Origin of the sequence: Serratia sp. CY84636 (assembly GCF_052166245.1) — a bacterium.
GTDB classification, from domain to species: Bacteria; Pseudomonadota; Gammaproteobacteria; order Enterobacterales; family Enterobacteriaceae; genus Serratia; species Serratia nevei.
Genome location: NZ_JBJNOX010000001.1, coordinates 223,057 through 669,601, shown reverse-complemented (window position 1 = coordinate 669,601; position 446,545 = coordinate 223,057). Strand labels below are relative to the sequence as shown.

The 446,545-nt window shown below is 61.3% G+C and carries 444 protein-coding genes, 13 tRNA genes, 4 other RNA genes, 1 pseudogene, 2 riboswitches and 1 other annotated feature (1 of these 465 cut by a window edge); of the genes and pseudogenes, 215 read left to right on the top strand and 247 right to left on the bottom strand.

Annotation, left to right across the window (positions count from 1 at the left end; genetic code table 11):
• From ACJ8QI_RS03440 to ACJ8QI_RS03430, 3 genes are all read right to left on the bottom strand, one after another.
• A protein-coding gene (locus tag ACJ8QI_RS03440) for a winged helix-turn-helix domain-containing protein (RefSeq protein ID WP_442532131.1) crosses the window boundary here: on the bottom strand, positions 1–293 show its 5' end (the start). Its footprint begins 547 nt before the window's first position; 293 of the gene's 840 nt are visible here — the first part of the coding sequence; it begins with the start codon at positions 291–293; its stop codon lies off the left edge, out of view.
• Positions 294–821: 528 nt separating this feature from the next.
• Complete coding sequence (locus ACJ8QI_RS03435) at positions 822–2,243, bottom strand: heavy metal sensor histidine kinase (protein ID WP_442532079.1); 1,422 nt, start codon at positions 2,241–2,243, stop codon at positions 822–824.
• Positions 2,240–2,911: a heavy metal response regulator transcription factor gene (locus ACJ8QI_RS03430; RefSeq protein WP_033650568.1), complete on the bottom strand. Its 672-nt coding sequence runs from the start codon at positions 2,909–2,911 to the stop codon at positions 2,240–2,242. The genes ACJ8QI_RS03435 and ACJ8QI_RS03430 overlap by 4 nt, the downstream gene beginning before the upstream one ends.
• Before the next feature lie 140 nt (positions 2,912–3,051).
• Between ACJ8QI_RS03430 and ACJ8QI_RS03425 the strand changes: the two genes are divergently transcribed.
• The 4 genes from ACJ8QI_RS03425 (at position 3,052) to ACJ8QI_RS03410 (ending at position 5,691) form a co-directional block, all read left to right on the top strand.
• Positions 3,052–3,678 carry a hypothetical protein gene (locus ACJ8QI_RS03425; protein ID WP_060421289.1) on the top strand — a complete coding sequence of 209 codons (627 nt, stop codon included), beginning with the start codon at positions 3,052–3,054 and terminating at the stop codon, positions 3,676–3,678.
• A 12-nt stretch (positions 3,679–3,690) separates the two neighbouring features.
• Positions 3,691–4,296, top strand: coding sequence for a cytochrome b/b6 domain-containing protein (locus ACJ8QI_RS03420; protein WP_442532078.1), 606 nt, complete (start codon positions 3,691–3,693; stop codon positions 4,294–4,296).
• Entirely contained in the window at positions 4,289–5,056 is a 768-nt protein-coding gene (locus ACJ8QI_RS03415; RefSeq protein ID WP_336843058.1) for a molybdopterin-dependent oxidoreductase, read from the top strand. Before ACJ8QI_RS03420 ends, ACJ8QI_RS03415 begins: the two co-directional genes overlap by 8 nt.
• Before the next feature lie 122 nt (positions 5,057–5,178).
• On the top strand, positions 5,179–5,691 hold the full coding sequence (locus ACJ8QI_RS03410; RefSeq protein WP_336843059.1) for a hypothetical protein: 513 nt from the start codon (positions 5,179–5,181) through the stop codon (positions 5,689–5,691).
• A 164-nt stretch (positions 5,692–5,855) separates the two neighbouring features.
• Here ACJ8QI_RS03410 and ygbI read toward each other — a convergent pair whose 3' ends face one another.
• Positions 5,856–6,623 carry a DNA-binding transcriptional repressor YgbI gene (gene ygbI, locus ACJ8QI_RS03405; RefSeq protein ID WP_336843060.1) on the bottom strand — a complete coding sequence of 256 codons (768 nt, stop codon included), beginning with the start codon at positions 6,621–6,623 and terminating at the stop codon, positions 5,856–5,858.
• Positions 6,624–6,906: 283 nt separating this feature from the next.
• Here ygbI and ltnD point away from each other — a divergent pair, with 283 nt between their 5' ends.
• The 6 genes from ltnD to ACJ8QI_RS03375 all read left to right on the top strand — a co-directional run bounded on the left by ltnD (position 6,907) and on the right by ACJ8QI_RS03375 (position 12,559).
• The gene (gene ltnD / locus ACJ8QI_RS03400) at positions 6,907–7,821 is read left to right on the top strand and encodes an L-threonate dehydrogenase (protein WP_336843061.1); all 915 of its coding nucleotides are present in this window, start codon (positions 6,907–6,909) and stop codon (positions 7,819–7,821) included.
• Complete coding sequence (gene otnK, locus ACJ8QI_RS03395) at positions 7,821–9,080, top strand: 3-oxo-tetronate kinase (RefSeq protein ID WP_442532077.1); 1,260 nt, start codon at positions 7,821–7,823, stop codon at positions 9,078–9,080. Before ltnD ends, otnK begins: the two co-directional genes overlap by 1 nt.
• Complete coding sequence (otnC, locus tag ACJ8QI_RS03390; RefSeq protein ID WP_419722769.1) at positions 9,077–9,709, top strand: 3-oxo-tetronate 4-phosphate decarboxylase; 633 nt, start codon at positions 9,077–9,079, stop codon at positions 9,707–9,709. Before otnK ends, otnC begins: the two co-directional genes overlap by 4 nt.
• Before the next feature lie 3 nt (positions 9,710–9,712).
• The gene (otnI, locus tag ACJ8QI_RS03385) at positions 9,713–10,489 is read left to right on the top strand and encodes a 2-oxo-tetronate isomerase (protein WP_442532076.1); all 777 of its coding nucleotides are present in this window, start codon (positions 9,713–9,715) and stop codon (positions 10,487–10,489) included.
• A gap of 105 nt (positions 10,490–10,594) precedes the next feature.
• The gene (locus tag ACJ8QI_RS03380) at positions 10,595–11,965 is read left to right on the top strand and encodes a GntP family transporter (protein ID WP_060440398.1); all 1,371 of its coding nucleotides are present in this window, start codon (positions 10,595–10,597) and stop codon (positions 11,963–11,965) included.
• 63 nt (positions 11,966–12,028) lie between these two features.
• On the top strand, positions 12,029–12,559 hold the full coding sequence (locus ACJ8QI_RS03375) for a GNAT family N-acetyltransferase (protein ID WP_442532075.1): 531 nt from the start codon (positions 12,029–12,031) through the stop codon (positions 12,557–12,559).
• A gap of 4 nt (positions 12,560–12,563) precedes the next feature.
• Here the strand turns inward: ACJ8QI_RS03375 and ACJ8QI_RS03370 are convergent, their stop codons facing one another.
• Positions 12,564–13,436 (bottom strand): LysR family transcriptional regulator, encoded by an 873-nt coding sequence (locus tag ACJ8QI_RS03370; RefSeq protein ID WP_149572110.1) that lies wholly within the window; start codon positions 13,434–13,436, stop codon positions 12,564–12,566.
• Positions 13,437–13,527: 91 nt separating this feature from the next.
• Here ACJ8QI_RS03370 and ACJ8QI_RS03365 point away from each other — a divergent pair, with 91 nt between their 5' ends.
• A complete protein-coding gene (locus ACJ8QI_RS03365; RefSeq protein WP_442532074.1) occupies positions 13,528–14,511 on the top strand; it encodes a nitrilase family protein in 984 nt (327 codons plus the stop codon).
• A gap of 86 nt (positions 14,512–14,597) precedes the next feature.
• Here ACJ8QI_RS03365 and ompX read toward each other — a convergent pair whose 3' ends face one another.
• On the bottom strand, positions 14,598–15,116 hold the full coding sequence (gene ompX / locus ACJ8QI_RS03360; protein ID WP_019454480.1) for an outer membrane protein OmpX: 519 nt from the start codon (positions 15,114–15,116) through the stop codon (positions 14,598–14,600).
• A gap of 399 nt (positions 15,117–15,515) precedes the next feature.
• Between ompX and rhtA the strand changes: the two genes are divergently transcribed.
• Entirely contained in the window at positions 15,516–16,403 is an 888-nt protein-coding gene (rhtA, locus tag ACJ8QI_RS03355; protein WP_442532073.1) for a threonine/homoserine exporter RhtA, read from the top strand.
• A 131-nt stretch (positions 16,404–16,534) separates the two neighbouring features.
• Complete coding sequence (gene nanQ / locus ACJ8QI_RS03350; protein WP_047728217.1) at positions 16,535–17,002, top strand: N-acetylneuraminate anomerase; 468 nt, start codon at positions 16,535–16,537, stop codon at positions 17,000–17,002.
• Here nanQ and ACJ8QI_RS03345 read toward each other — a convergent pair.
• Positions 16,984–17,529, bottom strand: a complete 546-nt coding sequence (locus tag ACJ8QI_RS03345) for an adenylate kinase (protein ID WP_442532130.1) — start codon at positions 17,527–17,529, stop codon at positions 16,984–16,986. The two genes, nanQ and ACJ8QI_RS03345, sit on opposite strands and share 19 nt — an antisense overlap.
• Positions 17,530–17,896: 367 nt before the next feature.
• On the opposite strand from ACJ8QI_RS03345, the gene dps reads away from it, so the two are divergent.
• From dps to ybiO, 6 genes are all read left to right on the top strand, one after another.
• A complete protein-coding gene (dps, locus tag ACJ8QI_RS03340) occupies positions 17,897–18,400 on the top strand; it encodes a DNA starvation/stationary phase protection protein Dps (protein ID WP_004939215.1) in 504 nt (167 codons plus the stop codon).
• 140 nt (positions 18,401–18,540) lie between these two features.
• Positions 18,541–18,807: a DksA/TraR family C4-type zinc finger protein gene (locus ACJ8QI_RS03335; RefSeq protein WP_038880495.1), complete on the top strand. Its 267-nt coding sequence runs from the start codon at positions 18,541–18,543 to the stop codon at positions 18,805–18,807.
• Between the two features lie 338 nt (positions 18,808–19,145).
• On the top strand, positions 19,146–19,889 hold the full coding sequence (glnH, locus tag ACJ8QI_RS03330; RefSeq protein ID WP_038880498.1) for a glutamine ABC transporter substrate-binding protein GlnH: 744 nt from the start codon (positions 19,146–19,148) through the stop codon (positions 19,887–19,889).
• A gap of 103 nt (positions 19,890–19,992) precedes the next feature.
• A complete protein-coding gene (gene glnP, locus ACJ8QI_RS03325) occupies positions 19,993–20,652 on the top strand; it encodes a glutamine ABC transporter permease GlnP (protein ID WP_019454487.1) in 660 nt (219 codons plus the stop codon).
• Positions 20,649–21,371, top strand: a complete 723-nt coding sequence (glnQ, locus tag ACJ8QI_RS03320) for a glutamine ABC transporter ATP-binding protein GlnQ (protein ID WP_004939230.1) — start codon at positions 20,649–20,651, stop codon at positions 21,369–21,371. Before glnP ends, glnQ begins: the two co-directional genes overlap by 4 nt.
• Before the next feature lie 154 nt (positions 21,372–21,525).
• Positions 21,526–23,751, top strand: a complete 2,226-nt coding sequence (gene ybiO, locus ACJ8QI_RS03315; RefSeq protein ID WP_442532072.1) for a mechanosensitive channel protein — start codon at positions 21,526–21,528, stop codon at positions 23,749–23,751.
• Here ybiO and ACJ8QI_RS03310 read toward each other — a convergent pair.
• From ACJ8QI_RS03310 to rlmF, 5 genes are all read right to left on the bottom strand, one after another.
• The gene (locus tag ACJ8QI_RS03310) at positions 23,748–24,755 is read right to left on the bottom strand and encodes an alpha/beta hydrolase family protein (RefSeq protein ID WP_442532071.1); all 1,008 of its coding nucleotides are present in this window, start codon (positions 24,753–24,755) and stop codon (positions 23,748–23,750) included. The two genes, ybiO and ACJ8QI_RS03310, sit on opposite strands and share 4 nt — an antisense overlap.
• The gene (locus tag ACJ8QI_RS03305; protein WP_070914015.1) at positions 24,743–25,381 is read right to left on the bottom strand and encodes a GNAT family N-acetyltransferase; all 639 of its coding nucleotides are present in this window, start codon (positions 25,379–25,381) and stop codon (positions 24,743–24,745) included. The genes ACJ8QI_RS03310 and ACJ8QI_RS03305 overlap by 13 nt, the downstream gene beginning before the upstream one ends.
• An 11-nt stretch (positions 25,382–25,392) precedes the next feature.
• Positions 25,393–25,962, bottom strand: coding sequence for a TetR/AcrR family transcriptional regulator (locus tag ACJ8QI_RS03300; protein WP_442532070.1), 570 nt, complete (start codon positions 25,960–25,962; stop codon positions 25,393–25,395).
• Positions 25,963–26,145: 183 nt separating this feature from the next.
• Positions 26,146–27,450: a methyl-accepting chemotaxis protein gene (locus ACJ8QI_RS03295; RefSeq protein ID WP_064290256.1), complete on the bottom strand. Its 1,305-nt coding sequence runs from the start codon at positions 27,448–27,450 to the stop codon at positions 26,146–26,148.
• Positions 27,451–27,745: 295 nt separating this feature from the next.
• Positions 27,746–28,711, bottom strand: coding sequence for a 23S rRNA (adenine(1618)-N(6))-methyltransferase RlmF (gene rlmF, locus ACJ8QI_RS03290; RefSeq protein WP_442532069.1), 966 nt, complete (start codon positions 28,709–28,711; stop codon positions 27,746–27,748).
• 118 nt (positions 28,712–28,829) lie between these two features.
• Here rlmF and ACJ8QI_RS03285 point away from each other — a divergent pair, with 118 nt between their 5' ends.
• Both ACJ8QI_RS03285 and bhsA (ACJ8QI_RS03280) read left to right on the top strand, forming a co-directional pair.
• Positions 28,830–29,459 (top strand): flavin reductase family protein, encoded by a 630-nt coding sequence (locus tag ACJ8QI_RS03285; protein WP_442532068.1) that lies wholly within the window; start codon positions 28,830–28,832, stop codon positions 29,457–29,459.
• Positions 29,460–29,627: 168 nt separating this feature from the next.
• Positions 29,628–29,888, top strand: a complete 261-nt coding sequence (bhsA, locus tag ACJ8QI_RS03280) for a multiple stress resistance protein BhsA (protein WP_015377148.1) — start codon at positions 29,628–29,630, stop codon at positions 29,886–29,888.
• 68 nt (positions 29,889–29,956) lie between these two features.
• Here bhsA (ACJ8QI_RS03280) and ACJ8QI_RS03275 read toward each other — a convergent pair whose 3' ends face one another.
• On the bottom strand, positions 29,957–30,373 hold the full coding sequence (locus ACJ8QI_RS03275) for a putative T6SS immunity periplasmic lipoprotein (RefSeq protein WP_442532067.1): 417 nt from the start codon (positions 30,371–30,373) through the stop codon (positions 29,957–29,959).
• 276 nt (positions 30,374–30,649) lie between these two features.
• Between ACJ8QI_RS03275 and ACJ8QI_RS03270 the strand changes: the two genes are divergently transcribed.
• Positions 30,650–31,285 (top strand): carbonic anhydrase, encoded by a 636-nt coding sequence (locus tag ACJ8QI_RS03270; protein ID WP_004939270.1) that lies wholly within the window; start codon positions 30,650–30,652, stop codon positions 31,283–31,285.
• Positions 31,286–31,348: 63 nt separating this feature from the next.
• On the opposite strand, the gene ACJ8QI_RS03265 is transcribed toward ACJ8QI_RS03270, so the two are convergent.
• The 4 genes from ACJ8QI_RS03265 to ACJ8QI_RS03250 are packed head-to-tail and all read right to left on the bottom strand — an operon-like array spanning position 31,349 to position 36,360.
• The gene (locus tag ACJ8QI_RS03265) at positions 31,349–33,205 is read right to left on the bottom strand and encodes a M3 family metallopeptidase (protein ID WP_089185694.1); all 1,857 of its coding nucleotides are present in this window, start codon (positions 33,203–33,205) and stop codon (positions 31,349–31,351) included.
• Between the two features lie 46 nt (positions 33,206–33,251).
• On the bottom strand, positions 33,252–34,211 hold the full coding sequence (gene ybiB / locus ACJ8QI_RS03260) for a DNA-binding protein YbiB (protein WP_442532066.1): 960 nt from the start codon (positions 34,209–34,211) through the stop codon (positions 33,252–33,254).
• A 38-nt stretch (positions 34,212–34,249) separates the two neighbouring features.
• A complete protein-coding gene (locus ACJ8QI_RS03255) occupies positions 34,250–34,879 on the bottom strand; it encodes an FMN-binding negative transcriptional regulator (RefSeq protein WP_442532065.1) in 630 nt (209 codons plus the stop codon).
• Positions 34,880–34,935: 56 nt separating this feature from the next.
• Positions 34,936–36,360: an MFS transporter gene (locus ACJ8QI_RS03250; protein WP_442532064.1), complete on the bottom strand. Its 1,425-nt coding sequence runs from the start codon at positions 36,358–36,360 to the stop codon at positions 34,936–34,938.
• Between the two features lie 99 nt (positions 36,361–36,459).
• On the opposite strand from ACJ8QI_RS03250, the gene ACJ8QI_RS03245 reads away from it, so the two are divergent.
• Entirely contained in the window at positions 36,460–37,299 is an 840-nt protein-coding gene (locus ACJ8QI_RS03245; RefSeq protein ID WP_149572101.1) for a helix-turn-helix transcriptional regulator, read from the top strand.
• Here ACJ8QI_RS03245 and ACJ8QI_RS03240 read toward each other — a convergent pair.
• From ACJ8QI_RS03240 to prpB, 4 genes are all read right to left on the bottom strand, one after another.
• Positions 37,296–37,925 (bottom strand): LysE family translocator, encoded by a 630-nt coding sequence (locus tag ACJ8QI_RS03240; protein ID WP_048321374.1) that lies wholly within the window; start codon positions 37,923–37,925, stop codon positions 37,296–37,298. The genes ACJ8QI_RS03245 and ACJ8QI_RS03240 overlap by 4 nt on opposite strands.
• An 80-nt stretch (positions 37,926–38,005) precedes the next feature.
• Positions 38,006–39,457, bottom strand: coding sequence for a bifunctional 2-methylcitrate dehydratase/aconitate hydratase (locus tag ACJ8QI_RS03235; RefSeq protein ID WP_442532129.1), 1,452 nt, complete (start codon positions 39,455–39,457; stop codon positions 38,006–38,008).
• Between the two features lie 40 nt (positions 39,458–39,497).
• Positions 39,498–40,661 carry a bifunctional 2-methylcitrate synthase/citrate synthase gene (gene prpC / locus ACJ8QI_RS03230; RefSeq protein ID WP_049200932.1) on the bottom strand — a complete coding sequence of 388 codons (1,164 nt, stop codon included), beginning with the start codon at positions 40,659–40,661 and terminating at the stop codon, positions 39,498–39,500.
• Between the two features lie 33 nt (positions 40,662–40,694).
• Positions 40,695–41,585 carry a methylisocitrate lyase gene (gene prpB, locus ACJ8QI_RS03225; protein WP_049200934.1) on the bottom strand — a complete coding sequence of 297 codons (891 nt, stop codon included), beginning with the start codon at positions 41,583–41,585 and terminating at the stop codon, positions 40,695–40,697.
• Positions 41,586–41,830: 245 nt separating this feature from the next.
• Between prpB and prpR the strand changes: the two genes are divergently transcribed.
• The gene (gene prpR / locus ACJ8QI_RS03220) at positions 41,831–43,420 is read left to right on the top strand and encodes a propionate catabolism operon regulatory protein PrpR (RefSeq protein WP_442532063.1); all 1,590 of its coding nucleotides are present in this window, start codon (positions 41,831–41,833) and stop codon (positions 43,418–43,420) included.
• A gap of 3 nt (positions 43,421–43,423) precedes the next feature.
• Here the strand turns inward: prpR and ACJ8QI_RS03215 are convergent, their stop codons facing one another.
• Positions 43,424–44,332, bottom strand: coding sequence for a DMT family transporter (locus ACJ8QI_RS03215; protein ID WP_089185689.1), 909 nt, complete (start codon positions 44,330–44,332; stop codon positions 43,424–43,426).
• A 136-nt stretch (positions 44,333–44,468) separates the two neighbouring features.
• Here ACJ8QI_RS03215 and ACJ8QI_RS03210 point away from each other — a divergent pair, with 136 nt between their 5' ends.
• Positions 44,469–44,903 (top strand): Lrp/AsnC family transcriptional regulator, encoded by a 435-nt coding sequence (locus tag ACJ8QI_RS03210; RefSeq protein WP_038880548.1) that lies wholly within the window; start codon positions 44,469–44,471, stop codon positions 44,901–44,903.
• Here ACJ8QI_RS03210 and dinG read toward each other — a convergent pair whose 3' ends face one another.
• The 4 genes from dinG to ACJ8QI_RS03190 form a co-directional block, all read right to left on the bottom strand.
• Positions 44,904–47,102, bottom strand: coding sequence for an ATP-dependent DNA helicase DinG (gene dinG / locus ACJ8QI_RS03205; RefSeq protein WP_442532062.1), 2,199 nt, complete (start codon positions 47,100–47,102; stop codon positions 44,904–44,906).
• 66 nt (positions 47,103–47,168) lie between these two features.
• The gene (locus ACJ8QI_RS03200; protein ID WP_084826590.1) at positions 47,169–47,561 is read right to left on the bottom strand and encodes a tautomerase family protein; all 393 of its coding nucleotides are present in this window, start codon (positions 47,559–47,561) and stop codon (positions 47,169–47,171) included.
• Positions 47,551–47,883: a carboxymuconolactone decarboxylase family protein gene (locus tag ACJ8QI_RS03195; RefSeq protein ID WP_049200944.1), complete on the bottom strand. Its 333-nt coding sequence runs from the start codon at positions 47,881–47,883 to the stop codon at positions 47,551–47,553. Before ACJ8QI_RS03195 ends, ACJ8QI_RS03200 begins: the two co-directional genes overlap by 11 nt.
• A gap of 124 nt (positions 47,884–48,007) precedes the next feature.
• On the bottom strand, positions 48,008–48,664 hold the full coding sequence (locus ACJ8QI_RS03190; protein WP_038880560.1) for a glutathione S-transferase family protein: 657 nt from the start codon (positions 48,662–48,664) through the stop codon (positions 48,008–48,010).
• A gap of 241 nt (positions 48,665–48,905) precedes the next feature.
• Here ACJ8QI_RS03190 and ompC point away from each other — a divergent pair, with 241 nt between their 5' ends.
• The 3 genes from ompC (at position 48,906) to ACJ8QI_RS03175 (ending at position 51,882) form a co-directional block, all read left to right on the top strand.
• Positions 48,906–50,003, top strand: coding sequence for a porin OmpC (gene ompC / locus ACJ8QI_RS03185; protein ID WP_141970078.1), 1,098 nt, complete (start codon positions 48,906–48,908; stop codon positions 50,001–50,003).
• A gap of 179 nt (positions 50,004–50,182) precedes the next feature.
• Positions 50,183–51,034: a GNAT family N-acetyltransferase gene (locus tag ACJ8QI_RS03180; protein ID WP_442532061.1), complete on the top strand. Its 852-nt coding sequence runs from the start codon at positions 50,183–50,185 to the stop codon at positions 51,032–51,034.
• 17 nt (positions 51,035–51,051) lie between these two features.
• Positions 51,052–51,882, top strand: a complete 831-nt coding sequence (locus tag ACJ8QI_RS03175) for a 5'-nucleotidase, lipoprotein e(P4) family (protein ID WP_084826592.1) — start codon at positions 51,052–51,054, stop codon at positions 51,880–51,882.
• A gap of 3 nt (positions 51,883–51,885) precedes the next feature.
• On the opposite strand, the gene ACJ8QI_RS03170 is transcribed toward ACJ8QI_RS03175, so the two are convergent.
• From ACJ8QI_RS03170 to ACJ8QI_RS03145, 6 genes are all read right to left on the bottom strand, one after another.
• On the bottom strand, positions 51,886–52,404 hold the full coding sequence (locus ACJ8QI_RS03170) for a GNAT family N-acetyltransferase (RefSeq protein WP_141958472.1): 519 nt from the start codon (positions 52,402–52,404) through the stop codon (positions 51,886–51,888).
• Positions 52,405–52,406: 2 nt separating this feature from the next.
• Entirely contained in the window at positions 52,407–52,976 is a 570-nt protein-coding gene (locus tag ACJ8QI_RS03165) for a helix-turn-helix domain-containing protein (protein WP_442532060.1), read from the bottom strand.
• 69 nt (positions 52,977–53,045) lie between these two features.
• On the bottom strand, positions 53,046–53,357 hold the full coding sequence (locus ACJ8QI_RS03160) for an AzlD domain-containing protein (RefSeq protein ID WP_049200952.1): 312 nt from the start codon (positions 53,355–53,357) through the stop codon (positions 53,046–53,048).
• Entirely contained in the window at positions 53,354–54,064 is a 711-nt protein-coding gene (locus tag ACJ8QI_RS03155; RefSeq protein ID WP_087762164.1) for an AzlC family ABC transporter permease, read from the bottom strand. Before ACJ8QI_RS03155 ends, ACJ8QI_RS03160 begins: the two co-directional genes overlap by 4 nt.
• A gap of 71 nt (positions 54,065–54,135) precedes the next feature.
• Complete coding sequence (locus ACJ8QI_RS03150) at positions 54,136–54,984, bottom strand: AraC family ligand binding domain-containing protein (protein ID WP_442532059.1); 849 nt, start codon at positions 54,982–54,984, stop codon at positions 54,136–54,138.
• Between the two features lie 30 nt (positions 54,985–55,014).
• Positions 55,015–56,469, bottom strand: coding sequence for an MFS transporter (locus tag ACJ8QI_RS03145; RefSeq protein ID WP_442532058.1), 1,455 nt, complete (start codon positions 56,467–56,469; stop codon positions 55,015–55,017).
• Positions 56,470–56,572: 103 nt separating this feature from the next.
• Here ACJ8QI_RS03145 and ACJ8QI_RS03140 point away from each other — a divergent pair, with 103 nt between their 5' ends.
• The 4 genes from ACJ8QI_RS03140 to ACJ8QI_RS03125 all read left to right on the top strand — a co-directional run bounded on the left by ACJ8QI_RS03140 (position 56,573) and on the right by ACJ8QI_RS03125 (position 59,212).
• Entirely contained in the window at positions 56,573–57,226 is a 654-nt protein-coding gene (locus ACJ8QI_RS03140; protein WP_060421189.1) for a helix-turn-helix transcriptional regulator, read from the top strand.
• Between the two features lie 178 nt (positions 57,227–57,404).
• The gene (locus ACJ8QI_RS03135) at positions 57,405–57,899 is read left to right on the top strand and encodes a DUF2878 domain-containing protein (RefSeq protein WP_049200960.1); all 495 of its coding nucleotides are present in this window, start codon (positions 57,405–57,407) and stop codon (positions 57,897–57,899) included.
• A gap of 109 nt (positions 57,900–58,008) precedes the next feature.
• Complete coding sequence (yedA, locus tag ACJ8QI_RS03130) at positions 58,009–58,929, top strand: drug/metabolite exporter YedA (RefSeq protein WP_442532057.1); 921 nt, start codon at positions 58,009–58,011, stop codon at positions 58,927–58,929.
• 106 nt (positions 58,930–59,035) lie between these two features.
• Entirely contained in the window at positions 59,036–59,212 is a 177-nt protein-coding gene (locus ACJ8QI_RS03125; RefSeq protein WP_016928550.1) for a hypothetical protein, read from the top strand.
• Here ACJ8QI_RS03125 and ACJ8QI_RS03120 read toward each other — a convergent pair.
• On the bottom strand, positions 59,200–60,111 hold the full coding sequence (locus tag ACJ8QI_RS03120) for a LysR family transcriptional regulator (protein WP_060421184.1): 912 nt from the start codon (positions 60,109–60,111) through the stop codon (positions 59,200–59,202). The genes ACJ8QI_RS03125 and ACJ8QI_RS03120 overlap by 13 nt on opposite strands.
• A 98-nt stretch (positions 60,112–60,209) precedes the next feature.
• Between ACJ8QI_RS03120 and ACJ8QI_RS03115 the strand changes: the two genes are divergently transcribed.
• From ACJ8QI_RS03115 to ACJ8QI_RS03105, 3 genes are all read left to right on the top strand, one after another.
• Complete coding sequence (locus tag ACJ8QI_RS03115; protein WP_442532056.1) at positions 60,210–60,575, top strand: hypothetical protein; 366 nt, start codon at positions 60,210–60,212, stop codon at positions 60,573–60,575.
• A complete protein-coding gene (locus ACJ8QI_RS03110; protein ID WP_078062023.1) occupies positions 60,575–60,955 on the top strand; it encodes an HVO_A0114 family putative DNA-binding protein in 381 nt (126 codons plus the stop codon). The genes ACJ8QI_RS03115 and ACJ8QI_RS03110 overlap by 1 nt, the downstream gene beginning before the upstream one ends.
• Positions 60,956–61,061: 106 nt before the next feature.
• Positions 61,062–61,781: an SDR family oxidoreductase gene (locus tag ACJ8QI_RS03105; RefSeq protein ID WP_442532055.1), complete on the top strand. Its 720-nt coding sequence runs from the start codon at positions 61,062–61,064 to the stop codon at positions 61,779–61,781.
• A 6-nt stretch (positions 61,782–61,787) separates the two neighbouring features.
• Here the strand turns inward: ACJ8QI_RS03105 and ACJ8QI_RS03100 are convergent, their stop codons facing one another.
• The 9 genes from ACJ8QI_RS03100 to ACJ8QI_RS03060 form a co-directional block, all read right to left on the bottom strand.
• Complete coding sequence (locus ACJ8QI_RS03100; RefSeq protein WP_077791553.1) at positions 61,788–62,549, bottom strand: phosphate/phosphite/phosphonate ABC transporter substrate-binding protein; 762 nt, start codon at positions 62,547–62,549, stop codon at positions 61,788–61,790.
• Between the two features lie 28 nt (positions 62,550–62,577).
• Positions 62,578–63,351, bottom strand: coding sequence for an ABC transporter permease (locus ACJ8QI_RS03095; protein WP_336843080.1), 774 nt, complete (start codon positions 63,349–63,351; stop codon positions 62,578–62,580).
• Positions 63,348–64,283 (bottom strand): ABC transporter ATP-binding protein, encoded by a 936-nt coding sequence (locus ACJ8QI_RS03090; protein ID WP_084826595.1) that lies wholly within the window; start codon positions 64,281–64,283, stop codon positions 63,348–63,350. The genes ACJ8QI_RS03095 and ACJ8QI_RS03090 overlap by 4 nt, the downstream gene beginning before the upstream one ends.
• Complete coding sequence (locus tag ACJ8QI_RS03085; RefSeq protein ID WP_046686654.1) at positions 64,280–65,440, bottom strand: ABC transporter permease; 1,161 nt, start codon at positions 65,438–65,440, stop codon at positions 64,280–64,282. The genes ACJ8QI_RS03090 and ACJ8QI_RS03085 overlap by 4 nt, the downstream gene beginning before the upstream one ends.
• Before the next feature lie 61 nt (positions 65,441–65,501).
• Positions 65,502–66,431 carry a glycine betaine ABC transporter substrate-binding protein OsmF gene (gene osmF, locus ACJ8QI_RS03080; RefSeq protein ID WP_033642355.1) on the bottom strand — a complete coding sequence of 310 codons (930 nt, stop codon included), beginning with the start codon at positions 66,429–66,431 and terminating at the stop codon, positions 65,502–65,504.
• A 40-nt stretch (positions 66,432–66,471) separates the two neighbouring features.
• A complete protein-coding gene (locus ACJ8QI_RS03075; protein WP_141958460.1) occupies positions 66,472–67,503 on the bottom strand; it encodes a fatty acid desaturase in 1,032 nt (343 codons plus the stop codon).
• Between the two features lie 89 nt (positions 67,504–67,592).
• Positions 67,593–68,069 (bottom strand): OsmC family protein, encoded by a 477-nt coding sequence (locus tag ACJ8QI_RS03070; protein WP_049200976.1) that lies wholly within the window; start codon positions 68,067–68,069, stop codon positions 67,593–67,595.
• Between the two features lie 140 nt (positions 68,070–68,209).
• Positions 68,210–68,578 (bottom strand): cell envelope integrity TolA C-terminal domain-containing protein, encoded by a 369-nt coding sequence (locus ACJ8QI_RS03065; protein WP_047728276.1) that lies wholly within the window; start codon positions 68,576–68,578, stop codon positions 68,210–68,212.
• A gap of 44 nt (positions 68,579–68,622) precedes the next feature.
• On the bottom strand, positions 68,623–69,534 hold the full coding sequence (locus tag ACJ8QI_RS03060) for a LysR substrate-binding domain-containing protein (RefSeq protein ID WP_049200980.1): 912 nt from the start codon (positions 69,532–69,534) through the stop codon (positions 68,623–68,625).
• Positions 69,535–69,674: 140 nt separating this feature from the next.
• Here ACJ8QI_RS03060 and ACJ8QI_RS03055 point away from each other — a divergent pair, with 140 nt between their 5' ends.
• From ACJ8QI_RS03055 to ACJ8QI_RS03045, 3 genes are read left to right on the top strand one after another with little or no spacing between them, the layout of a single operon-like run.
• Entirely contained in the window at positions 69,675–70,319 is a 645-nt protein-coding gene (locus tag ACJ8QI_RS03055; protein WP_004939390.1) for a hydrolase, read from the top strand.
• Positions 70,320–70,366: 47 nt separating this feature from the next.
• On the top strand, positions 70,367–70,912 hold the full coding sequence (locus tag ACJ8QI_RS03050) for an antibiotic biosynthesis monooxygenase (protein WP_442532054.1): 546 nt from the start codon (positions 70,367–70,369) through the stop codon (positions 70,910–70,912).
• Between the two features lie 21 nt (positions 70,913–70,933).
• The gene (locus ACJ8QI_RS03045; protein WP_033637616.1) at positions 70,934–72,805 is read left to right on the top strand and encodes an amidohydrolase; all 1,872 of its coding nucleotides are present in this window, start codon (positions 70,934–70,936) and stop codon (positions 72,803–72,805) included.
• A gap of 102 nt (positions 72,806–72,907) precedes the next feature.
• Here ACJ8QI_RS03045 and ACJ8QI_RS03040 read toward each other — a convergent pair whose 3' ends face one another.
• The 3 genes from ACJ8QI_RS03040 to ACJ8QI_RS03030 form a co-directional block, all read right to left on the bottom strand.
• Positions 72,908–74,038, bottom strand: coding sequence for a Gfo/Idh/MocA family protein (locus ACJ8QI_RS03040; protein ID WP_048233045.1), 1,131 nt, complete (start codon positions 74,036–74,038; stop codon positions 72,908–72,910).
• Positions 74,039–74,266: 228 nt separating this feature from the next.
• Positions 74,267–74,890 (bottom strand): glutathione S-transferase family protein, encoded by a 624-nt coding sequence (locus ACJ8QI_RS03035; protein WP_442532053.1) that lies wholly within the window; start codon positions 74,888–74,890, stop codon positions 74,267–74,269.
• Positions 74,891–74,899: 9 nt separating this feature from the next.
• Positions 74,900–75,082 carry a DUF1127 domain-containing protein gene (locus tag ACJ8QI_RS03030; RefSeq protein ID WP_180548263.1) on the bottom strand — a complete coding sequence of 61 codons (183 nt, stop codon included), beginning with the start codon at positions 75,080–75,082 and terminating at the stop codon, positions 74,900–74,902.
• Positions 75,083–75,262: 180 nt separating this feature from the next.
• Between ACJ8QI_RS03030 and ACJ8QI_RS03025 the strand changes: the two genes are divergently transcribed.
• Positions 75,263–76,702: an aminotransferase-like domain-containing protein gene (locus ACJ8QI_RS03025; RefSeq protein ID WP_070914033.1), complete on the top strand. Its 1,440-nt coding sequence runs from the start codon at positions 75,263–75,265 to the stop codon at positions 76,700–76,702.
• Here ACJ8QI_RS03025 and ACJ8QI_RS03020 read toward each other — a convergent pair.
• Positions 76,690–77,112, bottom strand: a complete 423-nt coding sequence (locus ACJ8QI_RS03020) for an NUDIX hydrolase (RefSeq protein ID WP_089185680.1) — start codon at positions 77,110–77,112, stop codon at positions 76,690–76,692. The two genes, ACJ8QI_RS03025 and ACJ8QI_RS03020, sit on opposite strands and share 13 nt — an antisense overlap.
• Before the next feature lie 106 nt (positions 77,113–77,218).
• Between ACJ8QI_RS03020 and sseA the strand changes: the two genes are divergently transcribed.
• Positions 77,219–78,064 carry a 3-mercaptopyruvate sulfurtransferase gene (sseA, locus tag ACJ8QI_RS03015; protein ID WP_159318939.1) on the top strand — a complete coding sequence of 282 codons (846 nt, stop codon included), beginning with the start codon at positions 77,219–77,221 and terminating at the stop codon, positions 78,062–78,064.
• Here sseA and ACJ8QI_RS03010 read toward each other — a convergent pair.
• Positions 78,061–78,930 (bottom strand): LysR substrate-binding domain-containing protein, encoded by an 870-nt coding sequence (locus ACJ8QI_RS03010; RefSeq protein ID WP_147839579.1) that lies wholly within the window; start codon positions 78,928–78,930, stop codon positions 78,061–78,063. The genes sseA and ACJ8QI_RS03010 overlap by 4 nt on opposite strands.
• 105 nt (positions 78,931–79,035) lie before the next feature.
• Here ACJ8QI_RS03010 and ACJ8QI_RS03005 point away from each other — a divergent pair, with 105 nt between their 5' ends.
• From ACJ8QI_RS03005 to ACJ8QI_RS02985, 5 genes are all read left to right on the top strand, one after another.
• Positions 79,036–79,605 carry a DUF4865 family protein gene (locus ACJ8QI_RS03005; RefSeq protein ID WP_442532052.1) on the top strand — a complete coding sequence of 190 codons (570 nt, stop codon included), beginning with the start codon at positions 79,036–79,038 and terminating at the stop codon, positions 79,603–79,605.
• Positions 79,606–79,681: 76 nt separating this feature from the next.
• Positions 79,682–80,917 (top strand): FAD-dependent oxidoreductase, encoded by a 1,236-nt coding sequence (locus tag ACJ8QI_RS03000; RefSeq protein ID WP_197847806.1) that lies wholly within the window; start codon positions 79,682–79,684, stop codon positions 80,915–80,917.
• A 68-nt stretch (positions 80,918–80,985) separates the two neighbouring features.
• Complete coding sequence (locus ACJ8QI_RS02995; protein WP_033637606.1) at positions 80,986–81,246, top strand: type II toxin-antitoxin system Phd/YefM family antitoxin; 261 nt, start codon at positions 80,986–80,988, stop codon at positions 81,244–81,246.
• 1 nt (position 81,247) lies between these two features.
• Positions 81,248–81,553, top strand: a complete 306-nt coding sequence (locus ACJ8QI_RS02990; protein WP_047568680.1) for a type II toxin-antitoxin system RelE/ParE family toxin — start codon at positions 81,248–81,250, stop codon at positions 81,551–81,553.
• 24 nt (positions 81,554–81,577) lie between these two features.
• Positions 81,578–82,090: a GNAT family N-acetyltransferase gene (locus ACJ8QI_RS02985; protein ID WP_060425533.1), complete on the top strand. Its 513-nt coding sequence runs from the start codon at positions 81,578–81,580 to the stop codon at positions 82,088–82,090.
• Positions 82,091–82,112: 22 nt separating this feature from the next.
• Here the strand turns inward: ACJ8QI_RS02985 and ACJ8QI_RS02980 are convergent, their stop codons facing one another.
• On the bottom strand, positions 82,113–82,625 hold the full coding sequence (locus ACJ8QI_RS02980; protein ID WP_049272535.1) for a DUF2165 family protein: 513 nt from the start codon (positions 82,623–82,625) through the stop codon (positions 82,113–82,115).
• A gap of 134 nt (positions 82,626–82,759) precedes the next feature.
• Here ACJ8QI_RS02980 and ACJ8QI_RS02975 point away from each other — a divergent pair, with 134 nt between their 5' ends.
• A complete protein-coding gene (locus tag ACJ8QI_RS02975; protein ID WP_123894195.1) occupies positions 82,760–83,023 on the top strand; it encodes a type II toxin-antitoxin system ParD family antitoxin in 264 nt (87 codons plus the stop codon).
• The gene (locus ACJ8QI_RS02970; protein WP_123894193.1) at positions 83,008–83,307 is read left to right on the top strand and encodes a type II toxin-antitoxin system RelE/ParE family toxin; all 300 of its coding nucleotides are present in this window, start codon (positions 83,008–83,010) and stop codon (positions 83,305–83,307) included. Before ACJ8QI_RS02975 ends, ACJ8QI_RS02970 begins: the two co-directional genes overlap by 16 nt.
• A 7-nt stretch (positions 83,308–83,314) precedes the next feature.
• Here the strand turns inward: ACJ8QI_RS02970 and urtE are convergent, their stop codons facing one another.
• The 15 genes from urtE to trpS all read right to left on the bottom strand — a co-directional run bounded on the left by urtE (position 83,315) and on the right by trpS (position 103,333).
• Positions 83,315–84,013, bottom strand: a complete 699-nt coding sequence (gene urtE, locus ACJ8QI_RS02965; RefSeq protein ID WP_442532051.1) for an urea ABC transporter ATP-binding subunit UrtE — start codon at positions 84,011–84,013, stop codon at positions 83,315–83,317.
• Between the two features lie 12 nt (positions 84,014–84,025).
• On the bottom strand, positions 84,026–84,832 hold the full coding sequence (gene urtD, locus ACJ8QI_RS02960; RefSeq protein WP_015377102.1) for an urea ABC transporter ATP-binding protein UrtD: 807 nt from the start codon (positions 84,830–84,832) through the stop codon (positions 84,026–84,028).
• Complete coding sequence (gene urtC, locus ACJ8QI_RS02955) at positions 84,829–85,905, bottom strand: urea ABC transporter permease subunit UrtC (protein ID WP_016928582.1); 1,077 nt, start codon at positions 85,903–85,905, stop codon at positions 84,829–84,831. Before urtC ends, urtD begins: the two co-directional genes overlap by 4 nt.
• The gene (urtB, locus tag ACJ8QI_RS02950; protein WP_442532050.1) at positions 85,905–87,485 is read right to left on the bottom strand and encodes an urea ABC transporter permease subunit UrtB; all 1,581 of its coding nucleotides are present in this window, start codon (positions 87,483–87,485) and stop codon (positions 85,905–85,907) included. Before urtB ends, urtC begins: the two co-directional genes overlap by 1 nt.
• Before the next feature lie 56 nt (positions 87,486–87,541).
• The gene (urtA, locus tag ACJ8QI_RS02945) at positions 87,542–88,810 is read right to left on the bottom strand and encodes an urea ABC transporter substrate-binding protein (RefSeq protein ID WP_442532049.1); all 1,269 of its coding nucleotides are present in this window, start codon (positions 88,808–88,810) and stop codon (positions 87,542–87,544) included.
• A 26-nt stretch (positions 88,811–88,836) separates the two neighbouring features.
• The gene (locus ACJ8QI_RS02940; RefSeq protein ID WP_038880441.1) at positions 88,837–89,556 is read right to left on the bottom strand and encodes a GntR family transcriptional regulator; all 720 of its coding nucleotides are present in this window, start codon (positions 89,554–89,556) and stop codon (positions 88,837–88,839) included.
• Between the two features lie 14 nt (positions 89,557–89,570).
• Positions 89,571–93,191, bottom strand: a complete 3,621-nt coding sequence (gene uca / locus ACJ8QI_RS02935; protein WP_442532048.1) for an urea carboxylase — start codon at positions 93,189–93,191, stop codon at positions 89,571–89,573.
• Positions 93,184–95,022 (bottom strand): allophanate hydrolase, encoded by a 1,839-nt coding sequence (gene atzF / locus ACJ8QI_RS02930; protein ID WP_442532047.1) that lies wholly within the window; start codon positions 95,020–95,022, stop codon positions 93,184–93,186. The genes uca and atzF overlap by 8 nt, the downstream gene beginning before the upstream one ends.
• 222 nt (positions 95,023–95,244) lie before the next feature.
• Positions 95,245–97,812, bottom strand: a complete 2,568-nt coding sequence (locus tag ACJ8QI_RS02925) for a putative mucin/carbohydrate-binding domain-containing protein (protein WP_442532046.1) — start codon at positions 97,810–97,812, stop codon at positions 95,245–95,247.
• Between the two features lie 176 nt (positions 97,813–97,988).
• On the bottom strand, positions 97,989–98,453 hold the full coding sequence (locus ACJ8QI_RS02920) for a DUF1456 family protein (RefSeq protein ID WP_004939471.1): 465 nt from the start codon (positions 98,451–98,453) through the stop codon (positions 97,989–97,991).
• A 109-nt stretch (positions 98,454–98,562) separates the two neighbouring features.
• The gene (gene phnE / locus ACJ8QI_RS02915) at positions 98,563–99,462 is read right to left on the bottom strand and encodes a phosphonate ABC transporter, permease protein PhnE (protein ID WP_033637591.1); all 900 of its coding nucleotides are present in this window, start codon (positions 99,460–99,462) and stop codon (positions 98,563–98,565) included.
• Positions 99,459–100,322 carry a phosphonate ABC transporter, permease protein PhnE gene (gene phnE, locus ACJ8QI_RS02910; protein WP_019454695.1) on the bottom strand — a complete coding sequence of 288 codons (864 nt, stop codon included), beginning with the start codon at positions 100,320–100,322 and terminating at the stop codon, positions 99,459–99,461. Before phnE (ACJ8QI_RS02910) ends, phnE (ACJ8QI_RS02915) begins: the two co-directional genes overlap by 4 nt.
• 78 nt (positions 100,323–100,400) lie before the next feature.
• A complete protein-coding gene (gene phnD / locus ACJ8QI_RS02905) occupies positions 100,401–101,333 on the bottom strand; it encodes a phosphonate ABC transporter substrate-binding protein (protein ID WP_019454696.1) in 933 nt (310 codons plus the stop codon).
• A 41-nt stretch (positions 101,334–101,374) separates the two neighbouring features.
• Positions 101,375–102,208, bottom strand: a complete 834-nt coding sequence (phnC, locus tag ACJ8QI_RS02900; RefSeq protein WP_038880081.1) for a phosphonate ABC transporter ATP-binding protein — start codon at positions 102,206–102,208, stop codon at positions 101,375–101,377.
• 117 nt (positions 102,209–102,325) lie between these two features.
• Entirely contained in the window at positions 102,326–103,333 is a 1,008-nt protein-coding gene (trpS, locus tag ACJ8QI_RS02895) for a tryptophan--tRNA ligase (protein WP_046686640.1), read from the bottom strand.
• 290 nt (positions 103,334–103,623) lie between these two features.
• Between trpS and ACJ8QI_RS02890 the strand changes: the two genes are divergently transcribed.
• Complete coding sequence (locus tag ACJ8QI_RS02890; protein WP_060440442.1) at positions 103,624–104,499, top strand: NAD(P)-dependent oxidoreductase; 876 nt, start codon at positions 103,624–103,626, stop codon at positions 104,497–104,499.
• A gap of 33 nt (positions 104,500–104,532) precedes the next feature.
• Here the strand turns inward: ACJ8QI_RS02890 and ACJ8QI_RS02885 are convergent, their stop codons facing one another.
• The 3 genes from ACJ8QI_RS02885 to ACJ8QI_RS02875 all read right to left on the bottom strand — a co-directional run bounded on the left by ACJ8QI_RS02885 (position 104,533) and on the right by ACJ8QI_RS02875 (position 107,229).
• Positions 104,533–105,060, bottom strand: coding sequence for a cysteine hydrolase family protein (locus ACJ8QI_RS02885; RefSeq protein WP_060421112.1), 528 nt, complete (start codon positions 105,058–105,060; stop codon positions 104,533–104,535).
• Between the two features lie 29 nt (positions 105,061–105,089).
• Complete coding sequence (locus ACJ8QI_RS02880; RefSeq protein WP_038880072.1) at positions 105,090–106,193, bottom strand: suppressor of fused domain protein; 1,104 nt, start codon at positions 106,191–106,193, stop codon at positions 105,090–105,092.
• 163 nt (positions 106,194–106,356) lie between these two features.
• Positions 106,357–107,229, bottom strand: coding sequence for an oxygenase MpaB family protein (locus ACJ8QI_RS02875; RefSeq protein WP_060421110.1), 873 nt, complete (start codon positions 107,227–107,229; stop codon positions 106,357–106,359).
• Between the two features lie 241 nt (positions 107,230–107,470).
• On the opposite strand from ACJ8QI_RS02875, the gene ACJ8QI_RS02870 reads away from it, so the two are divergent.
• The 4 genes from ACJ8QI_RS02870 to ACJ8QI_RS02855 all read left to right on the top strand — a co-directional run bounded on the left by ACJ8QI_RS02870 (position 107,471) and on the right by ACJ8QI_RS02855 (position 110,703).
• The gene (locus tag ACJ8QI_RS02870) at positions 107,471–107,914 is read left to right on the top strand and encodes an acetyltransferase (RefSeq protein ID WP_015377088.1); all 444 of its coding nucleotides are present in this window, start codon (positions 107,471–107,473) and stop codon (positions 107,912–107,914) included.
• Positions 107,915–108,178: 264 nt separating this feature from the next.
• Positions 108,179–109,204 (top strand): methionine ABC transporter ATP-binding protein, encoded by a 1,026-nt coding sequence (locus ACJ8QI_RS02865; protein WP_442532045.1) that lies wholly within the window; start codon positions 108,179–108,181, stop codon positions 109,202–109,204.
• Positions 109,197–109,865, top strand: a complete 669-nt coding sequence (locus ACJ8QI_RS02860; protein ID WP_442532044.1) for a methionine ABC transporter permease — start codon at positions 109,197–109,199, stop codon at positions 109,863–109,865. Before ACJ8QI_RS02865 ends, ACJ8QI_RS02860 begins: the two co-directional genes overlap by 8 nt.
• A gap of 19 nt (positions 109,866–109,884) precedes the next feature.
• Positions 109,885–110,703 carry a MetQ/NlpA family ABC transporter substrate-binding protein gene (locus ACJ8QI_RS02855; protein WP_038880058.1) on the top strand — a complete coding sequence of 273 codons (819 nt, stop codon included), beginning with the start codon at positions 109,885–109,887 and terminating at the stop codon, positions 110,701–110,703.
• Between the two features lie 35 nt (positions 110,704–110,738).
• Here the strand turns inward: ACJ8QI_RS02855 and ACJ8QI_RS02850 are convergent, their stop codons facing one another.
• Complete coding sequence (locus ACJ8QI_RS02850; RefSeq protein WP_049201030.1) at positions 110,739–111,383, bottom strand: TetR/AcrR family transcriptional regulator; 645 nt, start codon at positions 111,381–111,383, stop codon at positions 110,739–110,741.
• Between the two features lie 176 nt (positions 111,384–111,559).
• On the opposite strand from ACJ8QI_RS02850, the gene bhsA (ACJ8QI_RS02845) reads away from it, so the two are divergent.
• Both bhsA (ACJ8QI_RS02845) and bhsA (ACJ8QI_RS02840) read left to right on the top strand, forming a co-directional pair.
• Positions 111,560–111,817, top strand: coding sequence for a multiple stress resistance protein BhsA (gene bhsA / locus ACJ8QI_RS02845; protein ID WP_060421097.1), 258 nt, complete (start codon positions 111,560–111,562; stop codon positions 111,815–111,817).
• Between the two features lie 192 nt (positions 111,818–112,009).
• Positions 112,010–112,267, top strand: coding sequence for a multiple stress resistance protein BhsA (bhsA, locus tag ACJ8QI_RS02840; protein WP_004939517.1), 258 nt, complete (start codon positions 112,010–112,012; stop codon positions 112,265–112,267).
• Between the two features lie 77 nt (positions 112,268–112,344).
• Here bhsA (ACJ8QI_RS02840) and ACJ8QI_RS02835 read toward each other — a convergent pair whose 3' ends face one another.
• Both ACJ8QI_RS02835 and ACJ8QI_RS02830 read right to left on the bottom strand, forming a co-directional pair.
• Positions 112,345–113,643: an SLC13 family permease gene (locus ACJ8QI_RS02835; protein WP_060440445.1), complete on the bottom strand. Its 1,299-nt coding sequence runs from the start codon at positions 113,641–113,643 to the stop codon at positions 112,345–112,347.
• Positions 113,644–113,727: 84 nt separating this feature from the next.
• Positions 113,728–114,633: a bifunctional helix-turn-helix transcriptional regulator/GNAT family N-acetyltransferase gene (locus ACJ8QI_RS02830; RefSeq protein ID WP_080347957.1), complete on the bottom strand. Its 906-nt coding sequence runs from the start codon at positions 114,631–114,633 to the stop codon at positions 113,728–113,730.
• A 481-nt stretch (positions 114,634–115,114) separates the two neighbouring features.
• On the opposite strand from ACJ8QI_RS02830, the gene ACJ8QI_RS02825 reads away from it, so the two are divergent.
• The 5 genes from ACJ8QI_RS02825 (at position 115,115) to ACJ8QI_RS02805 (ending at position 119,386) form a co-directional block, all read left to right on the top strand.
• Positions 115,115–115,786, top strand: coding sequence for a CsgG/HfaB family protein (locus tag ACJ8QI_RS02825; protein WP_004939528.1), 672 nt, complete (start codon positions 115,115–115,117; stop codon positions 115,784–115,786).
• An 18-nt stretch (positions 115,787–115,804) separates the two neighbouring features.
• Positions 115,805–116,161, top strand: coding sequence for a DUF4810 domain-containing protein (locus ACJ8QI_RS02820; RefSeq protein ID WP_442532043.1), 357 nt, complete (start codon positions 115,805–115,807; stop codon positions 116,159–116,161).
• A complete protein-coding gene (locus ACJ8QI_RS02815; protein ID WP_060421088.1) occupies positions 116,158–116,814 on the top strand; it encodes a DUF799 domain-containing protein in 657 nt (218 codons plus the stop codon). The genes ACJ8QI_RS02820 and ACJ8QI_RS02815 overlap by 4 nt, the downstream gene beginning before the upstream one ends.
• A gap of 112 nt (positions 116,815–116,926) precedes the next feature.
• Entirely contained in the window at positions 116,927–118,417 is a 1,491-nt protein-coding gene (amyA, locus tag ACJ8QI_RS02810) for an alpha-amylase (RefSeq protein ID WP_336843098.1), read from the top strand.
• A 120-nt stretch (positions 118,418–118,537) separates the two neighbouring features.
• On the top strand, positions 118,538–119,386 hold the full coding sequence (locus ACJ8QI_RS02805) for a PA4780 family RIO1-like protein kinase (RefSeq protein ID WP_060421079.1): 849 nt from the start codon (positions 118,538–118,540) through the stop codon (positions 119,384–119,386).
• Positions 119,387–119,395: 9 nt separating this feature from the next.
• Here the strand turns inward: ACJ8QI_RS02805 and ACJ8QI_RS02800 are convergent, their stop codons facing one another.
• Positions 119,396–119,614 carry a DUF7661 family protein gene (locus tag ACJ8QI_RS02800; protein WP_442532042.1) on the bottom strand — a complete coding sequence of 73 codons (219 nt, stop codon included), beginning with the start codon at positions 119,612–119,614 and terminating at the stop codon, positions 119,396–119,398.
• 69 nt (positions 119,615–119,683) lie between these two features.
• On the opposite strand from ACJ8QI_RS02800, the gene ACJ8QI_RS02795 reads away from it, so the two are divergent.
• Positions 119,684–120,511, top strand: coding sequence for a helix-turn-helix domain-containing protein (locus tag ACJ8QI_RS02795; RefSeq protein WP_442532041.1), 828 nt, complete (start codon positions 119,684–119,686; stop codon positions 120,509–120,511).
• Here the strand turns inward: ACJ8QI_RS02795 and ACJ8QI_RS02790 are convergent.
• The 3 genes from ACJ8QI_RS02790 to lsrG form a co-directional block, all read right to left on the bottom strand.
• Positions 120,487–121,077, bottom strand: coding sequence for a LysE family translocator (locus ACJ8QI_RS02790; RefSeq protein WP_060440448.1), 591 nt, complete (start codon positions 121,075–121,077; stop codon positions 120,487–120,489). The two genes, ACJ8QI_RS02795 and ACJ8QI_RS02790, sit on opposite strands and share 25 nt — an antisense overlap.
• Positions 121,078–121,160: 83 nt before the next feature.
• Positions 121,161–122,066 carry an EamA family transporter gene (locus ACJ8QI_RS02785; protein WP_049201041.1) on the bottom strand — a complete coding sequence of 302 codons (906 nt, stop codon included), beginning with the start codon at positions 122,064–122,066 and terminating at the stop codon, positions 121,161–121,163.
• 87 nt (positions 122,067–122,153) lie between these two features.
• A complete protein-coding gene (gene lsrG / locus ACJ8QI_RS02780; RefSeq protein WP_043146917.1) occupies positions 122,154–122,447 on the bottom strand; it encodes a (4S)-4-hydroxy-5-phosphonooxypentane-2,3-dione isomerase in 294 nt (97 codons plus the stop codon).
• Positions 122,448–122,639: 192 nt separating this feature from the next.
• On the opposite strand from lsrG, the gene lsrK reads away from it, so the two are divergent.
• From lsrK to ACJ8QI_RS02750, 6 genes are all read left to right on the top strand, one after another.
• On the top strand, positions 122,640–124,205 hold the full coding sequence (gene lsrK, locus ACJ8QI_RS02775) for an autoinducer-2 kinase (protein WP_060421069.1): 1,566 nt from the start codon (positions 122,640–122,642) through the stop codon (positions 124,203–124,205).
• 219 nt (positions 124,206–124,424) lie between these two features.
• Complete coding sequence (locus tag ACJ8QI_RS02770) at positions 124,425–125,609, top strand: MFS transporter (RefSeq protein WP_048233016.1); 1,185 nt, start codon at positions 124,425–124,427, stop codon at positions 125,607–125,609.
• 59 nt (positions 125,610–125,668) lie between these two features.
• A complete protein-coding gene (locus ACJ8QI_RS02765) occupies positions 125,669–126,562 on the top strand; it encodes a LysR family transcriptional regulator (RefSeq protein WP_442532040.1) in 894 nt (297 codons plus the stop codon).
• 79 nt (positions 126,563–126,641) lie between these two features.
• On the top strand, positions 126,642–126,983 hold the full coding sequence (gene yajD, locus ACJ8QI_RS02760) for an HNH nuclease YajD (protein WP_016928619.1): 342 nt from the start codon (positions 126,642–126,644) through the stop codon (positions 126,981–126,983).
• A gap of 271 nt (positions 126,984–127,254) precedes the next feature.
• Positions 127,255–127,890, top strand: a complete 636-nt coding sequence (locus tag ACJ8QI_RS02755) for an AAA family ATPase (protein WP_038879975.1) — start codon at positions 127,255–127,257, stop codon at positions 127,888–127,890.
• Positions 127,887–128,189 carry a hypothetical protein gene (locus ACJ8QI_RS02750; protein WP_049201052.1) on the top strand — a complete coding sequence of 101 codons (303 nt, stop codon included), beginning with the start codon at positions 127,887–127,889 and terminating at the stop codon, positions 128,187–128,189. Before ACJ8QI_RS02755 ends, ACJ8QI_RS02750 begins: the two co-directional genes overlap by 4 nt.
• Positions 128,190–128,239: 50 nt before the next feature.
• Here ACJ8QI_RS02750 and ACJ8QI_RS02745 read toward each other — a convergent pair whose 3' ends face one another.
• Entirely contained in the window at positions 128,240–128,995 is a 756-nt protein-coding gene (locus tag ACJ8QI_RS02745) for a CDP-diacylglycerol diphosphatase (RefSeq protein ID WP_070914052.1), read from the bottom strand.
• A 236-nt stretch (positions 128,996–129,231) separates the two neighbouring features.
• Between ACJ8QI_RS02745 and ACJ8QI_RS02740 the strand changes: the two genes are divergently transcribed.
• Positions 129,232–130,032 carry an alpha/beta fold hydrolase gene (locus ACJ8QI_RS02740; protein ID WP_308343072.1) on the top strand — a complete coding sequence of 267 codons (801 nt, stop codon included), beginning with the start codon at positions 129,232–129,234 and terminating at the stop codon, positions 130,030–130,032.
• Between the two features lie 28 nt (positions 130,033–130,060).
• On the opposite strand, the gene ACJ8QI_RS02735 is transcribed toward ACJ8QI_RS02740, so the two are convergent.
• The 5 genes from ACJ8QI_RS02735 to ACJ8QI_RS02715 form a co-directional block, all read right to left on the bottom strand.
• Entirely contained in the window at positions 130,061–130,786 is a 726-nt protein-coding gene (locus tag ACJ8QI_RS02735) for a substrate-binding domain-containing protein (RefSeq protein ID WP_442532128.1), read from the bottom strand.
• Complete coding sequence (locus ACJ8QI_RS02730) at positions 130,779–131,558, bottom strand: ABC transporter ATP-binding protein (protein ID WP_442532039.1); 780 nt, start codon at positions 131,556–131,558, stop codon at positions 130,779–130,781. Before ACJ8QI_RS02730 ends, ACJ8QI_RS02735 begins: the two co-directional genes overlap by 8 nt.
• The gene (locus ACJ8QI_RS02725) at positions 131,551–132,552 is read right to left on the bottom strand and encodes a FecCD family ABC transporter permease (protein ID WP_063991226.1); all 1,002 of its coding nucleotides are present in this window, start codon (positions 132,550–132,552) and stop codon (positions 131,551–131,553) included. Before ACJ8QI_RS02725 ends, ACJ8QI_RS02730 begins: the two co-directional genes overlap by 8 nt.
• Entirely contained in the window at positions 132,549–133,598 is a 1,050-nt protein-coding gene (locus ACJ8QI_RS02720) for an ABC transporter substrate-binding protein (protein WP_442532038.1), read from the bottom strand. The genes ACJ8QI_RS02725 and ACJ8QI_RS02720 overlap by 4 nt, the downstream gene beginning before the upstream one ends.
• 186 nt (positions 133,599–133,784) lie before the next feature.
• Positions 133,785–134,177: a hypothetical protein gene (locus ACJ8QI_RS02715; protein WP_442532037.1), complete on the bottom strand. Its 393-nt coding sequence runs from the start codon at positions 134,175–134,177 to the stop codon at positions 133,785–133,787.
• A 355-nt stretch (positions 134,178–134,532) separates the two neighbouring features.
• On the opposite strand from ACJ8QI_RS02715, the gene ACJ8QI_RS02710 reads away from it, so the two are divergent.
• Both ACJ8QI_RS02710 and ACJ8QI_RS02705 read left to right on the top strand, forming a co-directional pair.
• Positions 134,533–135,123: a hypothetical protein gene (locus ACJ8QI_RS02710; RefSeq protein ID WP_442532036.1), complete on the top strand. Its 591-nt coding sequence runs from the start codon at positions 134,533–134,535 to the stop codon at positions 135,121–135,123.
• Complete coding sequence (locus ACJ8QI_RS02705) at positions 135,033–135,560, top strand: methyltransferase (RefSeq protein ID WP_442532035.1); 528 nt, start codon at positions 135,033–135,035, stop codon at positions 135,558–135,560. Before ACJ8QI_RS02710 ends, ACJ8QI_RS02705 begins: the two co-directional genes overlap by 91 nt.
• On the opposite strand, the gene ACJ8QI_RS02700 is transcribed toward ACJ8QI_RS02705, so the two are convergent.
• The 3 genes from ACJ8QI_RS02700 to ACJ8QI_RS02690 all read right to left on the bottom strand — a co-directional run bounded on the left by ACJ8QI_RS02700 (position 135,557) and on the right by ACJ8QI_RS02690 (position 139,882).
• On the bottom strand, positions 135,557–136,480 hold the full coding sequence (locus tag ACJ8QI_RS02700; RefSeq protein ID WP_142109464.1) for a DUF7916 family protein: 924 nt from the start codon (positions 136,478–136,480) through the stop codon (positions 135,557–135,559). The two genes, ACJ8QI_RS02705 and ACJ8QI_RS02700, sit on opposite strands and share 4 nt — an antisense overlap.
• Before the next feature lie 71 nt (positions 136,481–136,551).
• Positions 136,552–138,849 carry a beta-glucosidase BglX gene (bglX, locus tag ACJ8QI_RS02695; RefSeq protein WP_442532034.1) on the bottom strand — a complete coding sequence of 766 codons (2,298 nt, stop codon included), beginning with the start codon at positions 138,847–138,849 and terminating at the stop codon, positions 136,552–136,554.
• A gap of 112 nt (positions 138,850–138,961) precedes the next feature.
• Positions 138,962–139,882: a LysR substrate-binding domain-containing protein gene (locus ACJ8QI_RS02690; protein WP_442532033.1), complete on the bottom strand. Its 921-nt coding sequence runs from the start codon at positions 139,880–139,882 to the stop codon at positions 138,962–138,964.
• A gap of 118 nt (positions 139,883–140,000) precedes the next feature.
• Here ACJ8QI_RS02690 and ACJ8QI_RS02685 point away from each other — a divergent pair, with 118 nt between their 5' ends.
• Positions 140,001–141,155 carry a pyridoxal phosphate-dependent aminotransferase gene (locus ACJ8QI_RS02685; RefSeq protein ID WP_087762130.1) on the top strand — a complete coding sequence of 385 codons (1,155 nt, stop codon included), beginning with the start codon at positions 140,001–140,003 and terminating at the stop codon, positions 141,153–141,155.
• 34 nt (positions 141,156–141,189) lie between these two features.
• Positions 141,190–141,969: an ABC transporter substrate-binding protein gene (locus ACJ8QI_RS02680; protein WP_442532032.1), complete on the top strand. Its 780-nt coding sequence runs from the start codon at positions 141,190–141,192 to the stop codon at positions 141,967–141,969.
• Between the two features lie 34 nt (positions 141,970–142,003).
• Here ACJ8QI_RS02680 and ddlA read toward each other — a convergent pair whose 3' ends face one another.
• Positions 142,004–143,107: a D-alanine--D-alanine ligase gene (gene ddlA / locus ACJ8QI_RS02675; protein WP_060387420.1), complete on the bottom strand. Its 1,104-nt coding sequence runs from the start codon at positions 143,105–143,107 to the stop codon at positions 142,004–142,006.
• A gap of 168 nt (positions 143,108–143,275) precedes the next feature.
• Between ddlA and ACJ8QI_RS02670 the strand changes: the two genes are divergently transcribed.
• From ACJ8QI_RS02670 to ACJ8QI_RS02650, 5 genes are all read left to right on the top strand, one after another.
• Positions 143,276–143,479, top strand: a complete 204-nt coding sequence (locus tag ACJ8QI_RS02670; protein ID WP_442532031.1) for a ParD-like family protein — start codon at positions 143,276–143,278, stop codon at positions 143,477–143,479.
• A complete protein-coding gene (gene map / locus ACJ8QI_RS02665; protein ID WP_087762129.1) occupies positions 143,476–144,270 on the top strand; it encodes a type I methionyl aminopeptidase in 795 nt (264 codons plus the stop codon). Before ACJ8QI_RS02670 ends, map begins: the two co-directional genes overlap by 4 nt.
• Positions 144,271–144,395: 125 nt before the next feature.
• Positions 144,396–146,102, top strand: coding sequence for a D-lactate dehydrogenase (gene dld, locus ACJ8QI_RS02660; RefSeq protein WP_197658341.1), 1,707 nt, complete (start codon positions 144,396–144,398; stop codon positions 146,100–146,102).
• Between the two features lie 231 nt (positions 146,103–146,333).
• Positions 146,334–146,759, top strand: a complete 426-nt coding sequence (locus ACJ8QI_RS02655; protein ID WP_060421025.1) for a PAS domain-containing protein — start codon at positions 146,334–146,336, stop codon at positions 146,757–146,759.
• Between the two features lie 5 nt (positions 146,760–146,764).
• Positions 146,765–148,288 (top strand): flavodoxin domain-containing protein, encoded by a 1,524-nt coding sequence (locus ACJ8QI_RS02650; RefSeq protein ID WP_442532030.1) that lies wholly within the window; start codon positions 146,765–146,767, stop codon positions 148,286–148,288.
• A 13-nt stretch (positions 148,289–148,301) separates the two neighbouring features.
• On the opposite strand, the gene ACJ8QI_RS02645 is transcribed toward ACJ8QI_RS02650, so the two are convergent.
• From ACJ8QI_RS02645 to ACJ8QI_RS02635, 3 genes are read right to left on the bottom strand one after another with little or no spacing between them, the layout of a single operon-like run.
• Positions 148,302–149,309, bottom strand: coding sequence for a FecCD family ABC transporter permease (locus tag ACJ8QI_RS02645; protein WP_442532029.1), 1,008 nt, complete (start codon positions 149,307–149,309; stop codon positions 148,302–148,304).
• Positions 149,306–150,262: an ABC transporter substrate-binding protein gene (locus ACJ8QI_RS02640; protein WP_149572062.1), complete on the bottom strand. Its 957-nt coding sequence runs from the start codon at positions 150,260–150,262 to the stop codon at positions 149,306–149,308. Before ACJ8QI_RS02640 ends, ACJ8QI_RS02645 begins: the two co-directional genes overlap by 4 nt.
• Positions 150,263–150,278: 16 nt before the next feature.
• Positions 150,279–150,995, bottom strand: coding sequence for an ABC transporter ATP-binding protein (locus ACJ8QI_RS02635; protein WP_442532127.1), 717 nt, complete (start codon positions 150,993–150,995; stop codon positions 150,279–150,281).
• A 602-nt stretch (positions 150,996–151,597) separates the two neighbouring features.
• On the opposite strand from ACJ8QI_RS02635, the gene ACJ8QI_RS02630 reads away from it, so the two are divergent.
• Positions 151,598–152,449 carry a DMT family transporter gene (locus ACJ8QI_RS02630; protein WP_442532028.1) on the top strand — a complete coding sequence of 284 codons (852 nt, stop codon included), beginning with the start codon at positions 151,598–151,600 and terminating at the stop codon, positions 152,447–152,449.
• 57 nt (positions 152,450–152,506) lie between these two features.
• Here ACJ8QI_RS02630 and ACJ8QI_RS02625 read toward each other — a convergent pair whose 3' ends face one another.
• A complete protein-coding gene (locus tag ACJ8QI_RS02625) occupies positions 152,507–153,097 on the bottom strand; it encodes a Yip1 family protein (protein ID WP_004939641.1) in 591 nt (196 codons plus the stop codon).
• Between the two features lie 205 nt (positions 153,098–153,302).
• Between ACJ8QI_RS02625 and ACJ8QI_RS02620 the strand changes: the two genes are divergently transcribed.
• The 8 genes and pseudogenes from ACJ8QI_RS02620 to ACJ8QI_RS02585 all read left to right on the top strand — a co-directional run bounded on the left by ACJ8QI_RS02620 (position 153,303) and on the right by ACJ8QI_RS02585 (position 158,047).
• The gene (locus ACJ8QI_RS02620; RefSeq protein ID WP_060421008.1) at positions 153,303–153,770 is read left to right on the top strand and encodes an acyltransferase; all 468 of its coding nucleotides are present in this window, start codon (positions 153,303–153,305) and stop codon (positions 153,768–153,770) included.
• The gene (locus tag ACJ8QI_RS02615) at positions 153,770–154,312 is read left to right on the top strand and encodes a GNAT family N-acetyltransferase (RefSeq protein WP_060421005.1); all 543 of its coding nucleotides are present in this window, start codon (positions 153,770–153,772) and stop codon (positions 154,310–154,312) included. Before ACJ8QI_RS02620 ends, ACJ8QI_RS02615 begins: the two co-directional genes overlap by 1 nt.
• 104 nt (positions 154,313–154,416) lie before the next feature.
• Positions 154,417–155,268: a DUF1460 domain-containing protein gene (locus ACJ8QI_RS02610; protein WP_180548249.1), complete on the top strand. Its 852-nt coding sequence runs from the start codon at positions 154,417–154,419 to the stop codon at positions 155,266–155,268.
• A 130-nt stretch (positions 155,269–155,398) separates the two neighbouring features.
• Complete coding sequence (locus ACJ8QI_RS02605; RefSeq protein ID WP_049201095.1) at positions 155,399–156,211, top strand: MetQ/NlpA family lipoprotein; 813 nt, start codon at positions 155,399–155,401, stop codon at positions 156,209–156,211.
• A 152-nt stretch (positions 156,212–156,363) separates the two neighbouring features.
• Positions 156,364–156,813 carry a type II toxin-antitoxin system PemK/MazF family toxin gene (locus ACJ8QI_RS02600; RefSeq protein WP_060440468.1) on the top strand — a complete coding sequence of 150 codons (450 nt, stop codon included), beginning with the start codon at positions 156,364–156,366 and terminating at the stop codon, positions 156,811–156,813.
• A gap of 260 nt (positions 156,814–157,073) precedes the next feature.
• Positions 157,074–157,199: pseudogene (locus ACJ8QI_RS02595) on the top strand (MerR family transcriptional regulator); the annotation flags it as partial.
• Positions 157,200–157,320: 121 nt separating this feature from the next.
• On the top strand, positions 157,321–157,860 hold the full coding sequence (locus tag ACJ8QI_RS02590; RefSeq protein ID WP_442532027.1) for a GNAT family N-acetyltransferase: 540 nt from the start codon (positions 157,321–157,323) through the stop codon (positions 157,858–157,860).
• A 103-nt stretch (positions 157,861–157,963) separates the two neighbouring features.
• Positions 157,964–158,047 (top strand): membrane protein, encoded by an 84-nt coding sequence (locus ACJ8QI_RS02585; protein ID WP_020825765.1) that lies wholly within the window; start codon positions 157,964–157,966, stop codon positions 158,045–158,047.
• Between the two features lie 42 nt (positions 158,048–158,089).
• On the opposite strand, the gene ACJ8QI_RS02580 is transcribed toward ACJ8QI_RS02585, so the two are convergent.
• The 5 genes from ACJ8QI_RS02580 to ACJ8QI_RS02560 form a co-directional block, all read right to left on the bottom strand.
• On the bottom strand, positions 158,090–159,010 hold the full coding sequence (locus ACJ8QI_RS02580; RefSeq protein ID WP_084826634.1) for a DUF808 domain-containing protein: 921 nt from the start codon (positions 159,008–159,010) through the stop codon (positions 158,090–158,092).
• 122 nt (positions 159,011–159,132) lie between these two features.
• Positions 159,133–160,050: an AEC family transporter gene (locus ACJ8QI_RS02575; RefSeq protein ID WP_025301959.1), complete on the bottom strand. Its 918-nt coding sequence runs from the start codon at positions 160,048–160,050 to the stop codon at positions 159,133–159,135.
• Positions 160,051–160,061: 11 nt separating this feature from the next.
• Positions 160,062–160,847 carry a TauD/TfdA family dioxygenase gene (locus ACJ8QI_RS02570; RefSeq protein WP_204275824.1) on the bottom strand — a complete coding sequence of 262 codons (786 nt, stop codon included), beginning with the start codon at positions 160,845–160,847 and terminating at the stop codon, positions 160,062–160,064.
• 388 nt (positions 160,848–161,235) lie between these two features.
• Complete coding sequence (locus tag ACJ8QI_RS02565) at positions 161,236–162,246, bottom strand: alpha/beta fold hydrolase (RefSeq protein WP_442532026.1); 1,011 nt, start codon at positions 162,244–162,246, stop codon at positions 161,236–161,238.
• A 24-nt stretch (positions 162,247–162,270) separates the two neighbouring features.
• Positions 162,271–162,675, bottom strand: a complete 405-nt coding sequence (locus ACJ8QI_RS02560) for a VOC family protein (RefSeq protein WP_047728359.1) — start codon at positions 162,673–162,675, stop codon at positions 162,271–162,273.
• Positions 162,676–162,751: 76 nt separating this feature from the next.
• Here ACJ8QI_RS02560 and ACJ8QI_RS02555 point away from each other — a divergent pair, with 76 nt between their 5' ends.
• Positions 162,752–163,207, top strand: coding sequence for a GNAT family N-acetyltransferase (locus tag ACJ8QI_RS02555; RefSeq protein WP_033637538.1), 456 nt, complete (start codon positions 162,752–162,754; stop codon positions 163,205–163,207).
• 34 nt (positions 163,208–163,241) lie between these two features.
• Here ACJ8QI_RS02555 and pbpG read toward each other — a convergent pair whose 3' ends face one another.
• The 3 genes from pbpG to ACJ8QI_RS02540 form a co-directional block, all read right to left on the bottom strand.
• A complete protein-coding gene (pbpG, locus tag ACJ8QI_RS02550; protein WP_149572059.1) occupies positions 163,242–164,171 on the bottom strand; it encodes a D-alanyl-D-alanine endopeptidase in 930 nt (309 codons plus the stop codon).
• 151 nt (positions 164,172–164,322) lie between these two features.
• Positions 164,323–165,426, bottom strand: a complete 1,104-nt coding sequence (locus ACJ8QI_RS02545) for an adenosylhomocysteinase (protein WP_100396143.1) — start codon at positions 165,424–165,426, stop codon at positions 164,323–164,325.
• Positions 165,427–165,471: 45 nt separating this feature from the next.
• Entirely contained in the window at positions 165,472–166,416 is a 945-nt protein-coding gene (locus ACJ8QI_RS02540) for a GlxA family transcriptional regulator (protein ID WP_442532025.1), read from the bottom strand.
• A gap of 91 nt (positions 166,417–166,507) precedes the next feature.
• On the opposite strand from ACJ8QI_RS02540, the gene ACJ8QI_RS02535 reads away from it, so the two are divergent.
• Both ACJ8QI_RS02535 and ACJ8QI_RS02530 read left to right on the top strand, forming a co-directional pair.
• Positions 166,508–167,185: a DJ-1/PfpI family protein gene (locus tag ACJ8QI_RS02535; RefSeq protein ID WP_060420976.1), complete on the top strand. Its 678-nt coding sequence runs from the start codon at positions 166,508–166,510 to the stop codon at positions 167,183–167,185.
• 50 nt (positions 167,186–167,235) lie between these two features.
• Positions 167,236–167,799, top strand: a complete 564-nt coding sequence (locus ACJ8QI_RS02530; protein ID WP_413714246.1) for a DedA family protein — start codon at positions 167,236–167,238, stop codon at positions 167,797–167,799.
• Positions 167,800–167,815: 16 nt separating this feature from the next.
• Here the strand turns inward: ACJ8QI_RS02530 and ACJ8QI_RS02525 are convergent, their stop codons facing one another.
• A complete protein-coding gene (locus ACJ8QI_RS02525; protein ID WP_060440473.1) occupies positions 167,816–168,709 on the bottom strand; it encodes a LysR family transcriptional regulator in 894 nt (297 codons plus the stop codon).
• A gap of 112 nt (positions 168,710–168,821) precedes the next feature.
• Between ACJ8QI_RS02525 and ACJ8QI_RS02520 the strand changes: the two genes are divergently transcribed.
• Together ACJ8QI_RS02520 and ansP are read left to right on the top strand one after the other, a co-directional pair.
• Entirely contained in the window at positions 168,822–169,259 is a 438-nt protein-coding gene (locus ACJ8QI_RS02520; protein WP_047728368.1) for a PACE efflux transporter, read from the top strand.
• A 436-nt stretch (positions 169,260–169,695) separates the two neighbouring features.
• Positions 169,696–171,162, top strand: a complete 1,467-nt coding sequence (ansP, locus tag ACJ8QI_RS02515; RefSeq protein WP_049201110.1) for an L-asparagine permease — start codon at positions 169,696–169,698, stop codon at positions 171,160–171,162.
• 38 nt (positions 171,163–171,200) lie between these two features.
• Here the strand turns inward: ansP and ACJ8QI_RS02510 are convergent, their stop codons facing one another.
• Positions 171,201–171,980, bottom strand: a complete 780-nt coding sequence (locus ACJ8QI_RS02510) for a HalD/BesD family halogenase (RefSeq protein WP_033642261.1) — start codon at positions 171,978–171,980, stop codon at positions 171,201–171,203.
• 116 nt (positions 171,981–172,096) lie between these two features.
• On the opposite strand from ACJ8QI_RS02510, the gene ACJ8QI_RS02505 reads away from it, so the two are divergent.
• Positions 172,097–172,966 carry a LysR substrate-binding domain-containing protein gene (locus tag ACJ8QI_RS02505; RefSeq protein ID WP_442532024.1) on the top strand — a complete coding sequence of 290 codons (870 nt, stop codon included), beginning with the start codon at positions 172,097–172,099 and terminating at the stop codon, positions 172,964–172,966.
• Here the strand turns inward: ACJ8QI_RS02505 and ACJ8QI_RS02500 are convergent.
• A complete protein-coding gene (locus ACJ8QI_RS02500; RefSeq protein WP_336843132.1) occupies positions 172,951–173,703 on the bottom strand; it encodes an SDR family NAD(P)-dependent oxidoreductase in 753 nt (250 codons plus the stop codon). The two genes, ACJ8QI_RS02505 and ACJ8QI_RS02500, sit on opposite strands and share 16 nt — an antisense overlap.
• A 151-nt stretch (positions 173,704–173,854) precedes the next feature.
• On the opposite strand from ACJ8QI_RS02500, the gene ACJ8QI_RS02495 reads away from it, so the two are divergent.
• The 8 genes from ACJ8QI_RS02495 to ACJ8QI_RS02460 all read left to right on the top strand — a co-directional run bounded on the left by ACJ8QI_RS02495 (position 173,855) and on the right by ACJ8QI_RS02460 (position 183,831).
• A complete protein-coding gene (locus ACJ8QI_RS02495; RefSeq protein WP_442532023.1) occupies positions 173,855–174,619 on the top strand; it encodes an arylamine N-acetyltransferase family protein in 765 nt (254 codons plus the stop codon).
• 907 nt (positions 174,620–175,526) lie between these two features.
• On the top strand, positions 175,527–176,156 hold the full coding sequence (locus ACJ8QI_RS02490) for a response regulator (RefSeq protein ID WP_197778852.1): 630 nt from the start codon (positions 175,527–175,529) through the stop codon (positions 176,154–176,156).
• A complete protein-coding gene (locus tag ACJ8QI_RS02485; protein WP_130042684.1) occupies positions 176,156–177,697 on the top strand; it encodes an MASE1 domain-containing sensor histidine kinase in 1,542 nt (513 codons plus the stop codon). Before ACJ8QI_RS02490 ends, ACJ8QI_RS02485 begins: the two co-directional genes overlap by 1 nt.
• 60 nt (positions 177,698–177,757) lie before the next feature.
• Positions 177,758–179,086 (top strand): MFS transporter family glucose-6-phosphate receptor UhpC, encoded by a 1,329-nt coding sequence (gene uhpC / locus ACJ8QI_RS02480; RefSeq protein ID WP_225529591.1) that lies wholly within the window; start codon positions 177,758–177,760, stop codon positions 179,084–179,086.
• Positions 179,083–180,114 carry an ABC transporter substrate-binding protein gene (locus ACJ8QI_RS02475; RefSeq protein WP_060438025.1) on the top strand — a complete coding sequence of 344 codons (1,032 nt, stop codon included), beginning with the start codon at positions 179,083–179,085 and terminating at the stop codon, positions 180,112–180,114. The genes uhpC and ACJ8QI_RS02475 overlap by 4 nt, the downstream gene beginning before the upstream one ends.
• A 67-nt stretch (positions 180,115–180,181) precedes the next feature.
• Positions 180,182–182,260 (top strand): ABC transporter permease, encoded by a 2,079-nt coding sequence (locus ACJ8QI_RS02470; protein ID WP_087762115.1) that lies wholly within the window; start codon positions 180,182–180,184, stop codon positions 182,258–182,260.
• Between the two features lie 11 nt (positions 182,261–182,271).
• Entirely contained in the window at positions 182,272–183,318 is a 1,047-nt protein-coding gene (gene fbpC, locus ACJ8QI_RS02465; protein WP_336843136.1) for a ferric ABC transporter ATP-binding protein, read from the top strand.
• Between the two features lie 246 nt (positions 183,319–183,564).
• A complete protein-coding gene (locus ACJ8QI_RS02460; protein WP_049201133.1) occupies positions 183,565–183,831 on the top strand; it encodes a hypothetical protein in 267 nt (88 codons plus the stop codon).
• Between the two features lie 41 nt (positions 183,832–183,872).
• Here ACJ8QI_RS02460 and dusC read toward each other — a convergent pair whose 3' ends face one another.
• The 3 genes from dusC to rhlE all read right to left on the bottom strand — a co-directional run bounded on the left by dusC (position 183,873) and on the right by rhlE (position 187,316).
• Positions 183,873–184,805 (bottom strand): tRNA dihydrouridine(16) synthase DusC, encoded by a 933-nt coding sequence (gene dusC / locus ACJ8QI_RS02455; RefSeq protein ID WP_038879839.1) that lies wholly within the window; start codon positions 184,803–184,805, stop codon positions 183,873–183,875.
• Positions 184,806–184,889: 84 nt separating this feature from the next.
• Complete coding sequence (locus tag ACJ8QI_RS02450) at positions 184,890–185,849, bottom strand: D-2-hydroxyacid dehydrogenase family protein (RefSeq protein ID WP_442532022.1); 960 nt, start codon at positions 185,847–185,849, stop codon at positions 184,890–184,892.
• 114 nt (positions 185,850–185,963) lie between these two features.
• Complete coding sequence (gene rhlE / locus ACJ8QI_RS02445) at positions 185,964–187,316, bottom strand: ATP-dependent RNA helicase RhlE (protein WP_442532021.1); 1,353 nt, start codon at positions 187,314–187,316, stop codon at positions 185,964–185,966.
• Positions 187,317–187,613: 297 nt separating this feature from the next.
• On the opposite strand from rhlE, the gene cecR reads away from it, so the two are divergent.
• The 5 genes from cecR to ACJ8QI_RS02420 are packed head-to-tail and all read left to right on the top strand — an operon-like array spanning position 187,614 to position 193,332.
• Entirely contained in the window at positions 187,614–188,312 is a 699-nt protein-coding gene (cecR, locus tag ACJ8QI_RS02440) for a transcriptional regulator CecR (RefSeq protein ID WP_442532020.1), read from the top strand.
• A gap of 18 nt (positions 188,313–188,330) precedes the next feature.
• The gene (gene hlyD, locus ACJ8QI_RS02435; RefSeq protein WP_060436916.1) at positions 188,331–189,317 is read left to right on the top strand and encodes a secretion protein HlyD; all 987 of its coding nucleotides are present in this window, start codon (positions 188,331–188,333) and stop codon (positions 189,315–189,317) included.
• 8 nt (positions 189,318–189,325) lie between these two features.
• Positions 189,326–191,062 (top strand): ATP-binding cassette domain-containing protein, encoded by a 1,737-nt coding sequence (locus ACJ8QI_RS02430; protein ID WP_442532019.1) that lies wholly within the window; start codon positions 189,326–189,328, stop codon positions 191,060–191,062.
• Positions 191,059–192,213, top strand: a complete 1,155-nt coding sequence (locus tag ACJ8QI_RS02425; RefSeq protein WP_038870906.1) for an ABC transporter permease — start codon at positions 191,059–191,061, stop codon at positions 192,211–192,213. The genes ACJ8QI_RS02430 and ACJ8QI_RS02425 overlap by 4 nt, the downstream gene beginning before the upstream one ends.
• 12 nt (positions 192,214–192,225) lie before the next feature.
• Complete coding sequence (locus tag ACJ8QI_RS02420) at positions 192,226–193,332, top strand: ABC transporter permease (protein WP_442532018.1); 1,107 nt, start codon at positions 192,226–192,228, stop codon at positions 193,330–193,332.
• A 75-nt stretch (positions 193,333–193,407) separates the two neighbouring features.
• Here the strand turns inward: ACJ8QI_RS02420 and ACJ8QI_RS02415 are convergent, their stop codons facing one another.
• The 6 genes from ACJ8QI_RS02415 to moaA form a co-directional block, all read right to left on the bottom strand.
• Complete coding sequence (locus ACJ8QI_RS02415; RefSeq protein WP_033637508.1) at positions 193,408–194,118, bottom strand: Bax inhibitor-1/YccA family protein; 711 nt, start codon at positions 194,116–194,118, stop codon at positions 193,408–193,410.
• Positions 194,119–194,248: 130 nt separating this feature from the next.
• Entirely contained in the window at positions 194,249–194,716 is a 468-nt protein-coding gene (gene moaE, locus ACJ8QI_RS02410) for a molybdopterin synthase catalytic subunit MoaE (RefSeq protein ID WP_004939764.1), read from the bottom strand.
• A gap of 2 nt (positions 194,717–194,718) precedes the next feature.
• Positions 194,719–194,964 carry a molybdopterin synthase sulfur carrier subunit gene (gene moaD, locus ACJ8QI_RS02405; protein WP_141958379.1) on the bottom strand — a complete coding sequence of 82 codons (246 nt, stop codon included), beginning with the start codon at positions 194,962–194,964 and terminating at the stop codon, positions 194,719–194,721.
• Positions 194,961–195,440: a cyclic pyranopterin monophosphate synthase MoaC gene (gene moaC / locus ACJ8QI_RS02400; protein ID WP_049201144.1), complete on the bottom strand. Its 480-nt coding sequence runs from the start codon at positions 195,438–195,440 to the stop codon at positions 194,961–194,963. The genes moaD and moaC overlap by 4 nt, the downstream gene beginning before the upstream one ends.
• Before the next feature lie 3 nt (positions 195,441–195,443).
• Positions 195,444–195,959: a molybdenum cofactor biosynthesis protein B gene (moaB, locus tag ACJ8QI_RS02395; protein ID WP_025301928.1), complete on the bottom strand. Its 516-nt coding sequence runs from the start codon at positions 195,957–195,959 to the stop codon at positions 195,444–195,446.
• A 24-nt stretch (positions 195,960–195,983) separates the two neighbouring features.
• Positions 195,984–196,970, bottom strand: a complete 987-nt coding sequence (gene moaA, locus ACJ8QI_RS02390; protein ID WP_004939778.1) for a GTP 3',8-cyclase MoaA — start codon at positions 196,968–196,970, stop codon at positions 195,984–195,986.
• Positions 196,957–197,101, bottom strand: a riboswitch (molybdenum cofactor riboswitch). It overlaps the preceding gene by 14 nt.
• Positions 197,102–197,360: 259 nt before the next feature.
• Here moaA and yvcK point away from each other — a divergent pair.
• Positions 197,361–198,278 carry a uridine diphosphate-N-acetylglucosamine-binding protein YvcK gene (yvcK, locus tag ACJ8QI_RS02385; RefSeq protein ID WP_060420927.1) on the top strand — a complete coding sequence of 306 codons (918 nt, stop codon included), beginning with the start codon at positions 197,361–197,363 and terminating at the stop codon, positions 198,276–198,278.
• Positions 198,279–198,284: 6 nt separating this feature from the next.
• Here the strand turns inward: yvcK and ACJ8QI_RS02380 are convergent, their stop codons facing one another.
• Both ACJ8QI_RS02380 and uvrB read right to left on the bottom strand, forming a co-directional pair.
• Positions 198,285–198,551, bottom strand: coding sequence for a VF530 family DNA-binding protein (locus ACJ8QI_RS02380; protein WP_049201151.1), 267 nt, complete (start codon positions 198,549–198,551; stop codon positions 198,285–198,287).
• Positions 198,552–198,651: 100 nt separating this feature from the next.
• Entirely contained in the window at positions 198,652–200,664 is a 2,013-nt protein-coding gene (gene uvrB / locus ACJ8QI_RS02375) for an excinuclease ABC subunit UvrB (RefSeq protein ID WP_442532017.1), read from the bottom strand.
• A 1,106-nt stretch (positions 200,665–201,770) separates the two neighbouring features.
• Between uvrB and ACJ8QI_RS02370 the strand changes: the two genes are divergently transcribed.
• On the top strand, positions 201,771–202,493 hold the full coding sequence (locus tag ACJ8QI_RS02370; RefSeq protein WP_442532016.1) for an ATP-binding cassette domain-containing protein: 723 nt from the start codon (positions 201,771–201,773) through the stop codon (positions 202,491–202,493).
• A gap of 26 nt (positions 202,494–202,519) precedes the next feature.
• Here the strand turns inward: ACJ8QI_RS02370 and bioD are convergent, their stop codons facing one another.
• The 4 genes from bioD to bioB are packed head-to-tail and all read right to left on the bottom strand — an operon-like array spanning position 202,520 to position 206,126.
• Positions 202,520–203,194, bottom strand: a complete 675-nt coding sequence (bioD, locus tag ACJ8QI_RS02365) for a dethiobiotin synthase (protein ID WP_049201157.1) — start codon at positions 203,192–203,194, stop codon at positions 202,520–202,522.
• Complete coding sequence (bioC, locus tag ACJ8QI_RS02360; protein ID WP_047728418.1) at positions 203,187–203,954, bottom strand: malonyl-ACP O-methyltransferase BioC; 768 nt, start codon at positions 203,952–203,954, stop codon at positions 203,187–203,189. The genes bioD and bioC overlap by 8 nt, the downstream gene beginning before the upstream one ends.
• On the bottom strand, positions 203,938–205,089 hold the full coding sequence (gene bioF, locus ACJ8QI_RS02355; RefSeq protein ID WP_442532015.1) for an 8-amino-7-oxononanoate synthase: 1,152 nt from the start codon (positions 205,087–205,089) through the stop codon (positions 203,938–203,940). The genes bioC and bioF overlap by 17 nt, the downstream gene beginning before the upstream one ends.
• Positions 205,089–206,126 (bottom strand): biotin synthase BioB, encoded by a 1,038-nt coding sequence (gene bioB, locus ACJ8QI_RS02350; RefSeq protein ID WP_038870977.1) that lies wholly within the window; start codon positions 206,124–206,126, stop codon positions 205,089–205,091. The genes bioF and bioB overlap by 1 nt, the downstream gene beginning before the upstream one ends.
• 88 nt (positions 206,127–206,214) lie before the next feature.
• Here bioB and bioA point away from each other — a divergent pair, with 88 nt between their 5' ends.
• Entirely contained in the window at positions 206,215–207,489 is a 1,275-nt protein-coding gene (gene bioA / locus ACJ8QI_RS02345; RefSeq protein ID WP_442532014.1) for an adenosylmethionine--8-amino-7-oxononanoate transaminase, read from the top strand.
• Between the two features lie 4 nt (positions 207,490–207,493).
• Here the strand turns inward: bioA and ACJ8QI_RS02340 are convergent, their stop codons facing one another.
• Complete coding sequence (locus ACJ8QI_RS02340) at positions 207,494–207,895, bottom strand: YkvA family protein (RefSeq protein ID WP_442532013.1); 402 nt, start codon at positions 207,893–207,895, stop codon at positions 207,494–207,496.
• Positions 207,896–208,051: 156 nt separating this feature from the next.
• On the opposite strand from ACJ8QI_RS02340, the gene ACJ8QI_RS02335 reads away from it, so the two are divergent.
• Positions 208,052–208,534: a kinase inhibitor gene (locus tag ACJ8QI_RS02335; protein ID WP_442532012.1), complete on the top strand. Its 483-nt coding sequence runs from the start codon at positions 208,052–208,054 to the stop codon at positions 208,532–208,534.
• A gap of 67 nt (positions 208,535–208,601) precedes the next feature.
• Here ACJ8QI_RS02335 and pgl read toward each other — a convergent pair whose 3' ends face one another.
• A complete protein-coding gene (gene pgl / locus ACJ8QI_RS02330; RefSeq protein WP_060423698.1) occupies positions 208,602–209,597 on the bottom strand; it encodes a 6-phosphogluconolactonase in 996 nt (331 codons plus the stop codon).
• Positions 209,598–209,775: 178 nt separating this feature from the next.
• Between pgl and ACJ8QI_RS02325 the strand changes: the two genes are divergently transcribed.
• On the top strand, positions 209,776–210,594 hold the full coding sequence (locus ACJ8QI_RS02325; protein ID WP_047728435.1) for a pyridoxal phosphatase: 819 nt from the start codon (positions 209,776–209,778) through the stop codon (positions 210,592–210,594).
• A 31-nt stretch (positions 210,595–210,625) separates the two neighbouring features.
• On the opposite strand, the gene modC is transcribed toward ACJ8QI_RS02325, so the two are convergent.
• From modC to ACJ8QI_RS02280, 9 genes are all read right to left on the bottom strand, one after another.
• Positions 210,626–211,693 carry a molybdenum ABC transporter ATP-binding protein ModC gene (gene modC, locus ACJ8QI_RS02320; RefSeq protein WP_016928697.1) on the bottom strand — a complete coding sequence of 356 codons (1,068 nt, stop codon included), beginning with the start codon at positions 211,691–211,693 and terminating at the stop codon, positions 210,626–210,628.
• Positions 211,694–212,383, bottom strand: coding sequence for a molybdate ABC transporter permease subunit (gene modB / locus ACJ8QI_RS02315; protein ID WP_019454005.1), 690 nt, complete (start codon positions 212,381–212,383; stop codon positions 211,694–211,696).
• Positions 212,380–213,153 (bottom strand): molybdate ABC transporter substrate-binding protein, encoded by a 774-nt coding sequence (gene modA / locus ACJ8QI_RS02310; RefSeq protein WP_038870956.1) that lies wholly within the window; start codon positions 213,151–213,153, stop codon positions 212,380–212,382. The genes modB and modA overlap by 4 nt, the downstream gene beginning before the upstream one ends.
• 158 nt (positions 213,154–213,311) lie before the next feature.
• Entirely contained in the window at positions 213,312–213,461 is a 150-nt protein-coding gene (locus ACJ8QI_RS02305; protein WP_004939813.1) for an AcrZ family multidrug efflux pump-associated protein, read from the bottom strand.
• Between the two features lie 146 nt (positions 213,462–213,607).
• Positions 213,608–214,396: an ABC transporter ATP-binding protein gene (locus ACJ8QI_RS02300; protein ID WP_064290327.1), complete on the bottom strand. Its 789-nt coding sequence runs from the start codon at positions 214,394–214,396 to the stop codon at positions 213,608–213,610.
• Positions 214,393–215,418 (bottom strand): FecCD family ABC transporter permease, encoded by a 1,026-nt coding sequence (locus ACJ8QI_RS02295; protein WP_442532011.1) that lies wholly within the window; start codon positions 215,416–215,418, stop codon positions 214,393–214,395. Before ACJ8QI_RS02295 ends, ACJ8QI_RS02300 begins: the two co-directional genes overlap by 4 nt.
• A gap of 1 nt (position 215,419) precedes the next feature.
• The gene (locus ACJ8QI_RS02290; RefSeq protein ID WP_060440495.1) at positions 215,420–216,175 is read right to left on the bottom strand and encodes a class I SAM-dependent methyltransferase; all 756 of its coding nucleotides are present in this window, start codon (positions 216,173–216,175) and stop codon (positions 215,420–215,422) included.
• A 1-nt stretch (position 216,176) separates the two neighbouring features.
• Positions 216,177–217,172, bottom strand: coding sequence for an ABC transporter substrate-binding protein (locus ACJ8QI_RS02285; protein WP_442532010.1), 996 nt, complete (start codon positions 217,170–217,172; stop codon positions 216,177–216,179).
• Between the two features lie 4 nt (positions 217,173–217,176).
• Positions 217,177–219,336, bottom strand: a complete 2,160-nt coding sequence (locus tag ACJ8QI_RS02280) for a TonB-dependent siderophore receptor (RefSeq protein WP_060440497.1) — start codon at positions 219,334–219,336, stop codon at positions 217,177–217,179.
• A 189-nt stretch (positions 219,337–219,525) separates the two neighbouring features.
• On the opposite strand from ACJ8QI_RS02280, the gene modE reads away from it, so the two are divergent.
• The 9 genes from modE to gpmA all read left to right on the top strand — a co-directional run bounded on the left by modE (position 219,526) and on the right by gpmA (position 228,587).
• On the top strand, positions 219,526–220,317 hold the full coding sequence (modE, locus tag ACJ8QI_RS02275) for a molybdenum-dependent transcriptional regulator (RefSeq protein WP_070914092.1): 792 nt from the start codon (positions 219,526–219,528) through the stop codon (positions 220,315–220,317).
• Positions 220,318–220,407: 90 nt separating this feature from the next.
• On the top strand, positions 220,408–221,895 hold the full coding sequence (modF, locus tag ACJ8QI_RS02270; protein WP_060423726.1) for a molybdate ABC transporter ATP-binding protein ModF: 1,488 nt from the start codon (positions 220,408–220,410) through the stop codon (positions 221,893–221,895).
• A 95-nt stretch (positions 221,896–221,990) separates the two neighbouring features.
• Positions 221,991–222,563 carry a cysteine hydrolase family protein gene (locus tag ACJ8QI_RS02265; protein WP_060423670.1) on the top strand — a complete coding sequence of 191 codons (573 nt, stop codon included), beginning with the start codon at positions 221,991–221,993 and terminating at the stop codon, positions 222,561–222,563.
• Positions 222,564–222,730: 167 nt separating this feature from the next.
• Entirely contained in the window at positions 222,731–223,552 is an 822-nt protein-coding gene (locus ACJ8QI_RS02260) for a CPBP family intramembrane glutamic endopeptidase (RefSeq protein ID WP_060440498.1), read from the top strand.
• Between the two features lie 284 nt (positions 223,553–223,836).
• Positions 223,837–224,889 (top strand): galactose-1-phosphate uridylyltransferase, encoded by a 1,053-nt coding sequence (gene galT, locus ACJ8QI_RS02255; protein ID WP_070914095.1) that lies wholly within the window; start codon positions 223,837–223,839, stop codon positions 224,887–224,889.
• Entirely contained in the window at positions 224,886–226,037 is a 1,152-nt protein-coding gene (gene galK / locus ACJ8QI_RS02250) for a galactokinase (protein ID WP_442532009.1), read from the top strand. Before galT ends, galK begins: the two co-directional genes overlap by 4 nt.
• A complete protein-coding gene (gene galM / locus ACJ8QI_RS02245; protein WP_442532008.1) occupies positions 226,031–227,074 on the top strand; it encodes a galactose-1-epimerase in 1,044 nt (347 codons plus the stop codon). The genes galK and galM overlap by 7 nt, the downstream gene beginning before the upstream one ends.
• Positions 227,075–227,271: 197 nt before the next feature.
• Entirely contained in the window at positions 227,272–227,619 is a 348-nt protein-coding gene (locus ACJ8QI_RS02240; RefSeq protein ID WP_048232954.1) for a PsiF family protein, read from the top strand.
• A 215-nt stretch (positions 227,620–227,834) separates the two neighbouring features.
• Positions 227,835–228,587, top strand: a complete 753-nt coding sequence (gpmA, locus tag ACJ8QI_RS02235) for a 2,3-diphosphoglycerate-dependent phosphoglycerate mutase (RefSeq protein ID WP_004939834.1) — start codon at positions 227,835–227,837, stop codon at positions 228,585–228,587.
• A 56-nt stretch (positions 228,588–228,643) separates the two neighbouring features.
• Here the strand turns inward: gpmA and ACJ8QI_RS02230 are convergent, their stop codons facing one another.
• From ACJ8QI_RS02230 to aroG, 3 genes are all read right to left on the bottom strand, one after another.
• Positions 228,644–229,687, bottom strand: a complete 1,044-nt coding sequence (locus tag ACJ8QI_RS02230) for a M48 family metallopeptidase (RefSeq protein ID WP_442532007.1) — start codon at positions 229,685–229,687, stop codon at positions 228,644–228,646.
• 7 nt (positions 229,688–229,694) lie between these two features.
• Positions 229,695–230,885 (bottom strand): YjgN family protein, encoded by a 1,191-nt coding sequence (locus ACJ8QI_RS02225; RefSeq protein ID WP_060440731.1) that lies wholly within the window; start codon positions 230,883–230,885, stop codon positions 229,695–229,697.
• A 265-nt stretch (positions 230,886–231,150) separates the two neighbouring features.
• Complete coding sequence (gene aroG / locus ACJ8QI_RS02220; protein WP_047568857.1) at positions 231,151–232,203, bottom strand: 3-deoxy-7-phosphoheptulonate synthase AroG; 1,053 nt, start codon at positions 232,201–232,203, stop codon at positions 231,151–231,153.
• 212 nt (positions 232,204–232,415) lie between these two features.
• Between aroG and ACJ8QI_RS02215 the strand changes: the two genes are divergently transcribed.
• Genes ACJ8QI_RS02215 through zitB form a run of 3 tightly spaced genes read left to right on the top strand, consistent with a single transcriptional unit; the run spans position 232,416 to position 237,180 of the window.
• Positions 232,416–233,021 carry a response regulator gene (locus ACJ8QI_RS02215; protein WP_038877570.1) on the top strand — a complete coding sequence of 202 codons (606 nt, stop codon included), beginning with the start codon at positions 232,416–232,418 and terminating at the stop codon, positions 233,019–233,021.
• On the top strand, positions 233,018–236,218 hold the full coding sequence (locus tag ACJ8QI_RS02210) for an ATP-binding protein (RefSeq protein ID WP_442532006.1): 3,201 nt from the start codon (positions 233,018–233,020) through the stop codon (positions 236,216–236,218). Before ACJ8QI_RS02215 ends, ACJ8QI_RS02210 begins: the two co-directional genes overlap by 4 nt.
• Complete coding sequence (gene zitB / locus ACJ8QI_RS02205; protein ID WP_033637476.1) at positions 236,218–237,180, top strand: CDF family zinc transporter ZitB; 963 nt, start codon at positions 236,218–236,220, stop codon at positions 237,178–237,180. Before ACJ8QI_RS02210 ends, zitB begins: the two co-directional genes overlap by 1 nt.
• 36 nt (positions 237,181–237,216) lie before the next feature.
• Here zitB and pnuC read toward each other — a convergent pair whose 3' ends face one another.
• The 22 genes from pnuC to cydA form a co-directional block, all read right to left on the bottom strand.
• Positions 237,217–237,942, bottom strand: coding sequence for a nicotinamide riboside transporter PnuC (gene pnuC, locus ACJ8QI_RS02200; protein ID WP_442532005.1), 726 nt, complete (start codon positions 237,940–237,942; stop codon positions 237,217–237,219).
• A 20-nt stretch (positions 237,943–237,962) separates the two neighbouring features.
• The gene (gene nadA / locus ACJ8QI_RS02195) at positions 237,963–239,024 is read right to left on the bottom strand and encodes a quinolinate synthase NadA (RefSeq protein ID WP_282398270.1); all 1,062 of its coding nucleotides are present in this window, start codon (positions 239,022–239,024) and stop codon (positions 237,963–237,965) included.
• A gap of 320 nt (positions 239,025–239,344) precedes the next feature.
• Positions 239,345–239,469: non-coding RNA, RtT sRNA (locus tag ACJ8QI_RS02190), on the bottom strand.
• Between the two features lie 74 nt (positions 239,470–239,543).
• Positions 239,544–239,619: transfer RNA gene (locus ACJ8QI_RS02185), tRNA-Lys, on the bottom strand.
• Between the two features lie 6 nt (positions 239,620–239,625).
• Positions 239,626–239,701 (bottom strand) — tRNA-Val (locus tag ACJ8QI_RS02180).
• Between the two features lie 36 nt (positions 239,702–239,737).
• Positions 239,738–239,860, bottom strand: a non-coding RNA gene (locus ACJ8QI_RS02175) — RtT sRNA.
• Positions 239,861–239,873: 13 nt separating this feature from the next.
• Positions 239,874–239,949 (bottom strand) — tRNA-Lys (locus tag ACJ8QI_RS02170).
• Between the two features lie 152 nt (positions 239,950–240,101).
• Positions 240,102–240,226, bottom strand: a non-coding RNA gene (locus ACJ8QI_RS02165) — RtT sRNA.
• A gap of 15 nt (positions 240,227–240,241) precedes the next feature.
• Positions 240,242–240,317: transfer RNA gene (locus ACJ8QI_RS02160), tRNA-Lys, on the bottom strand.
• A gap of 7 nt (positions 240,318–240,324) precedes the next feature.
• A tRNA-Val gene (locus ACJ8QI_RS02155) sits at positions 240,325–240,400 on the bottom strand.
• A gap of 131 nt (positions 240,401–240,531) precedes the next feature.
• Positions 240,532–240,607: transfer RNA gene (locus tag ACJ8QI_RS02150), tRNA-Lys, on the bottom strand.
• Positions 240,608–240,785: 178 nt separating this feature from the next.
• Positions 240,786–241,580, bottom strand: coding sequence for a cell division protein CpoB (cpoB, locus tag ACJ8QI_RS02145; RefSeq protein ID WP_033647153.1), 795 nt, complete (start codon positions 241,578–241,580; stop codon positions 240,786–240,788).
• A gap of 9 nt (positions 241,581–241,589) precedes the next feature.
• Positions 241,590–242,099, bottom strand: coding sequence for a peptidoglycan-associated lipoprotein Pal (gene pal, locus ACJ8QI_RS02140; protein WP_025160033.1), 510 nt, complete (start codon positions 242,097–242,099; stop codon positions 241,590–241,592).
• 44 nt (positions 242,100–242,143) lie between these two features.
• The gene (tolB, locus tag ACJ8QI_RS02135; protein ID WP_004939856.1) at positions 242,144–243,436 is read right to left on the bottom strand and encodes a Tol-Pal system beta propeller repeat protein TolB; all 1,293 of its coding nucleotides are present in this window, start codon (positions 243,434–243,436) and stop codon (positions 242,144–242,146) included.
• A gap of 132 nt (positions 243,437–243,568) precedes the next feature.
• Entirely contained in the window at positions 243,569–244,795 is a 1,227-nt protein-coding gene (gene tolA, locus ACJ8QI_RS02130) for a cell envelope integrity protein TolA (RefSeq protein ID WP_308344666.1), read from the bottom strand.
• Positions 244,796–244,876: 81 nt separating this feature from the next.
• The gene (gene tolR / locus ACJ8QI_RS02125; protein WP_004939859.1) at positions 244,877–245,305 is read right to left on the bottom strand and encodes a colicin uptake protein TolR; all 429 of its coding nucleotides are present in this window, start codon (positions 245,303–245,305) and stop codon (positions 244,877–244,879) included.
• Positions 245,306–245,317: 12 nt separating this feature from the next.
• A complete protein-coding gene (gene tolQ, locus ACJ8QI_RS02120) occupies positions 245,318–246,001 on the bottom strand; it encodes a Tol-Pal system protein TolQ (RefSeq protein WP_004939862.1) in 684 nt (227 codons plus the stop codon).
• Positions 245,998–246,402, bottom strand: coding sequence for a tol-pal system-associated acyl-CoA thioesterase (ybgC, locus tag ACJ8QI_RS02115; protein ID WP_025160034.1), 405 nt, complete (start codon positions 246,400–246,402; stop codon positions 245,998–246,000). Before ybgC ends, tolQ begins: the two co-directional genes overlap by 4 nt.
• 130 nt (positions 246,403–246,532) lie before the next feature.
• Positions 246,533–246,829, bottom strand: a complete 297-nt coding sequence (ybgE, locus tag ACJ8QI_RS02110; RefSeq protein ID WP_038877538.1) for a cyd operon protein YbgE — start codon at positions 246,827–246,829, stop codon at positions 246,533–246,535.
• Positions 246,829–246,942: a cytochrome bd-I oxidase subunit CydX gene (gene cydX, locus ACJ8QI_RS02105; RefSeq protein WP_004939868.1), complete on the bottom strand. Its 114-nt coding sequence runs from the start codon at positions 246,940–246,942 to the stop codon at positions 246,829–246,831. Before cydX ends, ybgE begins: the two co-directional genes overlap by 1 nt.
• Before the next feature lie 17 nt (positions 246,943–246,959).
• Positions 246,960–248,099 (bottom strand): cytochrome d ubiquinol oxidase subunit II, encoded by a 1,140-nt coding sequence (gene cydB / locus ACJ8QI_RS02100; protein ID WP_019454033.1) that lies wholly within the window; start codon positions 248,097–248,099, stop codon positions 246,960–246,962.
• 14 nt (positions 248,100–248,113) lie between these two features.
• Positions 248,114–249,682 (bottom strand): cytochrome ubiquinol oxidase subunit I, encoded by a 1,569-nt coding sequence (gene cydA / locus ACJ8QI_RS02095; RefSeq protein WP_019454034.1) that lies wholly within the window; start codon positions 249,680–249,682, stop codon positions 248,114–248,116.
• 683 nt (positions 249,683–250,365) lie between these two features.
• On the opposite strand from cydA, the gene ACJ8QI_RS02090 reads away from it, so the two are divergent.
• Entirely contained in the window at positions 250,366–252,264 is a 1,899-nt protein-coding gene (locus ACJ8QI_RS02090) for a bifunctional metallophosphatase/5'-nucleotidase (RefSeq protein WP_442532004.1), read from the top strand.
• Between the two features lie 72 nt (positions 252,265–252,336).
• Here the strand turns inward: ACJ8QI_RS02090 and sucD are convergent, their stop codons facing one another.
• The 8 genes from sucD to sdhC form a co-directional block, all read right to left on the bottom strand.
• Positions 252,337–253,209 carry a succinate--CoA ligase subunit alpha gene (gene sucD / locus ACJ8QI_RS02085; RefSeq protein ID WP_004939878.1) on the bottom strand — a complete coding sequence of 291 codons (873 nt, stop codon included), beginning with the start codon at positions 253,207–253,209 and terminating at the stop codon, positions 252,337–252,339.
• Positions 253,209–254,375, bottom strand: a complete 1,167-nt coding sequence (sucC, locus tag ACJ8QI_RS02080; RefSeq protein ID WP_025301883.1) for an ADP-forming succinate--CoA ligase subunit beta — start codon at positions 254,373–254,375, stop codon at positions 253,209–253,211. Before sucC ends, sucD begins: the two co-directional genes overlap by 1 nt.
• Before the next feature lie 122 nt (positions 254,376–254,497).
• Positions 254,498–255,715 carry a 2-oxoglutarate dehydrogenase complex dihydrolipoyllysine-residue succinyltransferase gene (odhB, locus tag ACJ8QI_RS02075; protein ID WP_033637469.1) on the bottom strand — a complete coding sequence of 406 codons (1,218 nt, stop codon included), beginning with the start codon at positions 255,713–255,715 and terminating at the stop codon, positions 254,498–254,500.
• A 64-nt stretch (positions 255,716–255,779) separates the two neighbouring features.
• Positions 255,780–258,587: a 2-oxoglutarate dehydrogenase E1 component gene (sucA, locus tag ACJ8QI_RS02070; RefSeq protein ID WP_004939884.1), complete on the bottom strand. Its 2,808-nt coding sequence runs from the start codon at positions 258,585–258,587 to the stop codon at positions 255,780–255,782.
• A gap of 275 nt (positions 258,588–258,862) precedes the next feature.
• Positions 258,863–259,579 (bottom strand): succinate dehydrogenase iron-sulfur subunit, encoded by a 717-nt coding sequence (locus ACJ8QI_RS02065; protein WP_004939885.1) that lies wholly within the window; start codon positions 259,577–259,579, stop codon positions 258,863–258,865.
• A 16-nt stretch (positions 259,580–259,595) separates the two neighbouring features.
• A complete protein-coding gene (gene sdhA, locus ACJ8QI_RS02060) occupies positions 259,596–261,362 on the bottom strand; it encodes a succinate dehydrogenase flavoprotein subunit (RefSeq protein WP_060423638.1) in 1,767 nt (588 codons plus the stop codon).
• Positions 261,363–261,710 (bottom strand): succinate dehydrogenase membrane anchor subunit, encoded by a 348-nt coding sequence (gene sdhD, locus ACJ8QI_RS02055; RefSeq protein WP_004939891.1) that lies wholly within the window; start codon positions 261,708–261,710, stop codon positions 261,363–261,365.
• Complete coding sequence (sdhC, locus tag ACJ8QI_RS02050) at positions 261,704–262,093, bottom strand: succinate dehydrogenase cytochrome b556 subunit (RefSeq protein WP_004939893.1); 390 nt, start codon at positions 262,091–262,093, stop codon at positions 261,704–261,706. Before sdhC ends, sdhD begins: the two co-directional genes overlap by 7 nt.
• Positions 262,094–262,823: 730 nt before the next feature.
• Between sdhC and ACJ8QI_RS02045 the strand changes: the two genes are divergently transcribed.
• The gene (locus tag ACJ8QI_RS02045) at positions 262,824–264,116 is read left to right on the top strand and encodes a citrate synthase (RefSeq protein WP_016928730.1); all 1,293 of its coding nucleotides are present in this window, start codon (positions 262,824–262,826) and stop codon (positions 264,114–264,116) included.
• A 57-nt stretch (positions 264,117–264,173) separates the two neighbouring features.
• Here ACJ8QI_RS02045 and nei read toward each other — a convergent pair whose 3' ends face one another.
• The 12 genes from nei to ACJ8QI_RS01985 form a co-directional block, all read right to left on the bottom strand.
• A complete protein-coding gene (gene nei / locus ACJ8QI_RS02040; protein ID WP_060423635.1) occupies positions 264,174–264,965 on the bottom strand; it encodes an endonuclease VIII in 792 nt (263 codons plus the stop codon).
• A 53-nt stretch (positions 264,966–265,018) separates the two neighbouring features.
• Positions 265,019–265,663: a pyroglutamyl-peptidase I gene (pcp, locus tag ACJ8QI_RS02035; protein ID WP_442532003.1), complete on the bottom strand. Its 645-nt coding sequence runs from the start codon at positions 265,661–265,663 to the stop codon at positions 265,019–265,021.
• Between the two features lie 8 nt (positions 265,664–265,671).
• Positions 265,672–266,691 (bottom strand): DUF979 domain-containing protein, encoded by a 1,020-nt coding sequence (locus ACJ8QI_RS02030; protein WP_049201994.1) that lies wholly within the window; start codon positions 266,689–266,691, stop codon positions 265,672–265,674.
• Positions 266,688–267,419, bottom strand: coding sequence for a DUF969 domain-containing protein (locus ACJ8QI_RS02025; protein WP_016928734.1), 732 nt, complete (start codon positions 267,417–267,419; stop codon positions 266,688–266,690). Before ACJ8QI_RS02025 ends, ACJ8QI_RS02030 begins: the two co-directional genes overlap by 4 nt.
• A 62-nt stretch (positions 267,420–267,481) precedes the next feature.
• Positions 267,482–268,222 (bottom strand): 5-oxoprolinase subunit PxpA, encoded by a 741-nt coding sequence (gene pxpA / locus ACJ8QI_RS02020; RefSeq protein ID WP_060423628.1) that lies wholly within the window; start codon positions 268,220–268,222, stop codon positions 267,482–267,484.
• Positions 268,212–269,144, bottom strand: a complete 933-nt coding sequence (gene pxpC / locus ACJ8QI_RS02015; protein ID WP_060440510.1) for a 5-oxoprolinase subunit PxpC — start codon at positions 269,142–269,144, stop codon at positions 268,212–268,214. The genes pxpA and pxpC overlap by 11 nt, the downstream gene beginning before the upstream one ends.
• Positions 269,138–269,794 (bottom strand): 5-oxoprolinase subunit PxpB, encoded by a 657-nt coding sequence (pxpB, locus tag ACJ8QI_RS02010; protein ID WP_004939909.1) that lies wholly within the window; start codon positions 269,792–269,794, stop codon positions 269,138–269,140. The genes pxpC and pxpB overlap by 7 nt, the downstream gene beginning before the upstream one ends.
• Before the next feature lie 159 nt (positions 269,795–269,953).
• Positions 269,954–270,697, bottom strand: coding sequence for a type 2 GTP cyclohydrolase I (locus ACJ8QI_RS02005; protein WP_025301873.1), 744 nt, complete (start codon positions 270,695–270,697; stop codon positions 269,954–269,956).
• A gap of 18 nt (positions 270,698–270,715) precedes the next feature.
• Entirely contained in the window at positions 270,716–271,696 is a 981-nt protein-coding gene (locus ACJ8QI_RS02000; protein ID WP_048232933.1) for an MBL fold metallo-hydrolase, read from the bottom strand.
• A 22-nt stretch (positions 271,697–271,718) separates the two neighbouring features.
• Positions 271,719–273,149: a deoxyribodipyrimidine photo-lyase gene (phrB, locus tag ACJ8QI_RS01995; protein WP_442532002.1), complete on the bottom strand. Its 1,431-nt coding sequence runs from the start codon at positions 273,147–273,149 to the stop codon at positions 271,719–271,721.
• 15 nt (positions 273,150–273,164) lie between these two features.
• Positions 273,165–274,121: a YbgA family protein gene (locus tag ACJ8QI_RS01990; RefSeq protein ID WP_336843176.1), complete on the bottom strand. Its 957-nt coding sequence runs from the start codon at positions 274,119–274,121 to the stop codon at positions 273,165–273,167.
• Positions 274,122–274,263: 142 nt separating this feature from the next.
• Entirely contained in the window at positions 274,264–274,473 is a 210-nt protein-coding gene (locus ACJ8QI_RS01985) for a YbfA family protein (RefSeq protein WP_004939916.1), read from the bottom strand.
• 441 nt (positions 274,474–274,914) lie between these two features.
• On the opposite strand from ACJ8QI_RS01985, the gene ACJ8QI_RS01980 reads away from it, so the two are divergent.
• From ACJ8QI_RS01980 to kdpE, 6 genes are all read left to right on the top strand, one after another.
• Positions 274,915–275,004 carry a K(+)-transporting ATPase subunit F gene (locus tag ACJ8QI_RS01980; RefSeq protein WP_016928742.1) on the top strand — a complete coding sequence of 30 codons (90 nt, stop codon included), beginning with the start codon at positions 274,915–274,917 and terminating at the stop codon, positions 275,002–275,004.
• Entirely contained in the window at positions 275,004–276,692 is a 1,689-nt protein-coding gene (kdpA, locus tag ACJ8QI_RS01975; RefSeq protein WP_442532001.1) for a potassium-transporting ATPase subunit KdpA, read from the top strand. The genes ACJ8QI_RS01980 and kdpA overlap by 1 nt, the downstream gene beginning before the upstream one ends.
• Before the next feature lie 26 nt (positions 276,693–276,718).
• On the top strand, positions 276,719–278,788 hold the full coding sequence (gene kdpB, locus ACJ8QI_RS01970) for a potassium-transporting ATPase subunit KdpB (protein WP_169318119.1): 2,070 nt from the start codon (positions 276,719–276,721) through the stop codon (positions 278,786–278,788).
• 18 nt (positions 278,789–278,806) lie between these two features.
• Complete coding sequence (gene kdpC, locus ACJ8QI_RS01965; protein ID WP_038877509.1) at positions 278,807–279,376, top strand: potassium-transporting ATPase subunit KdpC; 570 nt, start codon at positions 278,807–278,809, stop codon at positions 279,374–279,376.
• A gap of 73 nt (positions 279,377–279,449) precedes the next feature.
• A complete protein-coding gene (gene kdpD, locus ACJ8QI_RS01960) occupies positions 279,450–282,146 on the top strand; it encodes a two-component system sensor histidine kinase KdpD (protein ID WP_087763325.1) in 2,697 nt (898 codons plus the stop codon).
• A 16-nt stretch (positions 282,147–282,162) separates the two neighbouring features.
• The gene (kdpE, locus tag ACJ8QI_RS01955) at positions 282,163–282,852 is read left to right on the top strand and encodes a two-component system response regulator KdpE (RefSeq protein WP_038877506.1); all 690 of its coding nucleotides are present in this window, start codon (positions 282,163–282,165) and stop codon (positions 282,850–282,852) included.
• A gap of 27 nt (positions 282,853–282,879) precedes the next feature.
• Here the strand turns inward: kdpE and ACJ8QI_RS01950 are convergent, their stop codons facing one another.
• The 4 genes from ACJ8QI_RS01950 to seqA all read right to left on the bottom strand — a co-directional run bounded on the left by ACJ8QI_RS01950 (position 282,880) and on the right by seqA (position 286,272).
• A complete protein-coding gene (locus ACJ8QI_RS01950; RefSeq protein ID WP_038877504.1) occupies positions 282,880–283,179 on the bottom strand; it encodes a DUF3861 domain-containing protein in 300 nt (99 codons plus the stop codon).
• Positions 283,179–283,817: a PadR family transcriptional regulator gene (locus tag ACJ8QI_RS01945; protein WP_060423604.1), complete on the bottom strand. Its 639-nt coding sequence runs from the start codon at positions 283,815–283,817 to the stop codon at positions 283,179–283,181. Before ACJ8QI_RS01945 ends, ACJ8QI_RS01950 begins: the two co-directional genes overlap by 1 nt.
• 191 nt (positions 283,818–284,008) lie before the next feature.
• On the bottom strand, positions 284,009–285,652 hold the full coding sequence (gene pgm, locus ACJ8QI_RS01940; protein WP_055311938.1) for a phosphoglucomutase (alpha-D-glucose-1,6-bisphosphate-dependent): 1,644 nt from the start codon (positions 285,650–285,652) through the stop codon (positions 284,009–284,011).
• A 77-nt stretch (positions 285,653–285,729) separates the two neighbouring features.
• Positions 285,730–286,272, bottom strand: coding sequence for a replication initiation negative regulator SeqA (gene seqA / locus ACJ8QI_RS01935; RefSeq protein WP_049201976.1), 543 nt, complete (start codon positions 286,270–286,272; stop codon positions 285,730–285,732).
• A gap of 224 nt (positions 286,273–286,496) precedes the next feature.
• On the opposite strand from seqA, the gene ybfF reads away from it, so the two are divergent.
• From ybfF to fur, 4 genes are all read left to right on the top strand, one after another.
• A complete protein-coding gene (ybfF, locus tag ACJ8QI_RS01930; protein WP_080432951.1) occupies positions 286,497–287,270 on the top strand; it encodes an esterase in 774 nt (257 codons plus the stop codon).
• A gap of 256 nt (positions 287,271–287,526) precedes the next feature.
• A complete protein-coding gene (gene ybfE, locus ACJ8QI_RS01925; RefSeq protein ID WP_004939936.1) occupies positions 287,527–287,814 on the top strand; it encodes a LexA regulated protein in 288 nt (95 codons plus the stop codon).
• A gap of 264 nt (positions 287,815–288,078) precedes the next feature.
• Entirely contained in the window at positions 288,079–288,618 is a 540-nt protein-coding gene (gene fldA, locus ACJ8QI_RS01920) for a flavodoxin FldA (protein ID WP_004939938.1), read from the top strand.
• Between the two features lie 329 nt (positions 288,619–288,947).
• Entirely contained in the window at positions 288,948–289,394 is a 447-nt protein-coding gene (gene fur, locus ACJ8QI_RS01915) for a ferric iron uptake transcriptional regulator (RefSeq protein WP_019454058.1), read from the top strand.
• A 245-nt stretch (positions 289,395–289,639) separates the two neighbouring features.
• Here fur and ACJ8QI_RS01910 read toward each other — a convergent pair whose 3' ends face one another.
• From ACJ8QI_RS01910 to nagE, 5 genes are all read right to left on the bottom strand, one after another.
• Positions 289,640–292,297 carry a beta-N-acetylhexosaminidase gene (locus tag ACJ8QI_RS01910; protein WP_060423601.1) on the bottom strand — a complete coding sequence of 886 codons (2,658 nt, stop codon included), beginning with the start codon at positions 292,295–292,297 and terminating at the stop codon, positions 289,640–289,642.
• Between the two features lie 13 nt (positions 292,298–292,310).
• Complete coding sequence (gene chiQ / locus ACJ8QI_RS01905) at positions 292,311–292,637, bottom strand: ChiQ/YbfN family lipoprotein (RefSeq protein ID WP_004939944.1); 327 nt, start codon at positions 292,635–292,637, stop codon at positions 292,311–292,313.
• A 46-nt stretch (positions 292,638–292,683) separates the two neighbouring features.
• The gene (gene chiP / locus ACJ8QI_RS01900; protein WP_038877490.1) at positions 292,684–294,087 is read right to left on the bottom strand and encodes a chitoporin ChiP; all 1,404 of its coding nucleotides are present in this window, start codon (positions 294,085–294,087) and stop codon (positions 292,684–292,686) included.
• A gap of 577 nt (positions 294,088–294,664) precedes the next feature.
• Positions 294,665–296,329, bottom strand: coding sequence for a glutamine--tRNA ligase (gene glnS / locus ACJ8QI_RS01895; RefSeq protein WP_049201973.1), 1,665 nt, complete (start codon positions 296,327–296,329; stop codon positions 294,665–294,667).
• A 240-nt stretch (positions 296,330–296,569) separates the two neighbouring features.
• A complete protein-coding gene (nagE, locus tag ACJ8QI_RS01890; RefSeq protein ID WP_060423598.1) occupies positions 296,570–298,606 on the bottom strand; it encodes an N-acetylglucosamine-specific PTS transporter subunit IIBC in 2,037 nt (678 codons plus the stop codon).
• Positions 298,607–298,940: 334 nt separating this feature from the next.
• On the opposite strand from nagE, the gene nagB reads away from it, so the two are divergent.
• The 12 genes from nagB (at position 298,941) to ACJ8QI_RS01830 (ending at position 307,361) form a co-directional block, all read left to right on the top strand.
• On the top strand, positions 298,941–299,741 hold the full coding sequence (gene nagB, locus ACJ8QI_RS01885; RefSeq protein WP_004939952.1) for a glucosamine-6-phosphate deaminase: 801 nt from the start codon (positions 298,941–298,943) through the stop codon (positions 299,739–299,741).
• Between the two features lie 18 nt (positions 299,742–299,759).
• Positions 299,760–300,899: an N-acetylglucosamine-6-phosphate deacetylase gene (gene nagA / locus ACJ8QI_RS01880; RefSeq protein WP_084826678.1), complete on the top strand. Its 1,140-nt coding sequence runs from the start codon at positions 299,760–299,762 to the stop codon at positions 300,897–300,899.
• 27 nt (positions 300,900–300,926) lie between these two features.
• A complete protein-coding gene (gene nagC, locus ACJ8QI_RS01875; protein WP_004939956.1) occupies positions 300,927–302,147 on the top strand; it encodes a DNA-binding transcriptional regulator NagC in 1,221 nt (406 codons plus the stop codon).
• A 67-nt stretch (positions 302,148–302,214) separates the two neighbouring features.
• Positions 302,215–302,967, top strand: a complete 753-nt coding sequence (locus ACJ8QI_RS01870) for an HAD-IIA family hydrolase (RefSeq protein WP_004939957.1) — start codon at positions 302,215–302,217, stop codon at positions 302,965–302,967.
• Between the two features lie 189 nt (positions 302,968–303,156).
• Positions 303,157–304,596: a carbohydrate-binding protein gene (locus ACJ8QI_RS01865; RefSeq protein WP_442532000.1), complete on the top strand. Its 1,440-nt coding sequence runs from the start codon at positions 303,157–303,159 to the stop codon at positions 304,594–304,596.
• Between the two features lie 284 nt (positions 304,597–304,880).
• Positions 304,881–306,545, top strand: a complete 1,665-nt coding sequence (gene asnB / locus ACJ8QI_RS01860) for an asparagine synthase B (RefSeq protein ID WP_004939961.1) — start codon at positions 304,881–304,883, stop codon at positions 306,543–306,545.
• Between the two features lie 218 nt (positions 306,546–306,763).
• Positions 306,764–306,840, top strand: a tRNA-Met gene (locus ACJ8QI_RS01855).
• A gap of 15 nt (positions 306,841–306,855) precedes the next feature.
• Positions 306,856–306,940, top strand: a tRNA-Leu gene (locus ACJ8QI_RS01850).
• Positions 306,941–306,970: 30 nt separating this feature from the next.
• A tRNA-Gln gene (locus ACJ8QI_RS01845) sits at positions 306,971–307,045 on the top strand.
• A 44-nt stretch (positions 307,046–307,089) separates the two neighbouring features.
• Positions 307,090–307,164: transfer RNA gene (locus tag ACJ8QI_RS01840), tRNA-Gln, on the top strand.
• Positions 307,165–307,205: 41 nt separating this feature from the next.
• Positions 307,206–307,282 (top strand) — tRNA-Met (locus ACJ8QI_RS01835).
• Positions 307,283–307,286: 4 nt separating this feature from the next.
• Positions 307,287–307,361 (top strand) — tRNA-Gln (locus ACJ8QI_RS01830).
• 87 nt (positions 307,362–307,448) lie between these two features.
• On the opposite strand, the gene ubiF is transcribed toward ACJ8QI_RS01830, so the two are convergent.
• Positions 307,449–308,630, bottom strand: a complete 1,182-nt coding sequence (gene ubiF, locus ACJ8QI_RS01825) for a 3-demethoxyubiquinol 3-hydroxylase (protein WP_164268465.1) — start codon at positions 308,628–308,630, stop codon at positions 307,449–307,451.
• Positions 308,631–308,827: 197 nt separating this feature from the next.
• Here ubiF and miaB point away from each other — a divergent pair, with 197 nt between their 5' ends.
• The 12 genes from miaB to ACJ8QI_RS01765 all read left to right on the top strand — a co-directional run bounded on the left by miaB (position 308,828) and on the right by ACJ8QI_RS01765 (position 320,509).
• The gene (gene miaB, locus ACJ8QI_RS01820; RefSeq protein ID WP_038877474.1) at positions 308,828–310,252 is read left to right on the top strand and encodes a tRNA (N6-isopentenyl adenosine(37)-C2)-methylthiotransferase MiaB; all 1,425 of its coding nucleotides are present in this window, start codon (positions 308,828–308,830) and stop codon (positions 310,250–310,252) included.
• Positions 310,253–310,370: 118 nt separating this feature from the next.
• Positions 310,371–310,706, top strand: coding sequence for a zinc ribbon domain-containing protein YjdM (locus tag ACJ8QI_RS01815; protein WP_004939967.1), 336 nt, complete (start codon positions 310,371–310,373; stop codon positions 310,704–310,706).
• 234 nt (positions 310,707–310,940) lie between these two features.
• Positions 310,941–311,996, top strand: a complete 1,056-nt coding sequence (locus ACJ8QI_RS01810) for a PhoH family protein (protein ID WP_004939969.1) — start codon at positions 310,941–310,943, stop codon at positions 311,994–311,996.
• On the top strand, positions 311,993–312,466 hold the full coding sequence (gene ybeY, locus ACJ8QI_RS01805; protein WP_033637441.1) for an rRNA maturation RNase YbeY: 474 nt from the start codon (positions 311,993–311,995) through the stop codon (positions 312,464–312,466). The genes ACJ8QI_RS01810 and ybeY overlap by 4 nt, the downstream gene beginning before the upstream one ends.
• 85 nt (positions 312,467–312,551) lie before the next feature.
• The gene (corC, locus tag ACJ8QI_RS01800) at positions 312,552–313,430 is read left to right on the top strand and encodes a CNNM family magnesium/cobalt transport protein CorC (RefSeq protein ID WP_025301851.1); all 879 of its coding nucleotides are present in this window, start codon (positions 312,552–312,554) and stop codon (positions 313,428–313,430) included.
• 7 nt (positions 313,431–313,437) lie between these two features.
• Positions 313,438–314,967, top strand: a complete 1,530-nt coding sequence (lnt, locus tag ACJ8QI_RS01795) for an apolipoprotein N-acyltransferase (RefSeq protein WP_442531999.1) — start codon at positions 313,438–313,440, stop codon at positions 314,965–314,967.
• Between the two features lie 392 nt (positions 314,968–315,359).
• The gene (locus ACJ8QI_RS01790; protein ID WP_442531998.1) at positions 315,360–316,256 is read left to right on the top strand and encodes an amino acid ABC transporter substrate-binding protein; all 897 of its coding nucleotides are present in this window, start codon (positions 315,360–315,362) and stop codon (positions 316,254–316,256) included.
• 212 nt (positions 316,257–316,468) lie between these two features.
• Positions 316,469–317,209 carry an amino acid ABC transporter permease gene (locus ACJ8QI_RS01785; RefSeq protein ID WP_019454074.1) on the top strand — a complete coding sequence of 247 codons (741 nt, stop codon included), beginning with the start codon at positions 316,469–316,471 and terminating at the stop codon, positions 317,207–317,209.
• Positions 317,209–317,883, top strand: a complete 675-nt coding sequence (gltK, locus tag ACJ8QI_RS01780) for a glutamate/aspartate ABC transporter permease GltK (RefSeq protein ID WP_004939982.1) — start codon at positions 317,209–317,211, stop codon at positions 317,881–317,883. Before ACJ8QI_RS01785 ends, gltK begins: the two co-directional genes overlap by 1 nt.
• Positions 317,883–318,608, top strand: a complete 726-nt coding sequence (locus ACJ8QI_RS01775; protein ID WP_019454076.1) for an amino acid ABC transporter ATP-binding protein — start codon at positions 317,883–317,885, stop codon at positions 318,606–318,608. Before gltK ends, ACJ8QI_RS01775 begins: the two co-directional genes overlap by 1 nt.
• A gap of 115 nt (positions 318,609–318,723) precedes the next feature.
• The gene (rihA, locus tag ACJ8QI_RS01770; protein WP_442531997.1) at positions 318,724–319,656 is read left to right on the top strand and encodes a pyrimidine-specific ribonucleoside hydrolase RihA; all 933 of its coding nucleotides are present in this window, start codon (positions 318,724–318,726) and stop codon (positions 319,654–319,656) included.
• Positions 319,657–319,804: 148 nt separating this feature from the next.
• Positions 319,805–320,509: an FMN-dependent NADH-azoreductase gene (locus tag ACJ8QI_RS01765; RefSeq protein WP_060440522.1), complete on the top strand. Its 705-nt coding sequence runs from the start codon at positions 319,805–319,807 to the stop codon at positions 320,507–320,509.
• 40 nt (positions 320,510–320,549) lie between these two features.
• Here the strand turns inward: ACJ8QI_RS01765 and ACJ8QI_RS01760 are convergent, their stop codons facing one another.
• Complete coding sequence (locus ACJ8QI_RS01760) at positions 320,550–321,032, bottom strand: zinc ribbon-containing protein (RefSeq protein WP_025301844.1); 483 nt, start codon at positions 321,030–321,032, stop codon at positions 320,550–320,552.
• A gap of 285 nt (positions 321,033–321,317) precedes the next feature.
• Between ACJ8QI_RS01760 and leuS the strand changes: the two genes are divergently transcribed.
• The 13 genes from leuS (at position 321,318) to lipA (ending at position 334,813) form a co-directional block, all read left to right on the top strand.
• Entirely contained in the window at positions 321,318–323,900 is a 2,583-nt protein-coding gene (leuS, locus tag ACJ8QI_RS01755) for a leucine--tRNA ligase (protein ID WP_442531996.1), read from the top strand.
• Between the two features lie 14 nt (positions 323,901–323,914).
• Complete coding sequence (gene lptE / locus ACJ8QI_RS01750; protein ID WP_060440523.1) at positions 323,915–324,475, top strand: LPS assembly lipoprotein LptE; 561 nt, start codon at positions 323,915–323,917, stop codon at positions 324,473–324,475.
• Entirely contained in the window at positions 324,472–325,506 is a 1,035-nt protein-coding gene (holA, locus tag ACJ8QI_RS01745) for a DNA polymerase III subunit delta (RefSeq protein WP_055316089.1), read from the top strand. The genes lptE and holA overlap by 4 nt, the downstream gene beginning before the upstream one ends.
• Positions 325,496–326,158 carry a nicotinate-nucleotide adenylyltransferase gene (nadD, locus tag ACJ8QI_RS01740; protein ID WP_015376938.1) on the top strand — a complete coding sequence of 221 codons (663 nt, stop codon included), beginning with the start codon at positions 325,496–325,498 and terminating at the stop codon, positions 326,156–326,158. Before holA ends, nadD begins: the two co-directional genes overlap by 11 nt.
• Positions 326,159–326,352: 194 nt before the next feature.
• Entirely contained in the window at positions 326,353–326,670 is a 318-nt protein-coding gene (rsfS, locus tag ACJ8QI_RS01735; RefSeq protein ID WP_016928774.1) for a ribosome silencing factor, read from the top strand.
• A 3-nt stretch (positions 326,671–326,673) separates the two neighbouring features.
• A complete protein-coding gene (rlmH, locus tag ACJ8QI_RS01730) occupies positions 326,674–327,144 on the top strand; it encodes a 23S rRNA (pseudouridine(1915)-N(3))-methyltransferase RlmH (RefSeq protein WP_004940002.1) in 471 nt (156 codons plus the stop codon).
• 38 nt (positions 327,145–327,182) lie between these two features.
• Positions 327,183–329,078 (top strand): peptidoglycan DD-transpeptidase MrdA, encoded by a 1,896-nt coding sequence (mrdA, locus tag ACJ8QI_RS01725; RefSeq protein ID WP_442531995.1) that lies wholly within the window; start codon positions 327,183–327,185, stop codon positions 329,076–329,078.
• Positions 329,079–329,086: 8 nt separating this feature from the next.
• The gene (gene mrdB / locus ACJ8QI_RS01720; protein WP_004940006.1) at positions 329,087–330,199 is read left to right on the top strand and encodes a peptidoglycan glycosyltransferase MrdB; all 1,113 of its coding nucleotides are present in this window, start codon (positions 329,087–329,089) and stop codon (positions 330,197–330,199) included.
• A 10-nt stretch (positions 330,200–330,209) separates the two neighbouring features.
• The gene (rlpA, locus tag ACJ8QI_RS01715) at positions 330,210–331,289 is read left to right on the top strand and encodes an endolytic peptidoglycan transglycosylase RlpA (protein WP_060423563.1); all 1,080 of its coding nucleotides are present in this window, start codon (positions 330,210–330,212) and stop codon (positions 331,287–331,289) included.
• A gap of 180 nt (positions 331,290–331,469) precedes the next feature.
• The gene (gene dacA / locus ACJ8QI_RS01710; protein ID WP_004940010.1) at positions 331,470–332,681 is read left to right on the top strand and encodes a D-alanyl-D-alanine carboxypeptidase DacA; all 1,212 of its coding nucleotides are present in this window, start codon (positions 331,470–331,472) and stop codon (positions 332,679–332,681) included.
• Positions 332,682–332,785: 104 nt separating this feature from the next.
• Positions 332,786–333,052, top strand: coding sequence for a DUF493 family protein YbeD (ybeD, locus tag ACJ8QI_RS01705; RefSeq protein WP_004940012.1), 267 nt, complete (start codon positions 332,786–332,788; stop codon positions 333,050–333,052).
• A gap of 134 nt (positions 333,053–333,186) precedes the next feature.
• Positions 333,187–333,855: a lipoyl(octanoyl) transferase LipB gene (gene lipB / locus ACJ8QI_RS01700; protein ID WP_049273643.1), complete on the top strand. Its 669-nt coding sequence runs from the start codon at positions 333,187–333,189 to the stop codon at positions 333,853–333,855.
• A complete protein-coding gene (gene lipA / locus ACJ8QI_RS01695; RefSeq protein ID WP_025301835.1) occupies positions 333,848–334,813 on the top strand; it encodes a lipoyl synthase in 966 nt (321 codons plus the stop codon). The genes lipB and lipA overlap by 8 nt, the downstream gene beginning before the upstream one ends.
• Positions 334,814–334,907: 94 nt before the next feature.
• On the opposite strand, the gene tatA is transcribed toward lipA, so the two are convergent.
• Positions 334,908–335,123: a Sec-independent protein translocase subunit TatA gene (gene tatA / locus ACJ8QI_RS01690; protein WP_060440524.1), complete on the bottom strand. Its 216-nt coding sequence runs from the start codon at positions 335,121–335,123 to the stop codon at positions 334,908–334,910.
• A 218-nt stretch (positions 335,124–335,341) separates the two neighbouring features.
• On the opposite strand from tatA, the gene ACJ8QI_RS01685 reads away from it, so the two are divergent.
• The gene (locus ACJ8QI_RS01685; RefSeq protein WP_038877428.1) at positions 335,342–336,409 is read left to right on the top strand and encodes a diguanylate cyclase; all 1,068 of its coding nucleotides are present in this window, start codon (positions 335,342–335,344) and stop codon (positions 336,407–336,409) included.
• 1 nt (position 336,410) lies between these two features.
• On the opposite strand, the gene ACJ8QI_RS01680 is transcribed toward ACJ8QI_RS01685, so the two are convergent.
• Positions 336,411–336,839: a GNAT family N-acetyltransferase gene (locus ACJ8QI_RS01680; RefSeq protein WP_308343038.1), complete on the bottom strand. Its 429-nt coding sequence runs from the start codon at positions 336,837–336,839 to the stop codon at positions 336,411–336,413.
• Positions 336,840–336,921: 82 nt separating this feature from the next.
• Positions 336,922–336,984, top strand: a riboswitch (Fluoride riboswitch).
• Between the two features lie 79 nt (positions 336,985–337,063).
• On the opposite strand from ACJ8QI_RS01680, the gene crcB reads away from it, so the two are divergent.
• The 3 genes from crcB (at position 337,064) to ACJ8QI_RS01665 (ending at position 339,530) form a co-directional block, all read left to right on the top strand.
• Positions 337,064–337,447: a fluoride efflux transporter CrcB gene (gene crcB / locus ACJ8QI_RS01675; protein WP_004940022.1), complete on the top strand. Its 384-nt coding sequence runs from the start codon at positions 337,064–337,066 to the stop codon at positions 337,445–337,447.
• A gap of 289 nt (positions 337,448–337,736) precedes the next feature.
• A complete protein-coding gene (locus ACJ8QI_RS01670) occupies positions 337,737–338,333 on the top strand; it encodes a TetR/AcrR family transcriptional regulator (RefSeq protein ID WP_442531994.1) in 597 nt (198 codons plus the stop codon).
• Between the two features lie 6 nt (positions 338,334–338,339).
• On the top strand, positions 338,340–339,530 hold the full coding sequence (locus ACJ8QI_RS01665; RefSeq protein WP_060440526.1) for a multidrug effflux MFS transporter: 1,191 nt from the start codon (positions 338,340–338,342) through the stop codon (positions 339,528–339,530).
• 57 nt (positions 339,531–339,587) lie between these two features.
• Here ACJ8QI_RS01665 and cspE read toward each other — a convergent pair whose 3' ends face one another.
• A complete protein-coding gene (gene cspE, locus ACJ8QI_RS01660; protein WP_004940030.1) occupies positions 339,588–339,797 on the bottom strand; it encodes a transcription antiterminator/RNA stability regulator CspE in 210 nt (69 codons plus the stop codon).
• Positions 339,798–340,143: 346 nt separating this feature from the next.
• Here cspE and ACJ8QI_RS01655 point away from each other — a divergent pair, with 346 nt between their 5' ends.
• The 6 genes from ACJ8QI_RS01655 to ACJ8QI_RS01630 all read left to right on the top strand — a co-directional run bounded on the left by ACJ8QI_RS01655 (position 340,144) and on the right by ACJ8QI_RS01630 (position 346,061).
• Positions 340,144–341,307, top strand: coding sequence for a M20 peptidase aminoacylase family protein (locus ACJ8QI_RS01655; protein ID WP_060440527.1), 1,164 nt, complete (start codon positions 340,144–340,146; stop codon positions 341,305–341,307).
• A gap of 189 nt (positions 341,308–341,496) precedes the next feature.
• Positions 341,497–342,822 (top strand): LLM class flavin-dependent oxidoreductase, encoded by a 1,326-nt coding sequence (locus ACJ8QI_RS01650; RefSeq protein ID WP_442531993.1) that lies wholly within the window; start codon positions 341,497–341,499, stop codon positions 342,820–342,822.
• 26 nt (positions 342,823–342,848) lie between these two features.
• On the top strand, positions 342,849–343,769 hold the full coding sequence (locus ACJ8QI_RS01645) for an ABC transporter substrate-binding protein (protein ID WP_049199975.1): 921 nt from the start codon (positions 342,849–342,851) through the stop codon (positions 343,767–343,769).
• 9 nt (positions 343,770–343,778) lie between these two features.
• The gene (locus ACJ8QI_RS01640; protein ID WP_442531992.1) at positions 343,779–344,306 is read left to right on the top strand and encodes a GNAT family N-acetyltransferase; all 528 of its coding nucleotides are present in this window, start codon (positions 343,779–343,781) and stop codon (positions 344,304–344,306) included.
• Between the two features lie 30 nt (positions 344,307–344,336).
• Positions 344,337–345,224: an amino acid ABC transporter permease gene (locus ACJ8QI_RS01635; protein ID WP_442531991.1), complete on the top strand. Its 888-nt coding sequence runs from the start codon at positions 344,337–344,339 to the stop codon at positions 345,222–345,224.
• A gap of 9 nt (positions 345,225–345,233) precedes the next feature.
• The gene (locus tag ACJ8QI_RS01630; protein ID WP_049235221.1) at positions 345,234–346,061 is read left to right on the top strand and encodes an amino acid ABC transporter ATP-binding protein; all 828 of its coding nucleotides are present in this window, start codon (positions 345,234–345,236) and stop codon (positions 346,059–346,061) included.
• 44 nt (positions 346,062–346,105) lie between these two features.
• Here ACJ8QI_RS01630 and ACJ8QI_RS01625 read toward each other — a convergent pair whose 3' ends face one another.
• Positions 346,106–346,615, bottom strand: a complete 510-nt coding sequence (locus ACJ8QI_RS01625) for a VOC family protein (RefSeq protein WP_060423542.1) — start codon at positions 346,613–346,615, stop codon at positions 346,106–346,108.
• A gap of 166 nt (positions 346,616–346,781) precedes the next feature.
• Between ACJ8QI_RS01625 and ACJ8QI_RS01620 the strand changes: the two genes are divergently transcribed.
• Positions 346,782–347,261, top strand: a complete 480-nt coding sequence (locus ACJ8QI_RS01620; RefSeq protein ID WP_015376922.1) for a cold-shock protein — start codon at positions 346,782–346,784, stop codon at positions 347,259–347,261.
• Positions 347,262–347,342: 81 nt separating this feature from the next.
• Entirely contained in the window at positions 347,343–347,504 is a 162-nt protein-coding gene (locus ACJ8QI_RS01615; protein ID WP_015376921.1) for a YnfU family zinc-binding protein, read from the top strand.
• A 6-nt stretch (positions 347,505–347,510) separates the two neighbouring features.
• On the opposite strand, the gene ACJ8QI_RS01610 is transcribed toward ACJ8QI_RS01615, so the two are convergent.
• The 3 genes from ACJ8QI_RS01610 to ACJ8QI_RS01600 all read right to left on the bottom strand — a co-directional run bounded on the left by ACJ8QI_RS01610 (position 347,511) and on the right by ACJ8QI_RS01600 (position 351,164).
• On the bottom strand, positions 347,511–348,959 hold the full coding sequence (locus tag ACJ8QI_RS01610; RefSeq protein WP_038877558.1) for a GGDEF domain-containing protein: 1,449 nt from the start codon (positions 348,957–348,959) through the stop codon (positions 347,511–347,513).
• 629 nt (positions 348,960–349,588) lie between these two features.
• Positions 349,589–350,140, bottom strand: coding sequence for a flavodoxin family protein (locus ACJ8QI_RS01605; RefSeq protein ID WP_041033835.1), 552 nt, complete (start codon positions 350,138–350,140; stop codon positions 349,589–349,591).
• 118 nt (positions 350,141–350,258) lie between these two features.
• Positions 350,259–351,164, bottom strand: coding sequence for a LysR family transcriptional regulator (locus tag ACJ8QI_RS01600; RefSeq protein ID WP_048322376.1), 906 nt, complete (start codon positions 351,162–351,164; stop codon positions 350,259–350,261).
• 97 nt (positions 351,165–351,261) lie between these two features.
• Between ACJ8QI_RS01600 and ACJ8QI_RS01595 the strand changes: the two genes are divergently transcribed.
• Positions 351,262–352,326: an aldo/keto reductase gene (locus ACJ8QI_RS01595; RefSeq protein WP_048322375.1), complete on the top strand. Its 1,065-nt coding sequence runs from the start codon at positions 351,262–351,264 to the stop codon at positions 352,324–352,326.
• Positions 352,327–352,506: 180 nt separating this feature from the next.
• On the opposite strand, the gene ACJ8QI_RS01590 is transcribed toward ACJ8QI_RS01595, so the two are convergent.
• The 5 genes from ACJ8QI_RS01590 to ACJ8QI_RS01570 form a co-directional block, all read right to left on the bottom strand.
• A complete protein-coding gene (locus tag ACJ8QI_RS01590) occupies positions 352,507–354,039 on the bottom strand; it encodes a glycosyltransferase family 39 protein (protein WP_442531990.1) in 1,533 nt (510 codons plus the stop codon).
• Positions 354,040–354,164: 125 nt separating this feature from the next.
• On the bottom strand, positions 354,165–354,308 hold the full coding sequence (locus tag ACJ8QI_RS01585; RefSeq protein WP_016928795.1) for a hypothetical protein: 144 nt from the start codon (positions 354,306–354,308) through the stop codon (positions 354,165–354,167).
• Positions 354,309–354,416: 108 nt separating this feature from the next.
• Positions 354,417–354,743, bottom strand: coding sequence for a gamma-glutamylcyclotransferase family protein (locus ACJ8QI_RS01580; protein ID WP_442531989.1), 327 nt, complete (start codon positions 354,741–354,743; stop codon positions 354,417–354,419).
• Between the two features lie 132 nt (positions 354,744–354,875).
• Positions 354,876–354,952: transfer RNA gene (locus ACJ8QI_RS01575), tRNA-Arg, on the bottom strand.
• A gap of 413 nt (positions 354,953–355,365) precedes the next feature.
• A complete protein-coding gene (locus ACJ8QI_RS01570) occupies positions 355,366–355,575 on the bottom strand; it encodes a hypothetical protein (protein WP_442531988.1) in 210 nt (69 codons plus the stop codon).
• Between the two features lie 205 nt (positions 355,576–355,780).
• On the opposite strand from ACJ8QI_RS01570, the gene folD reads away from it, so the two are divergent.
• Complete coding sequence (gene folD / locus ACJ8QI_RS01565) at positions 355,781–356,647, top strand: bifunctional methylenetetrahydrofolate dehydrogenase/methenyltetrahydrofolate cyclohydrolase FolD (RefSeq protein WP_004940177.1); 867 nt, start codon at positions 355,781–355,783, stop codon at positions 356,645–356,647.
• Positions 356,648–356,657: 10 nt separating this feature from the next.
• Entirely contained in the window at positions 356,658–356,870 is a 213-nt protein-coding gene (gene ybcJ / locus ACJ8QI_RS01560) for a ribosome-associated protein YbcJ (protein WP_049278727.1), read from the top strand.
• A gap of 61 nt (positions 356,871–356,931) precedes the next feature.
• Here ybcJ and cysS read toward each other — a convergent pair whose 3' ends face one another.
• Positions 356,932–358,317: a cysteine--tRNA ligase gene (gene cysS / locus ACJ8QI_RS01555; protein ID WP_038875101.1), complete on the bottom strand. Its 1,386-nt coding sequence runs from the start codon at positions 358,315–358,317 to the stop codon at positions 356,932–356,934.
• 309 nt (positions 358,318–358,626) lie between these two features.
• On the opposite strand from cysS, the gene ppiB reads away from it, so the two are divergent.
• The 5 genes from ppiB (at position 358,627) to ACJ8QI_RS01530 (ending at position 363,416) form a co-directional block, all read left to right on the top strand.
• Positions 358,627–359,121 (top strand): peptidylprolyl isomerase B, encoded by a 495-nt coding sequence (ppiB, locus tag ACJ8QI_RS01550; protein ID WP_004940183.1) that lies wholly within the window; start codon positions 358,627–358,629, stop codon positions 359,119–359,121.
• A gap of 10 nt (positions 359,122–359,131) precedes the next feature.
• On the top strand, positions 359,132–359,854 hold the full coding sequence (locus ACJ8QI_RS01545; protein ID WP_060440541.1) for a UDP-2,3-diacylglucosamine diphosphatase: 723 nt from the start codon (positions 359,132–359,134) through the stop codon (positions 359,852–359,854).
• A 149-nt stretch (positions 359,855–360,003) separates the two neighbouring features.
• Entirely contained in the window at positions 360,004–360,528 is a 525-nt protein-coding gene (purE, locus tag ACJ8QI_RS01540) for a 5-(carboxyamino)imidazole ribonucleotide mutase (RefSeq protein ID WP_073529319.1), read from the top strand.
• Complete coding sequence (gene purK / locus ACJ8QI_RS01535) at positions 360,525–361,592, top strand: 5-(carboxyamino)imidazole ribonucleotide synthase (RefSeq protein ID WP_043146773.1); 1,068 nt, start codon at positions 360,525–360,527, stop codon at positions 361,590–361,592. The genes purE and purK overlap by 4 nt, the downstream gene beginning before the upstream one ends.
• A 429-nt stretch (positions 361,593–362,021) precedes the next feature.
• Positions 362,022–363,416, top strand: a complete 1,395-nt coding sequence (locus ACJ8QI_RS01530) for a hypothetical protein (protein WP_442531987.1) — start codon at positions 362,022–362,024, stop codon at positions 363,414–363,416.
• 94 nt (positions 363,417–363,510) lie between these two features.
• Here the strand turns inward: ACJ8QI_RS01530 and ybbP are convergent, their stop codons facing one another.
• Positions 363,511–365,943, bottom strand: coding sequence for a putative ABC transporter permease subunit YbbP (gene ybbP, locus ACJ8QI_RS01525; protein ID WP_442531986.1), 2,433 nt, complete (start codon positions 365,941–365,943; stop codon positions 363,511–363,513).
• Positions 365,940–366,626 (bottom strand): putative ABC transporter ATP-binding protein YbbA, encoded by a 687-nt coding sequence (gene ybbA, locus ACJ8QI_RS01520; RefSeq protein WP_004940192.1) that lies wholly within the window; start codon positions 366,624–366,626, stop codon positions 365,940–365,942. The genes ybbP and ybbA overlap by 4 nt, the downstream gene beginning before the upstream one ends.
• On the opposite strand from ybbA, the gene tesA reads away from it, so the two are divergent.
• The 3 genes from tesA to ACJ8QI_RS01505 all read left to right on the top strand — a co-directional run bounded on the left by tesA (position 366,597) and on the right by ACJ8QI_RS01505 (position 368,971).
• A complete protein-coding gene (tesA, locus tag ACJ8QI_RS01515; RefSeq protein WP_164268474.1) occupies positions 366,597–367,235 on the top strand; it encodes a multifunctional acyl-CoA thioesterase I/protease I/lysophospholipase L1 in 639 nt (212 codons plus the stop codon). The genes ybbA and tesA overlap by 30 nt on opposite strands.
• Before the next feature lie 26 nt (positions 367,236–367,261).
• Entirely contained in the window at positions 367,262–368,038 is a 777-nt protein-coding gene (locus ACJ8QI_RS01510; RefSeq protein WP_442531985.1) for an SDR family oxidoreductase, read from the top strand.
• A 78-nt stretch (positions 368,039–368,116) separates the two neighbouring features.
• Complete coding sequence (locus ACJ8QI_RS01505) at positions 368,117–368,971, top strand: co-chaperone YbbN (protein ID WP_025160052.1); 855 nt, start codon at positions 368,117–368,119, stop codon at positions 368,969–368,971.
• A 283-nt stretch (positions 368,972–369,254) separates the two neighbouring features.
• Here the strand turns inward: ACJ8QI_RS01505 and cfa are convergent, their stop codons facing one another.
• The 5 genes from cfa to ACJ8QI_RS01480 form a co-directional block, all read right to left on the bottom strand.
• On the bottom strand, positions 369,255–370,406 hold the full coding sequence (gene cfa, locus ACJ8QI_RS01500) for a cyclopropane fatty acyl phospholipid synthase (RefSeq protein ID WP_049199945.1): 1,152 nt from the start codon (positions 370,404–370,406) through the stop codon (positions 369,255–369,257).
• 194 nt (positions 370,407–370,600) lie between these two features.
• Positions 370,601–371,503: a carbamate kinase gene (locus ACJ8QI_RS01495; protein ID WP_047025725.1), complete on the bottom strand. Its 903-nt coding sequence runs from the start codon at positions 371,501–371,503 to the stop codon at positions 370,601–370,603.
• 21 nt (positions 371,504–371,524) lie between these two features.
• A complete protein-coding gene (locus ACJ8QI_RS01490) occupies positions 371,525–372,394 on the bottom strand; it encodes a DUF2877 domain-containing protein (RefSeq protein WP_336843199.1) in 870 nt (289 codons plus the stop codon).
• Positions 372,395–372,410: 16 nt separating this feature from the next.
• On the bottom strand, positions 372,411–373,676 hold the full coding sequence (locus tag ACJ8QI_RS01485) for a DUF1116 domain-containing protein (RefSeq protein WP_055312589.1): 1,266 nt from the start codon (positions 373,674–373,676) through the stop codon (positions 372,411–372,413).
• Positions 373,677–373,685: 9 nt separating this feature from the next.
• The gene (locus tag ACJ8QI_RS01480) at positions 373,686–375,353 is read right to left on the bottom strand and encodes an acyl-CoA synthetase FdrA (protein WP_442531984.1); all 1,668 of its coding nucleotides are present in this window, start codon (positions 375,351–375,353) and stop codon (positions 373,686–373,688) included.
• Positions 375,354–375,711: 358 nt separating this feature from the next.
• On the opposite strand from ACJ8QI_RS01480, the gene allD reads away from it, so the two are divergent.
• The 4 genes from allD (at position 375,712) to allE (ending at position 380,280) form a co-directional block, all read left to right on the top strand.
• Entirely contained in the window at positions 375,712–376,761 is a 1,050-nt protein-coding gene (gene allD / locus ACJ8QI_RS01475; protein WP_015376901.1) for an ureidoglycolate dehydrogenase, read from the top strand.
• 172 nt (positions 376,762–376,933) lie between these two features.
• Positions 376,934–378,181, top strand: coding sequence for an allantoate deiminase (gene allC / locus ACJ8QI_RS01470; protein WP_142109381.1), 1,248 nt, complete (start codon positions 376,934–376,936; stop codon positions 378,179–378,181).
• Positions 378,178–379,437, top strand: a complete 1,260-nt coding sequence (locus tag ACJ8QI_RS01465) for an MFS transporter (protein WP_142109380.1) — start codon at positions 378,178–378,180, stop codon at positions 379,435–379,437. The genes allC and ACJ8QI_RS01465 overlap by 4 nt, the downstream gene beginning before the upstream one ends.
• Positions 379,438–379,494: 57 nt before the next feature.
• Positions 379,495–380,280, top strand: coding sequence for a (S)-ureidoglycine aminohydrolase (allE, locus tag ACJ8QI_RS01460; protein WP_096241984.1), 786 nt, complete (start codon positions 379,495–379,497; stop codon positions 380,278–380,280).
• Between the two features lie 53 nt (positions 380,281–380,333).
• Here allE and ACJ8QI_RS01455 read toward each other — a convergent pair whose 3' ends face one another.
• The 7 genes from ACJ8QI_RS01455 to ACJ8QI_RS01425 form a co-directional block, all read right to left on the bottom strand.
• On the bottom strand, positions 380,334–381,476 hold the full coding sequence (locus ACJ8QI_RS01455; RefSeq protein ID WP_442531983.1) for a glycerate kinase: 1,143 nt from the start codon (positions 381,474–381,476) through the stop codon (positions 380,334–380,336).
• 128 nt (positions 381,477–381,604) lie between these two features.
• On the bottom strand, positions 381,605–382,858 hold the full coding sequence (locus ACJ8QI_RS01450; protein ID WP_235210391.1) for an MFS transporter: 1,254 nt from the start codon (positions 382,856–382,858) through the stop codon (positions 381,605–381,607).
• 254 nt (positions 382,859–383,112) lie between these two features.
• Positions 383,113–383,994 (bottom strand): 2-hydroxy-3-oxopropionate reductase, encoded by an 882-nt coding sequence (gene glxR, locus ACJ8QI_RS01445; RefSeq protein ID WP_033647242.1) that lies wholly within the window; start codon positions 383,992–383,994, stop codon positions 383,113–383,115.
• A 10-nt stretch (positions 383,995–384,004) separates the two neighbouring features.
• Entirely contained in the window at positions 384,005–384,784 is a 780-nt protein-coding gene (gene hyi / locus ACJ8QI_RS01440) for a hydroxypyruvate isomerase (protein WP_033647243.1), read from the bottom strand.
• A gap of 11 nt (positions 384,785–384,795) precedes the next feature.
• Positions 384,796–386,577: a glyoxylate carboligase gene (gene gcl, locus ACJ8QI_RS01435; protein ID WP_033637372.1), complete on the bottom strand. Its 1,782-nt coding sequence runs from the start codon at positions 386,575–386,577 to the stop codon at positions 384,796–384,798.
• Between the two features lie 119 nt (positions 386,578–386,696).
• Entirely contained in the window at positions 386,697–387,512 is an 816-nt protein-coding gene (gene allR / locus ACJ8QI_RS01430) for an HTH-type transcriptional repressor AllR (RefSeq protein WP_442531982.1), read from the bottom strand.
• Positions 387,513–387,582: 70 nt separating this feature from the next.
• Positions 387,583–388,068 carry an ureidoglycolate lyase gene (locus ACJ8QI_RS01425; protein ID WP_142109377.1) on the bottom strand — a complete coding sequence of 162 codons (486 nt, stop codon included), beginning with the start codon at positions 388,066–388,068 and terminating at the stop codon, positions 387,583–387,585.
• Positions 388,069–388,421: 353 nt separating this feature from the next.
• On the opposite strand from ACJ8QI_RS01425, the gene allS reads away from it, so the two are divergent.
• The 3 genes from allS to ACJ8QI_RS01410 all read left to right on the top strand — a co-directional run bounded on the left by allS (position 388,422) and on the right by ACJ8QI_RS01410 (position 390,778).
• Positions 388,422–389,336, top strand: a complete 915-nt coding sequence (gene allS, locus ACJ8QI_RS01420) for an HTH-type transcriptional activator AllS (protein ID WP_442531981.1) — start codon at positions 388,422–388,424, stop codon at positions 389,334–389,336.
• Positions 389,337–389,408: 72 nt separating this feature from the next.
• Positions 389,409–390,314 carry an SPFH domain-containing protein gene (locus ACJ8QI_RS01415; protein WP_004940203.1) on the top strand — a complete coding sequence of 302 codons (906 nt, stop codon included), beginning with the start codon at positions 389,409–389,411 and terminating at the stop codon, positions 390,312–390,314.
• 2 nt (positions 390,315–390,316) lie between these two features.
• Positions 390,317–390,778, top strand: coding sequence for an NfeD family protein (locus tag ACJ8QI_RS01410; RefSeq protein WP_198636185.1), 462 nt, complete (start codon positions 390,317–390,319; stop codon positions 390,776–390,778).
• Here ACJ8QI_RS01410 and cueR read toward each other — a convergent pair.
• Complete coding sequence (gene cueR, locus ACJ8QI_RS01405) at positions 390,775–391,176, bottom strand: Cu(I)-responsive transcriptional regulator (RefSeq protein WP_047728634.1); 402 nt, start codon at positions 391,174–391,176, stop codon at positions 390,775–390,777. The two genes, ACJ8QI_RS01410 and cueR, sit on opposite strands and share 4 nt — an antisense overlap.
• A 108-nt stretch (positions 391,177–391,284) precedes the next feature.
• Between cueR and copA the strand changes: the two genes are divergently transcribed.
• From copA to ybaK, 3 genes are all read left to right on the top strand, one after another.
• Entirely contained in the window at positions 391,285–393,996 is a 2,712-nt protein-coding gene (gene copA, locus ACJ8QI_RS01400) for a copper-exporting P-type ATPase CopA (RefSeq protein WP_442531980.1), read from the top strand.
• A 133-nt stretch (positions 393,997–394,129) separates the two neighbouring features.
• Positions 394,130–394,936, top strand: coding sequence for a TraB/GumN family protein (locus tag ACJ8QI_RS01395; protein ID WP_442531979.1), 807 nt, complete (start codon positions 394,130–394,132; stop codon positions 394,934–394,936).
• 228 nt (positions 394,937–395,164) lie between these two features.
• Positions 395,165–395,644, top strand: a complete 480-nt coding sequence (ybaK, locus tag ACJ8QI_RS01390; protein ID WP_442531978.1) for a Cys-tRNA(Pro)/Cys-tRNA(Cys) deacylase YbaK — start codon at positions 395,165–395,167, stop codon at positions 395,642–395,644.
• A gap of 10 nt (positions 395,645–395,654) precedes the next feature.
• Here ybaK and dacB read toward each other — a convergent pair whose 3' ends face one another.
• Both dacB and ushA read right to left on the bottom strand, forming a co-directional pair.
• Positions 395,655–397,121 carry a D-alanyl-D-alanine carboxypeptidase/D-alanyl-D-alanine endopeptidase gene (gene dacB, locus ACJ8QI_RS01385; protein ID WP_442531977.1) on the bottom strand — a complete coding sequence of 489 codons (1,467 nt, stop codon included), beginning with the start codon at positions 397,119–397,121 and terminating at the stop codon, positions 395,655–395,657.
• Between the two features lie 151 nt (positions 397,122–397,272).
• Positions 397,273–398,925 (bottom strand): bifunctional UDP-sugar hydrolase/5'-nucleotidase UshA, encoded by a 1,653-nt coding sequence (ushA, locus tag ACJ8QI_RS01380; protein ID WP_442531976.1) that lies wholly within the window; start codon positions 398,923–398,925, stop codon positions 397,273–397,275.
• Positions 398,926–399,103: 178 nt separating this feature from the next.
• On the opposite strand from ushA, the gene ACJ8QI_RS01375 reads away from it, so the two are divergent.
• A complete protein-coding gene (locus tag ACJ8QI_RS01375) occupies positions 399,104–400,324 on the top strand; it encodes an MFS transporter (protein WP_442531975.1) in 1,221 nt (406 codons plus the stop codon).
• Between the two features lie 245 nt (positions 400,325–400,569).
• Positions 400,570–402,261, top strand: a complete 1,692-nt coding sequence (gene ybaL / locus ACJ8QI_RS01370; RefSeq protein ID WP_004940247.1) for a YbaL family putative K(+) efflux transporter — start codon at positions 400,570–400,572, stop codon at positions 402,259–402,261.
• Positions 402,262–402,319: 58 nt separating this feature from the next.
• Here ybaL and ACJ8QI_RS01365 read toward each other — a convergent pair whose 3' ends face one another.
• From ACJ8QI_RS01365 to ACJ8QI_RS01310, 12 genes are all read right to left on the bottom strand, one after another.
• Entirely contained in the window at positions 402,320–403,624 is a 1,305-nt protein-coding gene (locus ACJ8QI_RS01365) for an inosine/guanosine kinase (RefSeq protein WP_049199930.1), read from the bottom strand.
• 90 nt (positions 403,625–403,714) lie between these two features.
• Complete coding sequence (gene hemH / locus ACJ8QI_RS01360) at positions 403,715–404,677, bottom strand: ferrochelatase (RefSeq protein WP_004940253.1); 963 nt, start codon at positions 404,675–404,677, stop codon at positions 403,715–403,717.
• Between the two features lie 119 nt (positions 404,678–404,796).
• Positions 404,797–405,960 (bottom strand): glycerate kinase, encoded by a 1,164-nt coding sequence (locus ACJ8QI_RS01355; protein ID WP_442531974.1) that lies wholly within the window; start codon positions 405,958–405,960, stop codon positions 404,797–404,799.
• A 9-nt stretch (positions 405,961–405,969) separates the two neighbouring features.
• Positions 405,970–407,235 carry a GntP family permease gene (locus tag ACJ8QI_RS01350; RefSeq protein ID WP_038875012.1) on the bottom strand — a complete coding sequence of 422 codons (1,266 nt, stop codon included), beginning with the start codon at positions 407,233–407,235 and terminating at the stop codon, positions 405,970–405,972.
• Between the two features lie 119 nt (positions 407,236–407,354).
• Positions 407,355–408,488 (bottom strand): sugar diacid recognition domain-containing protein, encoded by a 1,134-nt coding sequence (locus tag ACJ8QI_RS01345; protein ID WP_077038778.1) that lies wholly within the window; start codon positions 408,486–408,488, stop codon positions 407,355–407,357.
• Positions 408,489–408,654: 166 nt separating this feature from the next.
• Positions 408,655–409,299 carry an adenylate kinase gene (adk, locus tag ACJ8QI_RS01340; protein WP_004940261.1) on the bottom strand — a complete coding sequence of 215 codons (645 nt, stop codon included), beginning with the start codon at positions 409,297–409,299 and terminating at the stop codon, positions 408,655–408,657.
• 202 nt (positions 409,300–409,501) lie between these two features.
• The gene (gene htpG / locus ACJ8QI_RS01335; protein WP_442531973.1) at positions 409,502–411,367 is read right to left on the bottom strand and encodes a molecular chaperone HtpG; all 1,866 of its coding nucleotides are present in this window, start codon (positions 411,365–411,367) and stop codon (positions 409,502–409,504) included.
• A 145-nt stretch (positions 411,368–411,512) separates the two neighbouring features.
• On the bottom strand, positions 411,513–412,118 hold the full coding sequence (gene recR, locus ACJ8QI_RS01330; protein ID WP_004940263.1) for a recombination mediator RecR: 606 nt from the start codon (positions 412,116–412,118) through the stop codon (positions 411,513–411,515).
• Positions 412,118–412,447: a YbaB/EbfC family nucleoid-associated protein gene (locus tag ACJ8QI_RS01325; protein WP_025301790.1), complete on the bottom strand. Its 330-nt coding sequence runs from the start codon at positions 412,445–412,447 to the stop codon at positions 412,118–412,120. Before ACJ8QI_RS01325 ends, recR begins: the two co-directional genes overlap by 1 nt.
• Before the next feature lie 41 nt (positions 412,448–412,488).
• Positions 412,489–414,444 carry a DNA polymerase III subunit gamma/tau gene (gene dnaX, locus ACJ8QI_RS01320; RefSeq protein WP_442531972.1) on the bottom strand — a complete coding sequence of 652 codons (1,956 nt, stop codon included), beginning with the start codon at positions 414,442–414,444 and terminating at the stop codon, positions 412,489–412,491.
• Positions 413,092–413,156 (bottom strand) — a sequence feature (DnaX frameshifting element). (Overlaps the previous gene by 65 nt.)
• 92 nt (positions 414,445–414,536) lie before the next feature.
• Positions 414,537–415,088: an adenine phosphoribosyltransferase gene (apt, locus tag ACJ8QI_RS01315; RefSeq protein WP_019454166.1), complete on the bottom strand. Its 552-nt coding sequence runs from the start codon at positions 415,086–415,088 to the stop codon at positions 414,537–414,539.
• A gap of 278 nt (positions 415,089–415,366) precedes the next feature.
• Positions 415,367–415,747 (bottom strand): DUF454 family protein, encoded by a 381-nt coding sequence (locus tag ACJ8QI_RS01310; protein WP_442531971.1) that lies wholly within the window; start codon positions 415,745–415,747, stop codon positions 415,367–415,369.
• Between the two features lie 134 nt (positions 415,748–415,881).
• Between ACJ8QI_RS01310 and priC the strand changes: the two genes are divergently transcribed.
• Both priC and rsmS read left to right on the top strand, forming a co-directional pair.
• Positions 415,882–416,418 (top strand): primosomal replication protein PriC, encoded by a 537-nt coding sequence (gene priC, locus ACJ8QI_RS01305; protein WP_038875000.1) that lies wholly within the window; start codon positions 415,882–415,884, stop codon positions 416,416–416,418.
• 108 nt (positions 416,419–416,526) lie between these two features.
• A complete protein-coding gene (gene rsmS, locus ACJ8QI_RS01300; protein ID WP_016928837.1) occupies positions 416,527–416,706 on the top strand; it encodes a pleiotropic regulatory protein RsmS in 180 nt (59 codons plus the stop codon).
• A gap of 41 nt (positions 416,707–416,747) precedes the next feature.
• On the opposite strand, the gene mscK is transcribed toward rsmS, so the two are convergent.
• The 3 genes from mscK to acrR all read right to left on the bottom strand — a co-directional run bounded on the left by mscK (position 416,748) and on the right by acrR (position 421,271).
• Positions 416,748–420,131: a mechanosensitive channel MscK gene (mscK, locus tag ACJ8QI_RS01295; RefSeq protein ID WP_197756888.1), complete on the bottom strand. Its 3,384-nt coding sequence runs from the start codon at positions 420,129–420,131 to the stop codon at positions 416,748–416,750.
• 100 nt (positions 420,132–420,231) lie between these two features.
• Positions 420,232–420,585 (bottom strand): DsrE/DsrF/TusD sulfur relay family protein, encoded by a 354-nt coding sequence (locus ACJ8QI_RS01290; protein ID WP_033647269.1) that lies wholly within the window; start codon positions 420,583–420,585, stop codon positions 420,232–420,234.
• Positions 420,586–420,596: 11 nt separating this feature from the next.
• The gene (acrR, locus tag ACJ8QI_RS01285; RefSeq protein WP_049235198.1) at positions 420,597–421,271 is read right to left on the bottom strand and encodes a multidrug efflux transporter transcriptional repressor AcrR; all 675 of its coding nucleotides are present in this window, start codon (positions 421,269–421,271) and stop codon (positions 420,597–420,599) included.
• 142 nt (positions 421,272–421,413) lie between these two features.
• Here acrR and sdeX point away from each other — a divergent pair, with 142 nt between their 5' ends.
• The 4 genes from sdeX to ykgO all read left to right on the top strand — a co-directional run bounded on the left by sdeX (position 421,414) and on the right by ykgO (position 426,359).
• On the top strand, positions 421,414–422,601 hold the full coding sequence (gene sdeX, locus ACJ8QI_RS01280) for a multidrug efflux RND transporter periplasmic adaptor subunit SdeX (RefSeq protein ID WP_049199912.1): 1,188 nt from the start codon (positions 421,414–421,416) through the stop codon (positions 422,599–422,601).
• Between the two features lie 17 nt (positions 422,602–422,618).
• A complete protein-coding gene (sdeY, locus tag ACJ8QI_RS01275) occupies positions 422,619–425,765 on the top strand; it encodes a multidrug efflux RND transporter permease subunit SdeY (protein WP_060440562.1) in 3,147 nt (1,048 codons plus the stop codon).
• A gap of 186 nt (positions 425,766–425,951) precedes the next feature.
• The gene (locus ACJ8QI_RS01270) at positions 425,952–426,206 is read left to right on the top strand and encodes a type B 50S ribosomal protein L31 (RefSeq protein WP_004940303.1); all 255 of its coding nucleotides are present in this window, start codon (positions 425,952–425,954) and stop codon (positions 426,204–426,206) included.
• Positions 426,207–426,218: 12 nt separating this feature from the next.
• Positions 426,219–426,359, top strand: coding sequence for a type B 50S ribosomal protein L36 (gene ykgO, locus ACJ8QI_RS01265; protein ID WP_004940304.1), 141 nt, complete (start codon positions 426,219–426,221; stop codon positions 426,357–426,359).
• A 106-nt stretch (positions 426,360–426,465) separates the two neighbouring features.
• Here the strand turns inward: ykgO and ACJ8QI_RS01260 are convergent, their stop codons facing one another.
• From ACJ8QI_RS01260 to ACJ8QI_RS01245, 4 genes are read right to left on the bottom strand one after another with little or no spacing between them, the layout of a single operon-like run.
• Entirely contained in the window at positions 426,466–427,344 is an 879-nt protein-coding gene (locus tag ACJ8QI_RS01260) for a metal ABC transporter substrate-binding protein (RefSeq protein ID WP_089185570.1), read from the bottom strand.
• 25 nt (positions 427,345–427,369) lie between these two features.
• Positions 427,370–428,227: a metal ABC transporter permease gene (locus ACJ8QI_RS01255; RefSeq protein WP_038874980.1), complete on the bottom strand. Its 858-nt coding sequence runs from the start codon at positions 428,225–428,227 to the stop codon at positions 427,370–427,372.
• Positions 428,224–428,937: a metal ABC transporter ATP-binding protein gene (locus ACJ8QI_RS01250; RefSeq protein ID WP_060423430.1), complete on the bottom strand. Its 714-nt coding sequence runs from the start codon at positions 428,935–428,937 to the stop codon at positions 428,224–428,226. Before ACJ8QI_RS01250 ends, ACJ8QI_RS01255 begins: the two co-directional genes overlap by 4 nt.
• Positions 428,934–429,074 (bottom strand): hypothetical protein, encoded by a 141-nt coding sequence (locus tag ACJ8QI_RS01245; protein ID WP_154292170.1) that lies wholly within the window; start codon positions 429,072–429,074, stop codon positions 428,934–428,936. The genes ACJ8QI_RS01250 and ACJ8QI_RS01245 overlap by 4 nt, the downstream gene beginning before the upstream one ends.
• Before the next feature lie 272 nt (positions 429,075–429,346).
• Between ACJ8QI_RS01245 and ACJ8QI_RS01240 the strand changes: the two genes are divergently transcribed.
• The 3 genes from ACJ8QI_RS01240 (at position 429,347) to ACJ8QI_RS01230 (ending at position 430,481) form a co-directional block, all read left to right on the top strand.
• The gene (locus ACJ8QI_RS01240; RefSeq protein WP_060423427.1) at positions 429,347–429,700 is read left to right on the top strand and encodes a hypothetical protein; all 354 of its coding nucleotides are present in this window, start codon (positions 429,347–429,349) and stop codon (positions 429,698–429,700) included.
• A 158-nt stretch (positions 429,701–429,858) separates the two neighbouring features.
• Entirely contained in the window at positions 429,859–430,227 is a 369-nt protein-coding gene (gene tomB, locus ACJ8QI_RS01235) for an Hha toxicity modulator TomB (protein ID WP_004940312.1), read from the top strand.
• 50 nt (positions 430,228–430,277) lie between these two features.
• Positions 430,278–430,481: an HHA domain-containing protein gene (locus tag ACJ8QI_RS01230; RefSeq protein ID WP_004940313.1), complete on the top strand. Its 204-nt coding sequence runs from the start codon at positions 430,278–430,280 to the stop codon at positions 430,479–430,481.
• Positions 430,482–430,763: 282 nt separating this feature from the next.
• On the opposite strand, the gene ACJ8QI_RS01225 is transcribed toward ACJ8QI_RS01230, so the two are convergent.
• Together ACJ8QI_RS01225 and gbpA are read right to left on the bottom strand one after the other, a co-directional pair.
• A complete protein-coding gene (locus tag ACJ8QI_RS01225; RefSeq protein WP_047728667.1) occupies positions 430,764–431,282 on the bottom strand; it encodes a cytochrome b in 519 nt (172 codons plus the stop codon).
• Between the two features lie 52 nt (positions 431,283–431,334).
• Positions 431,335–432,762, bottom strand: a complete 1,428-nt coding sequence (gene gbpA, locus ACJ8QI_RS01220) for an N-acetylglucosamine-binding protein GbpA (RefSeq protein WP_060423422.1) — start codon at positions 432,760–432,762, stop codon at positions 431,335–431,337.
• A 252-nt stretch (positions 432,763–433,014) separates the two neighbouring features.
• Here gbpA and gspS point away from each other — a divergent pair, with 252 nt between their 5' ends.
• Entirely contained in the window at positions 433,015–433,377 is a 363-nt protein-coding gene (gene gspS, locus ACJ8QI_RS01215) for a type II secretion system pilot lipoprotein GspS (protein WP_060423419.1), read from the top strand.
• On the opposite strand, the gene ACJ8QI_RS01210 is transcribed toward gspS, so the two are convergent.
• The 16 genes from ACJ8QI_RS01210 to ffs form a co-directional block, all read right to left on the bottom strand.
• The gene (locus tag ACJ8QI_RS01210; RefSeq protein WP_060423416.1) at positions 433,374–434,189 is read right to left on the bottom strand and encodes a prepilin peptidase; all 816 of its coding nucleotides are present in this window, start codon (positions 434,187–434,189) and stop codon (positions 433,374–433,376) included. The two genes, gspS and ACJ8QI_RS01210, sit on opposite strands and share 4 nt — an antisense overlap.
• Before the next feature lie 35 nt (positions 434,190–434,224).
• Entirely contained in the window at positions 434,225–434,671 is a 447-nt protein-coding gene (gene gspM, locus ACJ8QI_RS01205; RefSeq protein ID WP_084826740.1) for a type II secretion system protein GspM, read from the bottom strand.
• Positions 434,668–435,798 (bottom strand): type II secretion system protein GspL, encoded by a 1,131-nt coding sequence (gspL, locus tag ACJ8QI_RS01200; RefSeq protein ID WP_187322082.1) that lies wholly within the window; start codon positions 435,796–435,798, stop codon positions 434,668–434,670. Before gspL ends, gspM begins: the two co-directional genes overlap by 4 nt.
• Positions 435,799–435,801: 3 nt before the next feature.
• Positions 435,802–436,707, bottom strand: coding sequence for a type II secretion system minor pseudopilin GspK (gene gspK, locus ACJ8QI_RS01195; protein WP_442531970.1), 906 nt, complete (start codon positions 436,705–436,707; stop codon positions 435,802–435,804).
• Entirely contained in the window at positions 436,704–437,315 is a 612-nt protein-coding gene (gene gspJ, locus ACJ8QI_RS01190; protein WP_060440570.1) for a type II secretion system minor pseudopilin GspJ, read from the bottom strand. Before gspJ ends, gspK begins: the two co-directional genes overlap by 4 nt.
• On the bottom strand, positions 437,312–437,659 hold the full coding sequence (gspI, locus tag ACJ8QI_RS01185) for a type II secretion system minor pseudopilin GspI (protein ID WP_047728681.1): 348 nt from the start codon (positions 437,657–437,659) through the stop codon (positions 437,312–437,314). Before gspI ends, gspJ begins: the two co-directional genes overlap by 4 nt.
• Positions 437,571–438,149, bottom strand: a complete 579-nt coding sequence (locus tag ACJ8QI_RS01180; RefSeq protein ID WP_072265458.1) for a prepilin-type N-terminal cleavage/methylation domain-containing protein — start codon at positions 438,147–438,149, stop codon at positions 437,571–437,573. The genes gspI and ACJ8QI_RS01180 overlap by 89 nt, the downstream gene beginning before the upstream one ends.
• Positions 438,146–438,580: a type II secretion system major pseudopilin GspG gene (gspG, locus tag ACJ8QI_RS01175; protein WP_047730782.1), complete on the bottom strand. Its 435-nt coding sequence runs from the start codon at positions 438,578–438,580 to the stop codon at positions 438,146–438,148. The genes ACJ8QI_RS01180 and gspG overlap by 4 nt, the downstream gene beginning before the upstream one ends.
• A 41-nt stretch (positions 438,581–438,621) precedes the next feature.
• Entirely contained in the window at positions 438,622–439,833 is a 1,212-nt protein-coding gene (gene gspF, locus ACJ8QI_RS01170; RefSeq protein ID WP_442531969.1) for a type II secretion system inner membrane protein GspF, read from the bottom strand.
• A complete protein-coding gene (gene gspE, locus ACJ8QI_RS01165; RefSeq protein WP_060440571.1) occupies positions 439,823–441,319 on the bottom strand; it encodes a type II secretion system ATPase GspE in 1,497 nt (498 codons plus the stop codon). Before gspE ends, gspF begins: the two co-directional genes overlap by 11 nt.
• On the bottom strand, positions 441,316–443,205 hold the full coding sequence (gene gspD / locus ACJ8QI_RS01160; RefSeq protein ID WP_442532126.1) for a type II secretion system secretin GspD: 1,890 nt from the start codon (positions 443,203–443,205) through the stop codon (positions 441,316–441,318). Before gspD ends, gspE begins: the two co-directional genes overlap by 4 nt.
• Before the next feature lie 126 nt (positions 443,206–443,331).
• The gene (locus ACJ8QI_RS01155; RefSeq protein ID WP_072265459.1) at positions 443,332–443,835 is read right to left on the bottom strand and encodes a type II secretion system protein N; all 504 of its coding nucleotides are present in this window, start codon (positions 443,833–443,835) and stop codon (positions 443,332–443,334) included.
• Between the two features lie 30 nt (positions 443,836–443,865).
• Complete coding sequence (locus ACJ8QI_RS01150) at positions 443,866–444,351, bottom strand: winged helix-turn-helix domain-containing protein (RefSeq protein ID WP_060440572.1); 486 nt, start codon at positions 444,349–444,351, stop codon at positions 443,866–443,868.
• A 403-nt stretch (positions 444,352–444,754) separates the two neighbouring features.
• Positions 444,755–445,249 (bottom strand): FidL-like protein, encoded by a 495-nt coding sequence (locus tag ACJ8QI_RS01145; protein WP_442531968.1) that lies wholly within the window; start codon positions 445,247–445,249, stop codon positions 444,755–444,757.
• A complete protein-coding gene (locus tag ACJ8QI_RS01140; RefSeq protein WP_060423389.1) occupies positions 445,234–446,031 on the bottom strand; it encodes a winged helix-turn-helix domain-containing protein in 798 nt (265 codons plus the stop codon). Before ACJ8QI_RS01140 ends, ACJ8QI_RS01145 begins: the two co-directional genes overlap by 16 nt.
• Before the next feature lie 359 nt (positions 446,032–446,390).
• Positions 446,391–446,487: signal recognition particle sRNA small type (gene ffs / locus ACJ8QI_RS01135), an RNA gene on the bottom strand.
• Between the last annotated feature and the right edge of the window lie 58 nt (positions 446,488–446,545).

Below are 446,545 nucleotides of genomic sequence, written 5' to 3'. Positions count from 1 at the left end.
ACTTTAGGAACCGTAACAATGACCTCATCCTCGACGCCAAGGTTTTTAATCACCCGACGCAATTTGCTGACGCACTGATTAAGATTATTATTGCTGGACACCATGCCGTAATCGTCCCAGACCTTCTTGAATATCAGTTCACGCCCTACGGCCTCGCCATGGTGGGCAATCAACAGCAACAACAACCGTTTGGAAGGACTGGATATGGATATGGGATCGTCAGAAAAATCTGTTGGGCTAAGGGTTCTGGTGTCTGCGTCAAAGAGAATATGGTCATTAAATCTATATTTCATTTTATTCACATGTTTTCACTATAGCGATCATTTATAGTTTGGCGTCAAATGTTAATGAAATATTAAATAAATATTTAATCAGGTAATTCGCGAAAATACCCAAGCACAGGCAAGAAAAACCACTCAATTAACGCCACGAAATACGCTTTGTCACCTCACCATCGTTTATATAGGATTTTTCTTGCAAACCATAACCAAAGGTTAACCAATCACCTCATTCATTGATATATTGACGTGACAAAAACCACAAAGTTAGTTTTTTGTGTCGCAAATTATCAATTTTAAGGAAAATCATCTCAAAAAAAGACCGCAGAACTAAATTTTAATAAAAAAATAATAACACGTGAATGTTGAGCGTAATCACAGACCGCAGTCCATCCGCATTAGCCCGATGAATTAACGCGTTTGCCGCGCCGCAAATGTTAAATTTTAGGTTCAGTCAAGGCGGTGGGAAACAATAATGAAAGGAAAAACTTACGAATGGCGCCTGTCGCGTTTTCCGCAACAGGCGAAAACATTCGCGGTAGCTCATTGAACTGATGAGGGGAATATCAGGCTAAAGGTCAAGCAAGCAGAACCCCGGCCATCGGAACACTGCGCGCGAACGTCACCGCCGTGCAACGTCATGATGGCGCGCACGATAGACAGCCCCAGCCCACTGGCATGATTGCCGGCGCTGCGCGCGGGATCGGCGCGATAGAAGCGATCGAACAGCTTTTCCAGCTGTGCCGGCGCGATCGGCGGCCCCTGATTGATAACCTGTACCCACCAGGCATCGGCGCGCCGTTCAGCCCGCAGGACGATCCGGCTGTTTTCGTCGGCATAACGCACTGCGTTAGCCACCAGGTTGCTCAAGGCGCGCTGGAACAGCATCGCGTCCGCCTTCAGCGTTCCCTCACCTGCGCAGCTCAGCGCGATGCCGCGTTCTTCCGCCAGCCCCTCGAAGTAATCCGCCACCCGACGCAGCTCCAGCGCCACATCCAGCCGACTGTAGTTCAGCGCAGACTGCGCCTCGCCGGCGCGCGCCAGGAACAGGATGTTTTCCACCATGCGGGAAATGCGCTCCAGCTCATCCATATTGTTCGACAGCAGGGTTTCGTACTCCTCCACGCTGCGGGGCTGGTAAAGCGCCACCTGACACTGGCCCATCAACGCCCCTACCGGAGTGCGGATCTCATGGGCCAGATCGGCGGAAAACTGCGTCAGCCGCTGATAGCCTTCATTCAACCGATCGAGCATCGCATTGAACGAACGGGTCAGCTGCTGCAGCTCCTTCGGCGCCCCCTGCTCGCTGAGGCGTGTCGACAGCGTATTGGGTGCAATCTGCGCCGCCTGCGCCGCCATGCGCCATAACGGCTTCAATCCTCGGCGCATGACCCCATACCCCAGGAGCGCAATCAGCAGGAAAGCCACCGCCACCGCCGCGACGATGCGCCACAGGTAGCGCGCCAGCATCTTCTGTTCGTTGACCATCACGTGCGCGGCGGAGATCTGCAACAGGCTGCCGTCTTCCAGGCGCACCATCGCGGAAGCCGCGCGCAGCGGCACCCCCTGCGCCGTTTCCCCGCCGCGCACGGCGGCCAACGTCTGCGCCTGACCGGCCGGCGTCGGCACGATCGGCGGCAATGCCACCCCAGCCGGGTTCACGTTGATGAGCGGTTTTTGTCCCGGGATTTGGAAAATCAGCACGTCCTGTTCATTGCCCAGCATGTTTTCAAACAGGCCGTTATTGGCGGTCAGGCGCGCCAAAGGAAAGCGCTGCCCCAGCAAATGGCGGAAATACTCTACGCGCCCCGTCACCTGCAGATCGCTGCGCAGCGTCATTTCCTGGCGCATGGCGCTATACAGATACCCGCCTGTCCCGCTCACCACCAACGCGGCCACCAGCGCGAACAGCGTGGCGGTGCGCAGCGTCAGCGATACCGGCCGACGTGACGTGCGCCCACTCACGAGCGTGGCTCGCAAACATAGCCGATGCCGCGCACGCTGTGGATCAGCTTGACGTCGAACGGCCGGTCTATTTTGGCGCGCAGGCGTTTGATGGCCACGTCAACCACATTGGTGTCGCTGTCAAAATTCATGTCCCACACCTGAGAGGCTATTTGCGTGCGCGACAGCACTTCGCCCTCGCGCCGCACCAGCAGATGCAGCAGCATGAACTCCTTGTTGGTCAACGGGATCACCTGATCCTGGCGCACCGCCCGGCGGCGCAGCACGTCCAGCTGCAGATCGGCGATGGCGTAATGATCGGCTTCGCGCGCCGGCCCGCGGCGCAGCAAGGTGCGCAAACGCAGTACCAGTTCGGTAAACGAAAACGGTTTAATCAGATAATCGTCCGCGCCCAGTTCCAGGCCGTGGATGCGATCCTGCACGCCGTCGCGGGCGGTGAGAAACAGAATCGGCACGTCGCTTTTCTTGCGCAGCACCTCGATAATCTGCCAGCCATCCAGCCCCGGCAGCATCACATCGAGCACGATCGCATCGTAATCCTGCTCCAACGCGCGAAACAGCCCGTCGGTGCCGTTGCGCGCCAAATCGACGCCGTACCCCGCTTCCCCCAGCCCTTTCTTCAGGTAATCCCCTGTGCCGATATCGTCTTCAACTACCAGTATTCGCATGCTCGCCACCTCGTTACGTCTGCAAAAATACTAGCAGCTTCGGCGGACAAACTTGATGACATTAATGTCATCAAACGGCCATGGCGCTGACCCAATGGCTCAACCATGCTTAACCGGCAAACTCATTTCAGGAGAACGTTATGATTACCCGTCATCGTATAGCCGGTTTACTGTTATCTACCTTGCTACTGTCCAGCGGCCTGGCCGCCGCCGCCCAAACGCCGGGCAAAGTCATCGCGCCGCTGCGCGGCACCATCAGCCAGGTGGCCGACGGCAATCTGCAGTTGACCGATCGCAAAGGCGAGACACTCAGCGTCAAGCTGAACGATCAGACCAAAGTGCTCAGCGTGTCCAAAGCCACGCTGGACGACATCAAACCGGACAGCTTTATCGGCACCGCCGCCGTGCCGCAGCCGGACGGCACGCTCAAAGCGCTGGAGGTGCACGTATTCGCCGCCAGCCTGCGCGGCACCGGCGAAGGGCACTCGGCCTGGGAATCCGCCGACGGCAAAGTGGACACCATGACCAACGGCACCGTCGGCAAACTGGTGAAATCCAACGGCCGTACCCTGACCGTCACCTACGGCAACCAGCAGAAAACCGTCGTCGTGCCGGAAGACGTGCCGATCGTGACGCTGGATCCGGGCGATTTGAGTCTGCTGAAGCCGGGCGTGCACATCGTGCTGTTCTCCGCCGTCAACGATAAGGGCGAGCGCATCGCCACCCGCATTTCCGCCGGCAAAGACGGCACCGTGCCGCCGATGTAACCGGAGAAAACCATGAAAACCAACGCGTCGCGGCCGGTGCATCGCTGGCCGGTTCGAATCACTCATTGGATCAACCTGTTCGCCATGGTGTGCATGTTCATGAGCGGTTGGGAGATCTATAACGCCTCGCCGCTGTTCGATTTCCGCTTTCCGCCACAGATGACGCTGGGCGGTTGGTTGGGCGGCGCGATTGGTTGGCATTTGGCGGTGATGTGGCTGTTGGCGCTCAACGCCGTCTGCTATTTGCTGTGGAGCCTGTTCAGCGGCCATTTTCGCCACGATCTGTTGCCGCTGCGCGTCGGCGCGCTGCGGCAGGATATCTGGCTGGCGTTGACGCTGCGCCTGCGCCACCGGCATGGCCACTACAACGCCATTCAGAAGCTGATGTACCTCGGCGTACTGGCGCTGGGCCTGTTGCTGGTGCTGTCCGGCCTGGCGATCTGGAAGCCGGTTCAACTGCAGGGATTGGTCGCCCTGTTTGGCGGCTTCGATTTCGCGCGCTACGTGCATTTCTTCGCCATGGCCGGCATCGGCCTGTTCGTGGCGATCCACGTCTTTATGGTGATCATCGTGCCCAAAACGCTGTGGGCGATGATAACGGGTGGCAAACATGAATGAGAAAAAGCCGCGGGCAACCGCGCCAAAACTGGAACCGGACCAAAAAAAGCAGTTGGTCAATCTGCAGCGCCGCCTGATGCTGCGTTCCGGCCTGACGCTGGGTGGTATCGCCATGCTCACCGGTTGCAACCTGCAAGACGGCGATCGGGTGGATAAGGTGCTGTGGGCCATGTCGCGCTGGAACGACCGGGTGCAGGCCTGGCTGTTCAGCGGCCAGCGGCTGGCGCAAACTTACCGGCCCGATCAGATTACCCACCCTTTCCCCTTCAACGCGTTTTACCCGGAATACAACGTCCCCGAGATCGATCTCGCCGGCTACCGGCTTGAGGTCGCCGGGAAAGTGGAGAAAAAAGCCGCCTGGACGCTGGAACAGCTGCAGCGGCTGCCGCAGCAAAGCCAGATCACGCGTCTGATCTGCATTGAGGGTTGGAGCGCCATCGGCCAATGGGGCGGCGTGCCGCTGCGCACCTTTCTGCAGCACGTCGGGGCGGATCTGAATGCCGGTTACGTCGGCTTCAAATGCGCCGATCGCTACTACTCCAGCCTCGACATGGCCACCGCGCTGCACCCGCAGACCATCCTGGCGCTGGATTTCGGCGGCAAGGCGCTGCCGGCGGACTATGGCTACCCGCTGCGGCTACGGGTGCCAACCAAACTGGGGTTCAAAAACGCCAAACATATCGCCGCGATCTTCGTCAGCGACGTCAATCCGGGCGGGTATTGGGAGGATCAGGGCTACAACTGGTTCAGCGGCATTTAGTTTTGCGCGGCGCTGCGCATAAGCCTCATCGGCGACTGGAGGATCTTCTCCGCCGCGGTTAATAATCTGTTCGTCACAACGGGGGTAACTATAGGAAAAATAATAGTAAAAAGGATTTTATCATGGAGATTGATGTGAGGGAGTCACACACAGGGATAGCAGACACCTACAGGTATCAGATTGCAGTAAGAAAAGGTGATGGTAAAACGGCCGTCTATCATTTGGATTTCAAGAAAATTGGGCAAAATATGCACCATTGGTTTGCCCCAGTGTATGTGGAGACGGCTCTCCTCAATAATGCTTTCTCTCTGGAGTTTTATGATATTAAGGCGCTGAGCGACGCAAACAGGCATCAGCGCTCAGCTTTCGATACCTATACCGCAATGCATTACACCCTTCTTCGACGCGAACGCTTATTCGTAGTTGGGATCGGGGAAACCCTTCTCAAGTTTGCCTATCAGTATCATGCCAGGATCATCTTCAGTGCACCGTTAAGGCCAGCACTAGCTAAAATTTATGATTTTTTGTTGAAAAAATACGCCCGTACAGGGCATTATTTATACAAAATAGAGTTTGTAAAGGACGGCCTCTATGTCATCGAAATCCCGCGTAGCCCCCATAACCACCCATACTGACCAGCAACACGTTAAGGAACAGCGCCTGAAAGAAATGCGAGCCTTCCACGAAGAGTGGTGGGAACAAAGGCGCCGCGAATGGCGCGAACGCGGCGGTTCTGAAGCCAGTGAAGCGCCCGCCTGTGGCATCGATAGCGAACTTTCATCCTGATTCCGGTTCGTTCTTACTCTTCCCCTGCCGTCAACAACGCAAGCCCCGCTTGCTCGATTGCTTCCCGCGCGGCGGTGGGCAGCCCCTCGTCGGTAATGACGGCGTCAAAGGCGGCGATCGGCAGCGCCAGGTAGGTCGCGATCTTGCCGTATTTCGAGGTGTCGCTGAGCAGAATGCAGCGGCGGCTGGCCTCGACGATGGCCTTCTTTACCATCACCTTGTCTTCGTTCGGCGTCGACAGGCCGCGCATGCTCCACGAAGAGGCGGAGATAAACGCCAGATCGATAAACAGACCGCGCAGCGCCTGTGCCGCCGCTTCGCCAACGCAGGAACGATTTTCCCGGCACACGGTGCCACCGGTGTGGATGATTCTGCACTGGCTATGTTCAATCAGGAAGCCGGCGATGACAAAGTCGTTGGTCACCACCGTCAAATCGTCACGTTCTCCGATCTGTTTCGCCAGCGCCAGCGTGGTGGTGCCGGCATCCAGATAAATGCAGCTGTTGGCGGGAATTTGCCGCGCCGCCAGCCGGCCGATGGCGATTTTCTGCCGGCTGAACATCCCTTCTTTGGCCTGGTGCGAAGGTTCGCTCGCCACCCGCTCAGGCGCCTGCACGCCGCCCGAGACCGACTGCACCGCGCCCTGTTCCTCCAGCTTTTGCACATCTCGGCGGATCGTCATGTGCGACACCCCCAGCCGTTCGGTCAGCTCGGCAATGCTGACGACGCCGCGTTCGGATACCAGCGCAAGAATTTGTTGATGGCGTTCTACAGGTATCACGGTTCCCTCTCGTTGCTGCGGTGATAATAATTGTGATTTTACGTCAATTTTCGTTTACCGATAGCCCTAATTTTTCACGGCGTGACGGCGCGCGCAGTGACGCCAGATAAGCATAAACTTATTTAAAAAACATAACATTAACACTGAATAAGGCCAGAAAACGCACAAAAAACCGTCTCACAAATTGTTAATTATTGTGATAAAGATCGCGGATCAACGGCCGCCAAGCGCTTACATTTAACACAACAAAACAAATTATCACTAAAATTAACAGGAGTGCAGTATGACACACCCAGGGAAATATGCCGTCTGCATCATTGGGCTGGGCGCGATGGGCATGGGCGCGGCGCGCTCGTGCCTCCGCGCCGGATTGACCACCTACGGGGCGGACCTGAATCCGCAGGCACTGGCGGTGCTGCAACAAGCCGGCGCGAAACAAACGGCACCCAGCGCGCTCGACTTCGCGGCCGAGCTGGATGCCGTGCTGTTGCTGGTGGTGAACGCCGCCCAGGTGAAGCAGATCCTGTTCGGCGAACAAGGCCTGGCGCCACAGCTCAAGCCGGGCACCGCGGTGATGGTCTCTTCGACCATTTCCGCCGATGACGCCAAACAGATCGAGCAACGGCTGCTGGACTACGGGCTACCGATGCTGGACGCACCGGTTTCCGGCGGGGCGGCCAAGGCAGAGGAAGGCCAGATGACGGTGATGGCCGCCGGCGCCGACGCCACCTTCGAGCGCCTGCAACCCGTGCTGGACGCCATCGCCGACAAGGTGTACCGCATCGGCGAGACGATCGGTCTGGGCGCGACGGTAAAAATCATCCACCAGTTGTTGGCTGGCGTACACATCGCCGCCGGCGCGGAAGCGATGGCGCTGGCCGCCCGCGCTGGCATCCCGCTGGACGTGATGTATGACGTGGTCACCCACGCCGCCGGCAACTCCTGGATGTTCGAAAACCGCATGCGTCACGTGGTCGACGGCGACTATGCGCCCAAGTCAGCTGTGGATATCTTCGTCAAGGATCTGGGGCTGGTGGCGGATACCGCCAAGGAATTGCACTTCCCGCTGCCGCTGGCCTCCACCGCTTTCACCATGTTTACCGCCGCCAGCAACGCCGGTTACGGTAAAGAAGACGACAGTGCGGTGATCAAAATCTTTGCCGGCATCGATCTGCCGCAGAAAAAGGAGGCGCTCTGATGCTGCTTGGCGTAATCGCGGATGATTTTACCGGCGCGACCGACATCGCCAGTTTTCTGGTGCAAAACGGCCTGCCGACGGTGCAGCTGAACGGCGTGCCGCAAGACGAAACGCAGATAAACGCACAGGCGGCGGTCATTAGCCTGAAATCGCGTTCCTGCCCGGCAGAGCAGGCGGTCGAACAGTCGTTGCAGGCGCTGGCCTGGTTGCAAAAACAGGGCTGCCGCCAGTTCTATTTCAAATACTGCTCCACTTTCGACAGCACCGCACAGGGCAATATCGGCCCGGTGACCGACGCCCTGCTCGCCGCGCTGGGGGAAAGTTTCACGGTTGTCTCACCGGCGTTGCCGGTAAACGGCCGCACGGTCTATCAGGGCCACCTGTTCGTCGGGGAGCAGCTGCTGTCTGAATCCGGCATGCGTCATCACCCGGTCACGCCGATGATCGAGAGCAACCTGCTGCGCCTGATGGAGTCCCAGGCCGCCGGGCGCTGCGGGCTGGTAACGGCGGCGGAAATGGATCGCGGCGCCGAGGCGGTCAGCGAGAAACTGCGGCAATTGGCGCAGGACGGCGTGCGCTACGCAGTGCTGGATACGCTCAACGAACGGCATCTGCTCATCCAGGGTGAAGCGTTGAAAACGATGACGCTGGTGACCGGCGGTTCGGGCCTGGCGATCGGCCTGGCGCGGCAATGGGCGCAGAACGGCGAACGTTCGGCAGAGGCGGCAGGTGCGCCGCAGGGGGAAAAAGCGGCTGTACTGTCGGGCTCGTGTTCTGTGATGACCAACCGGCAGGTGGCGCACTATTGCGAACGCGCTTCGGCGCAGGCCATCGATATCGGCCGCTGCCTCGAGCCACAGGCGCGCACCGCCTACGCCGCCGAGTTGGCGCATTGGGCGCAGCGCCACGCCGGGGAGGCGCTTGCCCCGCTGATCTACGCCACCGCAGCGCCGGAAGCGCTGCAGCAAACGCAACGGCAGTACGGTAGCGCCGCCAGCGAGGCGGTGGAGGCGTTGTTCGCCGAGCTGGTGGTGCAGCTGTGCCAGTTGGGATTCAGCCGCTTTATTGTCGCCGGCGGCGAAACCTCCGGCGTGGTCACGCAGGCGCTGGGCATTCGCGGCTTCCATATCGGCCCCAGCATTTCCCCCGGCGTTCCCTGGGTGCGCGCCAACGACCGGGCCATTTCACTGGCATTGAAGTCAGGCAATTTTGGCGATGAAGCCTTCTTCACGCGCGCGCAAACGGAGTTTCCAGTATGACCATGACCATCGAGCAGCAGGCACGAGAAGAGATGGTGCGCCTGGGCGCTTCGTTTTTCCAACGCGGTTACGCCACCGGCTCTGCCGGCAACCTCTCGCTGTTGCTGCCGGACGGCGCGCTGTTGGCGACGCCGACCGGCTCCTGTCTCGGCGAGCTGCAGGCCGATCGCCTGTCTAAAGTGAGCCTGAGCGGCGACTGGCTCTCCGGCGACAAGCCGTCGAAAGAGATCAGCTTTCACCGAGCGCTGTATCTGAACAATCCTGAATGCAAAGCGGTGGTGCACTTGCATTGCACCTACCTCACGGCGCTCTCTTGCCTGCAGGGGCTGGACGTCGACAACGCTATCAAACCGTTCACCCCCTATGTGGTGATGCGCGTCGGCAAGGTGCCGGTGGTGCCCTACTACCGCCCCGGCGACGAAAGGCTGGCGCAGGATCTGGCCCGCCTGGCACCCACCCACCGCGCCTTTTTGCTGGCCAACCACGGGCCGGTGGTGACCGGTAAAGACCTGCGAGCGGCGGCGGACAATGCCGAAGAGATGGAAGATGCGGCGCGACTGATCTTCACCCTCGGCGATCGTCCTATCCGCTATTTGACCGATGATGAAATTGCCGAATTACGGAGCTGAACCATGCCTAAATTTGCCGCCAATTTATCGATGATGTTTAACGAAGTGCCGTTCCTCGAGCGCTTCGCCGCCGCTGCCGCACAGGGCTTCAGCGCGGTGGAATTCCTGTTCCCTTACGACTATCCCGCCGAGCTGTTGGCCGAAAAGCTGCGCGAACACGGCCTGCAACAGGTGCTGTTCAACACCGCGCCCGGCGATGCCGCCGCCGGCGAATGGGGACTGGCGGCGCTGCCGGGCCGCGAGCAGGACGCGCGCGCCGATATCGACCGCGCGCTGACCTACGCCATCGCCCTTTCCTGCCCCTGCGTGCACCTGATGGCCGGCGTGGTGCCCGCAGGCGCGGATCGGCAGCGTTATCTCGACACCTTTATCGCCAATGCGCGCTATGCCGCCGACGCCTTCGCCCCGCACGGCGTCAAGGTGCTGCTCGAAGCGCTCAGCCTGCCGGTCAAGCCCGACTACCTGTTTGCCAGTCAACACCAAGTGGCGGAAACCGTGGCGGCGATCGAGAGACCGAACGTGTTCATTCAGCTCGACTTTTTCCACGCGCAGTTAGTGGACGGCAATATCAGCGGGCTGCTGGAGACGCTGGCCGGACGCTACGCGCATATCCAGATAGCCTCAGTGCCGGATCGCCATGAGCCGGACGAGGGCGAACTGAATTATCCATGGCTGTTCGACAGGCTGGATGCGCTCGGCTATCCGGGTTGGATAGGTTGCGAATACCGGCCGCGCGGCGACACCGCCGCCGGGCTCGGGTGGCTGAAGCCTTACCGCTAACGCTGCCGCCAACACCAGGAAATCGATTTTATAACAATGAAACGCATCCGTATCGCCACGCGGCGATCGCGGTGCCCAACGCTTACCCAACGAAAGGCTTTTTTCATGTCTACCTCTCTGCTGTTGCTGATTGCCGTACTCGGCGTGGTGCTGCTGTTATTGATGGTGATTAAGGCGAAGGTGCAGCCCTTCGTCGCGCTGTTGGTGGTCAGTCTGCTGGTGGCGTTGGCCAGCGGCATTCCGACCGGTGAAGTGATGAAAGTGATGACCGCCGGGATGGGCGGCGTACTTGGTTCGGTGACCATCATCATCGGTCTGGGCGCGATGCTTGGCCGCATGATCGAACACTCGGGCGGCGCCGAGTCGCTGGCGCAACGCTTCAGTCAGGGGCTGGGGCCGAAACATACCGTCGCCGCACTGACCCTCGCCGCATTCATTCTCGGCGTTCCGGTGTTCTTCGACGTCGGGTTTATCATTCTGGCCCCGATTATCTATGGCTTCGCCAAGGTCGCCAAAGTGTCTCCGCTGAAGTTCGGCCTGCCGATGGCCGGCGTGATGTTGACGGTACACGTCGCGCTGCCGCCGCACCCCGGCCCGGTCGCCGCCGCCGGTTTGCTCAACGCCGACATCGGTTGGCTGACCATCATCGGCCTCGCAATCTGTATTCCGGTCGGCGCGATCGGCTATTTCGCCGCCAACTACCTCAACCGCAAAACCTATCCGTTATCGATAGAGGTGCTGGAACAACTGCAGCTGGCGGCGCCGGAGCCGCGTCCGGAAGGGCAAGCGCCGCTCAGCGATCGCATCAACCCGCCCGGCGCCGGCCTGGTGGCGGCGCTAATCGTCATCCCAATCGCCATCATCATGCTCGGCACCGTCTCCGCTACGCTGTTGCCGGCCGGCTCGGCGCTGCGCGATACGCTGTCGCTGCTGGGCTCACCGGCGGTGGCGCTGATGATCGCCCTGCTGCTGGCCTTCTATTTCCTGGCGCTGCGCCGCGGCTGGAGCCTGCAGCACGCCAGCGACGTGATGGGCGCCGCGCTGCCGACCGCCGCAGTGGTGATCCTGGTGACCGGCGCGGGCGGCGTGTTCGGCAAGGTGCTGGTGGAATCCGGCGTCGGCAAAGCGCTGGCTGAAGTACTGACGGCCATCGGCCTGCCGCTGGTGCCCGCCGCCTTTATCATTTCGCTGGCACTTCGCGCTTCGCAGGGGTCCGCCACCGTGGCGATCCTGACCACCGGCGGCCTGTTGTCGGAAGCGGTCAGCGGCTTAAATCAGCTACAGTTGGTGCTGGTAACGCTGGCGACCTGTTTCGGCGGTCTGGGGCTTTCCCACGTCAACGACTCCGGTTTTTGGATCGTCACGCGCTATCTGGGGCTGTCAGTGGCCGATGGCCTGAAGACCTGGACGGTGCTGACCACCTTGCTCGGCCTGAGCGGCTTTCTGTTCACCTGGCTGTTGTGGCTGGCGGTGTGATTTCTCTGGCATACTGAACGCCGTTGTTTTTCATCGCCTTTCACCCTGTGCAGGAGCAGCAACATGACCGTAATCAACACCGCGCCAACGCTTATCACCGAACGCCTGCGGCTGGACGCGCACACGCTGGACGACTTCGAGTCGCTGGCCGCATTGTGGGCCGATCCGCAGGTGGTGCGCTACATCGGCGGCACGCCGCGCGACCGGGAGGACTCCTGGGGGCGCCTGATGCGCTACGTCGGCCACTGGGCGCTGTTGGGATACGGATATTGGGCAGTGCGTGACAAACTGAGCGGCGAGTACCTCGGCAGCATCGGCTTTTCCAATTTCCTGCGCGACATCACCCCGGCGCTCGATGCGCCGGAAATGGGCTGGACGCTGGTGAGCTCGGCGCACGGCAAAGGCTACGCCACCGAGGCACTGCGGGCGGCGCTGGCCTGGGGTAAAACGCACCTGCCGGGCGAGAAAACCGTCTGCATCATCTCGCCGGAAAACCAGGCTTCGCTGGCGCTGGCGAAAAAGGTCGGTTTCTGCGAAAGCCACCGCAGCGAGTATCACCAGAGCCCGATCGTCGTGATGTACTGCCCGCTTTGAAAGCCTAAGCGCGTTGCACCGCCAACGCCGTCTGAATGAAGTTGTCCCGCAGCGCGTCCGCGCGCTGCGGATCCCAGGCGATACCGACCTGCCACTCCGTCTCTTCGCCGCTCAGCGGCAGAATGTCGATGCCAACCGGCGCGATGTGCGTGATGCTGTGCGGCAGCAGCGCGACGCCAACGCCGGCGGCGACCAGCGCCAGCAGCGTCTGGATATCGCCGGCCTGCTGCACCACGTTCGGCGTCAACCGGTGAGCGGCGATAAACCGCAGCGACTGATCGCTCAGCCCGCGCCCGCGTTTCGGCGTCAGCTGCAACAGCGGCAGCTGATTGAAACGCGCCATCAGGTCGTCGGCCCGCAGCGCCAGCGCGCCCGGCGCGGCCAGCACCAGCCGGTCGCTCAGCAATGCCACGGCGCACAGCGGCGTAGTGACCGGTAAGCGCACGAACCCCGCCTGCAACTCGCCCTGCAGCAACAGCTGATACTGCCGCTCCGACGGCATGTCCTCCAGCCCAATGACCACCTCGGGAAAACGCTGGCGAAAGGCGGCCACCAGCTGCGGCGCCAGATGAAAACTGGAGAGGCCAAATCCCAGCGCCAGCCGCCCCGCTTCCCCGAGCGCTACCCGCCGGGCGCGCCGCTGAAACTGCTGGTACTGTTCCACCAGCGCCTGCGCCTCCGGGTAGAGCCGCTGCCCACCGGCGGTGAGCACCGCCCCCTGTCGGCCACGCTCGAACAGCCGAACGCCGAGCTGGGTTTCCAGCGCTTGAATCTGCTTGCTCAGCGCCGGTTGGCTGATGCACAGCAGGCTCGCCGCCTGCCGATAGTTGCCCTGTTCGGCCAGCGCCACCAGGGCGCGCAGTTGTTTTATATCCATTCCATCAGGTTATCGAATAGGGAATTTAATTGATTATACAGTAATCAATTCACCTGCTGTAATCAACGCAGACCCCAACCGGAGAGACACCATGACCCCTTCACTGCGCGCCGCCACGGTGCAATTCCAGCACCGCGCCAACGATAAGAATTACAACCTGTCGACCATGGAACGCTTTATCACGGAGGCGGCCGAGCAGCAGATACAGCTGCTGGCCTTCCCGGAAATGTGCATCACTGGCTATTGGCACGTGCGCCATCTGTCCGACGCCGAGGTGCGGGCGCTGGCGGAGCCGATCGCGAGCAGCCCTTCTCTGGCGCGCATTCGCCCGCTGGCGGAGCGTTACAACATGGCGATCGGCGTCGGGCTGATCGAGCTGGGCGACGACGGCCGTTGCTACAACGCCTATGCCGTTTGTCTGCCGGACGGCGAGCTGCATGTGCACCGTAAACTGCACGCCTTCGAACACCCGGCTATCGCCAGCGGCGACCGCTACACGGTGTTCGATACCCCCTGGGGCGTCCGCGTGGGCGTCTTGATCTGCTGGGACAACAATCTGGTGGAGAATGTGCGCGCCACGGCGCTGCTGGGTGCGGAGGTGTTGATCGCCCCGCACCAGACCGGCGGCACCCATTCGCGCAGCCCGCACGGCATGAAGCCGATCCCGCAGGCGCTGTGGCAACGGCGTGCGGAAGATCCGCAGGCGATAGAAGCCGCCTTTCGCGGCGAACACGGCCGCGGCTGGCTGATGCGCTGGCTACCGTCGCGCGCTCACGACAACGGGCTGTTCTTGCTGTTCAGCAACGGCGTGGGCCGCGATGACGATGAGATACGCACCGGCAACGCGATGATCCTCGATCCTTACGGCCGCATCGTGGCAGAGACCTGGGCGGCGGAAGACCGGATGGTCAGCGCCGAACTCGATCTGACGCTGATCCCGCTCAGCACCGGCCGCCGCTGGATTTACGGACGCCGCCCCGAGCTGTACGGGCTATTGACCGAACCACAAGGCTATGAGCGCAATGCCCGCAGCGCACGCTTTTCAACGCAGCCGACGGGGCGCGGCGGCCGATAACAGATAAAAAAAATCCGCCCGAAGGCGGATTTTTTATCGGTGCGGCAAAATCTGCCGCAGGTTCATGCCCGCAGGCACGAACACACTTAGAAGCGGTAGCCTACGCCAACGTTCCAGGTGCCAACGTCAACGCTACGAATGCGGTTCTGCTCGTAACCGACATCCAGGGCAACGTTCTCGATTGGGTTGAACTGCAGACCGGCACCGTAGGTGAAGCCGTAGTCAGCGGTGTCGTGACGAGAAGTACCGTTCTGAGCGTTGGTAGTGAATTTACCGTAACCCAGGCCAACCAGACCGTAGATGCTCGCCCAGTCATTGATGCGGTATGCTGGACCGGCAGAGATAGAGTTGTACTGAGCTTTGTTGTAGAAACCGTCCTGAGAACCGTCCTTTTCCAGGTGGGTAAAGGAACCGATTACGCCCAGTGGGTTGTTGTCGAACTCGTAACGGTATTTCAGGTTGAAACCGTCGGCCTTGTTAGCAACGCCTTGGAAATCACCCTGCGCATAGCCAGCGGATACGGTGCTCTGACCAGCGAATGCGGTACCTGCGCTAACTGCTAATACGCAAGCTGCTACTGCGGAAAGACATGCAATTTTTTTCATAACCACCTCAAACGCGTTTTATTATTAAGTACATCCATTTGTTCATGCTTTGAAAATATAACAAAAATTAGCGTGAAACTCTGCCTTGAAATGAGTGTCTAATGCTTTATATCGTGTAACAGAAGATTTCAAGAACAGTGTATCTTCTTCTTTTCGCTCTATTTTCGGCCGTATTCTACGGCTTTCTGTGACAAAAATCACCTATTTAATATCCAGATAATTCTTAAGAAAAAGCGCACTTTTTGACCAAAACCGCCACATCTCATCCGAGGATCGGCGGATTTCACCGCGATGCGCGCTTTTCTCAGACAGATTTTCGCATTTCATTTACACTGCTCGCATCCCCGTTTCGACCGTTTTCTCAAGGCTGAGGAACGGCGCATAAAAGGCTCGTTAAGGATGTCGTTACCTACTTCCGGCAGAGCGCCCTCCGCGCTGCTGCCTATCTGTCTGTTAATCATCGCCATGGTGTCTATCCAGAGCGGTGCCTCGTTGGCCAAAAGTCTGTTCCCGATCGTGGGCGCGGAAGGCATCACCACGCTGCGCCTTTTCATCGGCACCCTGATTTTGTTCATCATCTTCCGCCCGTGGCGCATGCGCCTCGCCGCCGGCAGCCGCTTGCCGCTGCTGATTTACGGCCTGTCGCTCGGCGCGATGAACTACCTGTTCTACCTGTCGCTGCGCACCGTGCCACTCGGCATCGCCGTGGCGCTGGAGTTTACCGGCCCGCTGGCGGTGGCCATGTTCTCCTCGCGGCGGCCGATCGACTTCCTCTGGGTGGCATTGGCGATCGCCGGGCTGTGGTTCCTGCTGCCGCTCGGCCACGGCGTGGGGGGGATCGATCCGTTCGGTGCCGCCTGCGCGCTTGGCGCCGGTGCCTGCTGGGCGGTCTATATCATCTTCGGCCAGAAGGCCGGCGGCGATCACGGCCCCGGCACGGTGGCGCTCGGTTCGCTGATCGCCGCGCTGGTGTTCTGCCCGATCGGCGCCTGGCAAACCGGCAGCGTGCTGTTCAACCTCGATATTCTGCCGGTGGCGCTGACGGTGGCGATCCTCTCCACCGCGCTGCCTTATTCGCTGGAGATCATCGCGCTGCCCAAAATCCCGGCGCGCACCTTCGGCACCTTAATGAGCCTGGAACCGGCAATGGCGGCGCTGTCCGGCATGCTGTTCCTCGGCGAACACCTGAGCGGCGTGCAATGGCTGGCGCTGGCGGCCATCATCGCCGCCTCCATGGGCTCCGCCCTGACCATCCGCCCTAAACCGCGCCTCGAAAGCCTTTCCTGATCGCTAACCCGCCTGCCGACCGCAACGCCGGAATGCAGGCGGGTTAACTGTTTTCCTCGTGACAAGTCGGCATACTTCTCCTTAGCCTGTACCGCAGGCACTTTGGACTTTCGCTCACATGGAGAATAACAGTGATTCACAACAGCCTGTTCAACCCACGCTTCGGCCGCGGACTCGCGCCGGCGCTGGTTTCAACCCTGACCGAGTTGCGTCGATGCGACCTGCCCGAACTGGCCCCGGGCCATCACCCGATCGACGGCGATAACATCTTTATGGATGTCATGACGCTGACCACTACGCCGGCGGCGCAGAAGCGCGCCGAGATGCATCAGGAGTACATCGCGCTCCATCTGCTGATCAGCGGTGAAGAGCGCATCGAATACGGTCTGGCGGGCGACGGGCATCGCGAACAGCCCCACGCAGAAAATAGCGACCTTCTGCTGCTGGACATCAAACGCCATCCGCAAACGCTGCACATGACGCACGGCATGTTCGCGATCTTTTTCCAAATGGAGCCGCACAAAACCGGCTGCCTGTGGCAGCGGCCGCAGCACATCAAGAAAGCGGTGGTGAGGATCCATCACCGCCTGCTGCTGTGACCCTGCGGCAACGCCCGTAAAAAATCGGCGGCCTGGCGGGGAGAGCGCAAGCGTATGAAGCAGCGCCCGGCACCGGCCATTTCCGCCAGGTATTTTCGCCGATTTTTGGCGTAGGTGCGGATCGTCCACAGTACGATCGACTCGCGGCTGAAGAAAGAACGGCGAAAACTTTCCCGGTTGCCGGTGCCCGGCCACAGCTCACGTTTGCTGGCCGCGCGTCGGCACGCGCGGCGCACAGCTTGCCACAGCGTGCGCCCAAAACCGTAGTCCAGCCACAGGATATAGTCGACCTCGCGCCACTTGATCGGCTGCGTGCGGCTGTAGTTGCCGTCCAGCACCCAGCCTTCGCCCGCTTCGGCCAGCGCCTGCTCAAGCCGCGCCAGGAACGCGTCATCAGGCGTTCCCTGCCACTCGGGCCGCCAATAGAGCCTGTCCATCTCGATATAGGGCACGTCAAGCCGTTCTGCCAGTTGACGCGTCAGGGTGCTTTTACCGCTGCCGCTGGTGCCGACGACGTTAATTTTCATCACTCGCCACTCATAGAGAGGGGATAATCTCCCTACTGTAACTGCATCAATTACGGCTATCAATCTGAATAGGCTTGAAATTAACACCGCGATAACAAAGTGGATATTCCTCTGAAGCCGGCATGCTCAATGAAAATAAAATAACAGGGATAAACCGTCACTGCGGTAAATAATAAATCTGCAACAAAAAATAAAAAAAACAATAAAAATCAATTTCATTAATCAAAAACAAAAGCCACATAAAAATATTGCCATTAGGCTAATCCTATTTGTGCAATAGCCATTTTCGTACGGCAAAAATAAATACCCCTGCTATAATTGATCCCGTAACGAAATAGGACAACGACTAATCAAGAGGATATCTGATATGAGTACCGCTAAACTGGTGAAAACGAAATCTTCTGATCTGCTGTATACCCGTAACGATCTGGACGAAAAAGTCAAACTGGCCGCCATCAAGGCGCTGAACCATCAGGTCGTGCAATTTATCGATCTTTCGTTGATCACCAAACAGGCGCACTGGAACATGCGCGGCGCGAACTTCATCGCGGTCCATGAAATGCTGGACGGCTTCCGCACCGCCATCATCGAGCATCAGGACACCTTCGCCGAGCGCGTGGTGCAGTTGGGCGGCGTCGCACTGGGCACCGTACAGGTGGTCAACGATCGCACGCCGCTGAAAAGCTATCCGACCAATATCCACAGCGTGCAGGAGCACCTGAAAGCGCTGGCCGATCGCTACGGCGCGGTAGCGAATGACATCCGCAAGGCGATTACCGAAGTGGAAGACGAAGACACCGCCGACATGTTCACCGCCGCCTCGCGCGATCTGGACAAGTTCCTGTGGTTTATCGAATCCAATATCGAATAACGCGAAAGCGTTGCAGAGCGCCCGTCGTTCCGGGCAGAACAGGCTGGGCTTTGCCCGGCCTGTTTTCTTTTGCGCGACCGTTGCATTGTACGAAAAACGCCCCATATTAAACGGTAGGGTTCCCTTGTCAGGAGGTTATGATGGCCAGCGGCTGGGCGGCGGACGGCGCCGTACAAGATCAGATTGACTCCACCGTCGACGATGCGGTGCAGCGCGCGCGTGAAGCGCTCGGGCACGGCGAGAGCGAACGCTATTGCCAGGAATGCGGAGAGGCGATCCCCGAGGCGCGCCGCAAGGCGCTAACGGGCGTACGTTTTTGCCTCGCCTGCCAGACCGAACAAGACAAAAAACACGCGGCCGCCAGCCTGTACAACCGGCGCGGCAGCAAAGACAGCCAGTTGCGCTAGCATTATCTGCTCACCCTTTTGCACCCTCGCGGCCCCGCTTGCACCGTCAGTGCATCATGAAAGTTAGAGTTAGTTATCAATATTGAAGCAAAAACGTTAAAGAACGGTTGTTTCACAGCCAAAATTTGGTTAATGATAGCCCCGTGCACCAAGATAATTCTTACGCACCATTTTGGTGCCTCACCTTGGTGCATAACCATAACAATTCGCCTTTCTGGCACAACATCACGCACTAACTCTTTGTTTTTATAGTGGTTGAAAACATGGCACGATTTTTTCATGGCACCAACTGCAATATAAAAAATGGGTAATCCGCAACCTGTACAGGAATTCCTCTCATGAAGTCGATTTTTAAAGTCTCCCTGGCCGCACTCTCTCTGGCCTTTGCCGTAAGTTCCCACGCAGCAGACAAACTGGTGGTCGCCACCGACACCGCTTTCGTTCCTTTTGAGTTCAAACAAGGCGACAAATACGTCGGCTTCGACATCGACCTGTGGGCCGCCGTCGCCAAAGAGCTGAAGCTGGACTACACCCTGAAACCGATGGACTTCGGCGGCATCATTCCGGCGCTGCAGACCAAAAACGTCGATCTGGCGCTGGCCGGCATCACCATCACCGATGAGCGCAAAAAGGCCATCGACTTCTCCGACGGCTACTACAAGAGCGGCCTGCTGGTGATGGTCAACGCCGACAACAACAGCGTGAAAAGCATCGACGATCTGAACGGCAAAGTGGTGGCGGTGAAGAGCGGCACCGGCTCGGTGGATTACGCCAAGCAGCACATCAAAACCAAGGATCTGCGCCAGTTCCCTAACATCGACAACGCCTACATGGAACTGGGCACCAAGCGCGCCGATGCGGTGCTGCACGACACGCCAAACATCCTATACTTCATTAAGACGGCCGGCGCCGGCAAGTTCAAAACCGTAGGCGATTCGCTGGAAGCACAGCAGTATGGCATTGCCTTCCCGAAAGGCAGCGACGAGCTGCGCGAGAAGGTGAACGGCGCGCTGAAAACCCTGCGCGCGAACGGCACCTATAACGAGATCTACAAGAAGTGGTTCGGCACCGAACCTAAGTAAGCTGTGAATTTGGCAAGCTATTAACTTAAGCACAGGGGGTCGCTTAACCCCCTGCGCTTCGTTGTATCTGATACCCACGTTTGGGATCACCGGGAGAAATATCATGCAGTTCGACTGGAGCGCCATCTGGCCCGCCATTCCTATCTTGTTAGAGGGCGCCAAAATGACCCTGTGGATTTCGGTCCTCGGTCTGATTGGCGGCCTGATCATCGGCCTCGTCGCCGGCTTTGCCCGCACCTACGGCGGTTGGATCGCCAACCACATCGCGTTGGTGTTTATCGAAGTGATCCGCGGCACGCCGATCGTGGTGCAGGTGATGTTCATCTACTTCGCCCTGCCGATGGCATTTAGCGACTTGCGCATCGATCCGTTCACCGCGGCGGTGGTGACCATCATGATCAACTCCGGCGCCTACATCGCGGAAATCACCCGCGGCGCGGTGCTGTCGATTCATAACGGTTTCCGCGAAGCCGGTCTGGCGCTCGGTCTGTCGCGCCGCGAAACCATCCGCTACGTCATTATGCCGCTGGCGCTGCGCCGCATGCTGCCGCCGCTGGGCAACCAGTGGATCATCAGCATCAAAGACACCTCGCTGTTCATCGTGATCGGCGTGGCGGAGCTGACCCGTCAGGGTCAGGAAATTATTGCCGGTAACTTCCGCGCGCTGGAAATCTGGAGCGCCGTGGCGGTTATCTATCTGATTATTACCCTGGTGCTGAGCTTCGTGCTGCGTCGTCTGGAAAGAAGGATGAAAATCCTATGATTGAATTTAAAAACGTCTCCAAGCATTTTGGCCAAACCCAGGTGCTGCACAACATCGATTTGAAGATCGACAAAGGCGAAGTGGTGGTGATCATCGGGCCGTCGGGCTCGGGCAAATCCACCCTGCTGCGCTGCATCAACAAGCTGGAAGAAGTCACCAGCGGCGATCTGATCGTCGACGGTCTGAAAGCCAACGATCCGAAAGTTGACGATCGGTTGATCCGCCAGGAAGCCGGCATGGTGTTCCAGCAGTTCTACCTGTTCCCGCACCTGACGGCGCTGGAAAACGTCGCCTTCGGCCCGATCCGCGTGCGCGGCGCGAAGAAGTCCGATGCGGAAAAGCTGGCGCGCGAGCTGCTGGCCAAGGTCGGTCTGGCGGAGCGTGCCCACCACTACCCGTCCGAACTGTCGGGCGGCCAGCAGCAACGCGTGGCGATTGCGCGCGCGCTGGCGGTGAAGCCGAAAATGATGCTGTTCGACGAACCGACCTCCGCGCTCGATCCGGAGCTGCGCCACGAAGTGCTGAAGGTGATGCAGGATCTGGCCGAGGAAGGCATGACGATGGTCATCGTCACCCACGAAGTCGGCTTTGCCGAAAAAGTGGCGTCGCGCCTGATCTTTATCGATAAGGGCCGGATTGCCGAAGACGGCAACCCGCACGATCTGATCAACCATCCGCCAAGCCCGCGTCTGCAGGAATTCCTGCAGCACGTGTCCTGATCCCGGCGGTTTAACGGCGGGCGCGCCACGCGCCCGCCGCTTTCATTCCGCACGCTCTCCCACGCCCCAGCGCGCCATCTTTCCTACTATATTGATTGTTTTTCATCGTATTGCTTTTACATCCGCCGATCACAGAACGCCAAAGAGAGGAACAATGCCGCCAAACGCAGACTCCCGACGAAGTTCTCATCTGCGAGAACACCTGCTTTTCCTGCTGCTGTTGCTGACCCTGAACGTCTTCGCACCACCGGCCCTGGCGCAAAACGCGCCGCCCGCGCCCGCCGACAAGAGCGAGCAGCAGAAAGCCGCCTACGCCGCGCTGGCCGATCTGCTGCAGGACGACAAAGCGCGCGCGGAACTCATCAACCACCTGAAACAGGCCGCCAGCGACGCCCCCGCCACCGCCCCGGCAACGCCGGTGGAATCAACGCCGGCGACGCTGAGCGACAGCCTGAACTCGCTGGCGCAGGAAGGCATCGGCACCTTTAACCAGAAGCTCGGCGCGCTGCAAAAGCTGATCGATTCCGGCCCGAAGCGCGTTTTCAATCCCGCCGGCTTTTTCCGCGCGCTGGGCTACTTTCTGCTGACGGTGGCGGTCACCTTTGCGCTGTTCCACCTGATCCGGCGGCTGATCGCGCCGCTGTACAAGCGCATGGGCAGTTGGGGGCACAACGCCCGGCTGCAGCGTGGCCCGTGGTATAAACGCCCCGCCGCCATTCTCGGCGCTTTCGCCGTCGATCTGCTGGTGCTGCTGCTGGCGCTGGCGGCGGGCAACCTGTTCGCCCGCCACGTCCACGCCGACAGCGCCACCATTCTGCGGCTGCAGACCCTGTTTCTCAGCGCCTTCGCGGTGATTGAGTTCTTCAAGGCGGTGCTGCGGCTGATTTTTGCCCCCAACTTCGACTACCTGCGCCCCTTCCCCTTCAGTGACCCGAGCGCGCGCTACTGGAACACGCGTCTCGCCTGGCTCAGCGGGCTGATCGGCTACGGCCTGATGGTGGTGGTGCCGGTGGTGGCGGTGCAGATCAGCTACCCGGCAGCCGCCGCCGTCAACCTGGTGGTCATGCTGGCGCTGACGCTGTATGCCATCTGGCTGATCCTGCACAACCGCAAACCGATACAGCAACAGATCAACCTGCTGGCCGAACGGTCGATGGCGTTTTTCAGCGTGATCCTGCGCGGCCTGGGGCATATCTGGCATCTGCTGGCGATCGCCTATTTTCTGGTGTTGTTCGTGCTGTCCCAGTTCGACATCGGCAACAGCCTGCGCTTTATGATGAGCGCCACGGTGAAAAGCCTGCTGGTGGTCGGCGTCGGCGCTCTGCTGTCCGGCATGCTGACCCGCTGGATTTTCCGCCGCATTTCGCTGCCGACCGACGTCAATCTGCGCTATCCGATGCTTGAGCGGCGCATCAACTCCTATATTCCCAACGGGTTGAAGATACTGCGGGTGATGGTGGTGCTGGCGGTGACGCTGTTCCTGCTTGACGCTTGGCACCTGATTAATCTGTACCAGTGGGCAGGCAGCGAAAATGGCCAGCGGACGCTCGGCGGGCTGGTGCATATCCTGTTGATCCTGCTGATCGCCGTCTTCAGTTGGACGCTGATGGCCAGCATCATCGAGCACCGCCTGGCGTTGGAGCTCAGCAACGGCGTGCGGCCGAGCGCGCGCGAACGCACGCTGCTGACGCTGTTTCGCAACGTGCTGGCTATCGTTATCAGCACCATTACCGTGATGATCGTGCTGTCGCAGGTGGGGCTGAACATCGCGCCGCTGCTGGCGGGCGCCGGCGCGCTGGGGCTGGCTATCAGCTTCGGCGCCCAGACGCTGGTGAAAGACGTGATTACCGGCGTATTCATCCAGTTCGAAAACGGCATGAACACCGGCGAATACGTCACCGTCAGCGGCATCACCGGCACCGTGGAGCGCATGACCATTCGCTCGATCGGCCTGCGCGACGACTACGGCGTCTACCACATCGTGCCGTACTCCTCGATCACTACGCTGGCCAACTATGCGCGTGAGTTCGGGGTGTATCGCGCCAACTACACCGTCAGCCGCGACGAGGATATCGATCGGGTCAATGAGGTGCTGCATCAGGCCGTCGCGGCGCTGAAGCAGGATGAGCAGGTGAAGCATTTCCTGATTGGCGAGCCGGTCTTCAACGGCGTGGTGGCGCTGGGCGACCGCTCGTTCACCACCCGCGTGACGGTGCGCACGCAGGCGCTGAAACAGTGGGTGGTGCAATACGCCCTCGATCGGCTGGTGAAAATCCATTTCGATCGGGCCGGCATCGGCATGCCTCAGCAGGCGATGCAGATCTCCCGCGCGCCGCAGCCGCACGAAGAACAGGCACCGCCCGCGGCTCCCGGCGGTTAGCGCCCGCGCCCGCAGGGCTGAGCGGCCAGGAAGGCCGCCACGTCCTGTCGGTAGGCGTCGTATTGCACCGAGCGCGGCGCAAACAGGCCTACCACGTTGATCAGCCACGGATGGCGGGCGAACAGCGGTTTGATCATCACGTGGTCGGCTTCGTCGATGCGCGTCACCGTCAGCAGCGAGGCCGGGATCGTTTGCCGATACACGCGCTCGGTTTCGTCCGCGTCCACGTTGACGTCGCGCCCGCCCAGGATCAGGTGCACCGGCGTGTTGAAATTCCGCAATCCCGCCTTCGCGTCGCTGGCCATGTTGGCGCGGATAAAGCGCCAGCGGTCGGCGCTCAATGCGGCGGAGCCATACTCGCGGCGGTACTGCGCGTAGCCGTCCGGTTGCTCGAGCAGCGTCTGGATATGGCGCCAGTGCGCTTCGCGCGCCTGGATTTTCGCTTCATCTTCCCCCGCCGCCGCCATCGCCGCGCGGGTGTTGTAACGCCCCTGCCGCAGCCAGTTGATCGCCGGCGCCAGCGCCAGCGTGAAGGCGATATCGGGGCGTAAACGCGCCACCTCCGGCATCACCCACCCCGCCTGGCTGGTGCCCCATAGCCCCACGCAGCGCGCATCGAAGCGCCCGTCTCGCCGGGCCCAGTCGATGATATCGGCGGTTTCCCGCGCACGATCCGCCATGGTCTGATGCAGCCAGTTGCCGCCCGAGCCGCCAACGCCCGGCTTATCGAAGGATAAAACCGCGTAGCCCTGCTGCGCCATCGCCTCCCAAATGCCGAAATAGCCTTCGTCGCGGCTGGCGTTAGCCGGCCCATCGCCGTGCACGAACACCACAACGCCGGGCTTGACCGGCGCATGCTGCGGCAACACCAGCGTGCCGGTCAGCCGGTTGCCGCCGGCGATCACCGTGATCGGTTCGGTGACGAAGCGAAAGTCGTTGACGAAAATGACCCACCCGAGCGCCAGCAGAAACAGCACCACACTGCACAGTCCTATTTTGCGCACGTCGCCTCCCCGCAGAGTCTCTCCATCAACACCCAGTCGGCCTGACCGAACAGCCATCCCAACGCAGCGTAATGCTCTTCTCGCCGCACCTGAAAACCACAGCGCCGATACAGGCGCAGCGCATCCACGTTGCGCCGGCTGACGTGCAGGCTCAGGCGCCGCCCCGAACCCTGCCCGGCAGCGTAGTCGTTCATCCACTGCAGCAGCCGCTTGCCCACCCCTTTGCCGCGCTGATTCTCGGCCACCGCCAGGTAAGAGAGATACAGTTCATCGGCCGCCGGGGTGTGCCGCAACACCGCCATTTGCAGATACATGCGCCAAACGTTCAGCCAACCATAGCGGCGGCACAGCCGCCAAATCGGCAAGGCATGCGGACGCCGCCCGGCGTTGTTCTCGCCAGCGGCCGCATTGAGGGCAAAGGCCGCCACCACCTGTTCATCCTGCTTCACCACGAAGCTGCGCTCCCGGCTGCCGCCTTGCTTCCAACGCCACAGCCGATAGAACAGACGCCACTGAAGGCGGGGGCTCAGACGGCGCGCGCGCTGGAACTTGTCGCAGAACGCAGCGTAGATCAGCGCCGCCGTTTGCAGGCGGTCAGCATCGTGGTACGGCTCAATGTGCAGCATATCCACCTCGACTAGGGATGCCGGTAGAGCAGCTGTTCCAACAGCCGCACCGGCGTGGTCTCCTCCGGCGCGGACGACGCAAAGATCGCCTGCCGCCAGGCCTGACTTTCGATCACGTCCAACACCAGCTGCGCAAGCGGTAACGGCGCTATCGCCGGTGCAATCTCACCGGTTTGCTGAGCTTCGGCGATAACCGTCGCCAGCGCCTCAATCAGCTGCCGCTGGTTGGCGCCGAACGGCTCGGCCAACGCCGGGTTGCGCGCCACCTCCGCCACGATCTCCGCCGACAGCTGCACATTGGCCGGCTCAGCGACAAAAGCGTGATAGGCGGTAAAAAAGGCCGACAGCGCCTGCTTCGGCCGCTTTCTCTCGGCCCGCAATCTGGCGGCAAACTCGGTGAATACGCCGTTTTCCAGCAGCGCAATCTCGCCGATCAACGCCTCCTTGCCGGTAAAGTGGTTATAGAGGTTGCCGACGCTGACGCCCGCCGCCTGCGCGATATCCCGCATGCTGGTCTGGTGAAATCCCTTATGGGTAAAGCTGTGCAGCGCGGCCTTGACAATCTTTTCTCGATTTCCCATCGACAACTCCCGAAACGGTGAAGGGGGGCGCCTGGCGCCATCGAATAAACATTAATGAACGAACGTTCGTTCACATTTAAGGATAGCATAGGCCGGTAAAATTGAACCACGGCTCAACGGCGTGTGAATCGGCGGGAAGATAAAAACGCCGCCCCCGTTTTCGGCGGGCGGCGTGGTGAAAACTCAGTGCAGCGCGTCGCCCTGCTTCACCGACGTAAACGCCTGCATCAGTTTCACGACGTCGTGCATGCCGATGTTGACCTGGTTGATCACTTCCCCGGCATCGTGGGTCAGCGCCACGCCGCCGCCGGCCTGCTCTACGCAGGTTGCCATGCCGGCAATCGCCGCCGCCACGCCTTGCTGGATAGACTTGGTCATGCGCTCAATCTCGGTCGCCGCCTTGCGCGACTGTTCCGCCAGCGTGCGCACTTCGTTGGCGACCACCGCAAAACCGCGCCCGTGCTCACCGGCATGGGCGGCTTCGATCGAGGCGTTAATCGCCAGCAGGTTGGTTTGGGAGGCGATTTTACGAATGGCTTCGACGATGGTGCCGATCTGCTGAGAACACTTACCGAGCTCGGTGACCACGTCCGAGGTTTCGCGCGCCGCCGCTTCGACCTGCTGCATGCCTTTCACCGCCTGTTGCACGATGATCGCGCCCTGCGCCGCCTGCCGATCGGTATCGAGCGACAGATGATGCGCGTTACGCACCATCTCTTCTTCGTGCTGCTGCTGTTGCATCAGCCGGGTGATATCCTGGGCAATCTTCACCACTTTCACCACCTGGCCTTCGTTGTCGAGGATCGGGTTGTAACTGGCCTCCAGCCATACCCGTTCGCCGCGCCGGTTGAGACGCTCAAAACGCCCGGTGATGAACTCGCCGCGCGCCAGGCGCTGCCAATGCCGCCGATAATCGTCGGAAGCGGCGAACTCCGGCGGGCACAGCACCGCATGCGACTGCCCGCACGCCTCTTCCAGCCGATAGCCCATCAGCGCCAGCATATTGTCGTTGGCGCTGACAATGGTGCCCTGCGGCGTGAAAGCGATCATCGCCATCGAGCGATTCAGCGCCGCCAGCAGGCTGCGGTGTTCCTGCGCCTGGGTCACTCGCTCGGTCACTTCGCTGGCGATCTTGACGATTTCCACCACCTTACCCTGCTTATTCAGCACCGGCGCGTAGGTGCCCTGCAGCCATACCGCCTCGCCGTTTTTCGCGATGCGCTTTATGGTGTCCGTGATGGGTTGCCCCTTATTCAGCGTCTCCCAATGCTTGCGATATAACGGGCTGGCGACATAGTTCGGATCGCAGAAAATACGGTGATGCCGGCCAATCACGTCATCGCGTTGAAATCCCAGCGTGCTGAGGAAAAGATCGTTGGCGCGCAATACCGTGCCGTCGGGCGAGAAGACGATCATCGGAACGGCGTGTTCTATCGCGCTCAGCTCGGCGCCTTTGTGGGTAGTTAACTGACTGAATCGTAACAGCATAAGGTGTAGTCCTTGTGGCAGATGATGGCGCTTTTCTTATTTTTGCCTGGCCACATGCCGCGCCCACACGCAGACGTGCCATCGCGGAAGGAACGGGCAGCGCCGTTCCTTCTGGTTATTGCTATTAACCGGATTAAATTTATTTATTCAGTAAAGTAATTATTAGAATTTAAATAAACCAACAGCCTAAGATTTTTATTACTAGACCCGCATTGAGAATAACGTAAGTGATGAAAATTGAAAGGTAAAACGCGGATTTTTGTCGGCGCCGGCAGGATAACCGGCGCCGGAAGGGTTAGCGCCAGCGTTCGGCTGCCCAGGCGGCCTGTTGCTCGGCGTCGTGGAAGGTCCAGGCGACGAAGCGGCTGATCTTCTGCCCTTGCGCCATCTCGATGGTGCGCACCTCGGCCGCGCCCGCCACCTTCAGCGCATGATAAATGGCCGGCAGCGTGGTGTTTTTCGAGATGAGTGAGGTAAACCACAGGCAGTGGTTGGCCTTGCCGACGCTCTCTTCCACCATCTTGCGCACAAAGGCCTCTTCGCCGCCTTCACACCACAGCTCGTTGTTCTTGCCGCCGAAGTTTTGCACCGGCTTGGCGGCCACTTCCCCTTTGCCCAATTTGTGCAGCTTGCGGCGGGTGCTGGCGCGCGCTTCCTGCTCGGACGCATGGAACGGCGGGTTGCACAGGGTGGCGTCGAATTTCTCGGCCGCGCCGATGATGCCGCTAAAAATCAGCTCAGGCTGTTTTTGCAGCCGCAGACGCACACTGTTACGCAGCGTCGGGTTCATCTCGACGATCATCTTGGCCGAGTTGAGCGACACCGGATCGATTTCAGACCCGGTGAAACGCCAGCCGTATTCGCGCAGGCCGACGATCGGGTAGATGCAGTTGGCGCCGACGCCGACGTCGAGGATCGCCACACCCTTGCCGCGCGGGATCTCGCCGCCGTTGCTGGTCGCCAGCAGATCCGCCAGGTGGTGCAGATAATCGGCGCGGCCGGGGATCGGCGGGCACAGGTAGTCCGCCGGAATATCCCAGTGTTCAATGCCGTAAAAGTGTTGCAGCAACGCACGGTTGAGCATTTTCACCGCCGCCGGATCGGCGAAGTCCACCGAGACATCGCCCCAGGCGTTCGGCTTCACGAACGGCGCCAGCGCCGGGCAGCTGGCGATCAGCGCCGGGAAGTCGTAGCGCGAACGATGACGGTTGCGCGGATGCAGGCCGCTTTTCTGCTGCGGGAAGGTTTTCTTTTTTTCCACCGTGACGGGCTCTCTTGAAGGTATTTCCGACGCGTAAGATAACACATCCGGCCCGCAATGGCGCAGCGGCGGGAAACCCGGCACAATGAAAGCTTCATCGATTGCCACAGGGTCCCCCATGAGCCGTGAATCTCGTTATTATTATGAACCCGCCGCCGGCCACGGCCTGCCGCACGATCCGCTGAACGCCATCGTCGGCCCGCGCCCCATCGGCTGGATCTCTTCCCGCAGCGCCGCCGGCTTGCGCAATCTGGCGCCCTACAGCTTTTTCAACTGCTTCAACTATCGCCCGCCCATCATCGGTTTCGCCAGCACCGGCTGGAAAGACAGCGTGGCGAATATCGTGGAAACCGGCGAGTTCGTTTGGAATCTGGCGACGCGCCCGCTGGCAGAAGCGATGAACAACAGCGCCATCAACCTGCCGCGCGGCGAGGATGAATTCGCCTTCGCCGGCGTCACGCCGCTGCCCGGGCGCAGGGTCAAAGCCGAGCGCGTGGCCGAAAGCCCGGTGAACTTCGAATGCCGCCTGACCCAGTGCATTCAGCTGCAAACCGCCGCCGGTGAACAGGTGGAAACCTGGCTGGTATTGGGCGAGGTGGTGGCGGTGCACCTCGATCCGGCGCTGCTGGACGAACACGGCGTCTACCAGACCGCCGCCGCCGAACCGATCCTGCGCGCCGGCGGCCCGAGCGCCTACTACGGCATTTCCGAACAGCACCGTTTCGATCTGGCGCGCCCAACGCGCTGATCGTCTCCCCCTGTTTATGCAGAAGATGAACGGGGGAATTAATAATCAAAAAATCTGAACAAAACTGTCAACACTCTCCGATTTCATCCCGCCTGTCACTGCGCAATAATCCTCCCATCGAAAGGCAAACCCCTTTCTCCCTAATTCACTTTGACAGGAATGACCAACATGAAAACCATCAAAACTTTTGCTGCCGCTATCGCCCTGGCTACCGTTTCTTTCACCACTTTCGCCGCTGAACACGTCAGCGCGCAGGATGCCGCCCAATTCGAAAAAGCCGGCGTGATCGTCGCCAGCGGCGCAACCGACCTGAGCAGCCTGAAGTCTCAGCTGGCCGCCAAAGCCGATGCGGCGGGCGCCAAGGCTTTCACCATCACCTCCACCAGCGGCAATAACCTGATGCACGCCACCGCGGTTATCTACAAATAATCACCGCCCCAGACGTCAAAAAGCCCGCCGGCTATCACCCCGGCGGGCTTTTTTTATGTTCGCGTACGTCAGCGCTGAATGGGTACGACAGCGAGTTTATTACCATCCGCTTTATCAGCAACCACTGTAAATTCAGTCCAATATTTGCGCGGCGCCTCATTTGACGCATTGCCGACCGTCGCAATCTCAACCGAATAGCTATGCCCAATCTGGAACCCGCCGAAAGCCTCCGTCAGGCATTCGCCTGGCATGACCGCTATCGGTTGCTGACCTGGCGCAACCGAAGTGGACCATTCCGCCTTCCCGCCCACCCCCGGTTGATAAATTCCGATGCCCACCAGCTCGCGTTTTCCGGCAATATCGTCCGGCACGCTAATGCATACGCGATTGTTTTTAACGCTGACGTTTGCCGGATAGAACCAGGGGCGCCCCTGCACACAGCCGCTCAGTAATACCAACGCCAATAAAAAAGTCAGTTTTTTCATTTCATTGCCTTAGGGTTACGCGGCTCTTGGATGAACAACCGTAACACGGTTTCATCGTTAGCGCCGAACAGGCAAGACAGCGAGTTTCTTACTGTCCGCTTCTTCAGCACCCCACGCGTAAACGAACCGGACAATGCTGCCGAAAACGGGTAGAAACCCCGTATTTAATGGGGTTTGCAGGGGGGATGAGCACACATTTTTTTACCACCCCATTGCTGGACTAACGGGAGAGGATGATTATCATGTTACGCAGACTACAGATGCAGAGAGCGTTGTATGCAACATATTATTGAAGGTTTCCTCAGTTTCCAGAAAGAGATTTTCCCGCAGCGTAAGGAACTCTTTCGCAGCCTGGCCTCCAGCCAAAATCCTAAAGCGCTGTTTATCTCCTGTTCTGACAGCCGCCTGGTGCCCGAGCTGGTGACGCAGCAAGAGCCTGGGCAACTGTTCGTTATCCGCAACGCCGGTAACATCGTCCCTTCCTTTGGCCCGGAGCCGGGTGGGGTTTCTGCGACTATCGAATACGCGGTGGTGGCGCTGGGCGTGACTGATATCGTGATTTGTGGCCACTCGAACTGTGGCGCCATGAAGGCTATCGCGTCCTGCCAATGCCTCGATCCCATGCCTGCCGTTGCCCACTGGCTGCACTACGCGGATGCGGCCAAAGCGGTGGTCGAGAAGAAAACCTGGAATAGCGAAACAGACAAAGTTAACGCTATGGTGGAAGAGAACGTTATCGCCCAGCTAAATAATATCAAAACCCACCCTTCTGTTGCGGTGGGTCTGCGCAACAGCGGGCTGCGCCTGCACGGCTGGGTGTACGACATCGAAAGCGGCGAAATTCGTACGCTGGATAGAAACACCAAGAGCTTCGTGTCCCTGGCCGATAATCCCGACGTCTATTTCGAATAAAATAACGCCCGGTTTTAACCATTAAATAAAATCCACGCTGCCGCGTGGATTTTATTGTCAGCCTTAAACCAAACGCGCCTCTATCGCCGCGGCGAAGTCGCGGCACATCCGTTCGTCACCGTCGGCGTTATCCGCCAATACCGTCTCGCCGTCCACCACCCGAATGTGCGCCTCCAAATCGAAATCCGCCGGCGGCTGCGGGCGCGCGGCGGCGGCGGCCATGGTCTGCTGCGCCTCGCGCCACGCCTGCGCCACTGTCTGGTTACAGGCCTGCGCCAGAGAGTCCGGGTTGAACCCTTCGCCGGTCAGGCTGCGCAGCGTGTCGTCATGGCTGACGCTGTTGCCCGGCAGCCAATAGTGTTGCGCCAGATCCGGGCCGATGGCCGGGTTGTCCGTCAGGTAACCGTCGCGCTGCAGGAAGAACTGGCGGGTTTGTTCCACCGCCATCATCGCCAGCAGATAGCCCTGGTAAGAGCAGGCAGACTCCAGCGACAGCAGATGCGGGATCGCCAGCGTCGGGCGCGGGCTGCCGCTGATGCCGAGGATCTTTTGCTCGACCTCGCGCGCCAGCGCGGTGATGGCTTCCGGCGTGCGCTGCTCATCATCCCACTGATACAGCGCCCACTCGAAGTACGGCACCAGCAGGATATGGCGTTCGTTAAACGCGCGCATCGGCTGGCGCGCCGCGATGCCGGCTTCGATCAGCGCATCGGGTACCGCTTCGCCGGCGGCGTTTTTCGCATAGCGTTTCAACCAGTCGGCGTCGTCCAGCAGGCTGTCGCAGAACATCGACTGGGTTTCGGCATAGGCCATTGAGGTCGGCGGGAACTCCTGCGAGAAGCACGGCGCATTCTGGCGAATGTTGGCGAAATGCGCCGCGTGGCCGCCTTCGTGGAACAGGGTGTTGAGCCCGTAAGCGCCGCTGCCTACCTGCCCCGGCTGCGCCAGGCTGGTGAAGTTGATGCGCGCCGGCACCCATTCCCCTTGGCGCACAAACGGCGGCACCGGGCCGTGCATAAAGCCGTTCTCATACTTGCCTTTGCGCACCAGCAGATCGAGGTTCATCTCGGCGCCGCCAAAGCCGATGTGCAGGCGTTTGAAGCTGTCGACCCAGCGTTCCAGCGAACGCGAAAACGGGAAGTAAGGATCCAGTTGGCGGGTGACGTCGCCGGCGCTGGCGAAGCGCACGTTCCACGGCTCCAGCGCCTGGCTGCCCTTGTCGGCCGCCAGCTGCTGCAGGCTGCGCGCGTTGGCCTCGCGGGTTTCCCGCTCGAAACGATCCAGAATGGCGAACAGCTGCTCCGGCGTCATGCGCTCGGTTTTGTTCACCTTGTAGTCGAAATAGTTGCGATAGCCCATCTGGCGCGCAAAGCGGTTGCGCAGGCCAATCAGCTCCGGCAGGCCGTTATGCAGCAGCCATTGCTCCAGGTCGCGCAGCGCCTGCTGCGAGCTGCGGCGGTAGTCTTCGTTCGGGTTGGTCGCCTGGTTGGTCAACAGCTCGCCGAGCGAGGCCGCCACCCGCTGGCCGTCGACGTTCAGGTGCGTGACCTGATAGCCCTTGCGGCGCGAGTAGAGATCGGATTCGGCGTGGATGATCTGATCCAACAGCGCCTGCGCCTGCGGATCTTCAATGGCGTTACAGTCGAAGAAACGCAGCCAGCCTTGCAGGCCGTGGATCAGCGCATCGCGCTGCGCCTCCTGCGGCAGCGTTTCCACTCCGGCCAGCAGAGTGCGGATCTCGGCCAGCCGGCGCGGTTCGGCGATAAAGCGCTTATAGGCGCTTTCCGCGGCGGAAAAGCGCGCCGACACGTCTTCACCGCCGGTGCCCATGTAGTTTTGCCAGAACAGCTCTTCTTTGGCGCGGTGTACGTCGAGGTAATCCTGGTTCAATTGATTGAAGTAATCGAGAGCCTGTTGCATAACCGTCCTTCTCAGCCGATGAGGAAATATCCCAGTATAGTCGCGCTCAGGCCTGACGCAGCCGCTGCAGCCCCTGTTCCAGCGTCTCGCTCTCGCCGGCGGCCACCAGGCAACAGGCGATCTGCCGCTGGATGGCCTGCGGGATCGCCACCTCGCCCGCCAGGCAGCGCTCGGTCCAGCGCGCGGTGGTTTCCGCGTCTTTCGCCGCCGGCAACGTCGGCGTTTCATCCTGCAGGGTGCGCTCCAGCAATACCCGCTGTTCGCCGCCGGCAATATAATGAATCTGCGGGCAGCGCAGCGGGTTGGCGTAGGCTTCGCCTTCGGTGCCGTGCATCAACAGCCCGCGGGCGCCGATCTGGCGGAAAAACGACGCCACCCGGCCGACATACTCCGGGTGTGAGACGCTGGCGAGGCGCAGCGCATCCTGTTCGCCGAACGGCGTCGCCAGCTTGGCCAGCGTATGGGCGCTGTTGCGCACCCCCATGCGCCAACGCAACCCGAGCTGCCGCGCCAGCGGCGCCGACAGCGTGGAAACCGGCATGAATACCGCCTCGCCGTTATCGAGACGCTGCTGGGCGTGAGCGGCCTGTTCCGACCACGGCAGCCCCAGGGCGCGGAAAATCTCGGCGCTGGTCACGCGGGTACTGTCGTCCAGCACGCCGTGCACCACCACCGGCAGGCCCACTTTCGCGAGCAGCAGCGCCAGCAGCGGCGTCAGGTTGGCCTGCTTTCGCGCGCCATTGTAGCTCGGCAGCACCACCGGCAATGGCCGCCCCTGCGGCGCCTGCAGCAGCAACACCTGCTGCTGCATCGCCTGGTAGAAGCCCAGCATCTCCTCTTCGGCCTCACCCTTGATGCGCAGCGCGATCAGAATGCCGCCCAGCTCCAGCTCGGGGACCGCCCCGGCCAGCATCGCCTGATACAGCTCAAAAGCGGTCTGCCGGTCCAGGTCGCGCGCATGATTTTTGCCGCGGCCTATTTCTTTGATAATTTTGGTGTAATCCATCCGAAGGTTCCCCTTGCTCACTCTTCGGTTAGCATACCCTATCCGCGCCGCCGCTCAACCTCCGCCGCCAGCCGCCGCTGCGTTTCATCCCCTTCGCGCAGCCCGGCGATCACCCCATCGGCATCGTCGGCGCTGCGGTTTTGGCTCATCTTCCATTTGCCTTCGCGCCGGGTGACGGCGATCTCGATACCGACGATGCCTTTAAGCTGCGCGGCGATGTAGTTGGCCGGCGCGTCGTCGAGCCGCCAGGGCGCCGGGCGGCGCCCTTCCTGTTGCGCCGTCAGGTCAATCAGCTGGCGGCGCAGCCAGGCTGGGTCGTCCATCACCGTCGGCACGCCATACAGTTGCACCACGCTGTAATTCCAGGTCGGCACCACTTTGCCGGTCTGGCGCTTGCTCGGGTACCAGCCGGGCGACACATAACCTTCCAAACCCTGAAAAATCACCAGGCATTCCGCCGCGTGCTGCAGCCGCCGCCAGTGCTCGTTGGCGCGCGACAGGTGCGCCCGCAGCCGGATCTGCCCCTGTTCGACATCGGCCAGAAACGGCAGCGGATCGGCCGTCAATCCCTGCTCGCCGTGGCTGACCAATAGCCCCAACGGGTGGGCGCGCACCAGCGCCAGTTGGGCATCCAGATCGTCTTCGCGAAATGCGGCGGGTTGAAACATCAGTGTGGCTCCTTACGCTCTCTCATGATGACCACAGTAAAGCACCCGCCGGCGGCCTACTTAAGATCCGCTTTCTGACTATTTTGAGTGATCCGGTTTAACAAGATCAGGGCAATGCCCATCGCCAACAGATTAAATACCATGGCGCCGGCAAAGGCCTGCGCATAGCGTTCTGCCGCGCCGCCGTTCGCCAGCAGCGGCACGAAGCCGACGCCGCTGACCACGATGCCCAGCGCGCCTCCCACCTGCTGCACGGTGGCAACCAGGCCCGCCGCCATGCCCGCCTGCCGCTCCTGCGCCAAACCGAGCACCAAATTCAGCAGCGGCGTCATGCTCAGCGCCTGGCCGAATCCCAGCACCACCAACCCCGGCAGCAGCCGCAGCGGATGCGCCAGCGCCGCGCCCCACAGCGCCTGGGCCATCAACAGCGCCAACCCGGCGGCGTAAATCGCCACGCCCACGCTCAGTACGCCATTGCCCCAACGCAGTGCCAGCCGGGGCGCCAGCATCGACGCCAGCATAAAGGCCGCGCTGGCCGGGGCGAACAGGCTGCCCGCCTGAAAAGGCGTCAGCCCCGCCCCCGCCTGCAGCAGCAGCGCGAAGCACAAGAAAAACGAGGAGGCGGTGGCATAAATCGCCAGCACCACCGCCATGCCCGGCGCGAAGCCCGCCTGGCGGAACAGCGCCGGATCGAGTACCGCATCACCGCCGCGCCGCGCCAGACGGCGCTCCCAACGCAGGAAGCCCCACAGCGTCACCATCGCCAACGCCAGCATCGGCGCTATCCACCACGGCCAGCCGCGCGCCGGCCCTTCCAGCAGCGGCAGCAGCAACAGCGACAGGCCGATCGCCGCCAGCCACAGGCCTACGCCGTCCAGCCGCTGCGCCTGCGCCACCCGCGATTCGGGAATGCGCCGCGCCGCCCACAGCGCCAGCGCGCCAATCGGCAAATTGATCAAAAAGATCATGCGCCAACCGCTGCCGAACAGGTTGGCCTCGATGATAAACCCGCCGAGGATCTGGCCGAAGATCGCCGCCAATCCCAGCGTCATGCCCAGCCAGGCGAAGGCGCGCCGCCGCTGTTGCGGCGCGTACAGCACCCGCATCAAGGCGTAGATCTGCGGGAACAGCAGCGCCGCCGCCGCCCCCTGCAGGATACGCGCCGCGATCAGCAGGTTGAGCGATCCCGCCAGCCCGCACAGCAGAGAGCTCAGCGTAAAGCCCAACATGCCGAGTCTGAACAAACGCCGGCGCCCGAAGCGATCCCCCAGGCGCCCACCGGCGATCAGCAGCACCCCGAACGCCAGTTCATAGCCGGCGACGATCAAACCAACACCGGCGAAATCGGCGGCGAACTGCCGCTGGATCACCGGCGCCGCCACGTTGACCACAAACAGATCGAACACCGTGACGAAGCCGCCCAACAGCAGTACCGGCAGGCCGGGCAATGCCCGCCGTTCACGAGATAATGAATGTTCCATACCACCTCCAGCGATTATGATGGCCGCAGTATGGAACAGGGTTTAAACTGTTACTATATAGCCATTTATACTATTACTAACAGCAACAGGACGGCCGCCATGCCCCCACGTACCCTCGAGCGCACCCGCCACGAACTGGCGGATTTTCTACGTCAAAAGCGAGAACAGCTGTCGCCGGAGGCGGTCGGTTTGCCGAGCGGCAGCCGCCGCCGCACGCCGGGATTGCGGCGCGAGGAGGTCGCGGCGCTGGCCGGCGTCGGCCTCACCTGGTACACCTGGCTGGAACAAGGCAGGGAAATCAATGCGTCGGTGGCATTTTTGGAGAACCTGGCGCGGGTGCTGCAGCTCGACGCCGCCGGCCGCTACCACCTGTTTTTATTGGCGCATCAGCGGCCGCCGGTGCCGGTCGGCCATCAGTGGTGCCAGGTCTCACTGCTGGTGCAGCGGCTGCTGGACGACCTTGTGCTGCGGCCGGCCTACGTCATGAACCTGAGTTGGGACATCATCGCCTGGAACCCGGCGGCGCAGCGGCTGTTCGCTATCGGCGAACGCCCGGCGCAAGAGCGCAACATGTTGTGGATGCTGTTTGCCGATCCGCAGCTCAATGAACGCCTGCTGGAGTGGGAGGCGCAGGCACCGCAAATCCTGGCCAGCTTCCGCCGCGACTATGCCCGCGCGCCGGAGGATGAGGTAATGCGCCAACGGGTACAGGCGCTGGAGCGGGTATCGCCGCCGTTCCGCCGGCTCTGGCGGCAGCACGATATCCACGGGCGCTGCCAGGGGCGGCGCAGCTTCATCGTCCCGGAGATCGGCCCGGTCACCTTTGACCACGCCTCTTTCATCGTCGACGAAGAGAATCACCTGCGGCTGGTGATGTACAGCGCGCTGCCGGACGAACCGGCCAGCGCGGCATTTGAAGCGCTGCTGCGCGAGGGTTAGCGGCGGCTGTCGAAAATGAGCTTGCAGGCCAGCCCAGCGAATACCCCGCTCAGCAGGTAGTTCGGCCAGCGGGCGCTGAAGCGGCGGCCGGCGAAGCGGCTTTTCATGCCGCTGACCGCCAGGATCACCCCGCCGTTAATCAGCAACCCCACCAGATTCAGCACCGTCGCCAGCGCCAGCATCTGCACCACCACCGAGCCTGAACGCGGATCGATAAACTGCGGGAACAGCGCCAGCACGAACAGCGCCATTTTCGGGTTGAGGATGTTGGTGAACAGCCCCTGGCGGAAGATGCGCGCCGTCGGCACCGCCTGCAACCCGGCGGAAGCCTGCAAACTGCTGCCGGATCGCAGCGTTTTCCACGCCAGGTAGAGCAGATAGGCGGCGCCGAGCATTCTTACCGCGTCGTAGGCCAGCGGCACGGCGACGAACAGTTGCGACAACCCCAGCGCCGCCGCCAACGCGTGGCAATACGTGCCGAGCTGAATGCCCGCCAGCGAAGCGAAACCGGCGCGCCGCCCCTGGCTGACGCTGCGCGAAGCGATCAGCAGCATATCCGGGCCGGGAGTCAGCGCCAGCGCCACGCAGGCACCGGAAAACAACAACAGCGTTGCGGCATCAATCATGAATCACCTGATAAGAAGATGGAGGGGAATGAAGCATCCATCATAGCGACGCCGACGTGGCTTGTCAGCGCCGCCTCGCGTCAGATCACCCACAGATCGAGATACTCGTTGACCGGCATCTGCGCCAGCCGCTGCCGGTCCAGCGACACCTCGAGAATACGCTGCTGCTGCAGGGCCGGGAACTGGCGCGCCAGGTTGGTTTTGAACTTCTCGATCAGCAGTGGGATGCCCTCTTCGCGCCGCCGCGCATGGCCGATAGGATACTCCACCGCCACCTCATCCAGGCGGCTGCCGTCGGCGAACTCCACCGTCAGCGCATTGGCGATCGAGCGTTTTTCCGGATCGTGATAATCGCGGGTGAAGGCGGGATCTTCATGGCAGTGGATCTTGCCACGCAACGCGTCGATGCGCGGATCCTCCGCCACCCGATCCTCGTAGTCCGCCGCCGTCAGCCGGCCGAACAGCAGCGGGATCGCCACCATATACTGAATGCAGTGATCGCGATCCGCCGGGTTATCCAGCGGCCCCTGCTTGTCGATAATGCGCAGGCAGGCCTCGTGAGTGCGGATGCTCACCCTGGCGATGTCGGCGGCGGTTTTACCGGCGGCCTGCATCAAGCGGTGCAGCGTCATGGCCGCCTCCGCGGCGGTCTGGGCATGGAACTCCGCCGGGAACGAAATTTTAAACAGCACGTTCTCCATCACGTACGCGCCGTACGGCCGCTGGAAGCGGAAGGGTTTGCCGCTGAATGAAACGTCGTAGAACCCCCAGGTCGGCGCCGTCAGCGCCGAGGGGTAGCCCATCTCGCCGGTGGCGGCCATCAGCGCCAGCCGCACCGCGCGGGCGGTCGCATCCCCCGCCGCCCAGGATTTGCGGGTGCCGGCGTTCGGCGCGTGGCGATAGGTACGCAGCGACTGCCCGTCCACCCACGCCAGCGACACCGCATTCAGGATCTCCGCCCGGCTCAGGCCGAGCAGCTGCGCCACCACCGCAGTAGACGCCACCTTCACCAGCAGCACGTGATCCAACCCCACCCGGTTGAAGGCGTTTTCCAGCGCCAGACATCCCTGGATCTCATGCGCCTTGATCATGGCGATCAACACCTGCCGCATGGTCAGCGGCGCCTTGCCCGCCGCCACCGCCTGGCGCGAGAGCCAGTCGGCCACCGCCAGGATCCCGCCCAGGTTGTCCGACGGGTGGCCCCACTCCGCCGCCAGCCAGGTGTCGTTGAAGTCGAGCCAGCGGATCATGGCGCCGATATTGAACGCCGCCTGCACCGGATCCAGCTGGAAGCGGGTGCCCGGCACCCGGCTGCCGTTCAGCACCTCGGCGCCCGGCACCACCGGCCCCATCAATTTCTTGCAGGCCGGATAGCTCAGCGCCTCCAGCCCGCAGCCGAGGGTATCGAGCAGGCAATAATGGGCGGTGCGGTACGCCGCCGGGGTATCGACGGCCTCTTTCATCACATAATCGACGATATCGACCATTTCGCGATCGAACGGCGGACGGCGGGTATTGGCAGACTCAAGCATCATGATTCCCAAAGGCTCCATAGTGAATAACGATCGGCGCTCAGCGCTGATCCAGCGGTACGAACGCCCGCGCTTCCGGCCCGGTATAGTTGGCGGACGGGCGAATGATTTTGTTGTCCTGCCGTTGCTCGATGATGTGCGCCGACCAACCGCTCACCCGCGCCATGACAAACAGCGGCGTGAACATTTCGGTGGGCACCCCCAGCTGGTGATAAGACACCGCCGAGAACCAGTCGAGGTTGGGGAACATCTTTTTGGTGTCGCGCATCACGCTTTCCAACCGATCGGCGATGTCATACAGCTTCATCGCCCCCGCTTCCTGCGACAGGCGCAGCGCGATCTCTTTGATCACCTGATGGCGCGGATCGGAAACGGTGTACACCGGGTGCCCGAAGCCGATCACCACCTCTTTGTTGTCGATGCGGCGGCGAATGTCGGCTTCCGCTTCGTCCGGCGTTTCATAGCGTTGCTGGATCTCCAGCGACACCTCGTTGGCGCCGCCGTGCTTCGGCCCGCGCAGCGCGCCAATGGCGCCGACGATCGCCGAATAGACGTCGGATCCGGTGCCGGCGATCACCCGGCCGGCGAAGGTCGAGGCGTTGAATTCATGCTCGGCGTACAGGATCAAGGAAGCGTGCATCGCCTGTTCCCAGCTGGCGGAAGGCGCTTCGCCGTGCAGCAGGTGCAGGAAGTGGCCGCCGATGGAATCGTCGTCGGTCTCCGGCTGAATGCGCTCGCCGTTGTGGCTGTAGTGATACCAATACAGCAGCATCGATCCCAGCGAGGCCAGCAGCCGGTCGGCAATGTCGCGCGCGCCGGCCGCGCCGTGCTGCTCTTTTTCCGGCAGCGTGCAGCCTAGGGCCGAGACGCCGGTGCGCATCACGTCCATCGGGTGAGACGCCGCAGGCAATGCCTCAAGCACCGTGCGCACGCTGGCGGGCAGGCCGCGCAGCGCTTTGAGACGGTGTTTGTAGGCCTGCAGCTCATCGCGGTTGGGCAATTTGCCGTGGATCAGCAGGTGGGCAACCTCTTCAAACTCGCAGTGGCGCGCGAGGTCGAGGATGTCGTAACCGCGATAGTGCAGATCGTTGCCGCTGCGCCCTACGGAGCACAGCGCGGTATTCCCGGCGGGCACGCCGGATAACGCCACGGATTTTTTCGGCTTATCGCCAGTCGGGCTTTGCGGGGGGATCGCTTGGCTCATACTGTCCTCGTTTGGCTTCTGCGTGAATGGCGCTTATTCGTCGCGCTGGCGAGCGAACAGAGCGTCGAGTTTCTCTTCGAACAAATAGTAGTTGATGCTTTCGTACAGCTCGTTGCGGGTCTGCATGGTGTCGATGACGCTTTTCTGCGTGCCCTCCTCGCGCAGGGCGCGGTATACCCGCTCCGCCGCGCGGTTCATCGCCCGGAAGGCCGACAGCGGATACAGCGCCATATCCACCTGGGCGCTGCGCAGTTCGTCGGTGGTAAACAGCGGCGTCGCGCCGAACTCGGTGATATTGGCCAGGATCGGCACCTGCGTCGCTTCGGCGAAGCGGCGGTACATGCCCAGTTCGGTGATCGCTTCCGGGAACAGCATGTCGGCCCCGGCCGCCACGTAAGCCTGAGCGCGCTCGATGGCCGCCTCCAGCCCCTCCACTGCCAGCGCGTCGGTGCGCGCCATGATCACGAAGTCCGGATCGCTGCGCGCATCCACCGCCGCCTTGATGCGATCCACCATCTCTTCGGTGGAGACGATGGCCTTATTGGGGCGATGGCCGCAGCGCTTGGCGCCGACCTGATCTTCGATATGCAGCGCCGCCGCCCCGGCCTTGCTCACCGATCGCACCGTGCGGGCGACGTTGAACGCCGAAGCGCCGAAACCGCTGTCCACATCCACCAGCAGCGGCAGCGGGCAAACGTCGGTGATGCGGCGAATGTCGGTCAGCACATCGTCCAGGGTCGAAATGCCCAGATCCGGCAATCCCAGCGAACCGGCCGCCACGCCGCCGCCGGAAAGGTAGATGGCCTGGAATCCGGCCCGCTGGGCCAGCAACGCATGGTTGGCGTTGATCGCGCCGGCGATTTGCAGGGGTTTTTCTTTACTCAGGGCCTGACGAAAGGCGAGCCCGGGTGAGCGCAGCGTCATGACGTTTTCTCCGATTAGCCAGATGAAACAGACAGAGCAAGGGGCGGGCCAGGTTGTACTTCGGTGAGGGAAAAAATTAAACGCGATAAAAATAAATGAGTTACAACATATTCAGCGCCATTGACCTGGCAAAGGGGTAAAAAACGTTTCAGTTAACGTTTCAATCGTTGTTTCACACAGTAAATTTGAAACATCACTGAAACCGGGCTACACCTAATGCAGCCACTTCCATTCGGTAACCCACCATGCGCGATCACGTCATGCCGGACAAACCGGTGATCTGGACCGTCTCCATCACCCGCCTGTTCGATCTGTTCCGGGACATCAGCCTCGAGTTCGACCATCTGGCAACCATCATCCCGATCCGCCTCGGCTTTGAGGAGGCGGTGCAGCACATCCGCGCCCGCCTGGCGACCGAGCCTTGCGACGCCATCATCGCCGCCGGCTCCAACGGCGCCTACCTGAAAAGCCGCCTGTCGGTGCCGGTCATCCTGGTCAAGCCCGGCGGTTTCGATCTGCTGCAGGCGCTGAGCAAGGCGCGCAGAACCGCCGATCGGATCGGCGTCATCACCTATAAGACCCCTCTGCCCGCGCTGCTGGAGTTCCAGCAGACCTTCGATCTGCCGCTGGAGCAGCGCAGCTACGTCACCGAAGAGGATGCGCGCGGCCAGATCGCCGAGCTGAAAGCCGCCGGCATTCAGGCCGTGGTCGGCGCCGGCCTCATCAGCGATCTGGCGGAAGAGGCCGGGCTCACCGCCATTTTTCTCTATTCCGCCGCCACCCTGCGCGCCGCCTTCAGCGATGCGCTGGACGTGACGCGCCTGATGCGGGGCGGCGGCAAACGCGGCGGCGATTACGCCGCGCGCAATACCCTGCAACCGCGCTACGGGCTGGGCGATTTGCAGGGCAAGTCCCCGCAGATGGAGCAGATGCGGCGCACCATCATGCTGTACGCCCGCTCGCCGGCGGCGGTATTAATTGAAGGAGAAACCGGCACCGGCAAGGAGCTGGCGGCGCAGGCGATCCACCGGGAATACTTTTCCCGGCGCGGCGCACCGGCCAGGGGCGCGACGCCGCCGTTCGTCGCCATCAACTGCGGCGCCATCGCCGAATCGCTGCTGGAGGCGGAGCTGTTCGGCTATGAGGAAGGCGCCTTTACCGGCTCACGGCGCGGCGGCCGACGCGGGCTGCTGGAAACCGCCAATGGTGGCACCCTGTTTCTGGATGAGATCGGCGAAATGCCGCTGCACCTGCAAACCCGGCTGCTGCGTGCGCTGGAAGAGAAGGCCGTCACCCGGGTCGGCGGGCAGCAGCCGGTGGCGGTCGACTTTCGCGTCATCAGCGCCACCCACAACCACCTGGAGCAGGCGATTCAACGGGGCGACTTTCGCGCCGATCTGTTCTACCGCCTGAGCGCCCTGCGGCTGCAGCTGCCGCCGCTGCGGGCGCGCGGCGACGATATCGCGATGCTGGCGGAACACTTTCTGAAACGGTCACTGGCGGTGCTCGACGTACCGCTGACGGAGCCGCTGCGCGCCGCCATGGCAGGCTGTTACGCCGCGCTGAATCATTACGCCTGGCCCGGCAACCTGCGCGAACTGCGCAACATGATGGAGCGGGTGGCGCTGATGCTGAGCACCGGCGCCGCGCCGAGCGGCGAGACGCTGCGCTGGCTGCTGCCGGAGCTGGCGACGGGCACGCCGCCCGAGACGCCGGTAGCGCCCCTCTCCGCCCACGAAGCGCTGGCGCGGTGCGGGGGCGACCACGCCGCCGCCGCCCGGTTGCTCGGGATCAGCCGCACCACCTTATGGCGCCGGTTGAAAAAAACGAACTGAGCATCAGCCGGCGCGCCGGCCGTCCGAGGCCGGCAGCAGCCGCGCTCGCCGCTCGCCCAGCAGGTTCATGCCCGCCGCCGCCAGCAGAATGATCGCCGCGCCCAGCAGCTGCCACGCCGACAGGCGGTGGCCAAACGCCAGGCGATCCACCAGCATGGCGGCGACCGGGTAGATGAACGACAGTGAGCCGATCAGGTTGGTCGGCAGCTTCTGCAGGGCGCCGTACATCAACACATACATCAGGCCGGTGTGCAGCACGCCGAGCGTCGCCAGCATTCCCCACTGCCCAACGCTGGCCGAAACGTGGAAATCCACCAGCGGCAACAGCATCACCGCCCCCACCGCCACCTGGATCAGCGCAATAAGATGCGGCGGCGTGCCCTTCAGCCGCTTGGCCGCCAGCGCCATCAGGGCGTAGAAAAACGCCGCCCCGAGCGCCAGCGCAATGCCCGCCAAATAATGACTCTGTTCCCCTGCCTGCCGCGGCTGCGCCAGCACCACCAGCATCATGCCGCCGAACGCCAGCCCCAGCCACAGCAGCTTGCGGGCGGTCAGCCGCTCCCCCAGAAACAGCGCCCCCAGCCCCACCAGCATAAACGGCTGGGTGTTGTACACCGCCGTGGCGATGGAGATAGACGCATAGGAATAGGCGGCAAACAGCAGCAGCCAGTTGATCACCAGCGCGACGCCGCCGGCGATCGCCAGCAGCAGCGTGGCGCGCGTCAGCGCATCGCGCCGCAGCTGCCCCAGCGCGCCGCACACCGCCAGCAGCACCAGCGCCCCCACCGCGCAGCGCCAAAACACCACGTTGATAACCGGCTGGCCGGACATCAGCACAAACCAGCCGATGGAGCCGGAAATCAGCATCGCCGCCGTCATCTCCAGCGAGCCGCGTTTTATCTCTGCATTCATTCTGCGTTCCTCCAAACTTGCCCAGAGGCATAGCTTGCGGCTTCGCGGGGCGGCTTTCCATAGCATAAAAAAGGCAGATATGCTTAACTGCCTTTTTCTCGTAGCTATAATAAAGAAAATACCTAACGGAGGCGTTATGGATGATATCGATCGCCAGATCCTGACTCTTTTGGCGCAGGACGCACGCGCGTCGTTGAAGACGCTGAGCGCGCAGGTGGGGCTGTCATCGCCGAGCACGTCGGAAAGGCTGCGGCGGCTGGAGGAAAGCGGCGTGATCCAGGGCTATACCCTGAACGTCAATCTGCAGGCGGTGGGCTACGCCTTCGAGTCACTGGTGCGTATCAAGCCGCTGCCGGGCATGCTGAAGAAGGTTGAACAGCTGATTCAGGCGATCCCGGAAGTGGTCGAGTGCGATAAGGTGACCGGCGAAGACTGCTTTATCGTGCGGCTGGTGGCGCACTCGATGGAACAGCTCGACCACACCCTCGATCGGCTGGCCGAGCATGCGCAGAGCAACACCTCGATCGTGAAAACCACGCCGGTCAAACGCCGCCTGCCGCCGCTGCTCTGATTAACGCCGCCGCTTGCGGGCAAACGGGTTGCCGCGCTTCTTCTCTTTTTTGGCCGCGTCGGCGGCGGATTTCAGCGCCGCCAGATGCGCCTTGTCGGCCTCCGGCACCGCGCGCTGTTCGATCGGGAACACCGGCAGCGACGCCAACAGCCGCGAACCGTAGTTTTTGGTCAACAGCCGACGATCGTAGATCACGATCTCGCCGTAGCATTGGTTGCTGCGGATCAGGCGGCCGACCTGCTGGATCAGGTTGAACGAGGCGCTCGGCAGGCTCTGCACTTCGAACGGATAGCGCTTCAGCGATTTCAGCCACTCGCCTTCGGTAATGATCACCGGGCTGTCGATCGGCGGGAACGCAATTTTGTGAATGTGTACCTGGGTCAGCAGCTCGCCTTTCAGATCCAACCCTTCGGCGAACGATTGCAGCCCCACCAGCACGCTGGCGACGCCCTTCTCCACCCGCTTGCGGTGCTCTTCCACCAGCCGGTAGCGCGGCTGGTCGCCCTGCACCAGCAGCATCAGCCGCAGATCGGTCACGTAGCTGAGGAAAGTCTGCATCGCCCGGTGGCTGCTGAACAGGATCAGCATGCCTTTGTGTTTGCCGCTCGCTTGCTCGGCGCGGAAACATCGCGCCATCTCCTCAAGGTGCTCCGCCTCGTTGGCGAGCGCCGGTTCGTAGCGCATTTGCGGAATGACAAGCTTGCCCTGTTCGACATGATTGAACGGCGAAGAGAGCGTTTCGAAGCGATCGCCGGCCTTCTCGCTCAACCCGCTCATCTCCTGCAAACGCGCGAAGCTGTTCAGCGAACGCAGCGTGGCCGAGGTCACCACCACGTGCGGCACCTTGCGCCACAGCAGCTTCTCCAGCTGGTCGCTGACGCGGATGCCGACGCAGTGCAGGTAGAGATGGGTAACGTTATCGCGCAGCTCGCGCGTGACCCATTTGGAGATCGGCGCGTTGGACGATTTGTCGAGTGCCGCCAGCCGCCACAGCTTGCTCATCGCTTCCAGATAGCCCAGCGTGCGGCTCATCTGAATGATCGACCGGTGCAGGCGCACGATGTCATGCTTGCCGGTCTGCTCGGTGAGATCGTTAAGCACGAACTCCGCCAGCCCGCGCAGCGCATCGGTCAGTTTGAACAGCCGCGCGCAGCTCTCCACCATCTCCACCGGCAGCTCGCCCATCTCGAAACGGTGCTCGGCCGCCACGCTGTCGCCGGGCAGGTAAGCGCTGACCTGATGCTCGAAGATCTGCACCAGCTCGCGCAGCTCCTCACAATGGTTCTTCAGCCGCTCGCTGTTGGCCAGCCCCGGCGGATTCTTCGGCCGGTATTGGGTCATGCACTGCTCGACCTGGCGCACGATCATGTCCAACTGCAAGTTGGTCGACAGCGCGGTGATTTCCCCGTCGATCTCCAGCGCATCGCGCGCCACCTCCGGCAAATGGTGGCCTTCGTCCAGCACCAGCAGCAGCTCTTTCGGGTTCGGCAGCACCGATTCCGTCTCCAGCGCCGCCATCACCAGGGCGTGGTTGGCCACCACCACGTCGGCGCTCTCGATCTCTTTGCGGGCGATATAGAACGGACATTCGCGAATATAGTGGCAGTTGCGCCCCAGGCAGTTGGCCTTGTCGGTGCTCAGCTTGGCCCACAGCGGATCGTCGATGCTCTGTTGATAGTGATCGCGCAGCCCGTCCCACTCGAAGCGGGCCAGTGCCTTGGTCAGCTTCTGGCACAGCGCCTGCTCTTCGCCACTGGACGGCGCCAGCTCGTCGTCGAGGAACAGCGTCAGATCGCCCTGTTGGCTGACGTCGGTGCTCATCGCCGCCAGGTTGCGCGGGCACACGTAGCGCCCGCGGCCAAAGGCGCCGGTAAATTTCAGATCGGGGATAATCTTCTTCAGCAGCGGCAAATCCTTGCTGTAGATCTGATCCTGCAGCGCCACGTTGGCGGTGCTGACCACCAGCGGTTTGCTCTCCGCCCGCCCGACGGCGATGCCCGGGATCAGGTAAGACAGCGTTTTACCGACGCCGGTCGGCGCCTCGATCGCCAGATGGCGCGGGTAGTCACCGGCCAGCGTCTTCGCCACCTCGGCGATCATCTGGCGCTGGGGCGCGCGGGAAATAAAATCCGGTATTTGCTGCTGCAGGGCTTTGTACCACTGGCCAATCTGATCTTTAACTGCGGAGGAGAGCGCCATTCAACTCTTATCTAAACGAAATGATGGCGCTATTGTCCCACAGACCGCCCGCGGCGTCAGCCCGAGTTACGTCTGCGGATCGATCATCGAGGCGCGCCCGGCGCTGAACGACCACTCGTCCAACTGGGTGGTGGTGATCACCACCATCACATCCTCGGGGCGCAGCCGCAGGTTTTCCGCCAGCAGCGCCGCCAGCCGCCCGTAGAAACGCCGCTTGGTGTCGGTGTCGCGCGGCCGCCCGGCGGTGATATAAAACAGCACGAAATCCGCGCTGCGCGGCCCGCCGAGATAGTCGCGATCGTAGATAAGCTCACCGGGGCGGTATTGATCGATCACCTGAAATTTATCCGTCGGCGGCACCTCAAAGGCCTCCACCAGCGCCTGATGCAGGCTGTCGGACAGGGTTTGCAGATAGTCGGCGGACTTGCCCTGAAGCAGGGCGATACGGCTAAACGGCATGATTGGCCTCCTGTTCCAGCTCGCGCAGGCGCGCCACGGCCGACGCCGCCGCGGGCCAGCCGGCGTAGAACGCCAGATGGGTGATGAGCTCGGCCAGCTGCTGACGCGTCACGCCGTTGCGCTGCGCCAGCTGCAGGTGAAACGGCAGCTGTTCCACGCGGTTGAGCGCCACCAGCGCGGCGACGGTAATCAGGCTGCGCTCGCGCGGGCTCAGCGCCGGCCGCTGCCAAATATCGTCAAACAACACTCGGTCGCTGAGCTGCGCCAGCTTGGGGGCAATATCGCCGAACGCCTGTTGGCCGGCCTGGGATTCTGATGGCATCACACTCTCCTGTCAGTTGCGGATAGCCTTACGCTACCCGCCGCCGCAGCGAGTGAAAATCGGGATTTTCGGCAGTCTCGGTTCAGAAAAACGGGAGGGTTCCCCGCCGGGCGGCGGGGAGGATTCAGGATTCCAGCGGGGCAACGCCGTCGAACTGCGCGCTCAGCAGCGCATTCAGCTCCGGCCGCTGTTCCACCCGCTCAGCGATGGCGTACAGCCGCGGACAGTGTTGCCGGAACCACGCGCGGCCCGGCCGCCAGTGGCACATCACCGCCACGTACAGATCCAACGCGCTGAAGCTCTTGCCGAGAAACCACGGGCCCGCTGCGCCGGCGGCGGCGTTCAGCTGCTGCAATAAACGCTCGCGATAAGCCATTACCGCGTTTTTCAGCTGTTCCGCCCCCGCCGCCTGCGGCTGCCAGCGCTGCGGATGGTCGGCATAGGTGAAGGTGGGGTAAATCTCCGCGTTGATGAACAGCAGCCAGCGCAGAAAACGCGGCAACAGCGGCGAACCGCCGGGCGGCGCCAGCTCGGCATGCGGTGCGCGATCGTGCAGCAGCAGAATAATCGCCGCACTCTCCGTCATCACTTCGTCATTGGGCAACACCAAGGTGGGCACCTGACCCAACGGGTTCAGCGCCAGCAGGCGATCGCGCTCCGGGCCGTCCTGCGTGTAGTCCACTTCCTCATAGCCCCAGGGGAAAGCGGTCAACGCCAACGCGGCGGCCACGATCGTCGAGCCGCAGCCCTGCGTACCGAACAAAGTATAAGTATCGTGCATGATTCCTCCCGCAGCGGAACAAGGTATCGGTAACTGTAGACCAGCCGCCGACCATCGGCTGAAGAAAAAATTCACCCTTTGCGCGACTTTTTTAATCGTTCGACATGAAAATGAATTTTTTGTCATAAATAGATCACATTACTACGGTAAAAATTCTCCGCCGCAAACAATCAGGCGGCACAGTAAAACAGCAATGCAACTGATGATAAGCGTCTTTCAATCGAATAAAGCAGGGTAACTCATGAAACGTAATCTTCTGGCCGTTATTATTCCGGCACTTTTACTTGCGCAAGCGGCACAGGCAGCAGAAATCTACAATAAAGACGGCAACAAACTCGATTTTTACGGTCGTGTGAAAGCCCTGCATTATTTCTCCGATGATGCCGGCAACGACGGTGATAAAACCTACGTCCGTATCGGCTTTAAAGGCGCGACTCAGATTAATGACATGCTGACCGGTTACGGCCAGTGGGAATATCAGATCGCCGCCAACCATTCTGAATCCGACGGCACTAAAGACACTAAAACGCGTCTGGGCTTCGCCGGTCTGAAATATAAAGACTTCGGCTCTTTCGATTACGGTCGCAACTACGGCATTATTTACGACGTCGGCGCCTGGACGGATATGCTGCCTGAATTCGGCGACGATGCTTACGTCAAGACCGACAACTTCATGAACGGCCGCACCAACGGCGTTGCCACCTACCGTAATAACAACTTCTTCGGTCTGGTTGACGGCCTGAAATTCGCCGTGCAGTACCAGGGCAAGAACGAAAACGACGGCCGCTCCGCCAGCAAGGCGAACGGCGACGGTTGGGGCCTTTCCTCCAGCTATGAAATTATCGACGGCCTGAGCGTGGGCGCCGCCTATGCCTCTTCCAACCGTACCGCCAGCCAGAAAGCGGGCACCTTCGGCAAAGGCGACAAGGCCGATATCTGGGCCGCCGGTCTGAAATACGACAACAACGATGTCTACCTGGCTGCCACCTACTCGGAAAGCCGCAACATCGCGCCTATTTCCGGCACCGCCACCATCAATAACCGTTCCACCTCCGTCAGCGGCTTCGCCAATAAAGCGGAAGGCCTGGAATTGGTTGCGCAATATCAGTTCGATTTCGGTCTGCGCCCATCGCTGGGTTACGTTCAGCAGAAAGGCAAAGATATTGAAGGCATCGGCGATGCCGACCTGGTGAAATATATCGATGTCGGCGCGTACTACTATTTCAACAAGAACATGTCGACCTATGTCGACTATAAAATCAACCAGCTCGACAGCAATAACAAGCTGGGTCTGAAAGACGACAACGTGATTGCCGTCGCCCTGACCTACCAGTTCTGATGTGATGAATGAATAACCACCACTGCAAACTTTAGCGTCACTTGATACCCAGAGTTTTATTTCGCCGGGCGGCTGCGTCCGGCTTTTTTGTTTTTATTTTCCCGCCAACGAATGCCCCCGCTTGCCTTGCAAAACAAACGGGTCTACATGTATAGCTTTCCCCCCGAGCGGAATCAGCCATGCATAACGACGGACGCTTCGACTACCACAACGCCCTGCGCTACAGCAGCAACGAACTGGCAAACATCCTCAACCACTGTTTTGAAAACTACATCGTGCGCTTCGTGCTCGACGGACCGACCTTCGCCGCCCGCTTCGGCGCTGAGGATCTCAGCCTGAACGACAGCCTGATCGTCACCCACCGCCATGAACCGGTGGCGGTGGCGCTGATCGCCCGCCGCGGCCGGCACAGCCGGATTGCGGCCTTTTCCGTGCGCCCGGAGATGCGCGGCCAGGGGCTGGGCAAGGCGCTGATGCAGCGGCTGGTGGCGGATGCCCGCCAGCGCGGCGACCGACGGCTGTCGCTGGAAGTGATCGAAGGCAACGAAGCCGCGCTGGCGCTGTATCATCGCGCCGGGCTGCGCATCGTGCGCACCCTGACCGGCCATCAGGCGCCGGCGGAAGCGCCGCCAGGCACGGCGGCGCTGCAGGCAGTCGATCCGCTGACCGTCAGCCATCGCCTGACGGCGGAAGGCGCCACCGACCTGCCCTGGCTGATCGCCCCCGAATCGCTGTTCAAGCTGCCGGGCAAACCGCAGGCCTATACGCTCAATCGTCAAGCCTACGCCGTGGTGATGCCCGGCGCCGAGCACTGCTGGCTGCGCCTGATCTACGTGCCGCCGCAGCACCGCGGCCAGGGGCATGCGCGCGCCTTGCTGGCCGCCCTGCAAGCGCGGTTCGCCCCTTTGCCGCTGACCGCCAACGTCTTTGTGCCCGAGGTGGCGGCCCCCTTCTTTACGCATCTTGGCTGGCGGCAGGATCCCCTGCGCCAGTTCGAGATGGATATGCTGCTGGACAACCCACAAGAATAAAACCGAGAGAGATAACGATGGCAGGAAAACAGGCAAGGAAACTCACCCTCGGCGCGGCGGTCGGCGTCGCGCTGCTGACGTTGGCCGGTTGCGCGCAGCCGCCGCACACCGACGCCCAGGCCCAGCAACGGCTGGCGGATCAGTCGGTGCTGGCGGTGAACTGGTTCCAACAGTCCGGCGAATACCAGGCGTTGGCGCATCAGGCGTTCAACAGCGCGCAGCGCGCCTTCGATCAGGCCAAGGCCGCGCCGGGCCGTAAAAAGGCGGTGGTGGTCGATCTGGATGAAACCATGCTGGACAACAGCGCCTACTCCGGCTGGCAGGCGCAGCAGGGCCAGCCGTACGACGGCGCCACCTGGGCCCAATGGACGCAGGCCGAACAGGCCGGCGCGGTGCCGGGCGCGGTGTCGTTTGCCCGTTACGTTAATACCCATCAGGGGACGATGTTCTACGTATCGAACCGCAAGCAGAGCGAGTACGCCGCCACGGTGGCCAACATGCAGAAGCTCGGTTTCACCGGCATGTCGGAAAAGACCGTGCTGCTCAGCACCGACACCTCCAATAAGCAGGCGCGCTTCGACGCCATCAAACAAGCCGGCTATGACATCGTGGTGTACGCGGGCGATAACCTGAACGACTTCGGCGCCGCGACTTACCACAAGGACAATGCGCAGCGCCGGGCATTCGTCAGCGAGAACCAGGGCAAGTTCGGCACCGAATACATCGTGCTGCCCAACCCGATGTACGGCGATTGGGAAAGCGGGCTGGCCCGCGATTACAACAAGCTGACGCCGCAGCAGAAGCTGCAGGTGCGCCAGCAGGCGATCAAAGCCTGGCGCGGGCGCTAAGCCTCACAGCAGTTTGTACATATAGCAGGTGGCTTCCAACGCCCCGCCGTCGCTGGCGCGGGCGTATTGTGGGATGTCACCTGCCGCTTCGAACCCCAATTGGCAGTACAACCCCTGCGCCGCGCTGCCGCTCAGGGTATCCAGCACCAACAGGCTGCGGCGATGACGCGCCGCCAGCGCCTGCACTTCCTGCATCAACAGCCGCGCGACGCCCTGCCGCCGCGCCTGCGGGTGCACCATCAGCTTGACCACTTCCGCCCGGTGGCGGCCATTGTCCGGCATCGCCAACAGCAGCTGCACGGTGCCGACCGGCCGCCCGTTCGCGAGCGCCACCAGCATCGCGCGCTCGCCCCGCGCCAGGGCCGGCAGCAGCCCCTGCCAAAACGCCCGCGCCTGTTCCAGCGTAAAAGGCATGACAAAACCGATGCTGGCGCCGTGCGCCACGCTGGCGTGCAGCATTTCGGCCAGGTCGGCCAGGGCGTTGTGCGCCGCGTCGGCGTCCCACTGTTGTAATTCAATCATGGCTATGGCCTGCAGATAACGAGCGTGTAATGGGCCGGCTCATCGCCGGGGACATGGAAACGGGAAGCGCCGAACAGGCGGTAGCGCAGACAATCGCCGGGCGACAGCTGGAAAACACGCCCTTCCAGCGTCAGCTCCAGCTGCCCGGACAGCAGCCAGAGGTGATGCTCCAGCGCCGGAATCGACGGCAGGTCGTAATCGATCTGCGCGCCGGCATCGAGCCGGGCTTCGATAAATTCGGCCTTATACAGCGCGGCAGGCGGGGAAACGGAGCGACGGTGAAAACCGCTGGCGCGATCGACCCATACCGGCTGTTGCGGCGGCCGCAGCAGCTCCGGCGGTTCGTCTTCGATTTCGCTCAGCAGGCGCGACATGGTCAACCCGTAGGCGGCGCACAGCCGGTTCAGCAGCGACGCCGTCGGGCTGGTTTCGGTGCGCTCCACCCGCGAGAGCGTCGCCCGGCTAAGGCCGGTGCGTTGCGCCAGCGCCTCCAGCGACCACCCCTGCTGCTGGCGCAAATCCGCCAACCGCTGCGCCAACCTCAGGTCAGCCGTCTCCAAACCGTTATCCATCGCTCACACTCCGCCGAAAAATCCCACATAAGAGAAATAATCTCAAATTAGAGATATGGCAAGCGAATTTTAAAAAATGCCGCGCAGCGCGATAAATATCAGCAGGCTCAGCAACACCACCGCCAGCATGTTGCGCAGAAAGAACGCCAATATCACCGCAAACACCGCCCCCCACAGGTAAGGGTTATCCGGCGCGGCGCGCAGCTGGTCGCCGCTGAAGGCGATAATCGGCCCGCAAATGGCCGTCAGCACCGCCGGCACGGAAAAGCTCAGCAGGGTTTTGACGCGCGGCGATAACCGCAGTGGCAATCCCGGCGCCAAAAAGCAGTAGCGGTTGAAGAACACCACCAGCCCCATCAAGACTATCGTCAGCCAGATCATCGGCGCCCCCCGCTGCACAGCAGCCCGACCAGCATCGCCGCCACGGTGGCGATCACCAGTGCGCCCGGCGTCTGGAAATAGTGCAACACAATGGAAAGCAGCAGCGCGGTCAGCACGCAGGCCAACACCGGCAGGCTGCGCACCAGCGGCACCACGATGGCGATAAAGGTGGCGGCGATGGAAAAATCCAGCCCATAACCGTCCAGATCCCCGGCGCTGCCGGCGGCTACGATGCCGAGCAGCGTGGAGAGAAACCAGCACAGGTAAAAGGTCAGCCCGGCGCCCAGCGCATACCAGCGGTCGAAACGCGCCGGCGCCTGTTCGCCGGTCAGCGCAAACAGTTCATCGGTGAGCAAGAATCCCAGGGCCAGCCGCCAGCGTAACGGCAGCGGCGCAATGCGCTCCCGCAGCCGCAGCGCATAGAGAAAATGCTGGGCGGTGACGAAAAAGGTCGACAGCAGGATCGCCAGCAGCCCGGCGCCGCCCTTGATCATGCCCATCGCCACCAGCTGCGCCGCCCCGGCGAACACGATAGCCGACATGCCCAGCCCCTGCGCCGGCGTCAGGCCGCTTTGCAGGGCCATCGAGCCCGCCAGTACGCCCCACGGTACCACCGCCAGGCACAGCGGCAAGATCGCCACCCCACCCTGCAGCGCGGGGCGCAGGCGGGCAGACGGCGGCGTGATGAGGGGGATTGAATCAGTCATGGGCTTCTCCTTCGGTTGAAGAAGCCAGCTTACGGCGCAGGCGCACACGGGTATTGCACCCGATTGCCCGACTATTTCAGCGATTTGACGTAGTCGCCCGGCGTGATGCCCATCGACTTGCGAAAATGGCGGTGGAAATGGCTTTGATCGTGAAAACCGCAGCTCAGCGCGCTGTCCAGCACGCTGCTGCCGGCCTTCAGCATGCCGCGCGCTTTACGCAGCCGCGCCTGAATTTGATAGGCGTGCGGCGGCAGACCGGTGGTCTGTTGAAACTGCCGCAGCAGGTAATAAGGGCTGAGCGCCACCCGCTCCGCCAGCTCCAGCAGCGAAATGTCCGCCTCGGGGAAATCGTCGAGAAAGGCTTTCACCCGCGCCACCTGACTTTGCGCCCGGCTCTGCGGCGCAGGGTCGATACGGCTTTTGCCGTGCCGCAGCATCAGCCAGGTCAGCGCCGAGAACACCATGGTCTCTTTCATCAGCCGGTTCTCATCGCTGCGCAGCAGGCTGAACGCCATCCGCAGCTGGCCGGCCAGGCCGACGTCATGCACCACCGGGTTGGGGAAATAAGGCGTCGCGCCGGCGCCGGTTTTCAGATCGCGCGACAAAAAGGCCAGCAGCTCCGGCGTCGGGTACATCGCCTGATACGACCATCCCTCTTCGGTGGCGGAACTGCCGGTGTGGATGTCGTCGGCGTTGACCAGAATGATGCTGCCCAGCGGCGCCACGTGTTCGCCGCCGGTGCGGTAGAAGCGCTGGGCGCCGTCGTCGATGACGCCCACGCAGAAGCCTTCATGGCTGTGGCGCGAGAAGGTTTGGCGGCGGTAGGTGGCCTGCAGCACTTCCAGCCCGCCGAGATCGTCGACGTGCATGAAATGGGCCTGTTCCCGGGATGCTTTGCGCGCTGCGCCTTCCACCTTCATCTTGCCTACCTCCGCTGAATGAGAGGCATTCTAGCATTCGCGCGAGGGCGGGTTTTGTACAAAATTGCCCGTCTCGGCCCCCGGCGGCGCGATCGCCGCGCAGCGCCAGGCGCTGAATATCGCCAGCAGCGGCGCCAGCGCGAACGCCAGGAACAGCCAACGCGCCGCCGACGCCGCGCCCACCGCCCCGCCCGGATCGTTCAGCCCCGCCAGATTGGCCGTCATCCCGGCCAGCGCCGCCCCGAACGCGGTGGCGAACAGCTGCACCGTGGTAATGGAAGCGCCGGCGATGTCTTTGTCCGCCTCAGGCGCCACCTGCAAAATGCGCGTCAGCAGGTGCGGCCAGCCGAAACCGATGCCGAATCCCACCAGCAACAGCGCAATGACGATCGGCGCCAGCGCCTGCCAGTGGCCACCGGACGGCACCGGCATCAGGATCGCCAGCGCCAGCAGCCCCACCAGCACAAACAGCGGCCCGCTGACGATCGCCCGGCGAATACCCGCCCCGCGCCAGCCGGAGCTGAGGATCTCGGACAGCGTCCAGCCGGCGGCCATGGCAGCGGCGATATAGCCGGAGATCAGCGGCGACTGGCCGTGCAGCAGCTGCAGGAAATACGGCACGAAGATCTCGCTGGTCATGCCGATCACCAGCAACGCGGTCGTGATGTAGAGCGCCGCCAACGATGATCCGCGCCGCAGTGCGCCGTGCGGTAACAGACGGGCTCTCGAGTGCGCTTCACGCTTCAGCAGCCAGGCCATCAGCAGCAGCGAGAGCGCGATGCCCGCCAGGTTGATCCAGGCGCTGTGCGCCAGGCTGCCGGCGGACACCACCAGCACCGCCACGGTCAACAGCAGCAGCTGGGCGGCCGGCAACGGCGCGGCCGCCTGCTGCGCTTTGCCCTTGGGCAGGATCAGGAAGGTAAACGCGGCGTACAGCGCCATGATCGGCAGCAGAATGCCGAAGGCCCAACGCCAGGCGTGCAGCTCGGCGAAAATGCCGCCCACCGCCGGCCCCACCAGGGTGGCGATGCCCCACATCGCCGAGATGAGCGCCATGGCGCGCGGCCACAATCGCTGCTCGAACACCAGGTTGATCATCGCGTAGGAGAGCGCAAAGATCAGCCCGCCGCCGAAGCCCTGCACCGTGCGGCCGATCAGCATCACCGGCATGCTCGGCGCCAGCGCGCACAGCGCCGCCCCGGCGATGAAGAACAGCGAAGCCACCAGATAGGCGCTGCGCGCGCCGTAGCCGCTGAGCAAGCGGGCAGACAGTGCGGAGCCGAGGATCGACGCCACCACGAACAGCGTGGTGTTCCAGGCGTAGAGATCCAGCCCGCCGATATCCTGCACCACCGAGGGCAGAATGGTGGTGGCGACCAGAATATTAATGGCATGCAGCGCTACGCCGAGCGAAAGCGCGATCGCACTGGCCGCATTTTTGCCGGAGAAAAGGTCGCTCCAGCGGCTATCGTCATGGGTTATCACGGTTGTCGTCCTGTTTTCAGAGGAATGGCATTGAGTTGGTCATGAGATTGCGTTAAATTTAACAAGAGATATCTTGGAATAAGTTAGGGCGAGGCGGAGAAATATGTCAAGAATAAACTTGGAAAATAGCGGCAGCACCGCACAATCGGTCAGTGACCGCTTGCTGACGCTATTGAAAACCCGCGGCCCGCAGCAAGCTTCTGACGCAGGAAAGGTGCTCGGCACCACCGGTGAGGCGGCCCGCCAGCAGTTCGTCAAGCTGGCGAAAGAGGGACTGGTCGAAGCGGTGGCGGAAACGCGCGGCGTGGGCCGCCCGGTGCAGCTGTGGCATTTGACCTCCGCCGGCAACGCGCGCTTTCCCGACACCCATGCGGATCTGACGGTGCAGCTGCTGCGCACCGTGCGCGACAAGCTGGGCGAACAGGCGCTCGATGTGCTGATCGAGACCCGCGAGCAGGAAAACCGCATCAACTACAAGCAGGCGATGATCGGCGCCGCCGATCTGCAGGAGCGCGTGGCGCGCCTGACCGAGATCCGTTGCCGCGAAGGCTATATGGCCGAATGGCGCCAGGAAGAGGACGGTACCTATCTGCTGGTGGAAAATCACTGCCCGATCTGCGCCGCCGCCACCGTCTGCCAGGGCTTCTGCCGGGCGGAGTTGAGTATCTTCACCGAAGTGCTGCAGGCGCAGGTAGAGCGCGCCGAACACATTCTGGCCGGCTCGCGGCGCTGCGCCTACCGCATTTCGCTCCTGTAACACCGGTTTTTGCCCACGTTTTCAACCGGTACAGATTATTCTGCTTGTGCACCCCGCACCTTCCCTTCTAAGGTTGAATTAACGAACATTCAGGCAAACAGCGGGCCTCGCGCCCGCCCTGAGAAATCCGCCGGCGCCTGGCGCGCTAGCGGCAGAGTAACCCCACGGGAGTTGAACGATGAAGAAGCCGCATGCCGGATTCTGGCTGGCGACGCTGGGACTGGGCGTCTGCTGGCTGCTGGCGCTGCTGACTCGCGATCGGCTCAACGGCATACTGCTGGCCGGCGCGGCGCTGGCGCTGATTTTTACCCCCGCCGCCCGCCGTAAAGGCGCGGCCCTGGCCGCCTTGGGCGGCATCGGCATGGATGGGCTTTGGAGCTACAGCGGCGTGCTGCACTACAGCGGGCAACACGGCCTGCCGCTCTGGGCCATCGCGCTTTGGATCGGTTTCGGCTGCTGGTGGTATTGGCTGCTGGACGTGGTCAGAGCGGCCCCCTGGCCGCTGGCGGTGCTGGGCGCCGCCGTCGGCCCCTTCGCCTACGCCGTATCCTGGAAGCTAGACGCCTTGCTGCCCGGCGTGCCGCCGGAGTTCATGCTGCTGCTGCTGGCGGTCGGCTGGTCGATTTATCTGCCGGCCGTCAGCTGGCTGCAGTGGAAACGACGGGACAGCTGAACGGCGGGCAGCGGCCGGGAAAAATAATGCCGCAGGCCATTGCTTATCGGTTGCCCGATCGGGTTTACTGAGCGTTCTAATAATAATCATCCCTGCAAAATACAATCCTATGCTTAGCCAACCAAGCCGTCGCGTCCTGCCGTTGATCGGGGCGTTGTTCACGTTATATATCGTTTGGGGTTCCACCTATTTCGTCATTCGCCTCGGCGTCGCGCAGTGGCCGCCGCTGATGATGGCCGGCATTCGCTTTCTGACCGCCGGCATCGTGCTGTTCAGCTTCCTGGCCTGGCGCGGCCACGCGCTGCCGACGCCGAAGCAGTGGCTGGCCGCCGGCGTCATCGGCATTCTGCTGCTGGCGGTGGGCAACGGCCTGGTGACGGTAGCGGAGCACCAACACGTACCGTCCGGCATCGCCGCGGTGATGGTGGCGACGGTGCCGCTGTTCACCCTCTGCTTCAGCCTGCTGTGGGGCATGCGCAACACCAAACTGGAATGGGCCGGCATCGCGCTCGGGCTGGTGGGCATCGTGCTGCTCAACACCGGCAACAACCTGGTGGGCAACCCGACCGGCGCGCTGCTCATTTTGCTGGCGTCGGCCAGCTGGGCCTTCGGCTCGGTATTGGGATCGCGCATCTCGCTGCCGGCCGGGCCGATGGCCGGCGCGGCGGAGATGCTGGTCGCCGGCGCGGTGTTATTGGTCGCCAGCCGGCTGAGCGGCGAACACCTGACTCAGATGCCGAGCACCAGCGGCTTTCTGGCGCTGGGGTACCTGATCGTCTTCGGTTCGATGCTGGCGATCAGCGCCTATATGTTTTTGTTGAAGAACGTGCGCCCGGCGGTCGCCACCAGCTACGCCTACGTCAACCCGGTGGTGGCGGTGCTGCTCGGCATCGGCTTTGCCGGCGAATCGCTGGCGCCGCGCGAGTGGCTGGCGCTGGCGATCATCGTGGCGGCGGTGGTGCTGGTGACGCTGGGGAAATACCTGTTCGCCCGCCCGGCCCGCGTGCAGGCCATCGACAGCGAACGGTAGCGATCGCAAAAGGCGGTCTGTGGGCCGCCGTTAAAAACGATTCTTGTTTCACCCGGTGAAGGGGCTATAATTCCCGCTGTTCCAAGCAACCTGCGAAATTATTCCTATGCTGAAAAAAGCGTTCGTCATCGTCATCGCCCTGTGCGCCTTCGGTTCTTTGGGCGGCGTATTTCTCGCCGGGCTGAACATCTACACACGTTCTACTACCCCGCACGAAGAAAGCGCGCCTGCCGGGGATGCCGCCGCCACGCCGGCGCAAACCGAAACCCTTCAGGCCAAGTGATCGTCCATCCAACGCTGGCAGCGCTGCTGTAAAAAGCGCTGCAGCTGCCTGACGCGTTCCGACACCTGCGAGCGATGCGGGCAGACCAGATTGATCGGCACCGCGTCGCTGCGCCATTCCGGCAGCAGTTGCACCAGCCGCCCGGCGCGAATATCCGCCGCCACGTCGATCGCCGACTTGCGCACCACCCCGTGGCCGGCCAGCGCCCAGCGCCGCGCGATCTCGCCGTCATCGGTAAAATAGCTGCCGTTCAGCGGCACTTCGACCAGCTCCTCACCGCGCCATAGCCGCCATTCCACCTGCCGTTTGCCGCTGGGCTGATACACCAGAATGCTGTGCCGGGCCAGATCGGCCGGCGTTTGCGGCACGCCATGCCGCCGCAGATAATCCGGGCTGGCACAAATCAGCCGCCGGTGCTGCGGCAAAATAGGCAGCGCCACCAGCGAAGAGTCGGCCAGCGCCCCGAAACGCAACGCCACGTCCACCGGTTCGCGGAACAGATCGGCCTGCCGATCGTTGATCAGGAGCTGCAGCTGAATATGCGGATGCTCTTGCCGGAACTCGTCCAGCCAGCCTAACAGCAGATTACGGCCGAAATCCGACGGCGCTGAAATCTGCAGCACCCCAGACAGCCCCTGATGCTTTTCGCGGATCGCCTGCTCCCCTTCAGCCAACGCGCCCAGCGCCAGGCGCGCGCTGTCGAGATAGCGGGCGCCCTCCTCCGTCAACCGCAGGCTGCGGGTGGAACGCACTAGCAGCCGCGCGCCCAGCTGCTGCTCCAGCCTTTTCACCGCGATGCTGGCCGCCGCCGGCGTTATATCCAGCGCGCGCGCCGCGGCGGAAAAACTGCCGCCGTCCACCGTGCGGACAAACACCTCGAGATCGACAAATGAGGTCATGCGTTTCCCTTCTTGGAGAGCCGGTTTCACGGCGTAACGGGTTGACGATAAAACGCTCAATAGTTATGATTAGATCATAATAAATGGAGCTTTGATCAATGGATGAACACAATGGACTGGACTACATCCTTAGCCTGCACGGCACGCGGGTCAATCGTGAGGATGGCTATTGGTGGAAAATCGAGGCTTGGACGGTGACCCAAACGGCCTTTATCCCTCACGGCATCCGTTACAATTTGACCTTGCATGATAACCACAATACCCGGGTTTTTGGCATAGATAACGCGCATGCCATTAAAACCCCTCGCAAAGGTAAATTTTCAGGCCGCGTCGTTTACGATCACCAACATGACACCCCGACGGACAAAGGCTCACCCTACGAGTTTCATTCCGCCTATCAGTTGGTGGAAGATTTTTTTACCCCGATAGACGAAGTCATACGCAAGAGAGAAAACCGAGGTTGATGATGAAAGCACTGATTGGCGTGATGCCCGAAGAACTGATTCGCAAGCGCATACTGGCGATCGCGAAAGGGGAATACCAGCCGCAGGAACGTGAACCCAAAGTCTGGTTCACGTCGATGATCGCGCTGGCCCAGGTGCTCAGCAACGAGAATATCGCCCTGCTGCGTCTTATCGACACCGCCCGCCCCGAGACCATCAGCCAGCTGGCCGAACTGTCCGGTCGGCAGGTCAGCAACCTGTCAACCACGCTGAAAACGCTGAGCGGGCACGGCCTGGTGGCACTGGAAAAACAGGGGCGCTCGGTAAAGCCCCGAGCGCTGTTTACCGATTTCGAAATTATCGTGGATCAGAAGTTAAATGCCCGCTTTAGCGCTGCGTGATCTTTAAAAGATATTAATAAGTGTTTGTCAGCAAGGCCAATTGTTAGGTCATTTTCAATCAGGAAAGATAGATCCCGTTGAAACTTACCCTAAAAGAGGCCTTAACATGACGATTCCCGACTCCCCCCTGAAACGACAAAAACTGGTTATCCTGGGCGGCACCAGTGGCATTGGCGCCGCGGTGGCCTACGCGGCGGCGGCGCGCGGCGCTGAAGTGGTGCTGGCTTCGCGCCGCCTGCCCCACGCCAGGGAGAAGAACGACGCGCTGCGCCTGATGCAGGCCGACGTGACCGATGAAGTGTCGCTGCGCGCGCTGTTTGCCGCCGTCGGCGCTTTCGACCATTTGGTGATCACCGCCGGGCCGCTGGTGGAGGCGAAGCCGCTGGCGGAGACCACCCTGGAACGGGCGCAGGCCGACTTCAACGTCAAATTCTGGGGCAGTTTGCGCGCGGTGCAGGCGGCGCTACCGACGCTGGCGCCGCAGGGCTCCATCACCCTGACCTCCGGCCAGCTGTCGCGTAAATACCTCGGCGGTCAGCTGGTCAAAACCGCCATCAACGCCGCGCTGGAAGCGGCCGGCAAGCAGCTGGCGAAGGAGCTGGCGCCGCGGCGGGTGAACGTAGTCAGCCCCGGCATCACCGCCACCGAAGCCTACGACGGCATGAGCGCCGCGCAGCGTCAGGCGCTGTTCGAACGGGTTGGCGGCAGCCTGCCTGTCGGCAGGGTCGGCCAGGCGGCCGACGTCGCGGCGGGTTACCTGCTGGCGATGGAGAACGGCTTCGTGACCGGCAGCGTGATCGACATCGACGGCGGCGGCCTGTTGTAACGGCGGCTAGAGCGCCGTCACGCCCTGCGCGGCGGCCTGCTGTTCCAGCACAGTGATAATCTGGTAGGCCGAACGCGGCACCAGGCTGAAATCGCCGATCAGCAGGCGGTCGCTGACCGCCTCATCCAGCATCGCCCGGGCGCCGGCGCGCAGGATTTCCACCTGTTCCGGCGGCGTGCCCGCCGCGGTGATCAGCGGCAGGCCGGGCACCGCCGCCGTGCGGCCGATGATTTTCAGCCCCTCCAGCGCCTGCGGCTGCGCGCGACGCAGCAGTTCCATGCTGATCGAATCGATGGCGGCGATATCCGCCTGCCCGCTGCGGATCAGCTTCAGCGACTGATAATGCGCGCCGGAGGCAATCGCCGCACCGAAGAATTTCCCATCCTGCGCCAACGGCGCGATCAGCGCGCGCAGGCCGTTGTAGCCGGACTGGGAATCGGTGCTGTTGTAAGCCACCGTCCGGCCGCGAAAATCCGCCAGCCGTTCGCCGGGGTCGCCCGCACGCACCACCAGCCAACTGCGGTAATTCGGCCCGTCGCACCCTTCAACCCGGTAATGGTAGGTGCCGATCAGCTGCACCTGCGACAGGGTGCTGACCAACGGATAACCGCAGGTTTGGCTGAGCAGCAGATCGTCGCGCCGCCAGTGCTGCGCCAGATCGTCCGGCCAGCTGAGCCGCTCCGGCGCCGCCGGCAGCCCCAGCCGCAGCAGCTTGTCGCGCAATACCTGCCAGAAAGATTCGGCCTGCTCCCGGCCAACGCCGTACATCGGTAGAGACACCTGCATCATTTCCCCCTTACCCCGCCGGAGTGGACGCCAGCGTCTGCTGACGCCAGGCGGTGAGATAACGCACCCAACGTTCGAACAGCATATCGGTGATAATAGCCAACAACGCCACCACCGCCGCGCCCTGGATCACATAGGCGGTGTTAAACCCGCTCAGACCGATGATGATCGGCGAGCCGAGGGTTTTGGTGCCGACGGTGGAAGCGATGGCCGCCGTGCCGATGTTAATGATCACCGACGTGCGGATCCCGGCGACGATCACCGGCGCCGCCAGCGGCAATTCGACCCGCCACAGAATTTGCCAGGCGCTCATCCCCACGCCGCGGGCAATCTCGCGCGTGGCGGGCGGCACCGATTCGATGCCCGCCAGCGTGCCCTGCAGGATCGGCAGCAGGCCGTACAATACCAGCGCAATGATCGCCGGCTGTTCGCTGAAGCCCATCACCGGCACCGCTACCGCCAGCACCGCCACCGGCGGGAAGGTCTGCCCCACCGCCACCACCGTTTCCACCAGCGAACGAAACTCCCGACCGCTGCGCCGGGTGACGGCCACGCCGGCCGCCACGCCGAGAGCCACCGCGATCAGGCTGGAGATCGCCACCAGCGACAGGTGCGCCCCCACCAGCGCGATAAAGCTGTCCTGCTGATAAATGGGCCGCTCCAGATCGGGGAACCAGGCGGCGAACAAGCCGCGCAGATGATCCATGCCGAACACCAGCGCCAACAGCAGCGCCAGCGTCCAGGGCAGCGGATCGCGCAGCAGGCGCCAGATGCGCCCGCTCATGACAGCGCCTGCCCGGCGATCAGATCGTTGAAGTGCAACACCCCCAACGCTTCGCCCCGTTCATCCACCACCGGCAGGCAGTCGCTGCCGCGCGCCACAAACACCGACAGTGCCTCTCGCAGGCTCATGGCGGCGGCGATCGGTTCGCCCTCGGCGGCGCCGGGCCGCACCCGCTCCGCCACCGTTCCCAGCGACAGCAGCTTGATGCCGCGATCGCTGCGCCCGAAGAAATCCCGCACGAAGTCGTTGGCCGGCGCGGTCAGCAGCGCCAGCGGCGTGCCCTGTTGCACCACCCGCCCCTGATCGAGCAGCACCAGGCGATCCGCCAAGCCCAGCGCTTCATCGATGTCGTGCGTCACCAGCACGATGGTACGGCCGGAGAGCTGATGGATGCGCGCGATCTCCGCCTGCAGCGCCGCACGGGTAACCGGATCCAGCGCGCCGAACGGTTCGTCCATCAGCAACACCTCGGGATCGGCGGCCAGCGCGCGCGCCACCCCCACCCGCTGCTGCTGCCCGCCGGACAGCTGATGCGGATAGCGGCGGCGAAACAGATCCGGCTCCAGATGCAACAGCTCCAGCAGTTCGGTCACCCGATCGCGAATGCGCGCGCGCGGCCATTTCAGCAGTTGCGGCACGGTGGCGATGTTCTCCTCCACCGTCCAGTGCGGGAACAGGCCGATCGACTGGATCGCATAGCCCATGCGCCGCCGCAGATCCTGCGGGTTGAACGACTGGATCTCTTCGCCGGCAAAGAGAATCTTGCCCCGATCGTGTTCGATCAGGCGATTGATCATTTTTAACGTCGTGGACTTGCCGGAACCCGAGGTGCCGATCAACACGGTGAATTCGCCCTCGGCGATGTGCAGCGTGAGATCGTCCACCGCCGGCTTGCCCTGAAAAATTTTGCTGACTTGCTCAAAGTGAATCATCGGCGCGATACGTCCAGGATTGAAACCCAAAATTTAAACAGCGAATCGACGATGACCGCCATCATGACTACCGGGATCACCCCCAGCAGAACCAGATCCAGCGCGCTGCTGAGCAGCCCCTGGAACACGATGGCGCCAAAGCCGCCGGCGCCGATCAGCGCCGCCACCACCGCCATGCCGACGGTTTGCACCGCCAGGATACGCACGCCGGTCAGGAACAGCGGCAGCGCCAACGGCAGCTGCACGCGCAGGAAGATCTGCCCGCGCGTCAGCCCCATGCCGGTGGCGGATTCGATCACCCCGGCCGGCACGCTTTGCAGCCCCGCCACCACGCTGCGCACCAGCGGCAACAGCGCGTACAGCACCAGCGCCACGATCGCCGGCGCCATGCCGATGCCGCTGACGCCGTGCTCCGCCAGCCAGGGCACCGCCGTCGCCAGACCCGCCAATGGCGCGATCAGCAGGCCGAACAGCGCGATGGACGGCACGGTCTGGATAATGTTCAGCGCGGAGAAAATCGGCCGCTGCCAGCGTTCGGAGCGAAAACACAGCACCCCGAGCGGCACGCCGATCGCCAGCGCCGGCGCCATCGTCGCCAGCAGAATCGTCAGGTGCTGCAGCAGCGCGGCGTCAAACACCTCCTGGCGATTGTGGTACTCCTTCAGCAGCGACAGCTGATCGAGCTGATGCCCGAACAGCAGCAGCGCCGGCGGCACCAGCACCAGCGCGTTGCCCAGCATGCGCCACAGGTGCGACGCGGTGAGGCGCGCCATGGCGTCGGCGGCGATCAGCAGGCTCAGCGCCATCGTCAGCCAGCATCCGCTGCCCCAGGAGGTGCGCGCCAGGCGCGATCCCTCTTGCGCCAAACGTTCAGCAGCCTGCCCGCTGATCCAGAAGGCCAGCGTCAGCACCCCGCAGGCGGCCAGCGCCGCCAGCAGCGCCCGCCCCCGCGTCGGCGGCAACAGGCTGAGGATAGCCAATGCCGCCAGCGGCAACAGCAGCCACAGCGCCGGGCCGTGCAGCAAGGAGAACAAGGAGAGGCTTTTGCCCGACAACAGGCGATTGGGGGCATAACTGAGGAACGGCAGGCCAAACGCGGCCAGCAGCAACAGCATGAACAGCGTCAACAAGACGCGATGTTTTACGGCGATAGTCAAAGAAACGCTCCGGCTCCCTCGGTTTACCCCCTCTCCCGACGGCAGAGGGGGCACCTCGGCATTATCCCTTAACAAACCCTTTCTCTTTCAGGTAAGCGGCCGCCACCTGTTTGGCGTCCTGGCCTTCCACGGCGATCTGCGCGTTGAGTTTTTGCAGCGTCGGCCCGTCCAGAGAGGCGAACACCGGCTTGAGCAGCTCAGGCAGATTGGCGTGCGCCTTCAGCGCCGCTTCGCGCACGATCGGCGCCGGTGCGTAGATCGGCTGTACGCCTTTCGGGTCCGCCAGCGTCTGCAGCCCCAGCGCCGCCACCGGGCCATCGGTGCCGTAGGCCATCGCCGCGTTGACGCCGGAGGTCTGCTCCGCCGCCGCCTTGATGGTCACCGCCGTGTCACCGCCGGCCAGGGACAGCAGCTGATCCTGATTCAGTTTGAAACCGTAGGCGTTCTGGAACGCCGGCAGCGCATCCGGCCGCTCGATAAATTCCGCCGAGGCCGCCAGCTTGAACTTGCCGCCGCCGTTGATCCACTTGCCGAGATCCGACAGCGTCTTCAGATGGTTGGCCTCCGCCACGTCCTGACGAATGGCGATGGTCCAGGTGTTGTTGGCCGGCGCCGCATCCAGCCAGACGATTTTGTTTTTGTCGTAGTCGAGCTGCTTCACCTTCTCGAAGCCGGCCTGGGCGTTCTTCCACGCCGGATCTTTCTCATCGGCGAAGAAAAACGCGCCGTTGCCGGTGTATTCCGGGTAGATGTCGATCTCGCCGGAGGTGATGGCGCCGCGCAGCACCTTGGTGGTGCCGAGCTGCAGCTTGTTCGTGGTCTTGATGCCGTTGGCTTCCAGCACCTGCACGATGAGGTTGCCGAGCAGCGAACCTTCGGTATCGATCTTGGAGCCGACGCGCACCGAGTCGGCCGCCTGCGCCAGACCGCCGGTGGCCAGCAGGGCCAGCGCGACGGCAAAGGAACGTCCGCGTGATAACGTGATTGCCATACTTTTCCTCTGGTTATACGTTTTCCGGCTCATGGGCCGGTTAGGTTGGAAAATCCTGAGAAACGCGCTTCCAGCGCGCAATAAATTTTTCCGTCGGCAGGGCATCGCCTTCTCCCTGCGGTTCATCGGCGCGCAACGGATGCACGCCAACGTCGATCGGCGTCAGGGCGTAATCGCGCAGCCACTCGCCGTAGCCCTGCGCGACAAATCCCTGGCTGCGCCGCTGATATGCCTCACGCTCCGCCAGATAGACTTCGCGCAAACCATACCAGGGCAGGCCGGGCAGATCGTGATGCACTAAATGGTAGTTCAGATTGAGAAACAGCAGCCGCCACGGCCGGCCCGCCTCATTAATAATAGAACGTGCCTGCGGTGCGTCCACGGCGCGATGCTCAAAAAACGATCTTACCTTGGTCAGCGCCAGCGCCGGGTAGCTGATGGCCAGCAGGTAAAACGCCGCACCGATACCCTGCGCCTGCAGCCAGTTCAGCAACATCGCCAACAGCGACAGGTGCACTCCCCACATCACCCAGGTACGCCACTCCCCGGCGGCAAGCGCTTTCACCGCCCCAGCCAGGGTCGCGGCGATATCCAACGCCGGGCCGAGGAGCACCCGGCCGATCAGCGTATTGCGCACGGCGGCCAGCAGCGGCAACAGGCGGGGATAGCGCCGCCACTGCGCGGCGCTGAAGTAATAGCTTTCGGGATCTTCGTGCGGATCGGTCAGGTGGTCGTTGCGGTGGTGGCGCAGATGCGAATCGCGATACAGCCCATAGGGATACCACACCGCCAGCGGCAACAGGCCGAACAGCTGATTGACGCGCGGCCAGCGCGTCGGATGGCCGTGGATCAGCTCGTGTTGCAACGACAGGTACCAGGTGGTCAGGAGAATCAACAGCGGCGCGCCAAGCCACGGGCCCAGCGTTTGCCATCCCAGCGCCACGCCGAACCAGCCGCCGTACACCGCCGCCATGATCCCCCAGGTGGGCAATTCCATTCGCCAATAGCGGCGCCGATAAAGCTGCCTGATTCGTTCGCGCTGTTCGGGGTGCAAATAGTGGGCATGGGACATGCTGCGGCTCGCGGTGAGAGATTTTCTCCCAGTATCCGCGAGCCGTAGCGGCGTTCAAAATAACGAAAATGGCAAAGCTAAGTGAAAATTCAGCGGGTTGCGTACGCGGCCTGCGGTTCGCAGGCCACCGGGAAATTCACCGAGTTGGCGATAAAGCACAGGTGATGCGCCTTCTCGTGCAGCTGTTGCGCCAGTTGCAGATCGTCGCCGTCGCGCACCGTGACCTGCGGCCGCAGCGTCACCGAGGTGAAAAAGCCGCCGCGCGCCGCGTCTTCACGCATCACCCCGACGGCGTTGTCCTGATAGGCCAGTACGGAAATGCCCGAGGTGGCGCACAGATGCAGATACCATAATTTGTGACAGGCGCTGAGCGAAGCCACCAGCAAATCTTCCGGGTTCCAGCGCGTTGCGTCGCCGCGGAAGGCCGGATCGGCGGAGCCGGCGATGTCTGCCTTGCCCGCGGCGCCGATCAGGTGATCGCGCCCGTAGGCGCGGTAATCCTCGGTGCCTGCGCCCAAATTCCCCTGCCAGGTGACCGCCACCTGATAATGATGTTCGCCTTTCATGCCTTTTTCTCCCGTTGGCCAGCCAATGCAACCTCGTCTTGAGACGTGCCCGGAAAACACTATTGGTGGAAAAGCGTGAATACGCAAACGGCGAAACGAGAAAAAACGGGCCGCGCAGGCGGCCCGTCGGTCACATCCCTTCAGGGAACGAAATCGAGCACCACGGCGTTGAACAGCGCGTACTCGGTGGCGGTGGCCATCGGCGGAAACTGCGCGTGCTGCACCGCCGCGCTCGCCGCTGCGCACAGGGGCGCGTCGCCTCTTACGATCTTGCTGCTCGCCAGCTTGCCGTCCGGCCGTAGCCGAATGCTGATGGTGCAGCGTTGGCCGCGCGCGCGTTCAGGCAAACGCAGCTCGCGGCTCACCGCGTTATGCACCCGCACCGGATAGCTGAGCGGCGCCGTGGCCTGCGCCTCGGCCTGCGGCTCCGGCAACGGGATGCCGGCCTGACGCCCGGCGCCGCAGCCGCTCAGCAGCAACAGCGCCAACAGGCTTAGTGTCTTTTTCATTCCCTATGTCCTTATTGGGGGGATTTATCCTTATCGCGTGGCCCTCACTGCGCCGCCGGGTAAGCCTCGCCGTCATCCGCGTAACGCTGCAGCCGCTCGCGCCACCACTTGGCCGCCAGACCGCTGGCGCTTTCCCGCCAGCCGAAATAGGCAACGTCGCTGCAGCGCTCAGATTCCACGCGTTTCGCCACCAGTTCGCCGCTGTTCAGGTAAGGTTCCGCCAGAGAACGCGGCAGATAGCCGCAGCCCAACCCGGCCAACTGCGCCTGCAGCTTGGCGTCGAAGCCGAAGACCGTCAGCGTATCCTGCTCTTCGAGCAGGTTCAGGCTCTGCGGCGCATTGACCCGCGAGGTATCGCGCACCACCACCGCCCGGTGCTGACGGATTTCGTCCTTCGGCAACGGTTCCGGCAGCGTCGCCAGCGGATGCTGCGGCGCGACGGCGAACACGTAATCCAGCTGCCCCAGCCGGCTGAACGCATAGCCCACCCGCGACGGCGGCTCGCAGATGGCGCCGATGATAATGTCGGCGCAGCCATAAACCAGCGATTCCCAGGAGCCGGCCAGCACCTCGTGGCTGAAACGTAGCCGGGTATGATGATGTTGCCGATAGAACTCGTCGATCAGTGGCAACAGGCGGGCGAACGGGAATGAGGCGTCGATCCCGAGCGTGATCTCGCTTTCCCAGCCGTTCTCCACGTAGCGCGCCTGCTGCTCCAGATCCTGCGCCGCCCGCAGCAACACCCGGCCTTTTTCCAGCATCAGCTTGCCGGTATCGGTGAACTTCGCCCGATGGCCGGAGCGGTCCAGCAGGGTGATGTCGAGATCGTTCTCCAGCTTTTGCACCATATAGCTAAGTGCCGAAGGGGTTTTAAACAGTGCGGCGGCCGCGGCGGCGAAAGATCCGTGCCGGTCCAGCGCGTCCAAAATCAGCAGCGCTTCCAGGTTTAATCTCATGCTTTCTCCCGTGTATAAAAAAACTCAACAAGTCGGCAAAAATTCTGCGGTATCTTTGAAATCGCCCTCTGCCTACCATGCGTTTTATCGGCGTTACACTCATCAGATGTTCAACCGAAATATCACTGGGAAGGTAAATTATGTCTAAGTTTCAACTGCTTGATAAAGACAACTCCGCACTGATTTTTATCGATCATCAACCGCAAATGGCCTTCGGCGTGGCTAATATTGATCGTCAGCAACTGAAAAACAACGTTGTTGGCTTGGCGAAGGCGGGCAAGATTTTCAACGTGCCAACCCTTTTCACCTCGGTAGAAACCGAAAGCTTCAGCGGCTATATCTGGCCGGAACTGCTGGCGGTACACCCTGAAATCACCCCGATTGAACGCACCTCGATGAACTCCTGGGAAGACGCGGCCTTCGTTAAAGCCGTGGAAGCTACCGGCCGCAAAAAGCTGGTGATCTCCGCGCTGTGGACCGAAGTGTGTCTGACCTTCCCGGCACTGATGGCGCTGGAAGCCGGCTATGAAGTGTATGTGGTGACCGACACCTCCGGCGGCACCTCCGTCGATGCGCACGAGCGTTCGATCGACCGCATGGTGCAGGCCGGCGCCGTGCCGGTGACCTGGCAGCAGGTGCTGCTGGAGTACCAGCGCGACTGGGCGCGCAAAGATACCTACGACGCGGTGATGGCGCTGGTGCGCGAACACAGCGGCGCGTACGGGATGGGCGTCGACTACGCTTACACCATGGTGCACCACGCACCGGCTCGCACGGTGAAATAATCCCCTTGCCCCGGCCCTGCGCCGGGGTATTTTCAGGAGTCGGTTTTATGGCCCATCCGCAGCATGTCACGCTGGTGATCACCCACCGTTTGGCGCCGGGGAACGAGCAGGCCTATGAGGCCTGGCTGAACCGCATCATGCCCGACGCCGCGGGCTTCACCGGCCATTTGGGCGTCAACGTGATTCGCCCTTCCGGCGACGAACAGGCCTATACGGTGTTGGTCCGCTTCGACAACCTCGACAACCTGTACCGCTGGATCCACTCGCCGCTGCGCAAGCAATACATCGAAGAAGTCACCCCGCTGCTGCTGGAGAGCGACCATATCGAGATCCGCCCCGGCGCGGAGTTCTGGTTTACCCCGCCCAACCCCGGCGTGCGCCAGCCGCCCCAGTGGAAGCAGTTCATCATCACCCTGCTGGTGATTTTCCCTTCCACCAATCTGGTGCCCTGGTTTTGGGGGTTGGTGCTGCCGCAGCTGGACGGCTCGCTGCTCGGCCATTTTCTCAATGACGCCACCGTGGTCGCCCTGGTGGTGTACCTGTGGATGCCTATCGTGACTCGCGTTTTTCATCAATGGCTGACCCGCCGCTAGGCGGTTCGCCGGGAGAATGTTATGAACCACCACGCTTCATTGATCATCACCAACGGCAAGTTTCACACCGTCGATCGCCAAAATCCCACCGCACAGGCGGTCGCCATCCGCGACGGCAAGTTTCTGGCGGTCGGTAGCGAAAGCGAAGTCATGCAGCACGCCGGGCCGGAAACCCAGGTGATCGACCTACATGGCCACACCGCTATTCCAGGCCTGAACGACTCGCACCTGCACCTGATCCGCGGCGGCCTGAACTATAACCTGGAGCTGCGCTGGGAAGGCGTGCCTTCGCTGGCCGACGCCCTGCGCATGTTGAAAGAACAGGCGCTGCGCACGCCGAACCCGCAGTGGGTACGGGTGGTCGGCGGCTGGACCGAATTCCAGTTCGCCGAGCGCCGCATGCCGACGCTGGACGAGATCAACCAGGCGGCGCCGGACACGCCGGTGTTCATTCTGCACCTCTACGATCGCGCGCTGCTCAACCGCGCGGCGCTGAAGGTGGTCGGCTACACCAAAGACACGCCGAACCCGCCGGGCGGCGAGATCCAGCGCGACGCCAACGGCAACCCGACCGGCATGCTGATCGCCAAGCCCAACGCCATGATCCTGTACGCCACGCTGGCGAAAGGGCCGAAGCTGCCGCTGGAACAGCAGGTTAATTCCACCCGCCAGTTTATGCGCGAGCTGAACCGTCTGGGCCTCACCAGCGCCATCGACGCCGGCGGCGGCTTCCAGAACTACCCGGAGGATTATCAGGTGATCGCCGAGCTGCACGAGAAAAAGCAGCTGACCATCCGCATCGCCTATAACCTGTTCACCCAGCGGCCGAAGCAGGAGCTGGAAGACTTCGAGCTGTGGACCGACATGCTCAAGCCGGGTCAGGGTACCGACTTCTATCGCCACAACGGCGCCGGCGAGATGCTGGTGTTCTCCGCCGCCGACTTCGAAGACTTCCTGCAGCCGCGCCCGGATCTGCCGCCGGGCACCGAAGACGAGCTGGAGCGGGTGGTGCGTCATCTGGTCGAGCACCGCTGGCCGTTCCGCCTGCACGCCACCTATGACGAGTCCATCAGCCGCATGCTGGACGTGTTCGAGAAGGTGAACCGCGACATTCCGTTCAACGGGCTGCACTGGCTGTTCGACCACGCCGAAACCATTACCGAGCGCAATATCGAGCGGGTCAAGGCATTGGGCGGCGGCATTGCGGTGCAGCACCGCATGGCGTTCCAGGGCGAGTATTTCGCTGACCGCTACGGCATCGAAGCCACCAAACATACGCCGCCGGTGGCGAAAATGCTGGCGGCCGAGCTGCCGGTCGGACTGGGCACCGACGCCACTCGCGTCGCCAGCTACAACCCGTGGACGGCGCTGTACTGGCTGGTTTCCGGCCGCACCGTCGGCGGCATGGCGATGTACGACGACAGCGCCCGGCTGGATCGCGAAACGGCGCTGATGCTGTGGACGCAAGGCAGCGCCTGGTTCTCCACCGAACAGGGCAAGAAAGGCCAGATCAAGGTCGGCCAGCTGGCGGATGTGGCGGTGCTGTCGCAGGACTATTTCAGCGTGCCGGAAGAGCAGATCAAAGGCATCGAGTCGGTGATGACGGTGGTGGACGGCAAGGTGGTCTACGCCGCCGGCAGCTTCTCGCCGCTGGCGCCGCCGCCGCTGCCGGTGCTTCCGGAGTGGTCGCCGGTTACCCAGGTGCCGGGCCACTACCGCTCCGCGCCGCCGTCGGCGGCGGCCAAAGTCGGCGTGCTGAGCCAGGCGCACCAATGCTGCGGCCCGTGCGGCGTACACGCGCATCAGCATGACATCGCGCGCCGCTCCAGCATCCCGGTGTCGGACGAGAATGCCTTCTGGGGCGCGTTCGGCTGTTCGTGCTTCTCGTTCTAAGCTGCCAGGTCAGCAACTTACTATGTAACTAGCTTAATAAGATATTAAGTTAGCAAAATAACAAATTAATGGCGCTGTCCACGGGAGAGCGCCATTTCATTTTCAATCGCGGTTGATCTCCAGCCAGCGCCGCTGCTCGGCGGAGGCGGCTATCGCATCCAGCACGCAAGACACCTTCCAGCCTTCTTCAAAGTCCGGCCACATGCGATCGCCCGCGGCGATGCCGTTGACCAGATCGCGGATCTCCACCGTCTTCTGATCGTTAAAGCCGATGCCGTGCCCGGCGCTGATGCAGAACGCCGCGTAGTCCGGGTGCTTCGGCCCTACCAACAGCGTTTTGAACCCCTGCCGCTCCGCCGGCTCATCGTGCCGATACAGTTTCAGCTCCGCCATCCGTTCCTGGGTATAGCTCAGCGTGCCTTTAGTGCCGGTGACCACATAGGTCAGCCCCATCTTGCGCCCGCAGGCGATGCGCGAGGTTTCGAGAGTGCCCATCGCCCCGCCGGCGAAGCGCAGCAGCGCGCTGGCCTGATCTTCGTTTTCCACCGGCAGCAGGCGCGCCGGGTCTTGCGGATCCGGGCGCTGTTTGATCACGGTCTGCATATCGCCGGAGACCGCCACGATATCGCCCACCAGGTAGTGCGCCATGTTGACGATATGCGCCGCCAGATCCCCCAACGCACCCAGCCCGGCGCTGGCGCGGCGGCAGTGCCAGTCAATCGGCGTGCGCGGGTCGGCCAGATAATCCTCATTGTGGGTGCCGTAAAAATGCACCACCTCACCGATTTCGCCGTTGGCGATGATCTCGCGCGCCAGCTGGCTGGTCGGGTTCTTCATGTAGTTGAAACCGACCAGCGTTTTCACGCCTTTGGCGCGGGCGGCCTGCACCATCTCCGCCGCGTCGGCGGCGTCAAGCGCCAGCGGCTTTTCCGAATACACGTGCTTGCCGTGGCGGATCGCCTCCAGCGCCATCTCTTTGTGCAAGAAGTTGGGCGCGCAGATGTCCACCACGTCGATCGCCGGATCGGCCACCAGCTGCCGCCAGTCGCCGGTCGAACGCGCAAAACCGAACTCGGTGGCGCGCTGCGCCGCCAGCTCGGGCGTCACTTCCGCCAGCATCTCCAGCACCAGCTCCCCTTTCAGAGGAAAGACCGTGGGGGCCTGCGCATAGGCGATAGCGTGACAACGCCCGATATAACCGGTGCCGATTAACCCAACGCGTACCTGTTTCATCATTTTCTCCCGTGATCGAAATCCTGCGTAGAACCAGGCGCCGCTCAATGAAACGCGCCGGTTGATAACGGGTTTATATGGAATATAAATTTCAATAACAAGCGCGTGGGAAAATAAAGTTCATATTCGTGATGCCGTTCATGAAACGTTGACGGGGTGATGCAACGCAGAAAGCCCAGACACAGCTTGCCATATCCGGGTGAGATAAAATGAACCGTTTATTTCATATCACGGTAAACCGTTGGCGCCGTGCTGTACGTAGCCGGGGCGTTGCAGCAGGCGCTGCTGATAGGCCGCCAGCGCCACATAATCCGGCCGTTCGAACGGCGTCATCAGCCAGCGATTCAGCGACAGTCCCAGCACCACGTCCGCCAGCGTGAAGGCGGCGCCGGCGGCATAAGGGCCGTGCTGCGCCAAATGCTTGTCCAGCAACCCCATCAGCCGGTTCCACTCACGCTCGGCGGCGGCCAGGCTGGCGGCATCCTGATAATCCGCATGCCCACGCACCCGCGACATGAACACATAGCGCCAGGCGCCGTTCAGATCGGTGGCCTGCCAGTCCATCCACATCTCCACCGCCGCACGCGCGCCGGGTTCCTGCGGCAGCAGATCGCGGCGCCCTTCCCGCCCCGCCAGATAGCGGCAGATGGTGTTCGACTCCCACAGCACCCGCTCGCCGTCGATCAGCACCGGCACCAGGCCGTTCGGGTTCAGCGCCAGAAACGCCGGCTCCTGCGTGGAGCGAAAGCCGCTGCCCCAGTCCTCCCGCACCAGCGGCAGCCCCAGCTCCTGGCAGGTCCACAGCACCTTGCGCACGTTGATCGATGAAGCCTTGCCCAATAGTTTCAGCATTCGCTTTCCTTATTCTCTCCAGAACGGTTTATAGCCTTCACGCCGGGCTTCCACCTGCGTCAGGCCGATGTCCGCCAGCTGCCTGTCGTTCAACAGTAACAGCTCCTTTCTCGTTCTGTGCCGCAGCAGATAGAGACGCCAGCGTGACCAACCTACCGAGCGCCGCAGCGGCGTACCAGAAAACAGAGCCATGTTGTTATTCTCCCTGATGTTTTCACGTTGCAGTCATCATGCTCGCCGGGAGAAAAACAATACAGATTCACGCTGCCGCTATTTTTTTCATACAGCTGTGCCCAAAAAACCGCTGAATGGTTTACTTTGAAAGCATCTGTACCGGTTTTTTAATTCTTCATCCCGATAAGAGGCCTTTGTATGACACGCTACGCCACCCTGGCCGCCATTCTCAGCCAACGTATTCAGCAAGGGCTGTATCCGGCCGGCCACCGCCTGCCTTCGGTGCGTACGCTGAGCCAGGAGCACGGCGTCAGCATCAGTACGGTACAGCAAGCCTACCGGCTGCTGGAGGAGCAGCGCCTGGTGGAAGCGCGGCCGAAGTCGGGCTACTTCGTGCATACGCAGCGCGCGCAGGCCGAGCTGCCCGCCATGACGGCGCCGGTGCAGCGGCCGGTAGACATTTCGCAATGGGAGCAGGTGCTGGAGCTGGTGCGCAGCCGGCCGCGCGAGGGCCTGATCCAGCTGGGGCGCGGCATGCCGGATATCGCCGAGCCGACGATGAAACCGCTGATCGTCGCCCTGCGCAACGCCGCCCGCCACGGCGACCTGCGCAGCCTGTATTACGACAGCATTCAAGGCGTGGCCGCGCTGCGCGAACAGGTTGCCCGCCTGCTGCTGGATTCCGGCTGCCAAATCGGCCCCGATCAGTTGCTGATCACCACCGGCTGCCAGGAAGCGATCTCCGCCGGGCTGCGCGCCGTTTGCCAACCCGGCGACATCGTGGCGGTCGACTCGCCCTGCTTCCACGGCACCATGCAGACGCTGAAGGGCCTAGGTATCAAGGCGCTGGAAATCCCCACCGATCCGCTCACCGGCGTCAGCCTGGCGGCGCTGGAGATGGCGCTGGAACAGTGGCCGGTCAAGGCCATCCTGCTGACGCCCAACTGCAATAACCCGCTGGGCTACATCATGCCCGACGCCCACAAACAGCGGCTGCTGACGCTGGCGCAGCGCCACGACGCGGCGATCATCGAGGACGACGTCTACGGCGACATCGCCTATCACTACCCGCGGCCGCGCACCATCAAGTCGTTCGACGAAGACGGCCGCGTGCTGCTGTGCAGCTCGTTTTCCAAAACGCTGGCGCCGGGGCTGCGGGTGGGCTGGATCGCGCCCGGCCGCTACCTGGAGCGGGTGCTGCACATGAAGTTCATCGGCTCCGGCGCCACTGCCACCCAGCCGCAGCTGGCGATCGCCGAATTTATCCGCGGCGGGCACTATCTGCAGCACCTGCGGCGCATGCGTGCCCGCTACCAGCAGAACCGCGACCGCATGACCGACCTTATCCTGAAGCACTTCCCGGCCGGCACCCGCGTCAGCCGGCCGCGCGGCGGCTTTATGCTGTGGATCGAACTGGACGAGGCGTTCGACACCCTGCGGCTGAACCGCCATCTCGAGCCGCAGGGCGTGCAGATCGCCGTCGGCAGCATCTTTTCCGCCGCCGGCAAATATCGCAACTGCCTGCGCATCAACTATGCGCCTAAGCTGACGGCGGAGATCGAACAGGCGGTGCAGCGGGTCGGCGCCACCATCCAGCGGCTGATGCCGAGCGGCGTGCTGCAACCTCAGACGGACTGAAGCAAAAACTCCGCCACCCGGCGGCGCAGATGTTCGATGCCCTGCGGATGGTGAATAAACTGCGCCACCGGCATCATCTGCCAGCGCTGGCCTTCATCACCGAAGCGAATGGCGGCGATCTGCGCCGGGGCGATCTCGCCGGCCATAAACCAGGTCGGCGGGGAGCCGGGCAGGATGCCGTCGTAGCGCCGCCGCCAGACAACCTGACGTTCGGCGATCGCCACGCCGAATTCTTCCTGCGTCTCCCGCTGCACGCACTGCAGCGGCGTTTCGCCGTTTTCCCGCCCGCCGCCGGGCAGATCCCACAGGCTGGGCCACGGAATGCCCGGTTTGTCGTCCCGTTGGTAAACCAGCAAGCGATCGTCGCACAGCAGCGCGATCTTGGCCCCGCCAAACGCCTGATCCGTCATGTTTTCTCCGCTCCCCGCCCATCCTCTTTGACTGAACATCATACTTCATCCCCGCGCGGCCTGGTGTATAGTGAAAATCCGTTTTCACAACAGGCGAACAATGACGATGAACTCTCCGTTTCTGGTGACTCCCCAATGGCTTGCGCAGCATATCAACGATGAAAATCTGGTGGTGATCGACGTCCGGATGTCGCCGGTCGGGCTGACGCCGAAGAAAGACATGCTTGCCGAGTTCGAACGCGGCCATATCCCTGGCGCGGTCTATTTCGATATCGACGAGGTGGCGGACAAAAACACCGCGCTGCCGCACATGCTGCCGACGGCGGCGGAGTTTGGCGCGGCGGTGGGCAAGCTGGGCATCAGCGAGCGCGATACCCTGGTGATTTACGATGAGGGCAACCAGTTCTCCGCGCCGCGCGGCTGGTGGACCTTCCGCAATTTCGGCGCCCGGCATGTTTACGTGCTGGACGAAGGGCTGAACGGCTGGACCGCGCTGGGCCAAGCGCTGGAGACCGGCCCGGCGCAGCCTGAGCCGCAGACGTTCAACGCCCGGTTCAACGCCGACGCGGTGGTGGATATGCGGCAAGTGGAACAGGCGTTAGGCACGCCGGTGCAAATTCTCGACGCGCGCGCCGCGCCGCGCTTTTATGCCGAAGCGCCGGAGCCGCGCCCCGGCCTGCACCGCGGCCATATTCCCGGCAGCATCAACATTCCGTACGGCGAGCTGCTGGAGAACGGCCGCTTCAAATCGCTGGAGGCGCTGCGCCAAACCTTCAGCGACAAGGGCGTGGACATCAACGGGCCGATCATCACCAGCTGCGGCTCCGGCGTGACGGCAGCGGTGCTGGCGTTCGGCCTGCTGTCGCTCGACGCGCCGCAGGTCAAGCTGTATGACGGCGCCTGGAGCGAATGGGGCCAGCTGAGCGGCAAGCAGCCCATCGCTAAAGATTAAGTGCCGATCCGCTCGACCACGATCTGCGCCAGCCGCTGCACGGCGGCGGAAGGCTGATCCTCGGCGCGGTGCAGCACCACGCCGAGCTGACCGAGAGCGGGCAGCAGTTCGGGCGCCAGCGGCGCCAGGCCAGGCGGCAAACCCGCCGCGGCCCGCACCGTAACGCCCAACCCGGCATTCACCGCCGCCCAAATGCCGTTCAGGCTTCGGCTGGTAAAGGCAATGCGCCAGGGAATGCCGGCGCGATCCAGCGCCTGCGTCGCCGCGCTGCGCATCAGGCAAGGCGCGTCGAACATCACCAGCGAAAGCGGCTCATCCCCTTCCCGCCAGGGCGCCAGCGCGAAGCCGGGCGAGGCGATCCAGTGCAGCTGCCGCTGCCCCAGCGCCTGATGAAACGGCGTGCTCAAACCGCCATCCCACGCCAGCGACAGATCCAGCTGGCCTTTCAGCACCCAGTCGATCAGCTCGGCATTGCGGGCGATGCGCGCCTCGATGCGCACCTTCGGATTGGCGCGCGCGAAGCTGCCCAATACCTGCGGCAGAAACGTTTCGCCGAAATCCTCCTGCAGCCCCAGCCGCACCGTGCCCTGCAGATCCAACCCGCGCACCGCGGCGGCGGCTTCGTCATTGAGCTCCAGCAGACGGCGCGCGTAGCCGAGCAGGGTTTCCCCCGCCTCGGTCATCACCATGCCGCGCCCGGACTTGCGCAGGATCGGCGCGCCGACCTGTTGTTCCAGCTTTTTCAGGTGGGCGCTGACCGCTGAAGTCGAGCGCCCTAACCGTTCAGCGGCCTTGGCAAAGCTGCCCAGTTCGACGCCGGTAACGAAGCTGCGCAAATCCTCGAGATCGAACGTTATTCGCCCCATGCTGACCATCCTGATTTTCTGAATCATCAATCAAAATAATACCGATTTTACTGATAAAGATGGCGTGTCACGCTCTCCCGGTCAATGTCTTTCCGGAGAATCCTTATGCTCGCGATGCAATACCGTTTCACCCTGCCCGCCGATTACGACATGGCGATCGTCCGCCGCCGCATCGCCAATTTCGGCCACCGGCTCGACGCCTGCCCGCAGCTGATCGTCAAAGCCTATCTGTACGCGCAGCGCAGCGAAGGCAGCGCCGAGAACCTCTACGCCCCCTTCTACCTGTGGAACAGCAGCGCCGGCATGAGCGACTTCCTGACCGGCGAAGGTTTCAGGGGGCTCAGCCAGGCATTCGGCTGGCCACGCGTCAATCATTGGCTGCCGTGGCTGGCGCATTTCGATCGTCCTCATCTGACCGAGGCCGCCTGGGCGACCTGCCAGGAACGGGCCATCATCCCCTACAGCGATCTGCCTGCGCTGCGTCAGCAACAGCAGGCGGCCCCCGGCGCGCTGGCCTCCATCGTGGCGTTCGATCCCGCCGACTGGCGATTAGTGCGGCTGGATTTATGGCGTGAACCGCCGCAGTCTCCCGTGCAAAACGGCCAGCTGTTCCGCGTCGGCCATCTGTCCGCCCCCTTTGACCACACTGCGCCGCGGGTTGACAGCCAAACTTGATATTGATAATCATTATCAACACTAAACATTCATTTGCGGTTCGCGGGATGCGGGCCGCTCTCCGGGGTCAACCGCCATGCCGTCATCACCGATCACACCTTACGCCACCACCTGCTGCATCGTGGGGGGCGGCCCCGCCGGGCTGATGCTCGGCTATCTGCTGGCGCGGGCGGGGATCGACGTGACGGTGCTGGAGAAGCACGCCGACTTCCTGCGCGATTTTCGCGGTGACACCATTCACCCGTCGACGCTGGAAGTCATGCACCAGCTGGGCCTGCTCGACGAACTGCTGACGCTGCCACACCAGCGCGCCGAATCCCTGCACGCCGAAGTCGCCGGGCGCGACATTAAGCTGGCGGATTTCACTCGCCTGCCGACGCGCTGCAAATTTATCGCCTTTATGCCGCAGTGGGAGTTCCTCAACTTTTTGGCGCAGCAGGCCGCCGTATTCCCCCATTTCAGGCTGCTCACCTCGACGCAGGTTCATCAGCTACTCTACGACCGCGGCCAGGTATGCGGCGTGCTGGCCGACACGCCGGAAGGCCCGATCCGCGTGCGCAGCCAGCTGGTGATCGGCACCGACGGCCGCAACTCGGTGGTGCGCGAGCAGGCGGCGCTCAGCAGCCGCTCCTTCGGCGCCCCGCGCGACGTATTGTGGATGAAGCTCAGCAAGCAGCCGGGCGATCCGGCCTGGTCAATGGGCCATACCGGGCCGAAGCAGAACTTCATCATGATCGATCGCGGCGACTACTGGCAGTGCGGCTACTCGATCGATAAAGGCAGCTTCGACGCGATCCGCCGCAGCGGCCTGGAGAAATTTTTGCTGCACCTCGCCGAGGTGGCGCCATTCCAGGACGATCGCCTGCAGGAGATCGTCGAGTGGGATCAGGTGAAGCTACTGAGCATCCGCATCGATCGTCTGGATCGCTGGGCCAAACCGGGGGTGCTGTGCATCGGCGACGCCGCGCACGCCATGTCGCCGATCGGCGGCGTGGGCGTCAACCTGGCGATTCAGGACGCGGTGGCCGCCGCCAACGCCCTGATCCCGCCGCTGCGCCAGCATCGGCTGCAGCTGAAGCATCTGCTGAGCGTGCAGCGCCGGCGCGAATTCCCCACCCGGGCCATCCAGTTTTTGCAGATCAAAATGAGCCAGCGCAAGCCGGGCGAACGCCGCGCGGCGGGCGGTTCGCGCCTGATCGCCCGCGTCGGCAACAGCCGCTGGCTGCCGCGCCTGTTCGGCCGCATCATCGGCCTGGGTTTTCGCCGTGAAACGCCGCGACATCTGTCCAACGACACCTGCCCGCCGGAATAATATTGGTTGTTTTTCCATCGCACCGTATAATGGTTAAATCGAACGATTTAATTAACTGGAGCGATTAAATGTACGCACTCAGCGCGAACGAGGCCAAAACCCAATTCGGCGATTTGCTGCTCAAGGCGCAGCGTGAGCCGGTGCAAATCAATCGCAACGGCAAACCGGTCGCCGTCGTCATGTCGGTAGAAGACTACCAGGCGCTGGAAGATCTCAAATTACGCGCGCTGCAGCAAAAAATCGCGCAGGCTACCGCCGAGGAAGACGCCGGTAAGGCGGTAGACGGCGATGCCTTCTTCAACCGTCTGCTCACCGACGAAACCGACTGATATGCCCGCGTTTCGCCTCACCCCGCAAGCCCAACAAGATCTGTTGGCTATTCGTCATTTCACCGTCGAGCACTGGGGCAAAGCGCAATCTCACCGCTATCTTGAGCAGTTGAGAGAGGTCATGCATCATCTGGCGGATATGCCGGAAGCGGGTAAGGCCCACTTTCACGATCTGGGCGAAGAGATACGCAGTTTTCCTTACGCCAGCCATAGGATCTACTACCGCAGCCGCCCTGCCGGCATCACCGTTCTTGCCATTCTGCACCAGGCGATGGTGCCCCACCGGCATCTGGAACAACGGCTGTAATTTTTCTTACTCAAAGGGGCACAGATGTTCACCGTCCGTCAGGCATTGCTGGAAGATTTAACCCAGGTACGCGATATCGGCATCCGCACCTATCGCGCGCACTTCGGTGAGCTGTGGCGCTACCCGCACGAGCTGGAGGCCTTTCTGGCCGAGGATTTTTCCGTCTCTGCGCTGGAACGGACGCTGCGCGATCCCGACGTGTGCTGGCTGTTGGCCTATAAGGATGACGCCCTGGTCGGCTATGCACGTGTGAACTTCGACAGCCTGTTGGCCGCCACCCAACGGCGCGGCGCCGAACTGCAAAAGATCTACTTCCTGCCGGATTACGCCGGGCGCGGTTTCGGCCGACAATTTTTCGAACAGGTGCAACGGCGGGCCGTCGAACGCCGTCAGCCCCTGCTGTGGCTGGAAGTGCTGAAACAGAACGCCGACGCCCAGCGCTTTTATCAGCGGCAAGGCCTGGCCGTATGTGGCGAGGCCCAATACACCAGCGAACAGGGTGCCATCGAACTTTGGGCGATGAGCAAGGCGCTGTAACCGCGCCCCGCTCCGCCGTCGTTTAGCGCGGCTCCCGCTGCAGCATCAGGAACAGCAAGGCAAACGCATTGGGCGCCAGGTAGATCAGCGCCCCCAGCTGCACCGCCAGCGGATCCTTCTTGGCCTGCCAGGCCATAAACCAGTCGCCGGCGACCACCATAAAGCCGACGCCCCACACCGCAATTGCGCAAATTGCCCCCAGCATCGCCCAGGCTTTACCCTTGGCGAAAGCGGCGTAAGGGCCTTTCAATCGCCCGATCATCAGCACCACGCCTGCGGCCGCGAATAGGCCGGCCAGCGTTTCCAGCGTGGTGATGACAGCTAACCCCAACATGCAGGCCCAGTCGGCGCTGATCGCGCGCCACATCAACCCCGGCGTCTGATAGGTATCCTGCATGGCGAGCAGCGGGCCCACCGCATTGCGCGCGGTGCCGGCGAAATCCGCCGTATTGTTCAACAGGCTGAACAGCCCCCACAGGGCCGGAAACAGGGACAGGACGATGCAACCGAGGCGTGACACAGTGATTTCGTTCATGGTTATCCTTAATGAATAAACGGGTGACTCCCGCCCTCATGACGGGACCGCTATTGAGATCCTGAGAGTTTGACGTGCACAATGTAAGAACTAATCTTACAATGACGCAGCATAGCCGAAAGTGAGGAGGAACAATGGGCAGAACATTAACGGTAGATCTGGGTGACGAGCTGCGTAGCTTCGTCGAAGACCTGGTGGCCAGCGGCGATTACCGCACGCCCAGTGAAGTCATCCGCGAATCGGTGCGCACCTTGCGCGAACGTACCGCCACCTCAAAGTTGGAAGAGCTTAGGCGCTTGATCGCCGAAGGAGAAAACAGCGGTGAGGCCGTCGAATGGGATCGTGATGTGTTCATGGAAAGAATACGGAGCAAAGCAAAAGGATGCGCAGAAAAGTAACCATTCGTCCAAAAGCCTTGGACGATATGGAAGAGATCTATTTTTACGGGTTGGCGCGCTTTGGCTTACAGGTGGCCGAAGATTATCTGCGCCGCCTGCATCAGGCTTTCGATAACCTTAGCCACCACCAACTCGGCAGAAACCTCGATGAAATCGGCCCCGGCCTATGGGTATTGCCCGTCGCCAACCACCTGATTTATTTTCGACAGCACAGGCGGGAGGTGAATATCATCAGAGTGCTGCATCATTCCCGCGATCCGCTCAGCCGATCCTTTTTCAGCTGATCCAACGTCAAATCGCCACCAGCCCGCGTACGCCATCCTGTTCCATGGCGCTGCCAGCGCCGCGCTGCACGATGCTGCCGCGCGACATCACCAGATAGCTGTCCGCCAGATCGGCGGCAAAGTCATAGAACTGCTCCACCAGCAGGATCGCCATATCGCCCTTCGCCGCCAGCTGCTTGATCACCGCGCCGATCTCCTTGATCACCGAAGGCTGGATCCCCTCCGTCGGCTCGTCGAGGATCAGCAGCTGCGGCCGGCAGGCCAGCGCCCGGCCGATCGCCAGCTGCTGCTGTTGCCCGCCGGAGAGATCGCCGCCGCGCCGATCCTTCATTTGCCGCAGCACCGGAAACAAGTCATAGATCGGATCCGGCACCGTGCGTGCGGCGGTGCCGGAAAAACGCGCCAGCCCCATCAGCAGATTTTCCTCCACCGTCAGGCGCGGGAAAATCTCCCGCCCCTGCGGCACATAGGCGATGCCCGCCTGCACCCGCTGATGCGGTTTTTTACCGGTGATGGTTTCGCCCTGCCAACGGACGCTGCCGCTGCGCGCCGGGACCAGCCCCATCAGGCATTTCAGCAGCGTGGTCTTGCCCACGCCGTTGCGCCCCAGCAGGCAGGTCACCTCGCCGATGCGCGCCTCGAACGACAGGCCGCGCAGAATGTGGCTGCCGCCGTAATACTGATTCAATTCCTCTACCTGCAGCATCGTTACGCCTCCTCAGCGCCCCAGATATACCTCAATCACCCGTTCATCGGCCTGCACCTGTGCCAGCGATCCTTCCGCCAGCACCTGCCCCTGGTGCAGCACCGTCACGCGATCGGCGATGGTTTCCACAAACCCCATATCGTGTTCCACCACCATCAGCGAATGCTTGCCCGCCAGCTCGCGGAACAGTTCGGCGGTGTAGTCGGTTTCGGCGTCGGTCATGCCGGCCGCCGGTTCGTCGAGCAGCAGCAGGTGCGGTTCCTGCACCAGCAGCATGCCGATCTCGAGAAACTGTTTCTGCCCGTGGGACAGCAGCCCGGCGGGCCGGTGGCGTTCATGCCCCAGCCGCAGGGTCTTCAGCATCTCGTCGATACGGTCGCGCTGTTCGCTGCTCAGGCGGGCGCGCAGGCAGGCCCACACCGATTTGCGGGTTTTCTGCGCGATCTCCAGATTTTCGAACACCGTCAGCGCCTCGAACACCGTCGGTTTTTGAAACTTGCGGCCGATGCCGGCGTGGGCGATCTGCATCGGCGCCAGCCGGGTCAGATCGACGGTCTGATCGTAAAACACCCTGCCGCTGTCCGGCCGGGTCTTGCCGGTGATCACATCCATCAGCGTGGTCTTGCCGGCGCCGTTGGGGCCGATCACACAGCGCAGTTCGCCGACGCCAATGCGCAGCGACAGATCGGTCAGCGCGCGAAAACCGTCGAAGCTGACGTTGACGTTGTCGAGCTGCAGCACCGGATCGGTTTGCTGCCGATATTTATCCGCCGGCAGCGGGTGGGTAAACAGCTCGTCGGTCACTTGCATCGCTTTCATGAGGTTTTCCTCCGGCGCAGCAGGCCGATCACCCCTTTGGGCAGAAACAGCGTGACGACGATAAACATCAGGCCGAGGAAGAACTGCCAGTATTCGGGAATGGCCATGGTGAACCAGCTCTTGGCACCGTTGACGATGCCGGCGCCGAGCAGCGGCCCCACCAGCGTGCCGCGCCCGCCGAGCGCCACCCAGATGGCGGCCTCGATCGAGTTGGTCGGCGACATTTCGCCGGGGTTGATGATGCCGACCTGCGGCACATAGAGCGCGCCGGCCAGCCCGCACAGCACCGCCGACAGCGTCCAGACGAACAGCTTGAAGCCCTTCGGATCGTAGCCGCAGAAGGTCAGCCGGTTTTCCGCATCGCGCACCGCGGTCAGCACCCGGCCGAATTTGCTGCGCGCCAGCGCAAAGCCGATGGCCAGGCTGGCGGCCAGCAGCAGCACCGTCGCCAGGAACAGCGCCACCCGCGTGCCGGCGGCGGTGATGGGAAAGCCGAGCAGCGTGGTGAAACCGGTAAAGCCGTTATTGCCGCCGAAGCCGGTTTCGTTGCGAAAGAACAGCAGCATGCCGGCATAGGTCAGCGCCTGGGTCATGATCGAGAAATACACCCCTTTGATTTTCGAGCGGAAGGCGAAGTAGCCGAACAGGAAGGCCAGCAGGCCCGGCACCAGCACGATCAGGCACAGCGCCCAGGCGAAATGCTGGGTGCCGCTCCAGAACCACGGCAGCTCATTCCAGGAGAGGAACGCCATAAACGCCGGCAGCCCGTCGCCCGCCGCCTGCCGCATCAGGTACATGCCCATGGCGTAGCCGCCGAGCGCGAAGAACAGCCCGTGGCCGAGCGACAGCAGCCCGGCATAGCCCCATACCAGATCGAGCGCCACCGCCACCACCGCGTAGCACAGGATCTTGCCCGCCAGCGTCAGGGTATAGGTGGACACCGCCAGCGGATGATCCGCCGGCAACAGCGTCATGAACGGCATCACCAGCAGCGCCAACAACGCCAGCCCGCCGATGCTCAACGCCAGCCGGGGCGCTTTCTGCACGCCGGTTACGGTCAATGGTTGGCTCATCAGTCAATCACCCTGCCCTTGAGGGCGAACAGCCCCTGCGGACGCTTTTGAATAAACAGAACGATCAGCACCAGGATCAGGATCTTGCCCAACACGGCGCCGATCTGCGGCTCGAGGATCTTGTTGACGATGCCGAGGCCGAAAGCCGCCGCCACCGTCCCCGCCAGCTGGCCGACGCCGCCGAGCACCACCACCAGGAACGAATCGATGATGTAGCCTTGCCCCAGCTCCGGCCCGACGTTGCCCAACTGCGACAGCGCCACCCCGCCGAGCCCGGCGATGCCAGATCCCAACCCGAAGGCCAGCATGTCCACCCGCCCGGTGGGCACGCCGCAGCAGGCCGCCATCGCGCGGTTTTGCGTCACCGCGCGCACGTTCATGCCGAGCCGGGTCTTGTTCAGCAGCAGCCAGGTCATCGCCAGCACCAAGAGCACGAACGCGATCACCGCGATGCGGTTCCACGGCAGCACCAGGTTCGGCAGCAGCTGCACGCCGCCCGACAGCCACGCTGGGTTGGCGACCTCCACGTTCTGCGCCCCGAACAGCACCCGCACCAGCTGGATCAACACCAGGCTGATGCCCCAGGTGGCCAGCAGGGTCTCCAGCGGCCGGCCGTACAGGTGGCGGATCACCGTGCGCTCAAGCAGCATGCCGATCCCGGCGGTGATGGCGAACGCCACCGGCAGCGCCGCCAGCGGGTAGAGCGCCAGCCACTGCGGCGCAAACTGCTGAAACAGCCCCTGCACCAGGTAGGCGGAATAGGCGCCGAGCATCAGCATTTCGCCGTGCGCCATATTGATGACGCCGAGCAGGCCGTAGGTGATCGCCAGCCCGAGCGCCGCCAGCAGCAGGATCGAACCGAGCGACAGGCCGCTGAACGCTTGGCCGAGCAGATCGCCGATCATCAGGCGGTGCTGCACCTGCTGCAGGCTGCGTTGCGCCTCGGCGCGCACCGCAGCGTCCGGCTCGTGGGCGGCGTCGGTCAACGCTTGCAGCCGCGCGCGGGTTTCCGGCTCGCCCGATTCGCCCAACAGCCGCACCGCATTGAAACGCACCTGCGGATTGCCGTCGGCCAGCTGCAGGTTAGCCAGCGCCAGGCTCAGCGCCTGATGCACCTGTGGGTCTGTTTCCCGCGCCAGCTGCCGGGCCAACAGCGGCAGCTGCTCGCCGTTCGCTTCGCGCTGCAGTGCGCTCGCCGCCTGCAGCCGCACCGCCGCGTCCGCGCTGACCAGCCGCTGCGCCGACAATGCGTTGGCAATCAGAATGCGCAGCCGGTTGTTCAGCCACACCTTCTTCGGTTCGCCAACCGGGGCCGCCTCGCCCTCGAGCGGCAGATAGCGATCGCCCTGGCGGATAAAGGCGCGCTTCGCCCCGTCGATCGCCACGGTTTCCTGCTGCAGCCCCTGCAGCAGCGGCAGGCGCGCGGCGTCCGGCTCGGCCGCCCAGGCCTGCAGCAGTTTGGCCTGCTGCGCACGGTTAGCCGCCGCAAACTCATCGGCCGGCCCGGCCTGCGCCAGCAGGGGCCAAGCGGACAGCAGCCACAGCCCGACGCGCAGAGAAGATAAAAACGGAGATTGCATCAGCTGCCTCTTCTGTTGGGCCGGCGGGCGTTGGGCCGCGCCGGCGCTGAGTGACGTTACTTGCCGCCCTTCACCGGGTAATCCGGCTTCTTGTCGTTGCCGGCGATATACGGGCTCCACGGCTGTGCGCGCACCGGCGCTTCGGTCTGCCACACCACGTTGAACTGGCCGTTGCCCTCGATCTCGCCGATCATCACCGGCTTGTGCAGATGGTGGTTGGTCTGGTCCATGGTCAACGTGAAGCCCGACGGCGCGGCGAAGGTTTGCCCGGCCATCGCCGCGCGCACCTTATCGACGTCGGTGGTGCCGGCCTTTTCCACCGCCTGCGCCCACATGTGCAGGCCGACGTAGGTGGCCTCCATCGGATCGTTGGTGACCGCGGTGGAGTAATTCGGCAGGTTGTGCGCCTTGGCGTAGGCTTTCCACTGGCTGACAAACTGCTTGTTGGTCGGGTTATCCAGCGATTCGAAGTAGTTCCAGGCCGCCAGGTTGCCCACCAGCGGTTGGGTATCGATGCCGCGCAGCTCTTCCTCGCCGACCGAGAAGGCGATCACCGGCACGTCGGTGGCCTTGACGCCCTGGTTGGCCAGCTCTTTGTAGAACGGTACGTTGGAGTCGCCGTTGATGGTGGAGATCACCGCCGTGTTGCCGCCGGCGGCAAACTTCTTGATGTTGGCGACGATGGTCTGGTAATCGCTGTAACCGAACGGCGTGTAGACCTCTTCAATATCCTTGTCCTGCACGCCTTTGCTGTGCAGGAAGGCGCGCAGGATCTTGTTGGTGGTGCGCGGATAGACGTAATCGGTGCCCAGCAGGAAGAAGCGCTTGGCGCCGCCGCCGTCCTCGCTCAGCAGGTATTCCACCGCCGGGATCGCCTGCTGGTTCGGCGCCGCGCCGGTATAGAACACGTTCGGCGACATCTCTTCGCCTTCGTATTGCACCGGGTAGAACAGCAGCCCGTTCAGCTCCTCAAACACCGGCAGCACCGACTTGCGCGACACCGAGGTCCAGCAGCCGAACACCGCCGCCACCTTGTCCTGGCTCAGCAGCTGGCGCGCCTTCTCGGCGAACAGCGGCCAGTTGGAGGCCGGATCCACCACCACCGGCTCCAGCTTTTTGCCGAGCACCCCGCCTTTGGCGTTGATCTCGTCGATGGTCATCAGCGCCACATCCTTCAGCGGCGTTTCGGAAATCGCCATGGTGCCGGAGAGCGAACTCAGAATGCCGACCTTGATGGTGTCGGCGGCCTGCGCGCTCCAGGCCAGGCCCAGGCCGATCGCGGCGGCGGACAGCGCAAAAGCTTTGATAAAACGACGACGTTGCATAGTTCAAACTCCTGATGTGTGTGAAATCAAAATCGTTGCGCCGAGCGCGCGGGCTGCTGAGCCCGCGCCTGGTGCAACATGTGCAGCGTTATTTTTCGTACCTCTGCCTTGCTGACGGCGATATGCTCGCCGAGCAGCGCTTGCGCCGCCCCGCTTTGCCGCTGCAGGATCGCCTGCAAAATGGCGGCGTGTTCGCGGTAGGTGGCGTCCACCCGCGCCTGCTGGGTGAAATCCAACCGGCGAATGATGCGGATCTTTTCGGTCAGTTCGCGGTGAATGCGCGCCATCTCGCCGTTGCCCGCCGCGGCCACCAACGCCTGATGAAACTGCTCATCGTGCTGCGACACCGCCTGGCCGTCCGCCAGACGCGGCGCTTCGGTCCAAAAACGGTTCAGCGCCGCCAGCGCGGCCGGCGTTTCCCCGGCCGGCCATTCGCACAGCCGTTTCACCGCCTCTTGTTCCAGCACGATGCGCAGGTCGTACAGCTCTTCGAAGTAGGCGAAGTCGAACGGCCGCACCTGCCAGCCGCTGCGAAACAGCACCTCGACATAGCCTTCGCGCTCGAGCCGAAACAGCGCCTGACGCACCGGCGTGCGGCTGGCCGCCATGCGCTGCGCCACGTCGCTTTCGCTGAAGCGATCGCCCGGCAGCAGGCGAAACTCGAAGATGTCGGCCTTGAGCTGCAGATAAATGCGCTCCGCCAGCCCCTCCGGCCGCGCCTTGTGCTCCCCGTTGGTGATTTGCATCATCGCCCCTCCGTTCAGACCGCTTTTTCCAGCCACAGCAGGGCGTCGCCCGGCCCGACCGGCCGCCCCTGCCGGCAGCTGATGCGTTTGACGATCCCGGCGCGCGGCGCGGTGACCGCCAGCTCCATCTTCATCGCCTCGACCACGATCAGCGGCTGCCCGGCCGCCACCGCCTGCCCCGGCTCCACCAGGATCTTCCACACGCTGCCGTTCAGATCGGCGCTGACCAGATCGCCGTCGATGGCGTCTTCTTCCTCCGGCGGCAACAGCTGCGCCTCGGCCTCGTCGTCATCGCTGCGCCAGCGCGCCACTTCGGCGCTGAACGCCTGCTGCTGGCGATGCTGGAAGTCGGCGATCGCCTCGGCGTTGTCGGCCAGGAAATCGGTGTAGGCGGCGAAGTCGAATTCGCTCTCTTCGATGCGCACCTGCATGCGCCCTTCGCGGAACGCTTCGCGCTGCTCGTCCAGTTCTTGCTCGCTGACCGGGTAGAAGCGCACCTGATCGAAGAAGCGCAGCAGCCAGGGCTCACCGGCGGTGAACTGCGGGTTTTTGAGGAATTTGTTCCAGATCGGCAGCGTGCGCCCCACCAGCTGGTAACCGCCCGGCGAGTCCATGCCGTAGATGCACATGTACATGCCGCCGATGCCGACCGTCCCTTCGGCGGTGTGGGTGCGCGCCGGGTTGTATTTGGAGCTCAGCAGGCGATGGCGCGGATCGAGCGGCACCGCGCAGGGCGCGCCGAGGTAAACGTCTCCCAATCCGAGGATCAGATAGCTGGCGTCGAACAGAATGTCGCGTACCTGTTCGCGTCGGCTCAGGCCGTTGATGCGCTGGATAAAATCGACGTTGTTCGGCAGCCAGGGCGCCGAAGCGCGCACCGTCTGCTGATAGCGATCCACCGCGCCCAGCGTGGCCGAATCCTCGAACGCCATCGGCAGCCAGACGGTGCGCGTCGGCACCTTCAGGCGGCTGACGTCCCCCAGCGCCCGTTCGCGCGCCAGCAGGCGCTGCAGCAGGTCGACCTGGCTAATCTGTCGGCTGTCGTAGCGGATCTGCAGCGAACGCACGCCCGGCGCCAGCTCTGCCACGCCCGGTATCGCCTCCTCTCGCAGCGACTGCATCAGCAGATGGATGCGCAGCCGCAGCGCCAGATCGAGCACGTTGTCGCCGTACTCCATCAGAATGTAACCGTCCCCCGCCTGGCGATACGCCACCGCCGGGCGCCCTTCCGCCGCCGGCAGCGCCGCCAGCACCGCGGCGGAAACGGTCTCCGCCGGGGCCAGATCCGGCGGCGGCAGGGTGATGGCCTTCACCGCCGCCAGCGCTTCGATGCTGCCAAGCTGCGCCTGCTCCAGCGACTGCGCCTGGCGAAAGCCGATCGGATGGAACCGGATGCGGTCGCCCGGCTTCACCTGCCCCACTTTCCACAGCTCGGCCTTGGCGATGGTCACCGGGCAGACGAAGCCGCCGAGGCTGGGCCCGTCGCGGGTCAGGATCACCGGGAAATCGCCGGTGAAGTTGATTGCACCGATGGCGTACTCGCAGTCGTGCACGTTGGAAGGATGCAAACCGGCTTCGCCGCCGTCCTCCCGCGCCCATTCGGGCTTCGGCCCCGCCAGGCGCACGCCGAGGCGGTTGGAGTTGTAATGCACCTGCCAGTCGGTGGCGAAGAAGGCCTCTATTGATTCGGCAGTGAAAAAGTCCGGCGCGCCGTGCGGACCGTACAGCACGCCGATGTGCCACTGGTCGCCGTAGTACGGGATCAGGCTGTCGTCCATCGCCTGCGGCGCGGCGATCGGCGCCGGCGTGGTGCTGGCAGCCAGCGCCGGTTGAGCGATCGCCAGCATGTCCGCCACGCGCAGGGTGCGCCCGGCATGCCCGCCGAACTGGCCCAGCGCAAAGGTGGAACGGCTGCCGAGATACACCGGCACGTCAAAGCCGTTGCGTACCGCCAGATAGGTGCGGCAGCCGTGCGTGGCGCGCCCCAGCGTCAGCACCTGCCCGGCCCGCACCGCGATCGGCCGCCAGTAAGCGACCGCTTCGCCGTCCAAATCGGCCGGGCAGCTGGCACCCGTCAGCGCGATGGTGGCGTCGCAGTGAAAGCGCAACGTCGGCCCCTGCAGGGTAAACTCGAGCCCGGCGGCCGCCGGGTGGTTGCCGACGATGCGGTTGGCCAGCCGGAACGCGAAGTCGTCCATCGGGCCGGACGGCGGCACGCCGATGTCCCAATAGCCGAGGCGGCCGGGATAATCCTGCACGCTGCTGTAGGTGCCGGGTTGCAGCACTTCGAGGCAGTGCGGCTGGAAACGCACATCGTCCAGCAGGCGCGTCCAAACGTCGCCGCGCTGAAATTGCGGCGTGGCGATCACCTGCCGCAGATAGTCGAGGTTGGTGGCGATGCCGTGCAAACGGGTCGCCGCCAGCGCCACGCGCAGTTTTTCCAGCGCCTGCGCCCGATCCGCGCCGTGCACGATCAGCTTGGCGATCATCGGGTCGTAAAACGCCGAGACTTCGCTGCCGGTCGCCACCCAACCGTCGAGGCGCACGTCGGCGGGGAAATGCACCTCGGTCAGCACGCCGGGGCTGGGCTGGAAGTTTTTCAGCGGATCTTCGGCGTAGAGGCGCACTTCGATCGCCACACCCTGCGGCGCGCGTTGCAGCGCCGCCCAATCCAGCGCGTCGCCCGCCGCCACCTGCAGCATGCATGCGATCAGATCCAGGCCGGTGACCATCTCGGTGATCGGGTGCTCGACCTGTAAGCGGGTGTTCACTTCCAGGAAGTAAAACTCGTCGCGCGCGGCGTCGTAAATGAATTCCACGGTGCCGGCGCTGCGGTAATTCACCGACTCGCCCAGCGCCACCGCCGCCCGATGCAGCGCCTGGCGGGTCGCCGCCGGCAGGTGTGGCGCCGGGGTTTCTTCCACCACCTTTTGGTTGCGGCGCTGCAGCGAGCAATCGCGCTCGCCGAGCGCTACCACCCGCCCCTGGCCGTCGCCGAAAATCTGCACCTCGACGTGGCGCGCGCGATCGACGAAGCGTTCGATAAAGGCGCCGGCGTCGCGGAAGAACTGTTCTCCCAGCCGTTTGACGCTGTCGTACGCGTCGCGCAGCGCCGCCTCGTCGTCACAGCGCGTCAGGCCGATGCCGCCACCGCCGGCGGTGCTTTTCAGCATCACCGGGTAGCCGATGCGCGCGGCGCCGGTAACCGCCTGCTCAACGCTCTCCAGCAAGCCGGTGCCCGGCGTCATCGGCACCCCGGCCAACGCCGCCAGCTCGCGCGCCCGGTGCTTGAGGCCGAACTCGCGGATCTGCGCCGCCGTCGGGCCGATAAAGGCGATGCCCGCCGCCTCGCAGGCTTCGGCAAACTCGGCGCTCTCGGACAAAAAGCCGTAACCGGGGTAGATCGCCTGCGCGCCGGTGGCGGTGGCGGCCGCAAGGATCTTGTCGATGCGCAGGTAGCTGTCGGCGGCCTTGTCGCCGCCGAGCGCCACTGCCTTGTCGGCTTCGGTGACGTGCGGCGCATTGCGGTCGGCGTCGGAATAAACCGCCACGCTGGTGACGCCCAGGCGTTTCAGGGTGCGAATGGCGCGGCAGGCGATTTCGCCGCGGTTAGCGATCAGTACGGTATTAAACATGTTCGTGCCCCTTAAGGCTGGCGAGATAGTCGCGCCAGCCGCCAAACTCAGTGATATCCGTGGCGCCTTCCAGCGCCCAGGCTTCGCAGATAAACCCCTTCACCCGCCGGCCGTCCGCCAGCAGCAGCGTGCCGATGCCCAAGGGCGCCGGGATTTCCGCCACAAACTCGCCGAAACGGGCCAGCGGGATGTCCCACAGCTCAAGACGGATCGCCGCTCCCTGCGCCACGCGCGCCAGCCCCGGCTTCGGCGGCTCGGTATCGGCCAGCGCGTAGAGGCGGTAACAGGGGGCGGTGACGGTTTGCTCCACCCGCACCGCGTCGCGCTGCGTCAGCTGGACGTTGAGCGGCATACCGCTGAGGTGAGCGCCCACTACCGCCAGACGCACGTGTCCCGAAGACGACGCCGGCGCGGGCTGCGGCGGCAATGCCCGGCCGGTAGCCCCGAGCGGTAAGGCGCTTTGCCGTTGCCAGCGCAGGCCAAACGCCGCCAGCGCCCGGTCATGCCAGGCGGGCGCAATCAGGGTGATGCCCGCCGGCAGCCCGTCTTCGCGCAGCGGCCCCGGCAACGCCAGCGCGCTCAGATCGGCCAGGTTGGTGAAATTGGTGTAAGTGCCGAACTGCGAATTGAACAGCACCGGCTCCTGCGCCATCTCCGCCAGGGTGCGGATAGTGGGCGCGGTCGGCACCACCAGCGCGTCGAACGGCACCAGCCGCTGAGCAATTTGCCGCGTCAGCTCGGCGCGCAGGTATTCCGCCTTGTAGGCGTCGCAGGCGCTGTAGCTCAGGCCGTTGCCGACGATGCCGCGCACCACCGGGTCGATAGCCTGCGGGCTCGCTTCCAGCACCTGCTCAATCGCCACGGTGCGCTCCGCCACCCAGGGGCCGTAATACAGCTGTTCCGCCAGGGTGCGAAACGGCGCGAAATCGAGGGGTTCCAGCGTGGCGCCGCCCGCCTGCAGCTGCGCCAGCGCGCGGTGAAACGCCCGCTCAGCCTGAACGTCACCGAAAAACTCCAGTTGGGCGGGGATGGCGAAACGCGGCGCGGCGGGAATATCCGCCGGCGCGGTATGCGGATCGGGGCGGGAATACGGATCTGCCGCGTCAAAGCCGCTCGCCAGTTCCGCCACCTGCGCCGCATCGGCCACCGTCAGCGCGAAGACCGACACCGTATCGTTCAACCGGCAGGCCGGCACCACGCCGCGGTTGGACAACCGGCCCTTGGTCGGCTTCAGCCCGACGATGTTGTTGAACCCGGCGGGCACGCGCCCCGAACCGGCGGTGTCGGTGCCCAGCGCGAACGGCACCAGGCCGCGCGCCACCACCGAGGCGGAGCCGGAGCTGGAACCGCCGCTGACGTAGCGGCTGTCGAAGCTGTTGACCACCGCGCCATAAGGTGAGCGGGTGCCCACCAACCCGGTAGCGAACTGGTCGAGGTTGGTTTTACCGAGGGCGATCGCCCCGGCGGCGCGCAGGTTGGCGACCGCGGTAGCGTCCGCCGCAGCCTGATAGGTGAACGCCGGGCAGGCGGCGCTGGTTGGCCAGCCGCCGACGTCGATATTGTCTTTGATGGCGAAGGGCACGCCGAACAGCGGCAGGCGGCTGAGATCGCCGTCGACCGCCGCCAGCAACTGCGCCAGCTGCCGATACTGCTGCTCGCGCTGCGCCGGCGTGGCGAGATACAGCCAGGCGTTATCGTCCGGGTTCAGCCCGGCGAGCAGCGTTTCGATCGTCGCGCTGACGCAGGCGAGGCGCTCACCCGCCGGACGGGTTTGATAATGGTGCTGCCATTCACTGAGGGTAAAACCGCACGTTTCAACAGGGTCGCTCATCGGCTGAATTCCATCTGGTACACAAGATGGGATTCAACAGAGCAACCGGCGTGCCAATTTTTAATCTCATGATTTCAATAAATTATAATTAAAACTTATGACGGCGAGAGTGAACGGCCTGCACCAGCGGCGCGCAGCGGGAGAACAAAAAGAGTGCAATAGGGGATGATGCAGAGGAAAATCGGGGCGACGATACTCGCCGCCCCGGGAGGCCGATGGGGATCAATCCTTGATGCGTTTCAAACCGACCGGCGTAATGCAGTAGGTCTGTTGCTTGCCCTTCTCCGCCAGCCGCACATGCTGCATCTCGTTGACGATCGTCAGACGGTTGTCCGGCTCTTCATGCCGCAGATGGATCACCTCACCGCCGTAGCCTGACAGCGGCAGCACCCAGGTTTTAGCCTGTTGATTTTGGCTGCCGATGACGTCGTAGCTGAGCAAGGTATTACCGTCCGCATCCGTCACGCTGAGGAAGGCGTAGCTGTCGGCAAAGTAGTGGTGAGCAATCCCCGCCGCCAGCGTCACGGTCACGGTTTTCTTCACCAGATCGACGGCGCAGGTCAGAAACTGGCGATCGCCAATCCCTTTGCCGGCCACGGTAAACGCATTGCCGACGTTAGCGCCCGGCGGCGTATTGTCGACCGGCAGGCAATCCCGATAGGTCGCCAACAGCGGCTCGCGCTGCGGCTCGGCAAAGGCGCCGATCGCCAGATAAATATCATCCTTGAACGACGACGATGGCGCGTAGTAGGCCGGCAGCAGCCGGCGCAAACGCTGCGCCGCCTGTTCCAGGCGCATCAGCAGCGCCTGCTCGGGATCGCCGGGCAACGCCGGGTTTTTCAGCCCGCTGGTTTCGATACGCAGCACGTTGGTTTTGTTTTTGTTATCGATGACGCCGGCCGCCGCCGGATTCAAACGCACCCGGCTCGGCTCCACATGATAAATCTCGATGTCATCACCCTCGGCAAACGGCAGCTCGTCATGACTTAACGTAGCCTGAGTGCCCTGAACCTCTTTGCTGAACCGCACCGCACCCTGCCGATCGCGTAGCGTCACCCGGGCATAGGTTTCACCTGGGAAGTAGGCGTGCGGCGTGGTGCTGGTCACGTCAACCACCACCGCCCCTTTGGCGCGATCGACGACCACGGTGGCGAAGACCGCATCGCTCAGGCCCAACAGATTGATCTCCTGCGACACGATCGGCGAAGCGGCTTTGCGCTCGAAGCGAAGCGTCACCGCGCTTTTCCCCTGTTTCACCGTCAGGTAACCCGCCGTCGGCCGGTATTTGCGATCTTTACCGGTCGGCAACCGCAGGGTGTACACGCCGATCGGCAACGCAGCCAGGGCCAGGGTCGGCGCGTCGATACGGACCTTGTGGGCATAGCGCGCCCCTTCCATCAGCACAAGCTCCTCACCGTAGATCTGCGCAAAGTCATCGATATCCAGACTCAGGGCGACATCGCCTTTCAGGCCGCTCGCCTTGAGCTGAGAGGAATCGACCAGGCGCAGGGAGGAATCCAGCTTCAGCTGTGCCTGCACCGCCGGCAAACTCTGCGCATCCACCAGTTGATACAGCGGGTATACCGCCTTGGCGTGACTGTACGCGTTGAGATCGCGCTGCGTTTGGGTGATCACGCCGCCGGTCAGCTCGACGAACGGCGTCACGTCGATTTGCTCGCCGGCCGCGGCGAAGCTTGCCGACAGCAGGTCCAGCAAGGCATGTTCGGACGGCACGAAGCCCGGCGTATTGCAGCTTTGGCGATACTGCTGGTTAAAGTGCGTGAAGGCGTTCTTGCCTGCCTTGTCGACCATCAGCATCGCGAAGAACAGCTTGGAGCGCAGATCCCACTGGTTGAGCGGCGTGCCCTGAGCGATCAGATCGACAATTTTCTTCTCGACGCCGGCCACGTTGCCGTAGTTATACAGCCACCCTTCCTGGTATTTGCGCTCTCCCAGCATCACGTCCTGATAGCAAGCGGCGTAAATATTGTTCCACATCTCACCGGTGGAGAAATATTTGTCGCCCATAAAGTGCCCCTGATAGCCGTGCGCGATCTCATGCAGGCTGCCCCAGTTGCTGTCTTTCGGCGTCAGCCAGAAGCTGCTGACCGAGTTGCTGGTTTCCGCCGTCCAGCGGCCGCCGTAATACGCGGCGCCGGCGCCGTGTTTATCGGCCTTCATAAAATAGCGGTTGCGAATATTGCGATCGGATTCGTGTTCAGCCTCGAACGAGACGCCGGTCAGCGCATTGTAGAAGGTGAAAATGCGGTCATAGTAGGCGATCAGCCCGTCGATGTTTTTCGCCTCGCCCAGCGACTTCAGCGCCGGTTTACTGATTTTCGGCACCAGCAACACCGCGTATTCCGCATCGACCAGCGCAAACTCGGCGTCCCGATCGTCCCAGCGGGCGAAGAATGCGGCTTCGTTTTCGCCGCGGCGATAAACCGGCAGCGCTTTCGCCGTGTCCGGATACTCGAACTCCAGCGCCGGTTCGCCCTGCCCGTACGGCGTATCGATAAACGGCACCGAGACGGCATTGACCTGGGCCTCGACCCAGCTCGCGCCGACGCTGAATTCAGCCTCCGTTTTGCTGTCGTCATTCAGCAAGCGCAGCGTGAGCTTGCCGGTAAACGCCGCGTTGGTCTGCCGCACTCGCAGCACCTGCCCGGCGGCGAGAATGATGCCCAGGTGCTGGCGATCGTGATCGATACCTTTGCTCATGCCTGCCGCATCCAGCCAGACCGGCCGGGTCAACGTGTAAAGTGATTGGGTTTTCGTGATGGTTGGCATCCTGCTTTCCTCATGGTTTGGGTGATTGAATTGACCATGAGAAAGTAACCGGGGGGCGGCCCGCCCACCATCGATGGTGGATGGCTGAGGGCCTGTACAACAACGGCGGGCGGGAGAGCGGCAATAAAAAAGGCGCAACCTTGCGATTGCGCCTGAGGCTCGGTGAACGCTGCGCGTTACTCGCCGCGAACGCGCTGCGCCAACCCTTTGAGGAAGTAGCGCAGCATCTGATCGCCGCATGGGCGGTAGTTCTTGGTGCCTTCTTTGCGGAACAGCGCGCTCAGCTCCGGCTTGGAGATGCGGAAGTCCACTGCGGTGAAGATCTGGTGCATGTCGGTGTCTTTCAGCTCGAACGCCACGCGCAGCTTTTTCAGCACCAGGTTATTGGTGATCGGCAGCTCAACCGCCGGCGCCGGGAACTTGTCGTCCTTGCCGCGCTTGAAGAACACCAGGCCGTTGAGGAAGTGCGCCATCACTTCGTCCGGGCACTTCTCGTAGCCCGGCTCGCCTTCTTTGATCACGTAAGCGTCCATCGCCGACACCGCCACCTCGAAATCGTCCAGTTTGATAATCTCGACCATTTTGGCGTTGTTAATGCTCAGCATATAGCGCACGCTGCGCAGCACGTCGTTGTTCATCATGGGATTGCATTGCCTTTACTTGTCTAACGGGGACGTGCGCACATTGCGAAACGAAATGACTGCCACACACCTTGAATGTGCGGCAGTATAGGGATCGGCAAGGGGTTTCTCAATCGATTTGGCTTTTTTGCTGATACAGCGGGATGTCTTCGCCGATGATGTACTTGTTGCGCAGCATCGACGAGACCTTATCCATGATCATCACCACCACCACCAGAATCAGGGTGATGAACATCACCACGTCCCAGTTCCACAGCCGCATGTTTTCCGCGTACACCAGGCCGATGCCGCCGGCGCCGACGAAGCCCAGCACCGCCGCAGAGCGGGTGTTAGACTCGATCTGGTACAGGCTGAGCGCCAGGAAGGTGGGGAACGATTGGGTGAAGATGCCGTAGCGGTGCTTCTGCAACCCGTTGGCGCCCACCGCCGTCAGGCCGCGGCTGGGGGACTTGTCCACCGCCTCGTGCCCTTCGGCGTACAGTTTGCCCAGCAGCCCGACGTCCTGCATCACGATCGCCAACACCCCGGCCAGCGGCCCCATGCCGACGGCGCGCACGAAGATCAGCCCCCAGATCGCCATGTCGATACCGCGCAGCACGTCCAGCAAGCGGCGCACCAGCACGGAGATCGGCCGCAGCAGCGGCGTCGACATCACGTTGCGCGCGGCGAAGAACGACAGCGGCAGCGCGATCAGCGACGCGGTGATGGTGCCGGCGAACACGATGGCGATGGTGATGCCGATCTGCTGAAAGTAGTACATGAACGGCCAGTTGACGAAGTCGTGCCAGACGAACATGCGCAGGAAATAGCGCCCCAGCTGCTGGCAGCCGTTGATAAACTGCGGCCAGGTAATGCCGAAGACCAGGAAGAAGAACACATAGTACAGCACGATCGCCAGCGCGATCAGGCCGACGGTGCGCAGGTAGCGCCCCTGCTGCGCGAAGATCGCAGGATGCTGTTGTTTCAACTGGCGCAGCGTTTCCGCCGACGCCGGAGTGCCCGCTATCATTTTGCCCCCTCCACCACGCGCTTACGCAGCTCGCCCGACACGTAGTCGAGCACGGAAACCACCACGATGATCAACAGCAGCGTCATGCTGACCTGATCGTAGCGGTCGAGTTTAATGTTGGTCATCAGCTCCTGGCCGATGCCGCCCGCGCCCACCAGCCCCAAAATGGTCGACTGACGGAAGTTGATCTCCAGCCGCATGAAGCTGTAGGAGAGAAACACCGGCTTCACCTGCGGCCACAGGCCGAAGCGCATGCGCTGCAGCGGCGTGGCGCCGCAGGCCGCCAGCCCGCGCACCGGTTTGTTGGAGGCGGTTTCGATCGATTCGTAGAACAGCTTGGTCAGGCTGCCGATGGTGTGCAGCGCCAGCGCCAGGAAGCCGGGAATGGCGCCGATGCCGAACGCCATCACGAACATCACCGCCCACGCCAGCTCCGGCATGGTGCGCAAAAACGCCACCAGCGTGCGGATCGCCAGCCGCACCGAGGCCGGGGTATAGGTGTTGCCGGCCGCCAGAAACGCCAGCACGGTCGCCACCAGCACCGAGAAAATGGTCGCCGCCAGCGCCAACTGCAGGGTCTCCCAGATCAGCGGCAGCTGGATATTCAGGCGGTAACCCCAGTAGGCCAGCGAGCCCTCGGTGCGCCCGTCGGCGAACAGTAAATGCCAATGCAGCGTCGGAATGGTTTCGGCCAGGTAGTCGAAGAAGTGCGGAATAGATACCCAGACGGTGTGCAGGTTGAACTCGGCGAGGTTGCCGGCGCCCAGGTACAGCACCACCAGCCCGAGCGACCACAGCAGCGCTTCGCGCTTTTGCTTGCTGCGGATCCGTTGGTAATAGTGTGCGAAATCGGTATTCAAAAGAGGTCTTCCATCTTTATGGAACAAGGGGTTCAGCACGCTGAACCCCTTCATTCGGACGGCCGAGGCAGCCGGGAATTAACGGTCGCCTTTGGTCAGCTCGCGCTTCATATCGATGATGTTCTGGTATTCCGCCAGGGTGGTGTCGCCGATGTGCTGTTTGCCGCCCATCGCTTTGATAAAGCACTGGTGATCGTCTTTATCCAGCTTCTTGATCGCGGTGACCACTTTGGCCTTGAAGTCGGCCGGCAGCGAGTTGCTCACAAGGATCGGGCCGTTCGGGATCAGCGGCGACTGCCAGATGATGCGGATCTGTTTCATCAGGTCAGGGTGATCCATGCGGATCATGCGGGTGAACGCGCCGCTGGTGTAGCCGGTGTTGTAGTCGCCGATCATCGACGCCCAGGTCACCGCGCCTTCGAACTGGCCGTTCAACACGCCGAGAATGTCCTGCTCGTGGCCGCCGGAGAAGGTGACGCTGGAGAAGGTGTTGTTGTATTTGTTGTCGACCGTGCCGCCGAACAGCTTTTTAAACGCCTGGTTCGGGATCAGGAAGCCGGAGGTGGAATCCGGATCGGCGAAGCCGATGGCCTTGCCTTTCAGGTCTTCCAGTTTCTGGTACGGGCTACCGGCCTTCACCACCACCACCGAGTGGTAGCCGCGCGACTGGTCGACGTCGTCGACCGCGATGCCGACGATGTCCACCGCTTTCGGATCCTTGATGTAGACCGAAGCGAACGACGACGGCGACATGCTCAGCACCAGGTCAATCTTGCCGCCCAGCAGGCCCTGGATCACGCCGGAATAGTCGGACGAGTTGCGCAGCTTGGTATCGACGTTCAGCTCTTTATCCAGAAACTGCTTCACGCACTGGTTATCGCCGATCTGCTGGGTGGCGTTCTGGCCGCCGAGAATGCCCAGGTTCAGCTCTTTCGGCGCATCCGCTGCGGCAGCATTAAATACCATCATCGCGCCGGCCATCAGGGTGGTCAGACTCAATACTTTTTTCATTAGGTGTGCCTTGTGTGTAAAGGGTAAAGGTCAAAAGTGCTTCAATGGATCTGATTGGCTTCTTCGCCATACAGCTGGTGCAGGATCCGTTCGTTCAGTTGCGAAGGATGCCCGTCAAACACGATCTTCCCGTGGGCAATGCCGATCACCCGCGAGCAATACTCTTTCACCAGTTCGACCGAGTGCAGGTTCACCATCACCGCGATGCCGTCTTCGCTGATTTTCTGCAGCGCGTCCATGATGCGGCGGGTGTTTTTCGGATCGAGCGACGCGACCGGCTCATCGGCCAGCAGGATTTGCGGGTTTTGCATCAGCGCGCGGCAGATGGCGACGCGCTGCATTTGGCCGCCGGAGAGGTTCTCGGCGCGCTGCAGCGCGTGCGGCAGCATGTTGAGCCACTGCAACAGCTCGATGGCGCGAGCGCGGTCGGCGTCATCGAACAGTTTGAAGAAGGATTTCAGAGTGGACGTATGACTCAGACGGCCCAGCAGCACGTTGGTCATCACGTCCAGCCGCGGCACCAGGCAGAAGTCCTGGAAGATCATGCCGCAGCGCGCGCGCCACTGGCGCATCTGGCGGCCGGCCAGCTGAGCGATATCCTGCGCCGCACCATCGTCTTCGAAGTGCAGCATCTCGCCGCAGCTGGAAGGAATGGTGCCGTTCAGGGTGTGCAGCAGCGTGGACTTGCCCGCGCCGGAACGGCCGATCACCGCCACGAATTCGCCGGCGTGCAGATCGAAATTGATGTCATCCAGCACGCGCTGCTGCGCTTTGTAGGCCTTGCCGAGTCCCTTTACCGATAAAACTTTGCGGGATGCGGCGGCGTGCTGCCCTGGAAAGTCGTGCTGTGCCAATTTTAACAGTGCCTGAGCCATATGATTTCTCTGGTTTCAGTGGCTAATCATTATGGGCACCTATTAACGGATAAGTTTATGACAGTGGGATGATCGTTTTATGGCCGGGGCGTGACGCGTGCCGCCCCGGCGTTCGCCTCACGCCAGGGTGAAGAAGTCCAGCCCCAGCGCCGTCTTGACCTGTTGCAGCGTCTGTTGGCTGACCTGATGCGCGCGGCGGGTGCCGTGCTGCAGGATGCGCGTCAGCTCGCCTTTATCGGCGATGAATTCGGCGCGACGGGTGCGGATCGGCTCAAGCAAGCTCTGCAGGCAATCCTCCAGCAGCCGTTTGATTTTCACGTCCCCCAACCCGCCGCGCCGATAGTGCGCCTTCAGATCCGCCACCAGTGCGGCGTCTTCGCAGAAGGCGTCCAGGTAGGTGAACACCATGTTGCCTTCCACCCGACCGGGATCGCTGACGTTGAGATGGCCGGGGTCGGTGAACATGCTCATCACCGCCTTGTGCACCTCGTCGGCGCCGGCGCCAAGCTGAATAGCGTTGCCGCGCGATTTCGACATCTTGCCCTGCCCGTCCAGCCCCGGCAGACGCCCGACGTTGCTCAACAGCGGCTGGCACTCCGTTAATATCGGTTGGCCGACGATGTGGTTGAAACGCCGCACGATCTCATTGGTTTGCTCCAGCATCGGCAGCTGATCCTCGCCGACCGGCACGTGGGTGGCGCCAAAGGCGGTGATGTCCGCCGCCTGGCTGACCGGATAAATCAAAAAACCGGCCGGCAGGCTGCGGGCGAAATCCTTCTCGGCGATTTCGTTTTTCACCGTCGGGTTGCGCTCCAGCCGCGCCACGCTGACCAGATTGAGGTAGTACATCGTCAGCTCGGCCAACGCCGGCAGCGCTGACTGCAGGCAGATCGTGGTCTTGTGCGGATCGATGCCCACCGCCAGATAGTCGGCCACGACGTTGAGCACGTTGGCGCTGATTTTTTGCGGGTTGTTGCCGTTGTCGGTCAGGCCCTGCAGATCCGCCACCATCACCGTTTGGTTATGCTGGTGCTGCAGTTCGACGCGCTGACGCAGCGAGCCGACGAAGTGGCCTAAATGCAGTGGGCCGGTGGCGCGATCGCCGGTAAGAATGGTGTAGCTCATGACAGTGCTCCTGAAGGTCTGTAGACCGCCGGATCAACGCCACAAAAAATAATGCCGCCAAACCGGCGGCATTAAAAAGAGATGTGAATACTCGTGCCGCCTCAGAAGAGGCGCCACCATGACTGATTGTGGGTGGAGTGCATCGATATATTCATGCCATCAAGGTATACCCGCAGCGGCAGCGCGTCAATAGCCCGCCGCCGGCGCGTAAGACGGCGTTACACTCCGGCATTTGCGTTCCTGGCCTGGCGCGCTAGGGTAAAACCTTCAACCTGAAAAAGGAGCGCATGATGAAGATCGGATTTGCCGGACTGGGTGGGATGGGCAGCGCCATGGCGGCCAACCTGTTGCAGGCGGGCTTCGCCTTAACGGTATGGAACCGCTCGCCGCAGGCGGCGCAGCCGCTGGTGAGCGCCGGCGCGCAGCAGGCCGAACGGCCGGAGCAGCTGGCCGATGCCGACGTGCTGATCACCATGCTGGCCGACGATGCCGCCACGCAACAGGTGGTGGTCGACAGCGGGTTGCTGCAACGGATGAAACCGGGCGCGCTGCATATCAACATGGCGACCATCTCGGTCGAACTCGCCCAGCGTTTGACGGCGCTGCATGCGGAACACGGCATCGGCTATCTCGCCGCGCCGGTGCTGGGACGGGTCGACGTGGCCGCCGCCGGCAAGCTGAATATTCTGGCGGCCGGCGATAGCGAGCTACTGAAGCAAGCGCAGCCGCTGTTCGATGCCCTCGGCCAGAAAACCTGGCACTTCGGCGCCGATCCGGCGCAGGCCAACGTCGTCAAGATCGCCACCAACTTTACGCTGGCCAGCGCCATTGAAGCGATGGCGGAAGGCAGCGCGCTGGTGCGCAACTACGGCGTGTCCGGCGCCGACTACCTGCAGATGCTAAGTAGCACCGTCTTCGCCGCCCCGGCCTATCAGGGCTATGGCGCGCTGATCGCCGCCGAGAAGTATTCCCCCGCCGGATTCCGGCTGGCGCTGGGGCTGAAGGACGTCGGGCTGGCGCTGGCCGCCGGGGCCGAAAGCCATACGCCGATGCCGTTCGCCGGGGTGCTGAAAGACAACTTCCTCGACGCGATGGCGCAGGGGGATGCGGATCTGGACTGGGCCGCGCTGGCCAAGGTGGCGGCGCGGCGGGCGGGCCTGAAATAACGAACGGGGGCCTCGGCCCCCGTTTTTCCGTTCTCAGAACACGATGTCTGCCGCGGGAACGGCGCGGATCGGCACGCCGAAGCTTTCGATATTCGACAGCGTCTCGTTATGGTGGGTGCGGATCAGCAGACCGTCGGCATAGGGTTTGTCGTGGCAGGTGTGGGCATCCGCCGCCAGCGTCACCGGATAACCGTGCGCCGCCGCGCTGCGCACCGTGGTGTCGATGCAAAACGGCGTGGAGTAGCCGCAAACCACCAGCTGCGATACACCGTTGGCGATCAGTAACGCGCCCAGTGAGGTGCGCAGGAACGAGTCCGGCGTGGTTTTATCCACCCGGTGATCGCCCGGCGCCACCTTCAGCGCCGCGAGCACTTGCCAGGCGGCGCTGCCGTGCCGCAACTCGTCGTCCGGCGTGTGGTGCTGAATGACGACAACCGGCACGCCCACCCGGCGGGCGCGCTCGCTCAGCTGATTGATGCGCGCAACGGTGCCCGCGGCATCCGCCGGCGGCGGCGTAAACAATCCTTCCTGCACATCGATAATCAACAGCGCGGTGGTCATGGCGGCTCCCGAAGAGAAGATAAGTGGCGTCAGCACACCGGCTGGCGCGGGCGGAAAATATGGTCGACGCCCTGCTCCCGCAGCCGATTCACCAGATCGTGCCCGCCGTTCGGCGTGGCGTGCGCCAGCTGCCGCTCGGCGGTAAACACCGGGCTGGCCCAGAACAGGTTCACCGGATCGCCGTACTGCTGCGGCAGAGCCAGGTGCGCACTATGCGGATAGAAGGACGACGATAAAATATAACCCTCGTAGCCCAGCGGCGCCACGTCCGACTCCAGCGTATGCCCTTCGCCGATCCAGGTCAGCCGCGCCCACGGCGCGTGCGCGAAACCGGCCAGCGCACTGGCCATCTGCACCGCGTTGTCTTCGGTCATGTATTGACTGTCGATGGCGATCGCCATCTCCATGCGGCGATAGCGCGAAGCCTCGTCGTTGAACAGGATCTCCACCCACGGCATCGGCCGGATGCTCACCCCCATGGTGAGGAAGTAATAGATGCCGTCGCGCTCGTGCTGGGTGATGGCCATCGGTGGCCACTTGCCCTGATCGATGGCGTAGTACTTCACCGAAGGGCCGAAATGCGGCTCATAGCGCGCCTGAAAATCGCGCTGCATCTTCGGCCACGGATTGCCCTCTTCACGCTGCCAGCTGCGCCAGAATTGGCGGGTGCTTTCCGCCTGCGCATACTGGGTGTTGGTCGAGGCCGAGCCGAGCGGATAGGCCAACGGGCTCTCCTTGATGCAGCTGGCCGAATAGCACACCGAATGGTCGATATACAGGCTCCAGCCGGGGATCACCGCCAGCAGTTGGCCGTAATACCACAGGGCCGCGCCGTCGTCGCTTTCGCTCCATACCACCATCAGCCCTTCCGGGTTCAGCGGCGCTTCGCCTTCCAGGTTGCGGCAATACTCCGCCGCCAGCATCGGCGGCTGCCCTTGTTCCAGCGCGGCGCGATCTTCCTGCAGCGGCGCGGCGGCCAGGTTGCGCAGCCAGCAGGCGCGAACCTGATAGCGATCGCTGTAGGCTTCGGCGGGATAGATATAAAAATAGGCTGCCCGGTGATCTTGCTGAACCACCGCAACCAGCGTCTGGTTCTCATTGCTGACTTCAGCAAGTACGTATGACTCGTTCATATCACCTCAATAGGGTCAGGGCGCGGCAGAATCGGCTGCGCGCCAAAAATGGAATGTGGCTTTGCCCCCAAGTGTAAAACGCATTACTGGCCGGATCACCCGTAAAAGTCTCAAAAGCGGCCGTAAACGAAGATAAACAAAGGTTAATTATAGCGGCTGTGGCTCATGACGGCTGAGTGATGCGCCGGACCGCGCGCTGATAGGAGCCGTTGCGCATCGACGCGCCCAGCACCTTGCCGAGGCCTGCGGCGCCCGTTCGCACCAGCCGCCGCCGCAGCGCGCCCGGATGAAAACCGAACTGCCGCTGCGCCCAGTCTGGCAACAGATCGATACCCGCCTGCATCACCACCCCGCCGAGCGGGCGCGCCAATGCGCTCGGCGCCGGCGCCTTCAGCAGAATGCGCGCCACCTCTTGCGTGCGTTCATCGCAGACCAGCTGCGGCCGCATCGCCTGCAGGTACTCTTCGACCTCCGCGCAGGACTGAGGAATTGCGGTCGCCCCCAGCGCGGCGGCCACGCGCGCCGCTTCGCGGTAGTATTGATCCTGCAAATCGCGGGAAAGATGGGGGTTGCGGTAGCGCAGGTGGCTGGCCAGAAAACGGCTGCTCTCCGCGACGTGTACCCAGGTCAGCAGCGCCGGATCGCTGGCGGCATAAGGCGTGCCGTCGCTGCCGACGCCGGTCACCCGCAGATGGATGGCTTTGACTTTGGCAATCAGCCGCTCCGCCTCGGCGGTCGGGCCGAAGGTGGTGACCGACACGAACTGGCTGGTGCGGCGCAGGCGGCCAATCATATCTTCGCGGAAGTTGGAGTGATCCCACACCCCGGCCAGCGCCAGCGGGTGCAACATCTGCAGCAGCAAGGCGCTGACGCCGCCGCACAGCATCGGGGTGAAATCGCGGTGAACCTGCCAGATGACCGACTGCGGGCCGAACAAGCCCGGATCGCCCGGTGGGTTCTCAAAATCGACGCCCCCGAGCGCCAGCCCGGTCAGGCTGAGCACCTGTTTTTCTATCGCTGCGCGTACCGCTTCCATCCTGCTGCCCTCTCGCTCATTCAGCGGCCAGTGTATCACGCGGCGGGCGCCCCATTGCGCCCCGCGGCGGTTGAAAGCATTAACTTACTGAATTACAGTTGTTATACCGCTGGCAGAAAGGCGGGCCTATTCGATCCACTGCAGAGGCGCTTTGCAGGGCGTTAACCCACGTTAATTCGGCACTAACCCCACAAAACCTCTATCTAGTTTTTTTCCTCCAACTTAGATAGCAGAGAGTTCGATGATTACCATCAGAGCACGCGCGGCGGAAGACAACGCGCAATTGGCAGATATCTGGCTGCGTTCGGTGCGCGCCACTCACCATTTTTTAACCGAAGACAACATCGCGCAGCTGTTCCCGTTGGTGCTGAACGACTACCTGCCGGCGGTTAACGTCTGGGTGGCCGAAGAGCGGCCGGGGCATCCCTGCGGCTTTATCGGCCTGAACGGCAACAAGGTGGAGATGCTGTTTATCGACGCCGATCAGCGCGGCAAAGGAGTGGGCAAAGCGCTGCTGACCCACGCGGAAACGCTACACGATGAACTGCAGCTGGACGTGAATGAGCAAAACCCGCAGGCCAGCGGCTTCTATCGCCACTACGGGTTTGTCATCACCGGCCGCTCGCCGCTCGACGGCCAGGGCAACCCGTTCCCGCTGCTGCACATGAAGCTGGACAAACGCTAGCCCTCCCGCCGGCCGCCCTGCGGCCGGTTTTCTCCCCCCTGTTTCACCCGCCGGTTTATATATCAAATCAGAATAAGTAATAGAATTTACATTCTTCCTGTCACTATAAACCCTCGGTAGGATTGCCCGGTATTCACCCGCAACAGAGGTTCCGTCCGCCACTCCCCGCCGGGTTGTGCCCCGCAGAAAAGCCGAACGATCCCTGTCCGGCGCACCGCGCTCTGGACGGAATGCTGTGAAGTATCGATAAGGATCCGCTTCGCTATGATCGTTCTTTCGAACGTTTGCAAAACTTTTGACAGCACACAGGGCCGCGTCGTGGCGGTAGACAACGTCAGTCTGGCGGTAGAGGCCGGGCAAATTTACGGCATCATCGGCTACAGCGGCGCCGGCAAAAGCACGCTCATCCGCCTGCTTAACGGCCTGGAAACGCCCACCAGCGGCCGCATTGAAGTAGGCGGCTTCGATATCGCCCGCGCCAAAGGCAGCCACCTGCGCCAGGCGCGCCTGAAAATCAGCATGGTGTTTCAGCACTTCAACCTGCTGTGGTCGCGCACCGTCAGCCAAAACATCGCTTTTTCCATGCAGATCGCCGGCGTGCCCAAGGCGCAGATTGCGCCGCGCGTGGCGGAACTGATCGCGCTGGTCGGCCTGCAGGGGCGCGAAGACGCCTACCCGTCGCAGCTCAGCGGCGGCCAGAAACAGCGCGTCGGCATCGCCCGCGCGCTGGCCAATAACCCGAGCGTGCTGCTGTGCGACGAGGCCACCTCGGCGCTCGATCCGCAGACCACCGACGCCATTCTCGACCTGCTGCTGGACATCAACCGCCAGCTGAAATTGACCATCGTGCTGATCACCCACGAGATGCACGTGGTGCGCAAAATCTGCCACCGCGTGGCGGTGATGGAAAACGGCCGCATCGTCGAAGAAGGCCCGGTGCTCGACGTGTTCACTCGACCACAGCAGCCGATCACCCGGCAGTTCGTCAAACAGGTGTCGCAGTATGCGGATACCGAAGAGAGCTTCAACCCGCTGCTCACCGCCCATCTGCCGGGGGCGATTTTCAAGCTGACCTTCGTGGGCGTGCAAACCCATCAGGCGGTGATCGCCGAAGTGATCCGGCGCTACGCCCTGACCATCAACATTCTGCACGGCAAGATCAGCCACACCCTCAACGGTTCGTTCGGCGAACTGTACATCCACGCCGAAGGCAACGAACAACAAGTCGCCGACATGCTCAGCCTGCTGCACGAAAGAGACATCGCCGTCGAGGTTATCCAACATGATTGAATCCCTGTTCCCCCACCTGCGTCTGGATCAACTGTGGGACGCCACTTGGGAAACGCTGTACATGACCGGCATCGCCGGTTTGGCCACGTTGGTGCTGGGCATCGTGCTCGGCGTGCTGCTGTTTTTAACTTCGAAGGGCCAGCTGTGGCAGAACCGGGCGGTCTACTCGCTGATCTCCGTGTTGGTCAACGTCTTCCGCTCCATTCCGTTCATCATTCTGATCGTGCTGCTGATCCCGTTCACCAAATCGCTGATCGGCACCATTCTCGGCGCGGACGCGGCCCTGCCGGCGCTGATCGTCGGCGCGGCGCCGTTCTACGCCCGGCTGGTGGAGATCGCGCTACGCGAGGTCGACAAAGGGGTGATCGAGGCGGCGCGCTCGATGGGCGCCAAAAACCGCACCCTGATTTTCCGCGTATTGCTGCCGGAGAGCTCGCCGGCGCTGGTTTCCGGCATCACCGTCACCCTGATCGCGCTGGTGAGCTACACCGCGATGGCCGGGGTGATCGGCGCCGGTGGCCTGGGCAACCTGGCCTATCTGGAAGGGTTCCAACGCAACCACAGTGACGTGACGCTGATGGCGACGCTGACGATTCTGCTGATCGTTTTCGTCATTCAGTTCATCGGCGACACCCTGACAAGAACGCTCGATAAACGTTAATTAACCAAGGAAAACGATGATGAAAAAGCACCTACTGATGTTGGCTTTCGCCTCCGTCGCCACCCTCGCCTCTTTTGGCGCCACGGCAGCGACCAAGCTGGTGGTCGGCGCCTCCAACGTGCCGCACGCCGAGATCCTCGAACAGGCCAAGCCGATACTGGCGAAGGAAGGCATCGATCTGCAGATCAAGCGCTTCCAGGACTACATCCTGCCGAACACCGCGCTGGCCAGCCACGACATCGACGCCAACTACTTCCAGCACGTGCCTTACCTGAACTCGGTGCTGAAAGACCACGCCGACGACAAGAGCTACGACTTCGTCAGCGCCGGCGCGATCCATATTGAGCCTATCGGCATCTACTCGAAGAAGTACAAGAGCCTGAAAGATCTGCCGGAAAACGGCAAAATCATCATGCGCGACGCGGTGGCGGAAGAAGGCCGCATCCTGTCTATTTTTGAACGGGAAGGCGTGATCAAGCTGAAGCCGGGGGTGAGCAAAGTGGACGCGCGCATCAGCGACGTGGTGGAAAACCCGAAACACCTGAAGTTCCAGGCCAACGTTGAGGGCGCGCTGCTGCCGCAAATGTACAACAACGACGAAGGCGACGCGGTGGTGATCAACGCCAACTACGCCATCGACGCCGGGCTGAATCCGACCAAAGATCCGATCGCGGTCGAAAGCGGCGAAAACAACCCGTACGCCAACATCATCACCGTGCACAAGGCCGACGTGAACAAACCGGAGATCGTGGCGCTGGTCAAGGTACTGCACTCCAAACCGATTCAGGACTTTATCCGCGAGAAATACCAGGGCGCGGTGATCCCGGTCAATCAGTAATGGGTTACACGGCCCGGTAAAAGCCGGGCCGGTTGTTACACCTTATTGCCAATCTGGCTGAGCCGCGGCCACACCAGCATCAACGCCTCCAGCAACCGCAGCAGATCGCTCCGGCTTGCCCCTTCACGCGCCTGCACCGACATGCCTTCAATGGTGCAAATCACGTATTTCGCCAGCAGCGCGGTGTCGGTTTTCGCCAGCAGTTCGCCCTGCTGCACCTTGCGATCGAAGCAGGCCTTCAGCGCCGCTTCCTGCGCATGATGCTTCCTGCGCAGCATCTGGGCGACATCATCGGACGCCGACGACAGCGCGGCGGAGGCGCACACCATAAAGCAGCCTGACGGCGTGTCGGGGTCGGTAAACACTTCGGCGGAAGAACGCACGTAGGCTTCGACGATCTCGGCCACCGGCAGATCCTGCTCCAGCATTTGGTTGGCGCAAACCGTATATTTCTGCAGATAGCGCTCCACCGCCGCGCGGAACATCCCTTCTTTGTTGCCGAATTCCGCATACAGCGTTGGCGCCTTGGCGCCGGTCACTTCCACCAGATCGGCCAGCGAGGTAGCTTCATAACCGTGCCGCCAGAACAGATCGAGCGCGCTTTCCAGCGCCCGGTCGCGATCAAATTGTTTCGGTCTGCCACGGCTTTTTTTGCCGCAGACCGTTTCATTGATGCTCATCGTTCCTCTCCTATCCCGCTCCACAGCAGGGTTAGCACAAATAACTTAACGATCATTATAAAAAAATATTGCGCCCTCGTCGAGAACCTATTAGCATTTAGTTATCGATCGTTAAGATAAGTTAGCGAAGCGGATTAAAACCCTCTATTCACCGTTATCGGAAAGGAAATAACATTATGAAAAACTTAAAATTAACCCTAGCAGCTCTCACTCTGGCCAGCGTTTCCTTCGGCAGCTTCGCCGCCGATTTAGTCCAGAGCCAACCGGCTGACCAGCAGAAAGTGGGCGTCATCACCGTCAGCGGCGCATCCGATCTGACCTCGCTGGAAAGCAGCCTGGCAGCCAAAGCCGATCAGGCCGGTGCAAAATCCTTCCGCATCATCGGCGCCGGCGGTAACAACCAGCTGCACGGCACTGCAGAAATCTATCAATAACAACGCATTAAGCCAACGGATTGCCTGTTCTTTTGCTCACAACGCCAGGGCGTAAAAAAAATTAATTAACGAGCATTAAAAAAATACTTGCAATCTGTCAAACCGGCATCTAACATTAAATTATCGATCGTTAATTAATTTAACGACCTTACCAAACAAACATTGTAAAGAACACAGATAGGAAATAAGACTATGAAAAACCTGAAAATGACCATCGCCGCCATCGCACTGGCTTCCGTCTCCTTCGGCAGCTTCGCCGCCGAACTGGTCAACGCTCAACCGGCCGATCTGCAAAAAGCCGGCGTCGTCACCGTCAGCGGTGCGTCCGACCTGAGCAGCCTGGAAAACAAACTGGCGGCCAAAGCCGACGCAGCTGGCGCCAAATCCTTCCAGATCATCGCAACCACCGGCGACAACAAACTGCACGGTACCGCGATCATCTACAATTAATTGCCACACCGGCAATCGCGCAAAAGGGCGGCTCAGGCCGCCTTTTGTTTTATCTGCCCACCAACGCGCCGGTCGGTTTACGGGATCCACCCCAGCAGTCTGAACCACAGATAATCCAGCGGCACCAGCAGCGCAAAGCTGAGCGCGGCCAACAGCAGGCACAGCTTCAACCCTTCACGCGCCGGCACTTTGCCCATCCCCATCGCCACCACGATCGGCGAAGCCTGATACGGCAGCAGCGGCGTGGCGTAACCGATCACCTGGGTCATCAGCACCGTCAGCAGCGGCAAGCCGCTGCCCGCAGACAACGCCTGCGCCAGCGGGGTAAACAGCGCCGGCACGCCGTTGGCGGTCACCACAAAATTCAGCAATGCGGTGATCCCCACCAGCGAACCGAATGCGGTGAACGGTTTGCCGTGCAGATCCGGCATCATCGCCAGCAGCGCACCGCCCAGCCGATCGCCAAGCCCCGAGTGGCTGACCAGCGCGGTCAGCCCCAGGATCCCCGCCACGTAGATGCAGGTGCGCACGTTAACCCCGGCGGCGAACTGCTCGCCGTTGAGAAATCCGATGCGCGGCAACAGGCAAACGCAGGCCGCCGCCAACCCGATCCAGGCGGGAGCGATGCCATGCCAGCTGTCGGTCATCCACAGCAACACCGTGACGCCCAACAGCGCGATCAGCCGCCATTCGGCGGCGCTGAGCGGGGTTTGCGCCGCCTCGGCCGCCACCGGCTGCGGCCGCGCACGGAACAGGCCACAGATGCACAGCGTCAGCAGCGCGCCTTTGGCGATCCCGAGCACCGGGGCGTGCAACAGCAGGTAAGAAAGATAGGCGAAGTGGCTGCCGTAGGCGCTTTCCGCCGCGCCGCTCATCACCAGATTGGGCACGTTGGCCGGCAGGATGCTGGCGGAGAGCTGGAAGGTGCCGAACCCCACCGCCAGCGCCAAACCGATGCGGCCGCGCGAGCCCTCCCCCAAACCGGCGCGATCGGCCAACGCCATGACGATCGGCATCAGCAGCGTAATGCGCCCCATGTTGGAGGGCATGACAAACGCCAGCGCGTAGCTTATCGCCACCACGCCGCCCACCAGGCGGGGCCAGGAGCCGGCCAGGTGCGGCAAGAGCCGGTTGGCCAGGCGATCCGCCAAACCGGTGCTGCGGATGGCGGTGCCCAGCACGAAACCGCTAAGCACCAGCCAGAATGCGGAAGACGCGAAACCGGAAAAGGTCACCGCGGCGGGCGCCAGCTGCAACACCATCACCGCCGCGAAGAACAGCAGCGCGACCAAATACTCCGGCAAGCGGGCGCTGGCCCACAGCGCGATGACCACCAGCGTGACCAGCGCGGACAGCGCCATCGGATCCCCCAACATAGTTTCCTCCCTGATAAAACGTTGTGATTGTTATCAAACGGTTAACAGGGTGGCACAAGGCGCGGGCGCTAACCTTGAAACCGCTCACATATCGTCGTTCTTCAGATTTTTCAGCATGCACACGTTGCAACCGTGATGGCCGGTGTTGCCGCGCCGTTCCGTCAGCAGCGTGAATCCCAACGCGTAGTACAACCCGATCGCCTCTTTCAACTGTTCGGTGGTTTCCAGGTAGCAGTAGCGATACCCCGCCGCCCGCGCCGCCTTCAGTGCCTGCACCACCATATAGCGCGCCATGCCCAGCCCACGCGCGCCGGGTTTGAAGAACAGCTTTTGCAGCTCGCAATAGCCGGGCTCTTCGCCCGCCAGCGGCGCCATGCCGACGCCCCCCACCACCTGCCCGTCCCGCTCCAGCACCCAGTAGTGGCCGCCGTTGTCGCGATACAGACCGGTCAGACGATCGAGATCCGGATCGTGCAGGCTGACGCCTTCCATCTTGTCCATGCCGTACTCGCGAAACACATCGCGAATGATCGCCGCCATCGCCGCATCGTCGCGCGCGGCAATCGGCCGCACCCGCAGGTTGGCGTCGCGCTGTTTGCGCGCGCTGCGCAGCGCCGCGGTCATCTTTTTCATCGCCGCGGTGGTACTCGCCAGCTCATCGTCGTCCAACTGCGCCAGCGCCGCCTGCATAAAACCGTCGGCGTCGCTCTCGATGCCGGCCAGCGCCTTGCCGCCCTTTTTACTCAGCCGGTGCAGGTTGTGCCGCTTGTCATCCGGATGATCCACCGTTTCTATCACACCGGCGGCAACCAGGCTGCGCAGCGCCCGGCTGGCGCTGGCTTTGTCGATGCAAAGCCGGGCCGCCAGCTCGGTGACGCCCAGCGGCTGCTCGCTGACTTCAATCATCAGATGGATCTGCAGCGGCGAAAAACGCGAGCCGTTGCTCTGCTTGTTCAACATGCCGAATTCTCTGACCAAACTGCGCGCCAATGCTCTGAAATCCCTGATGTTCACGATTGATATCCCCGATTAGCTACCGATAAAAAATGACACTCGGTTGATAGTGTTACCTAATTTTCACTACCTTAACGGATCATCAAGCCGTCATGAACCCCGGCATAACACAGGAGCTGATGCAAAACGTAACATTAATCAATACAAAAAACTGGTTAGTTAAAATATTTCAGGATTAATGGCCATGTATTTAAGATTAAAAAGACAATAACCCAGACAAAAAATACACAATCGTGAAAAACACTGTAATGAAGAGAGAAAATCGAGACTAATCCATTGCATTCCAACGGGTTACAACAATGTTAATAGCGGCATTAATGCCGATATATTGTTGTAATTTGTTACATATTCATGGCAGGATCGCGGCGTTTCTATAACGGCGACAACGCTCGTTATATCAACGTCGGGCGCGGGTTGCTCCCGCGCTGTTTTATGCTCATGGAGAGATTGCACGCCAATGAAAAAATCACTCGCCGTCTGTTCCGTCGCCCTTTCCGTCACCTTGCTGGCGGGCTGCGCGACCGAATCTTCTCGCACTTTGGAAGTGCCGAAAGTCGCTTCCTACAACACCACTTATCAGGGCCCACGCAGCCCTATCGCCGTCGGTAAATTCGACAACCGCTCCAGCTACATGAACGGCATCTTCTCCGATGGCGTCGATCGACTGGGCAATCAGTCCAAGACTATCCTGATCACGCATTTGCAACAGACTGGCCGTTTCAACGTGCTGGATCGCGCCAACATGGAAGAGCTGAAAACTGAAGCCGGCATTAAAGGGAAGGCACAAACGCTGAAAGGCGCCAATTATGTGATTACCGGCGATGTCACCGAATTCGGCCGTAAAGAAGTCGGCGATCATCAGCTGTGGGGGATCTTGGGCCGGGGTAAATCACAAGTCGCTTACGCCAAAGTCAATCTGAACGTCGTAAACGTACAGACCTCAGAAGTCGTCTTTTCCTCTCAGGGCGCCGGTGAATACGAACTGTCCAATCGCGAAATCATCGGTTTCGGGGGCACCGCCAGCTACGACTCCACCCTTAACGGCAAGGTGCTGGACCTGGCCGTGCGTGAAGCCGTCAATAACCTGGTCACCGGTATCGAAAATGGCGCATGGCGCCCTGCTAACTAACGGAATAGAAGCAGAAAGATGATAACTAAAAAAATGGGCGGGGCGCTGTTTGCAGCGACCCTGCTGGCCGGCTGCGCCGCGCCGAAAACGCTTTACAATTGGGATGGCTACCAAACTTCTCTCTATCAATACTACCAGCAGGAGGGGCAAAGCCCTAAGCAGCAGATCGCCACGCTGAAAGAGATCGTCGAGAAATCCCGCGCCAAGGATAAAGCCGTACCACCAGGTCTGCATGCGCAACTGGGGCTGCTGTACAGCAAAACCGGCAACGACGGACAAGCAATGAGTGAATTCAACACGGAAAAAACGCTGTTCCCGGAATCGGCGCCGTTTATGAATTTCCTGATGGCCAGGGATAAGGGGAGTTTTAAATGAAGCGTGTACTCACTTTACTCGGCGTTGCCGCCACCCTGTTGCTAAGCGGCTGCGCCAAGCAGACGCCTTATGATTATGCGGCGTTCCATGAGAGCAAGCCGAAGTCGATTCTGGTCTTGCCGCCGGTTAACCAGTCGCCGGATATCAAAGCCAGCCACAGCGTACTCGCCAGCGCCACCCTGCCGTTGGCCGAGGCCGGTTACTATGTGCTGCCGGTCGCTGTAGTGGAGGAAACCTTCCTGCAAAACGGTCTAACCAACGCCAACGACATTCGCGCCGTCAGTCCGAAAAAACTGCACCAGATTTTCGGCGCCGACACCGTGCTGTATCTGGATGTCACGCAATACGGCACCAGCTACATGGTGATCAGCAGCGAAACCCGCGTTACCGTAGCCGCTCGCCTGGTCGATTTGCGCAACGGCAAACAGCTGTGGGCCGGCACCGCCACCGCATCCAGCAACGAAGGCAACAACAACTCCGGAGGCCTGCTGGGCATGGTGATCAGCGCCGCGATTTCACAAATCGCCGATACCATCAGCGACAAAGGATTTGATGTTGGCGCCATCGCCAACACCCGTCTGTTATCGGCGACAGGTCAGAACGGCGCCATTCTTTATGGCCCACGCTCACCTCATTACGCCAGCCAGCGTTAAGCCATCTCTCGGGCGGCCTTCTCGGGCCGCCTATACCAAACTTGTCCCTTTTGCCAAAAGTAGCCCATGCTTTAACTGCTCCTCTCCTTCTGGCTAACCGGGACGCTGGCTCATGACGAAAAAAACCACCCTGCTGCAATTCTTCCACTGGTACTACCCCGACGGCGGCAAACTGTGGCAGGAGGCCGCCGAGCGCGCCCCGCACCTGGCCGAACTGGGCATTACCGACCTGTGGCTGCCGCCTGCCTACAAGGGCGCTTCCGGCGGCTACTCCGTCGGCTACGATACTTACGATCTGTTCGATCTCGGCGAATTTGACCAGAAAGGCAGCGTAGCCACCAAATACGGCGACAAGGCGGCACTCGAACACGCCGCCACTACGCTGCGCGAACACGGCGTGGGGGTACTCTACGACGTGGTGTTCAACCACAAGCTTGGCGCGGACGAGAAAGAACAGGTACACGTGTTCAAGGTGGACGCCAACAACCGCAACGACATCGACGACCAGGGCTTCGACGCGCTGGCCTACACCCGCTTCACTTTTCCCGGCCGTCAGGGCGTGCATTCCAAGTTTATCTGGGATTACACATGCTTCAGCGGCGTCGATTACGTTGAGCAGCCGGACGACAAAGGGGTGTTCAAAATCGCCAACGACTATGGCGACGACGGCTGGAACGATCAGGTCGACGACGAAAAAGGCAACTACGACTATCTGATGGGGGCCGACGTGGAGTTCCGCAATACCGCCGTGACGGAGGAGCTCAAATACTGGGCACGCTGGCTGTTGGAAAGCCTGCCGTGCGACGGCTTCCGCCTGGACGCCGCCAAGCACATTCCCGCCTGGTTCTTCAAAGAGTGGGCGGATCACGTGCGCGGCAGCGCACAGCGCGACCTGTTTATTGTCGCCGAATACTGGTCGCACGATCTGAGTGCGCTGCAACAATACATCGAGCTGGTGGACGGCAAGGTGATGCTGTTCGACGTGGCGCTGCACCTGAAGTTTCATCAGGCGTCGAAACAGGGCGACGGCTTCGACATGGCGCAGATCTTCACCGATACCCTGACCGCCGCCGATCCGGCCCACGCGGTAACGCTGGTCGCCAACCACGACACCCAGCCGTTGCAATCGCTGGAAGCGCCGGTGGAACCCTGGTTCAAACCGCTGGCCTACGCGCTGATCCTGCTGCGCGAACAGGGCGTGCCCTGCGTGTTTTACCCCGACCTGTATGGCGCCAGCTACCGCGACAAGGGGCGCGACGGCGGCGAGTACCAGATTGACATGCCGGCGATCCCGGAGCTGGAGAAGCTGATCGCCGCCCGCCAGCGTTTCGCCAACGGCCCGCAAGCCGACTACTTCGACGACAGCCACTGCGTGGCCTTCAGCCGCGCCGGCACCGCCGAGGCCCCCGGCTGCGTGGTGGTGCTGACCAACGGCGGCGAGAGCGGCAAGACCGTCGCGCTGGGCGCCGATTTGGCGCACACCGCCTGGCGCGATTTCCTCGGCAACCGTCAGGAGGAGATCACCACCGACGACCAGGGCAGCGCCCATTTCCCGGTCAACGCCGGCAGCGTCAGCGTCTGGGTGCCGGCCGCCAGCCTGTGAGCGCCCGCCGCCGCGTAATGATGACGCGGCGGCAAAACTAATGTTTGCCTTTCGGGTCTAACTTACGCTATCAACTGCGCAAGCCATTCACACCGGAGCCTAAATAGGGTACAAGGCTGCATGAAAATTCCAAAACGACTCCAGCCGCTGGTTGATGACGGGTTAATCGACGACGTCATCCGCCGGTTGAAAAGCGGCAAAGAAGCCGACGTGTTTATCGTGCGCTGCGGCGATGAGATCCGCTGCGCCAAAGTGTACAAAGAGGCCGAGAAGCGCAACTTCAAGCAGGCCGTTCACTATCAGGAAGGACGCAAGGTGCGCAACAGCCGCGACGCGCGCGCCATGAGCAAAGGCTCCAAATTCGGCCGTCAGCAGCAGGAAGAAGCCTGGCAAAACACCGAAGTGGACGCGCTGTATCTGCTGGCCAAGGCCGGGGTGCGGGTGCCGCAGCCGGACATCTGCCTGGACGGCGTGCTGCTGATGGAGCTGATCACCGACGAAGAAGGCCTGGTGGCGCCACGCCTGAGCGATGTCATCCTGACGCCGGAACAGGCGCGCGCCGATCACGCCCTGATGATGAACTACGCGGTGCGCATGCTGTGCGCCGGGCTGGTGCACGGTGACCTGTCGGAATTCAACGTACTGATGGATAAAGACGGGCCAGTGATCATCGATCTGCCGCAGGTGGTGGACGCCGCCGCCAACAACCACGCCAAAAGCATGTTCGAGCGCGATATCGGCAATCTGGCCGAGTATTACGGCCAGTTCGCGCCGGAGCTGCGCGACAGCCAATACGCCAAAGAGATTTGGGCGCTGTATCAGGAAGGCAACCTGACGCCGGACAGCGTCCTCAGCGGCCGGTTCAGCGAAATCCTGAAACGTGCCGACGTCGGCTCGGTGCTGGAAGAGATCCAGGCCGCCGGCGAGGAACATCAACGCCGCATGATGGCGCGCAACGCGGAAGAGTGACGCGCCGCGCTATTCGACGCGAAACACGTCCGGCCGCTGTGGCGTCGCCGCCTCGTGATAGATATCCCCCAGATAGCCGGCGACCTCCTCTTCGCGCAGGTCGGCCGGCAGCACGATATCGTAGCTGGGAGCATATTTGCGCTCCGGCAGCGTCACGCGGAACAGCCGCCATTCGTCCCCGATGCGCTTCACGCCCAGCAGACGGCCGAACACGTTAAAAATCATCATCCGCCATTCCCCCCCTTGACGCTTTCAGGCTATAACACTGTGATGCCGCCGCAGTGAAAAGGAAAGCGTATGAGTGAAAAAACGCCGCAGTTCTGGCGCGATCCGCAATTGCCGTTCGTCGAAGCCCGCGCCATCAAGGATGGCCGCCAGGTGTGCTACAGCCTGCACAGCCACGAATTCTTTTCCATCGGCGCCATCACCGGCGGCGTCAGCACCTATGTCAACGGCGAGCGGCGCATGCAGGTCAGCGCCGGCGATCTGGTTGTCATCAACCCGCAGCAGGCGCATGCCTGCAACCCCATCGCCGATCGCCGTTGGTCGTACATCATGTTCTATCTCGATCTCGCCTGGCTCGGCGCGCTGCAGCAGGAGCTGCTCGGCGGCGACGGTGACCGTTTTGTTCCGTTCAGCCAGCCGCTCAGCCGCGATCCGGCGCTGTTCCACGGCCTGAACCGGCTTTATGCGCTGCTGACGGATCCGCTGTGCTGCGCGCTGGAAAAACAGATCGCCATGGTGGAGTATTTCAGCGCCCTGCAGCTCGTGCTGGGCGATGTCCGCCAGCCGGAGGCACCGGCGCATACCCGACTGGAAGCGGCGGCGGCGTTTATCGACGCGCACTGCACCCGACCGCTGACGCTGGACGACATTTGCCGCGCCGCCGCGCTGTCCCCTTCTTACCTGATCCGCGCCTTCCGCCAGCGCTACGGCATGACGCCGCACGCCTATCTGGTCAACCGCCGCGTGCAGCACGGCCATCGGCTGTTGAAGAGCGGCCTGCCGATCGCTGCGGCCGCCAGCGAAAGCGGCTTTGCCGATCAGGCGCACTTCCAGCGCACCTTCAAGCAGCTGCTGGCCGCCACGCCGGGGCAGTATCAAAAACCCTCCGCCAGCAGATAGCAGGCGCTGGCCGCCAACAGCAGCGCCATCGCGCGGTTGAAACGCCGCACGTTGCGCGCCTGCCTGAGCAGGCCGCGCAGCATCGCGCCGACATAGGCCCAGCAGGCCACCGAGGCATAGCAAATCACGAAGTAGAGCCCGGCGAACTGCCACAGCAGCCGGATGTCGCCATCGCCGACAAAGGCGCCAAGGCTGGCCACCGACGCCAGCCACGCCTTGGGATTCAGCCATTGCATCAGTGCGCCGTAGCGCCAGGAAGGCGCCCGCGCCGCGCCGTTGCCCAATCTGCCGTCGTCAAACGCCAGCCGGTAGGCCATAAACAGCAGGAAGGCCACGCCGGCCCACTGAATCAAACGGGTCAGCGCCGGCCACAGGGTCAGCAGCTGGTGCATGCCCAATCCCAGCAGCACCAGCAACAGGGTAAACCCCAGCGTGGCGCCGAACACGTGACGCTGGGTCGCGCCAAAGCCGAATTGCGCCCCGGCGCTCAAGGCGACGATGTTGACCGGGCCGGGGGTGATGGAGGCCGCCAGCGCAAACGCGGCCATGGAAAGGTAGATATTCATGATGGGCACCTGAGAAAGTATTCACAGGCGCCAGAATGCCGACCGCCGCCGACAACGTATTGAACAGAATTGCCCTGTTCGGTTTAACGCGCGATCGCCGCCCGGCGGCGCGGCAGCCCGAAGGTGTTGACCGCCATGCCGGCCAGCACCAGCAATGCGCCGCCGAACTGCGCCGGCGACAGCGCTTCGTCCAGCAGCAGCCAGGCGGCGAACAGCCCGACTAGCGGCACCAGCAGCGTCAGCGGCGCAACCCGCCAGGTTTCATAGCGCCCCAGCAGGCTGCCCCACACCGAATAACCGAACAGCGTGGCGGCGAACGCCAGATAGGCGACCGCCAGCCAGGTGCCGACCTGCACATGGCTCAGGCTGCTCAGCACCGCCTGCGGGCCGTCGAACAGCCAGCTGCAGGCCAGGAACGGCACGACCGGGATCGGCGCGCTCCACACCACCAGCGATAAAATATTACGCTGCGGGAAACCGGCCAGGATCTTCTTGTTGGTCAGGTTGCCCAGCGCCCAGGAAAACGCCGCCGCCAGCGTCAGCAGCAGGCCCGCCAGGGGGACCGCGCCGCTGCCCGGCTTATGCAGGCTGGCCTGCGCCAGCACCAGCATGCCGCCGCTGGCGATAGCGATGCCGACAAAATGGTTGACGCGCAGCTTTTCGCCCATCAGCACGACACCCAACAGCAGGGTGAAGAACACCTGCGCCTGCAACACCAGCGAAGCCAGCCCCGCCGGCATCCCCACCTTGATAGCGACGAACAGAAACGCGAACTGCGCGAAGCTCATGGTCATGCCGTACAGCAGCAGCCATTTCCACGGGATCGTCGGGCGCGGGATAAAGAAGATCGCCGGCAACGCCACCAGCAAGAAACGCATTCCGGCCAGCAGAAACGGCGGCATGCCCTGTAAACCGAACTTGATCACGACGAAATTCACGCCCCAGATCACCACCACCAACAGCGCCAACAGCCGATCGCGCAATGTCATCCTCGCCCCGCTTATCCCATTGAAAATTCGCTTTAGCTTGCAGGTTACAACCAAACCGGGCGCATGGACACCGGCAAACGCCGGCGATTACTCAGGCATCAGGCCGATAAAGGTGGTCTTCTTGCGCGGGCCGGTCATCAGCGCTTCCAGCTTCTCCACGCACTGCAGGTAGTGCGGGGTCTGCTTGTGCGCCGCCACCGCCTGCTCGTCGCGATAGGCTTCGTAGATGTAAAATCGCGTCGGAATCTGTTCGTCCTGCAGCACGTCGAAGCGCAGGTTGCCCGGCTCTTCGATTGCCCCCCGATGATTGGCGCGGAAAACATCGATAAATTCGTCGATTTTGTCTTGTTTAACGTTGATCTCAACCAATGTGACGTGCATGGCAACTCCTTGTTTAAACGGCGTACCGCAAAATGACTCTTTCCAACCATAGGTTTATTCCCGTCGATTGCCCGCCGCAACGGCAATTTTGCCGCCTGGCTCACAAATCGCAGCGGCGACGCCCACTCCTCCCCCGGCGGGGTAAGGCGGCGGCATCTATAGTTAACACTCCTCCCCCTGAGAGCATAGGCTATGGACAACTACTTGATGGCGCTGGACGCAGGAACGGGCAGCATTCGCGCGGTGATCTTCGATGTGGCGGGCAACCAGATCGCGCACGGCCAGGCGGAGTGGCAACATCTGGCGGTGCCGGGCGTGCCCGGCTCGATGGAGTTTGACCTCAGCCGCAACTGGCAGCTGGCCTGCCAGTGCATTCGCCAGGCCTTGCAGCGCGCCGGGCTGACGGCGCAGGCGATACGCGCGGTGGCCTGCTGTTCGATGCGTGAAGGCATCGTGCTGTACGACCGCAACGGCGTGCCGATCTGGGCCTGCGCCAACGTCGATGCGCGCGCCAGCCGCGAAGTGAGCGAGCTGAAAGAGCTGCACAACCACGGCTTCGAACGCGAAGTGTATCAATACTCCGGCCAGACGCTGGCGCTGAGCGCCATGCCGCGCCTGCTGTGGCTGGCGCACCATCGGCCGGACATCTACCGCCAGGCGGCGACGCTGACCATGATCAGCGACTGGCTGGCCAACATGCTCAGCGGCGAGCTGGCGGTCGATCCTTCCAACGCCGGCACCACCGGCATGCTGGATCTGACCAGCCGCGACTGGCGCCCGGCGCTGCTCGACATGGCCGGGCTGCGCGCCGATATTCTGTCGCCGGTGAAAGAGACCGGCAGCGTGCTGGGGCGCGTCACCGAACAGGCGGCGCAGGAGAGCGGGCTGCTGCGCGGCACCCCGGTGGTGATGGGCGGCGGCGACGTGCAGCTCGGCAGCCTGGGGCTCGGCATCGTGCGCGCCGGGCAGACGGCGGTGCTCGGCGGCACCTTCTGGCAGCAGATCGTCAATCTGCCGGAGCCGGCCATCGATCCGGAGATGAACATCCGCATCAACCCCCACGTCATTCCCGGCATGGCGCAGGCGGAATCCATCAGCTTCTTTACCGGCCTGACCATGCGCTGGTTCCGCGACGCCTTCTGCGCGGAGGAAAAGTTGCTGGCGGAGCGGCTGGGGGTCGATGCCTACAGCCTGCTGGAAGAGATGGCGGCCAGGGTGCCGCCGGGCGCCTACGGCGTGATGCCGATCTTTTCCGACGCCATGCATTTCAAAACCTGGTACCACGCGGCGCCGTCGTTCATCAATATGTCGATCGACCCGGAGCGCTGCAACAAACAGACGCTGTTCCGCGCGCTGGAGGAGAACGCCGCCATCGTCTCCGCCTGCAACCTGGAGCAGATCGCCGCCTTCTCCGGCGTGCAGGCGCGCTCGCTGGTGTTCGCCGGCGGCGGGGCCAAGGGTAAGCTGTGGAGCCAGATCCTCAGCGACGTCACCGGGTTGACGGTACGGGTGCCGGTGGTGAAAGAGGCCACCGCGCTGGGCTGTGCGATCGCCGCCGGCGTCGGCGCCGGGCTGTACGAGTCGCTGGCCGAAACCGGCGAGCGCCTGGTGCGCTGGGAGCGCGAGCATCAGCCGGACATGACCCACCACGCGCTGTATCAGGAACAGAAAGAAACCTGGCGGCAGGTTTACGCCGATCAGCTGACGCTGGTGGATAACGGCCTGACCACTTCGCTGTGGAAAGCGCCGGGGCTGTAAACGCCACGCGGCATTCGGTCATAACCTTATGCCGTTTTATTCCTTTCCCTCAGCGCGGCGCAAGCCGCGTTTTCACTCGCCGCCGGCGATTGTTTCCCCTCAGAAACAGTGTAACCACCGCAAACGGATTTATCCGCGGCTTCGGCCTGCCGTAGATTGTGACTTCGGTCACACCGCGCCCCGAGCGCGCCTGCGCATTCACCCAAGACGAGCGGCATTATGCTGAATAATAAAGATAAACCTGCATCATCCCCGTGGCCGGCGATCTTCTCGCTGACGGTCGCCTGTTTTGTCATGGTCACCACCGAGTTTCTGCCGATCGGCCTGCTGACCAACATCGCCCCTTCGCTCGGCGTCAGCACCGGCACCGCCGGGCTGATGGTCACCATGCCCGGCATCGTGGCGGCGGTGGCCGCCCCCGCATTAAGCCTGATTTCCGGCCGCCTGGACCGGCGTTTACTGATGCTGGGGCTGTCGCTGCTGCTGATCGTCTCCAACCTGGTGGCGGCACTGGCCGTCAACTTCCCGATGATGCTGCTGGGCCGCGTGCTGCTGGGCATCTGCGTCGGCGGCTTCTGGTCGTTCGCCGCCAACTACGGTCGCCATCTGGTGCCGGAAGCCAGCCAGGGCCGCGCCACCGCGCTGATCCTCAGCGGCATCTCGGTCGGCGCAGTGTGCGGCGTGCCGGCGGGGGCGCTGATCGGCGATCTGTTCGGCTGGCGCGCCGCCTTCTTCGGCGGTGCGGCATTGGCGGTCGGCGTACTGCTGGCGCAGCTGCGTTTGCTGACCTCGGTGCCGCCTTCCCGGCCGGTCACGCCGCGCGATCTGGTGCTGCCGCTGCGCCTGCCGATGGCGCGCATCGGCCTGATCGCCATCGTGCTGTTGTTCATCGGCCACTTCGCCGCCTACACCTATCTGCGGCCCCTGCTGCAACAGGTGTTCGTCCTCAGCCCGTCGGCAATCTCGCTGCAGCTGTTGGCCTATGGCGCCATCGGCCTGCTGGGCACCTTCCTCGGCGAGCGTCTGGGGGAATACAGCCTGCGCGCCACCTTCATCCTGATCGCCGCCATGCTGGCAGCCATCCTCATCGTCTCGCCGCTGCTCAGCGGCCTTGGCGGCGCCACGCTGATGGTGATGGTCTGGGGACTGGCCTTCGGCGCGGTGCCGGTATGCGCCACCAACTGGATGTTCGCCGCGGTGCCGCAGGCGCCGGAAGCCGGCCAGGCGCTGCTGGTATGCGTGGTGCAGATCGCGCTGGCCTCCGGCGCACTGCTGGGCGGCGAGGTGGTGGACTGGCAGGGCGTCAGCAGCGCCATGCTGTTCGGCGGCGCACTGATCCTCTCCGCCGCGTTGGTGTTCGGCCTCAGCTTGCGCTCCGGCGTGATAGGCGCTAAACAGTGTTAATCCTTATTTATCCACAGAAACGCGCCCCGGCCGCCGCCGGGGCGTTGCGCTGAGAGCCTATGGACCATCATCTACTCGCCATCCGGGTGTTTAACCGCGTGGTGGAAACCGGCGGCTTTACCCGCGCCGCCGATTCGCTGGGCATGCCGAAAGCCACGGTGACCAAGCTGATCCAGAGCCTGGAAGATCACCTGCAGACCAAGCTGTTTCAGCGCACCACCCGCAGCGTGTCGGTCACCCGCGAAGGCGAATGCTATTACCAGAATACGGTGAAATGGCTGGCGGATTTGGAGCAGATGGAAGGCTGCCTGACCGAATCGCAAAGCTCTCCGCAAGGCGTGCTGCGCATCGACACCGGCGGCGGCACCGCGCGCCGGCTGCTGTTGCCCGCCCTGCCCGATTTTCTGGCGCGCTACCCGCAGATACAGATCGATCTGAGCGTCGGCGACCGCGTTATCGATCTCATTAGCGACAGCACCGACTGCGTGATCCGCAGCGGCCCGCTGGCCGATTCCAGCCTGATCGCCCGCCGCCTGTTCGATCTGGACTGGGTGAGCTGCGCCACCCCGGCCTACCTGGCGCGCCACGGCACGCCGCGCCACCCGTGCGCTCTGGAGCAGGGTTTCCCGATGGTGCACTATCGCCATCCGGTCAACGACCGCATCCATCCGCAACGCTATGTCGAGCGCGGCAAAGAGATCGCCATCCAGCAACGCTATCCGGTCAGCATCAACGAAGGCAACGCGCTGCTGGCGGCGAGCCTGGCCGGGTTGGGCATCATCCAGACCTATCGCTTTATGGCGCAGCCGCACCTCGACAGCGGTGAACTGGTCAGCCTGCTGCACGACTGGCAGCCGCCGCCGGAGCAGATGTACGTGGTCTACCCGTCCAACCGCCACCTCAGCGGCAAACTGCGGGCGTTTATCGACTGGGCGGTGGAGACGTTTCGCTAGCGGCAGGATGAGCCGCACGTTGTAACCGCACGCAGTGTGGTATTATTTGCCGCATAGTGATTCACGACGGACGACCACCATGGCCTATATCCCCAAAAACTATGCGAAGCTGGAAACCGGCTACCGCGAAAAAGCGCTGAAACTGTTCCCCTGGGTATGCGGGCGCTGCTCGCGCGAGTTCGTTTATTCCAACCTGCGCGAACTGACGGTGCACCACATCGATCACGATCACAGCAACAACCCCGAAGACGGCAGCAACTGGGAAATGCTGTGCCTGTATTGCCACGACCACGAGCACTCGAAATACACCGAGGCCGATCAATACGGTTCGACGGTGGTGGCCGGTGAAGACGCGCAGAAAGATGTCGGCGTCGCCACCCACAACCCGTTCGCCAACCTGAAGGCGATGATGAAGAAATAATGTCGACAACAGCTTAATGGGTCACTAACTTATTAAGCTGTTAAATTAACAAAACCCGCCTCCGCATCGCCACTTCCCAGAGAATTCCTACTTACCCATCCTGCCGATTCACCGCAAAATAAGCTGCGCAGTTAACAACATACTGGCTTGGCAAGCCGCCGCAGTTGGTGCATATTGTTCGCGAGTTGTTCTTGTTAACCTGTTTGATTATCAACCTAATAAGCGCATTAACTTAATAAGTTATCAGCTTAATAACTTGAGAGATGGCAGCATGATTGTCCTGATTGGCTCGCAAAAAGGCGGCGTCGGCAAATCGACGAAAGCGGTGAATATCGCCGGGTATCTGATTCTTAAGCAAGGCAAGACGGCGATCATCGTCGATGCCGACGACCAGAAATCGATCATGACCTGGTACAACGACCGCCAGAACGTCGAAGGGCTGCCGCACATTCCGGTGGTGGCCGCGTCGGGCAAAATCAAGGAAACGCTGCTGGAGCTGGATCGTCATTACGACTACGTGATCGTCGACACCGCCGGCCGCGACAGCGCCGAGCTGCGCTCCGGGCTGCTGGCCGCCGATCTGTTCCTCTCGCCGCTGCGCCCTTCGCAGATGGATCTCGACACCGTCGGCTATCTGTCGGAGATGTTCTCCACCGCGCAGGAATACAACGAGAAGGTCAAAGGCTACATCGTGCTGAACATGTGCCCGACCAACATCTTCATCAATGAAGCCAACGAAGCGGCGCAGGTGCTGAGCGAATACCCGGAGTTCACCCTGGTGAGCCACCGCCTGTGCGATCGCAAGATTTACCGCGACGCCTGGGGCGAGGCCATCACCGTGCATGAGGCGAACAACGAAAAGGCGCAGAGCGAAATTGAATGCCTGGTGAAAGAGGTGATCCTGTGAAGAAACGCACCCCGACCCACCGCATGTCGGAAGACGAATTCATCAACAGCGCCACCTCGCACACGCTGCCGGTCGCGGCGCCCGCGCCGGAAGCTAAACCGGCCGGCCGCAAGCGCACCTACAAGGCGATCTCCGTCAGCCTGACGGACAACCACATTGAAGCCATCGATGAGGTGATCGTACAGGCGGCGCGCAGCGGCATCGTGCGTATCACCCGCTCCGACATCATCAAGCTGGCCATCGACGGGCTGGCGGAGAAAAGCGAAGCGCAGCTGCTGGAACTGCTGAAGAAGCTTTGAACGCACTACAGCCGCCGGCTAACGCAGCAGCCGGCGGGTTGTCATCACCTTCAGTTCCCCGCCACCGCGCATTGGTAGTCCTGAATTTCGCCGGCCGAGCCCAGGTTCAGGTCGGTCAACTTCAAACGGTTCGCCAACAGCAGCATCTCGCCCTGTGGGCTGACCGCCAGCGCCAGGCCATAATTGCCGATGCTGTCGCCCTGCTCGACCACATAGTTCTGCAGTAACCGGAAAGGATCTTCCTGGGTTAAATCGGTGCCCGCCAATTTTCTGGCCAGATATTGGTGGCCGACCAATTTCACCGCCAGCGGGCGCCACTGTTGATCTAATTGTTCCGCCTGCTGCCCCAGCGCGTTATAGACATCCTGACGCAGGCAGGCAACGTGAATATGCAGCTGATTCTGAGAGCGGCCATATTTCGAATTGACCGCCAGAGAAAGCCACGCATCTTTTAACGGTTTACCCAGCTCGCCGGATATATGTTCCCGGTTATTCCAGGCCTGGGCGAAATAAGGCGGCGCGTGATCCGTCTGCAATGCCGGGCTCTCGATGCCACTGACCTTTTCGGTTGGCATCACCAGATCGTGATAGGGGCCTTTGCTGTCCTTAAACAGCACATAACCCTCGGTTAAATCAACCTTTAAGCAGGGCGCCGGATCGTTGTTCTGCTGCTGATTAGGCACGCACTGTTGGCTGACGATTTGCCACAGCGCATTCGGATTACCACGCCCGAAGAACCACCACAGCACCGCCGCCAGCAGCAAAATGACAAGCAAAATAATTAATAGTCTGAAAAGTCTTTTCATCGTGACTCCCTGTTTACCTATTCCATCTTGAAAGGAGCGCCAGCATAAACCAAGGCTCTTATCGTCACCAGAATATTATCCTTAACGTCACCTTTCATTGACGTCTTGTTATCAAGAGAAATTAAAAATAAGGGTTTACCTAAGTAATTTAAGGTAAATTAATACCGCAGGTTGAATATGAGTGTGATATAAGCAGCCGGACTCTCTTTATATAAGGAACCGATAAGATGCCAACGATGGGCAAATCCCTGCATTATCTCGACGTGGGCTCAGGCTTTCCGTTGCTGCTGGGCCACAGCTATCTGTTCGATCTGAACATGTGGGCACCGCAGTTCGAAGCGCTGGCGAAACGCTACCGCCTGATCGTGCCGGATCTCTGGGGCCACGGCGACTCACCGGCGCTGCCGGCCGGGCGAAACAGCCTGTCGGATATCGCCGCCGATCATTTGGCGCTGATGGATCATTTGGATATTGAAGAGTTCGGCATCGTCGGCCTGTCCGTCGGCGGCATGTGGGGCGCCGAACTGGCGGCGCTGGCGCCGGAGCGGGTCAAGGTGCTGGCGCTGATGGACAGCTATCTGGGCGACGAAACGCCGGAGGCGCGGCAGCGCTATATGGGCATGCTGGACGCCGTTGAACAGGCCGGCGCCATCACTTCGCCGCTGCTGGAATACATCGCCGCGCAGTTTTATTCCGACGAAGTACCCGATGCGTTGTCGCAGCCATTGCTGGCCCATCTGCAGAGCCTGCCCGCCGATCGCCTGCGCGAGAGCATCGTCCCGCTGGGCCGGATGATCTTCGGTCGCCCCGACAAGCTGCCGCTGCTGAAAAACATCACCGCCGCCAGCATCGTCATCACCGGCGCGCAGGATAAACCGCGCCCGCCGGCGGAAGGCCAGCGCATGGCCGATCTTCTCGGCTGTCAACATGTGCTGATCCCCAACGCCGGGCATATCAGCAACAAGGAAAATCCGGCGGCGGTCAACGAAACCCTGCTGGCGTTTCTGGCTGAAAACACCACCCCGCTATTCTGGTAAGATTCCCCGGGCCGCCTGGCCCGGCGAGTCATTCCGCGCGCCGCATAAACCCGTGTCGGCTCAGGATTTCCTGCCCTTGTTCGCTCAAGATAAATGCGGCCAACCGCTGTGCGCCGTCATCCAACAGGCATAAACCGTAATCCGCCTCAATGTCCAGCGGCGGCACCAACGGCCGCACCGCCAACGTCGGGTAGGCGGCTAAAGCCGGAGCATAGCTGGCGTAGCCGAGAAAAATATCCGCCAATCCGCCAGCTATCAGATATTCCGCCGCCAGCCGGCCCGCCGGTACCGGGGCGGAATCCATACCGCCAACCAACGGCAGCGCCCGGCGGCGCAACGCTTCCCCTTGCCCCGGCCAGTATTGCTCACAGCGTTCGAAAAGCTGCTGCGCATAATCGCCGGAAGGATCTGCCCCCGGTGTCGAGGTGGCAAGGCGCCAGTGCGGATCGAACAGCACCTCCGGCAGCGGACGTTCGGTTAATGCCGGCACGTTGCGAACCGTCACGCAGAGCCGATTGCGCACAAAAATCTGCACCGCCCCCGCCATCCCAAGAGCCGCCAACCTTTGCGGGTGCGCCAGGTTGGCCGAAGCGAACAGCTGTGGCCGCTCGCCATTCTCTATCCGTTGGCGCAACAACCCCGCCGGGCCGAATTCCGCCGTGACTTTTTGCCCGGCGTGCCGCTGAAACGCCGACAGCAGCGGCGCAAACGCCAGCCGCAGGCTGCCGGCGGCAAACAGCAGGATATCACTCATCATGTCGCTCCAATTGGCTGCGATACAGCGGCACCAGCGTCGCGTAGCGGCGGCCCGCCACCGTCAGCGGCACCCGTTCGATCGCCAGCTCGAACAGGGGTGACAGGGATTGCGCCGTTAACACCTCACGACAGGCCCCGAGCCGGCTGCGCCCTTCCTTGCCCAACAGCAAAGCCCGATCGGCCACCGCGTGTGCATGGTTGGGCTGATGCGTGGAGAACACCACCGCCAACCGCTGCTCCCGCGCCAGGCGGGCCATCAGGCTCAACACCCGATCCTGGTAATGCAGATCCAGCGCCGAAGTCGGTTCATCCAGAATCAACACCTCGCAGCGCATCGCCAACGCGCGGGCGATCATCACTAATTGACGTTGGCCGCCGGATAGGCTGCCAAACTCACGCTCTGCCAGGTGCTGCAAATCCAACGACTGCAACGCTTCTCTCGCCAGCCGATGGTCCTCGGCTGACGGTGAACGGAACAGGCCGACATGGCGCGCCCGCCCCATCAATACGATATCCAGCACCCAATAGGCGAACGGCGGCGCAAAGTGCTGCGGGACAAAGCCCATCTCACCGCGGCGCTCAATCTCGCCGGATTGCGGCGTCAGGCTGCCTAACAACAGCTGCAGCAGCGTGCTCTTGCCACGCCCATTCGGGCCCAATATCGCCAGCACTTCGCCGCGCCGCAGCTGAATGTCCAGATGTTGGAACAGCGGAGCCCCGCCCGGCCAGGCGAAACTCACGCCCCTGGCGGCCAATAAGGTGTCAGTCATGCCAGCCTCTCACTTGCGCGCGGCGCAGCAGCAGCGCGAACAGCGGCGCGCCAATCAGCGCGGTCAGAATGCCCAGCGGGATTTCGCTGCTGCTCAGCGTGCGCGCCAAATCGTCGATCACCAGCATGTACAGGGCCCCCAGGCAAAGCGAAGCCGGCAGCAGGCGCCGGTGATCCGGCCCCACCAGCCGCCTCGCCACGTGCGGGATCACCAAGCCGACCCAGCCGATGCTGCCGCTGACCGCCACCTGGGCGGCCACGATGGCAGCGCACAGCGTCAAAATCAGCCAGCGGGTGCGCTCCACGTTGATGCCCAATGCACCGGCATCCTCATCGCCCAACGACAGCAAATTGATGCGCCAGCGCAGCGCCAACAGCAAGCCGCCGGCCAACAGCAAAGGCACAAACAGCATCAGCAGCTTTTGCCGATCGGCGGTGGCAAAGCTGCCGAGCAGCCAAAACACGATGCTCGGCAGTTTCTCTTCGGTATCCGCCAGATATTGCATCAGGCTGACGCAGGCGGAGAAAAAGCCGCTGAGGATCACCCCCGCCAGTACCAAAGAGAGAATATTGCGCCGCGCAATGGCGCTGGTGAGAGTGAAAATCAGCAGCAGCGCCGCCATACCGAAAACAAAAGCCGACAGCAGCAGCGCCGCCAACGGCAAACTGAGCAGGATAGCCAGCGTGCCGCCAAACGCCGCGCCGGAAGACACGCCGATAATATGCGGATCGACCAGCGGGTTGCGAAAGACGCCTTGCAAAGCCGCGCCGCACAGGGCCAGCGCCGCGCCGGCGCCCATCGCCAACAGCACGCGCGGCACGCGCACGCCCAGGATCACCTGGCGTTGTATAGCATCGATGCCGGCATAATGCTGCCCGGTGAACGGCTCCAGCAAAATCATCAGGCTGTGCGTCATCGGCACCTGAAAGCGGCCAACGCCGAGCGAAAACAGCGCGCAGCACAGCGTCAACAACGCCAGCCAGCCCAGCCTCATTGCCCGCTCTGGCAACAGGTGGCGCGGTAATAACGTTGATAGTAAGCATCGACCCGCTGCTGCAGATTGATATCGGCAAAACGCTGCGGGTAAAGTTTTTTCGCCATCCACAACTCACCCAACGCCATCGCCTCCGGCATCGGATATCCCCAGGCCTTGGCGTACTCCGGCATCAGGTAGACCCGCTTATTCTTCACCGCGTCAATCGGCTGCCACTGCGGTGACGTCAGGATCTGTTTCACCACGTCCGGGTAGCGTTCTTGCACGAAAATTACCGCCGGATCCCACTTCAGGACATCCTCGATAGAAACCTGTTTAAACCCCTGAATCTCTTTCGCCGCCACGTTGAGCGCCCCGGCGTGCCGCATCATCAACCCGGTATACTTGCCGGCGCCGTAGGTGGTGAGATCGGGGTTGGCCATATACACCCGCACCCGCTGATTTTCCGGCAGATCGCGCAGCCGTTCGGCGACCAACGCGCGCTGCTGAATGACGTCCTTAATCAACGCTTCAGCCTGAGGCTGACGCGACATCACTTCCCCGATCAGGCGAATGCCGTCCTGCAGCCCCAGCGTATAGGCCCGATCTTCATCGCTCAGCTGGGGGTTCATTTTGCCCGCCTGATCGGCTGCCTCGCGGCGCAGCGAGACCGCCACCACCGGAATGCCCGCCCGTTCGATCTGCGCAATCATCTCCGGCGGCGCGTAGTTGGCCACGAATACCACCTGCGGATGCAGGCCGAGCAGGCTCTCGATATTCACCGAAGTCAGATCGCCCGGCATCGGCAGGGTTGCCAACGTCGGCGCCAGCCGCAGGTAGTTTGGCCCCAGCTGCTTTTTCCAACTGCTGAGCACGCCGACCACCTGCGGCATCGCATCAAGCTGCACCAACAGGTTCAGCGTCTGGTGTTGCAGCACCACCGCGCGGGTGATGCGATCGGGCAACGTCACCTGGCGGTTGAGTTGATCGGTGACCTGGCGATCCGCCTGGGCGGCGGTGGAAAACAAAACAAGCGCCAACAGCAGGCGCGGGAGAAAGTTAAACATGGCAGTGACCGGTTGATTATCGTTGTATAGCAAATAATATAGCGATGAGCATGGCGAAACAATCAGCGGGATCAAACCGGATGCGGGTACTCGGGAGGTAAAACGAGGCGTGAATGCGATCCTGGAAGCGGATCCGCCGGTGCGGCGACGGATCCCATCGGCCCTGAAAGGGCGCGTGAAGAAGACTTATTGGCCGATAGACGTCAGACCCTGGCGGATCCCTTCGTCAGCCTGCTGGCACCATGTCTGCAGCCCCTGCGGCGCTTCTTTTTCCAACGCAACCACTTTGCCGTCGTCGTTCAGCACATTGCCTTCACGGCCCATCGCTTCGCGCTTGTCGCCATCGCGGGTGTCGACGCCGCCGGGAATAGCCGCCACGTAGGTCACCATTTTCTTGGCGTTGTCGATGCTGTCGGCTTTCAGGAAGCCTTTATCGACGCAGTAAGACATCAGCCCGGCGGTATTGCGCGTGATGTCATAAACGTTTTTCAATGCGGCAGGATCCATCCCTTCAGCGTTAGCGGTGTTGAACAGGCCCAGAGTCGCGGCAATCATGCCGGTCAGAATGCTTTTTTTCATTGTTAACTCGTTTTAATAATGAAATAGTTAAGTTTTAATTATTCACAAAAAGAATGTGAACACCGCTACGGTATAACGGCGGCCTAGATTAGCACAACCCTAACGCGTTAATAACTGTGATTAAGTTAACCCCCAATAAAATAAAAACGCACGATAGGGTAATGACCTCCGTCCGGTATCATTTTTTCACGCTCGATATTGGCCGCGCGCAATTCATATTAAAAATAATCTCACCCAGGAATTATTTGCAACGGAAGCGTTGGCCTGCGGTGAATCGCGCTCCTGCCCTTTGCTAAAATCACAGGCGTGACATAGCCTGTTAAGACGCGCCATGCCTTAATGGGAGGGGATTCACATGAACCATTCCGTCCGGCCGCCGCAATGCGACGACAAAACCATTCTCGATATCACGATGAATTTATATCTCTATCCGGCGGTACTTATCGCGCATCGCCTGGGCATCTTTGAATTTATTGCTTTGCCCCCCCGCAACCTGACCGATATATGCGCTCAGGCCAATGTGGAAAGACGCCCGGCGGAAACGTTGGTCATGGCGTTATTGGCATTGAAATTAATAGACAGAGAGGGTGAAACATTCTCTCTCACGCCGGAAGCGGAAACCTTTTTGTTAAAAAACAACCCGCATTATTTCGGCTACTTCTGGGATTTGATGGTTGAAAACAGCGAAATTTTCTCGCTGAAAAACCTGGAAAGCGCCATCAGAAAAAATACCTCGCAGGTGTACGGCGAGCAGGAGCTGTTTGAAACCCATACGCTTGACGCCGACAGAATGCGGCGGTTTACCCACGCCATGCACAGCCTGAGCATGGCTCGGCCAGCGTTTGGCCGGCGCTGTTGCACCTCGGCGACTGCCGCGCGGCGCTGGATATCGGCGGCGCCTCCGGCGCCCATGCCATCAGCCTGGCGGCCCACTGGCCGACGTTGACCTGCACCGTGTTCGATCTGCCGGAGGTGTGCCCGCTCGCCGCCGACTACGCGCACCATTACGGTCTCAGCCAACGCATCGGCACCCACAGCGGCGATATGTGGCGCGATCCCTACCCGGCGGCGGATCTGCATCTGTACTCCAATATTTTCCACGACTGGCCGATGGACAAGAACCGCTTCCTGGCGCAAAAGAGCTATGCGGCCCTCCCGCCCGGGGGCAGGATCGTGATCCACGAAGTGCTGTACAACGATGACGGCGACGGGCCGCCTGCCGCCGCGGGGTACAGCCTGATGATGATGGGATGGACGCAGGGCCGCCAATACTCCGGCAGGGAAATCGGCGACCTGCTGCGCGACGTCGGCTTCGGGCCTGTTCAGGTGCTGCCGTCGCTCGGCTATTTCAGCATCGTGACGGCGCAAAAGCCCCAGGCTTAGCGGTTCACCGAGCGCGCCATGCGGCTGTAGGTATGGCGCACGCCGCGAATCGCCACGCTGTAAGCGAAAATGTTTTCCGGCAGCGCCAGCCCCAGATAGCCGGTATCGCCGATATGGTGCAGGTCCGCCCCGGCCATTTTGCTCATCAGCGCAATCTGCCGCACGGTCTGCACGTCGGCCCCCTCTTGCGAGGTGCCGATCGCCGTCATCGCCAGCGCGCCCTGCCGCTGGGCAAAATTGATCAGTGCCGCCACTTTCTCCTGCGACATGCCGGGAATGGTGCCCGGCGCCGGCAACAGCACGATGTCCGCACCGTTCTCCACGAACAGCGCAATGTCCTGCTCGCCGATCAGCTGGCTGCCGCTTTCGCGCACGATACCAGCCCCGTGCATCTTGCCGGTCACCAGCACCATCTCGTCGCCCACTTCATCGCGAATCGCTTTCAGCGCGGCGGCAATCGCCTGATTGCTGACGCCGTTGTTCGGGTTGCCGGTCAGCACCAGCATGCGCGCGCCGAGTTGATACAGCTTGCGGGCATTCTCGGCGGTGGCGGCGCGGCCCGCCGTCATCTGCCAAAAGTCGTTATGTTCGGTGGCGAAGGCCGGATCGACGGCCTCCAGGTTCACCCCGATCACCCGCCCGGTCAGGCGCTGCAGCGTGCGCAGCGCCTCCTGCGGCGGCACGTCGGCGGGCAGGCCCGCGATGTGCGGATGGTCGACGTCGAACAGGTTCAGCAGCAGCAGGTCGGCGCCCTGGCTGGCCGCCAGCTCGGCGTTGGTGACGTTATTGAGCAGCGGCTGAGTGACCGCGATGGTTTCGCTGACCAAAATGCGCCCTTCGCTGGCGCGGATGGCATAGAGCAGGTCGGCTTTGCCGATATCGGCCAGATCGCTGGCGCTGCAGTCCAGATAGCGTTTCATGAGGCAAGCTCCGATGACGTTAGCGGGAATGGATGCCCCCTCGCTCAGCGCGGCGAACGAGGGGGACAGGGTTACTTCAGCGTAAAACTTTGCGCCTGCACGTTGTCGGAGTCCAGGCCGACGAACACGTTGAATTTGCCCGGCTCCGCCCCCCATTTCAGGCTGGCGTTGTAGAACTTCAGATCGTCTTCGCTAATCGGCAGCTCAACCTGCTGCGACTGGCCGGCCTTCAGCGTCACTTTCTTGAAGTTGCGCAGCTCTTTTACCGGCCGGCTGACCGAGGCGGTCACGTCCTGCAGATACAGCTGCACCACCGTGGCACCGTCGTACTTGCCGGTATTTTTCAGCGTGACGCTGGCGGTTAGCTTGCCGTTGCGCGCCATCGTCGGGCTGGACAGTTTCAGATCCGACAGGCTGAAGGTGGTGTAGCTCAGGCCGTAACCGAACGGATACAGCGGGCCGTTCGGCGAATCGAAGTAGCGCGAGGTGTACTTGCCCGGATTCTCCTTGCCGAACGGGCGGCCGGTGTTCAGGTGGTTGTAGTACATCGGGATCTGGCCGACCGAGCGCGGGAAAGTCATCGGCAGCTTGCCCGACGGGTTGTAGTCGCCGAACAGCACGTCTGCCACTGCGTTGCCGCCCTCGGTGCCGCTGTACCAGGTTTCCAGCATGGCGTCCGCCTGCTCGCTCTCCCAGCTCAGCGCCAGCGGCCGGCCGTTCATCAGCACCAGCACCAGCGGCTTGCCGGTGGCTTTCAGCGCGGCGATCAGATCGCGCTGGCTCTGCGGAATCGTAATGTCGGCGCGGCTGGAGGCCTCATGCGCCATGCCCTGCGATTCGCCCACCACCGCCACCACCACATCGGCCTTGTTCGCCGCCTGCACCGCTTCGTCGATCATCTGCTGCGGCGAACGGGTGTCGAACGCCACCGCCGGTTCATACTCGTTGAGATAGTCGATGATGCCTTTATCCTGCGTGACGTTGGCGCCCTTGGCGTAAAGAATGCGCGCCTTGTCGCCCACCGCCCGCTCCAGCCCCTCACGCAGGGTGACCGACTGCTTGACCACCCCGGCAGCCGACCAGCTGCCCATCACGTCGCGCTGGCTGTCGGCCATCGGCCCGACCAGCGCAATGGTCGCCTGTTTGCTCAACGGCAGCGTCTGCTTATCGTTCTTCAGCAGCACCATCGTCTTGCGCGCCACCACCCGCGCTTCGGCGCGGTGCAGGCGGCTTTCGGCGTTGGTGTCCTGCGGATCGGAACCCACCGGCCCCAGATGCACATACGGATCGGTGAACAGCCCCATGTCGTACTTGGTGTTCAGCACGTCGCGGCAGGCGCGATCGATGTCGCTTTCAGGCACCAGCCCGTCTTTCACCAGACCCGGCAGGTATTTGTCGTAAAACTCGTCGCTCATGCTCATATCGACGCCGGAGGTGATCGCCAGGCGCACCGCGTCACGCGCGTCGGCGGCCACGCCGTGTTTAATCAGCTCTTTAATTGCGCCATGGTCGCTGATGGTGATGCCTTTAAAGCCCCACTGGTCGCGCAACAGATCTTTCAGCAGCCACGGGTTAGCGGTGGCCGGCACGCCGTTCACCGAGTTGAGCGACACCATCACCCCGCCGCTGCCGGCATCCACCGCCGCTTTGTAAGGCGGCAGATAGTCCTGATGCATGCGCAGCGGGCTCATGTCGACGGTGTTGTAATCGCGGCCGCCTTCGACGGCTCCGTACAACGCAAAGTGCTTGACGCTGGCCATCACCGAACCTGGCTTGGCCGGATCGCCGTTCTGGAAACCGTCGACCATCACTTTGGCGATTTTCGATACCAGCCAGGTGTCTTCGCCGAAGCCTTCGGAGACCCTGCCCCAGCGCGGATCGCGGGTGATATCGACCATCGGCGCGAAGGTCATGTTCAGGCCGTCGTCGCTGGCCTCCTGCGCCGCCACCCGGGCACTGAGCGCAATGGCCTCCAGATCGAAGCTGGCTGCCAGCCCCAGGCTGATCGGGAACACCGTGCGCTGGCCGTGCACTACGTCATAGGCGAAGAACAGCGGAATTTTCAGGCGGCTGAGCTGCATCGCCTGATCCTGCATCACCCGGATATCCGGCCGGGTGACGGTATTGAAGATGGCGCCGATCTGCCCGTTGCGGATGCCCTCGCGGATCGCTTCTTTCGGGTTATCCGGCCCGACGCTGATCAGCCGCAGCTGGCCGATCTTCTCTTCCAGCGTCATCTGCTTCATCAAATGGGACACGAAGGCGTCGCGCTGCTGGGCGTGAATGCCCTGCGCTATCGGCGTTTCCTGCGCAAAAGCCGGGCTGAGGGCCAGACCGGACAACATACTCACCACACAAAGCCATTTCATCTTGTTTTATCTCAGGCGTGTTTCCGCCGCCAACGCGGCGGAGTTTAATCGGAGTGAAGAAACAGTTTGCCACACTCTGTTTCATCGCCAAGGGAATTCGCATCGGTAATGTTTACAAAGCATTACAGGTTATCGGCAGGTAATTCTGTAACCGGGCGCGGCTGCCGGCGGCCTCAACCGTCAGAAAATCGATAAGCTGTGTCAACGCCGGCGGCGCCACCGTGCGTTCAGGATAGACCAAATAATAGGCCGCGCCGCTGCTGACGCAGAGCGGGAAAGGCGTGACGATGCGTTGCGCCTGAATATCCTCCTCCAGCAGGCACAGATCGCCGATGGCGATGCCGAACCCCTGCAGCGCGGCGCTCATCGCCAGATCGAGAGTATCGAAATGCTGAGCCTTGCCGGACGGCAGCGCATCGGCGCCCGCCGCCTTCAGCCAGCGCAGCCAGTCGCGCCGATCGCGCGTCGGGTGCAGCAGGGTTTGGTCCGTCAAATCCGCCAGCCGGGGCGCCGGCGGCAGAAACGTCGGCGTGCAGACCGGCGTGAGGATTTCGTCGAACAGCAGGTGCGCGGCCAGCTTTTTACCCGGCGGCCGGCCGAATACCACCGCGGCGTCAAACTGCTCGGTACTGAAATCCAGACCGTGCGACACCGAGGCGGTCAGCTCGATATGCATATCCGGCCGTTCATTCTGCAGGCGAATCACGCGCGGCAGCACCCAGCGCATCGCGCAGGTCGGGCATTTGATGCGCAGCGCCCCCGGCGGGGCGGCGGCCCGCGTCAGCGCCTCGTCCAGCTGCCCCAGCGCCTGCTGCACCGGCGCCAGCAGCTGCGCGCCCTGCGGCGTCAGCGCCAAACCGCGCGCCTGGCGGCTGAACAGCGGATAACCCAGGCGCTGTTCCAGCCCGAGAATTTGCCGGCTGACCGCCCCCTGCGTCAGGTGCAGCTCCCGGGCGGCATGGGTAAAGTTGAGGCGTTGCGCCACCACCACGAAGGTTTTCAACACGTCGAGCGACGGCAGGGATATCGGCATAGCGGGCCTCGATTAGGTATGATCGTAGTGCATGGCAAGTATGACAAACTTTCCCTTGTCCGCCTACGCCGGCTGATGCTTAATCGCTCAACACTTCCCTGTTTGCCTGGAGCCCATCATGCAGAGCGCCTGTTCATCCCGCTCGAAGCTGCCGGACGTCGGCACCACCATTTTCACCGTCATTGGCCAACTCAGCGCCGAACATCAGGCCCTCAATCTGTCGCAGGGCGCGCCCAACTTCGCCGGCGACCCGCAGCTGATCGAGGCTACGGCGCAAGCCATGCGCACAGGTCATAACCAATACGCGCCGATGAGCGGCGTGGCGGCGTTACGTGCTGCTCTGGCGGAAAAAGCTGAACGATTGTATGGCGCACGCTATGACGCCGACGAAGAAATCACGGTGATCGCCAGCGCCAGCGAAGGGCTGTACTCGGCGATCAGCGCGCTGGTGCATCCCGGCGACGAGGTGATCTATTTCGAACCGGCGTTCGACAGCTATGCGCCGATCGTGCGCCTACAGGGCGCCACGCCGGTGGCGATCAAACTGTCGCTGCAGGATTTTCGCGTCGACTGGGACGAAGTGGCCGCCGCCATCAACGGCAAAACGCGCATGATCATCATCAACACGCCGCACAACCCGACCGGAGCGGTGTTTGACGAGCACGACATCGAACGCCTGACCGCCCTGACCCGCGACACCGACATCGTGATCCTGTCCGACGAGGTCTACGAACACGTGGTGTTCGACGGCGAAATTCACCACAGCATGGCGCGCTATCCGCAGCTGGCGGAACGCAGCGTGATCGTGTCGTCGTTCGGTAAAACCTACCACGTCACCGGCTGGCGCGTCGGCTACTGCCTGGCGCCGGCGGCGCTGATGGACGAGATCCGCAAGGTGCACCAGTTTATGGTGTTCTCCGCCGATACGCCGATGCAACACGCCTTCGCCGCCGCGCTCGCCAACCCGCAGAGCTACCTGGGGCTGGCGGCGTTTTACCAACAAAAGCGCGATCTGCTGGCCAGCGCCTTGCAGGATTCGCGCTTTGAGCTGCTGCCCAGCCGCGGCAGCTTCTTCATGCTGGCCCGTTTTAGCGGCTTCAGTCACGAAAGCGACAATGATTTCGCCGTACGCTTGATCCGCGAAGCGAAGGTGGCGACGATCCCGCTGTCGGCGTTCTACAGCGACGGCACCAATACCGGCCTAATCCGGCTGAGTTTTTCCAAAGATAACGAGACCCTGCTGGAAGGCGCGCGCCGCCTGAGCCAGGCGTAATTTTTTGTCCGACCATGGGAAAGGGGCACTGCCTATGAAAGCACTGAAAACGCTGTTCGCCGCCGGATGCCTGCTGGCCGCCGGCACTTCGCTGGCGGCGGAAAACAGCCTGCGCTTCGGTCTGGAAGCGCTGTATCCACCGTTCGAATCCAAATCCGCCAGCGGCAAACTGGAAGGGTTCGACATCGAACTGGGCGACGCGGTATGCGCCGCCGCGCAGTTGAAATGCAGCTGGGTGGAAACCTCGTTCGACAGCCTGATCCCGGCATTGCAGGCGCGCAAGTTCGACGCCATCAACTCGGCGATGAACGTGACCGAACAGCGGCGCCAGGCGATCGCCTTTACCGACGCCATCTATCAGGTGCCGAACCGCCTGATCGCCAAGGCCGACAGCGGCCTGCTGCCGGACGCCAAATCGCTGGCGGGCAAACACGTGGGCGTGCTGCAAGGATCGATTCAGGAGATTTACGCCAAAACCCATTGGGCGCCGGCGGGCGTGGACGTGGTGTCTTATCAGGATCAGAATCAGGTTTACCTCGATCTGGCGGCCGGTCGGCTCGACGCCACGCTGGTGATGGCGCCGTCGGGGCAAAGCGGCTTCCTGTCGCAGCCGGACGGCAAAGGCTTCGCCTTCGTCGGCGAGGCGGTGCACGACGACAAAATCCTCGGTGAAGGTATCGCCTTCGGCCTACGTAAAGGGGATGAGGCGCTGAAGAAAAAACTGGATGCCGCCATCGCCAAAGTGAAACAGCAAGGCACGGTGGCGGCGCTGTCGAAGAAGTATTTCGGCAACATCGACGTGACGGTGAAATGATAGACGGGGGCGGCACCGCCGCCCCCTGCCGCGTTTAGCGATCGAATACCGAACTGTTCAGCGCACGATCCTGCTGGTGGCGTTCCAGCGCCAATTCGATCAGGCGCGTGATCAGCGCCTGATAGCTGACGCCGCTGGCGGCCCACAGCTTGGGATACATGCTGATGTTGGTGAAGCCCGGCAGCGTGTTGATTTCGTTGATCACCACCTGGTTGTCCGGCGTCAGGAACACATCCACCCGCGCCAGCCCGAAGCACTCCAGCGTGCGGAACGCCTTCAGCGCCACCTCGCGGATGTGGTCGCTCACTTCCGGCGCGATTGCCGCCGGCACCACCACCTGAGCGCCCTGCTCATTGATGTATTTGGTGTCGTAAGAATAGAAGGCGTCGCTCAGCACGATCTCGCCGCACACGCTGGCCTGCGGATCGTCGTTGCCCAGCACCGCGCACTCGATCTCGCGGCCGACGATCGCCGACTCCACCAGCACCTTATGATCGAAGCTGAAGGCCAGCGATACCGCCGCGTCGAACTCGGCGCGGTTTTCCACCTTGCTGACCCCGACCGAGGAGCCCTGGTTGGCCGGCTTGACGAACAGCGGCAGGCCGAGGCGCTCGCTCAGTTGCTCAAACGTAAACCCGGCGCGGTTGGCGCGTGTCAAGGTGACGAACGGTGCCACCGCCAGCCCGGCGTCGCGCAGCAGGCGTTTGGTCACGTCTTTATCCATGCTGACCGCCGAGCCGAGCACCCCGGCACCGACGAACGGCATATTGGCCATGCGCAGCAGCCCCTGCAGCGAGCCGTCCTCCCCCAGCGTGCCGTGCACGATCGGGAAGATGACGTCCAGTTGGCCCAGCGCGCCGGCGCTGCCCGCTTCGATCAGCTGCTGCTTTTCCTGGCCCGGGATCAGCGCCACGTTCTTGTTCGAGCGGTTCAGCGCGATCAGCGCCGGGTTTTCGGCGTTAAGCAGGTAGTTGGAGGCGTCGTTGATGTGCCACTGCCCCTGTTTGTCGATCCCCAGCAGCGTGACGTCAAACTTCTCTTTGTCGATTGCATCCACAATGTTTTTGGCCGACTGCAGCGACACCTCATGCTCCGCCGATTTACCGCCAAAAATCACCCCAACACGTAGTTTAGTCACGCCTTAAATCCTTCTGAAAAATCATGGCAAAAAAGTCGTTCATCACAATAAACGCATTGTCTGGCGGCGGCAATCGTTGTTGCCAGAATCTTCTTACGCCACAGAATGCCACATCGCCACCATCCAAAGCGTATACACTTCGTATATCGTTCACTTAGGGAGACGCCGATGGGCATCGTAAAAATTTCGGACGCGCTGCATGACGATCTGCGCCTCGCCAGCCTGACCATGACGCGTTCGATCAACGCGCAGGCCGAGTACTGGATCAAGATCGGCATGCTGGCGGAGTTCCATCCGGAACTGACCTACCCGCAGCTGGTAAAAAAGATGATAAAAGATAACGCGCTGACGCTGAAGGAGATTGTCGGGTGAAACAGATTGTGATTAAAACGCCAGAAGAGATTGCCAAAATGCGCCATTCCGGCGCCCTGCTGGCGAAAGTGTTTGCTATGCTCGATGAGGTCATCGTCGAAGGCATCTCCACCATGGAGATCAACGACCGCGCCGAGGCGTTTATCGTCGACGAGCTGAAGTCGCGCCCGGCCAGCAAAGGGCAGTATGATTTCCCCTATGTGCTCAACACCTCAATCGACGAGGTGGTGTGCCACGGGGTGCCGTCGGCCAGCAAAATCCTGCGTTCCGGCATGATTATCAACGTTGACATCACGCTGGAAAACGGCGGCTATATCGCCGACTCCAGCAAGATGTACTGCGTCGGCCAGGTGACGCCGCTGGCCAAACGGCTGGTGAACAACGTCTATGAATCGATGTGGCAGGGCATTCGCGCGGTAAAACCGGGCGCCACCCTGGGCGATATCGGCCATGCCGTCCAGCGGCACGCCGAGCAGGCCGGCTACAGCATCGTGCGGGAGTATTGCGGCCACGGCATCGGCCGCGATATGCATGAAGAGCCGGCGGTATTGCACTACGGTCAACCCGGCAGCGGTATGGTGCTGCAGGAAGGCATGGTGTTCACCATCGAGCCGATGATCAACCAGGGCGACCGCCGCATCAAGCAGAAGAAGGACGGCTGGACGGTGGTGACACGCGACAAAAAACTGTCGGCGCAGTGGGAGCACACCGTGGCGGTCACCGCCGACGGCGTGGAGATCCTGACGCTACGCGACGAAGAGCGCCGGGCTGGCTACGCCGAGCGCTACTAAACCCGCAAGCCATTAGCCTGGCAAGCTGATAGCTTAATAAGTTATTTAATTGATAACCTCTTGGCTTATATGCGGCACTCCGGCGCCGCAGTTAAAGCGACGGGGATGACAGGGAGACAGGCAGCATGCAGTCAGGCAATCAGGCATTTATCAACCAGCTTAAAGACATCGTCGGCGGCCCGCAGCTGTTGACCGGCGATCGCAACACCGAGCGCTATCGCAAGGGGTTCCGCTCCGGCGAAGGCCAGGCGCTGGCGGTGGTGTTTCCCACCAGCCTGCTGCAGCTGTGGCGCATTTTGCAGGCCTGCGTGGCCGCCGACAAAATCGTCATCATGCAGGCCGCCAATACCGGCCTGACCGAAGGATCGACCCCCAGCGGCAACGACTATGACCGCGACATCGTCATCGTCAGCACCCTGCGCCTCGACCATATTCAGGTACTGGACAACGGCAAACAGGTGGTCGGCTTCCCCGGCAGCACCCTGCACCACCTCGAGAAATTGCTCAAGCCCTACGGCCGTGAACCGCATTCGGTGATCGGTTCCTCCTGCATCGGCGCCTCGGTGATCGGCGGCGTGTGCAACAACTCCGGCGGCTCGCTGGTGAAACGCGGCCCGGCCTATACCGAAATGGCGCTGTACGCCCAGCTCGGGGAAGACGGCCAGTTGCGCCTGGTGAACCATCTGGGCATCCGCCTCGGCGACACGCCGGAAGAGATCCTTACCCGGCTAGAAAAAGGCGACTATCGCCCGACAGACGTCGAATACGGCGAGCTGCGCGCCTCGGATAACGAGTACGCCAGCCGGGTGCGCGACGTCGATGCCGACACCCCTTCCCGCTTCAACGCCGACAAACGCCGCCTGTACGAGGCCTCCGGCTGCGCCGGCAAGCTGGCGGTGTTCGCGGTGCGACTCGACACCTTCGAGAAAGAAGGCAAAGAGCAGGTGTTTTATATCGGCACCAACGACACCGCGGTGCTGACCGAACTGCGCCGCCACATGCTGAGCCAGTTCGAAAACCTGCCGGTGGCCGGTGAGTACATGCACCGCGATATCTTCGACATCGCTGAGGTGTACGGCAAAGACACCTTCATGATGATCGACAAGCTCGGCACCGATCAGATGCCGCGCTTCTTCACCCTGAAAGGCCGTATGGACGCCAGCCTCAACAAGCTGCCGCTACTGCCGCACAACCTGACCGATCGGCTGATGCAGGGACTGAGCCATCTGGCGCCGAGCCACCTGCCGAAGCGCATGAAGGAATACCGCGAACGTTTCGAACATCACCTGCTGCTGAAGATGGCCGGCCCCGGCGTAGACGAAGCGCAGCGCTACCTGACCGAGTACTTCGCCCAGGCCGAAGGCGCTTTCTTCGCCTGCACGCCTGACGAAGGCAAAAAGGCCTTCCTGCACCGCTTCGCCGCCGCCGGCGCCGCCGTGCGCTACCATGCGGTGCACGCCGACAAGGTGGAGGATATTCTGGCGCTGGATATCGCCCTGCGCCGCAACGACACCGACTGGTTCGAAACCCTGCCGCCGGAGATCGACAGCCAGCTGGTGCATAAGCTGTATTACGGCCACTTTATGTGCCACGTCTTCCATCAGGACTACGTGGTGAAAAAGGGCGTCGACAGCCACGCGCTGAAGGAAAAGATGCTCGAGATCCTCAACCGGCGCGGCGCCGAGTACCCAGCGGAGCATAACGTCGGCCACCTGTACCACGCCAAGGCAGATCTGCAGGCGTTCTACCGCACCGCCGATCCGACCAACAGCTTCAACCCCGGCATCGGCAAAACCAGCAAACGTAAAGGCTGGGCCGAAAACCCCCGCTAAGACCGCCCGATTAGCCCGCCGCCGCACCCGGCGCGGGCTTTCTCTCCCCCTGCCTGCCTCGTCGTGACCTTTCTGCGCCCTTAAAGGTGTATTTTTATTGCAACTTATAAATTTCCCGATTACCATTCACCACATAATCGCAAATGAGAATCAATTAGAAAACTGTCATGACGGATACATGGCATCCGCCGTGGCAATCACCGCGAAGTTGTTAATGAGAAGGAACCTACCATGAGTCAGACTCTCGATTCCGCCCAGCTGTTGTCCGCGCTCGATAAAGTGATGGTGATCTCCACCACCGATCTGCAGGGCACCATCACCTACGTCAACGATCTGTTTTGCCAACTGACCGGCTTTTCCCGGGAAGAGCTGGTGGGCCAGCCCCACAGCATCGTGCGCCACCCTTCCGTGCCGAAAGCCGTTTACAAAGCGATGTGGGACACCATCAAGGCAGGCGGCATCTGGACCGGCATCATTCCGAACGTCGGCAAAGGCGGCGTGCTGTACGTGGTCGACACCACGGTGCAGCCGCTGTATGACGCCCAGGGCAATATCGCGGCCTATATCAGCATCCGCCGCGTGATCAACGATCTGATGACCGACTTCGAATCGGTGGAATTCGCCAAAGAACAGTTCGACAACCACTACGACAAGTAACCGCCATGGCCGACCTTATCGAACGCATCCTGATTGGTTACGGTTCAGAGTCGGGCAACGCCCGGGCGCTGGCGATGCGCCTGGGCGAGCAAAGCAGCCTGCAACCCTACCGCCCCGTCGTGAAAGAACTCAACGCCATCCAGCCCGCCGATGTGGGCGAACGTGACGCCCTGCTGATCGTCTCCAGCTCATTTGGCGACGGCGAACCGCCCGCCAACGCCGAGCGTTTTTCCGACGCGCTGGCGCAATGGCCGGATCGCCACCGGTTGCGCTACGCCATCTTCGGTCTCGGCGACACCGCGTACCCGCATTTCTGCGGCTTCACGCAGGCGCTGGATGCACGTCTGACGCAATACGGCGCCCGCGCCATCATCAATCGCGTCGACGCCGACGTTAACTTCGAACCGTTCTTCGCAACCTGGCTGACGACGCTGGAGAAGGTGCTGGCCGGCGATGCCCAGGCCGGCCGCGATTTGCATCTGCGCGTGACCGCCTACGGCGAAGACCATGCGTTCAGCGCCGCCCTCCTCGAACGGCGGCCGCTCAGCGCACGCACGCCGCAGGCCTGGCACCTGCGGTTGAATATCGCCGGCAGCGGCATCGTTTACCGGGCGGGGGATACCGTCTATCTGTTGCCGGAGAACGACGAAGGATTATTGACCCGGCTGGCTGACTGGCTCGGCAGGCCGGAGGCCGCTGACGCGCTGCGCCGCCGGGAACTGCGCCAGCTCAGCAAAACGACGCTGCGCGAACTGGCGCAGTTGGCCGACAGCGAAGAGCTCAAAGGCTTGCTCAAGATCCGCCAGCGCAAAGCCCTGGAGAGCTATCTGTACGGCGCCGATCTGCTGGACGTACTGCACGATTTTTGCCCGCCGCAGACGGTCATGCTGGAGAACCTGTTGGCGCTGCTGCCCGTTTGCCTGCCGCGCGCCTACTCCATCGCTTCGGCAACGCGGGTAGAGAGCCTCGACCTGTGCGTGCGCGACGTACGATATGAACGCGACGGCCGCACCCGGCGCGGCACGGCGACCGGCTGGCTGCTCAGCCAACCCGGCCCTTTCCGCCTCTTCTGCCGCGCCAACCCCGGCTTTTACCTGCCGCGCGATACCACCGTACCGGTGCTGCTTATCGGTACCGGTACCGGCATCGCGCCCTTGATAGGCTTGCTGCGCGAAATGGCCGCCCAGGGTGAACGGCGCGAAACCGTGCTGATCTTCGGCGAAAAACGGCGCGATGAAGACTTCCTGTATCGCGAGGAATTGGCTGCACTGAACGCCGCAGGCGTACTCACGCGCCTCATCACCGCCTTCTCGCGCGACGCCGCCGCCAAATATTATGTGCAGCATGCGATCGGCGAGCATGCCGATGCCATCAGCGGCTTGCTGCTGCGGGGAGCGCATGTCTACCTGTGCGGCAATCGCCAGTATCTGGAACATGCCGTGGCGACGGCGCTGGAGCAAGCCTGCGGGGCGGAAAACCTGTGGCAGACGCTGATTGAGCAGCAGCGCCTGCATCTGGAACTCTATTGAGACAGGGTGGCGTTCATCGTTCCGCACGCAGCAGCAAGGACACGATGAACGCGCCCCCCAGCCCGGCCGTAATGATGCCGATAGGCAGCTCCTGATGGGGGATCAGACTGCGGCTGAGCATGTCGCCGCCGGTCAGCAGCGTCGCCCCCAGCAGGCCGCACATCGGCACGGCCAAACGGTGGCGCACGCCCACCAGGCGCCGAGCCAGGTAGGGCACCATCAGCCCGACAAAGCCGATCACGCCCGTCAGCGAAACGAGAAACGCCGTGGACAGTGCGCAGCACAGAAAGGTCTCGGTGCGCAGGCGCGCCACGTTGACCCCCATCGAATGGGCGGTTTGCTCGCCCGCCAGCAGCGCGTCCAGCGCCCGCCAACGCAGCGCCGTAAACCCGGCCAGCAGCACGAAACTCGCCAGCGGAATGAACAGATTATCCCAACGCGCCAGCCCCAGCCCGCCGAGCGACCAGAACAACACCGAACCGGCCGCCCGCTGATCGCCGGAAAACACCAGGTAGCTAGTGAGCGCGCTGAACAAAAACGAGACCGCCAGGCCGCAGACGATCAGCTGCTCGGCGCGCCTGACCCGGCCGACGCGAAACAGGATCATCACCGCCAAGGCGGACAAAACGCCGCCGGCGAAGGCGGACAGCGGCAACGTCAGCGCGCCCAGCGCATCGCCGAAGCGCGTGATGACCAGCACCGCGCCGGCGGAGGCGCCGGAGGAGAGCCCAAACAAAAAAGGATCGGCCAGCTCATTGCGGGTGGTGGTCTGCAGCAGCGCGCCGGTCATCGCCAGCCCGGCGCCGGTCAAGGCCGCCAGCAAGGCTCTGGGCACCCGCAGTTGCACGACGATAGTGTCCAGCATGCCGGAGAGGGGCGCCGATGAAAGCCCCAATGCCGCCATCGTCTGCCACCATGACAGCGCGACGCTGCCCAGCTGCAGGCTCCAGATCATTAACCCGCACAATACCGACAGCGCCAACGGCGCGAGCAGCATAAACCGCCGGGTCGGCGAGTTCATTCAGCCTCCGGCGCGTACAGCGCCCGCGCCAGCTTTTCCACTGCGCCGATGTTGGCCGGTCCCGGCGTCAGCTCCGCATACTGCAGTTTCAGATAGCGATGGTGCCGTACGGCAGGCGTTAATTTCATCAACGGGTGGGACTCGAGGAAGCGCCGCAGCGCATCGGCACCCGATCCGGTCTGGTAATCCAGCAGAATAATGAAGTCAGGCTCGGCCGCCGCTACCGCCTCCCAGGACGCCGTCGTCCAACTCGCCGGCAAGCCGTCCATCACGTTGCGGCCGCCCGCCGCTTCGATGATCGCCGTCGGCATCGCGTATTTGCCGCTGGTGAAAGGCTTCTCCTCCCCCGAGTCATAGATGAATACCTTGAGCGGCGCCTGGCCCGCCGGCCTGGCGGGCAGCGCAGCCAACCGGCGCTTCCAGCCCTCAACCAGCGCGGTGGCCTCTTGCCGCTTGCCGAAAATCTTGCCGAGCTTCAGCTCATCGTCATACAGCAGATTCATATCGGCCTTCTGCGGCCGCCCGCCGGCCTGTACGCAGCTCTCGCTCAGCACCAGCGTTTTGATGCCGAACGGGGCGAGCTTCTCCGGCGTGACGTCGCCGCCGATCTTCATGCCGTAATTCCAGCCGGCGAAAAAGAAATCCGGCTGTGCCGCCAGCAGCGTTTCCAAAGCGGGATATTTCGGCGCCAGTTCGGGAATGGCACCCATCGCGGCCTTGAAGTCGGGCGTCAGTTTGTACCAGCCGGTGATGCCGGTCAGCCCGACAATGCGATCCTGCAGATGCAGTGCAAAGGCCATCTCGGCCATGTTGATGTCGTTGATGACGGCGCGCTGCGGCGCCTGGTTGAAGGTGACCGGCACACCGCAGCTTTCTACGGTGACGGGAAAATGTTCGGCCGCCGCCGACCTGGCGGCCAGCAGCAGAAGCAGGATGAATACGCGTGCGTTCATGTTTCTCTCTGGTTTATCAAGCGCAATGGGGAACGTCAAAAATGCGCAGCGTTTTCCCGCTGACGGGATGCGCCACCTTGAAACTGTTCATGCCGAACACCGGCAAAATCACCGGAGTTTGCAACACCGCCTCGGGCGTACCACAGGCTACCTGGCGGCTTTCGTTCAGCACCAGGATCCGATCGGCAAACGCCTCTGCCACGGGCAAATCGTGCAGCACCGCAATCACGGCAATCTCTTTATTTTTCACTAACGACAGCAGCGCCGAGCGCCCGGGCGGATCGAGGTGATTGGTCGGTTCATCCAGCAACAACAGATCGGGAGACTGCGCCAACGCCCGAGCCAGCGCAGCGCGCTGGCGCTGGCCGCCCGAGAGCCGCCCCAACGGGCGGTGCCTGAGCGGCGCCAGCCCGGTTTCCCCGATGGCCTCGTCAACGATGCGTTTTCCCGCCGCAGAGCGTTCGCCATGCGGTAAACGGCCCAACGCCACGTAGTCCTCAACCGACAGCCGCAAATCCGGCGAATCGTTTTGTGCCAGAAAGGCGATGCTTCTGGCGCGTTCCGTCGCCGGCCACTCGGACAAGGCCCGCCCTCGCCAGTAAATGCCGCCGCTGTCCGGCCGCGTTTCGCCGATCAGGGCACGCAACAGGCTGGACTTGCCGCTGCCGTTAGGGCCGATCACCGCCAGCTTCTCACCGGCGCGCAGCGCGAAATGGATGTTGTCGAGTATCAATGCCCCGCCGTGGCCGGTCAGGCTAACTCCATCAACGTGGAGGATGTCGTGAACTGGATTCATCATGCATTAATTGTTATATTATAACATATCAATATTTTTATCACGATTGCCCGCCTTCTGCAAAAGCGAATCGCAACGTCTTTTGCCGCACACGCTGCGTGAACCTAGGCAGGCAACAAAAGCCGCGCCCCCTGCGTCAACACTGCGCGCCTCAAGCAACATAGCACAGCCTTTTATTGATGATAATGATTTTCATTATCAATTAAATCATGGTGATTTCCGATTGCGCATCCCGGCGAACTTGGTTATGTTTGAAGCGATTAGTTTCATTCCCAATTTTCAGGAACTCACATGACCTACCTGGCGCACAGCACAGATCCGACAGACGCGACCGTTCCGGCCGTCGTTTTGCTGTGTGCTTCCTCCGCTCCACCCGCCGTTTCCTCTGTCGTTTCAGCGGTTGCCGCTTACCCGCCACGCATTGTGGTTGTGCGCTAAGCCAAACCGACTTTTTACCTCCGGCTTATTGATCTGTTGCGTTCAGGCGTAGACCGCCGCGCGCGCCGGAGCCTGTAATTTTCACGACAGGTGAAATTAACATGCGATTACCTTCTCTCTGGGCCAATGCCGGCCTGGCTACGCTGTTCGTCCTGCTTTGGAGCAGCGGCGCGATCTTCTCCCGTTGGGGGTTGGAGCACGCCTCCGCCTTCGCTTTCCTGTTCTTCCGCTGCGCCATCGCGCTGGCGGTGCTGTTGGCCATCGGCCTGTGGCAGCGCCAGTGCCTGCCCGCTCCCGGCACCCGCCGGCGCGTCGCGCTGATTGGCGTGTTGATGATCGGCAGCTATCAAATCTGCTATCTGCTGGCGCTGGAACAGGGTATTACGCCCGGCGTGCTGGCGACGTTGCTCGGCGTACAGCCGATCCTCACCCAGTTCATCACCGAACGGCGCTGCACCGGGCTGCGGGCGCTCGGCCTGGCGCTGGCAATGGTCGGGCTGACGCTGGTGGTGTACCAAAGCCTGATGGTGGCCCACTTCTCGCTGAGCGGCATACTGTTCGCCTTTATCGCGCTGGGCTGCATGACCGCCGGCACCCTGCTGCAAAAAGGCATGACGCAGCCGCCGCTGGCGGTCTTGCCGCTGCAGTATGCCGTCGGGTTGCTGATGTGTACGCTGGCGCTGCCGTTTGAGCCGCTGCGGGTCGAATGGCGGTCGGCGTTCGTGCTGCCGCTGCTGTGGATGGCGGTGGTGATCTCGGTGCTGGCGACCTTCTTGCTGTATCGCCTGATCCAGCGCGGCAACCTGGTGCAGGTCACCAGCCTGTTCTATCTGATCCCGGCGGTGACCGCCCTGCTGGACTACCTGTTGCTCGGCCACGCGCTGGCGGCGCTGAGCCTGCTGGGCATGGCGGGCATCGTGCTCGGTGTGATGCTGGTTTTCCGCCGCGTATAAAAGCAAAAGCCCCCGCGCCGTTCCACCGGCGCGGGGGCGATAACAACAGCCGTTAACTCAGAACAACCAGGAACCGTACCCCCACAGCAGCACCGTCACCCCAAGCAACAGCTCGAGCAACAGGATACCGATAGCGAAGGTCGAGCTGGAGAAGATGAACCCTTCCTTACTGTCGATATTCAGGAAGTGCGGGATCCCCAGATTCAGCAGATAGCCCGAATAGCACAGGCCGATAATGCCGACAAACAGACACAGCCAGACGACCGGATAGAGCGCCACAATCCCGCTGAGGAACATCGGGGTCGCCACGTAGCCGGCGAACACCATGCAGCGGTGCAGGCTGGGGCGCGATTCATAGCGCCGCGCCATCCAGTGAATGACTTTCCCCATGGCCGCTACGCCCGCCAGCATCAGCAGGTAAAACGCCACGGCGGTATAAAGCGCGGTAAACATGTCGAGCCTGATGGCATGTCCCTCGCCGGAGAGCCAGCCCAACTGGGTGGTGCCGATAAAGGCGCAGACCACCGGGATTGCTGCCAAGAGCAACACGTGATGGGTGTATAGGTGCGAGACGCTTTCATTCTCGCTTTTGATCTGTTCGAACTCGGCGCTGGGATGCGCCAGAAGTCCCCAAACATGACTGACCATGAGACACCTCCTATCTCGCCGTAGGCCGCGATCGGCGAACGAATTTCACACCTCCGACGGACAGCTACCCGTGCGAGGATTGCGGCCACGGGGCTCTCTCCCCTGTACTAATTATAGTCTTTCGGCGAAAAAACGTGCGGAAAGCGCAACGCCGCAACGCTTTGTCTTATACTCCCACCATAAAAACCAGGCTGCGAGGAAGGTCATGTCATCCGTTATCACCACCCGCCAGGCGGGGATCGTCGACGTCGACGCCGGGCGCAACGTCACCGTAGTCGAGCCCAGCAATCTGTACGGCTGCCGGCTCGGCGACGATGTCTTCGTCGGCCCGTTCGTGGAGATCCAGCGCCACGTCAGCATCGGCGCGCGCAGTAAAATTCAGTCGCACAGCTTTATCTGCGAATACGTCACCCTCGGCGAAGCGTGCTTTGTCGGCCACGGCGTCACCTTCGCCAACGATCTGTTCAAAGACGGCGCGCCCAATGCCGATCCGGCCAGCTGGGGGCGCACGCGCGTCGGCGATCGGGTGTCCATCGGCTCCGGCGCCACGATCCTGGCGGTGGAGATCTGCAGCGACGCGGTGATCGGCGCCGGGGCGGTCGTGACCCGCGACATTACCCGCAAGGGAATTTATGCCGGCAACCCGGCGCGCCTGCTGCGGGAGCTGCCATAATGACCCCGGCCATCCGCATCGCGGCCATTGAGGCGCTGCCCGATGATTACCTGACGTGCGGCGATTTCGGCTTTACCATCCGCAGTTACGCCCTGCCGCAGTTCGACAGCCCGGTCGACAGCTGGCCAACCCGGCCGGTGGCGCCATTTCGTAAACAGTATCCCCTGGCGCCGTTCGCCAACGAAGACAGCGTGACCTTCCTGGCGTATCGCCAGGACGAAGCCGTTGGCCACATCACGCTGAGCAAAAACTGGAACGGTTACACCTTGATCGACGAGATCGCGGTCAGCGCTCACGCGCGCCGTCAGGGCATCGCCGGGGCACTGCTGGACTGCGCCAAACAGTGGGCGCGGCAGCAGGAAACCTCGGGTATGATGCTCGAAACGCAGAACAACAATCTGGCCGCCTGTCGCTGCTACCAGCATTACGGGTTTATTCTCGGCGGCATCGACCGTTTGCTGTACCGCGCCGAGCCGGAGATCGCCGATCACGAAATCGCGCTGTTCTGGTATTTGCCGTTCAATAGCGAAATCGGTTACTGATTTATCGGCCGCCATTGAGGCTATGTTTACTTTTTAACCCCTACCATCGGATGAGAACTGTTATCACTTACTCTGATAAACCAGCGACACCCAGGGAGGGCCGTATGAACCAGAACAAGGTTGTTTTACTGATGTTAGCTATCGCCATGAGCGGATGCGCCGATCGCCCCGCCGCCGTCACCCCCGCAACGCCGCCGACCGACGTCACCGTTTCGCCGCCGGGCGTGCAGCCGGAGATGGACGCCAGCACCCGCAGCAAGCTGCGTGAGATCTTCACGCTGCGCGCCGGTTGGCCCGCCGCACAGCCGCATGGCCGCACCGTAGATTTGATTTCGCGCGAGTTTCTCGGCACGCCCTATCTCGCCAACCGTCTGATCGGTTCGCAGAGCACGCCCGAGCAGTTGGTGATCGACTTCCGCGGGCTGGATTGCTTCACCTACATCGATTATGTGGAAGCGCTCAGCACCGCCCGCAGCGAGGGCGAGTTCGTACAGCGTCTGGTAGACATTCGCTACGTCGACGGCAAAATCGCCTTCCCGCAGCGCAAACACTTCTTCACCGACTGGGCACAGCGGCCGCACCAGGTGGCCGAAGACATCACCGCGCAGCTCAGCCCGCACGCCGTCACCCTCGTGAAAACCCTCAACCGCAAGGCGGACGGCAGCAGCTACCTGCCCGGTTTGCCCAACGTACAACGCAGCGTGACCTATATCCCCAGCGACAACGTCGACGACAAGGTGCTGGCCCAGCTGCGCACCGGCGATTACATCGGTATTTACACCAACCTGGACGGGCTGGACGTGACCCACACCGGCATCTTCGTGATGACCGACAGCGGCCCGGTGCTGCGCAACGCCTCTTCGCGCAAGGCCAACATGCGGGTGGTCGATTCGCCCTTTATGGATTACGTGATGGCTACGCCGGGCATCGTGGTGCTGCGTTCGCTCAGCCGATAATCCCTCGCCGCATAACGGCTATAAGCTATAGCCGTTTATGCTGAACGAGCGTTTGACTTCATCGGCGGTTCAGGCTTAGCTGTAAGGACAAAAAACAACTGATTTTATTGTTCTTTTCAGGGAGACTTCGATGACCTTACGCTGGCGTATCACCCCTCTGGCGGCGGCCTTCGCCGCCGTATTGGCGCTTCAGGGCTGCGATCAAAAAACCGATCGGGATCATATCAAGGTCGGCGTCATCAACGGCGCGGAACAGGACGTGGCGGAAGTCGCCAGACAGGTGGCGAAAGAGAAATACGGGCTGGACGTCGAGCTGGTCGGCTTTAGCGGTTCACTGCTGCCGAACGACGCTACCGACAAGGGCGAACTGGACGCCAACGTGTTCCAGCACCGCCCGTTCCTCGAACAGCAAAACAAAGATCACGGCTATAAGCTGGTGGCAGTCGGCAATACCTTTGTCTTCCCGATGGCCGGCTACTCCAAAAAGATAAAATCGCTCAAAGAGCTGCCGGACGGCGCGGTGATCGCCATCCCGCTTGATCCGACCAACCTGGGGCGCGCCCTGCTGCTGCTGGAAAAAACCGGGTTGATTACGCTGAAACAAGGCAAGGGATTGTTGCCCACCGCCCTGGACATCAGCGCCAACCCGCACCATTACCAAATTATGGAGCTGGAAGGCGCGCAGCTGCCGCACGTGCTGGACGATCCAAAGGTCACCGTTGCCGTCATCAGCACCACCTACATCAACCAGACCGGTCTGACGCCGACCAAAGACGGCATCTTCATCGAGGATAAGGACTCGCCGTACACCAACATCATCGTCACCCGCGAAGACAACAAGGACGCGCCGAACGTGCAGAACTTCATCAAGGCCTACGAGTCAGACGAAGTGGCCAAGGCCGCCGAGAAAATCTTCAACGGCGGCGCGGTGAAAGGCTGGTAAATTCGACCATCATCAAGGCGGATTCTGCGTACGAATCCGCAATATTTCACTTTCATTCCCCGTTTCCTTACGCCACACCTTTCTCTAAAAGCAAAACGCCCGCATGCTCACTCCTCCATAACACGGATTGTTCACAACAAAGGAGTGTCTCGATGCCGATCAAATTTGCCCCCAAGGTCGGGGAAATTCTTGAGTGCAACTATGGCAACTATCCCCTCTCAGTCTGCCAACCGTATGAAGCCGGCTTTTATGATGGCCACATTCCACCAGAAATGGTGAAGAACCGTTTAGTTGTTGTGTTAAACGGCAAAATTAACGGCAACGCCTGCATTATCGTACCGCTGTCGACCACCAGAGATTCGAACAAGATCGAACGGGGATTGCACATCGAAATTACGCGTGAACTCATCGAAGATATGAGATTCTTTCATCCGCAAACGCGCTGGGCAAAGGGCGATCTGGTGCAGCAAGTCAGCCGCCAACGGCTGAACAGAGCCCGTAAAGAGAGAGGCTTTCTTACCCAATGTCTGTCGCGCGAGCTTGTTGCTGACATACAACGCGCCGTCATTAAGTCGATCAATGCCAAAAATATGCTGTTCTGACCAGTACGCTGTTGTTGACAAAACAGACAAATCAGGTGAAATTGTCGCCGTAGCCGATAAAGGCCCTTATGCTATACCCTCCCTTTCAGGGACCTGCGAAGCCCAGCCATCCAGCTGGGCTTTTGCCTCTCTGGAGACCACCGATTTTTAAAACGTCATCTTTTCTTCCCGCTCTTGTCCCTTATGTGGCGTCAGGCTTTAGTATCCCGGCACGCACAAGGGAGGAGCTGCATATGTTATTGAAAGTCGGCGAACTGGCGCGCCGGATGGGCGTTTCACTGGCGGAAGTCGGGGCAATTCTGGCGCGTTCAGGGCCGGTGCTTCCGGCGGTGATTGAGCAGCAGATCGCCATGTTGGACCCGCAGTTGGCACAGAGCGCTGCATTGTGCGGCTGACAACCCCATAGGGTTTTCTTATCTCAACATAAGAAAACCCGATTTACCCCGGCGGTGAGCGGCGCGCATAATGGCGTTTATCCGCTGATTTCCAAGGTAAACAGGCATTACCATGACGCTCTCCGCTCCCGTACTCAGCCTCCTCGATGCCACGCCGGACGATATGGCCGCCGTGCTGCGCATTTACACCCACCACGTGCTGTACGGTGCCGCCTCGTTTGAAGAACAGCCGCCGACCCTGACGGAAATGCAGCTGCGGCTGAGCAAGGTGCAAGAAGCCGGGCTGCCCTGGCTGGTGGCGAAGAGCGAAGGCCGTATTGTGGGCTACTGCTATGCCACGCCGTATCGCCCCAGGCCGGCCTATCGCTTTACCGTGGAAGACTCGGTGTATATCGCCGAGGGGCAACAGGGCAAAGGCGTCGGCAAGGCGCTGCTGAGCGCGCTGATCGCCCGCTGCGAGCAAGGCCCCTGGCGCCAGATGCTGGCGATCGTCGGCGATTCCGCCGCCAACCGCGGTTCGCTGGCGCTGCACCAGTCGCTCGGCTTTACCAGCGTCGGAACGTTAAAGGCCGTGGGGTTCAAACTGGGGGAATGGCGCGACACCCACATCATGCAGCGCGCGCTGAGCGCGGGCGACAATCGGCACCCCTGAATGCATGGCGACGCACGATAGAGAGTTAGCGTCTATAGTGAAGAGTGATTTCATTGAGTTAGCGCCAATCGCGCACGCCATTTAACCGATAAGGGAGAAGTGAATGAAAATTATTCTGTGGATTGTCGCCATCATTTTCATCGTGGGTTTATTGACGATTACCGGCGTTTTCAAACTGATTTTTTAAAGCGTCTGCACCGTCCCGCCCCTCTCGGGGCGAGACTTTTCATCATGCCTTGAAACGCGCGCGTACCGCGCCCAGCGCCGACATCACCGCCAGCACCACGCCGCCGGCCACCAGCCCGAACGCCACGTTCAGCAGAGCCGGAACCACCCCCTGCAAGATATGGCCAAACGTCGGTACCACCGTGGTGTACGAGGCCCAGTCTTCGAAAAGGTGATGCACCGGCGGCAGACCGTGGGTCAGGATGCCACCGCCGACCATAAACATGGCGACCGTGCCGACGATCGACAGCGTTTTCATCAAATAAGGCGCGGCACGCACGATGCCGCCGCCGAGGGAGCGCGCTAACGCGCTGCTTTTGCGGCTCAGATACAGCCCCAGATCGTCCAGCCTGACGATGCCGGCGACGATGCCATACACGCCGAGCGTCATCACGACGGCGATGCCGCACAAAACGATTACCTGCTGGCTGAAGGTGGCGCCGGCAACGGTGCCCAGCGTGATGGCGATAATCTCGGCAGAGAGCACGAAATCGGTGCGTATTGCGCCTTTCACCTTGCGCTTCTCATAGGCCGCAGCGTCCTCATTGGCGCCGGGCCCGTCCGATTTTTCCTCCTGCGCCGCCTTGCCGTGGCTCAGGCTGTGAAACACCTTTTCGAATCCTTCGTAGCACAGGTAGGCGCCGCCCACCATCAGCAGCGGCGTAATCGCCCAGGGTGCAAAAGCGCTGATCAGCAGCGCCAGCGGCACCAGGATCGCCTTGTTGATCAACGAACCTTTGGCGACGCTCCACACCACCGGCAGTTCGCGATCGGCTTTAACGCCGGTGACCTGCTGCGCGTTGAGCGCCAGATCGTCCCCCAACACCCCGGCGGTTTTTTTTGCCGCCATTTTGCTCATTAACGAGACGTCGTCCAACAACGAGGCGATGTCGTCGATGAGGGTAAGTAAGCTACTTCCTGCCAAAATGATTCATCCTTTTCATATTCACGGGCCATTCTATTTTTAGCATAGCGGTAAAACGTCATGAAAGGATATGGGAGGATCGCGGAAAACGCCGGGCGGGCGAATGCCGCCCGGCGCCGGCGTTAGAGCGCTACGCTGCCCAGGATGAACGTCACGGTGATAACCGACAGCAGCGTCGTCCAGGTGATGATGGAGGCCATCGCTTCATGATCGCCCCCCATTTGCCGCGCCAGAATATAGGCGTTGCCGGCGCAAGGCACGGCGGAGTAGAGAATGGCGATGCTGGCCGGCACGCCGGTAGCACCGAAATAGTGCACCAGCGCAATGGTAATCAGCGGCATGGCCACCAACTTCAGCACGGTCGCATAAGAGATGGAAACCAGCTTGCGGATATGCATGCTGACGATCAACCCTGCGCCGACCGACATCAGGCTCAGCGGCGTGGCGGCGTTGGAGAGATAAACGAACAGCTGTTTAAGCGCGCCGGTAATGTGCAGGTTGCACAGGTTCATCAGCACCCCGAACAACGCGCCGATGATCAGCGGGTTTTTCGTCAGCGCCAGCAGCGCGCCGCTCAGGCTTTTCTTGCTGCCGGTGCCGTAGTGGTTCATCACCAACACGCTCATGATGTTGGTCAGAATGATCATGTATGCCACGAAGAAACCGGACAGTGCCACCCCTTCGCTACCGAACAGCGATTGCGACAGCGCGATGAATACATAAGAGTTATATCTGACTCCGCCCTGAAAAATGGAGGTAAACAGATCGGCCGACGTATTGAAGAACAGTTTGCCAACGAAAATAATCAACGCGATGGCCAGCGTGGAAACAATGGTCGCCACAACGGGATAAAAGCTGTCCGCGCCGCTAAAATCCGCCTCACTGATATCCAATATCAACAGCGCCGGAAAAAACAGGTAATAAACAAATTTGTCTGAGAAGCCCCAAAATACGGCGACGTCTTTAACATAGAGTTTTGACAAATAGCCCAGCACGATTAACAAAAAAATCGGCAATATAGAAAGAAAAACGTTCAGCATGAATAATAACCTTAAATCGAGAAAATGCGCTCTTCAACCTGATTGAGATTGCGGTGATTCCACAAGCTTGCCGAAATGAAGACGCGTTGCACCCAGCGCAACGGCGTATCTCTTTCATCGAAAGAAGGCGTGAATTTATCGCGCGAATGCAGCGCAAAGCGGTTATCGATATACACCAAATCGCCTGGGCAAATATCGATGCCGATGGCGTTTTCTTTCACCAGCCCGTAGAAACGCTCCAGCGCGGCTTCCGCTCGCGGCGTGCTGGCCGCAATCATGCCGGGATAGAAGACGGCGCTCACATCCGGCAATACGTGATTTTGCGAAATCAGCGGCACCAGCGCGGTTTCTTCCCGTCCGGCCTGCGTGGATTGGCGCCAGCGGTAAGGCAGTTTGATGCTGTACAGCGGGCTGGCCAGCGTTTCGACGTCCTCGCGGCTCAGCTGAGCGATCGCCAGACGCGAATCGGAGATGCGCGTCATCGGGCTGTGCGGATCGCGGCGCACGCCGGCCAGCAGCAGGCCCATCGGCGAGACGTTGAACTGTTCCAGGTGTTTCAGCGCCGCATTTTCAATATGGAAGTCCAGTTCAACATCGAACCCCAGACCGGTATACTCTTTTTTGGCTTCGCGTTTGGGGATCAGATTATTAATCAGCTCCTTCCCCTCGAAATACATCGAATAGGGCTCACCGATTAGCGAAGAAATACCCACCAACAGGTTTTCGCTGATATTCCCGGATTTGGCCGAAGGCGTGTATTGGTTCGGACAAGGGGAAAAGAAAACTTCTTTATCCACCGGCACATTTTTTAAAATAAGGTAAGGCCGCGGTTTGATTGACGCCTTTTGCTGGCTTAATGCGGCGCTTAATCTGTGGGGTAAATGGGTAATCATCGCCGTTCGTATAGCGTGAATATACGCATCACCGCCGGCGGGATCGTAAGCAATTTTATCTAATGCCGAAAATAACTCGTTTCGTTCCTGATCCGTCAATTGAAAGACGTTTTGGTAATCCATCCTGAGCATTCCTTGACAATAAGAATATCATTAGCAAGCCTAATGAAAGCGGCAGGATGTTAACACTTTGCAATCAAATTCATAAAGATTTATTAACTAATTTCGTGATCTTAATCACCACTCCTCCGTCCAGTTAATGGCGGAGAAGAAGTGATTAAGAAACAAACAGCTACGCGGATGCATCTTCATCAGACGCGCCAGCGAATACGCGCGAGAGGTAGCGCAGAACATGATCGTGGGCCTCAAAGACGCACGATAAATGCGTACTGCCCTCAAGCAAGCCAAAGGCAACATGCACGCTGCCATGCTGTTCGACGAAACGCTGCAAGGATTGCGCGCTGAACAACTCATCCTGCGCCGCCGCCAGCAGCAAGGTCGGCAATCGCAGCGCCGCCAGTTGCTTTGCCGGGGTGCGTGGCGTCAACGCGTTAGCCATATTAACGCTGTATTGGCAGACAAAATCGGGGGCAGCGGCCAGCACGGCCGGGGGAAAATTCAGGCTGACCGCCCGAGACTGCCTAAACCACCGTCCACCGCTGAGTGCATTGGCCACAAAGGGCCATTGGCGCACCTGGGCAAAACGGGCCGCCACCGGCAAATCGCGGGCCATCCCGGAAAATGGCCCCAGCTCGGGCGCCAGCAGGGTCAGGCTGCCCGCCTGCTGTTCACAAGGATAGCGGGTCAGGTAGTTGAGCAACATCCCGGCGCCGCTGGAATGGCCAAGCAGGTGCCTGCGCGCTAACGGAAAACGCAGGCGCATTTCCGCCAGGATGACATCGACATCGCGCCAAATACGCTCAGGCCGCTCAACCGTCCCCCGCTCTCCCGTGGAATCGCCATGCCCGCGAATATCGACCAGGCACACCGCGAGCGTTGGCTCGGCAGCCAGCTGGCGCGCAAGAATGTCATACCCGGCGGCGCTGTTAACCCCGCCGCCGTGATAAACCACGATCACGTCTTCGCTCTCGGCAGTTTGCCGATACAGGCGGTAGCTCAATCCCTCAACGCTGCCGGACGACGTGGCCACCTGTGCCCCCGGCCACTCGCCGTAAGACTTCGCTTGCTCAACATAACGGTCAAAATCAATCAATTCGCACCTTTCCATGATGTTGTCGGTATTCCCCACGGCAGAGCCGCTGCCCCGGCGATAAGCATATGAAACAACAGCAGGAACTGCCATGCCTTTTGCACGCTCCCCTTAGCCTCAGGGCAAATCCCCCGCCGGGACATTGAGCTGCCAGGAGAGCCCAAAGCGATCGTTGAGCCAGCCGAAGCGGGCGCTGAAGCCGTAGTCGTCGAGCGGCATCAGCACCTTGCCGCCCTCCGCCAGGCGGTGGAAAGCCTGCTCCAGCGCCTCTTCGTTAGGCAGGTTGATGAACAGCGACACCGCCGGGGTGAAGCTGAAATCATGGCTGATCGGGCTGTCGATAAACACCAGGTTCTGCCGGTCGAAATCGATGGCGGCATGCTTGATCAATCGCCGGCCGTCCGGCGTCGGGTCGTAATGCTGTACCTGCATGAGCCGAAAACGCGCAAACACCTGGCTGTAGAGGTCGATCGCCTGCTGCGCCTCCCCCTGGAACATGACAAAGGTCGAAACCTGACTCATAACATCCTCTCCGGCAATCGTTGTGGTATTAATGGAGGATAGCGGATTACCGTTGAAGCGGCGGAAAGGAGCAACCATGAGCATCATTCATCGCCTGGCGCAGCCGGACGATCTCAACGGCCTGTTGGCTCTGTATCGCGAGCTGCGCCCACAGGATGCGCCGCTGCGTACCGACGACGCACGCCGCACCCTGCAACGCCTGCTGGACGATCCGGCGATCCGTCTGGTGGTGGCGGCAGACGAGGAACAGCCGATCGCCACCTGCATGCTGGCGCTGATCCCGGGGCTGGCGCACCAGGCGCAGCCGTTCGGCGTCATCGAGCACGTGGTGACGGCAGAGCCCTATCGCGGCCACGGCGTGGCGCTCGCGATGATCGAATACGCGCTGCAGCTGGCCTGGCGCAAGGGCTGTTACAAGGTGATGCTGCTGTCGGGGCAGCAACGCACCGGCGCGCACCAGCTTTATCTCAAAGCGGGTTTCGACGGCGATCGCGAGCGGGGATTTGTCATCAGGCGGCCCGAGGGCCGATAGCGGCCTGCTGCAAACGAGCAGGCCGCCAGGCGGGTCATTCGGTGGCGTTTTTCGCCAGACTGGCGTCTTTTTGCCGACGATAGTCGCGGGCGGCGGCCGGGATCGGCGTCACCTTGCCGGTTTCAATCCAGCTGCGCAGCCGGTTGGCGTCGGCGAAGTGGGTATATTTGCCGAAGGCGTCCAGCACCACCAGCGACACCGAGCGGTTACCGATCACCGTACGCATCGCCAGGCAGTGGCCCGCCTGGTTGGTGAAACCGGTTTTGGTCAGCTGGATGTTCCATTTCGGGTTATACACCAGATGGTTGGTGTTGCGGAACGGCAGCGTATAGTTCGGATCTTTGAAGCTGGCCATGCGCTCGGTGGTGGTGCTGAGCTGGCCAATCAACGGGTATTGCTTGGTGGCGATCAGCAACTTGGTCAGATCGCGCGCCGTCGACACGTTATGGATAGAGAGCCCGGTCGGTTCCACATAATGGGTATTGGTCATGCCCAGCGCCCTGGCCTTGGCGTTCATCGCTTTGATGAAGGCGTTGTAGCCCCCCGGATAGTGGTGCGCCAGGCTGGCGGCGGCGCGGTTTTCCGACGACATCAGCGCCAGCAGCAGCATATCCTTACGGCTGATTTCGCTGTTCAGCCGCACCCGCGAATACACCCCTTTCATCTCCGGCGTCTGGTGGATATCCACCGCCAGCATCTCGTCGAGCGGCAGGTGCGCGTCCAGCGTGACCATGGCGGTCATCAGCTTGGTGATCGAGGCGATCGGCACCACTTCATCCGGGTTGCGCGCGTACATCACCTTATGGGTTTGCATATCGACGACCATCGCGCTGCCGGAGGCCAGCTCCGGCTGGGTGGCGTGCAGAGCGGCGGCGTTGTCGCTGGCCAGCGCGCGCGGCGCAAAGCCTGCGCCCGCTTGCAAAGCGAGCAGGGTCAGAACCAAAACACGTATTTTCACAGGCATTACTCTGAAATGGGGGCTTGAACTCAGCGAATTATATGTGAGGGTTCAGCGCTTGGCACTGGGATTGTATGGCGGATTTGTGACAAATTCTGTCGGCCGAAAAACGACGCAGCCCGCGGGCGCTCTGGGATGAACGCCCGCATAGAAAAAGTTACAGCGCCGGCTGCCAGGCCGACTGCGGCAGCAGGTACAACCCCGGCGTTTGCCGCGCCCCCGCGCCGACGATATGGCCGATGCCGGCCGCCATCACCGCCAGCGTCACGTCGAAGGCGTTGAGGCTGTCGCCGTAGCCGGCGGTCAGGTTGAACATCGAACCGTTGGCCAGCAAATAGACCGTCTTTTCATTGAGTTGGTAAGCGTTCACATAAGGCATCGGCTCGTGGTGCGGCAGGCCTTGCAGGAAGCCGACGTCGATCTCTTCCGCCACGTGGCCGACGTTGAGGATAAACACGCCGTCCTGCGCCTGCTGCAAATGCTGCGCCGAGAGCACGTTTTTCGCGCCGGTCGCGGTGGCGATCACGTCCGCCTGCGCGACGGCGCTCGCCAAATCCACCACCTGCCAGCCGTCATAACGCGCCTGCAGCGCGCGCGCCGGATCGATTTCCGCCACCATCACCTGGCCGCCGTAAGCCCTGGCCGCCGCCGCCGTCCCCTGCCCGACCAGGCCGTAGCCGATCACCAGCACGCGCTTTTCGTGCAGCGTCAAATGGGTGGTCTGGAAGAAGGTGTGCCAGGCGGTCAGCCCAACCATATGCCGATTGTGCAGCCCCTCTTTCACCGGCAGATCGTCCCAGTTGAAGATCGGATAGCGCGGCGCCACGCCGTTCAAACGATTGATGCCCGATCCGGTGGCTTCCAGCCCGGCGACGATCTGCGGGCCGTTCGGCGATTGGTGCAAACGGGTGGTCAAGTCCGCCCCCATTTCGCACAGGTGAGTCGGCTGCCAGGCCAACGCGCGGTCGAAAGATTCCGACCACTCGCCGGCGCTCATGTCACGCCAGGCATAGGCCTGCGCGCCCCGTCGTTCGAGCCAGGCCACCACGTCGTTCTGCACCGTGGTGGGATTGCAGGTGGTCAGAAAGATCGCCGCGCCCTTGTCCAGCAGGCCGGCCACCAGCGGCGCCATTTTCAGATCCAGGTGCATATTGCACGCCAGCCGCACCCCGTGCAGGTCCGGCAACGCCGCCACCGCCGCCCGGGTGCGCGGCATATGGCGCATCGCCCAGTTCAATTCGCTCTCGAAATCCTGATACATCCGTTGCTCCTCTGGTGCGCCCCGCCGCCAGGCGTGGCAAAAAAGTTATCCCGCGCGGCCGAGCCGGCGGATCGCCTGCGGCGACAGGCCAAATACCCGGATAAACGCCCGCCTCATGCGCTCCGGATCGCTGAATCCCACCGAACGGGCGATCGCCTCCAGCGGCTCGGCGCTCTCTTCGATGCGCACCCTGGCCGCCTCCACCCGCAGCTGTTCGATCACCTTGGCCGGCGTCTGCCCGGTTTCGGCGCGGAACAGCCGACCGAACTGGCGCTCGCTCAGGCAGGCGACGTCGGCCAGATCCGCCACCGACAGCGGCAGGTGCAAGTGCTCGCGCGCGAACGACAGCGCGGCGCGCATGCGATCCGACGACGGGTTCAACGCCAGCAGCAGCGAGTACTGCGACTGCCCGCCGGGGCGCCGGTGGTAGACCACCAGCTGCCGCGCCACGCCCGCCGCCATCGTGGCGCCAAGGTCGTCTTCTATCAACGCCAGCGCCAGATCGATGCCGGCGCTGATGCCGGCCGAGGTCCAGATATCGCCGTCGCGAATGAAGATACGGTTGCTGTCGACGCGGATGCGCGGATAACTCTGCTGCAGCCGCGCCGCATGATACCAGTGGGTGGTGGCACGTTTACCGTCCAGCAAACCGCAGGCCGCCAGAATAAACGCGCCGGTGCACACGCTGGCGATGCGCCGCGCTCGCCGGCTGTGGGTCGTCAGAAACGCCACCAGCGCCGGCGACTGCGCCGCCATCACGTTGCCGCTGCCGCCGGCCACCACCAGCGTATCGAAACGCTCGTCGCCACACGGCTGCGTGGCGATCTCCACCCCGGCCGAGCTGGCGACCATCCCGCCCTGCGGCGAGATCGCCACGCAGCGGTAGGCCGGCGGATCGGTAAACTGGCTGACGTTATCGAACGCCGCCAGCGGGCCGGCAAAGTCCAGCAGGTTGAAACCGGGAAAAACCACAAAACCGATCGTTTTCATGATGGCGCTTTTTGAGGGTTATCTGTCATAACAGCCAAAAACAGGGCGGCTATTATGGCCCAGGTCCAACGATAAAAATGAGGCGAATGTCATGTCTGAACCACTCGTGATTGTATTTCCCATCTATCAAGGCGTCACCCAACTCGATTTCACCGGCCCATTGCAGTTTTTGCGCCACATGCCGGGCGCGGAAATCGTCGTCGCTTCGGTAGACGGCGCGGATGTCGAATCGGAAGGCCTGCACTTCACCCAGCTGCGCCCGCTGCCGGAGATCGCGCGCTGCGACGTGCTGTGCGTGCCGGGCGGCAGCGGCTGCACCCAGGCATTGCAGGATGAAGCGTTCATGCGGCAAATCCGGCGGCTGGGCGCCGATGCCCGCTACCTGACCTCGGTGTGCACCGGTTCGCTGATCCTGGCCGCCGCCGGCTTGCTGCCGGGCAAACGCGCCGCCTGCCACTGGTCGATGCGCGACAGCCTGGCGCTGTTCGGCGCCATCCCCAGCGCTGCACGCGTTGAGCGCGACGGCAACGTGATCAGCGGCGGCGGCGTCACCGCCGGCATCGACTTTGCGCTGGCGCTGATCGCCGAACTGCACGGCGAAGACACTGCCCAGACGATCCAACTCTATCTGGAATACGCCCCGGCCCCGCCGTTCACGGGCGGCACGCCGGAACTGGCCCCGCCGCACATTTACGCCAAGGTACAGGCACAAATGGCGGAAAGCCTGGCGCAGCGCAGAGCGTTGGTGGCCCAGATCGCCCAAGGCTAGCGATCGGGCGTATACTTGCCCTTATGCGTCAGTCACATAAGGAGTAAGGAATGACCGATTTGGCCCACTACATTACGGACTACGGCTACTGGGCGTTGTTTATCGGCTGCCTGGCTGAGGGAGAAACCATAACGCTGCTGGGCGGCATCGCCGCCCACGAAGGGCTGCTGCACTGGCCGTGGGTGATAGCGGTGGTGGCGCTCGGCGGCACGTTGGGGGATCAGCTGCTGTACTTCACCGGCCGCCGGTTCGAAGGCCGGGTCATCTCGCGGCTCAAAGGGCAGGAAAAGCGCATCGCGCGCGCCAGAAGGCTGATCGCTCGCCACCCGATGCTGTTCGTTATCGGAGTGCGCTTTATGTACGGCTTCCGCATCATCGGCCCGGTGCTGATCGGCGCCAGCCGCCTGCCGCCGTCGCGCTTTGTGCCGCTCAACCTCCTCGGCGCCATTCTGTGGGCGACGATCTTCGTCATGCTCGGCTATTTTGGCGGCCAGGCGATCGAAAGCTTCGTTACCGGCTTCGACAAAAAACTCTCCAGCCTGCTGTTTGTCGCGCTGGCGATTGCCGCCATCCTGCTGGTGCGCTTCTGGTGGCGCAAACGCCACGCGGAATAAGCCAGCGCGCCTGGCGTCAGCTCTCCTGCGGCGCCGCGCGCATCAGCTCGACCAGCTCGCGCGCCGCCTTGTCCAGCGGGCGGCTCTTCAGCCAGATCAGATGCATCGGCAAGCGCAGCTCGTTCTTGGTGTTTTTGAATTTCAGCCGCACCAGCCGCCCCTGCGCCAGCAGCGGCTCGGCCAGCGACAGCGGGAAATTGCCCCACCCCAGGCCCGCTTCCACCATGTTCAGCGCCATCGGCAGGCTGTCGGTGCGCCAGTAGGCCTCCGCCACCTGCGGGCGCAGATCGCCGATCGGCAGATCGCGGCTGGCCACCATGATCTGCCGCACGTTGATCAGATCCTCGAGAAACAGCTCGCCCGCCGCGCCCTCCAGCGCCGGATGCTGCGGCGATACCATCGCCACCAGCGACTCCGCGCCGACGGAGTGGAACTGCTCCGCGCTGTTGATGTTCAGCCCGCCGAACGCGAGGCAGACGCCAATGCGCCCCTGATGCAGCATATGCAGCACGTCGTCCTGCGGCGCGCTGAGCACTTCGATGTTCAGCAGAGGATAACGCTGCGACAGCGTTTTCACCGCCGCCAGCAGGCCGGCGCCGTTGATGTCCGACGCCACGCCGATCGAAAGCGTGCTTTCCAGCCCCTGGGAAAGTTCGATGGCGTGCACCTGCAGCTGCTTGAGCTGCCCGGCGATCAGGCGGGCGTGCGGCGCCAGGGCCAACGCCAGCGCAGTCGGCGTCGGTTCGCGGTGCGAGCGATCGAACAGTGCGAAACCGAGCTCCGCCTCCATGTTGGCGATGCCCATGCTGACGGCGGAGGGTACGCGCCGCAGCGCGCGGGCGGCGGCGGAAAACGAACCGCGATCGAGCACCGCCAGAAACAGTTCGATATTGTCGCTGGAAAAGTTCATCGTTTAACCTGTCAGTAAAACTGACAGCTCCTGACTTTTTCTATCAATGTGATTGACGCTATCTTAGCCGCCGTCGCCACAGAGGCAACTAAAAACAGATCGGGAGAAAACAATGCAAGGCGTCAAACGCAAACTGGTGTATGTCACCGCTTATGAACTTATCGGCATGACGATCTCGGCGCTGGGGCTGGCGCTGCTGTCGGGCCACGCGCCGAGCAGCACCGGGCCGCTGGCGGTGGTGATCACCACCCTCGCGGTCAGCTGGAACTTCATTTACAACTACCTGTTCGAGTGGTGGGAAAGCCGCCAGGCGTCGCGCACCCGCACCCTCAAGCGCCGCATTTTGCACGCAGTGGGCTTTCAGCTGACGCTGGTGGTGTATCTGATCCCGCTGATCGCCTGGTGGATGGGCATCACGCTGTGGCAGGCGCTGCTGCTGGACATGGCGCTGATCGTCATCATTCCTTGCTACACCTTCCTGTTTAACTGGGCGTTCGACAAGCTGTTCGGCCTGCCGGCTTCGGCTCTGCCGGCCGGTGAATCGGCCTAAAAAACCCCCTCGCCCCATTCGCCTGCGCACGCCCATCGCCGCGCAGGCGCCACCGCTTTATTTTCCGCCCGCCTTTGCCCCCACGCGAAATAACCGTCAAATCCCTTTAGTTTGCAAGGTAATTATTATTCTGTGATTTCAATCACTTTTATCGTTCGATATTTCCGTGTTGATAATGAGACTCATCTTACTGAATAATATGCGCTTTTGTTTTCAGTTTAAAAAATACACACAATTGCTCACGCTTTGCGCACAGGTTTTTTTGCCACATTTATCGGGAAACGGTAGCATGCCACGCCGTTATTTAACGGCGGCTGTATACACAATAAACAGCGGAATGATGCTACGACCTCATTCTCATTACGATTGCTGATGGCAATCGTTTGCCCTGAAGCTCAGGGCGGAGTTCATCATAGACAGGTAAACAGGACGGATAATGCACTCACAAAAAAAGTCGGCGGACGATAAACACGCCGCCAGACGACGCTGGCTAGACTCCCATGAATCCGGTTATCACAAAAGCATGGGTAACCGGCAGATCCAAATGATCGCCATTGGCGGTTCGATCGGCACCGGCTTGTTCCTCGGTACCGGCGGCCGTCTCGAACTGGCCGGGCCGGCGCTGGCGCTGGTCTATCTGGTGTGCGGGATCTTCTCTTTCTTCATCCTGCGCGCGCTGGGCGAACTGGTGCTGCATCGCCCTTCCAGCGGCAGCTTCGTTTCTTACGCCCGCGAATTTCTCGGTGAGAAAGCCTCTTACGTCGCCGGCTGGATGTATTTCCTCAACTGGGCGATGACCGGCATCGTCGACATCACCGCGGTAGCGCTGTACATGCACTACTGGGGCACCTTCGCCGACGTGCCGCAATGGCTGTTCGCCCTCGGCGCGCTCGGCATCGTCGCCACCATGAACATGATCGGCGTGAAATGGTTCGCCGAAATGGAATTCTGGTTCGCGCTGATCAAGGTCGCCGCCATCGCGCTGTTCCTGATTGTCGGCGTGGTGTTCCTCGGCACCGGCACCCCGGTCGCCGGCCACACCACCGGCATGCACCTGATCACCGAAAACGGCGGCATGTTCCCGCACGGCCTGCTGCCGGCACTGGTGCTGGTGCAAGGGGTGATCTTCGCCTTCGCCGGCATTGAGCTTATCGGCACCGCCGCCGGCGAGTGTAAAGATCCGGCCAAAATGATGCCCAAAGCGATCAACAGCGTGATCTGGCGTATCGGTCTGTTCTACGTCGGCTCCGTGGTGCTGTTGGTGCTGCTGCTGCCGTGGAACGCCTATCAGGCCGGCCAAAGCCCGTTCGTCACCTTCTTCAGCAAGCTGGGCGTGCCTTATATCGGCACCATCATGAACATCGTGGTGTTGACCGCCGCGCTGTCCAGCCTCAACTCCGGCCTCTACTCTACCGGCCGCATCCTGCGCTCGCTGGCGATGGGCGGCTCCGCGCCGAAGCTGATGGCCAAAATGAGCAGCCAGCAGGTGCCTTACGCCGGCATCCTGGTCACCTGCGGCATCTACGTGATCGGCGTGGTGCTCAACTATCTGGTGCCGTCGCAGGTGTTCGAGATCGTGTTGAACATCGCTTCGCTGGGCATCATCGCCTCCTGGGCATTTATCATCGTTTGCCAGATGCGCCTGCGCAAAGCCGTGCGCGAAGGCCGCGCACAGCCGGTCTCGTTCAGAATGCCGGGTGCGCCGTTCACCTCCTGGCTGACGCTGGCGTTCCTGCTGATCGTGGTGGTGATGATGGCGTTCGACTACCCGAACGGCACCTGGACCATCGCCACCATTCCGGTGCTGGCGGTGCTGCTGACGCTGGGCTGGTTCGGCCTGCGCAAGCGCGCGCAGGAAGTGAAGCTGGAACAGCAGGCTCACGAAGAACAAAACCCGCACTGATTCGACAAACCGCCCTCCGGGGCGGTTTTTTTTATCCGCTATAACCGGCCGTAGAACGTCATTCTGGCGCTTTCCGACAGCATCACGTCTGGCTGCGCATTGTAGGCCAGCACCACCAGCATGCGCGTGATGTCACCTTCGGTCGGCGTCACCCGGTGCATGGCGTTGCGCCCGCGAAACAGCACCAAATCCCCCTCCTCCATCGCCAGCCGTTTGGCCGCCCGCTCCCCGTCCAGCACCTGCGTGACCCCGGCATAGTTCATCTCGCCGCGATCGGCGTCGCGCAGGTTCTCGACGTACTCGAAGCGCCCGCCCGCCGCCGGTTTCTGGATCAGCAGCGTGATGGCGAACGACGAATTGTCGAAGTGCCAGCCCAGCTCCTGGCCGGTGTGGGCGTAATGCAGGTTGATCGACGACAGCCGATCGGCGTAGGGATACAGCTGCGCCTCATCCAGCACCGCGCAGAGGAACGCGCGAAACGCCGGAGCGTCGTACAGCGCACGCAGCGGCGACTGCGGCGGAATATCTTCGTCGGTAATGCAGCCTTTGGACGACACCACCAGCCGGTTACGCGCATGATCGGCCGGCAGTGCGTCGTCCTGCGGCCGCAGATACACGTTGTGTTTGCTGGTGGCATAAAACGCCGCGTGGTGCTGTTCGGCGCCTTCCAGCCGCACCGTCGCCAGCGCGGCGGCGCGCAGAAATCCCGGCAGTACTAACGCACCGCTGCGCTCCAGCGTTTGCCGGCAACGGGCGCGGAACTCGGCGTCGTCGATGGGATGGGCGGGCAGATCGATAATATCGGCAAGTTGCGGCATGACATTCCCCTCGTGTGCGATAGCCGGATGCCTCTCACTGTAGCGAATGGCGCATTGCCGCCATAACAAAAATACGTTATGGATAAGCTAACCAATTCTTAGCGATAGCCCTGCCCATGCACTCACCGTCCCGCGCGCGCTTGCCCAAGCTGAGCGCCATTCTGGCGTTCGAAACCGCCGCCCGCACCGGCAGCCTGGCCCGCGCGGCGGATACGCTGGCGCTGACCGCCGCCGCCGTCAGCCAGCAGATCCGCCAGCTGGAGCAACATCTGGGGATCACGCTGTTCATCCGCGCCAAAAGCGGCGTCACGCTGACCGAACAGGGCGCGGACTACCTGGCCTACGTGCAGGAGGCGTTCGAAACGCTGCGCGTGGCGCAGCAGCACGTCGAGCGCCAGCGCGGCAAACAGGCGCTGACGGTATTCGCCCTGCCGGCGCTGGGCGACTGGCTGGCGCAGTGCCCCGACGGCGATCTGCGGCTGCACGCCACCCATGCGGCGGTCGATTTCGCCCATTCAGCGGCGGACTTCGCCCTGTGCTTCGGCGATCAGGACTATCCGCTGCTGGAAAAGGTGCGGCTGTTTCAGGATCGGGTGCAGCCGGTGTGCAGCCCGGCGCTGCACGCTCGCGGCGACTGGACGCAGCTACCGCTGATCCACGTCGACTGGGGCAAGGAGAGCCAGTTTCTGCCGGGCTGGCACGAGTGGTTCACCGCCGCCGATCGAATGCCGCCGGCGCGGCGCGGGCTGACCTATAACCTGACTTCGCTGGCTATCGACGCCGCCGTGCAAGGGCGCGGGGTGCTGCTCGGCCAGCGGCGGCTGATCGCCCGTGAACTGGCGGAAGGCCAGCTGGTCACCCTGGCCGAACCGGCGCTGCCGCTCAGCAAACCCTACTACGTGGTTTACCCGCCGCGCACGCTGGAAAAACCCGGCGCAGCGGCGTTTCTCAGTTGGCTGCAGGCGCTGGCTCAGCGCGCGGTATAACCGCCGTCGATGCTGTAAAACGCGCCAGTGGTGAAACTGCTGTCGTCCGAGAGCAGGAAAGCCACCGTTTTCGCCACCTCTTCCCGCGTCGCCATTCTCCCCAGCGGGTGCGAAGCGGCCATCTGCGCCCGCGCTGACGCCGGCAGCGCCCCCATCGCCGGCGTATCCACATAGCCCGGCCCGACGGCGTTGATGCGCACGCCGCGCGAGGCGAATTCCAGCGCCGCCGAGCGCGTCAGGCCCAGCACGCCATGCTTGGCGGCGGTATAAGGCGCAATCCCGGCAATGCCCACCACGCCGTTGGCGGAAGAGAGGTTCACCACCGCCCCGCCGCCGCCGGCGACGATCGCCGGCAGGCCGTACTTCATGCCGAAAAACGTGCCGCTCAGGCAGGTGGCGATCACCTCATGCCAGTCTTCGACCGCGTATCGATCGATGTCCACCTCGTGCGGGCCGGTGATCCCGGCGTTGTTGACCAGCAGATGCAGCGCGCCGCAGCGCCGCACCGTCTCTTCAATGCCCTGCTGCACCGACGGCGCATCGCGCACGTCCATCCGCAACGTCATCACCCGTCGACCGTCGGGATCGAGCCGCGCGGCGGCGGCGGCGAGAGGCGCAGCGTGGCGGCCGGTCATTACCACCGTGGCGCCGCGCCGAAACAGCTCGGCGGCGATCGCTTCGCCGATGCCGGTGGAAGCGCCGGTCACCAGCGCCACCCGATGTTTGAAATCTTGCATAGCCGTTCTCCTGCAACGTTGAACTCAGGGGAACAGGCTAGCGCCGACCGGTGACAGTTTGCGGCAGCAGCGACAGCGCAGCACGTAATGCGCTCACAAAAGCTGCAAAGCCCGCTATTTTATGCCTACTTTTTCTCATGCGAGACACCCTGTGGATACCCAACGCTACCTGCAGCATATCGGCTTTACCGGCGCCGCCCGCCCTGACCTCCCCACGTTGCAACAGCTGCACCATCGCCACATGCTGAGCGTCCCGTTCGAGAATCTGAGCATTATTTATCATCAGGGCATCCGGCTGGCGCCGGAGGCGCTGTTCAACAAGGTGGTCGAGCGCAACCGCGGCGGTTTCTGTTATGAGCTGAACACGCTGTTCGCTCTGCTGCTGCGCGAGATCGGTTTCAAGGTGAGCTTCATCTCCGGCGAGATCCGCACGCGCGACGGCCATTTCGGCCCGCCCTACGACCATCTGGCGCTGCGGGTGGATCTGGAAGATCAAGCATGGCTGGTAGACGTCGGTTTCGGCGATTCCTTCCTGACGCCGCTGAAGATCGTCGTCGCCGAACCGCAACCGCAGGCCAGCGGCACCTTCCACCTGGAACGGGAAGGCGAGTATTACCTGCTGGAGCGCCGCAACGGCGACCAACGTTCGCATGCTAAAACCCTGTATCGCTTTACCGTTCAGCCGCGCGAGCTGCACGAGTTCGACGAGATGTGCCGCTTCCACAGCACCTCGCCGCAGTCGCATTTCACCCAGCGCCTGGTGTGTTCACGGCCGACGGACCACGGCCGGGTGACCCTCAGCGACATGAAGCTGATCGTGACCGAAGATCACCAGCGCCACGAAACGACGTTGCATTCGGAAGAGGAACGGCGCACCGCGCTGTGGCAGCATTTCGCCATCGATTTGGATCGTTGAGGGCGCCGGCGGCGTAATGCTGGTCAGTTAGCGTTTTTCTGAACGTATTTGTGCAGTTTTCGGTCGATAAAGGTGAGATGCGCCATGAGGCTCATACGCCTCGACCGAGCCAGGGGCCGAAGGCGCGGCCCCTGGCAACCCGCGCCTTTGCCCTATCAGACGGTTGGCTTTGCCAACTCCCCTCCCTCCGCCATACCGCATTGAGGCCGGTTGCGACAGGCGTCCCTGCCTGTCTCACCTGAAACCGCCGTCCATGGCGGTTTCGCCTAATGCGCTATGCCTGCGTTCGGCGTCTTCAAGGGCGCCTTACACTGTGCTCATCTCCGACTTCTCTTCTCTGCCATGACCTCATAAAGGACGGTTTGCCCGGTAGCCACCAGCTCGGGTGTTGACCTTTGGCGCGCATCACCGGCTGCCGAGCAAGACGGCATTGTCAGGGGCAACCGGCCAGGGAAGGCCGGTTGAGGCGAGACTAACAGGGACGTTTGTCGCAGCCGACCCGCCCGACAATGCAGACGCGGCGAGGACAAATCTGCCGGGAGCAGATTTGAACGCTGCTTGCAGCGGCCCCGAAGGGGCGAGGCCCAGGATGGGCCGAGTAATTTCCGCACAGCGGACAGACGGTGTTAAGCAAAGGCGCGGGTGGAGGGGCCGCGCCTTCGGCCCCTCCAATTGCCGTTCATTGTAGTAACAGAGAAATTCTGGGCATTTACGGCAATTCATCCTGCACGCCACGTACAGAGACTGGATAAAAAAATGCCAGTCAGGCTTAAGTGACCAGCATTACGCACAGCGGCGCCCTTTTATTACGATTCTGTTACACCGATTGCATAACCGCGCTTGGCTGATTGCCAGCACCGCGGCGGCAGGCATCATAGGGCCATGATTCGGCAACAGAGTGCGAAAAATGATCCGTGTGATACTGGTGGATGACCATGTGGTGGTGCGCTCCGGCTTTGCGCAGTTGCTCAACCTCGAGGACGATCTCGACGTGGTGGGGCAATACAGCAGCGCAGCGGCGGCCTGGCCGGCATTGCTGCGCGACGACGTCAACGTCGCGGTGATGGACATCGCCATGCCGGATGAAAACGGCCTCAGCCTGTTGAAACGCCTGCGGGCACAGAAGCCGCAGTTCCGCGCGATCATCCTCAGCATCTATGACTCCCCCACCTTCGTGCAGAGCGCGCTGGACGCCGGCGCCAGCGGCTATCTGACCAAACGCTGCGGGCCGGAAGAGCTGGTGCAGGCGGTGCGTTCCGTCGATATGGGCGGCCATTACCTGTGCGCCGACGCGCTGCGGGCGCTGCGCGGCGGCGAGCAGCCGGCCACCGCGCTGGAAGTGCTGACCCCGCGCGAGCGTGAAATCTTCGATCTGCTGGTCAAAGGCGACAGCGTAAAGGAGATCGCTTTCAAGCTCGATCTCAGCCATAAAACGGTGCACGTGCATCGCGCCAACGTCCTGGGCAAGCTGCAGTGCAACAGCACCATCGAGCTGGTGCATTTCGCTCTCGACCATCAGCTGCTGGCGGGGCATTGATGTCGCCCCGCTTCCGGCCCTGGGTTATCTCGCTGTTTATCCTGTTGGCCTGGGGCAGCGGCTGGCTGATGCTGTGGACGCTCGGTTTCTATCTGACCCGCAACGGCAACCAGGCGGCGCTGTTTCTGCCGCACGGCGTCTATCTCGCGCTGCTGATCCTGCTGGCGCGTCGCTATTGGCCCGCCTTGATCGTGCCGCCGATCCTGCTGCTGTTATGGCTGCACGGCGAACGCCTGCTGAGCGGCTACGGCCTGCTGGCCGCGCCGTTTATCACCCTGTTTCCGGCTGCGGTCGCGCAACGACTTTGGCACCGTTTTCCGCTCTACTGGCAGCGGCTGACGCTGCTGCTGGCTGCGGTGACCGCCGCCTCGCTGCTCAACACCGCCCTGCTTTCGCCGTTTGTGCCAAGCCCGGCGATGCTGCTTGGCCTGGCGTCGTTTACTGGCGGCGTCTTGCTGACCCCGTTCGTCTATCTGATCTTTGAATTTCTGCGCCAGCAGCACCGTTACCACCTGCTGGGGCTGGACACCCCCAACCCGCCGCTGCGCGCGTCCTTAATCATCTGGTGCAGCCTGTTTTTCGTTATCGGCATCGGTACGCAGATGGTGCTGTCGCCGGAAATCGAGCGCCTGCTGCTGATCGTGGTGTTTCTGCCGAACGTGGTGATGGCGTGGAAGTTCGGCTGGCAGGGCGGTGTGCTGTCTGGCCTGCTCGGCAGCATGATGATCACCCTCGCCCGGCAGGTCGGCGTGGGGTTCGGCAACCTGGTCGAGCTGGAAATCTTTCTGGCGACGCAGGCGCTGCTCGGCATCGGCCTGGGCATCGCCATCAGCCGCCAGCAGCACCTGGCGCAAAACCTGCACCACTATCAGCGTCGCCTGGAAGAAGAGCTGGCGGCGCGGCGGGCACTGACCGAAAAACTGATCCACACCGAAGAAGACACGCGGAAAAACCTGGCGCGCGAGCTGCACGATGAAATCGGCCAGAACATCACCGCGATTCAAATCCAGTCGCAGCTGGTCAAACGGGCGCACGATCCGGCGCAAACCCAGGCCGCCGCGCACCAGATAGGCGAGCTCGCCCGGCGCATTCATCACTCCACGCGCCAGCTGCTGCGCCAGCTTCGGCCGCCCGCGCTGGACGAGCTGGCGTTCAAAGAGGCGCTTCACCACCTGCTAAGCGAATTCGCCTTTGCCGAACGGGGCATCCACTGCCGTTTCGATTACCGGCTGAGCGACACGCCCGCCGGCGAAACGGTGCGCTTCACCCTCTACCGCCTGCTGCAAGAACTGCTCAACAACGTGTGCAAACACGCCGAGGCCAGCGAAGTCGCCATCGTTTTGTATCAACAGGGGCCGCTTTTGCACCTCGAGGTACGGGACAACGGCATCGGCATCCGTGCGGACAAGGTGCCCGGCCTCGGCATTCAGGGGATGCGCGAGCGGGTCAGCGCGCTGGGCGGCGAGCTGACGCTGGAAACGCAGTGCGGCACGCGGGTAATTGTTAACCTGCCCACAAATTTGCAACAAACCGCCGGCTAACTAGGAAAAAGTCTTAGCCACTCCGGACTTTATCTCATCCCCTTTCCCTTTCACCTTCTTATAGTCACCACCAGGGAGGCGGCTATGCAGGCACGCTCGGCATCTGAAATCGATCATCGTTACCGCGCGCTGCGCCCGCGACTGCTGCTGTACATGGTCATCGGGTACGCCGCCTTTTACCTGACGCGCAAAAGCGTGAATTACGTGCTGCCGGCGCTGCAAACGGATTTGGGCCTGGATAAAGGGGACATCGGCCTGCTCGGCTCGCTGTTTTACCTGAGCTACGGCCTGTCGAAATTCGCCGCCGGGCTGTGGCACGACGGCCACGGGCAGCGCAGGTTTATGGGGATCGGCCTGTTCGCCACCGGCTTGCTGAACGTGGCGTTTGCCTTCGGCGAATCGCTGACGCTGCTGCTGGCGGTCTGGGCGCTGAACGGCTTCTTTCAGGGCTGGGGCTGGCCGCCCTGCGCGCGGCTGCTGACCCACTGGTATTCGCGCAACGAGCGCGGCTTCTGGTGGGGCTGCTGGAACATGTCGATCAACCTCGGCGGCGCGATCGTGCCGCTGATCAGCGCCTTCGCTGCCCAGCGCTGGGGCTGGCAGGCGGCGATGCTGATCCCGGGCGCCGTCAGCATGGTGTTGGGCCTCTGGCTCACGCAGCAGCTGACAGGCACGCCGCAGGAAGAAGGCCTGCCGTCGGTCGGCCAGTGGCGCCACGATCCGCTGGAGCTGCGCCAGGAACAGCAAAGCCCGCCGATGGGGCTGTGGCAGATGTTGCGCACCACGATGCTGAAGAACCCGATGATCTGGCTGCTCGGCGTCTCTTACGTGCTGGTCTACCTGATCCGCATCGCGTTGAACGACTGGGGCAATCTCTGGCTGACGGAAAGCCACGGCGTCAACCTGCTCAGCGCCAACGCCACGGTGATGCTGTTCGAGATAGGCGGCCTGCTCGGCGCGCTGTTCGCCGGCTGGGGTTCGGATGTGCTGTTCGGCGGGCAGCGCGCGCCGATGATTTTGCTGTTCACGCTCGGGCTGATGGTTTCCGTCGCCGCGCTGTGGCTGGCGCCGGTGCATCACTACGCGCTGCTGGCGGGCTGTTTCTTTACGGTGGGCTTTTTTGTCTTCGGCCCGCAGATGCTGATTGGCCTCGCCGCCGTGGAATGCGGGCACAAAGGCGCAGCGGGCTCCATCACCGGTTTTCTCGGCCTGTTCGCCTACCTGGGAGCAGCGCTGGCGGGCTGGCCGCTGTCGCAGGTCATCGAAGGCTACGGCTGGTCAGGCATGTTCAGTTTGCTGTCGATCGCCGCCGTTCTTATGGGTTTATTGCTGATGCCGCTGCTGATGGCGAGCGTCGCCACCTCTACCGAGAGAAGGATAAAACAATGAAAAAAATGTGGGTCACGACTCTGATAGCTTCCGGCATCGCGCTGGCCACGCTGAGCGGCGCCGCGCACGCCAAGGGCCGCCTGGTGGTTTACTGCAGCGCCACCAATGAAATGTGCGAAGCGGAGACCAAAGCCTTCGGCGAGAAATATGACGTGAAAACCTCGTTCATCCGCAACGGCTCCGGCAGCACGCTGGCGAAAGTGGACGCCGAGAAGAAAAACCCGCAGGCGGACGTCTGGTACGGCGGCACGCTCGATCCGCAATCCCAGGCCGGTGAAATGGGGCTGCTGCAGCCGTACAAATCGCCGAACCTCGACCAGGTGATGCAACAATTCCGCGACCCGGCGAAGCTGAAAGGCAACTACTCCTCGGCGGTCTACGTCGGCATTCTCGGCTTCGGCGTCAATACCCAGCGCCTCAAAGAGAAAAACCTGCCGGTGCCCAAGTGCTGGAAAGACCTGACCAAGCCGGAATACAAAGGCGAGATTCAAATCGCCGATCCGCAGAGCTCCGGCACCGCCTATACCGCGCTGGCGACCTTTGCCCAGCTGTGGGGAGACGATCAGGCCTTCGATTACCTCAAGCAGCTGAACGCCAACGTCTCGCAGTACACCAAGTCCGGCATTGCCCCGGCGCGCAACGCCGCCCGCGGTGAAACGGCGATCGGCATCGGTTTCCTGCATGACTACTCACTCGAAAAAGAACAGGGCGCGCCGCTTGAGCTGATCTCGCCTTGTGAAGGCACCGGCTACGAAATCGGCGGCGTCAGCATCCTCAAAGGCGCACGTAACCTCGACAACGCCAAGCTGTTTGTGGATTGGGTGCTGTCGAAAGAGGCGCAGGAACTGGCATGGCAGAAAGGCAAGTCCTATCAGATCCTGACCAACACCACCGCCGCTACCTCGCCGAACTCGCTGAAGCTCGACGACCTGAAGCTGATCAACTACGACATGGACAAGTACGGCTCGACCGAGGTCCGCAAGGCGCTGATCAATAAATGGGTCAGCGAAGTCAAGATGGGTAAATAAGCCCACATTCTGCGCCTGTTGCCGGGTAAGCCTCACGCCTTACCCGGCCTGAACATCCGGGAAACTTATGTCACATACACATGCACTCCATCTCGTGAAAAAACGAGATGCGATATTCCTTTGGGTCTTGCTTGGCTGGCTGGCGTTCGCCCTGCTGCCGAGCTGGAGCCTGGATTACGGCCTGCTGGAGTCCACCGGCGATGAAATCCTCGCGGCCTACGGCTGGTCACACCGCAATGTCAGCTGGCTATGGTGCCTGTTGCCGAGCCTGCTGCTGCTTCGCCCTTACGCCCCGGCGGGCGGTGAACGGCGGCGGCGCCACGCGTTCGATGCCGGCTGGGCGCTGCTGTGCATGGCCTTTATCGTCGTCAGCGCCACGGTGGCGGGGCGCGGTCTAGGCTACGCCACTCTGGTGCAATTGACCGCGCTGGGCGCCATCATGACGCTGGCGCTGACCCGCCTCGAATGGCTGGGCGGCGACCGTTTCGTTATCGGTGCGCTGGTCACCATCGTGGCGCTGATCGGCGTCTTCATCGTCTGGCCGAGCATCGCGATTTTCATTCCGATGTTCACCGACCAGGCGGGGGCATTCGCGCCGCTGGCGTTTATGAACGTGCTGTCGCAGGCGCATATCGTTCAGGTGATCCTCAACTCCATCGCCCTGTCGATCGCGGTCGGCGCCGGCTGCACCTTCTTCGGCCTGGTGCTGGCGATTTACACCACTCGCATCGCCAAGCGCAGCGCCATTATCGGCCGCATCTTCTCCATCCTGCCCATCGTCACGCCGCCGTTCGTCGTCGGCCTGGGCGTCACGCTGATGATGGGGCGCTCCGGCTACGTCACCGAGTGGATGGTGGCCTGGTTCGGCCTGACCAACACCAACTGGCTGTACGGCTTTACCGGCATCTGGCTGGCGCAGGTGCTGGCGTTCACGCCGATGGCGTTCATGATCCTCGACGGCGCGATCAAGACCATTCATCCTTCGCTGGAAGAAGCCTCCTACACCCTGCGCGCCAGCCGTTGGCAAACCTTTAACGGCGTGTTCGTGCCGCTGCTGAAACCGGCGCTGGCCAACGCGTTTCTGATCGTGGTGGTGCAATCGCTGGCCGACTTCAGCAACCCGCTGGTGCTCGGCGGCAACTTCGACGTGCTGGCAACGCAAATCTATTTCTACATCACCGGCTCGCAGCTCGACTATCAGGCCGCCAGCACCCTCGGCGCCTTCCTGCTGCTGTTCTCGCTGCTGGTGTTCTGCATCCAGTACCTGTGGATCGGCAAGCGTTCCTACGTCACCGTGTCCGGCAAATCCTATCGCGGCGACGTACAGCCGCTGCCGGTCACGCTGGTGTGGGGCGTGATCGCGTTGCTGGCGGTGTGGATAGCCTTTAACGCCCTGCTCTACGGCAGCATTTTCTACGGCAGCTTCACCGTCAACTGGGGGGTGGATTACACGCTGACGCTGGATAACTTCATCAAGCTGTTCGGCCAGGGCATGAGCGACGGCGCGTGGCCTTCGCTGCTCGACACGCTGCTGTACGCCGGGATCGCTGCGCCGATCACCGCCGCCTTCGGCCTGCTGATCGCCTGGATCGTGGTGCGCCAGCAGTTCAGGGGCAAAAAGACCATCGAGTTCACCACCATGCTGTGCTTTGCGGTGCCGGGCACCGTGGCGGGCGTCTCTTACATTCTCGCCTTCAACAGCGCGCCGGTGTACCTCACCGGGACGGCCGCCATCGTGATTATCTCGATGGTGATGCGCAACGTGCCGGTGGGCATTCGCGCCGGGATCGCCGGGCTGGGCCAGATAGACAAATCGCTGGACGAAGCCTCGCTCAGCCTGCGCGCCGGCTCGCTGCGCACCATTACGCACATCCTGCTGCCGCTGCTGCGCCCGGCGATCCTGTCGGCGCTGATCTACAGCTTCGTGCGCGCCATCACCACCGTCAGCGCCATCGTTTTCCTGGTGACGCCCGATACCCGCGTGGCCACCGCCTACATCCTCAACCGCGTGGAAGACGGCGAATACGGCGTGGCGATCGCCTACGGTTCAATTCTGATCGTGGTGATGCTGGCGATTATTTTCCTCTTTGACTGGCTGATCGGCGAGGCACGCATCTCCCGTTCAAAAGCCAAAAACCAGGCGTAATGGAGCCCATGATGAGCCAGAAAAATTTCGTTGAACTGCGCAACGTCTCCAAACGGTTCGGCAGCAACACGGTGATCGATAACATCACGCTCACCATCCCTCGGGGGCAGATGGTAACGCTGCTCGGCCCTTCCGGCTGCGGCAAGACCACCATTTTGCGCCTGGTCGCCGGGCTGGAGAAACCGAGCGACGGGCAAATATTCATTGATGGTGAAGACGTTACCCATCGTTCCATCCAGCAGCGTGACATCTGCATGGTGTTTCAGTCTTATGCCCTGTTCCCGCACATGTCGCTGGGAGAAAACGTCGGCTATGGGCTGAAGATGCTCGGCATTCCGCGCGCCGAAGTGAAAGCGCGCGTGCAGGAAGCGCTGGCGATGGTGGATCTGGCAGGGTTCGACGATCGCTATGTCGATCAGATCTCCGGCGGCCAACAGCAGCGCGTGGCGCTGGCGCGCGCGCTGATCCTCAAGCCGAAAGTGCTGTTGTTCGACGAGCCGTTGAGCAACCTCGACGCCAACCTGCGCCGCAGCATGCGCGAAAAGATCCGCGAACTGCAAAAGCAGTTTGATATCACGTCGCTGTACGTCACTCACGATCAGAGCGAGGCTTTCGCGGTCTCAGACACCGTGCTGGTGATGAACAAGGGGCATATCATGCAGATAGGCTCGCCGCAGGATCTCTATCGGCAGCCGGCGTCGCGCTTTATGGCGAGCTTTATGGGGGACGCTAACCTGTTCCCGGCCGGCTTCAGCGCGGACTATGTCGATATCAGCGGCTATCGCCTGCCGCGCCCCGCGCACTTTGCCACCGAAGGCGCCGGTACGGTGGGCGTGCGGCCGGAAGCGATCACGCTGAGCGAGCACGGCGAGGAAAGCCAGCGCTGCGTGATCCAGCATGTCGCCTATATGGGGCCGCAGTATGAAGTCACGGTGGCGTGGCATGGGCAGCAGATTTTGCTGCAGGTCAACGCCACCCGCCTGCAGCCCAACATCGGCGAACAGTATTATCTGGAAATTCACCCCTACGGCATGTTTATGCTGGCGGACGCGGCATAATAAGCATCACTCTTAAGCGTTAGAATAACGGTCATTCCTCATGGAATGACCGTAAATAACCACCCAAAAAACCGTATTTATCTATTTTTACAATTCCTTCCAAGTCCTTGTTCAGCCGAGAAATAAATATATCCGTATTCATTAAAAAATAACCACCTGGGCCACCAAGGATGATATTTTTATTTAGATGGGGTAAGCTTAATCCCGCAGTCGAAATTATTTAACGGCCAACTCAAGGAGAAATTCATGAGCAACAATGCAAACGCACAGGCGCAGCTGGATAATTTACGCAACGTCGCTTCCCAGCTGAAGGAAATGCGCCACTATGCGCAGTCGAACACCGAAACGCTCTCCGCACACTGGCTGGCCTTCGATCAGGGGGAATGCAAAAATAAGGCATTCGCCGAAGCTATTAACGACCTGTTGAATAAACAGGGTGCCTGCCTGGAAGGGCTGGAAAAAACCATTCAGGATATCGAGATAGAATTGAACCGTCTCGACAAAGCCGCCTGATAATACCGATTTAAATAAACCCGCCGCGTGCGGGTTTATTTTTAGCTACGGCAGATGACGCGCGCAATATCCCCCGATGTCGTCAGCGCGCGTATTTCGCTGAACAGTTCGGTGGCTTCGTCATATTCTTTGCGCAAATAACCCAGCCACTGTTTGATGCGCGCCACATGATACAGGCCGGTGTCGCCCTGCTTTTCCAGATGGACGTATTTTTGCAGCAGCTCAACCACCTGCGGCCAGGGCATGCGCGGTTCGTTGTACTTCACCACCCGGCTCAGGTTTGGCACGTTGAGCGCGCCGCGCCCCAGCATGATGGCGTCACAGCCGGTCGCCTGCAGGCAATCCTGCGCGCTCTGGTAATCCCAGATCTCGCCGTTGGCGATCACCGGGATGCTCAGCCGCTGACGGATCTCGCCGATCGCCGCCCAGTTGATGCGATCCGCCTTATAGCCGTCCTCTTTGGTGCGGCCGTGCACCGTCAGCTCACTGGCGCCCGCCTGCTGCACCGCATCGGCGATTTCAAAGCTGCGGCTGGAGGAGTCCCAGCCCAGGCGCACCTTTACCGTGACCGGCAGATGGGCCGGCACCGCCGCGCGCATCGCTTTGGCGCCCTGGTAGATCAACTCAGGATCTTTGAGCAGCGTCGCCCCGCCGCCGCTGCCGTTCACCAGCTTGGACGGGCAGCCGCAGTTGAGATCGACGCCGTAAGAACCCAATTCCACCGCGCGCGCGGCGTTCTCCGCCAGCCACTGCGGGTACTGCCCCAGCAGCTGTACCCGCACCAGCGTGCCCGACGGCGTGCGGCTGGCGTGGCGCAGTTCCGGGCACAGCCGGTAGAACGATTTGGCCGGCAGCAGCTGATCGACCACGCGCAGAAATTCGGTGATGCACAGATCGTAGTCGTTCACGTCGGTGAGCAACTCACGCACCAAAGAATCGAGAACGCCCTCCATCGGAGCCAATAATACGCGCATGACCAATCCCAGCTAAAAAAAGACCCGCAATGATACGGGTGAATGCCCGCGCCAGACAAGCCTCTGCGGGCATTAAAAGCGCCGTCAGCCCAGCCGGCGGATAGGTTGGCCGGCGAGGAACGCCGCAATGTCCTCGACCGCCTCGGTGAAATAGGCGCGGTAGTTGTCGTCCGCCACGTAGCCCACATGCGGGGTGGCCAGCACGTTGGGCAGCTGACGAAACGCATCGTCGGCCGGCAGCGGCTCCGTCTCGAACACGTCCAGCCCGGCGCCGGCGATCTTCCGCTGTTGCAGCACGTCCACCAATGCCGCCCGATCGACGATCGCCGCACGCGAGGTGTTGATCAGGTAAGCGGTGGGCTTCATCGCCGTCAATTCGTCGCGCCCCACCAGCCCGCGGCTGCGATCGCTCAGCACCAGGTGGATAGAGACAAAATCGCTCTGCTCGAACAGCGCCCGTTTGGACGGCGCCAGCAGGGCCCCCTCCTGCGCCGCCCGTTCCGCCGTCAGGTTCTGGCTCCAGGCCAACACCCGCATGCCGAACGCCTGCGCCACCCGGGCCATCTGGCCGCCGATCTTGCCCAGCCCCAGCAGCCCCAGCGTTTTCCCCTGCAGGGTAACGCCGAGACCCCGCTGCCACGGGCCGTTGTTTTTCAGCCCGACGCTTTCCGGCACGATATGCTTCGCCAGCCCGAGCAGCAGCGCCCAGGTCAGCTCCATCGGCGCCGCCGCCCCGCTGCGGGTGCCGCACACCACTACGCCGCGCTCGGCGGCGGCGGCCAAATCGATAGAAGCGTTGCGCATGCCGGAGGTGATCAGCAGCTTCAGCTTCGGCAGCCGCGCCAGCAGCGAGGCGGTCATCGGCGTGCGCTCGCGCATGATGACCAGAATGTCGCACTCCTGCAGATGCACCGCCAGCTCCGTCTCATCGGTAAAGTGCGCGCTGATGGCGGACACCTCCACCCGATCGGCCAGCGCCGACCAGTCTGCCATCTTGAGCGCCACCTGCTGGTAATCATCGAGAATTGCGCACTTCAATTTCATCTCCGTCTCCTGGAATGTAGGGTTAGCCACCGTCCAGCCTAGTACGAAAATGCCGTTCCGCCAGGCAAAAAAAAAGCCGCCCGTATCGGCGGCTTACTCTTTGAGCAATCAGGCTTATTCAGCCGGTTTGCGGTTGCGTGGGCGACGCGAAGCCGGTGCGCCGGAACGGCGCTGGCCATCACCCTGCGGGCGGGCGTTACCGTTGCCGTTGCCGCGGTTTTCACGCTGACCGCCACCGTTACCGGACCGCTGGCCACCGCCGTTGCCGCGCGGGGCGCCGCGTCCGCCACCCTGACGGCCGTTGATGATCGGCTCGGCCTTGATGGTCGGATCCGGATCGTAGCCCGGCAGCGCGATGCGTGGAATTTCACGCTTCAGCAGCCGCTCGATGTCGCGCAGCAGCTTGTGTTCATCCACGCACACCAGCGAGATAGCTTCGCCGGTGCGCTCCGCGCGGCCGGTACGGCCGATGCGGTGCACGTAGTCTTCCGGCACGTTAGGCAGCTCGTAGTTCACCACGTGCGGCAGCTGGTCGATATCCAGGCCGCGCGCCGCAATGTCGGTCGCCACCAGCACGCGGATGCGGCCGTCTTTGAAGTCGGCCAGCGCACGGGTACGGGCCCCCTGGCTCTTGTTGCCGTGGATCGCCGCTGCGGTGATACCGTCTTTGTTCAGCTGTTCCGCCAGGTGGTTGGCGCCGTGCTTGGTGCGGGTAAACACCAGCACCTGTTTCCAGTCGCCTTCGCCGATCATCTGCGACAGCAGTTCCCGCTTACGCTTCTTGTCGACGAAGTGCACGCTCTGCTCGATCTGCTCAGACGCGGTGTTGCGGCGCGCCACTTCTACCGAAGCCGGGTTGTGCAGCAGCTTGTTGGCCAGCGCCTTGATGTCGTCGGAGAAGGTCGCGGAGAACAGCAGGTTCTGACGCTTGGCCGGCAGCTTGGCCAGCACGCGGCGGATGTCGTGGATAAAGCCCATGTCCAGCATGCGGTCCGCTTCGTCCAGCACCAGAATTTCGATTTTGGACAGGTCAACCGCGTTCTGATGTTCCAGATCCAGCAGACGGCCCGGCGTTGCCACCAGGATATCGACGCCGCCGCGCAGCTTCATCATCTGCGGGTTGATGCTCACGCCGCCAAACACCACCAGCGAACGCAGGCGCAGGTGTTTGCTGTAGGCATCGACGTTTTCGCCGATCTGCGCCGCCAGCTCACGGGTTGGCGTCAGGATCAGCGCGCGCACCGGGCGACGGCCCTTGACCGGATGGTCATGCTTGCTCAGCAGCTGCAACAGCGGCAGGGTAAAACCGGCGGTTTTACCGGTGCCGGTCTGGGCGCTGGCCATCAGGTCACGACCTTCCAGCACGACAGGGATAGCCTGACGCTGAATTGGCGTCGGTTCGCGATAGCCCTGTTCTTCAACAGCGCGCACAATTTCAGCACTTAAGCCGAGGGTTTCAAATGACATAAAGAGAAAAACTCCAGATCCCCCCTAACCTAACGGTGTTCGGTGCAGTTTCCTGGGAGGATGATCAGACGGGGCATTAAGCATGACCACGAGGGATTGGCACAAACTGCAGTGCACCAGGCGGCGATTGTAACAGAAGTCGCGCAATAAAAAGCACTTTTACGCACCCAGAGCACAATCTGCCGTAAATTCAGCATTGTCTGAAGCCGATCACATAACTCATTGTGATTAGCGGTTGCGTTTTAAACAATCTGGCATAAAGTTAATCATATGATTGATTAACTTTGAGCGTGCCCCATGCCAGCTTCCGTCCCTCATCAGGCCGCCGGCCGAGCGCGCGGCGAGCAAACGCGCCGGCAGCTGCTCGCCGCGGCGACCGAACTGTTCGGCGAATGCGGCCTGCAGGGCGCCACCACCCGCGACATCGCCCAACGGGCCGGCCAGAATATCGCCGCCATCACCTATTACTTCAACTCCAAAGAGGGGCTGTACCTGGCCGTGGCGCAGTCGCTCGCCGATTTCATCCAGCAGGCGTTCGCCCCGCTGGCCGAGGAGGTCGATCGCTTCTGGCAACAGTCCGCCGCGCAGCGCTCACCCGACGCGGCGCTGCGTTTGCTGCAGCGTGGCCTGCTGGCCTTCAGCGAACTGATGACCCAGCCGCACACGCTGAACCTGAGCAAAATCATGTCGCGCGAACAGCTCGCCCCGACCGAGGCCTACCCGCTGATCCACCGCCAGGTGATCGCGCCGATGCACGCGCGGCTATGCCGCCTGCTGGCGGCCGCGACCGGCATCGACGACCAGGCGACCCGCCTCGTGCTGCATACCCATGCGCTGATCGGCGAGGTGCTGTCGTTTCGCGTGGCGCGCGAAACCATCCGCCGCCAGGCCGGCTGGCAAGCCATTGGCGAGGACGAAGCGGCGCAGATCGGCGCCGTGCTGAGCGAACATATTGAGATTCTGGTTACCGGGCTGCGCCAACGTCACGGCGCGTAAATTCAGGCAGGGAGTGTTATGAACAAAAAACGCAGTGCCTTGATCGTGTTGTTAATTCTGCTGATCGCGGCCGCCGCTTACGGGGTATGGCATTACCAACAACAGCAGGATAAGCCGCTGACGCTGTACGGCAACGTCGACATCCGCACGGTGAACCTCGGCTTTCGCGTCGATGGCCGCCTGGCGTCGCTGACGGTGGATGAAGGCGATGCCGTTCAGCCGGGCCAGCTGCTCGGCAAACTGGACGACGCGCCCTACCGCAACGCGCTGCAGCAGGCCGAAGCCAACGTCGGCAGCGCGCGCGCCAAGCTGTCGCTGCTGCAGGCCGGCTACCGCAGCGAAGAGATCGCCCAGGTACGGTCGGAAATGGCGCAGCGCCAGTCCGCCTTCGCCTACGCCGACAGCTTCCTGAAACGCCAGCAGGGGTTGTGGGCGAAAAACGCCACCTCCGCCGACGCGCTGGAGGATGCGCGCACCGCCCGCAATCAGGCGCAGGCCAACCTGCAGGCGGCGAAAGACAAGCTGTCGCAATACCTCAGCGGCAACCGCCCGCAAGAAATCGAACAGGCCAAGGCCGACGTGGCGCAGAGCGAGGCGGCGCTGGCACAGGCGCAGTTGAACCTGCAAGACGCCACGCTGGTCTCCCCTTCCGCCGGTACGGTACTGACCCGTGCGGTGGAGCCGGGCACCATGCTCGGCGCCGGCGGCACGGTCTTCACCCTGTCGCTGACCCGGCCGGTGTGGGTGCGCGCCTACGTCAACGAAACCCGCCTGAACCAGGCGGTCCCCGGCACCGAACTGGAGATCTACACCGACGGCCGCCCCGACAAGCCTTACCACGGCAAGATCGGTTTCGTCTCGCCGACCGCGGAATTCACGCCGAAAAGCGTTGAAACGCCGGATCTGCGCACCGATCTGGTGTACCGCCTGCGGGTGATCGTCACCGACGCCGACGACGCGCTGCGCCAGGGCATGCCGGTCACCCTGCGCTTCGCCAAACCCTGAGGCCAGCCATGGAACAGGCGCACACCATTGAGCTGGAAGGGCTGGAGAAGCGCTTCCCGTCGCTTGAGAAACCGGCGGTCGCCAGCCTGACCACCACCCTGCGCAGCGGCGCGGTGATCGGGCTGGTCGGCCCGGACGGCGCCGGCAAAACCACCCTGCTGCGCATGCTGGCCGGGCTGCTGCAGCCCAGCAGCGGCAAACTGCGGGTCGCCGGGCTGGATCCGATCGCGCAGGATCGTCAACTGCACGCGATCCTCGGCTACATGCCGCAGAAGTTCGGGTTGTATGAGGATCTGACGGTGATGGAGAACCTGACGCTGTACGCCGATCTGCGCGGCGTCACCGGCGATCTTCGCCGCCAGACCTTCGAGCGGCTGTTGAAATTCACCGATCTGACCCGCTTCACCGAGCGCCTGGCGGGCAAGCTGTCCGGCGGCATGAAGCAGAAACTCGGCCTGGCCTGCACGCTGGTGGGCGAACCTCAGGTGCTGTTGCTGGATGAGCCGGGCGTCGGCGTCGACCCGATCTCGCGCCGCGAGCTGTGGCGCATGGTGCACGAACTGGCCAACGACGGCATGCTGATCCTGTGGAGCACCTCTTATCTCGATGAGGCCGAACAGTGCCGCGAAGTGCTGCTGCTCAACGAGGGCGAGCTGCTGTTCAGCGGCGCACCGCAGGAGCTGACCCGCCGTATGGCCGGGCGCACGGTGTTGATCGCCGCGCCCCCCGGCAGCCATCGATCGCTTCTGCAGCGGGCGATCTGCCTGCCGGCGGTCACCGATGGGGTGATCCAGGGCAAGTATCTGCGCCTGATTCTGAAGGAAGGCGAAGATCACCGGCAGCTGTTGCAGGCGCTGGATCTGCCGGAGGCCGAACTGGACGAAGCGGATCCGCGCTTCGAGGATGCGTTTATCGATCTGCTCGGCGGCGGCCCCAACCACCGCTCGGCGCTGGCGGAGATCATGCCGACCGTCAACGGCGAAAGCGGTGAAACGGTGATCGAAGCGGTGCAGCTGACCAAAAAATTCGGCGACTTCGCCGCTACCGATCACGTTGATTTCCAGGTGCGGCGCGGCGAAATTTTCGGCCTGCTCGGGCCGAACGGCGCCGGCAAGTCCACCACCTTTAAAATGATGTGCGGCCTGCTGATCCCCTCCAGCGGTAAGGCGCTGGTGCTGGGGATGGATCTCAAGACCAGCTCCGGCCAGGCGCGCCAGCGCCTCGGCTACATGGCGCAAAAATTCTCGCTGTACGGCAACCTGACGGTGGCGCAGAACCTGAAGTTCTTCTCCGGCGTCTACGGCCTGAGCGGCAAGGCGCAGCGCGACAAAATCGACGAGATGTCGCGCGCCTTCAACTTCGCGCCGATCCTCAATCAGACGCCGGACGCGCTGCCGCTCGGCTTCAAACAGCGCCTGGCGCTGGCCTGCGCGCTGATGCACGAACCGGATATCCTGTTCCTCGACGAACCGACTTCCGGCGTCGATCCGCTGACGCGGCGCGAGTTCTGGTTGCACATCAACGGCATGGTCGACAAGGGCGTCACGGTGATGGTGACCACCCACTTTATGGACGAAGCGGAGTACTGCGACCGCATCGGCCTGGTGTACCGCGGCAAGATCATCGCTGCCGGCACGCCGGACGAGCTCAAACAGCAGGTGGCGCGCGACGACAATCCCAACCCCTCGATGGAGCAGGCGTTTATCGAGCTGGTGCAGGGTTACGATGAGGAGGAATCACGGTGAGCGATAACCGCACCCCAATCGACGACGGCGGCTTCTCCTGGCGCCGGCTGCGCGCGCTGTGCCTGAAGGAAACGCGGCAGATACTGCGCGATCCCAGCAGCGGCCTGATCGCCTTCGTCATCCCGCTGATGTTGCTGTTTATCTTCGGCTACGGCATCAACCTGGACTCCAGCAAGCTGCATCTGGGCATTCTGATGGAGCAGCAGAGCGAAGACGCGCGCGATCTGGCCCAGGCGTTCGCCGGCTCGCCCTATATCGAACCGACCATCAGCGACAACCGCCAACAGCTGATCCAGCAGATGCAGGCTGGCACGATCCGCGGCCTGGTGGTGATCCCGGTGGATTTCGACCAGCGCATGGCGCGCCCGCACGACAGCGCCCCTATCCAGATCATCACCGACGGCAGCGAGCCGAACACCGCCAACTTCGTGCAGGGCTATGCCCAGGGCGTATGGCAAATTTGGCAGCAGCAGCGCGCCACCGATCGGGGGAACAGCGACAAACCGCTGATTGACGTACAGATGCGCTACTGGTTCAACCCGGCGGCCATCAGCCGGCACTACATCATTCCCGGCGCCATCACCATCATCATGACGGTGATCGGCGCCATTCTCACCTCGCTGGTGATCGCCCGCGAATGGGAGCGCGGCACCATGGAGGCCCTGCTGTCCACCCAGGTGACGCGCAGCGAGCTGTTGCTCTCCAAGCTGATCCCTTATTACTTCCTCGGCATGGCCGCGATGGCGCTGTGCATGGCAGTGGCGGTGTGGGTGCTCGGCGTGCCCTATCGCGGCTCCCTGCCGATCCTGCTGCTGATCAGCAGCCTGTTTCTCGCCAGCACCCTCGGCATGGGTCTGCTGATCTCCACCCTCACCCGCAATCAGTTCAATGCGGCGATGGTGGCGCTGAACGCCGCCTTCCTGCCTTCGATCATGCTGTCCGGCTTCATCTTCCAGATCGACAGCATGCCGGCCATCGTGCGTGCGGTGACCTATATCATTCCGGCGCGCTACTTCGTCAGCACGCTGCAAACGCTGTTCCTGGCGGGCAACGTCGGCACCGTGCTGCTGATCAATCTGCTGTTCCTGATCGCTTCCGCCGTGGTGTTCATCGGCCTGACGGCCTGGAAAACCCAGCGCCGGCTGGATTAAGGAGAAAGAGCGATGTTTCACCGTCTGTTGACGCTTATCATCAAGGAAATGCAGGCGCTGCTGCGCGATCCGCAAACCCGCGCCATCCTGATCATGCCGGTGATCCTGCAGGTGCTGCTGTTCCCGTTCGCCGCGACGCTGGAAGTCACCAACGCCACCATCGCGGTCTACAGTGAGGACAGCGGCCAGGCATCGGTGGAGCTGACCCAACGCTTCGCCAAGGCCAAAGCCTTCTCCCATGTGCTGCTGCTGCGTAGCCCGCAGGAAATAAAGACCACCATCGACAACCAGCGGGCGCTGCTGCTGATCCGCTTCCCGGCGCAGTTCTCGCGCGATATCGCCACCGGCCACACCGCGCCGCTGCAGCTGCTGCTCGACGGGCGCAACTCCAACAGCGCGCAGATCGCCGCCAACTACGTGCAGCAGATCGTGCAGGAATATCAGAACGAGCTGCTCGGCAACCGCGCCAAACCCAACAACAGCGAGCTGGTGGTGCGCAATTGGTATAACCCGAATCTGGACTATAAATGGTTCGTGGTGCCGTCGCTGATCGCCATGATCACCACCATTGGCGTGCTGATCGTCACCTCGCTGTCGGTGGCGCGCGAACGCGAACAGGGCACGCTGGAACAGCTGCTGGTCTCGCCGCTCACCACCTGGCAGATCTTTATCGGCAAGGCGGTGCCGGCGCTGATCGTCGCCAGCTTCCAGGCCAGCATCGTGCTGCTGATCGGCATCTTCCTGTACCAGATCCCGTTCGCCGGATCGCTGCTGCTGTTCTATGCCACCATGCTGATCTACGGGCTGTCGCTGGTCGGTTTCGGCCTGCTGATCTCGTCGCTGTGCGCCACTCAGCAGCAGGCGTTCATCGGCGTGTTCGTGTTCATGATGCCGGCGATCCTGCTCTCGGGCTACGTCTCGCCGGTGGAGAATATGCCGGTGTGGCTGCAGGATCTGACCTGGGTCAACCCGATACGCCACTTCACCGACATCACCAAGCAGATCTACCTGAAGGACGCCAGCTTCGACATCATCTGGCACAGCCTGTGGCCGCTGCTGGTGATCACCGCCACCACCGGCAGCGCCGCCTACGCGCTGTTCCGCCGCAAAATCGCATAAAAAAAGCTCTGCATGTCACATGCAGAGCCCGGTAAGTCCTGTGGATTTCAAGCTACTGCTTGAAAGGCCACGGATTTAGCGACGGTTGCCGAAGATACGCAGCAACATCAGGAACAGGTTGATGAAGTCGAGATACAGCGTCAGCGCGCCGACGATGGCGTACTTGCGGAAGCTGTCTTTATCATCGGCGTTCAGCTGCTCGCCCATCGCCTTGAGTTTTTGCGTGTCGTACGCGGTCAGGCCGACGAACACCACCACCCCGATGTAGGTAATCGCCCACATCAGCGCGGTGCTTTTCAGCCAGATGTTCACCAGCGAGGCCAGCACGATGCCGATCAGCGCCATGAACAGCATGCTGCCGAAGCCGCTCAGATCGCGCTTGGTGGTGTAACCGTACAGGCTCATGGCGCCGAACATGCCGGCGGTGACCACGAAGGTGCTGGCGATCGAGCTGTAGGTGTAGGCGATGAAGATGCTCGACAGCGTCAGCCCGGTCAGCGCTGAGTACAGCATGAACAGCGAAGTGGCCACCGCGCCGCTCAGGCGGTTGACCATGCCGGAAATCACGAACACCAGCGCCAGTTGGGCGATGATCAGGCCGAAGAAGGTGATCTGGCTGGAGAAGATGAAGTTGAGGATCGCGGGCGTGTTGGCCGCATACCAGGAAACGAACGCCGTCAGCAGCAGACCGCAGGTCATCCAGCCGTAAACCTGCGCCATGTAGGCCTGAATGCCGCTGTTGGCACGTTCGACGATTGAACCATTAGAGCGTGGATATCGGTCCATGACGGTTACCTTTTGCGTTGTAAACAAGATTCCGAAGCCCCGCGAACGGGGCCTCGCCTGCTATAAGCGTACCACAGAATATGCCGGGCGAAAGCGGCAAAGGTCTTGATTTGTTTCCGCTGTTGACGCGTTATTTAGCCGCGTCGTGCCAGCGCTGTGCGGCCTCGCGATCGCTGTCGCGGGCGTCCACCCAACGATCGCCCTGGCCTGTCGCTTCGCGCTTCCAGAACGGCGCGCGGGTCTTCAGGTAGTCCATGATGAACTCGCTGGCGGCGAACGCCATGCTGCGGTGCGCGCCGGTCACGCCGACGAACACGATCTCGTCGCCGGGATACAGCGCGCCGACGCGGTGGATCACCGTCACCCGCTGCAGCGGCCAACGGCTGCGCGCCTCGGCCACGATCTCCGCCAGCGCCTTCTCGGTCATGCCGGGGTAATGTTCCAGCGTCAGCGCGCTGACGTCGTCACCCAGATTATGGTTGCGCACCTTGCCGGTGAAGGTCACCACCGCGCCATCGGCGTCGCACTGCGCCAGCCACTGGTACTCGTCGCCGACGTTGAACGGCGCCTCGCCCACGCGAATGCGGGTATTTTCCATGCTTACCCCCCGGTGACCGGCGGGAAGAAGGCCACTTCATCGCCAGGGCGCAGCGGATGGTCCGCCGCCACCAGCGACTGATTGACCGCCGCCAACAGCTTGCCGGACTCCAGCGCCAGCGCCCAGCGATCGCCGCGCGCGCACAGCGCCTGGCGCAGCGCCTCGACGGTCGGGTAATCCGCCGGCATCGACAGGCCACCGGTGCCCACCAGTTCGCGCACCTGCGCGAAGAAAAGAATATCGATCATACGTTCACCTTAAAATCGCCGGATTTGCCACCGCTTTTCGCCAGCAGGCGCACCGGGCCGATCACCATGTCTTTCTGTACCGCTTTGCACATGTCGTAGATGGTCAATGCCGCCACCGAGGCGGCGGTCAACGCCTCCATCTCGACGCCGGTTTTGCCGGTCAGCCGGCAGCAGGTTTCGATGCGCACCCGGTTGTGCTGCGTTTGCGCCTCCAGCTGTACTTCGACCTTGCTCAGCATCAGCGGGTGGCACAGCGGGATCAGCTCCCAGGTGCGTTTGGCCGCCTGAATGCCGGCGATGCGCGCCGTGGCGAACACGTCGCCCTTGTGATGGCTGCCGTCGACGATCATCGCCAGCGTGGCGGGCAGCATCTCGACGAAGGCTTCGGCGCGCGCCTCGCGCACCGTTTCGGCCTTGGCGGAAACGTCAACCATATGGGCTTCGCCGGCGGCGTTAATGTGGGTTAGCTGTGTCATGACTCAGGGCTTCTTCAAATGGGGCTGGAAGTTGCACGGGCGATGGCGCGCGTCCAACTGCTCTTCGATAATCCGCTCCCAGGCGGTGCGGCAGGCGCGGGTGGAGCCCGGCATGGCGAAGATCACCGTGCGGTTGGCCAGGCCGGCCAGCGCGCGCGACTGGATCGTCGCGGTGCCGATCTCTTCGTACGACACCATGCGGAACAGTTCACCGAACCCTTCCACCTCTCTGTCGAACAGCGGCAGCAGCGCTTCCGGCGTGTTGTCGCGGGCGGTAAAACCGGTGCCGCCGGTGATCAGCACCGCCTGCACGTTGTCATCGGCGATCCAGGCGGAAACCCGCGCGCGGATCTGGTAAATGTCATCTTTGACGATGGCGCGATCCACCACCTGATGACCGGCTTCCTGCGCCGCGTCCTGCAGATATTGGCCGGAGGTGTCTTCCGCCGCGCCGCGGCTGTCGGACACGGTCAGGATGGCGATATGCGCCGGAATAAACTCGCTGCTCGCATGGCTCATGGTTCAATAGGCTCCTATTGGCTGTCAGCCGCCGATAAACGACAGGTTCTGGGTGATCCCGCTGTTGCCCTGATGCAGGAAATGGGTCTGCTTCTTGCTCAGCAGCCCGCTCTGGATGCGCGCCTTCAGCGCGTCGAGCTGGCCGTCGTCCGCCAGCAGATCGCGCAGGGGCACCCCCTGCTCGCCGAACAGGCACAGGTGCAGATTGCCGATGGAAGAAACGCGCAGCCGGTTGCAGCTGGCGCAGAAGTCTTTCTCATAAGGCATGATAAGACCCACCTCACCCTGGTAGTCCGGGTGGCTGAACACCTGCGCCGGGCCGTCGCTGCGGCCGCGCGCCTGGCGCTGCCAGCCCTGCTGCTCCAGCTGCCGGCGAATCACTTCGCCGGAAACGTGGTGTTTGCGAAACAGCTCGCCGCCCTCGCCGGTTTCCATCAGTTCGATAAAACGCAGCTGGATAGGCCGGTCTTTGATCCAGGCGAGAAAGGCGCCGAGCTGCTGGTGGTTAACGTCGCGCATCAGCACCGCGTTGACCTTAACCTTGCTGAAACCGGCGCTGAAGGCGGCGTCGATGCCGTCCATCACCTGGCGGAACTTGTCCTGACCGGTGATGGCGTGAAACTGGCGGGGATCCAGGCTGTCGACGCTGACGTTAATCGCCGTCAGACCGGCGTCACGCCAGGCGGCGACGTCGCGCGCCAGACGGTAGCCGTTGGTGGTGACCGCCAGGGTACGGATGGCCGGGTTTTCCCGCACGGCGGCGATGATCTCGGTAAAATCGCGGCGCAGCGAAGGCTCGCCGCCGGTCAGGCGCACCTTTTCGGTGCCCAGTTCGGCGAACGCGCGGCTGACGCGGCGGATTTCATCCAGCGACAGGAAGCTTTTCGGGCTGCCGCTCGGCTTGTAGCCGTCGGGCAGACAATAGGTGCAACGAAAGTTGCACACGTCGGTGATCGACAAGCGCAGGTAATAGAACTTGCGCTCATAAGCATCAATGAGTTGCGGCACCATAACACCTTTCCAAAGTCGGGAGATGCGAGCGTTTCCCCTCTGCACCCTGGTGGCTGACTTCGCCACGGCCCAGGCGCCATATCGTTCCGGATGAACAACGTAGGCGCAGGGGCTAGGAGTTTGATTTCTCTTCCCGCTACCTTGAGTAGCCGGAACGAAACCGTGGTTTTCAGCAGAATTCTAGCGCTAATCGGCAACGATAGCCAACGCGTAAATTCGCTATATAATTGTCTATACAGCGTTTTTAGACGCCGCGTATTCGGGTAAACCATGATAAACATCACTTGCGCGGACGAATTGACCGGAATCACGCAAATGACACTCTTATCGCGTTTTTATGCCGGATCCGCTACCTTATGCGGGCAGTTCAGCCCCTTTGTAAGGAAATTTATGCGTAATCGTACCCTGGCCGATCTCGACCGCGTGGTGGCGTTAGGCGGCGGACACGGTCTGGGCCGTGTGATGTCGGCCCTGTCGTCCTTAGGCTCCCGCCTGACCGGCATCGTCACCACCACCGACAACGGCGGTTCCACCGGCCGTATCCGCCGTTCGGAAGGCGGCATTGCCTGGGGCGATACCCGTAACTGTCTCAACCAGCTGATCACCGAACCGAGCGTCGCCTCGGCGATGTTCGAGTACCGCTTCAGCGGCAACGGTGAGCTGGCCGGCCACAACCTCGGCAACCTGATGCTGAAAGCGTTGGATCACCTGAGCGTGCGCCCGCTGGAAGCGATCAACCTGGTACGCAGCCTGCTGAAGGTGGACGCGGCGCTGATCCCGATGTCGGAACAGCCGGTGGATTTGATGGCGCACGATCACGAAGGCAATCACGTTTACGGTGAAGTGAATGTCGACCAGCTGACCCATATGCCGCAGGAGCTGATGCTGTCACCGCCGGTCAACGCCACGCGCGAAGCGCTGGACGCCATCGCACAGGCCGACGTGATCCTGATCGGGCCGGGCAGTTTCCTCACCAGCCTGATGCCGCTGCTGCTGCTGGACGATCTCACCCAGGCGCTGCGTCGCAGCAGCGCCAGCATGATCTATATCGGCAACCTCGGCCGCGAGCTGAGCGTGGCCGCCGCGGCGCTGTCGCTACAGGATAAGCTGACGCTGATGGAAGAGAAGATTGGCCGCCGGATGATCGATGCGCTGATCGTCGGCCCGGCGGTGGACGCCAGTGAAGTGCAGGATCGGGTGGTGATTCAACAGCCGCTGGAAGCGAGCGACATCCCCTACCGCCACGATCGCCAGCTGCTGCGCCAGGCGCTGGATCGGGCGCTGGTGGCGCTGGCCGATCGCCGCTGATCGAATTTAACCGTCTCGCCCACGCAGCCAGGGATTATCGCTGGCTGGGGCGGGATGGCTGACCATATCGATATACAGGTCTTCCACCTCTTTGCGCGCCCAGGGCGTGCGACGCAAAAACTTCAGGCTGGACTTGATGCTCGGATCGCTGCGGAAGCAGTTGATGCGAATGCGCGCGCCCAGCTCGGACCAACCGTAGTGATCCACCAGTTTAGTCAGCAGTTGCTCCAGCGTCACGCCGTGCAGCGGGTCTTTGGACTGGTGTTGGCTCATGTTCGGTACTCTTCGTGGTCAAATCGGGCCGCACACCATAACAGCTTTGGCGCGGCCGACAAGGAATTTTGACGCCCGCGGCGCGGGCGCCATCTAACGGTCAGGAAATCGCGATGAACTGCTCGCGCAGCTGGTGGATCTCGTCGCGCAGCGCAGCGGCCTGTTCGAACTCCAGGTTTTGCGCGTGGGTGTACATTTGCGCCTCCAGATCGCGGATTTTCTGATCCAGCGCTTTCGGCGTGAGGTTCTGAAGCGAAGCGCCGCCGTCCAGCGTCTTGCCCTTGCCTTTGTTCTTGGCGCGGTTGACCGGCTGGCCGATCTGCAGAATATCGCCGATCTTCTTGTTCAGCCCCTGCGGCACGATGCCGTTGGCTTCGTTGTAGGCCTGCTGCTTGGCGCGGCGCCGCTCGGTTTCACCGATCGCCTTGGCCATCGAATCGGTGATGCGATCGCCATACAGGATCGCCTTGCCGTTCAGGTTACGCGCCGCGCGGCCGATGGTCTGGATCAGCGAACGCTCGGAACGCAGGAAGCCTTCCTTGTCGGCGTCCAGAATCGCCACCAGCGACACCTCAGGCATGTCGAGCCCCTCACGCAACAGGTTGATGCCCACCAGCACGTCGAACTCGCCCAGACGCAGGTCACGGATGATTTCGACCCGTTCCACGGTATCGATGTCCGAGTGCAGGTAGCGCACGCGCTCGCCATGCTCTTCCAGGTATTCGGTCAGGTCTTCCGCCATGCGTTTGGTCAGGGTGGTCACCAGCACGCGCTCGTTGATCGCCGCGCGCTTGCGGATCTCGGAGAGCAGATCGTCCACCTGGGTGGCGACCGGCCGCACCTCCACGATCGGATCCAGCAGCCCGGTCGGCCGCACCACCTGATCGATCAGATCGCCGCCGGATTTCTCCAGCTCATATTTGCCCGGCGTCGCGGAGACATAGATGGTCTGCGGCGCCAGCGCCTCGAACTCCTCGAAGCGCAAGGGGCGGTTGTCCAGCGCCGACGGCAGGCGGAAGCCGTACTCCACCAGCGTTTCTTTACGCGCGCGGTCGCCCTTGAACATCGCGCCGATCTGCGGAATGGTGACGTGGGATTCGTCGACCACCAGCAGGCCGTCCGCCGGCAGGTAGTCGAACAGCGTCGGCGGCGGCTCGCCCTCGGCGCGCCCGGACAGGTAGCGCGAGTAGTTTTCGATGCCCGAGCAGTAACCCAGCTCGTTCATCATCTCCAGATCGAACTGGGTTCGCTGCGTCAGGCGCTGCTCTTCCAGCAGCTTGTTGTTGGCCAGCAGCACCTTGCGGCGGTCCGCCAGATCGACCTTGATCTCTTCCATCGCCTGCATGATCCGCTCACGCGGCGTCACGTAGTGCGATTTCGGGTAGATGGTAAAACGCGGCACCACCTGCTCGATCTGCCCGGTCAGCGGATCGAACAGCGACAGCCGTTCCACTTCATCGTCGAACAGCTCGACGCGCAGCGCCAGCTCGTCCGACTCCGCCGGGTAAATGTCAATCACCTCGCCGCGCACGCGGAAGGTAGCGCGCTGGAAGGCCTGATCGTTGCGGGAGTACTGCAGCTCCGCCAGCCGGCGCAAAATGGATCGTTGATCGATGATCATGCCCTGGGTCAGGTGCAGCATCATCTTCAGGTAAAGATCCGGATCGCCCAGGCCGTAGATCGCCGACACCGACGCCACCACCACCACGTCGCGCCGCTCCAGCAGCGCCTTGGTGGCGGAAAGACGCATCTGCTCGATGTGCTCGTTCACCGAAGCGTCTTTTTCAATGAAGGTGTCGGAGCTGGGCACATAGGCTTCCGGCTGGTAGTAGTCGTAGTAGGAGACGAAGTATTCCACCGCATTCTCCGGGAAAAACTCTTTCATCTCGCCGTACAGCTGCGCCGCCAGCGTCTTGTTCGGCGCCAGCACCATGGTCGGCCGATTCAGATCGGCTATCACGTTGGCGATGGTGAATGTCTTGCCCGAACCGGTGACCCCCAGCAGCGTCTGGTGCGCCAGGCCGTCTTCCAGCCCCTCTTCCAGTTTGCGGATGGCTTCCGGCTGATCGCCGGCCGGTCTGAACTCTGAATGCAGTTTGAAAAGTTTACTCATTGCTCGGCTACCCTGTGGAGATGCGCGCGCTCAGGCGGCCAGCCGGCTCTGCGCCGGGCATGGCCCCTAATTATGGAAAGTGTCGGCGATTTGCGCCAGTGCCCATGATACTGGATATAAAACCAGCTTCAAGCGGATTCGTCGCTGGGATCGACGCCGCAGCAACGCCGCTGCACCGTGGCGTTACAGCCCGGTGACATTTTTATTGTCAATAACAGATTTATCCCCAGAACTTGCCGCGAATTAACTTATTGATAGCACCGCGTCGAAAAATCATACATAGAGGCCTGATCAATACCCCTGCGTCTTGATTTTAATTAAATTATTGATATTTAATAATATTAATAAAAAGACGAGAATGCGGACAAAGCGAACAGAACCCGCGTCGGCTCTCGCTTTACAGCGTTTTTCTAAATCTAATACACAAGGTTATCCACAGGAATAGTGGATAACTCTCACCGCCCCGCCCGGGGCGGGAGTTACAGAAAGAAAGCTTTTCGCCCTTTACACTCGCCAAAATGCCTTTTTTAGTTATTTTTTCATAAAAATATCGCTTTGTTTATGCCGATTAATACTAAAAATCCCCATTGCCAAAATCGCATTGGCCCCTTTCACGCGGATCGCTCTTGACGGCAGCGTAACGCCTTGCACCATGCCCTGACCAAAGAGCACCACAAGAGTGCAAAAAACGTCCGGGTTAACTTCCCCGCGTATTTTCGGGCCGCCACGGCAGCGCCTGTCAGGCCTGACGCGTGGTTAACAAGGCGATAACAATCCCCGTTTTCACCCGGCGGCAAAACTGGCCTGAGAGTTGCTTTATCTTCCTGCGTATAAACGCGGTGCGGCAGCATGATGCGCTGCCTGCCGCGACGCGTAATCTCCGCGGCGCTATCGCCCGTAAAAGCGCAAGAACGACACCAAGTCGTCACAAGCGTCGTTTTTAACGACATATTGACTGTCATTCCGTCTACCGCAGACCTTGCTCTGGCTCATTAGACGGACGGCATTTTGTTCCAGACATTGCCACACTCGGGAAATTCGCCGCGCATGCGGCCTTTGCAGTCCCCGCCAACGAGTGAAACGGGCGTCTATGAGGAGAATGCCAAATGCTGAGCCTGAGATCGGTCAATCAATTTTACGGGCAGAACCACACCCTGTGGGACATCAACCTGGAGCTGCCGCGCGGCCAGTGCACCGTGCTGCTCGGCCGCAACGGCGTGGGCAAGACCACGCTGGTCAACTGCATCATGGGGCATGTGCCGGTGGTGAGCGGCAGCATGACCTGGCAGCCGGCGGATCAGCCGCCGCAAAACCTGTTGCTGCAGCCGATGGAGCGCCGCGCCGCGCTGGGCATCAGCCACGTGCCCCAGGGGCGGCAGCTCTTCTCGCAGCTGAGCGTGGAGGAGAATCTGCAGGTGGCGCAAATGGCCGGGTGCGGCGCCCCTCGCCGCATTCCGCCGCTGATCTACAGCCTGTTTCCCCATTTGCGCCAGATGCGCGCGCGCCGCGCCGGCGATCTTTGCGTGGGCACCCAACGCCAGCTGGCGATTGGCCGGGCGCTGGCCCAGGAGCCGGCGCTGCTGATCCTCGACGAACCGACGGCGGGCGTTCCCCCCTCGATCGCCGCCGACATCGGCAACGTGATCCGCAGGCTCAACCGCGAATTGGGCATGACCATTTTACTGGTGGAGCATCAGCTGCCGTTCGTGCGCCGGGTGGCGGACCGCTTCTGCCTGTTGGACAGCGGGCGCACGGTGGCGCACGGCGCGCTGGCGCAGCTGGATGAGGCGTTGATCGGCGCCGGGCTGGCGCGCCAGGAAGGAGAATGAGGGAGAAAGCCTCCCTCATGGAGGGTTTATAGCAGGCTGATATCCAGATACTGCCCCAGCGGCGCCCGCTCGGCCTGCGGCAGGTGCGGGATTTCGCCCAGCAGCGGCGCCGGCAGCATGCGGCGCAGCGTGGCCAGGTATTCCTGATGCCGCCGCCCCGGCGGCGTCACGTCGTTGGCGATCCAACCGGCCAGCGTCAGCCCCGCCTGTTGCACCGCCTGCGCCGTCAGCACCGCGTGGTTGATGCAGCCCAGTTTAATGCCCACCACCAGGATCACCGGCAGTTGCTCCTGCTGCACCCAATCGGCGAAGGTGTACTGCGCCGACAACGGGGTAAACCACCCGCCCGCGCCCTCGACCAGCACCCAGTCGGCGCGCTGCTCCAACCGGCGCAGGCCGTCGGACAGCTGCGCCGCCTCGATCGGCCGGCCTTCATCGGCGCTGACGATATGCGGCGAGGTCGGTTCGGCAAAAACGTAAGGGTTCACTTCGTCGTAGCGGAGCGCCACGCCGCTGTTGGCCTGCAGCGCCAGCGCATCGCCGTTGCGCAGCCCCTCGGCGGTCATTTCGCTGCCGGAAGCCACCGGCTTATAACCGGCGCTGCGGTAGCCCGCCCGGTTGGCGGCCTGCAGCAAGGCGCTGCTGGCGACGGTTTTACCGACTTCGGTGTCGGTGCCGGTCACGAACCAACGTTTAATCACGATAAATCACTCCATAAACCAGATGATAGCTGAGCGGGAACTGCCCTTGCCGGCACGGGTAAGCCGCCTGCAACGCGGCGAGACGGCCGCGCGACATCAGACCGCCCTCGCGCCCCTGATGCAGGTGCGTGGCCCCGATACCCTTGAGCGAACGCATCAGCGTCATCACGTCCGGGTAGTTCAAGGTGCGCAGCTCCGTGACCAGCTCGTGCCGATAGTCAGCACAGGCGGCGCGGATCTGCGCCAGCGGCAGGAAAGCGTTCACATGGCGCTCGCCATCCACCTGTTGCCAGGCGTCCCCCAGTTCCTGCAGCGATCCTGCCGCCAGCGTGGAAAACAGGATCGCGCCGCCGGGGCGGGTCACGCGATACAGCTCCGCCAGCGCGGCGGGCAGATCGCTGCACCATTGCACCACCAGGCTGCTGAAACAGATGTCCATCGCCGCATCGGGCAACGGCACCTGTTCGATATCGCCCAGCAGATAATGGTGCGCCGCCTGCCGTTGACGGGCAACGTCCAGCATGCCCGGCGCCAGATCGAGCGCGGTCACCTGCTTGCCGCGCTCGCGCCACAGGCGGCTGAAATAGCCGGTGCCGCAGCCGGCATCCAGCAGCCGTTCGCCCGGATGGGCACTCCCCATCCCCAGTAAGCGCTCGCCAACGTCTCGCTGCAGCGCGGCGGCGGCGTCGTAGCTGCCGGCGGCGCGGCTGAAGGCCGAAGCGACCGCCTGTTTGTTCACCGCGTCATTGGCTGACGTCATGCAATACCTCCAGCAGGCGATCGATGTCCTGCGGCTGATGCGCCGCCGTCAGGGTGATGCGCAGCCGCGCGCCGCCCGGCGGCACCGTCGGTGGGCGGATGGCGCTCACCCACAGCCCGCGCTCGCGCAGGCGGGTCGCCAGATCGAGCGCGCGTTGATTGTCCCCCACCAGCAGCGGCTGGATGGCGGTGTCGGAATCCGTCAGGGTTAGCGCCAGCGGCGCCGCGCCCTGGCGGAAACGCCGAATGTTGTCCTGCAGCCGGGCGCGCAGTTCATCGCCCTCTCGAATGCAGGCCAGCGCCGCCTGCAGCGCACAGGCCTGCGCCGGCGGCATCGCGGTGCTGTAGATCAGATGGCGGGCGAACTGCAGCAGATACTCGGCGGTCGCCTCATCGCACAGCACCGCTGCGCCGCTGACGCCGAACGCCTTGCCGAAGGTCGCCACCAGCAGTTCAGGGCGCACGCCCTGCTGCCAGCAGCTGCCGCGGCCTTGCTCGCCGCGCACGCCGACGCCGTGGGCATCGTCCACCATCAGCCAGGCGCCCGCCGCGCGGGTTAAGCGATGCAGTTCCGCCAACGGTGCGCCGTCGCCGTCCATGCTGAACACCCCTTCGGTCACCGCCAGCCGCTGCCCTTCACAGGGTTTGGCCAGCAGATCCGCCAGCGCCTGCGGCTGATTGTGCTGGAAGCGGCGCAGCTCGGCCGGCGACTGCGCCGCCGCCTCCAGCAGCGAGGCGTGGCTGAGGCGATCGGCTAAAATGCGATCGCCTTTCTGCATCAACGCCGCCAGCACCGCCTGGTTGGCGGCGTAACCGGAGATGAACAGCAGCGCGCGCGGATAGCCGAGCCACGCCGCCAGTTGCTCCTCCAGCGCCTGATGCGCTGCGCAAAAACCGGTGACATGGCCCGACCCGCCGCTGCCGACGCCGTAACGCTGCGCGCCCTGCTGCCAGGCAGCGATCACCCGCGCATCCTGGCTCAGCCCCAGGTAGTCGTTGCCGGAGAAGTTCAGGTAGAGACGATCGCCGAGCCGGATCTGGCGGCCGTTGCCGCCCTCGGTGGTCTGTCGCCGACGGTAGGCGGCGTTGAGGTGCCGTTCTGCCAGCGCCTGCTCGATGCGTTGTGGCCAGCTCATCACGGCGCCGCGTTGTAAAACTCGGCGGTATCGGCGTTCAGCAGCTGCTTAGCCAGCGCCTGCTGTTGCTGGTTGTCGCCGTGTTCGGTGGCGGTCTGCTGCGGATTCAGCCCCAGCTTGCGGAACAGCTGCAGGTCTTTGTCTTCTTCCGGGTTCGGCGTGGTCAGCAGCTTGCAGCCGTAGAAGATCGAGTTGGCGCCGGCCATAAAGCACATCGCCTGTGTCTGTTCGTTCATCTGTTCACGGCCGGCGGAGAGGCGGACATAAGAAGACGGCATCATGATGCGCGCCACCGCGATGGTGCGGATAAAGTCGAACGGATCGACGTCATCATTATCCGCCAGCGGCGTGCCTTTTACCTTCACCAACATGTTGATCGGCACGCTCTCCGGCGGCTTCGGCAGGTTGGCCAACTGCACCAGCAGCCCGGCGCGGTCGCGCACCGTTTCACCCAGCCCGACGATGCCGCCGGAGCATACTTTGATGCCGGCGTCGCGCACTTTGTCGAGCGTATCCAGGCGTTCCTGGTAGCTGCGGGTGGTGATGATGCTGCCGTAAAACTCCGGCGAGGTATCGAGGTTATGGTTGTAATAATCCAACCCGGCTTCCGCCAGCCGCTCGGCCTGAGTGCCGTCAAGCGTGCCCAGCGTCATGCAGGTTTCCATGCCCATCGCTTTCACGCCCTGCACCATCTGCTGCAGATAAGGCATATCGCGCTCGTGCGGGTTCTTCCACGCCGCGCCCATGCAAAAACGGGTCGAGCCGTTTGCCTTGGCCTTGCGCGCCGATTCCAGTACCTGTTCGACCTGCATCAACCGCTCCGACTCCAGGCCGGTCTTGTAGCGCGAGCTTTGCGGGCAGTATTTGCAGTCTTCCGGGCAAGCGCCGGTCTTGATCGACAGCAGCGTGCTGACCTGCACCTGACGCGGGTCAAAGTGCTGGCGGTGTACGGTTTGCGCTTCGAACAGCAGTTCAAGCAGAGGTTTATCAAACAGGGCCTGGGCTTGCCCTACTGTCCAGTGAATGCGATCGGCCATCATGGCGTCTCCAAAACGAAAAAGTGTCGCCAGTTTAAATATTGTGGATATACTGTCAACCAATCTTAATTCAATTTGGTTTACAAGTATGTCTGTCACCGCTTCCGACCTGGCGTTTGACCAACGTCATATCTGGCACCCCTACACCTCCATGAGCCGCCCGTTACCCTGTTACCCGATCGAGTCGGCCAGCGGCGTCGAGCTGCAGCTGGCGGACGGCCGGCGTCTGGTGGACGGTATGTCCTCCTGGTGGGCGGCGATCCACGGTTACAACCATCCGCACCTGAATCAGGCCGCCAGCCGGCAGCTGGAGAAGATGTCGCACGTGATGTTCGGCGGTATTACCCATCCGGCCGCCATCTCGCTATGCCGCCGGTTAGTGGCGATGACGCCGGAAGCGCTGCAGTGCGTGTTCCTGGCGGATTCCGGTTCGGTGGCGGTAGAAGTGTCGCTGAAGATGGCGCTGCAGTACTGGCAGGCGCGCGGTGAGCGGCGGCAGCGCATCCTGACGCTGCGCCACGGCTATCACGGCGATACCTTCGGCGCGATGTCGGTCTGCGATCCGGACAACTCGATGCACAGCCTCTATCAGGGCTACCTGGCGCCGCACCTGTTCGCCACCGCGCCGCAGTGCCGCTTCGATGAGGAATGGCGCGAAGAGGACATCGCGCCGTTCGCCGCGCTGCTGGAGCAGCACGCCGGTGAAGTGGCGGCGGTGATCCTGGAACCGGTGGTGCAAGGCGCCGGCGGCATGCGTATCTACCACCCGACCTACCTCAAGCGGGTGCGCGAGCTGTGCGATCGCCATCAGGTGCTGCTGATCGCCGACGAAATCGCCACCGGCTTCGGCCGCACCGGCAAGCTGTTCGCCTGCGAGCACGCACAGGTGGTGCCGGACATTCTCTGCCTGGGCAAGGCGCTGACCGGCGGCTACATGACGCTGTCCGCCACCCTGACCACCCGCCACGTGGCGAAGACCATCAGCAACGGCGCGGCCGGCTGCTTTATGCACGGCCCAACCTTTATGGGCAACCCGCTGGCCTGCGCGGTGGCGGACGCCAGCCTGGCGCTGCTGGCGGAAAATCGCTGGCAGGCGCAGGTGAGCGCCATCGAAGCCCAGCTGAAACAGGAACTGCTGCCGCTCGCGGCGCTGCCGAAGGTGGCGGACGTGCGGGTGCTGGGCGCGATTGGGGTGGTGGAGATGCGTGAACCGGTGGACGTCGCCGAGCTGCAGCGCGGATTCGTCGAACGCGGGGTGTGGATCCGGCCGTTCGGCAAGCTGATTTACCTGATGCCGCCTTACATCATCGAAGCGGAACAGCTCAGCCGCCTGACCGCCGCCGTCGCCGCCGCCGCGCGTTAATGCCTTACCAATGCTGGTCCAGATAGCGGGCCAGCAATCCCAGACACAGCAGCCAAAGTAAAATGATCATCGCTGCCGCCATGCGGCCGGTGGGGTTATCGACGCGCTTTTGCGCCTTCTCGCGCAGCTCGGCCATCAGCGGCTTGGGGAGCAGGCGCACCGCCAGCATGATGCCCAACGGCACGATGATGACGTCATCCAGATAGCCCAGCACCGGAATGAAGTCCGGGATCAGATCGATCGGCGAGATCGCATAGCCGGCCACCAGCAGCGCGATCAGTTTGGCGTACCACGGGGTGCGCTTATCACGGGCGGCCAGCCACAGCGCGTAAATATCGCGCTTGATGCTTTTGGCCCAACGGCGCAGCCAGCCGAACCACGGCGTGCGTTTTTTCAGTGAGATCATGGTGGCGTTGTTTGGCTATCCGGCGGTCTGTAGGAACGAAGATGCGGCCATGGTAACCGATCCGCGCCGCCGTTGGCGAATGGCAATCCCACTTGTATTGTCACGGCGAAACGATCTAGCTTAAGGGTCCGCGTTTACCGACAACTGGGAGTCACTATGGCTTTTCGTTTGTACAGCAACGATCTGCAGGACGGCGGCAAGCTGCCGCAGGCGCAGGTCTTCAACGGCATGGGCTACCACGGCGATAACCTGTCGCCCCACCTGGCCTGGGACGGCGTGCCGGCCGGCACCAAGAGCTTCGTAATCGCCGTTTACGATCCCGATGCCCCGACCGGCTCCGGCTGGTGGCACTGGATCGTGGCCAACATTCCCGCCGACGTGCGCGAGCTGCCGCAGGGCGCGGGCTCCGGCAAAGCGCCGCTGCCCGCCGGCGCACTGCAGACCCGCACCGACTTCGGCTCGGCTGGCTACGGCGGCGCGGCGCCGCCAGAGGGCGAGAGCCACCGCTACCAGTTCACCGTGCATGCGCTGGACGTGGAGCGTATCGAAGTGGATGGGGGATCCAGCGGCGCGCTGGTGGGCTTTAACGTCCATTTCCACAGCCTCGGCAGCGCCACGCTGACGGTGACGTTCAACTGATCCCCCGCCAATAAAAAAGCGCGATTCAACCGAACCGCGCTTTTTCCATACTCGTCTGACCGCCGAATTACTTCGCCAGCACGCTCACCCACATCGGGCCTTTGCCCACCGGATAACGCGCCAGCGTGGTCAGCTCACCGCTGCGCTGATCAATCTCATGCACCGCGATGTGATCGGATTTCTGGCCGGACGAAATCACGAAGCGGCCGCTGTGATCGATATTGAAACCGCGCGGCTGCGCTTCGGTCGGGTGATAGCCGACCACGCTCAGCGTGCCGCCGTCTTCGGAAACGCTGAAGATGGTCAGAATGCTGGCGGTGCGATCGCTGGTGTACAGGAAGCGGCCGTTCGGCGTGATATGAATGTCCGCCGCCCAGCGGGTGCCGTCGAAGTCGGCCGGCATGATGTCCAGCGTCTGCGTCACGGTGTAGTGGCCGCCGTTTTCCGAGATGGCCAGCACGTCCACCGTACCGTCCAGCTCATTGACGCAGTAGGCGAACTTGTCGTTGTGGTGGAACGCCATATGACGCGGCCCGGCGCCGGCGGCGGTCGCCACCGCTTCCTGCGCGTGTGGCGTCAGCTGGCCCGCCAGGCTCAGGTTGAACAGGCGGATGCGGTCTTCTTTCAGGCAAGGCACCAGCACCAGCTGGTTGGTCGGATCGATGTTCGCCGAGTGCGGCGCGGTCAGGCCGTCGATCTGCTGAATAGGCGCCGTCACCACGCCGTCGTGGCCGATCGGGCTGATGCTGGCGCAGTTGCCGCTGTAGGAGGCGGAGAACAGGTAACGCCCCTGCAAATCGGTGGAGATATGGGTCGGGCTGCCCGGCAGCGGCGCCATGCCGGCCTGCTGCAGCGTGCCGTCCGCCTCGATGCGGTAGCTGACGATGCCGAACGCCGGACGTACGCCGACGTACAGGTGGGTCTTGTCCGGATGAAGGGTCATCGGCTGCACCTGGCCCGGCACGTCAACGGTTTGCAGCAGCGCCAGCGCGCCGGCATCGTCCAACTGCCAAACGTGGATCTGCTGGCTCTCCGGGCTGGCGACATAAACGATTTGCTTCATGTGTTCTCCTTGCAAAGGGTAAAAGAGGAACCGGTTTCAGGCCGTTCGATTGCCCCTAGCTTACCGCACATCCGTCGCATGGCAACCCCGCTTAGCACCGGAAGCTCACGCGGTTTTCTCCGTTGGCTATCCGGTGTACCATCGGATTAATTTTATGGCTAACGATAACGAGAACCCTATGAGCTACCGCGTCATCGCCCTCGATCTTGACGGCACCCTGCTGGACAACCAAAAACGCATCTTACCGCAGTCGCTGGAAGCGCTGGCGCAGGCGCGCGCCGCCGGCATCCAGGTGGTGGTGGTCACCGGCCGCCACCACGTCGCCATCCATCCGTTCTACCAGGCGCTGCAGATAGACACCCCGGCCATCTGCTGCAACGGCACCTACCTGTATGATTTTCAGCAGAAGAAGGTGCTGGCGGCCGATCCTCTGGCGAAAGATCAGGCCAAGCAGGTGCTGCAGATGCTCAAACAGACCGACATTCACGGGCTGATGTATGTTGACGACGCCATGCTCTACCAGGAGCCGAGCGGCCACGTGACCCGCTCGCTGGCCTGGGCCGAAACCCTGCCGGTAGCGCAGCGCCCAACGCTGCTGCAGGTCGGCAGCCTGGCGCAGGCGGCCGACGACGCGCAGGCGATCTGGAAATTCGCCACCTCGCACGCCGATACCCTGGCGCTGCGCGAGTTTGCCGACACGGTGGAGAAAGAGCTGGGGCTGGCATGCGAATGGTCCTGGCACGATCAGGTGGATATCGCCAAAGGCGGCAACAGCAAAGGCAAGCGCCTGCGCCAATGGGTGGAGTCGCAGGGGCTGAGCATGGATCAGGTGGTGGCATTCGGCGACAACTACAACGACATCAGCATGCTGGAAGCGGTCGGGTTGGGCGTGGCGATGGGCAACGCCGATGACGCGATCAAGGAACGCGCCGATCTAGTGATCGCCGATAACCTGCAGCCGGGCATCGCCGAGGTGATCCGCACCCGCGTACTGTAATCTTTTCGCCCTCCCGCCGGGAGGGCCTGTCTTAGCGGCTCTCGCGGCTGATCGACACGCTCTTCACCTGCGCGTACAGCCACTGCCCAGGGCGGATCGCCAGTTCGTCTCGCGCCCACGGCGTGATCCGCGCCCACAGCACGTGTTCCCCGACCGCCAGCTTCACTTCCACCTGCCCGTCCACGTCCAGACACTCGCTTACCTTGGCCGGCAACACGTTGCGAATGCTGCTGTTGACCGGCGGCTGCAGCACCAGCGAGACGTCGGCGGCGTTGATGCGAATGCGCAGCTGGGTGCCCAGTTCGGCGTCGATGCCGCTGACCCACAGCCTTTGATCGCCGAGCGCCAGCGCGGTCATGGCATAGCGCTGATGATGCTCAATCACGCTGACGCGCAGCACGCTGCTCTGATCTTCACGCTGCAGCCACGGCCGCAGCGCGCTGCTGGCCCAGACGGCTTCCAGCCCGCCGAACGCACGCACCTCGCCGCGATCCAGCACCATCACCTGCTCGGCCAGGCGCAGGATCTCGTCCAGGCTGTGGCTGACGTAGAGGATGGGGATGTTGACGTCCTGTGCCAACCGCTCCAGATACGGCAGCAGCTCGCGTTTGCGCGGCAGATCGAGCGAGGCCAGCGGCTCGTCCATCAGCAGCAGTTCCGGCGCGGTCAGCAGCGCGCGGCCGATCGCCACCCGCTGTTTTTCACCGCCGGAGAGCGTCAGCGGCAGCCGATTGAGCAACGGCCCGATGCCCAGCAGCTCGACGATAGTGTTGAACTGTGCGCGCATGCCGGCCGCCATGCCGTACTGCAGGTTGCCGCGCACCCGATAGTGCGGGAACAGCCGTGCATCCTGAAACACGTAGCCGATACGGCGCTTTTCCGGCGGCAGGCAAAGGCCCGCGGCGGTATCCACCAGCGTGCGGCCATTGAGCGCGATGCGCCCCTGCTGCAAACGGGTCAGGCCGCCGATGGCGTTGATCAGGGAAGTTTTGCCCGCGCCGGACAGGCCGAAAATCGCGGTGATGCCCTGCGCCGGCAAATCGGCGCGAACGTTGAGATTAAGGTCGCCCAGCTGCTGCGAGAAATCCAGCTCCAGCATTTACACCCCCATCCGTTTGCGGCCCCAGCGGGCCAGCCATTCGGACACCATCAGCGAAGCCAGCGACAGCACGATGGCGATCGCGCACAGCCGCGCGGCGGCGGCTTCCGCCCCCGGCGTTTCGATCAGCGTATACATCGCCAGCGGAATGGTGCGGGTTTCACCGGGGATGTTGGAGACGAAGGTGATGGTGGCGCCAAACTCCCCCAGCGAGCGGGCGAAGGCCAGCACCACGCCGACAATGACGCCGGGCAGCGACAGCGGCAGCGTGATGGTGAAAAACACCCGCCACGGGTTGGCGCCCAGCGTGCGCGCCGCCTGCTCCAGCCGGGTATCCACCGCCTCCAGCGCCAGCCGGATGGCGCGCACCATCAGCGGAAACGCCACCACCGCCGATGCCAGCGCGGCGCCGCGCCAGCTAAAGCTGAAGCTGAAGCCGAACCAGTCGTACAGCCACTCGCCGATGACGCCGCGCCGCCCCATGGCGATCAGCAGCAAATAGCCGACCACCACCGGGGGCAGCACCAGGGGCAGGTGAATGACGCCGTCCAGCAGCGCCTTGCCGGGAAAGCGGCAACGCACCAGCACCCAGGCCATCAGAATGCCGAACGGCAGGCTGCAGACCACCGCCAAACCGGAGACTTTCAGGCTCAGCTCAACCGCCTGCCACTCGTACTCACTCAGAATCATTTACGCGGGGTGAATCCATAATGTTCAAAAATAGCGGCCGCTTCCGGGCCCTTCAGATAGGTATAGAAAGCGCTGACCGTCGGATTTTGACGATCTTTCACAATCGCCATCGGATATTCAACCGGTTTGTGGCTGTCTTCCGGGAATACGCCCACCACTTTCACCTTGTCGCTGGCAACCGCGTCGGAGCCGTAGACGATACCGAGCGGCGCTTCACCGCGCTCCACCAGCGCCATCGCGCTGCGCACGTTGTTGGCGCGCGCCAGTTTCGGCTCCAGCGCGCTCCAGGCGCCCAGGTGTTCCAGCGCCTCTTTGGCGTAGATGCCGGCCGGCACGTGATCCGGATCGCCCACCGCCAGACGGCCGCCGTTGAGCAGCTTGGTCCAGTCGGTCTGCTTGTCGATGGCGATCTTATCTTGCTTATCGCTCTTGGCGGCGATCAGCACCAGTTCGTTGCCCAGCAGCGTATAGCGGGTGTCTTTCACCATCTGCTGCTTGTCGATGGCGTAATCCATCCACTGTTGATCGGCGGAGATGAACAGATCGGCCGGGGCGCCCTGCTCAATTTGGCGTGCCAGCGTCGAAGAAGACGCAAAGGAGGAAACCACCTGCACATCCTTGCCTTTTTGATACTGGGTGGCGATGTCCTGCAGCGCGTTGGTCAGCGACGCGGCGGCGAACACGGTGATCTTTTCCGCCGCCGAAGCCTGTGCCACCAGGCCCGATGCCAACACGATCCCGCCAACCCATTTGGTCCATTGCTGTTTCATTGTTTTTCTCCGCAAGTTAACGTGCATTATCACTCTTCGTTATATAAAAAATAATATAACGTTGCGCGAAAGCTTGTCATGCGGTTTATCGGCAAAGCGTGAGATAACTTGAGGAATGCCCGCCGGGCGATGCCGGCGGGTATCAGGATGGGGAACGGTCAGTGCTGGGTGCGATTTTCTTTCGAACGGCCCACTTTGGAGAAGACGTTGAACACTTCGCCAAAACCGTAGATCAGGCCGAGGATCAGCGCCATGACCACCGGCACCATGACCACGGCAAACAACAGACTTTTCAATAATTCCAACATGATAGCCTCGCTTAACTGCCCATTGAGCGGCAAATGCCTTTCACCGCATATCGGGTTATTCTAACCCAAAAAAATCGGTAAAACCGGAGTTATTTTAGCCAGCGGGGCGAAATTGTGATCGGCTAAACGTGCCCTTTCCACCGGGCTCATGCCGGTGCGGGGTAATAGATCAGCGGCGGCGCATAGCCGGCGGGCGCCGCCAGCCGGGCCTCCACCCCGTACACCGCGCGAATGTTCTCCGGCGTCAGCGCCTGCCGCGGCGCACCCGCCGCACAGACCCTGCCCCGCTGCAGCAGCGCCACCCGATCGCAATAGCAGGCGGCCAGATTCAGATCGTGCAGCGTTACCACCACGCTGAGCTTCAGCCGCCGCAGCAAGGCCATAAACTGCTGCTGATGGGCGATATCCAGATGGTTGGCGGGCTCATCCAGCAGCAGCCACGGCGTTTGCTGCGCCAACGCGCGCGCCAGGTGCACCCGCTGCCGTTCGCCGCCGGACAGCCGCTGCCAATCGCGATCGGCCAGGTGGCTGATGCCCACTTGCTCCATCGCCTGCCCGGCGAGACGGCGATCTTCGGGGCCGAAACCGCGCCAGCGGCCGATATGGGCCAGGCGCCCCAGCAGCACCGCCTCCTTCACCGGCAGCGCGAAGGCGCCGGGGGCGGATTGCTCGAGAAAGGCGATGCGCCTGGCGCGCTCCCGCCCGGAAAACGCAGTAATTTCGTGCCCTTCCAGCCAAACGTGGCCCCCGGCGGCAGGCTGCAACCCGGCCAGCAGCTTGAGCAACGTGGATTTACCGCTGCCGTTGACGCCGAGCACGCCGGTGACCTCACCGGGCAAGGCGCAGAAATCCAGATTTTCCAGCACCGTGCGTTCGCCCGCTCGCCAGCTCACCGCTTCGGCGCGCAGGCCGGATCGCGCTTTTTCAATCGTCATGCATTGACCTTCCGATACAGCAACAGCAGGAATACCGGCACCCCCAACAGCGCCGTCAGCACGCCGACCGGCAGCTCGCGCGGGGCAAACAGCGTTCTGGCCAGCGTGTCCGCCGCCACGGCGAACAGCGCGCCGCACAGCGCGCTGGCCGGCAACAGCAGCCGATGCCGCGAGCCGACCAGCCGCCGGGCGACATGCGGCACCGTCAGCCCGATAAATCCCACCGCGCCGCTGAACGCGACGATCGCCGCCGTCAGCGCGGTGGTCACCACATACAGCAGCAGCTTCAGCGGAGCCACCGCCACCCCCAACGAAGCGGCGGTCACGCCGCCGAACGCCAGCGCGTCCAGCTCACCCGCCCGCAGCCAACAAAGCAGCAGCGCCGCCGCCAGCGCCAGCCCGCACAGCCCGACCTGCGGCCAGCGCGCGTCGCTGAACGATCCCAGCAGCCAGAACATCACGCCGCGCGTGGCGTTGGCGTCCGCCTGCCAGAGGGTGATCAGCGAAGTCAACGCAGAAAGCAGCTGCGTCACCGCCACCCCGGCCAGAATAAACAGCGTGGACTCCCCCTGCAGCGAACGCCCGGCCAGCAGCATCACCAACGCAAATGCTCCCAGCGCGCCGATAAACGCGCCGCCGGACACCGACAGCAGGCCGCCCCCCAGCCCCAATACCAATACCGTTACCGCCCCCACGCCGGCGCCGGAGGAGATGCCCAGCACCCAGGGATCGGCCAGCGGGTTGCGGGTCAGCGACTGCAGCACGGTGCCCGCCAACGCCAGCCCGGCGCCGGCCAGCGCCGCCAACAGCGCGCGCGGCATCCGCAGCGACCAGATGATGCGCTGATACACCTCGGCGTCGGTCGCCGCGCTGCCGCTGACGCCGAATACGATGCGCCAGGTATCGTGCCACGCGATCGGCGCAGGCCCCGACAAGGTGGCGCCCAGCAGGGCCAGCGGCAACGCCGCCGCCAGCAACAGCAGCCAGCCGGCCTCACGGCCGGGCAGTAACCGCCGGATCATGCTATTTCCAGCCTGCGATCACATAGTCGTCCAACAGCTGCCACACCGTCCCCGCCTCGCTGAAACCGGCTTGTCTAAGCGCCGCGAGCTGGAAATCCACCGGCGTCGGCGGCGGCACCGGGCGGCCGGCGAACAGCGCTTCACGCTCGGCCTGATAAGCGGCCAGCGTCGGCGATTGCAGCGCGCCCGCAAACCAGCGATCCCAATCCTCGACGCCGTTGTCCCAGGCGCGCTGTTGGGTCTGCTCGTCGTGCCGCTCCGCCAACGCTTTCAGCCGCGGCTGACGCTGGTCATAGCGCTGATGATCGGCGTTCAGGAACACGCCGCCGTCGGCCAGCAGCCCGGCAACGTTGCGGTACAGCGCCAGCTGCTGCTCGGGCATCAGCCAGTGCAGCGCCGTGCTGGATACCGCCGCCTGTGGCGCGGGGCCGGACAGCGCGGCAAAACAGGCCGGATCCGCCAGATCGGCCTGCAGAATGCGGATCCGATCGCCGTACTCCGCCAGCGCACCGCGCGCCACCGCCAGCAACAGCGGATCGAGATCGATGGCGGTCACCCTGGCCTGCGGAAAGCGCTGCAAAATGCGCAGGCTCAGCGATCCCGGGCCGCAGGCCAGATCCACCACGTGAAAATCCTGGCCGGCGGCCAGCGCCAGCACCTCCAGCTGGGCGTTAAAACGCGCTTCCCGTTCGGCGATGTAGGCCGCCTGCTGGCGATCCCAGGAGTCCAGCAGCGAAGAGAATGAAACGGCAGTCATATCAAGGTTCCTTGTTGGAAAAAGTCGGCGCCTGCGGCGGCAAGGCCGCCAGGCCCCGAATCAAACGGCCCAGCGCCGCCACGGTGCGGGCGGAAGGGTCCATGTCGTAACCGGGGAGGATCACGTAGCGCCGCTGACGCACGGCGCGTAGCGTCGCGGTCAGCGGGTGATGTTCCAGAAAGGCGATCTTATCGGCCGCGCTGTCGCCGAGGCCGCCGCGCGGCAGATCGCCAAGCACGATCGCATCCGGATCGCGGGCGGCGATAACCTCCCAGGACACCGTCGGCCACAGCTCGGGCCGATCGCCGAACAGGTTCTCGCTGCCGACGCTGCAGCTCAGCAAACCTGGCGCGCCGCAGCAGCCCGCCACGTAGGGCGTTTGCGCGCCGGCATACCACCACAGCAGACGTAAATGCGGCAGCGGCGCGCGCTGCGCCTCAAACGCCCTCAGCTGCCCGCGCAGCCGCGCGATCAGCGCTTCACCGGCGCGGCTGACGTTGAAAATGCGCGCCAGCTCCCGCAGCTCGGTGAAAATGTCTTCGAATGTCAGCGCGGCGGCGATCGCGCTTTGCTGGCCGCTGCAGGCGCCGGGAGAGAGATAAGTGCCGATGCCCCATTCTGCCAGCCGCGCCCGATCGGGCGTTTCCGGGCTGTGCAGCCAGTAATAGCTGGCCGAATAGACAAAATCCGGCCGCATCAGCAGCAACGCTTCCGCCGTGGGCGCCGCCGGGCTGGTGGGCGCCTGCAATGTCTCGGCCGACGCCGTTGGCACGGGATCGCGCGTGCGGTCATACCCGACCACGCCGATCGCGCGGCCAGCCAGCCCCAGCGCCAGCAGGTTTTCCAGCGCCGGGTTGGCGTAAACCAGCACCCGCTGCGGCGGCTGCGGGTAATCGCGCGTTACCCCGCAATTTTGCAGGCTGACGGCATCGGCACGCAGCGGCGCGCTGCCGCCCAATCCCAGGGCGCACAACAGCAGGGCAAGCCAGCCTTTCACGCCGTCAGAACCTGACCGACACGAAGGTTTCATAGCTGCGCGGCGGCGCGATCAGCGCCTGGTCCGGGTAAGTACGCTGATAGGCGTACAGCTGGTTGGTGGCGTTGCGAATGCGAAAACCGACATCGACGATCGGCGTCAGCTGATAATCCGCCGCCAGATCGAGCGTGGTGTACGCGCGCATCTTGCGCCGGTTGGCGTCGTCGTTGTAACTGCTGCCGACGTAGCGCAGTGAAGAAGCCAGCCCCAGGCGTTCCGTCGCCTGATAATGCACGCTGAGGTTGGCGGTCCAGTCCGGGATATAGGCCGGGCGATTGCCGTTGTAGCTGCGCAGCGGGCTACCGCCGCGATAGTCGTCGTAGCGGGCATGCGTGTAGGCGGCGTTGCCGGCCAGCTCCCAGCGTTCGTCGGGACGCAGCACCACGCCAAGCTCAATGCCGCGCGACGTCTGCCTGCCTACCGCGTTCAACGCATCCGGCCGCTGCGCGTCGGGCACAAACAGGTTGTCCTTGCGCAGTTCGTACAGCGCCAGCGTCGCCTCGCCCTTGTTCCCCCAGAACTGCCCTTTGGCGCCGGCCTCCCACTGGCGCGCTCGCGTCAGCGGCAGATCGGTCTGCGTTGGGCTGAGGAAGAACAGATCGTTGCCCGGCTCCTGGCCGGTGGTGTAGTTGGCGTAGAGCGTGAGGTTGTCGGTCAATGCATAGCTGGGGCCCAGGCTCCAGGTGCTGAAAACGTAGGTGTGCGCGCGGCTCTCTTCCTGCGGCCCCTGGAAGCGCCAGTCCATGTTCATATGGTTGTAGCGCAGCTGGCCCAGCAACGCTAAACGCTCGGTCAGGCTGAAGCGATCCTCGAGAAAGGCGGCGTACTGGTTCTGGGTAACGTGGCGCACCGGCGCGCGTTGGCGGTCGGTACCCTGGGCGAACGGCTCTCTGGGCGGCGCGCCAAGCGGTACGTCTTCCGAGCCGGGGAAACCGTTGGAATAATACTGAAAATGCCGCTTGCTCAGATCGAGGCCGACCAGCAACCGGTTATCAAAACCGGCGATGGCGCGGTCGAATACCAGCGAACTGCGGTTGCCGATCAGATCGTCGTCGTGCGCCAGGGCGCCGAAGGAGTCGCGGTTGACGTCGCCGGGCCGGGCCGCCGCCGCGACGCGGAAGCGCTCGACGTTGCGCCATTCGCGAAAGCCGCTGTAGTAATAGAATTGGTTATGCCATTCCACTTCGGGCGTCATAAACCAGTCCAGGCTGGCCTGAAATGCGGTGGCGTTGCTCTGGATGCGGCTGTCGGTCAGGTTGTTGTAATTGATGTCGCGCAGCTCGCCGGCAATGCGCCCGTCCAGCAGCGGCGTGCCGTAGTAAGGGTTGTTGGTGCGATTGAGCATGCGGTCCAGGCTCAGCGTCAACAGCGCATCGTCCGTCAGCTTAAACAGCAGCGAGCCGGAAACCCGCTTCTGCCGATCGCGTTCATACTGCACGTTGCTGCCGCTGTCGTTGCCGCTGACGTCCAACCGGTACGCCACCGCATCGTCCACCAGCGCGCCGCCGGCCCCCAGATGCAGACGCTGACTGCGGTAACTGCCGAAGCCATAATCGAGCTCGAGCGGCTGGCGGCTGAAGGTCGGCCGCCGCGAGATCAGGTTGACGCTGCCGCCCGCGGCGCTCAGGCCGTTCAAGGCCGATCCCGGCCCGCGCAGTACCTCGATGCTGTCGTAATGCGCCGGATCGCCCAGCTGCAGCGTGCTGCCGGGCATCTCCACGCCGTTATACAACCAGGCGATAGGCCGGAAACCGCGCGCGGAAAAGTTGTTGGACAACGTTGGCGAAGCGACGCCGGACAGACCGGTGGCGTGCTCGACGGCGGCGGCCAGCGAGCGGTCGCCCCGCTGTTGGATCGCTCTTGCGCTGATGATATCGACGCTGCGCGGCGTCTCCCGAGCGGTCAGCCCGAGCTGCGAAGCGCTGCGGCTCACGGCGCTCAACGCATCGTAGCGCCCGGCGGGGGCCGCCGCCTCCACGGTGAGCTGTTCTTCGCACCCCGTGGCATTGCGGGCTTTATCGCAGTCGGCCGCGAAAGCCAGCGGCGCCGTCAGTGCGCCGCCGACCCAAGCGGCAAGGCATAAAGATTTTCTGGGCGTGACAAGACGCCGGCGTGTCGTACTCATGTGGAGCATCCCTGTGGTGAAATAAAAACCGGCCGTAAGCCGGCGTAAAGCCTTATCGTTTTTCTGTTATGTTATATTATAACAACAAGGCAATGCCAGTCTTTATTGCCCCGCGCTCCACCGCACTGCGTTTGGCGCTTTGCCGCCAAATCGGCGACAATAAGATTTTTGCCGCCGACAGGATGCGCTATGCAGGCCGAAATTCTTCTGACTCTCAAACTCCAGCAAAAGCTGTTCGCCGATCCGCGCCGCATCGCGCTGCTGAAACAGGTGCAGCACACCGGCTCCATCAGCCAGGGCGCCAAACTGGCGGGCATCAGCTATAAAAGCGCCTGGGACGCCATCAATGAAATGAACCAGCTGGCGGAACAAACGGTGGTGGAACGCGCCACCGGCGGTAAAGGCGGCGGCGGCGCGCAGCTGACGCACTATGGCCAGCGGTTGATCCAGCTGTATGACCTGCTGGGCCAGGTGCAGCAAAAAGCTTTCGACGTGTTGCAGCAGGACGATCTGCCGCTCGACAGCCTGCTGGCGGCCATCTCGCGCTTCTCGCTGCAAACCAGCGCGCGCAATCAGTTCTTCGGCACCGTCATCGAACGCGATCATCAGCAGGTGCAGCAGCACCTGGCGATTTTGTTGAACGACGGCACCACTCGCCTGATGGCGGCCGTCACCCAACAAAGCGCCGACCGGCTGCAGCTGACGCCGGGTAAAGAGGTGCTGGCGCTGATCAAGGCGCCCTGGGTGCGGTTAAGCGTCGATACGGCGGAGCATACCGGCGCAGATAACGCGCTGGCGGGCGTGGTGGCCGGCATTCAGCCAGGCGCTGAACACAGCGAGGTGCTGGTGACGCTGGCGGGCGGCGAAACCCTGTGCGCCACCCTAGCGACGGCGGAGTTGCAGCGTCTGCAGCTGAGCGTCGGTGCCGCCGTACACGCCCTGTTCAACGCCGATCGCGTGATTGTCGCCACGTTGTGTTAAGCGCAACGTGACGTTGCGTTTTTGTTGATTGACATCCCCCTGCAATGCGCCTATTTCTAAGGCAAATAATTGCAAAAAAAGGAACAGGTGATGTCGTCGTTGCACATTTCGCAAGGTTCATTCCGCTTAAGCGATACCCGCACCCTGACGCTGGACGCGCTGGAAATCCAGGCCGGCGACAGCTGGGCCTTCGTCGGCGCCAACGGCAGCGGCAAATCTGCCCTGGCGCGCGCGCTGGCGGACGAACTGGTTCTGCTGAGCGGGGAACGCCGCAGCGATTTTCAGCACGCGGTGCGCATCTCCTTCGAACAGCTGCAAAAAATGGTCAGCGACGAGTGGCAACGCAACAACACCGATCTGCTCAGCGCGGACGAGGACGACACCGGCCGCACCGCAGCGGAAATCATTCAGGAAGAGGTGAAAGACGCCGCGCGCTGTGAGCGGCTGGCCGCGCAGTTCGGCATCACCGCCCTGCTGACGCGCCGCTTCAAATACCTCTCCACCGGCGAAACGCGTAAAACTCTGCTATGCCGGGCGCTGATGCCCGAGCCTGACCTGCTGATCCTCGACGAGCCCTTCGACGGGCTGGACGTTCACTCGCGCGCGCAGCTCGCCGCATTGCTGAGCGAGCTTTCCGCCCAGGGCCAAACCGTGGTGCTGGTGCTCAACCGGTTCGACGAAATACCGGATTTTGTCCGGCAGGTGGGCGTGCTGGCGGACTGCACCCTGACCAGCCGCGGGCCGCGCCGCCAGGTGATGGCGGACGCGCTGGTGGCGCAGCTGGCGCACAGCGAAAACCTCAGCGGGCTGGCGCTGCCGGAGACCGAGGATCCGACGCAAAAGGTGACGCTGCCGGCGGATCGGCCGCTGATCGTCCTGCGCGACGGCGTGGTCAGCTATAACGATCGGCCGATCCTCAATCATCTCGACTGGCAGGTTAACCCCGGCGAACATTGGCAGATCGTCGGCCCGAACGGCGCCGGCAAATCCACGCTGCTCAGTTTGATCACCGGCGATCATCCGCAGGGCTACAGCAACGATCTGACGCTGTTCGGCCGCCGCCGTGGCAGCGGGGAAACCATCTGGGAGATCAAGCGCCATATCGGCTACGTCAGCAGCAGCCTGCATCTGGACTATCGCGTCAACACCAGCGTGCGCAACGTGGTGCTGTCGGGGTTCTTCGATTCGATCGGCATTTATCAGGCGGTCTCGGATCGTCAGCGGCAGCTGACCGAACAATGGCTGGCGCTGCTCGGACTCGACGGCGCGCGCGGCGATGCCCCGTTCCACAGCCTTTCCTGGGGCCAACAGCGGCTGGCGCTGATCGCCCGCGCGCTGGTGAAACATCCGGCGCTGCTGATCCTCGACGAGCCGCTGCAAGGGCTGGATCCGCTCAATCGCCAGCTGGTGCGTCGCTTCATCGACGTGCTGATCGGCCAGGGCGCCACCCAGCTGCTGTTCGTCTCGCACCATGCCGAAGACGCGCCGCAGTGCATCACTCACCGCCTCAGCTTCGTGCCCGACGGCGAGGGCGGCTACGGCTACCAACGGCAACGGCTGGAGGCGGCCTCCGCCTGAAGCGCGGCGTAAACATATCCGGCAACACTTCACCGCAGCACATCACATTTGGCCTTTTATCATAGAAAGAAAGAAGGCCATTTTCTGGAGACGCCATGTCCGCTGCGTTGATTATTATCGACCTGATCGAGGATCTGATCGGGCCCAAAGGGCGCGCCAACCACTGCCGCGAACAGGTGGTGGCGACCCACCTGCTCGCCAACGTCAATGCCGCCGCGGCCTACGCCCGGGTGCGAAAAATCCCGGTGATTTGGGTGCGGGTGGGATTCGCCGACGATTATCATGATATTCCCCCCCACTCGCCGCTGTTCAACCATTTGAAACAGATAGGCGCGCTGCGGCTTAACAGCCCGGGCTGCCGCTGGATGCCCGAACTGCATCAGGAAGAGACCGATCTGCTGTTTGAAAAAACGGCGGTAAGCGCCTTCTCCGGTAACAATTTGTTAGCCTGGCTGCGGCAGCATCGGTGCCATCATCTGCTGCTGGCGGGCGTCAGCACGCCGCTCGCCATCGAGAGCACCGCGCGTCAGGCGCACGACGCCGGCTTTCAGGTGACCGTGCTGCACGACCTGTGCGCGGCCCCCACGCAGGAGATCCACCAGCAGAGCCTGGACACCCTGCAAAACCTGGCCGAAATCACCCGCTCGCAGGCCTGGATGAAAGGCTGACCCGCGTTGTCGCCGGTCGTGTGGGCCGGCATCATGCACAAATCCGTCACTGCCCCGACCTTTAGCGTCATTTGGGTGTGCTACTATCCGCTTTAGCGCTCAATTTCGCCATCATCGCACGCCGCAAAGGCGCTGAGCGCCGTGTACATATTTTAAAGGGACATATTATGTGGGGCGTACTGGCTGCTTCGTTATTTTTCTTGCCGTTTAACCGGCTGATAGCCTGGGTGATCCTGGCCGCCTCGGCGGGCATGGGGCTTTATCATGGGGTACTGACGCCACTCAGCCTGAGTTATCTGCTGGCGATCGTAGCGTTGGCGGGGCTGCGTCACCATTTTCGCGAGCAGCGTAATCTGGCGATCGCGTTCGAAGGCTTGGTGGTCGCCGGCTGCATCGCGCTGTTCTTGCATCTGGTGCCGGGCATCCACAACCAGCTGATGATCGACGGCGACAAAGCCGGCCCGCTCAGCGCGCCGTTCACCATGTATTACAACTTCGACAAGGCGATGGTGCCCTTCCTGCTGTTCGCCTGCTTGCCCACGCTGTTCAGAACCGATAAAGCGGAAAAAAGCGTCGCCTCAGGTTCCTGGATTGCATTGATCATCAGCGTACCGGCGCTGTTGCTGCTGGCCGTGGCGCTGGGCGGTTTAAAAATCGAACTGCATGCGCCCGCCTGGATCCTGCCGTTCGTGATGGCGAACCTGTTCTTCGTCTGCATGGCCGAAGAAGCGCTGTTTCGCGGCTACCTGCAACAGCGCCTCAGCCAATGGCTGGGGGCCTGGCCGGCGCTGATCGTCGCCGCCCTGGTGTTCGGCGCCGCGCATTTGGCCGGCGGCATGCTGATGGTGATCTTCGCGACGCTGGCCGGCGTGATCTACGGCCTGGCATGGATGTGGAGCGGCCGCCTGTGGGTGCCGATTCTGTTCCATTTCGGGCTTAACCTCACCCATCTGCTGTTCTTCACCTACCCGCTGTATCAGCACCCCTGACGGCTGACGCCGGCAGAGAGCCTCTCTCTGCCGGTTGACCAGGTGAAAACGCTATCACCGGCAGCTCACCGCAATCCCCTCAAGCACGTAGCCACCGGCTCATCTCCGCGTATCCGGCGCTTTTCAATGAAGTGTAAACGATTCCATTTTTCGCGTTAGATCACCTTTTTATCGCCGCGAGCATGCTATCTTTTTGCGCAATGTACTCTCCCTTTTCAGCAACGGGCGTATCAAGACGGCGGCTGAAAGCGATTACACCTCGTCGACGCCAAGAAAGGAACCGTATGACGGCATTTAACCCTATCGATCATCCACACCGCCGCTATAACCCGCTGAGCGGCCAATGGGTGCTGGTCTCACCGCACCGCGCCAAGCGCCCCTGGCAGGGCCAACAAGAGGCCGTCCCCACGGAAACGCTGCCGGCGCACGATCCCGACTGTTTCCTGTGCCCGGGCAACGCGCGCGTCACCGGCGATCGCAATCCGGATTATCGCGGCACTTACGTCTTCACCAACGATTTCGCCGCGCTGATGAGCGATACGCCGCCGGCGCCCGACAGCCAGGATCCTTTGATGCGCAGCCAGAGCGCGCGCGGCGTCAGCCGGGTGATCTGCTTCTCTCCCGATCACAGCAAGACCCTGCCCGAATTGACGCTGCCGGCGCTGGAGCAGGTGGTCGCCGCCTGGCAGGCGCAAACCGATGAGCTGGGCAGGCAGTACCCCTGGGTACAGCTGTTCGAAAACAAAGGCGCGGCGATGGGCTGCTCCAACCCGCACCCGCACGGGCAGGTCTGGGCCAACAGTTTTCTGCCGAACGAGGCCGAGCGCGAAGATCGCCTGCAACACGAGTATTTTCGGGAACATGCCTCCCCGCTGCTGCTGGACTACGCACAGCGCGAGCTGGCCGCCGGCGAACGCATCGTGGTGAACACCGAACACTGGCTGGCGGTGGTGCCCTACTGGGCCGCCTGGCCGTTTGAAACGCTGCTGCTGCCGAAAGCGGCGGTGCAGCGCATTACCGATCTCAGCGCGGCACAAAGCCAAGATCTGGCGCTGGCGCTGAAGAAGCTGACCAGCCGCTACGACAACCTGTTCCAGTGCTCCTTCCCCTATTCGATGGGATGGCACGGTGCGCCGTTCAACGGTGCCGACAATCGGCACTGGCAGCTGCACGCCCATTTCTACCCACCGCTGCTGCGTTCAGCCAGCGTGCGCAAATTTATGGTCGGTTACGAGATGCTGGCGGAAACCCAGCGCGACCTGACCGCCGAACAGGCCGCAGCGCGTCTGCGCGCCGTCAGCGATATTCATTACCGTGAAGCCGGAGCCCAAGCATGAGCCTGAAACCGCTTACCCATTCCCTGTTTACCGAACACTTCGGTTACGCGCCGGCGTTGACCATCCAGGCGCCGGGGCGGGTGAACCTGATCGGCGAGCATACCGATTACAACGACGGCTTCGTACTGCCCTGCGCCATCGATTATCAAACCATCATCGCCTGCGCCAAGCGCGACGACCGCCAGATCCGCGTCCTCGCCGCCGATTATCAGAATCAGCAGGATCAATTCTCGCTCGACGATCCGATCGTCAGCCACCCCGATCAGCGCTGGTCCGACTATGTGCGCGGCGTGGTGAAGCACCTTCAGCGCCGCAGCGCCGACTTCGGCGGCGCGGATCTGGTGATCGCCGGTAATGTGCCGCAAGGGGCGGGGCTCAGCTCCTCCGCCGCACTGGAAGTGGCGGTGGGCCAGGCGCTGCAGGCGCTCTATCAGCTGCCGCTGGACGGCGTAGCGCTGGCGCTGAACGGCCAGGAGGCGGAGAACCAATTCGTCGGCTGCAACTGCGGTATCATGGACCAGCTGATCTCCGCGCTCGGCCGGCGCGACAGCGCTCTGCTGATCGACTGCCGCTCGCTGGAAACCCGTGCGGTACCGATGCCGGACAACGTCGCGGTGGTGATCGTCAACTCCAATGTGCAACGCGGGCTGGTGGACAGCGAATACAACACCCGCCGCAAACAGTGCGAGGAAGCGGCGCGGTTCTTCGGCGTCAAGGCGCTGCGCGACGTCAGCCCCGAACAGTTTGAGGCGCGTCAACACCAGCTCGATCCGTTAGTGGCCAAACGCGCGCGCCATGTGATCAGCGAGAACGCCCGCACGCTGGCAGCGGCCGAGGCGCTGGCGGCCGGCGATCTGCAGCACATGGGCCGGCTGATGGCGGAGTCGCACGCCTCGATGCGCGACGACTTTGAAATCACCGTGCCGCCGATCGATAAGCTGGTCGAGATCGTCAAAGCGACGATCGGCCCACGCGGCGGCGTGCGCATGACCGGCGGCGGCTTTGGCGGCTGTATCGTCGCGCTGATGCCGCAAGATCTCGTGGAGACGGTGCGTGCCGCCGTGGCGCACGAGTATCCGCGGCAAACCGGCGGATTGCAGGAAACCTTCTATGTCTGCCAGGCTTCGCAAGGCGCCGGCCTATGCTGACGGCAACGGCGGCACTCGCCCCCGATGGTCAGCCTTATCAGCTGACGCAGCTGCAAAACGCCGGCGGCATGACGGTGACGCTGATGGACTGGGGCGCCACCTGGCTGTCCGCCGTCTTGCCGCTTAAATCCGGTGAAAGGCGCGAGCTGCTGCTAGGTTGCCGCAGCCCGGCGGACTACCAACGTCAGGGCGCCTATCTGGGCGCCACCGTCGGCCGTTACGCCAACCGCATCGCCAACGCCAGTCTGCCCATCGACGGGAAACCCCATGCGCTGGCCGCCAATCAGGGCGCCCACCAGCTGCACGGCGGCCCCGACGGCTTCCATGCCCGCCGCTGGCGCCGGGTACAGCACGATGCGCAGCAGGTCTGCTATGCGCTGCACTCGGCGGAGGGCGATCAGGGTTTCCCGGGCAATCTCGACGTGCAGGTCTGCTACCGCCTGACCGCCGACAATCGCGTGGAAATCAGCTATCTGGCACAGGTCGATCGCCCCTGCCCGGTCAACCTGACCAACCACGCCTATTTCAATCTGGACGGTGCCGGCACCGACGCCCGCGCCCAGCGGCTGCAGCTGTTCGCCGATCGCTATCTGCCCGTCGACGCCGAGGGCATTCCCTGTGCCGGGCTGACGCCGGTGGACGGCAGCGGCATGGATTTCCGCCAGCCGAAAACGCTGCTGCAGGATTTTCTGCGCGACCGCGACCAGCAGCGGGTAAAAGGCTACGATCACGCTTTTCTGCTGCACCGCACCTGCGGCGCGCTGGAGTGCCCGGCGGCCCATTTATGGTCCGCCGACGGGCAAGTGCAGATGAGCGTGTTCACCGACGCGCCCGCACTGCAACTCTACAGCGGCAATTATCTGGCCGGCACGCCGGCGCGCGACGGCGGCAGCTATGCCAACCACGCCGGCGTGGCGCTGGAAAGCGAGTTTTTGCCGGACAGCCCGCACCATCCCGAATGGCCACAGCCGGACTGTTGGCTGCAGCCGGGGAGCCGCTACCGCAGCGCCACGCATTATCAGTTTTATCCTATCTGACCCGCCACGCCCCTCGCCACGCGGCCGGGGGCGATTTGTTATAAATGCTTACCTTTTAGCGCTATTCCCCCGCCGGCGCCCACCTTTCCTTATTCCAAAGCGCGCACTACACTCAGGCTACCGTGATAAGCACAACGCCTTGTGCAACGTCACAATTTTCGGCCGATGGCGGCCAATCAATAGCTGAAGGAACACCTATGCGTCTGATTACTGCACTTCCATTGCTGGCGGGCTTAATGCTGAGCACCAATCTGATGGCGGCCGACGCGACGACGGCGACAAAAACGCCTTCGCCGGCGCAGGCGGCCCAACAGAAACGCATGACCGATTGCAACCAACAGGCATCCACCAAGTCGCTGAAAGGCGCGGATCGCTCCACCTTTATGAGCACCTGTCTGAAATCTGAAGGCGCCGCCGCGACGGGCAAAACCCTGACGCCGCAGCAGCAGAAAATGAAAACCTGCAACGCCGACGCCAAGACCAAGAACCTGAAGGGCGACGCGCGTAAAACCTTCATGAGCAGCTGCCTGAAAAAATCGGCCTGATTTGCCCCACGCCACGGCGCGCCCGAAGCGATTTCGGCGCGCCGTTTCCCCCTCGCAGCGCCAGCCTGAACGATTCAGCTTTTTCCTTTCGCCAGCCCTTACTTTGCGGCAAGAAATTGGCTATGGTTAGACACTATCGATTGCCGAGCCCCGGCCCGCGGCAATATAATGATTTTCGTTATCATTGAAATGTCAGATTATTAAGGAGTTAAGCTATGGCTGTAACTAAGCTGGTTCTGGTGCGTCACGGCGAAAGCCAGTGGAACCAAGAAAACCGCTTCACCGGTTGGTATGATGTCGATCTGTCCGACAAGGGCCGTACCGAAGCGAAAGCAGCAGGCAAGCTGTTGAAAGAAGAAGGGTTCACTTTCGACTTCGCTTACACCTCCGTACTGAAGCGCGCGATCCACACCCTGTGGAACATCCTCGACGAGCTGGATCAGGCCTGGTTGCCGACCGAAAAATCCTGGAAGCTGAACGAACGTCATTACGGCGCGCTGCAGGGTCTGAACAAAGCGGAAACCGCTGAAAAATACGGCGACGAGCAGGTGAAACAATGGCGTCGCGGCTTCGCGGTGACCCCACCTGAGCTGACCAAAGAAGACGAACGCTACCCTGGCCACGATCCGCGCTACGCCTCGCTGACCGAGCAAGAGCTGCCGCTGACCGAAAGCCTGGCGCTGACCATCGATCGCGTGATTCCTTACTGGGACGAAGAGATCCTGCCACGCATCAAGAGCGGCGAGCGCGTGATCGTTGCGGCGCACGGCAACTCGCTGCGCGCGCTGGTGAAATACCTGGATAACCTGAGCGAAGACGAAATCCTCGAGCTGAACATCCCAACCGGCGTGCCGTTGGTGTATGAGTTTGACGAGAACTTCAAGCCAACCAAACGTTACTACCTGGGTAACGCCGACGAGATCGCTGCAAAAGCGGCCGCCGTGGCAAACCAGGGTAAAGCGAAGTAATTTCGCCCGTTAACGAAAAAGCCCCCGGTGAAAACCGGGGGCTTTTTTATTACTGATTACTGTGGCGACTGCTGCGCCATCGCACCGTTCACCGCGTCCAGCCGTTCCTGCATCGCCGGGTGGGTGCTGAGCCAGGCCGGCAGCGCCCAGTCATCGGCCTGTTCTCGTTCAGGCGCCTGCGCCAACGCGCGGTAGATCGCTGCCATTTGCGCCAGCGAACGCCCCTGTCGCTGCATTTCCGCTATCGCGAACGCATCCGCCTCGCGCTCCATCCCGCGGGAAAACTGCATCTCATTCACGAAGGACGCAGACTGCAGCAGCGTATCGCCGATGCCGCTGACGTCACCGGTCATCCACATCAGCGTCAACGCCACCAGCGACGAACGCACCAGCATGCGCATTGGGTGGCGATGAGCGTGGTGCCCCATCTCATGCAACATGACTGCCGCCAGCCCATCGTCGTTTTTCGCCAGGGCGACCAGACTATCGCTGAGCACCAGCGTGCCGTCCGGCAACATAAAGGCGTTCGGCGCACCGGGCACCGCCATCAGCTTCAACGACAGCGGCGTACGCGCCTCACGCATTTCGGCCGGCATCACCTGCCGGAACAGCTGCTGCAACGCCCGCTGCCGCTCGGCCGGGAGTGCAGAAGGCTTGAAGCCGCTCTGGCTTAAAAACGTCTGCGTGTGTTCGCCCAGCGTCTGTTCCACCGAGGTGGGGATGCGCATCGCGATCTCGCTGCTCGCCCACGGCAGCACGACGTAAACGTAGGCCACGACCGCCAGCAGCGTCATCAGCAGCGCCAGAGCGACGCCGCGTTTGTGGCGTTCCAGGCGATGCACCCAGCCCGGCGAACGGCGCTGATAGAACCAGCGGCGAAACGCCGCGTCGTCGTCCGGCACAAAGCGCGCGCCGTCCTTAAAGGTCAGCGTTAGCGGAATATTGCCCAGCGCCGCAGAGACGGTGATGTCCGCCAAGGGGATGTAACGTTGCTCATCCTGCCGCTGCAGCGTCACGCCCTCGCCGCTTTCGTTCACCAGCAGGCGGGCCGCCTCACGTGCGGCCCGCCCCGGCAACTGATAGGCGCCCTCAAGGATCATCGGCGCCTCAGAAGCTGCCGCCCAGATCCAGCGCCTGCACCGCTTCTTCAGCCACCGCGCTGTTGGCGGTTTCCTGATGCGCCGCGATGTCCAGCAATGCCAGATCGCCTTCAACCGCCGTGCACTCCGCCAGATAACGGGCGTGACGCACTTCCGCCACCGGCGCAGCAAAGCCGAGCGAGAACAGCGTGATCAGGGTATTGGTGATCAACAGCCCCATATACGGCAGGGTCTGCATGGAAGAGTGCAATTTGATGCTGCCGTTCAGCGTCGCCTGGTTAAACAGATAGTTGCGTTGGGCGACAATCTGGTAGCTACCGGCAATCAAGGCGCCAACCAGCAACACCACCATCATCAGCAGCAGGCTGCCAATATTCTCCAACACCAGCAAGTCGGCGGTTTCATCCGTCAGTATGCCCATCAATACCATTTGGTACAGCGACAGCATGAACGACCCCATACACACCAGCGCCGCCAACATAAACGGCAGGAAAATGAGCAGGCCGATCAAGGCAAATTTGATAAAGGCCGACTTTTTCAGTTCGGCAATAAACGGCGTGCGGCCGAAGAACAGATTATTAACGTACAGATCGTGCTGCAGCGCGCTAATAATACCGTTGACGGCGGCGAATGCCGGCACGGCCAACAGCAACGTCAACACCAGCATCAGGCCGATGGCGTTAATGCTGTCAAAGCTGCTGCCAATACTGAGCAAAATGATTAAGCCGACATAAAGCCCGATAATCAGTAATAGCGGGCAGAACAGTAGCGCCCAATAAGCGCGCCCGGTGCGGCAAACATAATTAAAACGCACGCCGCGATAGCTCGACATAATCGCATTGTAGCGCCAGCTGCGAATCACCACCCATGGCAGCAGGGCAAGCAACACCAATAAGGCCAGCAGCCCCAGCAGCGGCGCCACCGCCAGCAGGATGTAAAACACGATGATACCGCCGATCACCAACAGCCGCCCTTTCAGAATTTGCAGCGGCTGCGCATGGTAATCGAAACGATCGCCGTCCAATTCCGTGTTGCCGTAAAAATAGCGGCGACGACGCACCGTCGCCCAGGCGGAATAGATGCCCAGGGTCACGATGGTCAATAATGCATTGACTAACCAAATAGCGAAGTACTCGCCGCCTTTCCCATGGAATTTAATCCGGTGCAGCCCCAGCGGCTGCGAGGTATTGCTTGTCATAATTCTTTCGTCCTGAAAGGAATAGGTCATACCACTCCCCGCTTATTTGTCATGCGGGGTTTGTGGAATAAAAAAGCGTCTTATATAAGCACAATGCCATGAGCAGTGACAATTATTCTTTTATTAAATAGGAATAATGCGAAGGAGGTCGCTTAATGATTTCATTGGCCTATTAATTGTAAGCCTTAAATGAGTGGGATATATAGAGGTGCAATGACAAGGATAAAACAAGGGCCCGGCTGCCAGGCCCTTGTCATTTTAGCGATTATCCGCGGCGCGCTTTCACCGCCGCCGCCAGATCGCGCAGCACGGTTTCGGTGTCCTGCCAGCCGATGCAGCCGTCGGTCACGCTCTTGCCGTAAACCAGCGGTTCGCCGCTTTCAAGGTTCTGGTTGCCTTCCACCAGGTGGCTTTCGATCATCACGCCGATGATCGCTTTTTCACCGCCGCTAATCTGCCCGCAAACGTCAGCGCTCACGTCCATCTGCTTTTTGAACTGTTTGCTGCTGTTGGCATGGCTGAAATCGATCATCACCTGCGCCGGCAGCCCGGCTTTGCTCAGGCCGGCTTTGACGTCCTTCACGTGCGCCGCGCTGTAGTTCGGCTCTTTGCCGCCGCGCAGAATAATGTGACAGTCGCCGTTGCCGCTGGTGTTAACGATCGCCGAGTGGCCCCACTTGGTTACCGACAGGAAACAGTGCGGCGCGCCGGCGGCGTTGATGGCGTCGATCGCCACCTTGATGGTGCCGTCGGTGCCGTTCTTGAAGCCGACCGGGCATGAGAGGCCGGAGGCCAGCTCGCGGTGCACCTGCGATTCCGTGGTGCGCGCGCCGATGGCGCCCCAGCTCATCAGATCCGCCAGGTACTGCGGCGTGATCATGTCGAGGAATTCGCCCGCGGCCGGCAGGCCGCTGTCGTTGATCTCCACCAGCAGCTTGCGCGCCAGGCGCAGACCGTCGTTGATGTTGAAGCTGTTGTCCATCTGCGGATCGTTGATCAGGCCTTTCCAGCCCACGGTGGTGCGCGGTTTTTCGAAGTATACGCGCATGACCACTTCCAGCTCGCCCTTCAGTTCTTCACGCAGCGCCAGCAGGCGCCCCGCGTACTCTTTGGCGGCTTGGGTATCGTGGATAGAGCAAGGGCCAATCACCACCAGCAGGCGATCGTCGCTGCCGCGGAGGATATTGTGAATTGCGCTGCGGGCCTGGGACACCGTCTTTGCTGCGCGTTCAGTGGCCGGGAATTTCTCCAGCAAAGCCACCGGCGGCAGGAGTTCCTTAATATCATTAATGCGTAAATCGTCGTTTTGGTAATTCATAGCTTTTCCATTCGGTATCGAGGGGTATTTCGCAGTGCGTAACGGTGTAGATCCCAACAATCTAGCCTGTGGGAATGGCGCTGTAAATCACCTTTGCCCCCCTCCGCTGGAACCGCCAAATTAACAGCAGATTGTGCTGTTTCATCAGGGGAGCGCAGAGCCTCCTTTTTCGCTATGCTAGCGATCGGAATATAAAGCGACCCGAGTTGAACATGCCCTCTCTGTTATTAGTTGATGACCACCCGGTGGTTCATGTCGCACTGGAAGCGGCGCTAATGAAATCATCCCGCCCCTACCGCCTGCAGGCGGCGCAGGACGACGTCCAGGCGCTGGCCCTGCTGGCCGAGGCCGCTTTCGGCCTGGTGATCCTGGATATCGGCCTGCCGCAGGTCGACGGGCTGCAGCTGTTGAAAAAAATCCGCCGCCGCTACCCGCAGCAGCCGATCCTGATCTATACCGCGCAGGAGGCCGAGGTCTATGCGCGCATGGCCCATGCCGCCGGGGCCAACGGTTTCGTCAATAAAGGCAGCTCGTTGGCAGAGCTGGTACAGGCGATCGAGCAGGTGCTGGACGGTGAAACCCACTTCCCCGCCGCCGCGCTGGCCGAAGAAGCGCCGACGGCGGACGGTGGGCTGCTCACTCCCAAAGAGCTCGAAGTGCTGGGCTTGCTGAGCCAGGGGCTGTCCAACCTGCAGATCGCCGATCGGCTGCACATCAGCAACAAGACCGTCAGCACGCACAAGAAGAACATCCAGCGCAAAACCGGCGCCGGCAACCTGCTGGAGCTGGTGGCGGTGTTTAAAGAGCTGGCGCCATGATGCGCCGCGCGCTGCTGCTGCTGATCCTGTGGTGCGGTCTGGCGCAGGCGGCGGAGCCGGTGCGCTATCAGCTGGTCAGCAATCTGAATACCCCCGAGAACATGCTGATCGTCGGCGAGAAAAATCCCTGGCGCGACCGAACGCTGCGCATCGGCATCATCAGTGAGAACACTAGCCCGTACAACATCATCGTGGACAACGATCTGTATGGGCTGAACGCCGACTACCTCGGCTATATCCAGCAGGTAACCGGCATTCGCTTCGCCATTTACGGCTTTGCCGATCTGACCCAGCTGGAGCAGGCGCTGCACGACGGCAAGATCGATCTGCTGTACGGCATCCCGCAGAGTGAGGCGCTGCACGGCCTGGCGATCTCTCAGCCCTATTACGTCAGCAACCTGCGCGTATTGCGCGATCGCAGCAACGATCGACCGGTGATGCTCAACTCCGCCAACGCCCGCGTCGCGATCGGCGCGCTGACCGACATGCAGTCCGGCGGCGCTCTGCAGGCCGTGGCGTCGCAGATCCAGCGCTACGACAACAATCTGCAGGCGGTCTACTCGTTGCTCAACGGCAGCAGCGACTACTTTATCGCCGACGAGGCCAGCGCCAGCTTTATCATCGACCAGCTGCAGCTCGGCCAGCTCTATCAGATTGAAAGCAACGAGAACCTGGGCAACCTGTCCTTCGTGTTCGCCGCCGCCGACTCACGGCTGATAGACACGCTGGACACCGCCATCGCCGACGCGCCGATGGAGCTGATGAACGCCCTGCAGAGCCGCTGGAGCAAAAAGATCCCCAGCTACCTCGACACCGGCAATGCCGACCTGACGACGATGGAGAAGAATTGGGTGGCGAGCCACCGCGTGGTTTATTACGCCGCCATCGAGAACAACTTCCCGTTCGCCTACCGCGGCTCTGACGGCCAACCGCGCGGCTACGCCATCGACATTCTCAACATCATCGCGCAAAACACCGGGCTACGTTTCGCACCGCTGTGGGCGCGCAACGCCGAGCAGGCCGATCAGCTGGTGCAGGCCGGCCAGGCCAGCTTCCGCGCCGCCCTGCCGCTGGCGCGCGGCGTCAAGGCGCGCTACGGCGCCAGCATGCCGATCCACCGCTCGCTGTGGGGCGTTTACGTCGGCCAGCACGCCGACGGAATTTCCACCTGGAGCGATTTGGCCGGCAAGCGCATCGGCGTGCTGCAGGGCGATTTGGCGCAGGGGCTGGTGCCGGAACAGGAGCAGACCGTCAGCTTCGCCGACAGCAAGTCGATGTACGACGCGCTGGCCAACGGCCAGTTGGATGCGCTGGTGGATAACGTCATCTCCGCCAACTTTTTGGCGCTGTCGCGCTATTCCGGCGCCATCAAGCTGGCCTTTGCCGCCAACAACATCCCCTACCCGGTGGCCTTCGGCGTGCGCCGCGATCAACCTCTTCTGTTGGCGATCCTCGATAAGAATCTGATGCAGATCCCGGCGGACACCCTGCAATCGCTGCGCGACGAGTGGATCGTCGACCGCAGCAATCTTATCGACGCGGTGAATGACAACCGCATGCCGCCGCAGACCACCTGGCTGCTGGCGCTGCTGGCCGCCGCCACCGTGCTGCTGCTGGCGCTAACGCTGCGCCGTTTCATGCTGCAGCGCCGTGAAAAACGCGAACGCGAAGAACTCGAGCACGCGCGCCGCCGCGCCGAAGCAGAAAACCGCATGAAGAGCAAATTCCTCGCCACCGTCAGCCACGAGCTGCGCACGCCGATGCACGCCATCCTCGGCCTGCTGGAGCTGGAGCTCAAACGCCAACCCGCGCCGGAAGGCCTGCCGGTGATATACAGCTCGGCCTCTTCGCTGCTCAACCTGCTCAACGACCTGCAAGATCACGCCCGGCTGGAAACCGGTTCGCTGACGCTGGCGCCGAAACCGGTGGCGCTGCGCCTCTGGGTAGCGCGCATCGACGCCCTTTACCGGCCGCTGATCGGCGAACGCCCGTTGACGCTGAGCGTGCTGGCGGATCCGGCGCTGCCTGAGGCGGTGATTATTGATGGTGAGCGTTTACTTCAAGTGGCTAACAACCTGATAAACAACGCGATAAAGTTTACACCGCGCGGCACTATTCAGGTCGAGATCGGCTGGCGCGCGCAAGATGAGCGGCAGGGGGAATTGCGATTAACGGTGAACGACAGCGGCTGCGGCATCGCCGCCGATGAGATAGGCAAGCTGTTCCAACCGTTTTACCGCGCGCGCGGCGCGCAACGCATTTCGGTGCAGGGCACCGGTTTGGGACTGTCTATCTGCAAAGAGATCGTCGAACAGATGGGCGGCCGCATCGGGCTGCACTCGCAGCCGGGCGTCGGCACCCGCGTCGAGGTCGCGATACCGGTCGAGCTGAGCGGCGCGGCGCCGGCTGTCGCCCAGGAGGAGCACACCTATGCTCTGCCGTCTTCCGCCTTGCGTACCGCGCTGATCGACGATCACCCCACCAATTTGTTGCTGCTGGAACGCCAGCTGCGCCACTTCGGGCTGCAACCCGCCCGCTTTGAACAAGGCTATGTGCTGTTGAAGGCCCAGCGCCGGCAACCGTTCGATCTGCTGTTTATCGACTATAACATGCCGCGCCCGGACGGGCTGACGCTGGCCAGACTGATCCGCCGCGACGAACAGCGGCTGCAACGCCCGCCTTGCCGCATCGTGCTTTGCTCGGCAGACGTGCAGGAGTTTACCCGCATCCCGCCGGGGCTGGTGGCGATCGACCACTTCCTGACCAAACCGATTTCACTGGCGGCGATCGGCCAGGTATTGGCTCAGCAACCGCAGGCTCAGGAAGAAAAGTCAGTCCTTACTGACCTGCGACAAACGCTGGCCGAAATGGCAGGTGGCGATCGCGCCATGCTGCAGCGGCTGGCGCAGACGCTCGGCGATACGCTGCGCCAAGACCGGCAGCGGCTCGCGGACGCCGTCGCCGCGAGCGACTGGCCGCGCCTGGAGCAGGCGGCGCACCGCATCAAGGGCAGCCTGCTGATGCTGCAGCTGCCGGAAGCCGCGCAGCTGTGCCAGCAGCTGGTGGATACCGCACGTCGGGGCGAGCTTGCCGCCGCCGCTTATACTAAATTAAAGGCGTTAGTGGCGCAGATAGAACCGGAGCTGGACGCTCTGCTCGCCGCCGCCCCCTCTTTCGCTATGCATAAGGATGAATAATGTCGGACACTCCACACGTACACCTGCCGAAAGACAGTAATAGTAAACGCCTACTGACCGCTTTTTTAGTCACCGCCGTCTTTATGGTGGCCGAGGTGGTCGGTGGCCTGTTGTCCGGCTCGCTGGCGCTGTTGGCCGACGCCGGCCATATGTTGACCGATGCCGCCGCGCTGCTGGTGGCGCTGATGGCGGTGCACTTCTCCCAGCGCAAGCCCAACGCGCGCCACACCTTCGGCTATCTGCGCCTCACCACCCTGGCGGCCTTCCTCAACGCCGCAGCGCTGCTGGTGATCGTGGTATTCATCCTGTGGGAGGCGATACGGCGTTTCTTCGAACCGCAGCCGGTGATGGGTACCCCGATGCTGATCATCGCCGTAGCGGGGCTGCTGGCGAACCTGTTCGCCTTCTGGTTGCTGCATCGCGGTAGCGAAGAGAAAAATATCAACGTGCGCGCCGCCGCGCTGCATGTGTTGGGCGACCTGCTCGGTTCGGTGGGCGCCATCGTCGCCGCCATCGTCATTCTTGCCACCGGCTGGACGCCGATTGACCCGATCCTGTCGGTGCTGGTCTCCTGTCTGGTGCTACGCAGCGCCTGGCGGCTGCTGAAGGAGAGTTTCCACGAGCTGTTGGAAGGCACGCCGCAGGAGGTCGATATCGCCAAGCTGCAAAAAGACCTGTGCCTGAATATCCCGGAAGTGCGCAACATCCATCACGTGCATGTCTGGCAGATCGGCGAACAGAAGCTGATGACGCTGCATGCGCAGGTGATCCCGCCGCATGACCACGATGGGCTGTTGCAACGCATTCAGGCTTATCTGTTGGAACACTACAAGATTGGCCATGTGACCATTCAGATGGAGTACCGGCACTGCGAGACGCCGGACTGCGGTATCAACCGGGCGCCGGAGCCGAGTGAACACTCACATGCCGAAGCGCACTCCCATCTGGGACATCGTCACTAAGCCAAGAGGGCGCCACCACGGCGCCCTCTGCTGTTGCTACGGTGCGGACGAGAGCGGGTTGGAACGGTTACGCCCGGCGCTCTTGATCCACAGCCAGGAGCCGTTCAGGGCGATCAGCGTCAGAATGACATACTCCAGCGCCATCGCGTACACCCCCTGGTAAGCGAAGATCGCCACGCTGATGACGTCGATAACCACCCACAGCAGCCAGTTTTCCACGTACTTGCGCGTCATCAGGATCATCGCCACGATGGAGAGCACCATCATCGCCGAATCCCAGAACGGGAACGCGTCCGGCTGCAGTTCAGGCATCTGCACGTTCAGCCCCAGCCCTTGCATCACCGCTACCGCGATCTGCGTCAGCCAGGCGAACACGCGGTCGATGTTAAAGGTCATCAGGCCAATGCCGATGACGCAAACCGCCGCCCAGGCCAACGCTTTCGGCAACGGCAGCCAGCGGATCTGCAGCTCAGCCTGATTATCCTGGGTTTGGCGGCTCCAGGCATACCAACCGTAAATGTTGGCGCCGAAAAAGAACAGCTGCAACAGCAGGCTGGCGTACAGCTGGATCTGGAAGAAAATTATCGCGAACAGCGTGACGTTGATCAGGCCGAACAGGTAGTTGATGATTTTTTCCTTGCTGGCGTACCAGATGCACAGCAACCCGAACAGCGTGCCGATGGCTTCGATCCACGACAGATCGTAACCGCCCGCGCCAAGCGGAATGTGCACCAGAATATTGCTGGTACTGAAGAAGCTCATGAAGTCATCCTTTTAAACGGTTAAGCGTTGCCTTTAACCTGCATCTTAAGCTGAGCGGCGAAATCCAGCATGCGGTTCAGCGGCACCAGCGCCTTTTCACGCAGCGTGGCGTCCACGTGGATCTCATGCTGCGCGCCCCCCTGCTCCAGCCCTTCGGCAATCGCCTTCAGGCCATTCATCGCCATCCACGGGCAATGCGCGCAGCTGCGACAGGTCGCCCCTTCTCCGGCGGTCGGCGCTTCGAACAGCTCCTTGTCCGGGCAGGCCTGCTGCATCTTGTAAAAGATACCGCGATCCGTGGCGACGATCAGCTGTTGATGCGGCAATGTTTTCGCCGCCTGAATCAGTTGGCTGGTCGATCCCACCGCATCCGCCAACTCAACCACCGCCTGTGGCGATTCGGGATGCACCAGGATGGCCGCCTGCGGATAAAGCGCCTTCATGCGCCGCAGCGCCTGAGTCTTGAACTCGTCATGGACAATGCAGGCGCCTTGCCAGCACAGCACGTCGGCGCCGGTCTGCTTCTGCACGTAGCTGCCGAGATGGCGATCCGGCGCCCAGATGATCTTCTCGCCCAGGCTGTCCAGGTGTTCGATCAGCTCAACGGCGATGCTGGAAGTGACCACCCAGTCGGCGCGCGCTTTGACCGCCGCCGAGGTGTTCGCATAGACCACCACGGTACGATCGGGATGGCTGTCGCAAAACGCATGAAACTCCTCTTCCGGGCAGCCCAGATCCAGCGAACATTCGGCAAACAGCGTCGGCATCAGCACCTGCTTTTCCGGGCTGAGGATCTTGGCGGTTTCCCCCATGAAGCGCACGCCGGCCACCAACAGCGTGGAAGCCGGGTGGGCGCTGCCGAAGCGCGCCATTTCCAGCGAATCCGCCACGCAGCCGCCGGTTTCTTCCGCCAGCGCCTGGATTTCCGGATCGGTATAATAGTGGGCGACCATCACCGCATTGCGCTGCTTGAGCAGGGTTTTGATCTTTTCGCGATAAAAGGCTTTTTCGGCTACGTCCAGCGGAACCGGTTTAGGCGGGAAGGGATACACCGCCGCATTGACATCAAACATTTCACTCATCGCTGCAATCTCATGCTAGGCTGGGCGCCTGCCGCGTGAATATCGCCTGCCGCAACGCCCTTCGTTTTATATACTAAACAAAATACCTAAAACTGCGCGAAAAGTCCGCTGGTATTTTCATATTTGCGCACCTATTGTTTAATGAATTAAAAAACACAGATATTGGTTACACAGCTCACGGCGGAAAATGGCCTGACGAGACCGTATAGCCATTCAGAGAACAGCGTGATGACCGGTGCGGTGTTGAAACGAGAAAGCACGAATGTAGCTGACGGTGCTGCAGATGCGAAAAAAGCGCCAAAAGGCGCTTTTCTCTGAATGGGTGGGTCGTGCAGGATTGATTCGGCCTGTGGCCTCACCCTGCGGGCAACGCTGCGCGTTGTCGTATCGCTGCGCGATGCTCGAACCTGAACGCAGGATCTCACCCGCACGACTCGGTGACCATGTTGGCAAGAAGATGAGGTCAAGTTTAGATGTTACAGAAACGAAAAAAGCGCCAAAAGGCGCTTTTCTCTGAATTGGTGGGTCGTGCAGGATTCGAACCTGCGACCAATTGATTAAAAGTCAACTGCTCTACCAACTGAGCTAACGACCCGCAGTGTGGTGGGTGATGACGGGCTCGAACCGCCGACCCCCTCCGTGTAAAGGAGATGCTCTACCAACTGAGCTAATCACCCACTGCTGTGGTACTGCTATTTTTCACTCTCAAAGAGTGGTGGGTCGTGCAGGATAACTCGGCCTTTGGCCTCGCCCTTCGGGCCATCACCGGAGTGATGTTGTCTCGCTTTGCGAGACTCGAACCTTTACGGTTCTCATCCTGACGATTTAACACCTTGCTCTATTAAAGAGTGGTGGGTCGTGCAGGATTCGAACCTGCGACCAATTGATTAAAAGTCAACTGCTCTACCAACTGAGCTAACGACCCACTGATGTGGTTTACTGCTGATGGCGAATAGGTTATTGGAACCGACTCGCGGAAAACAAGGATGGGGATGTTCAGGACAACTCGACGGGTACTCGACTCGGACCTTTACTTTGCCACATCAAACCGATTCTGAAGCTGCCATTCTTAAAGAATGGTGGGTCGTGCAGGATAACTCGGCCTTTGGCCTCGCCCTTGCGGGCCATCACCGGAGTGATGTTGTCTCGCTGCGCGAGACTCGAACCTTTACGGTTCTCATCCTTTACGATTCTCTATCGCAGCCATTCTTAAAGAATGGTGGGTCGTGCAGGATTCGAACCTGCGACCAATTGATTAAAAGTCAACTGCTCTACCAACTGAGCTAACGACCCATAACAGTGGTGGGTGATGACGGGCTCGAACCGCCGACCCCCTCCGTGTAAAGGAGATGCTCTACCAACTGAGCTAATCACCCACTGTTGTGGTTACTGCTACTTCAGAAATTGGTGGGTCGTGCAGGATGACTCGGCCTTTGGCCTCGCCCTGACGGGCCATCACTTCGTGATGTTATCCTTCCCGATTCCACTTCATTTCTTGCTTCAAAATTGGTGGGTCGTGCAGGATTCGAACCTGCGACCAATTGATTAAAAGTCAACTGCTCTACCAACTGAGCTAACGACCCAATTTCCCTGCCGCTTTAACATCTTGCAAGATGTCTTGGCAACGGCGGCATATATTACTAATTTATCTTGGCAGCGCAACCTAAATTTTTTATTGATGCGTTCAACTGCTTGTTCTTCACGCGAATGAGCCCAGAAATCGGTCAAATCGACTAACTTCTGGGCTCATTTTTCTGACTGTTAACCGCCTACGCGGCTTTTCGCCTGTTTGGCCGCCGCACTGGTTGGGTACTGTTTAATCACCTGCTGGAACACGGCTTTGGCTTTATCGGCCTGCCCTTTCTCCTGCATGATGATACCCACCTTGTACATGGCGTCCGGCGCCTTCGGTGATTTCGCGTAATTCTTCACCACCACCGCAAAATAGTAGGCCGCGTCGTCTTTTTTACCCTTGTTGTAGAACAACTGCCCCAGCCAATAGTTGGCGTTGGGCTGGTAGGTAGACTTCGGGTACTGTTTTACGAAGGACTGAAAGGCGGAAATCGCCTGGTCATACTGTTTTTTTTCCAGCGCCAGAGAAACAGCGGCGTTGTAGTCGCTGTTCTCATCACCGCCGCTCGGCGTTGCAGAAGCGGCTGCAGGCGCGCTGCCGCCCGCATCGGAAGATGCGCCTGCGGCTGCCCCACCGGCAGCGCCCGCGGCCGCAGAGGCGCTCTGAGCGCCGCCCTGGCTGAGGCTATCCATCTGCTGATAGATTTGCTTCTGGCGTTCAACCACCTGATTCAACTGATACTGACTTTCCTGGATTTGCCCACGGAGAGAATCAATGTCGCGTTGGTTATCAGAGAGTTGTTGCTGGAGTTGGTTTAAAAGCTGGCCTTGAGCATTGCTGATGCGCTCAAGCGAGGTGACACGGTCTTCGACCGAGCCGGAGCCGACATTACTGATTGGCGCTTGGGCAGTAGCGGCCCAAGGGGCCGCTACGCCAACCAGTAACGACAGACTCAACAGGTGACGTCTGAAGTTACTGTTCATGCGATTCTCTTAGTAAACCAGAACGGCACGACGGTTTTTAGCATAAGCCGCTTCGTCGTGGCCCAGTACTGCTGGTTTTTCTTTACCGTAAGAAACGATAGAGATCTGGTCAGCGGAAACGCCTTTACCCTGCAGGTACATTTTAACGGCGTTAGCACGGCGCTCACCCAGAGCAATGTTGTATTCCGGCGTGCCGCGTTCATCAGCGTGGCCTTCAACGGTCACTTTGTAAGACGGGTTGTTACGCAGGAATGCAGCGTGCGCGTCCAGCATCTGAGCGAATTCGGAGCTTACGTCATACTTGTCCAGGCCGAAGTAAACGATGTTGTTCTTCTGCAGTTCTTGCATCTGCAGACGAGCTTGTTCTTCGGAAGACAGGTTGCTGCTGCCGTTTTCCATACCAGTGCCAGCGCCCATACCAGATTGGTCGTTGTTTGCGCTTTTGTTAGAACTACAAGCTGCTACAGCCAGAACTGGCAGTGCCAGCAGAAGCCCTTTCAGCACTTTGTTCAGTTGCATTTCTTTGATCCTTTTATAGTTTGCCATACATATTTACACATGCATCACAGATACGGCGACCAGGCAGGGAATTTGACCTGTCCATCAGTTGCCGGAAGACGCGCTTTGAAACGCCCATCAGTTGACACCAACTGCAACACGGAGCCCATACCTTGCGTGGAGCTATAGATCACCATGGTGCCGTTTGGCGCAATACTAGGCGTTTCATCCAGGAAGGTGCCGGTCAAAACCTGAACGGCGCCCGATCCAAGATCTTGTTTGGCGATGTGTTGTGCACCACTGTTGGTGCTTACCATCACCAGGAATTTACCGTCGGAGCTGACTTCAGAATCCTGGTTCTGAGATCCTTCCCACGTCAGACGCTGTGCGGCACCGCCGCTGGCGCTGATTTTATAAATCTGCGGACGCCCGCCCTGGTCGGAGGTAAACGCCAGCGACTGGCCATCCGGGAACCAGGTCGGTTCGGTGTTGTTGTTGCGGCCATCGGTCAGCTGCGTGATCTGGCCGGAGCCGAGGTTCATCACGTACAGGTTCAGGCTGCCGCTCTTGGACAGCGCGAAGGCCAGCTTGCTGCCGTCCGGCGAGAACGCCGGCGCACCGTTGTGGCGCGGGAACGAGGCGATCTGGCGGATTGCGCCGTTAGCCAGGGTCTGTACCACCAGCGCGGAACGGCCGCTCTCGAAGGTCACGTAAGCCAGTTTGCTGCCGTCCGGCGACCAGGCCGGCGACATCAGCGGCTCAGGCGAACGGTGCACCGTGAACTGGTTGTAACCGTCGTAATCCGCTACGCGCAGCTCATACGGGAATTTCCCGCCGTTGGTCTGCACGACGTAGGCGATACGGGTACGGAACGCGCCCTTGATGCCGGTCAGCTTCTCGAACACTTCGTCGCTGGCGGTATGGGCAGAATAACGCAACCATTGTTTGGTCACTTTATACTGGTTCTGCGCCAATACGGTGCCCGGCGAACCCGAGGTGTCCACCAGCTGGTAGGAGATCAGGTAGCTGCCGTCGGCGCCAGGTTGAACCTGGCCGACAACCACGGCGTCGATGCCTAATGCAGTCCAGGCCGCCGGCGTCACTTCAGACGCGGAGGTCGGTTGCTGCGGCATGCGCGCCACGTCGATCGGGTTGAATTTGCCGCTGTTGCGCAGATCCGCGCCGACAATCTTGCCGATATCTTCCGGCGGCGTGCCTGGGCCCGCCCACTTAAACGGCACCACGCCAATCGGGCGAGCGGAGTCGACCCCTTGGGTGATTTCAATGCGAACTTCCGCGTGCAGCACGGACGCCCACAGAATTAAAAAACCTAGCGCTACTCGAAATGCCTGCTTCATCTCATCTCCCTTATCCAGGCGGGATGCCTGCGATAAATTAGCAGAATTTTAACAAACCAACTTACGTAAAACTACATAATCCCTGTTGGTTACCTTAGTACATCCCTGTGATATCACTCACTCAATCAACCGTTATTGCGGCTTGAATTCAAGTATAGAATTCTTAAAGTGCTGATAAACGGCATCGCTCGGCGGCTTCGGTATATGCGCCAACTTGGCGGCAGACACTGCTGCTTGACACAGAGCAGGATCGCCCCCCGCCGGTTGTACGCTTATCAGCAGGCCGTCCGGCGCCAGCTTGATACGCAGGTCGCAGGTTTTGCCGGCGAACGAACTGGCGTCATAGAACTTGCTCTGAATCGCCCCTTGAATCTGCCCCATATAACCGCTGATATCCGCCCCGCTGGCCCCAGCCGCTTTGGCATTGCCCTGCCCGGCCGGTTTACCATCACCTTTCGATTTAGCACCGCCGCCTTTCGGCGCATTCTTGCCGTCCGCCAGGCCGCCAAACAGATCGCTAACTTCATCCGATTGTTTCGCAGCCTCAGCGGCAGCCTTCTTCTTGGCATCCGCAGCGGCTTTTTTGGCGGCAGCCGCTTTCTCGGCCGCAGCTTTCTTCTCTGCCTCGGCGGCAGCCTTCTTCTCGGCTTCCGCTGCGGCTTTTTTCTCAGCTTCAGCGGCCGCTTTCTTCTCCGCGGCCTCTGCGGCTTTTTGCTCTGCGGCAGCCGCCGCGGCTTTCTTCGCCTCTTCCGCCTGTTTCTTGGCGGCGGCAGCGGCGGCCGCTTCTTTCTTGGCTTCCGCTTCGGCTTTCTTCTGCGCGTCCGCCTGTGCCTTGGCGACCTTTTCCGCTTCGGCCTTCGCCTTGGCGGCGGCGGCTTCGGCGACCTTCTGTTGCTCTTTGGCCTTGGCTGCGGCGGCTTCCGCCGCTTTTTGCTGCTCGGCGGCCTGTTTCTGCTGCTCCGCTGCCTTCTGCTGTTGCTCAGCCTGCGCCTTGGCGTCCTGCGCAGCTTTCTCCTGCGCCGCCAAACGCTCTTTCTCCAGCTCCTTCAGGCGCTGCTGTTGCTCCGCCTGCTTCTGCTGAAGCTCTTCGGCCTGTTGCTCCGCCTTTTTCTGGCGCTGCTTCTCGGCACGCTGCGCATCGTTGCTCTGCTGCTGCTGGCGGTTGTATTGCTCCACCACCGCGCCAGGATCGACCATCACTGCGCCCACCACGGTGCCATCACCGCCACCGCCGGCGCCCATGTCGACCTTTTCCTGCAGCGATCCCCAAATCAGCAGGGCAATCAATATGAAGTGCAGAACGACCGAAACAATAACGGCGCGGTTCAGCTTATCGTTTTGCTCAGTTGCCTTTACCAAAATAGATTCCCAAAAACTGGTGTTGCTTATACGGGGTTCCTGGGCCGCAGCGCAGGAACCGGGTTGCCGTTCGCCTTACGGTCAGATCGGCTGGGTCATTAGCCCCACGGAAGCCACGCCCGCCTGATGGAGAATATTCAATGCCTTGATAATCTCATCGTAAGGGACTTCCTTCGCACCGCCGATCAAAAAGACCGTTTTCGGGTTAGCTGCCAAACGCGACTTGGCTTCGGCCGCGACTTGCTCAGGCGGCAGCAGCTCCATACGGTTGTGATCCACCACCAGGGTGTATTGACCTACGCCGGAAACCTCGAGGATCACCGGCGGATTGTCATCGCTGGACACCGTTTTGGAATCGGTGGCGTCCGGCAGGTCAACCTCCACGCTCTGCGTGATGATTGGCGCGGTTGCCATAAAGATCAGCAGCAGCACCAGCAACACGTCGAGCAGCGGAACGATGTTAATTTCGGACTTCAGCTCGCGCCGACTACGTCCACGTACTCTCGCCATGCTACCTCCTACTTATTTGCTGTCGCTGGAGAAGGCCTGACGATGCAGAATAGCGGTGAACTCTTCCATAAAGTTGTCGTAATTCTGCTCAAGCTTGTTGACGCGCTGGTTGAGACGGTTATAGGCCATTACCGCCGGGATGGCGGCGAACAGACCGATCGCGGTGGCGATCAGCGCTTCGGCGATACCCGGCGCCACCATCTGCAGCGTGGCTTGCTTCACCGCGCCCAGCGCGATAAAGGCGTGCATGATCCCCCACACGGTGCCGAACAGGCCGATATACGGGCTGATCGAACCGACGGTGCCGAGGAACGGAATATGGGTTTCCAGCGTTTCCAGCTCGCGGTTCATCGAAATGCGCATCGCGCGCGACGCCCCTTCGATCACCGACTCCGGCGCATGGTTGTTGGCGCGGTGCAGGCGGGCGAACTCTTTGAACCCGGAATGGAAGATCTGCTCGGAACCAGTCAGGCTATCGCGACGCGCCTGACTTTCCTGGTACAGACGGGAAAGCTCGATACCGGACCAGAATTTGTCTTCAAAGGCTTCGGCGTCACGCGTCGCCGCATTGAGGATGCGGGTGCGCTGAATGATGATCGCCCAAGAGGCTACCGAGAAGCATATCAAAATCAACATGATAAGCTTAACCAGCAGGCTCGCCTTCAAGAATAAATCTAGGATGTTCATGTCAGTCACTGCTTAAACTCCGCGACAATAGACTTAGGAAGCGCTCTTGGCTTCATTTGGTGTGGATCAATACAGGCAATCAGGACATCTGCCTGGCTCAGTAGGGCCCCGTCAGAATTGACAATGCGTTGAGCAAACGTGAGAGAAGCCCCGCGCAGACAGGTGATTTCGCTCTGGACCTCCAGTTGCTCGTCGAGACGAGCCGGAGCCAGATAATCCACCGTCATGCGCCGGACGACAAAAGCGACTTGTTCACTGAGCAGCTGCTGTTGATGAAAGTTGTGCTGACGCAGCATCTCTGTGCGCGCTCTTTCAAAAAAGGCGACGTAGCGGGCGTGATAGACCACACCACTGGCATCGGTATCCTCGTAGTAAACGCGAACCGGCCATCGAAACAACGTATTACTCACTCTACTTCCCAGCAATGCAATTTAACGCTGCTACTATACGCAAGACGGATCGGGTTGGGAATGGGTTACAAGATGGGAATGAAAATAATTATGGGCCGTGAGGGCCCATAACGTGGGGACATCAGGGAGATTATAAAGAAACGTAAAGTAATCCTGCGCACAGGATCACAATTGCGGGAAGCGGCGCGAAAAAGGCGCGCCAGATGCTGCGCTGCGGGCGGAATCCGAAACCGTGGATCACCCCGGCACACACCGCCCAAATCAGCAACAGCCCTTCCCAAATCTCCAGCGAGCTGGTTTTGGCGGCGAAACGCGTCGGATCCCAGAACACGCACCCCGCCAAAATCAACGCCAGCACCAGGGAAAGGGCCCGGATCGGGCCCTTGTCGGTGACAGCGTACAGCTTGTCAATCACGGACGAGCTCATCACTTACCGTCTTGCTGAGCTTTGGTCGCTTCGCTCTGCTCAAGCGCCAGCGCCGTGATGATGCCGAAGGCGCAGGCAAGAAGCGTTCCGAGAATCCAGGCAAAATACCACATGGTTTAGCTCCTTATCCTTAGTACAGCGAATGCTTGTTGTTTTCGATGTAGTTCTTGTCGAGGCGACCGAACATTTTGTAGTACGACCAGCTGGTGTACGCCAAAACGATAGGCACGAAGATCGCCGCCACGACGGTCATCACTTTCAGCGTCAACAGGCTCGACGTCGCGTCCCACATGGTCAGGCTGACGTTAGGCACGGTGCTGGACGGCATCACGAACGGGAACATGGTGACCCCGGCGGTGAGGATGACGCAGGCGATGGTCAGCGACGAGGTGACGAACGCCAGTGCGCCTTTCTCCAGACGCGAGAACAGGATGGTGAACAACGGCAGCACCACGCCCAGCGCAGGCAACGCCCACAGCAGCGGATACTTGTTGAAGTTGATCAACCAGGCACCGGCCTGATGCGCCACTTCTTTACGCATCGGGTTGGATTCCGCCAGGGTGTCCAGCGCCGACGTCACGACGAAGCCGTCGATGCCTTTCACCAGCCATACGCCCGCCAGCAGGAAGCACACCGCCATGATCAGCGTCGCGATCTGCGCCGCAGCGCGTGAACGCAGGTGGATCTCGCCGGTGGTGCGCATTTGCAGGTAGGTCGCCCCCTGGGTAACCAGCATGGTCAGGCTGACCACGCCCGCCAACAGACCGAACGGATTCAGCAGTTGGAAGAAGTTGCCAGTATAGAACAGGCGCATGTACTCGTCCATGTGGAACGGCACGCCCTGCAGCAGGTTGCCGAACGCCACGCCGAATACCACGGCAGGCACGAAGGAGCCGATGAAGATGCCCCAGTCCCACATGTTGCGCCAGCGGCTGCTCTCCAGCTTGGAGCGGTAGTCGAAACCGACCGGGCGGAAGAACAAGGCGGCCAGCACCAGGATCATGGCAACGTAGAAGCCGGAGAAGGCCGCTGCGTAGACCATCGGCCAGGCGGCGAACAGCGCGCCGCCGGCGGTGATCAGCCACACCTGGTTACCGTCCCAGTGCGGGGCGATGGAGTTGATCATCACCCGGCGCTCGGTATCGGTTTTCCCGATGATGCGCACCAGAATGCCGACGCCCATGTCGAAACCGTCGGTGACGGCGAAGCCGATCAGCAGTACGCCAACCAGGACCCACCAAATAAATCGCAGTACTTCATAGTCAAACATACGTGGACTCCTGTTTAGCGCGCTTCCTGCACGGCGGCAGTCGGTTGTTCAAAGTGATAGCGGCCGGTTTTCAGGCTGCTTGGACCCAGACGTGCAAACTTGAACATCAGGTACAATTCAGCCACCAGGAACAGGGTGTACAAGCCGCAGATCAGCCCCATCGAGAACAGAATGTCGCCCGCGGTCAGCGAAGAGTTGGCGACCGCCGTCGGCAGCACCTCACCAATCGCCCACGGTTGACGGCCGTATTCCGCCACGAACCAACCGGACTCGATCGCGATCCAAGGCAGCGGCAAACCGTACAGCGCCGCGCGGTGCAGCCATTTTTTCTGGCCGATGCGGCCGCGGATCACGTTCCAGAACGACAGGCCGATGATCAGCAGCATGATCACGCCACAGGCCACCATGATGCGGAAGGCGAAGTACAGCGGCGCCACGCGCGGAATGGAGTCCTTGGTCGCCAGCTGGATCTGCGCTTCCGTCGCGTCGGTGACGTTCGGGGTATAGCGCTTCAGCAGCATGCCGTAGCCCAGGTCTTGCTTGGTTTTGTTGAATTCGGCGCGCACCGCAGGATCGGTGTTGCCGCCGCGCAGCTCTTCCAGCAGCTGGTAGGCTTTCATCCCGTTGCGGATACGCACTTCATGCTGCGCCATCAGATCTTTCAGGCCGGTGACCTGAGTGTCCGTGGAGCGGGTGGCGATCAGGCCAAGCGCATACGGGATCTGAATAGAGAAGGAGTTTTCCATCTTGTCCTGATCGGGAATGCCGAACAGGGTGAAGGACGCCGGCGCCGGCTGGGTGTCCCATTCCGCTTCGATAGCGGCCAGTTTGGTTTTCTGCACGTCGCCCATTTCGTAGCCGGATTCATCACCCAGAACGATAACGGACAGAATGGCAGCCATACCGAAGCTGGCAGCGATGGCGAAGGAGCGCTTGGCGAAGGCGATGTCGCGGCCTTTCAGCAGGTAGTAGGAGCTGATGCCCAGAACGAACATCGCGCCACAGGTGTAGCCGGAAGCCACGGTGTGAACGAATTTCACCTGCGCAACCGGGTTAAGCACCAGTTCGGAGAAGCTGACCATCTCCATGCGCATGGTTTCGAAGTTGAAATCCGAAGCGATCGGGTTCTGCATCCAGCCGTTGGCGACCAGGATCCACAGCGCGGACAGGTTGGAGCCGAGGGCCACGAACCAGGTTACCGCCATGTGCTGCACCTTGCTCAGACGATCCCAGCCGAAGAAGAACAGGCCGACCAGCGTCGATTCAAGGAAGAACGCCATCAGACCTTCGATAGCCAGAGGGGCCCCGAAGATATCGCCGACGTAGTGAGAGAAATACGACCAGTTAGTCCCGAACTGGAACTCCATGGTCAAACCGGTGGCCACACCCAGAGCAAAGTTAATCGCAAATAACTTTCCCCAGAATTTGGTCATGTCTTTATAGATTTGTTTGCCAGACAGGACATATACCGTTTCCATAATTGCCAGCAAGAACGCCATACCGAGCGTTAATGGGACAAATAAGAAATGGTACATCGCCGTTAAAGCAAACTGTAAGCGCGACAGTTCGACAATATCAAACATCTTGACTCCTTGCTCCTCGCAGGAAGACTCCGACACGCGGTTATCGGCACGCCTCTTTCAAAGCCGCCAGTAACGCCCCGCAGTGAATGCCCTTAAACACAACAAATTTGATCCAGCTTCTCCGCTTTCAACCGCACACTCGGCCAATAGCCCCTCGGGCCGCCGACAAGCACGCCACTGAAAACCGACAACGGGTAACAAATGCAACAAGATCAACCATCCATAATCACAACATGGATGATACTCGCCCAATCCCACACAATAAATAGGTTTTTACGTGACGTGGGTTAGACTTTTGGTTACAGGTCAAATCTTAGCCGAAAGAGGTACTTCGGGCTAATTTGATCTGAGACAATTTAAGCCTATCCGCATCTTATTTCCATATTCATCAGCACATTTCGCATAATTTTCTTAGGGTCATGTTGCGCAATGGTTTAATTGTTTTTTAATGATATTTTTGTGTTAAATAAATGTAATTTAAAAGAGCCGCCATTGTATTATTACGCGCTTATTATGCGACATAATTAACCTTTTATTTCCAATAAGCCGTGACAGTGATAGCAGTCACAAAACAACAAATCTCTCTCCAATATTAGTCTATTTCTCGCGATGGGATCGTAAAGGTTGCGATTTTGTAGCAAAATGACCACTTATGTTAAAATTGCATTGAGTGACAATAACTTATGAAAAAAATCATCTTTGCCTCTGTCTTGGGACTCTCAGGAAACGCCATGGCCGCCGAAACGGTAAATATCACCCTGCTGGGCACCTCCGATCTGCACGGCACCTTCGTGCCCTGGGACTACGCCAGCGACACGGAAAATCTGGCGGGCAGCCTGAGCCAGATAGCCACCCAGGTCAAAAAAGTGCGGGCCGAGCAGCCCAACCTGATCCTGGTGGACGCCGGCGATACCATTCAGGGCAACTTCGTCGAAACCTTCAAGCATGAGGCCGTCAGCCCGATGATGCTGGGCCTCAACGCGCTCAATTACGATGTCTGGGTGATGGGCAACCACGAGTTCGACTTCGGCCTGCCGGTGCTGGCCACCCCGCTCAAGCAGTTCAAGGGCGCGGCGCTGGCGGGTAATATCGTCTGGGACAACGGCAAGCCCTATCTGCCCGCCTACACCATCATCGAGCGCCAGGGCGTGAAGATCGGCATTATCGGCATGGACACGCCGATGACCGCGGAATTCGCCAAGGGCACCGATCGCATCAAAGGGCTAAACTTCACCGATCCGGTGCAGGCGGTGAAACAGGTCATCAGGCAAATCGATGGCCAGGTCGACGCCATCGTGCTGGTGGCGCATATGGGCATCGACAACGAGAACCAGCGCCCCGGCACCGGCGTGGCCGACATCGCCAACGCCAACCCGGAGCTGGCGGCGATCGTCGCCGGTCATATGCATGTGAAGATCGACAAAGCGGTGGTTAACGGCGTCATCATCACCGAGCCGGATAAATACGGCCGCGCGCTGTCGCGCATCGATCTGCAGTTTGAACGCCGCGACGGTAAGTTCACGCTGATCGACAAAAACAGCTACACCTACTCCATCAAGGGGATGACGCCGGACAGCGCCATGCAAGCGCTCTACCAGCCGTACCATGACATTCTGCGCGCCAACGCCAACCGGGTTGTGGCGAAGCTGAGCGGCAGCGACCTGGTGCCCGCCGACGAATTCCGCGGCATTCCCCAGGTACACGTGCAGGATACCGGCATCAGCGCGCTGTTCCAGCAGGCCGCCCGCCACTATGCGCCGCTGGCGCAGGTGATCGCCCTACAGATCGACAACGATCGCGCCAAGCTGGACGTCGGCGACATCAAGGCCAAGGACATCGCCTTTAACTACCAATACGCCGGCGGCGAGATCACCGTGTATCAGCTCAACGGCAAAGCGCTTAAACGCTACATGGAGTGGTCCGCCGACTATTTCAATCAGCTGCAGCCGGGCGATGTCACCTACAGCTTTAACCCGGCGCGGCGATCGTCCAAATATTCCACCAATGATTTCTTCGACGGCGTCACTTACACCATCGACCTGCGCCAACCTGCCGGCTCGCGCATCGTCGACCTGCGCCTGGCGGACGGCACGCCGGTCACCGACGATATGCCGATCCGCCTGGGCATGAACAGTTACCGTATGGGCCACCTGACGCAAAAGGGTGGTGCGCTGGAGGGGCAATCCTTCCCGATGCTGTTCGACAGCAAAGCGCAATACGGTGAAGAAGAAGGCACTATTCGCCACCTGACTCTGCGCTACCTGACGGAGGTGAAACACGGCCACTATCAGGGCGTGCCGCCGCAGCGCTGGAAGCTGATCGGCATGGAGGGGTACGAACCGCAGCGGGCGATCGTCAAACGGCTGCTCAATGAAGGCGTTATCCAGGTACCGACCACCGACGACGGCCGCTACACCAACGTCGCGTCGATCAACGTCAAAGACGCGCTGTTCAGCAACGCCGATGATTACCGCGCCACCCTCACCTCGCTGGAGCAACAGCGCCAAGCCGCTACGGATCCGGTGCAACAGCGCCGCCTGCAGGATCGGATCGCCTTGATCAAGGCGATCAACGACTTCTGATCTGCGCCAATAAAAAAGGCCACCCAATGGGTGGCCAAACATGTCGAGATATTGTTATTTCGTACTAAATTCTTAGCGCTTCAGCACCGCTTTTACCGCGTCGCCGATGTCCGCCAGGCTGCGAACGGTTTTCACGCCCGCGGCTTCCAGCGCAGCAAACTTCTCGTCCGCCGTGCCTTTGCCGCCTGCGATGATGGCGCCCGCGTGGCCCATACGCTTGCCTTTCGGCGCGGTCACGCCGGCGATGTAGCCGACAACCGGTTTGGTGACGTGTTCTTTGATGTAAGCTGCCGCTTCTTCTTCAGCGCTGCCGCCGATCTCACCGATCATCACGATCGCTTCGGTCTGCGGATCCTGCTGGAACATCTTCAGGATATCGATGAAGTTGGAGCCCGGAATCGGGTCGCCGCCGATGCCCACACAGGTGGACTGGCCCAGACCGGCATCGGTGGTTTGTTTCACCGCTTCATAGGTCAGGGTACCGGAGCGGGAAACGATGCCCACTTTGCCCGGCAGGTGGATGTGGCCAGGCATGATGCCGATTTTGCACTCGCCTGGGGTGATCACGCCAGGGCAGTTCGGCCCGATCATGCGCACGCCGGCTTCGTCCAGCTTCACTTTCACGGTCAGCATGTCCAGGGTCGGGATGCCTTCGGTGATGGTGATGATCAGTTTGATGCCGGCATCGATCGCTTCCAGGATGGAGTCTTTGCAGAACGGCGCTGGAACGTAGATGACCGAGGCCGTCGCGCCGGTCGCTTCAACCGCTTCGCGCACGGTGTTGAACACCGGCAGGCCCAGGTGCTGAGTGCCGCCTTTGCCCGGGGTTACGCCGCCAACCATTTTGGTGCCGTAAGCGATAGCTTGTTCGGAGTGGAAAGTCCCCTGGCTACCGGTGAAGCCCTGGCAAATTACTTTGGTGTTCTTATCGATTAAAATGGACATTATTTACCCTCCACTGCTGCAACAACTTGCTGAGCCGCATCAGTCAGGCTGGTCGCAGCAATGATATTCAGGCCGCTGTCCGCCAGTTTCTTGGCGCCCAGTTCGGCGTTGTTCCCTTCCAAGCGCACCACCACCGGGACGTTAACGCCCACTTCGGCCACTGCGCCGATGATGCCGTCGGCGATCAGATCGCAACGTACGATACCACCGAAGATGTTAACCAGAACCGCTTTCACCTTGTCGTCGGACAGGATGATTTTGAACGCTTCGGTCACGCGCTCTTTAGTCGCGCCGCCGCCAACGTCCAGGAAGTTGGCCGGTTCGCCGCCGTGCAGTTTAACGATGTCCATGGTGCCCATCGCCAGACCGGCGCCGTTAACCATGCAGCCGATGTTGCCGTCGAGGGCAACGTAGTTCAGCTCCCACTGAGCCGCACGGGATTCGCGCTCGTCTTCCTGGGAAGGGTCACGCATTTCACGCAGTTCCGGCTGGCGGAACAGGGCGTTGCCGTCGGCGCCCAGTTTGCCGTCCAGGCACACCAGATCGCCCTGCTTGGTGATCACCAGCGGGTTGATCTCAACCATCGCCAGGTCGCGCTCCAGGAACAGCGTCGCCAGACCCATGAAGATCTTGGCGAACTGGCTGACTTGCTTACCGGTCAGGCCCAGTTTGAAGGCCAGCTCACGGCCCTGATAAGGCTGTGGACCCGCCAGCGGATCGATGGTCATTTTGTGGATCAGTTCAGGGGTTTCTTCCGCCACCTTCTCGATTTCCACGCCGCCTTCGGTAGACGCCATGAACACCACGCGACGGGTAGAACGATCCACTACCGCGCCCAGGTACAGCTCTTTATCGATGTCGGTCGCCGCTTCTACCAGGATCTGGTGAACCGGCTGGCCCAGCGCGTCAGTCTGGTAAGTCACCAGACGCTTGCCCAACCAGGCTTCCGCGAAAGCACGGATATCTTCTTTGCTGTTGACGACTTTAACGCCCCCCGCTTTACCGCGGCCGCCAGCATGAACCTGACATTTCACCACCCACGGGCCGGAGCCGATTTTGGATGCGGCTTCTTCTGCTTCACGCGGAGTGGTACAGGCGTAACCGGTTGGTGCCGGCATGCCATACCGAGCAAACAGCTGTTTTGCCTGATATTCGTGTAAATTCATGATGTTCTATCCATTCAGTTCTGAAGGTTTTTAGCCGGACCATTATTACGCGGTAAACCGCATGGTTTTCCGGCCACATAGCACAGAGTGCGGGCGCGGCATGCCGCGCCCGGCAAAGGTTACTAGACGTCCAGCAGCAGACGAGCCGGATCTTCCAGCATCTCTTTGACCGTCACCAGATAACCGACGGATTCTTTACCGTCGATCAGGCGGTGGTCATAAGACAGCGCCAGATACATCATCGGCTGGATCACCACCTGACCATTGACCGCCATTGGGCGATCTTTGATGGCGTGCATGCCCAGGATGGCGCTCTGCGGCGGGTTGATGATCGGGGTGGACATCAGGGAACCGAATACGCCGCCGTTGGTAATGGTGAAGTTACCGCCGGTCAGCTCTTCCACGGTCAGTTTGCCGTCGCGGCCCTTAACGGCCAGCTCTTTGATTTTCTTCTCGATGTCAGCCATGCTCATGGCGTCTACATCGCGCAGTACCGGCGTCACCAGGCCGCGCGGGGTAGAAACCGCGATGCTGATGTCGAAGTAGTTGTGGTAAACCACGTCGGAACCGTCGATCGACGCGTTCACTTCCGGGAAGCGCTTCAGCGCTTCAACCACGGCCTTGATGTAGAAGGACATGAAGCCCAGACGCACGCCGTGGCGCTTCTCGAAGGCTTCGCCGTACTGCTTGCGCAGGTCCATGATCGGCTGCATGTTGATTTCGTTGAAGGTGGTCAGCATCGCGGTGCTGTTCTTCGCTTCCAGCAGACGCTCGGCGACGCGTTTGCGCAGGCGAGTCATCGGCACGCGTTTTTCGCTGCGGCCGGCCAGAGCAGGCTGCGGTGCGGCTTCAGCGGCGGCGGCCGGTTTGGCAGCGGCGCCGCCTTTGGCCAGGTGCGCTTCCACGTCTTCACGCGTGATGCGGCCACCCACGCCGGTGCCCTTGATGGCGCCGGCATCGAGATCGTGTTCGGCGATCAGGCGACGAATCGCCGGGCTGAGCGCGTCATTGCTTTCTTCTTCCAGGCTCGCGGTAGCGCGCTGGGCAGGCGTGGCTTCTTTCTCTTGGCTCTTCTCGGCGGTCGGCTTGCCGGAGCTGTCGCCCGGACGGATGCGGCCGAGCAGCTGGCGAGACAGCACGGTCGCGCCCTCTTCTTCCACGATAGCATCGAGAATGCCCGCTTCACTGGCCGGCACTTCCAACACGACTTTGTCGGTTTCGATTTCAACCAGGACTTCATCACGCTGCACGCTGTCGCCCGGTTTTTTGTGCCAGGTGGCTACGGTCGCATCGGCAACCGATTCAGGAAGGTCAGGAACCAGAATATCTACGCTACTCATTTAGCTTTCCCTTAAGTTTTTTATCATCTGCTTGCCGGCCCCTCGGCCGGCAAGCGAGCGAACATTAGTCAATATTCAGCGCGTCGTTCACCAGAGCCTGCTGCTGCTTCTGGTGTACGGACATATAGCCCACCGCCGGAGAAGCGGAGGCCGGACGTCCTGCGTAACGTAAAGAAGCCCCGAACGGTACCACTTCACGGAAGTTGTGTTGGCTGCAGTACCAGGCGCCCTGGTTCAGCGGCTCTTCCTGACACCAGACGAAATCATGCACGTGCGAGTATTGTTCCAGCACGGCCTGCACGGCCTGATGCGGGAACGGATACAGCTGCTCGATACGCACGATGGCCACGTCTTTCTGCTCGTTCTTGCGACGCTGTTCCAGCAGGTCGTAGTAGACCTTACCGGAGCACAGCACGACGCGCTTGACCGCTTTCGGATCCAAGTCGTCGATCTCGCCGATCGCCGGCAGGAAGGTGCCGTTGGCCAGTTCGTCCAGCGAAGAAATCGCCAGCGGGTGACGCAGCAGCGACTTCGGCGACATCACCACCAGCGGACGGCGCATACCGCGCAGCGCCTGACGACGCAGCATATGGTAAACCTGCGCCGGCGTGGACGGGACGCACACCTGCATGTTCTGCTCTGCGCACAGCTGCAGATAGCGTTCCAGACGCGCGGAAGAGTGCTCTGGGCCCTGGCCTTCATAGCCGTGCGGCAGCAGCATCACCAGGCCGCACATACGGCCCCATTTTTGCTCGCCGGAGCTGATGAACTGGTCGATAACGACCTGCGCGCCGTTGGCGAAGTCGCCGAACTGCGCTTCCCAGATGGTCAGCGTGCGCGGTTCCGCCGTCGCGTAGCCGTATTCGAACGCCAGCACCGCTTCTTCGGACAGCACGGAGTCCCAGACCTTGAATTCGCCCTGGCCGCTGTGGATGTTCGCCAGCGGAACGTAGACGGAACCGTTTTTCTGGTTGTGCACCACCGCGTGGCGGTGGAAGAAGGTACCGCGGCCGGCGTCTTCGCCGGAGATGCGGATTGGAATGCCTTCATCCGCCATGGTGGCGTAGGCCAGCGTTTCGGCGGCGCCCCAGTCGAACGGCTTGTTGCCCGCCGCCATCTCGGCGCGGTCCGCGTAGATTTTCGCCACGCGCGACTGCATTTCGATCGCTTCCGGCACGGTGCTGATGCGGCGGCCCAGCTCCTGCAGGCGCTTCATCTCAACCTTGCTCGGGTACTCTTCGTCCCACTCGTGGTTCAGGTACGGAGACCAGGTGAAAGAGTGCAGGTTCATCGGACGCCACTCTTCAACCACGCAATCGCCGCGGTCGAGCGCGTCGCGGTACAGGTTGACCATTTCCGTGGCATCTTCCAGGCTGGCCACTTTCTGCTCGGTCAGAACGTCAGCGTAGATTTTGCGCGGCGTAGGGTGTTTCTTGATCTTCTGATACATCACCGGCTGGGTGGCGCTCGGCTCGTCGGCCTCGTTGTGCCCATGGCGACGGTAGCAGACCAGATCGATCATCACGTCACGCTTAAAGGTGTTACGGAAATCCAACGCCAGGCGGGTGACAAAGGCCACGGCCTCCGGATCGTCCGCGTTAACGTGGAAGATCGGCGACTGAACCATTTTGGCGATGTCGGTGCAGTATTCGGTAGAGCGCGCATCCAGCGGGTTGGAGGTGGTGAAACCAACCTGGTTGTTGATGACGATACGCACGGTGCCGCCCACTTCGTAGCCGCGAGCCTGAGACATGTTCAGGGTTTCCTGAACCACGCCCTGGCCGGTGATGGCGGCATCGCCGTGGATGGTGATCGGCAGCACCATGTTGCTGCGCGCTTCATCCAGACGATCGCGACGGGCGCGAACCGAGCCCATGACCACCGGGCTGACGATCTCCAGGTGCGACGGGTTGAACGCCAGCGCCAGGTGAACCATGCCGCCTTCGGTTTCCACGTCGGAGGAGAAGCCCTGGTGATATTTCACGTCACCGGTACCGAGGTGTTCTTTATGCTTGCCGGCGAATTCGTCGAACAGATCGGCCGGCTTTTTGCCCAGCACGTTGATCAGCACGTTCAGACGGCCGCGGTGAGCCATGCCCAATACCACTTCGCGCGTGCCGTTCTTACCGGCGTGGCGCACCATCTCTTTCAGCATCGGCACCAGCGCGTCGCCGCCTTCCAGCGAGAAGCGTTTAGCGCCCGGGAATTTGGCGCCCAGGTAACGTTCCAGGCCTTCCGCCGCGGTCAGCTCGTTCAGGAAACGGCGTTTTTCGTCGGCGGTAAAGCTGGCGCGCCCCACCACCGACTCGATGCGCTGTTGGATCCAGCGTTTCTCTTCGGTGTTGGTGATGTGCATGTACTCAGCGCCGATCGACCCGCAATAGGTCTGCTTCAGCGCGGCGTACAGATCGCCCAGCTTCATGGTTTCTTTGCCGATGGCGAAAGAGCCTACGTTGAAGGTTTCCTGGAAATCGGCTTCGGTCAGGTTGTGGTAAGCGGGATCAAGGTCAGGAACTTGCTCGCGCTGCCACAGGCCGAGCGGATCGAGGTTGGCATGCTGATGCCCGCGGAAGCGGAAGGCGTTGATCAGCTGCAGTACCTTGACCTGTTTGGCGTCGGTTTCCGGATCGGTGATGGTGGTGTTATAGCGCGCGGAGTCTTTCGCCAGGCGGCGGAAGTAATCGCGCGTTTGAGAGTGAAGCTGATCGGGTTTGACACCCGCGGTTGGTAGCTGTTGAAAAATGGAACGCCAGCTATCTTCAACGGAACCCGGATCGGTTAAGAAGTCTTCATAGAGCTGCTCTATGTAAGACTGGTTCGCGCCCGCCAGATAGGAGGAATCCAGCCAGGCCTTCATTGCGCCGTTCTGCATCATGATCCCTTAAGCTTTGAAGCTTTAGTTTTCGCCGTGGTTAACATAATTACCGTGATGAATACGGTTTGCCGTAAAACGGTTCACTCGACGTACTTGCGGCCATGACGGCCCGATACGTTCTGTTATGGACCTTGCGGTCCCTTACAAGGAACCTCTAAAAACCGGCGGAAGAACCAGGCTGCATAGCGCCGCAGCCGCGGGTCAGTTTTTAGAGGTTCCCTCCCCTATGGGATGTGCGCCGGAAAAGAGCCCGGCGCAGCATCTCATTCCGTTTATGCGCCGCGTTGCAGCAGCATGGACTTGATATGCCCGATCGCACGCGTCGGGTTCAAGCCTTTAGGACATACACTGACACAATTCATAATGCTATGGCAGCGGAAAACACTAAAAGCGTCGTCCAGATCATCTAAACGTTCTTGCGTTTCCGTGTCACGGCTGTCGATCAGGAAGCGATACGCCGCCAACAGACCGGCAGGCCCGATGAACTTGTCCGGGTTCCACCAGAACGATGGGCAAGAGGTCGAGCAGCAGGCGCACAGAATGCACTCGTACAGACCGTCCAGCTTGGCGCGCTGCTCCGGCGACTGCAGGTGCTCGCGCGCCGGCGGGTTCTTGCCGTCGTTCAGCAGGTATGGTTTGATCTTTTCATACTGGGTGTAGAACTGGCCCATATCCACCACCAGATCGCGCACCACCGGCAGGCCCGGCAGCGGACGGATCACGATCTTGCCGTTGCCTTTGCGCAGCGACGAAATCGGGGTGATGCACGCCAGGCCGTTTTTACCGTTCATGTTCAGGCCATCGGAACCGCACACGCCTTCGCGGCATGAGCGACGGAACGACAGGGTCGGATCTTTTTCTTTCAGCTGGATCAACGCATCCAGCAGCATCATGTCGCGACCTTCTTCCGCTTCCAGGGTGTAGTCCTGCATGTGCGGCGCGTCATCGACATCCGGGTTGTAGCGATAAATGGAAAATTCGAGTTTCATCTGTCGATCTCCGCAATTAGTAAGAACGCACTTTCGGCGGGAATGCCGGGCGCAGCTTCGGTTGCATGTTCACTTCACGACGCGTCATGCTTTCCGATTGCGGCAGATACAGCGAATGGCACAGCCAGTTGGCGTCATCGCGTTCCGGGTAGTCGAAGCGGCTGTGTGCGCCACGGCTCTCGGTACGGAAGTTGGCCGACACGGCGGTGGAATACGCGGTCTCCATCAGGTTATCCAACTCCAGGCACTCGATGCGCTGGGTGTTGAACTCGCTGGAGGTATCGTCCAGGCGTGCGTTCTTCAGACGTTCACGGATCACTTTCAGTTCTTCCAGGCCCTTGGCCATCGCATCGCCTTCGCGGAATACCGAGAAGTTGTGCTGCATGCAAGACTGCAGCGCTTTGCGAATTTCGACCGGGTCTTCGCCGGAGCGGGTGTTGTTCCAACGGTTCAGACGATCCAGCGAGGCTTCCACGTCGGAGTCGCTGGCGTCACGGCTCACGCCCTGCTCTTCCAGCGATTCCTGCAGGTGCATGCCGGCGGAACGGCCGAACACCACCAGGTCGAGCAGCGAGTTGCCGCCCAAGCGGTTGGCACCGTGCACCGATACGCAGGCGATTTCGCCCACGGCGAACAGCCCCGGGATCACCACGTCTTCGCCTTTCTCATTCACGGTCAGCGCCTGGCCGGTCACTTTGGTCGGAATGCCGCCCATCATATAGTGGCAGGTTGGGATAACCGGGATCGGCTCTTTCACCGGATCGACGTGCGCAAAGGTGCGGGACAGTTCCAGAATGCCCGGCAGACGGGATTCCAGCACGTCTTTACCCAGATGATCCAGCTTCAGCTTGGCGTGCGGGCCCCAAGGGCCGTCGCAGCCGCGGCCTTCGCGGATTTCGATCATGATCGAACGGGCAACCACGTCGCGGCCCGCCAGATCTTTGGCGTTCGGCGCATAACGCTCCATGAAGCGCTCGCCATGTTTGTTCAGCAGGTAACCGCCTTCGCCGCGGCAGCCTTCGGTCACCAGCACGCCCGCGCCGGCGATGCCGGTCGGGTGGAACTGCCACATTTCCATGTCCTGCACCGGCACGCCGGCGCGCAGCGCCATGCCGACACCGTCGCCGGTGTTGATGTGGGCGTTGGTGGTGGACTGATAAATACGGCCTGCGCCGCCGGTCGCCAGCACGGTGGCCTTGGCTTTGAAGTAAACCACTTCACCGGTTTCGATGCAGATAGCCGTGGTGCCGACCACCGCGCCGTCCTGGTTTTTCACCAGATCAAGCGCATACCACTCGGAGAAGATGGTGGTGTGGTTTTTCAGGTTCTGTTGGTACAGGGTGTGCAGCAGCGCGTGGCCGGTACGGTCGGCTGCGGCTGCGGTACGCGCCGCCTGCTCGCCGCCGAAGTTCAGCGACTGGCCGCCGAACGGGCGCTGGTAGATGCGGCCGTCGTCCAGACGAGAGAACGGCAGGCCCATGTGTTCCAGTTCCAGAATCGCTTCCGGGCCGGTTTTACACATATATTCGATGGCGTCCTGGTCACCGATATAGTCGGAACCTTTCACCGTGTCGTACATATGCCATTCCCAGTTGTCCTCGTGGCTGTTGCCCAGCGCGACGGTGATGCCGCCCTGTGCGGACACGGTATGGGAACGGGTCGGGAAAACTTTGGACAGCAGGGCACAGGTCGAGCCCGCTTGGGAAATTTGCAGCGCGGCACGCATGCCCGCACCGCCGGCGCCGATTACGACGGCATCAAACTCTCTGACTGGCAGTTTCATTTAAGCACCCCACACTACGATTGTTCCGTACAGTAAATAGACCAGCAACGCGACCACGACAGCCAGCTGCAACACCAGGCGAACCGCCAGCGGCTTGACGTAGTCCGTCAGCACCTGCCACAGCCCGATCCAGGCGTGCACCAGAATCGACAGCAAGGTCAGCAGAGTGAACACTTTCGTAATGGAAGTGGCGAAGAAACCGCGCCAGATGTCATAAGTCAGTTCCGGAGCCGTGACGAAGAAGCCCAGGATATACAGGACGTACAGGGTGATGATGATAGCGGAAGCGCGCAGCAGCAGCCAATCGTGCACGCCGTTGCGCCCTAATGCAGAAACGTTGTTTACCATACGAGGACTCCAGCCAGAACTGACAGCACGACGGTCAGACCGATCGCCACCTGGGCGGAACGGGTACCGGCGGCCAAACTCTCTTCGATGTAGCCAAAATCCATTAACAAGTGACGGATGCCACCGCAAATGTGATAGGCCAGCGCCGTGAGGATGCCCCAGAATATGAATTTGACGATGAAGCTATTCATGATGGCGGCCGCCTGCAGGAACCCCTCTTGGGAAGAGAGTGACAGGCCCAGCAGCCAGAGGAGGATACCCACGGCAACGAAGGTAATTACGCCAGAGACTCGGTGTAAGATAGACGCTATCGCAGTTACGGGGAACCGGATCGTTTGCAGATCCAAGTTGACAGGTCGTTGTTTTTTCACGTATTTGCCCACACAGCTCTTATTATTTTCCTTCCTCCGGGCCTGGGCGGGGATCAGACAGCGTTAAGAGCCTAAAACCCTTACACGTCACGCGCTCAAACATCAACATCCTCTGTGCTCAAACGGCGCGCATTTATAACGCTGGGTGCTCCTACTTCAGGGTAATCCGGAGACCTGGCGGCAGTATAGGAGGATCACATTCTGATTACAATTCTCATACAACCGCTTTGATAACATTTCCCCCGAACAGTGATTCAGATCACGGATTTCACAATTAGTGCAAAATTAATTATCTGATTTGACAAGAGATCAACATTTCCATTACATATAGGGGCACAAACGGTCCTATGATGCGCTATGGGTCAGCAGATACACTTCCCCCCGGGTTCGAGTTATGCAACAGTGTATTTGACGAACCTATCCCAATAGCCGTTGTTTCCCGCTCGATTTTGCCGGCGTCAAAAAGCAAATAAAGCAAATAAAAACAGATTATTGGGATAGGTTCACATCTCTTCGAACAGCTCATAGGTAAGATTAACAGACTATAACGAATTACTATGAATCGTTAACAACTGGTCACCTGTCTCGTTCGCCTGGTCAGCACTCTGTACCCTACCCGCGCACAGTTGCGCAGTCGCTCACAGAGTTAGCGTCCGCACCATTTTTTTGCGGGCAACCTGCAGAGATTTAAGGTATTTCAGTTGTTAGTGGTTTTTAAAATAAGGCGCTAAGGAGACAGTAAATGACTGATAAGAAAGCGACGCTAACCATTAACGACAGCGAAGCTCCGATCGAACTGGGCGTATTGACACCGACACTGGGCCCTGATGTCCTCGATGTCCGCGCTCTGGGTTCCAAAGGTTATTTCACATTTGATCCCGGCTTTACCTCCACCGCTTCTTGCGAATCCAAGATTACCTTCATCGACGGCGACAAAGGCGTGCTGCTGCACCGCGGCTTCCCTATCGAGCAGCTGGCGAAAGAATCTTCCTACCTGGAAGTGTGCTACATCCTGCTGTACGGCGAGACCCCAACGCCGGAAGAGTTCGAGACCTTCAAGACCACCGTCACCCGCCACACCATGATCCACGACCAGATCACCCATCTGTTCCGTGGTTTCCGTCGCGACTCGCACCCGATGGCGGTGCTGTGCGGCGTGACCGGCGCGCTGGCGGCGTTCTACCACGATGCGCTGGACGTCAACAACGAGCGTCACCGTGAAATCACCGCGTTCCGTCTGCTGTCCAAAATGCCGACCGTGGCCGCGATGTGCTACAAATATTCCCTGGGCCAGCCGTTCGTTTACCCGCGCAACGATCTGTCCTATGCGGGCAACTTCCTGCACATGATGTTCGCCACCCCGTGCGAAGAGTACGTGGTGAACCCGGTGCTGGAACGCGCCATGGACCGCATTCTGATCCTGCACGCCGACCATGAGCAGAACGCCTCTACCTCTACCGTGCGCACCGCCGGCTCTTCCGGCGCCAACCCGTTCGCCTGCATCGCGGCCGGTATCGCCTCCCTGTGGGGACCGGCGCACGGCGGCGCCAACGAAGCGGCGCTGAAAATGCTGGAAGAGATCAAGACTGTCGAGCACATTCCGGAATTCATCAAGCGCGCCAAGGACAAGAACGACTCCTTCCGCCTGATGGGCTTCGGCCACCGCGTGTACAAGAACTACGATCCGCGCGCTACCGTGATGCGCGAAACCTGTCACGAAGTGCTGAAAGAGCTGAACAAGAAGGACGACAACCTGCTTCAGGTCGCGATGGAGCTGGAGCACATCGCGCTGAACGACCCGTACTTCATCGAGAAGAAACTGTACCCGAACGTCGACTTCTACTCCGGCATCATCCTGAAGGCGATGGGCATTCCTTCTTCCATGTTCACCGTGATCTTCGCCATCGCGCGCACCATCGGCTGGATCGCCCACTGGAACGAAATGCACGACGAAGGCATCAAAATTGCCCGTCCGCGTCAGCTGTACACCGGCTATGCCGAACGCGATTTCAAATCCCAGCTGAAAAACAAGTAAGCCGCTTTCCCGGCTGAAACCGCACAGCGCCGCCCCTTCGGGCGGCGTTTTTTTTGGTTATTTCTGGCAGCCCGGGCACCAATAAAACGGCCGCGACGACAGTTCGGTACGCACGATCATCCCACCGCAGCGTTCGCAGGGCTCGCCGCTGCGATGAAACACCTTGAAGCGAAACAGCGCGCCGTGATGCCGGTTGTCATCCGCCTGCCCGCGCGTCTGGTAGGAAAGGCGCGGCACCGCCAGCAATGCCTCCGCCAGGTGGCGCAGCGCCTCTGGCGTCAGATCCTGCGGTTTGTGCGGCGGCGCCAGTTCGGCCTGCCACAGGATTTCGGCGCGCAGATAATTGCCCAATCCGGCAAGAAACGCCTGGTCGAGCAGCATGCCCCCCAGCTGCCTGCGTCGAAAACGCGGCGTCAGCAACCGCTCCGCCACATCGTCTACCGTCAGCGACATGTCCAACACGTCAGGGCCGATGCGTTGCAAAAACGGGTGTTGTTCTATTTCCTCGCGCGGCCCGACGGTAATGTCGGAAGCGCTGTAGAGCAATATCGCGCTGCGGGCGGTTTCCAGCCGCACCCGCAGATCGCGCTTGGTCTCCGGCGTCTCCCCGGCCGCCGCCACTTTCCACACGCCGTACAGCTGGTTATGGCTGTACATCGTCAGCCCATTGGAGAAATGGGTCAGCAGCGCCTTGCCGCGCGGCTCGATGGCGACGATGCGCTCGCCGAGCAGACGCTGGCGATAGTGTTTCAGCTGGGGAAAAGCGAAATCGACGGCGGTCAGCGGCTGATCGATCACCGCCGCCGCCAGTTTGTCCGCCGCCCGGCGAATCTCCGGTCCTTCCGGCATAGACCACTCCTTGCGTAGACCCGGCGCAGCCCGATGCGCCGGGGATGACATGATTAATGCGTCGCGCCGCCCACCACTTTCAGATCGTGCTCCACCTGCAAAGCGATGGAAACGGCCAGCTCCAATGCAAACAGCACCGTCGAGGCCGCCATGCTCGGCGCACCGGGGTGCGCCGCCGCCTGTTCCGGCAGGTACGGGATATGGATAAACCCGCCCTTGACCTCGCGCTGGCCGCTCAAACGGTGCAGCAGCCCATACATGACATGGTTGCACACGTAGGTGCCGGCGGTCTGCGAAACGGAGGCCGGAATGCCGGCCTCGCGCATCGAACTGACCATCGCTTTAATCGGCAAGGTGCTGAAATAGGCCGCCGGACCGCCGGCGACGATCGGCTCGTCCACCGGTTGCTGCTCCTGATTGTCGGGGATACGCGCGTCGTCGACGTTGATCGCCACCCGTTCAATCGTGATGTCGGTGCGGCCGCCGGCCTGGCCGATAGCCAGCACCATCACCGGCTGCACCTCGTCGATCGCCGCATTGAGCGCGTCCAGCGCCGCGCCGAACACGCACGGCAGCTGGCGCGCCACGATGCGCGCACCGACCAGCTCCATATCATTGAGCTGCTTCACCACTTCCCAGGAGGGGTTGAGGCGCTCGCCGCCAAACGGCTCAAAGCCGGTAATCAATACTTTTTGCATCCTTACTCCTACAGGAACATCAGGAAATACAGCAGGAACACGTTAACCAACAGCAGCAGCACGCCGGTCGGCACCTGCGCCTTGATCACCGCATTCTTGTCCGGCAGCTCCAGCAGCGCCGCCGGCACAATGTTGAAGTTCGCCGCCATGGGCGTCATCAGGGTGCCGCAATAGCCGGAGAACATGCCGATCGCCGCCATCACCGCCGGGTTGCCGCCGTGCTGCAACACCAGGATCGGAATGCCGATGCCGGCGGTAACGATCGGGAAAGCGGCGAAGGCGTTGCCCATCACCATGGTCAGCACCGCCATACCGATAGCGTAGACTGCCACGGCGATAAAGCGGTTATCGACCGCCAGATACTCCTGGGTCAAATGCGAGATCGCGGTGCCGACGCCGGCGACGGTAAACAGCAGCCCCAGCGTGGCGAGGATCTGCGGCAGAATGAACGCCCAGCCGATCGAATCCAGCAGGCGCCGCGCTTCCTGTATCGGCTGCAGGGCCTTCTCGTGGGTCATTTTCACCGCGATCGCCAGGCCAATCAGGCAGCCGACGGTCATCGAGAACAGGGTGATCAGCGTCGCATGGTTGCCGCTGCCGAACACCGCGGTTTGCAACGCCGGCACGTTGTTGAACAGCAGCACGCCGATCACCGTCACCACCGGGATCGCCAGAGCGGGGATAAACAGCTTATTGCCCAGGCGCTTGGCGCTGGCCTCGCGCTCCTGCGGCGTTCGCTGGTGATAGCTGCCGAGGCGCACGCCGCCGAAGCCGGCAATCAGGGCCATCACCACCACCACCCCGCCAACGATGATGTGCAGCATGCGTTTCTCGTTGCTGCCTTCGCCCAGCACGTCGCCCAGCAGGCGGTAAGTCCAGTCGCCGACCAGGAACACCAGGCCGTACAGCCCCCAAAACAGCCCGGTGGTGATGCGGCGCGGGTTGGCGCGATCGCGGAAGGACATCACCGCCACAATCAGCAGCACCGCGCCGGCCAGCCAGTAGAGATATTGTTGCTGGAAGTTCATCGTGCCTCCCCCTTCGCCTGCAGCGCCGCCTGATTCAGCTGCGCCAGCTCGGCGCTCAGCTGCTTATCCATCCGATACAGCCGGAACGCGTGGATCAGGAAAGCGAAAATCGCGGTCGGAATGCCCCACAGCGCGATATGCAACGGCTCGGTCTGAATACCGCCGGACTCCAGCATAAAGTTGTGCATGAAGATGATCGCGCCGAAGGCGACGAAGATATCTTCGCCGAAGAACAGCCCGACGTTGTCGGTCGCGGCCGACATGGCGCGCAGACGGTGGCGGGTGCGCTCCGGCAGCTCGCCGTAGCGGTTTTCCGTCGCCCCTTCCGCCATCGGCGCCAACAGCGGCCGCACCATTTGCGGATGCCCGCCCAGGCTGGTCAGCCCCATCGCTGCAGTAATCTCGCGCACGAACAGGTATACGATCAGCAAACGGCCGGCGGTGGCGCTTTTGATCTTGGCGATCCACGCCTGCGCACGCTCTTTCAGCCCGTGGCGCTCCAGCAGGCCGATCACCGCCAGCGGCAGCAGCAGGATCAGCGGCAGGTTACGGGTGTTGAGAAAGCCCTCGCCGAGCTTTTCCAGAATGACGTCCAGCGGCATCAGCGCCGCCAAACCGGTGATGATGCCGGCGGCGATCACCACCAGCACCGGGTTGAAACGCAATACAAACCCGACCACGATGGCGGCGATGCCAATCAGTGGCCAGAGATTCACGGCCTGTTCCATAGTCTTCCCTCGATATTTTCTAATAGTTTTTTGCTTGTGATGTTGTGTCTTGCTTTATTGCTTTACTGCTCCGCGCTGACGCGGATGCCCTGCTGAACAAAACTGTCCCGCAGCTTGCGCGCATACGCCAGCGCATGCTCGCCGTCCCCATGCAGGCAGACGGTTTCCGCCTGAACGGCGGTCCAGACGCCATCCACGCTGCGCACCCGGTGATGGCGCACCATCTCCAGGGTTTGCGCCAGCGCCTGTTCGTCATCGTCGATCAACGCCCCCGGCAAACCGCGCGGCACCAGCGTGCCGTCGGCCTGATAGCCGCGATCGGCGAATACCTCCTGCCGGGTGGTCAGACCGAGTTGTTCCCCGGCGCGGATCAGCTCGCTGCCGGCCAGCCCCACCAGCCGCAGCGCCGGATCGACCGCCTGCACCGCCCGGGCGATCGCTTCCGCCAGCGCCGGCTCAACCGCCGCCTGGTTGTACAGCATGCCGTGCGGCTTAACGTGCACCATCACCCCACCCTCGGCGCGGGCGATGGCCGCCAGCGCCCCGAGCTGATATACCACCTGCGCGTACACCGTTTCCGGCGGCAGCTGCATGCGGGTGCGGCCGAAGTTCTCCCGATCGGGAAAACTCGGGTGAGCGCCGATCGCCACGCCGTACTGCAATGCCCAGCGCACCGACTGACGCATGGTCTGCGCATCGCCGGCGTGGAAGCCGCAGGCGATGTTGGCCGAACTCACCAATTGCAACAGCGCCTGGTCGTTGGCGCAGCCTTCGCCGAGATCGGCGTTCAAATCAACGATCATGTAACCCCCAGGCAATCTGTCGAAGGAAGAGATCCTGCTCAGCCTTGGCGCGCTGCGCCTCCGTCAGAGAGCAGAGAACGAAGTGGATCGGTTCGCCGAGACGGATCTGCGCCAAGTGGTAGAGATCGGCCTCGATCACGCAGGCGATACGCGGGTAACCGCCGGTGGTTTGCGCATCGGCCATCAGCACGATCGGCTGGCCGTTGTGCGGCACCTGCACCACGCCGGGCAGCAGGCCGTGCGAAAGCATCTCGCGGTCGGTGGTGCGCTCCAGCGGCGTGCCGCCGTGCAGGCGGTAGCCCATGCGGTTGCTCTGCGGGCTGAGCTGCCAGGCGGTGCGCCAGAACGTGTCCTGCGCCTCTTCGCTGAATTCAGCGTACTCCGGCCCCGGCAGCGCGCGGATGCGGTTGGTGAACAGCAGCTGTTTCACGCCGCAGCGGTGTTGCGGCAGCGCGGTGGATTTGCCCAGCGGCAGCCGATCGCCGTCCTTCAGGTTACGGCCTTCGTGGCCGCCAAAGGCGGCTTTCATGTCGGTGCTGCACGAGCCCAGCATTTCCGGCACGGCGATGCCGCCCGAGATCGCCAGGTAGCTGCGCATGCCGCGTTTCGGCGTGCCCAGCGCCAGCCGCTGCCCCTTTTTCACCGGGTAGCGCCAGCCGGTCCACAGCGGCTTGCCGTCCAGCTGCGCGTCGCAGCCGGCGCCGGTCAGGGCGATCCAGCCAGGGCGGGTAAACTCGGCGCTGAACTGGCCGAGGGTGATCTCCAGCCCGGCGGCCTCCGGCGCATTGCCCACCAGCAGGTTGGCGATCTTCAACGCCGGTTGATCCAGCGCCCCGCCGGTGCTGATGCCCAGGCGGCGGAATCCCTCGCGGCCCAAATCCTGCACCGTGGTATAGATGCCGGCACGCAGAATAATCAGCATACGCCCTCCTTCTGCGGCACGAAGCGCACGTTATCGCCCGGGCGCAGCAGCGTCGGCGGCATTTCATGCGGATTGAACAGCGCCAGCGGCGTGCGGCCAATCAGCTGCCAGCCGCCGGGCGTCACCAGCGGATAGATGCCGGTCTGGCCGCCGCCGATGCCGACGGAGCCGGCCGCCACCGCCAGACGCGGCTCAGCGCGGCGCGGCGTCGCCAGTTGTTCCGGCATACCGCCCAAATAGGAGAAACCCGGCTGAAAGCCGAGGAAATAGACCACGTAGGCCGCCGCCGCGTGGCATTCCACCACCTGCCGCGGCGTCATGCCGGTATGGCGCGCCACTTCATCCAGATCGGGGCCTTGCTCCCCGCCGTAGACCACCGGAATATCCACCTGGCGCGATTCCGGCGTCAGGCTCTCTTTGCTTTCCCAACCTTGCTGCAGCAGCGCGAGCATCGCTTCAGCGTCGGCCTGCGGCGTATGCAGCAACAGCGTCAGGTTATTCATCCCCGGCACCACTTCCCGCACGTCGGGGTGGTGATTCAGCTTTTCCGCCAGCGCCCAGATGCGCTGCTGGCTCGGTAAGGTCACCGGCGGCGACAGTTCAAGCACTACCGCTCTCTCACCCAACAGGTAATAACGTGCTTGTTGCACCCTTATTCTCCTTATTATTATCGCGATGAAAAACACACCAGTTATGCGTGACGCGGCCCCGGCTGTCAATAGAACGCAACCATAAGGAAAATAAGGAAATAGCGCGGTAAAAGGATTCAGCCGGCGCACAGGCCGGGCTGGATCCGGGGAAGAAAAAAATCAGGCGGGATTCGGGATATCGATAAAGGTCACATCAAAGCCGTGGTGCTGCGCCAGCCAGTCGCCCAGCGCCTTCACGCCGCCGCGCTCGGTGGCGTGGTGGCCGGCGGCGAAGAAATGCACGCCCATTTCGCGCGCGCTGTGAATGGTCTGCTCAGACACTTCACCGCTGATGAACGCATCGACGCCGAAGCGCGCCGCGCTGTCGATAAAGCCCTGGCCGCCGCCGGTGCACCAGGCTACCCGGCGAATGTGCTCAGGCGCGTTATCGCCGCAGTGCAGCACCGCGCGCCCCAGCCGGCTTTCGATACGCTGCTGCAGCGCTTCGCCGGTCAGCGGCTGTTCAAATTCGCCGTGCGGCACCAGCGGCTCGACGTCGCCAATCACCCGAATGCCCAGCGCCTGCGCCAGCTGCGCGTTGTTGCCCAGCACCGGATGCGCGTCCAGCGGCAGATGGTAGCCGTACAGGTTGATGTCGTGGGTCAGCAGCGTTTTCAGGCGATTGCGCTTCATGCCGCGCACCGCCGGCGCCTCGTTTTTCCAGAAATAGCCGTGGTGCACGATAATCGCGTCGGCCTGATGCGCCACCGCAGCGTCCAGCAGCGCCTGACAGGCGGTGACACCGGTCACGATGCGCTGCACGTGCGGGCGGCCTTCTACCTGCAATCCGTTGGGGGCGTAGTCCTGAAACGCCGCGGCGTTCAGTTCCGTGTTGATCAGTTGTTCCAGATCGAGGTTACGCATTCTCTTCTCTCTTCATAGTCAAAATGTCTGCCGGTCGCCCTGCGCCATCAGGATAAATTTCACGCCCAGATCGTTGCCCTGCGCCAGCTGTTGCGCAATGGCGGCGCGCGTGTCTTCGCCCTGCTTCAGGCTGGGCTTGATGTGGCTGATCACCACCGGCAAACCGTTCAGCGAGCCATCGCCGCCGCTGTACTGTGTCAGGTTCTTCAGCTCCTTCAGCAGCCAGGCCGGCGTCAAATGGCCGTACAGATGTTTATCCTCCACCCCGTTAGGGTAAGAGGTTTCGATAATCATGCCCTTGAGCTTCTTCTGCTCGACAAGCGGCCCCAGCGCGCGCCAGACGGTATCGAGATCGCGCGACTGCTCGACCTTATCCGGCCCGGTATCGCCGAAGTAGGCGAAGAACTCGCTGCCGTTGGAAATCAGCAGCATCGACGACGGATAGCGATCGTGGCTGAGCGGGTACATCACGCCGGTCAATCCGGTCAGGCCGAGGGTAAACCGCTGCTGCGGCCGCACCGTTTGCAGCCGGTAGGTGCCCAGCCGCGAGCCGTTGCCGGCGTCGGTAAAGTTCGGCCACGCCTTCCAGTTGAAGTAGTGATTACGCAGGGTCAGTACGGTGTCCGCCTGGGCGTAAACGGTTTTTTTATTGTCCTCGGGTGAGCCGACGATCAGCCCCGCCACGTGGTCCAGGTGGCCGTGGCTGATAAAGTAGCTGCCGATCAACTGCCGGAACACATAGCCCTGTGGCGTGTAAGGCGCGGCCAGCTCGGGCGTCACCTGCGGGAAGCTGCCCTTCTCCAACCCTTTGGCGATGCCCGGCAGCAGCGAACCGGCGTCCAGCGCCACATACCGCGGCTGATTGTCGCTGCGGATCAGGTAGGAGGTCAGATTGCCGTCGCTGACGCCGCCGTCGACGCCGAGCGCCACCACGTCAAAGCCGGCGATCGCCAGCGCCGAATAGCCGCTCAGGCACAGGGCCAGCACCTTTTTCATCATTGCGTCGCTCCTTGCAGTTGCCTCAAGACTCTCCCCGTTTTGCCGCCTCGAACGCCGCCAGCGTCTCCAGCCGGGCTTGCTTATGGTCGACGATCGGCAGCGGGTAGTTCAGCGTGCATCGCTGCTTTTCCGCCCAGCGATGGGGGTGATGGATGTCATTGTCGGGCACATCCGCCAGTTCCGGCAACCATTTACGGATAAAAGTGCCTTGTGGATCAAAACGTTCACCCTGAGTCGTCGGGTTGAAGATGCGGAAATACGGCGCGGCGTCGGTGCCGGTGGAGGCCGCCCACTGCCAGCCGCCGTTGTTGGCCGCCAGATCCCCATCCAGCAGTTGCGACATGAAATAGCGCTCCCCGGCGCGCCAGTCGATCAGCAGATCCTTCACCAGAAAACTGGCGCTGATCATGCGCAGCCGGTTGTGCATCCAGCCGGTGGCGTTCAACTGGCGCATGGCGGCATCGACGATCGGGTAGCCGGTCTCGCCCCGCTCCCAGGCCTGCAGCTTCGCCGCGTCATCGCACCAGCGCACCTTGTCCGTCCAGGCGATAAACGGCCGATGGCGGCACAGATCGGGATAGGCCACCAGCAGATGGCGATAGAACTCGCGCCAAATCAGCTCGTTGAGCCAGGCGAAGGCACCGCTTTCGCGATCTTCCAGCAACTGCGGGCATTCGGCGCGCAGGCGATTGAAGCACTGGCGCGGCGACAGCACGCCGATCGCCAGATAGGGCGACAGGCTACTGGTGCCGGCGAGGGCCGGCAGATCGCGCTGCCGGAGGTAATCCTGCACCTGCTCGCGGCAAAAGGCGCGCAGCCGCTGCAACGCGGCCTCCTCACCAACGGGATAGCCATCCCCGATGTCTGCCGTGGGATAATCGAACGCCGCCGGCGCCTCAGGCATGGGTAACGCACCGCCGGCGCGGATCTTCGGCGCCGGCAGGCAACTCACGTCGGACTCGGTCAGGCGTTGAAGAAAGGCGTTGCGAAACGGCGTATAGACCTTGTACATCTCTCCGCCGCCGGTGAGCACGCTGCCCGGCGGCAACAGCAGGCTGTCATCGAAACCGTGGCACCTCACCCGGCCACTCAACCGCTGTTCCAGCCGCGCATCGCGCCGCCGTTCGTTCAGTTCGTACTGGCGATTGTAAAACAGCGCATCCACCTGCTCCCGCTCGCAATAGTCCGACAGCCAGTCAATCGACGCGGCAAAGTCCGCACAGGCATGGCAATGCAGCGCAATGCCCTTGTGCGCCAGCGCCTGCTGCACCGCCTGCAGGCTGGCGTGGATCAGCGCCGCCTGCCGCGGCGCCATCTCATGTTGCCGCCACTGCTGCGGCGTGGCGATAAACACCGCCAGCACCCGGGCTTCGGGATCGCTGCAGGCGGCGTGCAGCGCGTTGTTGTCGGTGATACGTAGATCGTTACGCAACCAGACCAGATGCGTGGTCATAAAACTCCTTGTCAATCAATGGCCGTAACGCAAACGCAGCGCCTCCGGATAAGGTTCGAAATAGCGTTGTTCCGCCAGATAGCGATCGGGGTATTCCGCCATGTAATGTTTGAGCAGCGCGATCGGTGCCAACAGCGGCTGCATGCCCTGCCGGTAGCGATCGATCAGATGCGCCAGCTCCTGGCGCTGCGCCGTACTGAGCTGACGGCGGAAATAGCCCTGCACGTGCATCAACACATTGGTGTGGTTGCGGCGCGTTGCCTTGTGCGCCAACAGCGCCATCAGGCGGCTGCGGTATTCCACGGCGAAGGCCTCCAGCGAGTCCCAGCGGTGAATATCGGCGACGAAGCGCCCCAGCTCGCGATACGCCGGCTGCGAATGCGCCAGCAGCGACAGCTTATAGCGGCTGTGAAACGCGATCAGCCCGCCGCGGGTCAGCCCCTGACGCCACAGCATGTTCAGCTCGTACAGCGCATACACCCGTTCAATGAAGTTTTCCCGCAGTGCCGCGTCCTGCAATCGTCCATCCTCTTCGACCGGCAGCCACGGCATCTGGCGCAGCAGTTCGGCGGTAAACAGACCGACGCCGTTTTTACGCGAATCCTTGCCGTTTTCGCTGTAGACTCGCACCCGCTCCAGGCCGCAGCTCGGTGACTTGGCGCAGACGATATAGCCGCACAGATGCTGCAAGGCCGCCACGCGCTGCGCGGAGAAGCTGCGCATCTCCTCGGTCAGATCCACGCTGGCGTCGTTGCTGTAGCGCATCGCCGGCCACGGCTGCGCCTGCTTCACCAGGCGCAGCGCCGGGCGCGGCGTAGGCAGCCCGATCGCCATTTCCGGGCAAACGGGCTCAAAGCGCACATAGGGCGCCAACTGTTCCACCGCAAAGGCCAGCCGCTTGTGGCCGCCGTCGAAACGCACCGTCTCGCCCAGTAAACAGGCGCTGATGCCGATAGGGATCTTGTCACTCATACCGCTCTCCCGTGTTGTTGGCCGATGAGGAAAGTGTAGAAGAATGGCTTGCCGAATACGACCTTGCGCTTGATAGGGGCGGCAAGAGGCATAAAAAAACCCCCGCCGCAGGGCGAGGGTTTTTTCGTGAATCGGCAGCGACTCAGTAGAAATCGCAGGACGCCAGTTCCGCCTGCTGCAGCCAGACCGGCTTATCGCTGGTTTTTGACCAGACGCGGTGCAGGTAGCTGTAAAAACGCCCGCGATCGCTGCGGAACAGCATCACCGGCAGGGCCAAAATGCCCGCGATAACCACTGCGCTGCGGCGCAGGAGAATCCGATGCAATGAATAAGCGTGATAGGTAGTAGACATGCGAACCTCCTTAAAAACGCCTGCCGTTGATTTGTCAGGGAAAACGGCGTCGGCGTATCAAATGAACAATCGGTAATTTGGTAACTGAGCAAAATTTTAGCGCACTTGATGAAAGTTTACTACTCATCCGACCACTAAATCGCACAAAAAATCGCTAATCGCCGCAGCGATCCGTAATTTTGTTACAGCCAAGTTAATTTTTAACTTACCATGGGTTACATTGTGGTTATTATCCGGGTGGTTATTTCCCGCTTACGCCCGTTCGCCCTGCCCCATCAGGGGCAATCTCTCCACCGGCCTGATGGTTGAAGCGCTGAATTTCCGCTGAAATTTCAGCCATTTTTATACTTTTTTTACACCCGCCCGCGCGATTTTTTCATCTTCTTTCTACCCCTCTCCCTACACTGCCTCTATCAAAAACAACACCTCTGGAGGTGTCCCGTGAGTTTCAGCGTTATTGGTGGTGCGCTGTTGGTTCTGCTGCTGTTGGCCTATTTGGTCTACGCCCTGTTTAACGCGGAGGATTTCTGATGGCGGCTTCAGCCTTTTTACTGATCGCCAGCTTCCTGCTGGTGCTTCTGCTGCTGGCCCGGCCGCTGGGCGGCTTTATGGCGCGCCTGATCGAAGGTGAGCCGCTGCCTGCGCTGCGCGGGGTAGAAGCCGGCGTCTGGCGCGCCTGCGGCATCCGCGCCACCGAGATGAACTGGTGGCAGTACGCGCTGGCGATCCTGGCGTTCAACCTGCTCGGCCTGGCGCTGTTGTTCGCCCTGCTGATGACGCAGGGCTCGCTGCCGCTCAACCCGCAAGGCTTCCCGGGCCTCTCCTGGGATCTGGCGCTTAACACCGCCGTCAGCTTCGTCACCAACACCAACTGGCAGGCCTACAGCGGCGAAAGCGCCCTCAGCTATTTCAGCCAGATGGCCGGGCTGGCAGTGCAGAACTTCGTCTCCGCCTCCACCGGCATCGCCGTGGCCTTTGCGCTGATCCGTGCCTTTACCCGCCGCGCCGGCAAGACCGTCGGCAACGCCTGGGCCGATCTGTTCCGCATCACGCTGTATGTGCTGCTGCCGATCGCGCTGCTGATCGCCCTGTTCTTCGTCAGCCAGGGCACGCTGCAAAACCTCCTGCCTTACCTGCACGTCACCACGCTCGAAGGCGCGCAGCAGACGCTGCCGATGGGGCCGGTGGCCTCGCAGGAAGCGATCAAGATGCTCGGCACCAACGGCGGCGGCTTCTTCGGCGCCAACTCGGCGCACCCGTTCGAGAACCCAACCGTGCTGACCAACTTCGTCCAGATGCTGGCCATCTTCCTGATCCCCTGCGCGCTGTGCTTCTCCTTCGGCCAGTTGGCCGGTGAAAACCGCCAGGGCCATGCGCTGATCTGGGCAATGGCGCTGATCTTCGTGGTAGCTGTGGTGGTGGTGATGTACGCCGAACTGGCAGGCAACCCGCACCTGAGCGCGCTGGGCGCCGACAGCAACATCAATATGGAAGGCAAAGAGTCGCGCTTCGGCATTCTTGCCACCAGCCTGTTCTCGGTGGTGACCACCGCCGCGTCCTGCGGGGCGGTTAACGCCATGCACGACTCCTTCACCGCGCTGGGTGGCATGGTGCCGATGTGGCTGATGCAGATCGGTGAGGTGGTGTTCGGCGGCGTCGGCTCCGGCCTGTACGGCATGCTGCTGTTCGTGCTGCTGACGGTGTTTATCGCCGGTCTGATGATCGGCCGCACCCCGGAATATCTGGGCAAGAAAGTCGACGTTTACGACATGAAGATGACCGCGCTGGCGATCCTGGTCACGCCGACGCTGGTGTTGCTGGGCAGCGCGCTGGCCATCGGCACCGACGCGGGCCGCGCCGGCATCCTCAACCCGGGTGCCCACGGCTTCAGCGAAGTGCTGTACGCCCTGTCCTCCGCCGCCAACAACAACGGCAGCGCCTTCGCCGGGTTGAGCGTCAATACGCCGTTCTACAACCTGCTGTTGGCCTTCGCCATGTTTGTCGGCCGCTTCGGGGTGATCCTGCCGGTGCTGGCGATCGCCGGTTCGCTGAGCGCCAAACAACGCCAACCGGCGGGCAACGGCACCCTGCCGACCTATGGGCCACTGTTTATCGGCCTGCTGATCGGCACCGTGTTGCTGGTGGGCGCGCTGACCTTCGTGCCGGCGCTGGCGCTGGGACCGGTGGCCGAGCATTTGCAGCTTTGGTTGGCAAACTAACCGACGTCACAGAGAGAGAATAAGAGATGACTCGCAAACAACGCGCGCTGTTTGAACCGGCCCTGGTGCGCACCGCGCTGATCGATGCGGTGAAAAAACTGGACCCTCGCGTTCAATGGCGCAACCCGGTGATGTTCGTGGTGTATATCGGCAGCATTCTGACCACCGCCATCTGGCTGGCGATCCTCACCGGCCAAACCGACGGCGCCGCCGCCTTTACCGGCAGCGTCGCCCTGTGGCTGTGGTTCACCGTGCTGTTCGCCAACTTCGCGGAAGCGCTGGCCGAAGGGCGTAGCAAGGCCCAGGCGGAAAGCCTGAAGGGCACCAAGAAAACCAGCTGGGCGAAAAAACTGGCCGGCCCGCGCCGCGACGGCGCCACGGAGAAAGTGGCCGCCGACAGCCTGCGCAAGGGCGATATCGTGCTGGTGGAAGCCGGCGACACCATCCCGTGCGACGGCGAAGTGCTGGAAGGCGGCGCCTCGGTAGATGAAAGCGCCATCACCGGTGAGTCCGCGCCGGTGATCCGCGAGTCCGGCGGCGACTTCTCCTCGGTCACCGGCGGCACCCGCGTGCTGTCCGACTGGCTGGTGGTGCAGTGCAGCGTCAACCCGGGGGAAACCTTCCTCGATCGCATGATCGCCATGGTGGAAGGCGCCAAACGCCGCAAAACGCCGAACGAGATCGCACTGACTATCCTGCTGGTGGCGCTGACCATCGTGTTCGTCCTGGCCACCGCCACCCTGTTCCCGTTCTCGCAATACAGCGTGGAAGCGGCCGGCAGCGGCAGCGTGGTCACCATCACCGTGCTGGTCGCGCTGCTGGTCTGTCTGATCCCCACCACCATCGGTGGCCTGCTGTCCGCCATCGGCGTGGCCGGGATGAGCCGCATGCTCGGCGCCAACGTGATCGCCACCAGCGGCCGCGCGGTGGAAGCCGCTGGCGACGTGGACGTGCTGCTGCTGGATAAAACCGGCACCATCACGCTGGGCAACCGCCAGGCTTCGGAGTTCCTGCCGGCACCGGGCGTGAAAGAGCAAGAGCTGGCGGATGCCGCGCAGCTGGCCTCGCTGGCGGACGAAACGCCGGAAGGCCGCAGCATCGTGGTGTTGGCCAAACAGCGATTCAACCTGCGCGAACGCGATCTGCAGGCGCTGAACGCCACCTTCGTGCCCTTCTCCGCCCAGACCCGCATGAGCGGCGTCAACGTGCAGGAGCGCATGATCCGCAAAGGCGCAGTGGATGCCATTCGCCGTCACGTCGAATCCAATCAGGGGCACTTCCCGCGGGCGGTGGACGATCTGGTGGAAAGCGTGGCGCGCACCGGCGGTACACCGCTGGTGGTGGCGGAAGGCGCCCGAGTGCTGGGCGTGGTGGCGCTGAAGGATATCGTCAAGGGCGGCATCAAGGAACGCTTCAATGAGCTGCGCAAGATGGGCATCAAAACGGTGATGATCACCGGCGATAACCCGCTGACCGCGGCGGCGATCGCCGCCGAAGCCGGGGTGGACGACTTCCTGTCGGAAGCCACGCCGGAAGCCAAGCTGGCGCTGATCCGCCAGTACCAGGCGGAAGGCCGCCTGGTGGCGATGACCGGCGACGGCACCAACGACGCCCCGGCGCTGGCGCAGGCCGATGTGGCGGTGGCGATGAACTCCGGCACCCAGGCCGCCAAAGAGGCGGGCAACATGGTCGATCTGGATTCCAACCCGACCAAGCTGATCGAAGTGGTGCACATCGGCAAACAGATGTTGATGACGCGCGGCTCGCTGACCACCTTCAGCATCGCCAACGACGTGGCCAAATACTTCGCCATCATTCCGGCGGCCTTCGCGGCCACCTATCCACAGCTGAACGCACTGAACGTGATGCATCTGCATTCCCCGGCCTCCGCCATCATGTCGGCGGTGATCTTCAACGCCCTGGTGATCGTGTTCCTGATCCCGCTGGCGCTGAAAGGGGTGAGCTACAAACCGATGAGCGCCGCGGCCCTGCTGCGCCGCAACCTGTGGCTGTACGGGGTCGGCGGCCTGCTGGTGCCGTTCGTCGGCATCAAACTGATCGACCTGATCCTAGTCGCGCTGCACGTTGCCGGTTAACCATTGAGGGTAATGAACATGACTTATTTACGACCTGCGCTGGTGATGCTGATCCTGCTGACGCTGATCACCGGCATCGCCTATCCTCTGCTGACCACCGGGCTGGCGCAGCTGCTGTTTCCGGGTGCGGCCAACGGTTCGCTGCTGTACCGGGGCGACAAGGCGGTCGGCTCCGCGCTGATCGGCCAGAACTTCACGCGCCCCGACTATTTCTGGGGCCGCCCATCGGCCACCGGCGATTCGGCCTATAATCCACTGGCCTCTGCCGGCAGCAACCTGGCGGCCACCAACCCGGCGTTGGATAAGGCTATCGCCGAGCGCGCAGCGCAGCTGCGCCAGGCCAACCCTGCGATGAGCGGCCCGATCCCGGTCGATCTGCTGACCGCCTCCGGCAGCGGGTTGGATCCGCAAATCTCGATCGCCGCCGCACAATATCAGCTGGCACGAGTCGCGGCGGCACGGCATCTGCCGCCGGAACAGATCGCCAAACTGATCGAAGACAACACCGATCGGGCCACGCCCAACTTCATGGGGGAATCGGTGGTGAACGTACTGAAGCTGAACCTGGCGCTGGATGCGTTGAAGTAACGCGCCGTATTCAGCATAGTGATAGGGTTCGGCATGCCGAACCCCTTTTTGCTTGGTAACACAAGGAATTGTCATGGTCGAAGAAGAGCAGCAGCGCCCCGATCCCGATAGCCTGCTGGCGATGGCCAATGAAAAACCGCGCGGCCGATTGAAAGTATTCTTCGGCGCCTGCGCCGGCGTCGGCAAAACCTACGCCATGCTGCAGGAAGCCCAGCGTTTGCGCGCTCAGGGGCTGGACGTGCTGGTCGGCGTGGTGGAAACCCACGGCCGCAGCGAGACCGCCGCCCTGCTCGACGGCCTGACGCTGCTGCCGCAAAAACGCATCCAGCATCGCGGCCGGCTGGTGCATGAATTCGATCTCGACGCCGCGCTGGCGCGCCACCCGGCGCTGGTGCTGATGGATGAACTGGCGCACAGCAACGCTCACGGTTCGCGCCACCCCAAACGCTGGCAGGATGTGGAAGAGCTGCTGGATGCCGGCATCGACGTGCTGACAACCGTCAACGTACAGCATCTGGAAAGCCTGAACGACGTAGTGGGCGGCGTGACCGGCGTGCGGGTGCGTGAAACGGTGCCCGACCACGTGTTTGACGAGGCCAGCGAAGTGGTGCTGGTCGATCTGCCACCGGACGATCTGCGCCGGCGGCTGCACGAAGGCAAAGTGTATATTCCCGGCCAGGCCGAGCGCGCCATCGAGCACTTCTTCCGCAAAGGCAACCTGATCGCCCTGCGCGAGCTGGCGCTGCGCCGCACCGCCGATCGGGTCGATGACCAGATGCGCGAGTTTCGCGACACCCAGGGGCGCGAGAAAGTGTGGCACACCCGCGACAGCATTCTGCTGTGCGTCGGCCACAACAGCGGCAACGAAAAGCTGGTGCGCATCGCCGCCCGGCTGGCGGCGCGGCTCGGCTGCCACTGGCATGCGGTCTATGTGGAAACCCCCAAGCTGCACCGGCTGCCGGAAAACCAGCGCCGCGCCATTCTGCGCGCGCTGCGGCTGGCGCAGGAACTGGGGGCAGAAACCGCCACGCTGGCCGATCCGTCCGAAGAGCGCGCGGTGCTGCGCTATGCCCGCGAGCATAACCTCGGCAAAATCATCATCGGCCGCCGCAGCGAGCAGCGCTGGAAGCTGCGCGGCAGCTTCGCCGATCGCCTCGGCCGGCTGGGCCCGGATCTCGATCTGGTGATCGTGGCGCTGGAGAGCGACACCGCACAACCGCCGCCGGGCAAGGAGCACGACGGCCGCAGCTTCAATGATAAATGGCGCATGCAGCTGCGCGGTTGCGTGGTCGCGGTGGCGCTGTGCGCGCTGATTACCCTGCTCTCGCAGTGGCTGCTGCCGGGCTTCGATCAGGCCAACCTGGTGATGGTCTATCTGCTCGGCGTGGCGATCGTCGCGCTGTTCTTCGGCCGCTGGCCGTCGGTGCTGGCGGCGGTGATCAACGTCGCCAGTTTCGATCTGTTCTTCGTCCAGCCCGAATGGTCGTTCGCCGTCAGCGACATGCAGTATCTGCTGACCTTCGGCGTGATGCTCGCCGTCGGCATCATCATCGGCAACCTGACCGCCGGGGTGCGCTATCAGGCCCGGGTGGCGCGCTACCGCGAGCAGCGGGCGCGCCACCTGTACGAAATGTCGCGCGGGCTGAGCCGCGCGCTGACCGTGGCCGACATCGCCAACACCAGCCGCCACTTCCTCTCCAGCAGTTTCCAGGCGAAAACCGTGCTGCTGCTGCCGCAGGAAGACGGCCGCCTGCAACAGATGGTCGGCGAGGAAGGCGGGCTGCTGTCGGTAGACGAGGCCATCGCGCGCTGGAGCTTCGACAAAGGCCTGCCGGCCGGCGCCGGCACCGACACCCTGCCCGGCGTGCCTTACCAGCTGCTGCCGCTCAATACCCCCAAGCAGACCTTCGGCCTGCTGGCGATCGAACCCAACAACCTGCGCCAGCTGATGGTGCCGGAACAGCAGCGGCTGCTGCAGACCTTCGCGGTGCTGATCGCCAGCGCGCTGGAGCGGCTGCACCTGGCGCGCAGCGCCGAAGAAGCCAAGCTGGACGCCGAGCGCGAACAGCTGCGCAACTCGCTGCTGGCGGCGCTGTCGCACGATCTGCGCACGCCGCTGACCGTGCTGTTCGGCCAGGCGGAAATTCTCACGCTGGACCTGGCGGCCGAAGGCTCCAATCACGCCACCCAGGCCAGCCAGATCCGCCAGCAGGTGCTGAGCACCACCCGGCTGGTGAACAACCTGCTGGATATGGCGCGCATCCAGTCCGGCGGTTTCAGCCTGCGCAAAGAGTGGCAGTCGCTGGAAGAGATCGTCGGCGCCTCGCTGCACATGCTGGAGCCGCTGCTCAGCCAGCATCCTATCGTGGTCGAACTGCCGCCGGAACAGATCCTGGTCAACTGCGACGGCAGCCTGCTGGAGCGGGTGTTCACCAACCTGTTGGAAAACGCCAATAAATACGCCGGCGCCGAGGCCACCATCGGCATTCGCGCCCGCACGCTGCCCGAGTGGCTGGAAGTCGAGGTCTGGGATAACGGCCCCGGCATCCCCGCCGATCAGCTGCAGCTGATTTTCGACAAGTTTTCACGCGGCAATAAAGAGTCGGCAATCCCCGGCGTCGGCTTGGGGTTAGCGATTTGCCGTGCCATTATTGAAGTGCATGATGGCCGCATCTGGGCGGAAAACGGCGCCAACGGCGGCGCCAGCTTCCGCTTCGTGCTGCCGCTGGAAAAACCGCCCGAGATCGACGGCGACGCCTTCGATCTGTAATCAACGCAGGGGAAACGTGAGCATAACGCCAACCAACATTCTGATTGTTGAAGATGAAAAAGAGATCCGCCGCTTCGTGCGCACCGCACTGGAGAGCGAAGGCCTGCGGGTATTTGAAAGTGAAACGCTGCAGCGTGGGTTGATTGAAGCCGGCACGCGCAAACCGGATCTGATCATTCTTGATTTGGGCTTGCCGGACGGCGACGGGCTGAGCTACATCCGCGATCTGCGGCAGTGGAGCGCCATTCCGGTGATCGTGCTGTCGGCGCGCAACGCCGAAGAGGACAAAATCGCCGCGCTGGACGCCGGCGCCGACGACTACCTCAGCAAACCGTTCGGCATCGGCGAGCTGCTGGCGCGGGTACGGGTCGCACTGCGTCGCCACTCCGCCAGCCAACAGGAAAGCCCGCTGATAAGCTTTTCGGAAATCACCGTCGATCTGGTGAATCGCCGGGTACTGCGCAACGACGAAGATCTGCATCTGACGCCGATCGAGTTTCGCCTGTTGGCGGAGCTGCTGGCCAACGCCGGCAAAGTGATCACCCAACGCCAACTGTTGAGCCACGTCTGGGGGCCGAACTACGTGGAGCACAGCCACTATCTGCGCATCTACATGGGCCACCTGCGGCAGAAGCTCGAAGCCGATCCGGCCCGGCCCAAACACCTGCTGACCGAAACCGGCGTCGGCTATCGCTTCATGCCTTAACCCCGGCGGGCGCGGTTTGCCGCGCCTTTACGCCGCCGGCCCCTTCTTCAATCCGACCATAAATTCTTTAAACGCATCGCGCAGCGGAGCGAACACCGGGTGTTTGCGGTTTTCGATCATCACTTCGGAGAACAGCTTCAAGCCTACGGCGAAGGCCGCGCTCTGCTCGGGGCCGAAGTTCAGATCGTCACGCGCCCGGATGCGTTCGACGATATCGAGAATATCGTCGTGGTTGGTCACTTCAAAACTCAGCGGCGCTTTCTCGACGGGATTGCCCTGGCGATCGCTCAGGGCTTCAACGGTAATAGTAAAACGGTGGCCGGGCATCAGTTCTTCTCCTGCTGCGTGGGTTGAATATGCATTTCGCTTTCGATCGCCGCCACGGCGGTCAGCAACGCGGCGTTGATGCGCTCCACCTGCTGCGGCGTGAGATCGGCGCGCATCACGTTGCCGCGCAGCAGGCTGCGCAGGCGGTTCATGGCGTCGTAGATGCCTTCCGCCAGATTGCCGTGCCGATGATGCTCGCGGCCGGCGCCCGCCAGACGCGCCAGAATGACGTCAACCACCTGTTGATGCTTTTGCAGCTCGCCCTCGCCCGCGGCGGTGATGCGGTAGCTTTTGCGGCCGTTGCCGGTGGTGAGCGGCTCAAGGAAATCCTGCTCTTCCAGCAGCGTCAGCGTGGGGTAAATCACCCCCGGGCTCGGCACGTACAGGCCGGATGACGCCTCCTCAATCGCCTTGATCAGCTCATAGCCGTGGCTGGGCTTGCGCGCCACCAGCGCCAGCAGTACCAGACGCAGATCGCCGTGCTCGAACAGACGGTGACGCCCGCCCCGGCCGCCGCGCCCACCCCGGCCGTGCTCTTCGCCTTCGCCGCCGAAGTGATGGCGTCCACCGCGATGACGGCGGCCCTCTTCGCATTCATGATGGTGGTGATGCCGGTGTAAACCTAATCGATGAAACATAGGGTGATACCTCGCTTTAACAGTGAACATCAATACGAGGTTGTTTAGATATATCTAAACAGCGTCGATGACGCTAATCTAGATCGATATATCTAAATGCGCAAGCGTGCGCCGGTAAAAAGATATATCTAAATTGCAGGCATAAAAAAAGCGCTGTAAAAACAGCGCTTTTTATCAATCAAGAAAAGCGATTACTTGGCGGAGGCCAGCACTTCGCTGACGATCTCGACCGCTTCGTGCTCGATCTTCTCGCGGTGTTCCGCCCCGAGGAAGCTCTCGCAGTAGATCTTGTATGCGTCTTCGGTACCGGAAGGACGGGCCGCGAACCAGCCGTTGTCGGTCATCACTTTCAGGCCGCCAATCGACGCGCCGTTGCCCGGTGCCGCAGTCAGACGGGCGGTGATCGGGTCGCCCGCCAGGGTATTGGCCTTGACCATCTCCGGCGACAGCTTGGACAGCGCCGCTTTTTGCGCCGCAGTCGCTGGCGCCTGGATGCGGTTGTAGCTTGGCGCACCGAAGCGTTTGGCCAGATCGTCATAGTGATGCTGCGGGTTTTCACCGGTTACCGCGGTGATTTCAGCCGCCAGCAGGCACATGATGATACCGTCTTTGTCCGTCGACCACGGTTTGCCGTTGAAGCGCAGGAACGAGGCCCCGGCGCTCTCTTCGCCGCCGAAGCCCAGGCTGCCGTCGAACAGGCCGTCCACGAACCACTTGAAGCCGACCGGCACTTCCACCAGCTTGCGGCCCAGGTCGGCCACCACGCGGTCGATCATCGCGCTGGACACCAGCGTTTTACCGACTGCGACATCAGCGCCCCACTGCGGGCGATGCTGGAACAGGTAGTTGATGGCTACCGCCAGATAATGGTTCGGGTTCATCAGGCCCTTCGGCGTGACGATGCCGTGGCGGTCGTAATCCGGATCGTTGGCGAACGCCAGATCGAATTTGTCGCGCAGCGCCAGCAGGCCGGCCATCGCCGACTCGGACGAACAGTCCATGCGGATGATGCCGTCGTGGTCCAGGTGCATAAAGCGGAAGGTCTGATCGATGGAATCGTTCACCAGCGTCAGATCCAGCTTGTAGTGCTCCGCCACGCGCTGCCAATAGGCGATGCCGGAACCGCCAAGCGGATCCACGCCCAGTTTCAGGCCGGCGCGTTGGATGGCCGGCATGTCGACCACCTCAACCAGGCCTTCGACATAAGGCTGCACCAGGTCTTTGGCATGCAGGTGGCCGCTGTTCCAGGCCTTGTCCAGCGACTGGCGCTGAACGCCTTTCAACTGTTGCGCCAGCAGTTCGTTGGCGCGCTTTTCAATCACCGACGTCAGGTTGGTGTCGGCCGGGCCGCCGTTCGGCGGGTTGTACTTGATGCCGCCGTCTTCCGGTGGGTTATGGGACGGCGTAATGACGATGCCGTCGGCCTGCGCGCCGCCGCGGCGGTTGTGGCACAGAATGGCGTGCGATACCGCCGGCGTTGGCGTGAAACCGTTATTTTCCTGCACGATCACATCGACGCCGTTGGCGGTCAGCACTTCCAGCACGGAAATGAAGGCCGGCTCGGACAGCGCATGGGTGTCTTTGCCCACGTAGCACGGGCCGGTGGTGCCCTGCTGATGACGAACTTCGGCGATCGCCTGAGCGATGGCGAGGATGTGCGCTTCGTTGAAGCTGTGACGCTGCGCGCTGCCGCGGTGGCCGGAGGTGCCAAACTTCACCGCATGTGCGGGATTGCCGGCTTCCGGTTGCAGCACATAGTACTGCGACGTCAGCTGGGCTACGTTGATCAGATCGCTTTGGCGGGCGGGCTGCCCGGCACGTGGATTATTCGCCATCGACATATCTCCCTCATCCCTGTCGGTGACCGGGCAAATACGTCGCGCACGGCCATCATGACGGGCTGTTCGCTAAATTAGACGGTACCGCAAACTTTCTCGATCAGTTCCGCCGGGAACTGCATGGCCTGCATGATGTGTTCAATCATGCTGCGTTTGCGGCCGGTATTGGTATTGGTGATCACCCAGTAAGGGGTGCCCGGTACATGCTTCGGCTTGGTATGCGTGCCGTTGGCCAGCAAGGTCTGCTGATCGCCGGCGAAATAGGTGCGGGTACGGCCGGTCAACGCCTCGGTGGCGGCGGCGAAACCGGCGGCATCGAGGGTATACAGGGTGGACAGCACCAGCATGAAACGGTTGACCGCTTTGTTCTGCTCGGCATATTCATCCGACAACAGCAGCTCGCGCATGGCGCGCACGCGATCGCGCGGACGCTGCGCCGGCGCCGTTTTTTCCAGCTCGACGGACTGCGGCGCACTGGCGGCAGGCAACGCGCGCACCGGTTGCCCGGCGGTGAATTTCAACATGCGGCGTAAAATATCGGACGCGCTTTCACCGATGTGTTGCGTGTGGCTGGCAATATAACGGTAAAGCTCTTCGTCGACTTCAATAGTTTTCATCTTTATCCAATACTGTTTTTTCTACTTAGAACCTGAAGCCAGATCCTGCATTCAAGCCATGGGATTATAAGGTTAAAAGCGCTGGGGCGAACACAACAATGTGCCTCCGGACGGAAAATGCAGACTAATACCTATAGCCGGCACTGCCAAGCCCGCGCCGCGAAAATTCCGCATGATTCATCGTGCGATTCAATCATGATACCCTAATCTGAATCTCTCTCAGTATGAACTTCGCCATGAAATTACATTATCAACTGCTGGCCGCCGAGTCAGACGCGCTGCCGGTGCTGCTGATCCACGGGCTGTTCGGCAATCTGGACAACCTGGGCGTGCTGGCGCGCGATCTGCATAAACAGCACACGGTGATCAAGGTCGATCTGCGCAACCACGGCCTCTCCCCGCGCGCCGACGACATGAACTACCCCGCCATGGCGCAGGATCTGCTGGCGCTGCTCGACGAACTGCAGCTGGAAAAAGCGATCGTCATCGGCCATTCGATGGGCGGCAAAGCGGCGATGGCGCTGACCGCCATCGCGCCCGAGCGCGTCGCCAGGCTGATCGTCATCGACGTCGCGCCGGTGAATTACCAGACCCGCCGCCACGACGAGATCTTCGCCGCGCTGAAGGCCGTCAGCGCCGCCGGCATCACCCAGCGCCAGGCGGCTGCCCAGCTGATGCGCGACTACCTGCAGGAAGAAGGCGTGATCCAGTTCCTGCTGAAGTCCTTCCACAACGGCGAATGGCGCTTCAACCTGCCGGTGCTGATCGAACGCTACGAAGACATCACCGGCTGGCAGGAAGTCCCGGCCTGGCCGCATCCGACCCTGTTCATTCGCGGCGGCCTGTCGCCGTACGTGCAGGACAGCTACCGTGCGGACATCGCCCGCCAGTTCCCGCAGGCCCGCGCGCACGTCGTCGCCGGCACCGGCCATTGGGTGCACGCCGAAAAACCGGAAGCGGTGCTGCGCGCCATTCACCGTTTCCTCGACGAAGCCTGAAAAACGCACTCACCTGGCGAAAAAACGCGCTAAAGATAACGGCTTAGCGCGTTTAGCCCGCAGTTAGGCATTGTCGTCGCTCCATCTGCTGGGGTAATATGGCGCGCTATAATTTTGCCGCCGCGCCAGCGCGTTCGCGAACGCCGGTTCGGGGGTGAATTTGGGTTAGGGTTTATTGGCCCGAAGTGTGTTAACCGATGCCTCCGGAAGCGTGCGAGCGCTTTTTGATGCAAACTCCCTTGCAGTACCGCTACCTATGGCAAAAGAACAAACGGATCGCACGACGCTGGATCTGTTCGCAGATGAACGCCGTCCGGGGCGCCCGAAAACCAACCCGCTTTCCCGCGATGAACAGCTTAGAATCAATAAGCGCAATCAGTTACGGCGCGATAAAGTGCGTGGATTGCGGCGCGTAGAGCTGAAAATCAACGCGGATGCGGTGGACGCCCTGAACAAACTGGCGGAACAGCGCAACATCAGCCGCAGCGAACTCATCGAGCAGATGCTGTTGGCACAACTGGCGGAAGAACAGCCGGAACATTGATCTCTTCGGCCGCACGCGCGGCGCGGCGTTAAGGACAACGCCGGATCGACCACGCTTTTCTTCATTCTCCGGCATCGCATAAATGCGATAAAACCCCGGCGCCACTTTCTGGCATGATACGCATTTACCGGTAAGAGACTGCGCCTGTCGGCGCCCGCCCCGGAGGCGAAAGGCTCTTGCCATGGCATCATTTTAATCGGCGTCAGCGGCGGCAGTGCCGGCGTCGAGTAATGCAATTACTTGAATTTAAAGGTTATACGCGATATGGCTACTGTAGGCATTTTCTTTGGCAGCGACACTGGCAATACCGAAAACATTGCCAAAATGATCCAGAAAATTCTCCAGAAACAGTTTGGCGACGACGTCTCTGAAGTGCATGACATCGCTAAAAGCAGCAAAGAAGACCTGGAAGGGTTCGATATCCTGCTGCTGGGTATCCCGACCTGGTACTACGGTGAAGCGCAGTGTGACTGGGATGATTTCTTCCCGACGCTGGAAGAAGTCGACTTCAACGGCAAACTGGTGGCGCTGTTCGGCTGCGGCGACCAGGAAGACTACGCGGAATACTTCTGTGACGCGATGGGCACCATCCGCGACATCATCGAACCGCGTGGCGCGGCCATCGTGGGCCACTGGCCGACCAAAGGCTACCACTTCGAGGCCTCCAAAGGCCTGGCGGACGACAACCACTTCATCGGTCTGGCGATCGACGAAGACCGTCAGCCTGAGCTGACCAACGAGCGCGTGGACGCCTGGGTCAAACAAATCGTCGAAGAGCTGAGCCTGGCCGATATCGTCGGCTAAGCCCCGGCACTGGCGAAAGGTTGAACAAAGGCCCTGTAAAGTGCATAGTGTGCCCACAGGGCCGTCATCGGCAGCAGGGATTGCTGCGATAGAAGCTACAGATTTGTAACTTCCCACCCCGTCACGGTAGACTGAGATATCGGTTTATCCCATCCATCAAGGCGTTGCATGCAAAACATGCAATAGTGCAATTATATCTTTGTTAACAACCGGCGGTTTCCATTTAGTACAACCGGTTCTATAATGAGACGCATTAACTCTTTGTGCCGACCGATGCCACAGGCGAGTACGCCTCAACTTGATTAGCATAGTAACAGGACTGAATTCGCATGACCGACAACAACATCGCATTGAAGAAGGCCGGCTTAAAAGTCACGCTTCCGCGACTCAAAATCCTGGAAGTACTGCAAAATCCGGAATGCCATCACGTCAGTGCGGAAGATTTGTACAAAAAACTGATTGATATGGGCGAAGAGATCGGGCTGGCAACGGTTTATCGCGTACTGAACCAGTTTGACGATGCGGGCATTGTGACACGTCACAATTTCGAAGGCGGCAAGTCCGTGTTCGAGCTGACCCAACAGCATCACCACGATCACCTGATTTGCCTGGACTGCGGCAAAGTGATCGAATTCAGCGACGAATCCATCGAAGTGCGGCAGCGTGACATCGCCAAGCAGCACGGCATCAAGCTCACCAACCACAGCCTGTACCTGTACGGCCACTGTGAAACCGGTGACTGTCGCGAAGACGAAACGCTGCACGACAAGAAATAAGCCTGACCGGCTATGAAAAACCGCCTCACACCGAGGCGGTTTTTTTATGCCTGCCGTGCAAAGGGCAAAAAAATCCCCGGACAAGCCGGGGGAAAATCATGTCATGAAATATCACAATTGCAGCGGCACTGCTACTCCACGTACTACTCTCACTACAACGTCCGCCCTACGCCGACACGCGCGGGCGAACGCATTCCCCCTTCGTTATACGGCCGCCGCCAGGGCAGCAGGCCGTTGCACCGGGCTTAGACCTTCTCGGCGCGGCTGTAGCGCTTGCCGTCCGGGCTAACCGAACGCACCTGCACCTCACCGGACACCGCAGGCTTGGCCTTGGCGTCATAGCGCTGCCACTGCTTGCCGCCGTCGGTGGAGTACTCGATGCCCAATCCCGGCAGCGCGATATTCGCCTCCAGCTTGCCGCCCGCTACGCGTGCGCCCGGCACCGGCAGACGGTAAGCGACGCCACCTTTGTCCAGCTTGGCCAGTTCACGCTGCCCCAGGATATTGGCGAAGCGCAGCCAGTCTTTCTCCAGCGTCTTGGTATCGACAAAGTGGGTTTCCCCGCCTTTGTATTCGCGGCCGGCGCGGTAGTCCTGCTCCCAACCGGCGCGGTGCCAGGCGCGTTCAGCCACCGACAGCGCGCGTGGGAAAATCATGTATTCCATCTGCGGATCGGTGCGCTGGGTTTCGCTCCACAGCTGAGCGGACAGCCCGTAGGCGCCCGGCCACGGCTTATCGCTCTTGGCGTTGAAGTGGTTGCCGTCGCGGTCGACTGAAGTTTCCGCGTTCTGCGGCATGTTATCCGGCGCGAAGCTGAACACCTTGCGCTCGTCGCTGAAGCGGGTGCCCCAGTAGTAACCGCGCTCGTCCGGGTTCACCTCGTAAGGGAAGTCCATGTAGACGTAGTCCGGGTTGGAAACCACCACTTCATACCCTTTGTTGGCCCAGTCGTTGACGCTATCGAAACCGCCCCAGTACAGGGTATCCCAGAAGTTGACGCCCACGCGCGAGGTGGCGAACGCCTTCGCGTTCTCGGCGTCTTTCAGGCCATCCTGCCAGGCCTGCATTCTGTCGATGCCGTGCGCCTTCACCAGCTTGCTGACCTCTTGGCCGAAGTAGCTCGGCAGGTGCTCCATGTCGGCCACCTTGCCTTCTTTGATCATCGTCTGGCACACCTGCGACTTGGCCCACGGTTTGTCTTCGTTGCTCTGATCGATGATGCCTTTGCCCGGCTCCGGTTTCGCCTTGTCGGTGTAGCCGGCGCCCAGGCGAATGTTTTTCGCTTCGTCGCCGCCGAAGTGCCAGGTCTTGATCGGCTGGCCGGCCTCTTTATGCATCTGGGCGATCTCGCCGATCACCTTGTCGACAAAACGCTGGGAAGAATCCAGGCACGGGTTCAGGTAGCTCTGGCGGTTAAAGAACTGCACGGAGGTGGTGTTGGAGGTATCGGTCGGATCCACCAGGCGGAATTCGTTGGCCTCCTGCTCTTTCCCGGCGGCATGCAGCTTTTTATAGCGCGCTTCCATCGAGACCACCGCGGCGCGGGCGTGTGCCGGCATGTCGATCTCCGGGATCACCTCAATCTGGCGCGCCTGGGCGTATTTGATGATGTCGATATAGTCCTGACGGCTGAAGAAGCCGCCGTAGACGTCCGGCCCCTGGCCGTACTGCGGCAGCAGGCAGGTGGTTTCGCTCAGATCGTGGCAGCGCTGGCCGCCGACCTCCGTCAGCTCAGGCAAACCGGGGATCTCAATGCGCCAGCCTTCGTCATCGCTCAGGTGGAAGTGGAATTTGTTGAGCTTGTAGGCCGCCATCTGATCCAGCAGGCGCAGCACCGCGTCCTTCTTATGGAAGTTGCGCGCTACGTCGAGGAAAATGCCGCGATACTGGAAGCGTGGCGCATCGCTGGCGTCCAGCGTGGCGATCTTGCCGCTGCCGTCGCTCGGCACTAACGACAGGATCGACTGCAGCCCGTAGAACACCCCGGCCTGATCGAAGCCGATCACCCGCGCCTCTTTCTTGCCGATTTTCAGCTCATAGGCGCCCGGCACCGCCATCGCGCCTTTAAACTTGCCCGGCTGGATGTCGGTCTTGATCGGATAGCCGTTGGCCTGAACCGGCACGCCCAGCAGCGCGAAGCGCTGGTTGACGACGTCCGCCGCCGGCTTGACCAGTGTGCTTAGATCCGGCGATACCCCTTTGCGCAAATCGACGTCCTGCGCGTGCACCTTCACCTGCATCGGCGTCGGCACGATCTGGCCGCGCAGCGCGCCGGCAGGCAGCGTCTGCAGATCGGCATTGCTGACAAAGCGCGAAGCCGGCGTCATCAGAATGTTTTTGTCGTCCTTGGTGCGCTTCCACTGGTCGCCGGTGAACGGCGCCACAAACTGGTCCAGGTTTTCGGTGTCGGTATTCGCCAGCATTTTCGGCTTGGCGTCGCCGGACGTGGCATACCAGCGCGGCAGGAAGTCGTTTCTGAACAGCTGCCAATATTCGGCGACCACCGGGATTTCCACCGCCTTACCGGCCGGGAAGCCGCTGAATTTGGCGGTCGGCTCCAGCTTGTACAGATCGCCGGTGAGGTGAGCAATCTTGAACTGGTCGTTGTCTACCCGCAGGGTCTGGCGCGGGCTGTGGAAATAGATGACCCAGTCTTTACCGTCGATCGCCTGGCCGTCGTTGCTGAGGGTGAACAACACCCGGTTGCATGAGGCCCAGTCGGCGCCCAGCGCCGCGCAATCCACGCCGTTTTCGCCGGCGCGGTTATCCAGCATTTTTACGTTCAGCTTCAGCTGGCTCAGCTGATCCACCAGCTGTTGATCGGCCATGGCGTTTCCCATGCCGCCCAGAAATCCCATCGTTGCCGTCAACGCGGCTAATGCGCTCAGTTTGAATGCGTTCATGTTCTTGTCCTTCTTAATTATTGTTATCGCGAATTTCTTGCCACAGCTTGCCGCACTTGGCGTCGTAAGCCTGACCGTTACCGCTGTGCACCGCCATAATGCAGTTCTGATAATCCATCACCCGCACCGTTTCCTGCGCGGCGAACTGCTGGTGCTGCTTCTCTTGTTTCAGCACGTTCAGCACCGCCTTACAGGGTTGCAGACGCTCCGGCGAACCTTCGGCGGTGTTGATGCAGGCGCTGTAAGCCTGCTTCAATTTGGCGTCTTCCGGCGGTGCGGCGGGTTGCGCACAGGCGCTCAAGGCCGCGGCGGCCGCCAACATCAGCATGATTTTTTTCATCGTTGAATTCCCTTAACTGCCCCCGGCGGCGAGGCCGGGGAACGCATCAGAAGATGGTGAATGGCGCGATGACCATGAACTTGACGTCTTTCTCGTCCTGGAAGATGTTGCCGTAACCGCCGCCCCAGCTCGGGATGTTGGTGTGGTTGTCATACTGGGTGTAGTGCAGCTTGATCAGGGTGCCCTTGGCGCGCCCTTCCTGGATGGTGTACATCGCGTCCAGGCTCCAGGCGCTTTCCTTCAGGCGCTGGCTCTGATCGTAGATCGGGTTGGTGCTCGGCTTGGCGTCCCAGGCGTAAACGTAGGAGCCGCCGACCGCCATGCCCGGCAGGTTCCAGTTGCTGAGGTCATACATCACGCCGGCGTACACCGCTTTCTCGCCGTTGGCGTTAAAGTCGGAGCGGTTATCCCACCACACGTCCAGACGACCGTTGGACGAGGCGTAGGTCGGGGTCATGCGCTGCAGGAAGAAGCCCTGGTTGCCTTCCGCCTTGACCATGGTGCCTTCCAGACGCCAGTTGAACTGCCCGGTGGTGTAACCGAAGGTCAGCGCCTGCAGCCAGGCCAGGCCGTCGTAGATGCTGTTCGGATCGTTCTTGTCGCTGATGCGGTCTTCCGCACCGTAGAACTGGTAACTGGTGGTCAGCGGGTTGCCGAGCACATCGAATTTGTAAGACGCCTTGGTGAAGTATTGATTCACATAACCCTGCGCCTGGCCGAAGGCGGCTTCCAGCACCAGATCGTTTTTGAAATCGTACTTGGCGCCCAGCGAGTGCAGGTAGGAGACGCGCGTTTTCTTATCGTTCTGGCGGAAGTCGTCCATCTCGATATGCCACGGCGCCTTGTATTTGTCGGTCCACATGTAGGAGAAGCTCAACGCACCGGCGTCGCCGTAGTCGAACTTGGCGCCGGCTTCGGCCCCCTGATAGGTGCCCGGCATAAAGCTCCAGTGCGGCGCCAGCAGGGTTTGGCCGCTCGGCTGAATATAGCCGGCGCGCGCCCAAACCGGGCCGTATTTGAATTTGGCGGCGGCTTTGTACAGGCTGACGCCGCCTTTGTCACCGGAATAGTCTTCGTCGTAGGTACGGTTTTTCGAGGAGAACGCGATCTCGTTCGGGTGGCCGCTGGCGCTGGATTCCGCCAGCTCGATGGCGGTAAAGGCACCGACGTCCAGACCGAACATGTCCCAGGCGTAGCCCGAAGCGAAATCCAGGCTCAGGTTGGCGGTGGAGTGCGACAGGTTGGTGGTGTATTGGTTGTAATCCTTGCTGTCCGGATTAAGATCTTTACGGTCGCGCTCACGTTGCCAGTAATAAATGCCGCCGGTCAGCGTGGAATCATCGATAAACCCTGCGGCTTTCGCCTCAGGCGCCATGGCAAACCCTGTTCCCAACAGCGCGCCCGCGACTGCGAGCGCCAGCGTTTTACGCTGAGCACCGTGCGTACCCATATTGAAATTCCTCTTTGACTTAACTTAAAAGTTGCAGCCGCCTGTGTTCACCACTGCCCTGCACGACTGCCAATAAAAAACCCGAACGGGTAAAAAATATTGCCGACGAGATGTTATTCCCACAGCACTAATTGCTACAGACAGACTATTTTTCGCGACGCGAATTATCAAATGAAAAATGAGGGAGATTTGTCAAAGTATGACAAGGAGCACATATCAGTGAGAATTTGTTACGCTGGTGATCATAGAGGGTGTCGAATAAAAAATTCAATTAAATCAGAATAAATTGAGATACAAGGTCAACCAGAGACGATTAATGGTTTCAGCCTGACTAAATTCGTCAGTCAGACGATAAAAATTGAGAGCGCTCTCCAAATGAAATTAATTCGCATCACGAATATATAAGAAAAAATGAAGACTAATAGGACCAATATAAGAGAACTAATGGGTTAATGCGTCGCCATTAATTAAACGCACCCCGGATAAATGAGAGAGGAATAGATCGCGAGCTGAGCGCAGGCATAAAAAAGCGCGGCTTAAAGCCGCGCTGATTCATTAATTTTCGAGGCGAATAAGATTAGCCTTCGATTTTCGCCCAGGTGTCACGCAGGCCGACGGTGCGGTTAAACACCAGATGCTCGGCCGACGAGTGACGGTTGTCGGCGCAGAAGTAACCTTCTCGCTCGAACTGATAGGCTTTCTCCGGCTGTGCAGCCGCCAGGCTCGGCTCGACGAAGCCGTGCTTGATGACCAGCGATTCCGGGTTGATGGTGGAGAGGAAGTCCTCCGCCGCGCCCGGATTAGGCACGCTGAACAGGCGATCGTACAGGCGAATTTCCGCCGGCAGCGCGTGCGCCGCTGACACCCAGTGGATCACGCCCTTCACCTTGCGGCCGTCGGCAGGATCTTTGCTCAGCGTTTCCGCATCGTAGCTGCAGAAGATGGTGGTGATCTCGCCCGCTTCGTCCTTCTCGACGCGCTCGGCCTTGATCACGTACGCATTGCGCAGACGCACTTCCTTGCCCAGCACCAGACGCTTGTACTGCTTGTTGGCTTCTTCGCGGAAGTCGGCGCGATCGATATAGATCTCGCGGCTGAACGGCACTTCGCGGCTGCCCATTTCCGGCTTGTTCGGGTGGTTTGGCATGGTGACCATTTCCACCGCATCGCCCATGTTCTCGATGACGATTTTCACCGGATCCAGCACCGCCATGGCGCGCGGCGCGTTCTCGTTCAGATCGTCGCGGATGCAGGATTCCAGCGCCACCATCTCGACGTTGTTGTCTTGCTTGGTCACGCCGATGCGCAGGCAGAACTCACGAATCGAGGCGGCGGTATAACCGCGACGGCGCAGACCGGAGACGGTCGGCATACGCGGATCGTCCCAGCCTTCGACGATCTTCTCGGCCACCAGCTGGTGCAGCTTGCGCTTCGACATGATGGCGTATTCGAGGTTGAGACGCGAAAACTCGTACTGACGCGGGTGGCAAGGAATGGTGATGTTATCCAGCACCCAGTCATACAGACGGCGGTTATCCTGGAATTCCAGGGTGCACAGCGAATGGGTGATCCCTTCCAGCGCATCGGAAATGCAGTGGGTGAAATCGTACATCGGATAGATGCACCATTTATTGCCGGTCTGGTGGTGTTCGGCGAACTTGATGCGGTACAGCACCGGATCGCGCATCACGATAAACGGCGAAGCCATATCGATCTTGGCGCGCAGGCAGGCGGCGCCTTCGGCGAACTCGCCGTTGCGCATCTTCTCGAACAGCGCCAGGTTCTCTTCCACGCTGCGGCCGCGGTACGGGCTGTCTTTGCCCGGCGCGGTCAGGGTGCCGCGATATTCACGGATCTGCTCCGGCGACAGCTCATCGACGTAGGCCAGGCCCTTGGTGATCAGCTCAACCGCATACTGGTGCAGCTGATCGAAATAGTCTGAGGAGTAACGAACGTTGCCGCTCCACTCAAAGCCCAGCCACTCCACGTCGTGCTTGATTGACTCCACGAACTCGATGTCTTCTTTCACCGGGTTGGTGTCATCGAAACGCAGGTTGCACTGGCCCTGATAGTCCTTGGCGATGCCGAAGTTCAGGCAGATGGACTTGGCGTGGCCGATATGCAGATAGCCGTTAGGCTCCGGCGGGAAGCGGGTATGTACCGACGTGTGTTTCCCCGACGCCAGATCTTCATCGACGATCTGACGGATAAAATTGGTTGGGCGGGCTTCAGCCTCACTCATTTCACTGTTCCTCAATGCAAAGCGCTACACATAACCGCCTATGATCCAACAAGCCACGTCTGGAAACAACCGTTTGTTTCACGAAAAATGCGGCGCGTTGCACCGTCGGCGCGCAGCGCACCGCCGTGGGGCGAAACGGAATAAAAAAAGCGGGAAGAGATCGCTCTCTTCCCGCCAAGTCGGGGTAAACTCCGCCATGATGCGTGGCCGGCCCCCGGTACTACTCAGGTAAAAACGGTCTTACTTTTGGATCTCGTACAGCTTGGTCTGACCGGCGACGACAGAGCCGCTGGCCAGCGCCGCCAGGCCGGCGTAGTCGTCAGAGTTGCTGACCACCACCGGGCTTATCATCGAACGCGCGTTGGCGTTCAGATAATCCAGATCCAGTTCCAGAATCGGTTGACCGGCTTTCACTTCCGCGCCCTCTTCCACCAGGCGTTTGAAGCCCTGGCCTTCCAGCGCGACGGTGTCGATCCCCATGTGCACCACGATCTCGGCGCCCTTGTCGGTTTCCAGGCAGAACGCGTGGTTGGTATTGAAGATTTTCACCACGGTGCCGTCCGCCGGCGCCACGACGATGTTGTCGGTCGGGCGAATCGCCAGGCCGTCACCCACCGCCTTGCTGGCGAAAGCTTCGTCCGGCACCTGATCGAGCGCCACGACTTCACCGGTCACCGGCGCCACCAGCGTTTCAAACGCGACTTTCGGTGCGTTCGGTACCGCCTGCGGTTTGGCTTCCGCAGCAGGAGCCGCCGCCGGAGCCGCCGCTGCCGCTACCGGGCCGGCGGCAATCACGTTGCGCATTGCGCTGGCGATAAGTTCAGCACGGGTGCCGACGATCACTTGCACGCTCTGCTTGTTCAGACGGATAACGCCGGATGCGCCGAGGCGTTTCGCCAATGCGTCGTTCACCAGCGCGGAGTCTTTCACGTTCAAACGCAGGCGAGTGATGCAGGCATCGATGCCGGTCAGGTTGTCGGAACCGCCGATCGCGCCGACGTAGCGACGGGCCAGCGTGGTAGTTTCGTTCTCGTCTTTACCGGCGTTGCTGTTGACGTTGACGTCATAACCGTCGGTTTCGTCACCGGCAACCGCCAGCTCGCGACCCGGGGTCATCAGGTTGAACTTGTTGATGGTGAAGCGGAACACCACATAGTAGATAACGAAGAACACCAGACCTTGCGGGATCAGCATGTACCAGTGGGTCGCCAACGGGTTGCGCGACGACAGCACCATATCCACCAAACCGGCGCTGAAGCCGAAACCGGCAATCCAGTGCATGCTGGCGGCGATGAAGACGGAAATCCCGGTCAAGATCGCGTGAAGCACATACAGCACCGGCGCCACAAACATGAAGGAGAATTCCAGCGGTTCGGTGATGCCGGTAAAGAAGGCAGCGAATGCCCCCGCCATCATGATCCCCAGCACTTTCGCCTTATTCTCAGGGCGCGCGCAGTGATAGATAGCCAGCGCTGCGCCCGGCAGACCAAACATCATGATCGGGAAGAAGCCCGCCTGATAACGGCCGGTGATGCCGACGACCGCTTTACCGGCTTCGATCGACTGCTGGCCGCCAAGGAAGTTAGGGATATCGTTGATGCCGGCCACGTCGAACCAGAACACCGAGTTCAGCGCGTGGTGCAGGCCGACCGGGATCAGCAGACGGTTGAAGAAGGCATAGATGCCCGCGCCGACGGAGCCCAATTTCTGGATGTGTTCGCCGAAGCTCACCAAAGCGCCGAACACCACTGGCCAGACATACATCAGGATGTAAGCGACCAGGATCATCAAGAAGGAAATGAGGATCGGCACCAGACGGCGACCGCTGAAGAACGACAGCGCCTTAGGCAGCTCGACGCCGCTGAAGCGGTTGTACACTTCGGCGGAGATGATACCCACCAGAATACCGACGAACTGGTTTTCAATTTTGCCGAACGCGGCAGGCACCTGGTCGAGGGGGATCTTCTGAATCATCGACACGGCGGCCGGTGAACAGAGGGTGGTCAGCACCAGGAAACCGACGAAGCCGGTCAGTGCGGCAGAGCCGTCCTTGTCTTTGGACATGCCGTAGGCCACACCGATGGCGAACAGCACGGCCATATGATCGATAATGGCTGAACCGGATTTGATAAATAATGCGGCAAGCGCGTTGTCGCCGCCCCAACCAACAGGGTCAATCCAGTACCCGACGCCCATCAAGATGGCGGCGGCAGGCAGCGTGGCGACCGGCACCATCAGCGCCCGTCCCACCTTTTGCAAATAACTAAGAATGTTCACCTTTTCCCCCTATGTTGTCCGCGGACGGACCCTATTAGTAGTTTATTTGGATCTCTCACTACCTTTTTAGAAACAATGCTTGGCACGTATCACTCATGCCGAGTGTAAAAAATTTATTTTGTATCGCAAATTAAAACCTCCCTTTTTGTGATAAATATCACCAAAAAGTAGTCTTTCCCTCCCAGATTGCTGGCCATCACACAAAACTTATTTTATCATTCAAAAAATCAACCGGACGGACGATTCACGCGAGAATCATAAAGCTGGGTTACGCTTAGGACTCCCGCAGGCCCGTACAGTATAGCTTTAGTTTACTTATCCCAAGAGGTGTTAGATGAGACTTATCCCACTGAAAGATACCGCACAAGTCGGCAAATGGGCCGCGCGTCATATCGTTCAACGCATCAACGCATTCAAGCCAACCGCAGAGCGCCCGTTTGTCCTCGGCCTGCCCACCGGCGGCACGCCGCTGGAAGCCTACAAACATCTGATTGCGATGCACAAAGCAGGTGAAGTAAGCTTTAAGCATGTTGTGACTTTCAACATGGACGAGTACGTTGGCCTGCCGCAGGAACACCCGGAAAGCTACCACACCTTCATGTACCGCAACTTCTTTGACCACGTTGATATCCCTCGTGAAAATATCAACCTGCTGAACGGCAACGCCGCGGATGTCGACGCCGAGTGCCGCCAGTACGAAGAGAAGATCAAGTCTTACGGCAAAATTAACCTGTTCATGGGCGGCGTGGGCATCGACGGCCATATCGCGTTCAACGAGCCGGCTTCATCTCTGGCTTCGCGCACCCGCATCAAAACGCTGACCGAAGACACCCGCATCGCCAACTCGCGCTTCTTCGGCGGCGACGTCAGCCTGGTGCCGAAATATGCGCTGACCGTCGGCGTGGGCACGCTGCTGGACGCGGAAGAAGTGATGATCCTGGTGACCGGCCACGCCAAGGCGCAGGCGCTGGAAGCCGCGGTGGAAGGCAACATCAACCACATGTGGACCATCAGCTGCCTGCAGCTGCACGCCAAAGCGGTGGTGGTGTGCGACGAGCCGGCCACTATGGAGCTGAAAGTCAAAACCGTTAAATATTTCCGCGAGTTAGAAGCGGAAAGCGTGAAAAGTCTTTAATCTTTGCAGGGGGCTACGATGTTCGCTTTAACCCACGGCCGAATCTATACCGGCCACGACGTACTTGATGACCATGCAGTCATTATCGCTGATGGGCTGATCGAGAGAGTCTGCCCGGCGGCTGAATTGCCCGCCGGCATCGAAACGCGCGACCTGGGTGGCGCCATCCTGGCCCCTGGGCTTATCGACGTGCAGCTGAACGGCTGCGGCGGCGTCCAGTTCAACGATTCGCTGGAAGCGATTTCGGAAGAAACGCTGGAGATTATGCAGCGCGCCAACGAGAAATCCGGCTGCACCAGCTATCTGCCGACGCTGATCACCAGCAGCGACGAATTCATGAAGCACAGCGTCGACGTGATGCGCGCTTATCTGAAAAAGCACCAAAACCAGGCGCTGGGCCTGCACCTGGAAGGGCCGTACCTCAGCCCAGTGAAAAAAGGCACCCATAACCCGGCGTTCATTCGCAAGCCAACTCAGGACATGATCGATTACCTGTGCGCCAACGCCGACGTGATCACCAAGGTGACGCTGGCGCCGGAAATGGTTGAGCCGCACGTTATCAAGCAGCTGACCAAGGCCGGCATCGTGGTCTCCGCCGGCCACTCGAACGCCACCTACGATCAGGCGCGCACCGGCTTCGCCGCCGGCATCAGCTTCGCCACCCACCTGTACAACGCCATGCCGTATATCACCGGCCGCGAACCTGGGCTGATGGGGGCGATCTTCGATACGCCGGAGGTCTATACCGGCATCATCGCCGACGGCCATCACGTGGCCTGGGCGAGTATCCGTAACGCCAAACGCCTGAAAGGTGATAAATTGGTATTGGTCACCGACGCGACCGCACCGGCAGGTGCAGATATTGACCAATTTATTTTCGCCGGTAAAACAATATACTATCGGGATGGGCTGTGCGTGGATGAGAACGGTACCCTGAGCGGTTCCGCACTGACCATGATCGAAGCGGTGCAAAACAGCGTCGAGCATATCGGCATCGCGCTGGACGAAGCGCTGCGCATGGCGACGCTGTATCCGGCGCGCGCCATCGGCGTCGAGCAGCGTCTGGGCACCATCGAAGCCGGCAAGGTGGCTAACCTGACCGCCTTCACCCGTGATTTCAAGATCACCAAAACGCTCGTTAACGGTAACGAGGTTTAATTCAATGAACAGCGAGTAACATTATTGATGAGCACTGGCGGACAAGCACAAATAGGGAACGTTGACTTAGTCAAACAGCTTAACGGCGCGGCAGTTTACCGCCTGATCGACCAGCAGGGCCCGATCTCGCGCATTCAAATTGCCGAACTCAGCCAGCTTGCCCCCGCCAGCGTCACCAAAATTACTCGCCAGCTGCTGGAGCGCGGGCTGATCAAAGAAGTCGATCAGCAAGCCTCCACCGGCGGCCGCCGCGCGATCTCCATCGTGTCTGAAACCCGTCATTTCCATACCGTCGCGGTGCGTCTCGGCCGCCACGACGCCACCATCACCCTGTATGACATGAGCGGTAAATCGCTCAGCGAAGAACACTATCCGCTGCCGGAACGCACCCAGGAAACGCTGGAAAATGCACTGTTCGCCGCCATCGCCCAATTCATCGAAGCAAACCAGCGCCGCCTGCGCGAGCTGATCGCCATCGCGGTGATCCTGCCCGGCCTGGTGGATCCGGCGCTGGGCGTGGTGCGCTACATGCCGCACATCAGCGTCAGCAACTGGGCGCTGGTCGACAACCTGCAGCAGCGCTTCAACGTCACCAGCTTCGTCGGCCACGACATCCGCAGCCTGGCGCTGGCGGAGCACTACTTCGGCGCTACCCGCGACTGCGAAGACTCTATTCTGGTGCGCCTGCACCGCGGCACCGGCGCCGGCATCATCGTCAACGGGCAGATTTTTCTCGGCAATAACGGCAACGTCGGCGAAATCGGCCATATCCAGATCGATCCGCTGGGTGAACGCTGCCACTGCGGCAACTTCGGCTGCCTGGAAACCGTAGCCGCCAACGCGGCGATCGAACAGCGCGTGCGCCAGCTGCTGAGCCAGGGCTACCCGAGCAAACTGACGCTGGAAGACTGCGGCATCAACGCCATCTGCAAGGCCGCCAACCGCGGCGATCTGCTGGCCAGCGAAGTGATCGAACACGTCGGCCGCTATCTGGGCAAGGCGGTGGCCATCGCCATCAACCTGTTCAATCCGCAGAAGGTGGTGATCGCCGGTGAGATCACCGAAGCGGACAAGGTGCTGCTGCCGGCGATCCAGAGCTGCATCAATACCCAGGTGCTGAAGGACTTCCGCAAAAATCTGCCGGTGGTGACCTCCGAACTCAATCATCGCTCGGCGATCGGCGCTTTCGCCCTGGCCAAACGCGCGATGCTCAACGGCGTGCTCTTGCAGCGATTGCTGGAAAGCTGATCCGCCGCTTCTGGCAGGTGTGTTATCGTCACCCCTTGCCTGCCGTAATCATGAGAAACAGCGACAAATGAAAATCAAAAACGTTATATGCGATATCGACGGCGTGCTGCTGCATGACAATACGCCGGTGCCCGGCGCCGATCTGTTCCTGGCGCGCATCCAGGAACAAGGCATGCCGCTGGTGGTGCTGACCAACTACCCGTCACAAACCGCGCAGGATCTGGCGAACCGCTTCGCCGCCGCCGGGCTGGAAGTGCCGGAGAGCGCGTTCTATACCTCGGCGATGGCCACCGCCGATTTCCTGCGCCGCCAGGAAGGCAAAAAAGCCTACGTGGTCGGCGAAGGCGCCCTGATCCATGAGCTGTACAAAGCCGGTTTCACCATCACCGACATCAACCCGGATTTCGTGATCGTCGGTGAAACCCGCTCTTACAACTGGGACATGATGCACAAGGCCGCCTACTTCGTCAGTAACGGCGCACGCTTTATCGCCACCAACCCGGATAGCCACGGCCACGGCTTCTCGCCGGCCTGCGGCGCGCTGTGCGCCCCCATCGAGAAGATCACCGGCCGCAAGCCGTTTTACGTCGGCAAGCCCAGCCCGTGGATCATTCGCGCCGCATTGAACAAAATGCAGGCGCACTCGGAAGAGACGGTGATCGTCGGCGACAACCTGCGCACCGACATTCTGGCGGGCTTCCAGGCCGGTCTGGAAACCGTGCTGGTGCTGTCCGGCGTCTCCACGCTGAGCGACATTGAAACCATGCCGTTCCGCCCGAGCTACGTCTACCCTTCCGTTGCCGATATCACCATCTTCTGATGCATTTATGGCGGCTACCCGGCCGCCATTATTTCTCTCTTCCTGACCGCAGTTTGAATTTAATTCGTTCATGGCCGCAAAAGGTTTCAGCCTGCCTGCGCTAAAAATCCTCATTATAACCTTACGCCCCGCCAATAGCTGATATTGCCGGCCAGCGGAAAACCTTTACCCCTAATTAATGAGGCTACCATGAGCACAAATAACATGATTAATGCCGCCGCCGATGACGCAGCCATTATGCCGACTATCGCCAATAAAAAAATCCTGATGGGTTTTTGGCACAACTGGGCCGCCGGTGCCAGTGACGGCTATCGGCAAGGCCAGTTCGCCAATATGAACCTGACCGATATTCCCGCCGAATACAACGTGGTGGCCGTCGCCTTTATGAAAGGCCAGGGCATCCCAACCTTCAAACCGTACAACCTGTCCGACGCCGAGTTCCGCCGCCAGGTGGGCGTGCTGAACAGCCAAGGCCGCGCGGTGCTGATCTCCCTCGGCGGCGCAGACGCGCATATCGAGCTGAAAACCGGCGACGAAGATAAGCTGAAAGACGAGATTATTCGCCTGGTGGAAGTCTATGGCTTCGACGGTCTGGATATCGATTTGGAACAGGCGGCGATCGGCGCCGCCAATAATAAAACCGTCTTGCCTGCGGCATTGAAAAAAGTAAAAGACTATTACGCCGCGCAGGGAAAAAACTTTATTATCAGCATGGCGCCGGAATTCCCGTATTTACGCACCAACGGCACCTACCTGGATTATATCAACGCCCTCGAAGGCTATTATGACTTTATCGCGCCGCAATATTATAACCAGGGTGGCGACGGTATTTGGGTGGACGAACTCAACGCCTGGATCACGCAGAATAACGACGCCATGAAAGAGGACTTCCTCTACTACCTGACGGAAAGCCTGGTCACCGGCACCCGCGGCTATGCAAAGATCCCGGCCGCAAAATTCGTCATCGGTCTGCCGAGCAACAACGACGCCGCCGCCACCGGCTACGTGATCGATAAACAGGCGGTATATAACACTTTCTCGCGTCTCGACGCCAAGAACCTGTCGATCAAGGGCCTGATGACCTGGTCAATCAACTGGGACAACGGTAAGAGCAAAGCCGGCGTGGCCTACAACTGGGAATTCAAAACCCGCTACGCGCCGCTGATTCAGGGCGGCGTTACCCCACCGCCGGGAAAACCTAATGCACCGACTGCGCTGACGGTCGCCGAGCTGGGCGCCACCTCGCTGAAGCTGAGCTGGGCCGCCGCCACCGGCGCCTTACCGATCGCCAGCTACACCGTCTACCGCAACGGCACCCCGATCGGCCAGACCGCCGGCCTGTCGCTGGCCGACAGCGGCCTGACCCCGGCCACCCAGTACAGCTACTTCGTTACCGCCACCGACAGCCAGGGCAATACCTCGCTGCCGAGCAGCGCGCTGGCGGTTAAAACCGCCAACGACGGCACGCCACCCGATCCGGGGGCGCCCGAGTGGCAGAACAACCACAGTTACAAGGCTGGCGACGTGGTGAGCTATAAAGGCAAGAAATATACCTGTATCCAGGCGCACACCTCCAACGCCGGCTGGACGCCGGACGCCGCCTTCACCCTGTGGCAGCTCATCGCCTAATCGCTAATCGATTGCCGGCCAAACTGGCCGGCAATCCCGCCATCACGCTAAAAATTGCATAATCGATAATTTTTCACGTCGATAACTGAACATCCGTTAAAAACCACACCTAGGCAAACAACTATTTCTCAACGCATGGCTAAAACGCTTGCATCTCCCGCAGCTTTTGGCGCATTTTCATAACCACAGCGCAGCAAAACCGGGTTATCGCTGATAAATCGGCAATGCTGCCCATAACAGTAAAAAACAACATCACAGTCATAAAAGCCCGTTAGGAGAGTTGTATGTGTTCTATTTTCGGTGTGCTCGATCTGAAGTCCGATCCCGTTGAACTGCGTAAGAAAGCGCTGGAGCTGTCGCGCCTGATGCGCCACCGCGGCCCGGATTGGTCCGGCGTTTACGCCAGCGACAAAGCCATTCTGGCTCACGAACGCCTGTCGATCGTCGACGTCAACAATGGCGCTCAACCGCTGTACAACGCTGCGCACACCCACGTTCTGGCGGTCAACGGTGAAATTTACAACCATCAGGCGCTGCGCCAACAGCTGAGCGACCGCTACGCGTTCCAGACCGGGTCCGACTGTGAAGTGATCCTGGCGCTGTACCAGGAGAAGGGCCCGGATTTCCTCGACGATCTGCAAGGCATGTTCGCCTTCGCCCTGTATGACACCGAGAAAGACGCTTACCTGATCGGCCGCGATCACCTGGGCATCATCCCGCTGTACATGGGCCACGACGAGCACGGCAACCTGTACGTCGCCTCGGAAATGAAGGCGCTGGTGCCGGTGTGCCGCACCATCAAGGAATTCCCGGCCGGCAGCTACCTGTGGAGCCAGGACGGTGAGATCCGCGAATACTATCGCCGCGACTGGTTCGATTACGACAGCGTCAAAGACAACGTGACCGACGCCGCCGCCTTGCGCACCGCGCTGGAAGAGTCGGTGAAAAGCCACCTGATGTCCGACGTGCCTTACGGCGTGCTGCTGTCGGGCGGGCTGGATTCCTCGGTCATCTCGGCGATCACCAAGAAGTACGCCGCGCGCCGCGTGGAAGATCAGGAACGCAGCGAAGCCTGGTGGCCGCAGCTGCACTCCTTCGCCGTCGGTCTGGAAGGCTCGCCGGATCTGCGCGCCGCGCAGGAGGTCGCCAACCATCTGGGCACCGTGCACCATGAGATCCACTTCACCGTGCAGGAAGGCCTGGACGCCATCCGCGACGTGATTTACCACATCGAAACCTATGACGTCACCACCATTCGCGCCTCGACGCCAATGTACCTGATGTCGCGCAAAATCAAGGCGATGGGCATCAAGATGGTGCTTTCCGGCGAAGGCGCGGACGAAGTGTTCGGCGGCTACCTTTACTTCCATAAGGCGCCGGACGCCCGCGAATTCCACGAAGAGACCGTGCGCAAGCTGCTGGCGCTGCATATGTTCGACTGCGCGCGCGCCAACAAGGCGATGTCCGCCTGGGGCGTTGAGGCCCGCGTGCCGTTCCTGGACAAGAAATTCCTCGACGTGGCGATGCGCATCAACCCGAAAGATAAAATGTGCGGCAACGGCAAAATGGAAAAACACATCGTCCGCGAATGTTTCGAGTCCTATTTGCCGGCCAGCGTGGCCTGGCGCCAAAAAGAGCAGTTCTCCGACGGCGTCGGCTACAGCTGGATCGACACGCTAAAAGAGGTCGCTGCGCAGCAAATCAGCGATCAACAGCTCGAAACCGCGCGTTTCCGCTTCCCGTACAACACGCCGACCTCGAAAGAAGGCTACCTGTACCGCGAGATCTTCGAGGAGCTGTTCCCGCTGCCGAGCGCCGCCGAATGCGTGCCGGGCGGCCCGTCCGTCGCCTGTTCGTCCGCCAAGGCCATCGAATGGGACGAATCGTTCAAGAAGATGGACGATCCTTCCGGCCGCGCCGTCGGCGTGCACCAGGCCGCCTATAAATAATCGCGCGGCGTTTTCCCCAAGGCGGGCCTTTTGGCCCGCCTTTTTGTTGCCTTTCCCCCCTGCCAACTGCCTGAATTGCCGATTTTATCGCCATAATGTTCACAACCCAGACAAACGGCGCTTCCCGGCACTTTTTCGGGAAAAAACTTGTTGACGCAAATCGGTCATATACGCATAATGCGCCCCGCAACGCCGATGAAGGCAAAGCAAAAAAAGAGGGCTACGTAGCTCAGCTGGTTAGAGCACATCACTCATAATGATGGGGTCACAGGTTCGAATCCCGTCGTAGCCACCATCTCTTTTTTGCATTGCGGGAGTGGCGAAATTGGTAGACGCACCAGATTTAGGTTCTGGCGCCGCAAGGTGTGCGAGTTCAAGTCTCGCCTCCCGCACCATTTCTCTTCATCGTCGGCGCAGTATGTTGATGGGGTATCGCCAAGCGGTAAGGCACCGGTTTTTGATACCGGCATTCCCTGGTTCGAATCCAGGTACCCCAGCCATATTCTTTCGAGAATGGGGTTTCAACATAAGATTTGTTTGCAGGTGGGGTATCGCCAAGCGGTAAGGCACCGGTTTTTGATACCGGCATTCCCTGGTTCGAATCCAGGTACCCCAGCCATAACAAACTGCTTGCAAATCAAAGAAGTAAAAAGTAACATCGGCTACGTAGCTCAGCTGGTTAGAGCACATCACTCATAATGATGGGGTCACAGGTTCAAATCCCGTCGTAGCCACCATAATTGGGGTGTCGCCAAGCGGTAAGGCTCTGGTTTCTGATACCAGCATACCCAGGTTCGAATCCTGGCACCCCAGCCATATTTAGAAAAGCCCGCTTCGGCGGGCTTTTTGCTGTCTGGCGTTCAGCCAATCCTAACGGGCCCAGCCGCAGCTGAGCCCTGTCGGTTACAATCCCAACGCGTACTTCAACGCATGCTCTTTCAGCTTGCCCGCCCGCTGTGCGGCCATCAGCGCCAGATTGCGCGCCACGTTCAGCGGCGCCAGGTTATTGCTGAAAGCCGTATAGAACAGATCCATCCCGCTCTGCATCAGCAGATTGTCGGTACGGCGGCGGCGCTGATAACGCAGCAGTACCGCCTCGCTGCTCCAGTCCTCTCCCTGCTCCCGCGCATCGCTCAATACGTTCAGCAAGGCATCCACGTCGCGATACCCCAGATTGACGCCCTGCCCCGCCAGCGGGTTGATGGTATGTGCCGCATCCCCCAGCAGTGCCAGCCCCGGCAGCACGTAGCGCTGCGCATGACGCCGCGTCAGCGGGAACGAACCGGCGGCGTGCACCTTGACCGGGCCCAGTCGCGCCGGGAAAGCGGCGGCGATCTCACGCTCCAGCTGCGCCGGCGGCATCGCCTGCAGCTGGCGAATGCGCTGCGGGCTGTCATACCACACCAGCGACGCCCAGCTGTCGTACAGCGGCAGGAAGGCGCGCGGCCCGGACGGGAAGAAACGCTGCCAGGTCACATCCTGCTGCGGCGCGCCGGTATCGACGGTGATCAACATGCACGCCTGACGATACTGCCAGCCGTTGGTGCCGATCGCCGCCAGCTTGCGCACCTGCGAGTTGGCGCCGTCGGCGCCGACAACCAGGCGCGCCTGCAGCGTCTCGCCGCCGTCCAGCGTCAGCTGCCAGGTATTGTCCGCCCGCTGCAGCGATTGCAGCCTGGCGGGGCACAGCAGCGTCAGGTTGGCGCACTGCGCGAACTGCTGCCACAGCGCCAGCTGCAGAATGCGGTTTTCCACCATAAAGCCCAGCTCGGGCAGCCCCAGGGACACCGCGTCGAACGCCACGCGCGACGACGCCCATTCCCAGGTCTCCAGCCGGCGATACGGCGCCGTGCGCATCGCCGTCACGGCCTGCCAGGCGCCGAGCTGTTTCAGCAGCCCCACCGAGGTGCAGCCGATCGCGGAAATGCGCAGATCCGGCAGGCTTTGCGCCTCGAACGCCTGCGGCGCCTGATGTTCCAGCAACGCCACCGACCAGCCCGCCTGTGCCAGCCCCAGGGCCGCCGCCGCGCCGACCATGCCGCCGCCCACCACCACCGCGTCATACCGATTTTGAGATGTCTTCATATTGGCTATGTTTTCTGTGTGAATGCTCGCCATCCCACCCGGCATGGCGTTTTGCGCAGTGTACCGGATTTTCGCTCCGGCTTCAGGTCGCGTGCCATTTTCCCCCGCGCTGGTCACAACGGCGGCAAATGATTACAATACGCGCCCTGCATGTCGCGTAACGCAACTTTCGCTCCGCACTGAGTAATGGCAAGTCAATGACGAAAAAACTACATATCAAAACCTGGGGCTGCCAGATGAATGAGTATGATTCATCGAAAATGGCCGACCTGTTGAACAGCACGCACGGCTTCGAGTGGACCGAAAACGCCGAAGAGGCGGACGTGCTGCTGCTGAACACCTGCTCGATCCGTGAAAAAGCGCAGGAGAAAGTTTTCGCCATGCTGGGGCGCTGGCGCTTGCTGAAAGAAAAGAACCCGTCTGTCATCATCGGCGTCGGCGGTTGCGTGGCCTCGCAAGAAGGCGAACTGATCCGCAGCCGCGCGCCCTGCGTCGACGTGGTCTTCGGCCCGCAGACCCTGCACCGCCTGCCGGAAATGATCAATCACGTTCAGGGCACCCGCAGCCCGGTGGTCGACATCAGCTTCCCGGAGATCGAAAAGTTCGACCGTCTGCCGGAACCGCGCGCCGAAGGCCCGACCGCATTCGTGTCGATCATGGAAGGCTGCAACAAATACTGCACCTTCTGCGTGGTGCCTTACACCCGCGGTGAAGAAGTGAGCCGCCCGAGCGACGACGTGCTGTTCGAAATCGCCCAACTGGCGGCGCAGGGCGTGCGCGAGGTCAACCTGCTCGGCCAAAACGTCAACGCTTACCGCGGCGCCACGCATGACGGCGAGATCTGTTCGTTCGCCGAACTGCTGCGCCTGGTGGCAGCCATCGACGGCATCGATCGCATTCGCTTCACCACCAGCCACCCTATCGAGTTCACCGATGACATCATCGCGGTGTACGAAGACACGCCGGAGCTGGTCAGCTTCCTGCATCTGCCGGTGCAGAGCGGTTCGGATCGCATCCTGACCATGATGAAACGCGCGCACACCGCGCTGGAGTACAAGGCGATTATCCGCAAGCTGCGCAAGGCGCGGCCGGCCATTCAGCTCAGCTCCGATTTCATCGTCGGTTTCCCGGGCGAAAGCCAGGCCGACTTCGAACAGACCATGAACCTGATCGCCGACGTCAATTTCGACGTCAGCTTCAGCTTCATCTATTCGTCGCGCCCGGGCACCCCGGCGGCGGACATGGTCGACGACGTCAGCGAAGAAGAGAAAAAACAGCGGCTGTATATTCTGCAGGATCGCATCAACCAGCAGGCGCTGCAGTTCAGCCGCCGCATGCTCGGCACCGTCCAGCGCATTCTGGTGGAGGGCACCTCGCGCAAAAGCGTGATGGAGCTGGCCGGGCGCACGGAGTGCAACCGTGTGGTAAACTTCGAGGGCACGCCCGACATGATCGGCCAGTTCGTCGACGTGGAAATTACCGAGGTGCTGACCAACACCCTGCGTGGCGCAGTGGTGCGCACCGAACAGCAGATGGATCTGCGCGTACATGAATCCCCGCAGTCGGTGATCGCCCGTACCCGCAAAGAAAACGCGCTGGGCGTCGGCATTTACCAGCCCTAACGCCGCGGCGGCCGCCTTATCGCCGCCCATTCGCGCTACTCCTTACCGTTTCTCCGCCGGGCGCCCGCGCCCGGTGATTTTCTTTTTTATTTTTTTATTGTTGAAGAGGCGACATAACATGCAACTCCCACACTGCCCGAAGTGCAACTCCGAATACACCTACCAGGACAATGCCCTGTTCATCTGCCCTGAGTGCGCCCACGAGTGGAGCGACAGCGCCCCGGCGGAAGATCAGGACGCGCTGATCGTCAAAGACGCCAACGGCAATCTGCTGGCGGACGGCGATGCGGTCACCGTGATCAAAGACCTGAAGGTCAAAGGCAGCTCCTCGATGCTGAAGATCGGCACCAAGGTGAAAAACATTCGCCTGGTCGAAGGCGATCACAACATCGACTGCAAAATCGACGGCTTCGGCCCGATGAAGCTGAAATCCGAGTTCGTGAAAAAGAACTGATTCACGGCGGCCTTGTTCTGTGATGACGCGGCGGGCTTTGCGCCCCGCCGCGTTTTTTCCTTATCTTCCCTTGAATTCCGCCGATGGCGCACAGATAGATCAGCGGTAAACTTGCGCCGTTGCGGCGCACCATGAATAATTCAAGAAAGAGAGTATTCAGGCTCGTCCTGAACGCGCGCGTCCCGAACGCGCTATGTGACATCAACCAGGCCCGATGTGACCTAGAGGAATAGTTTGAACGTCGCAACACAAGAAATTTTGTTAGAGCCCGCAGACAACCAGCGTTTGCTCAGCCTGTGCGGCCCGTTTGATGACAACATCAAGCAACTCGAGCGCCGATTGGGCATTGAAATCAATCGCCGCGACAACCGTTTCAAGCTGGTCGGCAAAAACCTGTGCGTGGTTGCCGCCGCCGATATCCTGCGCCATCTGTACGTGGATACCGCGCCGATTCGCGGCGTGATCCCGGATATCGACCCAGAGCAAATCCACCTGGCTATCAAAGAGAGCCGGGTGTTGGAACAGGTGGCCGACAGCGTGCCGGATTATGGCAAGGCGGTCACCATTAAAACCAAGCGCGGCATGGTGAAACCGCGTACGCCTAACCAGGCGCAGTACATCGCCAACATTCTCGATCACGACATCACCTTCGGCATCGGCCCGGCGGGCACCGGCAAAACCTACCTGGCGGTCGCCGCCGCGGTGGATGCGCTGGAGCGCCAGGAAATTCGCCGCATTTTGCTGACGCGCCCTGCGGTCGAAGCCGGCGAAAAACTGGGCTTCCTGCCCGGCGATCTGAGCCAGAAGGTCGATCCTTACCTGCGCCCGCTGTACGACGCCCTGTTCGAGATGCTGGGCTTCGAGCGCGTGGAGAAGCTCATCGAGCGCAACGTGATCGAAGTCGCGCCGCTGGCCTATATGCGCGGCCGTACGCTGAACGACGCCTTTATCATTCTGGATGAGAGCCAGAACACCACCATCGAACAGATGAAGATGTTCCTGACGCGCATCGGCTTCAACTCGAAGGCGGTCATCACCGGCGACGTCACCCAGATCGACCTGCCGCGCAACCAGAAATCCGGCCTGCGCCACGCGGTGGAAGTGCTGTCGGACGTGGAAGAACTGAGCTTCAACTTCTTCCACAGCGAAGACGTGGTGCGCCATCCGGTGGTGGCCCGCGTAGTCATCGCCTATGAGGCCTGGGAAGCGGCCGAACAGAAACGCAAAGACGCGATTGCCGAACAACGTAAGCGCGAGGCGCTCGCCGCCTCCGAGCAGGAGACACCATGAGTCAGGTGATTTTGGATCTGCAGATTGCCTGTGAAAGCGGCGACGGCCTGCCGGATGAGGCCACCTTCCAGCGCTGGCTGGAAGGCGTGCTGCCGCAATTTCAGGAAGAAGCCGAGGTGACCGTGCGTCTGGTGGACGAAGCGGAAAGCCACGAGCTGAACCTGACCTACCGCGGCAAAGACAAGCCGACCAACGTGCTCTCTTTCCCGTTCGAGGCCCCGCCGGGCATCGAGCTGCCGCTGCTCGGCGACCTGATTATCTGCCGCCAGGTGGTTGAACAGGAAGCGATTGAGCAAGGCAAGGCGCTGGAGGCCCACTGGGCGCATATGGTTGTCCATGGCAGTCTTCATCTGCTAGGGTATGACCACATCGAAGACGATGAAGCCGAAGAAATGGAGTCTTTGGAAACCGAAATCATGCACGGACTGGGTTACCCTGATCCGTACTTGGCGGAAAAAGACCCCGTCTGACGTCAGCCGTTTACCCTACAGCCCCCATACGGGGCTGTCGCTGACGCCCCTTAACTCTGACATGAGTGACAGTAACGAAAACGCCATGAGCGACGACCATTCACAAAGCAATGACAGCCCCAGTCCCAAGAAGGGGTTCTTTACTCTTATCCTTAACCAGCTGTTCCACGGCGAACCCAAAAACCGTGGCGATCTGGTCGAGCTGATCCGTGATTCCGAACAAAACGACCTGATCGATCCCGATACCCGCGACATGCTGGAAGGCGTGATGGATATCGCCGAACAGCGCGTGCGCGACATCATGATCCCCCGCTCCCAGATGGTGACGCTCAAGCGCAACCAGACGCTGGAAGAGTGCCTGGACGTGATTATCGACTCCGCCCACTCGCGCTTCCCGGTGATCAGCGAAGACAAAGATCACATCGAAGGCATCCTGATGGCCAAGGATCTTCTGCCGTTCATGCGCGCAGACTCCGAGCCGTTCAGCATCGACAAGGTGCTGCGCACCGCGGTGGTGGTGCCGGAAAGCAAGCGCGTCGACCGGATGCTGAAAGAGTTCCGCTCCCAGCGCTATCACATGGCGATTGTCATTGACGAATTTGGCGGCGTATCCGGCCTGGTCACCATCGAAGACATTCTGGAACTGATCGTCGGCGAGATCGAAGACGAATACGACGACGAAGACGATCTGGATATCCGCCAGCTCAGCCGCCACATGTACACCGTGCGCGCGCTGGCCCCGATCGAAGACTTCAACGACGCCTTCGGCACCCATTTCAGCGACGACGAGGTCGATACCATCGGCGGTCTGGTGATGCAGGCCTTCGGTCACCTGCCGGCGCGCGGGGAAACCATTGAAATCGAAGGTTACCTATTTAAAGTTGCCATGGCCGACAGTCGACGTATTATCCAGGTTCATGTAAAAATTCCGGACGATTCTCCACCACCGAAACTGGAAGATTAAATCCAACATGGCTAAAGCCTCATTACTTGAACGCCAGCGGGTTCGCGCCCTGCTGGCGCTGTTGTCAGGTGCCGGCGGGACGCTGGCGTTCTCGCCCTACGACTTCTGGCCCGCGGCCATCGTCTCCCTGTTCGGCCTGCTGGCCGTTACCCTCAATCGCACCACCAAACAGTCTGCCCTGCTCGGCTTTGTCTGGGGCTTCGGGCTGTTCGGCAGCGGCATCAACTGGGTGTATGTCAGCATCGCCGATTTCGGCGGCATGCCTTTCGCCGTCAACGTCTTCCTGGTGGTGCTGCTCGCCGCTTACCTGTCGCTGTATACCGGGCTGTTCGCCGGGCTGCTGACGCGCCTGTGGCCGGCCACCCGCTGGTGGCGGCTGGCCATCGCCGCGCCGGCGCTGTGGCAGGTGACCGAATTCCTGCGCGGCTGGGTGCTGACCGGCTTCCCGTGGCTGCAGTTCGGCTATAGCCAGATCAACGGCCCGCTGAAGGGCATCGCGCCGCTGCTGGGCGTCGACGCCATCACCTTTGTGCTGATGGCCATCGCCGGCCTACTGGTGTACGCCGTCAATCAGCGCCGCCTGTCGGCTGCGGTCATCGCTGCCGCGCTGCTGCTGTTGCCGTGGCCGCTGCGCCAGCTGCAGTGGTTTACACCGCAGCCGGAGAAAGCGGTGAACGTCGCCATGGTGCAAGGCAACATTCCCCAGTCAATGAAGTGGGATCCGAGCATTCTGCTCAGCACGCTGCAAACCTATCTGGACGAAACCCGCCCCTACATGGGCAAGGCGCCGATCATCATCTGGCCAGAGTCCGCCATCCCGGATTATGAAGCCAACCAGAACGGCTTCCTGACCATGATGGACGACCTGATGCGGGCGAAGAACAGCAGCCTGATCACCGGCATCGTCGATGCGCGCGCCACGCCACAGGGCCAGCAGATCTACAACAGCGCCATCGTGCTCGGCGAACCGACGCCTTACAGCTACCCGGCCAAAGATCGCTACAACAAGCATCACCTGGTGCCGTTCGGCGAGTTCGTGCCGCTGGGTGAACTGCTGCGCCCTATCGCGCCGTTCTTCAATCTGCCGATGTCCGGTTTCAGCCGCGGCGACTACGTGCAGCCGCAGCTCAGCGTACGCGGCTACAACCTGACGGCGGCCATCTGTTACGAGATCGTGCTGGGCCAGCAGGTGCGCGATAACTTCCGCCCGGACACCAACTTCCTGCTGACCATCTCCAACGACGCCTGGTTCGGCCACTCCATCGGCCCGTGGCAGCACTTCCAGATGGCGCGCATGCGGGCGCTGGAGCTCGGCCGGCCGCTGCTGCGCAGCACCAACAACGGCGTTACCGCCGCGGTGGATGCGAACGGCGAGGTGATCGCCGAGATCCCGCAGTTTACCCGTCAGGTGCTCGAAGTGAAGGTCACGCCAACCACCGGCGTCACGCCTTACGCACGCTTCGGCGCCACGCCGCTGTGGGTGATAACCCTGCTGCTGGGCGGCTGGGCGCTGATGTTGGGCCTGCGCCGCAAATAGTCCTTCTCGCCGGGGCGCGCCCGCCGCGCCCCGCGTTCTCGTCACTGTCCCCTCCTTGGTCAGAAAACGCCGTTAAATCAACGCGGCTGGCACACTCCTTGCTTTAACTATGGTGACATCGCGCGCCGATTTACTTTTGCTGACGTTTTGTCGCACCTGTGCACATTTTGGGTGCATTGAGCGCACCACGCGGGGGCGTCAGGGTTTCGTTGCATTGATTTGGTGCGCGCGGCGTCTCAAAAAATGAAACATTTTAGTTTCAAGGTATTCACAATCGGTTATTTTTTAACGGCTATCCGTTCTAAGACTATCTTTATAACTTGAGCAATAAATAGTCGATTTAACCTGACGCTCTTTAGTCAGAGCCACCACAACAGCAAAGGAGTTGGACCATGCAAATGCGTAAATTGGCGTTATCGTTACTGCTGCTCGGTGCGGCAGGTAGCGTGGCGCATGCGGAAGACCTGACCGGTACGCTGAAGAAAATCAAAGACAATGGCGTGATCGTTGTCGGCCACCGCGAATCGTCAGTGCCGTTCTCCTACTACGACAACCAACAAAAAGTTGTGGGCTACTCTCAGGACTACTCCAACCAAATCGTTGAAGCCGTTAAGAAAAAGCTGAATGCGCCGAATCTGCAGGTGAAAATGCTGCCGATTACCTCGCAGAACCGCATCCCGCTGCTGCAAAACGGCACCTATGATTTCGAGTGCGGATCCACCACCAATAACCTCGAGCGCCAGAAACAGGCCGCCTTCTCCGACACCATTTTCGTGGTCGGCACCCGCTTGCTGGTGAAAAAGGGCTCCGACATCAAAGACTTTAAAGACCTGGCCGGCAAACCGGTGGTGGTCACCTCCGGCACCACCTCCGAAGTGCTGCTGAACAAGCTGAACGACAGCGACAAGATGAACATGCGCATCATCAGCGCCAAAGACCACGGCGATTCCTTCCGCACTCTGGAAAGCGGCCGCGCCGTGGCCTTCATGATGGATGATGCCCTGCTGGCGGGCGAGCGCGCCAAGGCCAAGAAACCGGATCAGTGGGAAATCATCGGCACGCCGCAGTCGAAAGAGGCCTACGGCTGCATGCTGCGCAAAGACGATCCTGAGTTTAAAAAGCTGGTCGATGACACCATCGCCCAGGCGCAAACCTCCGGTGAAGCGGCCAAGTGGTTTGACAAATGGTTCAAGCAGCCTATTCCACCGAAAAACCTCAACATGAACTTCGAACTGTCGGACGACATGAAGCAGCTGTTCAAAGAGCCTAACGACAAAGCGTTGAACTAAATAGAACAAGAGCCGGGGCGGCCGCAGGCCAAACCGGCCCAGTTGATGACTGGGACAGACAGGTATGAGGGGGGCCGTTCTCCTCCCTCATTTTCCCCAACGCGCATCACCGATCTCCGCACACAACAAGCCAGCCAGACTGGCCGCACGGCGATCGGCGCTCATCAAGTCATCAATCTTCGGCGCCCTGCGCCCGTTTACCGGAGTTTGTTATGTCAATAGATTGGAACTGGGGTATCTTCCTGCAGCAGGCCCCGTTTGGGAACACCACTTACCTCGGCTGGATCTGGTCCGGCTTTCAGGTCACGGTGGCCCTCTCCGTCTGTGCATGGATTATCGCTTTCTTCGTCGGTTCGCTGTTCGGTATCTTGCGTACCGTGCCCAACCGCTTTCTTTCCGCCCTCGGCACCTGTTACGTCGAACTGTTCCGCAACGTGCCGCTGATCGTGCAATTCTTTACCTGGTATCTGGTGATCCCCGAGCTGTTGCCGGCCAATATCGGCACCTGGTTTAAAAGCGAGCTGGATCCCAACGTGCAGTTCTTCGTCTCCTCCATGCTCTGCCTGGGGCTGTTTACCGCCGCCCGCGTATGCGAGCAGGTGCGCGCCGCCATTCAGTCCCTGCCGCGCGGCCAGAAAGCCGCCGGGCTGGCGATGGGCCTGACGCTGCCGCAAACCTACCGCTACGTGCTGCTGCCGAACGCCTACCGGGTGATCGTGCCGCCGATGACCTCGGAAATGCTCAACCTGGTCAAAAACTCCGCCATCGCCTCCACCATCGGGCTGGTGGACATGGCCGCGCAGGCCGGCAAGCTGTTGGATTACTCCGCACACGCCTATGAATCCTTTACCGCCATCACGCTGGCTTATATCGGCATCAACGCCGTTATCATGCTGTTTATGCGTCTGGTCGAAAAGAAAGTGCAGTTGCCTGGCAACCTGGGGAGTAAATAATGTACGAATTTGACTGGGCGTCGATCGTCCCAAGCTTCCCTTATCTGCTGCAAGGCATGGTGATCACGTTGAAGATCACCGTGACCGCCATCGTGGTCGGCATCCTGTGGGGCACCGTGCTGGCGGTGATGCGTCTGTCGCCGTTCAAGCCGATAAGCTGGTTCGCCACCCTGTACGTCAATCTGTTCCGTTCGGTGCCGTTGGTGATGGTGCTGCTGTGGTTCTATCTGGTGGTTCCAAGCTTATTACAACAGGTTCTAGGGTTATCGCCGAAAACCGATATTCGCCTGATCTCGGCTATGGTAGCCTTTTCCCTGTTTGAAGCGGCCTATTACTCGGAAATCATCCGCGCCGGCATTATCAGCATCTCGCGCGGCCAATCCTCCGCCGCGCTGGCGCTGGGCATGACCCATTGGCAATCCATGCGGCTGGTGATCCTGCCGCAGGCGTTTCGCGCCATGGTGCCGCTGCTGCTGACCCAGGGCATCGTACTGTTCCAGGATACCTCGCTGGTTTACGTACTGAGCCTGGCCGACTTCTTCCGCACCGCGTCGACCATCGGCGAACGCGACGGCACCCAGGTTGAAATGATCCTGTTCGCCGGCTTTGTCTATTTTGTTATCAGCCTCGCCGCCTCGGCGCTGGTAAGCTATTTGAAGAAAAGGACTGTTTGATGATATCCCTGAAAAATGTTTCTAAGTGGTACGGTCACTTTCAGGTGTTGACCGATTGTACCACCGAAGTGAAAAAAGGCGAAGTGGTCGTCGTCTGCGGTCCTTCAGGTTCCGGCAAGTCCACCCTGATCAAAACCGTCAACGGCCTCGAGCCGATCCAGCAGGGCGACATCCTGGTGAACGGCACGCCGGTCAACGACAAGAAAACCAACCTGGCGCAGTTGCGTGCCAAGGTCGGCATGGTGTTCCAACACTTCGAGCTGTTCCCGCACCTGTCTATCATCGACAACCTGACGCTGGCGCAGGTGAAAGTGCTCAAGCGCGACAAGACCGCCTCGCGCGAGAAGGGCCTGAAGCTGCTGGAGCGCGTCGGCCTCTCCGCCCATGCCAACAAGTTCCCCGGTCAGCTGTCCGGCGGCCAGCAGCAGCGCGTCGCCATCGCCCGCGCGCTGTGCATGGATCCTATCGCCATGCTGTTCGATGAACCGACCTCGGCGCTCGATCCGGAAATGATCAACGAAGTGCTGGACGTCATGGTCGAACTGGCGAACGAAGGCATGACCATGATGGTGGTGACCCACGAAATGGGCTTCGCCCGTAAGGTGGCGAATCGGGTGATCTTTATGGACGAAGGCAAAATCGTCGAAGACCGCAACAAAGACGATTTCTTCAACAACCCCGAGTCCGAGCGCGCCAAGGACTTCCTGGCCAAGATCCTGCACTAAACGCTCTGCCTATGCGCCCCGCCAGGGGCGCATCTTTTCCCCCGGCACTAAAAGCGCTTGTTTCTCCCCGGTTTTGATCCGATGCTCGCTGGATAACAAACAGAGGAGAAAGAACATGCCCCGCCCTATTATCATCGATTGCGATCCCGGCCTCGACGACGCCATCGCGCTGGCTATGGCGCTGCGTTCGCCGGAGCTGGACGTCAAAGCCATCACCACCTCCGCCGGCAACCAGACGCCGGAGAAAACCCTGCATAACGCGCTGGGTCTGTTGACCCTGATGCAGCGCGAGGACATACTGGTCGCCGCCGGTGCCGGCGGCCCGCTAATGCGCGAACTGGTGATCGCCGACTATGTCCACGGCAAAACCGGCATGGGCAACACCCACCTGCCGACGCCGACAATCAAGCCCGATCCCCGCGGCGCCGTTGAGCTGATCGCCGACCTGCTGCGCGCCAGCCCGCAGCCGATAACCCTGGTGGTGACCGGCCCAATGACCAACATCGCTCTGCTGTTGGCCCAGCATGCCGAGCTGAAAAACCGCATCGAGCGCATCGTATTTATGGGCGGCGGCATGAACGCCGGCAATACCACGCCGGTCGCGGAGTTCAACATCTTCGTCGATCCCGAAGCCGCCGAAATGGTGCTGAAATCCGGCGTGCCGCTGACCATGGCCGGGCTGAACGTCACCCATCAGGCGCTGGTGTTGCCGCAGGATATCGAGCGCATTCGTCAGATAGACAATCCGGTCGCGCAGGCGGTCGCGGAGATGCTCGATTTTTACCTGCCGCTGTACATCAGCCATCCGCGCGGCCTGCCCGGCGCGGCGATGCACGATCCCTGCACCATCGCCTGGCTGCTGGCGCCGCAGCTGTTTACCGGCGTAGAGCGCTGGGTGGGGGTGGAAACCAAAGGGGAATACACCGTCGGCATGACGGTGGTGGACTATTTCCAGCAAACCGGCAACGCGGCCAACGTGGAAGTGCTGACCGGCATCAACCGCGAAGGCTTTATCGAGCTGCTGGCCGAGCGCGTAGCGCGTTATTGATCCCATCGGGGCGCGCTCGCGCCCCTCATTCAAGTTTTTTGATTTAACTCAGCGAATTTTTGCGCTATCACTGTTCCTGGCTTGCCTCTACCATGCGTTTACACCGACTGACATCGTTACCGATTAGACTTCGCCTGGAGATAAGCCAATGAGCCGCGTACTGGTCCTGAAATCAAGCATTCTGGGTGAATATTCCCAGTCTGGAAAATTAGTCGATTTTTTTGTTGAACAATGGCGTGAAACTCACCCTGAAGACACATTCACCGTGCGCGATTTGGCCAACCCGACCCTGCCGGAGCTGGATGGCGAAGTGATGGCCGGTTTTACCGCCGGCGACAAGCCGCTGACGCCGCACCAGCAAAGCACCCTGGCGCTGTCCGATGAGCTGATTGCCGAACTGAAGTCGCACGACACGCTGATCATCAGCGCCCCAATGTACAACTTCAACATCCCGACACAGCTGAAGATCTACTTCGATCTGATCGCCCGCGCCGGCCAGACGTTCCGCTATACCTCCGCCGGCGCCGAAGGGCTGGTGACGGGCAAGAAAGCGATCGTCATCTCCAGCCGCGGCGGCATCCACGCCGACACGCCGACGGATCTGATCACGCCGTACGTGAAGCTGTTCCTGGGCTTTATCGGCATCACCGACGTTGAGTTCGTGCTGGCGGAAGGCTTCGCCTACGGCCCGGAAGCGGCAGAGAAAGCCGCCCAGGACAGCCGCATCGCGGTCGCGCAGAAAATCCCGGCCGGCATCGCCGTAGCGGCCAGCGCACCAGCGCAGGCGCAAGCCGCCCCGGCAGCCGTCAGCGGCGGTTTCCTGAGCAACCTGCTGAAGAAACTGTTCCGTTAAACGCCGGCCTTAACGTTCCCCGCCGCAGCGGGGAACGTCATCAAGGTTCAAACGGCCGGCGCTGGAACTGGTCGTGACCGCATTTCGGGCAGAGCGGCAACACCTCCGGCGTATAGAACGCCAGGTGGTAGTGGCACTGCTCGCACACCAGATTGCCCAGCCCCACCACTTCACCGCTGTGGTAAACGCCGTGGTGGCTGACATCCTTGAACACTTCGCGCCACTCCAGCTGGGTTTTGTCGGTGATATCCGCCAGTTCCTGCCACAGGCTCTCTTTGATCACCCGCATAAACACGCTGTCGGTAAACTCATCCCGGCTTTCCTGATAGCTGCGGGCGAACTCTTCCAGATCGCGTCGCACCGCCTGCGTCACCTGCCGCACTTCGTCGCGGGTCAGATCTTCGGCCTCGTTCAACCGCCGCTCCGCGCTGGCCACCAGTTCGTCGATATCGCGTTCGCCGTTTTTCAGGCGTTCGGTCAGCGATGCCACCAATTCGCGGTAATACTGAGCAACCTTGTTCATAGACTCTCCTCGATAAACGCTGCGCCGGACTTGGCTGTAGGGATACCCCTAAGCTACTTGTTCTTATTTTAGCCGTAAATGACTGATGTCACTTGGCAAGACGCGGGATCCGCAGGTTGTGAGCCGCGTCATGGCGGCGTTTTTTTTAAATGCGCCGAGTCAGGCGCTTGGAGTTGTTGCCGGGAGGTCTTATCAGCTATGCTATGCGGATCTACGAATACTAAATGTTCATTGCGTTGCCTCTGACCGGGGCAACGGTTTACACCTACAGGACCACCGGCCGCCATGCAAGAGCAATACCGTCCAGAAGACATAGAATCGAACGTACAGCTTCACTGGCAAGAGAAGCAGACTTTCAAAGTTACCGAAGACGACAGCAAGGAAAAGTACTACTGCCTATCCATGCTGCCTTACCCGTCCGGCCGACTGCACATGGGCCACGTTCGTAACTACACTATCGGCGACGTGATCTCGCGCTATCAGCGCATGCTGGGCAAAAACGTACTGCAGCCGATCGGCTGGGATGCGTTCGGCCTGCCGGCGGAAGGCGCGGCGGTGAAAAACAACACCGCACCGGCCCCGTGGACCTACGACAACATCGAATACATGAAGAACCAGCTGAAACTGCTGGGCTTCGGCTACGACTGGGATCGCGAAATCGCCACCTGCCAGCCGGAATACTACCGCTGGGAACAGTGGTTCTTCACCAAGCTGTATGAAAAAGGCCTGGTCTACAAGAAGACCTCGGCGGTGAACTGGTGCCCGCACGATCTGACCGTGCTGGCCAACGAACAGGTTATCGACGGCTGCTGCTGGCGCTGCGACACCAAGGTCGAGCGTAAAGAGATCCCGCAGTGGTTCATCAAAATCACCGCCTACGCCGATCAGCTGCTGAACGATCTGGACACGCTTGAAAGCTGGCCAGAGCAGGTGAAAACCATGCAGCGCAACTGGATTGGCCGCTCCGAAGGCGTGGAAATCACCTTCGACGTGGCGGACAGCGAAGAGAAGCTGACGGTTTACACTACCCGTCCCGACACCTTCATGGGCGCTACCTACGTGGCGGTCGCCGCGGGCCACCCGCTGGCGCAACAGGGCGCGCGCAATAACCCGGCGCTGACCGACTTCATCGAAGAATGCCGCAATACCAAAGTTGCCGAAGCCGAAATGGCGACGATGGAGAAGAAAGGCATGCCGACCGGCCTGTTCGTTGTCCACCCGTTGAGCGGCGAGCAACTGCCGGTGTGGGTCGCCAACTTCGTACTGATGGAATACGGCACCGGCGCCGTGATGGCAGTACCGGCGCACGACCAGCGCGACTGGGAATTCGCCACCAAATACGATTTGCCGATCAAACCGGTGATCCTGAACCTCGACGGCAGCCAGCCTGACGTGAGCGCCGAAGCGATGACCGACAAAGGCGCGCTGTTCAACTCCGGCGAATTTGACGGCCTGGACAATGAAGCGGGCTTCAATGCCATCGCCGACAAACTGGTCGCCAAGGGCGTAGGCCAGCGCAAGGTCAACTACCGTCTGCGCGATTGGGGCGTCTCCCGTCAGCGTTACTGGGGCGCGCCAATCCCGATGGTGACGCTGGAAGACGGCACCGTGATGCCGACGCCGGAAGATCAGCTGCCGGTGATCCTGCCGGAAGACGTGGTCATGGACGGCATCACCAGCCCGATCAAGGCCGATCCTGAGTGGGCGAAGACCACCGTCGACGGCCAGCCGGCGCTGCGTGAAACCGACACCTTTGACACCTTTATGGAGTCTTCCTGGTACTACGCGCGCTACACCTGCCCGCAGTATGACCAGGGTATGCTGGATCCGGCCGCCGCCAACTACTGGCTGCCGGTCGATCAATATATCGGCGGTATCGAACACGCCATCATGCACCTGATGTACTTCCGCTTCTTCCACAAGCTGATGCGCGATGCAGGCCTGGTGGATTCCGACGAGCCGGCCAAGCGTCTGCTGTGTCAGGGCATGGTGCTGGCTGACGCCTTCTACTACACCGGCAACAGCGGCGAGCGCGTCTGGGTATCTCCGGTTGACGCCACCGTCGAGCGCGACGACAAGGGCCGCATCATCAAGGCCACCGATCCGCAAGGCCGTGAACTGGTCTATGCTGGCATGAGCAAAATGTCGAAGTCGAAGAACAACGGCATCGACCCGCAGGAGATGGTGGAAAAATACGGCGCGGACACCGTGCGTCTGTTCATGATGTTCGCTTCACCGGCAGAAATGACGCTGGAGTGGCAGGAATCCGGCGTGGAAGGGGCTAACCGCTTCCTGAAACGCGTGTGGAAACTGGCCTACGATCACGTGGAAAAAGGCGCGGTACAGCCGCTCGACGTAGCGGCGCTGAACGAAGATCAGAAAGCACTGCGCCGCGATCTGCACAAAACCATCGCCAAGGTAACCGACGATATCGGCCGCCGTCAGACCTTCAACACCGCGATCGCCGCCGTGATGGAGCTGATGAACAAGCTGGCCCGCGCGCCACAGGAGAGCGAGCAGGATCGCGCGCTGCTGCAGGAAGCGCTGCTGGCCGTGGTTCGCATGCTGTATCCGTTCACCCCGCACGTGTGCTTCACCCTGTGGCAGGCGCTGGGCGGCGAAGGCGACGTGGACACCGCGCCATGGCCGGTTGCCGACGAACAGGCGATGGTCGAAGACTCCAAGCTGGTGGTGGTGCAGGTGAACGGCAAGGTTCGCGCTAAAATCACCGTATCTGCCGATGCGACCGAAGAGCAGGTGCGCGCGCGCGCTGCCGAAGAGCATCTGGTGGCTAAATATCTGGACGGCGTCACGATTCGCAAAGTGATCTACGTTCCGGGCAAACTGCTTAACCTGGTTGTGGGTTAACACAAGGAGGAGTTGTGCGACAACGTATTCTGACGCTGTTGCTGGGGTTGGCGGTGCTGGTCACCGCCGGCTGCGGTTTTCACCTGCGTGGCACCACGCAGGTGCCGAATGAAATGAAAACGCTGATCCTGGACAGCGCCGACCCTTACGGCCCGTTGACGCGCGCGGTGCGTGAGCAGCTGCGTCTGAACGATGTGACTATCGTCAGCGATCCGAAGCGTAAAGACGTGCCTTCCCTGCGCATTCTCGGCGCGACGGAAAGCCAGGATACCGCTTCTATCTTCCAGGACGGTAAAACCGCCGAGTACCAGCTGGTGCTGACCGTGCAGGCGCAGGTGCTGATCCCGGGCCATGACCTGTATCCGCTGTCGGTGAAAGTGTTCCGTTCCTTCTTCGACAACCCGCTGACCGCGCTGGCCAAGGACTCCGAACAGGAGATCATTCGCCAGGAAATGCGTGAGCAGGCGGCGCAACAGCTGGTGCGCAAACTGCTGACCGTGCATGCGGCGGAAGAAGAGAACCGGCAGAAAGCCGCTGCCGCCGGCGAACGAGCGGCAAGCCAAACCGCACAATGATCCGCATTTATCCGGAACAACTTGCCGCGCAGCTCCGAGAGGGGCTGCGCGCTTGTTATTTATTGAGCGGCAATGAACCGCTGCTGCTGCAGGAAAGCCAGGATTTGCTCCGGCAGGCCGCGCAACAGCAGCAGTTCAGTGAGCACTACAGCATTTCCCTTGACGCCCATACCGACTGGGACGCCATCTTCGGCATCTGCCAGGCGATGAGCCTGTTCGCCAGCCGCCAGACGCTGCTGCTGATCTTCCCGGAAAACGGCCCGACGGCGCCGATCGGCGAACAGCTGACCAAGCTCGCCACGCTGCTGCACGAGGATATTCTGCTGATCCTGCGCGGCCCGCGCCTCACCAAAGCGCAGGAAAACAGCGCCTGGTTCAAGGCGCTCAGCCCGCACGGTGCCCTCGTCAGTTGCCAGACGCCGGAACAGGCACAGCTGCCGCGCTGGGTCGCCACGCGCGCCAAGGCGATGAAGCTGGAGCTGGACGACGCCGCCAATCAGCTGTTGTGCTACTGCTACGAAGGCAACCTGCTGGCGCTGTCGCAGGCGCTGGAGCGGCTGTCGCTGCTGCACCCGGACGGCAAGCTCACGCTGCCGCGCGTCGAACAGGCGGTGAACGACGCCGCCCACTTCACGCCGTTCCACTGGCTGGATGCCCTGCTGGCCGGCAAAAGCAAGCGCGCCTGGCATATCTTGCAGCAGCTGCAGCAAGAGGACGTGGAGCCGGTGATCCTGCTGCGCACTCTGCAACGCGAACTGCTGCTGCTGCTGACGCTGCAGCGCCGCATGGCTTCCGCGCCGCTGCGCACGCTGTTCGATCAGCACAAGGTCTGGCAGAATCGCCGCCCGCTGGTGACCCAGGCGTTGCAACGCCTGTCCGGCCCCCAGCTGCAGCAGGCGGTACAGCTGCTGACGCAAATCGAGCTGACCCTCAAGCAGGACTATGGCCAGTCGGTCTGGCCGGAACTGGAAACCCTGTCGATGCTGCTGTGCGGCAAACCCTTGGCCACGAGTTTTAGCGATGCCCACTAATCCGGAACACCCCACCGTTTTGCACGCGCTGTTCGGCGGCACCTTTGACCCGATCCACTACGGCCACCTGCGGCCGGTCGAAGCGTTGGCCGCCGAAGTGGGCCTGAATCGCGTCACGCTGCTGCCTAACCACGTGCCGCCGCACCGCCCGCAGCCGGAGGCCAATGCGCAGCAGCGCCTGAAAATGGTGGAGCTGGCGATCGCCGGCAATCCGCTGTTTGCGGTCGACGATCGCGAACTGCACCGCACCACTCCCTCCTACACCATCGAGACGTTGGAAACGATTCGTAAAGAGCGTGGCGCCGCCCAGCCGCTGGCGTTTATTATTGGCCAGGACTCGCTGTTGACGCTGCATAAGTGGCATCGCTGGCAGGCGCTGTTGGACGTCTGCCATCTGCTGGTGCTGGCGCGCCCGGGCTATAACGATCGCATGGACACACCGGAGCTGCAGCAGTGGCTGGAACGCCATCGCACCGCCGACCCGGCGCTGCTCAGCCGTCGCCCACACGGCCATATCTATTTGGCCGATACGCCGGAGCTGGAAATTTCCGCCACCGAGATCCGCCAGCGCCGCCATCAGGGCCTCAACTGCGACGACCTGCTGCCACGCCCGGTGCAGCGCTACATCGAGTTGCAGGGTTTATATCGCTAGCGAAAGGTGCGTGATATACTGCGCCGCTATTTTTCAGGTATCCGCTGAAAACCCCGGAAACCTTAGCTGGCCGGGCAGTCACCAGTTAGCTGGCTTTCAGCGGCATCCTGCCGAAACCATTATCCGGTTACGCCGCGGCGCGCACATTTTGCCCGCCGCAGCCGACTGAACAGAACACACCCGAGGGGGAACCTTTGCAAGGTAAAGCGCTCCAAGATTTCGTCATCGATAAAATCGATGACCTGAAAGGCCAAGACATTATCGCTCTGGACGTCCAGGGCAAATCCAGCATCACCGATTGCATGATCATCTGCACCGGCACCTCGACTCGCCACGTGATGTCGATCGCCAGCCACGTGGTGCAGGAATCCCGTGCCGCAGGCATGGAGCTGTACGGCATGAAAGGCCAGGAAGCCTCAGACTGGATCGTGGTCGATCTGGGCGAAGTGATCGTGCACGTGATGCAGGAAGAGAGCCGTCGCCTGTACGAGCTGGAAAAACTCTGGAGCTAAGCGGTGAAACTGCAATTGGTGGCGGTCGGCACCAAAATGCCAGACTGGGTGCAAACCGGCTTTATGGATTACCTGCACCGCTTTCCCAAAGATATGCCGTTTGAGCTGACCGAGATCCCGGCGGGCAAACGCGGCAAAAACGCCGACATCAAGCGCATTCTGGACAAAGAAGGCGAACAGATGCTGGCGGCGGTGGGCAAAGGCAACCGCATCGTTACGCTGGATATCCCAGGCACGCCGTGGGAAACGCCGCAGCTGGCGCAGCAGCTTGAGCGCTGGAAGCAGGATGGCCGTAACGTCAGCTTGCTGATCGGCGGCCCGGAAGGGTTGGCGCCCGCCTGCAAAGCCGCTGCCGAGCAGAGCTGGTCACTTTCTCCGTTGACATTGCCGCATCCTTTGGTGCGCGTCCTGGTGGCCGAAAGCCTCTACCGCGCCTGGAGTATTACTACAAATCATCCTTACCACCGGGAATAGCCGGTGGTGACCGTGACAGAGTGAAATAAAGCAGCGGGATGAAAATAGAACGTAACCCTTTTCGCGACTATACGGCTGAATCCGCCCTGTTTGTACGCCGCGCCCTGGTGGCGTTCTTGGTCATCCTGGTGCTGTCCGGCATCCTGATCGCCAACCTGTATAATCTGCAAGTGGTCCGCGTCGAGGATTACCGCACCCGCTCCAACGAAAACCGCATCAAGCTGGTGCCTATCGCGCCCAGCCGCGGCATTATCTACGATCGCAACGGCACCCCGCTGGCACTCAACCGCACCATTTATCAGCTGGAGCTGATGCCGGAGAAGGTTGACGATCTCAAAGCCACGCTGCAGGCGCTACGCACGGTGGTCGACCTGACCGACGACGACATCACCAATTTCGAAAAAGAGCGCAAGCGTTCGCGCCGTTTCGTCTCCATTCCGGTGAAAACCGCGCTGACCGAAGTGCAGGTCGCCCGCTTTGCGGTTAATCAGTTCCGCTTCCCCGGCGTGGAAGTGAAAGGCTACCAGCGCCGCTACTACCCTTACGGCTCCGCCCTCACCCACGTCACCGGCTACGTGTCGAAGATCAACGACCGCGACGTCGAACGCCTGGACAAAGACGGCAAGCTGGCCAACTACGCCGCGACCCACGACATTGGCAAGCTGGGCATCGAACGCTATTACGAAGACACGCTGCACGGCAAAACCGGCTACGAAGAGGTCGAGGTCAACAACCGCGGCCGGGTGATCCGCCAATTGCACGAGCAGCCGCCTTCCGCCGGTCAGGACGTCTACCTGACGCTCGATCTCAACCTGCAGCGCTATATCGAGCAGCTGCTGGTAGGCAGCCGCGCCGCGGTGGTGGTGAGCGATCCGCGCACCGGCGCCATTCTGGCGATGGTGTCCAACCCGAGTTACGATCCGAACCTGTTCGTGGACGGCATTTCCAGCAAGGACTATCAGGGGCTGCTGAACGATCCGAATCGCCCACTGATCAACCGCGCCACGCAGGGGGTTTACCCGCCCGCGTCGACGGTGAAGCCTTACATCGCGGTGTCGGCGCTCAGCGCCGGGGTGATCACCAAAAACACCGTGGTGTTCGATCCCGGCTGGTGGCAGCTGCCCGGCTCGGAAAAACGCTTCCGCGACTGGAAAAAATGGGGCCACGGCCGGCTGAACGTCACCAAGGCGCTGGAAGAGTCCGCAGATACCTATTTCTATCAGGTCGCCTATGACATGGGGATCGATCGGCTGTCGACCTGGCTGACCAAATTCGGTTACGGCCAGTACACCGGCATCGATCTGTCCGAAGAGCGCTCCGGCCTGATGCCGACGCGCGAATGGAAGCTGAAGCGCTATAAAAAGCCGTGGTATCAGGGCGACACCATTCCGGTGGGCATCGGCCAGGGTTACTGGACCGCCACGCCGATCCAGATGGCCAAGGCGCTGAACACCCTGATCAACGACGGCACCGTCAAAACGCCGCACCTGCTGCAGAGCACCCGCGTCAACGGCGCGCTGATGCCGTTCAAACAGGAAGAAAACGCGCAGATCGGCGATATTCACTCCGGCTTCTGGGAAATCGCCAAAGACGGCATGTACGGGGTGGCCAACCGTCCGAACGGGACGGCGCGCAAATACTTTGCGGACGCCCCTTACAAAGCCGCGGCGAAATCGGGTACCGCACAGGTATTCGGCTACGAAACTTACAACGCCCATAAACTGGCGGAGCACCTGCGCGATCACAAGCTGATGACCGCCTTCGCGCCGTTCAACAATCCGACGGTGTCGGTCGCCATCATTCTGGAAAACGGCGGCGCCGGTCCGGCGGTGGGCACCATCACCCGCCAGATCCTCGACCATATTCTGCTGGGCGACAACAATACGCAATTGCCAAGCGAGGCCCCACTGCCGCCTGGCGTAGAAGGTGACTAAGGTAGAACATGACTGAAAGCCAACAAAAAGGCTCGATCTGGACCAAAATCCACATCGACCCGACGTTCCTGCTGCTGATCCTGGCCCTGCTGGTCTACAGCGCCTTCGTGATGTGGAGCGCCAGCGGCCAGGACATCGGCATGATGGAGCGCAAGATCGGGCAGATCGTCATGGGGCTGATCGTGATGGCCGTCATGGCGCAAATCCCGCCGCGCGTATACGAAAGCTGGGCGCCCTATCTGTATATCTTCTGCGTGATTTTGCTGATCCTGGTGGACGCCTTCGGGCAGATCAGTAAAGGCGCGCAGCGCTGGCTGGATCTCGGCGTGGTGCGCTTCCAGCCGTCGGAAATCGCCAAGATCGCCGTGCCGCTGATGGTAGCGCGCTTTATGAACCGCGACGTCTGCCCGCCTTCGCTGAAAAACACCGCCATCGCCCTGGTGCTGATCTTCCTGCCGACGCTGCTGGTGGCCGCGCAGCCGGATCTGGGCACCTCGATCCTGATCGCCGCCTCCGGCCTGTTCGTGCTGTTCCTTTCGGGCATGAGCTGGAAACTGATCGCCGTCGCCGCCGTCGCGCTGGCGGCCTTTATCCCGGTGCTGTGGTTCTTCCTGATGCACGGTTATCAACGCGACCGCGTGATGATGCTGCTCGATCCGGAAAGCGACCCGCTCGGCGCCGGCTACCACATCATTCAGTCGAAGATTGCCATCGGCTCCGGCGGCCTGTCCGGCAAGGGCTGGCTGCACGGCACCCAGTCGCAGCTGGAGTTCCTGCCGGAACGCCATACCGACTTTATCTTCGCCGTGTTGGCCGAAGAGCTGGGGCTGATCGGGGTGTTGGTGCTGCTGGCGCTTTACCTGCTGGTGATCATTCGCGGGCTGATGATCGCCGCCAAGGCGCAAACCACCTTCGGCCGCGTGATGGTCGGCGGCTTGATGCTGATTTTGTTCGTTTATGTCTTTGTTAACATCGGTATGGTCAGTGGCATTTTGCCGGTAGTTGGCGTACCTTTGCCTCTGGTCAGTTACGGGGGTTCGGCGCTGATAGTGTTGATGGCCGGTTTCGGCATCATCATGTCGATCCACACGCATCGGAAAATGCTGTCTAAAAGTTTATAAGAGGTGAGTAATGCGTAAGGAATGGCTTTGGATCGGCGTCGCGGCGGTGTTGCTCTCCGCCTGTACCGCCCCGACCACGGAACAGCAGGCGCCACAGCAGCCGTACAACGGCCCGGTGGTGGAAATCGGTGGCGTCGAGCCTCAATATGAACCCTATAACCCTAATAACATGCAGGATTATAAGGTTAATGGCGATACTTACCGCATCGTAAAAGATCCGCAGAACTTCTCGCAGACCGGCCTGGCGGCCTGGTATGGCGAAGAAGCCAACGGCAATACCACCGCCCTGGGCGAGCAGTTCGATCCGAACGGCCTGACCGCGGCGCACCCGACCTTGCCGATCCCTAGCTATGTACGTGTCACCAACCTGGCCAACGGCCGTCAGTTGGTGGTGCGCGTCAACGATCGCGGGCCTTACACCAAGGGCCGCATCATCGATCTGTCGAAAGCCGCCGCCGATCGCCTCAACCTGTCCAACAACACCAAGGTCAAAGTCGATTTCATCAACGTGGCGCCGGACGGTACGCTGAGCGGCCCGGGCACCATCGGCACCATCGTGGCGAAACAGAGCTACGCCCTGCCGGCACGCCCGGATCTCGGCTCCAGCGGCATGGGCACCCCGATCCAACAGGACGTGCCGGTCGCCAGCGGCGCGGCGGTGCGCCCGATCGATAACAGCACCCTGCGCACCGACGACAACAACGCGCCAGCCGCCGGCGGCAACGCAACCGGCGGCCGCAGCGGTTTCCTCGGCGCGCCAAGCGCTGTACCGGCCGGCGTGCTGGAAGGATCAGAACCTGAAGCCGTGGCCGCACCGGTCGCGGCCGGCGCCGCGGCTGCCGGCATGGCTGCCGCGTCTTCCTCCGGCGGCTATGTGGTGCAGGTCGGTGCGCTGAGCAGCGCCGAGCGCGCCCAGAGCTGGCAGCAAAGCCTGAGCCAGCAGTTTGGCGTGCCGGGCAAAGTGGCGGCTAACGGCAACGTTTATCGCGTCCAGCTCGGCCCGTTCAGCAGCCGTCAGCAGGCGGCCCAGCTGCAGCAACGCCTGGCCAGCGAAGCGCAACAACAGTCTTTCGTTACTGCTGCACCCTAAGCGTTAAGCCCGGCGGGCATTCGCGGCTGATAAGCGGTTATTTAGCTGAAACATTTTCTTGCAGCTAAAAGTTCTCTAACCGCAATTAGTCAGATGAATGGGTAATGCCTGCCGGGATCGCATCTGCTATAGTGTGGCTCGTTTTTTAACTTTACTTTCACGGATGTTGTAGTCCCGATCATGAAACAAGTAACTTCTTTTCGCTTAATCAAAAGCATCGCACTCGGCACCGTTATCGCAATGAGCGCAGCCTCCGTTGCACATGCCGATGACGTTAACATCAAAACCATGATCCCAGGTGTCCCGCAGATCGATGCGGAAGCGTACATCCTGATTGATTACAACTCCGGCAAGGTGCTGGCCGAGATGAACGCCGACGCGCGTCGCGATCCGGCCAGCCTGACCAAAATGATGACCAGCTACGTCATCGGCCAGGCGCTGAAAGCGGGCAAAATCGGCCAGGACGATCTGGTGACCGTCGGTCAGGACGCTTGGGCGACCGGCAACCCGGTGTTCAAAGGCTCCTCGCTGATGTTCCTGAAGCCGGGCGATCGCGTGCCGGTCTCCAAACTGACCCGCGGCATCAACCTGCAATCCGGTAACGACGCCTGCGTGGCGATGGCCGACTACGTCGCCGGCAGCCAGGACGCGTTCGTTAACCTGATGAACACCTACGTCAGCAAGCTGGGCCTGCAGAACACCCACTTCCAGACGGTACACGGCCTGGATGCCCAGGGCCAGTACAGCTCGGCGCGCGACATGGCGCTGATCGGCCAGGCGCTGATCCGCGACGTGCCGGAAGAGTACGCGATTTACAAAGAAAAAGAGTTCACCTTCAACAATATCCGCCAGATGAACCGCAACGGTCTGCTGTGGGATAACAGCCTGAACGTCGACGGCATCAAAACCGGCCACACCGACGCGGCGGGTTACAACCTGGTGGCTTCGGCGACCGAAGGCCAGATGCGTCTGATTTCCGCCGTGATGGGCGGCCGCACCTACAAAGGCCGCGAAGCCGAGAGCAAGAAACTGCTGACCTGGGGCTTCCGCTTCTTCGAAACCGTAGCGCCGCTGAAGGTCGGTAAAGAGTTCGCCTCCGAGCCGGTCTGGTTCGGCGATGCCGACCGCGTTGAGCTGGGCGTGGACAAAGACGTCTACCTGACCATCCCGCGCGGCCGCATGAAAGATCTGAAGGCCAGCTACGTGCTGAACACCCCTGAAATTCACGCGCCGCTGGCGAAAAACCAGGTGGTCGGCAGCATCAACTTCCAGCTGGACGGCAAAACCATCGACCAGCGTCCGCTGGTGGTGATGAACGAAGTGAAAGAAGGCGGTTTCTTCAGCCGCATCGTGGACTACATCAAACTGATGTTCCACCACTGGTTCGGTTAACGGTTGAATCGGGCGAAATTGCCCCCATATACTGAATAACATTAACTCCCGCCCCGGCGGGAGTTATAATTTATAGATTAGCTAGCACTCTGGAGCGCACGCACATGCAAAAAACTAAACTGAACGAACTGCTCGAATTCCCTTGCTCGTTTACCTACAAGGTGATGGGCCTGGCGCAGCCTGAGCTGGTTGACCAGGTAGTTGAAGTGGTGCAGCGCCATGCACCGGGCGATTACAACCCGCAGGTTAAGCCAAGCAGCAAAGGCAACTACCACTCCGTTTCCATCACCATTAACGCTACTCACATTGAGCAGGTCGAAACCCTGTACGAAGAGTTGGGCAACATTGAAATTGTTCGCATGGTGCTGTAATTCCAGCATAAACCCCTGCTTATCAACCCGGGATGGCGCAGCGTCTTCCCGGGTTGCGCATTTTTGGTCAGCGAAAGGCTGGTCGCAGGCCGGAGCGCCCGGTATAATGGCTTTACCACTTCTGTAACCTGACGATGACTCTTTTGCAACCAGACAAGATCATTTTGCGTCAGCTGGGGTTGCAGCCCTACGCGCCTGTATCCCAAGCCATGCATAACTTCACCGACAGTCGTACCGAGACTACGCCGGACGAGCTGTGGCTGGTGCAGCATCACCCGGTCTTCACCCAGGGCCAGGCCGGCAAAGCCGAGCACGTGCTGATGCCCGGCGATATCCCGGTGGTCCAGAGCGATCGCGGCGGCCAGGTGACCTACCACGGGCCGGGCCAGCAGGTGATGTACGTGATGGTCGATCTGAAACGCAGCAAGGTCGGCGTACGCCAATTGGTTACGGCGATAGAAGATACGGTTATCAACACCCTCGCCCACTTCCGCCTCGAATCGCGCGCCCGTCCGGATGCGCCCGGCGTGTACGTGGGGGAGCAGAAAATCTGTTCGTTGGGTTTGCGGATCCGCAAAGGCAGCTCATTCCACGGCCTGGCCCTGAATGTGGCGATGGATCTCAGCCCCTTCCAACGCATCAACCCTTGCGGTTACGCCGGCATGCAAATGACGCAGGTCAGCGCGCTGGCGCCCGGCGTTGGCATTGAAGACATACACCCAATCCTGGTACAGGAATTTGTTCATTTACTCGGCTACCAGACGGTCGAGCTTCGTAACTGGAACCTGCACGATTATGAGTAAACCAATTCAGATGGAACGCGGCGTCAAATACCGCGATGCTGACAAAATGGCGCTGATCCCGGTCAAAACGGTGGTCACCGAACGGCAGGAGCTGTTGCGTAAACCCGAGTGGATGAAGATCAAACTGCCTGCCGACTCAACGCGCATTCAGGGCATCAAAGCCGCCATGCGTAAAAACGGCCTGCACTCCGTCTGTGAGGAAGCCTCGTGCCCTAACCTGTCCGAGTGTTTCAACCACGGCACCGCCACCTTTATGATCCTCGGCGCCATCTGCACCCGTCGCTGCCCGTTCTGCGACGTGGCCCACGGCCGCCCGATCGCGCCGGACGCCAACGAACCGGAAAAGCTGGCGCAAACCATCGCCGACATGGCGCTGCGCTACGTGGTGATCACCTCGGTTGACCGCGACGATCTGCGCGACGGCGGTGCTCAGCACTTTGCCGACTGCATCTCGGCCATCCGCGCCAAGAGCCCGAACATCAAAATTGAAACGCTGGTGCCGGACTTCCGCGGCCGTATGGACCGCGCGCTGGAAATCCTCACCGCCACGCCGCCGGACGTGTTCAACCACAACCTGGAAAACGTGCCGCGCGTTTATCGCCAGGTGCGCCCGGGCGCCAACTACGAGTGGTCGCTGAAGCTGCTGGAGCGCTTTAAAGAAGCGCACCCGGATATCCCGACCAAATCCGGCCTGATGGTCGGCCTGGGCGAAACCAACGCGGAAATCGTCGAAGTGATGCGCGATCTGCGCCGCCACGGCGTGACCATGCTGACGCTGGGCCAGTACCTGCAGCCGAGCCGCCACCACCTGCCGGTGCAGCGCTACGTCAGCCCGGCCGAGTTCGACGAGATGAAAGAAGAAGCGATGGCGATGGGCTTCACCCACGCCGCCTGCGGCCCGTTCGTGCGTTCGTCTTACCACGCCGATCTGCAGGCCAAAGGGATGGAAGTGAAATAACGCGTAATAGTTTGTTACGCTAAAGACGGCGGAAACGCCAAAAAACGGATGTCCGCAAGGCATCCGTTTTTTTATTGCGCGCCGTCAGACGGAATTAAACGTCTTTCTTTTCGACGCTCTGCTGAGCGGACTGGCTCTCGGCGGTGTTGTTGCCGGCGGCCGGCGGCGTGCTGTCGTCGCCCACGGCTTTTTTAAAGCCTTTCAGCGCCGCGCCGAGATCGGCGCCGAGCGTACGCAGTTTGCTGGTGCCGAACAGTAAAATCACCAACACCGCAATCACCAGAAGTTTGGTAATGCTGATACCTTCCATACTCACCTTCTTATCATAGAGCGCTGCGTGAACAGCGAGAAAAACTGACCTTGCCTGCGAATATTTAGCGACTTTCCCCCCGCTCGCACAACCGCAACATGTAACAGAGTGAGATCCGTCGCAGGAATGCCACGCCGCCTCACGGCGTGAATCCCAGACTATTCTTAGTTTATCACCCGCATGATACGCTGCCGTGATACTTATCAGGGAGATGCCGGATGTATATTGCCCCACCCATTTTCGATGCCCGAAAATCCGGCCTCAGCTTCGCCAAACGCACCTATCTGCCCCGCGTCGCCGGTCTGGGGCTCGGCTTTATCTGCGTTTGCGCCGCACTCTATCCCTTGGCTCCGCCCACGGCGGTCTGGCTGTTACTGGCCTTTCACGGTTTTCTCTGGCCGCATCTCGCCTACCGCCTGGCCTGCCGCGCCAAAGATCCGTTCAAAGCCGAGATCCGCAACCTGCTGATCGACTCCGCCTTCGGCGGCTTCTGGGCGGCGATGATGGCGTTCAACGCGCTGCCGGCGATCGTCATCCTGTCGATGATGAGCATGAACAACATCGCTTCGGCCGGTAAGGCACTGTTTGTCAAAGGGTTGGCGATTCAATTGGCCGCAGCGGCGCTGACCGGCGCGCTGCTCGGTTTCCCGTTCCACCCGCACAGCACGCCGCTGCAAATCTATCTGTGCCTGCCGATGATCTACCTTTACCCGACGCTGCTCGGCCTGGTGACCTATCGCACCGCCAAACGGCTGGCGGAAAAAAAACAGGAGCTGCAACGCATCAGCACCCGCGATGGGCTGACCGGCTTGTACAACCGCCGCCATTGGGAGCATCTGCTGCATCGTCAGTTCGACAGTTGCCGCCGCTACCAGGACAACGCCACGCTGATCCTGATGGATATCGATCGTTTCAAAACCATCAACGATACTTTCGGCCATGCGCTGGGGGATGAGGCCCTGGCGGCACTGGCGGAAGAGCTGCTGATTGGCTTGCGCAACGTGGATATCGTCGGGCGCTACGGCGGCGACGAGTTTGGCGCGGTGCTGCCGAACACCAGCGCCGAACAGGCGGAAACCGTTCTGCGGCGCATTCAGCAGCGGCTGGACGCCGTTATCTTCAAAGAGGCGCCACAGCTGCGGCTGCAGATCAGCGCCGGTATCGCCAACTACCACCCCGCGCTGGGCGGTTATCTGGACTGGCTGAAAGCGGCCGACGGCGCGCTTTACCGGGCGAAGCAAAATGGCCGCAACCGCCTGGAAACGGCGGCGCCGACGGGCGACTAACTTACTGGTTTAATAACTTGGCAAAATACTTCGGCGCTTCGACAAAGCCTTCACGCCGGTAAAACGCATGCGCCCGCTCGCGGCGGCTGTGGCAATGGACTTCAAGCCGATCGCAGCCGCGACGGTGCGCCAGCGCCTCGCCCTCCGTCAACAGCCGCCGCCCTACGCCCGCGCCGCGCGCTCGGTCGTCGACGCAAAAATAGCTGATGCGGCCAATGTCGCCGGCCAACGCCAGCTGCGGCAGAAAATGCAGCGACAGCACGCCCAGCACCCGCTCGCCCTCCACGGCCACCAGCAGCGCCTCGTCCGGATGCGCCAGCAGCTGGCGCATTCGCTGCGTCAGAAACGCCTCGGTGCCGGGATAATCCAACGCCGTCATTAATTCGGCGATAGCCTGGCGATCGCTCAGGCGCGCCGTTCTGATTTCCATGGGGTGACCTCGCAGATTGTCGATACTACAAAATAGGCGGCGTTAGGTGTAACATCCACCGGGTACGGCAAAAAAGGCCGTGCGGCACGCTGGAGATGACATTCCTCCCTAACCGCCTTCACAGGCTGATGATGTCTACGTAACCTCTCGGAGAGAGGCGCGTAGCGTTACGCCTGTCCCTTTCCGAGTCCCGTGAATTTCTCTGATTGAAAGGTAGTTGCCCCATGTTGAGCTCTTTACTGGCCGTATTTATCGGCGGCGGCGTCGGCAGCGTTTTGCGCTGGGCGGTAAGCATGAAAATGAATCCGCTGAACGCCCACATTCCGCTCGGTACGCTGATGGTCAATCTGATCGGCGGTTTTATCATCGGCCTGGCGATGGCGATTTTCACCCGCATGACGCATCTGGACCCCACCTGGAAATTACTGATCACCACCGGGTTCTGCGGCGGCCTGACCACCTTCTCCACCTTTTCGCTGGAGGTGGTGTACCTGATGCAGGATGGCCGCTTCGGCTGGGCGCTGGCCAACATGCTGCTCAACCTGGCCGGCTCGCTGGCGATGACGCTGCTGGCTTTCATGCTGGTGATGTGGGTCAACGGGCGCTAAGCCCTTAATGTTTCCTTAATCTTGCATGCGCATAATCTCATCCAGTACTCCTGACTGGATGAGAAACCGCTATGTTTAGCCTGCCGAAAACCGCCGCCGAAGCGATTGCCGTTGCGCTGTGCGTGCTGATCGTCGCCGCCTTTATCAAATCCTACCTGTTCGCTTAAGCGCCTTTTCCCCACAGCACGCGTTCATCTTGCGCCTTTCCGGCCGATTGCACTACAATTGAGAATGAACGTTCACACCCAAAAATGTGAACCCGGCTCACGTGTAGCAAAGGATCGGGCAAATGCTCCCCCTCAACGACAGTAAACAGGCCAAGGTGCAGGCCCGCCGCGATCAGATCGTCGAAGCAGCGAAAACCAGCTTCCGCCGCCACGGCTTCCACGCCGCCAGCATGGCGGAAATCGCCCAAGGCTCGCAGCTCAGCGTCGGGCAAATCTATCGCTATTTCGCCAACAAAGACGCGATTATCGAGGAAATCGTCAACCGCATCATCGCCAGCAAGATGCAGCGGCTGGAAAACCTTGGCGATCACATCAACCTGATCGCCGGCACGCTGGCGGCGCGCACGCTGTTTCAGCAGCCGGGCGAGAGCGAAACCGATCACATGCTGATGCTTGAAGTGACCGCCGAGGCCACGCGCAACCCGGTGGTGGCCAAAATGCTCAGCGATGCGGAAGCGCGGCTGTTTCGCCACGTGTGCCACAACCTGCAGCGGCTGTATCCCCATTTCAGCGCGGAAGAGATCGCCGCGCGGGTGGAGTTTATCGCCGTCATGAGCGAAGGCACCGGTTACCGCATCCTTACCACGCAAAAAGCCGATGCGTCCCTGCTGCGCGATCTGTATCAGCAGGCCATTTCTCACCTGTTCAGGAAACTCTAATCTCCCATGACCAAACACTTAGCCAGACAACGTCTGGTGTACGCCGTCGTGCTTGGCCTGTTGGCCGCGCTAGGGCCGCTGTGCACCGATCTCTATCTGCCCGCCCTGCCGGAAATGGCGGGCGAACTGAATACCTCTACCGCCGCCGCGCAGCTCAGCCTGACCGCCGGGCTGCTCGGCCTGGGCGTCGGCCAGCTGATTTTCGGTCCTTACAGCGACAAACTGGGCCGCATGCGCCCGCTGTTGCTGTCGCTGATCCTGCTGCTGGGCGCTTCGCTGTGGTGCGCGCTGGCGCCCACCATCGACCAGTTGCTGATCGCCCGCCTGCTGCAGGGCATCGCCGGCGCCGGTGGCGCGGTGATTTCCCGCGCCATTGCCCGCGATCTGTATGCCGGTCATGAGCTGACCCGCTTCTTCGCCCTGCTGATGCTGGTCAACGGTCTGGCGCCGATCGTCGCGCCGGTGCTGGGCGGCGTTATGCTGCAGGTGATGAACTGGCGCGGCATCTTCGGCGTGCTGGCGGCCATCGCCGTGCTGCTGTTCAGTCTGTCGGCGCTGAAGCTGCGCGAGTCCCTGCCGGCCGAGCGCCGCAGCCAGGGCGGCATTCTGGCGATGCTGATGTCGCTGGGCAGTCTGTTGACCCAACGCTATTTCATGGGCCTGTGTCTGACGCAGGGCTTCGTGATGGCCGGCATGTTCGCCTATATCGGCGCCTCGCCTTTCGTCCTGCAGCAGATCTACGGCCTCAGCCCGCAGATGTTCAGCCTGTGCTTCGCCATTAACGGCGTCGGGCTGATCATTGCGGCGCAGCTGGCCAGCCGCCTCAGTTCGCGTTGGGGGGAGCGTCGCGTGTTGAAGAGCGGGCTAACGCTGGCGGCCGTCGCATCGCTGTTGCTGCTGTTGGCCGCCGCGCTGCATGCGCCGCTGGTGTTGTTGCTGGTGCCGCTGTTCTTTTCGGTGGCGGTGATCGGCATCGTCGGCCCAACCGCCTCTTCGTTGGCCATGCAAAGCCAGGGTGACAAAGCGGGCAGCGCGTCGGCCTTAATCGGCGTGTGCATGTTCGCGCTCGGTGCCTGCGCCGTGCCGCTCACCGGGCTGGGCGGCACGTCCAGCCTGTCGATGGCGCTGACCATCGTCGGCTGCTACGCCGTCGCCATCCTGCTGTTCAGCCTGTTAGGCCGCCGCAGCGAGGCATAACGCGCCCAATAAAAAACCCGCTCAATGAGCGGGTTTTAAGAAATTCAGCTACGCAGCTTAGATAGCAGTAACGTTAGCGGCAGATGGGCCTTTGGCACCGTTCGTGATTTCAAATTCTACACGCTGGCCTTCAGCAAGCGTTTTGAAACCGTTGCTAACGATGGCAGAGAAGTGAACGAAAACGTCCTTGCTACCATCTTCCGGAGTAATGAAACCGAAGCCTTTGGATTCATTAAACCACTTAACGCTACCTTTAATCTTAGACATCAAACTTACCTTTAACGTGAATGAAAGACACAAAACCTGTGTCTATTACAGTACAGCAAGCAGGCAGGATTTTGTCCACCACCGCGATCACAGAAATCCGATAAAGAGTGAAAAAATCCGTGTTGTCCGGTGTAAATTGATTGCACCGGTTGCGATAAGTTACCGTGCCAGGTCAATTCTCTCCACGCGCCGGCGAACAACGAGCGAACGCCCAAACTCGCCCGCTTCCCCCAGCGTTGACGCTCCCGCGCAGACGCAATCGCTATGAAATATAACCAGATGGTCTTTTTGCTTCGGCGGCCGCTGCACTAGGGTTAGGGTTTATTTCCCACTGTGAGCCAAGCCTATGACCAGCCAGTTGGCAGACAAAATCATCGCCTATCGGCGTGAGCTGCACCAAAACCCGGAGCTTTCCAATCACGAATTCGCCACCACCGCCCGGCTGACGCGCTGGCTGCAAGAAGCGGGCATTCGCCTGCTGCCGCTGGCGCTGAAAACCGGCGTCGTGGCGGAGATCGGCAGCGGCAAGGGGCCGATCATCGCGCTGCGCGGCGACATTGACGCCCTCCCGATCGACGAAATCGCCGACGTGCCCTTCAGCTCGCAAAACCGCGGCGTGATGCACGCCTGCGGCCACGACTTTCATACCTCGGTGATGCTCGGCGCCGCACACCTGCTGAAAGCGCGTGAGGCCGACCTGCCCGGCACGGTACGCCTCTTCTTCCAGCCGGCGGAAGAGACCTTCAACGGCGCCCGACACCTGATCGACGCCGGCGCGCTGGATAACGTCGCCGCGGTGTTTGGCCTGCATAATGCGCCGGAGCTGCCCACCGGCACCTTCGCCACCCGCGCCGGGCCGTTCTACGCCAACGTCGATCGCTTCCAGATCCTCATCACCGGCAAGGGCGCGCACGCCGCCAAACCGGAACAGGGCGTCGACACCATCGTCACCGCCAGCCAGATCGTCGGCGCGCTCCAGACGCTGCCCAGCCGCAGCTTCAGCTCGCTGGAATCGCTGGTGGTAAGCGTAACGCGCATCGAAGGCGGCAATACCTGGAACGTGCTACCGCAAACCGTGGAGCTGGAAGGCACGGTGCGCACCCACAGCGACGCGGTGCGCCGCCAGGTGCCGGACAAGATTCGCCAGGTGATCGACGGCATAGCCGCCGCGCTGGGTGCGCAGGCCGAACTCCGCTGGCAGCCGGGGCCGCCGGCGGTGATCAATGACCCGCATTGGGCGGCGTTCAGCAAAACCGTCGCCGCCGAGGCCGGCTACCGGGTCGAAGAGGCGGAGTTGCAGATGGGCGGTGAAGATTTCGCGCTGTATCTGCATCACGTGCCGGGCGTATTCGTCAGCATCGGATCCGCCAGCGAGTTCGGCCTGCATCATCCGCGTTTCAATCCCGATGAACGGGCCCTGTTCCCGGCGGCGCAATATTTCACGCTGCTGGCGGAACGCACGCTGCAACAATTAACCACCGCGCCAGAAAAAGCCCTCAGCAACGCCTGAATAACGGAACATATTATTTCCCCGACGCCGCACATGCCGCGTCGGGCCCTATTATTTTTACCCGCCGTGATATTTGCAGTTTTCAACATTTGAATATGCTGTTTTGTTGTTTTACATCCCGCCGCCGCTCATCAATAGTGAACCCATCAGACACCGCGCGCCTCTGCGGCGCATGACAGGATAATCACGATGAGCGACAACGCGAATAATCAACGGCAATTGCGCCTGGGCGCCATTCTGCATGGCGCATCGGGAAATATGTCCGCCTGGCGCCACCCGGACGCCACCGCCGACGCCAGCATTAACCTCGAATTTAATATCGCCTCGGCGAAAAAAGCCGAACAGGGGAAATTCGATTTCGTCTTCGTCGCCGATGGGTTATATATCAACGAAAAATCCATTCCGCATTTTCTTAATCGTTTCGAGCCGCTCACCCTGCTGGCCGCGCTGTCCGCCGCCACCGACAAAATCGGCCTGGTGGGCACCCTCTCCACCTCCTACAGCGATCCGTTTACCGTCGCCCGCCAGTTCGCCAGCCTCGATCACCTGAGCAAAGGCCGCGCCGGCTGGAACGTGGTGACGTCGCCGCTGGAAGGCTCGGCCAAAAACTTCTCGCGCACAGAACACCCGGAACACAGCCTGCGTTACCGCATCGCCGGCGAATTTCTCGACGTCGCCAAAGGGCTGTGGGACTCCTGGGAAGACGATGCCTTCGTGCGTAATAAGGCCAGCGGCGAATTCTTCCGCACCGGCAAACTGCACACTCTCAATCACCAGGGGGAGTTCTTCTCGGTGCAGGGGCCGCTGAACATCGGCCGCACGCCGCAGGGCCGCCCGATCCTGTTCCAGGCCGGCGCCTCCGAAGACGGCAAACGGCTGGCGGCCCAACACGCCGATGCGATCTTCACCCATCACGACACGCTGGAACAGGCGCAGGATTTCTATCAGGACGTGAAGCGGCAGCTGGTGGAACAGGGGCGCGAACCGGACGATCTGCGCATCTTCCAGGGCGTCAGCGTGATCGTCGGCGACGACGACGCGGACGTCGAGCGCCAGTACCAGGAAACCGCCCGACTGGTCAGCATCGAGAATGCCCTCAACTACCTCGGCCGCTACTTCGAGCATTACGACTTCGCCCGCCATCCGCTGGACGCGCCCTTCCCGGACATCGGCGATCTGGGGCAAAACAGCTTCCGCAGCACCACCGACGCCATCAAGCGCAGCGCCCGCGAGCGCAACCTCACGCTGCGCCAGGTGGCGCAGGAAGCCGCCTCGCCGCGCCCGGTGTTCAGCGGCACGCCGGAAGCGGTGGCGGACGGTCTGCAGCGCTGGTTCGACGGCGAAGCCGCCGACGGTTTCATCATCAGCGGCGGTACGCCCAACGCCTTCGGCCACTTCGTCGATCGGGTGGTGCCCGTCCTGCAACAACGTGGCCTGTTCCGCCAGGCGTACCACGGCGACACGCTGCGCGAGCACCTGGGCCTGAAGCGCCCGTTGAACAGATTCACCCAATAATAAGATCGCTTTCAGGGATACCCGCTATGCAGAAAACCGTTACCGCCGCCCTCGTGGCGGCCTTGCTGAGCCTGACCGGCGCCGCACTGGCGGGCACCGGCATCGATTTGCAGGCCAATGAAACCCCGATCCACGCGCCGAAAAACCCGCAGGCGATCGCCAAACTGCCGGCCGATTTCCACTTCGTGAAGCCGGGCCAATTCACCGTCGCGATCGCCGCACTCAACACGCCGCCGCTAGCGCTGTTCGCCGCCGACAACCGGCGACTGATCGGCAGCGAAGTGGATATCGCACAGCTGGTGGCCGACAGCCTGGGCCTAACGCTTAACGTGGTGCAAACCTCGTGGGAAGACTGGCCGCTGGGGGTGGTTTCCGGCAAGTATGACGCGGCCATCACTAACGTCACCGTGACCAAAGAGCGCAAAACCCGCTTCGACTTCGCCACCTACCGCATCGACTCGCTCGGCTTTTATGTCAAAACCGGCGGCAAGATCGCGACGATCAAACAGCCTGCCGATATCGCCGGATTAAAAATTATCGTCGGCTCCGGCACCAATCAGGAAGCCATCTTGCTGGCATGGGACAAGCAGAATCGGCAGCAGGGGCTTAAACCCTTCCAGCCGATCTACGTGACCGACGATGCGGCCGCCACGCTGGCGATCCAATCCGGCCGGGCCGACGCCTACTTCGGGCCGAACGTGCTGGGCGCCTATAAAGCGGCGCTGAACGGCCGCACCCGGCTGGCGGGCACGGTGGAAGGCGGTTGGCCCAAGGCGGCGCACATCGCCGTCACCACCCGTAAAGGCAACGGCCTGGTGCAGGCGGTGAACGAAGCGCTGAACGGCGCGATCCGCGGCGGGCAGTACGATCGGGTGCTCAATCGCTGGGGCGAGAGCGTCGAACGCCTTGCGCAGTCGGAAATCAACCCGCCCGGCCTGGGCGATTAGGAGCGCGCGATGACGCAAGACACTTTCATCCAGATGCTGCCGACCGACCCGCTGATCGCCCCGGTGATCGAGGGGCTGTTCGGCGAATATCGCCAGCGTTACGGCGACTATTTTGGTGACCAGGAACCGGAACCGCTGGATCTGTACGCGCCGCCGCAGGGGGCCTTCATCGTGCTGCTGCGCGCCGGCACGCCGATCGCCATGGGCGCCTTTAAACGCTATGACGCACAAACCGCCGAGCTGAAGCGCATCTGGACGCGGGGCGATCTGCGGCGCCAGGGCCTGGCACAGCGGGTGTTGCAGCAGCTCGAAACGCTGGCGCTGGCACAGGGATATCGCCGGCTCTATCTGACCACCGGCTTTCGCCAGCCCGAAGCGGTGGGCCTGTATCTGAGCAACGGGTATCAGCCGCAGTTCGATCCCACCGTCGACAGCGAGGTTTACAGCCGCCCACCCTACGATGGCCGCCTGCCGTTTCGCAAAAGCCTGATTGCAGAGGACGCATGTTGTTGCGCGTCGGAAAGGAAAATCGCCTAAGGCCCCTTTATCTGTATCAGGAGACATGACATGTCCAAACAAGACGTCTTGAAAGTGGTGCCCGCCCGCTATCCGCTGCGGCTGATCGGCGCGCTGTTTTCGCTGTTTATTCTGGCCGCCATCGTGCAATCGGTGGCGGGCAACGCGCGCTGGGAATGGGGCGTGTTCGCCGAGTGGTTCTTCGCGCCGGCGGTGCTGGCGGGGCTGGGGCAAACCCTGCTGCTGACGCTGCTCGGCACGCTGTTCAGCATCCTGTTCGGCACCTTGCTGGCGCTGGCGCGACTGTCGCGCTCTTACCTGTTGGCGTCGCTGGCCTGGGGTTATATCTGGCTGTTTCGCTCGCTGCCGCTGATTCTGGTGCTGATCATCCTGTACAACTTTTCCTACCTGTACGACGCCATCTCGCTGGGCATTCCCTTCACCTCGGTGGTGTTCGCCAGCTATCCGACCATCGACATTCTCGGCCAATTCGCCGTGGCGGTGCTGGGCCTGACGCTGGTGCAGTCCGCCTACACCGCCGAGATCATCCGCGGCGGCATTTTGGGCGTGGATTACGGCCAGCACGAAGCGGCGGCGGCGCTGGGCCTGCCGGGCTATCGCCGCACCTTCCGCATCATTCTGCCGCAGGCGCTGCGCTCCATCATTCCGACCGGCTTCAACGAGATCATCAGCCTGGCGAAAGGCACCTCGATCGTTTACGTGCTGGCGCTGCCGGAGCTGTTTTACACCATTCAGGTTATCTATAACCGCACCCAGCAGGTGATACCGCTGCTGATGGTCGCCACCGTCTGGTATCTGTTCATCACCACCGCGCTGTCGGTGATCCAATACTACATCGAGCGCTATTTCGCCCGGGGCGCGGTGCGCGAACTGCCGCTGACGCCCTGGCAGAAACTGGCCGGCTGGCTAAAACGTTAGGAGACCCGCATGTCTGAAGCCATTGATTATTACGCCTTGCCCGAGCAGCCGGTACGCAATCTCACCCCGGTGCCGGCACGCGGCCTGATCGAAATCAGCAACGTCAGCAAGTTCTTCGGCAAACACAAGGCGCTGGACGACGTCAGCCTGACGCTGCAGCCGGGCACCGTCACCGTGATCCTCGGCCCTTCCGGCTCCGGAAAATCGACGCTGCTGCGGGCGATCAACCACCTGGAGCGCGTGGACGAAGGCTTTATCCGCATCGACGGCGACTACGTCGGCTACCGCCGCAAGGGCAACCGGCTGTATGAGCTGAAGGAAAAGGCCATCCTCCGGCAACGCATCAACGTCGGCTATGTGTTCCAAAATTTCAACCTGTTCCCGCACCTGACGGTGCTGGAAAACATCATCGAAGCGCCGGTGGTGCACAAAATTCACTCCCGCGAGCGGGCGAAGGCGGTAGCCTATGAGCTGCTGGATACCGTCGGGCTGCGCCACAAGGCGGACGCCTACCCGCGCCACCTCTCCGGCGGCCAACAGCAACGCATCGCCATCGCGCGCGCGCTGGCGCTGAACCCGAAGGTGATCCTGTTCGATGAACCGACCTCCGCGCTCGATCCCGAGCTGGTCGGCGAAGTGCTGGACGTAATTAAGGGGTTGGCGGATCTGGGCGTCACGCTGGTGGTGGTCACGCATGAAATCGGCTTTGCGCGCGAAGCGGCGGATCGGGTGGTGTTTATGGTCGACGGGCAGATCGTCGAACAGGGCGACGCCAGGCAAGTGCTGGCTCAGCCGCAGCACCCGCGCACCGTCAATTTCCTCAACAAAGTGCTGTGATCGTCGGGGCGTCGGGGCGCCGCGGCGCCCCGTACCCGAGCCGCTTACCGGCCGGCGAAACGCCGTTTCTCGGCGGCGAAATCCAGCGGGCGGATCCCCTGCTGGTTTTTGTCCTCTTCGGTCAGCAACGCCGGCGGAATAAACCAGGTCACCTCGAACAGCAGCCCGTCCGGATCGTGGCCATAAATGCTTTTGTGCACGCCATGATCCTCTTCCAACCCGAGAATGCCGCGCTCGGCCAGCTGGTGACGAATGCGCTCCAGCTCCTCCAGGCTGTCCACTTCCCAGGCCAGATGGTACAGCCCGGCCGGTGGCTCATGCTCCGCCGGCGGCTCGCTGTTGGCGCGAAACACCCCCGCGCGCTGCTGACCCAGGTTCTTGCTGAACAGCGCCAAATCGTGATCGTTGTCCGAATCGGCGGCCTGGGTAAACACCGCCCGATCGGGGCTGTCGGACGGCTTGAGCTTGAACCCCAACACCTGATGATAAAAGTCGGCGCTCTGCCGCACGTCGCTGACATACAGCACGGCGTGATTGAGACGTTTGATACCCATCGATATTCCTTTTTCGCATTGAATGAAGTCAGCATGAACATAGCATGTGGGGGGAAAGCCGCTAAATGCCGTTATCGCATGACTAAATGCCGCCCGCGCAATCTGTCGCTGCAAGGCATTCCGCGCTATCATAAGCGCTGTATTGATCCCTTTTGTGAGAATAACGATGAACGGCAAGATAACGACTTTTTTTGAAGACAAAGGCTTCGGCTTTATTACCGACGAGAACGGAGAAAATCGTTATTTTCACGTGATTAAAGTGCAGAATCCGGAGCTGATTAAGAAAAACGCGGCGGTGACCTTCGAACCGACCAACAACACCAAAGGCCCGTCGGCTTATGCGGTCAAAGTGTTGGCGCCCAGCAAATACATCATCATCGCCAATGAAAGAATCAAGATCGCCAGCATCAAGTCTTTCAATACCTTCACCAAGGAAGTGCCGGTCAAAGCCGATGTGGATAAAGAGAACACCGTGCTGTCGGTCGGCCTGCTGATGAACCGCATTCGCCCGCAGTCCGAAGACCAGGCGCAGGCCATGCAAACGCTGCGCATGCTGACCATCACCACCTTCCAGAACACCACCCATACCTTCTCCGAGCACGAGATCGACATGGATGAAACCATCAAGGCGTTGAAAAGCCTGTAAGCCTCTGCGTACAGAAAATAACCAACGAAATTTGTCGTCGCCTGTGTTAGCGTGAGTTTTCACCTGACACAGGCTATTGATATGTCCGATTCCAGCAGCGTCAAAGGTTTTATCAACCGCTCCACCCAAATCGTCTGCCCTAAATGCGGCTATGTTACCCGGCAAAAATGCGCGGCAATGCTGCAAGACGTGATACTGATTTGCCCTAATTGCGAAACCCGCTTCGAGCCCAGGCAAGGCTGAAAACGGTTAGCGGAACAGAATATGCTCGACGCTGTTGCCGTTCACCACGTTGAACGACTCCACCCGATTACGCCCCTGCGATTTGGCGCGATACAGCGCGATATCCGCCATATTCATCAGCTGCTCCAGCGATTTCACTTCGTTCATCGCCAGGCTGGCTACGCCGACGCTGATGGTAATTTTCAACGTTTGTTTGCCTTCCGCCTGCAGTTCCGCCTGCTCCACCAGCCGGCGCAGATGTTCCCCCAGCGCCACGCCCTGTGCCGCCAGCGCGCGCGGCAACATGATGGCGAACTCTTCCCCGCCCAAGCGGCCGAACAGCTGATCGTGGCGCAGCTCGCGCCGCACGATGTGCGCGAACGACGCCAAAACCTGATCGCCGGCGCTGTGGCCGTGCGTATCGTTGATCTGCTTGAAATGGTCGATGTCGATCAGCAGAAGCGACACCGCCTCTTTGGAGCGGTGCTTGTGCTCCAGCAGCTCGCCCGCTTTGCGCGTCATCGCGCTGCGCGCCAGCACCCCGGTCAGAAAATCGTGGTTGGCGCTGTGCTCCAAACGCCGCATCAGCTTGCGGTTGGCGGCGATAGAGCTGGCGAGGATCAGCGGCCCCATCACCAGCATGGCGATGCCCAAGCGGGCGGACATCAGCGTGTCGAGGAAGGCGTTGTGGTTGTTCGGCGTTTCGTACAGCACCAGGTTGGCGGAAATGCTGCTGATCTCGGTCATGCCGGTCAACAACGTCAGCAACGTCACGGGGAACAGCTGATAACGCACCGCGCACCACAGCAGCGCCGGGATCGGGAAGGCGATAGCGCCCGGCCCGCCGATATAGACGCTGAATATCAGCGACAGCAGCAGCGCCAGCAGCGGCAGACAGCCTTTCAAACGCCAACGCACCTGTATGCGCAACAGCTGCTTCAGCCGCGGTGCCGCCATCAGCACCGGCAACAGCAGCAAGGTCGTCGAGAACTGCTCGCTGAACCAGGCCAGCCACGCGACCACCACCGTGTTGTTGTACAGGCTGTCGTTGCGCAGCACCGACAGCGTCGACGCCACCGCCGCACCGGCCAGACTGGCGCTGAACATATAGAGTATCGCCTGGGGTTTGCCCATGCGCCGTTGCGACTGGGGCAGCATCAGCATGATGCCGTAACCGACGGCGATCAGCGACATGTTGCAGGCGTTCAGCCACAGCGCCAGGGACCAGCCTTCGCCGGTGCTGAGATCGGCGGCAACCATGCCCAGATAGGTGGTAAGCCAGCCGAGCGGCGTGGCGTAAACGGGTTTGCGCAGCAGCAGGCCGAGCAGAATCGCATTCACCGGCCAAAATAAAGAAAGCGAACCAATTGGCCGGCTAAGAATACCCACCAGAGAAAGTAAAAAGGCCAGCATGAAAAGATTGATCAGCTGAACCGTCAGAGGCAGGCCATGCCTGGCGTTTATTCTGACGTTCATCGCCTCGCCCATATTTCGCTAATAACCAGAATAATAATGTGCATACTCTCTCGCCCGGCCAGTGAGGGATAGTCAACTCGGATTTCAACCAAAAAAGCCAGACAAATCAATAATAAAAAACGTTAACATTTAATTAACAGACTTTTCTTAGCCTGATGCGACCGCGGCGGGCTCACCCGCATAGCGTCAGCAAATAATGCCGACTCTGCTGTCAGCATAGCGCATAGCGTAATAGGCCGCCGACGGCGTTAATTACATTAATAAGTTTGTGGTTATTGGTCGTTGAATGATGTTTGAATAACTACGCGATTATTTTCCTGCAACTGGGCCGCCCGTGCAATAACAACCCAAAAAAAGCCCGCATAGCGCGGGCTTGCTTGAACAACAGCAAATCGACAGTTACGACACAGCCATACGTTGCATGCCTGTGCTGCCGCGCAGTATAGCGGTGAAAGCTTAAGCAGACCTTAGCAACAAAAAACCCGGCCTAGGAACCGGGAATATTTGTACGAAATGCAGTGTTAGCCCAAGCAGGCTAATAACATTTCGCAGCTTACACGCCAATTGTGCAGAGAAAATGAACGCGGCGTCCGTTCAGTCGCGTCACTGCCCTCTCCGCACGGAAGACCTTACGCCAGTTTGGCGGCAAAACCCGCTACGCGCTGGCCATAGAGCTTGGCGGTCGCCAGATCGCCCGACAGCATCTCATCCACGCCGGCATCCGCCGGGGTCTGCACCAGCAGCCCCACCGAACCGCCCAGGTTATTGACGTCGGTGCGCTGCGCCGATTTGGTGTTGGCCGGCAGCAGCCCCAGGCTGACCCACAGGCCGCCATGTTGCGAAGCCAGCGTCTGCAGCGCGATCAACGTGACCTGCTTGTCGCCGTTCAGGCTGGCGCTGTTGGTAAAGCCGCCAAACACTTTGTCCTGCCACTTGCGGCCGAACCAGGCCTTGGAGCTGGCGTCGGCGAATTTCTTGAACTGCCAGGATGGGCCGCCCATATAGGTCGGCGAACCAAAGATGATGGCGTCCGCCTCATCCAGCGTCTGCCAGGCTTCGTCGCTGATATCACCGTTCTGGTCGATGGCGATCAGTGCCGCCCCGGCGCCTTCCGCCACCACTTTCGCCAAACGCTCGGTATGGCCGTAGCCGGAATGAAACACCACTACTGTCTTCGCCATAGAAATTCTCCACTCATTGCACAAAGGCGCCGACGGCGCCCCTCTCGCGTTCAATCTAATCAAGCGCGCAGCGGCTGAATACCGAATAAAACTGACGGTGTTATTCAAAAAAATCGCGTTATGCGCCCTGCTCTGCCTGTTGACGGGCGAAGTCGATAAAAGCACGCAGCGGGCGCGGCATTTGGCGGTTTGCCGGATAGTACAGATAGAAACCGGGGAACGGCGGCGTCCAGGCATCGAGCAGCGGCAACAACCGGCCATCGGCCAAACCGGCGGCAATTTGTTGCTCAAACAGGTAGGCAATGCCTGCCCCATCCATCGCAGCCCGCACCAAGACTTCCGGCTCATCGACTATCACCGGCCCTTCCACGGCGATCTCCTGCTTTTCACCGTCGCACTCAAACTCCCAGCGATACAAACTGCCGTTGGTCGGCCAGCGGTAATTCAAGCAGCGATGTCGATGCAGATCGCCTGGTGTTGACGGCCGGCCGTGACGCGCCAAATACGCCGGTGAAGCAACGACGCGCATCCGCACCTCCCCGCCCAGCTTGACCGCCACCATATCTTTCGCCAGTTTCTCGTGCAGCCGCACGCCGGCGTCAAAACCGCCGGCAACGATATCCACCAACCGCTCCTCAACATTGAGATCGAGCGTAATATCAGGATATTGATGATGAAACGGCGCGATCAAAGGCGCCAGAAAATGTAACGCCGCCACGCGGGTTACATTAAGCCGCAAAAGACCCGAGGGGTTCTGGCGTTGCTCGACCGCCTGCGCCACCGCCGCGTCAATCTCGGCCATCGCGGGCGTCAGGCGCGCCAACATCTGTCTTCCGGCTTCAGTCAGCGCCACACTGCGAGTGGTGCGATTCAGTAAACGCACACCCAAACGCGCCTCCAGGTTGCGCAGCGTTTGGCTGAGCGCCGAAGCGGACATGCCCAAATGTGCAGCGGCGCGAGCGAAACCGCCGTGCTCAACAATCGCGGCAAAGGCGCGCAACTCGGCGAAATCACTGCCCCTCATTATGCTCTCCCTCCTTAATAATTCATGAAGATTATAGCGCATTCCTTAAACAACCTGCGGGCGCTACCGTAGACGCTACCTATACGGGAGAATGCCTATGAACACGTCACTATCGCTGGATCACTATCGTTTATTGGGCCGTTCCGGCCTGCGCGTTTCACCGCTGGCGCTGGGCACCATGACCTTCGGTGCCGACTGGGGCTGGGGCGCCGAACTGGCCGAAGCCCGCCGTCTGTTTGACGTTTATGTCGAACGCGGCGGCAACTTTATCGATACCGCCAACCGCTATACCGAGGGCAGCGCCGAACGTTTCGTGGGGGAATTCGCCGCCGGGCGCCGCGATCGGTTGGTGATCGCCACCAAATACACCCTGCCGATGCAGCCGGACGATCCCAATTCCGGCGGCAATCACCGCAAAAGCATGCTGCGATCGGTGGAGGGAAGCCTGCAACGGCTCAATACCGATTACATCGACCTGCTCTATCTGCACGCCTGGGATTTCACCACGTCGGTGGAAGAGATCATGCGCGCCATGGACGATTTGGTACGCGCCGGAAAAGTGCTGTATGTAGCAGTATCGGACCTTCCCGCCTGGCAGGCGTCGAGAATGCAAATGCTGGCGGACCTGCGTGGCTGGTCGCCGCTGATCGCTCTGCAAATCGAGTACAGTCTGCTGGAGCGCACCGTCGAACGCGAGCTGATGCCGATGGCGCAAGAATTGGGGATGGGCGTGATCCCTTGGTCGCCGCTGGCCGGCGGCGTATTAAGCGGCAAATACCGGCGGCAGGATCTGCAACCGTCGCCCGATGAAGCGGGCTCTCGGCGTGAAGCCGTGCGCGCCAAGGGGACATTGAACGCACACAATCTTGATATCGCCGACGCCGTCAACCAGATAGCTGATGAGACTGGATATTCCCCATCACAAATCGCGCTGGCCTGGACACTGCGTCACCCGATGGTCACCGCGCCGATCGTCGGCGCCCGAACCCTGGCGCAATTGGAAGATAACCTCGGCGCATTGAAGGTGGCGCTGGCGGAAGATCATTGGCGACGATTGGACGATCTCAGCGCCATCGAGCTGGGATTCCCGCACGATTTTCTCGCCCTGCCAGCCACCCGCAACATCATGACCGGCGGCGTGCATCTCGCCCGGCGCAGATAAAAAAAATCCCGCGCAAGGCGGGATAAACTTAACAGGGATGGGGTAATACACTACAGGGAATGGATAACACACAACATCATCGGGTAGAGCTACAGTACCAATCCCAATGTATAGAACTGTCATCCCCGCGTAAGTTTGCTCGGCCAGATGTAACGCCGAATGGGAAATATGACATTTTTCTCAACGCACCACGAACAGACGCGATTCGAAGCCGCCGCTCTTGAAGGTGCCGGTATTGACCCACCCCGGCGGCGAACGGCCGAAGTCCTGATTGAAATCCCCGCCGCTGACCAGCCAGACCCGGCGATGGCCTTTCGATAAAACGCTGAGCTTATCGACATAGGTCTGCGCCGCCCGATCGTGGAAAAAGGTGCCGAAGCCATAGGCATTGGGCTTGCCCGAAATGCCGTTGGGCCTGGCCGGGGTATACAGCAGGGCGCGATAGCCCTTCTTGTTGTAATACACGTAGCTCAGGTAGTTGAACATGTTGCTGACCACCACCGCATCGTTAGGCTGATAGTGGCTGTTGATATAGTGCACCATCACCTTGAACTCATCTTTCTCGACCGGGTAGTCGTTACGCACGCCGCAGCCGAACAGCAGGCTGAAGAACAACAGCAAAGAGATCCCGCGCACCCGGCTTTTCGTTCCGGCGATCAGCACGCCCAACACCAGCGGAATGCCGAGCGCGGCGGAATAGAGGTAGCGATCGACAAACAGCGGCGTGCGCCAGGAAATGGCGAATACCAGCGTCACTGGGATCAAAATGCCACCAAGCAGCAGCAGCGAGAATGTCCTTGGCATCGCGCGCCGTTTCAGCAGCAGCGCGCACAACGCGATAAACATCGCCGGCAGCAGCCAGAGAATCGCCGTGGGATAGTTGCTGCCGTCATGGCCGGTGAGAAAACGCCAATACATTGCCGGCAGATCGCCCCAGGAAACCTGAGGGATCCAACCGACGTCGCCGCCGACCCGCAGTTCGGCGATATGCGCCAGAAGATTGAACAACACCAGCAGCCAGGGAATGTAGGCCCCCCCAATCGCCACATTGGCCAGCCACCACGCCGGCTGCTTGATGTAACGTACGCCTTCTCGGCGGCATGACAGCGCCAATACCACCAGCCAGTGGGCGATCAGCGTGAAAATGGTGAAGTAATGGGTATAAAAGCTCAGCGTCATCAACAGCGCATACAGCGCCAGATAGCGGCGGTTATCCGGCGTTTTCAGCCACTTAGCCAGCACCATGGCGGCGGCGATCGCCAGCATCCCCATCAGCGCGTACATGCGCGCCTCCTGGCTGTAACGCACCGCCATCGGCATGATTGCCATCAACCATCCCGCTATCAGCGCCGCCCGCTCGCTGGCCAACCAACGGGTAAAGCGCATCGCCAGCGCTACCGTCGCCACGCCAAACACCAGGCTCAGCGAGCGGGCGGCCATGATGCCGTCGCCAAACAGTACCATCCAGGCATGCAGCAACAGATAATAAAGCGGTGGGTGAACGTCGAAGGAAGCGTGGTACAGCAAAGCGCCCACATCATAGCGACTGGTCAGCACGCTGGAGGCTTCATCACACCAAAAGTACCGATCCGTTAAGGAAATAAACCGCACGATCGCCGAAAACGCCACGATCGCCAACGCGTAATGTTTGTAACTGATGCCCTTTAAGCCGTTGTTGCTCAAAGAGGCATTCGAAACCTGTTGCAGTGACATAACCGCATTCCGCCCAAGAGAACCACACAGTGTGGAGACGCAGCGTCATCATTGCCGACGGCGGGTAAATGGCGGGTAAATCAGTACGAAAAAATCGGCACAGTCACCGCGGCGCCGCACGACTCTCAGCGGATTTCAACGCTGATATCCGGGTAGGCCTTCTCGCCGTCGCTGAGATAATGCCCCAGCGCTCGGTAAGCCATCACGTACAGCACGGCGGCCGCGCACAGGCACAGCAAGGTCACGAGCAGGAATCTGGATTTGCGCACGATAGGCTCCATGGGGAAATTTTCGCCTATTGTAGCGCGGCAAAATAAACGAAAGTTCAATTGCCGGCGGGTCGAGCGCCTCGCACTCATTCGGCGAGGCGGCTCGTATCATTTCTTCAACATGTAGATAAACGAATCGACGGTTTCGCCGCCGGCGGTGGTGACGCTCACCGCTATCCGTTCATACCCCTCGCCTTCGAACGCATCGAGAGTCGGCCAGTGGTTGACGAGATTCGCTGAACGGAACAGAAAACCTTTCACCCGATTGCCGCTGTTATCCAACACGATGCCTGGATAGCCCATCTCGGCGCCCCAGCCTTCGTTAAGCAGCGATCCGCCAACGCTGCCTTCTTCCCAGCTGCCGCCGATGGTTTCCATGATGTGCGCGTTGGGTCTGCCCGGCCCCAGGGTGCCGTATACGAATAAGCTTTGCATTTTTCACTCTGCCACTGACTGAAAGTTAGCGCATGAACATAGCACGACGCTCAGCGGCGAGCCAACGGGAGTACGGGTTACGCAGTCGAGTTTTCAAGGGAACGAGTAGGGGGAAGAAAATCAAGGGAGTAATGGCACGCCCTATAGGATTCGAACCTATGACCTACGGCTTAGAAGGCCGTTGCTCTATCCAACTGAGCTAAGGGCGCATTGAGATGCGGCAACCTGCGGCTGCGGGTTGGGATTATACGGTCAGAGGTTAGCGAGTCAATGCCTTTTCATGACGTTACGGCGGCGGCCGTGCTTTATGGCGTTTTTTCCGCCAGCGCCCGCGCGGCGAGGGTTCCCGTCAACCGAGCGCCGCCATGCTGAACCAGGCCGACACCTACGTAAATCGGCGCGCGTTCAGACCACCGCCGCCCATCCTCCCTCCACCGGCAAAGGCGAGCGGACTGCACGACTGCGGCGATGTCGCCCCAATCGGCGTGCTCAACCACCCGCGCGTTGCAGGTCACCGCCCCCCTTTCCCCCAGTGTGGCGTCTGGGCGGGCGCTGTTTAAAGAAGCCTGGCTCCCCGATGCCCAAACCAGCAACAGCGTGCAGCCTGCCCAGGCGCAGCCCTTCATGCGCATAACTTCCGCCACAGCGTATTCAGGCGTGCCCGCCACGACGGCGCCGCCTCATGCTTGCCGAGCTGATGCAGCGCGGTGAGTTGCGCGCTATCCGCCGGATGCAGTGAAGAATCGAACACCGTTTCCCCCACCTGTTTAGGCTCCGTCGGTTGCTCGTCAGGCTGATGATGCAACGGGTAAAGCCGGGTTATCGCTCTCATGATCCTGCCCTCTTTCGCCCTGTGAACAGCCCCAGCGTATCCAAATACAGGTAAAAATGACGTAGAGGATCCTGAGGCCGGCATAAAAAAAGCGTAAATCGGCGTCGGCAACGGCCACGAGGGTGATTCTGCGCCTGACAGCGCGCTCAGCTTCTGCCAGAATAGCGGCATCCCCGCTTTTCTTAATTGATGGATTTCCACACTGATGTCAGCAAAGATTATTGATGGTAAAACGATTGCGCAGCAGGTTAGAAACGAAGTGGCTGAGCAAGTGAAACAACGTCTGGCGGCCGGCAAACGCGCCCCAGGGCTGGCGGTTGTGCTGGTCGGCGAGAACCCGGCTTCGCAAATTTACGTCGCCAGCAAGCGCCGCGCCTGCGATGAAGTCGGCTTCCTTTCCCGCTCCTACGATCTGCCCGCTGCCACCAGTGAAGCCGAGCTGCTGGCGTTGATCGACCAGCTGAACGCCGATGAGGAAATCGACGGTATTCTGGTGCAGCTGCCGCTGCCGGCCGGCATCGATAACGTCAAGGTGCTGGAACGCATCCACCCGGACAAAGACGTCGACGGCTTCCACCCGTACAACGTCGGCCGCCTGTGCCAACGCGCGCCTAAACTGCGCCCGTGCACGCCGCGCGGCATCGTCACCCTGCTGGAGCGTTATAACATCGATACCTACGGCCTGAACGCCGTGGTGGTCGGCGCTTCCAACATCGTCGGCCGTCCGATGAGCATGGAGCTGCTGCTGGCCGGCTGCACCACCACCGTCACCCACCGCTTCACCAAGAATCTGCGTCATCACGTCGAGAACGCCGATCTGCTGGTGGTGGCGGTCGGTAAGCCGGGCTTCATTCCGGGCGACTGGATCAAACCGGGCGCCATCGTGGTGGACGTCGGCATCAACCGTCTGGAAAGCGGTAAAGTGGTGGGCGATGTCGATTTCGACGCCGCCAGCGAGCGCGCCGCCTACATCACCCCAGTGCCGGGTGGCGTCGGCCCGATGACCGTTGCTACACTGATCCAAAATACCTTGCAGGCCTGCGAGGAATATCACGACGTTCAACCTAAATAAGTAAGGCAGTATGGAAATTTTCAATCTGGACAATCATCCCCACGTCGAACTGTGCGATCTGCTGAAGTTCCAGGGCTGGTGTGAAAGCGGCGGCGCCGCCAAAGAAGTCATCGCCGAAGGGCAGGTGAAAGTCGACGGCAAGGTCGAAACCCGCAAACGCTGCAAGATCGTCGCCGATCAGGTGGTGGAATTCAACGGCGGCAAGGTCACGGTTAAACCCTAACCCGCAGCCATAGAAAAAGGCGCTGAATTCAGCGCCTTTTTTGTTTTTCCCTGCGGCCGGATTACTTGCGGCGCCAGGTCGTGCCCTGCGGGCCGTCTTCCAGCACGATGTTCATCTCGTTCAACCGATCGCGAGCGGCATCCGCCAGCGCCCAGTCCTTGGCGGCGCGCGCTTCGTTACGCTGTTTGATCAGCGCTTCGATCTCCGCCACTTCGCCGTCGTCAACCTGAGCGCCCCCTTGCAGGAACTGCTCCGGCTCCTGCTGCAGCAGGCCGAGCACGTTCGCCAGCTTACGCAGTTCCGCCGCCATGCCGTTGGCCGCCGCCATGTCTTCACCCTTGAGGCGGTTAACCTCGCGCGCCAGATCGAACAGCGCCGAATAGGCTTCCGGGGTGTTGAAGTCGTCGTCCATCGCTTCGCGGAAGCGGGCTTCGAACGCTTCGCCGCCGGCCGGCGCGGCGTCGGCATCGGTGCCGCGCAGCGCGGTATAGAGGCGCTCCAGCGCGGTGCGCGCCTGTTTGAGGTTCTCTTCGCTGTAGTTCAGCTGGCTGCGATAGTGGCCGGACATCAGGAAGTAACGCACCGTCTCCGCATCGTAATGGCCGAGCACGTCGCGAATGGTGAAGAAGTTATCCAGCGATTTGGACATTTTCTCTTTGTCGATCATCACCATGCCGGAGTGCATCCAGTAATTGACGTACGGGCCGTCGTGGGCGCAGCTCGACTGTGCGATCTCGTTCTCGTGATGCGGGAACATCAGATCGGAACCGCCGCCGTGGATATCGAAGTGGGTGCCCAGCTGCTTGCAGTTCATGGCGGAGCATTCGATGTGCCAGCCCGGACGGCCCGGCCCCCACGGCGACTGCCAGCTTGGCTCGCCCGGTTTGGACATCTTCCACAGCACGAAGTCCATCGGGTTGCGCTTCACATCGTCGATCTCTACGCGCGCGCCGGCCTGAAGCTGATCCAGATCCTGGCGCGACAGCAGCCCGTATTGCGGATCGCTGTCGATGGAGAACATCACGTCACCGTTGCTGGCCACATAGGCGTGATCGCGATCGATCAGGCGCTGGGTGATCTCGATGATCTCGGCGATGTGCTGGGTCGCGCGCGGCTCTTGATCCGGGCGGTCGATCAGCAGCGCGTCGAAGTCGGCGTGCATTTCCGCCAGCATGCGTTCGGTCAGCTGGTCGCAGGTTTCATGATTTTCCGCCGCGCGGCGGATGATTTTGTCGTCCACGTCGGTGACGTTGCGCACGTAGTTCAGCGAATAGCCGAGGTAGCGCAGGTAACGCGCCACCACGTCGAAAGCGACAAAGGTACGACCGTGGCCGATGTGACACAGGTCATAGATGGTTACCCCGCACACGTACATGCCCACTTTCCCGGCATGAATGGGTTTGAATTCCTCTTTTTGACGACTCAGGGTATTAAAAATCTTTAGCATCGGGAGATTCCGTGGTGTGCGTGATAACAAAAAAGATAACCGGGCTTCAGGTTTTCCGCCCGGTAGCGTATTGAAACCTGAAGCCTGATCTATTGCAAGGTTAAGGCCATGCTTTGCTGATTTCACGCGAATAAAATGCGCGAAATTCGGCGGCTGGCGCAATTGTTATAATATAACATAAATACAATTACCACAGACAGTGCACGGTTGAGCCGCTGCTGACTCGCTGGGGCGGATATGTTATAAGGGCGGTCTGAATGTTCACTCGCTTTACGTGACGTCTCACTTCACCTTGTTAGGATTAAAACTATGGTTACTTTCCACACCAATCACGGCGATATCGTTATCAAGACCTTTGCTGACAAAGCGCCGGTTACCGTTGAAAACTTCCTGAACTACTGCCGCGCCGGTTTCTACGACAACACCATCTTCCACCGTGTGATCAACGGCTTCATGATCCAGGGCGGCGGTTTCGAGCCGGGCATGAACCAGAAAGCGACCAACGCGACCATCAAGAACGAAGCCAACAACGGTCTGAAAAACACCATCGGCACCCTGGCAATGGCGCGCACCAACGATCCGCACTCCGCCACCGCACAGTTCTTCATCAACGTGGCTGACAACGACTTCCTGAACTTCCGCGGCGAAAACGTGCAGGGCTGGGGCTACTGCGTGTTCGCTGAAGTGGTTGAAGGCATGGACGTGGTCAACAAAATCAAAGGCGTGAAAACCGGCCGCAGCGGCATGCACCAGGACGTACCGGTAGAAGACGTCGTGATCAACAGCGTGACCGTCAGCGAGTAATCGCGGCTGCATGAGTACGCTGTTCATCGCAGATCTGCACTTGTGCGCACAGGAACCGGCAATCACTGCCGGTTTTCTGCGTTTTTTACGGCGCGAAGCAGTTCACGCCGACGCGCTGTACATCCTCGGCGACCTGTTTGAAGCCTGGATCGGCGACGACGATCCCGAGCCGCTGCACGCGGAGATCGCCGCGGCGCTGAAAGCGCTGCAACAGGCCGGCGTGCCCTGCTACTTCATCCACGGCAACCGCGATTTTCTGCTCGGCAAGCGCTTCGCCCGCGCCAGCGGCATGCAGCTGCTGCCGGAAGAGAAAGTGCTGGAGCTGTACGGCCGCAGGATCCTGATCCTGCACGGCGACACCCTGTGCACCGACGATCAGGCCTATCAGCAATTCCGCCGTAAAGTGCACAACCCGCTGATTCAAAAATTGTTCCTGGCGCTGCCGCTGCGCTGGCGACTGAAGATCGCCGCCAACATGCGCGCCCGCAGCCAGCAATCCAACCAGTACAAGTCGGAAGCCATCATGGACGTCAACCCGCAGGCAGTCGAACAGACGATGCTGCGCCACGACGTGCACTGGATGATCCACGGCCATACCCATCGCCCGGCGGTGCACCGGCTGGCGTTGAGCAACGGCGAAGCCCATCGCGCGGTGCTGGGCGCCTGGCACGTCGAAGGATCGATGGTCAAAGTCAGCGCCGACGCCGTCGAGCTGATCCAATTCCCATTCTGAGCCCCGGACTGGCGCGCGAGTGAAAATTCGCGCTTTCGGCGGTGAAAACCGGCGACGCAACCGTTTTCCTCGCCGTGCGCTCATGGTATGCTCTACGCCCTCATTCGGCCCTCAGCCGACGCCAGACAAATCACAGGAGCCTTACACCCATGGGAGCCAACGCCGCTTCAGCCGCCACTACCGGGGCGAAAATCGCAATTGTAATGGGATCGAAAAGTGACTGGGCCACCATGCAGTTCGCCGCCGAAGTCCTGACCCAGCTCGAAGTCCCCTTCCATGTCGAAGTCGTTTCCGCCCACCGTACGCCGGACAAGCTGTTCAGCTTCGCCGAGCAGGCTACCGCCAACGGCTTTGACGTGATCATCGCCGGCGCCGGCGGTGCGGCGCACCTGCCGGGCATGCTGGCGGCGAAAACCCTGGTGCCGGTGCTGGGTGTGCCGGTGCAAAGCGCCGCGCTGAGCGGCGTAGACAGCCTGTACTCCATCGTACAGATGCCGCGCGGCATTCCGGTGGGCACGCTGGCGATCGGCAAAGCTGGCGCCGCCAACGCCGGGCTGCTGGCGATGCAGATCCTGGCGCTGCACGACTCCGCGCTGGCGCAGCGTTTGGCGGACTGGCGTCGGGCGCAGACCGAAGAGGTATTGAACCACCCCGATCCGCGGGAGGACGCATGAAGCCAGTTTGCGTACTGGGCAACGGCCAGCTGGGGCGCATGCTGCGCCAGGCCGGCGAACCGCTGGGCATCGCCGTTTACCCCGTCGGCATCGATGCCGAGCCCGAGGCGGTGCCGTATCAGAACAGCGTCATTACCGCCGAGATCGAACGCTGGCCGGAAACCGCGCTAACGCGCGAGCTGGCGACCCACAGCGCCTTCGTCAACCGCGACATCTTCCCGCGCCTGGCCGATCGCCTGACGCAAAAACAGCTGCTCGACCAGCTCGGCCTGGCGACCGCGCCGTGGCAGCTGCTGGCGAGCGCCGCCGAATGGCCGCAGGTATTCGCTTCGCTGGGCGAGCTGGCGATCGTCAAACGCCGGGTCGGCGGCTATGACGGCCGCGGCCAATGGCGCTTGCGCCCGGGCCAGGAAGCCGAACTGCCGGCCGACGCCTATGGCGAGTGCATCGTCGAGCAAGGCATCAATTTCTCCGGCGAAGTGTCGCTGGTGGGCGCGCGCGGCCACGACGGCCGTTCGGTATTCTACCCGCTGACCCACAACCTGCATGAAGACGGCATCCTGCGCACTAGCGTGGCGCTGCCGCAGCCCAACCCGGCGCTGCAGCAACAGGCCGAGCAGATGCTGGCGGCGATCCTGAACGAGCTGAACTACGTCGGCGTGATGGCGATGGAGTGCTTTATCGTCGGCGATCGGCTGCTGATCAACGAACTGGCACCGCGCGTGCACAACAGCGGCCACTGGACGCAAAACGGCGCGTCCATCAGTCAGTTCGAGTTACATCTGCGCGCCATCCTTGGCCTGCCGTTGCCGCAGCCGGTGGTGAGCACGCCGTCGGTGATGGTCAACCTGATCGGCACCGCCGTCAACGAACAGTGGCTGTCGCTGCCGCTGGTGCATCTGCACTGGTATGAGAAAGAGGTGCGCCCGGGCCGCAAGGTCGGCCACCTCAATCTGAACGACCCGAGCGCCGCCGATCTGCGCCAGGCGCTGCAGGCGCTGGCGCCGCTGCTGCCGGGCGAATACCAAAGCGGGCTGGCCTGGGCACAGCAGAAGCTGGCCTAAAGCGCCGCCGCCAAAAGTAAAAGGGTTCAGCTTTGGCTGAACCCTTTTTTAGGCCTGGTACAATCAAAAAAACCGCCCGATAGCGTCATTTATCAACAGCATAATATATATAAACAATGAGCAATATCGGCATGAGATATTGAATAAAACATCAAAAATAAGACGAACGCCAACATTTAATCATTGCATTATCAATCTGCATCATTCTAATTTGAAAAAATAAAATCAAGAGCTAAATTTACTCTACACATGAGAATTAAATAAGAGCATGAGGACTCTGTAAGCCTAAAATAAGCAACATAATGAAAATTATAAAAAACCAGTCATTACTATAAACATCCAAATAGATACACACCCATTCATTCTAAAAATAACCATCCAAAAGGTCTGAGCAACAACTGAACCACTGATATCTTCCGGAGTGACAAAATGAAGCTTATATTCCTCATACTCATTTTAATGCTAAGCGGATGTGTGGCCAATGCGCCATTTCGTACTTCCGATGGGAAAAAATGCGACCACTGGAGAGGGTGTGGCAGTAACTATGAGAGACACACCGGCTATGATTTGGGGTTTATCGAATTTAGTGAGCGCGGCCATGATTTTTCTCCACAGCAAACAGCGCAGCTTTTATCAAATATAGCGCATATGGAGGAGAAAGAAGACGTTGGTGTCATCGTGTTTATCCATGGCTGGAAGCATAATGCATCCGTACTTGATAAAAATGTAAAAAATTTCCAAAAAACGCTCGCCTACGTTGCTGCCCCGAGGATAATAGGAAAAAGAAAGCTATTGGGGATCTACATTGGCTGGCGCGGAATGAGTTTTCATGGCGCAGAGTTTGAAAATCTCACTTTTTGGGATCGTAAATCCGTGGCAGAAGAGGTGGGCCGCAATGGAGTAAAAGATTTTCTCATCAAGCTGGAATCAATCGTTGGTAAAAATAACAATAATTTTATGCTCACAGTGGGACACAGCTTTGGTGCCGATATTTTACTTTCCGCTTTGAACGATAACCTGCTGGAGAGAATGAGAACAGCTGAAAATAATAATGCATTGAAATCCTTTGGCGACGGCTTGATTCTTTTAAACCCTGCGGTAGAAGCAAACCAAGCCCTCCTTTTAAAAGAGAGCAGCATGAGACTGGGCGCTCAAGGAAAACCCATGCCGTCACTGATGTATGTCATCAGTTCTCGCGCTGATATCCCTACCAACGTGGCATTCCCGGTAGGTCAGTTTTTTGGCAAAAATATAAGATGGTCACAGGTAGAGATAGAAAGAGATTACTTCGGGGTAAAATATAAAATAAAAGAGCAGGATCTTGACGATATAACGGTAGGCAACTTTAAAATGTTTACCACGGGTTACATGTATAATAAAGAACACACCGTGAGCGACACCAGGACATCTCAGTACCATATTCCCGCGCAAATATCAAAAAAAGAAGACCTGTTAGACATTGAGCAATTGATACCGGAAGCTATCAATTCCGGCATTATCGGACCATGGAAATTTAATTCTTATTGTACCCGTACCCTGCACCAGAAAGAACAATATCACCATGATAGACTCCCTTGTTTCGACAACGATCCTATAGATTTCATTTCAGTACCTGATTCTTTTATCTCTAACCACAACGATATATTCAACCGAAACGTAATAACATTACTAATGACAATGACAAGCCAATCCCTCAGCAATAAAAAAGGTAGAATAACGAAATACTGTCAAAAAACAGGAGGGTTTTCATTCGAAGATTGTTTTAACTACTACTACTTAATAAATGAAGATTTCACAGTTAATAAGCATTCAAAACTCTATTAAGGTAAGCGGCGGGGAAAATGCCCGCCGCTTACTGAGTCCCCTGCCCGGATCAAAGAGATTCACCCTTTTCGGCCGCTACCTGCCTCGATATCAACTAGCCCTCATAACTGCGGAACAGCGCCCGGCCGCGCAGCAGGCGCACGCCCAGCCAGCCGCCGCACAGCGACAGCAGCAGCGCGCTGGCCAGCGGCAACGCCCACCACAGCACCGGCGTCGGCGTCCACGGGAAGTCGAACACCCGGCTCTGCAACAGCCACAGCGCCGCCTCGGCGCCCACCGCCGCCGCGATGCCCGCCACCAGCCCCAGCAGGGCGAACTCGCACCACAACGTGCGGCGCAGCAGCCGTTTGCCGGCCCCCAGCGTACGGTACACCACCAGCTCCTGGCGGCGTTGACGCATGCCGACCTGCACCTGCGCCAGCAGCAATAGGCCGCCACACAGCACCACCAGCACCACCATCACCTCCAGCGCGCGGCTGACCTGCTGCAGCACGCCGCCGACCTGTTTCAGGATCGCGCCGATGTCCAGCAGACTGAGCGTCGGGAACTGACGGTTGAGTTGGGTCAGCATCTGGCCGTCGCCGTCGTAGCGGAAGCTGGTGAGCCAGGTCTGCGGCTGGCCGTCCAGCGCGCCCGGCGGGAAGATAAAGTAAAAGTTCGGCTTCAGGCTCTCCCAATCCACCTGGCGCAGGCTGGTGACCTTGGCGCTGAACGCCTGGGTATCGCCGCTGAAGGTCAGCGTGTCGCCCAGCTTGATCTTCAGCCGCCCGGCAATGCCTTCATCCATCGAGACTTCGCCGCTTTTCGGCGGCCAGCTGCCCGCCACCAGCGGATTATGATCCGGCAGATCGGCCAGCCAGGTCAGGTTCAGCTCGCGGTTCACCGCCTCGCCGCCCGGATCGTCTTCATGCACCCGCTCGGTCGCCAGCTGCTGGTTTATCTCGGTCAGGCGCACCCGGACGATCGGATAATAGGTTTCCGGCTTGATCTGGTGCTGCTGCAGGAAGGTTTTCACCTGCGGCACCTGCGCCTCGGTCATGTTGAGCAGGAAATAGTTCGGGCTGTCCGGCGGCAGCTGTTGCTGCCAGCGTTCGAGCAGATCGCCGCGCAGCACCAACAGCAGCGCCAACAGCATGAACGACAGCGAAAATGCCGCCAGCTGGCTGATGGTCACCCACGGCTGATGCAGCAGGCGGTTAACCGCCAGCCGCAGCGCCAGGCTCTTGAGCGTGATGCGGCGCAGCAACAGCAGGCTGCCCCAGCCGATGCCGCCCAGCAGCAGCGCCAGCACCGCCATACCGGCCAGGATCGCCCACAGCAGCGTGCTGGCCCCCATCAGCGTCACCAGCAGCGCCACCACGACCGCCGCCGTCACCGGCAGGAAGTAGCGCAGCGGCCAGACGTTGGCCACTACATCGCGGCGCAGCACCCGCAGCGGTTGGGTAGCCAGCAGCTGACGGTACGGCCGCAGCCCGACCAGCAGTGAAATCAGCACCAGCGCGCCGAGCGCCCACAGCCACGGCCAGGCGCCGGCGGCAGGCAATGCGGCCGGTAACACCGGTTTCAGCAGGCGAATCAACAGCGCTTCGAACGCCAGCCCGATCGCCCCGCCGCACACCGCCGCCAGCGCCATCACCGCCAGCCACTGGCCGACGATCAGCTTACGCAGCGCGCCGCGCCCGGCGCCGAGGGTTTTCAGCACCGCGATCAGATCGTAGCGGCTGCGGCAATAGTGGCTCATCGCCACCGCCACGGCGGCGATCGACAACAGCAGCGTCAGCAGGGCCGACAACAGCAGGAACTGTTGGGATCGCTGCAGAGACTTGCCGAGCGCGCTGCCGGACTCCTGCAGCCCGAACCAGCGCTGATCCGGCGTCAACTGCGGCGTCAGCCGTTCTTCGTAACGTTGAATATCCGGCTCGGCGCCGGTGAACATGTAGCGGTAGGTCAGGCGACTGCCCGGCTGCACCGCGCCGGTCTTATCGACGTCCGCCAGGTTGATCATGATGCGCGGCGCGGTCTGGAACGGGTTGAAGCCGGCGTCCGGCTCCTGAATGATTTCGCCGGCGATGCGCAACGTGGTGTCGCCCACCTCGAGCGAATCCCCGACTTTCACGTTCAGCAGCGCCAGCAGACGCGGTGCCACCAGCACGCTGCCCGGTTCGGGCTTGATGTTGGCCGGGCGCGTTTCCAGCTTGCCGTACAGCGGATAGGCCAGATCGGTGGCTTTCACGTCCGCCAGCTGCGGCCGATCGCCGGCATAGGTCATGGTGGTGAACGACAGCTGACGGCTAAGTTTCAGCCCCTGCTGCTGCGCGTCCAGCAGCCAGCCTTCCGGCACCGGATGCGCGCTGCGCAGCACCCGATCGCCGGCGATAAAGTCGCGGCTCTGTTGGCTGAGCCCTTTGTCCATGCGATCGCTGATGCTGCCCAGCGCCAGCACGCAGGCCACGGAGAGCGTCAGCGCCAGCCAAACGATCAGCAGCGACGGCGAGCGCCATTCGCGCCAGAACCAGCGCCAGATCATGCTTCCTCCCACAGCTTGCCTTCGCGCAGCCGCAGCCGCCGCTGGCAGCGCGCCGCCAGGGTTTCATCATGGGTCACCAGGATCAGGGTGGTGTCAAAATCGCGGTTGAGAGAGAACAACAGATCGGCGATGCGATCGCCGGTTTGGCGATCGAGGTTGCCGGTCGGTTCATCGGCGAACAGCACCCGCGGCCGGCCGCTGAAGGCGCGCGCCAGCGCCACGCGCTGCTGCTCGCCGCCGGACAGCTGCGCCGGCAGGTGATCGAGCCGTTTGCCCAATCCCAGCTGTTCCAGCAGCTGCACCGCCTGCTCGCGGCTTTGCCTGTCGCTCTCGCCGCGCAGCAGCGCCGGCAGCTGCACGTTTTCCAGCGCGTTCAGCGTCGGCACCAGCATGAACGACTGAAACACGAAGCCGACGTTCCTGGCGCGCAGCGCGGCGCGGCCCTCTTCGTCCAACGCGGTCAACGACTCGCCGAGCAGGCGCACCTCGCCCTCGCTGCCGTCATCCAGCCCGGCCAAAATGCCCAGCAGGGTCGATTTCCCCGATCCGGATTCGCCGATCAGGGCGATCGTCTGCGCGGGTTTGACAAGCAGCTCGACTCCGGTAAGGATGGTGAGCTGATGCTCACCCTGACCAACGTGTTTACTAAGATGATGAACTTCAAGAACGTTTTCCGCTGGCATCTTCCCTTCCTTTTGCTGTTGGGATTATTCAGTTTACGCGCTGTCGCCGCCGATACCTTGTTGATTTTGGGCGACAGTTTAAGCGCCGGCTACCGCCTGCCGATCGAGCGGGCCTGGCCGACGCTGTTGGCCGAACAGTGGCAGAAAAAACCGGGCGCGCCACAGCTGGTCAACGCCAGCATCAGCGGCGACACCGCCGCACAGGGGCTGGCGCGTCTGCCCGCGCTGCTGAAACAGCATCAGCCGCGCTGGGTGCTGATCGAGCTGGGCGCCAACGACGGCCTGCGCGGTTTCCCGGCGCAGGACGTACAGCGCGATCTCGGCCAGATCATCACACAGGTGCAGCAGGCCGGCGCACAGCCGCTGCTGATGCAGATCCGCATCCCGCCGAACTACGGCCGCCGCTATACCGAAGCGTTCAGCGCCGTTTACCCGGCGCTGGCCAAGCAGTTCAACATTCCGCTGCTGCCGTTCTATATGGAACAGGTGGTGGTGAAGCCGGAATGGATGCAGGATGACGGATTGCACCCCAATGGGGACGCCCAGCCGTTTATCGCCACCTGGATGGCGGAGCGCCTGGAACCGCTAGTAAAACATGAGTCTAACTAAATTAGGGTCGTACACTAGGTAAAGTTATGCAAAAAGCAGTATTGATAACCGGCTGCTCCAGCGGGATTGGACTGATTGCGGCGCAGGATCTGCGCAACCGCGGCTATCGGGTGCTGGCCGCCTGCCGCAAACCGCAGGACGTGGAAAACATGCGCCAGCTCGGGCTGGAAGGCATCGAGCTGGATCTGGACGACAGCGCCAGCGTCGAGCGCGCCGCCGCCGAGGTGATCGCGCTGACCGGCGGCCGCCTGTACGGCCTGTTCAACAACGGCGGCTTCGGCGTTTACGGCCCGCTCAGCCGCATTTCGCGCAGCCAGCTGGAGCGACAGTTCGCCACCAACCTGTTCGGCACCCACCAGCTGACCCAGCTGCTGTTGCCGGCAATGCTGCCGCACGGCGAAGGGCGCATTATCCAGACCAGCTCGGTGATGGGGCTGGTCTCCAGCGCCGGGCGCGGCGCCTACGCCGCCAGCAAGTTCGCGCTGGAAGCCTGGTCGGACGCGCTGCGCATGGAGCTGCACGGCAGCGGCATTCAGGTCAGCCTGATCGAGCCGGGGCCGATATCCACCCACTTTAGCCAGAACGTCAACCAGGCGCAGAGCGACAAGCCGGTGCATAACCCCGGTATCGCCAAACGCCTGACGTTGACGCCGGAGGCCATTCTGCCCAAATTGCGCCACGCGCTGGAAAGCCCGCGCGCCAAATTGCGCTACCCGGTGACCCTGCTGGCGCACGCCATGAGCGTGCTGCGCCGCATTTTGCCGGGCCGCTGCCTGGATTGGCTGCTGCGCAGCAACGCTTAATTCGCCCGTCGGGGTTGAAGAATGGCGGCGCGCCCCCATCTACACCCCATGGCTCCGCACGATCAGAGAGAAAAAGAGATGCTAGCTCAAGCTGTTGTTGATATTAACGAAACTAACCTGCACCAGACGCTGGAACAATCGATGTCCATTCCGGTGCTGTTCTACTTCTGGTCCGAGCGCAGCCAACACTGCCTGCAGCTCACGCCGGTGCTGGACAAGCTGGCGGCGGAATACGCCGGTCAGTTCATTCTGGCCAAGGTGGACTGCGACGCCGAGCAGATGATCGCCTCCCAGTTCGGGCTGCGTTCTATCCCGACGGTTTATCTGTTCAAAGACGGCCAGCCGGTCGACGGCTTCCAGGGCCCGCAGCCGGAAGAAGCGATCCGCGACCTGCTGCAGCGTTTCCTGCCGAAGGAAGAAGATCTGAAACTGGCGCAGGCGCAGGAACTGCTGGCCGCCGGCAACGCCGCCGAAGCGCTGCCGCTGCTGAAAGACGCCTGGCAGAGCAGCCAACAGCGCAGCGACATCGGCCTGACGCTGGCTGAAACCCAGATCGCGCTCAGCCGCAGTGAAGACGCCGAAGCGGTGCTGGCAACCATCCCGCTGCAGGATCGCGATACCCGCTATCAGGGCCTGGTGGCGCAGATTGAACTGTTGAAGCAGGCGGCGGACACCCCGGAAATCCAACAGCTGCAACAGCAGGTGCAGCAGCAGCCGGACAACGTCGAGCTGGCAGTGCAGCTGGCGCTGCAGCTGCATCAGGTCGGGCGTAACGAAGAAGCGCTAGAGCTGCTGATGGGGCATCTGAAGAAAGATCTGGCCGCCGCCAACGGCAACGCGCGCAAGACCCTGATGGACATTCTGGCCGCGCTCGGCACCGGCGACGCGCTGGCCGCTAAGTATCGCCGCCAGCTGTACTCCCTGCTGTACTGATATACCCTTCGTCTTTCCAGCCGCATCGTTGTTGGCTGCACGTTCGAACCCCAGTCACTTAGTTATCTAAGCTCCTGGGGTTTCTCACGTTTGTCGCCTGGACGCAACTGGAAATCCATTGGGTATATCTGTTGTCCCAAAGTAAATATTGAAGGGTATCCCCTAAATAGTTCGAGTTGCATCAAGGCGGCAAGTTTGTAAGTCCCCGGGAGCTTACTCAAGTAAGCGAGCGGGGCGCGCAAACGCAGCCAACACAGATACAGCTTGAAATATGACGGGGATATCAGCGATAGACCCGCACCCCACCTTCCACGCCCGCCGGGCTGAACAACACCTGCCACAGCTGAATATTGCGCGAACGGAACGCGCCGGCGCAGGCGTTCAGGTAATAAGTGAACATGCGTTCGAAGCGCTCGGAATAGCCGCCGGCCAACTCTGGCCACGCCCGTTTGAAGTTCTCCAGCCAGGCCATCAGCGTGCGATCGTAATCGGCGCCAAAGTTGTGCCAATCCTCCATCACAAAACGCCCTTCGCTGGCCTCGGCGATATGCCGCACCGAAGGCAGGCAGCCGTTGGGGAAGATGTACTTGTCTATCCAGGCGTCGACGTTGAGATCGGTCTGATTGGAACCGATGGTGTGCAGCAGGAACAGGCCATCCGGCTTCAGGTTGCGCGCCGCGACGCTGAAATAGGTCTCATAGTTTTTCGGCCCGACGTGCTCGAACATGCCGACCGATACGATGCGATCGAACTGGCGATCCAGATCGCGGTAGTCCTGCAGCAAGATCTCGACGTCCAGCCCCGCGCAGCGTGCCTGCGCCAGCTTCTGCTGCTCGGCGGAAATGGTCACGCCGTGCACCGAGACGCCGTAGTTTTGCGCCGCAAACTGCGCCAACCCGCCCCAGCCGCAGCCGATATCCAGCAGCGTCATGCCCGGTTTCAGCTGCAGTTTTTCGCAGATCATCCGCAGCTTGGCCTGCTGCGCCTGCTCGAGCGTCTGCGCCTCTTTCCAGTAGCCGCAAGAGTATTGCATGTAAGGATCGAGCATCGCCCGGAACAGGTCGTTGCCGATGTCGTAGTGCTCTTTGCCCACCTGCCAGGCGCGCTTGCGCGATTGGCGGTTGAACAACCGGGCATAGGCGACGCGCGCGATGTCGCTCAGGCTTTTCGGCAGCCGCTCATCGACGCCGGCCTGCAGAATGCGGGTGAACAGCATGTCCAGCCGTTCGCACTCCCACCAGCCGTCCATATAGCCTTCGCCAAAACCGAGCGAGCCTTCCTGCAAAATGCGTTTGAACAGCGCCGGGTTGTGCACCCGGATATCCCAGGCGCGAGGGCCGTTGATGGCGACGCCGGCTTCCGCCAACATCTCCTCCACAATGCGATACCAGCGATCCTTCTTCTGGGCGAGTTCATCAACACTGAGCGAATCCATAACAATCCTTGGCCGAAATGTCATTTCAAAAAGCATAGTCGCAAATAAAAATGACAAATTTTTGACGGTAAATACGGGGGTGTTTTTACTCTAGCCAAGGCGAGCAACATCATGAAATGAATAAAAATTATTGAAATCATGCCATTTAGGCATACTTATCCGCGCCAGCGCGGGCGCGGATAAACCGACGGCGGCTAAGGCAAAATAGAGGTGCCGGCCTGGCCCGCCAGCACCGCGTCGATATCCTGCAGGCCACCGATATGAGCCGTCCGCCCGGTGCGATCGACGAAGCGGCTGACCGCCATGATCTTCGGCCCCATGGCGCCGTCCGCCACCGCCATCGGCGCCAGTTCCTGCGTGGTGGCGCGCCGGATAGCGCGCTGGCGCGGCGTGCCCCACTCCTGGTACACCGCGTCGGCATCGGTGAGGATCACCAGATGATCGGCCCCCACCTGCTCCGCCAACAGCGCCGCCGCCAGATCTTTGTCGATCACCGCTTCGCTGCCCGTCAGCCCATGCTCGCCGGCGATCATCGGGATACCGCCGCCGCCGTTGCAGATCACGATGTGCCGCTGCGACAGCAGCAGCGTGATCGCCTCGATGTCGAGGATCTTTTGCGGCGCCGGCGAAGGCACCACCCGGCGGATGTAGTTGCCGTCCGCCTTCAGCGTCCAGCCGTATTTGGCCTCCAGCGCCTGCCGCTGTTCCGGCGCATACACCGGCCCGATGAACTTGCTCGGCGCCTGATAATCCGCATCCTGCGCATCCACCAGCACCCGCGTCAGCAGCGTGGACACCGGCTGCTGCGGATGGCTGGCGCTCAACTGCTGCGCCAGCATATAGCCGATCATGCCCTGGCTTTCGGCCACCAGAATATCCAGCGGATAGGGCGGCACATCGCGGTACGCCAGGTTCTGCAACGCCAGCAGCCCCACCTGCGGCCCGTTGCCGTGTACGATGGCAATGCGGTATTTCTGCGCCAGCTTGCCGATGGCGTCGGCGATGAGGGCGATGCTCTTATACTGATTTTCCGCAGAGAGCACGGCTCCGCGCTGCAACAGGGCGTTGCCGCCCAACGCAATGACCAAGGTTTTCATGGTTTGCACCCGTAGTTGAAATCATACCGTCCCGGCCGGATCCGCGATCCGGCCCTCATGTTCACACCGCGCGCCGCACAGTGCGTTAATCGTCGTCACCCCCAGCCACACGCCCAGCAGCGTGTCCGCTCCCGAGAAGTGCCCCAGGCTCAGCACCGCCGCCACCGCCGCCGATACGCCTTCAGGCGCCCGCAGCCCCTGCGCCAACGCATGCAGCGGCGTGGCGAACAGGCCCTGCTCGGCGTAACGCAGGTAGTGCGCGCTCACCAGCGTGGTCAGCGCGTCCAGCGGTGGCGTCTGGGCGAAAAACGGCGCCAGCCCGCTAACCGGGATGCGGCTGTCGAGGTGGGCGCTCAGCAGCAGGCCGAGCAAGGTGTCGTCGTTGCTCGGCGTCAGCCCCGGCCCCTTGCCCAGCGCCTGGTGCCAGTCGACCATGTCGCCCCGCAGCCAACGGGAAAAATCCCGCACCAGCGCGGCCGGCTCCGGCGTTAACGGCTGCCTCACCAATCGGCCCAGCTCGCCGTGCAACCCGCACTGCGCCGTGCAGCGCTGCAATACCGCCGTCAGCGGCCGATCGGCAATGGCCGCACGCGGCGCCAGCGCCAGATCCCGCGCCGCCGCGGCGGGCCGCACCAGGAGCGCACCCAACGTGATGCCTGCGGCGGAGAAAGCGCAGCGTCGTACGGACGGCACCGCACGCCGCACGCGATCGAAATCCCGCGCGCCGAGCTGCCACCCCATCGGGCTCAGGCCGCTGCCGGCGCGGTGCAGCGTCAGCAGCCGTGCGTTTTCCGTCAGGAAATTGATCGCGTTGTTGAAGCTGCCGACGCAGCGCAGCGCGCCGTAATCCTGCGTCGCATGGCGGCTGCCGGCCAACGCGATAATGTCCATATGCGCCTCCGTTCGCTTACGCCGTAATGCCGAGCTTGTCGGCCAGCGCTTCGATCGCTTTCTCGAAGCAGCCGAGCGGTGCACGCACCGTGCCGGCGCCAATTTGCCCGACCCCGGCTTCGCGGTGGGCGATGCCGGTGTTGATCAGCGGCGTGATGCCGGTTTCCACCACCCGCCGGGCATCCAGCCCCAGGCAGGCGCCCTGGAAGTCCCAGGTCGGGATCTGCAGCATCATGTTGCGCTCGAGGTAGATTTCCGCCATTTCCTCGGAGATGTCGGTGGCGGCGCTCATGCCGCCGGAAGCCCCGACGAAGCGCGTCACGCCCGGTGCAGCCACCATCGCCGCGCCGCCAATGCCGAAGGTTTCGGTGATCGCGCTGTCGCCGATGTCCGGGTTGGCGTCCGCCTGGCTGAAGCCGGAGAAGAACAGCCCTTCCGGCGTGTTCACCGGCGCGGTGAACCAACGATCGCCCATCCCGCTGATCTTGATGCCGAAATTCTTGCCGTTACGGGTCATTACCGTGACGATGGTGCCCTGCTCAATCTCCGCCCCGGCGTCCATCGCCGCCTTGCAGTAGGCCATCGCCAGATTGAGGAAGAACTGATCGGTGATGCTGAGGAACTGCATCACCTGCGCCAGCTCCGCCTTATCGCGCGGCAGCAGGCTGATCTCCGGCGCCAGCCTGCGCATCAGCAGCGCCGAGGCCGCGATATTGCGCTGGTGGAATTCGTCCCCCATGCTGATCGCCTGCGCCATCAGCGCGGTCAGATCGATCCCTTCCTCCAGCGTCGCCAACACCGCTTTCAGCACCGGGGCCAGCGAGTCGCGCATCCAGCGCAGGCGCTGCTGCACGTCCTCGCCGTAGGCGCCGAAGCGCATCACTTTGCCGATACCTTCGTTCATGTTGCAGTAGGCGTAATTGCCGTGAACGGTGTTCCTGACCACCACCATCGGCATGTGGGCCGAGGTGATGCCGCCCATCGGCCCCACCGCGCTCACGCTGTGGCACGGGATAAACTCGATTTCCCCCTGCGCCAGCAGCGCCAGCGCCTGCTGCTCATCCTGCGCCCAGCCTTCGAACAGGCAGGCACCGATGCAGGCGCCGCGCACCGGGCCGCTCATCTCTTGCCAGGTGACCGGCGGGCCGGCATGCAGCAGCTTGCGCCCTTCGGCCAGCTGCGGGATCAAGCGGTGCGCCAGATCCACATCCTGCCAGTGCGGGCGCGCCTCGCGGATACGGGCGATAACGGCGGCGTTTGCTTGCTCAATCGTTGCGTACATAGCGGTTCCTTACTTTAATTTTTTCAAGATGTTGGCTAATCGTTGATCGCCACCGGCTACCGGCGCCCACTGGTAATGCACCACCGGAATATCGCTGGTTTGCAGGTCATCGGCGAAGCTGCGCAGCCCGGCGTTGATCACCGCGACGCCGTCCAGCAAGGCCGGCCGTTCGCGTTCGGGTGCGGGTAAGACGGGGGTAATCAGCTGATGCGCCAGCGCGACCGCCACCGGCAGCGACGGCATCACCGCGATGCCGGCTTCCTGCAGGGTGGCGATTTGCCGCGAGCGCTGCTGCGGATCCTGTTCGGTGCCGGTGACGGTGGCGATCGCCGCCAGCGGGTGGGCCGCGCCGCGCGCCGCGCGCACGTTGGCCACCTCGGCCGCCAGCGACGCCGCCGGATCGTCCTGAGCGCCGAAGCCGATCACCACGTCAAGCAGCAACACGCCGGTCTGCAGCTGCTGCGCCAGGCGGGCGATCTCTTGATTGCGGGCGGTCGGGTCAATCATCGGGTGCGGGCGCCCCTGGGTATAAAAGTCATCGCCCATGTCGATGATGCGATGGCCGTCGGCCACCAGCATGGCGCCGCGCGGGTGTTCGCTATCCACCGGCAGAGACAGTTTTTCCGCCAGCAGCATCGCGCATTCGGCCGCCAGCGTGCCGCCGGCGTACAGCCCGGCGATTTTGCCGCCAGGCACCGCAGGCTGCTGCGCCGCCTGTTGCTGCACGCAGCCCAGCATCGCCGCCAGCCGCGCCGCTTCATCCAGCGTGGCGGCGAACGTGATGTTGCCCTCCTGGCGCACGGCGGACTGCGCGCCGAGGAACAGCGCCACCACCGGCTTGCCGAGCGCTTTCATCTCGTCGATCACCCGTTGGCGCACCTCGGGCGCCGGCGGTTTGGACACGAACGCCAGCACAAGACTCTGCGGATCCGCCGCCAGCATGCGCAGCGCGCTGATGGCGCTGATGCCGCCGATCTCCGCCGTCAAATCCCGCCCGCCGAGGCCAATGGCGTGCGAGATGCCCTGACCTGCCAAGGTAATTTGCGAAATAAGCTCCTGAATGCCGGTGCCGGAGGCGCCCACTACGCCGATAGAGCCGGCGGGCGCCACGTTGGCGAACGCCAGCGGCGCGCCGGCGATGCAGGCGGTGCCGCAGTCCGGCCCCATCACGATCAGCCCGCGCTCGCGCGCCTTGGTTTTCAGCGCCACTTCCTGCGCCACGCTGACGTTGTCGGAGAACATCATCACGTTGCAGCCGTCTTCCAGCGCGCTATCCGCCAGCTCCGCCGCGTATTCGCCGGCGATCGAGATCAGCGCCAGATTGGCGGCGGGCAGCTTCTGCCTGGCGGTGCGCCAGCTGCGCGCCCGCAGCAGCTTTTTGCCGCCCTGGCTCCCCTGCGCAATCGCCTTGAGCGCCGTCTCCAGCGCCGCGCCGATCTCCTCGGCGATCGTCTCGTCGGCGGACTCCGCTTTGATCGCCACGCAAATATCGTTCGGCGTCGCTTCGCTAAACTGCGGGTGCCAGAAACCGGTCACCTCCAATAAGGATTTATTGGCCGGTGTCCCCATCATGACGGATATTTCCTCGACCTTGGGAGATTCACTGAGTTTGCGGGAGATCAACATCAGGCTGACGGAATCCTGAAAGCTCCCCTTTTTAATAAAAGCATGGATCATGGTGATATCCTTACGACAGCATTTAATAATATCGGCAATATTTCCCGCACCGGCGGCGCGGTGATGCATTGAATCCAGCGAAAAGGTTAATGATCAAGCTACAAATTAAAACCATGCCCAGAGGTGAGTACGGTCACACTTTATCTATTGTTAGAAAAAATAACTTAATCGCCTGAATATTAGTTAATCCAGACGGGAAAAAGCATTTATAAAAAAACTTCTAACAATGGCGATTTAATTCAACGAATTTTTAATCCAATCGGATAAAACGCATCTGGATCACATTATTCCCCCCCGGTATTTATACATTACAACGCAGAGGCGAATTAAATAAACCGTAGTGATAAAAGGACTGTATATGAAGGTCTCTAAACAACAATTACATCAGCTTATCCAGCAAAAAATTCACGCCGCCGGCCTGAGCCAGGAACACGCCGGCATCGTCGCCGACGTGCTGGTTCATGCCGATGCGCGCGGCATTCATTCTCACGGCGCGGTCAGGGTCGAATACTATTCCGAACGCATCAGCAAAGGCGGCACCAACAATCACCCGCATTTCACCTTTGAAAAAACCGGTCCCTGCAGCGCCATTTTCGACGGCGACAACGGCGCCGGGCACGTGGCGGCCAAGCTGAGCATGGATCGCGCCATCGAGATGGCGAAAGAGAACGGCGTGGCGGTGGTGGGCGTACGCCGCATCGGCCACAGCGGGGCGCTGTCGTACTTCGTGCAACAGGCGGCGCGCGCCGGCATGGTCGGCATTTCGCTGTGCCAGTCCGATCCGATGGTGGTGCCGTACGGCGGCGCCGAAGTCTACTACGGCACCAACCCCATCGCCTTCTCCGCGCCGGGCGAAGGCGACGAGCTGATCACCTTCGATATGGCCACCACCGTACAGGCCTGGGGCAAAGTGCTGGACGCCCGCTCGCGCAACGCCGCCATCCCGGATACCTGGGCGGTGGACGCCGAGGGCAAGCACACCACCGATCCGTTCGCCGTCAGCGGGCTGCTGCCGATCGCCGGGCCGAAAGGCTACGGCCTGATGATGATGGTCGACGTGCTGTCGGGCATTTTGCTCGGCCTGCCGTTCGGCAAACACGTCAGCTCGATGTATCACGATCTCAGCGCCGGCCGGGAATTGGGCCAATTGCATATCGTTCTGAACCCGGGTTATTTCACCAACGAATCCGCATTCCGTAAAAATATCAGCCAGGTCATGAAAGAATTGAATGCCGTTAAGCCGGCGCCGGGCGTCAGCAAAGTACTTTATCCAGGGCAGAACAGCCATGCGCGTGAAATGGAAAGCGAGAAAAACGGCATCGAAATCGTCGACGATATTTATCAATACTTAATTTCAAATGCTATTTACCAGCGTTCTTACGACCATAAAGATCCCTTCGCCAGTTAACGCACTCTTATTATCGTGGGCTTTTTACGCCGCGGCTCGCGGTTGAAATGTCAGAGCCGGGGAGAAAAAAGAAAACCTTCATCAGCGCGCTCAGCGCAATAGGTCGGCCGGCGGCGAATAGCATCAGCCCTGGCCGCATCGCCGCTGAGACACAACATGCGGGCAGGTAAACATGAAAGACTTCCAACAAGAAATCCGTGATATTTCCGGCTGGTTATCGAAAATCGGCGCCGATCCCAGCGGCGGCATGACGCGTCTGCTTTATACCCCGGAATGGATCGAAGCGCAGCACGCGTTGAAAAATACCTTCGAGGCCGCCGGGCTGAGCACCCATTTTGATGCGGTCGGCAACCTGTTCGGCCGACTGGAGGGCAGCAAATACCCCGACCAGGTGATTCTCTCCGGTTCGCACATCGACACGGTGGTCAACGGCGGCAACCTCGACGGCCAGTTCGGTATCGAAGCCGCCTTCATGGCGATCAAACACCTCAAAGACACCTACGGCCCGCCGCTGCGCAGCCTGGAAGTCATCGCGCTGGCGGAAGAAGAAGGCAGCCGCTTCCCTTATGTGTTCTGGGGCAGCAAGAACATCGTCGGCCTGGCCCGGCGGGAAGACGTGCAGCACATTACGGACGCCAAGGGCGTCGGCTTCGTCAACGCCATGCGCGACGCCGGTTTCGATTTCCCTCCGCCGCATCAGCCGCTGCGCAGCGACATCGCGGCCTTCGTCGAGATCCACATCGAGCAGGGCAAGGTGCTGGAAACCGAAGGCAAAACCATCGGCGTGGTGACCAGCATCGTCGGCCAACGGCGTTATGACGTGCGGCTGCAGGGCGAAGCCAACCACGCCGGCACCACCCCGATGAGTTACCGCCGGGATACCGTGCATGCCTTCAGCCGCATCTGCTGCGAATCGATCGCCAAGGCGCGCGCCGAGGGCGATCCGCTGGTGCTGACCTTCGGCAAGGTGGAGCCGAAGCCGAACACCGTCAACGTGGTGCCGGGCTTCACCCACTTCACCCTCGACTGCCGCCACACCGATCAGGCCGCGCTGCTGCGCTTCACACAGGAGATCGAGCAAGATATCCAGCGCATCTGCGCCGAGATGGGCATCGAGGCCGAGATCGATCTGTGGATGGACGAAGCGCCGATCCCGATGAACGAACAGCTGGTGGCCTGCGTCAGCCGCCTGTGCGAAACGCAGCAGCTGAATTACCGCATGATGCACAGCGGCGCCGGGCACGACTCGCAAATCTTCGCTCCGCGCGTACCGACGGTGATGATGTTCGTGCCGAGCATCGCCGGCATCAGCCATAATCCGGCGGAAAAAACCGCCGTCGCCGATCTGAACGAAGGGGTGAAAATCCTGGCGCAGACGCTGTATCAGCTGGCCTACACCGAACAGGGGGCCGAGGCATGAGCAACGACATCGACCCGCGCTACTGGAAAAAGATCGTCGTCGTGCTCTGTCTGGGCTGGGCGGTGATCTGGATCTATCGCACCGTCCTGACGCCGATCTTCCCCGAGATCCAACAAACCATCGGCGCGCACTCCAATGCGGAAATGGGGCTGATCGCCAGCTTCTACTTCTTCGCCTACACCGGGATGCAGATCCCGGCGGGCATCCTGGTGGACAAATTCGGCAAGAAGGTGGTGCTGATCCCGGGCTTCTGCCTGTTCATCATCGCCACGCTGCTGATCGGCAACGCCACCAGCCTGACCATGGTCTATGCCGGCAGCCTGCTGGCGGGCATGGGCTGCGGCTCTTATTACGGCTCGGCCTACTCCCTGTCGTCGGAGAATATCCCGCTGGAACGCCGTGGCCTGGCGACCGCGGTGATCAACAGCGGCTCGGCGCTCGGCATGGCCATCGGCCTGATCGCCTCCAGCCTGCTGGTGAAAAGCTTCAACATGAACTGGCAGATCATGCTGTTCATCATCACCGGCCTGCTGGTGGTGATGACGCTGGTGTTCGCCGTGGTCATCAAAGGCTCGCAGCCTCAAGCCGCGGCGGCCGTCAGCCAGACCGCTGCGCCGACGGCTGCCGAACCCGAAGAGGACAGCCAGGCCAGCGGCCTGTTCAGCCTGCGCATGATCTCCGCCTACGCGATGTACTTCGCCACCTGCTACGGCTACTACATGATAGTCACCTGGCTGCCCTCGTTCCTGCAGCAAGAGCGCGGCTTTGAAGGGGTGGCCATCGGCTTCTCCTCCGCCCTGGTGGCGTTCGCGTCGGTGCCGGGCGCGCTGTTCTTCAGCCGCATGTCCGACCGTTTCCGCAACAAGAAGGTGCAGCTGATCATTTTTCTCGAGCTGTGCGCGGCGGTGATGCTGGTTTGCACCGTCATTTCGCCGGACTCAACCATGCTGCTGATCAGCCTGATCCTGTACGGGTTGCTGGGTAAGCTGGCGGTCGATCCAATCATGATCTCCTTCGTCGCCGACAACGCGCCGAAGAAAGGCTATGGCACCAGCTTCGGCGTGTTCAACTTCTTCGGCATGTCCTCGTCGGTGATCGCCCCCTTCCTCACCGGCGTGATCTCCGACAGCACCGGCTCCAAGGTGATGGGCTTTTACATCTCCGCCGCCATCCTGCTGGTGGGCACCGCCATTTTCTTCACCGTCAACGTCTTGATGAAACGCACTACGGCAGCCCGAACGGCCACCGAGGCCTGACGGCGCTTTTTTACCGGGCGCCGCCGCGGCGCCCTTTCAACGATCAGGAGAATCAACGTGGGTTACTTCAACAATCAAACCGGTTATCCAACCGACATTCTGTCAACGCGCGCCATCATCAAACGCGGCAACTATGCGCTGATCCCGCCGAACGGTCTGGTGCGCAACGTCATTCCCGGTTTTGAAAACTGCGACGTCACCATCTTGTCGACGCCGAAACTGGGTGCCACCTTCGTCGATTATCTGGTGACGCTGCACGACTGCGGCCGCAACACCAAAGGCTTTGGCGGCGAAGAGCTCGAAACCTTCGTGTACGTCATCGACGGCGCCATCACCGCTTCCGCCGACGCCACCGACTACCCGCTGACCGCCGGCGGCTACCTTTACTGCCCGGCGGGCGTCACCCTGCGGTTGGAAAACGCCAACGGCGGCCAATCCAGCCGCCTGTTCCTCTACAAGCGCCGCTATCAGCGCATCAAGGGTTACGAGGCGCACGTGGTCAGCAACAACGTCGCCAACCTGGAGCAGATCCACTACGAGGGCATGAGCGAGGTGATCCTGCAGGATCTGCTGCCGAAAGATCTGGGCTTCGACATGAATATGCACATCCTCTCCTTCGCCCCCGGCGCCAGCCACGGCTACATCGAGACCCACGTGCAGGAGCATGGCGCCTACATTCTCAGCGGTGCCGGCGTGTACAACCTGGACAATGAATGGATGCCGGTGAAACAAGGCGACTACATCTTCATGGGCGCCTATGTGCAACAGGCGGGCTATGCGGTGGGCCAGGAAACCTTCAGCTACATCTACTCCAAGGACTGCAACCGCGACGTCGAGCCGTAAGCGCTTCGCCGCCAAAACCAAGGCCACCTGCTCGCGCAGCGTGGCCTTCTTTTTTATCCCAGTCGACGGCCGATGCGCATCGCGCGGGCGACGTTGGCGGCGCTGCGCTGCAGGTTGAGTTCCCCTTGCGACAGCGCGACCGCCAGCGTACTCAGGCGCGGCAGAATACTGAACATCGCGTCGATCCCCTGCGCGTGCAGCGCCTCCGCCCCGTCCTCCACCACGCCGGCCAGCGCGATGACCGGCAGGCCGCGCGCGCGCGCCAGACGAGCGATGCCGGACAGCGCCTTGCCGCCCAGCGTTTGGCTGTCGATGCGCCCTTCGCCGGTGACCAGCAGATCGGCCTCCGCCAGCGCCTGCTCCAGGCCCAGCGCCGCCATCACGATCTCGATGCCCGGCTTCAGCGTTGCGCCGAGAAACACCTGGCAGGCGATCCCCATGCCGCCCGCCGCCCCGCCGCCGGCGACGTGCCGCACGTCGCGGCCGGTACTCTGGCGGATCACCTCGGCATACTGCGTCAGGCCCTGTTCCAACTGCGCCACCATCGCTGCCGTCGCGCCCTTCTGCGGCCCGAACACCGCCGCTGCGCCGCGCGGCCCCACCAGCGGATTGTCTACGTCGCAGGCGACCTCTATTCGGCACTGCCGCAGGCGCGCATCCAGCGTACTGAGATCGATTCCGCTCAGCGTCGCCAGCTCGCCGCCGCCCCACGGCAGCGCCTTGCCGTCCGGGCGGTAGAAGCGCCCGCCCAGCGCCTGCACCATGCCGACGCCGCCATCCACCGTGGCGCTACCGCCGATGCCGAGGATCAGGTGGCGAATGCCCTGATCCAGCGCATGCAGGATCAATTCGCCGGTGCCGTAGCTGGTCGCCAGCAGCGGGTTACGGCACTCGGCCGGCGTCAGCATTAACCCGCTGGCCGCCGCCATTTCGATCACCGCCGTCTTGCCGTCGCCGCTGACGCCGTAAAACGCCGCCACCCGTTCCCCCAGCGGCCCCGTGGCGGTCACGCTCACTTTGCGCCCGCCGGTGGCGGCCACCAGCGCGTCCACCGTGCCTTCGCCACCGTCGGCGATCGGCAGGCACACGCACTCGGCATCGGGATAAACCTCGTGAAAGCCGCGCGCGATCGCCCGCGCCGCCCGCTCCGCGCTTACGCTTTCTTTAAATGAATCCGGTGCAATAACAATTTTCATGATGCCTCCTTTATTCGAGACGAAATAAAAATGGCCATGCCTTCCCCCGCTGAAATAATCAGATGAGAAATGCATGGCGAAATAAAATAAAACTGTTGCCGACTATTTAATGAAGATAATGGGAAGTGTTATTTATTGACCCATTTCGCCGGCACGCTGTAGGTTAATATCGCCCCCAGTATCATCATTGTCGACAAGACGCACATCGCCGCCAAATTGCTGTGGGTCAGCTGTTTGAAATAGCCGATGATATAAGGCGAAATAAAACCGCCGATATTGGCGATGGAATTGATGAGCGCAATGCCCGCCGCGGCGCAGGTGCCGGTAAAAATGGCGTTCGGCAGGCTCCAGAACAGCGGCGACGGCACCAGGCTCGACGCCACCGCCACGCACAGCGCCGCCATCACCACGTGCTTGTTGTCCGGGAACAGGCCGATAAAGATCAGCGACACCGCGGCGATGCAGAACGGCACGATGATGTGCCAGCGCCGCTCGCGATGCTTGTCCGAACTGCGCGCGGCCACCAGCATCGCCACCACCGCCAGCATGTACGGCAGCATGGTCAGCAACCCGATATCCATCACCGAGGTCACGCCGGTGTCGCGAATGATGGTCGGAACCCAAAACGCCAGCCCGCCCTGGCCCATCACGGTGCAGAAGCAAATCAGCCACATTTTGGTGAACGCGGACGATCTCAGCATGCTTTTCATCGTCCATTCCTGCCCGCCGGCACAGCCCTGGCGCGGCGCGCTCTGCGCCATATCCTCTTTGATCAGCGCCTTCTCCTGCGGGCTGAGCCACTTGGCGCTCTGATAGGTATTATCCAGGAAACAGAAGATGACGACGGCGATCAGCAGCGCGCGCGGGCCGCTGATAAAGAACAGCCACTGCCAGCCGGAGAGGTTCATCAGGCCGTTCATGTGCTCGATGATCCACCCGCACAGCGGGCCGCCGATGATGTTGCTGACCGGGATGCCGCACACGAACAGCGCGGTCATCTTGGCGCGCTGGCTGGACGGGAACCACAGCGTCAGATAGAGGATCACGCCGGGGTAGAAGCCGGCCTCCGCCAGCCCCAGCAGGAAACGCGCCAGGTAGAATTGCCAGGGGTTGGTGATAAAGATGCTCAGCATCGAAATCGCCCCCCACACCACCATCAGCAGCGCGATGATCTTTCTGGCGCCGTAGCGGCTCAGCAGAATGTTACTGGGTACCCCGGCGATGATATATCCGATGAAAAACACCCCGGCGCCCAGCCCGTAAACGGCTTCGGCCATCGAGACATTGCCGTTCAGAATATCGGGCATCATTTGGAATTTCGAAAATGAGATCCCAACCCGATCGAGATAACCGACGATATAGCTCACTAATAAAATGGGCATAATGCGCCAGGCGATTTTTCGATATAAACGGTTTTTGTCAGGGGCGGTAAGAATATCTTTATCAATAACAGCATTATCGGTTGCCATATTCAGTGTCTCCTCGGTTGGCATCCTGCTTTTTACTTTTTATTGTGCTGAATCATTTTTTATTGGATTGGCGGGGACCCTCTTTATTTATCATAAAGAGGGCGTTATTAATGTCGAACATCTCTGATTCTAACGATAAGCCGGCAAATCAAATGCCGGGGGTGCTCTTAGCCGGCCACCCGGTGGTTGCCCATGATTTCCAGCGCACGCACCAGCGCGGAGTGATCCAGCTCGCCGTCGCCATTGGCGGCGCAGACGTTGAACAGCTCCTGGCAGGTGGCGGTATTCGGCAGGCTGAGCGCCAGCGCCTTCGCGCCCTGCAGCGCCAGGTTGAGATCCTTCTGGTGCAGCGAGATGCGGAACCCCGGCGCGAACGCCCGCTTGATCATCCGCTCACCGTGCACCTCCAGAATGCGCGACGAGGCGAAACCGCCCATCAGGGCTTCGCGCACCCGGGCCGGATCGGCGCCGGCGCGCGAGGCGAAGACCAGCGCCTCGGAGACCGCTTCGATGGTCAACGCCACGATGATCTGGTTGGCGACCTTGCAGGTTTGCCCGTCGCCGTTGCCGCCGATCAGCGTGATGTTCTTGCCCATCAGCGCCAGCAGCGGCTGCACCCGTTCGAAGGTCGCTTCCTCGCCGCCCACCATGATGGTCAGCGTGCCCTGTTTGGCACCCACTTCGCCGCCGGAAACCGGCGCGTCCAGATACTGGGCGCCCAGCTGGTTGATACGCTGCGCGAATCGCTTGGTCTCCAGCGGTGAAATGGAGCTCATGTCCACCACCACTTTGCCGTTCAGCTTGCCGGCGGCGCAGCCGCGTTCACCGAACAGCACCTCTTCCACCTGCGGCGTATCCGGCACCATGATAAAGATCACGTCCGCCTCATCCGCCACCTGCTGCGGATCGCGGCAGGCGATGGCCCCTTGCTGCAACAGTGCCGCCGGCACCTCATGCCGGGTGTGGGCGTAAAGCGTGTGCCCACCCGCCAGCAGTTTTTCCGCCATCGGCGCGCCCATGATGCCCAGACCGATAAATCCCACTTTCATTTTCATCTCCTCAAGACAGGTATTTTTTAATCCATGACAGGCCGCTTTCCGTGGTGGTGAGCGGTTTGTATTCACAGCCGATCCAGCCGCGATAACCCATGCGATCCAGCTGCGCGAAGATAAACTCGCAGTTGATTTCACCGGTGCCCGGCTCGTGCCGCCCCGGATTGTCGGCGACCTGAATGTGGTCGATCTTCGCCAGCAGGCGCTCAAGGGTCTGCGTCAGCTCTCCCTCCATGCGCTGCATGTGGTAAAGGTCGTACTGCAGATACAGGTTGGGGCTGCCGATCGCCTCGATCAGTTCGATCGCCTGCCGGGAGGTTTGCAGGTAGAACTGCGGCATGTCGTAACGGTTGATCGGTTCGATCAGCAGACGGATATTCTGCCGCGCCAGAGCGTCGGCGGCGTAGCTCAGGTTCTCCTTCACCCGTTCGTCGGTGGCGTGGCGGCCGACGGCGGGATCCGGATTGCCGATCAGGCAGTTGATGCGATCGCAGCCCAGCGCCTGCGCATACTCGATCGCGCGCCCGACGCCGTCGCGGAACTCCGCTTCGCGCCCCGGCAAGCAGGCGATGCCCCGTTCGCCCGCCGCCCAGTCGCCGGCCGGCAGGTTGAACAGCACCTGGCTCAGGCGATGCGCCTCCAGTTCGCTGCGCAGCGCGGCGATCGGGTAGTCATAGGGGAACATGTATTCCACCGCGCTGAAGCCCTGCTCCTTCGCCCGGCGGAAGCGCTGCATGAAATCGACTTCGGTGAACAGCATGGACAGGTTGGCTGAAAATTTCGGCATGGTAAGGTTCCTCAACGGTAATCAAAGAAGTTGACCGAGGTCGGCGCGTCTTCCGGCGTTGCCGCCACCGGTTCGAACTCGTTGACGTTATCCAGCTCGGTGCCCATGGAAATATTGGTGACGCGCTCCAGGATGATTTCCACCACCACCGGCACCCGGTGCTGCTGCATCAGCTCCTGGGCCTGACGAAACGCCGGCGCAATCTCTTCCGGTTTGAACACCCGCAGCGCCTTGCAGCCCAGCCCTTCCGCCACCTTGACGTGATCGACGCCGTACTCGCCAATCTCCGCATTGTTAATGTTTTCAAACGACAGCTGAACGCAGTAATCCATGTCGAACCCACGCTGCGCCTGGCGGATCAGCCCCAGATAGGCGTTGTTCACCAGCACGTGGATATAGGGCAGTTTGAACTGTGCTCCGACCGCCAGCTCTTCAATCATAAATTGGAAATCATAGTCGCCCGACAGCGCGACCACCTTGCGCTGCGGATCGGCGGCGCATACGCCCAGCGCCGCAGGCAGCGTCCAGCCCAGCGGGCCGGCCTGGCCGGCGTTGATCCAGTGACGCGGTTCGAAAACGTGCAGCATTTGCGCGGCGGCGATCTGCGACAGACCGATGGTGGTGACGTAGCAGGCATCGCGGCCAAAGGCGCGGTTCATCTCTTCATACACCCGCTGCGGCTTGACCGGCACGTTGTCGAAGTGGGTTTTGCGCAGCAGCGTTTGCTTGCGCTGCAGACAGGCAGCGCACCAGGCGTCGCGATTCGGCAACTCGCCGCGCTCGAAGCGGCGCTTTGCCGTATCCACCAGCATTTGCAGCGCAATGCGCGCGTCGGAGACGATGCCCAGATCCGGGCAGATCACCCGGCCAATCTGCGTCGGCTCAATATCGATGTGCACCACCTTGCGCCCGGCGGTGTACTTGTCTACCGAGCCGGTGTGGCGGTTGGCCCAGCGGTTGCCGATGCCGAACACCAGATCCGAATCCAGCAGGTTGGCGTTGCCGTAGCGGTGCGAGGTTTGCAGGCCCGCCATGCCCGCCATCAGCGGGTGATCGTCCGGAATGGCGCCCCAGCCCATCAAGGTCGGGATCACCGGCACGTTGCAGATCTCCGCCAGCTGCTGCAGCAGATCCGCCGCGTCGGCGTTGTGAATGCCGCCTCCGGCGATGATCAGCGGTTTTTTCGCCGCGCACAGCAGATCCAGCGCTTTGTCGATCTGCGCCTGGGTGGCCGCCGGCTTATAGGCGGGCAGTGAAGAGTAGGTGTCCGGATCAAACTCGATCTCCGCCATCTGCACGTCGAAAGGCAGGTCGATCAGCACCGGGCCCGGCCGGCCGGAGCGCATCAGGTGGAACGCCTGCTGCAGCACGCGTGGCACCAGCGCCGGTTCCTGCACGGTGACCGCCATCTTGGTCACCGGCTTGGCGATCGATTCGATGTCTACCGCCTGAAAATCTTCTTTGTGCAAACGCGCACGCGGCGCCTGGCCGGTGATGCACAGGATCGGGATCGAATCGGCGGAGGCGGAGTAAAGGCCGGTGATCATGTCGGTGCCCGCCGGGCCGGAGGTGCCGATGCACACGCCGATGTTGCCGGCGGCGGCGCGGGTGTAACCTTCCGCCATGTGCGAGGCCCCTTCCACGTGCCGCGCCAGGTAGTGTTTGATGCCGCCGTGCCGCCGCATCGCATCGTAGAACGGGTTGATCGCCGCGCCGGGCACGCCGAACGCGGTGGTGATCCCTTCTTTTTCCAGCACGTGCATTGCCGCGTCTACCGCTCGCATAATTGCCATGTGATGCTCTCCTTAATTTATTGGAAAATTTTTCCAACTTAAAATTGCGGTCAAAAAAACCCGTTTGCTCATCAAACGGGGAGTCTTGCTCCGCGCCGGTTCAGCCCGGCGCGCGACGTTTACGCCTTGCTGCGCGATTCGCCCAGCGCGGCGCTGATGTCTCTGGCCACTTCACCCACCAGTTCGCCCAGCTCCTTGAACCGCTCCTTGCCGACCCGCGAACTCGGCCCGGAGATGGAGATGGCGGCGATCACGTTGTTGTTGCGATCGAAAATCGCCGAAGCCAGGCAGTTCAGGCCAAGCGCGTGCTCTTCATCGTCGATGGTGTAGCCCTGCGCCAGCGACTGATGCAGATCCTTGCGCAGCAGGTTCACGCTGGTCAGCGTCTTGGGCGTGTAGGATTGCAGCCCCGAACGCACGATCAGATCCAGCATCTCCTCTTCCACCAGCGGGTACAGCAGCGCTTTGCCGGCGCCCGAGGCGTGCAGCGGCAAGCGGCTGCCCAGCGGCGCGCACATGCGCACCATCGCCTGGCACTCGCATTGGCGAATCAGCACCGCGTCGAAATTGTTGCGGATCGCCAGGTTGGCGGTCTCGCCGGACAGCAGCATCAGCCGGCGCATGAACGGCCCGGCCACCGATACCACGTCGCGATCGTTCATGTAAGCGGAACCGACGGTGAAAGACTGAATGCCGATATGCCACCAGCCCAGCTGTGGATCCTGAAAGACGAATTCCGATTTCTCCAGCACTTTCAACAACCTGAAAGTAGTTGATAGCGGCAACTCCAGCTTTTCGGACAGCACGGAAACCGACGAACTCCCCCCGGCGTTGGCCAGGTACTGGAGGATCTCCAGCCCGCGATCCAACGCCTGCGCCCCTTTGGTGGCGCCGGCTTCGGTGGCGGGTCGTCCTTTCCTGCGTAATTCGGTCATTCAAGCTTCCTTTGTCAGTAACGGCATGGGTGACGCTATGATAAACGCCCTGCGCGGCGTGCGGCCAGCGCTATGCCAAAACTATGCGATACGGCTCCGGCAAGCGGCTGACCACGCAGTTGTCGGCACCTGCGCGATCGATGGTGAAAAAGTCGGTGACCTTCGCATAGGCAAACAGCGGATGGTGCCAGACATTGCGGTGATAGTTAATTCCCTGCTTGCCGTTGGTGATAAAGGCGCGCAGCGTGCCGATGGGGATGGTGTCGCCCGGTTCGGCGACGATCACCACGAAGCGTTCGCCGTTCATCGGCACAAAGGCCTGCGACGAGAGCGGATGCTTTTCCAACAGGGAAAAGGTCATCGGCAGATCGCAGGGTTCCGCCCGGTTGATGCTGGCCAGCACCCGGTTGCCGTCGGACACCTCTATCTTGGCGAGATCGTGATAACGCTCGGTTTTTCCGTCATTGATATGAAAGAAACGCGAGCCCTCTATCTGCAATACATCGCCGTAAGGCGCAAAGGCCGCCGGCGTTAATTCTTCGATGACTAAATCCATGTGATTCTCCCAAGCGCATGACCCAGACGGCGATTGAACGGCGATATTTCACCCAACGCCTTCACTCTAGACAGCGCGTGGTGAATTTGACAGCATTTTTTTGGAAAATTTTTCCACAACAAGATCACCCGCACACTTTACGATCGAAGAGCCATATTAGTTGCTTTAAATCAATGAATTAAAAAACCGCCCAATTCATCATCGAGCAAAATGGGGCGGCGCGCGTTCATCGCTATCGGGTGATTCTGTGACCGGGATCGTGGGGTTGGGCTTTGCCGCTGCCTATCGCGCCGCAACATCAGTAGATTCTTCTCACCGATAACCGAAAAGGCGGTGTCAGCCAAGGACCCCTCATGCTGGATCACGAAACCATTCGTTCGTTTATCAAAGTTGCCGAGTGCCAAAGTTTCTCCCGCGCGGCGGAGCTGCTGCACAAAACCACCGCCACCATCAGCTACCGCATCAAAACGCTGGAAGAGAGCATCGGCACGCAGCTATTTATCCGCACCACCCGCACCGTCAACCTGACGCCGGCCGGAGAGTATTTGCTGGAGCGCTGCCGCCAGTGGCACACCTGGCTGGACGCCATGCCGGGCGAACTGCGGCAAATCAACGACGGCGTAGAGCACCAGGTGAATATCGTTGTCAACAACCTGCTGTATGACGCCGCCGCCGTGGCCGGGCTGTTGGCCCACCTGCACGCCAAGTACCCGTTCACCCAATTTCACATTTCCCGCCAGGTGTATATGGGGGTGTGGGATGCGCTGCTGAATGAGGATTGTCATCTGGCGATCGGCGCGGCGGGCAATGAATCGCTGGAAAACAGCATCAAGGTGCTGCCGCTCGGCAAGATCGATTGGGTGTTCGCCATTTCGCCGACGCATCCGCTGGCCGCTGCCGCCGATCCGTTGAACGAAACGCAGCTGCGCCCTTACGCCGCGATCAACGTCGAAGATACCGCGCGCCATTTGGCCAAGCGCACCGCCTGGCTGCTGTCGGGCCAGCAGGAGATCAAAGTGCCGGACCTGCGCACCAAGCTGGAGTGCCATCTGCGCGGTCTCGGGATCGGTTTCCTTCCGCGCCAACTGTGCCAAACTTATCTTGATAGCGGCGAGTTGGTGGCCAAGCAGCTCAAATATCCGCGCCAGCCCTCTCCCCTGTCGCTGGCCTGGTCCGACGCTCGCGGCGGCGAAGCGGTGCGTACCCTTATCAGCCTGTTCCAGACGCAGGATCCGCTGATCGCGGGTTTGGTCAGCGCCCTGGATTAAGTCGCGGTATCAGTAGGCATTTTTCCGGCGCTGACGTAATATCTGTTTACATATGTCTGACAGGAGGTTTGCATGCTTACTTTTATTCCCATCGTGATCGTCGTCGCACTGATTGTGGTGTTCGCCGGCGTCAAAATTGTGCCGCAGGGGTTCCAATGGACGGTAGAACGCTTCGGCCGCTACACCAAAACGCTGATGCCGGGCCTGAACCTGGTGGTGCCGTTCATGGACCGCATCGGCCGCAAAATCAATATGATGGAGCAGGTGCTGGACATCCCTTCGCAGGAAGTGATTTCCCGCGATAACGCCAACGTGGCCATCGATGCGGTGTGCTTTATCCAGGTGGTCGACCCGGCGCGCGCCGCCTACGAGGTCAGCAACCTCGAACAGGCAATCGTCAACCTGACCATGACCAACTTCCGCACCGTGCTCGGCTCGATGGAGCTGGACGAAATGCTGTCGCAGCGCGACAGCATCAACAGCCGTCTGCTGCACATCGTCGATGAAGCGACCAATCCGTGGGGGGTGAAAATCACCCGTATCGAGATCCGCGACGTGCGGCCACCGGCGGAACTGATCGCCTCGATGAACGCCCAGATGAAGGCCGAGCGCACCAAGCGCGCCGACATCCTGGAGGCAGAAGGGGTGCGTCAGGCGGCCATTCTGCGCGCCGAAGGGGAGAAACAATCGCAGATCCTAAAGGCCGAAGGTGAGCGCCAATCGGCATTCCTGCAGGCGGAAGCGCGTGAACGCGCCGCCGAGGCCGAGGCGCGCGCTACCCAGCTGGTGTCCGACGCCATCGCCAGCGGCAACATTCAGGCGGTGAACTACTTCGTGGCGCAGAAATACACCGACGCACTGCAGAAGATCGGTTCCTCCAACAACAGCAAGGTGGTGATGATGCCGCTGGACGCCAGCAGCCTGCTCGGCTCGATCGGCGGCATTACCGAACTGCTGAAAGAAAGCAAAGGCAAATAATCATGCTCGAACTGATCGCGGCGAATCCGCTGTGGTTCTGGCTCTCCCTCGGGGGCGTGTTGCTGGCGGCGGAAATGCTCGGCGCCGGCGGCTACCTGCTGTGGAGCGGCGTGGCGGCGCTGTTGGTCGGCGCCCTGATCTGGCTGCTGCCGGCGCTCGCCTGGGAATGGCAGGGCGTGATCTTCGCCGTCCTGACCGTCGTCGTCGCCTACCTGTGGTGGTACTGGCTGCGCCGGCGCCCGGCGGCCGCATCCGGCGGTTCGCCGGTGCTCAACCAGCGCAACCGGCAGTTGATCGGCACCCGCGCCACGCTGACGGAGCCGATGCACAACGGCATGGGGCGCATCAATATCGGCGACAGCAGCTGGCGCGCGCAGGCGGCGGAAGATCTGCCCGCCGGCACCGAGGTGGAAGTGGTGGCAGTGGAAGGCGTCACGCTGGTGATCCGCGCCATCAACCGTTAATTCGAACGGCAACACCCCGCCAGGTTGTTGATGATGGGGCACTCCGCCCCCTCGTCGCCCGGGCATTGGTCGGCCAGCGCCAGCAGGCGCTGGCGCATTTCGCCCAGTTCGCTGATGTGCCTTTCGATCTCCGCCACCTTCTGCAGCGTGCGCGCCTTCACGTCGGCGCTGTGGCGGGCCGGATCGTTGAACAACGCCACCAGCTCGCGGCACTCGTCCAGGTTGAAGCCCACCTGCCGCGCCTGGCGCAGCAGCGTCAGCTCTTCAACGTGCCTGGCGGAATAGTGGCGGTAACCGTTATCGCTGCGGATCGGGGCGGTAATCAGCGCCTTCTCTTCGTAAAAACGAATCGTCTTGCTGGTTAGCCCGGTTTTTTTCGCGACGTCGCTAATATTCATTTTCCCTCCTTGACCTTACCCTTGCTGGAAGGTTTAAGCTCCATTCTTAGTGAAAACAGGTCAGGCGGTCAACCTTTAAACACCGCCCTTTAAGCAAGGAGTTCAATCATGTCACACACCACTATGCTGGCATTGCAGGGGCTGTCCTGCATGAACTGCGCGCAGCGGGTGAAAAAAGCCCTGGAAAGCCGCAGCGATGTCGAACAGGCGGACGTTAACGTGCATTACGCCAAAGTGACCGGCGACGCGCCGGACAGCGCGCTGATCGACAGCGTGATCGCCGCCGGTTATCAGGCCGAAGTCGCGCCGCACGCCGATACCGAACTGCAGCTGAGCGGCCTGAGCTGCATGCACTGCGTCGGCACCACCCGCAAGGCGCTGGAAGCGGTGCCGGGCGTGTTCGCCGCCGACGTCGCTATCGACGGCGCGAAAGTGTACGGCGATGCCGATCCGCAGGCGCTGATCGCCGCGGTGGAAGATGCCGGCTATCACGCCAGCGTAGCGGACGCCGTCGCCCCAAAAACTGAGCCGTTGACTGACGCAACACCTTCGTTGCCGGACGTTCAGCCAGCGGCGCAATCTCCCCTTCCGGCAACCGACGGCGCGGACGATAGCGTACAGCTGCTGCTCAGCGGCATGACCTGCGCCAGCTGCGTCAATAAAGTGCAGCAGGCGCTGCAAAGCGTTCCCGGCGTAGAGCATGCGCGCGTCAACCTGGCGGAACGCAGCGCGCTGGTGACCGGCGCCGCCGATGCGCAGGCGCTGGTGGCGGCGGTGGAAAAAGCCGGCTACAGCGCCGAAATGATTCAGGATGAAACCGAACGCCGCGAGCGCCAGCAGCAGACCGCACGCGCCAACATGAAGCGCTTTAGCTGGCAGGCGGCGCTGGGTCTGGCGTTGGGTATCCCACTGATGGCCTGGGGGCTGTTCGGCGGCAGCATGACGCTGACGCCGGAAACCCAGCGCCCCTGGCTGCTGGTCGGCGTCATCACCCTGGCGGTGATGGTGTTCGCCGGTGGGCACTTCTACCGCAACGCCTGGCGGGCGCTGATGAACGGCAGCGCCACCATGGACACCCTGGTGGCGCTCGGTACCGGCGCAGCCTGGCTTTACTCGATCGCCGTCAACATCTGGCCCGATTTCTTCCCGATGGAGGCGCGCCACCTCTATTACGAAGCCAGCGCGATGATCATCGGTTTGATCAACCTCGGCCATGCGCTGGAGCAGCGCGCCCGTCAGCGTTCTTCGCAGGCGCTGGAGCGGTTGCTGGATCTGACGCCGCCCACCGCGCGGCTGGTAACCGACGACGGCGAGCGCGATATCCCGCTGGCGGAGGTGCAGCTCGGCATGACGCTGCGGCTGACCACCGGCGATCGCGTGCCGGTCGACGGTGAAATCGTGCAGGGTGAAGTCTGGCTCGATGAAGCGATGCTGACCGGCGAAGCGGTGCCGCAGCAGAAAGGCCCCGGCGATACGGTGCATGCCGGGACGGTGGTCGACGACGGCAGCGTGCTGTTCCGCGCCGCCGCCATCGGCAGCCAAACCACGCTGGCGCGCATCATCAAACTGGTGCGTCAGGCGCAGAGCAGTAAACCGGCGATTGGCCAACTGGCCGACCGCGTCTCGGCGGTGTTCGTGCCGGCGGTGGTGGCGATCGCCCTGTTCAGCGCGGCGATGTGGTACTTCTTCGGCCCGCAGCCGCAGCTGGTCTATACGCTGGTGATCGCCACCACGGTGCTGATCATCGCCTGTCCGTGCGCCTTGGGATTGGCGACGCCGATGTCGATCATCTCCGGCGTCGGCCGCGCGGCGGAGTTCGGCGTGCTGGTACGCGACGCCGACGCCCTGCAGCAGGCCAGCCAGCTGGACACCCTGGTGTTCGACAAAACCGGCACCCTGACCGAAGGGAAACCGCAGGTGGTGGAGGTCCTGACCTTCAATCAGGTCAGCGAGCAGCAGGCGATCGGCTGGGCCGCCGCGCTGGAGCAAGGCTCCAACCACCCGCTGGCGCGCGCCATCATGGAACGCGCCGCCGGGCAAACGCTGCCGCAGGTCGCGCAGTTCCGCACCCTGCGCGGCGCCGGCGTCAGCGGGGAGATCGACGGCATGCCGGTGCTGCTGGGCAACGCCGCGATGCTGGAGCAGCATCAGGTTGCGACCGCCGAACTGGAAGCGCCGATGCGCGCCCAGGCCGAACGCGGCGTGACGCCGGTGCTGCTGGCCGTTAACGGTAAACCGGCCGCACTGTTCGCCATTCGCGATCCGCTGCGCGAGGACAGCGTCGCGGCGCTGCAGCGCCTGCACCAGCAGGGCTATCAGCTGGTGATGCTGACCGGCGACAACCCGGTGACCGCCAACGCCATCGCCAAAGAGGCCGGCATCGATCGGGTGATTGCCGGGGTGCTGCCGGACGGCAAAGCGGCGGCGATCAAGCAGTTGCAGGCGCAAGGCCAGCGCGTGGCGATGGTCGGCGACGGCATCAACGACGCCCCGGCGCTGGCGCAGGCCGACGTGGGCATCGCGATGGGCGGCGGCAGCGACATCGCCATCGAGACCGCCGCCATCACCCTGATGCGCCACAGCCTGCACGGCGTGGCGGATGCGGTAGCGCTGTCGAAGGCCACGCTGCGCAACATGAAGCAGAACCTGTTCGGCGCCTTTATCTACAATACGCTGGGTATCCCGATCGCCGCCGGCGTGCTCTATCCGCTGACCGGCACGCTGCTCAGCCCGGTAGTGGCGGGCGCGGCGATGGCGCTGTCGTCGATTACCGTAGTCAGCAACGCCAACCGGCTGCTGCGTTTTAAACCCAGGAAGTGATCGCCGGGGCGCCGTCATGGCGCCCCGCTGTTTTCCGGGCTTTCCTGCGCGGCGGATAGCGTTTAGCATGAATGACGATTTTCCCTCGCCTTTCATGCTGAAACGCGCACCCGTTATTCAGGAGCCACGCCGTATGGGTCAACTGTTACGCCGCCTCGCCGCCTTTCTCGGCGTGATCTCGCCCAAACGTTACGCTTATCCGGCGTTGGACATCACTCTGCCGGGCGATCGTCGGCTGCATCTGGTGGGCAGCATCCATATGGGCACCGTCGATATGTCGCCGTTGCCGCCCCGGCTGGCCGCCCGGCTGCAACAGGCCGACGCGCTGATCGTCGAAGCCGATATCACCGATTCCGCCTCGCCTTTCGACCACGCCGAGCTGCAGCCGGCGCTGGAACAGCGCCTGTCCGCCGAAGAATATCAACGGCTGCTGGCGCTGTGCCATGAGCTTGGCGCCGATCCAGACGCCTTCGCCACCCTGCCCGGCTGGCAGGTCGCGCTGATGATGCAGGCGCGCCAGGCTCAGCGTCTGGGGCTGCGGGCAGAGTACGGCGTGGACTATCAGCTGCTGCAGGCCGCCCGGGCGCAGGACAAACCGGTGATCGAGCTGGAAGGGGCGCAGCAGCAGCTGGCGATGCTGGAACAGCTGCCGGAAGGTGGCATTGCGCTGCTGCGCGATACGCTGGAGCACTGGCACACCAACGCGCGGCTGCTGCAAACCATGGTGAGCTGGTGGCTGGACGCCAAACCGCGCGGCACGCTGGACACCCTGCCCGCCACCTTCAGCGCCGGGCTGTACGACGTGCTGATGCATCAGCGCAATCGCGACTGGCGGCGTCAGTTGGAGGCGCTGCCGGCCGGGGACTATGTGGTGGCGGTTGGCGCATTGCACCTGTACGGCGAGGATAACCTGCCGGCGATGCTGCAGCCGCAGGGCTAAAAAAGAGGCCAATATCGCTATTGGCCAGTCAAAGAGGAATTTCTTGTATTCTAGTTATACGCATAGCAACCGTGTTAACGGTTACAGTAAACAGGGTAGCAACCCGGTGAATATCTTGGCAACCCGCTTTATGTAACAGCCGCTCAGGTTGCCGGGCAGGTCGGATTTTTGTATTTTTAAAGCTGGTTATCACCCTTCCCCCGCAGGGGGCATTCTGGACAACACATCATGACGCCCGCAGTCATTCTGCTCGAAAAACAAAAGGTCACCTTTACCCTTCATCCGTATCACCACGACAGCGACGAAACTAATTTCGGCGACGAAGCGGTGAGAAAGCTGGGGCTGGATGCCGATCGGGTTTACAAAACCTTGCTGGTGGCACTGAACGGCGACGCCAAACACCTGGCGGTGGCGGTCACGCCGGTCGCCACCCAGCTGGATCTGAAAAAGGTCGCCCGCGCCCTCGGCGCCAAAAAGGCCGAGATGGCCGATCCGCAGCTGGCGCAGCGCGTCACCGGGTATCTGGTGGGCGGCATTAGCCCGCTGGGGCAGAAAAAACGGCTGCCGACGGTGATCGACAGCCCGGCGCAAGCGTTCGCCACCATCTACGTTTCCGGCGGCAAACGCGGGCTGGACATCGAGCTGGCCGCCGCCGATCTGTGCCGCCTGCTGGCCGGCAGCTTCGCCGATATCGCCAAGCGCGACTGACGCCGCGCGCTCAGCGGCACACCACCGTGGCGTCACAGGCCGCCAGCGTCTCCACCAGGCGGTCCTCCAGCGCCTTCACCTCCGCGCCGGGCACCAGATAGTTGTTGCTGATGATGGCGAACGCCAGCGGCCGTCCGGTCGCCGAATCGACATAGCCGCTGAGCGACGAGACCCCGGTCATGGAGCCGCTCTTGGCGTGGGCGCGCCCGGCTGCCGCAGTCTTCACCATGCGGCTCTGCAGCGTACCGCCCACCAACAACCCCGGCTGGCCCGCGATGGGCAAGGCACGATACCAGTCGGCAAACCACGGTTGTTTTCTGGCCGCCAACAGCAGCGTCGTCAGTTGCTGCGGCGTGATTTGGTTCATGCGCGACAGCCCGGAACCGTCTACCTGACGGTACGCGCCGGCCTCGATGCCCTGGCTTTGCACAAACTGGCCGATCGCCTGCAGGCCGGCGGCCCAATCCCCCTTACCCTGCGTCTTGCGGCCCATCGCCTTGGTCAGTACCTCGCCGTAACCGTTATTGGACACTTTCAGGAAGGTGACAACCAGGCGGGAGAGCGGCGGCGAGGTTTTTTCGGTCAGCAGACGAGCGCCCGCAGGCGTCACGCCCTCTTCCGCGTTGCCGCGCAGCGCGATGCCCTGCGCGCGCAGGGCATTTTGCAATAAGGCGCCGATCACGCGAGCCGGTTGATCGACGGTGATCAATCGCGAGCGGGTCTCCGCCTGCGCGGCGATGGTGCCGCTGACCACGATCCGGTTGCTGCCCGGCTGGCGATCGAACGTCAGTGCGGTGTCGCCGCCGGTGGTGGTGCGGTTGACCAGCGTCACCGCATCATTGGCGGGATAGACACTCACCCGCCCTTGCGCACCGGCGCGGTTGCCCGGCTGCACGTCCACCCGCACCACGTTGATATCGCCGCCGGGGGTAAAGGCGTAGTTCAGCGCCGAGATCGGCGCGGCGAAGGCGAAGGGTTCGTCGTCCCAGCTCCAGCCGGCGCCGAAGGGGGTTTGATCGAACGCGTTGGCGTCGAGGATCAGCCGCCCATGAATCTGGCGAATGCCGCGCTGCGCCAGCGTGGCGGCGAAGGTGTCGAGATCGTCAGGATGCAACGTCGGATCGCCGCTGCCCTGCAGATAGAGATCCCCCTGCAAGGTGTCGCCGCGCTGCTCGCCGGTGGTCAGCAGCCGGGTTTCAAATCGGTAATCCGCCCCCAGCACGCCGAACGCCGCCAGAGAAGTGAACATCTTCATGTTGGAAGCCGGCGCCAGGCGCTGCTCCGCGTGCGCCTGATACAACACGGTGCCGCTGTCGGCATCGCGCACCATCACGCCGCTCGACGCGCCAACCAGCGCCTTGTCTTGGCCGATGGCCGTCAACGCCTGGCTGAGCGTTTGCTCATGGCGTTGGCCGGATGACGAACACCCCGCCAGCGCCAGGATGGCGGGCAGCAGCCAGCCTGCGGTTTTCAACATGTCATCTCCCTGCTTGCGTTATCAAAATCAAATTGTTGCTCAGGCTATCATTGGAAGGCGGCGGCGGCGACTTTTGCGTGCGTTTGAGGCAGGGTTTTCGGCAGGAAAACAGGCGGCCCGCCCATGGGGGAGCAGGCCGCTGCGGTGGCGATTAGCGATAAACGATCTCGCCCTTCGGTTCGTAAGCCGCCGCATCCAGCGGCGAGTGTTTCTCGATATACTGCTTCAGCACCTCGGCATCGATAAAGCCGGTGTTGACGTAGCTCGGCAGCCCGTCCAGCTTCGGATAGCCGTCGCCGCCCAGCGCATTGAAGTTCAGCGTCGCCATGCGGTAGGTTTTATCCGCCTGCAGCGGCTGGCCGTTGATCTTCACCTCGCTGACGCCCTTGCCGTCCGCCACCAGGCTGACGTTGGCGAACTGGGCGTAGGCGCCGGAATCCGGCTTCATGTTGGCCACTACCGCCAGGTACTGCTCAACCTCGCTGCCTTTCATATCGACATGCACCAGGGTGTTGCCGAACGGCTGTACCTTGAGCACGTTTTTGTAGGTGATATCGCCGCTTTCAATGGAGTCACGCACCCCACCGCCGCTCATCACCGCAAAATCGGCATCGGCGCGCTCCCTCTGCGCGGCCAACATCACCCGCGCCAGGTTGGTCTGCACGAAGCGTACCTTGCTGCGATCGCCCTCCAGCTTGCCGTTAACGCTGCCGATCTTCACGCTCAGCTGCTCCTTGCCCTTCTCCTGGAACGGCGTCAGCAGTTTCATCATGGTCGGATCTTCCGCGATCTGCTGGGTGTAATACACTCGCTCGCTGGTGCCGTCCGCCTTCTCCACCTTCTTCTTCAGGTTCACCGGGATCAGCTGATAATGCACCAGCTTCAGCTCACCATTGCGGAATTCGAAATCGGCGCGGCCCACGTACTTGCCCCACTCATGCGCCTGCACGATCCAGGTGCCGTTCTGGCGATCCGGCGAACACGGCGTGCCCGGCACATAGTCCACCTGCTTACGGTTGTCGCCGGCCATGCACACCGGGTCCTGCGAGTGGCCGCCGACGATCATGTCGAGATACCCGGCCGGCAGGCTGCGCGCCATCTCCACGTCGCCCGGCGCGTTGGAGCCGTGTTCGCCGTTGTCATAGTGCCCCATGTGGGTAGCGGCGATGATCACGTCCGGCTTCTCGTCCTTGCGCAATTGCTCCACCACCCGCTTCGCCTCCGGCGCCGGCACGCGGAATTCAATGTCGGTAAAGTACTCCGGATTGCCCATTTTCGCGGTGTCGTCGGTCGTCAGGCCGATCACCGCAATCTTGATGCCCTGCTTGTCGAACAAGGCGTAAGGCTTGAACAGGCGCTGGCCAGTGCTTTTCTGATAGATGTTGGCGGACAGCAGCGGGAAGGTCGCCCATTTCTCCTGCTGACGCAGTACGCTCAGCGGGTTATCGAATTCGTGGTTGCCGATCGCCATCGCGTCATAACCCACCAGGTTCATGCCGCGGAAGTCCGGCTCGGCATCCTGCAGATCCGATTCCGGCACGCCGGTGTTGATATCGCCGCCGGACAACAGCAGCAGGCTGCCACCCTGCGCCGCCACTTCCTGGCGAATGCCGTCCACCAGCGTTTTCTGCGCGCCCAGGCCGTATTCGCCGTGATCGTTCTGCCAGAAGTGACCGTGATGATCGTTGGTGTGCAGAATGGTGATGGCGTAGGTCTTATCCTTTTCCCAGGCACTGGCGGCCCCCGACAGCAACGTCAGGGAAACGGCCAACGCGCATGCGGTGGTTTTCAGCGAAAAACGCATGGCGGATCTCCGTGTATTAAATGGCTTTTATGATGAGGGCGAAATTGTAGCGCGAATTAATGACAGCTGATTTCAAATTTTTGCGATGTGAGTCTGATTATTTCAGATATGGTAAAAATTGCGCGCCCTGCCTAAGATGTCATCTCTGTGCTCAACAACTTATCAGGCTAATAATAATATGACCGACAGTAGCCAAAGCGCGATGCCGCCCGCCAAGGGCAGCGCGGTGAAGGGAACCGCCTTCTCCATCCTCGGCGCCATCAGCGTGTCTCACCTGCTCAACGATATGATCCAATCGCTGATCCTGGCGATTTACCCGATCCTGCAAGCCGATTTTCACCTCAGCTTCGTGCAGATCGGCATGATTACCCTGACCTATCAGCTGACGGCCTCCCTGCTGCAGCCGCTGATTGGCTATTACACCGATAAACATCCGCAGCCTTACTCGCTGCCGATCGGCATGGGCTTTACCCTGTCCGGCCTGCTGCTGCTGTCGGTGGCGAACACCTTCCCGCTGGTGCTGCTGGCGGCGGCGCTGGTGGGCACCGGCTCATCGGTGTTCCACCCGGAATCCTCGCGCGTGGCGCGCATGGCCTCCGGCGGGCGGCACGGCCTGGCGCAGTCGCTGTTCCAGGTCGGCGGCAACTTCGGCAGCTCGCTCGGCCCGCTGCTGGCCGCGCTGATCATCGCGCCTTACGGCAAGGGCAACGTCGCCTGGTTCACGCTGGCGGCGCTGCTGGCGATCGTGGTGTTGCTGCAGGTCAGCAAATGGTATCAACATCAGCATCGGGCAACTAAAGGGCTGCCGAAAAGCCCTTCGGTGTTGAAACCGCTGCCAAAACGTACCGTAGCCTACTCGCTGGGCATTCTGCTGGTGCTGATTTTCTCCAAATACTTCTATCTGGCCAGCATCAGCAGCTATTACACCTTTTATCTGATACATAAGTTCGGCGTTTCGGTGCAGAATGCGCAGATTCACCTGTTCGCCTTCCTGTTCGCAGTGGCGGCCGGCACCATTATCGGCGGGCCTCTTGGCGACAAAATAGGGCGTAAATATGTTATTTGGGGCTCCATCCTCGGCGCCGCACCCTTCACGCTTATTTTACCCTATGCATCCCTGTACTGGACCGGCATTTTGACGGTAATCATCGGGGTTATTCTCGCCTCGGCGTTCTCCGCCATTCTGGTCTACGCACAGGAGCTGATCCCCGGAAAAGTCGGCATGGTTTCCGGTTTATTCTTCGGTTTTGCTTTCGGTATGGGTGGGTTAGGTGCGGCAGTTCTTGGTTATGTCGCCGATTTGACCAGTATCGAGCTGGTCTACCAAATCTGTGCTTTCCTGCCGCTGATCGGCATTATCACGGTGCTACTGCCCAATATGGAGCATAAAGCGCAATAACCCCGCTGAATACCCGGATGAAATTATTTATTCATCCGGGTTATCCCACGGATAAACCAATGTTATTTGGCTTATCTGACACAAAATCTCCTCATTGCCGCGCCTTAAGTGAAATCCTCTGCTTTTTTACAAAAAAGGCCAAATTAGCCAAGCAAACCGCGAACAAATGCAATAAACTAAATGTATCTTTTCGTAACTTTGTTGCGTTTCTCCCGTGCCGCGATGCATAGCCAGAAGGAGTATGGATGCATAATTCAACACCGCTCATCACCACCATCGTCGGAGGGTTAGTACTCGCCTTCCTCCTCGGCATGCTGGCGAACCGCCTGCGCATCTCTCCTCTGGTGGGGTATCTGGCCGCAGGGGTGCTCGCCGGCCCGTTCACCCCCGGTTTCGTCGCCGATACCTCACTGGCGCCGGAACTGGCGGAAATCGGCGTTATCCTGTTGATGTTCGGTGTTGGCCTGCACTTCTCTTTGAAAGACCTCCTCGCAGTAAAATCTATCGCCATTCCCGGCGCCGTGGCGCAGATAGCCGTCGCTACCCTGCTCGGTATGGGGCTGTCCAAGCTGCTCGGCTGGGATCTGATCTCCGGTCTGGTGTTCGGCCTCTGCCTCTCCACCGCCAGCACCGTGGTGCTGCTGCGTGCCCTGGAGGAACGGCAGCTGATCGACAGCCAGCGCGGGCAAATCGCCATCGGCTGGCTGATCGTCGAAGATTTGGCGATGGTGCTGACGCTGGTCTTGCTGCCCGCCTTCGGCAATATGCTGGGCAACGACAACGCCAGCAGCAGCCAGCTGCTGATGGAGCTGGCGCTGACCATCGGTAAGGTCATCGCCTTCATCGCGTTGATGATCGTGGTCGGCCGCCGCCTGGTGCCGTGGATCCTGTCGAAAACCGCCAGCACCGGCTCGCGCGAGCTGTTCACCCTGGCGGTATTGGCGCTGGCGCTCGGCATCGCCTACGGCGCGGTGAAGCTGTTCGACGTCTCCTTCGCGCTGGGCGCCTTCTTCGCCGGCATGGTGCTGAACGAGTCCGAACTGAGCCACCGTGCGGCGCACGACACCCTGCCGCTGCGCGACGCGTTCGCGGTGCTGTTCTTCGTCTCGGTCGGCATGCTGTTCGATCCGATGATCGTGATTAACGAACCGCTGGCGGTGCTGGCGACGCTGGCAATCATCGTGTTCGGCAAATCTGCCGCCGCGTTCCTGCTGGTGAAAATGTTCGGTCATTCCAAGCGCACCGCGCTGACCATTTCCGCCAGCCTGGCGCAGATCGGCGAGTTCGCCTTTATTCTGGCGGGCCTCGGCATCGCGCTCGGCATGATGTCGGAACACGGGCGCAATCTGGTGCTGGCCGGCGCCATTCTGTCCATCATGCTCAACCCGCTGCTGTTCACCCTGCTGGAGCGCTATCTGGCCAAAACCGAAACCATCGAAGAGCAAATTCTCGAAGAGGCGGTGGAAGAAGAGAAGCAGATCCCGGTGGACATGTGCAACCACGCGCTGGTGGTCGGCTATGGCCGTGTCGGCAGCCTGCTGGGCGGCAAACTGGCCGAGGCGGGCATTCCGCTGGTGGTGATCGAGAACTCCCGCCCACGGGTGGAAGCGCTGCGCGAACAGGGCATCAAGACGGTGCTGGGCAACGCCGCCAATCCGGAAGTGATGGATCTGGCGCGGCTCGACTGCGCGCGCTGGCTGCTGCTGACCATCCCCAACGGCTATGAGGCCGGCGAGATCGTCGCCTCGGCGCGCGCCAAGCGGCCGAACATCGAGATCATCGCCCGCGCCCACTACGACGACGAAGTGGCCTACATCACCGATCGCGGCGCTAATCAGGTGGTGATGGGCGAACGGGAGATCGCCAACAGCATGCTGAACATCCTGCAGCTGGACACCCTGAGCGAAGAAGAAAAAATGGGCGGCTGTCCGATCTGAAGCGCCACGGCGCACAAAAAAAGGTCCGGCATTGCCGGACCTTTTCTTTTTCAGCGGGTTAACGCTCCCAGTAGGACTCTTCCAGGCTGTCTTCCCGCTCCGGCAGGCCACGGGTGAGGCGCGGCGAATGCTGGTTCAACACCTGGTAGCTGACGCGGTTGGCGTATTTGCACACCTGCGCCAGGGAGGAATAAGTCAGGTAGCTGCGCACGTGCTTGCTGGAATTCGGCACGTTATGGCGGTGATAGCCGTTGGCGGCAATATCGTGCAGCAACGCCGACAGCGCGCCGTCGCCGGCGCCGTTGGTGTTCATGATCCTCTCCGGCCCGCCCATATACGGCGCGATGTGCGAATAAACGCGCAGCGGATTTTCACAGTGTTCACGGCGCATGGCGCGGCTGAATTCGTAGCGGTTGAACTCGGCGATATGCCCCGGTAGCAGCGGGTGCTGGGTCTGGCGCTTGTTGGCCTCTTCGGTGTAGCCCGCCATATACAGGCCGTTCGGCCCGGCGGTGCACAGCACCAGATCCACCCACTCCAGCGCCATGTCCGAGGCGGTCAACGGATCGCTCAGCCCGGTCAGCTCCAGCGCTTCGTCTTCGTTCATCGCCAGAATCGTCACGTTTTCCTTCAGGAAGTCGCGCCACCACTGCGGGTTGTCGGCGATCACGTACTTGGTGCCCAGCGTCAATACCACCGGCACGTCGTGTTTTTTGGCGTATTCGATCGCCTGCAGGGTGGCGGCCTTCATCGGCTCCCCTTCCTTGCAGCGCACCAGATAAGAGCTCAGCACCAGCGCCGACGCGCCGGCGATCACCTCTTCAGGAATGCTTTCCGGGCGCAGCTGGTTCATCTGGCCCGGGTTGATGGCGAAGGTGCGCTCGCCGCTTTCACCGATCAGCGTGAAACAGCGGCCGATGGCGCCATCAACGCCCTGCAGATAGTTAAGATCGGTACGGCTGGAGGTATTGCACAGGTAACGGTAGGCATAGCTGCCGATTTTCACGTTGCTGCACATCACGCCGAGCAGCACCGAGCGATCGTCCGCCAGCACTGAATAGTTGTGCATGGTATTGCCGATGGTGCCGCCGGCGAACTGATGGGTAACCAGGTTGTTGTCATTCAGTTCCTGATACAGCGCCTCGGCGACGTCGTCTTCGATCACCAGAGAGTGGCCCAGGCTCAGGCCGTAGCGCTGGACAAAAGCGTCGTCCACTTTCGCCTCGATATCCACCAGCGTCTGATCGATGCCGACGATATACGAGGTGCTGATTTCACTTTCGGGCTGGGCCTGCTGCAGAAGCGGATCGCGGGCGCTCACCGGGAAATAGTGTTTGGACTTGCGTTTACCAGGAAATTTCATGTGATTGGCGGTGGTGACGGTTTAACAAGCGGAGAATGTTAACACATCCCCGCCCGATCACGATGCATCTAATAGACAGATTATGGATGATTACAGGCGCTGCGCCACCAGCTGCTGCATCATATCGATATGCGCCGGCTCGTCGTTCAACGCCGAGATATATTCAAACTTCTCGCCGCCGGCCTTGAGGAAGATCTCGCGGTTCTGCTCTTTGATCTCTTCCAGCGTTTCCAGGCAGTCCGCCGAAAAACCGGGGCAGATCAGCTGAATGTGTTTCACGCCCTGCGCCGGCAACCCCTTCAGGGTTTCATCGGTGTACGGCGTCAGCCACGGCTCGCGGCCGAAGCGCGACTGGTAGGTCATCATCACTCGCTCCGGCGCCAGCGGCAGCGTGGCGCTCAGCGCACGCAGCGTATCCTCGCAGCGCTGCGGGTAGTCGTCGCCCAGACGCGCATAGCGTTTGGGGATGCCATGGAATGACAGCACCAAACGATCCGGCTGGCCGTGTTCGGCGAATGAACGCTCCACGCTTTGCTGCAGCGCGGCGATATAGGCCGGGTGTTCGGCGTAATCGCGGATGAAGGCCACAGAAGGCAAACGGCGATAGCCTTTCAGCACCCGCGCCACGCCATCCCATACCGCCGCGCTGGTGGAACAGGAATATTGCGGATAGAGCGGCAGCACCACCAGGTTGGTCACGCCCTGCGCCAGCAGCTTGTCGATGGCTTCCGCCAGGCTCGGCGAGCCGTAGCTCATGCCCAGCTCCACCGGCGTATTCGGCATGCGCGCCGCCAGCGCCCGCTGTTGGCGGCGGCTGTACACCAGCAGCGGCGAGCCCTCTTCCATCCACACCGACTGATACAGCTTCGCCACGCGCGGCGAACGGATCGGCAAGATCGCGCCGTTGAGGATCGGCCACCAGATCAGCGGCGCCGTATCGACCACGCGATCGTCACTGAGGAATTCCTTCAGATAGCGTTTGACCGCCGACGAGGTCGGCGCATCTGGTGTGCCCAGGTTCACCAGCAATACGCCGTGTTTCTCTTGCTTCATCTCAGTTCCCCTCATTTCCTTTCCGGCCGGCATTCCGTTCTGGGTCGGGATGTCAGCAGCCATTAATGCCGGCTATTGTAACGGAAAAGTCCTGCGTCGAAACCGATAACAGCAACAGGCTATGCCTGTGGGCCTTCCCTTTGCGCCAGTTGCCACACCGCCGCCACGTTGCGCGCCGCCACCTGCAGATTGCGATCGGCGTCCGCCAGCGCTTCTTCCAGCGTCACGATGCGGTCGAGCACCGAAAACGCCGCGTCGATGCCGTGCTGATGCACCACCTGGTAATCCGGCGTCAGGCTGCCGGCGATGGCGATCACCGGCACCCCGTAGCGCTTGGCCACCCGCGCCACGCCGATCGGCGTTTTGCCGTGGATCGACTGGCTGTCCAGCCGCCCTTCGCCGGTGATCACCAAATCGGCATCGCGCACCGCCTCATCCAGACGCAGGGTTTCGGTGACGATCTCGATGCCCGGCCGCAAGCGCGCGCTGAGCATGCCGAGCAGCGCCGCCCCCATGCCGCCCGCCGCTCCCGCGCCCGGCTGGGTGAGCACGGCGCGGCCGGTTTCTCGTTCCAGCAGTTCGCCATAGTGATGCAGTGCCGCATCGAGCTGCGCCACCATCTCCGGCGTCGCCCCCTTCTGCGGCCCGAACACCGCCGAGGCGCCCTTTTCACCGCACAGCGGGTTATCGACGTCGCAGGCGGCGGTTACGCTCACCCGTTGCCAACGTGCATCCAGCCCGGTGAGATCGAGGTGTGCCAGCTGCGCCAGGGCCGCCCCGCCCACCGGCAGCGGCCGGCGATCCTTATCCAGCAACTTCACGCCCAGCGCCTGCATCATCCCGGCGCCGCCGTCGTTGGTGGCGCTACCGCCGATGCCGAGAATGATCGCCTTCACGCCGCGCTCCAGCGCCGCCAGCATCAGTTCGCCGGTGCCGTAACTGGTGGTGACGCGCGGATCGCGCCGGCCGGGCGGCGCCAGATGCAGCCCGGAGGCGGCGGCCATTTCAATCACTGCGGTTTCGCCGTCGCCCAGCAGGCCATAGAACCCCTGCACCGGCTCCCCCAGCGGCCCGGTGACCGTCACCTGGACGATTTCACCGCCGGTGGCCGCCACCATCGACTCCACCGTGCCTTCGCCGCCGTCCGCCATCGGCAGCTTCACGTAGTGCGCCTGCGGATAAATTTGGCGGAATCCCCGCTCGATGGCGTCGGCAACGCCGAGCGCGCTCAGGCTCTCTTTGAAAGAATCCGGGGCAATAACCACTTTTTTCAGCGTTTTCATCACTGTTCCTTATCCCGCCAGGTTAAACACGCCAAACATCAGCGCCGAGATTGCCGCGATGGTGAATCCCACCAGCGTTTCATACGGCAACAGCTTCAGCCGCTCGTGCACCGCCATATTGACGCTGCCGCCGGTGGCGTGGAAGAAGCTGCCGTGCGGCAGGTGATCCAGCACCGTGGCGCCCGCATGGATCATCGCCGCACCGGCCAGCCCGCTCACGCCCAGCTCGAGCAGCGTAGAGCTGAACACCCCGGAAGCCACGGCGGTGCCGGCGGTGGTCGATGCGGTCGCCATCGACATCAGCGCGCCGGACAGCGGCGCCAGCAGCCAGGCCGGCAGCCCGGTGTGCGTTAAGCCGTTAATCAAGACATCCTTCAGCGCCGAGTTGGCGATAATGCCCGCCAGCGTGCCGGTGCCGAGCAGCATGATCGCCACCGGCGCCATGCGCGACAGGCCGGAGACCATAAAATGATTGCACTGGCGGATACGCCCCATCAGCAGCGCGCCCGCCAACCCGCCGGCCGGCAGCGCGATCAGCGGATCGACGGCGATACCGGCGATCGGCCGCAGCGACAGCAGCAGGATCGCGACCAGCGGCGCGCTGATCGCCGCAGCGAAGCCCGGCCGCGCCCCTTCGGCATGCTGAGTCAGCTCTTCGGCCATCACTTTGCTGCCTTTATCGCTCAGGCGACGCGCCAGCAGATAGGCCACCACCAGGCCACACAGCCCCGGCACGATGCCGGCCATCATCACCGAAGTGAGCGGCACGTGGAAGTTGTCCGCCGCCGCAATGGTGTTCGGGTTGGGCGACATCACGTTGCCGGCCTTGCCACCGCCGATCATCGCCAGCAGGATCGCCGCGCGCGAAATGCCGGCCTTCTGGGCGATCGACAGCGCGATCGGTGCGACGGTGATCACCGCCACGTCGATAAATACCCCCACCGCCGTCAGGATCAGTGTAGCCACCGCCAGCGCCAGCAGCGCGCGGGTTTCACCCACCTTGCGCACGATGGTTTCGGCGATGGTGTGCGCCGCGCCGGATTCGATCAGCACTCCGGCCAGCACCCCCGCCGCCAGAATGCGCATCACGGCGTTGGTGATGCCCTGCGCCCCGCCGATCATCAGCGTTACGGTCTGCACCAGGTCGGCGCCGCCGCACAGCCCGCCCGCCAGCGCGCCGGCGATCATGCCGTAAGCCGGTGGCACCTTGCGTAGAATCAGGACGATGGCGACGGCTAACGCCACCAGCGCCCCCAGCGTGGATACGGTTGTCATTGTTGTTTTCTCCGTGGTTGATGTGCAGGCCAACATATCCCGCGCGCCCGGCGTTGGCCTGAGGGGAAACAACAAAAAATCGCCGGGTGAACGGCGTGGAATTTGTGGGTTGGCACAACTCAGTCGTGCATCAGCATGCCGATATACAACCGCAGAGCGTCGGTTAATTGATTGATTTTCATGCCGGTTATCGCTTCGATGCGCTGCAGGCGATAGCGCAAGGTATTGACGTGGATATGCAGCTGCGCGGCGGTCTGCGTCTGATCACAATTCTGCGAAAAATAGTGGCGCAGCGTGCCGCGCAGCACGCCTTTTTCGTCCTGTTCGCCCAGCGTTCGCCAGGGGCGCCCCAGCTCCTGCGCGCGCCAGTCCTCCCCCAGATCGCACAACAGCGACGGCAGCGGGTAGTCGTGGTAGAACAGCGTGGCGTGACGCAGTTTCAGGCGCTGCGCCATCGCCTGGGTGGCGCGCGCCGTCAGGCTGGAACGGTAGGCGCTTTGCGGATCGTCATAAAAACCGCCGACGATCAAGCGCACCCGAAAGCGGTGTTTGAGTTGGTTTTGCAGACGCTGCGCCTGTTGGCGTTCCAGCTTCAGGCTCCATTCACCCTGCGCCATGCAAGCCGGGCGCAGCAGGGTCATTTCATTGAAGCCGGTAATGGCGATCAACGCATCGCGCTGGGTGGCCTCCAGCTCCGCCAGCAGCTCGCGCAGCAGGTGCGGCTGCGCCTCTTGCAGCTCGACGATCCACACGATGCGCGCCTGGCGCAGATCCAATCCCAGATACGCCGCCATCGCTTGCAGCGACGCGGTGTTCGGCTGCGGCTGCAGCAGCTGGTTCGCCAGCTCCTCCCGGTAGCGCTTTTCCCACTGGTGCTGATCCAGCAGCGCCGCCTGCTCCACCATCATCTCCGCCGCCATCTTCACCAGCTCGGCGTAGGCGCGCACCTCGGCCGGTTCGCCGGAGATGCCGATCACCCCCACCCGCTGGTTGCGAAAGCTGAACGGCAGATTGATGCCGGGCCGCACGCCCTTCAGGTGCTCGGCAGTGGCGCGGTCGATTTCCACCACCCGATTCTCCGCCAGCGCCAGCACCGCGCCTTCATGGCGCTGGAACAGGCGCTGCGGGTTGCCGGAGGCGATGATCACACCGTTGCTGTCCATCACGTTGACGGAATGGCTGATGATGCCCATCGCCCGCTGGACGATCTGGCGCGCGGTGGCTTCCGCCAGAAGATTGGTTTGTCTAAGCATGCCCGGCTCCCTGCTGAGGGTGAAAACGCAGGCTTGTTATACGCCATTTGGCGCGGGCGATTAATGGGCACGGCCGCAACAAGCCGCCGCGATCACAATTTAGCGGGAAAACGGCAAAAAAAAACGCCGGGCCACAGGCCCGGCGTCATGCACAATCCGCTTGCGATCAACCGAGGATGGTCGCCAGCTCTGCGCTCACTTCGGCGACCTTGCGGGTGCCGTCGATTTTGCGGTATTGGGTGTTACCCGCTGCCGCTTCTTTGCTGTAGTAAGAGATCAGCGGCGCGGTCATCTGATGGTATTCCACCAGGCGCTTGCGCACGGTCTCTTCCTGATCGTCCTTGCGCGTGGTCAGCTCTTCGCCGGTCACGTCGTCTTTGCCTTCCACCTGCGGCGGATTGAACTTCACGTGGTATACGCGGCCGGACGGCGCGTGCACGCGGCGGCCAACGATGCGGTCAACGATCAGCTCGTCCGGCACGTCGAACTCCAGCACGAAGTCCACGTTGATGCCGGCTTCTTTCATCGCGTCAGCCTGCGGAATGGTGCGTGGGAAACCGTCCAGCAGGAAGCCCTTGCGGCAATCTTCCTGAGCGATGCGCTCTTTGACCAGCGCGATCACCAGCTCATCGGTCACCAGCTTGCCGGCGTCCATGATCTCTTTCGCCTGCTTGCCCAGTTCACTGCCGGCCTTCACGGCTGCGCGCAACATATCACCGGTGGAGATTTGCGGAATGCCGTATTTCTCCATGATGAATTGAGCCTGAGTACCTTTACCAGCGCCCGGAGCGCCCAGCAGAATGATACGCATTGCGTAAATCCCCTTGCTATGTAGTTTTTATAAAATTGCGAAAACGCTCAACGATACCATTTCAGGGGGGGCAGGCTCAAGGCGCGCGAAGGAAATCGATTGCGGAATGTGCAAAAAAGCGGGCAAGCAAAAGGCGAGAAAAAGCGGGGAAAAATCGGCAATGCGCCCCTAACGGTGCCGTTAAGGGCGTATATCTTCAGCTTTAGGCGGACAGTAACTTATTCATGCGACGGATGAACAGGTTCGGATCCTCCAGCGTGCCGCGTTCAGCCAGCAGCGCCTGATCCAATAACAGGTCGATCCATTCGGCGAAATGTTCGTTATCGCCCACGTCGGATGCTCGTTTGACCAACGCATGCTCCGGATTAAGTTCGAAAATGTACTTCACCTCCGGTGCCTGCTGGCCGGCGGCGGCGAACAGCTTGGCCATCTGGGTGCTCATTTCGTCGGCGTCGGTTACCACGATCGCCGGCGTATCGGTCAGGCGGTGCGTCAGGCGCACATCCTTCACGCGCTCGCCCAGCAGGGTTTTCACGCGTTCGATGAAGGGTTCCAGCTGCTTCTCGGCCGCCTTCTGCTCTTCGGTTTCATCCGCCAGTTTATCCAGCGTTTCATCCGCTTTGCTGACCGACTGGAACGGCTTGCCGTCGAACTCGGTCAGGTAGCTCATCATCCACTCGTCGATGCGATCGGACAGCAACAGCACCTCGATGCCTTTCTTGCGGAACAGCTCCAGGTGCGGGCTGCTCTTGGCGGCGGCGTAGCTGTCGGCGGTGATGTAGTAAATCTTCTCCTGCCCTTCCGCCATGCGGCCGACGTACTCTTCCAGCGACACGGTCTGCGCCGAGCTGTCGCCGTGGGTGGAGGCAAAGCGCAGCAGCTTGGCGATCGCTTCCTGGTTGCCGTTGTCTTCCGCCGGGCCCTCTTTCAGCACCAGACCGAACTGCTGCCAGAATTTCTGGTAGCCTTCGGCGTCGTCTTTGGCCAGCTTATCCAGCATCTGCAGCACGCGCTTGGTCAGCGCGCCGCGCAGGTTTTGCGTCACGCGGCTGTCTTGCAAGATCTCGCGCGACACGTTCAGCGGCAGATCGTTGGAGTCGATCAGGCCGCGCACGAAGCGCAGGTAGTTCGGCATGAACTGCTCGGCGTCGTCCATGATGAACACGCGCTGCACGTACAGCTTCAGGCCGTGCTTGTGATCGCGGTTCCACATGTCCCACGGCGCCTGCGCCGGGATATACAGCAGGCTGGTGTACTCCTGCTTGCCTTCCACCCGGTTGTGGCTCCAGCTCAGCGGATCGGTGAAATCGTGGGCGATGTGCTTGTAGAACTCTTTGTACTCTTCGTCGGTCACGTCCGCCTTGCTGCGGGTCCACAGGGCCTGCGCCTTGTTGATCTTCTCCCAGGTGACGGTATCGTCTTCTTCGTTTTTGCTTTCGATCTCTACCGGCAAGGCGATGTGATCGGAATATTTGCCGATCACCGAGCGCAGGCGCCAGGCGTCGAGGTACTCATCTTCGCCTTCGCGCAGATGCAGGGTGATTTCGGTGCCGCGGATCTCTTTGGTGATATCGGCGATGGTGTAGTCGCCTTCGCCGGCGGACTCCCAGAACACGCCTTCGTCATCGGCGGCGCCGGCGGCGCGGGTGCGCACGGTCACTTTGTCCGCCACGATGAACGCCGAGTAGAAACCGACGCCGAACTGACCGATCAGCTGGCTGTCTTTCGCCTGGTCGGAACCAATGGATTCCAGGAACGCTTTGGTGCCGGACTTGGCGATGGTGCCGAGGTTTTCGATCACTTCTTCGCGGCGCATGCCGATGCCGTTGTCGGCGATGGTCAGGGTGCGCTGCTCTTTATCGAAGGACAAGCGTACGCGCAGCTCGCCGTCGCCGGCGTACAGCTCTGGCGCGGACAGGGCGCGGAAGCGCAGCTTGTCGGCGGCGTCAGAGGCGTTGGAAATCAGCTCGCGCAGGAAAATTTCTTTGTTGGAGTACAGCGAATGGATCATCAAATGAAGCAGCTGTTTTACTTCAGACTGGAACCCGCGGGTTTCTTGACCTTTCATACTCATTGATTACCTCAAAAGACAATGGCTACCAAAATCGAACAATGAGGATCAGATGAGGGTCAGGGTCTTGTTTTTCAAGCGGACGGCGGGAGATTTTTGGCAAAAAAAAAGACGGGGCCGAATGGCCCCGTCCGGGAAAACATCAGAACTTGATGGCGTGACGCCCGGCCAGCGAATGCGACAGCGTGGTGCCGTCGACCATTTCCAGCTCGCCGCCCACCGGCACGCCGTGGGCGATACGGCTGGCGAGCACGCCATACTGGCCGCACATTTCGGCGATGTAGTTGGCGGTCGCTTCCCCTTCCACCGTCGGGTTGGTGGCGAGGATCACTTCGGTGATGCTTTCCTTTTCCAGCCGTTGCTCCAGGCGATCCAGACCGATATCGCCCGGCCCGATGCCGTCCAGCGGCGACAGATGGCCCATCAGCACAAAGTAGCGCCCGGCGAACTGGCCGGTCTGCTCGATGGCGTGGATATCCGCCGGGCTTTCCACCACGCAAATCTGGCCGTTTTGCTGACGGCGCGGATTGGCGCAGATAGTGCAAACGTCCTGCTCGGTGAAGGTGCGGCAATCGGCACAGTGGCCGATCTCCGACATCGCGCGCGTCAACGCCTGCGCCAGGCGCATGCCGCCGCTGCGATCGCGCTGCAGCAGCTGAAATGCCATGCGCTGCGCCGATTTCGGGCCGACGCCCGGCAGGCAGCGCAGCGCCTCCATCAGGGATTCAAGGAGCGGGCTGGTTTGCATCAGAACGGCATCTTGAAGCCAGGCGGCAACTGCATGCCGCTGGAGACGGAAGCCATTTTCTCTTTCTGGGTTTCTTCGATGCGGCGCGCGGCGTCGTTAAACGCGGCGGCGATCAGATCTTCCAGCATGTCTTTGTCGTCTTCCATCAGGCTAGGATCGATCTCCACGCGGCGGCAGTTGTGCGCGCCGTTGATGGTGACTTTCACCAGGCCCGCGCCAGACTCGCCGGTCACTTCCAATTTGGCGACTTCTTCCTGCATCTGCTGCATTTTTTCTTGCATTTGCTGGGCTTGCTTCATCAGGTTGCCCAGACCGCCTTTACCAAACATAGTCGTCTCTCGTCGCTAGGGCCGCGCACCTCGCGCGGCGTTTAAAGGGGGCGGATACTCTCTTCATCCAGATCCGCGTCGAAGAACCGGCACAGCGTCTGAATATGGGTATCCGCAACGATGGACTGGCGCGCCTGCGCCAGCTTTTCTTCATAGATGGCTTGTCGCCACTCCAGCGGGGTGCGCTCCGCCGGATTATCGTCCTCTATCACGGTCAGCTCGATCGGGCTGCCGTACAGCTCACCGAGCGCTTCGGCCAACGTCTTCTGCGCCGAAGGCGAATTCAGATGACGCTGCGAAGACCGCAGATGGAGGCAAACTTTGCCCGCTTCCGGCTGCTGCTTGAAGGCGTTCAACGCCAGCTGCTGCACCAGTTTCGGGATCTTCAGCCTGTCGATTTCCGCCGCCCAGGCGTCGCGCTCCAGCGACTCCACCACCAGCTTGGCGGCCAGCTCCGGCGTTTTCTCGTGCTCCAACGCCGTGCGCAGCGCTTTCGGCGTCGCCAGCGGTTCCGGCGCCGCTTCCGGCTCGGTCTGCGCGCGCCAGCGATAGGCTTCCGGCTTGGCCGGTTTTTCCGGCACCTTCTTCTCTGCCAGACGCTGCTGGCTACGCTCGGTCACGGAAGCCAAACGCCCCAGCGCCGAGTTTGCCGGCCGCGCTATTCCTGGCGCCGCCGGCTCATTCTTTTTTGGTGTGGATGCTCCCTGCTGCCGCTGCAGCTGGGACCGCGCTTTCAACAGCTGGGCGGTGGCATCCGGTAATGGGGTCGATGATTGTCGCGGTGGCGCGGCCGGCTGCCCTAGCGGCGGCGCGTCCTGAAACTGCGGCGGCTGTTGCGGTGCGGCGGCCTGCGGCTGCGCCATCGGCGCCGGCGCGGTCTGCACCAACGCCACCGGCTCCGGGATCACCGCTTTCGGGTGAAACGCCAGCGCGCGCAGCAGGGTCATCTCAACCCCCATGCGGCGATCCGGCGCATAGGCCAGCTCTTTGCGGCCCACCAGCAGCGTCTGGTAGTAAAGTTGCACATCGGCCGGCGGCAAAGTGCGCGCCAGCTCGCGCAGCCGTTGTTCCACGGCCGCGTAGTGGTTGTCGAGCATCGAAGGCAGCAGCTGCACCATCGCAATGCGGTGCAGCAGCGCCAGCGTCTCCACCAGCAGGTTTTCCCAGTCCACGCCGCGCGAAGCAGCCTGCGCGACCTGCGCCATCACCTTTTCGCCGTCGGCGCTGACCAGCGCTTCGAGGATCGCCAGCGGCTGCTCGTCATCGAGCGTGCCGAGCATCTGGCTGACGGTGGCGGCGGTCACCTGCCCCTGCCCCATGGCGATCGCCTGATCGGTCAGGCTCAGCGCATCGCGCATGCTGCCGTCGGCGGCGCGCGCCAGCAGCTGCAGCGCACGGGCGTCGCTGGTGATCTGCTCCGCCGTCAGCACCGTTTCCAGCTGCTGGCGGATCTGATCGACGTCCAGCGCCTTGAGGTGGAACTGCAGGCAGCGCGAGAGAATGGTCACCGGCAGCTTTTGCGGATCGGTGGTGGCCAACAGGAATTTGACGTGCGGCGGCGGCTCTTCCAGCGTCTTCAGCAACGCGTTGAAGCTGTGGCGCGAGAGCATGTGCACTTCGTCGATCAGGTAGACCTTGAAGCGGCCGCGCGCCGGCGCGTACTGGACGTTGTCCAGCAGATCGCGGGTATCTTCCACCTTGGTTCGGGAAGCGGCATCGATCTCGATCAGATCGACGAAGCGCCCCTGCTCGATCTCGCGGCAGTTGTCGCATTGGCCGCACGGCGTGGCGGTGATGCCGGTTTCACAGTTCAGGCCTTTGGCCAGCAGGCGCGCGATGGTGGTTTTCCCCACGCCGCGGGTGCCCGAGAACAGATAGGCGTGATGGATCCGCCCCAGCGAGAGGCCGTTGGCCAGCGCGGTCAGGACATGTTCCTGGCCGACCACGTCTGCGAACGTTTGAGGGCGCCACTTACGGGCGAGAACCTGATAGCTCATTAATACCGGAGAAGTCGAGGAATCTGGAGGGTCATGCTAACACAGCCCCGCGGCGATCCGCGAGGCCGTTGTGCCCAAGGGGCGATGCCGCCTCAATGGCCGGCGAAGTCCACCAGGCAGTAGCAGTCGATGCCCAGCTTGTTCAGACGCGCTTCCCCGCCCAGATCCGGCAGGTTGATGATGAACGCGGCGTCTTTCACTTCACCGCCCAGGCGGCGGATCAGTTTGGTGGTCGCTTCGATGGTGCCGCCGGTCGCCAGCAGATCGTCCACCACCAGCACTTTGTCACCCGCGGTGATGGCGTCGGTGTGGATCTCCAGCTTGTCGGTGCCGTACTCCAGCTCATAGCTTTCGCTGAGCGTGGCGCGCGGCAGTTTGCCCGGTTTGCGTACCGGCACGAAACCGACGCCCAATGCCAGCGCGACGGGCGCGCCGAACAGGAAACCACGCGCTTCGGTACCCACCACCTTGGTCACGCCCGCTTCGCGATAGCGCTCAACCAGCAGCTCGATGCTGGCGGCGTAGGCCAACGGGTTTTCCAGCAGACTGGTCACGTCGCGGAACAGGATGCCCGGCTTCGGATAATCCGGGATGGTTTTGATACTGTCTTTAATAAACTGAAGCTGCTGCGCAGTAGCGGTCATAATTGTTGCCTGATAAAACTGCCTGAAAACCGGCGCGCCGCTCACCCACCGCCCCCGGGTGAAACACACCGGAGAAGAAATGGCAGGCGATCCGCGCACGAAAACGCCCAAATCTATGCAAACTGGCGGACAAATGCAACTCTCCCCTGCATCTTTCAACCCGCAGCGTTGTTGACTGCGCGCATTCCCCCCGGTCACTTACCTAAGTAAGCTCCCGGGGATGCCTGCGTTTGTCGCCTGGCTGCGGCTTGAAAGCTATTGGGGAGTTTAAGGCACAATCAGCGCTGTTTTTGTTGCGACAGTTCAATAACCGGCAGGCGCAGCATAAAGGTCAGCAAAATGGCCAGCATCAGCAGCAACAGCCCGCGCACCCACCAGATTTTCACCAGCCACAGCGAACAGGCGAAGGTGAGCACGATCACCAGCACCGCCTTCCATTTCGCCCCCGGCGGCAGCGCGCGATGCTGCTGCCAGTGGCGCAGGTAGGGACCGAACCAGGAGCGGTGCAGCAGCCAGTGATGAAAGCGCGGCGAAGAGCGGGCGAAGCACCAGGCGGCCAACAGCAGGAACGGCGTGGTCGGCAGCAGCGGCAGCACCACGCCCAACGTCGCCAGCACCACCGCCAGCCAGCCTAAAATGATCAATAACCCACGCGTCATGCGGCTCTTCGCTCCTCAATCGGTTGCCGCCTACTGTAGCATCGGCGCCGCGCCGGCGGAATATGCGTGCGGCGCTTGTTTCACGGCAGGATCGCGGGCAAGCTTACGCCTGTTGAAATCAAGAGGGAGCTTATGTGAGCACTCAGCGTCTATTACAGGTGTTGGCACAGCAGATCGCGGCGCTGGCGGCCGAAGTGACCCCGCGCGGCGATGTGCCAATCCCGCAGGCGCGCTTCGACGCCGCCCTGTTTGCCAATCGCGGCACGCGGCTGCGCGACTACCTGGCCGAGGTGGAGAAGAATTTCGCCCAGCTGCAAAGCGCCGCCAACGACAGCCGCACCAGCCAGGTAGCCTTTCTGGCCGAAAAACTGGTGGCTCAGATCGCCGCCCTGCAGCGCGAGCTGGCAACCCAGGCGCTGCGGCGCAAGAACCAGCCGAAAGAAGCCCCCGAGGCCGATCTGTACCACAAGCTGGCAGAGCATCAGGACTACGAACGCCGGCTGATCGGCATGATTCAGGATCGGGAAAGCCTGCTGGGGCGCCAGACCACGCTGGCGGCGCAGCAAAAGCTGCAGCACGAGCTGGCGGCGCTGGAGGGGAGACTGATGCGCTGCCGCCAGGCGCTGGCGCGCATCGAACGCAATATCGAGCGCAAAGAAAACGGTTTTTGAAGATTTATCACAATATTTTAATGATTATTCCCGGTTGCGCGCCGGGTTCACTATACTCTGCCGGTACACGAGTTATTCATCCCATTAATTAATAAAAGCGCAGGTGCTATGTCTCTGGAAAACGCGTCACCCGAACTGCAGCTGGCAGTAGACTTGATTTACCTGCTGGAGTGCAACGAGATCGATCCGGCTACCGCGCTGGCGGCGCTGGATATCGTCAAACGGGACTATCAGGAAAAGCTGCAGCGCGCCGGCGTCACCTCTCCCTATCTGCCTGCCGGGCAGTAACCCGGGACAGCACCGCTGTCCCTATCGTTTTTCAACGCTTATCAGCCCGCCGTCTGGCCGCCGTCATCCGGCGACAGCGTTCTTTTCACTTCCTGCACTTCGTTGCCCTGCTGGTTATGCAGATAGACCTCCAGCTGGTTGAAAGCGATGTCGATGTCGTTTTCCCGACACAAACGATCGATTGAGCGGTTCAGCTCGTCCACCGTGTAGCTGCGATCGCGCAGTTCGCGCACATACAGCCGCAGCTCGTGATCCAGCGTGCTGGCGCCGAAGTTGAGGAAGAACACCTGCGGTTCGGGATCGGTCATCACCCGCGGGTTGTCATGCGCCGCCTGCAGCAGCACCTTTTTCACCTTGTCGAGATCGGAACCGTAAGCCACGCCCACCTTGATCAGCACGCGGGTGATGGTGTCGGACAGTGACCAGTTGATCAACCGCTCGGTGACGAACGCCTTGTTCGGAATGATCACCTCTTTGCGATCGAAGTCGGTAATGGTGGTGGCGCGAATGCGGATCTTGCTGACCGAACCGGAGAAGGTGCCGATGGTGATAGTATCGCCGATGCGGATCGGGCGTTCGAACAGAATGATCAGGCCGGAGACGAAGTTGGCGAAGATTTCCTGCAGGCCGAAGCCCAGCCCGACCGTCAGACCGGCGGCCAGCCATTGCAGTTTGTCCCAGGAGACGCCCAGCGATCCCAGCGCAACCACGGCGCCCACGGCGGTGATCAGGTAAGTGAGCACGGTGGTGATGGCATAGGATGCCCCCTGCCGCAGCTGCAGCCGCGACAGCACCACCACCTCCAGCAAACCGGGCAGGTTGCGGGTGAGCACGTAGGCGACGATCACCGCGGCGATCGCCACCATCATGTTGCCCAGCGTCACCGCCTGCGACACGCTGCTGCCCGCCACGGTGCTGGTGTAATGCCACAGCGTGATGCTGTCCAGGTAAGCGATGACCGTCACCAGATCCGACCAAATGGCGTAGAAGGCGCTGGCGAAGATAGCAAACAGCACCAGGGTGGTCAGGCGCAGCGACTGCTGGTTGATCTGATCGAGCGCCAACGGCGGCTCCTCCACCACCGGCTCGCCGCCTTCGGCCCCCTCCTTCGCCACGTTTTGCCGCCGCGCCAACGCGCGCCGGTAGGCCAGACGCCGCGCCGCCACGCTCAGGCCACGCAGCGCGGTCAGGTACACGATATTCCACAGGAAGAACAGATACAGGCTGTCTATCCAACGGCTGGCCAGCCGCAGCGTGGTATAGAAGTAGCCGGCGAACATCAGCCCCAGCAGGATCAGCGGCGTGGCGGCGAGCGCGGTGACCACCACCAGCCGCACGGCGTGCGAGCCCTTTTCACGCCAGCTGTCGCGGCACAGCGGGAACACCAGCACCGTGAGCAGCGCCAGCGTCAACATCACCACGATCTGGCCGATGACGTCCTCCACCAGGCGCAGCGGCGCTTTTTCGCCCAAGACCGACCAGAAGATCAGCGGCTGCAGCGCCAGCCCCAGCCGCAGCGTCTGGCGGCGGTAATGTGCGCACAGGTTGGCGCCGAAGTTGAAATGCCGCTCGGCGATGCCGCCCGGTTTCAGCATGCGGTAGCTGAAGCCGAACACCATCCATGACAGCGCTAGCTGCTGCGACAGCGCCCAGATAAAGTCGCTGATGCCTAAGTCCGCGCGATACATCCAGAAACCGACGCCGAGCAGCAGCGCGGCGCCGGGCAACACCTTCAGCAAGGTCAGCGCGATGGCCTTCGGCGTATGCAGCTGGCCATCGCGTTTAAGCTGCCCCACGTCGTTGGCCAGCTTTTGCAGATGGCCGTCGATCAGCCGGTAGCGCCAGCGCAATAGCCCGATCGCCAGCAGCATCGGGATCAGGAACACCAGCGCATTCAAACCGCCCTGCAATAACTTGCCGCCATCGAATTTGATATCGAGCCCGGCGAGCTGATCGCGCACCGCCTCCGGCATCGCCTTCAGCCACGCCAGATCGACCGGCTTGTTGCTGTTGACCCAGAAAATCTGCTGGGTCAGCGTATCCTGCAACGAACCGTAGACGCTGGTCAGCTGCTGCTGGTTGATCTGCAGGTTGATCGATAACGACAGCTGGTTGCTGAGCTGCTTGTTCAGCTGATCCAGCAGCTCGCGGCGCATGTCGACAATTTCGTTCAGCGCATCGATCACTTCCGGGCCGGCCTTTTCCTTGCTTTCGGCCACCAGCTGATTGATGTAATCCTCCCCCTTGAACAGATCGTCGCGTTGCTGATTGATATCGAACTGCTCCAGCCGCAGATCGGCGATGCGCGTGTCTATATCCGCCAGCAGCGTGCCCTGCGGCAGGCTCTGCTGCTGCTGATACAGAATGCGCGACAGCACCAGGCTGCCCTTCAGCACCTGAATCTGCTCTTTCAGGTTACGTTCCGCCTGCAGCCCGCGATCGAGCCAGTTTTTGACCCGAATATTCTGCTGGAACAGGGTGTTGCTCTCTTCGGTGGCGGCGATCAGCTGCTGGCTCAGCTGGCGGTTGACGTCCAGCTGCTTGCTGACCAACTGATCGTGCTGGATATCGGTGGCGTCTTCCGGGTTCTGCGCCTCTTTGGCGGTTTTTTCAGACAGCGTCAGGCGCTTGCTGTTGACGAGCTCCTGCAGCAACTGCACCGACCTATCCAGCGCGTCGATATGCGCCGTGGTGTAATCGCGCTGTTTTTGCAGCAGATCTTGTAGCGTGGTGTTGGCTTCCAGGCTCTTGCGCTGCAGCTCCAGCTGCGCGTTGAGCAGCGCCTGTTCGGTGTTCAGCATCACCTGCTGGCTGTTGCGCAGCGAATCTTGCCCCGGCGTCTGGCCGCTGAGCTGGCTGCGGATCTCCTGCAGGCGCTGCGAAGCGGCGTACATGGTGCTCTGCACCCGTTCAGGCTGGGTTTGCAGCGACACCAGTTGGCTGTTGTAGGTGGAGAGGCTCTCCTGCGCGCTTTGCAGCTCGTCGAGCGTTTGATACAGCCGGCTTTCCAGCTGGCGCAGCGACAGCGGCAACAGCGCGGCGCGCGCGGCCGCGTTGTCCGTCGGCCGCTTCAGCGCATCCAGTTCGGCGGTGACCTGATTGAGCTTCGCCGGCGCCTGCTGCACCTGCTGTTTAAGCTGTGCGGCGTCCTGCCGGTTGCGCTCGATGGCGTCCAGCAGCTCCAGCGTACGGGTTAAATCCTGTTGGGAGAGCTTTTCGACCGGCGTCAGGGCTTTTTGCTTGTTCAGCGTTTCCAGCTGGCTTTGCACTTCGCTGCGCTGCGGCAGATCGCCGTTCAGCGCCGCCTGTGCCGGCAAGCAGCACGCAAAAATCAGGAAAAGGAGTGTCGCGGCGGCGATGCGCCGCCGGCATGCGCCGACAAACGTGAGCGGCGCCAGAGAAGGCAGAGTCAACCAGCGATGCATGATTTGGCTTCGGATCGGTAAAGAAGCCTGAAGATTATCACGATCGCCGGCGGGCAACGAACAACAAAAGCGTTGCCGGTGATGTCCCGTTGTCGCGAAATCAGAAAGTCAGCACTTTCTCCGCCGCCAGCGTCCACTGCGCCAGCTCGACCAGCGTGCCGATCGCCACGCCGTCCGCCAGCGGCAAGCGGCTGACGCCGCGCGCGTCGGCGCAGGTCTTGCACAGCTTGACCGGCACCTGCTGCGCGGTAAGGATCTCCAGCATCTGCTGCAGGTGATACCCTTCGTGCGGCTGCTGCCCGGCCAGCCCGGCCACCACCGCGTCGGACATCAGAAACAGCCGCAGGTCGAGGCTGCTCTGCTGCTCTTTCATGGCGATGGCCAACCGCAGCGCATTGAACAAGGATTCATGGCCATAGGCGGCGCCATTGGCGATGAGAACGATGGATGACATGAAATCTCTCCTTATAAAGGAAGGCGGTCGGCGTCAGGCGTCGCCGCATCGGGTTTGAGGCGCAAGGTGGGGCAAAACTGCAGCATCTCCAGAAACGCGTCCACCAGCGCTTCGGCTTCGGCCCGCAGATCGAAACTTTCCGGCATAAACAGCCAGTTTTCCATCAGGCCGGTGATATAACCGCGCAGGATGATCGCCGCACGGCGGGTATGTAAATCGGCGGGCAATTGCTCGTGGTGAATGCAGTTATACAGCACCGCTTCAATGCGTTCGTAGCCGGCGAGGTACAGCACCTTGCGCGAATCCAGCAGCGGCATCATTTCACCGACAAACTCGCATTTGTGGAATATAATTTCCATCAACGCCCGTCTACGGCCGTCTTCAACCGTAGACGTCAGAATGTAAATCAGAATTTCTCGGATAACCCGCAGTGGATTATCGGGAAACTTTGCCTGATACTCTGTTTCGAGCTGGTCAATTTTCGGCTCGGTAGATTCCCAAACTTCATTAAACAGGTCTACCTTATTCTTGAAGTGCCAGTAGATGGCTCCACGCGTAACCCCGGCAGCGGTGGCAATATCTGTCAGTGACGTTGCAGCAACGCCACGTTCAGAGAACTCTCTCACCGCAGCATCAAGGATTTGCTGTCGGGTTTCTTGCGCCTGCTGTTTGGTTTTTCGTGCCATGGCATTGTTATTTAGGGGGAGTGTGATTTACATACATTCGCGAATGTATGTACCATAGCACGCACATATAATTAACGCAGCAATGGGTTTTAAAGCTTGTGATCCATTGATCATTTTGAAATCGGACACTTGAGGTTTTTCTATGAACAAAAACAGAGGGTTAACGCCTCTGGCGGCCGTTCTGATGCTTTCAGGCAGCTTAGTGCTAACAGGATGTAACGATAAAGAAACCCAACAGCAAGGCGCCCACCAGCAGGCTCCTGAAGTGGGCGTGGTGACCTTGAAGGCCGAGCCTCTCAACATCACTACCGATCTTCCTGGCCGTACCGCTGCGTATCGTATCGCCGAAGTTCGCCCTCAGGTCAGCGGCATCATCCTGAAGCGCAATTTCGTTGAAGGCAGCGATATCAAGGCCGGGACGTCCCTGTACCAAATCGATCCCGCCACCTATCAGGCCAGCTACGACAGCGCAAAAGGCGATTTGGCCAAAGCACAGGCCAGCGCTTCCATCGCGCGCGTGACGGTAAACCGCTACAAGCCATTGCTGGGTACCAGCTACATCAGTAAGCAGGACTACGACAACGCCGTCTCCACGCTGCAGCAGGCGGATGCCGCCGTGGTGGCCGCCAAGGCCGCCGTGGAAACCGCGCGCATCAACCTGGCGTACACCAAGGTGACCTCCCCGATCTCCGGCCGCATCGGCAAATCCGCCGTGACCGAAGGCGCGCTGGTCAGCAACGGCCAGGCGACCGCCCTGTCTACCGTGCAACAGTTGGATCCGATGTATGTCGACGTCACCCAGTCGAGCACCGACTTCCTGCGCCTGAAGCAAGAACTGGCCAGCGGCGCGCTGAAGCAGGAAAACGGCAAGGCCAAGGTGAAACTGATGCTGGAAAACGGCGCTGAATACGCGCAGGAAGGCACGCTGGAATTCTCTGACGTCACCGTCGATGAGACCACCGGCTCCATCACCATTCGCGCCCTGTTCCCTAACCCGAACGATACGCTGTTGCCGGGCATGTTCGTGCGCGCCCGTCTGGACGAAGGCGTGCGCAGCGATGCGCTGCTGGTGCCTCAGCAAGGCGTTACCCGCAACCCGCGCGGCGACGCGACGGCGTTGGTGGTCGGGGCAGACGACAAAGTTGAGCTGCGTACGCTGAAGGCAGACCAGGCGATTGGCGACAAATGGCTGGTTACCGATGGCCTGAAAGCCGGCGATCGCGTGATCGTCTCCGGCCTGATGAAAGTGCATCCGGGCGCGCAGGTAAAAGTGCAGGAAGTTGACACTCAGGCGCAAAAACAGCCGCAGTCTGAAGCGCAGAAGTCATAAAAAGGAGCCTGTAATACATGGCTAAGTTCTTTATAGATCGCCCAATTTTCGCCTGGGTAATCGCCATCATCGTCATGTTGGCGGGGGTGCTTGCAATAATGAAACTGCCTATCGCGCAGTATCCCACTATTGCACCGCCGGCGGTGAGCATTTCCGCCAACTACCCGGGCGCAGATGCCAAAACGGTGCAGGATACCGTCACGCAGATTATCGAACAGAACATGAACGGTATCGATAACCTGATGTACATGTCCTCCACCAGTGATTCCTCTGGTAGCGTCACCATTACCCTGACGTTTGATTCCGGCACCGATCCTGACATCGCGCAGGTTCAGGTCCAGAACAAACTGTCGTTGGCCACCCCGTTGCTGCCGCAAGAAGTTCAGCAACAGGGCCTGAAAGTAGAAAAATCCAGCAGCAGCTTCCTGATGGTGGCCGGCTTCGTTTCCGACGATCCGAACATGACTCAGGACGATATTGCGGACTATGTGGCGTCCAACATCAAGGACCCGATCAGCCGTTCGTCCGGCGTAGGTGAAGTGCAGCTGTTCGGTGCCCAGTACGCGATGCGTATCTGGCTGGATCCGAACAAGCTGAACAACTACCAACTGACGACCACGGACGTAACCTCCGCCATCACCGAGCAGAACAACCAGATCGCCGCTGGCCAGCTGGGCGGCCTGCCGCCGGTGCCGGGGCAGCAGTTGAACGCCTCGATCATCGCGCAGACCCGTCTGACTTCACCGGAAGAGTTCGGCAAGATCCTGCTGAAGGTGAATACCGACGGTTCCCAGGTGCGCCTGCGCGACGTCGCTCACATCGAGCGCGGCGCGGAAAGCTACGCGGTTACCGCTCGCTATAACGGCAAGCCTGCCGCCGGTCTGGGTATCAAACTGGCTACCGGTGCCAACGCCCTGAACACCGCCAAAGGTGTGAAAGACGAGTTGGCCAAGATGGCGCCATTCTTCCCGCAAGGGATGAAAGTGGTTTATCCGTACGACACCACCCCGTTCGTTAAAATCTCCATCAACGAAGTGGTGAAAACGCTGATCGAAGCCATCATCCTGGTATTCCTGGTGATGTATCTGTTCCTGCAGAACTTCCGCGCGACGCTGATCCCAACCATCGCGGTGCCGGTGGTACTGCTGGGGACCTTTGCGATCCTTGCGGCGTTCGGCTTCTCGATAAACACCCTGACGATGTTCGGCATGGTGTTGGCGATCGGCCTGCTGGTGGATGACGCCATCGTGGTGGTGGAAAACGTCGAGCGCGTCATGTCCGAAGAGGGGTTGCCGCCGAAAGAAGCGACCCGTAAATCGATGGGCCAGATCCAGGGCGCGCTGGTGGGTATCGCCATGGTGCTGTCGGCAGTATTCGTGCCGATGGCGTTCTTCGGCGGTTCAACCGGCGCCATCTATCGCCAGTTCTCGATCACCATCGTGTCCGCGATGGCGCTGTCGGTGCTGGTGGCCTTGATCCTGACGCCGGCGCTGTGCGCCACCATGCTCAAACCGATCCCGAAAGGCGATCACGGGGTTAAAACAGGCTTCTTCGGCTGGTTTAACCGCATGTTCGAGAAGAGCACGCATCACTATACCGACAGCGTGGGCAACATCCTGCGCAGCACCGGCCGCTATCTGATCATCTACCTGCTGATCGTGGTTGGCATGGGCCTGCTGTTCCTGCGCCTGCCTTCCTCGTTCCTGCCGGACGAAGATCAGGGCATCCTGTTGACCATGGTGCAGCTGCCTGCCGGCGCCACCGAGTCCCGCACCAACAAAGTGCTGGAAGAAGTCTCCGACTACTTCCTGAACAAGGAAAAGGACAACGTGGTTTCGGTGTTTACCGTCGCGGGCTTCGGCTTCAACGGTAACGGCCAGAACAACGGCCTGGCATTCGTCAGCCTGAAAGACTGGGGCGAGCGTCCAGGGGCCGGGAACAAGGTCGAAGCGATCGCGGGCCGTGCCATGGGCGCGTTCTCGCAGATTAAAGAAGGCCTGGTGTTCCCGTTCAACCTGCCGGCGATTATCGAACTCGGTACCGCAACCGGCTTCGACTTCGAGCTGATTGACCAGGGCGGCCTGGGGCACGAGAAACTGACCGAAGCGCGTAACCAGCTGTTGGGCATGGTTGCTCAACATCCGGACGTGCTGGTTGGCGTGCGCCCGAACGGCCTGGAAGATACGCCGCAGTTCAAACTGATCGTCGATCAGGAGAAAGCCAAGGCGCTGGGCGTCAGCATCACCACCATCAACAGCACGCTGAGCACCGCCCTGGGTGGTTCGTACGTCAACGACTTCATCGACCGCGGTCGTGTGAAGAAAGTGTACGTACAGGCCGAGGCGCCGTTCCGTATGCTGCCGGAAGACATCAACAAATGGTACGTGCGCGGTACGAGCGGCCAGATGGTGCCATTCTCCGCCTTCTCTTCGGCGAAATGGGAATACGGCTCACCGCGTCTGGAACGCTATAACGGCTTGCCGTCGATGGAAATTCTGGGCCAGGCCGCACCGGGCAAGAGTACCGGTGAAGCGATGAACCTGATGGAACAGCTGGCGTCCAAACTGCCAAGCGGCATCGGTTACGACTGGACCGGCATGTCCTATCAGGAACGTCTGTCGGGCAACCAGGCGCCGGCGCTGTACGCCATCTCGATTCTGGTGGTGTTCCTGTGTCTGGCGGCGCTGTATGAAAGCTGGTCCGTGCCGTTCTCGGTCATGCTGGTATTGCCGCTGGGGGTTATCGGTGCGTTGCTGGCCGCCACGATGCGCGGCATGAACAACGACGTGTACTTCCAGGTGGGGCTGCTGACCACCATAGGCCTGTCGGCGAAGAACGCCATCCTGATCGTGGAATTCGCCAAAGACCTGATGGAGAAAGAAGGCAAAGGCCTGATCGAAGCGACGTTGGAAGCGGTGCGTATGCGTCTGCGTCCAATCCTGATGACGTCTCTGGCCTTCATCCTCGGGGTTCTGCCGCTGGTTATCAGCAGCGGTGCAGGCTCCGGCGCACAGAACGCGGTAGGTACCGGCGTAATGGGCGGGATGATCACCGCCACCGTCTTGGCGATCTTCTTCGTACCGGTGTTCTTCGTGGTGGTTCGCCGCCGCTTCAGCAAGAAGAGCGAGGACCTGGAACACAGCCATCCGGTAGAGCACCACTGATCGCTCAGTGATGTAAGCTCCACCCGATAATCGAAAAGGCCGCGCATGCGGCCTTTTTCTTTTGCTTCAGTTGCTTAATGCAAACCGTTCTCATTAATTCACTCTTGTGTGCAATTTGCGCTTGATCGCAATGCCAGGTCGGCGCATAATTATTGTTATAGTATAACATTACACGAGAGAGCCATTATGAAACCCGGCATCCACCCCGATTACCGCACAGTGGTGTTCCACGACGTCAGCGCCAATGCCTACTTCAAAGTGGGATCGACCATCAAAACCGATCGCACCATCGAACTGGACGGCGAAAGCTGGCCGTATGTCACCCTCGACGTCTCTTCCGCTTCGCACCCGTATTACACCGGCAAGCAGAAAGACTATTCCAAAGAAGGCAGCACGGCGCGCTTCCAGCAGCGCTTTGGCCGCTTTATCGGCAATAAGTAACAAGGAACCCCCATGCAGGTATTGAGTTCATTGCGTTCGGCGAAAAATCGCCACCCGGATTGCAAAGTCGTGCGTCGTCGTGGCCGCATCTATGTGATCTGTAAAAGCAATCCGCGATTCAAAGCGGTACAGGGACGTAAGAAAAAGCGTTAACTCCAAAGTGTCATCTGTCGCAAAGCCCCGTTGCTGCTCAACGGGGCTTTTTTTATGGCGAGAAAGTGCCTGTAGGCCGTCCCCCGCCGGCAGGCGGGGGCGGAGATTACTTCATGCTGCTCAGCAGCGCGTCGACATTGTGCTTGAACGCCTGCTCATAGGTGGCCGCCGGGCCGCCCGCGCGGGAGAGCGCTTCAGGGTACAGCTCGCCGCCCGCCTTGGCGCCGGTGGCGGCGGCAATCTGTTTCACCAGCCGCGGATCGGTCTGATTTTCGATAAAGTAAGCGTTAACCTTTTCCTGTTTGATCTGCTTGATCAGGCCCGCCACGTCGCTGGCGCTGGCTTCTGCCTCGGTGGAAAATCCGACCGGGGCAAGGAAGGTGACGCCATACTCTTGCCCAAAGTAGCCAAAAGCATCATGGCTAGTCAGCACCTTACGTTTCTGTGGCGGTACTGCCGCGAACTGGGTTTTGGCCCACAGATCCAGCTTTTGCAGTTGCTGAATATAGTCGGCTCCGCGCTGACGAAAATAGTTGGCATCCTCGGGATCGGCGGCAATCAGGGCATTCATCACGTTGGTAGCGTACTGTACGCCGTTTTTCATGCTGTTCCAGGCGTGAGGATCGGTAATCGGTTTCCCGTCCTCTTCCATCTGGCGGGTACTGATCCCCTGTGAAGCGGTGATCACCTGCCCTTTATAACCCGAGGCGCTGACCAGGCGATCGATCCACCCTTCCAGCCCCAGGCCGCTGACGAACACCACATCAGCCTGAGCCAGCTTCTTGCCGTCCTGCGGTGAGGGCTCGAAGCTGTGCGGATCGCCATCCGGCCCCACCAGCGTGCTGACCTTGACGTGATCGCCGCCCACCTGTTTGACGATATCGCCCAGAATGGAAAAGCTGGCGACGGCGTCAACGGTCTTCGCCATCGCCCATGGGCTGGCCAGCAGAGCAGCGACCGCCAGCGATATAGGTAAACGTTTCATACTTTCTCCTTGCAAATGGCACTTCTCAACGGCGCGCGAAGGCGCAAATGCCTCCGCGCGTTCCAAACAGGATCGAAACGAAAAAGATGACGCTGGCGCTGAGCACGATCGCCGGGCCGGCAGGCAGCGAAGCGTAATAGGACCACACCAGCCCAATCACGCTGGAAAGCGCGCCGATGCCCATCGCCGTCGCCAGCGTCTGCGGCAGATTGCGCGCCCAGAAGCGCGCGCTGGCGGCGGGCAACATCATCAGCCCCACCGACATTAAGGTGCCAAGGATCTGGAATCCCGCCACCAGATTGACCACCACCAGCGCCAGAAACAGGCCGTGGATCAGCGCCAAGCGGCGCGGCGCGTTGACGCGCAGAAAAGTCACGTCGAAGGATTCGATCACCAACGCACGATACAGCGCCGCCAGCGCCAGCAGCGAAACCGAGGCGATCGCACCGACCATCACCATGGCCTGTGCATCCACCGCCAGAATCGAACCGAACAGCACGTGCAGCAGATCCACGCTGGAACCGCGCAGCGAGACCAGCGTGACCCCCAGCGCCAACGACCCCAGATAGAACCCGGCAAAGCTGGCATCCTCTTTCAGCGGCGTGCGGCGGCTCACCAGACCGGACAGCATCGCTACTGCCAGCCCGGCAATAAAGCCGCCCACGCCCATCGCCACCAGCGACATGCCGGAGATCAGATAGCCGATCGCCGCGCCCGGCAACACCGCGTGTGACAAGGCATCCCCTACCAGGCTCATGCGGCGCAGCAGCAGAAACACGCCCAGCGGGGCGGCGCTGAGCGACAACGCCAGGCACGCCATGAGCGCGCGGCGCATAAAACCGAAAGAGAGGAAAGGATCGATAAGCGCATGCCACAGCATCATGGCGACACCGCCCGCAGATCCGGCTGCCGTTCAGTGGCGTGATACCTCGGCACCTGCTCCAGCACTCGCTCGGCCGCGCCCCAGTGGCAAGCCTGCGGCGTCAGCAACAGCGCCTGCGGAAAATGCTCGGCAACCATCGACATATCGTGCAGCACGGCGATCACCGTTCTCCCCTGCCGGTGCAGCTGCGCAATCACCTGCAGCAAAATTTGCGTGGTGGCGCTGTCGATGCCGGTAAAAGGCTCATCCAGCAGGATCAGCGGCGCCTGTTGGACCAGCAGGCGTGCAAACAGCACTCGCTGCAGCTGGCCGCCAGACAGCTCGCCCACCGGGCTGTGCGCCAGCGCACTCATGCCAACGTTCGCCAGCGCCTCATTGACCTGGCTCGCCGCACGCTTGTTCATGCCGCCGAACATGCCGCTTTGCGGCCAACAGCCCATCGCCACCAGATCGCTCACCGCGATGGGGAACTGCCGGTCCAGCTCCGCCTGCTGCGGTAAATACGCTCTGCGCGGTGGCTTTCCGCCGCTAAAACTCAGGCTGCCTCCCAACGGCGGCAACAATCCGGCGAAGGTTTTCAGCAGCGTCGACTTACCTGCCCCGTTGACGCCCACCACCGCAGTGAGCGATCCGGCGGTAAACTGCCCGCTCAGCGGCGGGAAAAGCGGCGTGGCCCCATAGCCAATCGCCAGCTGACGCAAGGTAATCATGGCAGCGACACCGCCCAGAAAATGCCGAGCCACAGCAGGGCCAGCAGCGCAACGGCCCCCGCACAGCGCACGGCAGCGGAGGTGGTAAACAGCGAATTCAGTGACGACGCGGCGTCATGTTGTGAAGAGGGAGTCAATGTCGTGATCAACGCGATGAATTAATGGTTATAATATAACATCACACTCACTGCGACGTCTCAAGCTCTGCCGTGCCAATTAATGCAACGGAACGTAACAGCCCCGCGCAGCGCGCTCTCCCCCGCCACGTTCCCCCTTATCAACCTCAGGGATATTCCCGTTCGACAGAAATGTTGGCATAGGGTAAAGAACTGCGGTAAATCGAAAAATTTACCGACGAGGCCGGAAAAGGAGTAAGATAAGCAGATAACATTGCTGTTGGCCGAGATTAATGCTTGTTACCCTTGCCTGTAGCCTGGAAGTGAACGCACTTTCTGTTAAAAAATTAAAGAAAGTGATTAATGACAATATAGCGGAGTTAGTGCCGGCGCTGACCAGCGGACTCAGTTTTTATTCTGAAAGCGCACGCTATGCCGAGGATTCATTAGAAATACTTGATATAGTGCCACAAGGTGACGGCGGTTATTCAATGAGTTATCGCTATAAGTGGGGCATTTTTAATGCCTGTCTGGATATCAATAGCGAAGATATCATCAACGACAGCGTCCGGTTTCGAGTGACGGCGCGGGGTTTAATCTTCGACATCATTGATAACTCACGTCCATCAACTGCGGATGAATTGTAAGTTTACGTAATAACTGCAGGCCAAACGCGAAAAAATGATTTATATTCATTTTACGGGAAGTTTATTTAACCACCGTTAAGCTGCCTCCGTTCATGATGTAAATCAGCTTACTCACATAGTGTTATCACACCGCAATTAAGACTTACGGAGGGGATGATATGGATGAGTATTCGCCTAAGCGACACGACATTGCTCAGCTCAAATTCTTGTGCGAAAATTTGTATGATGAAGGCATCGCGACCCTGGGAGACAGCCACCACGGGTGGGTCAACGATCCGACATCCTCCGTCAACCTGCAGCTTAATGAGTTGATCGAACATATCGCTTCGTTTGTGATGAGTTATAAAATTAAATACATGGACGAATCAGACCTGTCGGAGTTAGTCGAAGAATATCTCGACGATACTTATACGCTGTTCAGCAGCTACGGTATCAATGATTCCGACCTGCGCCGCTGGCAAAAGACCAAGGCGAGATTATTCAGAATGTTCTCAGGAGAGGACATCTGTACGACAATGAAAACTTAGGGGATAATTATTCCCGAGCTATTTTACGGTTATTAAACTAAAAGGCCACCATGACTAAAACCGACTATCTGATGCGTTTACGTAAATGCACCACGATTGATACTCTCGAACGTGTTATTGAGAAAAATAAGTACGAGCTTTCCGATGATGAACTGGAGCTGTTTTACTCAGCGGCCGATCACCGTCTGGCGGAGCTCACCATGAACAAACTGTATGACAAAATCCCCACCTCCGTTTGGAAATATGTCAGGTAATCAGACCCCAACGCGTTGAGCCGATGCTTTTATCGGCTTCAATGTCCACGTTGAATACGTATTTTTCCTATTGACAATGAAATGTTAATTACGTTCATCTTTATCGTTAATAATAAATAGACACACTTCTCTGTTCCTGTTCGGGGTATAACGCGATTAACGCGTGATGACTCTCGCCCCTGCTTTACGGCCACCAGCGTAACGGCCATGCCGCCAACTCCCCTATGCTCCTCGCGGCCACGCCGCCGCACTGCCTCCGGGCGGCGTGATCGCCCCGTAAAATCAGAGCATGCGGCGCAAAATCGCCTGCCGGGCAAAACAGTGGTGTTTAATCACCGCCGCGACGTGCAGCACGATCATGGCCGACAGCGCGATACACGCATAACGGTGCACGGCGAAAAAGAAGCGGTTAACGTCGAGATTTGCAATCGGGCGTGGGAAGTCAATCGCGCCGAAAACGGCAAAGCCGTGCTCCAGCATGAGGAATCCGCTGAGCAGCACCACGAAAATCAGCAGGTAGAATATTTCGTGCAGCAAATGCACCAATCCCTTCTGGTGCCCTTGCAACATATCGCCATAGGGCACCTTCGGCCGGAAAAAGCGCCAGATAAAGCGCGCCGCCATCAGCGGTGTCAGCACCAAGGCCAACGACATATTGGTCACGGAGAAAAAAGCGAAGATGCGCGCATCCGTCATAAAATGCAGCGAATAACCAACGATCATTACGTAGATCATGACCGCGGCAATGCCCCAATGCAGTAACCGACTGAAAAGATCGTAACGGGCAGGTTCGTGTGACATAAAACTCCTTGAAAAGCGGCCATCGCTGGCCGCTTGGCTATCCGATTTACGCTTACTTTTTCAGGATCCAGGCATCCTGCCAGTTGGATCCCACGCCCGGCTCATAATGAGTCGCGCCGCTGTTCCACTGCATGCAGTAACCGCTGTAAGGGAAAGGTTTGCACTGATACACCTTACCGTTCTTCGGCTGCAGCACCGTGGTGCCGGCGGTGTATTTACTCAGCTCGTTCGGGAAGACGAAGTTGTAGTCGCCGTTGCCGCCACCGCCGGTGGAGTCTGCTTCCAGGTTGAAGTTTTCGATATCAGGCTGAATGCTCTGCCCGTTGTCGTTGCTGGCGATCACTTTCAGCATGTGGTGGCCTTCGCTGACGTTGGTCAGCGCGATGGTCAGCGGCTGGCTGGCGTCTTCCAGCGTCTCTTTCACATAGCCTTTCTCCGTCTGGCCGTGATCGTAAACGCGCGCTTCAACCGTCAGCTTGCCTTTGACCTCGGCATTGAAGGTCAGCTGGGCTTTACCGTCCTTGATCTTGGTGCTGGACAGATTGCCGATGCGGATCTCCTCGGTAATGGCCGGCGTTTCTTCCTCATAGGAGATCACTACGCTCTTCATCGGGCTACCCTGCTTGGCGAAGACCGCGTTATTGCCGAATACCGGGTTGACGTTGCCTTTGCCGTCTTTCACTCCGGCGCGCACCGTTTTCTGCTCGACGTTGATCTTGGTTGCCAGTGCGTGGCTCCAGCGGTTTTTGTCGGTCAGCGCCTCGCTGTCGATCGCCAGCTCGGTTTTCATCGCCAGCACTTCGCCGCTCGCGTCGAAGAAGCGAGCGATCACTTTATCGCCAACCTGCAGGTTTTTACCGGTGAGGGATCCCTGCAGCTGCTTGCGCCATTCGGATACGACGCCGTCGTCCTCGAAGTTGACGTCAACCACCTGATAGAAACTGTTCACCGTGTCATTGATTTCCCACACGCCGTAAATCACCTGATAGCCGGTTCTCTCCGGCACCACGCACTGGTGCACTTCGCGATCTTTTGGCGCCTGAGCATGGCCATCAACCTCGCAGAACGGCTCTTTTTCGAAAGCCTCACGCGACAGCGGCTTGTTCACGTCCCAGTCTTGTTTGGTGATGTAGTAACGCCAGTTATTGGTTTTGTGCTTGGCGGTGTGGTACCAGGTGAACGTCTGCGGCCCCGGCTTCATGGTGTTCAACGCCCAGACGTTGACGCCCTGGCGATCCAGCGGTTCGAAGCCATTAACCCCGCCGCTGGCCAGCTGGCCGTCGAGCGGCGTAGCGCCGCCAGGGAAGCCGGAAATCTGCTCAACGCTCTGCGGTTCCCACTGCGCCCGGCCGCAGTCGGTGTTGCTGCCCAGCTTGCACTTGTAGGCGCGGCTTTCGGGAACTTCGATATACCCATGCGACCAGGCGGCCGACGAGGCAGCAAGCGTTGCCATCATCAGGGCGATTTTGGATAATTTCATTACGACTCCAGTTAAATTTATTGGATTCCAACTGAGTGAGAAGAAACTCAAAGAGATGCGGCGATACCGCGAGAGGAATAATAAGTAGAAGCCCTGAACGCCCGGCACTTAGAATGCATTAAAATAATAAAACCTAATACGGCCAAGATATTAAATGGCATGACAAACGTTTAAAATAATCCGGAAATCGCGAAGCGCCGCCTTGCGGCGAAAGAAATAAGCGCACCGTTCCTATTCCACAGAGAGAATAACGTGACATTGAAAAATATCGCCGCAGCGGTCTTGGCCTCCCTGCTGCTCTCCGGCTGCCAGCACGCCGCCAAATCGGCCCCTGACGCCGCCGCCCAACGCGACCAGCTGTCGTCGCTGGTCGGCGCCGGCTTGTTTTTGAGAGAGCGTTGCAATCGCGCCGACATCCCGGCCGACGATAAGCTCACGGCGGCGGCGCTGCAGGAAGCAGAGAAAAAAGGGTGGTCGCCGGCGCTCAATCGCGCCCAGTTGCTTGCTGCAGGTCAACGCGTCGCCGCACAGCTGGCGGCCGACGCCACGCCGCTGCAGGAGAAGTGCAGCGAATTCAATCGGTCACTGGCGCCCTTTCTAGCCCAGCTCCGTTAGCCCCCCAGCGGCAGCGCAAACCATTGGCAGGCCACCGCGCCTGCGCCCGCCGTCGCCAGCCCCGGCCCGAAAGGCAGGGGCTGAGTTCCATCACCGCCGCGCCATACGCGCAACAACAGCCACAGCAGGCTGCCGGCGGAAGCAAACAGCAGGATCGACGGCAAAGCGGCATACCCGCCCCAGGCGCCAAGCGCCGCCAACAGTTTAAAATCGCCGTATCCCAGCCCCTCGCGGCCGGTCGCCAGACGAAATGCCCAATACAGCAGCCACAGCGTCAGATAGCCCGCCATCGCGCCGACCACCGCCGCCGGCAAAAAGGCCGGGTGCGCCAGGCAATGCCACAGCAACCCGCCCCACAACAGCGACAGCGTCAGGCAATCCGGCAGGAGTTGGCGCTCGCTGTCAATCGCCGCCAGCGCCAGCAACAACGCAACAAACGCCAGCATGAAAAACCAATCAACCCCGATGCCGAGACGCCAGGCCAGCATGATTCCCATCAGCATCAGAAATAACTCCACCAGTGGATAACGCACGGGAATAGGGCTGCGGCAATAACGACAGCGGCCACGCAACAGCAGCCAACTTAATAGCGGAATATTATCGAACGCCGATAATTGTTTTATGCATGACGGGCAAAATGAACGCGGCCAAACGAGATCAAATCGCTCGGCCTGCGTCGTTTCTATTTCACGCTCAAGCATGATAGGCAGCCGATAAACGACCACGTTAATAAAACTGCCGACGCACAGACTCAACACGGCGCTAAATAACAGCCAGTGTTCATCCGCCGCCGCGTTTAGGGCGAATAGCATGATTTTTCTGATTCCTGATGATTCGTTAGCGTGGGTTACATCGGCGGCTGCGTCGTTACCTGTAGCCGACTGACCTGCACTACGCCCGGCGCCTGCCCCGCGCGCTCCACGGTGAGCGCGAGCACGCGGATACCGTGCTCGCGCTGCAGGGCAGCCAACCACGACAGCAGGCTTTCGAACGGCACGGGCGGCAGCCTCACCCGCATCTCCGCGTCACTTTCCGTCAGGTCGGCGAGGGGAATGCGGTACGCTTGCGCGCTCTGCCGCAGCCGCTCCGGCAGTTGCTCGCGCGCAGCGGCGCCCGGCGGCAAGCGAGCCTGCAGTTGCTGGATGACACGTGCCTGACCCTGCAGCGCCGCCAGCCGTTGTGCGCTTTTCTGCGCCTGTGAAAACTGATACAGGCAGTAGCCGCAGGCTACCAACAACAACAGGCTTAACAACACCGCCCGCCGCAACGCCTTATCGTGCCACCCGATATTCATCGCTCACCTCTCACCGTCAGGACCGCCTGGTTGGGTGCGCCGCCTTCGCTGAACGTCATACTGACCTCGCCATCGTTAACCGGTGCCGGCAGCGGCACGTCGTTTCTGTTCACCGTCACCACCAGACGATCGTCGGCAGCGTCGAAAGCCAGCGCCTGCAGCTGCGGGGGCGCCCATAAAGCGAGTGCCCCGGCCGCGTAGGGCAGCAGCCTGAACAGCTGCGGCGCATTCAGGGCGTCTTGCATACGCCGCACCTGCGCTTTCGCCGCCTGTTCCGCAAACGCCGGCGCGGTCTGGCCAGGCAGCAGGCGCTGAGACAGTACCGCTATCCGGCTCTCGTTCTGCCGGGCCATCTGTTGGTGATGCAAACCGCCCACCAGCAGCGAACCACTGAGCAACAGCAGCGCGCAGACGGTCTTATCGGGCAGGCGACGCGGCCAGCGTACACTCGGTTTGAAACGCCCCTGCAGCAGCGTGGCGGGGCTGCTCCAGGCCTCTTGCGCCAGTTGCCAGAGCGGATCCTCGTCAATGCGCGCCGCTTCCCAGCCCGCCGGAATCTCCCCGCCGCAGTGCAAACACCAATCCGGCGTCGGCAGCGGAGTGCAATCCCGCCAGGCATCGGGCAGCGACAAGCTCTGCCCATTCCCCGTTCGGATCAGCCAGCGATCGCGCCAGCGCAGCGCGCTGCATTGGCCCGGCAGCGGCAATGCCAGCACGTCGGGCAGCATTTTATCGGCGCGAATGCCGCAGGCGCTCAGGCGCTCGACCCAGCCCTGCATCTGCGCCAGCGCGACGCCGGCGAGGGTGAAATCACGCTGCGCCTTGCCCAGCACCGCCCAGTGCATCTGCTCGGTATCGGTCAACAGCCCGGCCTCGTGGGCGTAGGCCAGCGCCAGTGGCGTCGCCTGCCGGGCCTTGCCCTGGAATGTCGTTTGTCTCAGCACCACATGACGGGCAGGCACCAGTACCACGACTCGGCTGCCCTGCGCCATGGCTGCCAACTCGCCGCCGCCGTCGGTCAGATCGAGGCGGGCGCCAAAGCGGCAGCGCGTCTCGCCGACGTGGCCCCAGCGCACATCGGCCATCGAGTCCTCGCTCAGCGCGATAAGCAGGATTGTGTTCGCCACCCTTTACCCCTCCCCACTGTCGAACTGGCGTCCGCTGACCGTGATGCCTGACTGGCCCGGTTGCCACGCGCTGACGAGCCGATAGCGCCCGTCATTCAGCGTCAGCTGCAGCTGCGCAATCCAGCGGCTGTCGTCGAACTTCAATCGCTCGTCGAGAGCGTCGTCATCCAAGGCTTGCAGCGCTTTTTCCTGCGACAAAAACGTCAGCGTCTGCCACCCCTGCGGCGAGCGGGCCGCCAGCAACGTCCGCAGCCGTTCTCCGCCCAGGGCGTTCATCAGCATCGCCCGCAGCAGCGGCAACCGGGCCTCATCCACGGCGTCCGGGTTGATCTGCAATTCAGCATCCGGCGCCGCACAAAGCTGCGGCGCGAGGCGCAGGTATAGCTCACGATCGATACCGGCCAGCTCCCGCAGTTCGCTGATATCCCCCATCAGGTACCCTTCGCCATAAGCCCGGGCGACGATCGCATCGGCAATCGCGCCTGCCTGCGCGTCGGCGATGCCCAGGTTGTTCAGTAACAGCATGAATATCCGCCTCTCTTTATTGGGGGGAACCCCCTCGCTATCTCCGACCTCCGTTGGGCCGGCGGCGCGGATCAGGGCGTTTACGTTGAAACAGGCATCGACCCGGCGCAGGCGTATCGCCACTTCCCCCTCTTCGGTACGCATACTGAACGCCGCCCCAGAGGCTCCCCAGGCCTTGCGCTGCTCTCCTGCCTGCCGCCACCGCTGTTGGGCGTAGATCTCCCCGCCCAACAGCAGCCATTTCGCCCTCAGCCGATCCTGCTGAGACTGGGTGCGCGCCAGCGAACGCTGCCAGTGGTCATTGATATTGACCGCCACGATCGCCATCAGCGACATCATCAGCAGCACCATCAACAGCGCCATACCGCGTTGTTTTTTCATCATGGCCTCGCCGAGGGCAGCGCGATGATGCGCCGTATTTCTCCCAACGCGGGGGTCTCGACGGTGATCTCCACCGCCTGCGGCAGCAGCCCGCCGGCGCGCCAGGCCGTCAACCATTCGCCTTGCCGGTAAAAACGCAGGCGGAACCGCGTCACCTCCGGCAGCAACAGCACGCTGCGCGCCGTCGCCTGCGGGCTGCTCAAATTCGGGTAGCTGAGGCGCTCCAGCCGCCCCTGCCGGTGGCGATAGGCCACCCGCTCCTGCGTGGCACGCGGCAGCCGGGCCTGCGGATTCGACCAGCCGCTTCGGATCAGCAACAGCTGAAAATCCACGTCTTCCCCCTCCGCCGTCTGCAGCACCGCGAATTCCGGCGCCGCCGGCCTGCGTTTATCACCGATCGGCGCACGCGCCTGTGCATGAGCAAAATCGCGCTCGACGATCGCCAGCGCCCGTTGCAGCTGGGTCAGCTGCGTCGATTTGCGCTGGGTAATTTCGTCGTTTTTCAGCACGCCCCTGAAGACCGCCAGGGCGGTGAGCGACAGCATGGCGAACAGGGCGATGGCCAGCAGCATTTCCACCAGCGTAAAACCGCGTTGCAAAGCGCGCTTCATGGCAACCCCCGGTAAGCCTGTAACTCCGCCAGCACGTTGCGATCCTGCGGATCGCGCCTGACTTCGATCGCGATCGCCCGCATTCCGGCGTCGCTGGTCTCCTGCCCACGATAACGCCAGTGCCAGGTCTCACCGGCCATCACCGTGGTGCCCGAATGCCAGGCCAGCGTCGGCGGCTGCGGATCGAGCTGCAGCAGCGTCAGCTGGTTGTCCGCTACCCACAGCGCAACGGTCTTGGCTTCGATCTCGCTCAGGCTACGCACCTGGCCGCCGGTGCTGTTGATCAGCGCCAGGCAACCGATGGCGAAGATCATCAAGGCCACCATCACTTCCAGCAGCGTCATGCCCTGCTGGCGTCTCATTTTCCGCGTCATCGCAACGAATGTCCGTCGTTTCAAATACAAAGTAACCGGGCGCCTGCAATCGCCACAGGCACCGCCCTTGCGACAGCACTACGCTGAACGCCGTGGTTTCGCCCCCCGGATACAGCCACACCTGCGGCGGCCGCGCCGCCGCGTCATCGAGCGCGACGGTTTGCCCTTCAACGCTCAGCCACAGCGCGATGCCGTCCGGCAGGGCGTATGCCTCCCGGCTCGCCTGCCCCGCAGCGGCAACGCTGCGCCAACCGCCGCTGCCGAACGCCACGCCATAACTCACCCCTTCGCGCTCGGCCCGCTCGGCGAGGGCATTCAACCAATGGTTCAGCCGCTCCCCCTGCCGTGCCAACGCTTTCTCATCCGCCGGAAAACTCAGCATCACCAGGCCGCTGGTCACCCCCAGCAGCAGCAATACCAGCATGATCTCCAGCAGCGTAAAGCCGCGTATGCGCCTCATGGCGCGTCGGCGTCGGCCACCCAGTTGCCGATATCGTCATCGGTGTCGGCGATGCCGTCCGGCCCCAGAGAAAACACGTCCAGCTTGCCGTGACGCCCCGGATTACGCAGACGATACTCCTGCCCCCAGGGATCTTGCGGCAACCGGCGGATATAACCGTCTTCGGGATAATTTCTCGGGATCGGCGCCAGCGCCGGCCGGGTCACCAGCGCCGCCAGCCCCTGTTCCGCGCTGGGATAACGCCCGTTGTCCAGCTTGTACATATCCAACGCGTTCTCCAACGCGACGATATCGCTGGCGGCCTTTTGCCGATCGGCCTTCTCCTTGTTTCCCATCAGGCTTGGAATAGTCAGGCTGGCCAACAGCCCCAGAATGACGATCACCACCATGATTTCCAGCAGCGTAAACCCTCGCTGCCGCGACCTGCGCATCTTGCTGATATGACTCACTTTACTCTCCATTAACGGCATGATTAGCCGACCATATTATTGAGCTGCAATATCGGCTGCAGGATGGCCAAAATGATAAACAGCACCGAACCGGCCATCGCGATCACCAATAAAGGCTCAAACAGCCCCAGCGCCAGCGTGACTTGCCGGCCGAAGGCCTCCTGCTGCATCGTCGCCGCCCGTTCGAGCATCATGTCCAGCTCACCGCTGCGCTCGCCGGACATGATCATGTGCCGCATCATCGGTGAGAACAGCGCGGTGCCCTCAAGCGACGGCGACAATCCTTCGCCCTCCCGCACCCGCTCCATCGCCGCCAGCAGCCGTTCGCGGGCGGCATCGTTGCCCAACACGCCGGCGCTGATGCGCATCGCCTCCAGCAACGGCACCGCGCTGGCGTTCAAAATGCTCAGCGTTTTGGCGTAGCGCGCCGTGTTCACCGCCAGCGACAGCTTGCCGACCACCGGCAACCGCAGGATGAACGCATGCCAGCGCACGCGCCGCGCCGGATCCCGCAGGCGATAGCGGAACGCGCCAAGGCCCGTCAGCACCGATATCAGCGCCAACGCCCCCCATCGGCGCAGCCCGTCGCTGGCGCCGAGCAGCATCCGGGTCGACAGCGGCAAGGTCTGCTTCATATGCACAAACTGTTCGATCACCTTCGGCACCACCGCCGTCAACAGGATCGCCACCACGCCGATTGCCACCGTCGTCAGCACCATCGGGTACACCAGCGCCTGCACGATTTTGTTCTTCATTTGCTGGCGCTGTTCGACGTAGTCGGCCAGCCGTTCCAGCACCGGCGCCAGATGGCCGGAAATCTCACCGGCGGCCACCATGGCGCAATAGAGGCGGTCAAAAATCTGCGGATGCTGACCCAGCGCCTGCGCCAGCGGAAAGCCCTCCAGAATGCGCTGCCGCACCTGAGCCAACGCCGCCTGCAGACCTTTTTTCTCCGTTTGCCGCGCCACCGCCATCAGCGCTTCCTCCAGCGGCAGCGCAGCGGACAGCAGCGTCGCCAGCTGCCGGGTCAACAGCGCCACATCGCCGCTGCTCACGCCGCTCATCCAGTGGCCGGCAAACATGCCGGCGAAAGCGGGCCGCCTGCGTGCTTGCACCGCCAGCACCTGCCACCCCTTTTCACGCAGGCGATCGCGGGCGTGGCGCAGAGAATCCGCCTCCAACACGCCGCGCTGGGCGCGCCCCTCACGATCGCAGGCGCGATAATCAAACTTCATCGCCGTCCCCTTCGCGCGTCACTCGCAGCACTTCCTCCAGGCTGGTCTCCCCGGCGCGCATTTTGGCGATCCCATCCTGGCGCAGCGGCAGATAGCGTTCGGCGGCCAGTTTCGCGATGTCCAGCTCGCCGTCACCGCGATGGATCGCCATGCGCATCGGTTCATCCAGCACCAACAGTTCGTGCAAGCCGATTCGGCCGTGATATCCCTGCCCGCCGCAGGCCTCGCACCCCAACGGGCGCCAGCAGGTCACCGCCGGCGTCGGTGGCAGCCCCAGCAGGCGCCGCTGCGCGTCAGATAACGCATAAGGCTCGCGGCACTGCGGGCACAGCCGGCGCACCAGGCGCTGCGCCAACACGCCGCTGAGCGAACTCGAAAGCAGAAACGGTTCGACCCCCATGTCCCGCAGCCGGGTCACGGCGCCGATCGCCGTGTTGGTATGCAGGGTCGACAGCACCAAATGCCCGGTCAATGAGGCCTGCACCGCGATCTGCGCCGTTTCGCCGTCGCGGATCTCACCGATCAGCACCACGTCGGGATCCTGACGCAGCAGCGCGCGCAGCCCGCGCGCGAAGGTCATGTCCACCTTGGGATTCACCTGCGTCTGCGCAATGCCGGCCAACTCATACTCGACGGGATCTTCGATCGTCATGATGTTGCGCTGTTCATCGTTGATCTGGCTCAGCAAGGTATAGAGCGTGGTGCTCTTGCCGGAGCCGGTCGGCCCGGTGACCAAAATGATGCCGTGCGGCTGGCGGATCAGGCGCAGCAACGCCTGCTGGTGCGCCGGCGCCATGCCCAGGCTGGGCAGTTCGAGCCGCACGCCCTGTTTGTCCAACAGGCGCATGACCACGCGTTCGCCGTGGCTAGCCGGCATCACCGACACCCGCACGTCAATCGCCCGCCCGCCGACCTTCAGCGCCATGCGCCCATCCTGCGGCACGCGCTTCTCGGCGATATCCAGCTTCGACATCACCTTGATGCGCGACACCAGCAGCGCCGCCAGCTTGCGCTGCGGCGCCAAAATCCGCCGCAGCGCGCCGTCGATGCGAAAGCGGATCACCAGCTCGCTCTCGTAGGTTTCGATGTGGATATCGGAGGCGCGCTCTTTGATCGCCTCGCTCAGCAAGGCGTTGATCAGGCGGATAATCGGCGCATCGTCCTGTTCGTCCAACAGGTCTTGCTGCTGCGGCAGCTCCTCGGCCAGCGCGTAAAAATCCAGTTCGCCGCCCAGGTCGTCGATCATTTTCTGCGCCTGGCCGCTTTCCTGCTGGTAGTGCGCCACCAGCCGTTGATCAAAAGCCTCCGCCTCCAGCCGGGCCAGCGCCGGCTCGCCGGGCAGGCAGCGGTAGGCCTCCATCAATGCGGCGTGGCTTGTGTCAGGGTGACAATAAATCTGGATACCGTGCTGCCCGTCAACGGCCAGCACGCCATGCTGGCGCGCCCAGGAAAAAGGCAGCAGCGGCCCCGCAGAACGGGGCTTCACGGGCGTGCTCCCCGCGAATAAAACGCGTCGATACTTGCAACGGTGGCGAGAAACGCCCGATTGTCGAGCGCCTTCTTATCGCCGGCGATCTCGCCGCGCAGTGCGTCATTCAGCTCACGATCGTCCTGCTGTTCGGCGTCGAAATTGCCTAACTTGCGTTGGCTCTGCCGGGCATATCCCTCGGTGCTGCGAATGATGGTCGGGCGGATAAACAGCATCAAATTACGCTTGCTCGCTTTGGTGGCGGTCGAGCGAAACAGCGCCCCCACCAGCGGGATCTTGCCCAGGATCGGCACGCTGCTCTCCAGCTCCGAGTTGGACTTGTCCAACAGGCCGCCCACCACTACGGTTTCGCCGCTGTCCACCAGCACCGTGTTGTTAACCGTGCGGATATTGAAGGTCGCCCCCAGCGAATCCGGCGTAGCGCCGGCGCTGTCGGCAACGCTGGAGACCTCCTGTTCGATCTGCATCAGCACGGACTGGCCCTGGTTGATCTGCGGTTTGACCTTGAGTTTGATCCCCACCGTCTTGCGCGACACGGTATTGAAGACGTTATCGCTATTGGTGGTTTGCGAACCGGTCAGGATCGGCACATCCTGCCCGACGCTGAATTCCGCCTCGGCGTTATCCAGCGTGACGATGCTCGGCGTGGCCAGGATATTATTTTGGTTGTTGCTGGCGATGGCGGTCAGCAATACGCCCCAGTTACCGCTGTAGAAACCGGTCATCAGGCCGTTGGCCTTGCCGAACACGTCGCTCATGCCGTTTTCGAACCCCGCCGACACCCCGGGTATCTGGCCGGCGAACTGCGTGCCACCACCGTATTTGTTGGCCCACTGCACGCCGATGTTCAGCCCCTGCCCATCCTGCACTTCGACGATCACCGCTTCGACCAGCACCTGCGCGCGGCGCACATCGAGCTTGGCGACCACCGCCTCCAGATCGCGCATCACATCCGGCGCGGCGGTGATGATCAGCGCATTGGTCTGCTCATCGGCCTTGATCACCACATTTTTCAGCAGCGCCACGTTGGCGGCGGCGCTCTCCTTCTCATTTTGCAGGCCCGCACTCACGCCGGTCAGCACCTCGACCAGGCTCTGCGCCTTGGCGTATTTGAGAGGGATAACCTGGGTATTGCCCTGGGTGACGCTCTTGTTATCCAGCTGGTCAATCAGTTCTTTGGCGTGTTCGCGGCTCCGATCATCCCCGGCGATCATCACGCTGTTGGTCCGCTCATCCGCCACCAGCCGCAGCGAGCTCGCGCCGGCCGTGCGCCGTTTGCCCTCTTCGCGAAACAGTTCGTTCACCATGCGCGCGATCTCCGGCGCCGCCGCATGCTTCAGCGCGAGAGTTTCGACCCGATTGCCATCGTCCTGATCCATCTCCCTGACGAGCTCGAGCAGGCCATTGACCACGCTGGCCCGGCCGGTGATCAACAACGCGTTTCCCTGCTCGTAATGCGCCACGCTGCCCACGCCGATGCTGTCGTTGAGCTGGCGCAATATCGGCGAAACGTCTTTGGCCGCGATATTGCGCAGCGGTACCACGCGCATCACCACTTCATCCCCTTCGGCGATCGCCTCGCCGCCGTTTTGTGCCAGCGCGGCTCTTTTTCCCTCTTTGGCGGCGATCACCTTCAAGACGTTATTGGGCATGCCGATGACCGTATAGCCATAGACATCCAGCACGTTGAGAAAGAACTGGTAATACTGCTTCTCGTCGAGCTGTTCATAGCTGCGCACCGTGACCTTACCTTTCACCGCCGGATCGATAATGATGGTTTTGCCCAGGTTTTTACTGACCGTATTGATAAATTCCTGAATGTCCGTGCCTTTGAAATTGGCGGAGAATTGCTCCGCGCGCGCCGCGCCAGCCAGCACAATCATGACGGCCACCGCCGCTAACGCGCGCCATAAGCCGGCGCTCCAGCCTGGGCCGGAACGATAAATAAAATGCGTAATCACAATGTCGCCTTATGCTATAAAACACCCCGCGCCGAAACGGCGCGCCGGCTACTCTTTAAACGTCAGCGTGGCGTAATAGCCGTTTTCATCGAGCAGTATTTTATTTTTCACTATCCGCACGATGACGGCATTGCTGCCGGCCAGACGGTCGCCAACGCCATAACCGGTTTGCTTGCCGCCATGCTCGACGATGACCAGGCTTTTTTTGGCGTTATCGCTGAACAGCAAACCCGCTATCTTGCCAAGCGCAGCGGCTTCCGGTGCGTTAGCCAGCAGCTCGGCACCGATCGCCCATTCGCCGACTTTATACCCGTGCGCCTTTTCGCCGTCTTTCGCCGCTTGATAGCGGCCAAACCAGTGCGCGTCATTAATTTTTCCGATGTCCTCTTCCTGAGGAAAGACAATATGGCGCCCCGGCCCGGGCGCGTTTTCACGGCTCGGCTCAACGGGCGCGCCATCCCCGGCCATCATTCGCCATCCCAGCTGGAGCATGAACGCCAGATTCGTCAGAAAAAAAAGAAGCATAAAAAAGTCTATCAACCGTTTGCTCACGGCACCCCCGGTTATTCAACGGCGCCAACGCTAAGCGGAAATACCGACCACCATCGCGACGGAAAACAGCAGCGTGATGACCAGAGCCACTTTATAATTCACGGCGTCCAGCCACGTTCGCCGGCGCTTATTAGCCGATGATGACGGGCATTCCCCCTGCAAATTAGCGGCCGCACGCTCGCAGGCTTGAAAGCTCAACATCACGCCAAATCGGGGAATGGTCTTGATCACCTCGCCAGGAATACCGTGGCGGGAGAGCAAAGAGCGGCATTGGAATATCATCTGATAATAGTTATTGTCGCTGATGGTCTCATGGTTGCAAAACCAAACCGCACGAATAATGTCGTTCTTCTTATAAATACCGCTCAACAGGCACAGCATGAAGCGCCGCTGTAATTCGGTCATTTCAATGAGCACATTCTCTTTTTTAAACAACAGCGTTTTTTCATTGTTGTTTAATATTACCAACTCATTTTCCAACAGAGTCTCGTTCAGGGCAATGTTATGTATGTCCATCTCTCGCCTATCAGTTTAATGAAGTTCAAAGGCCCTCTGTGCCATCACCTTTGCACGCATGCGGCGAGATGCATTTTCAATGAAAATTAATGGTTCGCCGTTTCAAGAGCGGCCTCAATTAATCATGCGAAAAACATTCATGCAACTTATTTCTTTAAAATAAACAATATAAAATTAATATGGTCACATCATATTGCCTTAGATTCATTAAATCATTTAAAAACATGACGATAGCAGGTTTTATAAAATAGCTAAACCACCATTAAATTTGATTAATGATAAAGAAAATAGACATTCACGCATAATAACCCATGTTATTAGTTGCGTGCTAAAAAGGCAGGAGGCGAGGATGTAAAGGGTAACAGAAATACACCTTAAGCTCACATAAAAAACGAGATAAAAATCAGGATTCGATATTACATAAAAACATCGGCGAGTAGGCATTGCTGAACATCAACGTATTCTTGTCTACGCTGCGAATATGATAAAACGTCGATTCATTGCTGAAAAAGTAAGTATACACCTCTTCCGGCAAGGTATCGCGCGGTGAATAATTCACCTCACCATAGTGGAAACGATAGAAACTGCTTTGCGAGACATAGCTGAAATTAACCCGTCGGTTGACGAAATACTTTTCTTCACCGTCGTTGGCCAGGCCCGACAAGATCATCACGCCCTTATCGCCCGACAAAAAGATGTAGTTTATTTTTAGCGACAGCTGGATGTCATCGTGTGCCGCCTGCGCGTCCAGCGAATTGAAATAATTGAACGTGGCGTTCGCTTCGCAGGAAAAATCACCGAACTCATGATGGCTGCGAACCAGGGAATACACCACGCTGCCAGTCAACACGCACAGGCCGACCAGCGTGGCTGACAAAATATTTAACTTTTTTTCCATGCCCGGATGTACTCGCTCTCACAATTATGCAAAACGGCCGCACTGTCCTTCGTGCATTTGGCGATAAACTGGCGTCCGCTGTCTTCATTGGCATTATGAGAACGGTTAACCTTGGTAATGACAATCTCACCGGGGCGGCAACGCTGGCCATAAAGATCCTTCCTGACCAAGAACTGCAAATAGTCGTCCTGATGATTCTCCAAAAAATGGCCGGCATAGTAGATCGGGCAGCCGTTTACCGTCCCCACGTAAGACAATACCTGCTTCTTTTCACTGTCGCGATGATGTTTGTAATAGATAAAGCACAGCGCCAGAAAAGATAATGGCACGACGATCGATAAGCTGCGCAGCAGAATAAAAAAATAGTGGTGGGTGTTTTTTGACGTTGCGGTCGGCGCAGCCAAGGGAACCGGGGCATCGGCAAGCGGCGGGGGATCGGGTAAATCAATCCGCAGTCGGTCGATCGGTATTATTCTATTGAGTCTATACCCCTTTTTAGAGAGGGTAACGATCAGGCGTTCATTGAAACCGACAGACGTCAATGCCCGCCGCGTCAGGCTGATATATTGATTCAACGTCGCCGAAGAGGCGCTCAGGCCGTGATCGGTCCACACCTGCTGCAACAGCGTATCCCGGCTCACCGCCTCGTGGCCATGCTCAAGCAAACATTTGAATACTCTAGAATTAACGCTGGATAAGAAAACTTCCCGTCCCTTCTTTATACTCTTCAATGAACCGTTTTCAGTGTTAAATGTAATATCTTTATCAATGATATAAATCATGTTCAGCCTGACAGCGCACACGGGTTATTATTTAAACTTATTCAGCGAGTTCGACGACCGCCGCGAAGCGCGGATAGTTTTTTCGCACAGAGAATAAACAATACTAACGCCATCCCAACAGGCGTGCAACTTTAAGAATTTTCCCTATGCCTGCGCCATTATTTGCCCCACAAATAACGATATAAACGCTATTTTTTTCGCCGTCATCGGATCTGTTGGCAACCCTATAGGGGGAGAAGGGCAAAAACGGCGCAGAGGAAAAGACGCTCGCTCGCGACGTGCGAAATGACGCTTGTGCAGCTTGTCGACAGGAAGAATAACGGGGAAAAGCGTTTTTGCGGGCCGCAAATGGGTGGGGACCCTGCCAGCTACATCCCGGCACACACGTCACCTGCTGCGGCTGCTTCCTTCCGGACCTGACCGAGTTCACAAGTTAGTGTTGCGGGAGAACCAACAGGGCCCCCATTGACGGCTTCTGTACTCCGAAGCGGTGGGCATTATCGGCGATGCCCTA

Coding starts and splice junctions, on each gene's coding strand:
- moaE (WP_004939764.1), bottom strand. CDS start 194,716: ATGGAAAATACCCGCATTCGCGTGGGCGAGGCGCCGTTCAACGTCGGC.
- ACJ8QI_RS02620 (WP_060421008.1), top strand. CDS start 153,303: ATGTCATCCGTTATCACCACCCGCCAGGCGGGGATCGTCGACGTCGAC.
- ACJ8QI_RS03305 (WP_070914015.1), bottom strand. CDS start 25,381: ATGCTGCACATTGAGCCGTACCACGATGCTGACCGCCTGCAAACGGCG.
- ACJ8QI_RS03125 (WP_016928550.1), top strand. CDS start 59,036: ATGCTGAAAAAAGCGTTCGTCATCGTCATCGCCCTGTGCGCCTTCGGT.
- dnaX (WP_442531972.1), bottom strand. CDS start 414,444: ATGAGCTATCAGGTTCTCGCCCGTAAGTGGCGCCCTCAAACGTTCGCA.
- otnC (WP_419722769.1), top strand. CDS start 9,077: ATGACCATGACCATCGAGCAGCAGGCACGAGAAGAGATGGTGCGCCTG.
- ACJ8QI_RS01480 (WP_442531984.1), bottom strand. CDS start 375,353: ATGATCCATGCTTTTATTAAAAAGGGGAGCTTTCAGGATTCCGTCAGC.
- ACJ8QI_RS02290 (WP_060440495.1), bottom strand. CDS start 216,175: ATGACTGCCGTTTCATTCTCTTCGCTGCTGGACTCCTGGGATCGCCAG.
- ACJ8QI_RS01595 (WP_048322375.1), top strand. CDS start 351,262: ATGAACACGTCACTATCGCTGGATCACTATCGTTTATTGGGCCGTTCC.
- rsmS (WP_016928837.1), top strand. CDS start 416,527: ATGTCTCTGGAAAACGCGTCACCCGAACTGCAGCTGGCAGTAGACTTG.
- crcB (WP_004940022.1), top strand. CDS start 337,064: ATGTTGAGCTCTTTACTGGCCGTATTTATCGGCGGCGGCGTCGGCAGC.
- ACJ8QI_RS02000 (WP_048232933.1), bottom strand. CDS start 271,696: ATGATGAAAAAGGTGCTGGCCCTGTGCCTGAGCGGCTATTCGGCGCTG.
- ACJ8QI_RS03240 (WP_048321374.1), bottom strand. CDS start 37,925: ATGATTGATGCCGCAACGCTGTTGTTGTTTTCCGGTGCCTGCGTGGCG.
- ACJ8QI_RS03165 (WP_442532060.1), bottom strand. CDS start 52,976: ATGGATAACGGTTTGGAGACGGCTGACCTGAGGTTGGCGCAGCGGTTG.
- pxpC (WP_060440510.1), bottom strand. CDS start 269,144: ATGCTGATTATTCTGCGTGCCGGCATCTATACCACGGTGCAGGATTTG.
- ACJ8QI_RS01495 (WP_047025725.1), bottom strand. CDS start 371,503: ATGAAAACCTTGGTCATTGCGTTGGGCGGCAACGCCCTGTTGCAGCGC.
- ACJ8QI_RS03245 (WP_149572101.1), top strand. CDS start 36,460: ATGCCCCCACGTACCCTCGAGCGCACCCGCCACGAACTGGCGGATTTT.
- ACJ8QI_RS01650 (WP_442531993.1), top strand. CDS start 341,497: ATGAGCGACAACGCGAATAATCAACGGCAATTGCGCCTGGGCGCCATT.
- ACJ8QI_RS02735 (WP_442532128.1), bottom strand. CDS start 130,786: ATGAGTGATATCCTGCTGTTTGCCGCCGGCAGCCTGCGGCTGGCGTTT.
- mscK (WP_197756888.1), bottom strand. CDS start 420,131: ATGCATCGCTGGTTGACTCTGCCTTCTCTGGCGCCGCTCACGTTTGTC.
- ACJ8QI_RS02485 (WP_130042684.1), top strand. CDS start 176,156: ATGTCGCCCCGCTTCCGGCCCTGGGTTATCTCGCTGTTTATCCTGTTG.
- ACJ8QI_RS03275 (WP_442532067.1), bottom strand. CDS start 30,373: ATGAAAAAACTGACTTTTTTATTGGCGTTGGTATTACTGAGCGGCTGT.
- leuS (WP_442531996.1), top strand. CDS start 321,318: ATGCAAGAGCAATACCGTCCAGAAGACATAGAATCGAACGTACAGCTT.
- prpB (WP_049200934.1), bottom strand. CDS start 41,585: ATGACGCTGCGCTCACCCGGGCTCGCCTTTCGTCAGGCCCTGAGTAAA.
- gpmA (WP_004939834.1), top strand. CDS start 227,835: ATGGCTGTAACTAAGCTGGTTCTGGTGCGTCACGGCGAAAGCCAGTGG.
- bioB (WP_038870977.1), bottom strand. CDS start 206,126: ATGGCCGATCGCATTCACTGGACAGTAGGGCAAGCCCAGGCCCTGTTT.
- lsrK (WP_060421069.1), top strand. CDS start 122,640: ATGGACAACTACTTGATGGCGCTGGACGCAGGAACGGGCAGCATTCGC.
- ACJ8QI_RS03075 (WP_141958460.1), bottom strand. CDS start 67,503: ATGTCCCATGCCCACTATTTGCACCCCGAACAGCGCGAACGAATCAGG.
- ACJ8QI_RS01345 (WP_077038778.1), bottom strand. CDS start 408,488: ATGCTTAGACAAACCAATCTTCTGGCGGAAGCCACCGCGCGCCAGATC.
- acrR (WP_049235198.1), bottom strand. CDS start 421,271: ATGGCACGAAAAACCAAACAGCAGGCGCAAGAAACCCGACAGCAAATC.
- ACJ8QI_RS01620 (WP_015376922.1), top strand. CDS start 346,782: ATGAACGGCAAGATAACGACTTTTTTTGAAGACAAAGGCTTCGGCTTT.
- ybiB (WP_442532066.1), bottom strand. CDS start 34,211: ATGGATTACACCAAAATTATCAAAGAAATAGGCCGCGGCAAAAATCAT.
- holA (WP_055316089.1), top strand. CDS start 324,472: ATGATCCGCATTTATCCGGAACAACTTGCCGCGCAGCTCCGAGAGGGG.
- ACJ8QI_RS01870 (WP_004939957.1), top strand. CDS start 302,215: ATGAAAATCAAAAACGTTATATGCGATATCGACGGCGTGCTGCTGCAT.
- ACJ8QI_RS02755 (WP_038879975.1), top strand. CDS start 127,255: ATGATTGTCCTGATTGGCTCGCAAAAAGGCGGCGTCGGCAAATCGACG.
- ACJ8QI_RS03070 (WP_049200976.1), bottom strand. CDS start 68,069: ATGAAAGGCGAACATCATTATCAGGTGGCGGTCACCTGGCAGGGGAAT.
- modE (WP_070914092.1), top strand. CDS start 219,526: ATGCAGGCCGAAATTCTTCTGACTCTCAAACTCCAGCAAAAGCTGTTC.
- ACJ8QI_RS01790 (WP_442531998.1), top strand. CDS start 315,360: ATGCAAATGCGTAAATTGGCGTTATCGTTACTGCTGCTCGGTGCGGCA.
- ACJ8QI_RS02885 (WP_060421112.1), bottom strand. CDS start 105,060: ATGACCACCGCGCTGTTGATTATCGATGTGCAGGAAGGATTGTTTACG.
- rhlE (WP_442532021.1), bottom strand. CDS start 187,316: ATGTCATTTGAAACCCTCGGCTTAAGTGCTGAAATTGTGCGCGCTGTT.
- ACJ8QI_RS02785 (WP_049201041.1), bottom strand. CDS start 122,066: ATGACATTGCGCGATCGGCTGTTGGCGCTGTTGGTGGTGGTGATCTGG.
- glnS (WP_049201973.1), bottom strand. CDS start 296,329: ATGAGTGAGGCTGAAGCCCGCCCAACCAATTTTATCCGTCAGATCGTC.
- bhsA (WP_015377148.1), top strand. CDS start 29,628: ATGAAAACCATCAAAACTTTTGCTGCCGCTATCGCCCTGGCTACCGTT.
- ACJ8QI_RS01180 (WP_072265458.1), bottom strand. CDS start 438,149: ATGAGGCGCATACGCGGCTTTACGCTGCTGGAGATCATGCTGGTATTG.
- ybgE (WP_038877538.1), bottom strand. CDS start 246,829: ATGAGCTCGTCCGTGATTGACAAGCTGTACGCTGTCACCGACAAGGGC.
- purE (WP_073529319.1), top strand. CDS start 360,004: ATGGGAGCCAACGCCGCTTCAGCCGCCACTACCGGGGCGAAAATCGCA.
- urtA (WP_442532049.1), bottom strand. CDS start 88,810: ATGCAACGTCGTCGTTTTATCAAAGCTTTTGCGCTGTCCGCCGCCGCG.
- sucD (WP_004939878.1), bottom strand. CDS start 253,209: ATGTCCATTTTAATCGATAAGAACACCAAAGTAATTTGCCAGGGCTTC.
- ACJ8QI_RS02265 (WP_060423670.1), top strand. CDS start 221,991: ATGTCCGCTGCGTTGATTATTATCGACCTGATCGAGGATCTGATCGGG.
- ACJ8QI_RS02765 (WP_442532040.1), top strand. CDS start 125,669: ATGGACCATCATCTACTCGCCATCCGGGTGTTTAACCGCGTGGTGGAA.
- ACJ8QI_RS02800 (WP_442532042.1), bottom strand. CDS start 119,614: ATGATGATTTTTAACGTGTTCGGCCGTCTGCTGGGCGTGAAGCGCATC.
- ACJ8QI_RS01325 (WP_025301790.1), bottom strand. CDS start 412,447: ATGTTTGGTAAAGGCGGTCTGGGCAACCTGATGAAGCAAGCCCAGCAA.
- cfa (WP_049199945.1), bottom strand. CDS start 370,406: ATGGATTCGCTCAGTGTTGATGAACTCGCCCAGAAGAAGGATCGCTGG.
- ACJ8QI_RS02535 (WP_060420976.1), top strand. CDS start 166,508: ATGTCTGAACCACTCGTGATTGTATTTCCCATCTATCAAGGCGTCACC.
- ACJ8QI_RS03430 (WP_033650568.1), bottom strand. CDS start 2,911: ATGCGAATACTGGTAGTTGAAGACGATATCGGCACAGGGGATTACCTG.
- pgl (WP_060423698.1), bottom strand. CDS start 209,597: ATGAAGCAAATCGTTTATGTCGCCAGCCCGGAGAGCCAGCAGATCCAC.
- ACJ8QI_RS02875 (WP_060421110.1), bottom strand. CDS start 107,229: ATGGAAGCGGTACGCGCAGCGATAGAAAAACAGGTGCTCAGCCTGACC.
- ACJ8QI_RS02280 (WP_060440497.1), bottom strand. CDS start 219,336: ATGAGTACGACACGCCGGCGTCTTGTCACGCCCAGAAAATCTTTATGC.
- ACJ8QI_RS02680 (WP_442532032.1), top strand. CDS start 141,190: ATGAAAGCACTGAAAACGCTGTTCGCCGCCGGATGCCTGCTGGCCGCC.
- ACJ8QI_RS02260 (WP_060440498.1), top strand. CDS start 222,731: ATGTGGGGCGTACTGGCTGCTTCGTTATTTTTCTTGCCGTTTAACCGG.
- tolB (WP_004939856.1), bottom strand. CDS start 243,436: ATGAAGCAGGCATTTCGAGTAGCGCTAGGTTTTTTAATTCTGTGGGCG.
- ACJ8QI_RS03150 (WP_442532059.1), bottom strand. CDS start 54,984: ATGAAGGTGGAAGGCGCAGCGCGCAAAGCATCCCGGGAACAGGCCCAT.
- kdpD (WP_087763325.1), top strand. CDS start 279,450: ATGGTCGAAGAAGAGCAGCAGCGCCCCGATCCCGATAGCCTGCTGGCG.
- chiQ (WP_004939944.1), bottom strand. CDS start 292,637: ATGAAAAAAATCATGCTGATGTTGGCGGCCGCCGCGGCCTTGAGCGCC.
- cueR (WP_047728634.1), bottom strand. CDS start 391,176: ATGAATATTAGCGACGTCGCGAAAAAAACCGGGCTAACCAGCAAGACG.
- cydX (WP_004939868.1), bottom strand. CDS start 246,942: ATGTGGTATTTTGCCTGGATTCTCGGAACGCTTCTTGCCTGCGCCTTC.
- ACJ8QI_RS03040 (WP_048233045.1), bottom strand. CDS start 74,038: ATGAAACAGGTACGCGTTGGGTTAATCGGCACCGGTTATATCGGGCGT.
- yedA (WP_442532057.1), top strand. CDS start 58,009: ATGCTTAGCCAACCAAGCCGTCGCGTCCTGCCGTTGATCGGGGCGTTG.
- ACJ8QI_RS02510 (WP_033642261.1), bottom strand. CDS start 171,980: ATGCCGCAACTTGCCGATATTATCGATCTGCCCGCCCATCCCATCGAC.
- cpoB (WP_033647153.1), bottom strand. CDS start 241,580: ATGAACAGTAACTTCAGACGTCACCTGTTGAGTCTGTCGTTACTGGTT.
- tomB (WP_004940312.1), top strand. CDS start 429,859: ATGGATGAGTATTCGCCTAAGCGACACGACATTGCTCAGCTCAAATTC.
- purK (WP_043146773.1), top strand. CDS start 360,525: ATGAAGCCAGTTTGCGTACTGGGCAACGGCCAGCTGGGGCGCATGCTG.
- apt (WP_019454166.1), bottom strand. CDS start 415,088: ATGACCGCTACTGCGCAGCAGCTTCAGTTTATTAAAGACAGTATCAAA.
- ACJ8QI_RS02825 (WP_004939528.1), top strand. CDS start 115,115: ATGAAAAAATCACTCGCCGTCTGTTCCGTCGCCCTTTCCGTCACCTTG.
- ansP (WP_049201110.1), top strand. CDS start 169,696: ATGCACTCACAAAAAAAGTCGGCGGACGATAAACACGCCGCCAGACGA.
- ACJ8QI_RS01785 (WP_019454074.1), top strand. CDS start 316,469: ATGTCAATAGATTGGAACTGGGGTATCTTCCTGCAGCAGGCCCCGTTT.
- ACJ8QI_RS02770 (WP_048233016.1), top strand. CDS start 124,425: ATGCTGAATAATAAAGATAAACCTGCATCATCCCCGTGGCCGGCGATC.
- ACJ8QI_RS01590 (WP_442531990.1), bottom strand. CDS start 354,039: ATGTCACTGCAACAGGTTTCGAATGCCTCTTTGAGCAACAACGGCTTA.
- sdhD (WP_004939891.1), bottom strand. CDS start 261,710: ATGGTAAACAACGTTTCTGCATTAGGGCGCAACGGCGTGCACGATTGG.
- lnt (WP_442531999.1), top strand. CDS start 313,438: ATGGCTAAAGCCTCATTACTTGAACGCCAGCGGGTTCGCGCCCTGCTG.
- gltK (WP_004939982.1), top strand. CDS start 317,209: ATGTACGAATTTGACTGGGCGTCGATCGTCCCAAGCTTCCCTTATCTG.
- ACJ8QI_RS02575 (WP_025301959.1), bottom strand. CDS start 160,050: ATGCTGAACGTTTTTCTTTCTATATTGCCGATTTTTTTGTTAATCGTG.
- ACJ8QI_RS01765 (WP_060440522.1), top strand. CDS start 319,805: ATGAGCCGCGTACTGGTCCTGAAATCAAGCATTCTGGGTGAATATTCC.
- ACJ8QI_RS02790 (WP_060440448.1), bottom strand. CDS start 121,077: ATGAATATCTACCTTTCCATGGCCGCGTTTGCGCTGGCGGCCTCCATC.
- ACJ8QI_RS02545 (WP_100396143.1), bottom strand. CDS start 165,426: ATGTATCAGGATTTCGAGAGCGAATTGAACTGGGCGATGCGCCATATG.
- mrdA (WP_442531995.1), top strand. CDS start 327,183: ATGAAAATAGAACGTAACCCTTTTCGCGACTATACGGCTGAATCCGCC.
- ACJ8QI_RS02880 (WP_038880072.1), bottom strand. CDS start 106,193: ATGAACGAGTCATACGTACTTGCTGAAGTCAGCAATGAGAACCAGACG.
- ACJ8QI_RS03375 (WP_442532075.1), top strand. CDS start 12,029: ATGACCGTAATCAACACCGCGCCAACGCTTATCACCGAACGCCTGCGG.
- ACJ8QI_RS03100 (WP_077791553.1), bottom strand. CDS start 62,549: ATGTACGGCGTTGGCCGGGAGCAGGCCGAATCTTTCTGGCAGGTATTG.
- ACJ8QI_RS03110 (WP_078062023.1), top strand. CDS start 60,575: ATGATGAAAGCACTGATTGGCGTGATGCCCGAAGAACTGATTCGCAAG.
- rhtA (WP_442532073.1), top strand. CDS start 15,516: ATGTCGTTACCTACTTCCGGCAGAGCGCCCTCCGCGCTGCTGCCTATC.
- lipA (WP_025301835.1), top strand. CDS start 333,848: ATGAGTAAACCAATTCAGATGGAACGCGGCGTCAAATACCGCGATGCT.
- gspK (WP_442531970.1), bottom strand. CDS start 436,707: ATGATGAAAAAACAACGCGGTATGGCGCTGTTGATGGTGCTGCTGATG.
- ACJ8QI_RS02865 (WP_442532045.1), top strand. CDS start 108,179: ATGATCGTTCTTTCGAACGTTTGCAAAACTTTTGACAGCACACAGGGC.
- nadD (WP_015376938.1), top strand. CDS start 325,496: ATGCCCACTAATCCGGAACACCCCACCGTTTTGCACGCGCTGTTCGGC.
- ACJ8QI_RS02325 (WP_047728435.1), top strand. CDS start 209,776: ATGAGCTACCGCGTCATCGCCCTCGATCTTGACGGCACCCTGCTGGAC.
- gspG (WP_047730782.1), bottom strand. CDS start 438,580: ATGCGCAGGTCGCGGCAGCGAGGGTTTACGCTGCTGGAAATCATGGTG.
- phrB (WP_442532002.1), bottom strand. CDS start 273,149: ATGACCACGCATCTGGTCTGGTTGCGTAACGATCTACGTATCACCGAC.
- tolR (WP_004939859.1), bottom strand. CDS start 245,305: ATGGCGAGAGTACGTGGACGTAGTCGGCGCGAGCTGAAGTCCGAAATT.
- ACJ8QI_RS01350 (WP_038875012.1), bottom strand. CDS start 407,235: ATGACAACCGTATCCACGCTGGGGGCGCTGGTGGCGTTAGCCGTCGCC.
- ACJ8QI_RS02475 (WP_060438025.1), top strand. CDS start 179,083: ATGAAAAAAATGTGGGTCACGACTCTGATAGCTTCCGGCATCGCGCTG.
- ACJ8QI_RS02805 (WP_060421079.1), top strand. CDS start 118,538: ATGAAAATTCCAAAACGACTCCAGCCGCTGGTTGATGACGGGTTAATC.
- sucC (WP_025301883.1), bottom strand. CDS start 254,375: ATGAATTTACACGAATATCAGGCAAAACAGCTGTTTGCTCGGTATGGC.
- galT (WP_070914095.1), top strand. CDS start 223,837: ATGACGGCATTTAACCCTATCGATCATCCACACCGCCGCTATAACCCG.
- ACJ8QI_RS03105 (WP_442532055.1), top strand. CDS start 61,062: ATGACGATTCCCGACTCCCCCCTGAAACGACAAAAACTGGTTATCCTG.
- ACJ8QI_RS02630 (WP_442532028.1), top strand. CDS start 151,598: ATGCGATTACCTTCTCTCTGGGCCAATGCCGGCCTGGCTACGCTGTTC.
- ACJ8QI_RS02430 (WP_442532019.1), top strand. CDS start 189,326: ATGGAACAGGCGCACACCATTGAGCTGGAAGGGCTGGAGAAGCGCTTC.
- nagA (WP_084826678.1), top strand. CDS start 299,760: ATGTTCGCTTTAACCCACGGCCGAATCTATACCGGCCACGACGTACTT.
- ACJ8QI_RS03420 (WP_442532078.1), top strand. CDS start 3,691: ATGAAAACCAACGCGTCGCGGCCGGTGCATCGCTGGCCGGTTCGAATC.
- ACJ8QI_RS02975 (WP_123894195.1), top strand. CDS start 82,760: ATGGGCAGAACATTAACGGTAGATCTGGGTGACGAGCTGCGTAGCTTC.
- ACJ8QI_RS02890 (WP_060440442.1), top strand. CDS start 103,624: ATGAAGATCGGATTTGCCGGACTGGGTGGGATGGGCAGCGCCATGGCG.
- ACJ8QI_RS03140 (WP_060421189.1), top strand. CDS start 56,573: ATGTCAAGAATAAACTTGGAAAATAGCGGCAGCACCGCACAATCGGTC.
- ACJ8QI_RS01210 (WP_060423416.1), bottom strand. CDS start 434,189: ATGCTATTCGCCCTAAACGCGGCGGCGGATGAACACTGGCTGTTATTT.
- ACJ8QI_RS03215 (WP_089185689.1), bottom strand. CDS start 44,332: ATGAATGCAGAGATAAAACGCGGCTCGCTGGAGATGACGGCGGCGATG.
- ACJ8QI_RS02460 (WP_049201133.1), top strand. CDS start 183,565: ATGAGCAACAATGCAAACGCACAGGCGCAGCTGGATAATTTACGCAAC.
- cysS (WP_038875101.1), bottom strand. CDS start 358,317: ATGCTAAAGATTTTTAATACCCTGAGTCGTCAAAAAGAGGAATTCAAA.
- ACJ8QI_RS01270 (WP_004940303.1), top strand. CDS start 425,952: ATGAAACCCGGCATCCACCCCGATTACCGCACAGTGGTGTTCCACGAC.
- moaC (WP_049201144.1), bottom strand. CDS start 195,440: ATGACACAGCTAACCCACATTAACGCCGCCGGCGAAGCCCATATGGTT.
- gbpA (WP_060423422.1), bottom strand. CDS start 432,762: ATGAAATTATCCAAAATCGCCCTGATGATGGCAACGCTTGCTGCCTCG.
- nei (WP_060423635.1), bottom strand. CDS start 264,965: ATGCCGGAAGGACCGGAGATTCGCCGGGCGGCGGACAAACTGGCGGCG.
- ACJ8QI_RS02715 (WP_442532037.1), bottom strand. CDS start 134,177: ATGAAAAAAAGCATTCTGACCGGCATGATTGCCGCGACTCTGGGCCTG.
- ACJ8QI_RS02030 (WP_049201994.1), bottom strand. CDS start 266,691: ATGAACTTCCAGCAACAATATCTCTACTGGCTGGCCGGCGCGGTGCTG.
- ACJ8QI_RS02005 (WP_025301873.1), bottom strand. CDS start 270,697: ATGCGTAACCTCGATCTGGAACAACTGATCAACACGGAACTGAACGCC.
- ACJ8QI_RS02615 (WP_060421005.1), top strand. CDS start 153,770: ATGACCCCGGCCATCCGCATCGCGGCCATTGAGGCGCTGCCCGATGAT.
- mrdB (WP_004940006.1), top strand. CDS start 329,087: ATGACTGAAAGCCAACAAAAAGGCTCGATCTGGACCAAAATCCACATC.
- ACJ8QI_RS01640 (WP_442531992.1), top strand. CDS start 343,779: ATGACGCAAGACACTTTCATCCAGATGCTGCCGACCGACCCGCTGATC.
- ACJ8QI_RS03270 (WP_004939270.1), top strand. CDS start 30,650: ATGCAACATATTATTGAAGGTTTCCTCAGTTTCCAGAAAGAGATTTTC.
- ACJ8QI_RS03155 (WP_087762164.1), bottom strand. CDS start 54,064: ATGACTGATTCAATCCCCCTCATCACGCCGCCGTCTGCCCGCCTGCGC.
- ACJ8QI_RS02655 (WP_060421025.1), top strand. CDS start 146,334: ATGAGTCAGACTCTCGATTCCGCCCAGCTGTTGTCCGCGCTCGATAAA.
- otnI (WP_442532076.1), top strand. CDS start 9,713: ATGCCTAAATTTGCCGCCAATTTATCGATGATGTTTAACGAAGTGCCG.
- bioF (WP_442532015.1), bottom strand. CDS start 205,089: ATGAGCTGGCCACAACGCATCGAGCAGGCGCTGGCAGAACGGCACCTC.
- ACJ8QI_RS03050 (WP_442532054.1), top strand. CDS start 70,367: ATGGCCCATCCGCAGCATGTCACGCTGGTGATCACCCACCGTTTGGCG.
- ACJ8QI_RS03200 (WP_084826590.1), bottom strand. CDS start 47,561: ATGCCGTTTAGCCGTATCGCCCTGCTTCAGGGCAAGTCCGCCGACTAT.
- ACJ8QI_RS01260 (WP_089185570.1), bottom strand. CDS start 427,344: ATGAAACGTTTACCTATATCGCTGGCGGTCGCTGCTCTGCTGGCCAGC.
- ACJ8QI_RS02995 (WP_033637606.1), top strand. CDS start 80,986: ATGTACGCACTCAGCGCGAACGAGGCCAAAACCCAATTCGGCGATTTG.
- ACJ8QI_RS01310 (WP_442531971.1), bottom strand. CDS start 415,747: ATGACGCGTGGGTTATTGATCATTTTAGGCTGGCTGGCGGTGGTGCTG.
- ACJ8QI_RS03005 (WP_442532052.1), top strand. CDS start 79,036: ATGCTCGCGATGCAATACCGTTTCACCCTGCCCGCCGATTACGACATG.
- cydA (WP_019454034.1), bottom strand. CDS start 249,682: ATGTTTGATATTGTCGAACTGTCGCGCTTACAGTTTGCTTTAACGGCG.
- modA (WP_038870956.1), bottom strand. CDS start 213,153: ATGAAACAGCAATGGACCAAATGGGTTGGCGGGATCGTGTTGGCATCG.
- ACJ8QI_RS01425 (WP_142109377.1), bottom strand. CDS start 388,068: ATGGATTTAGTCATCGAAGAATTAACGCCGGCGGCCTTTGCGCCTTAC.
- ACJ8QI_RS02340 (WP_442532013.1), bottom strand. CDS start 207,895: ATGATCTCACTGAAAAAACGCACGCCGTGGTTCGGCTGGCTGCGCCGT.
- ACJ8QI_RS01485 (WP_055312589.1), bottom strand. CDS start 373,676: ATGTACGCAACGATTGAGCAAGCAAACGCCGCCGTTATCGCCCGTATC.
- ACJ8QI_RS02305 (WP_004939813.1), bottom strand. CDS start 213,461: ATGTTGGAATTATTGAAAAGTCTGTTGTTTGCCGTGGTCATGGTGCCG.
- ACJ8QI_RS01580 (WP_442531989.1), bottom strand. CDS start 354,743: ATGCAAAGCTTATTCGTATACGGCACCCTGGGGCCGGGCAGACCCAAC.
- ACJ8QI_RS03010 (WP_147839579.1), bottom strand. CDS start 78,930: ATGGGGCGAATAACGTTCGATCTCGAGGATTTGCGCAGCTTCGTTACC.
- ACJ8QI_RS03365 (WP_442532074.1), top strand. CDS start 13,528: ATGACCCCTTCACTGCGCGCCGCCACGGTGCAATTCCAGCACCGCGCC.
- prpC (WP_049200932.1), bottom strand. CDS start 40,661: ATGAGCCAAGCGATCCCCCCGCAAAGCCCGACTGGCGATAAGCCGAAA.
- ACJ8QI_RS03300 (WP_442532070.1), bottom strand. CDS start 25,962: ATGGGAAATCGAGAAAAGATTGTCAAGGCCGCGCTGCACAGCTTTACC.
- ACJ8QI_RS01655 (WP_060440527.1), top strand. CDS start 340,144: ATGACCAGCCAGTTGGCAGACAAAATCATCGCCTATCGGCGTGAGCTG.
- miaB (WP_038877474.1), top strand. CDS start 308,828: ATGACGAAAAAACTACATATCAAAACCTGGGGCTGCCAGATGAATGAG.
- pcp (WP_442532003.1), bottom strand. CDS start 265,663: ATGCAAAAAGTATTGATTACCGGCTTTGAGCCGTTTGGCGGCGAGCGC.
- copA (WP_442531980.1), top strand. CDS start 391,285: ATGTCACACACCACTATGCTGGCATTGCAGGGGCTGTCCTGCATGAAC.
- ompX (WP_019454480.1), bottom strand. CDS start 15,116: ATGAAAAAAATTGCATGTCTTTCCGCAGTAGCAGCTTGCGTATTAGCA.
- ACJ8QI_RS02700 (WP_142109464.1), bottom strand. CDS start 136,480: ATGAAACGCTATCTGGACTGCAGCGCCAGCGATCTGGCCGATATCGGC.
- ACJ8QI_RS01490 (WP_336843199.1), bottom strand. CDS start 372,394: ATGGACATTATCGCGTTGGCCGGCAGCCGCCATGCGACGCAGGATTAC.
- ACJ8QI_RS01150 (WP_060440572.1), bottom strand. CDS start 444,351: ATGGACATACATAACATTGCCCTGAACGAGACTCTGTTGGAAAATGAG.
- ACJ8QI_RS02490 (WP_197778852.1), top strand. CDS start 175,527: ATGATCCGTGTGATACTGGTGGATGACCATGTGGTGGTGCGCTCCGGC.
- ACJ8QI_RS03170 (WP_141958472.1), bottom strand. CDS start 52,404: ATGATTGAATTACAACAGTGGGACGCCGACGCGGCGCACAACGCCCTG.
- trpS (WP_046686640.1), bottom strand. CDS start 103,333: ATGAGCTACACCATTCTTACCGGCGATCGCGCCACCGGCCCACTGCAT.
- ACJ8QI_RS02470 (WP_087762115.1), top strand. CDS start 180,182: ATGTCACATACACATGCACTCCATCTCGTGAAAAAACGAGATGCGATA.
- ACJ8QI_RS02985 (WP_060425533.1), top strand. CDS start 81,578: ATGTTCACCGTCCGTCAGGCATTGCTGGAAGATTTAACCCAGGTACGC.
- amyA (WP_336843098.1), top strand. CDS start 116,927: ATGACGAAAAAAACCACCCTGCTGCAATTCTTCCACTGGTACTACCCC.
- ACJ8QI_RS02870 (WP_015377088.1), top strand. CDS start 107,471: ATGATTACCATCAGAGCACGCGCGGCGGAAGACAACGCGCAATTGGCA.
- ACJ8QI_RS02600 (WP_060440468.1), top strand. CDS start 156,364: ATGCCGATCAAATTTGCCCCCAAGGTCGGGGAAATTCTTGAGTGCAAC.
- ACJ8QI_RS03195 (WP_049200944.1), bottom strand. CDS start 47,883: ATGCCATCAGAATCCCAGGCCGGCCAACAGGCGTTCGGCGATATTGCC.
- ACJ8QI_RS02795 (WP_442532041.1), top strand. CDS start 119,684: ATGAGTGAAAAAACGCCGCAGTTCTGGCGCGATCCGCAATTGCCGTTC.
- ACJ8QI_RS02920 (WP_004939471.1), bottom strand. CDS start 98,453: ATGATGAACAACGACGTGCTGCGCAGCGTGCGCTATATGCTGAGCATT.
- galM (WP_442532008.1), top strand. CDS start 226,031: ATGCTGACGGCAACGGCGGCACTCGCCCCCGATGGTCAGCCTTATCAG.
- ACJ8QI_RS03415 (WP_336843058.1), top strand. CDS start 4,289: ATGAATGAGAAAAAGCCGCGGGCAACCGCGCCAAAACTGGAACCGGAC.
- gspD (WP_442532126.1), bottom strand. CDS start 443,205: ATGATTGTGCTGGCTGGCGCGGCGCGCGCGGAGCAATTCTCCGCCAAT.
- kdpA (WP_442532001.1), top strand. CDS start 275,004: ATGGCGGCTTCAGCCTTTTTACTGATCGCCAGCTTCCTGCTGGTGCTT.
- osmF (WP_033642355.1), bottom strand. CDS start 66,431: ATGGCAATCACGTTATCACGCGGACGTTCCTTTGCCGTCGCGCTGGCC.
- ppiB (WP_004940183.1), top strand. CDS start 358,627: ATGGTTACTTTCCACACCAATCACGGCGATATCGTTATCAAGACCTTT.
- lsrG (WP_043146917.1), bottom strand. CDS start 122,447: ATGCACGTCACATTGGTTGAGATCAACGTTAAACAAGACAAAATCGAC.
- bhsA (WP_004939517.1), top strand. CDS start 112,010: ATGAAAAACCTGAAAATGACCATCGCCGCCATCGCACTGGCTTCCGTC.
- dld (WP_197658341.1), top strand. CDS start 144,396: ATGCAGTCAGGCAATCAGGCATTTATCAACCAGCTTAAAGACATCGTC.
- dps (WP_004939215.1), top strand. CDS start 17,897: ATGAGTACCGCTAAACTGGTGAAAACGAAATCTTCTGATCTGCTGTAT.
- ACJ8QI_RS01290 (WP_033647269.1), bottom strand. CDS start 420,585: ATGTCATCCATCGTTCTCATCGCCAATGGCGCCGCCTATGGCCATGAA.
- ACJ8QI_RS02240 (WP_048232954.1), top strand. CDS start 227,272: ATGCGTCTGATTACTGCACTTCCATTGCTGGCGGGCTTAATGCTGAGC.
- ompC (WP_141970078.1), top strand. CDS start 48,906: ATGAAACGTAATCTTCTGGCCGTTATTATTCCGGCACTTTTACTTGCG.
- ACJ8QI_RS01630 (WP_049235221.1), top strand. CDS start 345,234: ATGTCTGAAGCCATTGATTATTACGCCTTGCCCGAGCAGCCGGTACGC.
- ybfF (WP_080432951.1), top strand. CDS start 286,497: ATGAACTTCGCCATGAAATTACATTATCAACTGCTGGCCGCCGAGTCA.
- ACJ8QI_RS02650 (WP_442532030.1), top strand. CDS start 146,765: ATGGCCGACCTTATCGAACGCATCCTGATTGGTTACGGTTCAGAGTCG.
- ybaK (WP_442531978.1), top strand. CDS start 395,165: ATGACGCCCGCAGTCATTCTGCTCGAAAAACAAAAGGTCACCTTTACC.
- ACJ8QI_RS03345 (WP_442532130.1), bottom strand. CDS start 17,529: ATGAAAATTAACGTCGTCGGCACCAGCGGCAGCGGTAAAAGCACCCTG.
- ACJ8QI_RS03235 (WP_442532129.1), bottom strand. CDS start 39,457: ATGCTTGAGTCTGCCAATACCCGCCGTCCGCCGTTCGATCGCGAAATG.
- ACJ8QI_RS03095 (WP_336843080.1), bottom strand. CDS start 63,351: ATGAGCGGGCGCATCTGGCGCCTGCTGCGCGATCCGCTGCCCTGGACG.
- ACJ8QI_RS02590 (WP_442532027.1), top strand. CDS start 157,321: ATGACGCTCTCCGCTCCCGTACTCAGCCTCCTCGATGCCACGCCGGAC.
- bglX (WP_442532034.1), bottom strand. CDS start 138,849: ATGAAATGGCTTTGTGTGGTGAGTATGTTGTCCGGTCTGGCCCTCAGC.
- ACJ8QI_RS02565 (WP_442532026.1), bottom strand. CDS start 162,246: ATGGCAGTTCCTGCTGTTGTTTCATATGCTTATCGCCGGGGCAGCGGC.
- ACJ8QI_RS02980 (WP_049272535.1), bottom strand. CDS start 82,625: ATGAACGAAATCACTGTGTCACGCCTCGGTTGCATCGTCCTGTCCCTG.
- hlyD (WP_060436916.1), top strand. CDS start 188,331: ATGAACAAAAAACGCAGTGCCTTGATCGTGTTGTTAATTCTGCTGATC.
- dacA (WP_004940010.1), top strand. CDS start 331,470: ATGAAACAAGTAACTTCTTTTCGCTTAATCAAAAGCATCGCACTCGGC.
- ACJ8QI_RS01140 (WP_060423389.1), bottom strand. CDS start 446,031: ATGATTTATATCATTGATAAAGATATTACATTTAACACTGAAAACGGT.
- ACJ8QI_RS02540 (WP_442532025.1), bottom strand. CDS start 166,416: ATGAAAACGATCGGTTTTGTGGTTTTTCCCGGTTTCAACCTGCTGGAC.
- ACJ8QI_RS01910 (WP_060423601.1), bottom strand. CDS start 292,297: ATGAACGCATTCAAACTGAGCGCATTAGCCGCGTTGACGGCAACGATG.
- bhsA (WP_060421097.1), top strand. CDS start 111,560: ATGAAAAACTTAAAATTAACCCTAGCAGCTCTCACTCTGGCCAGCGTT.
- dusC (WP_038879839.1), bottom strand. CDS start 184,805: ATGCGCGTATTATTGGCTCCGATGGAGGGCGTTCTCGATTCTTTGGTG.
- ACJ8QI_RS01635 (WP_442531991.1), top strand. CDS start 344,337: ATGTCCAAACAAGACGTCTTGAAAGTGGTGCCCGCCCGCTATCCGCTG.
- ACJ8QI_RS01365 (WP_049199930.1), bottom strand. CDS start 403,624: ATGAAATTTCCTGGTAAACGCAAGTCCAAACACTATTTCCCGGTGAGC.
- ACJ8QI_RS02855 (WP_038880058.1), top strand. CDS start 109,885: ATGAAAAAGCACCTACTGATGTTGGCTTTCGCCTCCGTCGCCACCCTC.
- ACJ8QI_RS03425 (WP_060421289.1), top strand. CDS start 3,052: ATGATTACCCGTCATCGTATAGCCGGTTTACTGTTATCTACCTTGCTA.
- ACJ8QI_RS03190 (WP_038880560.1), bottom strand. CDS start 48,664: ATGCACGATACTTATACTTTGTTCGGTACGCAGGGCTGCGGCTCGACG.
- uca (WP_442532048.1), bottom strand. CDS start 93,191: ATGTTTAATACCGTACTGATCGCTAACCGCGGCGAAATCGCCTGCCGC.
- ACJ8QI_RS03210 (WP_038880548.1), top strand. CDS start 44,469: ATGGATGATATCGATCGCCAGATCCTGACTCTTTTGGCGCAGGACGCA.
- ACJ8QI_RS02725 (WP_063991226.1), bottom strand. CDS start 132,552: ATGAGGCTGGGCTGGCTGGCGTTGTTGACGCTGTGCTGCGCGCTGTTT.
- ACJ8QI_RS02625 (WP_004939641.1), bottom strand. CDS start 153,097: ATGGTCAGTCATGTTTGGGGACTTCTGGCGCATCCCAGCGCCGAGTTC.
- ACJ8QI_RS02685 (WP_087762130.1), top strand. CDS start 140,001: ATGCAGAGCGCCTGTTCATCCCGCTCGAAGCTGCCGGACGTCGGCACC.
- ACJ8QI_RS01455 (WP_442531983.1), bottom strand. CDS start 381,476: ATGAAAATTGTTATTGCACCGGATTCATTTAAAGAAAGCGTAAGCGCG.
- nadA (WP_282398270.1), bottom strand. CDS start 239,024: ATGAGTGAAATGTTTGATGTCAATGCGGCGGTGTATCCCTTCCCGCCT.
- ACJ8QI_RS02690 (WP_442532033.1), bottom strand. CDS start 139,882: ATGCCGATATCCCTGCCGTCGCTCGACGTGTTGAAAACCTTCGTGGTG.
- ybfE (WP_004939936.1), top strand. CDS start 287,527: ATGGCAAAAGAACAAACGGATCGCACGACGCTGGATCTGTTCGCAGAT.
- ACJ8QI_RS01395 (WP_442531979.1), top strand. CDS start 394,130: ATGGGTCAACTGTTACGCCGCCTCGCCGCCTTTCTCGGCGTGATCTCG.
- modB (WP_019454005.1), bottom strand. CDS start 212,383: ATGATTCTGAGTGAGTACGAGTGGCAGGCGGTTGAGCTGAGCCTGAAA.
- dacB (WP_442531977.1), bottom strand. CDS start 397,121: ATGTTGAAAACCGCAGGCTGGCTGCTGCCCGCCATCCTGGCGCTGGCG.
- ACJ8QI_RS03180 (WP_442532061.1), top strand. CDS start 50,183: ATGCATAACGACGGACGCTTCGACTACCACAACGCCCTGCGCTACAGC.
- ACJ8QI_RS01815 (WP_004939967.1), top strand. CDS start 310,371: ATGCAACTCCCACACTGCCCGAAGTGCAACTCCGAATACACCTACCAG.
- ACJ8QI_RS02215 (WP_038877570.1), top strand. CDS start 232,416: ATGCCCTCTCTGTTATTAGTTGATGACCACCCGGTGGTTCATGTCGCA.
- asnB (WP_004939961.1), top strand. CDS start 304,881: ATGTGTTCTATTTTCGGTGTGCTCGATCTGAAGTCCGATCCCGTTGAA.
- ACJ8QI_RS03410 (WP_336843059.1), top strand. CDS start 5,179: ATGGAGATTGATGTGAGGGAGTCACACACAGGGATAGCAGACACCTAC.
- ubiF (WP_164268465.1), bottom strand. CDS start 308,630: ATGAAGACATCTCAAAATCGGTATGACGCGGTGGTGGTGGGCGGCGGC.
- ACJ8QI_RS03090 (WP_084826595.1), bottom strand. CDS start 64,283: ATGATTCACTTTGAGCAAGTCAGCAAAATTTTTCAGGGCAAGCCGGCG.
- ybbP (WP_442531986.1), bottom strand. CDS start 365,943: ATGATCTGGCGCTGGTTCTGGCGCGAATGGCGCTCGCCGTCGCTGCTG.
- ACJ8QI_RS03135 (WP_049200960.1), top strand. CDS start 57,405: ATGAAGAAGCCGCATGCCGGATTCTGGCTGGCGACGCTGGGACTGGGC.
- ybeY (WP_033637441.1), top strand. CDS start 311,993: ATGAGTCAGGTGATTTTGGATCTGCAGATTGCCTGTGAAAGCGGCGAC.
- ACJ8QI_RS02610 (WP_180548249.1), top strand. CDS start 154,417: ATGAACCAGAACAAGGTTGTTTTACTGATGTTAGCTATCGCCATGAGC.
- ACJ8QI_RS01990 (WP_336843176.1), bottom strand. CDS start 274,121: ATGAGTGACAAGATCCCTATCGGCATCAGCGCCTGTTTACTGGGCGAG.
- odhB (WP_033637469.1), bottom strand. CDS start 255,715: ATGAGTAGCGTAGATATTCTGGTTCCTGACCTTCCTGAATCGGTTGCC.
- ACJ8QI_RS01950 (WP_038877504.1), bottom strand. CDS start 283,179: ATGCCCGGCCACCGTTTTACTATTACCGTTGAAGCCCTGAGCGATCGC.
- ACJ8QI_RS03160 (WP_049200952.1), bottom strand. CDS start 53,357: ATGATCTGGCTGACGATAGTCTTGATGGGGCTGGTGGTGTTCTTCAAC.
- ACJ8QI_RS01680 (WP_308343038.1), bottom strand. CDS start 336,839: ATGGAAATCAGAACGGCGCGCCTGAGCGATCGCCAGGCTATCGCCGAA.
- corC (WP_025301851.1), top strand. CDS start 312,552: ATGAGCGACGACCATTCACAAAGCAATGACAGCCCCAGTCCCAAGAAG.
- sdhA (WP_060423638.1), bottom strand. CDS start 261,362: ATGAAACTGCCAGTCAGAGAGTTTGATGCCGTCGTAATCGGCGCCGGC.
- ACJ8QI_RS02300 (WP_064290327.1), bottom strand. CDS start 214,396: ATGACGATTGAAAAAGCGCGATCCGGCCTGCGCGCCGAAGCGGTGAGC.
- pxpA (WP_060423628.1), bottom strand. CDS start 268,222: ATGATCGTTGATTTGAACGCCGATCTCGGCGAAGGCTGCGCCAACGAC.
- phnD (WP_019454696.1), bottom strand. CDS start 101,333: ATGAAAAAAGTATTGAGTCTGACCACCCTGATGGCCGGCGCGATGATG.
- ACJ8QI_RS02045 (WP_016928730.1), top strand. CDS start 262,824: ATGACTGATAAGAAAGCGACGCTAACCATTAACGACAGCGAAGCTCCG.
- ltnD (WP_336843061.1), top strand. CDS start 6,907: ATGACACACCCAGGGAAATATGCCGTCTGCATCATTGGGCTGGGCGCG.
- ACJ8QI_RS02720 (WP_442532038.1), bottom strand. CDS start 133,598: ATGTTTAACTTTCTCCCGCGCCTGCTGTTGGCGCTTGTTTTGTTTTCC.
- allR (WP_442531982.1), bottom strand. CDS start 387,512: ATGACCGAATTACGCAGGAAAGGACGACCCGCCACCGAAGCCGGCGCC.
- ACJ8QI_RS01615 (WP_015376921.1), top strand. CDS start 347,343: ATGTCCGATTCCAGCAGCGTCAAAGGTTTTATCAACCGCTCCACCCAA.
- ACJ8QI_RS03250 (WP_442532064.1), bottom strand. CDS start 36,360: ATGGAACATTCATTATCTCGTGAACGGCGGGCATTGCCCGGCCTGCCG.
- ACJ8QI_RS03380 (WP_060440398.1), top strand. CDS start 10,595: ATGTCTACCTCTCTGCTGTTGCTGATTGCCGTACTCGGCGTGGTGCTG.
- moaB (WP_025301928.1), bottom strand. CDS start 195,959: ATGAGCCATGCGAGCAGCGAGTTTATTCCGGCGCATATCGCCATCCTG.
- ACJ8QI_RS02090 (WP_442532004.1), top strand. CDS start 250,366: ATGAAAAAAATCATCTTTGCCTCTGTCTTGGGACTCTCAGGAAACGCC.
- urtB (WP_442532050.1), bottom strand. CDS start 87,485: ATGCAATCTCCGTTTTTATCTTCTCTGCGCGTCGGGCTGTGGCTGCTG.
- dinG (WP_442532062.1), bottom strand. CDS start 47,102: ATGGCGCTCTCCTCCGCAGTTAAAGATCAGATTGGCCAGTGGTACAAA.
- ACJ8QI_RS01570 (WP_442531988.1), bottom strand. CDS start 355,575: ATGAGAGCGATAACCCGGCTTTACCCGTTGCATCATCAGCCTGACGAG.
- sseA (WP_159318939.1), top strand. CDS start 77,219: ATGAACTCTCCGTTTCTGGTGACTCCCCAATGGCTTGCGCAGCATATC.
- pbpG (WP_149572059.1), bottom strand. CDS start 164,171: ATGCCTGTGAAAATACGTGTTTTGGTTCTGACCCTGCTCGCTTTGCAA.
- urtD (WP_015377102.1), bottom strand. CDS start 84,832: ATGAAAGCGATGCAAGTGACCGACGAGCTGTTTACCCACCCGCTGCCG.
- aroG (WP_047568857.1), bottom strand. CDS start 232,203: ATGAATTACCAAAACGACGATTTACGCATTAATGATATTAAGGAACTC.
- ACJ8QI_RS02640 (WP_149572062.1), bottom strand. CDS start 150,262: ATGAACGCACGCGTATTCATCCTGCTTCTGCTGCTGGCCGCCAGGTCG.
- ACJ8QI_RS01450 (WP_235210391.1), bottom strand. CDS start 382,858: ATGCCCATTTTATTAGTGAGCTATATCGTCGGTTATCTCGATCGGGTT.
- urtC (WP_016928582.1), bottom strand. CDS start 85,905: ATGAGCCAACCATTGACCGTAACCGGCGTGCAGAAAGCGCCCCGGCTG.
- ACJ8QI_RS01355 (WP_442531974.1), bottom strand. CDS start 405,960: ATGAAAACGCTGAAAAAAGTGGTTATTGCCCCGGATTCTTTCAAAGAG.
- zitB (WP_033637476.1), top strand. CDS start 236,218: ATGTCGGACACTCCACACGTACACCTGCCGAAAGACAGTAATAGTAAA.
- seqA (WP_049201976.1), bottom strand. CDS start 286,272: ATGAAAACTATTGAAGTCGACGAAGAGCTTTACCGTTATATTGCCAGC.
- allS (WP_442531981.1), top strand. CDS start 388,422: ATGCTGGATCACGAAACCATTCGTTCGTTTATCAAAGTTGCCGAGTGC.
- ACJ8QI_RS03265 (WP_089185694.1), bottom strand. CDS start 33,205: ATGCAACAGGCTCTCGATTACTTCAATCAATTGAACCAGGATTACCTC.
- ACJ8QI_RS03035 (WP_442532053.1), bottom strand. CDS start 74,890: ATGCTGAAACTATTGGGCAAGGCTTCATCGATCAACGTGCGCAAGGTG.
- ACJ8QI_RS02730 (WP_442532039.1), bottom strand. CDS start 131,558: ATGACTGACACCTTATTGGCCGCCAGGGGCGTGAGTTTCGCCTGGCCG.
- tatA (WP_060440524.1), bottom strand. CDS start 335,123: ATGGAAGGTATCAGCATTACCAAACTTCTGGTGATTGCGGTGTTGGTG.
- allD (WP_015376901.1), top strand. CDS start 375,712: ATGAAGGTCTCTAAACAACAATTACATCAGCTTATCCAGCAAAAAATT.
- ACJ8QI_RS03285 (WP_442532068.1), top strand. CDS start 28,830: ATGAGCCGTGAATCTCGTTATTATTATGAACCCGCCGCCGGCCACGGC.
- adk (WP_004940261.1), bottom strand. CDS start 409,299: ATGCGTATCATTCTGCTGGGCGCTCCGGGCGCTGGTAAAGGTACTCAG.
- ACJ8QI_RS01600 (WP_048322376.1), bottom strand. CDS start 351,164: ATGAGGGGCAGTGATTTCGCCGAGTTGCGCGCCTTTGCCGCGATTGTT.
- ACJ8QI_RS03030 (WP_180548263.1), bottom strand. CDS start 75,082: ATGGCTCTGTTTTCTGGTACGCCGCTGCGGCGCTCGGTAGGTTGGTCA.
- ACJ8QI_RS03175 (WP_084826592.1), top strand. CDS start 51,052: ATGGCAGGAAAACAGGCAAGGAAACTCACCCTCGGCGCGGCGGTCGGC.
- bioC (WP_047728418.1), bottom strand. CDS start 203,954: ATGACGTCAGCCAATGACGCGGTGAACAAACAGGCGGTCGCTTCGGCC.
- ACJ8QI_RS02555 (WP_033637538.1), top strand. CDS start 162,752: ATGAGCATCATTCATCGCCTGGCGCAGCCGGACGATCTCAACGGCCTG.
- moaD (WP_141958379.1), bottom strand. CDS start 194,964: ATGATCGATATTCTTTTCTTCGCGCAGGTGCGCGAACTGGTGGGCACC.
- ACJ8QI_RS03045 (WP_033637616.1), top strand. CDS start 70,934: ATGAACCACCACGCTTCATTGATCATCACCAACGGCAAGTTTCACACC.
- ACJ8QI_RS03120 (WP_060421184.1), bottom strand. CDS start 60,111: ATGACCTCATTTGTCGATCTCGAGGTGTTTGTCCGCACGGTGGACGGC.
- glnP (WP_019454487.1), top strand. CDS start 19,993: ATGCAGTTCGACTGGAGCGCCATCTGGCCCGCCATTCCTATCTTGTTA.
- ACJ8QI_RS02835 (WP_060440445.1), bottom strand. CDS start 113,643: ATGTTGGGGGATCCGATGGCGCTGTCCGCGCTGGTCACGCTGGTGGTC.
- ACJ8QI_RS02815 (WP_060421088.1), top strand. CDS start 116,158: ATGAAGCGTGTACTCACTTTACTCGGCGTTGCCGCCACCCTGTTGCTA.
- ybeD (WP_004940012.1), top strand. CDS start 332,786: ATGCAAAAAACTAAACTGAACGAACTGCTCGAATTCCCTTGCTCGTTT.
- ACJ8QI_RS02025 (WP_016928734.1), bottom strand. CDS start 267,419: ATGGAACAGGCCGTGAATCTCTGGCCACTGATTGGCATCGCCGCCATC.
- ACJ8QI_RS01685 (WP_038877428.1), top strand. CDS start 335,342: ATGTATATTGCCCCACCCATTTTCGATGCCCGAAAATCCGGCCTCAGC.
- nagB (WP_004939952.1), top strand. CDS start 298,941: ATGAGACTTATCCCACTGAAAGATACCGCACAAGTCGGCAAATGGGCC.
- ACJ8QI_RS02925 (WP_442532046.1), bottom strand. CDS start 97,812: ATGCCAACCATCACGAAAACCCAATCACTTTACACGTTGACCCGGCCG.
- glnH (WP_038880498.1), top strand. CDS start 19,146: ATGAAGTCGATTTTTAAAGTCTCCCTGGCCGCACTCTCTCTGGCCTTT.
- pal (WP_025160033.1), bottom strand. CDS start 242,099: ATGCAACTGAACAAAGTGCTGAAAGGGCTTCTGCTGGCACTGCCAGTT.
- ACJ8QI_RS03115 (WP_442532056.1), top strand. CDS start 60,210: ATGGATGAACACAATGGACTGGACTACATCCTTAGCCTGCACGGCACG.
- ACJ8QI_RS01510 (WP_442531985.1), top strand. CDS start 367,262: ATGCAAAAAGCAGTATTGATAACCGGCTGCTCCAGCGGGATTGGACTG.
- ACJ8QI_RS02740 (WP_308343072.1), top strand. CDS start 129,232: ATGGGCAAATCCCTGCATTATCTCGACGTGGGCTCAGGCTTTCCGTTG.
- ACJ8QI_RS01605 (WP_041033835.1), bottom strand. CDS start 350,140: ATGGCGAAGACAGTAGTGGTGTTTCATTCCGGCTACGGCCATACCGAG.
- ACJ8QI_RS02225 (WP_060440731.1), bottom strand. CDS start 230,885: ATGACAAGCAATACCTCGCAGCCGCTGGGGCTGCACCGGATTAAATTC.
- ACJ8QI_RS02560 (WP_047728359.1), bottom strand. CDS start 162,675: ATGAGTCAGGTTTCGACCTTTGTCATGTTCCAGGGGGAGGCGCAGCAG.
- ACJ8QI_RS01545 (WP_060440541.1), top strand. CDS start 359,132: ATGAGTACGCTGTTCATCGCAGATCTGCACTTGTGCGCACAGGAACCG.
- allC (WP_142109381.1), top strand. CDS start 376,934: ATGAAAGACTTCCAACAAGAAATCCGTGATATTTCCGGCTGGTTATCG.
- ACJ8QI_RS01415 (WP_004940203.1), top strand. CDS start 389,409: ATGCTTACTTTTATTCCCATCGTGATCGTCGTCGCACTGATTGTGGTG.
- ACJ8QI_RS02415 (WP_033637508.1), bottom strand. CDS start 194,118: ATGGACCGATATCCACGCTCTAATGGTTCAATCGTCGAACGTGCCAAC.
- ACJ8QI_RS01865 (WP_442532000.1), top strand. CDS start 303,157: ATGAGCACAAATAACATGATTAATGCCGCCGCCGATGACGCAGCCATT.
- ACJ8QI_RS01670 (WP_442531994.1), top strand. CDS start 337,737: ATGCTCCCCCTCAACGACAGTAAACAGGCCAAGGTGCAGGCCCGCCGC.
- galK (WP_442532009.1), top strand. CDS start 224,886: ATGAGCCTGAAACCGCTTACCCATTCCCTGTTTACCGAACACTTCGGT.
- chiP (WP_038877490.1), bottom strand. CDS start 294,087: ATGGGTACGCACGGTGCTCAGCGTAAAACGCTGGCGCTCGCAGTCGCG.
- ACJ8QI_RS03255 (WP_442532065.1), bottom strand. CDS start 34,879: ATGTTTCAACCCGCCGCATTTCGCGAAGACGATCTGGATGCCCAACTG.
- yajD (WP_016928619.1), top strand. CDS start 126,642: ATGGCCTATATCCCCAAAAACTATGCGAAGCTGGAAACCGGCTACCGC.
- ACJ8QI_RS01610 (WP_038877558.1), bottom strand. CDS start 348,959: ATGAACGTCAGAATAAACGCCAGGCATGGCCTGCCTCTGACGGTTCAG.
- lipB (WP_049273643.1), top strand. CDS start 333,187: ATGACTCTTTTGCAACCAGACAAGATCATTTTGCGTCAGCTGGGGTTG.
- ACJ8QI_RS02940 (WP_038880441.1), bottom strand. CDS start 89,556: ATGCAAATCACCAACGGGGAGCACAAGGCGCGGCCGGAGGGGCTGGCG.
- cydB (WP_019454033.1), bottom strand. CDS start 248,099: ATGTTTGACTATGAAGTACTGCGATTTATTTGGTGGGTCCTGGTTGGC.
- htpG (WP_442531973.1), bottom strand. CDS start 411,367: ATGAAAGGTCAAGAAACCCGCGGGTTCCAGTCTGAAGTAAAACAGCTG.
- folD (WP_004940177.1), top strand. CDS start 355,781: ATGTCAGCAAAGATTATTGATGGTAAAACGATTGCGCAGCAGGTTAGA.
- kdpC (WP_038877509.1), top strand. CDS start 278,807: ATGACTTATTTACGACCTGCGCTGGTGATGCTGATCCTGCTGACGCTG.
- moaA (WP_004939778.1), bottom strand. CDS start 196,970: ATGGTGCCGCAACTCATTGATGCTTATGAGCGCAAGTTCTATTACCTG.
- ACJ8QI_RS03060 (WP_049200980.1), bottom strand. CDS start 69,534: ATGAGATTAAACCTGGAAGCGCTGCTGATTTTGGACGCGCTGGACCGG.
- fbpC (WP_336843136.1), top strand. CDS start 182,272: ATGAGCCAGAAAAATTTCGTTGAACTGCGCAACGTCTCCAAACGGTTC.
- ACJ8QI_RS01775 (WP_019454076.1), top strand. CDS start 317,883: ATGATATCCCTGAAAAATGTTTCTAAGTGGTACGGTCACTTTCAGGTG.
- atzF (WP_442532047.1), bottom strand. CDS start 95,022: ATGAGCGACCCTGTTGAAACGTGCGGTTTTACCCTCAGTGAATGGCAG.
- hyi (WP_033647243.1), bottom strand. CDS start 384,784: ATGCCGAAATTTTCAGCCAACCTGTCCATGCTGTTCACCGAAGTCGAT.
- ACJ8QI_RS01985 (WP_004939916.1), bottom strand. CDS start 274,473: ATGTCTACTACCTATCACGCTTATTCATTGCATCGGATTCTCCTGCGC.
- modF (WP_060423726.1), top strand. CDS start 220,408: ATGTCGTCGTTGCACATTTCGCAAGGTTCATTCCGCTTAAGCGATACC.
- urtE (WP_442532051.1), bottom strand. CDS start 84,013: ATGCTGCAGGTAGAGGAATTGAATCAGTATTACGGCGGCAGCCACATT.
- nagC (WP_004939956.1), top strand. CDS start 300,927: ATGAGCACTGGCGGACAAGCACAAATAGGGAACGTTGACTTAGTCAAA.
- ACJ8QI_RS03025 (WP_070914033.1), top strand. CDS start 75,263: ATGACACGCTACGCCACCCTGGCCGCCATTCTCAGCCAACGTATTCAG.
- ACJ8QI_RS01465 (WP_142109380.1), top strand. CDS start 378,178: ATGAGCAACGACATCGACCCGCGCTACTGGAAAAAGATCGTCGTCGTG.
- ACJ8QI_RS02420 (WP_442532018.1), top strand. CDS start 192,226: ATGTTTCACCGTCTGTTGACGCTTATCATCAAGGAAATGCAGGCGCTG.
- ACJ8QI_RS02230 (WP_442532007.1), bottom strand. CDS start 229,687: ATGATCCTTGAGGGCGCCTATCAGTTGCCGGGGCGGGCCGCACGTGAG.
- modC (WP_016928697.1), bottom strand. CDS start 211,693: ATGCTGGAGCTGGATTTCTCGCAGCAGCTGGGCGACCTTAATCTCAAC.
- ACJ8QI_RS02670 (WP_442532031.1), top strand. CDS start 143,276: ATGGGCATCGTAAAAATTTCGGACGCGCTGCATGACGATCTGCGCCTC.
- glxR (WP_033647242.1), bottom strand. CDS start 383,994: ATGAAAGTGGGATTTATCGGTCTGGGCATCATGGGCGCGCCGATGGCG.
- ACJ8QI_RS02210 (WP_442532006.1), top strand. CDS start 233,018: ATGATGCGCCGCGCGCTGCTGCTGCTGATCCTGTGGTGCGGTCTGGCG.
- ACJ8QI_RS02335 (WP_442532012.1), top strand. CDS start 208,052: ATGGCTTTTCGTTTGTACAGCAACGATCTGCAGGACGGCGGCAAGCTG.
- ykgO (WP_004940304.1), top strand. CDS start 426,219: ATGCAGGTATTGAGTTCATTGCGTTCGGCGAAAAATCGCCACCCGGAT.
- ACJ8QI_RS03055 (WP_004939390.1), top strand. CDS start 69,675: ATGTCTAAGTTTCAACTGCTTGATAAAGACAACTCCGCACTGATTTTT.
- ACJ8QI_RS01230 (WP_004940313.1), top strand. CDS start 430,278: ATGACTAAAACCGACTATCTGATGCGTTTACGTAAATGCACCACGATT.
- prpR (WP_442532063.1), top strand. CDS start 41,831: ATGCGCGATCACGTCATGCCGGACAAACCGGTGATCTGGACCGTCTCC.
- hemH (WP_004940253.1), bottom strand. CDS start 404,677: ATGAAGCAAGAGAAACACGGCGTATTGCTGGTGAACCTGGGCACACCA.
- ACJ8QI_RS01505 (WP_025160052.1), top strand. CDS start 368,117: ATGCTAGCTCAAGCTGTTGTTGATATTAACGAAACTAACCTGCACCAG.
- ACJ8QI_RS02970 (WP_123894193.1), top strand. CDS start 83,008: ATGCGCAGAAAAGTAACCATTCGTCCAAAAGCCTTGGACGATATGGAA.
- ACJ8QI_RS02370 (WP_442532016.1), top strand. CDS start 201,771: ATGCTGAGCCTGAGATCGGTCAATCAATTTTACGGGCAGAACCACACC.
- pnuC (WP_442532005.1), bottom strand. CDS start 237,942: ATGAGCTTCTTCAGTACCAGCAATATTCTGGTGCACATTCCGCTTGGC.
- ACJ8QI_RS02525 (WP_060440473.1), bottom strand. CDS start 168,709: ATGAACTTTTCCAGCGACAATATCGAACTGTTTCTGGCGGTGCTCGAT.
- ACJ8QI_RS01145 (WP_442531968.1), bottom strand. CDS start 445,249: ATGGAAAAAAAGTTAAATATTTTGTCAGCCACGCTGGTCGGCCTGTGC.
- ACJ8QI_RS01665 (WP_060440526.1), top strand. CDS start 338,340: ATGACCAAACACTTAGCCAGACAACGTCTGGTGTACGCCGTCGTGCTT.
- ACJ8QI_RS03370 (WP_149572110.1), bottom strand. CDS start 13,436: ATGGATATAAAACAACTGCGCGCCCTGGTGGCGCTGGCCGAACAGGGC.
- ACJ8QI_RS01760 (WP_025301844.1), bottom strand. CDS start 321,032: ATGAACAAGGTTGCTCAGTATTACCGCGAATTGGTGGCATCGCTGACC.
- bioA (WP_442532014.1), top strand. CDS start 206,215: ATGTCTGTCACCGCTTCCGACCTGGCGTTTGACCAACGTCATATCTGG.
- ACJ8QI_RS01625 (WP_060423542.1), bottom strand. CDS start 346,615: ATGGGTATCAAACGTCTCAATCACGCCGTGCTGTATGTCAGCGACGTG.
- ACJ8QI_RS02520 (WP_047728368.1), top strand. CDS start 168,822: ATGCAAGGCGTCAAACGCAAACTGGTGTATGTCACCGCTTATGAACTT.
- sucA (WP_004939884.1), bottom strand. CDS start 258,587: ATGCAGAACGGCGCAATGAAGGCCTGGCTGGATTCCTCCTATCTGGCG.
- ACJ8QI_RS02860 (WP_442532044.1), top strand. CDS start 109,197: ATGATTGAATCCCTGTTCCCCCACCTGCGTCTGGATCAACTGTGGGAC.
- ybiO (WP_442532072.1), top strand. CDS start 21,526: ATGCCGCCAAACGCAGACTCCCGACGAAGTTCTCATCTGCGAGAACAC.
- phnE (WP_033637591.1), bottom strand. CDS start 99,462: ATGATAGCGGGCACTCCGGCGTCGGCGGAAACGCTGCGCCAGTTGAAA.
- gspM (WP_084826740.1), bottom strand. CDS start 434,671: ATGAATATCGGGTGGCACGATAAGGCGTTGCGGCGGGCGGTGTTGTTA.
- ACJ8QI_RS02505 (WP_442532024.1), top strand. CDS start 172,097: ATGCACTCACCGTCCCGCGCGCGCTTGCCCAAGCTGAGCGCCATTCTG.
- gcl (WP_033637372.1), bottom strand. CDS start 386,577: ATGGCAATTATGCGAGCGGTAGACGCGGCAATGCACGTGCTGGAAAAA.
- sdeY (WP_060440562.1), top strand. CDS start 422,619: ATGGCTAAGTTCTTTATAGATCGCCCAATTTTCGCCTGGGTAATCGCC.
- ACJ8QI_RS02585 (WP_020825765.1), top strand. CDS start 157,964: ATGAAAATTATTCTGTGGATTGTCGCCATCATTTTCATCGTGGGTTTA.
- ACJ8QI_RS02710 (WP_442532036.1), top strand. CDS start 134,533: ATGAACCATTCCGTCCGGCCGCCGCAATGCGACGACAAAACCATTCTC.
- ACJ8QI_RS02380 (WP_049201151.1), bottom strand. CDS start 198,551: ATGAGCCAACACCAGTCCAAAGACCCGCTGCACGGCGTGACGCTGGAG.
- rlpA (WP_060423563.1), top strand. CDS start 330,210: ATGCGTAAGGAATGGCTTTGGATCGGCGTCGCGGCGGTGTTGCTCTCC.
- ACJ8QI_RS02605 (WP_049201095.1), top strand. CDS start 155,399: ATGACCTTACGCTGGCGTATCACCCCTCTGGCGGCGGCCTTCGCCGCC.
- ACJ8QI_RS01645 (WP_049199975.1), top strand. CDS start 342,849: ATGCAGAAAACCGTTACCGCCGCCCTCGTGGCGGCCTTGCTGAGCCTG.
- ACJ8QI_RS02850 (WP_049201030.1), bottom strand. CDS start 111,383: ATGAGCATCAATGAAACGGTCTGCGGCAAAAAAAGCCGTGGCAGACCG.
- ACJ8QI_RS01530 (WP_442531987.1), top strand. CDS start 362,022: ATGAAGCTTATATTCCTCATACTCATTTTAATGCTAAGCGGATGTGTG.
- ybbA (WP_004940192.1), bottom strand. CDS start 366,626: ATGCCAGCGGAAAACGTTCTTGAAGTTCATCATCTTAGTAAACACGTT.
- ACJ8QI_RS02820 (WP_442532043.1), top strand. CDS start 115,805: ATGATAACTAAAAAAATGGGCGGGGCGCTGTTTGCAGCGACCCTGCTG.
- gspJ (WP_060440570.1), bottom strand. CDS start 437,315: ATGAAGCGCGCTTTGCAACGCGGTTTTACGCTGGTGGAAATGCTGCTG.
- otnK (WP_442532077.1), top strand. CDS start 7,821: ATGCTGCTTGGCGTAATCGCGGATGATTTTACCGGCGCGACCGACATC.
- ACJ8QI_RS01945 (WP_060423604.1), bottom strand. CDS start 283,817: ATGTTTCATCGATTAGGTTTACACCGGCATCACCACCATCATGAATGC.
- ACJ8QI_RS02065 (WP_004939885.1), bottom strand. CDS start 259,579: ATGAAACTCGAATTTTCCATTTATCGCTACAACCCGGATGTCGATGAC.
- ACJ8QI_RS02500 (WP_336843132.1), bottom strand. CDS start 173,703: ATGCAAGATTTCAAACATCGGGTGGCGCTGGTGACCGGCGCTTCCACC.
- cecR (WP_442532020.1), top strand. CDS start 187,614: ATGCCAGCTTCCGTCCCTCATCAGGCCGCCGGCCGAGCGCGCGGCGAG.
- ACJ8QI_RS01375 (WP_442531975.1), top strand. CDS start 399,104: ATGACCGACAGTAGCCAAAGCGCGATGCCGCCCGCCAAGGGCAGCGCG.
- gspF (WP_442531969.1), bottom strand. CDS start 439,833: ATGAAGTTTGATTATCGCGCCTGCGATCGTGAGGGGCGCGCCCAGCGC.
- tesA (WP_164268474.1), top strand. CDS start 366,597: ATGAACTTCAAGAACGTTTTCCGCTGGCATCTTCCCTTCCTTTTGCTG.
- ACJ8QI_RS02645 (WP_442532029.1), bottom strand. CDS start 149,309: ATGAACTCGCCGACCCGGCGGTTTATGCTGCTCGCGCCGTTGGCGCTG.
- ACJ8QI_RS01410 (WP_198636185.1), top strand. CDS start 390,317: ATGCTCGAACTGATCGCGGCGAATCCGCTGTGGTTCTGGCTCTCCCTC.
- kdpB (WP_169318119.1), top strand. CDS start 276,719: ATGACTCGCAAACAACGCGCGCTGTTTGAACCGGCCCTGGTGCGCACC.
- ushA (WP_442531976.1), bottom strand. CDS start 398,925: ATGCGTTTTTCGCTGAAAACCACCGCATGCGCGTTGGCCGTTTCCCTG.
- rihA (WP_442531997.1), top strand. CDS start 318,724: ATGCCCCGCCCTATTATCATCGATTGCGATCCCGGCCTCGACGACGCC.
- ACJ8QI_RS01225 (WP_047728667.1), bottom strand. CDS start 431,282: ATGTCACACGAACCTGCCCGTTACGATCTTTTCAGTCGGTTACTGCAT.
- recR (WP_004940263.1), bottom strand. CDS start 412,118: ATGCAAACCAGCCCGCTCCTTGAATCCCTGATGGAGGCGCTGCGCTGC.
- pgm (WP_055311938.1), bottom strand. CDS start 285,652: ATGGCGAATAATCCACGTGCCGGGCAGCCCGCCCGCCAAAGCGATCTG.
- phnC (WP_038880081.1), bottom strand. CDS start 102,208: ATGGCTCAGGCACTGTTAAAATTGGCACAGCACGACTTTCCAGGGCAG.
- ACJ8QI_RS03065 (WP_047728276.1), bottom strand. CDS start 68,578: ATGAAAAAGACACTAAGCCTGTTGGCGCTGTTGCTGCTGAGCGGCTGC.
- glnQ (WP_004939230.1), top strand. CDS start 20,649: ATGATTGAATTTAAAAACGTCTCCAAGCATTTTGGCCAAACCCAGGTG.
- ACJ8QI_RS02530 (WP_413714246.1), top strand. CDS start 167,236: ATGACCGATTTGGCCCACTACATTACGGACTACGGCTACTGGGCGTTG.
- ybaL (WP_004940247.1), top strand. CDS start 400,570: ATGCATAATTCAACACCGCTCATCACCACCATCGTCGGAGGGTTAGTA.
- ACJ8QI_RS03335 (WP_038880495.1), top strand. CDS start 18,541: ATGGCCAGCGGCTGGGCGGCGGACGGCGCCGTACAAGATCAGATTGAC.
- ACJ8QI_RS01250 (WP_060423430.1), bottom strand. CDS start 428,937: ATGATTACCTTGCGTCAGCTGGCGATTGGCTATGGGGCCACGCCGCTT.
- cspE (WP_004940030.1), bottom strand. CDS start 339,797: ATGTCTAAGATTAAAGGTAGCGTTAAGTGGTTTAATGAATCCAAAGGC.
- ACJ8QI_RS02450 (WP_442532022.1), bottom strand. CDS start 185,849: ATGAAATTGAAGTGCGCAATTCTCGATGATTACCAGCAGGTGGCGCTC.
- ACJ8QI_RS03000 (WP_197847806.1), top strand. CDS start 79,682: ATGCCGTCATCACCGATCACACCTTACGCCACCACCTGCTGCATCGTG.
- ACJ8QI_RS02745 (WP_070914052.1), bottom strand. CDS start 128,995: ATGAAAAGACTTTTCAGACTATTAATTATTTTGCTTGTCATTTTGCTG.
- gspI (WP_047728681.1), bottom strand. CDS start 437,659: ATGACGCTGCTGGAAGTGATGGTGGCCTTGATGATCTTCGCCATCGGT.
- fldA (WP_004939938.1), top strand. CDS start 288,079: ATGGCTACTGTAGGCATTTTCTTTGGCAGCGACACTGGCAATACCGAA.
- ACJ8QI_RS02990 (WP_047568680.1), top strand. CDS start 81,248: ATGCCCGCGTTTCGCCTCACCCCGCAAGCCCAACAAGATCTGTTGGCT.
- yvcK (WP_060420927.1), top strand. CDS start 197,361: ATGCGTAATCGTACCCTGGCCGATCTCGACCGCGTGGTGGCGTTAGGC.
- ACJ8QI_RS01240 (WP_060423427.1), top strand. CDS start 429,347: ATGCTTGTTACCCTTGCCTGTAGCCTGGAAGTGAACGCACTTTCTGTT.
- ACJ8QI_RS03295 (WP_064290256.1), bottom strand. CDS start 27,450: ATGCTGTTACGATTCAGTCAGTTAACTACCCACAAAGGCGCCGAGCTG.
- sdeX (WP_049199912.1), top strand. CDS start 421,414: ATGAACAAAAACAGAGGGTTAACGCCTCTGGCGGCCGTTCTGATGCTT.
- ACJ8QI_RS03020 (WP_089185680.1), bottom strand. CDS start 77,112: ATGACGGATCAGGCGTTTGGCGGGGCCAAGATCGCGCTGCTGTGCGAC.
- fur (WP_019454058.1), top strand. CDS start 288,948: ATGACCGACAACAACATCGCATTGAAGAAGGCCGGCTTAAAAGTCACG.
- ACJ8QI_RS02295 (WP_442532011.1), bottom strand. CDS start 215,418: ATGATCCGGCGGTTACTGCCCGGCCGTGAGGCCGGCTGGCTGCTGTTG.
- ybcJ (WP_049278727.1), top strand. CDS start 356,658: ATGGAAATTTTCAATCTGGACAATCATCCCCACGTCGAACTGTGCGAT.
- ACJ8QI_RS01255 (WP_038874980.1), bottom strand. CDS start 428,227: ATGATGCTGTGGCATGCGCTTATCGATCCTTTCCTCTCTTTCGGTTTT.
- uvrB (WP_442532017.1), bottom strand. CDS start 200,664: ATGAGTAAACTTTTCAAACTGCATTCAGAGTTCAGACCGGCCGGCGAT.